The organism is Paraburkholderia sp. J10-1, from assembly GCF_905220165.1.
Classification (GTDB): Bacteria; Pseudomonadota; Gammaproteobacteria; order Burkholderiales; family Burkholderiaceae; genus Paraburkholderia.
This window is the reverse complement of record NZ_CAJMYW010000002.1, coordinates 166231-627603: the sequence shown is the minus strand read 5'-3', so window position 1 is coordinate 627603 and position 461373 is coordinate 166231. Positions and strand designations below refer to the sequence as shown.

Genomic DNA, 461373 nt, shown 5'->3' with positions numbered 1-461373 from the left:
GCGCGCGACACGATTACGTGGGCATTGGCGATAACCGCCAGCTCGTGCTCGACCTGCCCGCGGCCACGCTCGCGGTGCCCGAACGGCTGTTCGACAAGGCGCGCGCCGTGCGCCTCGACCCCGCGCTCACGCAGCTCGTGAGCCAGATCGCGCAGCGCGCCGCGATGGCCGCGCCGCCTCGCGACAGCGCCGACCTGCGCGCGCGGCGCTTTCACTGGGACGCCTCGGCGCGCCTGTGCGCGGCATTCATCGCGCAAACCGGCGTGGCCGCTGGCGAGCAGTTCAGCGCGGCGGCCGGGTTGGACTTTGCCCGTATCGACCGGTGGCTGCGCGCGCATCTCGCCCAGCCGTTGCGCATCGCCGATCTCGCCGCGCACTGCGGCTTCGGCATGCGGCGTTTTCATCAGCTTTTTATCGAAGCGTTCGGCGAAACGCCGCATCGCTACTTGCAGCGGCTGCGGCTCGACACCGCGCTCACCCTGCTCGCCGACCCGCGCGCCTCGCTCACCGACATCGCGCTCGAAGTGGGCTTCGGCGACCAGAGCGCGTTCACGCACGCGTTCACGCGCCGCTTCGGGCTCGCGCCCGGCCAGTGGCGCGCGCTGCCGCCACACTGAGCGCGCACGCGCCGCTCATTCCTCGAAGCGGTATTCCCACTGCGCGCGTGCGCCCACCGCCACGTGCTTGCCCGCGCCCGTCACCACCATCGCGTTCTGGCCGAACGTGAGGCCGCCGTCCACGCGCGGATCGGCGCGAAATACCTGCAGCGTGTCGAGCGGTTCCGTGGGCCATTGCGCGTCGCGCTCGCCCGTCTCCTGATCGATCGTCGTGATCGGGCAGCGCGCGCACGGCTTCACGAAACGCAGCACGATTTCCTCGCCGCCCGATGCGGATTCGATGGCGAGCGTGTCGATGAAATCTTCCTCGAATGCGTCGCCGATATCGCCGACCACGATGTTCGGACGAAAGCGCGCCATCGGCACGGGCGGTGCGCCCTTCGCCGCGAGGCGCGCGTTGAGGTCCGCGAGCGACGCCTCGCTCGTCACGAGAATCGGAAAGCCGTCGGCGAATTGCGTGGGCGCGTCTTCGCCGTTCGTCCACTTCCGGCTCGCAAGACGCGTCACGTCATGCGCGAAGCGCAGCAGGCGCACCGGCGCGCCAATCGCCTGCGTGAACCATTGCGCCGCGTGATCGCCCTCGTCGAGCGCTTCGAAGTCGTCGTCCCAGACCGAGGCCGGCACGCGCGCCTCGCCGCCGCGCGGCGCGAACGGCAGATGGAGCGCTTCGCTCATGCCTTTCATGGTGAGGCGCACGCCGTCTTCGACGAACGTGGGCACGATGCGCGCCATCGCCGCGTACTGGCGCTGCGTGACGAGCCGGCCATTTGCGTCGGCGACCATCCAGTGACGGTCCCACTCGATGCCCTTCAGGCCGAGCTGCGCATTGTCGAGCGCGATCGCGCCGCACGACTTCACGGGGTAGACGAACAACGCACGAACTGTGGGCATGGCGAACTCGCGGGAAAACAAGATGGAAATGGGCCGAACGGCGTTCGGCGCACGATCATACAACCGTTGTTTAAAAGAGCTTACTGCTTACTCCACCACATCAAGCCCGCGCGCCAGATCGTTACGCACGTCCTGGGCGTTTTCAAGGCCAACGGCGAGGCGAATCAGCCCTTCGGTAATGCCTGCCGCCGCGCGCGCTTCAGGCGTAATGCGGCCGTGCGTCGTCGTGGCCGGGTGCGTGATGGTCGTGCGCGTATCGCCGAGATTGCCGGTGATCGAACAGATCTTCGTGCCGTCGATCACGCGCCACGCGTTCGCGCGCTGCTGCTCCGCCGTATCGCCCTTCACTTCGAACGAGACGATCGCGCCGCCCAGCTTCTGCTGCCGCATGGCAAGCGCATGTTGCGGATGTGATTCGAGACCGGGATAGAAGACGCGCTTGATGGCCGGATGTGTCTCCAGCCAGCGCGCGATCTGAAGCGCGTTGTCCGACTGCTTCTCCACGCGCAGCGACAACGTTTCCATGCCCTTGAGCAGCACCCACGCGTTGAACGCGGAAAGCGTCGGACCCGCGGTGCGCACGAACGGAAACACCTTCTCCATGATGAACGCCTTCGAGCCCACCAGCGCGCCGCCCAGCACGCGGCCCTGACCGTCGAGGAACTTGGTGGCCGAATGCATCACCACGTCCGCGCCGAACTTGAGCGGCTGTTGCAGCGCGGGGCTGCAGAAGCAGTTGTCGACCACGAAGAGCGCGCCCGCCGCCTTGGCGATCTTGCTGACCGCCTCGATGTCGGCCACTTCGGTAAGCGGATTCGACGGCGTTTCGAGGAAGAACATCTTCGTTTCCGGGCGCACGGCGTGCTTCCACGCGTCGAGATCGGTCGGGTCGACGAAGGTGGTCGCGATGCCGAACCGGCTGAAGATCTGCGAGAACATGGCGAGCGTCGAGCCGAAAATGCTCTGCGAACTGACGATATGGTCGCCCGCCTGCAGCGCAGCCATGACCACCGACATGATCGCGGCCATGCCCGAAGCCGTGGCCATGCACGCTTCCCCGCCTTCGAGCGTGGCGAGGCGCTCCTGGAACATGGTGACGGTCGGATTCGAAAAACGCGCGTACGTATAGGCGGTTTCGGAGTTTTTGAAGCGCTCGGCGGCCTCTGCGGCGCTGCCGAAACAGAAGCTCGACGTGAGATAAAGCGCTTCCGAATGCTCGTTGAACTCGCTGCGCAGCGTGCCCGAGCGAACGGCCAGTGTGTCGAAGTTGAAGGTGTCGTCCATGTTCGAGTTCTCCTTGTCCTGAACCATCCTGCTTCAATCCTGCACGCACACGCGCAAAAAAGCCCGCTTTTGCATCGGCAGAAAGCGGGCTTTCGGATTCGGCGAGAACGCGAGCCTCACGCTCGCGTTTGCCGGGGATCACTCCACCGAGAGTTGCAGGTGCAGTTGCGAGCGGGAGCCGCCGTCCATCGCGTCGCTTGCGGCGTCGCGGTCCGACTGCGCCTGCGGTGCGAGGCGCGCCGTCTCGATGTTGTCGAGGTAAGTGCTCGTGATGTCGCCGGTGATGTAGTCGCCGTCGAAGCACGAAGCCTCGAACTCCTTCAACTCCGGATTGATATCGCGCACGGCCTGCTTGAGCGAATCCACGTCCTGATACACGAGGTAGTCCGCGCCGATGATGCGCGCCACTTCGTCATCGGTGCGGCCATGCGCCACGAGTTCGCCGCGCGTGGGCATGTCGATGCCGTAGACGTTCGGGTACTTCACGGGCGGCGCCGCCGAAGCGAAGATCACCTTGGTCGCGCCGGCGTCGCGCGCCATCTGCACGATTTCCTGCGAGGTGGTGCCGCGCACGATCGAGTCGTCGATGATCAGCACGTTCTTGCCCTTGAACTCGATGCCCATGGCATTGAGCTTCTGGCGCACCGACTTCTTGCGCATGGCCTGGCCCGGCATGATGAAGGTGCGGCCCACGTAGCGGTTCTTGAAGAAGCCTTCGCGGTATTCCACGCCGAGCTTGTTCGCAACCTGCATGGCAGCCGGGCGCGACGAATCGGGAATCGGCATGACCACGTCGATCTTCACGTCGGGCAACTCGCGCTTGATCTTCTCGGCGAGATAGTCGCCCATGCGCAGGCGCGCGTTGTACACGGGCACGCCGTCGAGCACCGAGTCCGGACGCGCGAGGTACACGAGTTCGAAGATGCAGGGGTTCAGCGTCGGCGCCGTGGCGCATTGCTGCGAGTGGAAGTTGCCGTCGAAGTCGATGAACACCGCTTCGCCCGGGCGAACGTCGCGCACGAATTCGAAGCCGATGCCTTCGAGCGCCACCGATTCCGATGCGAGCATCCACTCAGTGCCTTCCGGCGTTTCCATCTTGCCGATGCACAGCGGGCGAATGCCGAACGGGTCGCGGAACGCGAGCAGGCCGTAGCCGGCGATCAGCGAGACGATCGCGTAGGAGCCGCGCAGGCGGCGGTGCACGCCCGAAACCGCCTTGAACAGCGCCGCCGGATCGAGTTCGAGGCCGGTGGTGGCGAGCTGCACTTCGTGCGCGAGCACGTTGAGCAGCACTTCGGTGTCGGAATGTGTGTTGATGTGGCGGCGGTCCACACGGAACATCTCTTCCTTCAACTGTTGCCAGTTCGTGAGATTGCCGTTGTGGGCGAGGACGATGCCGAACGGCGCGTTCACGTAGAACGGCTGGGCTTCTTCTTCGCTCGACGCCGAGCCGGCCGTCGGGTAGCGCACCTGGCCGATGCCGCTGGTGCCGGGGAGGCTACGCATGTTGCGCGTGCGGAACACGTCGCGCACCATGCCGTTGGCCTTGTGCATATGGAACGTGCTGCCGTTCGCGGTGGCAATGCCGGCCGCGTCCTGACCGCGGTGCTGCAGGAGCAGCAGCGCGTCATAGAGGAGCTGGTTGACGGGAGAGCGGGAAACTACGCCTACGATGCCGCACATGGCAGGTCCTTCAAAAAAGCGAAATCGGTAGCGGGCCGCCCCGGCTTGCATCACCGGTCGGGCGCCGCAAATGGGCAGTGTTGCCGGGAAGCTTCGCCTCGCATCGCGTCCGATCAGTTTCTGATCAGACGTGAACGTAGGCCGCGAGCGCCTCGGGCAACAACGGTTTCAGTTCGAGCACGCCCTGCACGGCATAAGGCCGCAGCAGCGCGTGGCGCCAGAAGTCCTGCTGGGGCAGCTCGGTCAGCCCGCCAAGGACGACGAGGATCAGCACCAGCACGACGCCTCGCACGAGGCCGAACATCATCCCGAGCGAACGGTCCACGCCGGACAATCCGCTCACCTGCACCAGACGGCCGATCAGTGCGTTGCCCACGCCGGCCACGAGCACCACGGCAATGACGATCAGCGCAAAGGCGATCAGCCATTGAGTGAGCGCCCCGCCCGGCCAGTTCGCCGGAATCCAGGGCACCACGTGGTCCACGTAGCGGCAGGCCACGAGCAACGCCGCGATCCAGCCAATCAATCCAAAAATCTCGCCGATCAAGCCGCGCCACGCACCGCGCAGCGCCGACAGGCCGATCACCGCCATTACAGCGTAGTCGAATGCGGTGAACATCGACGGCTTATTCCGCGTTGGCGTTCGAGCCCGCCATCAGGCCGGCGCCGCGCACCTTGGCGATCGCCGCCGTAGCCGAGGCGCGGTCCGGGAACGGACCCGCGCGCAGCAGCGTGCGCGTCGTGCCGTCCGCTTCCTTACGTTGCTCGGTATATGCGGGTACGCCCGCCGCTTTCAACTTCGTGACCCAATTGTTCGCCGTCGTGCTGTTCGAGAATGCCCCGAGCTGCACGGCGAAACGCGCGCCCGGGGGCGCCGCCGGCGTGCTGGTTCCGGCTTTCGCGCCGTTGCCTTCGCTGGTGTCGTCGCTGTCGTTGGCGGCGGTCGTCGTCGGTTTGCTGGTCGCGGCGACGGCCGTGCTGGCCGAAGCCGCCGGCTTGGCAGCGGGCTTTTGCGCCTGCGCAGTTTGTGTCGATTGAGCCGGAGCGGTTGCCGCCTGGGCGGGCTTTATCGCTGGCGTTGCCGGCGTTTGATCCGTGTTCTGGGCGTTTTGCGTGGCCGCGGCGCCCGAAGCGGCCGCGAGACCCGATGCGCCAGGCGTCGCTTCGGCGGCTGCGGGATTGTCGGGGGCGACGCCGGCTTGCGTGTCTTCGGCGTCGTGTTGGCGCGCGGCGGCCTTGTCGGCCGGGCGGCTCGGAATGTCGATGGCGATGTCGTCGGTGACGGGCTTCGGGTGCGAATCGAGCACCATCGGCAGGATCACGATGGCCGCGAGCACCAGCGCGATCGCGCCGACGAGACGGCGGCGCGCGCGTTGCTTTTCAGGGAGCGTGGGGTCGAGCAGCATTGCCTCGGCGTCGCCAGACCGGTCCGGCCGGCGGCTGCGCCGCTCCACGCGCGCGCTCTGATTGCTGCGCCGGCTGGAGCCGGACTCGGTGCCGCGCCGGCGGGGCGCGTCAGCGTCATCTTTCTTGCCGAACGAGAAAATTCCCATGTATGGCTTGCTGTTGGCCTACCTGGCCTGTCTTACGTGGGCGGCGTGCGGGTGCCGGGCGGTCAGTGTTGCTGTGACTTTCGCCAGGCCATCACCCCGGCAACCGTCAGGAAACTTCCGAAAACAAGAATTCTATCATTTTCGGTAGCGCGTTTTAGCGCATCTTGAAACGCGGCAGCGGGGCTTTCATAGCGCGTCACGCTGCTGTCGGGGCCGTCCGTCACGCCCGCTTCGCGCAGCACTTCTTCGAGCTGTTCGGCTGTAGCCGCGCGCGGCAGCGGCAGATCGGTCACGCACCAATGGTCGATCTCGCCCTTCAGGTGCTCGATCACGCCCGCAATGTCCTTGTCGCGCATCGCGCCGAACACGGCGTAGGTGTACGGGAAATAGCCCATGCTGCCGAGGTTCTGCCCCAGCACCGCCGCCGCGTGCGGGTTGTGGCCGACGTCGAGAATGATCGAAGGCTTGCCCGGCAGCACCTGGAAGCGGCCCGGCAGTTCGACGTTGGCGAGGCCGAGGCGAATGTCCTGCGCGGAAACCGGCAGCCGGTCGCGCAGCGCCTCGAGGCCTGCGAGCGCAGCCGACGTGTTGATCAACTGATTCGCGCCACGCAGCGCAGGATAGGCGAGCGCCGAGCGTCGCATCGTCGGGCCCACGTAGCTCCATTGCTGGCGCTCGCTGCCCGGCTGCCCTTCGTAGCGGAAATCGCGGCCGAAGAGCCACAGTTCGGCGCCGATCGCCTCAGCATGGTCGATGAGCGACTGCGGGGCCATCGGGTCCGCGCAGATTGCGGGCTTGCCCGCACGGAAGATGCCGGCCTTCTCGAACGCGATCTTTTCGCGCGTGTCGCCGAGATATTCCGTATGGTCGAGGTCGATGCTCGTGATGATCGCGCAGTCGGTGTCGAGCACGTTGACGGCGTCCAGACGCCCGCCCAGACCCACCTCGAAGATCACGGCGTCGAGGCCGCGCGAGGCGAACAGATGCATGATCGCGAGCGTCGTGAATTCGAAGTACGTGAGCGTCACGGGCTTGGCGAGCGAATTGCGCGCCGCTTCGACGGCTTCGAAGTGCGGCAGCAGATCGGCGTCGCTGGCCTGCTGGCCGTCCACGCGCGCGCGCTCGTTGAACTCGAGCAGATGCGGCGAGGTGTGGCAACCCACGTGGTAGCCCGCCTTCAGCAGGATCGTTTCGAGAATCGCGCAGGTCGAACCCTTCCCGTTCGTGCCGCCCACCGTGAAGATCGGGCATGCGAACTTGAGGTCCAGCGCGTCCTTCACCTGACGGATGCGGTCGAGCCCCATGTCGATGCCGACCGGATGCGCGGTTTCAAGGTGCGTGAGCCACGCGTCGAGGGTGGGAAAGGTACTCATCGGGCTAGAAATTACCTGGTGCTGCGCGTGAGACGCCGCCTAAGGCGGCGGGTTCACACGAATGATCCGCTTCGAAAGAACGGCATTATCGCGGAAATGACAACGCGCCGCTTGCTTTCGCTCGCGGCGCGTTGGGTAAAGCGTTGCGGCTGCGGCTCTTGCGGCACCGCAGATCGCTCAATGCGAGGCTCAGGCCACCGCGTCGGCGGGCTGACGCTGCAGCAGCGCCAGCATTTGCGCGATTTCGTCGCGCAGCTTGCGGCGGTCCAGGATCATGTCGATCGCGCCCTTCTGCAGCAGGAATTCGGCGCGCTGGAAGCCTTCCGGCAGCTTTTCGCGCACGGTCTGCTCGATCACGCGCGGGCCGGCAAAGCCGATGAGCGCCTTCGGCTCGGCGATCACCACGTCGCCCAGGAACGCGAAGCTCGCCGAAACGCCGCCCATCGTCGGGTCGGTCAGCACGGAAATGAACGGCAGCTTGGCTTCGGCCAGTTTGGTCAGCATGGCCGTGGTCTTGGCCATCTGCATGAGCGAAAGCAGGCTTTCCTGCATGCGCGCGCCGCCCGAAGCCGTGAAGCAGATGAACGGCACTTGCTGCTCGAGCGCGTTTTGCGCGCCGCGCGCGAAGCGCTCGCCGACCACCGAGCCCATCGAGCCGCCCATGAACGAGAACTCGAAGCAGGCCACCACCACGGGCAGCGTGCGGATCGCGCCGCCCATCACCACCATGGCGTCGGTTTCGCCGGTATCGTCCATCGCCTCTTTCAGGCGGTCCGGGTACTTGCGGCTGTCCTTGAACTTGAGCGCGTCGACCGGAACGATTTCCTGGCCGATTTCATAGCGGCCTTCCGGATCGAGCAGGCCGTCCAGACGCTCGCGCGCGCCAATGCGCATATGGTGATCGCACTTCGGGCAAACGTGGAGATTCGCCTCGACGTCGTTGCGGTACAGGACCGCTTCGCACGACGGGCACTTGATCCACAACCCTTCCGGAATGCTCTTGCGGCTTTTCGGATCGGTTTGCTTGATCTTGGGCGGCAGCAGTTTGTCGAGCCAGCTCATTGATGTTCCTTCCTTGACCTTCGTGATGCGCGGGCGCGGCGGATCGGTCCCGTCAACCGATCGGTAAAACCGACCGGGTTCCGACCCCGACCGCGCATGGCGAAAAGTGGATTTTACAGCAGTCTCGGAACTAGCCGACAGAGACTTCGTCCAACGCCGTTCGAATGCCCGTGATGAATTGCGTGAGCGCGTCGGCGGCCGTTTCCGGCGCGGCCTGTTCGAGCAACTGGACAATGCGGCTGCCGATCACCACGGCGTCCGAAACCTGCGCGACGGCAGCGGCCGTTTGCGCATCGCGAATGCCGAAGCCCACACCCACGGGCAGCGAGACATGCTTCTTGATCGCCGGAATTTTACCCGCGATGCTCGAAACGTCGAGATTGGCTGCCCCCGTCACGCCCTTGAGCGAGACGTAGTAAACATAGCCGCTCGCCGCGGCGCCCACTTCGGCGATGCGCTCATCGGTCGAAGTCGGCGCGAGCAGGAAGATCGGATCGATGTCGGCGGCCTTCATCTTCGCCGCGAACTCGACCGACTCCTCGGGCGGATAGTCCACCACGAGCACGCCGTCCACGCCCGCTTCCTTTGCGGCCTGCGCGAACGCGTCGGCGCCCATGCGCTCGATGGGGTTCGCGTAGCCCATCAACACGACGGGCGTCTTGTTGTCGGTTTCGCGAAAGCGCTTCACGTCGGCGAGCACGCTCTTGAGCGTCACGCCCTTCTCGAGCGCGCGCTCGGACGACTGCTGGATCACGGGGCCGTCGGCCATCGGGTCCGAGAACGGCACGCCGAGTTCGATGACATCGGCGCCGCCGGCGGCCAGCGCGTGCATGAACTCGACTGTGCGCGCGGGATCGGGGTCGCCCGCCGTCATGAACGGGATCAGGCCTTTGCGGCCCTGGGCGGCGAGCGCCTCGAACGTGGTCTTGATACGGGACATTTCAGGGTCCTCAGCTTTTAGGCGTTACTGCGCGTGAGTCCGGCGGAGGCGCATCAGGCGCCGGCCGCGACGGCACTTGCGGCGGCCGCGCTGACGCGTTCGCGCGCGATCGCGCAGTAACTTTCGTTAATTTCATAGCCGACGAATTCGCGCTGTTGACGCGCGCAAGCCACTGCCGTGGTGCCGCTGCCCATGAACGGGTCCAGCACGCGGCCGCCCGGCGGGCAGCTCGCGAGCACCATGCGCTCGACGATCTCCAAAGGCTTCTGGGTGGGATGATCCACGCGCTCCGCGTGCTGGCGATGCAGACGCGAGACGGACCAGACGTCCTTGGGGTTGTAGCCGAGCTCCAGCCACTTGCTGCCTTCGAACAACTTGCGCGAACGCGCCTTCTTCGTGACGGCATCGTACGGGATGCGGACGGGATCGAGATCGAAGTAATAATCCTTCGAAACCGCGAAGAAACCGATGTTGTCGTGCACCGAGGTGAAACGGCGCGTCGTGCCGCCCATGCTGGGTACGCGACGATCCCAGACGATCTCGTTGATCATCGTGAGTTTCGACTTGAGATAGACGAAGATCTCGGGCGCGTACTGCCACGTGCAGAACACGTAGAGCGAGCCCGTGGGCTTGAGCTTCGGAATCGCCAGGTCGAGCCACTCATACGTCCAGGCGAGAAAGTTCTCGCCCGAACGCATGTCGGAGTCGTTGCCGTAGTCCTTGCCGAGCCCGTAGGGCGGGTCGGCGACGATCAGATCGATCGAGGCGTCGGGCAGGTTGGCTGCATCGGTCAGAAAATCGCGGTTCAGGAGCCGGATGGTTTCCGGCACGACCGGCACCGTGGGCAGCACGGCTGCGTTGGCGACCGCTTCGGCGGCTTCCAGAGCAGCCGCTTCTGCGTTCACCTCGGCATTCACCTCGCCCACGGGCGCCGGCACTTCCGGCTCGTCGAACTCGTCACGCATCGCTTACGTCGCTCCGGGCGCTCAGAACTGGATGCCCGATCGCTCGGCGACCGTGTGCATGTCCTTGTCGCCGCGGCCCGACAGGTTCACCAGCAGGATTTTGTCCTTCGGCAATGTCGGGGCGAGCTTCGCCGCGTAAGCGAGCGCATGGCTCGATTCGAGCGCGGGAATGATGCCTTCGATGCGGCAGCAGTCGTGGAAGCCCTTGAGCGCTTCTTCGTCGTCGATCGTGACGTATTGCGCGCGGCCGCTGTCCTTGAGCCACGCGTGCTCGGGACCCACGCCCGGGTAGTCGAGGCCCGCCGAAACCGAATGCGTCTCGATGATCTGGCCGTTCTCGTCCTGCAGCAGATAGGTGCGATTGCCGTGCAGCACGCCCACGGTGCCTGCCGCGAGCGAGGCGGCGTGACGGCCCGTTTCCATGCCGTCGCCGGCAGGCTCCACGCCGATCAACTGCACCGAAGTGTCCTCGATATACGGGTAAAAGATACCCATCGCGTTCGAACCGCCGCCCACGCAGGCGATCACGGAGTCGGGCTGGCGCCCCGTCATTTCGGGCATCTGCACGCGGCATTCGTCGCCGATCACGCGCTGGAAGTCGCGCACCATCATCGGGTACGGGTGCGGGCCCGCCACCGTGCCGATAATGTAGAACGTGTTTTCGACGTTGGTGACCCAGTCGCGCATGGCTTCGTTGAGCGCGTCCTTGAGCGTGCGCGAGCCCGACTCGACCGGAACCACGGTCGCGCCCAGCAGCTTCATGCGGTAGACATTGGCGGCCTGGCGGCGCACATCTTCGGCGCCCATGTAGACCACGCATTCCATGCCGAAGCGCGCCGCGATGGTCGCGGTGGCCACGCCGTGCTGACCCGCGCCGGTTTCGGCGATCACGCGCGGCTTGCCCATGCGCTTGGCGAGCAGCGCCTGGCCGATCACGTTGTTCACCTTGTGCGCGCCGGTGTGATTCAGGTCTTCGCGCTTGAGATAGATCTGCGCGCCGCCCAGCAGCTCGCTCCAACGCTGCGCGTGATAAATCGGCGACGGACGGCCGACAAAATGCTTCAACTCGCGCTCATATTCCGCGCGGAAGTCGGGATCGTCCTTGAATTTCGCGTAGGCGTCGCGCAGCTCGTCGATCGCCTGCATGAGGGTTTCGGCAGCGAATACGCCGCCATAGGGGCCGAAATGGCCGCGTTCATCTGGCAAATTGTACATAAGTCACTCGCTCGGCCGGACTTGGGAAGGCCCACGTTGCGTGGACCGTGCCGGCCAAAGGGGCATCCGCCCCGGATTCATCCCGCGTCCGCTTCGCGCACTGCGCGCACGAACGCCGCCATGCGGGCGTGATCCTTCACGCCCTTTGCGCCCGGAACCTCGATGCCACTGGAGACATCGACAGCGAACGGACGCACCTGGCGAATCGCATCACCGACGTTTTGCGCGTTCAAGCCACCACTCAAAACGGCCCGACGCGCGAGCCCTGCGGGAATAAGTGACCAATCGAAGACCTTTCCGCCGCCGCCGTAACCTTCGACATGGGTGTCGAACAAGAGGCCGCTGGCTGATGAATAACGATTAGCCGATTCTATCAAATCGGCCTGCTGAGTATCGGCCGCCACTCGCAGCGCGCGCAACCAGGGCAAACCGGCAACGGAAGCCAGCGACTCGCACTGCTCGGGCGTTTCGTCGCCATGGAACTGGAGCATGGTGAGCGAGACATTGCTCGCCACTTCGCTCATCCACTGCGGCGTGGCGTTCACGAAGAGACCCACGACCGAGACGAATGGCGGCAGGTCGTGCGTGAGCTCGACCGCCTGCGCCACGCTCACCGAGCGCGGGCTGGGCGGATAGAACACGAGGCCGACGGCGTCCGCGCCGAGATCGATGGCGTGCGCAAGCGCCTCGGGCGTCGAAAGTCCGCACAACTTGATGCGGGTGCGGTGCGCGGGGGCGGATGGCTCGGCTGACGTCATGATCGTAAGTGCGGTGTCGGTCTCGATGATTCAAGCAGGCGGCGCTTCAGGCGCGGCCTTCGGGCGCGTCGCTCCAGATCGCGCTCCACGGCACGCTGGCCGTATGCGGCCCAGGGACCGCGAACTCATCAGGATAGCCTACCTGGGCGAGATAGAGGCCGTCGGGCATGAAGGTCGGCGCGGCCACGGTGCGGTCGCGCCCCGCCAGCACTTCAGCCATCCACGCGGCCGGATAGCGCCCTCGCCCCACGGCCACGAGGCAACCCATCAGGTTGCGGACCATGTGGTGCAGGAACGCGTTGGCGCGAAAGCGGAAGTGGATGAAGTCGCCCTGCGGCCGGATATCGATCTGGTACAGATGCTTCACCGGCGTCTTCGCCTGGCACTCGGACGAGCGAAACGACGAAAAATCGTGCTCGCCGATGAGATGCGCCGCCGCCTCGCGCATGGCATCGACGTCGAGCGGCGTGTGGATCCAGCCCGCCCGGGCCGCCAGCATCGGCGAGCGCACGGGGTTCACGTAGAGCACGTAGTAGTACGTGCGCTCGAACGCCGCAAAGCGCGCGTGGAACGCGTCGGGCATCGGCTTGGCCCACTGCACGGCCACCGTGGAGGGCAGGAACGCGTTGGTGCCGCGCACCCACGAGAACGGCGTGCGGTCGAGATCGGTGTCGAAATGCACCACCTGGCCGAGCCCGTGCACGCCCGTGTCGGTGCGCCCCGCGACGATGGTGGACAGCGGCACGGTGGCGAACTCGCGCAGCGCGCGCTCGAGCGCGTCCTGCACCGTCTTGCCGTGCGGCTGCGACTGCCAGCCGCAGAACGCGGCGCCGTCGTACTGGATTCCTAGCGCGATACGCATACGGCTTGCGGCAGCGTCACGAAAGCGGAGCGAGCGTCGACAGCAGCGCCTGCGCGTCGCTGCGCGTGGCGGGGTCGTTCGACTCGATCACTTCGTTGATGAGCGAGCGGGCGCCGGACACGTCGCCAAGCGCGATGTATTCGTGCGCGAGATCGAGCTTGTTGCGCGCGATGCGCGCGAGCTGCTCGGGCGTGAAGACCGGCAGCGGCTCCGCCGAATCGGGCGGCAGGTTCAGGTCGAAGTCGAGCGTGAGCGCGCCAAAACGCGGCGCGCCGAGGCCTGCGAGCGCGCCCGCGCCCGCCGTCCCCGCCTCGATGGCCTCGCCCGCCATCCGCGTCGGCGGCTCGAAGAACGGCGACGAGAGCCGCGCCGAGGCCTCGGGCGTGGCGGCCGGCTCGGTCGAGAGCGGCGCCGTGGGGATGACCGGCTCTCCGATACGCGGCGGCAGGGGCAGGTCGAGGCCCCCCAGCGCTTCGATTGCATCGTGCGGGAAAGCGATCGGAACTTCGGCGTAGCTCATGTCTTCTGCGGTGACTGCGGGTACTGACGGAATTTCAGGTGCGGCATGCGGCGCCGGCGGGCGCTCGAAGCCTTCGGCAACAGGCGGCGTTTGCACGACGGGCGGCTCGGCCTCTGGCGCGTGCAACGTTTGCGCGGCTTGCGGAGCGCCATCGCCGAAATCCAGCGCGATATCGGGTGTTGCGGGCTTCTGGGCGCGCGCCGGCTCTTCCAGCGTGCGCGCCAGCGCCTCGGCGTCTTCGGCTGTGCGCGGCGCACCGATGCTTTCGGGCGGCAGCGCATCCGCGCCCAGGTCCGCCGCGACGGCGAGGCTTGCGGCTTCGGTCGCGTCGGCCAGCGTCTGCGATTCGCCCGCTTCGGCGCCGTGCGGCTGCTCATGTGCTGCGTGAGCTTCCTGCTCGATAGTCGGCTCGTGCGGCGTAGCAGGATGCAGCTTCTCGGTCAGCGTAGGCGGCAGCGTTTCGTCGTGCTCCAGCGGCACGGCCGAGACGGCGGGCGTAGGCACCGGCGTGATCGCAACTTCGTCCGCCTTGGGCGCAGGCGCATTCGCGCCCGCATCCGGTTCCTCCGCTGCGTGCGCAATCGGCTCGCGCAACACTGGCGGCGCTTCGACCACAGGCGCGGCGGCTACAGCGGCTGCGGAGGACGTCGACGGCGTCGGCTCGTGCGCTTCGGGCGAGACGTCGGGCGCCTGATCGACGGGTTTCTTGCGCTTGCGCATGAGCAGCCGCACAAACAACGCCAGCAGCGCGACGACGACCGCCGCCACGCCACCCATGGCGATCGGCGAGACTTCCGGTTGAGCGCCAGCCGCGCCGGCATTCGCTGCGCCGTTCGGCACCGGTGCGCCGCCTTGCGCGGCAGGCACACCCGCGGACGCGCCGCCCGCGGTTTGCGCCGGCTTGCCGATGCCGTGCTGCTGCAACGCCATCAGCACACGGTTCTTCAATGCGAGGAGTTGCTGGAGGCTGGAGACCTTCGCGCCTTGCGCCGGCGCGCCTGCCGCGCTGCTGGCCGGGGCCGGCTGGACCGAGCCGCTCCACACGTGCGCGTCGCTGGCCTCTGACACCGGCGCAGCGGCACTCGCGCTCGTCGCCGCTCCGGAGGCGCCTTGCGCGGCCGCTTCGGGGCCGCTCGTCGCAACTGCCGCCGAAGCAGGTGCCGCCGTTGCCGCGGCTGCGCTCGCCGCACTTGCGCCAGCCGTAGCGCCAGCCGTAGCGGCAGCCGCCGCCGACGATGCAGCCGCTACCGCCTCGGCGGCGGCATTTGAAGCCGCGGAGGGCGTGCTGGCGGACGCTGCAGGCGCAGCAGGCGCGCTCGCCGCCGCAGCAGGCGCGCTGGCGGCAGCCGAAGCCGCAGCCGCCCCACCCGGGGCCGCCGTCATGCCCGCAGCCGCGCTGGAAACGTCCGGTGTAGCCGGCACGTTCAGCGTCGCGCCCACGCGCATGCGGCTGGGATCCTGCTTGATGAACGCATTGGGGTTCGCATCGAACAGCGCCTGGCTCATGCGCGCGAGCGTGGCCTTGTCGTGCGACTGCGTGAGGTCGACAGCCACGTCATGCAGCGACTGGCCGGGACGAACGGTGTATTGCCCCGCGACGCTCACCGCAGCGGCGGCAGCGGCGGCGCTCGCAGCGCCCGGTGCCGCACTTGCGCCGCCCTGCGCGGCGGCCAGGCCGCAGAACAGGAAACTCGCCGCCGCCACAGTGGCGCGGATCGCACGCCGCCCTTGGGCGCGCTTCGCGCGAGGCGCGGCGGAAACAGAATCAAATCGAACGATCATCAGTTGCCCTGGCATACCGCTCTTGCGGCTGTCGATCAAATAGGAGTGTGCTTCGGGGCGATTGCATCGATGCATGCGGTAAAAAGCATGCAATAAAAAAAGCGCCGCGACTGGCGCGGCGCTTTTCACCCTGTCTACGCGTCATTAGCCGCGTAGTTTAATTCATTCACTTGTCGAGCAGAATGCGCAACATGCGACGCAGCGGTTCCGCCGCACCCCACAGCAGCTGATCGCCCACCGTGAAGGCCGACAGATACTCGCCGCCCATGGCCAGCTTGCGCAAGCGGCCCACCGGCACCGACAGCGTGCCCGTGACCTTCGCCGGCGACAGATCGCGCATCGAAGCCTCGCGCTGGTTCGGCACGACCTTGACCCAGTCGTTGGCCGAGGCGAGGATGCCGTCGATCTCGTCGAGCGGCACGTCCTTCTTCAGCTTGATCGTGAGCGCCTGCGAGTGGCAGCGCATCGCGCCGATACGCACGCACAGGCCGTCCACCGGAATCGAGCCCGGCTGGCCCATGGCCGGCTTGCCGAGAATCTTGTTGGTTTCCGCGCCGCCCTTCCACTCTTCCTTCGACATGCCGTTGCCGAGGTCCTTGTCGATCCAGGGGATCAGCGAGCCCGCGAGCGGCACGCCGAAGTGCTCGGTCGGCATGGCGTCGCTGTTCATCGTGGCGAGCACCTTGCGGTCGATGTCGAGAATGGCCGACGACGGGTTCGCCAGGTCGCTCGCAACCGCTGCGTTGAGCGCGCCCATCTGCGAGAGCAGCTCGCGCATGTTCTGCGCGCCCGCGCCTGAAGCGGCCTGGTACGTCATGGCCGTGATCCAGTCGACAAGGTTTTCGCGGAACAGGCCGCCCAGCGCCATCAGCATGAGGCTGACCGTGCAGTTGCCGCCGATGAAGTCCTTCTGACCCTTGACCAGCGCGTCCTTGATGACGTCGAGGTTGACCGGGTCGAGGATGATGACCGCATCGTCCTTCATGCGCAGCGCCGAGGCCGCGTCGATCCAGTAACCGGTCCAGCCCGCGGCGCGCAGCTTCGGATACACCTCGTTGGTGTAGTCGCCGCCCTGGCAGGTGATGATGATGTCGCACTTCTTGAGCTCGTCGACGCTGTTCGCGTCCTTGAGCTTCGTCTCGTTTTTGGCGAACGACGGTGCCGCGCCGCCTGCATTGCTGGTGCTGAAAAACACCGGTTCGATCAGGTCGAAATCACGTTCTTCCTGCATGCGCTGCATCAGCACGCTGCCGACCATGCCGCGCCAACCTACGAGACCTACGTTCATGACTAACCCTTGAGATGGACACTTCCCCGCTTCGCTCGCCCGGCGTGGCCGCGCGGGGAAGATGAGCGGGCACGACGAGCGATCAACGAATGGTGATCGTTTTCGTAATCGTTTTCGTGGTAATGGCGAGCGAAATCGCGCGGGCCGTGCCGCGGATGTTCGTAACAGTCGTGATCGGGGAGATCTTCGCCATCGAAGCAATATACACGAAACAGTTAATTTGCGCGGAAAAAACCATACTTTCCGCTATTTGCAGCACCGTTCTTCAGGCGCGCGAAACAAAAAAGGGCACGCCTGAAACGGCGTGCCCTTCATACGACGTTACAGCGCTGCGACCACTGCGTCGCCCATCGCCGCCGTGCCGACCTGCTTGCAGTCCGGCGTGACGATGTCGGCGGTGCGATAGCCTTGCTCGAGCACCTTCTTCACCGCGCTCTCGATACGGTCCGCCTGCTCCGGGCGGCCGAGCGAGTAGCGCAGCATCATGGCCGCCGAAAGGATCGTGGCGAGCGGGTTGGCAATGCCCTTGCCCGCGATATCCGGCGCCGAGCCGTGCGACGGCTCGTACAGACCCTTGTTGTTCTTGTCGAGCGAGGCCGAGGGCAGCATGCCGATCGAGCCCGTGAGCATTGCGGCTTCGTCCGAAAGAATGTCGCCGAACATGTTGCCGGTCACGACCACGTCGAAGGCCTTGGGCGCCTTCACGAGCTGCATGGCCGCGTTGTCCACATACATGTGCGACAGCTCGACGTCCGGATACTCCTTCGAGACATCGATCATGATGTCCTTCCAGAACTGCGACGTTTCGAGCACGTTGGCCTTGTCGACCGAGGTCAGCTTCTTCTGGCGCTTCTGCGCAGCCTGGAACGCCACGTGAGCGATGCGACGCACTTCGGGTTCCGCATAGCGCATCGTGTCGAAGCCTTCGCGTGCACCCTTGAAGTTGCCGTCCGGCGCTTCGCGCGTACCGCGCGGCTGGCCGAAGTAGATGTCGCCGTTCAGTTCACGGACGATCAGGATGTCGAGGCCCGAAACGATTTCCGGCTTCAGCGACGACGCCCCCGTGAGCTGCGGATAGCAGATCGCCGGGCGGAAGTTCGCGAACAGTTCCAGATGCTTGCGCAGGCCGAGAATGGCCTGCTCCGGACGCAGCGCGCGCTCGAGCTTGTCGTACTTCCAGTCGCCCACGGCGCCGAACAGGATCGCATCGGCGGACTTCGCCAGCGCGAGCGTTGCGTCGGGCAGCGGGTGGCCGCTAGCCTCGTAGCCCGCGCCGCCAACGGGCGCCTCTTCCAGCTCGAACTTTTCGCCGAGTGCGTTGAGCACCTTCACGGCTTCCTTGACGATCTCGGGACCGATGCCGTCGCCCGGCAGCACTGCAATCTTCATCCTGTGATTCCTCGCTCAGTTGTTCGGTGTGCGCTTATCTGCGTTTGTTCGCCGCGTATCAAAGCACGCGGTTGTTCAGCCACGGCTGGCGCGCGAGGCGCTCGGCTTCGTACTGGCGGATCTTGTCGGCGTGACGCAGCGTGAGGCCGATGTCGTCGAAGCCGTTCAAGAGGCAGTAGCGGCGGAACGCGGCCACTTCGAACGGATATTCCTTCGAGCCGTCGGTCGTGCGCACGACCTGCTTGTCCAGATCGACCGTGAGCTGGAAGCCGTTGAACGCATACGTTTCGTTGAACAGGTGATCGACGTCCGATTCGGACAGCACGATCGGCAGCAGGCCGTTCTTGAAGCAGTTGTTATAGAAGATGTCCGCGAAGCTCGGCGCGATGATCGCGCGGAAACCGTACTGGTCGAGCGCCCACGGCGCGTGCTCGCGTGAGCTGCCGCAGCCGAAGTTCTTGCGCGTGAGCAGCACCGAAGCGCCTTGATAACGCGGCTGGTTCAGCACGAAGTCCGGGTTCAGCGGGCGCTTCGAGTTGTCCTGGCCCGGCTCGCCGTGATCGAGATAACGCCACTCGTCGAAGGCATTCGGGCCGAAGCCGGTGCGCTTGATCGACTTGAGGAACTGCTTCGGAATGATCGCGTCGGTATCGACGTTCTCGCGATCGAGCGGCGCCACGACGCCGGTGTGTACGATGAATTTTTCCATGATCGTGTTGCCTTACCCGAGCTTGCGAATGTCGACGAAATGGCCTTCGATTGCCGCGGCGGCTGCCATGGCCGGGCTCACGAGGTGCGTGCGACCGCCCGCGCCCTGGCGGCCTTCGAAGTTGCGGTTCGAAGTCGATGCGCAACGCTCGCCCGGCTCCAGCCGGTCGGCGTTCATCGCGAGGCACATCGAGCAACCCGGCTCACGCCATTCGAAGCCCGCTTCCGTGAACACCTTGTCGAGGCCTTCGCGCTCGGCTTGCGCCTTCACGAGACCCGAGCCCGGCACGACCATCGCGAGGCGGATGTTCGGCGCCACGCGGCGGCCGAGTTTCTTCACGACATAAGCGGCCGAGCGCAGGTCTTCGATACGCGCGTTCGTGCACGAACCGATGAAGATCTTGTCCGGCTTGATCGACTCGATCGGCGTATTCGGTTCGAGCGCCATGTATTGCAGTGCGCGTTCCATCGCGTCGCGCTTGACCGGGTCCTTCTCGCGCTCGGGGTCCGGCACGCGGCTGTCGACCGACGTCACCATTTCCGGCGACGTGCCCCACGTGACCTGCGGGACGATGTCGGCTGCAGTCAGTTCGACCACGCGGTCGAAGTGCGCGCCTTCGTCGGTGCGGAAGTTCTTCCAGTATTCGACGGCCTGATCCCACTCCGCGCCTTGCGGCGAGAACGGACGGCCCTTCAGGTATTCGATCGTGGTGTCGTCCACGGCGACCATGCCTGCGCGCGCACCGCCTTCGATCGCCATGTTGCACACGGTCATGCGGCCTTCCATCGTGAGGCCGCGGATCATCGAGCCGCCGAACTCCATGGCGTAGCCCGTGCCGCCCGCCGTGCCGATCTTGCCGATGATGGCGAGCACGATGTCCTTCGCGGTGCAGCCGCGCGGCAGTTGGCCCTCGACCTTCACGAGCATGTTCTTGCTCTTCTTTTGCAGCAGCGTTTGCGTGGCCAGCACGTGCTCGACTTCCGAGGTGCCGATGCCGTGCGCAAGCGCGCCGAACGCGCCGTGCGTGGACGTGTGCGAGTCGCCGCAGACGATCGTCATGCCGGGCAGCGTCGCGCCCTGCTCCGGACCCACGATGTGCACGATGCCCTGGCGCTGGTCGGCCATCTTGAACTGCGTGATGCCGAAGGCGTCGCAGTTCGAATCGAGCGTGTCCACCTGCAGCTTCGAGACCGGATCGGCAATGCCGTGGCTGCGGTCGGTGGTGGGCACGTTATGGTCGGACACCGCCAGGTTCGCGCTGATGCGCCACACGGGGCGCTCGTGCAGCTTCAGGCCTTCGAAAGCCTGCGGGCTGGTGACTTCGTGCAACAGATGACGGTCGATGTAGAGAATCGTCGTGCCATCGTCTTCCGTGTGGACCACATGGGTGTCCCACAATTTGTCGTAGAGCGTCTTTGCCATGATGTGCGGGGGAATTGTTTGACTGCGGGGCAATACGGTTGTGTGAATCGATTATGCCACGCGAAACCCGCCCACTACAGGGCCTTTCCTGAAAAAAAGCGATAAAAAACAGTGAGTTGGGTGGTAGTCGCGATACCTGTATCAGCGTTACCCGGCGAGCGCGGGTGTCGTGGCGCAACCGTGTCGCGCCAAAGCGTGCGCACGTCGGGGGCTCGCTGCAGGGATTCGGGATGCAAAAAGAGATGCGCCGGCCCGACCACGACCGGCGCAAGTTGGTTACCGCTGTGAGAACGGTGAAACATGGGCTTCGGAATTCGCGACACAGGGGGAGCCGCGTCACCGACGTCCATACCTGTCTAACGGCAATTTGGCGCCAGGGTTTAATCGGGGCCAATGCCGCGCTCCAAAACGGTGCGCAAGTGTCATGGCAATTTAATTAGTCATCCTGATTTTCATGATGCTTCACCCACATCTGGCGGCCGTTTCCACCGGAGAGCGTACGAGTCGCCGGAACGGACACTGCCCGATCAGGCACGAGGTTTGCGAGACGAACCCGGCCGCATGGAATTCCACCTTGTGATTTCATCGTACTCAATAAACAACGCCGCGGCCGGCCAGCCAAACTCGGAGGCTTCATGCCACTCGCAATCTGCATTGCGCAGCACAGAACAAGCAGAATAAAACCAACGGCGCCGCGCCGCTCGCGGGCCACGCAGCGTATGTCACTTGCCGCCATGGCATGCGCCCTCGTCGCGCTGGCCCCGCGCGCCGAGGCGCAAACCCCCTCGCCGCTTGGCGAATGGCAGTATTCCGCCGGCATTCCGCTCGAAAAGATGTTTGAGCCAAACCGTCCCGACTTCGAAGCGCGGCTTGGCGTGGGCGTGACTTTCGAACCGCGCTACGACGGCTCGGACCGCTATCACACCCTGGTCGGCCCGAGCATCGACCTGCGCTACAAGGACATCCTGTTCGGCTCGACGGGGGAGGGCTTCGGCGCCAACGTGCTGCAGGGCCCAAACTGGCGCGTGAGCGTCGCCGCGGCCTACGACCTCGGACGGCGCGGCCAGGACGACCCGACGCGGCTGTACGGGATGGGCAACATCAACCCGGCGCCGGAATTGAAGATCGCTGGCGAGTATGTAATCTCGAAGGACTTCCCGCTCGTGCTGCGCACCGCCTTCACGCGCAGCTTCGGCGGCTCGAATGGCTGGACTGCAGACCTCGGCGCCTATATGCCGCTGCCGGGCAGCAACGAGAACTTCTACTGGTTCGCCGGCCCTTCGGTCACGTTCGCCGACTCCAACTACATGCAGAGCTGGTTTGGCGTGACGCCGCAGCAGGCGGCGGCATCCGGTTACCGCCAGTACGACGCGAGCGCGGGCCTCAAGTCGGCCGGCTTCGGCATCACGATGGTCTACTTCGTCAACAAACATTGGTTCGTGAGCGCCGACGGCGCGATCAAGCGCCTGCTCGGCAGCGCCGCGCATAGTCCGATCATCCAGACGAAGACGGGGGGCGTTTGCGACGTTTCGATCAATTACCAGTTCTAGCGCTGCCGCGCGCTACCGGCAGCCAAGATCGTCGAACTCCTTCTCCGCGTCGCGGCGCTGGTTGTAGCGCTGCAGCGTGTTTTCCTGTTCCCCGTAGTGCCCGTAATTCGGCACGACGGCGTTCGCCTGATCGGTCCCTGCCGGTCTGAATGCGTGGTCATACTCCGCCGCAACCTCCTTGCAACGCCTCGTCAGATCGTTCGCCCGATCGCTCCTGGAAGGCGCGGTTGCCACGCCGAAGTTCTTCTGTAGAGGGCTCAGATATTGCCGCGACGTCGAGTCCGGTGCGGCGGGTTGCTCGACCGTCTGTGCTGAAGCGCGGCTCGCCAGCGTGAAAAGACAAAGTAGTACGAAGAGAATGCGGGCGGTCATGTTCGTCGGTCCGGAAAAAAGGCGGAATCGTATCCGCGTCGCACCAACTCACACGTGACCTGTGTCAAGCCACGGCGCTCATTCCCTGCTCATTCTTCGCCACTATGCTGACCCAATGGGCCAAAGGCCCATGAGGCCGGCTGTGCCCGCAAAAACCGCGCACGAAGGTCACATTCCTCTCTACGTTCAAAGGAACAACCATGCTTGCGCCGATCGTCACGGCCTCCTTCCTCGGTCAGCCCGCGTGGCTCTGGGTCGCCTTCCTGGCAGTGGTGATCGTGCTGCTCGCGCTCGATCTCGGCGTGCTGCACCGTGACGACCACGAAATCGGCATCCGCGAAAGCCTGTGGCTCTCGCTCGGCTATATCGTCGTGGGCGTGCTGTTCGGCGGCTTCGTCTGGTGGCAGCTCGGCGCGCAACCGGCCACCGAATACATCACCGGCTATCTCATCGAAAAATCGCTCTCGCTCGACAACGTGTTCGTCATCGCGTCGATCTTCGGTGCGCTCGCGGTGCCGCGGCAGCTTCAGCATCGCGTGCTGTTCTGGGGCATTGTCGGCGTGCTGGTGCTACGCGCATTGATGGTCGGACTCGGCGCGGCGCTCGTCACGCAGTTCGAGTGGATGCTGTACGTGTTCGGCGTGTTTCTTGCCGTGACGGGCGTGAAGATGCTGCTGGGCCCGAAGGAAGAGGCCAGCGTGGACGACAGCGCCCTGCTGCGCTGGCTGCGCCGCAAGCTGCCCGTCACGCCGCAGCTCGAGGGGCGCGCGTTTCTCGTGCGGCAAGCGCATCCGCGCACCGGCAAGCTCACGCTGCTCGCCACGCCGCTACTGCTCGCACTCGTGATGATCGAGTTCGCCGACCTGATCTTTGCTGTCGATTCGATCCCCGCGATATTTTCGATCACGACCGACCCCTTCATCGTCTATACGAGCAACATCTTCGCCGTGCTGGGTCTGCGCGCGCTCTACTTCGCGCTCGCGGCGATGGCGCACCGCTTCTATTACCTCAAGCATGCGCTCGCGCTCGTGCTCGTGTTCATCGGCGCGAAGATCTTTCTGGTGGGCATCATCGGCAAGATTCCCGCCCTGTTCAGCCTCGGCGTGACGGCTGCGCTGCTCGCGGGCGGCGTGGTGGTGTCGCTCGTCAAGACACACAAGCCGGAAGGCACGCTCGGCGCTTCATGAAGGCAAGCTGCGCGTTCCTCATTCTTCGCTCATTTTGCTCTGCGAGGATGGTTTCCATCGAGGCCGCGCTGCCCTTCAAGCAAGACGGCACGGGCCTCGATGACCTGTCACTCATCACGGAGCGCATCATGAAATGCCCCAACTGCCCTGACGTCACCCTCTCGCTCACAGAGCGTCAGGGCGTCGAACTCGACTACTGCCCGCAGTGTCGCGGCGTCTGGCTCGATCGCGGCGAACTCGACAGGCTGATCGAACGCAGCGGCACCCGGCAGTATCGCAACGAAGACGATGCACACGCATCGCGCCAGCATGGTTCGAAGCACGGCTCGCAACATGGCGCGCAACATGGCGACTACGCCCCGCGCCGCGCGCACGACAGCTACGGCGGCAACGGTCATCGCCGCAAGTCGTGGCTGCAGGACATCTTCGACTGAGCCACGGCTGCGCCAACCGTTCCATCGCCATCACGTTTTAAGAGGATTCCTGAACATGCGTACCTATACCTGCAACAGTCCGCAAGCCGCTGGCCGCATCGTCGCCGTCGCGATGCTCGCCGACGGCCACCTGAGCAGCGAGGAGCTGGCAGCCGTCCATCGCGCGCGCCTTGCCGACCGGCTCGGCCTCGCGCCGGGCGAATTCGGCGAAATCCTCAAGGGCCTGTGCGAGGACTTGCAGACCACCTCGCACCTGAACTGGAGCGACGCATGCAAACTCGACTCCGACGTGATGCAGCAAATCATGCGCGAACTCGACGACCCCGCGCTGCGCGCCGAAGTGCTGAATCTGTGCCATGTCGCGGTGTATTCGGACCGGCACGTTGCCGAAAACGAAGTCGCGCTGCTCGCTTCGCTTAGCCGCGCCTGGCAGAAGGAACCCTGGCAGCGCCTGCTGGCATAAGTTCGCGCGCAATGCGTGCCTTCCCCCATGCATTGCGCTATGCGGCGAGCCCCGCGCTCGCCGCGGTTTTTTACAGCGCGCAGTTCCTTGCGCGCTTTTTTTATTCGAACGTTCCGCCGCTCACGTGCAAACGGCCCAACCCAGCCCGCGCACGTTGCGGATCACCGCCTGTCCGAACTTGCGGCGCACGCTGTAAATCACGGCATCCACCGCGTTGCTTTCCACTTCCTCGCCCCAGCCATAAAGCCGCTCCTCGAGTTGCTGACGCGACAGGATCGCGCCCGGCCGCTCGAGCAGCGCGAGCATGAGCGCGTACTCGCGTGCGGAAAGGTCGTCGGACTGGCCGTCGAACGTGAGACGGCGCGCATTCATGTCGAGCGTCACGCGGCCGCTGCCCATGGTCGGCGAGGCGAAGCCCGATTTGCGCCGCACCACGGCGCGGATGCGCGCGAGCAGTTCCTTGCTCTCGAACGGCTTCACGAGATAGTCGTCGGCGCCGAGATCGAGGCCTTCCACGCGCGTGTCCACGTCGTCGCGAGCGGTGATGATGAGCACGGGCGTGGCGTCTTGCGACTCGCGCAGGCCGCGCAACACGTCGAGCCCGCTCATATCGGAAAGACCGAGGTCGAGCAGGATCGCCGTGTACGAGCCGTCGCGAATCGCGGTGCGGCCGCTCTCGCCCGTGCGCACCCAGTCGACGCTGTATGACGCGTCCTTCAACGCGCGCAGCAGCGCGGGCCCGATCAGCAGATCGTCTTCGATCAGCAGAATGCGCATCGTGTCCGTCCTTTGTTTCGCATGCTTCCCGGAATTTTGCCTTACCGGCTTGCACCGGATTGGCGCGGCAACTCGATTCGCGCGACGATGCCGCGTTGCCCATCGCGCCGGTTCGCGAGCGTCACGCAACCTCGGTAGCTCTGCGCCACCGCCTGCGCGATGGCGAGGCCAAGGCCGCTGCCGTGCGCATCATGACCGCCTGCGCGGAAAAACCGGTCGAATACACGCGGCAAGTCGGCCTCGGCAATGCCGGGCCCGTTGTCGGTCACCTCGATGACAACGCCTGTGCCTTCGCGGCGCACCGCTACGTCCACATTCGCGCCTTCCTGACTGTAGCGGATCGCGTTGTCCACGAGATTGCGCACGAGCACGCGCATGTCGGTTTCGGTGGCGCGCACCGTCACGTCGTCGAGACACGTCACGCCCAGATCGACACCGCGCGAGTCGGCGAGCGGGAGCAGGTCAGCCAGCACGTCGGTGACGACCTGCGGCAGCGGCACCTCCGCCAGCACGCGTTGCGCACTGCCGATTTCGGCACGCGCAAGACCGAGCAGCTGCGAGACGAGCGCGCCCGTGCGCACGATGCCGCGCCGCAACTCCTCGAAACGCTCGGGGTACTGTTCGGGCGGCGCATTGCGCAGGTTGTCGATCTGCAACTGCATGGCGGAGATCGGCGAACGCAGTTCGTGCGCGGCATCGGCGATGAACATGCGCTCGGCGTTCACGAGCACCGAAAGGCGCTCGATCATGCGATTGATCGATTCGACGAAAGGCCGCAATTCGACGGGCGCCTGCCCGGCTTCGAGCGGTTTGAGGTCGTGCAGATCGACGTTCGCGGCGCGGTGCCCGATGCGCTCGAGCGGCCGCAGCGAAACGCGCACGGTCACGGCGATCGTGAGCGCGAGCAGCGGCAGCAGCGCGAGCATGGGCAGCAGGCTCCAGAACGCCACGCGCAAGGCGTTGCGGTTGCGCATGCTACGCGATTCGGCCACCTGAATGTATTCGTCGCCGGCGGCGAGTGCGAACACGTCCCAGGCCTCGCCGTCATAGTCGATCGACGAGAAGCCGCTTTGCGCGCGCGGCAGCGCGACGTTCGCGTTGCTCGTGCGGCTCGGTGCTTCGCCGTCGCCCTCGGACCAGATCTGCACGACGAAATCGTCGGCGGGCGAGCGTTCGCCGCGCTCCGTTGCGCGATGGGGCACGCCCGTCTGCACGTGCGCGGCCGCGTCGCGCAAAGTCGTGTTGAACTCGGCGGCGAGACTGCGCACCACGAGGAAGGTGCCGAGCGCGCCCAGCACGCCGACGAGAATCGCGAGCGTGCCGATCGCAATGCTCAGGCGGCGATGCAGGGAATGCGCGGCGAAGAACATGGAGCGTCTCGGGTTGGGAGGCGCGCTCCATCATAAAGGATTCGCGGCGTGCGTTCGGCTGCCTGGTGGGGTTCAACGATGCCCGCCGCCCATGCCGCCTCCGCCCCCATGCCCCATGCCGCTCCAGACGCCGCCGTGTCCGCCATGCCCGCCATGAAAGCCGCCATGCATGCCTGACACCGGATGCATATGCGGGCCGCCCGGGAAGACATGATCCATGTGATGAAAGTGATGGAAATGGTCAACGAACACGAACGAGCCGCCCACGAACACCGGCGGCCACCAGCCATACCACGGACCGGCGTAGTAAGCCGTCGCGTCGGGCCAGGCGACCGGATAGACGAGCGTGTCGTCGCTCTGCATGATCTGCCATGTGCCGTCGGGTTGCAGGCATGCGACGCCGCTGATCTGCTGCGGCGCGCCGTCGATCTCGGCGGTGCCGGTAACGGGGCGGCATGGCGCCTCTGACGGGTAAGACCCATACGCGGCCTGCTGCGACGCGACCGGCGTCGTACAGGCGCTCAGCAGGCAGGCCAGCACATTGAAGGCGAGAAGTTTGCGCATGATGTCGCCCCTCGCGATGGTCCGGCCTCGTGGCGCGCGGGTTGCGCGCCGGCGCCGTGAAGACTCCATCGGTACGCCTCGCACGCGGCGCGCGAATGTGTCGGCGCGCCAGCGTGTCATCTGCAAAACGAGGGGCGTGGCAGCACTATTCCTTTTCTGGTGCGCGCTCGGGGCGAGAATGGCCCTTGCCCTGATTACCGCTTGTTTCGGCGCCGCCGAACTGCGTCAGGCCTGCCACCGCGTAACGAACTCGCGAATGTCCGCGTTCACGCGCGCCGCATGGTTGAAGTACATGCCATGTGTGCCGCCCTCATAAACCTTCAGCGTCGCGCGTTCAAGCGCGGCCGCCGTCGGACGCCCTGTGATCTCAAGTGGCGCCGAAGCATCGCAGTCGCCGTGCAGCACGAGCGCGGGTACGTCGATCGCGGCCAGTTCGCGGCGGAAGTCGGTGACCATCTGCACGCGGCTCAACTGCGCGGCTGCGCACAAAGACGTGCCCAGCATCATGTCCGCCGTCCACTGAATGACCGTGCGCGACGTGCCGGGGCTGAAGTAGGCGTCGGCGCGCCGGTCGATCCAGTCGGGAAACGACGTGAGCATTTCCGCGATCGACGCTTCGAAGAGGCTCGCGTCGAGCCCGCCGGGATTGTCGGCAGTCTTGAGCAAACAAGGCGTAGAAGCCGGCGAAACCAGCACGATGCCGGCTACGCGGCGCGAGCCGTGACGGCTCAAATAACGCACGATCTCACCGCTCGCGAACGAATGACCGACCAGCGTCACGCGCGCCAAACCTCGTGCGTCGAGTACCGCTTCGAGATCGTCGGCGAGCGTGTCGTAGTCGTAGCCACGGCCCGGGTCGCTCGAACGTCCGTGCCCGCGGCGGTCATACGCCACGCAGCGAAATCCCGCGGCTGCGAGCGGCGCGCATTGGTAGTTCCACATGTCGGCATTGAGCGTCCAGCCGGAGAGAAACACGAGCGGCACCCCATCGCCCCAGTCGCGATAGTGCAGTGCGGTCTCGTCGTCGATGCGGATCAAGCCGGGTTGGCGGGCATTGAGGGTGTCGCGTGCCATGGTCGTCGCTCCTTGCGGTTGGGGTGGGCCGATGAGGACCATGGTCGCCGATGCCGTGCGCGCCGACGATTACGTCGGAGGTAATGGCCGTGCGCCCGTGGCAAGGACGCTTGCGCGCGCTACGCGCAATCGCATCACGCCGGTGCTAGATTCGTCGCACGTACTGCCCAGGAGACGCTCATGAGCAACACTTCGCCGCGACCGGCCTTCGGCTCCGCCATCTACTATCGCAACCCATTCGCCGCGCTCGACTGGCTGGAAAAGGCGTTCGGTTTCAAGCGTCAGTTCGTCGTCACGTCGCCGGACGGAAAGCTCGGTCACTCGGAAATGCGCTTCGGGGACGGCTACGTGATGATTTGTGGCGGCTGGCCGGGCATGCCCTACACGAGCCCCGCCGAACTGGAAGGCAAGAACACGCAGTCGGTGCATGTGCAGTTGAAAAGCGGTCTCGACGCGCATTGCGAACGCGCCCGCGCCGCGGGTGCGAAGATCATTCGCGAACCGGCCGACCAGTTTTACGGCGATCGCGTCTACGCGGCTTGCGACCCCGAAGGCCATGTCTGGAGCTTCGGCGAAACCGTGCGCGAGGTCACGCGCGAAGAAGCGGAGCAGGCCAGCGGGCTGAAGATCGACGGCTGGGTTTGAGCGCGGGTGTGAGCACGACGGCGTACCTCGCGCGCAAAAGAAAACGCCCCGACGAGTGATAACCCGTCGGGGCGTTTGCATGACGGCTTGCGCGCAGCGCGCGCAAATCGAAATGGCTTAGCGTTGCGCGATCGGCTTGGCTTCGCGCGGCGTTTCGCCGATGAACAGCTGACGCGGACGGCCGATCTTCTGTTCGGGGTCGGCGATCATTTCGTTCCACTGCGCAATCCAGCCCACCGTACGCGCCATCGCGAAGATACACGTGAACATCGAGGTCGGGATGCCGAGTGCGCGCTGCACGATACCCGAGTAGAAGTCGACGTTCGGGTACAGCTTGCGCGACACGAAGTATTCGTCTTCCAGCGCGATCTTTTCGAGCTGCATGGCGAGCTTGAAGAGCGGATCGTCGTGCAGACCGAGTTCGTTCAGCACTTCGTAGCACGTCTCGCGCATGAGCTTCGCACGCGGGTCGTAGTTCTTGTACACGCGGTGACCGAAGCCCATCAGCTTCACGCCCGAGTTCTTGTCCTTCACTTGCTTGATGAACTCAGGAATCTTGTCCGGCGAGCCGATTTCTTCCAGCATGTTCAGTGCGGCTTCGTTCGCACCACCGTGCGCCGGGCCCCACAGACAGGCGATACCGGCCGCGATACACGCGAACGGGTTCGCGCCCGACGAGCCAGCCAGACGCACCGTCGAGGTCGAAGCGTTCTGCTCGTGGTCGGCGTGCAGAATGAGGATACGGTCGAGCGCGCGCACGAGCACGTCGTTGACCTTGTACTCTTCGCACGGGTTCGAGAACATCATGCGCATGAAGTTCGCGCTGTACGACAGATTGTTCTGCGGGTACACGAACGGCTGGCCGATCGAGTACTTGTACGCCATGGCGACGAGCGTCGGCAGCTTCGCGATCATGCGGATCGCCGACACTTCACGATGCTTCGGATTGTTGATGTCGAGCGAGTCGTGATAGAACGCCGACAGCGCGCCGACTGCGGCGACGAGAATCGCCATCGGGTGCGCGTCGCGGCGGAAGCCGCGGAAGAAGAACTGCATTTGCTCGTGAACCATCGTGTGCTGCGTGACGGTCTTCACGAACTCTTCCTTCTGCGCTGCGTTCGGCAGTTCGCCGCGGTACAGCAGGTAGCAGGTTTCGAGGAAGTCGGCGTTTTGCGCGAGGTTGTCGATCGGGTAGCCGCGGTACAGCAGTTCGCCCTTGTCCCCGTCGATGTACGTGATCGCCGAGTTGCACGACGCCGTCGACATGAAGCCCGGGTCATACGTGAACTTGCCGGTCTGACCGTACAGTTTGCGGATGTCGATCACATCCGGGCCCATCGTGCCCTTGTAGATCGGCAGTTCGACGCTCGGCGAATTGTCGCTGAACGATAGCGTGGCTTTTACATCAGACGGGGTCATAGCACATCCTCAATCGAAGATAAACACGGGATTCGATAGTTTTGTACGTCCGGCGCGGCGCCTGCAAGACAACTGCGGACGCCACCGCGCTCAGACGTTCCGAAGCAGCTCCAGCACCCGCTTCACGTCCGGGTCGGCAAGGTCGCCTTCTGGTTCCTTGCGCGCGAGCAGCAAGTCCATCAGGTCGTTATCGCTCAGCTCGAGCAGGCGCGTGAGAGCGCCCACGTCGGCGTCGCTGAGTTCATGCTCATAGCGCTCGAAAAACCGCTCAAAAATCAGATCATTTTCGAGCAGGCCGCGCCGCGCGCGCCAGCGAAGGCGCGCGCGGCGAAGGGGGTCGGACTGATGCGATTCCATTTCAGAACAGCAACATCAAACCGCGCGGCGGAACATCAGTTCCTTGATCTTGCCGATCGCCTTCGTCGGGTTCAGGCCCTTCGGGCAAACGTCGACGCAGTTCATGATCGTGTGGCAACGGAACAGACGGTACGGGTCCTCGAGGTTGTCGAGGCGCTCGCCGGTGGCTTCGTCGCGGCTGTCCGCGATGAAGCGGTAAGCCTGCAGCAGACCTGCCGGGCCGACGAACTTGTCCGGGTTCCACCAGAAGCTCGGGCACGACGTCGAGCAGCTTGCGCACAGAATACACTCGTACAGGCCATCGAGTTCGTCACGCTGCTCAGGCGACTGCAGACGCTCCTTCTCGGGCGGCGGCGTGTCGTTGATCAGGTACGGCTTGATCGAGTGGTACTGGTTGAAGAACTGCGTGAAGTCGCAAATCAGGTCGCGCACGACGGGCAGGCCCGGCAGCGGACGCAGCACGATCTTCTGCGGCAGCTCGTTCAGGTTCGTCAGACAGGCGAGACCGTTCTTGCCGTTGATGTTCATCGCGTCCGAACCGCACACGCCTTCGCGGCACGAGCGGCGGAACGACAGCGTTTCGTCCAGTTCCTTGAGCTTGACCAGCGCGTCGAGCAGCATGCGCTCGTGCGTGATTTCCAGCTCGTACGTTTGCATGCGCGGCGCTGCGTCCTTGTCCGGGTCGTAGCGATAGACTTCAAAAATGCGTTTGGCCATTTCCAATTCCTTTTGACTGGCGTGTGCCTTAGAACGTACGCGCCTTCGGCGGCACGGACTCGACGGTCAGCGGTTGCATGTGGACCGGCTTGTAATCGAGTCGGTCACCTTCGCTGAACCAGAGCGTATGGCGCAGCCAGTTTTCGTCGTCACGGTGTTCGAAGTCGCTCTGTGCGTGTGCACCACGGCTTTCCTTACGAGCTTCAGCCGAAACCATCGTTGCGCGCGCAACTTCGACCAGGTTCGCCACTTCGAGCGCTTCCACGCGCGCCGTGTTGAACACCTTCGACTTGTCCTTCAGGTGGATGTGCTTCGCGCGCTCAGCGATCTGCGCGATGTCCTTCACACCGTCTGCCAGCAGCTTCGACGTGCGGAACACGCCTGCGTGCTTCTGCATCGAACCACGGATGTCGTTCGCGACGCTTTGCGCGTACTCGCCCGAGGTCGACTTGTCGAGGTCGGCGAGGCGCGAGAGCGCGAAGTCGGCGGCGTCGGCCGGCAGCGGCTTGTGCTCCTTGAGCTCCTTGACGTGCTTGACGATGTGGTTGCCAGCCGCACGGCCGAACACCACGAGGTCGAGCAGCGAGTTCGTGCCGAGGCGGTTCGCGCCGTGCACCGAGACGCACGAGCATTCGCCCACGGCGTAGAAGCCGTTGACGACTTCTTCGTGACCCTTCGGCGTGCCAACGACCTGGCCGTTGATGTTCGTCGGGATGCCGCCCATCTGGTAGTGGATGGTCGGCACGACCGGGATCGGCTCCTTGATACAGTCCACGTTCGCGAACTTGAGCGCGATTTCGCGGATCGACGGCAGACGCTTCATGATCGTCTCGGCGCCGATGTGCGAGAGGTCGAGCAGCACGTGGTCCTTGTGCGGACCCACGCCACGGCCTTCCTTGATTTCCTGGTCCATCGAACGCGAAACGAAGTCGCGCGGCGCCAGGTCCTTCAGGGTCGGCGCGTAACGCTCCATGAAGCGCTCGCCGTTCGAGTTACGCAGAATGCCGCCTTCGCCGCGCACGCCTTCCGTGATCAGCACGCCCGCGCCGGCCACGCCGGTCGGGTGGAACTGCCAGAACTCCATGTCCTGCAGCGCGATGCCCGAACGGGCCGCCATGCCAAGGCCGTCACCGGTGTTGATGAACGCGTTGGTCGATGCCGCGAAGATCCGGCCTGCGCCGCCCGTGGCGAACAGCGTGGTCTTGCCTTCGAGGATGTAGACGTCGCCCGTTTCCATTTCGAGCGCGGTCACGCCGAGCACGTCGCCTTCGGCGTCGCGAATCAGGTCGAGCGCCATCCATTCGACGAAGAACGTGGTCTTCGCCGCGACGTTTTGCTGATACAGCGTGTGCAGCAGCGCGTGGCCGGTACGGTCAGCAGCAGCACAGGCGCGCTGAACCGGCTTCTCGCCGTAGTTGGCCGTGTGGCCGCCGAACGGGCGCTGGTAAATCGTGCCGTCGGCGTTGCGGTCGAACGGCATGCCCATGTGTTCGAGCTCGTACACGGCGTTCGGTGCTTCACGGCACATGAACTCGATCGCGTCCTGGTCGCCGAGCCAGTCGGAGCCCTTGATCGTGTCGTAGAAGTGATAGTGCCAATTGTCTTCGCTCATGTTGCCGAGCGAAGCGCCGATACCGCCTTGAGCGGCGACCGTGTGCGAACGCGTCGGGAACACCTTCGAGAGCACGCAAACCGACAGGCCAGCACGCGCGAGTTGCAGCGAAGCGCGCATCCCCGAGCCGCCAGCACCGACGATGACCACGTCGAACTTGCGACGCGGCAGTGAATTCTTGATTGCAGCCATTCTTTTACACTCTCCAGAGAATCTGAGCGGCGTAGCCGAGGCTGCCCAGCAGCCATGCGATCGTGAGGACGTCCAGCGTGATGCGCAGGCCGACCGGCTTGATGTAGTCCATCCAGATGTCACGCACGCCAACCCACGCGTGCAGGAACAACGCGACCAGGGTGACGAACGTGGCGAGCTTCATCCACTCAGCGGAGAAGATCGACGCCCAGCCGTCATACGAGAAGTCGTGCGCGCCAAAGAACAGGACGAGCAGCACGACCGTGTAGATCGCCATGATCACGGCGGTGGCGCGTTGTGCGATCCAGTCGCGAATGCCGTAGTGAGCGCCGACGACGTGGCGCTTCGGACCGATACCGTTTTTAGCCGACATTTTTTAGAACGCTCCGAAGAGTTTTGCCGCAAAGGCGATCGTGAGAACCGTGGAGATGATCACGACGACCAGGGAGGTCGACTTGCCTTTTTCCTTGCTCACGAGGCCATGGTTGAAGTCCATGCACAGGTGACGCACGCCAGCGCAGAAGTGAAACAGGAACGCCCATCCGAGGACCAGCACGATGAGCTTGACGATGATGTTGGAAAGGAAGCCCTTGAATACCTCGAAGCTAAGCTCCGAAGTGAGGCTCTGGTCCAACAGGAACAAGATGAAAGGCAGGAACAGGAACAAGAGCACACCGCTGATGCGGTGGCCGATCGACACACGACCTGCCAACGGCAGGCGGTATGCGAACAAGATCTGCCCAAGCCCGATGTTCCGGTATTCCGGCCTCGGTTTTTTTGCGGCTTCTGCCATGCTAGACCCCTACTATGTGTTAACACTAATTCGCAATTTTAGCGCCTTTTCATATCGCGCTGCAGCGAAATCCACGTCGGGTACGGCGGTGGTGCGCGCAAGCAAAGGCACTCTGGGGAAGGGCTGCGCGTCTTTCGCGCGGCGCTCGTCAACTCAAATCATTCTGATAGTAGTACCCGGTTGTGACATACCATCCGCGGCGTACCTCGACCGGCCGGTCTCCATAGGTATAGGACACCCGCTCGACCGATAGCAAAGGAAAACCCGCCGGCACCTTGAGCAGATCGGCCACGGTAGGCTCGGCGGCCACGGCGCGGATCTTCTCGGTCGCGCGTATCATGCGCGTGCCGAACTCCGCCTCGAACATGGCGTAGAGCGGGCCTTTGTAGTCGGCGAGGCGCTCGCTCGTCAGGCCGCGGAACACACCGCCTGGCAACCAGATCTCGTCGAGCACGGTGCTTTCGCCATCGAACTGCAGCAGACGCCGGATCAGCACCACCGGGTCCGAGGGCTTGAGGTCGAGCTGGCGCGCAATCTCGGCCGAAGCGCGCAGGCGCCGGCACTCGAGCAGCTTGCTCACGTGCGGGTGCTCCGCGCCGTCATCGGCGAGCAACCTGAGGAAGCGAAACTGGGCGCGCTCTTCGTTGTGCGTTGCAACAAAAGTACCCTTACCCTGACGGCGCACCAGCAGATTGTCGGCAGCCAGTTCGTCGATCGCCTTGCGCACGGTCCCCTGACTCACCTTGTAACGGGCGGCCAGTTCGACTTCGCTGGGGATGATTTCACCGGGCTTCCACTCGCCGGACTCGAGGCTCTGTGTAATGAGCCCCTTGATCTGCTGGTACAGCGGACTGAAGGTCGGGGACGGGGGCACCGCGGGCGCAGACGCTGGAACCCCGCTCTCGGGAGCGGTGGAATTCGCGTTGCTGGCCGGGTTTGCACTCATGGCGCGCATTTCAACATAAAGCCCCCCACGCATCAAGCGTTTTGCCTGCAATAGTTATGTCTTATATAAGACATAAGATACTGTTGACTTTGACCCTGACGACTCCTACACTCCCGATCGAGCAAGGGTTTGCGGGCAGGCTGCATGCTAATTTCAGGACATGAAACCGGCATGACGAAGAGGAGCCGCCGGCGGCATCCACCTCGTGGCGAATGCGCTGCGAGCCGCCTTGCACGATGCTGTTCCCTCACGCAGTAAACGCAGTAGAGGTTTCATCCGCCCAGCCGGCACGCGCGAGTCATCGCGCGCCGCGCATCTGTGGGAGAGCCCGAGCGAGCTGTTGCAGGAGTCGGCACACGCGAAGCGGCCAGCGTCCGGCGTCCCTCGAAGGGCGCTCCGTTCACCTCTTGCCATGTTGCACAGGTTACCGGCACGGCGGTCCGCGCCGGCGGCGCACGCGTCACGGCTTGTCAGTCATTGTTGTTCCAGTGAAGCGCGCACGCCAGCGAGAAAGACCGCCGGTTTCACCTACGCTTCGTGTATCGCGCATATAGAATGGCGTTTTACCCTGGCGTCTAACGCATCATCCTGGAGATTTTCAATGGCTAAGCCCGCAAAGCGCGTTGCCGTCACCGGCGCCGCAGGTCAGATCGCTTACTCCCTGCTGTTCCGCATTGCGAATGGCGACCTGCTCGGCAAGGATCAGCCCGTCATCCTGCAACTGCTTGACCTTCCGCAAGCGCAAGCCGCCGTCAAGGGCGTCGTGATGGAACTGGACGACTGCGCATTCCCGCTGCTCGCGGGCGTGGTCATCACCGACGACCCGAAGGTCGCGTTCAAGGACGCCGACGTCGCCCTGCTGGTTGGCGCACGCCCCCGCTCGAAGGGTATGGAGCGTAAGGACCTGCTCTCGGCCAACGCTGAAATCTTCACGGTTCAGGGCAAAGCGCTGAACGACGTCGCCAGCCGCGACGTGAAGGTGCTGGTCGTCGGCAACCCGGCCAACACGAACGCCTACATCGCCATGAAGTCGGCTCCGGACCTGCCGAAGAAGAACTTCACCGCCATGCTGCGTCTGGACCACAACCGCGCGCTCTCGCAACTGGCCGCCAAGTCGGGCAAGCCGGTCGCTTCGATCGAGAAGCTCGCCGTGTGGGGCAACCACTCGCCGACGATGTACCCCGACTTCCGTTTCGCCACGGTCGACGGCCAGTCGCTCAACGCGCTGATCAACGACGACGTGTGGAACCGCGACACGTTCATCCCGACGGTCGGCAAGCGCGGCGCTGCGATCATCGAAGCGCGCGGCCTGTCGTCGGCAGCGTCGGCCGCCAACGCAGCCATCGACCACGTGCGTGACTGGGTTCTCGGCACGAACGGCAAGTGGGTCACGATGGGCATCCCGTCGGATGGCTCGTACGGCATTCCCGAAGACATCATCTACGGCGTGCCGGTGACCTGCGAAAACGGCGAATACAAGCGCGTGGAAGGCCTGGAAATCGACGCGTTCTCGCGTGAAAAGATGGACGGCACGCTGAACGAGCTGCTCGAAGAGCGCGAAGGCGTGGCTCACCTGCTCGGCAAGTAAGCCTGCTGTATGAACGGAACGCGCGATTAACGCCCGTTCCGTTCTGCTTTATGGGCGCGCGGGGCTAGCTCCGCGGGCCTGAGTGGGCCGACCTGCGCGGGCCGCCCGATCCGCATGCGTCTTGCTCGCAGGACGCATCCGAATCCGGTATCTCCTACAAAACTCGACTCCCGACGCCGAAGATGCGCGCCATGCTCCCAGCCGAAGTGCTGTTTGACGGCGAAGCGCCGCCTGCCATCCTGCCCGCATGCGACCACTACGCGGGCAGTGAGAAGCTGATGCTCAAATCGCTCGCGCTGCAGCAGCAGTTGGGCCCGGTATTCGACATCACGCTCGACTGCGAAGACGGCGCGCAGGTAGGCCGCGAGGCCGAACACGCCGAGCTCGTGGCGTCGTTCATCGGCGGCGAGCACGACCGCTTTGGCCGCGTTGGCGTGCGCATCCACGATTTTCATCACCCGCACTGGCGCGACGACGTGCGCATGATCCTGCGCGCCGCCAAACGTGCGCCGGCCTTCATCACGCTGCCGAAGATCCGCGCCGTGGGCGACGCCGCCGAAATGACGGCCTTCATCGAAGCCACGCGCGTCGAGATGGGCATCGACACGCCCATTCCCGTTCAATTGCTAGTCGAAACGCACGGCGCGCTCGCGCGCGTATTCGACCTCGCTGCGCTGCGCGGCGTCGAGTCGCTGAGCTTCGGCCTGATGGACTTCGTCTCCGCGCACGACGGCGCCATTCCCGACACGGCCATGCGCTCGCCCGGCCAGTTCGATCACCCGCTCGTGCGCCGCGCGAAGCTCGAAATCGCGGCCGCGTGCCACGCTTTTGGCCGCGTCCCCTCGCACAACGTGAGCACGGAAGTGCGCGACATGGAAGTGGTGGCGAACGACGCGCGCCGCGCGCGTAACGAGTTCGGCTACACGCGCATGTGGAGCATTCACCCGGCGCAGATTCCCGCGATCGTGGCCGCTTTCGCGCCGCGCGACGAGGAAATCGCCCTGGCCGCCGAAATCCTGCTGGCCGCGCAGCACGCACAATGGGGTCCGACACGCCACGGCGACACGCTGCACGACCGCGCGAGCTACCGCTATTACTGGTCCGTGCTGCGCCGCGCGCGCGCCACCGGCCGTGCCGTGCCGGCCGAAGCGGCACCGCTGTTCGCGTCGGGCGTCGCTACATCCGGCGAGAAGGCGCAGAAGGCGTGACGTGCGCCACGAACGGGCGCGGAAAACGTTTTCAACGTATTGCGCCAGAGCAGCAACGCGGGGCGCGCACCGCATAGCGCAGCACCGGCAGTCACGCACAGTTACAGGCAGTTACTAGCGAACCAAGGCGCAAACAACACCGGGCCTGAGAAATTGAAGTTCATGGCGATAAATAGGTGAAAATAGCGTCCGCTGCGCGCTTTCGGGGCGCGCGCAGTGCAAACGGCGGTTGCCTGTTCAACCGCGCACTGATCAACCGCATTTAGATAGATAAAGGTTTGACACTCATGAAGAAACTGCTGATCGCCGCTGTCATCGGCACGCTGTCCTCGACGCTGATGCTGGCCGCTACCGACGCCGCCGCACAAGGCACGACCACGACCGAAAAGAAGCCTGCTCCGAAGCATCGCATCATCAAGCGCAAGGCCAATCCGGCCAAGGAAGCGAAGGTCGATCCCGTCCCGGCAGGCTCGGAGCACTGGAGCTGCGCTGAAGGCGTGCAATTCGACCTGAAGGGCGACATGGCGCGTGACCAGATCGTCACCGTTCACTGGGCGAACAAGAACTACAACCTGCCGCGCCAGACCACGACCACGGGCGCCGACCGCTTCCACGACGCCGCCACCGGCCTCGACCTCGTCGTGATCCCGACGAAGGCCATGCTGTTCTCGGACAAGGACAGCTCGCGCCTCGCCGACGAGTGCAAGACCGTTGCCATGCAGCAAGGCGCCATGGCGCCGACGCAGGCCAACGCGCTGAACCCGGCCAACCGCGCCGCACCGGCTAGCGGCGCAGCAGGCCAGTAAGCCTCGGCCAGGGACCGCCTCGATGTCCGCCCTGATCTCCAACGTCAGGCCGCATCCGGACCAGGTACTGGTCGATATCGTCGACTATGTGCTGAATTTCCGGGTAGACAGCGCGCTCGCGCTGACAACGGCCCGGCATTGCCTGATCGACACCCTCGGCTGCGGACTCGAGGCGCTCTCCTACCCTGCCTGCACCAAGCTGCTGGGACCGATCGTGCCGGGCACGATCGTCCCTCACGGCGCGAAGGTGCCAGGCACGTCATTCCAGCTCGACCCGGTTCAGGCCGCGTTCAACATTGGCGCGATGATCCGCTGGCTCGACTTCAACGACACGTGGCTCGCCGCCGAATGGGGCCATCCGTCGGACAACCTGGGCGGCATTCTCGCGACCGCCGACTGGCTCTCGCGCACCGCCATCGCTCAGGGCAAATCGCCGCTCACCATGCGGCACGTGCTCGAAGGCATGGTGAAGGCGCACGAGATCCAGGGCTGCATTGCGCTGGAGAACTCGTTCAACAAGGTCGGTCTCGACCATGTGCTGCTCGTGAAGCTCGCCTCGACCGCCGTGGTCGGCCACCTGCTCGGGCTCACGCGCGACGAGCTGATCAACGCCGTCACGCTCGCGATGGTCGACGGCCAGTCGCTGCGCACCTACCGCCATGCGCCCAATACGGGCTCGCGCAAGTCGTGGGCCGCCGGCGACGCCACCTCGCGCGCCGTGCGCCTCGCGCTCATGGCGAAAACGGGCGAGATGGGCTATCCCTCGGCGCTCACGGCGAAAACGTGGGGCTTCTACGACGTCTCGTTCAAGGGACAGCCGTTCAGCTTCCAGCGCCCCTACGGCACGTACGTGATGGAAAACGTGCTGTTCAAGATTTCGTTCCCCGCTGAATTCCACGCGCAGACCGCAGCCGAAGCTGCGATGACGCTGCACGGCGTGCTCGCGCAACGCGGCAAGACGGTTGCGGACATCGAGCGCATCACCATCCGCACGCATGAAGCGGCAATCCGCATCATCGACAAGCGCGGCCCGCTTGCCAACCCGGCCGACCGCGACCACTGTATCCAGTACATGGTCGCCGTGCCGCTGATCTTCGGGCGTCTCACCGCCGCCGACTATGAAGACGAAGTCGCGAGCGACCCGCGTATCGACGCGCTGCGCGCGAGAACGGTATGCGTGGAAGACCCGCAGTTCACGAAGGATTATCACGATCCGGACAAGCGTTCGATCGCAAATGCGCTCACCATAGCGCTAAGCGACGGCACGACGCTCGACGAGGTCGTCGTGGAGTACCCGATCGGCCACAAGCGGCGCCGCGAAGCAGGCATCCCGCTATTGATCGAGAAGTTTCGAATCAACCTCGCGCGCCGCTTCCCCGCGAAGCAGCAGCAGGCGATTCTCGATGTCTCGCTCGACGAAGCACGGCTGTGCGCCCTGCCCGTCAACGAGTACGTCGACATGTATGTGATCTGAGCAATCAGGCAGGTATCCGTGACAGCAGCAAATGAGCAGTAAGCGTTATTTCCGCGATTAAACGAAGGAAAACACTATGGCCCACAATCTCCACAAAACGCTAAAAGATTTCGACAGCGGTTCCGGTAAAGGCAAGTTCTACTCGCTGCCGCAGCTCGGCAAGCAGCTTGGCGTGAAGATCAATCGCCTGCCGGTCTCGATCCGTCTGGTGCTCGAGTCTGTGCTGCGTAACTACGACGGCAAGAAGATCGCGGAAGAGCACATCGAGCAACTCGCGAACTGGAAGCCGAACGCCACGCGCGTCGACGAAATCCCGTTTGTCGTGGCCCGCGTCGTGCTGCAGGACTTCACCGGCGTGCCGCTGCTCGCCGACATCGCCGCCATGCGCGGCGTGGCCAAGCAGGTCGGCAAGGATCCGAAGGTCATCGAGCCGCTCGTGCCGGTGGACCTCGTCGTCGACCACTCGGTGCAGATCGACTACTTCCGCCAGAAGGACGCGCTCGACCTGAACATGAAGCTGGAATTCCAGCGCAACAACGAGCGCTACCAGTTCATGAAGTGGGGCATGCAGGCGTTCGACACGTTCAAGGTCGTGCCGCCGGGCATCGGCATCGTCCACCAGGTCAACCTCGAATACCTCGCGCGCGGCGTGCACAAGAAGGCTGAAGGCGGCGATACCGTCTACTACCCGGACACGCTCGTCGGCACCGACAGCCACACCACGATGATCAACGGCATCGGCGTGGTCGGCTGGGGCGTGGGCGGCATCGAAGCCGAAGCCGGCATGCTCGGCCAGCCGGTGTATTTCCTCACGCCGGACGTCGTGGGCGTCGAGCTGAAGGGCAAGCTGCGCGAAGGCTGCACGGCAACCGACCTCGTGCTGACCATCACCGAAATGCTCCGCAAGGAAAAGGTCGTCGGCAAGTTCGTCGAGTTCTTCGGCGAAGGCACGGCCTCGATCGGCGTGCCCGACCGCGCGACCATCGGCAACATGGCGCCGGAATACGGCGCAACGATGGGCTTCTTCCCGGTCGACGAAAAGACGATCGACTACTTCAAGGGCACGGGCCGAACGGAAGCCGAGATCTCGGCATTCGAGAACTACTTCAAGGCCCAGGACCTCTTCGGTGTGCCGAAGGCCGGCGACATCGACTACACGAAGACGCTCGTGCTCGACCTCGGCACGGTCGCGCCTTCGCTGGCCGGCCCGAAGCGCCCGCAAGACCGCATCGAAATCGGCCACGTGAAGTCGACCTTCACCGACCTGTTCTCGAAGCCGGTCGCCGAAAACGGCTTCAACAAGAAGGCCGCCGACCTCTCCGCCGAATACGCGGCGGGCGAGAAGGTCAAGCTGCACAACGGCGACGTGCTGATCGCCGCGATCACGTCGTGCACGAACACGTCGAACCCGAGCGTGCTGCTGGCCGCCGGTCTGCTCGCGAAGAAGGCCGTGGAAGCGGGCCTGACGGTCGCGCCGCACATCAAGACGTCGCTCGCGCCGGGATCGCGCATCGTCACGGAATACCTGACGAAGACGGGCCTGCTGCCCTACCTCTCGAAGCTCGGCTTCGAACTCGCGGCCTACGGCTGCACGACCTGTATCGGTAACGCCGGCGACCTGACGCCCGAGCTGAACGAGTCGATCGTCAAGAACGACGTCGTCGCGGCTGCGGTGCTCTCGGGCAACCGCAACTTCGAAGCGCGTATCCACCCGAACATCCGCGCGAACTTCCTGGCCTCGCCGCCGCTCGTCGTCGCTTACGCGATCGCGGGCAACATCACGCGCGACCTGATGACGGAGCCGGTTGGCAAGGGCAAGGGCGGCCGCGACATCTACCTCGGCGACATCTGGCCGACGAGCGACGAAGTCAACGCGCTGCTCAAGTTCGCGCTCGACCCGGAAGCGTTCCAGAAGAACTACAGCCAGCTCACGAAGAAGGGCGACCTGTGGAGCAAGATCGAAGGCGAAGAAGGTCAGGTCTACGACTGGCCCAAGTCGACCTACATCGCCGAGCCGCCGTTCTTCGGCAGCGACTTTTCGATGACGCCGTCGTCGGAAGTGCCCGAGATCAAGGGCGCACGCGCACTGGGCATTTTCGGTGACTCGGTCACGACCGACCACATCAGCCCGGCTGGCTCGATCAAGGAAGACTCGCCCGCAGGCAAGTGGCTGAAGGAAAACGGCGTGCAGAAGGCCGACTTCAACAGCTACGGCTCGCGCCGCGGCAACCACGACGTGATGATGCGCGGCACCTTCGCCAACGTGCGTATCAAGAACCTGATGATCCCGGCAAAGGCCGACGGCACGCGCGTGGAAGGCGGCCTGACGATTCACCAGCCGAGCGGCGAACAGCTGTCGATTTACGACGCCGCCATGAAGTACATCGACGCCGGCACGCCGACCATGGTGTTCGCGGGCGAAGAGTACGGCACGGGTTCGTCGCGTGACTGGGCAGCCAAGGGCACGCAGCTGCTCGGCGTGAAGGCCGTGGTTGCACGCAGCTTCGAGCGTATTCACCGCTCGAACCTGGTCGGCATGGGCGTTCTGCCGCTGCAGTTCAAGGGCGCGGACAGCGTGCAATCGCTCGGCCTGACGGGCGAAGAGACGTTCGACATCGAAGGCCTGACGGACGACTTCAAGCCGCAACAGGACCTGACGCTCGTGATCCACCACAAGGACGGCAAGGATCAGCGCGTGCAAGTGCTGCTGCGTATCGACACGCCGATCGAAGTCGACTACTACAAGCACGGTGGTATTCTGCCGTTCGTGCTGCGCTCGCTGCTCGCGGCGTAAGCAAGCCGTTTTTTGCAGGTGCCGCGCCCGGCAACGGGTGCGGTCACACTTGGAGCCCGACGCAAGTCGGGCTTTTTTTTCGACCGTACTTCGGGTTCAGCTATTCGATCAGCTTGTTCAACGTAGCAAACTCGATCAACGCCGCGAGCGACGACACGCCGAGCTTGTCCAGCACCCGGGTCTTATACGTGCTGACGGTCTTATCTGAAAGCCCCAGCCGCCCGGCAATGCCCTTGTTGCTCATGCCGCGCGCAAGGTATTGCAACACTTCGACTTCGCGAGGCGACAGCCCATTGAGCGCCACGTCGCGGCCGCCGCCGCAACTGCCCGCCGGGAAGCAGTCGTAGCCGAGCAGCACTGCCTTGACCACGCCGCACAGCTCCTCGACGCCTCGATTCTTGTTCACATAGCCGTTCGCACCCGCCACGCGCGTGTGATTGGCCATGACCAGCTCGGGCTTCGCAGAGAGCACGAGAATGCGCGCGCCGGGCTGCTTCGCGCGAATGCCTCGGATGACGGAAAGGCCGTCGAGCTTCGGCAATTCGAGGTCGAGGATCACCAGATCGGGATGCAATTCCTGCACGAGGCGCAGGCCCTCTTCGCCGTCGCTGCACTCTCCGACCAGTTCGTACTCCGTATTCAGCACGTTGGCGAGCATCTTCAGCACGATGGGATGGTCGTCGATGACAACGATGCGTTTCATTTTTTGTTCCATGGCGGAGTTATTTATTTAAGCCTTCAGCGGGAATCTCACAGCCTGAACGACGCGCCATTGTTTTTGTATAGGAAAGTTCTGAAACGGCTCATGAGGCACCGCCGCAGGGTTAACCCATTGCGCGCGGAGTTTGAATTTAACTAACGCGTGAATTAAAGTAAGACGATGATCACGCGCTCTCGCACCGCCGCCGCTGTGGCGCCCCGCCCGCGCGGCCGGCGCCGCGCCGCCGCCGACCTCGACATGCGCGAGCGGCTGCTCGCCAGCGCCACGCAACTGTTCGGCGAGCAGGGCATTGCGGCCACCACCATGGCGCAGATCGCCGAGGCCGCGGGCGTGACGTCCGCCATGGTTCACTACTACTTCACGAACCGCGAAAAGCTGCTCGACGCCGTGGTCGACGAGCGCATTGCGCGCTCGATTGCGTTCGTGTGGGAGAGTGTGGAGGGCGACGTTGCGCAAGACCCTCACGCGCTCGTGGAGGAACTGGTCGTGCGGCTCTTCGAAGTCACCTCGCGCATGCCCTGGCTGCCGCCGCTCTGGCTGCGCGAAATCGTCAACGAAGGTGGCTTGCTGCGCGAGCGCATGCTCAAGCGGCTACCCATTGAGCATTTACAGCGCTTTGCCGCGCGCATCGGCGAGGCGCAGCGCGACGGCAGCGTGAATGCCGAACTCGAAGCACCGCTGCTCTTCATCTCTATTCTTGCGCTCGTCATGCTGCCGCTCGCGACTTCGAAGATCTGGCAAAGCACGCGCGGCTTTCCGAAAATCGAGCGCGAGGCACTGCATCGGCATGTGAGCGCGCTGTTGAGCGCGGCCTTGCGCCCGGCGCCGCAGGACAAGCGCGGGCGCCGCGCGGCGGCCCGCAAGGAGAACGCGTCATGAAGCTTGGCATGGCCTGCCTGTGCGCCATGGCGTTCGTGCTCGCCGCTTGCTCCCGGCATGAACCGTCCGGCTGGCAGGGCTACGCAGAGGGCGAGTATGTCTACCTCGCGTCGTCGCAGTCGGGCACGCTCACGCACCTGGAAGTACAACGCGGACAAACCGTGGCCGCCAACGCACCTGCCTTCGCGCTCGACGCCGTCGAGGAAGCCGCCGCGCGCGACGAGGCGCAGCATCGGCTCACGGCCGCGCAGCAGCAACTCGCCGATCTCCAGACCGGCAAGCGCCCACCCGAAGTGCGCGTGACCGAGGCGCAGCTCGCGCAGGCCGAGGCGAACGCGCACAAGGCCGCGCTCCAGCTCACGCGCGACGAGACGCAACTGCGCGCAGGCGGCATTGCACAGGCACAACTCGACGATTCGCGTGCGCAGGCGGCCTCCACAGCTGCCCAGGTGCGCGAGCTGCAAAATCAGGTGCGCGTGGCGAATCTGCCGGGGCGTACCGCGCAAATCGCCGCCCAGGCCGCCGACGTCGAGGCCGCGCGCGCCTCACTCGCGCAGGCGCAGTGGCGGCTCGACCAGAAGCGCGTGAGCGTGCCGAGCGGCGGCCTCGTCTACGACACGCTATTTCGTGTGGGCGAGTGGGTGCAGGCGGGCAACCCAGTCGTGCAGATGTTGCCACCGCAGAACGTGAAGGTGCGCTTTTTCGTACCGGAGACGATCGTCGGCTCGCTCGCGCCAGGCCGCAAAGTCAACGTGCGTTGCGACGGTTGCGCCGCCGACGTCCCCGCCACCATCACCTGGATCTCGAACGCCGCCGAATATACGCCGCCTGTCATCTACAGCAACGAGAACCGCGCGAAGCTCGTTTTCATGATCGAGGCGCGGCCTTCCACACAAGATGCCGTCAAGCTGCATCCGGGCCAACCGGTCGAGGTGACGCTGCAATGAGCACACCTGATCAATCGGCCGGCGACTACGCCATCGACGTGCGCAATCTCAACAAGCGTTTCGGCAGCAAGCATGTTGTGAACGACGTGTCGCTGCGCGTGGCGCGCGGCGAGATCTTCGGCTTTCTCGGCCCTAACGGCAGCGGCAAGACCACGTCGATCCGGCTCATGTGCGGTCTGCTCACGCCCGATTCCGGCTCGGGCACGTGCCTTGGCTACGACATCCTGCGCGAGAGCGCGCAGATCAAGCGTCACGTAGGCTACATGACGCAGCGCTTCTCGTACTGGGAAGACCTGACGATTCGCGAGAACCTCGACTTCGTCGCGCGTATCTACCAGATGCCGAACCGCCGCGAAGCTGTCGATCGCGCGCTCGAGTCGCTCGGGCTCGCAAGCCGCGCGAGCCAGCTCACCGGCGCGCTCTCGGGCGGCTGGAAACAGCGTCTCGCGCTCGCGGCCTGCATGCTGCACGAGCCCGAACTGCTGCTGCTCGACGAACCGACTGCGGGCGTCGATCCTACCGCGCGCCGCGACTTCTGGGAGGAGTTGCACCGGCTTGCCGCGCAGGGCATTTCGGTCCTCGTGAGCACGCATTACATGGACGAAGCCGAGCGCTGCCACAAGCTCGCTTATATCGCCTACGGCAAGCTGCTCACGCAGGGCACCGCCGCCGAGGTGATCGCCGAACAGAACCTCGAAACGTGGGCGATTCATGGCGAGCGCCTGACCGCGCTGGCGGCGCAGTTACGCAACGCACCGGGAATCGACCAGACAGTGGTGTTCGGCTCCGCGCTGCATGCGAGCGGACGCGATCATGCCGCGCTCGCTACAGCGGTCGCGCACGCGGTGGAGGGCCAGCCGTTGCGCGCCGAACGCATCGACACCGGTCTCGAAGATGTCTTCATCTATCTGATGAGCCATGCCCAGGACAACTACGGAGTGACGTCGTGAGCGCGTCGTTTCCGTTTTCCGTGGCGCGCTGGTGGAGCATCGTGCTCAAGGAGTTCTTGCAGCTCAAGCGCGACCGCATCACGTTCGCGATGATCGTCGGCCTGCCGATCATCCAGCTCACGCTGTTTGGCTACGCGATCAACACCGACCCCAAGCATCTGCCCACCGCCATTGTCGTGGGCGAGGACAGCGTGTTCGCGCGCAGCTTCGTCGCGGGCATGCGCAATTCCGCCTATTTCGACGTGGTCGAAACGCTGCCCGACGAAGCCTCGGCGCGCCGCGCGCTCGCGCGCGGCACGGTGCAGTTCGTGCTAAGCATTCCTGTCGATTTCTCGCGGCGCCTGCTACGCGGCGAAAGACCCTCGCTGCTCGTCGAAGCCGATGCGAGCGATCCCACCGCCATTACCACTGCGCTCGCCGCATTGCCGGGCCTTGTTGGACCCGTGGCCGCGAAAGACCTCACCGGCCCACTCGCGCACCTGAACGGCACGCCTGCCGCGTTCGACGTGCAGGTGCACCGGCTCTATAACCCCGAGGGCATTACGCAATACAACGTGGTGCCAGGCCTCATGGGCGTGATCCTCACAATGACGATGGTGATGATGACGGGCCTCGCCATTACGCGCGAACGCGAGCGCGGCACGATGGAGAATCTGCTCGCCACGCCAGTGCTGCCTATCGAGGTGATGACGGGCAAGATCATTCCGTATGTGGCGATTGGACTGATCCAGGCGACCATCATCGTGCTCGCCGCGCGCTACGTGTTTCATGTGCCGTTCGCGGGCGGTCTCGTCACGCTCTATCTTTCGGCGCTGCTCTTCATCGCCGCGAACCTCACGGTGGGCATCACGCTCTCGTCGCTCGCGCAAAACCAGTTGCAGGCCATGCAGCTGACAATGTTCTACTTCCTGCCAAGCCTGCTGCTCTCCGGCTTCATGTTCCCGTTCGGCGGCATGCCGCGCTGGGCGCAGTGGCTCGGCAATCTGCTGCCGCTCACATATTTCAACCGGCTCGTGCGCGGCATCCTGCTCAAGGGCAACGGCTGGACCGACCTGTGGCCGGCGGTCTGGCCGCTCGCCATCTTCACGGTCGCGGTCATGGCGATCGCCGTGCGCTTTTACCGGCGCACGCTCGATTAGCGCGAGGGCCTTCACCATGACACGCGACGCCGCCTTTGCCTGCCTGCTTGTGCTCACGCTTTCGGGCTGCACCGTGGGCCCCGATTTCCATACGCCCGCCGCGCCCGAGGCCACGGGCTGGACGCGTAAGCCCGTGCCCGCGACAACCGCTAGTGCAACAGGACCCGGCGGCGGTGCGCAGACCTTCGCCACGGCGGAACACGCGCCGAACGCGTGGTGGACGCAATTCGGCAGCGCGCAGTTGAACGCACTCGTGGATCAGGCCTTGCGCGCGAGCCCTACGCTCGACTCGGCGCGCGCGAAGCTCGTCGAGGCGCGCGAAAACTACAACGCGCAAGCAGGCGCGGCAAACTTTCCCTCCGTCGATCTGAAGCTTTCCGGCACGCGCCAGAAGGTCGATCTCGCCGCGTTCGGCATTACACAAGTGCCGAATCCACCGCCGTTTACGCTTTACAGCGCATCGGTGAGCGTCTCGTACGTATTCGACGTGTTCGGTGCCAACCGTCGTGCGCTCGAAGCCGCACTCGCCCAGGTCGATTATCAGGCATACGAAATGGAGGCTGCGCGACTCTCGGTGGCCGGCAACGTGGTCGCTACGGCCATACGCCGTGCGTCGCTCCAACGCCAGATCGACCTCACAACGCAACTCGCGCAGACACAGGCACGCCAGCTCGCGATCATGCAAGCGCGCTACACGGCCGGCGGCGCAGCGGAGATCGACGTGCGAAGCCAGCGCACGCTGCTCGCGCAAACACGCGCCTCGCTGCCGCCGCTCGAAACGCAGCGTGACGCCGCGGAGCATCAGCTCGCAACGCTGCTGGGCGTTGCGCCTTCGCAGTTCGCCGCGCCGCTCGACGCACTGGCTCTCGATACCCTGCATCTGCCCGACACGGTCTCGCTCACCGTGCCTTCCACGCTGGCGCGCGAGCGTCCCGACATACGCGCCGCCGAAGCGCTGCTGCACCAGGCTGGCGCGAACGTCGGCGTGGCCACCGCCAATCTCTTTCCACAGATCTCGCTTTCCGCAGGCATAGGATCGGAGCGCACGCACATCGAGGACGTCGTCAACGGACTCAATATCTGGAACCTGGGTCTCGGCCTCACACAGCCGCTGTTCCATGGCGGCGAATTGCGCGCGAAGAAGCGCGCGTCGGAAGCCGCATATGAAGCCGCCTTCGCCGACTATCGTCAGACTGTTCTGCAAGCCTTGCAGCAGGTCGCCGACTCACTGCAGGCGCTCCAGAACGATGCGACCGAACTGCAGGCGCGCGACGACGCCGCCCGCGAGGCGCAGGCCAACGCGGCGATCACACACACTCGCTACAGCGCAGGCGGTGTGAGCGAGTTTTCGCTGATCGATGCACAACGCCAGGCACTCCAGACGATGCTCGATCGCACACGCGTTCATGCGGACCGGCTAACGGACACAGCAGCGCTCTATCAAGCGCTCGGTGGCGCCCCACTTCCTGCTGTAGAGCCAGCTACAGCGGGCAACGACACATCAGCACCCATTGCACCCGTACGATAGCCTGGCCGCCCCACGCGGCAACCATCTGCCCATAACGGCAACCATTCGTTTCCTTTCGCTTGCGCCGTGCCTGCGCGACAATGACTCTCCCCTTGTTCCATCCGCAAACGAGAGACACGTATGAACCAGGCACAGCCGTCCCCCGCACAACTGTCCCCCAACGATCTCGTCGCGGCCGACGCGCTCCAGCTTTCGGAATGGATACGGCTGCGCAAGGTGTCCTGCCGCGAAGTGATGACCGCGTTTCTCGACCATATCGAGCGCGTGAATACGCCGGCCAACGCCATCGTCTCGCTGCGCGAGCGCGCCACGCTGCTCGCCGAGGCCCGCGAACGCGACGCGCAGCTCGCGCGAGGCGAGTACCTTGGCTGGATGCACGGCATGCCGCAAGCGCCGAAGGATCTCACGGCCACGGCCGGCATTCCCTACACGCAGGGCTCGCCGCTGTTCCGCAACGAAGTGCCCGCAGCCGATTCCCTGATGGCCGCGCGCATGCGCGCGCAGGGTGCGATCTTCATCGGCAAGACGAACACGCCGGAATTCGGCCTCGGCTCGAATACCTACAACACGGTCTTCGGCACCACGCTCAATGCTTACGATCCCACGCGCAGCGCGGGCGGCAGCAGCGGCGGCACCGCAGTGGCGCTCGCGCTGCGCATGCTGCCCGTGGCGGACGGCAGCGACATGATGGGGTCGCTGCGCAACCCCGCCGGCTGGAACAACGTGTTCGGGTTCCGTCCGTCGCAAGGGCGCGTGCCTTCCGTGCCCGCCCACGAACTGTTCTTCCACCAGCTCGGCTATGCGGGGCCGATGGCCCGCAACGTGCCCGACCTCGCAATGCTGCTCTCCATCCAGGCGGGCTACGATGCACGCGCACCGCTTTCCATTGCCGAAGATCCCGCGCAGTTCGCGGGCCCGCTCGAACGCGACTTTGGTTGCGCGCGCATCGGTTGGCTAGGCAATTACGACGGCTATCTGCCGATGGAAGACGGCGTGCTCGCACTGTGCGAAACGGCGCTCAAGGACTTCGAATCGATCGGCTGCAAGGTCGAGGCCGCGCGCCCCGACTTCGCCATGGAGCGCCTGTGGCAAACCTGGCTCACGCTGCGCCACTTCTCGTGCGCGGGCACGTTGGGCGCGCTCTATCGCGACCCGGAAAAGCGCGCGCAACTCAAGCCGGAAGCGCAATGGGAAGTGGAAGGCGGCCTGAAGCTCTCGGGCGAAGACGTGTGGAACGCCACGGTCACGCGCAGCCAGTGGTACAACGCGCTGCTCGCCCTCTTCGAGCATTACGACTACCTCGTGCTGCCAAGCGCTCAAGTCTTCCCGTTCGACGCGAGCGAGCATTGGCCGAAGTCGATCGCGGGCCGCACGATGGACACCTACCACCGCTGGATGGAAGTCGTGATTGGCGGCAGCCTTGCCGGACTGCCCGTGATCAGCGTGCCTGCGGGCTTCAATGCGCAAGGCCTGCCGATGGGGCTGCAGGTGATCGGCAAGCCGCAGGCGGATCTTTCGGTGCTGCAACTCGCCCATGCGTACGATCAGGCCACGCATTGGGTCAAGCGACGCGTGCCGGCGCTGCTTCAGGCGTAACGCGCGGAAACTAAAAAGGCAGCGCCGCGGCGCTGCCTTTTTTCCGTCAACCGCTCACACGATCAAGCCTTCACCGCGCGCGCCGCATTCCTGCCGCGCAACCATTCGAGCGCGAGCAGCAGACACGTGGAGAACACGATCAGGATCGTTGCAAGCGCAGCGATCGTCGGGCTGATGTTCTCGCGAATACCCGTGAACATCTGGCGCGGCAAGGTGGTCTGGTCGGCGCCCGCGAGGAACAGCGTCACGACCACCTCATCGAACGACGTCGCAAACGCAAAGAGCGCGCCCGAAATCACACCCGGCGCGATCACGGGCAGCGTGATGCGGAAGAACGTCGTGACCGGATTGGCCCCGAGCGAAAGGCTCGCACGCACGAGATTGTGATTGAAGCCTTGCAGCGTGGCCGCGACAGTCGTCACGACGAACGGCACGCCCAACGACGCATGCGCGAGGATCAGCCCGAGATACGTATTGGCGAGGCCGAGCGGCGCGAAGAACAGGTACATGCCCACACCCACCACCACCACGGGCACGATCATCGGCGAGATGAGCACGGCCATGAGCAGCGCCTTGCCGCGGAAATCGGCCTTCGTGATACCGATGGCCGCGAGCGTGCCGAGCACGGTTGCAACGAACGTTGCCGCCGGGCCCACGATGAAGCTGTTCTTCGCGGCCATGCGCCATTCGTCGGACATCACGAGGTTTTCGTACCAGCGCAGCGACCAGCCCGGAATCGGATAAACCAGGAACGTGCTCGACGAAAACGACAGCGGCACGATGGCGAGCACCGGCAGGATCAAATACAGCAACGTGAGCACGACGAGCGCGCGCAACGCGAAGTACCACACGCGTTCGACGGCGGACGTATGCGGCGCAAAAAGCGGTTTGGCGAATTTCATGATTGCGCCTTCCTCAGCCAAGGCTCAGTTGCGTGCGCGTGAAGCGCGCGTAGACGAAATAGAGCACCGTGGTCGCCGCGAGCAGCAGCGCACCGAGCGCGCAGGCCATGCCCCAGTTGATCGACACGTTGGTGAAGTACGCCACGTAATAGCTGACCATCTGGTCGCCCGGGCCGCCGAGCAGCGCCGGCGTGATGTAGTAGCCAATCGAGAGAATGAACACGAGCAGCACGCCCGCGCCCACGCCAGGGTACGTCTGCGGCACGTACACGCGCCAGAAGGCCGCGAACGGATGGCTGCCGAGCGACACCGCCGCGCGCTGGTACGTGGGCGGAATCGACTTCATCACGCTGTAGAGCGGCAGCACCATGAACGGCAGCAGGATGTGCGTCATCGAGATATAGACGCCCACACGGTTGAACAGCAGCGTCAATGGCTGCGAGATCAGACCCGTGCCCAGCAGCGCCTTGTTGACGAGGCCCTCGCCCTGGAGAATCACGATCCACGCGGCCACGCGCACGAGAATCGATGTCCAGAACGGAATCAGCACGAGGATCATCACGAGATTCGCGCGGCGCTCGGAGAGCGTCGAAATCCAGTAGGCGAGCGGGTAGCCGAGCAGCAGCGCGAACAGCGTCACGAACACGCTGATGACGAAGGTGCGGGCGAATACGTCGAGATAGATCTGCTGATCGGGGTCGGCGGCCACGATATTGCCGAATGCGTCCTGCCGGTGGTCGAGCGAGGCGAGCAGATAGAACGGTGAGTAACGCGAACTATTCTTCGCGATGGCCTGCCAATACGCGACGTCGTTCCAGCGGTCGTCGAGTTCGACGATCTTGGCGCGCGTTTGCGCGGGGGTGAGCGTGAGCGGTTTGCCGTTGTCGTCGGCAAGCGGCATGGCGCGCGCGGTCTTCGCGACCAGCGAGCGGAAGCCCGCGATTTCCACGTTCAGGCGTCGTGCCAGCGCGCCCATCGCGTCGCCGTCCTTCACGACAATGAGGTCTTGCGCAAGCGCGGCGTAGGCCGCGTCGGGCGGCGCGCTCTTGCGGTCCCAGTCGCGCAGCGCCGTGATGGTATGCGGCAGCGCCGTCGCCACTTCGGGATTCTGCACCGCGCGTGTGAGGAGCGCGGCGATCGGCACCACGAAAATCAGCAGCAAAAAGATCGCGAGCGGCGCGATCAGCATGAGCGCCATCGTGCGCTTCTTCGCTTGCGCCACGCGCAGTTCGCGCTTCAGGCGCGCGGTTTCTTCGCGTGCCGCGCCGGTAACGTTGGTCACGGTCGTCATTGTGGTCACTTACTGTCTCCAGCCTCTGGGCCGCACGAAGCGGCCAAACGCTCCGACGCATGGCGCACCGGAGCGTCGCTACTTCACGCTTACTTCGCGGCCCACGAGGCGAAGCGCTGCTCCAGCTCGTCGCCGTGGTCGGTCCAGAACGTCAGGTTCTCCTGAATGGCGTTCTTGCCATTGGCCGGCGAATTCGGCAGGTTGGCGAGCGTCTTCGCGTCGAGCGCCTTGATCGCATTCGCGTTCACCGGGCCGTAGGCGATGTGCTGTGCGTACGCTTGCTGCGGCTTCGGCGAAAGCGTGTAGGCGATGTACTGCTCGGCCAGCGCCTTGTTCGGCGCGCCCTTCGGGATCGCCCAGTAGTCGAGGTCGTAAATGCTGCCGGTCCACACGACCTTGAGATTCTTGCCTTCGCGCTGCGCGGCATCGATACGGCCGTTGTACGCCGTGGACATCACCACGTCGCCCGCGACCAGGAATTGCGGCGGCTGTGCGCCGGCTTCCCACCACTGGATGTTCGGCTTCAGTTCATCGAGCTTCTTGAAAGCGCGGTCCTGACCGGCCTTCGTCGCGAGCACCTTGTAGACGTCCTGGGGCGCCACGCCGTCGGCCATCAGCGCGAATTCCATGTTGTAGCGCGCGCCCTTGCGCATGCCGCGCTTGCCCGGGAATTTCTTCACGTCCCAGAAGTCGGCCCAGTTCGCAGGTGCCGTCTTGAGCTTGTCGGCGTTATAGGCGAGCGCCGTGGACCACACGAAGAAGCCTGCGCCGCAGGGCTGCTGCGCCGCCGGCATGAAATCGCCCTTGTTGCCGAGCTTGGCCCAGTCGAGCTTCTCGTAGAGCCCTTCGTCGCAGCCGCGCGCGATGTCGCCGGTTTCGACTTCAACCACGTCCCAGTCCACGTGTTTCGCGTCGACCATGGCCTTCACCTTGGCCTGCTCGCCGTTGTACTCGACAGCGGTGATCTTGTTGCCCGTCTGCGCCTGGAACGGCTCGTTGAACGCCGCCTTCTGCGCATTGCCATTGGCGCCGCCAAAGTTCACGACGGTCAGTTCCGCGGCATTCGCCACGCCGAACGAGAGTGCGAGCGCGGCCGCGACCGCTGCAACGCGCATGTTGCCGATCTGCTTCATGGTTGAGTCCCTTCTCCTTGGTGGTTTGTCTTGCCGGGCCCTTCGGTGCGAGAGATGTGGCCCGATCGTCGAGACGCCTGCTTCGCGAAGCGACGGCGCGCGAGATTGCGCGCCGCGCCCGCACGCCTCATGCGAACACGCGCAAATGCTCAGGCGCGAATTCGAGTGCGACCGGCTGACCGGGCGCGAAGCCATCGAGCGCCTCGGTGCCGAGCGGCACCTTCACGAAGCACTCGTCCTGCTGGGGCAGGCCACAGCGCATGCGCACGTGGTCGCCGAAATAGATGAGGCCGCGCGCTTCGCCCGCCAGCGCGTTTGCGCCATAGCCCTTCGAACCGTTCGCGAGCTTCATGCGCTCGGGGCGAATGCACGCGATAGCCGCGGCACCGGCCTGCGCCCCCGCGACATTGCGGCCCTTCAGGCGCGTGCCGTCGGCGAGATGCATTTCGCAGTACTCGCCATCCACGGCGGCGATGGTGCCGCGCAGCCGGTTGCTGTCGCCGATGAAGTTCGCCACGAACTCGTTGCAAGGCGACTCGTAAAGCCGGTCCACGGTGTCGAGCTGCTGCACGATGCCCTTGTCGAACACGGCCACGCGGTCCGACATCGTGAGCGCCTCGCCCTGGTCGTGCGTCACGTAGACGAAGGTAACGCCGAGCTTCTCGTGCAGCGACTTCAGTTCGTACTGCATATGTTCGCGCAATTGCTTGTCGAGCGCGCCGAGCGGCTCGTCCATCAGCACGAGCTTGGGCTGGAACACGAGCGCGCGGGCGAGCGCAATGCGCTGCTGCTGGCCGCCCGAAAGCTGCGCCGGATAGCGCTTCGCGAAGCCTTCCATGCGCACCATCCTGAGCGCGTCATCTACGCGCTGCGCGCGTTCCGCAGTGGGCACCTTGCGCACGCCCAGCGGGTAAGCCACGTTCTGCTCGACCGTGAGATGCGGAAAGAGCGCATAGTTCTGAAACACCATGCCGATGTCGCGCTTGTGCGGCGGCACGTTGTTAAGCAACTTGCCTTCGAGGCGGATCTCGCCCCCGGTGGGGAACTCGAAGCCGGCAAGCATCATCAGGCAGGTGGTTTTGCCCGAGCCGGAAGGTCCGAGCAGCGTCAGAAACTCTCCCTGGTAAATATCCAGGTCAAGTTGTTTGACGACCAGTGTCTCGCCGTCGTACGTCTTGCGTACGCCGCGAAAGCTGACGATCACATCCGAGGTCTTCATTCGCCCTGTCTCCATTGCATGCTCTTTCTCCCGGCCCGCCTCTTCTGACGCGATTAAATAAATGCTGTCACAGGCTTTAACCGAAACTGACGTGCGAATTACTATAGATGGTCCCGGCTCTATTCAATGGAGCCATTTCATTATTATCGATGGAACCACTTGGCCATGGTCATCCTGTCCGAATGGCTCGCCGCGCAACTCGACAAGGAAAGCGCCGAGCCCGCCTACCGTCAGCTGCTGCAGCTCATGCAGCAGGCCATCCTGACGGGCCGGCTCGCGCCCGGCACCAAGCTGCCCAGCTCGCGCACGCTGGCCGGCGACCTCGGCGTGGCGCGCAATACCGTGCTGCACGTGTACGACCAGCTGAGCGCCGAAGGCTACGTGATCTCGACGACGGGCAGCGGCACCTATGTCGCCGACACACGCCCGGACTCGGCGGCCGTGAGCACGGCGGCGCCGGCCGCCACCGACGACGACAACGAGGAAGACGATGCGAACGGCGCCGCTCCGCGCGGCGACATGTCGATGCGCGGCCAGCGGCTCATCGACGAGGCGGGCGTGTCCGCCAAGCAGTGGGGCGCGTTCATGCCGGGCGTGCCCGACGTGGCCGAATTTCCCGCGCGCACGTGGAGCCGCCTGCAGGCGCGGCTGTGGAAATCGGCGAATCATGGTTTGCTAACTTACGCACCAGGCGGCGGCTACCGGCCGCTGCGGCGCGCGCTTTCCGACTACCTGCGCGTGGCGCGCTCGGTGCGCTGCACGCCGGACCAGATCATCATCACGACCGGCATTCACCAGTCCATCGACCTGGCCGTGCGCCTGCTCGCCGACGTGGGTGACACCGCGTGGGTGGAAGAACCGTGCTATTGGGGCGCGCGCAGTGTGTTGCAGTCCTCAGGGCTGAAGCTCGCGCCCATTCCCGTCGACGACGAAGGGCTCAATCCGCGCGAACAGGACCTGCGCGACCCGCCGCGCATCGCGCTAGTCACGCCCTCGCACCAATACCCGCTCGGCATGGTCATGAGCCTTGCGCGCCGCCGCACGCTGCTCGAATACGCGCGTCAGCACAAGGTGTGGATCATCGAGGACGACTACGACAGCGAGTTCCGCTACGGCAGCCGCCCGCTTGCGTCGCTGCAGGGTCTCGACGAGTCCGACCGAGTGATCTACGTGGGCAGCCTTGGCAAGCTGCTGTTTCCGGGCCTGCGCATCGGCTACATGGTCGTGCCCGAGCGGCTCGCGGCCACGTTCCGCACGGGCGTGGCGGAGCTGTATCGCGAAGGCCAGCTCATGCAGCAAGCCGTGCTCGCCGAATTCATCATGGACGGCTATCTCACTTCGCACGTGCGCCGCATGCGCACGCTCTATGGCGAGCGCCGCCAGTTGCTGATCGACGCGGTCACGCACCATTTCGGCGACGCGCTGCCGGTCATGGGCGACGAAGCGGGCCTGCACTTCGTGCTCGGCCTGCCCAATCACGCCAACGATCGCGTCGTCGCCACAGCCGCCTTCGATGCGGGCGTCATCGTGCGTCCGCTTGCGGCCTACTACAGCATGCGCCAGGATCGTAAAGGATTGCTAACGGGTTACGCGTGCGTGCCACACGAGGAAATCGCGCCGGCCTTTGCAACGCTCGCGCAAGTGATCGAGAAACACGCGTTTGCGAGGCCGGAAAAACTGCGGCGCGCCGGTTGAACCGAAGCGCGCCGCTGCGTTGAGTCGCGAAAAAATGCCTATTTCAGCCCGAAATCCACACGTGTAGTCGCGCCCTTGTCGTCGATACCCTTCGCATCCAGCTTCGGCGCCACGACGAACACGCGGCTCGGATCCACCTTGCCTTCGAAGTACTGCTGCACCGCTTGCGCGCGCTGCTGAGCGAGATTGCGCAAGGTCGCGTCGTCAACGGGCGCGTGCTCGGCCAGCGCCTGCTTCATGTCGTCCACGGGCAGCGTCTTCGTGAAGCCGATCATGTTGTGCGGCTTCTTGAAGTCCGCATCCTTGTAGACCTTGGTGAGGTACTTCTCGTACTCCTTGTCGTCGACCTTCACCTGCGAGGTATCCACGCTCTCGCCGTTGCCCACCGTGTCCTTCACCTTCTGAAGCCGCACGAGGCGATCCACGTATTGCTCGCGCAGCGCGGGTGTGTCCACAGCCGGATCGACACGGCCGATCAGGTCGATCTTGATCGAGGGCTTGTCGTCGAGCGCCTTGACGATCGTGTCGAGCTTCTTCTGGTCGTCATCGGTCAGCTTTGCCGTGCCCGCTGCGAATTCGACATAGCCCAGATCTTCGCCGCCGCCGCCAAATGCGTTGGCGAGCAGCGTGAACGGCGCGGTCACGGCCTTCGCGATCAGGTTGAGCACCGCCTTCCAGATCAGGCCGCCCAGGCTGAACTCGGGGTTCGAGAGCGAGCCCGACACCGGAATGTTCACGTCGATCTCACCCTTGCGATTCTTCAGCAGCGAGATCGCGAGACGCACCGGCAGCTTGGTCGCTGTGTCGTTGTCGATGTGATCGCCGAACGTGAGCTGGTCGATGAAGATATGGTTGTTCGCCGAGAGCTGGTCGTTTGCGAGCTGGTAATGCAGGTCGACGTTGAGCTTGCCCTTCGTGATCGGGTAGCCCGCGTACTTCGCCGAGTACGGCGTGAGGTTCGTGAGCTCGATGTCATGCGCGCTCGCCGTGAGGTCGAGCGAGGGCTTCTCTATGAGCGGGTTCACCGTACCCTTGATCGAGAGCGGACCGTTCGCCGCGAGCTTCGCGGAAATGTCCACCGGCGCGGGCGTCGTCGACTCCGTGCCGAACGCGCCCACCGTGCCGTGGATCTGCACGAGGTCGGCGGTGTAATTCGGCTTGATGAAGTTGTCGGTGTAGTTCACGCGGCCGTCTTGCAGCACGAGCTCGCCGAAGTGCAGGCGCACGGGGGTTTTCGGCGCCTGCGCGGCCACGACCGTGGCAGGCGCGGAACCCGGCGCGGGCGCGGAAGCGGTCTGCACCGGCGCGCTCGCCGCTTGCGGCGTGAGCGGCACGGGTTCGCGCGCGCCGGGCTTCGCGCTCGTGTCCTGCGTGAGCGACTGTGCCGCGCCGGTTTGATGCGCGACCACGTCCTTGAGATTGAGCTTGCCTTGCGCGTCGAGCAGCACGCGGCCATAGAAGCCGGAGAAGGTCACGCGGCTCGCGTCCACGTCGGTGCCGCGCGCGTCGTCGTAGTTCGCCTTCAGGTTCGTGAGCGCGAGCGAGCGCCAGCCTGCGAACGGGCCTGACGTGGCCTTGTCGAGCATGCGCACGTCCACGAGCGCCGCGTCGCCGCGATAGTTGGCCTTGAGCGCCTTGCCCTGCTCCACGGAAAGCTGCCCGTTCATGTTGAGCAGCGCGCTTGCGACCACCGCATTGAGCTGGTTGCCGAAGTAAGGCTCGAACGCGGCGGCGTCGAGCCGGTTCGCGTCGATCTTGAGTTGCGCCGTAAGCGGCGTGGGGTTGATCTTGCCGCTCAGCGCCAGGGTGCCCTTGCGGTTGACGGTCGCCTTCAGGTCGATCGGCAGCGGGTGCCGCAGGTCGTCGCTGATCTGCTGGATCTTCAGGTCGAGCGGCGTGACGGCGAGCTTCGCCGGGCGCTGCGTCGAGTTGTCCGTGAAGTTGATCGTGCCGTTGTTCAGCGTGAACGTGTCGATCGTGTAGCGCCAGGCCGGCCCTTCCTGCACCGACTTCTGGGCCGCGTGTATCGCCGTGCGCTCGGGCGCCGCCTGATGCGTGGAGGCGAGCTGCGCCAGGTCGATGTTGCCGTCCTTCTGACGCTCGGCATCCACCACGAGGCCGGTCAGGTCCACCGAGGCGATCTGCGCCTTGCGTGCGTTGAGGTCGATACCCGTTACCTGCACGGTGCCCTGCGCGAGCGCGATGGCAGGCGCCTTCGCGCCGCGCGCCGCGAGCTTGAGCGACTCGAGGCCGAGCGTGCTCTGGCCGACCTGCACGACGGCAGGCTGCTGCGCCCAATCGGCCTTGAGCGTGGACGTGAGGTTCAGCTTGCCGTCCACGACCTGCGCGCTGCTCAGGTTGTCGATATACGGCTGCATCTGCGGCAGGCCCAGGCCCGCTAGCGCGATGTTGGCTTCGGCGTTTTTGCCCGCCATGCTCAGCGTGCCCGACGCCTTGACCGTGCCGCCGTCATTCGCAGTGGTCGCAAACGTAAATGGCGCCCCCTCCTTCGCGGTACTCGAGAATTTTTCGAGCGTGATGGAGAGCTGGGTGAGGTCGATGTTCACCGTGCGCGAAGGCACGTCGTCGCGCACGTGCACGGTGCCGTTCGTGAGCGCGAACTGGCGGATCGAGAGATCGAGCGGCGCGGGCTTCGCCTCTTCGGCCGCCGCCTGCGCGTTCGCCGCACCCGAGGCAGCCGTGGCGCCCGATGCCGGCGCGGCGCTCGCAGCCTTGCTCCCAGCCGGCGCATTTTGCGCCGCCGGCGCGCCCAGCAGCTTCTCGACGCTCAGCACCCCTTGCTTGTCGCGCGCGACCCAAGCGGTAGGCGCGTCGAGCCGGATATCGTCGAAGCGATAGACGTTGCTGAACGGCTCGAGCGAGGCCGCCGCCACGTGCAGGCTGCGCGCGCCGAAAAACGGCGCGTTGGCGTTGTCGGTCGAGTCGAAGTCATTCAGGTCGGTCGTGCCCGTCACGCGCAGCGTGGGCTTCTCGCCCGACATCACGAAATCGAGTTTGAGGTTGGTCGAGAGCTTGCCGCTCTTTACCATGACCGGCAGCTTCGTCGGTGCGTAGGTGAGCAGCTTCGGCACGTCCAGATCGGTCAGGCGCAGTTCCACTTCCGACTCGCGCGTCGCGGAGAACGGCTTGGTCTTGCCGTCGATGGCGAGCGTGCTCGCACCGTCAATGCGCGCGCGCAGCATCGGCTCGACGAAGATGTCGGTCTTGGAAGGCAGCGTGGCGATGAACGGGATGCCGAGCGACCAGCGATCGATCACGTGCTTTTCATTGAGCAGGCGATCGTCGAAAGTAATCTGGCCGTTCTCGACGCGAATGTTGGAAACCGAAAACTGCGCGGGCTTGCTGTTCGGTTTCGAGGGCGTCGAGAACTTGTCGATGAGGTCCGAAAAGTTGAAGTGCTGCGCGTCGAGCCGCACGATCGTGGCCTGCGGCGAGTCGAGCCGCAACTCTTCGACGATGGGCGCCGCGCGAAAGATCGACGACCACGACGCCTGAACAACGGCACGCGACACATCGAAGAAGTCGCCATTACCGCCGCGCTCGCCGATATGCACGCGGTCCGCTTCGAGACGAAGCGTATACGGATTGAGCGCGATGCGGCCGATCGTGACGGGACGCTCGAGCTGCTTGCTCAGTTGCTGTTCGGCGACGTGACGAATGATGGGCGGCGCGGCGAAGAAGCCGACCAGGCCGAACACGATGAGAAAGATGACGACGCCCGTGAGGATGCGACGGGTGCGGGGCGCACGCGCGACGGCGCGCAGCGATTGCAAGGAAGAGTTGAGCGACGCTTTGTTGAGGCTTGCCATGCTTGCTTGCGGATGAGGCGGCAACAGGCCCGCCGCGGAATGTGGGTCTGAAGTCGGAAATCCGGGGATGCCGACAGCCGGAAGTATAGGTCCGATAGAAGATCGGACGGCGGGAAAACGCCGCCCGCGGCGCAGGATTTGCGCAACAAGACGTAACAACGGAAGTGAGATTGCCCGGTATCTGTCGCGCGTGTTGCGCGATGCATAAGAATGCGGGCGGGGAGCGCGGGCGTTGCGCGTTTGAGCAGGCTTATGCGGCGCAAAAAAAGCGTTGGCGGGAGAAAGTCCCGCCAACGCCTGTTTCAGCCTGGTTCGGCCAGGTTCAGCGCTTACTGGCGCTCGACGGCGGGCGGCTGCCAGCTGCCATCGGTCGCTTGCGGCTTCGCGGCGTAGAGCCGCATCACCAGGCGGAAGTCGCCATGCGGCGCCGGCACCCAGTTCGCGCCGCCGCGCGGCCGTTCGGCGCTCACGTGCACGTCGAGCGAGCCGTCGCGGTTGCGCCGCGCGCCGCTGCGGTCGCCGAACGCCACGCGCACGGGCGTGTCGGCGTCGAGCGCGCCGTCGGTCGTATAAGCCGTGATCGACCAGAAACCGCGCACCGGCGGCAACTGCTTCGCCGTGAAGTGCATCGTGTAACGGTTCGCGCCGTTGAGCGCATGACCGTCGCTGTCCTGGCTCACGCGGGCGCGCACTTCGTCGCGGGTAGTCGGAAGACCCGGCGACGTGTACGCGGCGTAGGCGCGCAGCGCGTAGTCGGGGCCGTAGTTGCCCGCGTCGTCACCCACCCAGAGCCAGCCGTTGCCCGCCAGCAGGTTGTTTGGCGGCGTCGCGAGGCGCGCGCGGCCGTCCGCGAGACCCGCCTTCACGACCGCGGCGTCCTTCGTGCCCGAGGGCAGTTCGGCCGGGTCGCCCGGATGCACGCCAATGTCGCCGAGAATCTTGATCGCGTGCGCGTCGTCCGCCGTAGGCGGGTTGTCTTCCAGTGCCTGCGCGAGCCGGTTGAAGAAACCGTTCGCGTCGAGCGCCGCGACCTGGGCGGAAGGCGTGCCCGGCGCCACCGGATCGCCGCTCTGCGTGGCGCCGGACGGCTCGTTACCGCGTGCGCCCCCGTTGCCGCGAGCGCCTGCCTTGCCGCGCGCGCCGCGATCGTCCCAGTCGGAAAGCGTCGTAACTTGCAGACCGTGCTGCAGCCGCCGCACGGCCGCGAGGTCGCCGCCGCCGCGCGTCTGGATGCGCGCGAGGAACCACACGTAGCGCGTCGTCACGTCCACGCGCTTCACGCGCGCGGGCAGCGTGCCCTTCCAGCCGGCCGGAACGAATGCAATCGTTTGCGCTTTCAGACCGCTGACGCGTTCGCCGGTTTGCGCGGCGCCCGTCGACCAGACGACATTCGTCCACATGTCGAGCGCACGCGCGTCCATGTAGCGGCCGTGTGTATCGGGCAGCGTGACCAGCACCGGCTCGCTCGAAACGTCGAGCCAGCCGCTGGAAGCCAGCGTGTCGAGATTGGGTTCGGGCGGGTTCGAAGCCCCGACGGGCGGCAACGACTGCGCGTGGCGCAGCGTGTTCGGCGCAGCCTGGCCGGGGCCCGTGCCCGTGGCGGCTGTACGCGACAGGTCCATCAGCACGAGCGGATAGCCGAACACGTACGAGTCGGAAACTTCGTCCTTCATCCAGCCGTTGCTCTTCGGCGCGACGTCGCTCGGCGCCGAGGCGCATCCGGCGATCAGGGCAACGCAGGCAAGCACGGAGCCGCTACGGTACGACGAGAATGCTCGATGTATTGTTGTCATTTGTGTGTTGTATTCGGTGCGGGCGGTCCATGAAGTGACGTCGACCGGCTACCCACTCCGCGCGCGGGCCCCCCCAGGGCCGTGGTGAAAGGCGCGCGGCAAGGCGCCAATGCCGCCGGTTGGTATCGTATCGCTCGCGCATGGGCCTGAAAAGACTACAGCGTGGAATATTGCCTTACAGCCGTGTAGCTTGCTCTCAGGCCCTCTATCTGAAACGAAAGTGACGCAGTGTCGCTGCCCCTTGACCTTCCCACGATGGGAACGTAGATACTGCTTAACATCGATTACAGCCTCGCACCCTCACCATGAACGACCCCCTCGTTGCAGAGCGCGCCGATACCGCCGTGGCCGAACTCGAGGTCCACGGCATGACGTGCGCCTCGTGCGCCATGCGCGTCGAAAAGGCGCTCGCCAAAGTGCCGGGCGTCACGCGCGCCTCGGTCAACCTCGCCACCGAAAAGGCCACCGTCGAGGCGAGCGGCGGTGTCGCGGCCGCCACGCTCGTCGCCGCCGTCGAAAAGGCCGGCTACGAAGCCGTGCCGGTCGCCACGGAAACCGCCACGCTCGCCATCGGCGGGATGACTTGCGCGTCCTGTGCGAACCGCGTCGAGAAGGCGCTCGCGCGCGTGCCCGGCGTAGCCGGCGTGAGCGTGAACCTTGCCACCGAGCAGGCCACCGTCAACACACGCTCGCCACTCACGGGCGAACTGCAGGATCAGCTCGTCGCGGCCGTCAGGAAGGCCGGCTATGAAGCCACGCCGCTCGCCGCCGACGTCGACGCCACCCCGGCGAAAAGCGCCGCCGCCAGCGACGAGGCACGCCGCGAATGGCGCGCCGTGCTGGTCTCGGCCGTGCTCACGGCGCCGCTCGTGGTGCCGATGTTCGGCCACTGGCTCGGCTTCGACTGGATGTTGCCCGCAGCCGTGCAACTCGCGCTCGCGAGCGTCGTGCAGTTCGTGTTCGGCGCGCGCTTCTACCGCGCCGCCTGGAAAGCCGTGCGGGCGGGCGCGGGCAACATGGATCTGCTGGTTGCGCTCGGCACCTCGGCCGCGTACGGCGTGAGCGTCTACGCGATGCTCGCCGATCCTGGCAACGGCGCTGGCAACGGCGCTGGCGACATGGCACATCTGTATTTCGAGGCTTCGGCGGTGGTCATCACGCTCGTGCGCTTCGGCAAGTGGCTCGAAGCGCGCGCGAAGCGGCAGACCACCGACGCGATCCGCGCCCTCAACGCGCTGCGGCCCGATCGCGCGCGCATCCGCGTCGCTGGCACTAATGGCGCTCAAGCAGAGGAGCGCGAAGTGCCGCTCGCCCAGGTGCGCGTGGGCTCGATCGTGGTCGTGCGTCCCGGCGAGCGCCTGCCCGTGGACGGCGTCGTGCTCGAAGGCCGCAGCCATATCGACGAATCGCTCATCACCGGCGAAAGCCTGCCGGTGCCGAAAGCGCCCGACGATCCTGTCACCGCCGGCTCGATCAACGGCGAAGGCGCGATCGCCGTGCGCACCACGGCCATCGGCGCGGAAACCACACTCGCACGCATCATCCGCCTCGTGGAAAGCGCGCAGGCCGAAAAGGCGCCGATCCAGCGTCTCGTCGACCGCGTGAGCGCCGTGTTCGTCCCCGCGATTCTCGTGATCGCGGCCATCACGCTGGGCGGCTGGCTGTTCGCGGGCGCAAGCGCCGAAACGGCAACTCTCAACGCCGTGGCCGTGCTCGTGATCGCCTGCCCGTGCGCGCTCGGCCTCGCCACGCCCGCCGCGATCATGGCGGGCACCGGCGTCGCCGCGCGCCATGGCGTGCTCATCAAGGACGCCGAAGCATTGGAAACCGCCCACAACGTGAGCGTGGTCGCCTTCGACAAGACCGGCACGCTCACGCTCGGCCAGCCCTCGCTCACCGCGTTCGAGGCGACCGAGGGACTTGATCGCAACGAGGCGCTCGCGCTCGCCGCTGCCGTGCAGCGGCAAAGCGACCACCCGCTCGCGAAGGCCGTGGTGCAGGCGTATGAGGCGCAAGCGCAAGGCGCCGCCGCCTGGAGCGCCGCCGCCCACGCGCGCGCGGTGCCGGGGCGCGGCGTGGAAGCCGAAGTGAACGGGCGGCGTCTCGCGATCGGCAGCGGCCGCTGGCTCGACGAGCTGGCGCTGGCCGTGCCGCCCACGCTCGCGGCGCGCGCACGTTCGCTCGAAGAGGCGGGCAATACGGTGTCGTGGTTGTTCGATCCGCACGGCGGCGTCCTCGCGTTGCTCGCGTTCGGCGACACGGTGAAACCCACGGCGCGCGCAGCCATTGCTAACCTCAAGACGATGGGCATCCGCAGCGTGCTCGTGACCGGCGACAACGCGGGCAGCGCGGCGGCCGTGGCCGCGCAGCTCGGCATCGACGAAGTCCACGCGCAGGTGCTGCCCGACGACAAGGCGCGCACGATCCGCGACCTCAAGATCGAAAGCGGCGGCATCGTCGCGATGGCCGGCGACGGCATCAACGACGCCCCCGCGCTCGCCGCCGCCGACATCGGCATCGCCATGGCCACCGGCACCGACGTCGCCATGCACGCGGCAGGCATCACGCTCATGCGCGGCGACCCGGCGCTCGTCGCCGCCGCAATCGATATTTCGCGGCGCACGTGGCGCAAGATTCAGCAGAACCTGTTCTGGGCGTTCATCTACAACCTGATCGGCATTCCGCTCGCCGCCTTCGGCCTGCTCAACCCCATGCTCGCAGGCGCGGCGATGGCGTTTTCGAGCGTGAGCGTCGTGACCAACGCGCTGCTGCTCAGAACGTGGCGGGCAAAGCGCTAACGCAGCCATTCACCACGCGACGTATCGTGCTGAATATAACGAAAGGGCGCTTCATGCGCCCTTTTCTTCATTCCGGCCTTCTCTTTGGAATCCGAATCGTCCCATTTTTTGCGACACAAGATCGCATGACCATTCGCATGCCGTATGAAATTGTAAGGATTTTCGCGTTTACCCCTAAAGGATCGCTCGCGCGCGCCGTAATGCGTCATGCCAGCGCCTCGAAGGCGCAGGTTCCTTCCTCACAAGCTACTCCGGAACCGAACTCATGCTTTCACGCTTATCAAGCCGCGCGAGCGTCGGCGTGCGTCTCGCCTTGCTATCGTGCGTGCTCGTCGCGGCAATATTTGCCGCCTTCACGTGGGCGATCACGCACTCGGCGGCAACGCAGGTCGGCGACCAGGTGCGCGCGCGCATCACCGAAAAGGACCAGTCGGTCGCCTCGTCGATCTCGCTGATCGACGGCGCGCTCGACGCCGAAGTCGACCGCGCCATGCAGCTCTTCGAGAGCTTCCTGCCCGGCGCCTTCACGCTCGATCCCACGCAAACGGTCGACATTGGCGGCAAGGCCACGCCGGTCTTCAAGTCCGGCGACCACGTGCTGAACATGGACTTCACGGTCCCCGACCAGTTTCTCGCGCGCAGCGGCGAAATCGCCACGATTTTCGCGCGTAGCGGCGACGACTTCGTGCGCGTGACCACCTCGCTCAAGAAGCAGGACGGCTCGCGCGCGATCGGCACGCTGCTCGATCGCAACGGGCCCGCGTACGGCCCGGTTCTGGCCAACCGCACGTATACAGGCCTTGCCCAGTTGTTCGGCAAACAGTACATCACGCAGTACAAGCCGATTCTCGACGCGAGCGGCCATGTGATCGGCGCGCTCTTCGTCGGCGTCGACGTGGGCGCGCAGATCGACGCGCTCAAGAGCGAGATCGCCAAGCTCAAGATCGGCGAAAGCGGCTACTACTTCGTGATGGACGCTTCGAACGGCTCGGCGCGCGGCACCTTCCTCGTGCATCCGAGCGCCGCCGGCAAGCACTACGACGACGCGAACGCGCCCTGGTCGCGCATGCTCGAGGCGCGCGAAGGCACGCTCGACTACACCTCCGCCGACTCGACGCGCGACGAGCGCGACGCGCGCGCGAAGTTCGTGTCGTTCGTGAGCGTGCCGCAGTGGCAATGGCTCGTCGGCGGCGTCGCCGTACGCGACGAGATCATGGCCGACGTGAACGCCACGCGCGACCGCTTCGCCGCGATCGGCCTCGTGCTGGTCGCGCTGTTCGCGGCGCTTTCGATCTACGCGGCGCGCCGCCTCGTGAGCCAGCCGCTCGACGCCGCAGCACAAGCCGCCGGCCAGCTCGCAGCCGGCGACCTCACGGTGCGCATCGGCAACGGCGGCAGCAGCCGCGGCGGCATCGGCAGCGGCGATGCAACGAATGCCGACGAGATCGGCCGGCTCACGCGCGCCATCGACGGCATCGGCGTGGGACTCGCACAAATCGTGGCGCAGGTGCGCAGCGCCACGGCGCAGATGAGCGAGGACACCTCGCGCATCGCACAAGGCAGCGGCGAGATCGCTTCGCGCATCGCGAGCCAGGCGAGCAGCCTGGAAGAGACGGCGGCGAGCATGGAAGAGCTGACCTCGACCGTGCAGCAGAACGCCGACCACGCGACGCGTGCGAACAGCGTGGTGACGAGCGCCGCAGAAGCCGCGCTCGACGGCGGCCGCGCCGTGAGCCGCGTCGTGGAAACGATGAACGACATCAGCCGCTCCTCGCAGAAGATCGCCGAGATCACCGGCGTGATCGACGGCATTGCGTTCCAGACCAACATCCTCGCACTCAACGCGGCTGTGGAAGCGGCGCGCGCGGGCGAGCACGGCAAGGGCTTCGCGGTAGTCGCGAGCGAAGTGCGCGCGCTCGCGCAACGCAGCGCGGCGGCGGCGAAGGAAATCTCGGCGCTCATCACCGAATCGTCGTCGACCGTCGAGACGGGTTATCGCATTGCCGGCGAAGCGAGCACGACCATGCGCGGGATCGTCGCGCGCGTGGATGAAGTGCGGTCTATCATCGGCGAGATCAGTGTGGCGTCGCGCGAACAGTCGGGCGGCATCGAGCAGGTGAACATCGCGGTTTCGCAGATCGGCGCGGCGACGCAGCAGAACGCCGCGCTCGTGGGCGACGCCGAGCGCGCCGCCGCCGCGCTCAACGATCACGCGGCGGCGCTCGCCGAGCTCGTTTCCGTGTTCAAGGTGCACAAGTAACGCGCACGGTACCGTCAGGGCATGCTTCGCAGTGCAAGATAAAAGGAAAAGGCGAAACGAAAAAAGGCAGCGCCCAAGGACGCTGCCTTTTTTGTTGGCTGCGCGGCAGATGCCGCGCACCGCCTCATTCCACGATCGTCGCCGAGCGCGCCAGTTCGGCCACGCGTTGCCCGAGAGCGGCCTGCATGGCCTCGTCCTGCAACTGACGGCGAATATCCCCTTTCGCCGAATCGTACGTCGGCACCTGCATCGGTCGCTTGCTTTCGAGGCGCACAACCAGCCAGCCGTCGCCGGCCTTCAGCGGCTGCGGCGCAGTTGCGCCGGGCGCGAGCCCCGTAATGAGCTGCGCGAGCGGCATGGGGATGCCGTGCGTGTTGCCTTCGGTGAGCGGCAGCTTGAAGCTCACCCACGGCATCTCGCCGCCAGTGGCCTTCGTCGCGCCGATGCCGTACTGCCGCGCGAGCTCGGCGAACGGCTGGCCGCCCTTCACCGCCGCGAGCACGGTGTTCGCGGTTGCCTCGTCGGCCACGGCGATCACCGCCGGCTTGTACTCTTCCTTGCCGAACGTCGCGACGACCGATTCGTAGCGCGCTTTGATCTCGCTGTCCGTGATCTTCGGCGCGTGCACGTTGTCCAGAATCCACCCGCGGATCCCGGCGTCGGTCTTTTCGGCGTCGGGGAACTGCGCGACCTCGGGGCGCTGGTCGTAGTGCCCGAGCACGGCCTGCTGGCGCAGCAGTTCGCGTGCGATCAGGTCGTCCTTGAGCGCGGCGCGCAGTTGCGGCGTGTCGGGCGCGCCGGTGCGGCTGACCACGTTGCTCACTGCCGTGTCGAGCGCGGATTGCGGAACCACATGGCCGTTCACGAGCGCAGCGGCGCCCGCAGGCAGCGCGGCGGCCGCGGACGCCAGGGTTGCGGCTTCGGCTGCGTGGACGAGCGTGGGCGCGAGCGTGCTCACCGCCACCGAGGCGAACGAGAGCAGGCACAGCGTGCGGATGGATCGGGACATGCGTGACATTTCGATTGACTCCAGCGTATTCGGAAAGCCGCGGCGCAACGGTGCAGGAAGCGCCAGGGGCAAGCTTTGATCCGCGCGAATCTAGCGGAATCTCGAAGCGCTGTTGTCAGGAAGTGTCAAACGGACGCGGGGCCGGATTGGAAGCTTGCGGCAGGTCAAGCGCGAGACGTCCACCCGCGCCGTCACGCTCAGGCGACGGCGCGGGACGGCGCGCTCATTGTCCCTGTGGCTGCGCCACCGGCGGCGTGTAGCTCGCGCTCGCGCCCGGCGTGCCAGGCTCCGCGTCGTCGGGTGTCGGCGTCGGGGCAAGCGCCGGCTCCTGCGCCGGATACGAGGGCTGCGGCGCAAGTGCCGGCGGCGTACTGGACGGAGCGACGATCGGCGGCACGCCCATGATCGCGCGCGCGGCGGCTTCCGCAGCCGCCGCCGAAGCGGCAGAAGGCGCCGGAACCGCGGAAGGCGCCGATGCCCCCGCTTCCGAAGCCGCAGAAGCCACCGATGCCGGTGCGGGGGCGCTGACACGCGGTGGCGGCGCACGCCGAACCGGCGCGCTCTGCGGCGGCGCTTCGTGCGTGCCGACCAGCTTGTCCATCCACGCACGCAGCTTCTCGCGGAAGGTTTCGAACGCGCCCGGCGTCACTTCGGTGTCGAAGCGCGCGCGCGGATCGACGAGGCGCTGGCGCAGCGCGCGCTGGAAGAAGTCGCCGACGATCGGCAGCGCGCTGCGCGCGCCCTGGCCCCAGTAGTCGTCGAGCGTCACGCGGCCGTCGTCGAAACCAACCCATGCGCCCGCGACGAGTTGCGGATTCATGAGGATGAACCAGCCGTCCGTGTTGCCTTGGGTCGTGCCGGTTTTGCCCGCCACGTCGCCGCGAATGCCAAAGCGCGTGCGGATGGCCGCGCCCGTTCCGCGGTTCACGACGTCGCGCATCGTGTCGAGCAGCGTGCGGTCCGCCTCCGCGGAAAGCGCCCGCTCGGGCGACGCGCTCTCGAACTGCGCGAGCACGTTGCCCTTGTGGTCCTCGATGCTCGTGACCATGCGCGGTTCGAGGTACACGCCATCGTTGGCGATGGTGCTGTAGGCCGAGACCATCTCCTTCAGGGTGACCGGGCTCGTGCCGAGCGCAAGCGAAGGCACCGGATCGAGCTGGCTGTCGCGCACGCCCATCGCGCGAGCGAGGCGCGCGACCTTGTCCGGGCCCACCGTCTGCATCAGCTGCGCGGTGATGCGGTTGCGCGAAAATGCGATCGCGTCGCGCAGCGTCATCGGGCGCATGCTCGGCTGCACGTCGTCGGTCGGCTTCCAGATTTCGCCGCCCGCCAGCGGAATTTCCACCGGCTGGTCGATGAACGTGTCGCTCGGCTTCGCGCCCGCCGCGTAGGCCGCGCCATACACGAACGGCTTGAACGTCGAGCCCGGCTGACGGCGCGCCTGCTGCACGTGGTCGAACGGTTCCTCGGTGAAATCGCGGCTGCCCACCCACGCCTTGATCTGCCCGTTGCGCGGGTCGATGGCGAGGAAGCCCGCCTCCACCGCCGTCTTGCTCTTGCAGAGGTTGCGCATGAAGGTGCGGTCGGCGGCGAGCTGCTTGAGCGCGTCGGCGTCGCTTGCGCCTGCGTCGCGCGCGCTCTTGTAGTCCTGCGTTTCGCGCATGAACGTCGCGAACAGGTCGTTGCCGGACGTGCAGCCGTTGCGTCCGCTCCACGCGCCGTTCGCGATGCCCTGAAGCTGGTTCGCGTGCTGGCGCAGCGCGGCAGTCGCCATCTGCTGGAGACGCGAATCGATCGTGGTGCGCACCACGAGGCCATCGGAATAGATGTTGTAATCGTTGCGGTCGGCCCACGAAATCAGCCACTTGCGCAGTTGCAGCGCGAAATGCGGCGCGGGGCCCGGCGGCTCGGTCTGACGCTCGAAGTCGAGGCGCAGCGGCTTCTTCGAGAGCGTGGCGTACTGCGCCTCGCTGAGCTTGCCGTACTTCACCATCTGGCCGAGCACGGTGTTGCGCCGCGCGAGCGCGCGCTCGGGGTTGATCACCGGGTTGTAATAGGCGTTGCCCTTCAGCATGCCCGTGAGCGTCGCGGCCTGCAGGATGTCGAGCTGATCCGCCGACACGCCGAAGTAGGTGCGCGCCGCCATCTCGATACCGTATGCGTTATAGAGAAACGGCACCGTGTTCAGATACGTCTCGAGAATCTGCTGCTTGCTATACACCGCTTCGATCTTGAACGCCGTGATCGCTTCCTTGATCTTGCGCGTGAGCGTGGGCGCGCGGCCGATTTCATCGGGATAGAGATTGCGCGCGAGCTGCTGCGTGATGGTCGAGCCGCCCTGGCGGTCGCCCGAGAACGTGTGCAGCGCCGCGCCCGCCGTGCGCTTGAAGTCGATGCCGTGGTGTTCGTAGAAGCGGTGATCCTCGGTGGAAACCAGCGCATCGACCATGTGCGGCGAGATCTGCGCGAGCGGCACCCATTCGCGGTTCGAGGGCTTGAACTCGGCGAGCACCTTGCCGTCGGCGGAAAGGATCTGGGCCGGCTCGTCCACCCGCGCCTTACGGATGTCGCCAATGCTCGGCGTGAACGGAATCAGCACGAGCACGTAGAGCACGACGAGCGCCGGCAGCGCGCCGATGGTCATGAGCACGCCGCGTCGCGTGGGATGCCGCAAATGGTGGAGCGCACGCGCGCCGCACAAGCGGGCAAAGCCGCCAAGCCGCGCGGCGGCAGGCTTCAGGCGGGACAACGACATCGCGATTCGATCGCGGATCAACGGCACGTAACGCTTCACGCGGCAGGTAGGGTCGGCTGGCAAAGCGTGAATCGTACCAAACTCGCAAGGCCGCCCCTTCATCGGGCCGGGCGCAAGCCCGACATCGCCATAAGTCTATTTATGACAGGGAGATGAAATCATCCTTCCAGATCGCGGAAGAATCCTCTCCAGTCACAGCCGGTTTTCCGGCGCCTTTCCCTCCCTACACTCCTGTCCCTGTTGCAAACCGGTACGAAACAACAACGCTACAGGAACCTCGAATGAAGAACACCGTCTCGCTCACCACCGCTGCCGCCGTGCTCGGCGCACTCGGCACGCTCGCGGCGCCCGCCGCCCACGCGCAAAGCTCGGTCACGCTGTATGGCCTGATCGACGCCGGCATCATGTACACGAACAATGTCGCGAGCGGCAAGTCCGGCGGCGCGCTCTGGCAGGCGACGAGCGGCAACGTGAACGGCAGCCGCTTCGGCGTGCGCGGCAGCGAGGACCTGGGCGGCGGCCTGCATGCGGTCTTCGTGCTCGAAAACGGCTTCAACGTGCAGAACGGCAAGCTCGGCCAGGACGGCCGCATGTTCGGCCGCCAGGCCTACGTGGGTCTCGCGAGCGACCAGTTCGGCTCGCTCACGCTCGGCCGCCAGTACGACTCGCTCGTCGACTTCGTCGCGCCGCTTTCGGCCACGGCGGGCACCTTCGGCGACACGGGCTTCGCGCACCCGTTCGACAACGACAACCTGAACCACTCGCTGCGCATGAGCAACGCGGTCAAGTTCACGAGCAACACGTATAGCGGCCTGAAGTTCGGCGCGCTCTACGCGTTCTCGAACAACACCGACTTCGCCGTGAACCGCGCCTACAGCTTCGGCGCGAGCTACACCAACGGGCCGCTTGCCATCGCGGCCGGTTATCTGCAACTGAACGGCACCCAGGGCGCCACGGCGAGCAGCCCGGGCGCAGTGGATCTCGCGGAATCGACGGCCAACGGCAAGGGCGGCTTCTCGCTCGGCGCCGACCGCCTGCGTTCGTTCGGCGGCGGCATCAACTACACGTTCGGCCCGGCCACGGCGGGCTTCGTGTTCACGCGCAGCGAATACACGGGTACGAGCTCGTTCGGCTCGCAGGGCGGCGACATGAGCTTCAACAACTACGAAGTGAACGGGAAATATCAGTTGAACCCGGCGTGGAGCCTGGGTCTCGCCTACACCTTCACGGATGGCCACGTGAGCAACACGACCACGTTCGGCGCCGATCCGAAGTGGAACCAGGTGGACGCACAGGTCGTGTACCGCCTCTCGAAGCGCACCGATCTGTACGGCGAGGCGATGTACCAGCACGCCACGGGGCACAACTACGTGGCGTTCATCAACACGGCGGGCGGCGCGTCGTCGACGGCCAATCAGGTGGTGGGCACGGTGGGCTTGCGCGCGCGCTTCTAATCACAGCACCAGCGACAGCGCGATCGACACCCACACGGCCGTCGCGCCGCACAGAAAGGCGCGGCGCGCCATCAGGAAGCGCGACTCGTCGTTGGGCTTCGCGGGCGAGGTGGCGAGCCAGGGCACGCTGCCGAGGCACGCGAAGCCCAGGAGCGCAATGCCGACGACCACACGGTCGCCGATGCGCCAGGCCGAGGGCTCGTGCAGCCCCCAGTAGCCCAGCGCGATCATGCCGATCGAAAACATCGTCGAGGCGGCCGAACTGAGCGCCACCACCGATCCCGTCGGAGATTGCATCGAATGTCTCCCTCGCGCGCCTCGCGCAGTTGGCCCACCAGGTCGGGCCATTATCGGCGGGCGGGCAGGAGGCGGCAACGCCGCGGCCTGCCCACGCCGGAAGCGGCTTACGCGCCTGGCCGCACCATCTGGAACATCTCGCCGATCTGCGCGTAGTCGGCGCGATAGCCCGCGCGCATCACGGGCTGGGCGGCGTGCGTGTCGAAGAGGCCGTCCTTCAGGAACGCCTCGCGAATATGCACGCCCACCACCTGCCCAAGCGCCAGCCAGTTGTCCATGGGCGTGCCGTCGAGCGTTTTGAGCCGCACGATCTGCAGCAGCTTGCATTCGAGCGCGGCCGGCGCTTCGGCCACGTGCGGCACCGCGACGTTGCGGCCCGGTGCGGCGGTGAGGCCCGCGAGCGCGAATTCGTCGACGTCGGCGGCGACCGGCGCGGAGGTGCGGTTCATCTGCGGCGCGAGCGCCTTCGACGTGAGATTCCAGACGAACTCTCCGGTCTCCTCGATGTTGCTGATGCTGTCTTTGCGGCCTTCGCTGCAGAACCCGATGATCGGCGGAAAGGTGGCGAACGCACCAAAGAAACTGTAGGGCGCGAGATTGAGCACGCCGCTCTTCGCGCGGCTGGAGATCCAGCCGATCATGCGCGGCGCGACGATCGCCTTGAACGGGTCGTGCGGCAGGCCGTGGCCCTGGGCGGGGTCGTAGAAGTAGCTATTGGACATGTGGATAAGACGTAGCGATTTCGAAGCGGCATCACTATGACACGGGCGGCGCGCGGCTGTCGTCACGCCAGACGAAGCGGCTTCGGCTCGCAGCAGCCCCAAACCAGCCCCATATCGGCCCCAAACGCAACAAGGCCGGCTCTCTTTCGAGAGCCGGCCTTGTTTGATGACCTTGCGGTCTGACCGGAAAAACGCGTTGGACGGCGAGCGCCGTCCGAAGCGCCTCAGCGTCGATCAGTCACGCGGCATGCCGAACGGCATGTAGTGCGAACGGCGAACGCGCTCTGCTTCGCGGTGACGCGCTTCGTACGAATATTCCGAATCCATCGGCAGGTACGGCGACGCGAAGAGATCGCTCACCTTTTGGATCAGTGCAAAGATGAAGCTCATGGCGACTCCCAGTTAGGCTGCGGTTCAGGGTTTTCCCTAAGACAGAATCGATTATAGGGTTTTCCCTAGGACAACGCTAGTGCAACGCAGCAAAAAAACTGCGACGCACCGCCGCACGGGGTCGCGCGCAATCGATGCGTTGCAGCAAAACAACGCATCGATATTTCGGATACAGGGGCGGGATCGCGCGACGAAGCCGTTCAGCGAGTGGCTTTCTGGGCGGTTTTGGCGTGCGCCGCACGCGTGGAATGCGCCGCGGCACGGCGCGCGGGCGTGGGTGCAGCCTTGGCGGGCTGCGCCTTGACCACCGCTCGTGCGGGGGCCGCCGGGGTATCCGCGGCAACAGCAGCCGCCGCCGTTGCGGCAGTGACCGCGGCAGTTTGCGCGGCAACGCGCTGCGACAGGTCGTCGACCGAGGACTGCTGCTTCAGGATGAACTGCTCGAGGCGCGCTTCGTTTGCGCGAGACTCGTTCGCGAGACTGTCGAGCCGCACCGACTGCGCGACGCCGAAACCCACCGATGCCAGCACCGCCACCGAGGCAGCAGCGAGCACCCACTTGAGTTGCCGCGAAGACGCGGCGGCCATGTGGCGCTGCTCGGCGAGCGCGCCCTGAAGCGCGTCGAGGCGCTGCGCCAGCGCATTCGGCTCGGCGGCCGCTTGAGCGGCTTCGGGCGCGAACCCAGCGGGTTCGACGCGTTCTGCGTTGTCGATGGCAAACGACGGTTCGGCGACGAAGGCCGCAGCAGCCGGGCCCTGCGCTTCACCGAAGCCCGGCGCCACCGGATCGATCCCAGCCCCGGCCACGGCCGGAGTAGCGGCACGCTTCGCCCGCGGCGCGCGGCGCGCGGTCGTTGCCCCCGCAACGGGGCTCGCCACGCTGGCCTCATCGCCGGACGCTGCCACCGCCTGAGCGGGCTCCGGGTTTTCGAAACCGCTCAACGTGCCCTGGCGCACGGGAGCATCCGCTTGCGCGACCGCGGCGAGACCCTCGCCGTCGAGCGCTTGCGGACCATCGGATTCAGAAGCAACAGGGGATTCAGTAACGTTGGACGGCGCCGATGTGGCGCGCGGTTGCCACGGTGCGGTGCGTTCAGGATGCGAAGAGCTCAAGGATGCGGTATCTGCGTAATCAGCCATGGGTCAGCGATGCGGTTCGCGTCGCGCGCCGGCCGTTCACGGCCGTTTGGCGACGTCCTCGTGTTCTGGTTCGAACGCCCATTGTCGCATGCCAGAACGCGTGGCCAGATGCTCTTCCCCCACTTACCCACCAGGCATCGACCGGACAACCCACGCAGGTCAACTCTGCACGCCGTCCTCGCGAAACTCCTTCACGTCGGGCAAGCGCCGCAGCGTCGCGCAAATCGCCTCGTACTCCATCGACGACACGCGGGCGAGCGTGATCATCACTTCGTCCAGCTCGGGCGAGTCGTCGCTCTGCTGCACGACGAACTGCTTCACGCGCGGGCTCGACGTGCCGAGCGCGTCGTGCAGCGAGTGAAACGTGAGGGCGCCGCGGCTCACGAGCAGCGTGAGCTGGCGGCGCTGCCGGAACGTGATGAAGCGCCGCTCGAGCGGCTTGATGCCCGCGAGGATGATGAGAATGATGACGGTCGCCGCAATCGCGCCTGTATAGAGCCCGCCGCCCACCGCGAGCCCCACGGCCGCGACCGACCAGAGGCTCGCCGCCGTCGTGAGGCCGCGCACGATCTCGCCGCGCAACAGGATCGAGCCTGCGCCGAGAAAGCCGATGCCCGAGACGACCTGCGCCGCCATCCGGGAAGGATCGAGCACGACGTGGTCTTCCTTGAGCACATCGGCGAAACCGTAGGCCGAGACGAGCATGATGAGCGCCGAACCCACGCACACGAGCATATGGGTGCGCAGGCCCGCCGCCCACGAAAGCCGCTCGCGCTCGAAGCCGATCACGCTGCCGAGCAGGGCGGCCAGGACCAGCCGCGAAATGAGTTCCCAGTTTCCGATCATTGTTATCACCCTCCTGGTCTTGTTGTCGTGGGCGCGGTCGCCCCGCGGCAGGCGGGAATCTCCCGCGCAATTTGCGAATGCGTACAATCGCCGGCATTGCTCATTTGAAGTGACGCGGTCCCCCGCACCTTTTCGCCATGAACACACCTACGAGCGCAGCCAGCCTGCGCGAGCATTTCGACCGCATCGTCCTGCCGATGTGGCGCGGCCCGGGCTTCAACGCCGACCTGCGCCTGCCCTACGAGGCGATCGATGCGGCCGGCGCGAAGCCCCTGCCCGTCACGCGCTACCGCGCGATGGCGTGCGCCCGCCAGCTGTTCGTCTTCTCGCAGGCCGGCGACGCCGCGCACGCGCAAACGCTCTTCGAAACGCTGCGCCACACTTTTCAGGACCCGAAACACGGCGGATGGTTCTACAGCGTCGACGCCGCCGGCGCGCCGCTCGACACCACCAAGGACCTCTACACGCACGCCTTCGTGGTCTTCGCAACCGCGGCCTACGGCCAGCGCTTCGGCGTGAACGAAGCGCTCGGCGTCGCGCGCGAAACGTCCTCGCTGATCGTCGATCGCTTCGCCGCCCACGACGGGCTGCTGAACGCGGCGCTCGACGCTTCCTTTGCGAGCGTGACCGGCGCTGCGCTGCAGAATCCGCTCATGCACCTCACCGAAGCCTGGCTCGTCGCGAGCGAAGCGACCGGCGACAGCGCCTTCGACACCGCCATCACGAAGCTCGTCGAAGCGCTCGCGCGCGGTTTCCTGCACGAGCCGACGGGCTGCATCGCCGAATTGCCGCTCGGCGCGGCGGACAACCGTCTCGAGCCCGGACATCAGTTCGAGTGGTTCTGGCTGGCAACGCGTGCGGGCGCGCGGCTGGGTGCGTCGGGTCTGGACGAGGCGCTTGCGCGCGCCTTCGCCTTTGCGCAGAAGCACGGCGTGGACCCGGAAACGGGAGCCGTGGCGGCCGCGCTCGACGAGCACGGCCGTGTAATCGATGCCACGCAGCGGATCTGGGCGCAAACGGAATACTTGCGCGCGCTCGCCACACACGGCGACGCCGAGGTGCGCGCCGCGCTCGCGCCGCAAGTCGCGCGCTTCGCACCGCGCTTTCTCACGCCGCAGGGCTGGGTGGAATGCCGCAGCGCAAACGGCGACGTGGCGCGCGCGGACATGCCGTCCACGACGCCGTATCACCTTTTGACCGCTTATCAGGGCATGGGCATCTGAGGCGCCCGATACGTCACAGCGCGAAACACCAAGGCGGGCGGGCGCAGGCCCGCCGCCGAGGCGCTCGAGCGGCTAAAGCGGCTCAGGCTGCTCAGGCCGCCAGCACGGCCGGCGAAATCTCGAACGCCGCCACGGCCTCGGAAAGCTGGCGCGTCTGCTGATGCAGCGAAGCCGCGGCAGCCGCGGCCTCCTCCACGAGCGCCGCGTTCTGCTGGGTCATCTGGTCCATCTGCGAGACGGCCTGATTCACCTGATCGATGCCCGTGCTCTGCTCGAGCGACGAGGCGCTGATACCCGCCATCATCTGCGTGGCCCGCGAGATCGAGTTCGACACCTCGCGCATCGACTCGCCCGCGCGCTCAACCAGCTCCGAGCCGCCGCGAATCTGCGAAACCGACTCGCTGATCAGCGTCTTGATCTCCTTGGCCGACTGCGCGCTGCGCTGCGCGAGCCCGCGCACCTCGCCCGCCACGACCGCGAAGCCGCGGCCCTGCTCGCCCGCGCGCGCCGCTTCCACGGCCGCGTTGAGCGCGAGAATGTTGGTCTGGAACGCGATGCCGTCGATCACGCCAATGATCTCCGCGATCTTGTCCGAGCTTTGCGCAATGCCGCGCATGCGCTCGACCACCTCGCCCACCACGGCGCCACCGCGCGCGGTCGCGTCGAGCGCGGCCTCCGCCAGCGCGTTCGCCTCGCGCGCGTTCTCGGCCGTGTTGCGCACGGTGCCCGTCAATTCCTCCATGCTCGCCGCCGTTTCCTCCAGCGACGCCGCCTGCGATTCGGTGCGCGCCGAAAGATCGGCGTTGCCGGTGGCGATCTCGTCCGCGCCCACGTTGATGGAACCCGCCGTTTCCCGCACGGTGTGGACCGTGCGCGCGAGGCTGGCCTGCATCAGCGCAAGACCCTGGAACAGCCGGCCGATCTCGTTTTCGCCGCGCGCGGCGACGCGCTCGTCGAGGCGCCCGCGCGCGATACGGTCGAAATGGCGGCCCGCTTCCTCGAGCGGCTCCACCACGCCGCGCCGCAACGCGAAGTGCACGCCGCTCGCCAGTGCGACCAGCAGCAGCACGATGAAGATGCCCACGCCCTGGAAGAGCGCGAGGCGCGAGTCGATCGAGTCGAGCGATGCGCGGCTCGCCGCGGAGCTGAACTGCACAAAGGAGTGCAGCTCTGCGAGATAGGCATCCTGGTAAGACTGCGTCGGCTGGTCGAGGAAGGCTTGCAGATTGTTGCCGTTGAGGTCATCGATCAGCTCGCCGAGCGCCTTGCGGTAGACCTGGAAGCGCTCGCCGAGCGCGGCGACGCGCGCGCGGTCGTCGTCGTTGATCGGCGGTACGGCCATGAGCGCTGCGAACGTGGTGTCGGCGGCGGCCAGCTGGTCGCGCGCGTGATTGACCATGTCGGTCGGCACCGTGCCGCCACGGACCATGCGCGTGCCCGCGCGCGAGAGATTGATACGGGCGTCCATCAACTGCTGGGTGATGACGTTGGCGGCGCTTGCCTGCCGCAACGCCACTTTCGAGAGGTCGGCCACGTCGTCGTGCGTGCGCGTGAGCGACCAGTAACCAAGTCCTGCCGTCACGAGCTGCAGTACACAGAACGCGACGAGGACACACAACAGGCCGGATGCGACCTTGATCTTGCTGAACATCGGGGACACCTGGGATGGCAGTGAATGAGTGAGGCGCGAGCATGTGATCGCCCGGGCCCGCACTGCGTTTACGGCCACGCAAAGGCCATTTTTGAGCCCCAAACCGTGAAAAAACGGCCCAAAATGCGCAACGAATCATTTCAGCAATGGTTGCACGATCATTCCCAGCATTTTTCGCAACAATAAAATGCCGCCTCGATTCGATTCACCTTGACTCGACGCCGATGCTTCCTAGAGTGGTTAGGAAACCACACGGGGATAGACCCAGGGAATGCCACGATGACAGATCTTGTGGATCGCGCACGCGGCGCTTTGCATGCCCAACCGTTCAGCGTGCTGCTCGGAACCGAACTGACGCACGTGGGAGCCGACGAGCTGACCCTGCGGTTGCCGGTACGCGACGAGCTCAAGCAGCAACACGGCTTCGTGCATGGCGGGGTGATCAGCTATCTCGCCGACAACGCGCTGACCTTCGCGGGGGCGCTGGCGCTCGGGCCGCGGGTGGTGACGGGGGAATACAAGATCAACTATCTGCGACCGGCACTCAAGGGCACGCTGATGGCGCGCGCGCGCGTGGTGCACGCGGGGCGGTACCAGGCCACCTGCCAGTGCAGCGTCTACGTGATGGAAAACGGCGACGAAAAGCTCGTGGCGCTCGCGCAGGGGACGGTGAACCGGCTGCCGGAAGGCGGTGGGCCGGAAGAGAAAGGTTAGACGAACCAGGGCCTGCTCCGCAAAACGAAACGCGCGAGGGGAAGCGGGTCTGCCCCGCCTCCCCTCGCGCGCTTTTTCGTGCTTCAGCGGCGCTTACTCAGCCGCGCGCGTTTTCTGCTGCTGTTCGCCGAGGCCCTCGATGCCCAGACGCACGGTCTGCCCCGCCTTCAGGAACACGGGGTTCGGCTTCACGCCCATGCCCACGCCCGGCGGCGTGCCGGTGGAGATCACGTCGCCCGGCTGCAGGCTCATGCACTCCGAGAGGTACGAAACGAGCTTCGCGACCGAGAAGATCATGGTGCGCGTGCTGCCGTTCTGGTAGCGATGGCCGTCCACCTCGAGCCACATCGAGAGGTTCTGCGGATCGGCCACTTCGTCGCGCGTGACGAGCCACGGGCCGGTCGGGCCAAAGGTGTCGAAGCCCTTGCCCTTGTCCCACTGGCCGCCGCGCTCGATCTGCCATTCGCGCTCGGACACGTCGTTGATCACGCAGTAGCCCGCGACGTAGTTGAGCGCATCCGCCTCGCTCACGTTCTTCGCGTGCTTGCCGATCACCACGCCCAGCTCCACTTCCCAGTCGGTCTTCTTCGAGCCGCGCGGGATCTCGATGTCGTCGTTCGGGCCGACGATGGCGCTCGTCCACTTGTTGAAGACGACCGGCTCGCTCGGCACCGGCATGCCCGATTCGGCCGCGTGGTCGGCATAGTTCAGGCCGATGCACACCATCTTGCCGATATGGCCCACGCAGGGCCCGATGCGCGGATTGCCTTCGACGAGCGGCAGCGTTTCCGGGTCGATCGTGCGCAATTGCGCGAGGCCGGCGTCGGAGAGCACGTCGCCCGCAATGTCGGCCACGTTGCCCGAGAGCGCGCGAATGCGGCCTTCGGCGTCGAGCAGGCCCGGTTTTTCGTGGCCCTTCGGGCCATAGCGAAGCAGTTTCATCGTCTGTGTTCCTCGTGTGTCTGTGCGTTGCTGTCGGTCAGCATCGCCTGGGAGAATTTTGGAGCTAACTAGTTAGACCATCCGCCATCGATCACATGCGCCTGGCCGGTCGTGAACCCCGATTCGTCGGAGGCGAGGTAGAGTGCGAGCGCGGCGATTTCCTCGGGCTTGCCCACGCGCCCCATCGGCTGGCGCGAGACGAACGCGGCGCGCGCGGCTTCGACGGTCGTGCCCTGCGCCGCCGCTTGCGTGGCGATGCGCTCCTCGAGCGACGGCGACGACACCGTGCCCGGGCAGATCGCGTTGCAGCGGATGCCGCGCGTCACGAAGTCCGCGGCCACGGCCTTCGTCAACCCTATCACGGCAGCCTTCGAGGCGCCGTACACAAAGCGGTTGGGCACGCCCTTCACGCTCGACGCCGCCGACGACATGTTAATAATCGATCCGGCGCCCTTCGCCAGCATGCCCGGCAGGAACGCGCGGATGGTCCGGTACATCGCCTTCGCGTTCAGATCGAACGCGAAGTCCCAATCTTCTTCGCTTGCTTCCAGTATCGAGCCCGCGTGCACGAAACCCGCGCAGTTGAACAGGACGTCGATCGCGCCCAGTTCCTGCGCGAGCGCCGTGATGGCTGCGCCGTCGAGCACGTCGAGCTTGCGAGCCTCGACCGGTAGCGCTGAAAGCGCGTCGATGCGCAGGTCCGTGGCGATCACGCGCGCGCCTTCGCGTGCGAACAATTCGGCGGCCGCGTAGCCGATGCCCTGGCCCGCTGCGGTGATCAAGGCCGTCTTGCCGGCCAGTCTTTGTACCATCTGCCACTCCGGTTGGATGCGCGGCACGGCGATACCCGACATTGCGGGAAGCGCCCCATGCCGCGATCGAGCGATGAAATCGCGGAAAGAAGTCGGGATGACGCAAACGGCCATTATGGCGACGCAGGCGCGCCTCGTGGCGTTCGGCGGACGTTGTCTAACCGGCTGGACCGGCCTCAAGGTTGGTCGTAAGGTCGGTCTTCAGCCGATAGAAAGCCGCGGCGTTGCTGCCAAACACGGCGGCGCGCTCGTCCGCCGAAAACGTTTTAGTGAGCTGTTGCGCGCAGGCGTGCCAGCGTTCGTAGTCGCCATTGAGGTTCAGCACCGGCCAGTCGCTGCCCCACATGAGGCGTTGCGGACCGAACGACGCGAACAGATGCGCGACCCAGGGCGCCAACGTGGCGTTGTCCCAGCCTGGCGCGGCTTCGGTCGCGAGCCCCGAGAGCTTGCAATGCACTTGCGGGAACCGCGCGAAGCGCGTGATGGCCTGCGACCACGCTGCGAAGCCGCTGGCGCCGCCAGCCGCGATGGGCGGTTTCGCGCCGTGATCGATCACCACCCGCAAATCCGGATGCCGCGCGAGGAACGTGGCGAGCGCGGGCGCGTGGCGCGTGAAAACGAGCGCGTCGAAGGCGAGATCGTGCGCGATGAGCGCTTGTATGCCGCGCGCGGTATCGGCGGTTGCGATCCAGTCGTCATCCGCGAGGTCCTGAAGCATCGGCCGCACGCCGCGCAGCTTCGGCTCACGCGCAAGCTCGGCGATCAGCGTGCCTACGTGCGGGTCGTCGAGCGGCACCCAGCCCACCACGCCCGCAATCGAGGGCTCGTTGCGCGCGAGATCGAGCAGCCAGCGCGTTTCCTCGACGGTGGGCGCGGCCTGCACGACCACCGTGCGCGACACGCCGCACGACGCGCGCAGCGGCGCGAGATCGGCGGGGCCGAACGCGCGATAGAGCGCGGTCATCGACGGCGTGAGCCAGCCGTAATCGCCGCGCGCGGGGTCCCAATAGTGCTGATGGGCGTCGATCCGTTCGATCGTGGCCATGGCTCAAGCCTGCGGAAGCGGTGCGCGCGGATCGAGAAGCCCCTTGTCGCGCAGCGCGAGCCACAACTCGCGGGGCAATTTCGTTTCGAACGACGCCACGTTCTCGCGCACTTCCTGGGGGCTGCGCGCGCCGTTGAGCACGGTCGCCACGGCCGGATGCGCATAGGGAAACTGCAGCGCCGCGGCCGCGAGCGGCGCGTCGTAGGTCCGGCAAATCGTTTCGAGCCGCGCCACGCGTTCGACCACGTCCTTCGGCGCATCGGCATAGTTGAACTTGAGTTCGCCAAGCAGACCATGCGCGAGAATGCCCGAATTGAACGCACCGCCCAGCAGAATGCTCACACCCTTCTTCTCGCACTCCGGCAGCAGATCGTCGAGCGGCGCCTGTTCGAGCAGCGTATAGCGGCCCGCCAGCAGCGCGCAGTCGATATCGAATTCCTGCATGGCCTCGAGTATCACTTCGCGTTCGTTCACGCCGAAGCCGATCGCCTTGATCGCGCCCGCCTTGCGCAATTCGTCGAGCGCCTTGAAGCCGCTGTCGCTCAGTTGCCGCCAGTAGTGCTCGTTGCGCTCGCCGTGTGTGTAGCGGCCGATGTCGTGCACGAGCAGGACGTCGATCTCGGGAATGCCGAGCCGCTGCTGGCTGTCTTCGAACGAACGAAGAATGCCGTCGCGCGTGTAGTCGAAGATCGCCTCGAAGGGCAGCGGATCTTGCCAGCCCTCGCTGCCGTCGTACGGATGCGTGCGCGGCACGAAGTGGCGGCCCACCTTCGTGGAAATCACGTACTCGTTGCGCGAATAGCGCCGCAACGCCGCGCCCAGCCGGTGTTCGGCCTTGGTGTGGCCATAGTGCGGCGCGGTGTCGAAAAAGCGGATGCCGGCTTGCCACGCGGCGTCGACAGTGGCCTGCGCTTCTTCCTCGGTCAGGTCGCGATACAGGCCGCCGAGCGGCGCGGTGCCTAGACCCAGCGCGCTCACTTCGAGCGCCGTGCGTCCGATACGGCGCGTGTGCGCCACCTTGGGATGCTGTTCTTGCGCCATGGCTCGTCACCTCCGGGAGATGGTTGTGCCAACAACGAAATGGTTTAAAAGCACGTTTTAGTTCACGGCTTCGACAATCGGCACGCGCGCACTGGCGGGCAGACATGCGGGACCGACTGGCTCGAAGGTCTTGTACGTCAGGATAAACTCCTGGTGCCCGAGCCCTTCCGACTTCGAGCGCTCGCCGCCCGCTACCGCCAGCGTGCGCTCGAACACTTCGCGCCCCACTTCGTCGAGCGTTGCGCGGCCTTCCAGAATGCGGCCTGCATCCACGTCCATGTCGCCGGCGAGATTGCGGTAGGTTTGCGGGTTCGCGCACACCTTGATGACGGGCGCAAGCGCCGAACCCACCACCGACCCGCGCCCCGTCGTGAACAGGATCACATGCGCGCCGCACGCGATCAACTCCGCGATTTCCGCATTGTCGCTGATATTCGGAAAGCCGAAGCGCGGCTCGCCGTCGGGCACCACGTCGAGCAGATAAAGCCCGCCCGTGGGCGGCACGTCGCCAGGCTTCACGATGCCGACGATCGGCGAGGCGCCGCTTTTCGCATACGCCCCGAGCGACTTCTCCTCCTGCGTGGTGAGCCCGCCGTCCGCGTTGCCAACGGCGAACGACCCGTGGCCGAGAATCGAGTAATAGCGCGCCGCCTTGGCCACGCATGCCACGATCTCCGCGCCCAGTTCGGGCCTGGCCGCCCGGCTCTCCATGTGGAATTCGCAGCCCACCAGCTCGCCTGTTTCCTCGAAGATACAGGCCGCCCCCGCCGCAATCAGTTGATCGAAGGCGCGACCCACTGCCGGGTTCGCGGTGATGCCACTCGTGCCGTCCGAGCCGCCGCAAATCGTGCCGACTACGAGTTCGTCCAGACGCATCGGCACCTTCTTCTGCGCGGCGAGTTGCGCGCGCGCGCCGCGCACCCAGTCAAGGCCGTACTGGATCGTGCTGCGCGTGCCGCCCTTTTCCTGAATCGTCAGGACTTCTACCGGACGGCCGCTCGCGCGAACCTGCTCCACGAGATAGTGCTTGTTCATGCTCTCGCAGCCAAGCGACACGAACAGCACCGCACCCACGTTCGGATGCGTAGTGAGCTGCTTCATCATCTTCTCGGCGTAGCTGTTCGGGTAGCAGCCGGGAAAGCCAATGAGATGCACAGGCGGCTCATGTTGCCTGTCTGGAACGTCGAAAGCGTCGAATGGTTCGCGAAACTGCGCGACGATTTCGTGCGCCACATGGTGTGCGCATTCCACGAGATAGGCCACCGCAACCACGTTGCGAATGCCCTTGCGGCCGTCGTTGCGCAGCCAGCCTTCGAGCATGGGTTCGGCGGCTTGTGAAGGTGTGACGTTGCTATGGCTCATAACTTGAATCCTGCTCCGGGCGCATGCCGCATCATGGGGTCACGACTTGTGCGGCACAAACTCGTGCCCTGCGTCGTGCGTATAGGTCGGCAGATAATCGCTTTCCAGGTTATGCGTGTGCAGATGCTCGCCGCGCGCCACCGGCCCGTTCACGTGGCCGATGCGCGCGCCGTAGCGCAGCACCTTCTCCTCTTTCGCGAGCGCGTAGCGCGCCACCTTGTGACCGAGTTCGATCGTCTTCGCGAGCGTCACGCGCTCGCCTTCTATCTCAACGGTCTCGCCCTGCGTCAAGTGCGCCGCCGCAATCAGGCAGTTGTCCTCAGGGGCAAGCAGAATGAGGCGAGCGTCCGTTTGGGGTGCATTGCTGTTCACAGAGAGTCTCCGCCTTTAGTTCTGTGCCTCGCCGCCCGCAAGCCGCGCCACCATCAGCGAGCCGAGGATGATCGCCCCGTAAATCGCCTGAATCCAGAACGACGGGACCTGCGCGAGCGTGAGCAGGTTCTGCACCACGCCAAGCAGCAGCACGCCCGAGAGTGCGCCCAGCATCGTGCCCTTGCCGCCATCGAGCGAAATGCCGCCGATCACCGCCGCCGCGAACACCGTGAAAATCATGCCATTGCCCTGATTCGCATTGATCGCGCCCACGTAGCCGGTAACGATCAAGCCGCCAATCGCGGCAAGCACGCTGCCGAGCACGAACACGCCCCACGTGATGCGCTCCACGCGGATACCGGCGGCGCGCGCTGCATCAGGATTGCCGCCGATTGCATAGAGCGCGCGGCCCACGCGGTGATAGCGCAGCATGAACGCGGCGATCGCGAACGCAGCGGCGGCGAGCCACACAGAAACCGGCAGGCCGAGCACGATGGTCGTGGCGAGCGAGAAGAACGACGAAGGCATGTCGAAGAGCGTGCCGCCTTTCGTTGCGCCCACAAGCATGCCGCGCAGCACGATCAGCATGGCGAGCGTCACGATGAACGCGTTCAGGCGCAGCCGCACCACGAGAAAGCCGTTGATGAAGCCGATCAGCGCGCCCACCAGCACGATGGCGGCGAGCCCGACGAACGCAGGCCACTGCGTGCCGAAGCCCGCCGACGCGGCCGGCATGACGAGCATCGCGCCAACGGCGGGTGCGATGCCCACGGTCGATTCGAGCGAAAGATCGAACTTGCCCGTGAGCACGATAAGCGATTCGGCGAGCACCACGAGCGCGAGCGCGGCGGACGCGCCGAGCACGCTGATGAGATTGGCGCGCGTGAGAAAGCTCGGGCTCACGAAGCCGCCGATCACGAGCAACAACACGAGCGCAGGCAGCAGCGCGAAATCGCGCAGGCGCGCCAGTTCGATGCGCGGACGGGCACGGCGAGCGTTCGCGGCCGCATTGGACTGCGCCGTCGCGAACGCGGGCGTCGAAACACTATTCTTCATTGAGATCGACTCCTTCAATCGATGCGATCAGTTCGTGGTCCTGCCATCCGGCCGCCATCTCGGTGACCACTTCGCCGCGAAACATCACGAGCACGCGGTCGCAGGTGCGCAAGTCGTCGAGTTCGCTCGACACCACCAGCACGGCCTTGCCTTCGTCGCGCACGCGGTCCACGACCGAGAGCAGCGCTTCCTTCGATTTCACGTCCACGCCCGCCGTGGGATCGATCAGCACGAGAACGTCGGGACTGCTTGCCAATGCGCGCGCCATCACCACTTTTTGCTGGTTGCCACCCGAGAGACCTGAAACCACGTGGTCCGGACCTTGCGCAACAATGCCGAGCGACTCGATCATGCGCCTGCCGAATGCCTGCTTCTTCGCCGGCGGCGCGAAACCAAAGCGTCCCAGCAGCCCCGCAATCGTCATGGAAGCGTTCTCGGCCACCGACTGCGTGAGCACGAGTCCTTCGTGATGACGGTCCTTTGGCACGCAACCTATGCCGCTCGCAAGCGCAGCGGGCACGTCGCCGGGCGTGAGCGGCGCGCCTTTTACGCGGATCTCGCCGGAGCGCTGCGCCGTGAGTCCCGCAATCGCCTCGCCCACGCTCGTGCGACCGCTGCTCGTCGCGCCCGTGAGGCCTACCACTTCGCCGCGCCTTAGCGTGAACGACACGTCGTGATAGTCGCGGCCCGTGAGGCCACGCACTTCGAGCGCGAGCGGCGCGTTGGCGGGCAGCGCCGCGCGCGCCGCCGCATCGGCGACGTTCAGGCCGCCGCGCTCGCCCGTCATGGCTTCAATGAGCTTCTCGCGCGGCAATTGCGCCACGCTCGCACTCACGATATGACGCGCGTCGCGCAGCACCGTGACGGCCTGGCAAATCTCGTACACCTCCTGCAAATGGTGCGAGATGAACAGGAACGTCACGCCTTCGCGCTGCAATTCGTCGATCCGCCGGAAGAGGCGCTTGATTTCCTCGCCGTCGAGCTGCGCAGTCGGCTCGTCGAGGATGATGAACCGCGCGCCATACGAAAGCGCCCGCGCAATCTCCACGAGCTGGCGCGCTTCGACCGTGAGGTCGCCCGCACGCGCGTCCTCGCGCACGTCGATGCGCCAGTGATCGAGCAGCGCTCGCGCGTCGCGGCGCATGGTCGGCCAGTCGATCACGCCGCGCCGCCGTGGCTGGCGATTAATGAAGAGATTTTCCGCGACCGTGAGATCGCGAATGATGGTCGAGTGCTGATACACGCAGGCCACGCGCTCGCGCCAGGCGTCGCGGTCAGCGAGCGCGGGCGCGCTCTCGCCGTTGAAACGCACACTGCCTTCGTCGGGCTTGCGCAGACCGGTGAGGATCGAAACGAGCGTGGACTTGCCTGCGCCGTTGCGACCCACCAGTGCATGCGACTCGCCCGCCATCACGCGCAGGCTCACGTCGGCGAGCGCTGCCGTGGAGCCATAACGCTTCGTCACGCCGCTCGCCTCGACCACAGGCGCGAGTGCCCGCGCAGCCGCCTCGCGGCTGCCCACAAATACCGCGCCGCCCCACGGCGGCGCGGTATCCGCTACGGTCCGATCGCTGGTTCGATCGTTCATTTGACGGTGTTGCCCCACAGGTTCTTGTCGTCGACGTTCTGCTTCGTCACGAGCGGCGCCGGCAACTGGTCTTCGAGAATGCCGGACTGCAACTGAATGATGGTGCTGTCGTGATCGGTCTTGCCCGGCTTGAACGTCTTGCCCTCCAGCGCGGCCTTGATGTAGTAGAGACCGTACTTCGCGTAGAGGTCGGCGGGCTGCGAAACCGTTGCATCGATCTCACCCTTGCGGATTGCTTCGAACTCCTGCGGAATGCCATCGTTGGAAACGATCACGATGTGCTTCGGATCGCCCGCGGGAAAGAGCAATTGCTTACGGCGCAACGTTTGCAGCGTGGGCGAGAGATACACGCCGCCCGCCTGCATGTAGATGCCCTTCACGTCTGGGTTCGCGGTGAGCAGGCTGTCCAGCGCGCTCGCCGCCACGTCGCCCTTCCAGCCGGCCGGTATTTCGAGCAGCGACAGATTCGGGTAGTGCTTCAGGCACGCGCGGAACGCTTCCGAACGGTCGCGCCCGTTCACCGAGGCGAGGTCGCCCATGATCTGCACGACCTTGCCCGACTTCACGTGCTCGCCAATGTATTTGCAGGCCTGCTCGCCGTACGCGTGATTGTCGGCGCGCACGACCATGGCAACGTTGCCCTGCGTGGGCGCGACGTCCACGGCCACGACTTTCACGTCCTTCTGGGCGGCATTGCCGAGCGCGCGGCTAATCGCGGCCGAATCGATCGGCCCGACCACGATGCCCTTCGCGCCCAGATTGATCATGTTGTTCATGTCCGTGATCTGCTGGGCGGGATCGTTATTCGAGTTCACGGGCGCGAGAACGTCGATGCCGTCCTGCTTCGCGTAAGCACCGAGGTAGTTGTTGTACGACTGCCAGAACGGCGAAGTCAGGAGCGGCAGACCGAGGCCGACCTTGCCGAGTTCGGCGGCGTTGGCCGCACTCGACGCGCCTAACGCCGCAGCGCAGGCCGCGGCGATGCAAAGCGATGTTGTGGCGGCGCGGGCGAAGGCGCCGCGCGTGTGGTGAATTGCGGTGGAGCGGCGGGCCTTCAAGAGCCCGGATGCGAACGCCATGTGTGTCTCCTTCTGGATCGATCGCGGCAACTAATCGCGGCAACTGAGTGCCCGGCGCGATCGATCTCTCGTTTGTTGAATGACATGTGTTCGCCGCGCCCACGTGGAATGCTCGAAGCGCCGGCGACCCGTTGCAACTGCCTCTTCTCTACCTGACGACGCTGGTGTTTATTCACCAGTGAACGTATTATTCATATACGCACATCACAAGGTCAAGCGATGTGCAGTGCAGCATGGGTCCGTGATTTCCCTGGGGACGATCAGATGGAAAAGAACGCGAAAAAAAGCCAGATGGACAACGTGCCCGAAGAAGCCGAAGAGAAAGACGACGCCGATCGCTATCGCGCGCCCGCGCTGGACAAGGGGCTCGACATCCTCGAACTGCTCGCGGAGCAACGCGCCGGCTTGACGCGCGCCGAGATCACGAAGGCGCTAGGCCGCAACGCGAGCGAGATCTACCGCATGCTCGAGCGGCTGGTGGCGCGTCAGTACGTGATCCGCTCGGAAGGCGGCGACCGCTATGCGCTGAGCCTGAAGCTCTTTGCGCTCGCGCACCGCCACCCGCCCATGGAGCGCCTGATTTCCGAAGCGCTGCCGCTCATGCAGCGCTTCGCCGACGAAGCCGAGCAGTCCTGCCATCTCACCGTGTACGACCGCGGCAACCTGCTGGTGATCGCACAGGTGGACGGGCCTGGCACGTGGGGCATTGCCGTACGGTTGGGTTCGCGCGTGGGCCTCGTCGATACGAGTTCGGGCCGCACGCTGCTCGCGTGGCAAACGCCGGAGCAGCGCGCGCACATGCTCGCGGAGCATACGAAGGTGAAGGGCGAGGTGGCGATCGATCACGCGGCGCTGGAAACCGCATGCGAGCAGGTGCGCGAGGTGGGTTTCTCGCGCAAGGACAGCCAGCAGATTTTCGGCGTGACGGACGTGACGTTTCCTGTGCTCGGACCTTCGGGTCAGGCGATCGCGGCGCTGACCTGCCCGTTCCTCAAGCGCATCGACGACTATGTCGCGCCCTCGCTCGACGAGGCCACGCAAATGCTGAGCGCAACCGTGCAGACCTTGTCGATGTTTCGCGAAGACGGCGCGGCGTAATGTTCAGCGCTGCGTGCTGCCCGCCGGGCGCGGGTTCATGCTGGCGCATGCCTCGTCTACTGCACGACCACGGGCGTACGACCGCCCGTTTCCTCCGTTACGCCTTGCGCCTCCCGCTCCACAATCGCCATGGAGAGTCGCTCGAAGTCGCGCGTGAATCCTGCCGTGTCGAACAACGGCGACGCGCTACGCGCGGCCGCGAGCTTTTCACGCACCCTCGCCCGCCAGGCCGCGTCGGTGGCAAAGCCGAGCGCGATCTGGAAGTACGCGTCGAGATCGCGCGCGACGAGTTCGGAGAGGCCCACCGTGTACAGCAGACTCATGCCCACGCGGCCCGCGAACAACGTGCCCGGCGCCGTCACCATCGGCACGCCCGCCCAGAGCGCGTCGCTGCCCGTGGTATGCGAGCCCACAGGCAGCGTGTCGAGCGCGAGGTCCGCGAGTGACAGGCGCGCGAGGTGCGCTTGCTGCGACACGCGCGGCGCGAAGATCACGCGAGCGGGGTCGACGCCTTGCGTTTCGTAGAAGCTGCGCAGGTTCGCTTTCGCGCGCACCGAGCCCGGGTCGAGCAGCCAGAGCACGCTGCCGGGCGTGGCCTTGAGCAGCCGCGCCCACAACGCCGACATCGGCGCGTTGAGCTTGAAGGTCTGGTTGAAGCTGCAAAACACGAAACCCGTTTCGGGCAAGCCCGCTTGCACGCGCGAGGGCGGCGGCGCGCTCTCGCGGCGGTGATCGACAGGCTGATAGCAATGCGGCATCAGCGCCAGTGTCTCGCTGAAGTGCGAGGTTGAATCGGGCGGCGTGACGATGGCGTCGGAGATGAGATAGTCGGCCAGCCGCGTGTGGCCGAGCGAGCCGGGATAGCCCAGCCAGCTCACGATCACGGGCGCGGGCCGCAGCGCCGTGATGCCAAGCCGCGCGCCCGTTGTATAGCCTTTCAGGTCGACGAGCAGGTGAATGCCGTCGCGCGCGATCTGGGCGGCCCCCTGGGCGTCGGACAGCGCGCCGATGTCGTGCCACGTGCCCGGCACATGCGCGAAGCGCGCACGCGTTGCGGCGTCGGGGTCGGGCCCGTACGAGTACAGATGAACGTCGAAGCGCGTGGCGTCGTGCAGTTCGAGCACGCCCGCCAGCAAGCGCAGCGTGGCGTGGTCGTAAAAGTCGGCCGAGAGATAGCCGATGCGCAACCGCTCGCCCGCTTTGCAGCGTGCAAGCGCGGCGGCAAGCCCCGCGCCGCGCGCCACGAGCGGCGCCGCGGCCAGTTCCCCGCGCCAGCGGCTCTGCGCGAAGCGCAACCCCGCTTCGCGATGCAACTGCGGCGTGAGCGCCGGAATGCCGAGCAGGCACCACGGCGTAAGGTTGTCCGCCGTGCCCGCCGACACCATGGCGAGCGCCGCCGCGTCGATCTCGGCAAGCTGCTGCCAGTGCGCCTCGCGGCGGCGCACGAATTGCGCGGCCTCCCAGCGCCCGCCCCGGCAATACGCTTCATCGGCTTCGTCGATGCGGTTCAGACGCTCCAGCAAACCGCCATAGCACTGCCAGAGATGCGGCGAATTCGGCGCGAGCGTGAGCGCTTGCTTGAGGTTTGCCTCGGCGGCTTCGAGCTGGCCGGCGTCCTGCTGAAGCATCGCGAGATTGCTGTAGGCGAGCGCGTAGCTGGCGTCCGTCGCAATGGCCTCGCGGTAGCAGGTCTCGGCTTGCAACAGCGAGTTGCGCTTCTTGAGCAGATTGCCAAGGTTGCTGAACACGCGCGCCTCGCGCACGCCCGCGCCAATCGCGGCGCGATACGCTTCGATCGCCTCGCCGTCGCGGCCCTGCCATAACAGCGCCCAAGCGAGATCGCGCTGGCACGGCCCGCTTTCGCGCTGGGCAAGCGACGCGCGCAGCCAGTGTTCGGCTGCCTCGAACTGCGATTGCCGCGCGAGCGTCACGCCGAGTTGATGGAGCGCTTCGGCATGATGCGGGTCCTGTGCGAGGATCTCGCGAAACAGCGCTTCGGCGAAGCTGTATTTTTCGTCATTCAGGTGCCCGATGCCGCGTTGAAGCAAAGCCTCTGGACGCGAATCGGCTTGAGATGAGGGGCGCGATGAGTTCATCCGGCGATGATAGGGAGCGCCATCGCATGATGAAATCGGACACGTCCTACATGTGCGCCGCGCGAGCATGCCTGCCCGTTCCGCGCAAATGGAAGGCCGCCACGCAAAACGGTTAGAATGGCGGCCCTCTCAAAAAACCCGTGCGCCTTGCAAGGCGGCCGCGTATTCGAAAACCCATGGCGAAACTCCTGACCGATCAAGAATTCCAGCGCTTTTCCGAGCTTCAGCAGAAACAGGCGAGCTTCACGATCACGCCCGCAGAAGCCGACGAGCTGCGCGACATCGTCGCGCGCGCGCAGAAAAAGCGCGACGACCGCGCCGACGCGATGAAGACCGTCGAAACCGCCATCGCGCAATTCGAGATCGCTCCCGAGGAGCTTTTCACGGCCGAGCAGATCGCCGAAGCCGCGCGCAATTTCGGCCTGATTCCGGCCACGCGCAAGGAACGCGTGCTGCCGCCTTCGCTCACGTTCAACGGCAAGACGCACCAGTGGACCACGCGCGCGCTGCCCGACGACATCCGCACGCCGCTGTTCGAGGCCTTCCAGGGCGGCCAGTCGGTCAAGGCGTTCATCGCCACGCCGAAAGACGCCGCGCGCTGCGCCGCGACCATCGCGCGGCTGGAGAAGGAAACCGGCGCGCAGTACGGCGAAGCCTGGCTCGAAGAACTTGCGCTCACGCGCGGCCAGATCGACGACGCGCTCGCGAAGCTGGCCGCCTGACGCTGCCGCTCAGTTGCCGCTCAGTCGAGCGGCATGCGAAACCCGACCACGCCCGGGTCTTCCGTGGGCGTGACGGTGAAGCCGCAGGCGCGCGCGAGGCCGATCATCGGCGCGTTCTCGCGCAGCGCCTCGCCGAGCAGCCAGTGCGTGCCGCGCGAGCGCACGTACTCGATGATGCGCGCCATCAGCAGGCGGCCAAGGCCGCCGCGCTTGAGATTCGACAGAATCGCGACCGCGAATTCGGCGGTCTCGTTGTCCGGGTCGGCCACCGCGCGCACCACACCCAGCGTGCGCGGCTGGCCGTCTTCACCGTGCACGACTGCGATGAGCGCCATCTCACGGTCGTAGTCGATCTGCGTCATGCGCGCGAGCTGCGAGTGATCGAAGCTGCGCACCGCCGAAAAGAAGCGCAAGCGCAAATCGTCGGGCGTCATCGATTCGACGAACGTGCGATGCATGTCCTCGTCTTCGGGACGGATCGGCCGGATCGTGAGGCGCTCGCCGTGCCAGTCGAGCGTTTCTTCGAGCCGCCGCGGATACGGCATGATCGCGAAACGGCTGCGCTTTTCCGCAAGCTGCAGGCAGGGCGCGACAACCACGACCGCCTCGGGCAGCACGCGCAGCGTCAAACGCAAGCCCACGACCTCCCGCACCTCGCACACGAACTGCGACAGCTCGGTGAGCGCCGCCAGCGTCGGCTCGGGCGCCGTGTAGCGCGCATACGGCGAGTGCGCGACGATGTCACGCGAGAGCACGGGATTGAGCGGCGGCAGGCTATACACACGCAGCGGCGGCGAAAAATCGTCCGGCGAAGGCGCGGCGAAACGGAACACCGGACCGAAGTTGTCGTCGTCGCGAAACTCCACCGTCACGTCCACCACCGGTTTTACGCCCGGTTCGTCCTGCGCCTGCGTGGTGAGCCCGAACAAGGCCAGCAATCTGGCCGCCTCTTCCCCTTTCAGTTCCGTGCGCCCGGCCGCCAGCGCCGCGCGTGCCTCGCCTTGCGCGGCCTCGATCGCGGCCGGCCCCTGGGCGGGCATCGTTTCGGGCGTCTGCATCAATAGCTCGCGACCCAGCCGGTAATCGACGAGACGCGCGAACGCGCGCGCCAGACGCCGCGGCGTGGTGTGCACCGGAATGCCGTGCGCGTGCAACTCGTCGCGCGTTTTCTCGTCCACGCCGCCAAAGAAGCACGCGAGCATGCCGCGATACGCATAGCGCTGCTGCTCGATCAGCGTGCGCGCCACCGCGTCCACGGGCGCGCTGTGGGTGGGCGCGTGCACGACGAACGCCGTGCCGCTCGAGCGGTGCGTGGCGAGCGTTTGCAGCGCGAGGCCGAAGTGCTCGGGCTTCGCGGTGTCGCCGAGCACGAGCGGATTGCCCGCCTGAGCATGCGGCAGCGCGGCCTGGATGGCCGCAAGCGCTTCGTCATCCCAACGCGCGAGCGTGTCGCCGGCCTTCATGAAGGCGTCGCGCGCGAGCGTCGCCACGCCGCGGTCGCTCGTGATGAGCGTGGCCGTGTCGCTCGCGGCCACGCGGCCCACGCCAAGCGTTTCGATTTCGTCGAGCAGGTCGTCGAGCGTATCGACGCGCACGAGGCCCGCGCGCCGGAACGCCGCCGTGTAGAGCGCGTCGCCCTTGTCGTCGCGGCCGCTGCGCAACGCGAGCACGGGCTTGTTGCGCGCCGCCGCGCGCGCTGCCGACATGAACTTGCGCGCCGCGCGGATCGTGTCCACTTCGAGCAGGATGGCGCGCGTGCCCGGGTCGCTCGCGAGATAGTCGAGCACGTCGCCCACATCGACGTCGGCTTCGTCGCCGAGCGCGATCACGTGCGAGAAACCGAGGCCGCGCGGCGCGGCCCAGCGCAACACGGCGTTGGTGAGGGCGTTGGACTGCGAAACCCACGCCACGCCGCCCTTGCGCGCGATCGATGCCGCCGCGCCCAGTTGCGCGTTGAGCGCGGGCGTGAGCGCGCCGAGACTGCCGGGGCCGACGATGCGCAGCAGATGCGGGCGTGCCGCCGCCAGCGCGTGGCGCAGGTCGGCCTGATCGGCCTCGTCGCGCACCTCGCCGACGATGATCGCCGCGCGCGTGCCCATGCCGCCGAGGCGATGCACGAGCGCGGGCCACGTGGCGGGCCGCGTGCAGATGATGGCGACGCCGGGCGCTTCAGGCAGATCGCCTGCGTCGGCAAGCACGGGGCGGCCGTCGAAGGCTTCGAAGTCGCCCGGATGGCGCGGATTGACGGCCCACAGCGGGCTCGTGAAGCCGCCTTCGATCAGCCGCCGCCACACCATGCTGCCGATGCTGCCGGGGCGCTGCGAAGCGCCGATCACGGCCACGGATTTGGGCTGGAATACCGCATCGAGATTGCGTACGGTCACAGGCACTCCTCGTCGGTCGGACACGCGCTGGCCGTACGGGCAAGCGCCGGTTTGTCTTCGTTTATCGCTACGAGAAGAGGATAGGGCAAGCGCGCAGGCGATGCGCGTTTTTCGCCCGGCGCGTATGCGCGCAGATGCGGCGGCATGGCGTCGCACGCCCCCTGGGGCGTGCGCCACGACGATGCGCGAGAAAGGACTTCGCTGGTTTGAAAACGCGGCGCGAGCGCGCCGCGTGTTTTACATCGACTTGCGGAACGGCGCGCCCGAATGCTCGCGCAGTTCGTTGAACACGATCTTCGGCCAGGCCTTTTGCGCGACCTCGATTTCGGAGACGTGCGAGGCGAGGTATGTGGGCGCGTTCGAGGCGTCGTAGGCCATGCGGGCTTCGTACGAATCGGTGAAACGGCGCAGCTCCGCGGGATCGTCACACGTGACCCAGCGCGAGAGGCGATAGCGCGCGGGCATCAGGCGCACGGCAACCTTGTACTCGGCCGCGAGGCGGTGCGACACCACTTCGAACTGCAGCTGGCCAACCGCGCCCAGAATCGTTGCGCCGCCGTGGATCGGGCGGAACACCTGAATCGCACCCTCTTCGCCAAGCTGCTTGAGCGCTTCGCCCAGCTGCTTTGCGCGCATCGGATCGACCACTTCGATGGTCTGGAAGATTTCCGGCGCGAAGAACGGCAGACCCGTGAATTGCAGGTCTTCGCCTTCGGTGAGCGTGTCGCCGAGACTCAGCGTGCCATGGTTAGGAATACCGATGATGTCGCCAGGGTACGCCTCAGCCACGGTTTCACGGCGCTGCGACAGAAAGCTCACCACGTTGTTGGCGCGGAAGGTCTTGTTGTTGCGCGTGACCTTCAACTGCATGCCGCGCTCGAAATGCCCCGAGCACACGCGAATGAACGCCACACGGTCGCGGTGCGCGAGATCCATGTTGGCCTGCACCTTGAATACAACGCCGGTGAACTTCGTTTCTTCAGGCGAGACCGGGCGCTGCACGGCCATACGCGGCGACGGCGGCGGCGCGAGATCGACCAGCGCGTCGAGAATTTCCTTCACGCCGAAGTTGTTGATGGCCGAACCGAACAGCACCGGCGACTGCTCGCCCGCGAGGAAGGCGTCGCGATCGAACGTGGGCGTCGCCCCCGTGATCAGCTCGACTTCTTCCTTGGTGCGCTTCCAGTGATAGCCGAAACGCGCTTCACCTTCTTCTTCGCTAATGTTTTGCAGCGTTTCCACCGCTCCGCCAAGCGACTCCTGGCCTGCGCGGAACACGCGCACCTGGTCGCGCTGGATGTCGTACACGCCCTGGAATTCCTTGCCCATGCCGATGGGCCAGGTGAACGGCACGGCGGCCACGCCCAGGTGCTGCTCGATTTCGTCGAGCAGGTCGAGCGGCTCGCGCACTTCGCGGTCGAGCTTGTTGATGAACGTGAGAATGGGCGTCTTGCGGCTGCGGCAGACTTCGAGCAGCTTGAGCGTCTGCGCTTCCACGCCGTTCGCGCCGTCGATCACCATCACGGCCGCGTCCACGGCCGTCAGCACACGATAGGTATCTTCCGAGAAGTCCTCGTGGCCCGGCGTGTCGAGCAGATTGATGACGGCGTCGCCGTACTCGAACTGCATGACCGAGCTTGCGACCGAAATGCCACGCTGCTTTTCGATCTCCATCCAGTCGGAGGTCGCAAAGCGGCCGCTCTTCTTGCCTTTCACGGTACCGGCGATCTGGATCGCACCCGAAAACAGCAGCAGTTTTTCGGTGAGCGTGGTCTTGCCCGCGTCCGGGTGAGAAATGACCGCGAACGTGCGGCGGCGTCTGAGTTCGGCTACTGACATGGATAGGGCGGGTATCACTGATGAATTCGGGCAACCGGGCCGCGCGGCGGGGGTTGCGGCGAGCGCGGCGGCGCTTGCGGGCGCGTTTTCAAGCAACGCTTGCGGCGCATAGGGCGATCCTGTGCGGACCGCGACGCGCGGCAAATAGCACGAGCGATCGGGAATGTCCCGGGATGTCCGCGCAAAAAAAGCGAAAAGGCGCCGGGACCGAATGATACACGGCATTCGGCCCGCCGACTAAAGGTTTGATGGGGTTCGAACGGGTTAGACGTGCAGGCTGGCGCAGCTTTGCCAAAGGTGAGCTTTTACAGGAGCTCGATGTGAAGGCACCATCAGCGCTGTTATGCAGCCGGCACGCTCGCGAGACGCCCCCCGTTTTCACGAAAATTTCCTTTCGCGTCAGGCATGCGACCGCAGCGTTGACGCTCTGGCCCTGCTCATTGCGGCACGCCGCGGCGCGCGGCACAACGCGTGAGGTGAGCTTTTTCGGGAGGCTTGAAGCGGGGCGGCACTCGCGCCGGGTGCTTCACGCACCCTGGCCTACCCGCCTGTATGGGCCCGTGAGGATCGGCCCGTTATTCCTTGATGAGAAAGCGTTCGCGGTTCTTGCCCGCCAGCCAGCCCGGCGCACGGCCACGGCCGCTCCAGGTTTCGCCGGTTTTCGGGTTCATGTAGCGGGCCGGCAGCGCTTTCTTGCGCGCGGGGCCTGCACGCCGGCTCGCGAAGCCCAGTTCTTCGGCAGTGATGTCGTACTCCGCGATCTTTTCCTTGATCTCGGCGATCGCCTGCTCGATTTCCTTTTCACGCGCCGCAGCCACTTCCTTATGAAGCTTCTCCAGCTGGGCGGTCAGTTGCTTGTAGCTCGGCATGAAACATCATCTCCAGTTCGGTCGCGAGACTGCCATTGTGACCGGTTTGGAGCACGAGCGACGATGAAGGGGCGCTTTTTTACAAAACTGCCGCAAACGTTAGCGTTAGCGCTCGCGCTGCTGCAGCGATTCATGCGACAGACGGCTTTCGAGCGCACGCAACGCTTCGTTGAGCCGCTTTACGCGCAGCATCTGCGAAGGCACGAGGTTCGCGCTGGAAACCGACTCGAGCCGGCCGCGCCAATAAGAGAGCGGAATACGGTCGCGCCCGGAGAGCCGCCCGATGATGTGCTCGAGATGCTCAATGTCCTTTTCGAGTTGGTGATGATTCATCGCTGCCCCCGGTAATGACAAGTTTTATGGAGCGCGCGCAAATAGCGCGCACTCACTTTCATCGCATCGCCGCTTTTCCGCACGCAGCGGATAATCGGTCAGTTTGGTAATCGCGCCTTCCGGCCGCACAAAATGCACGCCGCAGCGGATTTACGGCTTTTGTTCGTACTGTCAGACCAGAATAAGGCCAGCGAGCCCGCCGATCCGTTGGATACCGCACGGAAATTCAATTGCTGCTCGTCCACGCTGACGGTTGTATCCGCATCCATATCGGAAAGCAGATTAACGGGGGGTATTGCATCTGTATATTCCTCAATTGTGGAACGTTATGCGGAGCGCATTTTGCTGCCGATAGTCTTTCACAATGCGAACTATGAGAATGGCGTGACAACAAACGAATCACAATACGATCGCCTGCTGCACCTTATTTACGACACACTCGATAATCCTTGCGCCTGGAAGGATTTCTGCGCGCAATTGCGCGAAACGATTGGCGTGGCGTCGATTCATCTGTTTGCCTTTGAACGGCAGCGCGATCTTTTTTCCTGGAGCGACGGTTTTGCCCTCTCCGGTGCGGAACCGCTGGAGCGCATTCGGCCGCTCTATCGCGACGACGCGCGCCTTGCATGGCTGCGTGCTTTCCCGGCGGGCAAGTGGCTGCATTGCGACGTGGAATTCGACTGCGCAGAAGGCGACTGTGCACCCGGCCTCGAACTCGGTCCGCTCGAGGAAGGCCATCACTGCGCGGCGCTGTGCAAACTGCTCGAACAGCACGGGCTCACGGTCATGCTCGCGTGCAGCGCGGGCGCCGAGGCCGGGCCGCTCCCGGCCGGGCACCGCGAACTGCTCGAGCGGCTCACGCCGCACCTCGTGCGCGCGGTGCGCCTTTACACGCGCCGCCTCACCTTGAACGCAGACACGCTTGCAAACCGCTCACGCCCGCCAGCCATGCTCGTGAGTGCGCTGGGCGAGGTGCTCCATAGCAACGAGCCCGCGCAGCGGCTTCTGAAAGCGACCTCGCTCGTGCGGGTGCGCGGACGGCGGCTCACGCTCGCGGCGCCCCACCACGCGCGCCTGCTCGAGGACATCGCCGTAAGCGAGGCCAGGCTGCGTAGCCGCACAAGCGGCGCGCGGGCGGCAGCGGCGCGCTTTCGCGCGTTACGCATTGTCGGCGCTGTAGATGGCACGGTCGCGACGCTCGCACCCGACGGCGCCGCCTCAACGCACCCGCACGGCCAGACCCATGACGAGCCGGGCCATGAGCAAGCCTTGGCGAAGCCTGCTGCGAGCCAGCAGGAGGTGCTCTACGCGTTCTACAACGTGGTGACGGCCGACGACCCCTCGGCCTCGGAATTGCGCGCCTTCGCGGCGCTGACCTTTTATCACCCGCGATCCGCGCCGCTAGTCGACGAACGAGTGCTCGCCTCGGCCTTCGACCTCTCGCCGGCCGAATGCCGTATCGCGCTGTTGCTCGCGGAGGGTCTCACGCAAAAGGAGATCGCCGCACACGTGGGCGTGCAGCACGACACCGTGCGCAAACAATTGCAATCGATCTTTCAGAAGACGGCGACGCGCCGCCAGCCTGACCTGCTGCGCCTTTTGCTGAATCTGCCGGCGCGTGGCACAAGCGCCGCCGCCGAGGGCTGAGCGGCGCGAGGCTTATTGAGCCTTGCGGCAAGCGAATACGAGTGTGTAGTTGCCGTTGTCGGTCGATGACGTCACGGTGTCGTAACCCGCGCCGGCGCAGCGAGCACGCGCCTGCTGCGCGCAAGAATCGCGATCGCCCGAGGCCGGGCATTGGACCTGGACCGTCGGTCGGCCGTCCGACAGGAACAGCGGCGGCCCGCTGCTGCACGCACCAAGCCCTGCGATCAAGGTCAACGCGCCTGCCACGAACGGCAATCTGCGCAAACGGAACAACGACGAACCAGGAAGAGTCATTTGGAGCACCCGATGGGCTTCTAGTTTTTCGACGTTGCGATTGTGCCATGCCGCGAGCCATGTGCGATGCATCGACGCGAGCGCACACTGTGCGCGCTCAGGGCGCACTCGAGAGCGTCTTGTAAGGCAGCGCGCCGTGCGGGTCCGAACTCACGCGCACGAAGACCTGCTCGACGTCGGCAATCGCGGCGAGCCTGCGTTCCAGCGCCGCGCTGTCGAAGCCCGCACCCACACAGCCCTCCGCATAGACAAAACGGCGCTGCACCGTGATCCAGATGCTCGTGCCCGCAAACAGGGCATCGCCTTGCAGTTGCTGACGAATCGCCGCGGCGATGTCGGCGTCGTAAAGATACGAGTTCGGCTTCGAGCACTTGTGCGCGAGCCAGCACGTCGTGCCGCGCTCCACGCGATAGTGGGCGTCGTCGTCGGCTTCGGCTTTCGTCATCAGCGGGCCAAGCGGTTGCGGACAGGCGCCGATCGCGCTAGACAGCGCGAAGAACGGGTCGTTGTACCAGTTCTTGCGTTGGGTATCCGTCGTGCCCGACGCAGGCGCCGAGGCTCCGGTTTGCGACTGCGCCGCTGCATGCGCCCAGAAGCCCGCGAAAACGCCCACGCAGGCAAGCGCCACCGCAAGCCGCGCTGTCTGCACCGCCCACGCGCGCGCCCCGCTTTCGCCTCGCATACCCATCGCACTCATCGACTGCCCCCTTATCGGCTCATTCCGGCTCGCTCTCTTGCGCAACGATAGGACCGCGCGGCCACGCTCGCAATAACGAGACACATCCATTCGCTACAATCGCTGCGACGCATCATGGCCGTGCCGCATTAAAAACCGCATCGCGCAACACGATCGATCCGCAGGAGACTCCATGTCGTTTGTTATCGTTCTCGCCGCCCTCGCGTTCCTCATGCTCGCCGCGTATCGCGGCTACAGCGTGATCCTCTTCGCGCCCATCGCCGCGCTCGGCGCGGTCCTCCTCACCGAGCCCGCCGCTGTTGCACCCGTTTTTTCCGGCATCTTCATGGAAAAGATGGTGGGCTTCGTGAAGCTCTACTTTCCCGTGTTCCTGCTCGGCGCGGTATTTGGCAAGGTGATCGAACTATCGGGATTCTCCGAAGCGATCGTGCACGCCGCCATCCGCTATATCGGCCGCTCGCGTGCCAACGCCGTGATCGTGGCCGTGTGCGCGCTGCTCACGTACGGCGGCGTTTCGCTCTTCGTGGTGGTGTTCGCCGTGTACCCGTTCGCCGCCGAACTCTATCGCCAGAGCGATATTCCCAAACGCCTGATGCCCGGCGCCATTGCGCTCGGCGCCTTTTCGTTCACGATGGATTCGCTGCCCGGCACGCCGCAGATCCAGAACATCATCCCGACCACGTTCTTCAAGACCACGGCATGGGCCGCGCCCGCGCTGGGCGTGATCGGCTCGCTTTTCATCATCGTGGTCGGCCTCTCGTACCTCGAATGGCGCCGCCGCGCCGCGATGGCGAAGGGCGAAGGCTACGGCACCTCGCTCGTGAACGAACCCGAGCACGTGAAGACCGAGCACCTGCCCAACCCGGTGCTGGCCGTTGCGCCGCTCGTGCTGGTGGGCGTGGCGAACTTCCTGCTCACACACTGGATTCCCGTCTGGTACGGCGACACCGTCACCGTGCCGCCGGAAGTGCTGCCCGGCGTTCACACGCCGGTCACCGCCACGGTCAAGCAGGTCGTGGCGATCTGGGCGGTTCAGGGTGCGCTGCTCGCCGGCATCGTGCTCGTGATCGTCACGGCGTTCGGCCGCGTGAAAAGCCGCTTTGCGGACGGCACGAAGGCGGCAGTGGCCGGGGCGCTGCTGGCCTCGATGAATACCGCATCCGAATACGGCTTCGGCGGTGTGATCGCGGCGCTGCCCGGCTTCATCGTGGTGAGCGATGCGCTCAAGAGCATCCCGAATCCACTCGTCAACGCCGCCGTTTCGGTGAGCGCGCTCGCGGGTATCACGGGGTCGGCATCGGGCGGCATGAGCATCGCGCTCGCGGCCATGTCGGATCTCTTCATCAAGAGCGCGCAGGCCGCGCATATTCCGATGGAAGTGCTGCATCGCGTGGTCGCCATGGCGAGCGGCGGCATGGACACACTGCCGCACAATGGCGCGGTCATCACGTTGCTTGCAGTCACGGGGCTCACGCACCGCCAGTCGTATCGGGACATCTTTGCGGTGACCGTGATCAAGACGTTGGCCGTCTTTTTCGTTATCGCTGTGTACTACGCGACGGGCATTGTTTGAGGTGAAGCGCTCGCAGACAGGCGCTTATCGTCGTAGAAAGGGCCGGCTAACCAGCCAGCCCTTTCAGGCGCTTCGATGAATCCGCGCCAGGTATTTCGCGCGGTGCGTGCAAAATCGACGACGAAAGCGACAACTACTACTCGACGCTTTGCACAGTGAACAGCCGTCCGAACCGAGGCAGCTCGTCCTTCACGCCACCCAGCCTCAACGCGTGCCACGCCATTGCATGATTGCTGGACGTGACCGGCTTGCCGAGTTCCCGCTCAATTGCGGCGACCTCGTCTGCCAACCGGACAGAGGTGCAGGAGACAAACACCGCATCGACGTCTTCGTGCCGGCCGAGTTCGAGAACGGCATTGCGGACTGACTGTGCGTCGATTCGCGCCACCTCGTTGTCGTCGGAGTGCTCGAACGAACCCATTCGTACGATGTTCACGCCGCGAGCGATCAGGTAGTCCTTCATGGACTCGGTAATCTCGCGCACGTACGGAGTCAGGAGCGCGACCCGTCTTGCGCCCAACGAATTGAGCGCGACTCTGGCGGCTGTGATGGGTGTCGTGCATGCAGCATGGGGCCGGGACTCCCTGATTCGCTCCATGACGTGACCTTCGCCGAGCACCATCGATGCCGACGTGCAGCCAAACGCTACGACGTCAAGCCGCTCTCCAGGACGGATGACGGCAACGCCCGGAGCAATCAGGCTATCCATCTCTCTAAGCGTCGCCGGTGTGATTTCTGCCGAATTCAGAATTCGACTCTCGTAGAATCCCACGCCTTCGACGGCGAGCAGCTTGCGCCATTCGTATTCGATCGTGTGGTCGGTCGCGAGAACGACCAGACCGATTGCAGCGCGATGTGAAATCCCCTCATCGAGGGTGAAGTCGAGCTTCACATAGCGCTCTGCAGTTTCAAGGGTTTCCATTCTGCGCCTGCCCCTTCAACGTTGTCCGTTCATGCTGACACCAGGTTAAGTGACGCTCGCGAGCGCTTCATTCATGCGCCACATATCAGACTGCGGCGATGACTCCGATTTCGACGGTGTATTGGGGGAACGCAAGCCTGGATTCAACGCAAGCGCGAGCAGGAGCCTCGCCTTCTGGCACCCACGCGTCCCACACCGCATTCATGTCGTTAAACGTCTTGTAGTCGGCGAGCCAGATGCTTGCAGTCAGAACTCGGGTTTTGTCCGAGCCGACCTGCTGCAGCAGGCGGTCAATCTTCGCGAGAATCTGCTCGGTCTGCCCCTTCACGTCCTGGCTCGGGTCATCGGCAACCTGTCCGGCAAGGAACGCGAAACCACCGTAGACAACGGCCTGACTCATTCGCTTGCCACTCTCGTAACGCTTGATTTGCATCGGTTCCTCCGTCTGGTCATGTGAAGTACAGCACATAGACTAGCCCACATCACACACAATTGTCGACACTTTTATCGACACATTCAGGTAAAGTCCCCGGTAATCGATAGCTCTCATTGCGTTTCTTTTTTGTTAGTAATATACATTTGTGTCGACACTTCGAGCGCGGCGGCTGCTCGACGCGAAGTCATTCAACCTTTGAGACTGAGGGCATCATGAGGGTAATTGTGCTTGGCGGTGGCGTAGTCGGCGTGACCACCGCGTACCAGTTGCAAGCGGACGGGCATGACGTGACGGTCGTTGACAGGCAGCCGGTGGTCGCCGGCGAAACCAGCTGGGGTAACGCCGGCATGGTTGCGCCAGGACACTCATTCGTCTGGTCTTCACCGAAAGCGCCAATGATTTTGCTCAAGTCGCTAGTGCTCAAGGACCAGGCGCTTCGCTTCAAATTCTCTACCGATCCGAGGCTGTACAGCTGGTCATGGCGCTTCCTGATGGAGTGCAACTCAGAAAAGGCACGGCGCAATACGCTGCTCAAACATCGGCTCGCCGCCTATTCGCAGTCCGTGCTTCAGGACGTCATCAAGACTGAATCCGTGAGCTACGACCGCAATGACAGGGGAATTCTCTACTTCCATCGGAGTCAGGAGGCGCTGGACCGCGGCGTAGCGCAGATGAAGCTTCTAGAGTCGGACGGTCAAATTATCAAGGTATTGACCCGCGAGGAAGTGATCTCCCTGGACCCCTCGCTCTCGTCGGCGAAGGACGGCATTGTCGGCGCAATACATTGCCCAACGGACGAAACGGGCGACCCGGCGAAATTCACGCGTGCACTGGCGGATATTGTGGTCGCAAGAGGCGCGACGATTCTGAACAGCACGAACATCGAAGCGCTCGAGGTCTCGGGCGGAGAGATTTCCGGAGTGCGCACGGACAAGGGCATTGTGAAAGGCGATGCGTACGTGCTGGCCTTGGGCAGCTACAGCCCGATACTCGTGCGACGCATTGGTATCAATTTGCCAATCTACCCGGTCAAAGGATACTCACTCACTATCCCGATTGAAGGACATGCGCAGCCGCCCAATGTGGCGGCGGTCGACGAACACAACCTGGTTGCGATCTCGAGATTTGGGGACCGGATTCGCGTCACCGCCACCGCGGAGTTTGCCGGGTATGACACCGCACATAAGCCGTCGGACTTCGCGTTCATGAAGCGAGTCACGCAGGAACTCTATCCCGACGGGGGCAATTACGAACGCGCTGAAATGTGGGCAGGCCTGCGGCCAATGACTCCCAACAACCTGCCATTCTTTGGTCAACGCAAATATCGCAATCTGTACCTGAACACCGGTCACGGTCACATTGGCTGGACGATGTCTCACGGCTCGGCGCGTATCACTGCTGACCTGATTGCGGGGCGTGTGCCGGGAATCCCGATGGAGGGTTTGGTGTCCTGATTACCCGTTGAATCTCGAATGGCTCACGCACAAGTCCAGCGTGTGTCGCCAGCATTGCGGTGTTAAATGGGATGGTGGCAGCGCGCACCATCCCGCGCCTGGAGGAGCCGCCTGGCGGCGGGCGCGCGTATTGTAGAATACAGTATTGCCTACACTTTCAGGCAGCAAGGACGGGAGACGTCCGCGTAGCATCTCACGAGCACCCCGCATGTTGACATCGGCCAATCGAAGGCGCGAGGCGCTCGGACAGAATAGAAATGGCGTAATGCATTAGAAAGGGAACGGAAAATGGCTGGCTACACTTCGCTCATTCGTGATTCCAAGCCGCGCGTGCGGGAGACCAGCGCTCCAAAGCGAGCCGGACTCACAGTGAATGACCTCTACGAGCATTTGAAGGAGATGGCCGTCCTGTACACGATTCGGCCTGGCGAGCGGGTGAACGAACTCGAACTCTCAGAGAAGTTCGACGTGAGCCGCACGCCCCTTCGAGAAGCGCTCAACCGCCTTGTTGCGGAAAACCTGCTGACCTTTGTGCCCAACAGGGGATTCTTCATTCGGGAGCTGAATCGTCAGGACATTTTCGACCTGTTCGAACTTCGGCGCAGCATCGAAGCGTCGGCCGTACAGCTCGCCGTCGAGCGCGCCGACCCCAAAGATGTCCGTGCCTTGCGCAAGTTCTGGAAAGACGTGATGAAGAACAAGGCCGCGCAGGCTCCTGCCGCTCAACTGGTCGCACGCGACGAAGAATTTCATGTGCGGCTAGTGGCGCTATCCGGCAATAACGAAATGGTTCGCGCGCTCTATAACATCAACGCGCGCATTCATTTTGTCCGTTGGGTCGATCTCGAGCAGCGCGGCCACGATGCATTCGCGGAACACCTCGATATCCTCGACGCGATCGAGGCGCGCGACGCGAAGCGTTGCCGCGAGCTCACCGAGAAGCACATCACCTGGCGCATGGAAGAAATTGCCAAGGTCGTGGATGCAGGCGTTGTGAAGCTTTACTCGCAATAAACATCAAGACGCAGGCCAGTTTCCTGGCCTTTTCCCCACGAAGCACACCGCCTGTTTCAAAGCTTCGATGACGGAATCGCATCACATGCCGGATTCCGTCATCGCCAGGCGCTTTGCGGTCTTCACGCGTTTCAAGCGACCTGCTTGAGTTCAATCACGGCGGACTTCGACAGTTGGGCAACGGCGTTCGTCCATTCGACATCGACGGACTTCAGATTGCGCTCCTTGACGTGTCCGTACCCACGAATCTTCTCCACCATGCTCGCTGCGCGCACTGCGGTTTGATAATTACGCGACGTGCCATGACGGAGAATCTCGTCGACCGTTTGCTCGTAGCGAGATATCAAGCTTCGCTCCATCCGGCGCTCGCCCGTGTAGCCAAATACGTCGAACGCCGTTCCTCGCAACACCTTCATCTTTGCGAGCATCCGGAACGCGGGCAGAATCCAGGCGCCGTATTCCTTTTTGCGCGGCTCACCGCTCAATGCGTCCTTGCGCGCGAAAAGGGGTGGAGCCAGATTGAATGCAATACGGAAGTCGCCGTCGAACTGCTGTTTGATGCTCTCGACGAACTCAGGCGAAGCATGGAGCCTTGCGACTTCATACTCGTCCTTATAGGCGAGAACCTTAAAATAACCGCTTGCCACCGCGCGGGTAACGGTCTCCTCACGCGGCATAACCGTGCGCTCCCAGTCGCGAACCTTGCCAACGAGCCTGCGCAAGCGCTCGCCGTATGCGGCATTCTGATAGTCAGTCAGGAATTTGACCTTGCGTTCGATAAACTCGTCGAGCGATGACGACATGCGCCGGGATTCGTGCACCGGCTTTGCCGTGGCGACTACTCGTTCAGCCGAAGTGGGCGACTGAGCCGCACGGCGCCCCCACAGAAAGGCTTCCTTGTTCATCTTGACGCCCGCGCCATTGAGCTCGATGGCGGCGTTGATTGCCTCAGCTCCAATCGGGATGAGACCACGCTGATAAGCATAGCCAAGCATGAACATATTGCCCGCAATCGTGTCGCCGAAAATATCGAGGGCGTACTTCGTCGCATCGACAAACTCGACACGATCACTACCGACGGCATCCGCAATGCCCTTGCGCAGTTCCTGCGCTGGGAACGTGAGGTCGGGGTGACGCGTAAATTCGCCCGTCATCACTTCATGCGTGTTGACAAGCATGCGCGTTGCGCCCTTTCGCGTCGCGGCGAGTGTCTTTCGGCTCGCGGCCACGACCATGTCGCAACCCAGTACTGCATCGGCACCGCCTGCAGCGATACGGATAGCCTTGATAGCGCTCGGGCTCTTGCCGAACCGCAGATGCGACCATACCGAGCCGCCCTTTTGAGCAAGACCGGCCATGTCCAGAATTCCGCAGCCCTTGCCTTCTAGATGCGCCGCCATGCCGAGAACCGCTCCAATGGTCACAACACCGGTGCCGCCCACACCCGTCACGATGATTGAATAGACGCCGTTCTCGACCGAAGGCAGTTCAGGTTCGACCAGTGCCGGGAACAATTCGATGTTCGGCTTAACGGTTCCAGCCTTTCGCAGACTCCCGCCAAGTACCGTGACAAAGCTCGGGCAAAAGCCGTTGTTGCATGAAAAGTCCTTGTTGCAGGCCGACTGGTCGATGGCGCGTTTGCGCCCATGCTCCGTCTCTAGCGGCACCAGCGAAACGCAGTTCGACTTCACGCCGCAGTCGCCACAGCCCTCGCAGACGAGGTCGTTGATGACCAGGCGCTTCGCCGGGTCCGGAAACTGGTTGCGCTTGCGACGGCGACGCTTCTCTGCCGCACAAGTCTGGTCGTAGACCAGCACTGTCACCCCCGCAACATCGCGAAGCTGTTCCTGAACCTTTTGTAACTCGGAGCGGTGATGGATCGTCACGCCTTGTGCCCAGCCGGCATCTGCCGGGTACTTCGACGGGTCGTCCGATACGACGGCAATGCGGCTAACGCCTTCCGAATGCACCTGCGTTGTGATGGTCATCGGACTGAGTTGACCATCGTGCCGCTGGCCACCGGTCATCGCCACCGCATCGTTGTATAGAATCTTGAACGTGATATGCGTTCCGGCAGCGACCGCCGCACGGACGGCAAGCAGTCCAGAATGAAAATACGTGCCGTCGCCCATGTTCTGGAACATGTGAGCGCGCCGGGAGAAAGGCGCCTCGCCAACCCATGCCATTCCCTCCGCACCCATTTGCGTGTAGCCCATCGTGTTGCGGTCCATCGTCTGCGCCATCCAGCTGCAGCCAATTCCGGCGTAGGCTTTGCTTCCTTCTGGAATGACCGTCGATGAGTTGTGCGGACAGCCACTGCAGAAGTAAAAACTGCGCAGCATCGCTTCGGGAGCAAACTCGACCTTGCTCAGTTCCGTCAGGAACTCGACACGTTGCGCGATGCCTTGACCTTGCGCGTACGGCACCAGCCGCTGTCCCAACGCGATAGCGATCTGCAGCGAACTCAGTGACATTTCAACCGGGAAGAGCTTCTTGCCGCTCTCGTCATGCTTCCCGATCACCACTGGCGCGTGCGGCGCGCGATACAGAATGTCCTTGATCTGGGACTCAACGAGGCTGCGCTTCTCTTCAACGACCATGAGAAGGTCAAGTCCTTCAGCGAACTTCTGGATACCCTGAGGCTCGAGAGGCCACGTGCACGCGACCTTGTAAATGGCGACACCCATGGACTCGAGGTCCGCTTCGGTAACGTTCAGGTCATCGATCGCCTGCAAAAGGTCCAGATAGCTCTTGCCATGCGTCACGATGCCGAGTCGCGCACCCGGCTTGCCCAGCGTGACCCGGTCGAGCCCGTTGGCTCGCACGAAGGCGCGAACGGCATCGAGCTTGTAGTTGTGAAGCCGGAATTCCTGCTCCTGCGGCGTGTCGGGATGCCGAAGGTTGAGTCCGCCCGCAGGCATTTCCACAGTGGCGGGAAATTGCGGTGTGACACGGTCGAGGTCGACATCGATGGCTGCCGATGCGTCCGCCGTGTCTTTCACGCACTTGAGGCCCACCCAGCAGCCCGAATACCTCGACATGGCCCAACCGTACAAACCGTAGTCGAGAATTTCCTGCACACCGCTCGGGCTCAGAATGGGAATCGATGCGTCGACCAACGCGAATTCCGACTGATGGCACGTGGTCGACGACTCGCATGTGTGGTCATCGCCCATGAGCAGAAGCACGCCGCCTTGCTTCGAACTTCCGGCAAGATTGGCGTGACGAAAGGCGTCGCCGCTCCGGTCGACGCCTGGGCCCTTGCCGTACCAGATGGAGAAGACGCCGTCGTACTTCCCTTCTCCGCCAACTTCGGCCTGCTGCGTGCCCCAAACCGCGGTGGCCGCCAGGTCCTCATTGACACCAGGTACGAATACGACATTGGCTGCCTTGAGAAACGGGCTTGCCTTTCCCAACTCGGCATCGTAAGTGCCAAGCGGAGATCCTCTGTACCCCGAAACGTAGCCGGCCGTGTTCAGGCCGTTGGCCTTGTCGCGCCGATGCTGCATCAAGGGAAGGCGAACGAGTGCCTGCACGCCGGTCAGGAAAATGCGCCCGCTGTCGAGGGTGTACTTGTCGTCAAGCGTTACGGTTCGTAGTGTCACAGTGTCTCCTTCGAAGCGGCATGTTCGCGGGACGGGACATCCAGGCCCACCTATCGCTCCCGATTTTGAGGAGCGTGCGCGCAACGACCATCTTGTTGTGGACTTCAGAGGCCCCTTCAACCATGCGGGCCTGCCGTGCATAGCGTCGTGCTACGAGCGAGCGGGCGAGCGATCAATGCGGTCGACCGCCCAGGTAGAGACGACGCATCTCTTCGCTTTCGAGCAGGTCGGAGGCCTTTCCTTCCAGTGCGACCTGCCCCATCGAGAGAACGTAAGTGCGATCGGAAATGCGCAACGCCTCCGTCGCATTCTGCTCCACCATCAAGACACCGATACGCTCGGTATTGCGCAGTTCGATAATTGCATCGAACACTTCGCCGAGCATTTTGGGCGACAGCCCCGCCGAAGGCTCGTCGAGCAGAAGGAAGCGAGGCTTTGGCATTAACGCACGAGCGAGAGACAGAATCTGCCGTTCGCCCCCCGACAAACTCGACGCCCGCGCCCGGAGTTTTCTTTTGAGCACCGGGTAAGCGTCGCACAACGCGTCGAGCCTCTCCCTCCTGTCTTTCTCCTGCATAAACTGCCCGCCGAGCATGAGGTTTTCCCAAACGGACAACGCGCCGAACACATTGTCCGTTTGAGGCACGAATCCGATTTCGTGTTTTCTGATCTTCTTGTGTACGGGCACCTGCCCAATATCGATATCGCCTAAGGTGACCGTGCCTTGCCGGGGCAGAAGAAACCCGGCGACCGTCTTCAGCAGCGTCGACTTACCGCAGCCGTTGGGGCCGAGGATGGTGACAATCTCCAGTTGCCGCGCGTTGATAGAGATACCGCGAAGGATGTCGACTTCGCGTGTGTAGCCAGCGACGACGTTGTTGACCGCTATCATGCGACTGCTCCCGCGACCTGGTATTGCCTGCCGGGCTTCTTGCCGAGGTAGGCCTCGACAACGCTCTCATGGGTTTCCAGTTCCGAGGGAAGGCATTCGGCAACCGTTCTGCCCTTGTCGAGAACGATACAACGGCTGCACGTTTCGGAAATGAAGTGCATATCGTGTTCGATGATGACGAGGGTAATACCCTGACTGTTTATTCGCTTGAGCGTAGTGACGAGTTCCGCGCGCAGGTTCGGGTGAACGCCGGCCATAGGCTCGTCGAGCAACAAGAGCGAGGGCTGTTCCATCATTGCGCAAGCAATACCAAGGAGTTTCTTTTGTCCACCGGAGATGGACGCAGCGGGAAGATGGGCGACCTTTGTGAGGAGTAGCTCATCGAGAAGTTGACGCGCGCGTTCACGCGTTTCCTCCTCAAGTCGCCTTATTGCGGCGGACCGCCATAGCGTGCTGAATAGACCGTGGCTTCGCGTTGACGCAGCCATTACGACTTCTGCCACGGTCATTCGGCTTGGCATGGACGGCAACTGAAAAGTGCGGCGCACGCTTTTCGCGGCAATCTGATGAGCGGCCAGGCCACTCACGCGCTCTCCGCGAACCTCCACGACGCCGCGGTCTATGGAACAGTATCCGGTTATGACGTTCAGCACGGTACTCTTTCCGCAACCATTCGGCCCGAGCAGACCAACGATTTCGCCCTGGCGCACGTTGAAGTTAAGACCGGTCAATACCTGGTTGCCGCCAAAAGCCTTATAGACGTCTTGCAAGCGAAGCATCGTGCTCATGATACGCTCCGAATTCTTTCGGGAACCAGGCCACCCGGACGGGCAAGAAGGCACGCGAGCAGAATGACGCCGATTGTGCCGAGCCGAACCGCACCAGCGATATCGCTACTGATGTCGAGATAGTCTTTGACGAACGGCACGGCGCTGTAGATGGCTTCGACGAGCACCGCACCGAGCACCACTCCAAGGTTGTTGCCTAACCCGCCGATCATGACCATCGTCCAGATGACGAAGGTCTCCGACGCCAGCATGTAGTCGGGCCCAACGAAGCTCATATAGTGAGCGAGCAGCGAACCGCCAACAGACGCAATTGCCGCGCTCGTGACTGTCGCCTTCACCTTGAGCGGCACAAGCTGGTATCCAAGGCTCGTCGCCAACGCCGGCTCTTCACGCATCAAACGGATTGCGCGGCCGAACCGGCCACGCGTGAGCCGCATGCAAGCAAGGAACGCAATCGCCACCATCGCAAGAGCAAGCGCGAAGAACGCAAGGTCGTTCTGCGCGCCCGCGGCGGCCCGGAAGAGTTCCGGGACCCCGCTGATTCCCTGCGCACCGCCTGTGAGCCAGTTCTCGTTGAGCGCCACGGTTCTGATGAGTTCAGCGACAGCGAGAGTCGCAATCGCCCAGTAGTCCGATGCGAGATTCCGCCCTAGTCGTGCCATGGCGAATCCCACCACCATTGCGGCCACGACGCCGACCAGAATTCCGACCGCAACGGGATATCCAAGCGACGCTGTGATGGCAGAGGCATAGGCGCCCACTCCGGCGAACGCGACAAAGCCGAAGTTCAGTAGTCCAGCAAATCCTGCCTGAAGGTTCAGCCCGAGCGCGAGAAGCGCGTAAATGCAACTGAGCGTTGCTACGTGCAAGAGAAAGCTATACACGACGCACCTCCCGGTCAAAGATGCCGTACGGCTTGAACAACAGTGCGATAAGGAGTATCAGGAACGACGCCGCGCTGATATAGGTAATCGGAACATAAACGTCCGACGTTCCGAATAACCAGCCGAAGTCGAGGTTCGTGACGAGTGTTTCCGCGACTGATATCAGCAGCGCGCCGGCCGCCGCACCAAGCGGATTACCCAGTCCACCAAGAATCGCTGCGGCGAACACGGGCAGTAGCAGGTTCGTGCCAAGCCCAACGTGGACTGTCTCGGTCAGACCGAGCATGGTTCCGCCGAGTGCAGCCAGCGCTCCGCTCAGGAAGGTAATCCCGTTCACCACCCGCGAACCATCAACTCCGGTTGCGGCGGCAAGCGCCGCATTCGAAGACATCGCGCGCATTGAACGTCCAACGCCTGTCTTGAAGAGCAACACAGCCAACAGCGCTACGCAGCCAAAACCACATCCAATCGACGTGAGCTGATCGATTGAGATGGTTGTCGACCCCAGTGAGATGGGACGAGGGAGCCCCGACGAGTACCGGAACGGGCGAGACCCGGCGACGCCCAGGACGACCGCAATGCAAATCATCGAGATGGCGAGCGAGCCGATCATCGCGATTGAACTGCCTGAGCGGAGCAAGCGCTTGAATACGAGCACGTTGAGCAACACGGCAAGGATGCCCATCCCAACGCAGGAACCCAATAGTGCGAGCGCGAACGGCATGCCCACGCGAGTCAGCCCAAGCGTACCGAACGCGCCCAGCATTGCGTACTGCACATGCGCGATGTTCGGAAATTTGACCAGCGAGTACACGACGCTGAGCCCCACGGCAACCAGCATGATGTCCGAAGTGCGTATCAGGGCGTCGACGATAAATTGCAGCATGGAACTCTCCAGGAGCTACCGCGCTGCGAGGCAGCGCGGCAAAGCTTATCGGGAAACGACCTTGCTATCGAACTTCACCTTGTCGTACGGCTGTTCCTTGCGCTGACCACCCTCATCAAACGCGACCGTTCCAGTCGCGCCGCTGTAAGCGGGCATCGCCTTCATTGCCGCGCGGATTTTGGCGGGGTCGGCGCTACCGGCCTTATTGATTGCGGCCGCAGCAACCATGACGCCGTCGTATGCATAGCTACCAAAAGAGGACTTGGGCGCCTCCTTGTACCTGGCGCGATACGCTTGCTCGTACGACTTGCCGCCATCGCCGACCGAAGCGACTTCGAGGCCTTCCTGCCCCTGTGCAGCTTGCGGCAGGGTATCGCTCGTGCACATCGTCAAGTAGATGCCGTACCACTTCTGCTTGTTCAGGCCGAGTTCGTAGGCCTCGCGGTTGATCGTTGCCGCTTCCTGCCCATAGGCGCTGTACACATAAGCCTGAGGCGACGAACGGGACATCTGCTGCAATTCGCGCCGGTAGGTCGATTGCCCCTCGCTGTAGAGCACCACGGAGGACACCTTGCCGCCCAGCGATTCGAAGCGCTTCTTGAACTCGTTGGCAACGCCCTGTCCATACGAATTGTTCGGCGCAATGAACGCCACGTCCTTCAGGTTTTGCCCAAAGACATCGCCTGCTGCGAAACGTGCCGACAGGTCGTCCAGCCCGATAACGCTAAACGAGCCGTTGCCAATTTTGCGAATCTGCGGACTGGACGAGCCGATGTTGATATGAACGTCGCCCTGCTGGACCACATACTCGCCGACGGGAATCGTGATTCCCGACGAGAACTCGCCGAGCACCACGGGGACCTTGTTGACCGACACCAGCTTGCGTGCAGAACTTAGCGCGGTCGCGGCAACACCACCTGAGTCTTCGACGATCACTTGCAGCTTTTGCCCGAGCACACCGTTGTGCGCATTGACCTGCTCGACAGCAAGCTCAATGCCCCGCCGCTGGTCATCTCCAACCGAAGCGCTCGCTCCCGTCAAGGGCAGCACCGCGCCAAGCGAAACCGTCTGCGCGAGCGCCTCGCCCCCCATGGAAAACAACGCGCTCGCGGCAACGCTGATGCACAGCTCTTTCGCAAACTTCATGGTGCCACCCCTTTAGTCAATGAGGAAATTAGACTACACAAGTGTCGACACTCTATAGCAAAAAAAACGGCGTCAATAGAAACATCGACACCTGGATACAACATCGCGGCAACCCCAGAACCTACGCACGCTCAGCGCCCGGACAACCCGGCGCTTTCGTTCCTGCCTGACCCGGGCGCTGCATGTCGCTGCCGGGACGCTCGAAAGCAACCGCACTTTCTCGGCTCAAAGTGAAATCAGACTAGCGGATTGTCTACACTTTTGTATTCTAGTTTTCCCCAGTTTCCTCCCTTGCTTCGCTCACGCTGGCATCGGCCAGGAGTGAGAGCATCGAGCCTCACGGCAACGACACCCAAATCTGATCGCCGCCTTGCGTTCGCTCGCGAAGACATTCACGCACGAGCTAGTGAGCGCCGCTCACCAGCATGAAAAGCAACGCCCCAGTCAGCACCGCTGCGAACGCAAGCAGAACGACGACGAGACGTGTGCTCAGTTCGGTCTGTGCGGCGCTGCCAGTCGCGTACGCGCCTGGAAATGGGCTGATGAGGCGCTCTCGGGCGACATCGAAGGACAGAGAATTACGTTCAAAACGCATAGTTCCACTCCGATCGTCAAGAACCACCGGCTAACGAGATTCAACGAATCCCACTGCAATCTCAACGGCTGTACACCCCCGGTTGCCGGGCAAACCCGGGATTCCCTATCCGCGGACAAGGCCAATTGGCCACACATCTGTCGACACTTTTACCGGAAAAAAAATGGATGTCAACACTGGCAACGCCTGGAATGTGCACGTGGAGCGTCTGCGGGACGCCCTTAGGCCCGGTCAGTTGATTCAGCGAGTGCGCGCCCTGTCGATTCCGGTCGTACGTGCGCCAACGCACACTCCTGCACCTCGCAATCGGAGGCGCAGAAGCTATATTTGTAGGACAAACGTTCGGCACGCGCATCGCACGTCGTACAGCATTTGCGGCGCTCACGCCGGACACGTTGCTCAGGATTGCGAACAAGCTTGACGTCAAAATTGCGTGCAAGGAGCCAGCGATGTCCAAGACGATCGTCTTTTGCGCAGACGGCACGTGGAACGGACCCGAAGATCCGGCAGGAAAAGGCGATGGCGCCGCTCCTGAAGCGGCAGCGGGATGCCAGCCTGAACTGACCAATGTATGCAAGCTTTTCGCGTGGCTCGATGGGAACATGCTGCCTCCAGAAACCGTGTGGGGCGGCGCCGAGATGGAAAAGGCCCTCTTAGACGCGAATGGCCAACCGATACAAATCGCGAAATACATTCACGGGGTTGGAAATTCCCAGCAACTGATCGATAAAGTCGCGGGCGGCGCGTTCGGTGTCGGCGTCGTCGCGCGCATTGCTCGTGGCTATACCTATATTTCGCGCAACTACGAGCCGGGCGACAGCATTGTGATCGTCGGATTCAGCCGCGGCGCGTACACCGCGCGAGCCCTGGCGGGACTGATTGCCGGGCAGGGGCTGCTTCGGCCGGAACTCGCTGCCCTTGACGATCAGAATCGTTACGACACCGCGGTGGCGGCCTGGTATCGATGGAGACACGGCAACGAAACAACGTTCCAGAAGATAGCGGACGGTGTGCTGGAGTTTTTGACTATCCATAACGCCTTTTCCAACCCCAAGCCTTTGGACGCCAATTCCTTTGTGGACGCGAACATCGCCGCGGTGGCGGTTTGGGATACGGTGGGTTCGCTCGGCATCCCAATCTACTATCAGGGGTCCGCGATCGATCTGTTCCGGTTCTGCGATCTGAATCTCAGCCCGAAAATTGGCATAGGCATCCATGCGGTCTCGCTCGACGAGCAACGCAAGCCGTTCGAGCCGACATTGTGGAATCCCAACCCGAACGTGACGCAAGCGCTCTTTCCCGGCGGCCATTGCGATGTCGGCGGCGGCTACCCCGATCACGGGCTCTCCGACGGCGCCCTGCTCTGGATCGTGGACAGGTTGCAGCACGCAGACGTGGGATTGCACTTCGCCCTGCAGCCTCCCGTTGCCGTCCAATCCAATCCATTGGGCCCGCGACACCGGGAATGGGTAGCGGATCGCGGCTGGCTGGTCGCCGGAGTGGGGCCGCGGGCCTTCCCTGTGGGCATGGTCGTCAACGACACCATCCGGCAGCGTATGAACGGCCAGCCCGAGGATCTTTTTGGCGCTGTCGGCCAGCAGCCCGTTTACTCGCCGAATAACTTGCCTGCACGCTAGGCGGAATTTGCGCCGCAGAGCAACCGGTCGAAGCGCGCCCTACACTTCGAGCCATTCCTGGCGCACGCGCGCATCGGCCTTGAGCTGCTGCGGCGTCCCCTCGAACACGATCTGGCCGTGCCCCATGACGTAGACGCGCTGCGAGATATCGAGCGCAATGGCCTGCTTCTGCTCGACGAGCAGCACCGAAATGCCGCGCGCCTTCAGCGCCTTCAGGTACTCGCCCACCTGCGCGACGACGAGCGGTGCGAGCCCCTCTGTCGGTTCGTCGATGATGATGAGGTCTGGGTCGCCCATGAGCGTGCGGCACAGCGTCAGCATCTGCTGCTCGCCGCCGGAGAGCAGGCCCGCGGACGTGTCCTCGCGCTCCTTCAGGCGCGGGAACATGCGGTACATGTCGTCGAACTGCCAGCGCGGCTTCTGGCGCGACCTGGTGCGCTTTTCGCCGAGCATCAGGTTCTGCCGCACGGTGAGCGTCGGGAAGATATCGCGGTTTTCCGGCACATAGCCGATGCCCCGGTGCGCAACCTCGAACGTGCGCAGCCCGCGCACTTCTTCGCCGCGCAGCAAAATCTGCCCCTCGCACCGCACGAGCCCCATGATGGCCTTGGCCAACGTAGAGCGGCCCACGCCGTTGCGCCCGAGCAGGGCGACGATCTCGCCCTCGCCCACCTGCATCTCGACGCCGTGCAGGATATGGCTCTTGCCATAGTACGCATGCAGGCCGCGCACCTCGAGCATGGAATTAGCGGTCGCCATCAATGTGCACCTGCGGGTTCGTCGAGCGTGGTGCCCAGATAGGCTTCCTTCACGCGGCGGTTGTTACGGATGGCTTGCGGCGTGTCCGTGGCGATCACTTCGCCGTACACGAGCACCGAGATGCGGTCGGCGAGGCCGAAGACGACGCTCATGTCGTGCTCGACCATCACCAGCGTCTTGCCGACGGTGACCCGGCGAATCAGCTCCACCGCGTGATCCGACTCGGAGCGGCTCATGCCCGCCGTGGGTTCGTCGAGCAGGATCACCTCGGCACCGCCCGCAATCGTGATGCCGATTTCGAGCGCGCGCTGCTCGGCATAGGTGAGCAGCCCGGCAAGCGTGTCGTGCCGCCCCTGCAGACCGATCAGCTCGAGCACTTCTTCGGCGCGTTCGCGCGCGTCGCGTAATTGTTCGAGGCGATGCCAGAACGAGTACCGGTAGCCGAGCGACCACAGCACGGCGCAGCGCAAATTCTCGAACACCGACAGGCGATGAAAGATGTTCGTCACCTGAAAGCTGCGCGAGAGCCCCATGCGGTTGATCTTGTACGGCGGCAGCCCCCCGATATCGACGCCGTTCAGTTTCACCGTGCCGGAACTCGGCGCCATGCGGCCCGAGATCAGATTGAACGTCGTCGACTTGCCCGCGCCGTTGGGGCCGATCAGCGCATGGCGTTCGCCCTTCGCAATAGTCAGGTCCACACCGCGAATGATCTCCGTGCGCCCGAAATTCTTGCAGACTTCACGCAACTCCAGTGCGGCCGTCATGCGTTGCTCCCTGCGATTTCCCGTTGCACGCCATCCCACGCTTCGCGCACCCGCGCAGCCGCGAGGCGTCCCGCCTGCGCGCCCAGCGCCCACAGCACCGCCGCGACGGCCCACGGTTTCCATGAAGCGGCATCGAAGGTAAGGCCGAAGAACGCCATGGCCGTGCCGTTGTCACGATCGATCTGCACCTTGTAGACGAGTTCGACCGTCAGCACGAGCGCGCCAAGCAAAATCAGCGCAGCGCCCAGCGTCGCTGCATAGGAAGGCACCATGCGATGCAGCTTGCGCGCCGCGATGAGAGGCACCTGCTTCATCAGCAGGCTCGACACGCCGCCCGGCACATACATCACCACGAGCACGAAGAACAACCCGAGGTAAAGCAGCCATGCCGGCGTGAGATTGGACAACGCCACCGCAAACAGCACGAACAAAACAGAGCCGATGATCGGCCCGAAGAAGAACGCCCCGCCGCCGATGAACGTCGCCAGCAGCACGCCGCCGGACTGCGCAGCGCCGACGTTCTCTGCCGTCACGATCTCGAAGTCGATTACCGAGAGACCGCCCGCAATGCCCGCGAAGAACGCCGAAAGCACCATGACGAAAAAGCGTACGCGCTGCGTGTTGTAGCCGACGAATTCGGCACGCTCGGGGTTGTCGCGCACGGCGTTGGCAATGCGGCCGAGCGGCGTCTGCGTCCACGCGTACATGGCGATCATCGACACGAGGCACCACGCCGCGATCAGGTAGTACACCTGGATCGCCGGTCCATACGTGATGCCGAGCACCGCATGACCCACCGTGCGGTTGGTCGGCACACCGCCTTCGCCGCCGAAGAACCCGGGAAACATGAGCGAACTCGCCGCCACCATTTCGCCGATGCCAAGCGTGATCATCGCGAAGGTGGTGCCCGACTTGCGCGTGGTCACATAGCCGAACAGCACGCCGAACAGCATGCCGCCGAACCCGCCCGCGAGCGGCAGCAGCGAAACAGGCAACGGGAAATGGCTCGCGCCGATCTGGTTGAGCACATGCGCCGCCACGAACGCGCCGAGCCCGGAGTACACCGCGTGCCCGAACGAGAGCATGCCGGTCTGCCCGAGCAACATGTTGTACGAGAGCGCGAAGATGATCATGATGCCCATCTGCGAAAGCAGCGCGATGGCAAAGCCGCTGGAAAACACGAGCGGCAGCACCAGCATCACGAGCACCGTGGCGCCCCAAATGATCCAGCGCAGCGAATGCGCGGTTTGCCGCATTCCGTTGCGTTGCATGCCCGAACCGGCGCTGGCCTGAATGAGCGGTTTCATCGTTCAGCCCTCCCGCTTGCCGAGCAGCCCGCGCGGTCGCAGGATCATCATGAGCACCATCAGCAGGTAAGGCAGAATCGGCGCGACCTGCGATACCGGCATGCGCCACAACGACGAGAGCGCCGTGCTGTCCGTCACCGTCATGCCGACGAGCGAGAACAGATCGGAGAGCGACGCATCGATCGTGACAGCGAATGTCTGCATGATGCCGATCAGCAGCGACGCGATGAACGCGCCAGGCAGCGAGCCCATGCCGCCCACCACGGCGATCACGAACACAATCGTGCCCACCGACTCGGCCATCGAAGGCGACGTGACGAACGCGTTGCCGCCAATCACGCCGGCGAGGCCCGCCAGCGCGGCGCCGCCGCCGAACACCAGCATGAACACGCGCTGCACGTTGTGCCCGAGCGCCTCGACCATTTCCGGGTGCGTGAGCGACGCCTGAATGACGAGGCCGATGCGCGTGCGCGTCAACACCAGATACAGCGCCGCGAGCATTGCAATCGAGATCAGCATCATGAAGGCGCGATACTTCGGAAATTCCGACGTGTACACCTTGAACAGCGCCCCGTTCAGTTCGGGCGGAACGGCGTACGGCACGGCGGCGAGACCCCAGACCAGCTTCACACCCTCCACGATCAGATACGACAGGCCGAAGGTGAACAGCAACTCCGCCACGTGCCCGTATTTGTGCACAGTACGCAAGCCGAACCGCTCGACGAGCGCGCCGACACACGCCACGAGCACGGGCGCCGCCACCAGCGCAGGCCAGAAACCGATCTTGCTGGCAATGGTGTAGGCGAAGTAGGCCCCGAGCATGTAAAAGCTGGCGTGCGCGAAGTTGAGCACGCCCATCATGCTGAAAATCAGCGTGAGGCCCGATGAGAGCATGAACAGCAGCAGCCCGTAGCCGATGCCGTTCAACAGAGAGATGGTCAGGAATTCCACTGCCCGATGATCCTTGTGAAGTGTCGTAGCGAGAGCACGCTCAGCCCGGGCGCTTCATCTGGCAAGTGGTCGGCTGCGTTGCCGCGGTCGGCCCAAGCTGGACGTCGGTGCGCCAGCCATAGCCGGTGTTCTCCTGGTCGTACTTTACCGTTTTGCCGTCCGCCTTGGTCCATGTCGCGATCACGAGCGACTGCTGCGCCTGGTGATCGGCCGCGCGCATCGTCGCGGGGCCGTTCATGCCGTCGACTGTCATGCCCTCCAAGGCTTTGGCCACCTTGACGGGATCGGTCGACTTCGTCGCGTTCATCGCCTTGCTCAGCATTTCGATGGCGGCATAGGCAGTCGCCAGGTAGTAGTCGTCGTTGTACTTTTTCTTGTAACCCTCGATGATCTGGCCGACCACCGGGGGGTTGTTCGTGTTGTTCGGACCGAACACGCCCACGTATTTCACGTGGTCGGCGCCGGACGCGCCCATGGCCGTCGGCACGCCGGTCGTGCCCGCGTAATAGGTATAGAAGTTGGACGTCACGCCCGCGTCCTTGCTGGCCTTCACGAGCAGCGCGAGGTCGCTGCCCCAGTTGCCCGTGATCACCGTGTCTGCGCCGGACGCCTTGATCTTGGTGGCATAAGGCGAGAAGTCCTTCACGCGCGCGAGCGGATGAAAGTCGTCGCCGACGATCACGATATCGGGGCGCTTGCTCTTCAGGTCCTCGCGCGCCACGCGCGAGACGTCGTGACCAAACGAGTAGTCCTGATTGATGAGGTAGACCTTCTTGATGTCCTTGTCGCGCGCGAGAAACGTGGTGAGCGCATCCATCTTCATGTCGGCGTTCGCGTCGAAGCGGAAGTGCCAGTAGTCACAGCGTGCGTTGGTCATGGCCGGGTCCACCGCGGCGTAGTTCAGGTAGACGATTTCCTTGCCCGGATTGCGCGAGTTGTACTTGGCGACCGCGTCTTCCAGCGCGAGGCCCACCGACGAACCATTGCCCTGCACGATATAGCGGATGCCCTGATCGGCGGCCTGGTTCAGCAGCGTCAGGCTTTCCTGCGGCGAAAGCTTGTTGTCGAATCCCACGACCTCGAACTTCGTGCCGTTTGCCCAGTTATGCTCGTTGGCGAAATCGGCCGTGTATTGCCAGCTGTGCAGCTGATTCGTGCCGAGCGATGCCATCAAGCCGGACAGCGGATCGATGAAGGCAATCTTGACCGTCTCCGCTTGCGCGGCCCCGGCTGCCAACGCTGACGATACAACCGCACCAACCACCAACGAGCGCAACATCCTCATGGACTGTCTCCTTTGTTTGGGCATTTCTTATCGTGCGTGCAATTTTCTGTCCGACCGTGCGATTTTTCGCTATATCAACACATTCCCGAGGCGAATGACAGCACTCCAGGGAAATCGCTGAGACGACCGGGCATAGCGAGTCATAACGACTGGCTTACGGTTCGCTTAGGTCACGTCGGGGCCGTTCGTGATGACTGAACCCCGCGTTCGGCCGATTGGGGGATGGCACACGCAATGCGCGGCCCGCGCAAGCCGTTCACGCGCGGCGCACGCGACGCTTTCTGCTCGCCGTTCGCCGCGCAAGCTCGAGCGAAGGCGAACGCTCGTTAAGGGACGGCACCGCATGATCTTCGGCGCGTTTCGCGCTCGTGAATTGCTGCCGGTAAGCCACCGGCGTGAGCGCTTTGGTGGCCTTGAACTGCCGGTTGAAGTTCGCCGCGTTGGGGAAGCCTGAGCGCGCGGCGATCACGGAAACGGGCAACTGCGTATCGGTCAGCATCCGGCAGGCATGGCCGATTCGAACCCGCGCGATGTACTGCCCCACACTTTCGCCCGTGTGCTGCACGAAATGTCTCGTCAGCGTGCGCTCAGAAAGACCCGCGGCCTTGGCGAGCGTCGAAAGCCGCAAGGGTTGCGAGAACTGCGTTTCGATCAGCGCCAGCACGCGGTTCAACTGCTCAGGCTCGTAGCCTGCAGATGCGCCCACGCGACCCTCGAACGCGCTGGGCGTCGCGAGCTGGGTGGCAGGCAACCCGGTCAACCAGACCAGGATATCCAGCACGGCAGCCAGACGCTCGCGCGGGTCCGCCGACAATAGACGCTCAAGATAACCGCGCATATGCGCGCCGGCGCCTTCTTCGAAGACGAGTCCGCAGGCCGCGCGGCGCAACAGGTTGCGCAGGCTCGCGTATTCCGGGCAAACGTCGGCGAGGCGCTGCACCCAGTTGCCTTCGAACCAGATGACGATGGCCACCTGCGAGTCCGCCGGATCGATCGAGCGATTGGACGACCAGGTGTGCGGCATGTCCGGCGGCACGAGCACGAGATCGTCGGCGCCATAAACGGTGACCGAGTCGCCGATATAGCGCTTGCCCTGGCTGTTCATCGTCAGCGTGAGTTCGTATTCCGGGTGGTGATGCCATTCGAACGGAATGCGCGGCAAGCGCCGGTGGTAAACCCGCACCGAACAGCTGCTGCCGAAGTCGACGTGCTCGTACGCTGCTTTCATGGCCGAAACTGCAAAAAGATTGACCCGATAATATCACTGGCCAGGGCCGTGCCGGCGTACGCTCCCATCATTCGAAAACACCACGGTGGAGACAACGAAATGGCATTGCATATCGACGACCTGCCCGCGGCTATTCGCCGGGCGAAGCAGGAACTGCGGGAAAAACTGCCCAACTACAAGGCGGTGTTCGCCGAAGTCGAATCGGCCATGCAGGAAGAGGCGCATCGCATTGCCCAGCTTCGCGACCGGGGTGAGCCCGTGATCCCCGAAATTGCGTTTTCGGACATCGTCGGCAACCAGGTTAGCGCGGAGCAGATTGCGCTCGTGAAGGCGCGCGGCGCCTGTGTGATCCGCAAGGTGTTCGACCGCTCGCGCGTGGCGCAGTGGGACGACGACATTGCGGACTATGTCGAGCGCAACGACCTCGACCGCAAGCTGCTTCATCGCGCCGAAGACAAATACTTCGGCCAGCTGGCCTCGAGCAAGCCTCAGATCTACGGCGTGTACTGGTCGAAGCCGCAAGTGCTCGCGCGCCAGTCGCCGGAACTCACACAGGCGCGCGTGTTCCTGAACCGCCTGTGGCGCGCCGAGAGCGAAGGCCGCGTGCATTTCGACCCGAATCACGTGCCGGTTTATGCGGACCGGCTGCGCCGCCGCCCGCCTGGCTCCGAGTCGCTCGGCCTCTCCGCCCACTGCGACGGCGGCTCGGTCGAGCGCTGGATCGAGGCGAACTTCCGCAAGGTCTATCGCCATGTCTTCTCCGGAAACTGGCGCGACTATGACGCGTTCGACGCCGCGTGGCGCACCGAGGTCGAAGAGATTCCGTCACCCGCTGTCTGCTCGATGTTCCGCACGTTTCAGGGCTGGACGGCGCTCACTCAGCAGGGCCCCGGCGACGGCACGCTGCAACTCGTGCCCATTGCGAACGCGATGGTCTATATCCTGCTGCGCGCGCTGCAGGACGACATTGCGGACGACGACCTGTGCGGCGCGATGCCGGGCCGCGCGCTGTCGATCAAGCCGGAGTACCACGCGCCGCTTTTCCACGCGCTTTCGTCGATTCCGCTAATGCAGCCAGGCGACACCGTCTTCTGGCATAGCGACGTCATTCATGCCGTGGAAGATGCGCATCGCGGCAAGGGCTACAGCAACGTGATGTACATCGCTTCCGCGCCGTCTTGCGCCAAGAACGACGCGTATCTCGCACGGCAGTTGCCGAGCTTCCTCGCGGGCAAGAGCCCGCCCGATTTCCCGACGGATCATTTCGAAGTCGATTTCGTTGGGCGCGCAACCGCCGATGACCTGACACCGCTCGGGCGCGCGCAGATCGGCATGCAAGCCTGACGCAGCGGCAACGTCAATCAATCGGCCTTGTTGAGCGCGTTGCGCACCGCAACGGCAAGCTCATCGAATCGATAAGGCTTGCTAATGAGCGCAACGCCCTCGTCGAGCTTGCCGTCGTGGAAAATAACGTCGCGCGTATAGCCGGAGGCAAACAGGACCTCGGCGTGATAAGGCGGCCCGCTCGCAATGCGAGCCAGTTCGCTGCTTCTCACCGTACCGGGCGTCACGACATCGGTGAACAGCAGGTCGAAACGCTGGCCGCTCTGGATCAGTTTGAGGGCGTGCTCGCCGTCCTGCGCGGAGAGCACCTTGTAGCCGAGCTGCGCCAGCATTTCGATCGCGGCGATGCGAACCTCCGCGTCGTCTTCGACAACGAGAATGGTCTCGCCGCCGCGCTCCTGTCTCGCAACGCCTGGCTTGTACGCGTCGTATTCCGCTTCCAGGCTGCGCGGAAAATAGAGGTTGACGGTAGTGCCCTGGCCTTGCGTGCTTTCAATGAAGACGTGGCCCGAACTCTGCGCCACGAACCCATGCACCATACTCAAGCCGAGTCCCGTGCCCTGGCCCACGGCCTTCGTGGTGAAGAACGGCTCGAACACGCGCGCTTTCACGTGCTCGGGCATGCCGCAGCCCGAGTCCGAAACGCGCAGGCGAACGTATTCGCCTGCGGGCACGCCGTCACTGCGCGCCGCTTCATCGTTCTGTGCGTCGACGTTCGCGAGGCAAACGCCGATGCGTCCTGGTCCGTCTATTGCGTCGCGCGAGTTGATGACCAGATTCAACAGCGCGCTTTCCAGCTGACTGCGGTCCGCACAGATATTCCAGCTCTCGTGCGCCGGCACAATGGCGAGTTCGATCGTCTCCGGCAACGTGCGGTGAAGCATCTCGGCCATGCCTTCGACCAGCCGGAAGGGGTTCAGAACGGCCGGCGCGAGCGGTTGCCTGCGCGCAAAGGCCAGCAGTTGCGCGGCAAGCTTCGCACCGCGCGACACCGCATTGCTAACCGCGGCCACGCGCCGCTCGAGCGCGGCGTTGCCTTTCGTCGAAAGCTCGATGAGCTGCAGGTTGGCGGAAATGACCTGCAAGACGTTGTTGAAGTCGTGCGCCACGCCGCCCGTGAGGCTGCCGATCGCTTCCAGCTTTTGCGCCTGACGCAGCCGCTCCTCCATCGCCACGCGCGCGCCCACTTCCTCGGCTACGCGCTGCTCCAGTGTCTGGGTCAGTTGCAACAGCGCGTCTTCCGCCACCTTGCGCTGCTTTTCCGCCTGCATCTTCGCCGTCGTTTCGAACACGATGGCGAGGACGCCCGCCGGCCGCTCGTCGTCTTCGAAAACCGGGCTATAGCTCAGGTCCAGCCACACGTCTTCGGCGTGACCCTCGCGATACAGCACGAGCTGCTTGTCCTGAAAGACGAGGGTCCCGCCGGCCAGGCACGTATCGACGACATTCCGGTTGAACGCGGCCACCTCTGGCCAGCCGGTTTCGACTGGCTTGCCCAGCAGGAACGGATGCCGGCCGCCCGCGAAAACCGCGTAGGCGTCGTTGTAGACCATCGTCCCTTCGCGGCCCCATAGCATGACGAGCGGAGAAGGCGCGGCGAGCAGCATGTTGATCGCGGCAACGAGGCTCGCCGACCAGGTTGCGCGCGCGCCGAGCGCCGTATCGCTCCAGTCGAACACGGCGATGCGCTCCGCCATTTCACCGGGCCAGCGGGTCGAGGGGCGCTCGATCTGCGGTGGAACTTCCTTGTTCATGACGCGACTCTGCTCCGAGGAGACGCTGCGGAATACCGGAACGACGAGGCTCGTGGAGATTCGAGGCTCGCCACGAGTGAGACGAAGTGCGCAATTATTGTTCCCGGCTTCCGGTGGAAGCCGGTCGAGTTAGCTACAACGCACAACCGGCGTCACAGGCAGGCCAGCAGGTCTTCGAGCCGCACCGGTTTCGTCAGACATTTGACGAAGCCGGCGGCTGCGGCCCTGGCCGCGATATCCGGATCGGTATGCCCCGAGAGCAGAACGTACCGGGTATTCGACAGAGCGGGGTTGAGCTGAAGCTGACTCACCAGCTCTCCGCCGCTCATGTCAGGCAGCTTCCAGTCCACGAAGGCGAGTTCGGGAAGGAACGACCCGGCAACGAGCAGGGCCTCTTGTCCATCTGCCGCACATTGGGCTTGATGGCCTTCGAACTCGACGAGCGCCGCAAGCGCATCTGCGACGTCGCGGTTGTCGTCGACGAACAAGATTCGTTTTGGCATCGGGTGCAAAAAGCTGGCTGGAGCGGGGACGCAATAAACACCGGGTCGACTCGCGGTTCGCCTTCGAGTGTACCCGCTGCATCACGGTAAATCCATCGTGCTACTGAACAATGCGCTGCGCGATGCTCATGGCAACACCGCGGCGCGCGCTTAACTCGTTGTTACGAATCTCGCAGCACCGTTTCACCTGTGTCCGGGGGCGACGCCTAGACTCCGAACCGTGCTCATCAAGAACGCACACAACGTGCGAAGGAGTCGCGATATGAAGAAGACCATTCTCGGCCTGGTACTGGGCGCAACGGCACTGGCGGCTTCGACCGCTGCATTGGCCCATGTGGATGTCGCCGTGGGCGTTGGCGTGCCAGGCGCGGCCTATGCCCCGGCTCCCATCCAGACCGACTGGAGAGGCGACGACGACTGGCGCGCGCGACAGTGGCGCGAACACGAGTGGCGCGAGCACGAACGCCGCGAGCACGCATGGCGTGAACGGCAGTGGCGCGAACGCGAGTGGCACGACCGGGGCCGCTGGGACTATTGATCTGTTTCAGCGCAGGGCGTCCAGCAACACCTGAACCGGGTGGCGCAACTGACGCCCGCGCAAGCGCTTCACCTGGCAGCGGCACGAATAACCCGTGGCGATCAGTTCTTCCGCCCCTTGCGCCGCCGTCGATGCCGCATCGACATGCTGCGCCCACGATTGCTCGAAGATCGCTTCCGAAGTCGCGCGATTGCGCGCCTCGTGGCCATAGGTGCCCGACATGCCACAACACCCGCTAGCCGGCGTCGCGAGCGCGAGGCCCGCTGCGGCGAACACGTCTTTCCACAAGAGCGTGGCGGCGCTCGCGTTGGTGCGCTCGGTGCAATGCGGCAGCAGGCGGAACGACGCCGTCGCGCGATGCGCCGCTTCGCGGCTGCGCAGCGCGCCGCGCATTACGCTGATTAACCATTCCTGCGGCAGCAGCACCTCTGGCGCCGCCTCGATGCCTTCCACCTTGCGGTACTCCTGGCGGTACACGAGCGTCATGGCCGGGTCGATGCCGACGAGCGGCACACCCGAGCTGGCAAGCGAGGCCAGTTGCGCCGCATTGCGCCGCGCGGCGCGGCGAAACCGCGGCAGAAACCCCTGGACGTGCAGCGGCTTGCCGTTCGGGAAATAAGGCGCGACGAATACCTTGAATCCAAGACGTGCGGCTAGTTCGAGAAACGCGGAGGCAACCGGCGTCTCGAAGTAACGCGTGAACGCGTCCTGCACCACGATGACACTGCGCTGGCGTTCGGTTTCGCCAAGCGATGCGAGCCGTTCGGGCGTCGCGATCTCCGCTCCCGCCTTGCGCAACACCCCGCGCCATGACACACGGCTCAACAATGGGCTATCGACAAGGCCAATGCAGCGTGCGAGCAACGATTTGACGAGGCGCGCCTTCATCAACGCGTTGTACGCGCCACTTGCGCCAGGCACCGCCGCCACGCGCGGCACCGTGAATTCGAGTGCGCCGATCAAATAGTCGCGCAGCGGACGCAAATAGCGCGTGTGATAAAGCTCCAGAAAGCGCGCGCGAAACTCCGGCACGCTTACCTTTACCGGACATTGCCCCGTGCATGACTTGCACGACAGACAACCCGCCATGGCGTCATAAACCTCGTGCGAGAAGTCCTGCTCGCCCTGGCGTTTGCGCACGCTGTTGACGATGCGCACCGGCAACGCCGCCGCAACCGGCGGCGCGACAAGATCCGCTCCGGCATCTTGTTGTCTGCGCAACCATTCTCGCATCAGCGAAGCCCGGCCCTTTGGCGAATGCACGCGCTCGCGCGTGGCTTTCCACGACGGACACATGGCGTCGTTCGGGTCGAAGTTGTAGCACGCGCCGTTGCCGTTGCAATGAACGGCGTCGGCGTTGGCCTGCCAGACGCGCTCGTCTATGCGCCGGTCCAGCTCGCCGCGCAGTGTCGTCGCGTCGATCTTCAGCAGCGCCGCACTCGCGCCGGCAGGCGTCGCGATCTTGCCTGGATTGAGCTGATTGTACGGATCGAATGCCGCCTTGAGCCGCTGCAGCGCCGGATACAAAGGCCCGAAATACTCGGGCACGTACTCGGAGCGCACGCCCTTGCCATGCTCGCCCCACAGCAGGCCGCCATACTTCATCGTCAAGGCAGTCACGGCATCCGAAATGGGGCGCACGAGCGCGGCCTCGTCGGGATTGCGCATGTCGAGCGCGGGGCGCACGTGGAGCACGCCCGCATCGACGTGGCCGAACATGCCATAACGCAGACCGAAACCATCGAGCAGCGCGCGAAACTCTGCAATGTAGTCGGCAAGATTTTCGGGCGGCACGGCCGTGTCCTCCACGAAGGGCTGCGGGCGGCTCGCGCCGCGCGCATTGCCCAGCAGGCCCACCGCGCGCTTGCGCATCGCATAGACGCGATTGATTGCCGCCTCGCCATCGGCAATCGTATGGCCGAGACGCTTCACGCTCGCGTCCGCGCCCAGGTGCTCGGCGAACGCCGCCACGCGCGCGCGCAATGCGTCCGCATCGTCGCCGCTGAATTCGACCATGTTGATGCCGTTCGCACCGCCTTGCACTCCTTCGTCGGCGGGGAAATACTCGGCCACGCTTTGCCAGACGATATCCTCGCGCGCCAGCCGCAGCACCGTGGAATCCACGGTTTCGATCGAGAGTGGGCGATGCGCCATCAGCGCGCGCGCGTCGCGCAGGGCATCCATGAAGCTCTCATAGCGGACATTGACGAGCACGGCGTGCCTGGGAACTGGCAGCACGTTCAGCGTTGCCTCGACGATGAAGCCGAGCGTGCCTTCCGAGCCGCACAGCACGCTGTTGATGTCGAAGCGCCCTTCGCCGTCATGCAGATGAGCGAGGTCATAACCCGTCAAGCAACGGTTCAACGCGGGAAAACGCTCGCGTATCAGACCGGCTTCGCGCTCGCTGATATCGCGCGCGGTGCGGAAAACCTCGCCGACCTTGTCCTTGCGCGCGCAAAGCGCGCCGAGTGCGGCACGATCGACCGGCGCGCTCGACAAACGCTCACCGCCAACGAGGACCGTTTCCAGCGCGAGCACGTGGTCGCGCGTTTTCCCGTAGGTGCAACTGCCCTGCCCGCTCGCATCCGTGCTGATCATGCCGCCGATGGTCGCGCGGTTCGACGTCGACAGCTCCGGCGCGAAAAAGAGCCCGTGGCGCTTCAATTCGGCATTGAGCTGATCCTTGACCACGCCGGCCTCCACGCGCGCCGTACGCGCCACCGGATCGATTTCGAGGATTCGATTCATATGTCTCGACATATCGACCACGACGCCTTCGGTCAGCGACTGCCCGTTCGTACCCGTGCCACCGCCACGCGCCGCGACCGCCACGCCGCGAAATGTGTCGCGCCCGAGCAGGCTCGCGAGCCGTGCGACGTCCTGTGCGTGGCGCGGGAACACCACCGCCTGCGCATAGCGCTGGTAGATCGAATTGTCCGTGGCCAGCACCGTGCGCGTGGCGTGACTCGCATCCACTTCGCCCTCGAAGCCCGACGCCTCCAGTTCATGCAAAAATTGACGGATCAGGGGGCTGCCGAATTCGCCGATGGTAAGCTGGGCAATGGTCATGTGGCTCTCGAAGTCTCGTACTGGGCGCTATCGACCCTTTTCTGGCATGAAATTGTCGCCTCCCAACCGGCACCGGGCAAACGTAAAAAGATTGGGTTGATCATGAGGTTTATGAATGAATTACCGCAAGCTCACGCCCTCCATGTCGCTGCTGCTCGCGTTCGAAGCGTCCGCGCGCCATGAGAGCTTTACGCGTGCCGCCGAGGAACTGTCGCTCACGCAGAGCGCTGTAAGCCGCCAGGTTCAAGCGCTCGAGGCGATGCTCGACCTGCCGCTCTTCACGCGCGAGGGCAAACGCATCGTCCCGACCGATATCGGCCGAGCCTATATGGCCGAGATCTCTCATGCGCTTACGCTGATCCGTAGCGCGACGCTGCAAGCCCTCACGGCGAGCGCGCCAAAAACGCAGTTGCGCGTTGCGACCCTGCCGACGTTCGGCGCCAAATGGCTGCTGCCGCGCCTGCACCGCTTCTATCAGGCACACCCCGATTTGCAGATCGATCTCGACTCGCGCATCGAGGCGGCCGATTTTTCGACTCAGGATCTCGACGCCGCCATCGTGGTGGGCGACGGGCGCTGGCCCGGCGTCACGGCGCACAGGCTCTATGCGGAAGAGCTGGTGCTGGTTGGCAGCCCCACTGCGTTGCCGTTCGCGAGAAAACCGAAGCGACGGGCCGCCGCGCCAACCATCGAATCGCTCGACGGCCTCACACTGCTGCGCGTGCGCAGCTTTCCCGACGCATGGCGCGAATGGTGCGCGCATTTCGGCTTGCCTCACGACGCGCTGCGCCCGGGCCCGAGTTTCGAGCTGACCTCGCACTTGATCCAGGCGGTCGTCGCCGGCATCGGCGTGGGCCTCGTGCCGCGTATGCTGGTCGAAGACGAATTGAACGAGAAGCGGCTTCTCAGCCCGTTCGAGGCGGTGCCAAGCTCGCGTTCGTACTACCTGGTCTACCCGGAGCGTGCTCAGCGCCACCCCGTGCTGGTTGCGTTCCGCGACTGGCTGCTGGAGGAGCTTGCCGGGCAGCAGTGATTGCGGAATGAATCTTGCTGCACGCACAACGCATGTTTTAAGCCATATCGATAAATAGAACAGATGGCTTTATTAACGTTTCGCAAAGCCTGAAGACCAGCCTCCCCCTCCATAATTCCGTATGAACAATCACAACGGAGGAGACAGTGAGGCTGTTGCGCAAGCTGTACATCCAGGTGCTGATTGCGATCGCGCTGGCCATTGCGTTCGGCCTGCTCGCGCCGCACGAGGCCGTAAAAATGAAACCGTTGGGCGAGAGCTTCATCGCGCTACTGAAGATGATGCTCGGGCCCATCATCTTCTGCACGGTCGTGCACGGCGTGGGGCACATCAAGGACTTCAAGCGCCTTGGCCGGCTCGGTGTGAAGACGCTGCTCTATTTCGAAGTGGTCAGCACGCTCGCCATGCTGACTGGCTTTGCGGTCGTTAATATCGTGCGCCCCGGCGACGGGCTCCATGCGCGCTCACTCAGCGCAAGCGAAGGCGCCGCGGCAGCAATCAAGGCAGGCACGACCGGCGACATCTCGTTCACGCACTTTCTCACCTCCATCATTCCGCATACGCTCGTCTCGGCGTTCGTGAGCGGCGACATTCTTCCCGTGCTGTTCGTTTCGCTGCTCACGGGCTTCGCGCTCGCCACTTGCGCGAAGCCCGACTGGGTCGTGTTCCGCTTGATCGAGGAAGCGCAAACCGTCGTCTTCAAGATGCTCGGCTTCATCATGCGGCTCTCGCCAATTGGCGCATTCGGCGCAATGGCCGCGGCCGTGGGCAGCTACGGCAGCGTCACGCTGCTGTTCCTGCTGCGCTATGTGCTCACCTATTACGCAAGCACGCTGTGCTTCGTGTTCGTCGTGCTCGGCGTCGTGGCTGGCCTGGCTGGATTCTCGATCTTCAGGATCCTTTCGCTCATCAAGGAAGAAGCCATTCTCGCGATGGGCACGGCCGCGAGCGAAGTCGCGCTGCCGCGCCTCGTCAGCAAGCTCGAACAGGCGGGCTGCGACGAAGCCGTGGTGGGCTTCGTGCTGCCGGCGGGGTATAGCTTCAATATCGATGGCGCGTGCCTCTACATGGCCTGCGGCGTCGGCTTCATCGCACAGGCGACCGACACGCCTTTGAGCCTCACGCAACAACTCGCGCTGCTCGCGGTGATGATGCTCACGTCCAAGGGCGGAGCGGGCGCTGCAGGCGGCGCGCTCGTCAAGCTCGCGGCCACCATCCAGACCTCGCGCGCGCTGCCGCTTGCCGGCGTGGGCTTGCTGTTCGGCATCGACCGCGTGCTTGCCATTGCGACTTCCACGACCAATGTGATTGGCAACTCGGTAGCCGTGCTCGTCTTGTCGAAATGGGAGAGGATGTTCGACAAGAACAAGTTCGAATCCCACATGAACCGGCGGCACACGGCCCACGTGGAGGCGCCGCCGGTTCAGGCCAGCGAGCCTCGCGTGTGAGCCTGCAACGTTTGTCTCTTCATCAACGCCATCGAGAGAGTGTCAAGCATGGAACAGCAAACCCAACAGCCGGTAACGCGCGTTGCGATCATTGGCTTTGGCGAAGTGGGGCCGATTTTTGCGCACGCGCTCGCGCAAGCCGGACTGCACGTTTCGACTTACGACATCAAGCTACAGGACAGCGCCACGCGCGAGACGATCCTCAAACGCGCGAGCGAGAGCGGCGCTCACGTCGCCGACGATCTCGTATCGGCGCTAATGGGCGCACAGCTCGTGTTTTCCGCCGTCACGGCGAGCCAGGCCGAAGCGGTGGCAAGCGCATGCGCCGCGTATTTGCTTGCCGGTCAAACATTTATCGACCTGAACTCCGTCTCGCCCGCCGTCAAGCAGCGCAACAGCCAGGCCGTGGAGCGCGTGGGCGCCGATTACGTGGAGGCCGCAGTCATGGCGCCCGTGCCGCCGCAAGGCATACGCGTGCCGATGCTGCTGGGCGGACGCGTTGCCGGGCACACCGCCGAAGTGCTCAACGCGCTCGGCATGCGCGCGCAATGCGTGGCCGCCGAGGTAGGCCTCGCCTCCGCCATCAAGCTGTGCCGCAGCATCATGATCAAAGGCATGGAAGCGATGTGCGTGCAATCGATGCTCGCCGCGAAGCAGTTCGGCGTGGACGACCGCGTGCTTGCCTCGCTTGCGGCAAGCTTCCCAGGCATGGGCTGGGACACGGGCTATGAGTCGTACTTGATTGGCCGCGTGGTCGAGCATGGCCAGCGGCGCTCCGAGGAAATGCGCGAGGCGGCGGCCATGCTCGACGGCCTCGGCATGTCGAGCGAACTGGCCAACGCCATTGCGAACGTTCAGCAGGCGCTGGCCGAACGTGCTGCGCCGCTCGTCGCGGCGCTAGACGAAAAAGGCAGGCTGCCGGAGTGGCGCACGCTGCTCAAGCCTTCGTGATGGGGTAGCCGTTCACCGGATAGCGTGTGGCGAGCGCGTCGAGCACGCGGTTTAGTACGTCGTCCCAATTGCCTCGCTCTTTCTGCGTGAAGAGACGCAGGCCCGGATACCACGGGCTGTCGTCGCGATCGCGCAGCCAACGCCAGCAGCCGGCAAAGCGATTGAGCAGCCATACCGGCTTGCCCATTGCAGCAGCCAGATGCGCCACCGACGTATCGACCGAGATGACGAGATCGAGGCCGTCGATCAACGCCGCGGTATCGGCGAAGTCGCCGGCTTCGTGCATCCAGTCGGTAATTTGCTCGCGATATACCGATGGCAATTGCTTCGATGCGTCTTCGGCTTTTTGCAGGCTGATCCAGTGCGCGCCTCGCCAGGACAGCAGCTTCGCAAACGCGTCGGGCGCGATGCTGCGTCGGCGATCGGCCGCCGTGCCCGTATGACCGCCCGCCCAAACAAGGCCGATGCGCGGCTTCATGTCGTCGCCACACGCGTGGAGCCGATCGGCCCACATGCGCGCGCGCTGCGGTTCGGCGTGTAGATACGGTATAGGCGCGGGAATGTTGTCGAGGCGCGTGCCGAGCAGCATCGGCAGCGAGAGCAGTGAGCAATAGGCGTCCCACGCGCCAAGGTCTGACGGCACTTCGTCGAGCAGCACGATATTCGGCCAACGCGTGCAAAGCGACTGTTCGAGCAACTGGCGCAACGGCCTGGGGCAGACGTAGCCAACTCGCGTGCCGCGCGCAAGCGCAATGGGCAGATAGCGGCAGAATTGCAGCGCGTCGCCAAAGCCCTGCTCATGCAGCACGAGCAAACGGCGCTCGCCTGGGAGCGGGCCGCTTCGCCAATGCGGAATTGGCAGCGTGGGGGCGCCCTGCACCGCTGGCCGCTCTCCCACCTGAAAGCTCGCCCAGCGCTGCTCGAAGTATGGCCATGCTTCTTCGTAACGGCCCGCTGCAAGCAACGCGTGACCCAGATTGCTGTGGGCTTCGACATTGCGTGGATCGCGTGCGATAGCACGCTCGAAATGGGCGATGGCGGTGGCGAGATCGCCAAGATCCTTCGTGACCGTGCCGAGATTGTTATGCGCCGCCGCGTGATCGGGTTGACGCGCCAGGGTTTGACGGTAGCTCTGCGCCGCCGCGGCGGGCTGATCGTCGAGCTGCTGGGCGACGCCGAGGTTATACGAAAGCAGCGATGTATCGACTGCCGGAAAGCGTTCGCGGGCGCGCCGCAGGCCGAGACGCGCCGTTTCGGCCGCCGCCGCGTAGTCACCCAAACGCGTTTGCGTCACGCAAAGGCTGTTGCAGTACACGGGGTGCGGGCGTAGCTGAACGGCGCGCCTCAGCCAGTGTTGCGCTTCGGCCGGTGAGCCCATTGCGAGCGCGAGCAGCCCGCGCCTGTGGAGCGCGTCGCTGTTGCGCGGATTCGCCTCGATGACCTTGTCGGCAAGCTCCAATGCGCTTTGCCAATCGCCTGCGGCGTAGGCGCGATCGGCGCCTTCCAGATATGACTGCGTGTGTTTGATGGGGGACGACACGGGTATCCTCGATGCATGAGTTTGCCCGGACCATACTGCCGTCTCAAATCAAACTGCCCCGCAACGCAGGGCATCCCACCTCAGCGGCCAGCCTTCACAGCCGGCACACCCGCCACCAACGCGGCCCCACTCACCACCAGCAACGCCGCGAGCAGATAAAGCGCGTTATCCATGCTGCCCGTATGCGTCTTGATGAGCCCGATCGCCCACGGGCTCACAATGCCGCTCGTAATGCCAATGCTGCTGATGAGCGCGATCCCCGCTGCTGCGGCTTTGCCCGAGAGATACGCCGAAGGCACTGCCCAGAAGATCGGCAACGCGGCGAAGATCAGCACCGCTGCGATCGAGAGGATCGCCATCATCGCGGCGAAGCTCGCCAGATGCAGCGTGAGCAGCGCCAATGCGATGCCGCCGCCTATCGTGCACGCCGCGAAATGCCAGCGCCGTTCGCCACGCCGGTCCGAGCGGCGCGCGATCCACATGAGGCCCACCGCGCCCACCGCATTCGGAATGACGGTGTAGAGGCTGATCGCCAGCACGTCGTGCACGCCGAAGTCGCGAATCATGAGCGGCATCCAGAAGTTCAACGTGAGCGAGGCACACGTCAGCGAGAAATAGATGAACGCGAACAGATACACGCGCGGGTTGCGCAGCGCCGCTCCAAACGACCGCGTGGAATGCGCGTGCCCGCCTTCGCCGTCGCGTTGCGCAAGGAGGTGGTCCTTCTCCGCATCGGTCAGCCACCTCGCCTTCTCGGGGCCGTCTACGAGCCAGAACGCCGCCATGAGGCCAAGCAGCACGGCCGGCAGACCTTCGATCAGGAACATCCAGCGCCAGCCCGCAAGACCCGCCACGCCGGCCAGGTCGCGCATGATCCATCCCGAGATGAGGCCGCCCAGTACACCCGCCACCGCCACGCCCGCGAAGAAGATCGAAAACACGGCCGCGCGGCGGCGCGCCGGATACCAGTACGTGAGATAGAGCACGATGCCCGGAAAGAAGCCCGCCTCGAACACGCCCAGCAGGAAGCGCAGCGCGTAAAACTGCGTGGGGCTCGCCACGAACATCATGCTGGTCGAGGCAACGCCCCACAGCAGCATGATGCGCATGAACGTGCGGCGCGCGCCGAAGCGCGCGAGCAACATGTTGCTCGGCACTTCGCACAGCACGTAGCCCACGTAGAACACCGCGGCGCCAAGGCCGTACATCGCGTCGCTGAAGCCCAGGTCGTGCTTCATCTGCAATTGCGCGAAGCCGATGTTGATGCGGTCGAGAAACGATACGACATAGCAAACGAACAGGAACGGGATGACGCGCGCCGACACTTTGCGATACAGCGCGTCGTCTTGCTGCGAAGGATTCAGCGCGGGCGCGGCATACGTGCGCGCGGCTTCGGACCCGCGGTCCGTGGCAATCGATTGGGGCATCTGCCTGTCTCCAAACATGACTGCGGCTCACCCGGTCGGAACCGGGCAAACCGTTGATGCGCGGCGTCTTGCGCGCCTTGCGCGGCTCGCCGGGACGCTTGCGGTGCGCGCGTCTCCAGGCAGTGAGCCGATCATAGGTGGGGCAGGTTTAATTTGTCAATGGCGAATCGTTTCGTTTTACGCTAATGCGGGTTTGTCTTTAGTTGCGGGGCACTCTTTCGTCACACAAAAGCCGTAGCGAATCGCATATAAAAAAACCCGGTTCAAAAGCTGACCGGGTTTTTCTTTTCTCTGCGCAACGTTAGCGAGGCACTGTCTTTGCGTCCGCGTCGGTCAGGGTATTCAGGAACGCCACCACGTCGCGGATATCCGAGTCCGACCAGACCGGTTTGCCGCCCCGGTGATTCGTCAGCGGTTCCGTCTTGATATCCACGTTACTGCGCAGATTCTTCGGCAGGTCGTCAAACTTCACGACATGGCCGTGCGCGTCTTTCGAATACCACTTCTCCGGGTTCGTGTCGCGCTCAACATAGAAGCGCATCGAGTCTTCAAGTGTATGGAACATGCCATTGTGGAAGAACACGCGTCGCGTGGCGACGTTGCGAAGCGTAGGTGTGCGGAACATTCCACAGAACCACTTCTGCTGCTTCGTCTGGTCTTCACGCAGCGGCCCACATAACCCCATGTCGAAGAAGTTCGGATCGCGGTTGGCCGGAATGTCCATGTTGCGCGGCACGCCCAGCGTCTGGAAGTTGTAATCCGTCAGTGCCGGATGCGAGCCGTGAGCGCCTTTGTTGATCAAATGACAGCTTGCACAGTTGCCCTTGTCCGGGTCGCTGAACAGCATCAATCCGTGCGCTTCCTGTGGCGTGAATTGATCCTTGCCGTCGAGCACGCGGTCGAACTTGCTGGAGTACGGCGCGAACGACGGATCATTGAACTGGAACGCCTGCAAGACCTTTCCAAGGTCCGCCAGCGCCTGCGCCGGTCGCGAGAAAATGTCCTCGCCGAATGCTTCCCGGAACGGCTGTGCGTAGGCGCTTTTGCTCAACTTCTGCGCCACGTCCTCCGCGCTGCTATTGGCCATTTCATCCGGATTGAGCAGGGGGAATGCAGCCTGATCCGCGGGGGTGTTGTAGCGCCCGTCCCAGGTGTATCCGCCGATGGGCTGATTATCTCCATCCTCGAGACGCTCTTTCAGGCTATTTGCCTGCGTGTACGTCCAGTAAGGCACCGCACGCAGATAACGCAGCGACGGCACCGCGCGCAGTCCGGCTCGATCGAGGTTTGGGCCGCCCAACTGGACAGGCAGACCGTTCGGCGGCCCATAGGCATTCGCGGGGCTGTGACAGGAGGCACACGACTGCTTGCCGGAGGCCGACAGCGACGGATCGAAGAACGCTGCCTTGCCGATCGCTGCCAGATCAGGGGCAGCAGCCTTGACCGGGGCGGCTTGAGCGTCCGCTGCATGTTTGTCGCAGGCGGACAGAAGGAAAATGCAAAGGGCCGTTGCGAAAACAGCCTTTGAAGGAAATTGGCGCATGACGGATAAAAAAACAGCCCGGTTCGAACAGAGAACCGGGCAAAGACAACAGAGTTCTTGTGAGACCGCCAGGGATTAGCGGTTATCGATGTTGGCCGATGTGAAGATCGGCTTGAGCGACGCATCATCGGCGTAGCCGAGATACGAGCCCATGCCGAAGTTGTCTTCGAGCGATCGCAGCAGCGCGTAGTGGTTGTAGCCCGTGCTGTCCACGTGACCGCCCTTGATGAACGGCGACAGCAAAAGCGTACCAATCTGATCGCCACCGACTCCGAGGTAGTTCAACGCAATCGACACATTCTGCACGGATGCAGGCAGCGTCGCCGGGTTGATACCGAGCAGGCTTGCTTCAGCCACCGGCAGCGTGGACATCGTGACCTGTTCCGGGCGCGTCACGTTCGGACCCGTTTGCTGGTTGCAGCCAGGGCACTGGTTGCCCATCTCCGGCTCCAGCAGGGAGAGCGTCTTGCCATCAGCACTGACTTGCGTTGTCGGTGTCAGTCCGGTCACGACGCCTTCATCCGTGGTGATGATGATCAGGCCGTCCTGCTTGTAGGCGGGCGAAGCCTGGATCATCGGGATCGTCTTCTTCAGGAACGCGTCGATCGAAGCCAAACCGCCAGGCTGACCGTTCGCGCAGCCCTTGCCCGCAGTCCCCGTACCGTCACCATCATGACCGTCGTCACACAGGTTCGGCGTGATGAAGGAGAAGTTCGGCGTGGTGTCGATCGACTGAAGATCCGTTGCCAGGTCGTCTTGCAGGTTGACCACGTGCGCGTCGCAGTTCGCCAGATCATCGATGGTCGAATGGAAATACGGGAACGGATTGTGACGCGTCGCGTACTCATCACCCGGCTTGTCACCCGAGGCCGAAGGAGCCTGCGCGGCCTGCGTGCCATCCACAGCCTTCGTTGGGTCGGCGCCCGCGAGCTGGGCGGTTCGGCGCGGGAACGAACAGGTTCTCGTGCCGTCACGGTTCAGGTCGTTGCCCATGTCCTCGTTGTAGCTGCGCCACGTGAGCTTGGCTTGTTCCATCTGATTGCCAATATGCTGTACGCGAGCCGGGAATACGCAGCCGCCGCTTTGATGGCCGTTTGCGTCCGTGCCTGCCTTGAGCACTTTGGCGTTCGCCGAGTCGCTGCCGGCGTCGACGATATCGGACCACAACTGGAAGCAGTCCGTTTCGGTGTCGTGCGTCGACGGCTGACCTGAGACCATCGAGATGTAATTGTCCAGCGAAACGTGGCCGGTGCCGTAGTAGTTCGAGAGGAACGTGCCCTGCGGCATCAGCGATTTCAGATACGGGTCCTGGTTCGAATCCGAGGCCGTCGTGCCGTACGTCGATTCCGCGCTCTTGTTTTCGAGCACGATAACCCAGACGTGCTTGATCGCCTTGCTCGAAGCGACGGTTGCAATGTACTGGTCGCTCGCTGCCTTCACCACGACGTTGCCGTTGGTGTTGAAGTCGCCCAGCAGGGCGTCCGGCGTCGTGCCGATCTTGCTCGCCAGTTGCGTTTGAGCGTCCGATTGCGACAGGCCGCTGTCAATCAGTTGCGAAAGCTGCGTGGTGATCGCACTCACGGAACTGACACCACGCGGCGAACGGAACGTAGCCGTGCTGTTGAACGTCGTGCCCATGTTCTTGCCCGATGCGTCGTTCTCCGCTGCACCATTCAGGTCAGCAACGACATACTTCCAGGCTCCGTTGCTCGTATCGGTGATCGAGAACTTGCCTTGGGCATCCGAGCGCGCGACAGGCTCGCCCTGGTCGCACTTGCCGTTGTTGTTCACATCGAGGCAGACCGCCGCCCCCTGGATATAGCTGCCGAGCACCTGGCCAGTGACCTTCGGCCCGTTCGAGCCACTGTCGCTGCTTCCGCAGGCAGACAACCCTGCCATTACACCGATACTTGCCAGTATCGTGAGCGTGCCCCTGCGCAACCGTGCATTTTTCACAACTTCTCCTTGTTATATGCCGGGTATACCCGACAGTTTTTAAGTCGCGGAAAGTATATGTAAGTTGTGTTACATGATTGTTAAGATGTTGTGAGCGCAACAGATCGACGTTGGCTTCGATGCCCCTCCGGCAAATTGAGGCTCGACGAGAAAGGAAAAGACCTTCGGCTATGTACGGCATGCTGCCAAAGACACAACCGCGCTGGAATGGCTCCTCACGGGAGGTCAGAGCCCCCCAATAAAAACGGCGCACCATGAGGTGCGCCGCTTCGTTGCTGCAACTGCTTACGCGGGCTTCAGTGCTTCAAAAAGTCGATCACCATGCGGTTGAACGCTTCAGCGTGCTCCCACTGCGCCCAGTGGCCACAACGGTTGAACACATGCAGTTGCGCGTTCTGCATGCCGGCCAGCAGCCGCAGACCGATATCCATCGGCACGAAGCGGTCGTCGCGACCCCAGATCACGAGCGTGGGCGCGGCGATTTCGCCAAGGCGCGCGCCGTAGTCGCTGAACTGCTTCGGGAACGCGGTGAGACTCTTCACGAAGTTTTCCAGGTGGTCGCGGCGCGCGAGCATGTTGTCGAGCCGCGTTTGCATCAGCTCGTCGGTGAGCGCGCTCGCGTCGTACACGAACACGTTCATCATGCGCTTGAGGTTCTCGATGGTCGGATCGCGATAGAGACCTTGCAGCAGCTTGATGCCTTCGGTCGGCATCGGCACGAAGTTGCTCGGGCCGCCGGTGCCGCCGCCCATCAGCACGAGCTTGCCCACGCGTTGCGGGTTCGCCAGCGCGAAGGCAACGGCGCTGTGACCGCCCATCGAATTGCCGAGAATATGCACGCGCTCGATGTCGAGCACGTCGAGCAGCCCCTTGAGCACGCGGCCGTTCAGGTCCGAGCGCGAGCTCGTGCAAACGATCGGGTCGCTCTTGCTCCAGCCCGGGCAGTCCATCAGGATCACGCGGTAGCCGGCCGCGACGAGCGGCTCGACGTTGCGGTTGAAGTTGGCCCAGCCGCTCGCGCCCGGACCCGAGCCGTGCAGCATCACAACGGTTTCGGCGCCAACGCCTGCGTCGTTGTAGTGAATCTGGAACTCGACCTCGCCGTCCTTCACGCGGGCGAACTGGCTCGTCGAGGCTTCGGTGATTGCTTGTGCCGTACCAGTCATGATGACCATCCTTTAAAACGTGATAACCCATGCCGGAGAAAGCGTATGCCTTCTCCCCTTCAAATTCATGCGCCCTGAGCGCCCAATGCGCCGCGCTGCCTGAATGCGCCCACCACGCTCAGCGCGGCAAGCGCCGCGATCACAACGAGCGGAATGCTCGAGCCCACCAGCATCGACGGGCTCTGACCGAGTGCGAACAACTGGCCCGCCACGAGCGGCCCGAGAATCGAACCGAGACGTCCCACGGCCACGGCTGCGCCCACGCCCGTGCCGCGCACTTCCGTGGGATAGGCATGGCCTGCGAGTGCGTAAAGCACCGACTGGCCACCCACGATAAAGAAGCCGCACAGCAGGCCGCCCACGGCCGTCGAGCCTGCACCGCCCGCGCCCGCGAGCACGGTGAGCGCCACCACAACGCCGATGTACATGCCGATCACCGTGCCGCGGCGGCCGAAGCGATCCATGATCGTTGCGATCGCAACAGCGCCAATACCGCCGCCGATGTTGAACAGCATCAGCACGAGGTTCGACTGCACGCGCGTGAGGCCGCGCGCCAGCACCATCGAGGGCAGCCAGTTCATCAGGAAGTACAGCACGATCAGCGTGCCGAGGTAGCTGATCCACAGCGCGATGGTCGTACGTGCGCGGCCCTCGCGCCACAGCGCTTGCGCCACGCTCGGCGCACCTTCCTTCACCATTTTCGAAGCCTGCGTAGCCACGAATTGCTGCGACTCGCGCAGGAATGCGCCGAGCAACGGCACCATCACGATCGGACCGAGGCCGCCAACGTAGAACACGTGGCGCCAACTCGCGTCCCCCGTGCCGAGCATGCCGATCACGGCGGCGATCGCCGCGCCGAACGGCATGCCGCAGTACATCGCGCCCACCGCCGTGCTGCGCTGCTGCTCACCCGCTGCCTCCGAGCACAGGGCGATCAGGTTCGGCATGGCCGCACCGAGACCGAGACCCGTGAGCAGACGCGCGACCAGCAGGCTTTCGAAATTCCACACCATGGTCGTGGCGAGCGAGAACAGCCCGAACAATGTGACCGACCACATGAGCACGCGCTTGCGGCCGAAGCGGTCGGCAAGCCGCCCGCCCAGCGCCGCGCCCGGCAAGAGGCCAATCGCACCCGCGCTGAACGCCCAGCCCATTTGCGCCAGGGCGAGATGAAACTCCTTCGCCATGCGCGGTCCCGCGACACCCGCCGATTGCAGGTCCAGCCCTTCGAGCAGCGCAACCGCCAGACACAGGGCAATGGTTGCCTTGCTGCTCGTTGCACTTCCTCCAGCACTACTGTTTCGCGACGTCATAAAAAGTCTCCGTATGTATAAGCAAGCCACTCTTTCCGGCGGCTATATGTGGCAACGCCGCACATCACCCGAAAGGCGATGCGCGGCGCGCTTGATCAGGACTGCAATGCTTCCTGACGCTTCTTCAGATCGAGCGCCACGTCGACGATCATGTCTTCCTGGCCGCCCACCATCCGGCGCTTGCCCAGTTCGACGAGAATGTCGACCGTCTTCAGGCCGTACTTCTTCGCGGCCACTTCCGAGTGGCGCAGGAAGCTCGAATACACCCCCGCATAGCCGAGCGCGAGCGTTTCGCGGTCTACGCGGACCGGGCGGTCCTGCAGCGGGCGCACGATGTCGTCGGCGGCATCCATCAACGTGTAGAGATCGGTGCCGTGATTCCACCCCATGCGTTCCGCCGCGCCGATAAACACTTCGAGCGGCGCATTGCCCGCGCCCGCACCCATGCCCGCAAGCGATGCATCGATGCGGTCGCAACCTTCTTCCACGGCCACGATCGAGTTCGCCACACCCAGCGAGAGGTTGTGGTGCGCGTGCATGCCCGTTTGCGTTTCGGGTTTCAAAACGGCCTTCACTGCGCGAAAGCGGTCACGCACGTCATTCATCGTGAGTGCGCCGCCCGAATCGACCACGTAAATGCAGGTCGCGCCGTAGCTTTCCATTTTCTTCGCTTCGACAGCGAGGTTTTCCGGCGTGGTCATGTGGCTCATCATCAGGAAGCCCACCGTGTCCATGCCCAGTTCGCGCGCGTATTCGATGTGCTGCTTCGAAATGTCGGCTTCCGTGCAATGCGTCGCAACGCGCACCACGCGCGCGCCCGCGTTGTACGCGGCCGTCAGGTCGTGAATCGTGCCGATGCCGGGCAAGAGCAGCGTCGCGATCCTGGCGTGCGTGACGACGTCGGCCACGGCCTCGATCCACTCGAGGTCGCTGTGCGCGCCGAAGCCGTAGTTGAAGCTCGATCCTTGCAGGCCGTCGCCGTGTGCGACTTCAATGCTGTCCACTTTCGCCTTGTCCAGCGCGCGAGCGATATCCTGCACGTTCTGGATCGAGTACTGGTGGCGGATTGCATGGCTGCCGTCGCGCAGCGTCACGTCGGAGATATAGAGTTTCTTGCTCATCGCTTTACGCTCCTTGTACGCTCAAGAGCGTTTGCGCCATGCGTTCGGCGGTGGCCAGCGCGGCGGAAGTCATGATGTCGAGATTGCCAGCGTAAGCGGGCAGATAATGCGCGGCGCCTTCCACTTCGAGAAACACCGAGGTCTTCAGGCCGCTGAACTTGCCAAGGCCCGGAATGTTGAGCGGCGCGCTCGCGGGAATCTCGTCGAACTGCACCTTTTGCTTCAGGCGATAGCCCGGCACGTAGGCGTGCACCTTCGCGGCCATCTCTTCGATGGATTGCTCGACCTTCTCGCGGTCGGCCATTTCGGAAAGCGTATACACCGTGTCGCGCATCATGACCGGCGGCTCGGCCGGATTCAGCACGATGATGGCCTTGCCCTTCGCGGCGCCGCCCACCACTTCAATCGCTCTCGAAGTCGTTTCGGTGAACTCGTCGATGTTGGCGCGCGTACCGGGGCCAGCCGACTTGCTGCTGATCGAAGCGACGATCTCCGCGTAGTGGACCTTCGCGACGCGCGACACAGCGGCGACCATCGGAATCGTGGCCTGGCCGCCGCACGTGACCATGTTGACGTTGAGCGCTTCGATATGCGCATCGATGTTCACGACCGGCACGCAGTACGGGCCAATCGCGGCAGGCGTGAGGTCGATCACGCGGATCGACGGCTTGAGCGTGCGCAGCAGCGCGTCGTTCTTCACGTGTGCGCCAGCGCTGGTCGCATCGAACACGAAGTCGATGTCGTTGAACACCGGCAGGCGCGTGAGGCCGACCACCCCTTCGTGCGTGGTCGCGACGCCCAGACGCGCCGCGCGTGCGAGGCCATCGGAGTTCGGGTCGATGCCGACCATCGCCGCCATCTCCAGATGCTGGCTGTTGCGCATGATCTTGATCATCAGATCCGTGCCGATGTTGCCGGAGCCGATGATCGCGGCCTTGAGTTTTTCGGAAGCCATATGAATTCCTGTATCAGGCGGAGAAAGTCGCGCGAACGCTGCCGAGGCCTTCGATCTGCGCGGTATAGGTGCCGGGTTCCTTCACGGCGACCATGGGCCCAAGCGCACCCGTGAGCACCACGTCGCCCGCACGCAGCGGCGTGCCGAGTTGAACCATGCGGTCTGCGAGCCACACGGCGGCGTTGAGCGGATTGCCGAGACACGCGGCGCCGTTGCCGCGCGAGAGCACAACGCCCTCGCGCGAAAGCTCCATCGCGCAAGCGGTCAGGTCGATCTGCGAGAGCGGCACCGGGCGGCTGCCCACCACGAAGCGCGCGCTCGAGGCGTTGTCGGCCACCGTGTCGACGAAGCGGATGTCCCAGTTCTGGATGCGGCTGTCCACCACTTCGATAGCCGCCAGCGCATAGGCGCTCGCGCGCAGGATATCGACGAAGGTGTGCTTTTCGAACGTGAGGTCGTGCTCCAGCACGAGCGCGATTTCCGCTTCCACCTTCGGCTGGATCAGTTGCGAGAGGGGAATGGCTTCGGCGTCGCCGTAAGCCATCGACGCGAACAGCGCGCCGAAGTCGGGCTGATCCACGCCCAGTTGCTTTTGCACCGCAAGCGACGTGAGGCCGATCTTGCGGCCCACAATGCGCTCGCCGGCCGCCACGCGCAGGTCGACGTTGGCTTGCTGCACGGCATAAGCGGTGGCGATATCATCGATCGCGATCTCGCCGCGCACCGGCTCGATCACGTTGCGCGACGCTTCCGCCTCGCGCAGGCGCGCAGCGAGTGCCGCGGCGAGTTTCGAATCTGACATGTTGATTCTCCGGAGTCCGTATTGATCGATCAAGCCGCGGCGGGCGTGGCGTGCATGGTGGCAAAGCCCGCGATCCACTCGGGAATTTCGCGGTAGTAGTCCAGCGTCGCGCGATACGGGCCGTAGGCGGCCAGTGACCCGAACGCCGCAACCCACGTGCGGATTTCATGGGCCGACTTGCCGCCGTCACGCGTAATGGCCGCGTTCGTCATGCCGTCCACGGACGTCAACTCGCCCGATTCAAGGCGCGCGAGGAACGCGCGGTCCCATTCGGGGTTCAACGGATGCAAATGGCTGTCGCCCGCGGTGAACGACTTCGCCGCGGCCACGGTGCGCGCCTGGCGCGCGGCACGCGAGTCGGCCGTCGGGTTGCGGCCCGCGATCAAACGTTCTGCCACTTCGGGCGTCGCGCCGCACAGTTCCGGCACCGGCGGCTCATGCGAAATGCCGCCCGAGCCCACCACGAGCACGCGCTTGTCGCCGCGCGAGAAGAAGCGGCCAATCGCGTCGCCGAGCAAACGCGCGCGGCGCAGCGTCGCCATGGGCGGCGCCACGGAATTGATGAACACGGGAATGACCGGGTAGCGATCCAGGCCGCCGGTGAGCACTTCCAGCGCCTGCGCGCAGCCGTGATCGACTTGCATGCGGTACGAAAGCGCTACGTCGATATCGGCTTCGAGCACGTGTTCGGCGAGCTTGTGCGCGAGGTCTTCGGGCACCGGCAGCGTACCGGCCATGCTCTTGAAGTCGCCGATGGCCTCGGCACGCGCGCCGATGCAGAACGGCGGCATCACGTCATAGAAGAAGCCGTTGTAGTGGTCGGGTGCGAACGCAACGATCAGGTCGGGGTTGAACGCTTCCACGCGTTCGCGCGCGGCGCGGCCTACGCGTTCGACCTCCTCCACCACTTCGGGCAGCGGATCGAAATAGCCGTGCAACGGCGTGTGCGAAAGACATTCGAGGTGAATCGGCATGCTCATGCTCCTGCTGTGCGCGCTACGGCTACGCCGCGCACGGGACGGTTTTGCGGGGCAGCGGCGCTCGCCTCATGAAAGGCGGCTTCGGTCATGCCGAGCTTGCCCGCGAGTTCGACGATCGAGTCCGATACCTGTTGCGGTGTGCACACGCCCGCAACGAAGCGGTCCGGACGCAGCAGCACCACAGACTCGGGCAGGCGGCTGAACCACTCCTTCAGGCGGCCCTGCACGTCGCCGAGCGCAAGCACACCCTCGGGCACGTCGTCGGCGTATTCGAGCTGCACGTCGGGCTTCGCGAAGATAAAGCGCGCACCCAGTCGCTCCCACAGCGCGCGAGCCTGCGGCGTAAGGCCGAAAGTCGGGTCCGCGCCCCAGGCGAGCACCGCAAAGCCGTTGCCGATCGCGTCGTCGAGGCGCACCACGCGGCCATCGGCAAGACGCACGCGCGGCTGAATGAACATGCGGCCCACGGGCGAAGCCGCGAGCGGATCGCGACCATACGCGAGACGGCCGATCAGCGAGTCGCGCTTCTGGCTCATCAAGCCGAGCAGGCGGCCCGGCGCCGAGTTGCCCGAGCGCTCCAGCAGGCTTGCGAGCCAGCCACCCGTTTTCTGCGGCGGCGGCAGCAGCACGACGCCCGCTTCATAGCGCGGCATCGGCTTGAAGCGCATTTCCACGAAGTAGCGCTTGACCGAGGGGAATACATTCATCCAGCGCACGAACGTGTCGCGAAAGCGCGCGCCAAAGCGCGTGGTGGGCGCGAAGATATCGCCCGCCACTTCGGAGAGGTGGATCATCGAGCGCGCATGCGCACGGCGCTCCACCGTATAGCTGTCGAGCAGGCGGCCGTCGGCCTGGCCCTTCGCGACCATCGCGAGCTTCCAGCCCAGGTTGTTCGCGTCGCGAATGCCGCTGTTGTATCCCTGCCCCTGCCACACGGGCATGATGTGCGCAGCGTCGCCAGCGAGCAAAACGCGGTCCACGCGGAACGTTTCGGCCAGGCGCGCGTTGTGCGTGTACACGCGCTTGCGGATGTAGTCGACCTTGTCGGGGTCGGCCACCACCTTGCGGATCAGCGCGGCCATGTTCTCGGGCTTCGAGAGTTCTTCTTCCGTCTCGCCCGGCATCACCATGAATTCGAAGCGGCGAATGCCGTGCGGCAGCGCAGCCGACACATACGGGCGCTGATGATCGCAATGCATGTAGATATGCGGCGAGCCGATCGGGTCGTTGCGCACGTCCACCACGATCCATTGATTCGGCTTCGTGCGGCCTTCGAAGGGCACATTGAGCGCGCGGCGCACGAAGCTGTTGCCGCCGTCCGCGCCCACGAGGTACGCCGCGCGGATCGAGCGGCGCTCGCCGTTCGCATCGCTCACGTCGATCGTCACGCCCTGCGTGTCTTGTTCGAATGCGTTGACGGCGTGGCCGAACAACACGTTCACATGCTCGAAGCGCGCGAGCCCTTCATAGAGCACGCGGTCTGCAAGCGGCTGAATGAACGCGTTGCGGCGCGGCCAGCCGAACTCGTCGGTGCGCGGCTCGATCGAGGCGAAGCAATGGCCGTCCTTCGTGACGAAGCGCATCCAGTGGTCGGGCGTGGTGTGCGGCAGCAGCGCGTCGGCCAGGCCGATCGACTGGAACACACGTAATGCTTCGTCATCCAGACCAATTGCGCGCGGGTAGTCGATGATCTGGTCGAGCTTCTCGACGAGCGTGACACGCACGCCTTGCAGGCCGAGAATGTTGGCGATCATGAGGCCGACCGGACCCGCGCCGATGATGGCGACGTCGGTGGCAATCTGGCGAGGGCGGACGGTATCCGCCGCGTGGGCGAGGGGGGTGTTCATGTGTCTCCTTCTCGCGCGGCTTATGGAGCCGCTGCGGATGCTGACAGGGGGTGCCTGAAAACGGATCACCCGGTTGGACGTTTTGTCACAGTCCGGTGAATGGAAGCGAGTCTAGGTTCCGCCCGATGTGCGCTCAACATTTTTAGAGAAATGTGCATAGAATGCACACAGTTGATTTTTAAGGCATTTTCGATGACGAAGTATGCAAACGTGCGGGGTCTGGCGCGCGGCCTGCAGGTGCTCCAGGCGCTCAACGCCATGGAGAACGGGCGCGCCACGAGCCAGCAACTGAGCGAGGCAACCGGTCTGCACCGCACGACAGTGAGGCGCCTGCTGGAAACCCTGGTAGAGGAGAAGTTCGTGCGCCGCAGCGCTTCCGACGACAGCTTTCGTCTGACGATGAACGTACGCGGCCTGAGCGAAGGCTTCACCGACGACGAGCTGATCGCGACCATCGCGCCGCCGATCATGGCGCAAATGCTCCAGCGCACCGTGTGGCCATCGGACCTCACGACGCCCGATGGCGACTCCATGGTGATCCGCGAGACCACGCACCGCTTCAGCCCGCTGTCGTTTCACCGAGCGATGGTGGGCCGCCGCTTGCCGATCCTGCTCACAGCGGCGGGGCGCGTGTACTTCGCCATGTGCCCCGAGGCGGAGCGCGAAGACATTCTCGAACTATTGCGCGCCGGTGCCGGCGGCGAACAGCAGCAAAAACTCGCCAGCGACAAGGCCTTTATCCGCAATCTCGTGCGCCAGACCCGCGCGGACGGCTTTGGCTCGAACCATGGCGACTGGGCGGACCAGCGCAAGATCGGTGCGCTCGCAACGGCTATCGAGGCGCACGGACGCGTACTCGCGAGCCTGAACGTGATCTACCTGGAACAGGCCATCAATCCGGCCGAGGCGGTGCGGCGCTTCGTGCCCGAGCTGCAGCGCGCCGCGCAGGAAATGGTGACGGCGCTGGAGGCGCAGGAGGAAAACGCAAAGCGCTAAGCCTCGTTCTCGCGCACGAGTTCGAACAATGCTTCGAGTTCCGCTGCATGCGGCTCCTTGCGCGACACCATCAGCAAGTCGATGGTGGGCGGCTCGCCTTCGAGCGGGCGCGTGCAGATCGCGCTGCTCGTGAGCGACGAGACATATGCAGGCAGCAGTGCGTATCCCAGCCCCATGCCCACCAGGTTCAGATTGAGCAGAATATTGGTCGCGACCTGAGCCACCTTGCGCTCGATGCCCTGCGCCTCGCAATACGCCTCGACCACGCTGTGCACCTGCCCCGAAAACTGCGGATGCGTGCTGATGAACGGCTCGCCGCTCAATTGCGCCGGCGCGATGCGCTTTTGCTTCGCGAGCGGATGAGCGCTCGGCAGTACCACGACCAGCGGCTCGGTGAGCACGACTTCGCTGCGCAATTCCGGTGAAACAACGGGCCGCCGCATGAACGCCACGTCGATATCGCCGCGCAATAGCGCGTCTTCCTGCTCGGCCGTTGGCAGACTGCGCAACTCGACATTCACCTCGGGAAAGCGCAAGCGCAAACGCGGCAAGATCACCGGGAAAACCCGGATCTCGGCCGCGGGCACGAAACCAATCGTCACCGTCGCGCGCCCCTGCCCCACCTGACGCGCACGCACCACCGCGCGATCGGCCTGCGCCACCACGAGCCGCGCCTCGGCGAGAAACACCTTGCCCGCGTCGGTCAATTCCACCTTGCGGCGCGTGCGCTCGAAGAGCGGCGTGCCCACTTCGTCTTCGAGATTGCGAATCTGCTGGCTCAGCGAGGGCTGCGCCGTGTGCAGACGCTGCGCCGCGCGCGTGAAGCTCAGCTCGTCGGCGACGGCAATGAAATAGCGCAGGTGTCTCAGTTCCATGCTCGAGTTATCGTTTCGAAGTCTTAGTGGCAACAAACAAAATATTTCACAAGGGTAAAGCGAGCAACGATCATCCGTCTGCATTCCCACCAAAAAGGCAATGCTGCCACGGAGGAGACTCGCATGTCCGCAATCATTGACATCGATGCACTCGTCGACGCGCAAAATGGCCGCGTCACGTCGTCCATCTATACCGACCCCGACATTTACGCGCTCGAACTCGAGCGCATCTTCGGCCGCTGCTGGCTGTTCCTCGCCCACGTCAGTCAAATACCGAAAGCCGGCGACTTTTTCAATACCTACATGGGCGAAGACCCCATCGTCGTAGTGCGTCAGAAAGACGGCTCGATCAAGGCCTTCCTCAATCAGTGCCGCCATCGCTCGATGCGCGTGAGCCACGCCGATTGCGGCAACACGCGCGCGTTCACGTGCCCGTATCACGGCTGGTCGTACGGCGTGGACGGCGCGCTCATCGACGTGCCGCTCGAACCGCGCGCTTACCCGCAGGGCCTGTGCAAGGAGAAATGGGGCTTGCAGGAAGTCACGCGCGTGGCTGTTTACAAAGGCCTCGTATTCGGCAACTGGGACGCCGGCGCACCCGACCTCGAGACCTATATGGGCGACATCGCCTGGTATCTGGACGGCGTGCTCGACCGGCGCGAAGGCGGCACCGAGATCGTGGGCGGCGTACACAAGTGGGTGATCGACTGCAACTGGAAGTTCCCGGCGGAGCAGTTCGCGAGCGACCAGTATCACGCACTCTTCACGCACGCTTCCGCCATCGAGGTGCTCGGTGCGAAAGAAGGCGCAGCCGACAAGGCGCTAGGCGCGGGACAAACGGCGCGCCCCGTGTGGGAAACCGCCAAAGACGCGCTGCAGTACGGCCAGGCGGGCCACGGCAGCGGCTTTTTCTTCACCGAGCAGCCCGACGCGAACGTTTGGGTGGACGGTGAAGTCTCGCAGTACTTCCGCGACACCTACGCCGAAGCCGAAGCGCGCCTCGGCAAGGTTCGCGCGATGCGTCTTGCGGGCCACAACAACATGTTCCCCACGCTTTCGTGGCTCAACGGCACGGCCACGCTGCGCGTGTGGCACCCGCGCGGCCCGAACCAGGTGGAAGTGTGGGCGTTCTGCATTGCCGACAAGGCCGCATCCGATGAGGTGAAGGCCGCTTTCGAGCGCAGCGCGACGCGCGCGTTCGGGCCTGCGGGGTTTCTCGAACAGGACGACTCGGAAAACTGGGCCGAAGTGCAGAAAGTGCTGCGCGGCAGCCGCGCGCGCAAAACGAAGCTCTGCCTCGAAATGGGTCTCGGCAACGAGCGCCTGCGCGAAGACGGCATACCTGGCATGACGAACTACATTTTTTCGGAAACGGCCGCGCGCGGCATGTACCGCCGCTGGGCCGACTTGCTGGCTTCCGAAACGTGGGACGAAGTGAACGAGCGCACCGCGCACTACGAGGCGGAGGTGCTTAAATGAGCGAAGTCGCCGAACTTGAACCGGTGTTTGCGCCCGCGCGCGTGGGGCTCGAACTGCATCACGAAATCGAGCAGTTCCTCTTTGACGAAGCCGCGTTGCTCGACGGCTGGCGCTTTCGCGCGTGGCTCGACCTCATGTCGAAAGATGTCCGCTACACCATGCGCACTACGGTCAACGCGCAAACGCGCGACCGTCGGCGTGGCGTGCAACCGCCCACCACGTGGATCTTCAACGACACGCACTTCCAGCTCGAACGCCGCGTGGCGCGCCTCGAGACCGGCATGGCGTGGGCGGAGGAGCCGCCCTCGCGCACGCGCCATCTCGTGACGAATCTGCGCGTGCTCACCACCAATACGCCTGGCGAATACGAGGCACACGTGAACTACGTCCTCTACCGCTCGCAGAAGGAGCGCGACGAGACGTTCTACGTTGGCCGCCGCATCGACCGCGTGCGCCGCGTGGAAGGCGCCCAAGGCTGGCAGGTGTGCAACCGTGAGATCACGCTCGACCAGGCTGTGCTCACTTCCCATAACCTGAGTGTGCTTTTCTGATCATGGCCCGTATTTTTGTTTGCCAGGACGAAGCGTTGTCCGATGGCGAAGCGATCAAGGTGGACGGCCCGTCCACCGCGATCGCCGTATTCAAGGTGAATGGCGAGCTGTTCGCGCTGAACGACCGCTGCTCGCACGGCAACGCTTCGATGTCCGAAGGGTATATCGAAGACGACGACACGGTCGAATGTCCGTTGCATGCCGCGCGCTTTTGCTTGAAGACCGGCGCGGCGCTGTGTCAGCCCGCGACCGAACCGCTCAAAACCTTTCCTGTCACGCGCGTTGATGGCGAAGTTTTCGTCGACGTTCCGGAGGCCGCCTGATGAACTGGCTCGAAAACGAAGTAGCGTTGATCACGGGTGGCGGGTCGGGACTCGGGCTCGCACTCGTCGAACGCTTTCTCGAAGAAGGCGCACGCGTGGCCGTGCTCGAACGCTCGGCGGAGAAGGTCGCGGCGCTGCGCGAACGCTTCGGCGCGCAGCGCGTGGTTGCCGTGCAGGGCGACGTCACCTCATACGCCGACAACGAGCGGGCCGTGAACGCCGCCGTCGAAACCTTCGGCAAGCTCGATACCTTCATCGGCAACGCGGCGATCTGGGATCACGCTTCGAGCCTCGTCGATCTCTCGCCGGCGCAACTCGACAGCGGCTACGAAGAGCTTTTCTCGATCAACGTGAAAGGCTATCTGCTCGGCGCGAAAGCGGCCGCGCGCGCGCTCATTGCGAGTGAAGGCAGCATGATCTTCACGCTCTCGAATTCGTCGTTCTATCCGGGCGGCGGCGGTCCCTTGTACACGGCGAGCAAGCATGCGGCCGTGGGCATCATCCGCCAGCTCGCCTATGAACTTGCGCCCAAGGTGCGCGTGAATGGCGTCGGCCCTTGCGGCATGGCGAGCGATTTGCGCGGTCCCGTTTCGCTCGGCCAGCAGGACCTGCGCATCATGGACTCGCGTTCGCCCGAAGCGATTGCGAGCATCTTGCCGCTACAGTTCTTTCCGCAGCCTGCCGATTTCACGGGTCCCTATGTGATGCTCGCCTCGCGCGCAAACAATCGCGTGCTGAGCGGCGTGATGATCAACGCGGACGCCGGCCTCGGCATTCGCGGCATCCGTCACGCGGCGGGCGGCCTGCATCTCTGACGGAAACGCATCATGAACGCAACGACCATCGTCATCGTCGGCGCGGGCCAGGCGGGCGCGCTCGCCGCAGCCGAACTGCGCCAGCAAGGCTACGCGGGCCGCGTCGTACTGATCGGCGAGGAAGCGCACGCGCCCTATGAGCGGCCGCCGCTTTCGAAAGACGTGCTGCTGCAGCCGCAAACCGCGCGCTGCGCGATTCACGGCGAGGGCTACTACGCGGAGCACAACATCGCGTTGAAGCTCGGCGTGGCGGTAACCGCGCTCGATGCGCAGGCGCGCATCGTGACGCTCGCAAATGGAGAATCGATCGCCTTCGACGAACTGCTGCTCGCCACGGGCGCGCGCGTGCGCCGGTTGCCGATGCTCGATGCGCTTGGCGAGAGCGTCTACACGCTGCGCACGCTAGAGGACGCGCAACGCCTTCTACCCGTGCTGCAAAAGGGTAAGCGCGTGCTGCTGGTGGGCGCAGGCGTGATCGGCCTCGAACTCGCTTCGAGCGCGATCGATCTCGGCGCGCAAGTCACGGTGATCGAGCAGGCGCCGCGCGCGATGGCGCGTTGCGCTCCACCGCTGCTCACCGACCACCTGTGCGATGTGCATCGTGCGCGCGGCGTGACGCTGCATCTGGGCTCGCCACTCTCGTCGGCGGCACGCGAGAACAACGACATCGTGCTCGCGCTCGAAGACGGCACGCGCATAAGCGGCGACGCGGTGATCTACGGCATCGGCGTCGAGCCCGAAACCACGCTTGCACAGGCGGCGGGGCTGCACGTGAGCAACGGCATCGTGATCGACGCGCAGTGCCGCACTTCGCACCCGCATATCTACGCAGCCGGCGACGCCGCCAGCCAGTGGGACGCGGCAAGCGGGCGCCATCAACGCCGCGAAACGTGGGAGAACGCGAACCGCCAGGCGCAAACGGCGGCGCGCGCGATGCTCGGCCTCGCGCCCGAGACACATGAAGCCGCCTGGTTCTGGAGCGATCAATGCGGCCTGAACATCCAGTTCACCGGCGACATGGCCGCGCCTGAATGGCTCGCGCGCGGCACCCTGGAGGCACCGCCTTGCGTGCTGTTCGGTCTCGACGGCGAAGGCGCACTGGTCGGCGCGATTACGGTGAACCAGGGCCGCGACATGCGCAGCGCCAAGGCGTTGATCGGCAAACGCGCGCGTATTGCCCGCGAATTGCTCGCCGATCCCGCGCAGAACCTGCGCAATCTCGCGCGTGAGTTTGCATAGGGGTTCGAGCAGCAGCGCGCCCCAAAACACGCCGTTTCAACCGATTCGAGAAAAGCGCTTGCAAGCGCGCGCGAGTGTCTCTATAATTCGCGCCTCGACAGGCTCGTAGCTCAGTTGGTTAGAGCACCACCTTGACATGGTGGGGGTCGTTGGTTCGAATCCAATCGAGCCTACCAACGAACATGCAGTAAAAAAGCCGTACCTTGCAGCAACATTGTGAATGACGCATTCCCTCGCGGGTCTGCGTCATTTTCTTTTGGTGCGCGCTAATCACACACGCAACTATTGATAGCGCGCCACCACGCACTTAGCTTCGCAGAAATCGTCAGTTCTTCTCGCAGCGCTTCGCTGCTTGAATGGATGTTCCACGTCCAGCCGAGGAGACTTTCGATGTCCGACGTTCAAACGCAGCGCCCCGCCGTTTCCGTTCCGTCCGCGCATCTGCATTCCGCCAGGGATCAACACGCCGATACCACGCTCGACCTCCATCAGGTCGCGGGCCGCATTGGCGCGCGCATCGACGGCGTGCGTCTTCACGCCGATCTCGACAGCGCTACGTTCAACGCCATCAACGCCGCCCTGCTGCGTCACAAGGTGCTGCTCTTCCGCGGCCAGCAGCATCTCGACGACGCCTCGCAAGAAGCCTTCGCGCGGCGCTTCGGCGAGACGGTCGCGCACCCCACGGTGCCCTCGGTGGAAGGCGGCAGCCTGCTGGAACTGGATTCGCTGCACGGCGCGCGCGCGAACTCGTGGCACACCGATGTCACCTTCGTCGACGCCTACCCGAAAGTCTCGATCCTGCGCGCCGTGGTGATCCCGCCATTTGGCGGCGACACGGTGTGGGCCAACACGGCCGCCGCCTATGCACACCTGCCCGAGCCGCTGCGCGCGCTCGCCGACACGCTCTGGGCGCTGCACACCAACGCCTACGATTACGCCTCCACACACGCGAACGCCGACAGCGCGCAACTCAAGCGTTACCGCGAAGTCTTCACGTCGAAGCTCTACGAGACCGAGCACCCGGTGGTGCGCGTGCATCCGGAAACGGGCGAGCGCACGCTCGTGCTCGGCCACTTCGTGCAACGCCTCAAGGGCCTCTCATCGTCCGATTCGGCGCATTTGCTGCAGGTATTCCACGAGCATGTCACGCGACTCGAAAACACGGTGCGCTGGAGCTGGCAGGAAGGCGACGTCGCGATCTGGGACAACCGCGCGACGCAGCACTACGCGATCAACGACTACGGCGACGCGCGACGCATCGTGCGGCGTGCAACCGTGCGCGGCGAAGTGCCGGTGAGTATCGACGGACGCTCGAGCGTGGTCGTGCGCGAGGAAGGGGCGACGCTTCAATAACCCCTCTATGGCGAATCAGCGGCCCGGCGCAAAGGCGTCGCCATCGATCGGCAGCTCGCGCTGCGCCAGCAAATCGGCGAGCAGTTGCGCGCTGCCGAGCGCGAGCGTGAAGCCCAGCGCGCCGTGCCCCGTGTTGAGCCACAGGTTGCGAAAGTGCGTGGCGCCGATCACGGGCTTGCTGTCCGGCGTGGCGGGACGCATGCCGGTCCACGTCTGAATGGCGTCGTAGTCGCCCGCATTGGGGAAGGTTTCGCGCGCCTGGCGCGTGAGCAGCGCGATGCGGGCTGCGTCGGCGTGCGGGTTCATGCCCGTGAGGTCGACCATGCCCGCAATGCGCAGGCGCTCGCCGAGCGGCGCATAGACGACCTTGTGATGCGCGTCCGTGACGGAGACGCGCGGCGCGCCCTGCGCGTTCGCGTTCGGCAGCGTGAGGCTGTAACCCTTGAGCGGATACACGGGCACGTGCACGTCGAGCGAGGCAAGCATCGGCTGGCTCTGGAAACCCAGGCACACCACGAAAGCGTCGGCTTCGATGTCGCCTTGCGAGGTTTGCGCGGCCAGCACGCGCAGCCCTTTCGTTCGCAGTCCAGAGAACTCGGTGGCGAGTTGCAGGTGCACGCCGTCGCGCTGCGCCGCGTGCGCGAGGCCGCGCGTGAACTGATCGCAATCGGCGGCCTCCTCGCCTGGCGTGTGGATGCCGCCGACGATCTCGCCGCCGATATGCGCAAGCGCGGGCTCGAGCGCCACGCACGCCGCACCGTCGAGCGCATGCTGCACGCAGCCTAATTGCGCCTGGTATTGCGCCTGGCGGCGCGCGCCATCAAAGCCTTCCCGATCGCGATACACCACGAGCTTGCCGTTGCGCACGTAGTCGAACGAAAGGGCTTCGCGCTCGACGATTTCGTGCATGAGACGCTGGCTCAGAAAGCCGAGGCCGAGCAGTTCAGCCGTAGTCGCGCGGCTGCGTGCGCGCGTGCAGGCGCGCAGGAATGCGGCGCACCAGCGCCATTGGTGAGGGTCGAGCCGCGGCACGAAGCGCAGCGCGGCCTCGCGCGAGAACAGCCATTGCGGCAGCTTGGGGAGCACCGAAGGGTCGGCGAGCGGCGCGACGTAGCTATAGCTGAGCTGGCCGCCATTGGCGTGGCTCGTTTCGCGCGCCACGTCGGCATGGCGTTCGACGAGCGCGACCTCGTGTCCATCGCGGGCCAGCGCATACGCCGTGCTTACGCCAATCACTCCACCGCCCAAAACGCAAACTCGCATGTTCCGTTGTTCTCTTTCGCAGACGGCCAAACCCGAACGGCCTATGCCGCCAGTCTCGCCGGGAACGCTGGGGAACTCAATTGCGATTTGCGCGCGGGGTATAACCTCAGGTTAAAGCGTAAAGCCCGCGAAAGTTGCCCTTGCAACGGCAAGGACAACCCCTAATGCCAAGCTCAGGCGAGTGCTGGCGCGCCGCCACGCGCTGCGCGCGTGTCCGCCTCGGCAGTCTGCGCCGGTCGCGCGAGCGCCTGCCCCGCACCGCCCAGATTGAACACCGCCACGGCCGCCCGCAGCAAATCGGCCTGCGATTCGAGCGACTGCGCAGCCGCCGCCGCTTCCTCCACGAGCGCCGCGTTGCGCTGCGTGACCTCGTCGATCTGCGCAATTGCGCGGTTCACCTGCTCGATGCCGTCGCTCTGCTCGTGCGTCGCGGTCTCGATCTCGCCCATGATCCCGCTCACGCGCGCCACCGCATCGCGCGCCTCGTCCATGGTGCGGCGCGCGTCTTCCACGAGGCGCGCGCCCGCGCCAACGGTCGCCGCCGAGGCCGCGATCAGTTCCTTGATCTCCTTGGCCGCCGTGCCCGAGCGCTGCGCGAGGCTGCGCACCTCGCTCGCCACGACCGCGAAGCCACGCCCCTGCTCGCCCGCGCGCGCCGCTTCCACCGCCGCGTTGAGCGCGAGAATGTTGGTCTGGAACGCGATGCCTTCGATGATGCCGGTGATCTCCTCCACCTTCTGCGACGAAGCCGTAATGTCGCTCATCGTCGCGTTCACGCGGGCCACCACCTCGGCGCCGCGCGTGACCGTTTTGAGCGCGGTCTGGGCGAGCCCGCTCGCTTCCTTCGCGCCATCCGTGTTCTGGCGCACCGCGGCCGAAAGCTCCTCGATGCTCGCCGCCGTTTCTTCGAGCGCCGCCGCCTGCTGCGCCGTGCGGTCCGAGAGATCGACGTTGCCAGACGCGATCTGCTTCGCGCCCTGCGTGATTTCGTGCGTGCTGGCGCGCACGCGCGAGACCGTGCCCACGAGCCCGTTGCGCATGGTCTGCAGCGCGCTCAGCAACTGGCCCATTTCGTTCTTCGAGCGCACCCGCACATCCACCGTGAGATCGCCCGCGGCGATGCGCTCGAAGTGGCGAATCGCATGGTTCACCGGCTTGACCACGGCGGCGGCGAGCCCCACGCGCGCAATCACGCCAATCGCCACGCCGACCACGCCGATCAGCCCAAACACGATGAGCGACATGCGAAAGCGCTGCGCGGCGGTGTCGGCGTCCCGCTGCTGACGCGCGGTCTGCCAGTCTTCGAGCGCCTCGATGGCCTTCGCGTAGTCGCCGTAATAACGGTCGGCGGTTTCGCCCTGGATCGTGCGGAAGGTGTTGAAGTCGTTGTCGACGAGCGACTTGTACTCGGGCTCGAGCGCCTGCGAAACAAGCGCCTCGCGCGCGCGGCTCACGGCCTGGGCGAGGCGCGCCTCTTCGGGGTCGTCGAACGGGCCGGCGCTGTAGAGCGCGAACTCCTTGTTCGAATTCACGAGCACCTGGTGCGCCTTGTCGAGCAAGCCGTCCGTGGCCTTGCCGACGCTGAAGAGCGTCTCGTAGCCGCCGAGCGCAAGGCGCACCTGGAGCAGGCGCTCGGAACTGGTCTTGAGCGCGTCGAGCGCCTGCGCGCCGCGCTGGGCGTCATGCAGGCTGTCGTTGGTGATCTTGAGCGCGCCATACGACACGCCGATCACCGTCAGCAGAAACGCGACGAAGATACCGATAACGAGCGTGAGCCCGCGGCGAATGGTGATGTTTCCCAGCATGAGGTCTCCGTGGCGTTTTTTTATCTTCCAGCCGATGCGAATCTGCGCGGCCCGACGCGCCTTCGCACCTCGTCTCGCCTAACGGCAGACGATGCACGGCGCTGGATAGGGGAAATCCATGATGCCTGCATGGCTACGCGGGCTTTGGCGGGGCTTCGTCCCAATGGATGGGAAACCCCGTCTGGCAAAGGTTTGCGGCGATGTCTCGCGGCTTCGCGCGGGCCAAGGGAAGGCGGCCTGCGGGCTCTGTCAGACCAGGTTGCGATTCGTGCTATCGTTTTGCTTTCACCGATTGTTTTTCCTGGCCGCTTTTTCTCGCGGCCCTGCTCCCATGTCCGACCTCTCCACGCCGCTCGCGCCCGCGCCGCGCCGACTCGACTCCATCAATCCCAAGCCGCTGGGCATCGCGCTCTTGCTCGTCGCGCTCGGCGCGGTGTATCTCGCGCAGACCGTGAGCGCGCGTCAGGCAGCGCTCTACGTAGTCGGCGCGCTGCTCGGCATGACGCTCTATCACGCGGCGTTCGGCTTCACTTCCGCGTGGCGCGTGTTCATCGCCGACGGCCGCGGCGCCGGTCTGCGTGCGCAGATGGTCATGCTCGCCATTGGCGTGCTGCTGTTTTTCCCGGCGCTCGCGGCAGGAACGCTCTTCGGCCATCCGGTCACGGGCCTCGTCTCGCCCGCGGGCACATCGGTCATCGTCGGCGCGTTCATGTTCGGCGTGGGCATGCAACTGGGCGGCGGCTGCGCCTCGGGCACGCTCTATACCGTGGGCGGCGGCAGCACGCGCATGGTCGTCACGCTCGTCGCCTTTATCGTGGGCTCGGTGGTCGCCACCGCGCACATGCCGTTCTGGACGTCGATGCCGCAATTGAAGCCGTTCTCGTTTGTGAACGCGCTCGGCGCCGCGCCCGCCATCGCGCTCAACCTCGTGGTGTTTGCGCTCATCGCCGCGCTCACCGTGGTCGTCGAGAAGCGCCGCCACGGCCGCCTCGTCAACGAGCCGCGCGCGCCGCACACCTCGCCGTGGCTGCATGGCCCGTGGCCGCTGCTGGCCGGCGCTGTCGCGCTCGCGATCCTCAACTTCGCGACGCTCGCGCTCTCTGGCAGGCCTTGGGGCGTGACCTCGGCGTTCGCGCTGTGGGGCGCTAAAGGTTTCGCTGCGCTCGGCGTCGACGTCGCGAGCTGGAAGTACTGGATGGCCGGCCCGAACGCCGCCGCGCTCGCCGCCCCGGCGAGCCACGATGTGACCACCGTCATGGACATCGGCATCGTGCTCGGCGCAATGGCCGCGGCGTCGCTCGCGGGCCGCTACGCGCCGGTGTGGCGCATCCCGCTGCGCTCCCTCATGGCGGCCGTGATCGGCGGCCTGCTGCTCGGCTATGGCGCGCGCCTCGCGTACGGCTGCAATATCGGCGCGTATTTCAGCGGCATCGTCTCGGGCAGCCTGCACGGCTGGCTGTGGCTCGTGTGCGCGTTCGCGGGCAATGTGCTCGGCACGAAGCTGCGCCCCTTGTTCGGCCTCGAAGTCGAGCGCGTGAAGAACACGGGTTGCTGAAGCGGCGTGCGGCTGGCCGGTTCTAGCCGCCAGGAAACGACAAAGGGCAAGGCTTAACGCCTTGCCCTTTTTACATGATCCGGCGCTTTTTACCGGAACGTGCGGCGTCAGATATTCAGACGCGTGACCTTGGTGCCCGCCAGCGAGACATCGGCCATCAGGCCCGCGTTGGTCAGCACGAAGGCCTCCACCGGATGCGTGGCCGTGTTCGTATCGATCACGCCGTTCGCGCCCACGGTCACGAGCGCGACCGAAGCGTCAGCGCCCGCGGCCCAGCCATCCGTCGCGCGGAATTTGTCGAGCGCGTCCTGCGTCATGAAGGCGAAGATGAGCGCCTTCGACTGCGCGCCGGCCTGCAGACCAAACGAGCCCGACGCGGTGCTGTAGTAGCCGACGGTCGCGCCACCCACACGCAACGCGCCCTCGCCATACTGCGCGCCGACGATGAAGCCGGCCTGCAGCACTTCGGGGAACACCAGCACGCCGCGCGATTTCGCAAGAAGCTCGTGCGAGCCCTTCACGGTCGAAAACAGCCGCGAGAGCGTGCCGTCCACCGATGCGTCGATCGACTGGCGCTTGGACATGTTCTGCGACGCCGTGGAGGTCGTATCCGTGGTCGTGGTACAGCCTGCGAGCGTGAGGCCGCCCGAGGCAAGGGTCACCGCCGCCGTTAGCATGAAGTTGCGTCGTTGCATTTGGTTATCTCCACACGAATGAGAGTGCGGGGAAGTTCGAGCAAGCCGCATGCCCGACCTCTCCGCTTCCGTTGGCCAAAGCCCGCTTCGGGCGACAGCCACGTCGCCGTGGCTGGATTGTGCCCGAATTCCGTGTGAAGCGTCTGTCAGAGAACGACGTCAGCAATCATGCCGCCCGGCGGACGGCGAATCGCCGCTCAGGGTTTGGTGGCCTGCCAGGACGAGTCGGGATCGAACGCCTTGATCGCCTCCGCCGTATGCGCGCCATTCGGCCCGAGGTTCTTCTGATAGAGCTGGCCGTCCTGGTTGATGATGAAGCTCATCACGCCCGTTTTGCCGTACTGCGCCGGCCAGGCCACGAGTGCGAAACCGCCGCTCAGATCGCCATTGTCGAGGTAGCTGCGCGCACCACCGCTGGCGTGCGGCCCCTGCGCGGTGAGAATGCGGAAGTGATAGCCGTGATATCCGTCCTTCGGCGTGATCTTCGCATTGCCCGGCATGGCTGCCGCGAGTGGTCCGAGCGGACTTTCGGCCTCGCCCGGCTCGACCGGCCAGTACAAACCGTCGTGCTTGCCCGGCGTGCTTACGAGCCGCTGCGCGTAGTGCTGCGTGAGCTTGCGATAGTCGTTCTGCGCGTCGACGTAGGCGAGCGAGGTGAGCATGGCTGCACGCTCGTTGCGGCCAAGGCGGCGCGTGAGAATTTCGCTCGCGCCCTCACGCGGGTCGAAATGCCAGCCCTTGCCCGATTGCACGAGCGGGATAGGCAGCGTCCAGCCACTGTCGCCCACCTCGACATGAGCGCTCGCCTTGCCGGCAACCGGCGTGGCGTCGGGCACGACACGATGGCCCTTCGCCCAGGCGCCAAGGTAGTCGTCGATATCGTCCTGACCAATGCTCTGCGTGGGAATGAACGTGGTGAAGTCGTTGCCGAGCACGTGCTTCATGGCGCCCTGGTCGTTGGTCGCGAGTGCGTCGGTGAACGCGTTCGCGGCAGCTTCGGGCGTGGCGAAGACGGCTTGTGCGTAAGCGGCGCCGCCGAAGGGGGCCGGCAGCAACGCGGGCGCGCCAAAAAGCGCGAGTGCCGTGCCGAGCGCGAGCGCGTAGTCCTGCGGCAGGCGGCGTGCGGAAATGCGGATCATTTCTAGACTCCTCATGAGATTCAACGTTATCGACGGCCGAAGTGACGCCCGCCGCCACCCCCGCCACCGCCGAACCCGCCGCCACCACCACCACCGCCATGGAAGCCGCCGCCACCGCCGCCGCCGGCACGGAAGCCACCGCCACCGCCGCCGCCCTGGAACGCGGTGCGGCTTTGCTGACCGCGCTGCTGATCGAGGCGCGCATTAGCGCCGTCGCCCGCGCCGCGTAACGCGTTGTCGCGATTCGTGTTCTGCGCACGGTTGTTGAGGTCGTTCGCACGGTTCGCGTTTTGCGGGCCGTTTTGCCCACGGTTGTTCAGTTCGTTGCCACGGTTCGCGTTTTGCCCACCGTTTTGCCCGCGGTTGTTCAGTTCGTTGCCACGATTGCCGTTCGGCCCGTTAGCGCCGCCGGCATTCGGCCGGCCGCCTTCCTGGATGCCCTGCAACCGCTGTTGGGCATTGCCGCTCACGTTCTCGCCGGTGCGGTTCTGCAAGGTCTGCATGGCCTGCTGGCGCGACTGGTCATAGCCGCGGTACTGGTTGCGCTGACCGCTCAGGTTCGCGTTGTTGTAGTTCTGGCGACGCTCGACATTGGTGTTGCGATTCCAGTTCGCCGTACCGCTGGTCGAGTTGATGCGGTTATTGACGTTGATGTTGTTGTAGCGATTGACGTTGATGTTCACGTCATGATTGTTCCAGTTGAAGCCACCCCACAACGAGTTCGCGACCGCGATACCCGCACCGAACGCGAGCCCGCTCACGAAACCCGAGGCAATGGCATACCCCGGAGGCGGCGGCATATACACGGGCGGATAGGCCGGATACGGCCACGCGCCATAGACCACCGTGGGGTTATAAGTCGGCACATAGACCACCTGCGGATTCGCAGGCTCGATCACGATGGTCTGCGTGGTCGAGGTGCCCGAAGCCGGCTGGACCACGACCTTCTGCTGCTCGTTGGACTTGAGGTTGCCCGCCTTCTGCGCCTGCACGCGCAGGCGCTGCACGGAGTCCATCACATCGTTGGGCTGCGCGAGAAACGCGTTGCCGATCTGCTGGACCCAGTCGGGCTTCGACGCCATGGTTTCGAGCACTTGCGGGAACGCCACGAGCGACTGCACGCTCGGGTCCCAAGGCTCGGAGGCCACGGCCTTCACTGCGTCGTCGCCCTTGAGATTCGGATTGGACTTCGTCCACGCGGCGGCGGCGGACACGTCTTGCGGAAACGTGGCGGCCATCAGCACCTGCGCGAGCAGCGCGTCGGGATAGAGCGCAATCGGCGCGGTAAGTGAGTCGAGCTGCTGGCTGGAAAGATGCGTCGCGTTCTGCGCAAGCGCGGCAGTGGGCCCAAGCGGTCCCACGAAAAGCGGCGCACCTGCGAGTGTGGCACACACGAGCCAGGCAAGGCGCTGGCTTGCACCGGATGTTTTCACGTTATGGTCCTCCCGGTTACGAACAGTGGTTCTGATATGCGTAGCAATGGAATATTCGCAAACGACTCACAACTAGCGGCGAACGGCACAATCTCCAAAACGCTACGGCGTGCTACACAAAAATAAAGGGGCAAGACTCGGGGTGTCAATGGAAGATATGTTTCAACACCATGGTTACGCGACGTGCATCAATGCGAGCGAAAGGAACGTTGACAGCAACGATATCGTGAATGCCGATCAGACCGCGTTCGAGTGCGACTGCGACTCGTTTGCACTCAAATGCATACGCACGAAACCCACGTGTTCGCGCAGCACGTAGAACGCGTCGGCGTACGCGAGCGGCATGCGCAGCGTGTTGAGCGAACGTTCGATCTCATCGAGTTCCTCGACCAGCGCGCGCCGTTCTTCTTCGTTCGTATGGTTGAGCGCGTCGCGCTCGATGGCGATGAGCGCGCCGTAATAGCGATAGATGCGCGATCGCACGCGCCAGCGATACAGCGCCGGTATCGTGCGCAACGCGGGGATCACGAGCACGGCCAACGGCAGCAGCAGCACCAGCAAGCGGTCCGTCACGCTCGCCAGCCAGAACGGCAGCGCGCGATAGAGAAAGCTCTTGCCCGACTTGTAATAGCGCATGGCGTCCTCGCTCACACGGAAGTCGTGCACCGCCGGGCTCGGAAACTGGCCTTCCCTCTGCAGCAGTCCAGGTGCGCCGTTCACTTCGCCCGCTGCTTCGATAAGCAGATCGGAGAGCGCGGGATGCAGCGTGTCGCGCGCGACGAGTTCGACGGTCGGGCCGATCAGATGCACGGTTTCGCGTGGCTGGCGCCTGCGCAAATCGAGCACGCCAGGCGGCAGGTCGACGTCGTCCAGGTACGGAAAAAGCCGCGTATAAGCAGCCGCTTCGCCGAAGCTCATGACCGAAATGCCGGGAATGTCGAGCAGGCGCAACATCAGCGCGCGCGTGGTCGAGTCGCCGCTCAGCATGGCGGCCTCGACGCGGCCCGAGACAAGCGCCGTGGCCGCGTCCATGCCGTCGAGCGGCAGGAAGGTGGAGTCGCCGCCCGGGTCGATGCCATTCGCGGAGAGCAGCTTGAGCGCAAGCTCGCGCGTGCCGCTACCCACGCGGCCAATGGCGATGCGCATGCCGTTGAGGTCGGCGAGGCGCGTGAGACCCGAGCCGCGATAGAACACGATGATAGGCAGATATGCCACGCTGCCAAGCGACATGAGCGAGCGTGTGTCCACACCGTCGGCCACGCCGCCCTGCACGAAGGCGAGGTCCACGCGTTGCTTCGGATCGAGCAGGCGCTGCAGGTTCTGCACCGAGCCGTCCGATTCGAGGATCTTGAGCTTCACGCCGTTGCGCGCGAGGATCGCGCGATAGGCTTGCGCCATCTGCATGAAGGAACTGTCGGCAGGGCCCGCGCTGATCGTGATCGTGCGCGGCGGCGCGGGGTCGACGAGCCAGAGGACAAGACCGACGACCACCGCGCAGAACAGGGCCACGGGCAGCGTCGTCAACGCAATATCGCGCCAGGCTGGGTGCGCGTGGTCACGCAGAAAGTTGGGCGGCGGCGGTCGATATCGTCTCATGAGAACCCGGCGGCAAAGCGTCAGACTCCTGGGATGCTCATGATGCCATTTTCGCGCCAGATCTGATCGCTGGCGTGGCCGCCTTGCCTGAAGGGCTTACGAAACGCGTGCTTGCGTAAGTGGAGTGTCAGCCCGCTGCCGCTTTCGTGAGTGCGAACAGTTCGGAGCGCAACGCTTTCGCGCGGTCGCGCTTCATGTACTGCTCGAACTCGGCCTGCGCTTCGAGCCATAACGCGTGCGCCTTGTCGTAGCGGCGCAAGCCCGCAGCCGATAGACGGTAGACCAGCGTGCGCGTGTCGTGCTCGGCCGCCGCCGTGAGCACGAGGCCGTCGCGCTGCAACGGCTTTAACGCGCGCACGAGCGTCGTGCGGTCCATCACGAGGTCGTCGGAGAGTTCGGCGGCCGTGGCGTCGGGCCGTCCCGCGAGGCGCGAGAGGATGGTGAACTGCGCGGCCGTGACGTCCGCCTGCGAGAGGTGCCGCTCATAAAGCTGCGTGACGAAACGTGCCGCCTGCCGCAGCGCAAAACAGTTGCATTCCTCGCGTGTGATCCGCTTCGTCATCGTGTTCCCCGCCTGTATCCCAGTCCAATTCGCCTCACGTGGCCCGGCCATCATACTTTCTCAAGCGCGAGCGCGATACCCTGGCCGCCACCGATGCAAAGCGTCACGACGCCGCGACGCAGCCCGTCGCGCTGCATCGACCATGCGAGACGCGTGGTGAGAATCGCGCCCGTCGCGCCGATCGGGTGGCCATGCGCGATCGCACCGCCTTCCACGTTCACGATGTCCTCGGGAATGCCAAGTTGCTTCATGACCGCAAGCGGCACCGCCGCGAATGCCTCGTTGATCTCGAAGCGATCGACATCGGCAAGCGACCAGCCTGCGCGTGCCAACGCGAGTTGCACGGCGGGCACGGGGCCAAGGCCGAACATGCCCGGCTCCACCGCCGCCACGCCCCACGCCACGAGCTTCACCATCGGCGAAAGTCCCTCGCTTTCAGCGAAGCCGCGCTCGGCCACGAGCATCGCGCTCGCCGCGCTGTTCAGGCCCGGTGCGTTGCCCGCCGTGATCGTGCCGTCCGGGCGAAACGCGGGGCGCAGCTTTGCAAGCGCTTCGAGCGTCGTGTCGGGGCGCGGCGCTTCGTCGGTATCGATGCGCTCCATGCCCTTCTTGCCCTTCACTTCCACCGCGGCGATTTCTTCCTTGAAGCGCCCCGCCGCTTGTGCGGCAGCAAAGCGCTGTTGCGAACGCACGGCCCAGTTGTCCTGCTCGGCACGCGTGAGCGCGGACTGCGTCACCAGGTCTTCCGTATGCCAGCCCGAATGCTGGCCCGAAAATGCATCGACGAGACCATCGCGCAGCATGCTGTCGTGAATCTCGGCGTTGCCCATGCGATAGCCCCAGCGGCCGCCGTCCAGCAGATACGGCGCGCGGTCCATGTTCTCCATGCCGCCCGCGAGCGCAACATCGGCAAGACCCAGCATCACCTCCTGCGCGGCGCTCGCAATGGCTTGCGCGCCTGAGCCGCACACGCGGTTGACCGTGAGCGCGGGCACCTGAACCGGCACGCCGCCGCCAAGCTCGGCCTGACGGGCAGGATTCATCTTGTTGCCCGCCTGGATCACGTTGCCGAGCACCACGGAGCCGAGCCGCGCGGGATCGAGCTTCGCGCGCGCGAGCGTTTCGCGCACGGCCGCCGCGCCTAGCTCCGTGGCGGGAACGCCCTTGAACGCACCGTTGAAACCGCCAATTGCCGTACGCACCGGCTGGCACAAAACGATCTCGCGCGAATTCAGCTTGCTCATGGACAACTCTCCTTTGATGTACGCCGTTCCACTTACATTCTAAGTATGCATATGCACACTTTCAAACGATTTTGTCGAACATGCGCTCGCGTGCGCTGGCACGATTGATGTCGTGTCCAGCGCACGCGGGGTGGGTAAAACTGTTGCCGTTACATTACGGCGCGGCCGGAAAATCCAGCGTCGTATCGTTGATGCGGTTCACGAGGTTCGTGAACGTAATCGACGTCACGGCGAGCGCAATTTCCACGATCTGGCGCTCGGTATAACCGGCTTCGCGAATGGCGCTCACTTCCGCTTCGGGCACTGTGCCGTGCGTGGTCACCAGCAGGCGAACGAAGTGCACGAGCGCGTCGCGCTTTGCATCGCCGGTCGCGTCTCCTGCGCGCACCGCCTTCATCGTATCCGGCGCGAGGCCTGCGAATTTGCCCGCCAGCGTGTGCGCCGCAAGACAGTAATCACAGCCCGCCACTTCGCTCACCGCGAGCTTGATCGCTTCGACGTCGGGCTTGGACAGTGTGCCAGCGGCGATCACGGCTTCGACGTTGAGCAGCGCGCCCAGCGCTTCGGGGCTATGTGTGCCGATCGTGGCGTACGCGTTGGGCACCTTGCCCACGGCCTTGCGGATCTTCGCAAAGATTTCGGCGGCGGCGCCGGTAGCGGCTTCAGGCTTGACGGCGGAAAGACGGGACATGTTTTGCTCCTTTAACGTTGCATGGTCGCGAACGGGTGTCTGTGTCGCGTTGCCATCGTCGATGGCATGGATGCAGTGTATGCGCGCACCATCGCGCTTTTAATGCCAGAATGGCGCGACTTCATGCTCATTCGTCTCACTCGCCCACCATGGATCTGCTGAGCCGCCTTCTCGCGCTGATGCCCGTTGCCGGCCGCCTCGACGTGCGCTGCCATTTCGGCGCGCCCTGGCGCATCGATGAGCCAGGGGCGAAGGAGCGCGAGATCCGCTATCACGTGCTGATTGCCGGACGCGCCATCGTGGAGGATGCGCACGGCGCGCCCGTCGCGCTGCATGCCGGCGACATCGTGCTGTTTCCGTCGGGCAGCGCGCACGTGCTGCACGATGGCAGCGGCGCGGCGCCCGCCGCCGTCGCCACGCGCACGGAAAACGGCGTGACCGTCGAAACGAATGCAGGCGAAGGCGCCGCCGCCGACGTGCTGTGCGGCCGCTTCCTGCTGCCGGCCGTGCCGCAGCGCCTGCTGCGCGAGAATCTGCCTGCGCGCCTCGTCGTGCATAGCGCGCGCGATGGCGCGCAGCCGCCCGAACGTCTCGTGCGCCTGATCGCGCTGTTGCGCGACGAAGCCTATGAGGCGGCGCCTGGCAGCGAGTCGCTCGTGAACCATCTGTCGGGCGCGCTCTTCGGGCTCACGCTGCGCTATGCCAGCGCCGGCGACGCCCCGCCGCGCGGCCTGCTCGCGCTCGCGCAGCGCCCGCGTCTGCAACCGGCCATCGACGCCATGTTCGAAACGCCCGGCAAGCCCTGGACGCTGCCCGAGCTGGCCGAGCTTTGCCACATGTCGCGCGCGACGTTTGCGCGGCACTTCGACGAGGCCATCGGCCGCTCGGCCGCCGACGTGCTCACCGATATCCGCATGACGCTCGCGGGCCGCATGCTCGCGCAAGGCAACGAGAGCGTGGCGGAGATCGGCGAATTCGTGGGCTACCAGTCGGACGCCGCGTTCCAGCGCGGCTTCAAGCGCCACGTGGGCATGACGCCCGCGCAGTGGCGCTCGCTTGCGCGCGAGGCGGCTTCCGGCGCTTGAGGTCGCGGTCACGACGTTGTCCGTGACCTTCAGCCGCCGTGCGCGGGCGTTTCCTGCGCGAGCACGACGTCGCCGCTCTGGCTCCATCCGCCGCCGAGCGACCGGTACAGCGCCACCGCCGCTTGCGCGCGCTCGCGCTGCGCGTCGTTGAGCAGGTCCTGATCGGCGAGCAAGGTTTGCTGCGCGTTCAGCACGTCGAGAAAGTCAGTCGCACCGCCCTTGTAAAGCTGGTTGGCAAGCTTGAGCGACTGCGCCGACGAAGCCAGCGCGTCGTTCAACTGCTGCGTCTGGCTGGCCGTGCTCACAAGATCGCTGCGGCTGTCTTCCACTTCGCGCAAAGCCTCCAGCATGGTCTGTTGCAGATTCAGCTGCGACTCGCGCATGCGGCTCTCGCTCTGATCGATGTCGGCCGTAATGCGCCCCGCGTTGAAGATCGGGCTCGTCGCGCCGATCGCCGCGCTAAAGAGGTTGTCGGTGAGCGTGGGCATGCCGAGGTAGGACGCCGCGAGAATGCCGTCCGTGAGATTGAGTGTGAACTTCGGATAGCGCTCGGCGCGTGCCACGCCCACTTCCGCCGCGCGCTGCTGCACGGTAGCGTAAGCGGCCTGCACGTCGGGGCGGCGCAGCAGGGCTTCGGAAGGCAGCATCTGCGGCACGCTCGTGGGCACGCCAGGAATGGGCGCGGTTTGCGCGAGCGCGAGTTGCGCCACCGACTCCGGCGTGCGCCCCGTGTACACCGCGATCAGGTTCAACTGATGGTCGATGCTGGCCTGCGCGCGCGGGATACGTGCCTGCAGTTCGCTTAGCTGCGTTTGCGCACGCGCGACGTCGAGTTGCGTGGAGAGGCCGTATTTCAACCGGTCCTGCGTGAGCAGCAAGGTGCGCTTGCGAATCTCCAGGTTGTCCTGAAGGATCTTCAACTCGGCCTGTGCGTAGCGCAGATCGACATACGCCGAAGCCGTATTCGCCGCCAGCGCGAGACGCACGGCATCGAGCGCGTGCTTCTGGCCCACGAGGTTCGCTTGCGCCGCGAGCAGATCGAGCCGCTCGCCGCCGAATACGTCGGGCGACCAGCTCAGCGCGAGCCCCGCGCCCGCCTGCTTCACGTAGCCAAGCGGCGGCGGCGTGTTCTGCCGCTCATAGGCGCCGTGCGCGGTGAAGTCGAGTTGCGGGAGCAGCGCCGCATGCTTTTGCGTGGTGACCGCTTGCGCCTGCTTCACGCGCTCGGCGGCGGCCTGCAAATCGAGGTTGCCTTCGAGCACCGTGGCGAGCAGCGTGTCGAGCGTCGGATCGCCGAACTGCGCCCACCAGGCGCGTGCCTCGATGGCGTCGTGCGGCGCGTCGATACGCCATGCCGTGGGCGCCGTTTCGTGCACCGTGGCGCTCAGGTCGGGATGCTGCGCGGGCTGCACCGCGCACGCGGCGAGCACGGCGGCAGAAAGCAGGGAGAGCACGAGGCGCATGGGCTTCGATGAGCGTTCAGGAGTGGTCGGGGTTGGCATGAAGCACCTCAATGGGCGTCGGGCGGCGGCGCGCCCAGCGAAATCGGCTTGGAGAACGCCACGCTCGCAATGGCGACCAGGAAGCAAAGCGAGAGCACGAAGAACGTATCGGAGAACGTCATCACGAGCGCCTCGCGCAGAATCAGCGCGTGCAGCTGTGCGAGCCCGGCTTCTGCGGCATCGATCGCATTGCCCGCCACGGACTGCCAGTACACGGCGCGGCCCGCCAGCAGCAACTGCACCTGCGGCACGCCGCCACTCACGCTCTCGTTCAGGCGTAGATAGTGGAAGTTGAGCCGGTCGTTGAGCATCGTCGCGCTAACGGCAATGCCGATTGCGCCGCCCAGATTGCGCATGAGATTGAAGAGACCGCTCGCCGACTTGAGCCGCGAAGGCGGCAGTGAGCCGAGCGACATCGTGACGATGGGCGGAATGGCGAACTGCTGGCCAATGCCGCGCAGCGCCTGCGGCAGGAGGAACTGCTGCCAGCCCCAGTCGTGCGTGAGCGGCACATACAGGTAGCAGCCAAGCCCGAAGCAGATCAGCCCGAACAGCATCAGCGCGCGCATGCTGAAAAAACGCGTAGCGAAGGCATAAACGCCAAGTGCGAGCAACTGGAACACCCCCACCGAAAGCAGCGACAAGCCGATTTGCAGCGAGCTGTAGCCGCGCACTTCCGCAAGAAAGAGCGGCGTGAGATAGACCGCCACGAAAATGCCGATGCCCGTGACAAACGAAAGCAGGCTGCCAATGCCGAAGTTGCGCACGAGCAGCGCGCGCAGATCGACGATCGGGTCCTTCGCCGTGAGCGCATGCACGATGAAGAGAAAGCCGCAGATCGCCGAGATCCACGTACAGGCCACGATCACGTCGTCGCCGAACCAGTTCTTGCGCGGGCCCTCTTCCAGCACGTATTCGAGGCAGCCAAGAAAGCCGCACATGAGCGCGATGCCGAGATAATCGCCTCGCTTGAGAAGCGAAAGATCGGGCTTGTCGATGTTCACGTACTTGGGCACCAGCGCCGCCACCGCAATGCCCGGCACGAGGTTCAGATAGAAGAGCCAATGCCACGACCATTGATCGGTGATCCAGCCGCCAATCACGGGGCCGAGCGTGGGCGCGAGCGAAGCGAGCGCGCCAATGGTTGTGGAGGCAACGAGACGCTGCTTGCCAGGAAAGAGTACGAAGGCCGTGGTGAACACCGTGGGGATCATCGCCGCGCCGAGTGCGCCTTGCAGGCCGCGAAACACGATCATCGAGTTGATGTCCCAGGCGAGGCCGCACAGCATGCTCGTGATCGTGAAGCCCACTGCGGAGGCCACGAAGAGCCAGCGCGTGGAGAACACCTTCGAGAGCCAGCCCGACATGGGGATCACCATGATCTCGGCAATCAGATAAGCCGTTTGCACCCACGAAAGCTCGTCCTGACTCGCGGAAAGACCACCGCCGATGTCGCGCAGCGACGAAGCGACGATCTGGATGTCGAGCGTGGCCATGAAGAAGCCGATGCACATCAGCGCGAAGGCAAAGGCGCGTTGCGCCATCGGCTGGAGATGGGGAGCGAGCGTCGGGTCGGCGCTGGTAGTGGCGTTCATCGCAGTGACCTCTTCAGTGCGCTTCGGACAGATGCACCTTCACGGTCGCCGAAAGACCGGGCCGCAGCGCGCCTTCCAGGCCCGCGGACGTATTGGCGTCGATGCGGATGCGCACCGGCACGCGCTGCACGATCTTCGTGAAGTTGCCCGTGGCGTTCTCGGGCGGCAGCACGCTGAAGGTCGCGCCAGTGGCAGGAGCGAGGCTTTCCACGGTGCCGTGCAACGTGCCGCTGGCTGCGTCGAGCGTCACGTCGGCACGATCGCCCGCGTGCATCTTCTTCAACTGATCTTCCTTGAAGTTCGCGTCCACCCACAGACCCGTGGCAGGCACCACGGTGAGCAGCGGCGCACCCACGTTGGCAAGCGTGCCCACGCGCGCCGTACGGTTGCCGATGTAGCCGTCCACCGGCGCGGTCAGCGTCGTGTATTCGACGTTCAGTTGTGCGAGGCGCTGGTTGGCCTCGGCGGTCGCGACCCGCGCTTGTGCGTCGTTGATCTGCGCGGCCAGCACGTCGAGCTGGCGTTGCGCCGCCAGCACCGCTGCGCCGCTTTGCGCAACCGATGCCTGGGCCTTCGCGTAGTCGGAATCCGCACGCTCGACCAGCTGGTTCGATACCGCGTCGTCCTTCACCAGTTCGCGGTAACGCGTCTGGTCCTGAGCGCTGCGCGTGAGTTCCGCATTCGATGCGCGCACTTCGGCCTGATGCTGGTTGATCACCGCTTCCTGCAACGTGCGCTTCGCCTGCAGTTCGTCGACTGCGGCGCGCGCGCTACCCAACTCCGCGTTGGCCTGAGCAAGCTTCGCGTCATAGTCGCGCGAGTCGAGGCGCAGCAGGACCTGGCCCGCGTGTACGCGCTGGTTGTCCTGCACGGGAATGTCCGAGACGAAGCCGCTCACGCGCGGCGCCATCACGGTGACGTTGCCGCCCACGTAGGCGTCGTCGGTGGTCTCGACAAAGCGCAGCACGAAGAACCAGTAGCCGGCGGCAGCCGCCAGCACGAGAGCGACCGCGCCTAGCGCGAGACGCATGCGCGAGATGCGCGCACGCTCGCTCGCCTGCGCCGGCTCGACCGCAACGGGAGTGGAAGGACTCGACATGACGTTTACCTGTGCATATACACTACTAAAGATAAAAAAACGCCGCCGTATGAAGCAACGCGACGCAACCCGCAAATCCATTGCAACGTTAGACAGCCCGTGTGATGCGAAACAGCTCGCGCCGCAGCCACGCGGCGCGTTGCGCGCCAAAGCGGCGCTCGAATTCGTCCTGCGCGGCGCGCCAGTGTTCATGCGCCGCGTCGAGCCGCGAACGGCCCGCCTGGGTGAGCGCGAGCCGGCGGCGGCGCTCGCCCAGGTCCGGCGCGTCGGCCACGAGCGCGCCGCGCAAGAGCGGCCGCAAGGCCCGCACGAGCGTGGTGCGCTCCATCACCATCGACCGGCCGAGTTCCGCCATCGTGAGGCTCGACGCACGGCCGAGCGCGCCGAGTATGCTGAACTGCGTGGGCGTGAGCCCCGCCGCGCTCAGGTGACGCTCGTAAAGCTGCGACAGATGCCGCGCGGCCTGGCGTACGGCAAAGCAATCGTCGTGCTCGGGTGACTGATAGATGTGCATATGCACAGAGTAGTCGCCAATCGGGCCCCGAACAAGCCTTACGGGCGGCATCACATTATGGCCGCGGCGACAACAATCGTCGCAAAGCTTTCAGATTGCCTTCGCCTCGGCGGGCGCGTCGTGCGCCATGCCGTCGAAAAAAGCCGTGGCGTGGTCGATGAACGCGCGCACCTTGGCCGGCAGCAGCGTGCGCGTGGTGTAGGCGAGGCGAATCTCGATCTGCATGTCGACGAGCGGGTACGCGTCGAGCACCGTCACGAGTTTGCCCGCCGCAAGCTCCTCCCTCACGAGCGCGACGGGAAGAATGCCGATGCCGAAGCCTTGCAGCACCATCTCGCGGTTGAACTCGGGGTTGTTCGAGGCAATCTCGTGGTGCAGCGGCACGACGACTTCCTCGTCGCCTACGCGAAACACGATCATGGGCTTGCGCATGGAAGGCGGCATCGGCACGAACAGGTGGTCGGCGAGGTCGGCGGGATGTTTCGGCGTGGAATGCGCTTCGAGATACGCGGGCGTCGTGACAAGCGCGAGCGGAATGCGCTCCAGCAAGCGCGTGACGGTCGATTCGTTATTGAGCATGAACGGCAGCACGAGGCCGAGATCGTAGCCGTCCGCGATGAGATCGACGGGGCGCTCGGTGAGGATCACGTCGAGCGTGACCTTGGGATGCGCGCGCTTGAAGCTGGCAATGAGCGGCACGAGGCGATTGACGGTGGCCGTGGTGTGCGCGACCAGTCGCAGCACGCCATTCGCCTCGCGCGTTTGCACGGTGGCGTCGGCCTCCAGTGCGTCGAGGTCGTCGAGCACGCGGCAGCAGCCTTCGTAGAAGCGCTCGGCCGTCTCGGTGAGCGACACCGCGCGCGTGCTGCGATGAAAGAGCCGGCTGCCAAGGCGCTTTTCGAGGCGTGCGATGGCGCGCGAAACGACGGGCGTGGTGAGGCTGTGCATGTCCGCGGCGCGCGTGAAGCTGCGCGCCTCGACGACGGAGCGGAAGATCCGCAGGCTGTCGATGTAGTCCATGGTCTTGAGGGCGATGACGTTGGCGTAGCTTAACACCGGCAAACGCGGCTCACTCGCGCATGGCGATGGCTGGCGCTACGCTTCGGGCTCGCCGAACACCTCCGCACAAAACGCGCGCCCCTCATCGGACAAACTCGCCGTGCCGGTTCCATCTTCGGCCTGCGTCGTCACCACGAGGCCGCTGTCCACGAGCGACGTCAATTGTCTGCGCAATCCGCTCATTGGCACGCCGGCCTGCTTCGAGAGTTTCGCAAGCGACCACGCGCGGCCCGGGCGCTCAGGCTGGCCGTGCTTCTCGCACTCGGCGCGCCACAATTGCTCGAGCACGGCAATCAGCACCGGGTCGACGCCCGCCTCGTCTGCGTCGGCGTCTTCGCGCTCTTCGTCTGCGTTCATCGTCTGTCTCCTCATGCCATCTTCGCAGCCATTTCGCCTAGCGTCTTCAGCGCGGCTTCGGTCTGCGCGTTCCATGGGTAGCTGTAATTCAGCCGGATGTAGTGGTGATACTCGTTGCGCATCGAGAACATGTAGCCGGGCCCAATGGTAATGCCTTGCGCGAGCGCCGCCTGATAGAGCCGCATCGAATCGACGCGCGGCGGCAGTTCCACCCACAGCACGTAGCCGCCTTGCGGCTCCGAGGTGCGCGTGCCCGCCGGAAAGAAGCGCTCCACCATCGCCCGCATGAGCCGCGCCTGTTGCCGGTAGAAGCGCCGCACGCGGCGCAGGTGCCGGTCGTAGCCATCGTGGCGCAAGTAGTCGGCCAGCGCCACCTGGGGAACCGAGGGGGTCGTGAGCGTGTTGAGGAACTTGAGCTTTTCGACCTGCGCGCGGTAACGCCCCGGCAGCGCCCAGCCGATGCGGTACGAGGCCGACAGGCTCTTCGAAAACGAGGCGCAATGCAGCACGAGGCCGCGCGTGTCGAACTGCTTGAGCGTGGAAGGCCGCGTCTGCCCGAAGTACAGCTCCTGGTAGACGTCGTTCTCGATCACCGGCAAATCGTGTGCCTCGGCAAGCGCCACGAGCCGCGCCTTGTTCGCGTCGGGCATGCGAAAACCGAGCGGATTCTGGAAGTTCGGCATCACCATGCAGGCCGCCACCTTCTGGCGCTCGAGCACGCGCTCCAGCGCGTCGAGGTCGATGCCGGTATGAGCGTGCGTGCTCACTTCGATGGCGCGCATGCCCAGACGCTCGATGGCGTGCAGCATCGCGTAGTAGGTGGGCGACTCGACGGCCACCGTGTCGCCCGGCCTCGCCACCGCCTGCAGGCTCAGGTTGATCGCCTCGGTCGCGCCCACGGTGATGACGATTTCCTCGGGATCGACGCTCACGCCGTTTTCGGCGTAGCGCCGCGCGATCTGGCGGATCAGCTCGGGGTTGCCGGGCGGCAGGTCGTCGATGAGGTTCCAGCTCGCGTGGCGGCGCGCGATGGCATTGGCGTACTGGTTGATGCGCCGCCAGGGGAACAGCGCCGGGTCCGGGTACGGCGAGCCGAGCGGCACGGCATCCTGCGCACCGATGCTGCGCAGCGTGGAGAGCACGAGCCGGCTCACGTCCACGTTGGCGGGCACGGGCTGCCTCGGCGCGCTCGCCCGGCGCGGCTTGCCCACTGTCATGGCGTCGTTGTCCTGCGAGCCTGGTGTGCCCACCGCGCCGCGCCCTTGCGGCGCGCCGACGCGCGCACGCACGAAATACCCCGATTGCGGCCGCGACTCGATCACGCTGCGGCTTTCCAGCAGCGCGTAGGCGCGCAGCACCGTCTTGATGCTCACGCCGTGCTGCTGGCTCGCGCGGCGCACGGAGAGAATGCGCTCGCCGGGGCCGAACACGCCGCGGCGCACGGCGGCTTCGATATCGTCGGCGAGTTGCTCGTAGCGGGTCACGTTCGGGTTGGGTCCAGGCAGCCGGAAAGGGGTCGGGCCGCGCGCGCGGTCGATCCCCGCAAGTCTATGACAAAACGCCGCAACTGTATCCCTTGCTTTTCGGTTTTTCTGTGATCTCCGGGGGCACAGGAACACAGTAGTCTTGGCTCATCGGGCAGACCGCCCTGGAACACGAAAAGCCAACCGCATCATGAAGAAGCCGCAAGGTCGCATCGAGCCGTATCACCACCCCGCCGCAGGCTGGGGCGCGCTCAAGCAGGTCGCCATCAACCTCATCAAGGAAAGGGTGACGGGCGGCGACTACCGTATGCTGCTCAAGCAGAACCAGCCCGACGGCTTCGACTGCCCCGGTTGTGCGTGGCCCGACCGCGAGCACGCGTCCACGTTCGAATTCTGCGAAAACGGCGTGAAGGCCGTGGCGGCGGAGGCGACCAGCAAGCGCGTCACGCCCCAGTTCTTCCAGGAGCACACCGTTAGCGAGCTGATGGCGCAATCGGACTACGAACTGGAGCAGCATGGCCGCCTGACCGATCCGCTCGTCTACGACGCGCTGCAGGACCGCTACGTGCCGATCGAGTGGAACGATGCGTTCAGGCTCATCGCGAAACATCTCAACGCGCTCGACGACCCGAATCGCGCTGCGTTCTATACCTCGGGGCGCGCGAGCAACGAGGCCGCGTTCCTCTACCAGCTGTTCGTGCGCATGTACGGCACGAACAACTTCCCCGACTGCTCGAACATGTGCCACGAGGCCACGAGCCGCGGCCTGCCCGGCACGGTCGGCATCGGCAAGGGCACGGTCACGCTCGACGACTTCGAGCACGCCGACACGCTGCTCATCTTCGGCCAGAACCCGGCGACGAACCATCCGCGCATGCTTGGCGAACTGCGCGAATGCGCGAAGCGCGGCGCGACCATCGTCTCGATCAATCCGTTGAAAGAGCGCGGGCTGGAGCGCTTCGCGAGCCCGCAGCACACGCTCGACATGCTCTCGCCCAAGGGCGTGCAGATCAGCTCCGTGTTCATCCGCCCGCGCGTGGGCGGCGACTTCGCGCTCATCAAGGGCGTGGCCAAGCGCGTGATCGAACTCGACGACGCAGCGCTCGCGAACGGCACCGAACGCGTGCTCGACGTCGCTTTCATCGCTGAGCACACGGTTGGCTTCGACGCCTTCGCCGCCGACTTGCGCGCCGAATCGTGGGACACGATCGTGGCCGAAGCGGGTGTGCCGATCGAAGAGGTGCTCAAGCTCGCCGACATCTACGTCAAGGGCCGTGCCGTGATTTCGACGTGGGGCATGGGCCTCACGCAGCACAAGAATTCGGTGGCGACGATCCAGCTGCTTTCGAATCTCATGATGATGCGCGGGAACATTGGCCGCCGTGGCGCGGGCCTGTGCCCGGTGCGCGGCCATTCGAACGTGCAGGGCGACCGCACGGTCGGCATCGAGGAAAAGCCCACGCAGGCGTTTCTCGACCGCCTCGGCAAGGCCTATGACTTCGAGCCGCCGCGCGAGCACGGCTATGACGTCGTGGAGACGATCCACGCGATGCTCGAAGGCCACGTGAAGGTATTCATCGGTCTTGGCGGCAACTTCTCGATCGCCACGCCCGACACGCCGCGCACGTGGGAAGCCATGCGCGCGTGCGCACTCACGGTGCACGTGACCACGAAGCTCAACCGCAGCCATCTGGTGCACGGCCGCGACGCGCTGATCCTGCCCACGCTCGGCCGCACCGAGATCGACCTGCAAAACGGCGTGCCGCAAGGCGTGAGCGTCGAGGACTCGATGAGCATGGTGCACATCTCGTACGGCATGAACCGCCCCGCCTCGACGAACCTGCTTTCGGAAATCGCCATCGTCGCGCGCATGGCGCACGCCACGCTCGGCAGCGACAAGGTGGACTGGCTCGACCTCGCCGCCGACTACGCGAAGATCCGCGACGGCATCGAGAAAGTGTTCGACGGTTTCGAGAACTACAACGAGCGCTTGAAGCAACCGGGCGGCTTCCACCTGGGCGTAGCCTCGCGCGACCGCGTGTGGAAAACGCCTAGCAACAAGGCGCAGTTCGTCGTGCACGCCATCGCACTCGACACGCCGATCCACCGCGCGCGCGCCGAGCATGGCCCGCGGCTCATGACGCTCATGACCACGCGCTCGCACGATCAGTACAACACGACGATCTATGGTCTCGACGACCGTTATCGCGGCGTGTATGGCCTGCGCCGCGTGCTGTTCGCGAACCGCGAGGACATGACGATGCTCGGCTTCGAGCCGGGCCAGCACGTGGACATCACGAGCGTGTGGGACGACGGCGTGGAGCGCCATGTCGAGGACTTCATGCTCGTGGAGTACGACATTCCGCGCGGCTGCCTCGGCGCGTACTATCCCGAGACCAATCCGCTCGTGCCGCTCTCCTCTATCGCCGATGGCGCGGGCACGCCGACTTCGAAGTCGATTCCGGTGCTGCTGAGCCCCACGAAAGCGGACGTGTCGGCCGGCGCCGACGCTGTGCTTGCGGCAGCCTGAGCGCTGGCTATATAGCGTCTAAGCGGCTCCTTCGGCCATCGCAAGGAGCCGCCCGGCGGCCGGCACGAGCGCCCGAACCCGCAGCGCCGCAAGCAATCAGCTAGCCAGCTTGCGGAACGTTTCCAGCACCGCTTCACCCTTGAAAGGCTTCACGATCCAGCCGCGCACGCCCGCTGCCTTGCCGCGCTCCTTCATGGCAGGGCTGCTTTCCGTGGTCAGCATCACCACGTTCACGGCCGTGTTCGCCAGTTCGCTGCGGATTTTCTCGACCATCGTGAGGCCGTCCATGTTCGGCATGTTCACATCGCTCACCACGAGCTTCACGCCCGGGTTCGAGCGCAGCTTCGCGAGGCCGTCCTTGCCGTCCACCGCGGTGTCCACGTCGAGGCCGTTCTTGCGCAGAAAACCGGCCACTTCGTCGCGCACCGTGCTCGAATCGTCCACCACCAGAATCTTTGCCATGCTGTTCATCTCCTTCGCGCCGTGTAGGGCGCGTCTTTGATCAAAATAATTCGAGTTCGCCGCTGGCCTGCTCTTCCACGGCGGCGGCGGCGGCCTGCGCGGCCGTCTCGTCAAACCCTTCGCGCGACCAGCCAAGGCTGAACACGAAGCGCTGGTCTATCACCACTTCGCGGCCCGTATTCGGGCACGTGAGCCGGTACTTGATGCACAACTGCGGATTGTCGGAGCCAAACGACAAATAGCGCCGCCGATGATTGATGAGCAGCGGCACCTGCACCTGCGCGCGGCCCCAACCCGCTTCGTCGGCGGCGCGTGCGTTGCCCAGATAGCGGTTGCGAAACGCACCCCACACGAGATTCGTGAGTTCGGCGAGCACGCCATTCACGTCGCGGAAGTCGCTCGCTTCGTCGCGGCCCGCGCGCGGTGGCAGCAGCTCGATCAGCGGCGTCTCCTCGGTCTGCATCAGGAGCCAGCCGCGGCACCATGCCGTCTCGATCGGAATGAGCGTCAGCACCTCGCCGAAGATGATGCGGTCGCGCACGATGCCCGGCGTGTCCCAGTTCACTTCAAGACTGGGAAAGAGGCCGCGCAGGCGCCCGAGCGTCATGTCGGTGATGCCGTCCACGAGCGGGTCCGGGTAGTCGTGCGAGAACACGTGCGCTTCGAGCGCCGCGACCAGTGTTTCAGGCTCGCTTTCGTACCAGCTTGCGCACGGCAGGCGGCGCAATGGTTCGGGCAGCGCATCGCTGTGCTCGTTGGCTGCGCGCCGCAACACGACCGGCAGTTCGGGGCGCTCGGCTTGCAGCGCGACGGCCACAGCTGCTGCGGCTTCGAACGTGCCACCGAAGTCAACGCCCAGCAGCACGCCGCCCAGATCGTAGTGCGTCTTCAGCGCCGCCGAGAGCGCTTCGCGCCGCACCGGCACGCACACGCAATCGTGTGCGGCTGCCGTTTGCGCAATTGCCTCGGCGCGCGCCGTATCGCTTTCCAGCAGCAACAGCTTGCTGACTGGCTTGTTCGCGTTCATGTTTCCGTTCTCTGCCTTCAAAACAATTCGAGTTCACCCGCGCTGTCGTGCGCTTCAACGGCAGCGGTGCTCGCCACGAAATCGAGCGGCGCCTGCGTGCAGACGCACAGCGTGGCGCCGAGCCGCACGTCGTGGTCGATCGTGAGCGCATACGACTGCACATAATCCGGCTTCAATTCGCGCAGATACGGCAGGCACCCGCTGCTGAGCGCATACGGCGTGGACATGCCGAGGTCGGGAAAATGCTCGACCAGTTGCTGGTTCATCGCCCCGCAGCACAGGTTGCCGAACTCCATGAAGCATTCGGTGAGCGTGCGCGAGGCGTCGGCTACGTAGTAGCGCTGCGTGCGCTCGTCGTCTTCGAAGTGCAGGAGCAGGAGCAGGCGGAACTGCATCGATGAAATCGTCAGGACGACCAGGTGCTCGCCCTGGGGCGCCTCGCCCACGCGAGGCTCGATTTCGCAGCTGTGCTGGGCGTCGGTCACGAGACGCATTCGCGCGGCCGCGAAAAAAATCCGCTCGATGCTGTCCTTCGCGTGCGTGCCGATCATGCGTGCGCCCCGGCGCGCGTGGCTTCGAGCTGGTGATGCAGCTGTTGCGACGAGGCTTCCACGCTCGCGAGCGTTGCCGCGATCATCTTGCCGCCCGCCTGGATGTCCTGGAACGTCGCGGCCGTGATCAGGTCGTTGCGGTTCAGGCTGTCGCGATAGCTCTTCGACAATTCCTGCGAGCGCGTGGCCAGCGAGCGCACCTCGCCCGCCACGATCGAGAAGCCGCGCCCCGCGGCGCCCGCGCGCGCCGCTTCGATCGAAGCGTTGAGCGAGACGATGAGCACATGGCTCACGATCGACGACAGCTCCTGGTTCTTCTTGTGCATGTCGTTGTTCTGCGCCATCAGCGAGATCATCTGCTCGTGCCAGCGCTCGAACGTCGACGACATGAGCTTCAGGCGCGAAGCCTCGCTCGCAATGCGCGCCGCGTGCTGCATCGCGTCGTCGCGCTGCGCGCGCTCGCTTGCGAGCGACGCTTCGAGCGCATCGGCCACGGACCGGCGCTGCGCGAGTTCCGCGCGCAGCGACTCGATCTGCCCGGCCAGGGCTGCGTTTTCACGCGCCGCGTCTTCGCACTGCGCCGCGTGGCGCGCCTGCGCCTGTGCGAGCGCACCGGCGTGCGCCGCTTCCTGCGCACGCGCCGCGTTTCGAGCCTGCGTTTGCGCGCGCTTGTGCCACGCCGCGAGCACGCCGGCGGCCAGCGCGACAAGAGCCGCGCCTTCGATCAAATACGGTAAGACCACTGCCACCCCCGCCATGCGCTAGCCCGCCAGCGCTTCCTCTTGCTTTGCTTGCGTTGCATCCGCCATCTTCACTGCCCACTGCTGCGGCAACCGCACGACGGTCTGGAAATGCCGGTAATCGGCCCCCGCGCACTCGTCGGTGAAACGCAGTTCGATTGCGCCGCCCTCGCGTTCGAGGAAGTCGCGCACCGCGTCCATGCCCACGCCGCGGCCCGAGACTTCGGTCACGTTCGCGGCCGTCGAAAAGCCGGGGCGGAAAATGAATGCCGCGATCGCCTCGTCGCTTACCGCTTCGTACGCCTGAAGCCAGCCGCGCTCCACCGCGATGCCGCGAATGCGCGCGAGTGCGAGGCCTCGGCCGTCGTCGGCGAGCGTCATGTGCAGTGCGCCGTTCTGCACATTTGCGTCAATGTCGATGTGACCCGACTCGTCCTTGCCAATCGCACGGCGTTGCGCCGGCATTTCAATGCCGTGGTCGAGCGAGTTGCGCAGCAAGTGCATGAACACGTTCTTCACCGTGGCAGCAGCCTCGCTGCGCAGGCGATAACCGTGGTCCTCGATCTTCACCACCGGTTCGACCTTGCCGAGTTCCTGTGCCAGCGAGGGCAGCGAGCCGGTCACGCTCGCGAGCACGTCGGCCACGCGCTCGGTGCCGATCGCGCGCAGCGTGGCGCGCAGTTCGGCGCGCATCGCGCGAAGCGCGGGCAGGTCGTTGTCGTCGGTGCGATCGACGAGGCGCAGCGTCTGTTCGATCGCTTCGCGCGAGACCGCAAGGCTCGCCGCGCCGTTCTGCGCGCCAGCCGCACGCGTGCCGCGCCCAAGGCTCACCTCGTTGATGTTCGAATAGTGCTCGAGCGCCGCCTTCACGCGCTCCAGATCGGCGATCAGCGCCTGCTGGTCCCACGCGTGGCTCGTGTCTTCGCGGCGCAGCGCGTCGTAGCGCTGCTCGACCTCGTGCACCACGCCCGTGAGATGCTGCAGGCTGTACGTACGCGCGTTGCCCTTGATCGTGTGCATGTTGCGGAACAGCGCGGCAATCGCGCTCGTATCCGCGCAGTCGTGCTGACGAATGATGTGCTCGTTTTCGTGAATGAAGCTCGTCGAGCTATCGACGAAATGCTGGAACTTCTCCTCGCTCACCGCGAGAATCTCGCCGATCATCTCGAGGCGGCGCTTTTGCTCGCCGGCTTCGGCCGCGAGTTCGCGCAGTTCCGTCACGTCGCGCACGCACAGCATGAGACGCACGACCACGTCGTTTTCGTCGGTGATCGCCGACCAGCTCAGGTCGAGCACCTTCGCGCGGCCATCGGGCGGCGTGCGCGTGATTTCATTCACGAGCAGATGCTGATTGAACGCGAAGTTCACATCGTCTTCGCCCAGGCACGCGTGCACGGCGGCGTCGATCTGCGAGAGCGTGTCGGCGTCAAGATCCGAGTGCGAGAACACGAGGTCCATGAGCGAGCGGCCCGCAATCTCGTTCGTTTCGAAGATTGCCTCTAGATACGCCGAATATTCGTTGTGGATCGTCGCGCCTTCGACGACCGTGAGAATGCCCTGCTGCATGTTCTGCAGCATCGCCTGAATGTCGGCGGTCTTGCGTTTGAGCTGCGCGGAGCTGTGCTGGATCTTCTCGATCATGCCATTGAAGGCGACGATCGAATGACCGATTTCGTCCATGCGGCCCACGGGCACGCGGCGTGTGAAGTCCTGGCTCGACGCAATCTCGCTCATCATGGCCTGCATGTGCGAGAGCGGGCGCGTGATCTGGCGGTACAGCAGCGCGCCGATCAGCGTGAGCAGCAGCACCGCGCCGCCCGTCACGCCGGCAATGGCGCTCGTCGTGGTGTCGAGCGTGCTGTTGAGCGTGCGGATCGCTTCATCTTTCTGGCGGTTCTTTTCCACGCGCATCGTCGTGACGATGCCTTCGAGTTCGTCGCGATACTGTGCGACGTTCGCGAAAAGATAGGCCTGCGCGAGCTCATTCTTGCCGCTCGCCTTCATCTTCGCGGTGTCGTCGATGGCGGAGAAGTAGTTCGCGAGGCTTTCCTGCGCTTGCGAGACGAGGCCTTCCTGCGCGTGGCTCGCGGCCGCCTTGCGCTGCACGTCGAGCGCGGCGCGCAGCGCGGCTTCCTTGTCCTTGAGCTCGTTCTGCGCGAGCGACGCCACCGTGGCGTCGGGCGCGTAGACGAGCGTCATGGTGGCGAGCTGCACGTCTTTCACGAGCGCCACGAGGTCGGACGATGCGAGAGCGCTCGGCACGACGCCCTGGGTAACCTGGCGGACGTCGGTGGCACTGCGGCGGGCCTGGAGGGCCGCGTAGCCGCCGATGGCGGACAACGCGACAAACATCAGGACGATGAGTAGCGTGATGCGGTGACGAATGGTCATGTCGAAATCCCCGGGCCTTCGTCGCGCCGGCCGCGCTATGGTTGCGCGGCTCGGACACGTTGGCCAATTTATTCGCGGTGGATTATCGACGCTTAGGTATGACGAAATGATGACTGCCGCATAATTCGGCCGATTACGCTGTGCGTTACACCACACTTGATAGCTGTTGTCTTTTGTGCGCTGGGCGGCATGGGCGTTACGCTTAGTCCGGGGCCGCCGGGTCGTCGAGAAACAGCACCATGAGTTCGTCGTCGGCATATTCGCCGTCGATGCACAGGCCGCGCGGTTCGACGCCGTAGCGCACGAAGCCGCATGAACGGTAGAGCGCCTGAGCGCGGGGGTTCTGCGCGCTGACGACGAGATGGACCTGCAGCACGCCAATTGAGCGCGCATGTTCGATTGCGCTTGCCATCAACTTCTTTGCGATCCCGCCACCCCGTCGCGCCGGATCGACAAACACGCCCCAGATCAGCGCCTTATGGGCGAGTTTTTGGCGCACCTCGCGCAGTAATCCAACAATACCGACGAGCGCGTCGCCTTCGAACGCCCCAAAAACAATCTGCTCGTCGGTTACACGAATACGCGCCTCATTTTGTGAGCGGCTCAGTTGCCTTATCTCATCGGCCGTCGACGCGATGCCCTGAGGGTCATTCTCCGCCGCCCGCAAACGCATGGATTGAAACGCGTCCGCATCTTGCTCGTTCAGCGGGCGAATCATTGTATTCACTGGCTTCGTTTCGTTCATGTGCAGTGCCTGGCAATAAAAGGGAATGACTCAAACGGTTCGAGCAAGCCTATCACGTCCCCCGCCCTTCTTGCCTTGCGCTAATATCGAAGTTTCGCGTCGCATCATGCGCGCAGCATCGCTCCGGGGTCTCCCATGCCGCAAACCGCAACGTCTGACGCGCAACCGTACTTCTGGCGCGACGCTGACCTGCCGTTCATCGAAGTGCGCGCCATCGCCGACGGACGCAAGGTCCGCTATGGCCGTCACGCGCACAGCACGTTCTCGATCGGCGCGGTCACGGGCGGGCGCAGCACCTACCTGAACGGGAGCACGCTCTCGCACATCAGTGCGGGCGCGGTAGTGGTCATCAACCCGGAAGTTGTGCACGCATGCAATCCGGCCGCGGACGAGCCCTGGGCCTACCGCATGTTCTATCTCGACACGGCGTGGCTCGCGAAGCTGCAACACGATCTGGGTTTCGGCGCGCACGAAGGTTTCCGCCCATTCGAGCAGACCTTGAGCTGGGAGCGCGATGTGTTCGATGGACTCAACGCGCTCTACGACCTGCTCGTCGATCCTCAGGAGTCGGCATTGCGCAAGGAATGTGCGGCCGTAGCGTATTTCTCCAGGCTCCAGCAGTCGCTCAATCCTGCGCCGGTCAGTGCACGCGAGCCGAACGAACGCCTCGCACGCGCCGCAGAATTCATCGACGGCAATTACACGCGCGCGCTCAAGCTCGGAGAGATTTGCGCCGCAGCCGATCTTTCGCCCTCGTACCTCATTCGCGCGTTTCGCGAGCAATACGGCATGACACCGCATGCGTATGTCGTGAATCGTCGTATCGAGTTCAGCCGCGCGCAACTGCGCCGCGGGCACGCCATCGCGGATGTCGCGGCCGAGGCCGGTTTCGCCGATCAGGCGCATTTGCAACGCGCGTTCCGCCAGTTCGTCGCTGCAACGCCAGGCCAGTATCGCGGCTAACTTGCTGGCCAACGTCGTCGTCGCGCATTCAGGCAAGCACCAGCCAAACCGCACTGCCGGCAAGCAACAACGCCATCGCTCGGTTCACGAAGCGCACGCGCGACGGTTCGCGCAACGCCTGACGCAGCGACGCGCCCGCCCACGCCCAGCACGCAATCGACACATAGCACACGACGTAGTAGATCGCAGCGAACTGCCAGACCAGCGCGCTTTCGCCGGAAGCCACGTACAAGCCCATGCCCGCCACCGAGGCGAGCCATGCCTTCGGGTTGAGCCACTGCATCGTGGCGCCCACCAGCAGCGAGGGGCCGCGCGACGCGTTCGGGGAGTCGATGCGGCCATCGTCGGTGACGAGCCGGTACGCAACGTACAGCAGGAAAGCCACGCCCGCCCATTCGAGCCCGCGCGTGAGAAACGGCACGCGCGTCAACAGTTCGTGCATGCCAAGGCCGATCAGCAGCAACAGCAACACGAAGCCCGCGGTCGCGCCGGTAACGTGGCGCAGGCTCGCGCGCAGCCCGTAGCGCGCGCCCGCGCTCAACGCAACAATATTGACGGGTCCAGGGGTGATGGAAGTGGCCAGCGCGAAGGCGGCCATCGACAAGGCAGTGCTCACAGTTTTCCTCGCTACGCCCATGGGCGATCAGTAAGCGCAGAGGGTAGACGTGCGCAACGCTGGCGTATTGAAGAAAATTGCCCCTGCGGGCGGGCGCGGTACAGCGCGGAACTCGCGCTATCATTGCGCCGCACCGACGACTTCATTTCCGGAACTGCAACGTGAAAAAGATCCTTATCATCGGCATTGGCGCGGGCGACCCGAAGTACCTGACCGTCCAGGCAATCGAAGCGCTCAACGCCGCCGACGTGTTCTTCGTGATGGACAAGGGCGCGGCCAAGGACAAACTCGTCGCGCTGCGCAAGGAAATCTGCGCGCGCTTCATCAAGGACCACGACTATCGCATCGTGGAAGCGACGAGCCCCGAGCGGCGCCGCGATGAAGGCCTCGATTACAAGACCGCCGTGGACGAGCTCAATCGCGACAAGCAGCGCGTATTCGAGCGCCTGATCGAAGAAGAATTGACGGACGGCCAATGCGGCGCGTTTCTCGTCTGGGGCGATCCGTCGCTCTACGACAGCACGATCCGCATTCTCGATTCCGTTCTCGCCGATGGCAGGCTGGCGTTCGACTTCGAGGTGATTCCGGGCATCAGCAGCGTGCAGGCGCTCGCGGCGAAGCATCGCGTGCCGCTGAACTTCATCGGCAAGCCGGTAAGCATCACGACAGGTAGACGGCTCGCGGAGGGTGGCTTTCCGCAGGACGTGGAAAGCGCGTTGGTCATGCTCGACGCGCAAAACGCGTATGCGCAGCTCCCGGGCGAGGACCTCGACATCTACTGGGGTGCTTATGTCGGCACGCCAGACGAGATCCTGATGTCGGGCCGCCTGGAAGACGTGAAAGACGAGATCGTCCGCGTGCGCGCACAGGCGCGCGAGGCGAACGGATGGATCATGGACACGTATTTGCTGCGCAAACGCGGCATGAAGGACTGAAAGAGAAACGGGCGCGAACATTGACGTTCGCGCCCGTTTGCTGATTCACGCGTTGCCGCTTACGCGAGGCCCACGCACACCGCCACGATAATCGAACCGAACAGCAGCACAGCGCCCACCGTCTTGCGTTTGTTCAGCTCCGTCCACAGCAGCACGCCCGTGAGCGAAAGCAGAATGAGCGCCCCGGCGAAGCTGTCGATGAACAGCACCCAGCCCACGCTCATGCCCGTACCCTTGTGCAGGTTGGTAATCGTCGAGACGAGCGAGTTGTCGTTGCGCTTGAGCGTGAGCTTGTCGTCGTCCACCCAGTACTCGACCATCACGCTCTCGCCGGGCGACGTGAACATCATCTGCCAATGTTCGGGCTGCACGACTGTGCGATCGCCCCAGGCCACGTTGTGCTCAGGCTCCTTCTGCACGCGACCCATGCGCGCCGGAAGCTTCAAATCAGGTTGCGCACGCAACCATTTCACCATTTCGCGCGGTGTTTCGGGGGCGGGGTCCGGCACGGCGATCTGCACCGTCGAGACTTGGGGGGCGCCAGGAGAGATGCGCAGCGGCTCGGCGCGATGGTTGAGCACGAACCCCGTTGCGCCGAACAGCAGGCCGAGCGCCGCGCCCCACAGACCCACCCAGCCGTGCACCTTGCGCAGCCACTTGATGAAGGTCGCGCGGCGCGAGCGCTTCGTGCGCTCCTCGCGCTGTTCGACGTCGAGACGTGTGCGCGGCGTTGCCGTCGCGTCGATCTCGGCGGTATCGGGAAAGCTCATGTTTCACTCCAAAGTCGCAAAAGATTGTGGTAGCAGCCCACGAGGCTGCGCCGCGCCTGAGCGTCGGCGTCGCTTGCGTTCAGGCGCTGGATAGCGGTGTCCATGTCGAAGAGCAGTGCGCGCTTCGTGTCGTCGCGCACGAGGCTTTGCACCCAGAAGAAGCTCGCCACGCGCGCGCCGCGCGTGACCGGCGTGACCTGGTGCAGGCTCGTGGCCGGATACACGATCATGTCGCCCGCCGGCAGCTTCACTTCCTGCACGCCATAGGTGTCTTCGACCACGAGTTCGCCGCCCTCGTATTCGTCGGGCGACGAGAGAAAAAGCGTGCACGAAACGTCGGTGCGCAGCTTCACGCCGTTGGGCAGCACGCGCACGGCGCCATCCACGTGGCTGCCGAACGTCATGCCGCCTTCATAACGGTTGAAGAGCGGCGGATACACCTGATTCGGCAGCGCCGCGCTAATAAAGAGCGGATTGCGCTCGATGGCCGCGAGCACCATGTCGCCAAGCTCCCGTGCGATGGGCGTGTGCTCGGCGATCTGCACGTTGCGCTTGACGGGCGCGCCGGACCAGCCGGCCGTCGCGCGGCCGTCCACCCAGGCGTCGCCTGCGTTGTCGAGGCGTGCGCGCAGCGCGTGAACCTGCTCAGGCGTCAGTACATTGGGGACGTGAACCAGCATCGTCAATTCCTTCGTTGTGCCGCATAAGCGGCAAAGCAGCCGCGTTCGTGCGCCTGCACGCAGTGACGCAAAAAGCCCGCATTATGCGGGCTTCGCGTGACGGCACGCAAAAAGGTCGGCGCACGCGTAAGGCGCCGCAATCAGAACCGGTAGTCGGCCGTCGCAAGGAACGTGCGGCCAATGCCCGGCACCGAACGTCCGCCGTCCGACTGGATGAGGGCGTCGTAGTAGAACTTGTTGGTCAGGTTCAACAGATTCAGCCGCACGTCCCACTTCTTCTCGTGGTACGCGGCCATTGCGTCCCAGCGCGTATAACCGCCGACTTCCACGTAATTCGTGTTCGCTGCGTAACGCGCCGACATATAGGTCGGGCCGCCGCCAATTTCCCAATGCGGCGTGAATGCATACGTGGTCCACAGCGTGAAGGTATTGCGCGGCGTATTCGCCGGCGTGTTGCCCTGGGTGCCGTCGAGCGCCTTGAGAACCACGCCGTCCATATACGTGTAGCCCGCGAACACCTGCCACTTGTTGGTAATGTGGCCGGTTGCGCCCGCCTGGAAGCCACGCACGCGAATGTCGCCTTCGAGCGTGTACTCGCCCGTCGACGTTTGCGTGCGCGCGTTGTCCATCTCCTGCTGGAAGAATGCTGAGGTAACCGAAAGATTGCCGCCCAGCAGGTCCCACTTCGCGCCCACTTCGTACGACTTGGTATGTTCGGGCGAGAGGTTCTGCGTATTGTTCGTGACCGTGAGCGCTTCGAGCGACGGATCGAACGACGTGCCGTACGAGAAGTAGTACGACTGCCAGTCGGTCGGCTGATAGATCGCCCCGGCACGCACGCTCGTGAACGTATTGGTCTGGTCCGCGTAGAGCGGCGCGCTGATCGTGTTGGCAATATGGGCCTGGAAGCGATCCCAACGCACGCCGCCAATGAGCTTCCAGTGCTCGCCGATCGACATGGTTTCGTTGAAGTACGCGGCGAACGTGTTTGCGCCCGACTCCGCGTGATTGCCTACCGTTGTCGTGACGTTCGAGGGCGTCGAAATATAGACCGGGTTGAGCAGCGAGAGAATCGGCAGGTTGTTGCGCGTGGAAGCCTGATTCGTGTAGCTGTCGTGGCCCAGCTCGATGCCCGCGAGCATCTCGTGCTTCAGGAAGCCTGTCGTGAACTTGTATTGCGCCATCGTATCGTTGTAGATCGAGTGGTTCTCGATCACGCGGTCGTGGCTCGCAAGCTTGATGTACAGGTCTTCGAGCGGCAGGTTCGTGAAGTTGCCGTTCTTGAGGGCCGTGCTCGAAGCGAGCGGGCCCGTTAGCACCGCTCCGGGCGCGGTCTCGCGCGCGTCGGTGAGCGAGTGCGAGAACTGCGTCTGGTTAGTGATCTTGAACTGGTCGTTGAAACGATGGTCCACGCGCGCCTGAACCGTTTGCACATCCTGGATCGTGCGGTCGTCGGTGAGGCCATAGAACGTGCTCTTCGAAGGCGCGAACGGATGGCCGTTGACGGCCTGCACGCCGTAGTCCGGCATGTCGTAGTTGTGCTGGATGAGCGCCGAGATCGTGACCTCGGTCGGCGTGCCAATGCCAAAACGCAGCTCCGGCGCGAAACCGTAGTCCTTGTTCTTCATCACATCGCGCGTGGAGCCCATCGACTGGCCGAACGCATTGAGACGGAAGGCCGCGTGATCGCCGAGCGGACGGTTCACGTCGAGCGTCGCGCGATAGCGGTCGTCGGTGCCGATGGTCGTCGACACTTCAGTGAGCGGCTTGAGGTTCGCCTGCTTCGTGACCTGGTTGATCACGCCGCCCGTGGAGCCGCGGCCGAACAGCATCGACGAGGGGCCGTAGAGCACTTCGATCGACTCGAGGTCGAAGGTGTCGCGGTAGTACTGGTTGCGGTCGCGAAAGCCGTCGAGGTAAATGTCGTTTTGCGCCGTGAAACCGCGCAGGTTGATGTTGTTGCCGATCTGGCCGCCTTCCGCGCCGCCGATCGTGATGCCGGGCGCGTTGCGCAGCGCATCCTGGAACGACGTGGCGCCCTGCGACTGCATCACCGCCTTGTTGATGACCGTGACCGACTGCGGAATATCGCGCAGCGCTGTGGGCGTTTTCGCGCCTACGGTCGAACGTTCCGCCTGGAAATCCTGGGCATCGCTTTGGCCCGACACGGAGATCGTGGGCAGCGTGGCGTTGTTCGTGGCGCTTTCCGCCTGCGCGGTCTGGAACGTCTGATTGCTCTGCGCGGCGGCCGCCCCCGAAGCGGCAGTGGCTGCAGTGGCAGCTGCGGTGGCAGGCGCGCTTTGCGCGAGTGCAGTCGTAGCGAAAGGTACAGCAAAGGTCAGCGCGAGCGCACTCGCGAGCGGCGTCCGGTTCAGCATGAGGTCCCTGTGCAAGGCATACGACCCGGCCGTGCGACGCGCGCAAAACGGGCGCGGACGACGCGGGTGAATTGGCTGGCTGGGCCGCCCCGAAAGGACCGAGGGAAACGACGCTAGGCTGGCTGGTCTTGTTGTTTGGCCGCGGAGAGTTTCGCGGTAATGAGAATCGATATCATTCCATATATTTCAGTCTCTTTCAATTGATTTCGGTATATGAACAACAGTTGGGTGGGGTGATTGGAAAGGCTCGTCATCGTTAAGGTAAATGTAATTTTCGTGATTCGAAGCGAGTCGGTGCGCCCTGAATTCATCCGATGAATCCTGGTCAGCGGTACATTCAAATTAATTCGCACTTCCAATTAAATACGATGCACGTATCACACCGCTTGAGCGCATTCGCGCAATTGCTGCGCGAGGACACCAATTGTTTCGTCGAGCGTCGCGGTGCTGCGCCTAAGAATGCCGATCGGCTCCACGCCCTGCGGGGCCGGCACGTCGATCTGCACGAGCAGCCCAGCGTCGATGTCACTTTGCGCGACGCGCTGCGGCACGACCCACACGGCGTCCGAACCCGCGACGATCAAGCGCGCCACCGAAGCCGATTGCGTTTCGATCGCGCCTTCAGGCACGGCGAAGCCGTGCGTTTCGAAAAACGCCTCGGTGTGATGGCGCGGCGCGGTGCGCTCGCCCGCGATCACGAGCGGAAAGCCGAGCACGGCGCCAAGCGAGGGCGCGCCGCTTTCGTTCGCGAGAGGATGCCCCGCGCGCACGACGACGAGGAGCGATTCCGTGTAGAGATATTCGAACGACACGCCCTGCAACATCGCCGGCTCGGCCATGCGCCCCACCATCAAGTCGAGCTCGCCGGCTTTCACTGCACGCAGCAGCTCGGCATTCGAGTCGGTATGAATTTTCACACCCACTTGCGGACGCAACGCCTTGAAACGCAGGAGCGCTTCCGGCAGCAACGCCGTCGCCACGGTTGGCAGTGCGCCAAGGCGCACCGCTGGCGCTGCGTGCGCGTCCTGCCGCGCGAGTGCGAGAGCGGACGCCTCGACCGCGCGCGTCGCGTCGAGCGCATAGCGCAGGAAGCGCTCGCCCTGCACCGTGAGCGCCGCGCCGTTTCGCCCGCGTTCGACGAGACGCGCGCCCGCCCATTGTTCGAGCTCCACGAGCGTCTTCGAAACGGCTGGCTGACTCAAATGCAAACGCGCCGCCGCGCGTGCGAGCGTGCGCTCCTGAGCAATCGCCACAAAACAGTTCAAATGCCGCAGACGCAGCCTCGACGCGAGTTGCCGCTTTGCCTCTTCCGCCGCTTCGCGGGCGGCGTCTGCATCGATGTCGGCCTTCGCACGCCGCCGGAATTCTTTATTTTCCATAACCTGACGTTATGAAATTTTCGAGAATAAGTCAATTTACATAACCTCCCGTCAACCCTACATTGGCGCCATTGATATCAACCACTCGCAAACAAGGAGCAGGGAGACATGGCCACGATCGTTGGCGGCATCGCCGTTTCGCACACCCCGACCATCGGCTTCGCGCACGACGCGCACAAGGAGCAGGATCCGGCTTGGGCGCCGATCTTCGAGAGCTTCGAGCCGGTCAAGCGCTGGCTGCGCGAACAGCAGCCCGACGCCATCGTCTACGTCTACAACGACCACGTGACGTCGTTCTTCTTCGACCATTACTCGGCGTTCGCGCTCGGCATCGGCAACGAATACCAGGTCGCCGACGAAGGCGGTGGCGTACGCGACCTGCCCGGCATTGGCGGACACGCGGCGCTCGCACGGCATATCGGCACGAGCCTCATGAGCGACGAGTTCGACATGTCGTTCTTCCAGGACAAGCCGCTCGACCACGGCTTCTTCTCGCCGATGTCAGCGCTGCTCGACCGCACGGAAACGGGCTGGCCCACGCGCGTGGTGCCGCTGCAGGTGGGCGTGCTGCAGTTCCCGATTCCTACCGCCCGCCGTTGCTTCAAGCTCGGCCAGGCGTTGCGACGCGCGATCGAGAGTTATCCCGAGGACCTGCGCGTGGTGGTGATGGCGACGGGCGGCCTCTCGCACCAGGTGCACGGCGAACACGCGGGCTTCAACAACGTGGACTGGGACCACCGCTTCCTCGACGCCATCACGAACGACCCGCAAGCGCTCGCGGAGATGACGCATGCGGAGTACGCACAACTGGGCGGGCTCGAAGGCGCGGAGGTCATCATGTGGCTGATCATGCGCGGCGCGCTGAGCGGCAACGTGAAGAAGGTGCACAGCGGCTACTACCTGCCTTCGATGACGGGCATCGGCACGCTCGTGCTCGAAAACACGGCGATGGCGCCAACGGGTGAGGCGCAGGCGCGGCACCGCCAGCACATGGCGCGGCAACTGGCCGGCGCGGAGAAGCTTAAGGGCACGTATCCGTTCGGGCTCGAATCGAGTGTGAAGGCGTACCGGCTTAACAAGTATCTGCACGCGATGGTCGACGAGGGGCATCGGCGCGCATTTCTTGCGGACCCGGAGCGCTCGTTTGCCGAGGCCGGGCTGAGCGAAGAGGAAAAGGATCTCGTGCGCCGCCGCGACTGGCGCGGGCTGATTCACTACGGCGTGATCTTCTTCATGCTGGAAAAGCTGGGCGCAGTCGTTGGGACTTCGAATCTTCACATCTACGCGGCCATGCGCGGAGAGACGCTTGAAGATTTTCTCAAGACGCGCAATACGCGCGTGCTCTACTCAGTGGCGGGCGATGTGGAAGCCAGCGAGGAATGGCAGGAAGGGGAAGCGAAGTAAGCGTTAGTGGCGGCCGCCTGGGTGCGGCCGCCGCTTTCATACGCGAGCCTGCACTCAATCGAGCGCCCGATCATTCGGATGCGCAAACAGCTCCCGATTCTCGTTGGACAACGGATAGTTCAGGTTCATCCCCTTGGGCGGAACGGGCTGCGTAAACCACTTGGTGTACAGCCGCTCCGCGTCACCCGAAGTCTGCAGGCGAGCGATCACGCCATCGGCCAGTTTCTTGAAGGCGGGGTCGTCTTTGCGCACCATGCAGCCATAGACCTCGGAGAGCGGCGGCGTGCCGGTGATCAGGTAGTCCTGCTGGTTCGCCTCCTTGGCACGCGCGCCGTACAACAGCGGCTCGTCCATGACGAAGGCGACCGCACGCCCCGTCTTCACGTTGAGAAACGACTCCGCGTGGTCTTTGGCGGCGATGAGTTGCATGCCCATCTTCTTGTCGTTGTTCATCTCGCGCAGCAGCCGGTCCTCCGACGTGCCCGCCGTGGTCACGACCGTCTTGCCCGCCAGATCGGGAAAGTCCTTGATCCCCGAATCCTTCTTCGCAATCAGGCGCACGCCGTATTGGAAGAAGCTGTTCGTGAACGCCACCTGGTTGTCGCGATCTCTCGTGTGCGTGGTCGAGCCGCACTCGATATCGATCGTGCCGTTTTGGACCAGCGTAATGCGGTTCTGCGAAGTGATCGGAATTTCCTTGACCGTGAGCTTGTCGAGCTTCAGTTCCTTTTTCACCTCGTCGACGATCTTCAGCGCGATATCCTGCGCATAGCCGATCGTGTGCTGCTCGCTGTCGTAGTAGGAAAACGGCACCGACGATTCCCGTACGCCCAGGGAAATCACGCCTGTATCGCGGATTTTTTTAAGGGTAGCGCTCGTGGTGTCTTGCGCCTGAACCGGCGCGAGATACGTGCATCCCATGACGACTGCTGCGAGCGTTGCAACCTTTTTCATCGAGTCTCCTCCGGATGGTCTCTCGGCGTTTCTTGCGCCGTACCCGAGTATTCATGGCTCGCAGCGATGCGGCAAATGAAATCGGTTGCGTCGACATAACTCAAGGTTAAGTCGTTAGTGGAGGAGCGCTGTTTGGAGCGATGTCAGTTCGTCGGTCAGGCAGTTGCGCAGCTGAGCGCTACTGCTGCGCTCGGCGCGAAGCTGTGCGTCGAGGGCGAGAACGATCTTGCCTAGGGTGTCGATACTGTTGAGCAGTGGGTCGGGGTCGTGTTTCGGTTCGTCGGGCTGAACAGATTCGGCTTGCGGGTGCGGGGCCGGTTCCGGTTGAGGATTCGGCTCCTCCACTGGAGGCTCAGGCGGCACATCGAGCGCCGGGGTATCCGCTTCGAAATCGAACAGCGACTTGAATAACATGGGGAGTTTCATGGCAAGGACCGGCGGCCTGGGGGACGAGGGGCGGGTATCTTCGCACCGGCTCGAAATTGTTCATCCTGAAAACTTGTGGGGCTGTGGAAACCTGGTTGGTTGGCAAGACGAATCCACCACGTTTCCCAAGGCGGAGAACGAGAATGCGCGACGTGAATATGAGCGGTCCGTTTTCTTATCCGTCACCAATCCACGCTGACTCAACGAACAGACCAGTGCTCGCAAAGCACTTGCGCACGGCAAACCATAGCGACATCGGGTAGATATATTAGGTTCGAATTTTCATATTTCCTTGCAGATTAGAACGGGGTTGATGGTTACCATTTCACCATATCCGACAAACTACGAAGGAACTTATTCTGGGCAACTCGCGTTTCGTAAACACACTGTTCGTATATTGCTGGAAACATTGATCCATCAGGCGATTTCTCCCATTTCGACCCGGCATCGCGCTGCAAATTGCAGAATTTTGTAGCCGAGCTCTCCGCTATCACATATTGATCAAGCAACGTAGCGTGATCGTTTCGAGCGGGTATAGTGGCACGAACGCTTCTATACAATTTTTCGTTTTCTGCGAGTAAATCAATACTCAGGGCTCGATAACATAGCGCATCGCCATAGCCCCCGCCTAAATGCTTTAAGCAATCGGAACTGGTCTTAGCGGAGGCAGCCCCGGAAAGCATAAAAATCGACACGAGACAGGTAACATGCGTCCTAGTGAGAAGCATCATAAACTCCCGCTGCAAACAACCGCGCTTCGGCGAAGCGTCGATGTCCAACACCCTTATTTGTGCCGACGCGATATTTCAATATATAGTCGAACATTTCTCGATATTCGGCCGCGTTTGTTTTTTTGACAATCTCCTTTGCTCCGTCGTTGTGACCGCAATTAAAGATGATGCTTGCGAGAGCGTCATATTCGAACTGAAATAACGGAACCTTAACATCTGAATTTATTCGATCCTCTACACGATCAATAGCCTTCTTTTTAAACGCGCGGGCGCGCTCAAGACTGATCGTATCACCCACTTTTATCTTGTCGGCAGGATAAATACGATGTCCACACCCCACCGTTGGGATGCCAACGTTGTCAAGGTACGCCGTAAGGATGAATCCCTCTGTTACCTCATGGCCTTTATAGACTCCATTCAAAACTCCCGACTCCCAAACGGCAATGAACGAAATGCCATCGTCACTTATAGTCCACGGCTTGCAAAAGCGCTGTGTGTAGGCCGTGACGATTGAGTTAGGATCGGTGTTCGTCGTTACGACACAAAGTGCGTCAGGCATTACGCCTCCTGTCTGTGACCAAAGTGATTTTTCTTCCCGGCCTTGTTGTATTGGTTAATACGGCCAATCATTTCACCACCCGTAGTGGTGCTGCTGCCGTCTGCAACGAGTCGATCAAACATGCCTACCCCCTGTGACCGAGAAAAATAGCGATACTTCTCGCGCCATCCGTTACATGTCTCGCAGTGCGGCCTGCGCGGTCGGTAGTGCCGTGAATCAAGGCGCCATTTGGTAGACGTAGCGTGTAGTACGTATCCGCGAGCGGGCGCCCGTTGCCGTCCCTGAGCGCAATTTGTTCGTCATATCTGCCGGGATCGCTGCCAGCCATCGACTGACCTGCACCCGTTGCTTCTCCCAACTCGTGCGCATCGAACACATGCCAGGCGCTGTTCTGCGAGGCCAGGAGTACCGGCGGCGGATCGCAGTTGCACAGGCAGATATCGCCTTCCACGGCCTGCTGCTTGCCCATCATGGTTGCCTTCCGGTGCGGCCCCTTCCAGCCAATCACGCCTTCCGAATTGCACGCGGGACACCATATCTTCGCGCCGATGAACGTCATTGGCGTGCCGTGGTGCCTGCAACTGTCGATGCCTTCGAGTACAACACCGTCAGACGTTGTCTTGTCTCCAAGTTTCAGAATGGCTCGTCTCATGCGGCCACCCCAACGTGTCGCTCCTGTCGGTCTGACATTTCCATTACTCCATGTATCGTGCCGGCGCCGCAACGCGATCGGCGATGCCCCTATGCTGGATGGACACGCTAACCGCTCACAACAGGACAATTCCCAAATCGGTACGCAGTCCGATTCATTGCACATGAACACATTGAGACATACCGACACTGCTTGAGCGTCGTCAATCAACCACGCGCTAGCGAGAACTGGGGATACACCTTGGCGGCCTGCTACGCCAGTTCGATGGGACGGGATGTGCGCTTTAAACGCTTGCAGTTGTTCCTGGCATGTTCATCCAATTCAGGGCGCGCTCGATAACAGGAAACGAGGGGCAACGTGCACTGAACAGGGTTGGCAGATCGGGTGTGTCTCCGGCAGACGCGGCACCGCATTGCCGGGCGGGCCACTGCCTTCAGCCAGTGTGCGGTCATGATCGGCGGCGGAGCGCTTGAGCAACACGTGTCCGCTGATGATCATCGATTGGTTGTCCGCACAAAACAGATGGTCTGGTTGGATTGTTGTCTGAGCCGAAGCCAACAGGTGAGCATTTTGAATCTGAGCGGAACAGAAGTTCATGGAACTCGCACAAAGCCGCCCAAAGTTACCCACAAATTTTGTTGGCAGCCCTGTGCGTAACCCTTGGAAGACCGCATCAAGTCCTTGATGCGTTTCAGTTAACCCACAGCGTTCCCAATCGCAGCAACGGCAGCTCGAACGCCCTCGAAACCCACCCACCTTTTCCACAGATTTTGTTGGCAGCCCTGTGCACAACTTCTGGACAGCGAAGCTAAGCCGTTGATCGCAAACACCAATGCACCACGCGACAGAGAAGTTGCACGTTTTGGAGGCAATGGACTTGTCCACAGTTAACGGGGAAAAGTCTGTGCATACACCCCCCAACATCCGCGCCAATCCATTGATAGCACAACGGATTTTCCCGTTGCGCGCAGATCGCCTCACGCGCCCCAACAATACGCATACCCCTAAAGTTTGTAAGGGAAATGCCGTTATGCCTCGCTGTGTTGTTGGGTCTCAAGCGGACCCCATCGAAGGAATCTCATGCGCAACAATCAACCCGTCACGCAACAGGAATTCGACTATCCCGCTTCGCAGATGCTCGTCTCGGCCACCGACCTCAAGGGCCGCATTCAGTACTGCAATCCTGCGTTCGTCGCGGTATCCGGCTTTACGAAAGAAGAACTGATCGGCAAGGCGCATAACATCATCCGGCATCCGGACATGCCGGCAGAAGCATTCGCCGATCTGTGGGAAACCGTCCGTGAAGGTCGCCCCTGGACCGCGATCGTCAAGAACCGCCGCAAGTCCGGCGACCACTACTGGGTGCGCGCGAACGTCACGCCCGTCTCCGAGCAAGGCACGGTGGTCGGCTATCTGAGCGTGCGCGTGAAACCCACGCGCGAGGAAGTCCGCACCGCCGAAGCCTTCTACGCGCAAATGCGCGAGGGCCGTCTGCAAGGCGTGCGGCTGCGCCACGGCTCCGTGGTGCGCACGGGCCTCGTGGGCGCGCTGCAGTCGCTGCTGCGCGTGCCTATCGCCACGCGCATCGCGTTCGGCTATGGCGCCGTGCCCACCGTGTTCGCCGCTGCCGGCGTCGCCGCCTGGCAAGGTCTGCCGCCGCTGCCCTTCTGGGGCGCGTTCGGCGCCGCCTGCGTGTGCGCGCTCGGCGCCTGGCGCCTCACCACGCGCCATCTCGGCGCGCCGCTCGCGCAAATGACCACGGCCTCCTTGCGCATGGCCGCGGGCGACCTCACGGCCACGCTCGCGGTCGCCACGAACGACGATCTCGGCGACGTACTCCAGGCGCTCAACCAGTTGCAGGCCAATCTCACGGCGATCGTGTTCGACGTGCGTTCGCAGATCGACGGCATGCTCGACGCCGCGCACGAAATCTCGAGCGGCAATCTCGATCTCTCGCGCCGCACGGAAATGCAGGCCGCATCGCTCGAAGAAACCGCGGCCACGATGGATCAACTCACGACCACCGTGCAGGCCAATGCCGAAGCGAGCGCCCGCGCGCTCGATCTCGCGCGCGACGCGCAGTCCGCCGCCGCCGAGGGCGGTTCGATCGCGGCGCAGATGGAGCGCACGATGTCGGGCATCACCGACGCTTCGCGCCGCATCAGCGACATCACCGGCGTGATCGACGGTATCGCGTTCCAGACCAATATCCTCGCGCTCAACGCCGCCGTCGAAGCCGCGCGCGCGGGCGAAGCGGGCCGCTCGTTCGCCGTGGTGGCGGGCGAGGTGCGCATGCTCGCGCAGCGCTGCGCGGCGTCGGCCAAGGAGATCAAGCAGGTCGTGGACGCGAGCGTGAACGAGATTGCCGAGGGCACGCGGCTCGTCGGCAACACGACTGCGCAGATGCGCTCGATCGACGAAGCCGTGAGCCGCGTCTCGTCGATCATCACCGAGGTCGCAAACGCGAGCGGCGAGCAGGCCGAGGGCATCCGCCAGGTCAATCAGGCCGTGGCGCATCTGGACAGCGCCACGCAGCAGAACGCCGCGCTCGTCGAACAGGCCGCCGCCACGGCGATGCGGCTCGCCGAACAGGCCGACGTGCTCGACGAAGCCGTACGCCTCTTTACCGTCGCGGGCGCGGAAGCGGCAAAGCGCTCGAAGCACGCTCGCACACCCGCACGCCGCGAGAGCGTCAATCTCGCCGAAACGGCCGGGGAGATCGCAGCATAACGACCTCGGCTGCCGGTCCCAATGGTCTGAGAGATCGGCGTTAGTCCCATCTCGACAGTGCGGCGCCCGGGCGGCACCATGAAAACCGTCAGCAAGCCGTACCACGGTTTGCTGATCCGAGTAACAACGGCGTTTCAACGGCTCACCTGGCCTGCCCGGGTGAGCCGTTTTTTCTGTTGCGCCCGCCTCTCGCCTGGCATCGCTTTGCTTCGCAACCATGACAGCGGTGCAACGCGCAACGCATTTCGCATGGCCCGTTGCAGGGCGCGCAAAAACGGGCGGCGTGGCGGCGAGTCGCGTTACACTGGCTGGCCAGGGTCGCGGCACAGCGATCTCGCTGTGTGTGTCGGCGCTCACTTGCATAAACACGCCGTGCAGCCGACCCCGTACAATGGCTCGACCACCCAACGCACGAGGACAATATCAATGCGCACGACCGGGTCTTCCGGAAACATGACCCTGCTCACCGAGCATGACGACGCGACCGGACGCGAACTGCGTTCACTGCGCCTCGAATCGGCGGCCGACGGCAAAAGCCTCTTGCTGGTCGAAGTCGACGAGCGCAAGCCTGGCATCCATCGCGAAGTGCGTTACGAAATCACGCCGGCCGAGCTGATCGCGGCAATTCGCGCACAAGGTGCCGAGCTGCCCGGGGAATCACACACGCGCTAAGCGCACGGAAAAAGGCGTCACGAGCGCGGCACGCATCGTCTCGTGTGCCGCGTTCTGACGCTTTCCGCTCATCTCGCGCCCAGCGCGACCACCGCTTCTCAATCCGGCGCTTTTTTCACATGCCCGCCGCACACGGCAGGCATTCGCACGCGCTCCTACAGGGGGTCGCTTGCACGCCTACGAAATGCGTCCATAATCTTTACGTTACCCTCCTATCTTTCCCGTTCATCGCTTAAACGCGCAACGGAAGTAAGCCGATGCTACATGACCTCATCGCGCAGTACGGGCCTGCGCTGGTGTTTATCAATGTGCTCGCCGGATCGCTAGGGCTGCCCGTGCCCGCGATGCCCGCGCTCGTGTTGTTCGGCGCGATGGCGGCCATGCATCCCGGATCGATCGGCCAGCAGGTCGCGCCGGTGCTCGGGCTCGCCATCTTCGCCATGCTGATCGGCGACAGCGTGTGGTTCATGGCCGGGCGCCTCTACGGCGGCAACACGCTCAAGACGCTCTGCAAACTCTCGCTTTCGCGCGACACCTGCGTAAAAAAGACCGAACGCTTTTTCGGCCGCTGGGGCGTGCGCGTGCTCGCCATCGCCAAGTTCGTGCCGGGACTGTCGCTTGTTTCCGTGCCGTTGGCCGGCGCGATGGGCGTGCCCTACCGCCAGTTCGTCGGCTTCGACGGCATCGGCGCGGCGCTGTGGTCCGGCACCGGGCTGCTTATCGGCGTGATGTTCGCACCGCAGATCGACATGATGCTCGCCGGTGCAAGCCGCCTTGGGCGCTTTGCCGCTGTCGTGGTGGTCGTGCTGCTGTTGCTCTACGCGACCTACCGTTGGCAGCGCCGCCGGCAACTCATCAAAAAGCTCGCGAGCGCACGCATCACGGTGGAGGATCTCTTTCATGCGATGGGCGGCAAGCCGCCGCCCGTGGTGTTCGACATTCGCTCAGAAGAAAAGCGCAAGCTCGATCCGTACATCATTCCGGGCGCGGTATTCGCCGACGAGCGCAAGCTCGAGGAGATCGTCGGCAAATATCCGAACGACCAGAAGCTCGTGATCTACTGCTCGTGCCCCAATGAAATTTCCGCGGCCTGGATGGCGAAGAAGCTCGTCGAGGCCGGCTTTACCGATGTGGTGCCGCTCCTCGGCGGCCTCGATGCGTGGCGCGATGCAGGCCGCACGCTCGAGTCGCTCCAGCTGATGGCCCACGCCGAAGTCCCGGTCAACATCACGCCTAAAGCTGTCTGATCCGGGCGGCCCGCTCCCGAGCCGCCCGCACGAGGAGAACCGCCAGATGGGCACGATCACCGAAGCCGAGGTTCCGGAATCCGCGGAACTTCCTTCCGCGAGCCGCCACTCCGACACGCAGCCGCAACCCGCCGATGCGCCGTTCTCGACGCTCTCCACGCGGCGCCACCAGATGTTCCCGCAGCTCACCGACGACGAAATCGCGCGCCTTGCCCGCTTCGGCGAGCAGCGCCACTATGCGGCGGGCGATCTGCTCTTTCGCACGGGCGAAACCGGTCCTGGCATGTTCGTGCTGCTCTCCGGTTCGGTCAAAGTGTTCCAGCGCGACGGGCTGGGCCGCGAGCGGCTCATCGTCGAACATGGGCGCGGGCATTTCCTCGCCGAAGTGGGCCAGCTTTCGGGCGGCCCGGCGCTCGTGGACGGCCTCGCGCTCGAACCCGTCGATGCGATCCTGATTCCGCCTGAGCAGTTGCGCGCGGCCATCGTCGCCGAAGCCGAGCTCGGCGAGCGCATCGTGCGCGCGCTGATCCTGCGCCGCGTCTCGCTCATCGAAAAGGGCGCGGGCGGCCCGATTCTCGTGGGCAAGCACGACGATCCCTCACTCGTTTCGCTGCAAGGCTTTCTCTCGCGCAACGGCCATCCGTATTCGGTGGTCGACGAACGCGACGAAGGCATGCTCTGTGTGGTCGAGCGTTTCGCCGCGCGCTGCGAAGACCTGCCGCTCGTGATCTGCCCCGACGGCTCGGTGCTGCGCCATCCCAGCGCGCCCGAACTGGCCACGTGTCTGGGCATCCTGCCCGAGCTCGACGGCCAGCGCGTCTACGACGTCGCCGTGGTGGGCGCGGGCCCGGCCGGTCTCGCCACCGCGGTGTACGCCGCCTCCGAGGGCCTTTCGGTGATCGTGCTCGATTCGCGCGCGCCGGGCGGCCAGGCGGGCGCAAGCTCGCGCATCGAAAACTACCTGGGCTTTCCCACCGGCATCTCGGGCCAGGCGCTCGCGGGCCGCGCGTTCGTGCAGGCGCAGAAGTTCGGCGCGCACGTGGCCATTCCGGTCACGGTGCGCAGGCTGTTCTGCGATGAGGAACCGCGCCGGCTCGAAACCTGCAGCGGCGACGTGCGCGCGCATACCGTGGTGATCGCGAGCGGCGCGGTGTACCGCAAGCCCGCGATCGAGGGCATCGACCGCTATACGGGGCGCGGGATCTATTACTGGGCCTCGCCGGTCGAGGCGAAACTCTGCAAGCACGAGAACGTCGTGCTGGTAGGCGGCGGCAATTCGGCGGGCCAGGCGATCGTCTACCTCTCCACGCATGCGCGCCAGATTGACGTGCTGATCCGCAAGACCGGATTCGAATCGACGATGTCGCGCTATCTGATCGACCGGATTGCGTCGCTCGCGAACGTGCGGGTGCACGGACGCAGCGAGATCGGCGGCCTGGGCGATGACGGCGGCACGCTCACGTCGGTGCGTTTGAAGACGCCGTGCCCGGAAGGCATCGACCATTTCGATTCGCGCCACCTGTTCCTCTTCACGGGCGCCGACCCGAACACGGGCTGGCTGCGCGAGTGCGGCGTGAAGCTCGACCCGCACGGCTTCGTGCTGACGGGCGACAACGAGTCGTGCAGCCTCGCGACTTCGGTGGAGGGCGTCTACGCAATCGGCGACGCGCGCGCGGGCTCGACCAAGCGCGTGGCCGCCGCGGTGGGCGAAGGCGCGGCCGTGGTCGCGCAGATCCATCAACGGCTCGCGGCGCTGCGGCCGGTGACGGTTGTTGCGGGCGTCCATGCGTGAGCGCGGTGCGAACGTTGCTGATATTGCAGAAGCGCCGAAGGTTGCCGACGCCGGTTCGCCACTAGTTCTGCCGCTCGCGGCGGCGCGCACGCTGCACCTCGCGGCGCAAGGGCTGCTCGCGCCGCCTCGCCGCAAGGCAACGCAGGACGACGTGCTCGACGCCATCCGCCGCATGGCGCAATTGCAGATCGACACGATCCATGTGGTCGCGCGCAGTCCTTATTTCGTGCTGTTCAGCCGCATTGGCGCGTTCGAGCCGGCCTGGCTCGACGCGCATCTCGCGCAAGGGCGCCTGTTCGAGTACTGGGCGCACGAGGCGTGTTTCCTGCCGATCGAAGACTACGGGCTAATGCGCCATCGCATGCTCGATCCTTCCGGCATGGGCTGGAAATACGCGGCCGAGTGGCACGACCAATACCGCGAGGAAATCGATGCGCTGCTCGAACGCATTCGCGCCGATGGCGCCGTGCGTTCCGCCGACTTTGCACGCGCCGAGGGCGACAAGGGCAACGGCTGGTGGGACTGGAAGCCGGAGAAGCGGCATCTGGAAGTGCTGTTCGCAACCGGCGCGCTGATGGTGGCCCAGCGGCACAACTTCCAGCGCGTGTACGACGTGGCCGAGCGCGTGTTGCCAAACTGGAACGACGCGCGCGATCTGCCGCCGCGCGCCGAAGCGGAACGCGAACTGCTCTTGCGCTCCTGCCGCGCGCTCGGCGTGATCCGTGCGGACTGGGCCGCCGATTACTTCCGCCTGCCGCGCCGCCCGTATGCCGAAGCGCTGCATGCGCTCGCCGACGCGGGCGAGTTGCTGCCGGTGCGCGTGGAAGGCTGGAAGCACGACGCGTTCGTGCATCGCGAGCACGCCCCGCTCATCGACGACGCGGCGAGCGGCAAGCTCGCCTCCACAGTCACGTCCCTGCTCTCGCCTTTCGACCCGGTCGTGTGGGACCGCAAGCGCGCGCTGGCGCTATTCGACTTCGACTACGCCATGGAATGCTACGTGCCGGCTGCGAAGCGCAGGTACGGTTACTTCGTACTGCCGATCTTGAACCGCGGACGGCTTATCGGGCGTGTCGACGCCAAGGCGCATCGAGGGCAACAGGTGTTCGAGGTGAAGTCGCTGCATCTGGAGCCCGGCGTGCGCGCGAGTGGCCGTCTGGTGGCCGACTTGCGCCGGGCGCTGCAACGTTGCGCGGACTGGCACGGCACGCCGGAACTGCGCATCGGCGCCGCGCCGGACGGCCTTGCGGCCGCCCTGCTGGCTGTGTGAGCGTACGGCTGCCGGATTGGCGAAAGCTGGTTGGCAACAGCGCAGCCGCACGCGTTGGGAAAGACTAGTGCTCCAGCTTGGCGCGCAGTTCGCGCGCCGCCTCCAGCAAACCTTCGTAGCCCGAACGCGCGTGCTGCGGCAGGTCGGGGTCGCCCACCAGCGCACCCAGCGTTTCAACGAGACTGAAGACGAGGCCCTTGGCCGCGCCCGCCGCGATCTTGCCGGATTTCACGCCTTCGTCGACGTGACTGAGGGCGGCGTTCAGACTCTCCAGATCCGGTTGCGATGAACCCTCGCCAGGTTTTTGAGCGTCCTGCCTTTGCGTGTCGTCGCTCGTCATGATGAAGTCGATCTCCCTTGGTGAGCAGTAGTCAAAAGAATCCCGCACTTTTTAATGTTATATACCCATCGGGTGCGGGCGTCCATTCGACGGCCGGCAGCGCGAGAGGCAACGCCAAGTGTGCTCCCGAATCTTCTCACCTTTGCCGCCGGCGCGCAGTGGCCTCGGGCGCGGCGGCTTGTCGCTTCGCGACGCGTGGCGGTGAGAAAACGCCCTGAAATCAGCGCTAATGTGGATTTCGCGCGATGGATTGGCGGGTGCCACGGCTCGCTTCAGACGTTTGCGAGGCGCGCGCTTCGGCCTCTCCCGCAAACGCTCACCTTTGCGCTTCGAAGCGTGGGTTCAAGCGGCTTCGAGTGCGGCGCTCGATCCACTTTCGCTCACCGCATCGCATGCCGGTTTTGTGTTTTTCCCTTGTTTTCAAGGCAGATTTGCTCGCGACGGCCCGAGCCTCACGCTCGCGCAATGCGTCGCAAGGTGCGTGAACCGGTGCAAACCTGCTCACTCCCGAAAAGCCTCACCTATCGGTTGAATGTCGGCGCGAACCTCAGCGTCGGCATCGAAGCGAGGCCTGAACGAAGCGGAGCAATGCGGTATCGTATGTCGATGTCTACAGATGCCAATGCGAGGAATCACACGATGAGCTACGCAACGAACGCGCCCGCCCGCAAAGAAATCGACTCGCTCGGCGGGGGCGCCGTCGTCGAATTCGGCACCGACTGGTGCGGCTATTGCCAGGGCGCGCAACCGCTGATCGGCGCGGCGTTCGAGCGCAATCCACAGGTGCGCCGCCTGAAAGTGGAAGATGGACCGGGCCGCGCGCTAGGCCGCTCGTTTCGCGTGAAGCTCTGGCCCACGCTCATCTTCCTGCGCGACGGCGTGGAGGTCGCGCGCGTGGTGCGTCCGCAAAACGCCGCCGAACTCGACGAGGCATTCGCTTCGCTCGCCTAGTCTCGCGAGGCTGCCAAACACGGTCCGAACGATCCGCGCGGACCGCTCCCGAAAAACCTCACCTTTACGCGCGAGCCCGCTGAAGGCGCTCGCCGTACTCACTCCTCGAGCCCGGCGAGCAGATCGTCGATCGCGCGATACACGCGCTCGACCACCTCCGGCCCCACCTCCGCCTCGAGTGCCTTGTACCGCGCCTCCAGTTCTTTGGAAATCGCTTTCACGAGCTGATGGCTTTTCTTCGTGAGCGAGACGAGCACGCGCCGCTGGTCGTCGGCGAAACGCTCCTTCGTCACGAGACCGAGCGCCTCCATGCGCGCCAGCACGCCAGCCATGCTCGGGCTGGATATCGTGCACAGGTCGGAAATCTGCCGCGGTTCGAGCGGTCCGCTTTCGTTGAGCGCGCGTATCACGCGCCATTGCTGCTCGGTGAGGCCGTGCGACGTGATGAGCGGGCGAAAGCGCTCCATCATCTTTTCGCGCGCGCGCAACAGCAGCATGGGCAGGTTGCGGTGCGCAACGCGAGTGGTCGGACGCGAGGTATCGGACATGGCGGTTTCAACAAAACAAGGAACGGGGCGCCCCAGGGGAAACCCGAAAAAATCTCATCGACGATTGACGACGGATCATAGCAAGCGCACCATCACTCACATATTAGTGTTTCTGTGAAGCGAATCCAAGCCATGTTTTCCGTTGCCGATCACCTGCTGCACGTCGAAGGCGAGGCGCTGCCGCGCGACGTTGGCGCCGAAGCCGTGCGCGCGTTGCTCGCCACGGGCGCGCGCTGCCGGCCGCCTGTGAGCGGCGCTGTCTACGGCACGCTGCTCAACGACCGCCACGCGCTCGAAGCGCTCGGCGACGCCGTGAACGCGCCCCCCTATAAAGCGCCGCCGCGCGCGCCCATTCTCTATCTGAAGCCGCGCAATACCCACGCCGGGCATCGTGCGCGCGTGGCCGTGCCGGGCAGCGAAGGCGTGCAAGTGGGCGCGTCGCTCGGCATCGTGATTGGACGCGCCGCCACACGCGTCGCCGTGCATGAAGCGTTCGATTACATCGCGGGTTATACGCTCGTGGCCGACCTGAGCGTGCCGCATGCGAGCGTCTATCGTCCTTCGGTGCGGTTTCGAGCGCGCGACAACTTCTGCGTGATCGGCCCTGCCGTGGTCGCGCGCCGTCATGTGGCCGATCCCGATCAGCTTGTCATTGCCGTGAACGTAGAAGGCGGCGCCACCTTCAGTGCGACTACGGCTACGAACGTTCGAGGCGTCGCCCAGTTGCTCGCCGACGTCACCGACTTCATGACGCTCGCCCCTGGCGACGTCGTCACGCTCGGCGTGCCACATGGTGCGCCCGTGGTTCAGTCCGGTGCGCGCGCAACCATCGTCATGAGTGACTGGGCGCCGCTCGAAATCGAATTCGTCGCGGCAGGCATGGTGCCGGGAGAACAGCCATGATGCGCGGACGCGTTGCCTACGCAGGCGCGATACACGAAGCCACGCCCGAAGGCGGCCGCGTGCGGCTCGCCGACGGTCGCGTGCGCGAGGAGCATGAAGTTGTGTGGCTCGCGCCGTTCGAGCCCGGCACGATCTTCGCGCTCGGCCTCAATTACGCGGAACACGCGAAGGAGCTGCAGTTCTCGAAGCAGGAGGAGCCGCTCGTGTTTCTCAAGGGGCCGGGCAGCGTGATCGGCCATCGCGGCACCACGCGCCGCCCCGCCGACGTTACGTTCATGCACTACGAGTGCGAGCTTGCCGTCGTGATTGGCCGCACGGCGCAGAACGTAAAACGCGAGGAAGCCATGCAGTACGTGGCCGGCTATACGATCGCGAACGACTACGCGATCCGCGACTATCTGGAGAACTACTACCGCCCGAACCTGCGCGTGAAGAACCGCGACGGCGGCACGGTGCTTGGGCCCTGGTTCGTCGATGCGAGCGACATCGCCGACGTCAACGCGCTCGGCCTGCGCACCTACGTGAACGGCGAACTCAAGCAGAACGGCAACACACGCGATTTCGTCACCGGCATCGCGGAACTCATCGAGTATTTGAGCGGGTTCATGACGCTCGCGCCCGGCGACGTCGTTCTGACCGGCACGCCCGAAGGCGTCGTCAACGTGAATGCAGGCGACAAAGTGGTGTGCGAGATCGACGGCCTGGGCCGTCTGGTCAATACCATTGCAAGCGATGCCGAGTACGGGCGCTGATCCGGCAACGAATCGAATACTGGACTGATTAGACATGCGAATCGAACATCTGATTAACGGCCGCGCGCACGCAGGGCGCGACTATTTCGAAACCGTGAATCCGGCGAACCAGGACGTGCTCGCGGAAGTGGCGCGTGGCGGCGCAGAGGAAGTCGACCTCGCCGTGCGCGCGGCGAAAGACGCCTTTCCCGCGTGGGCCGCGAAGCCCGCCGCCGAGCGCGCGAAGGCCATTCGCAGGCTCGGTGAGCTGATCGCGAAGAACGTGCCGGAGATCGCACAAACCGAAACGAAGGACACGGGCCAGACCATTTCGCAAACGGGCAAGCAGCTGGTGCCGCGCGCAGCCGACAACTTCAGCTACTTCGCCGAAGTCTGCACCGCCGTGGACGGCCACACGTATCCCACGTCCACGCACCTGAACTACACGCTGTTTCATCCCGTGGGCGTATGCGCGCTCATCTCGCCCTGGAACGTGCCGTTCATGACCGCCACGTGGAAGGTCGCGCCTTGCCTCGCATTCGGCAACACGGCCGTGCTGAAGATGAGCGAGCTGTCACCGCTCACGGCCTCGATGCTCGGCCAGCTCGCACTCGACGCGGGCATTCCGGCAGGCGTGCTCAATATCGTGCACGGCTATGGCAAGGAAGCGGGAGAGCCGCTCGTCGCGCATCCCGACGTGCGCGCGGTTTCGTTCACGGGCTCCACAGCTACGGGCAACCGCATCGTGCAGGCTGCGGGCCTCAAGAAGTTTTCGATGGAACTGGGCGGCAAGTCGCCGTTCGTGATCTTCGACGACGCCGATTTCGAACGCGCGCTCGACGCCGCCGTGTTCATGATCTTCTCGAACAACGGCGAGCGCTGCACAGCCGGCTCGCGCATTCTCGTGCAGCGCTCGATCTACGCGACGTTCGCGCAGCGCTTCATCGAGCGCGCGAAGCGCATCACCGTGGGCGATCCGCTCGACGAGAAAACCATCGTCGGCCCGATGATCAGCCAGGGCCATCTCGCGAAGGTACGCAGCTATATCGAACTCGGACCGAAGGAAGGCGCCACGCTCGCGTGCGGCGGCCTCGACGCGCCCGCGTTGCCCGATGCGGTCAAAAACGGAAACTTCGTTCAACCAACCGTGTTCGTCGATGTCGACAACCGCATGCGCATCGCACAGGAGGAAATCTTCGGACCGGTCGCGTGCCTGATTCCCTTCGAAGACGAAGCCGACGCGATCCGTCTTTCCAACGACATCGCCTACGGCCTCTCCAGCTACGTGTGGACCGAGAATACGGGTCGCGCATTGCGCGTGGCGGCCGCCGTCGAAGCGGGCATGTGCTTCGTGAACAGCCAGAACGTGCGCGACCTGCGTCAGCCGTTCGGCGGCACGAAGGCTTCGGGCGTGGGCCGCGAAGGCGGCACGTGGAGCTACGAAGTGTTCCTCGAGCCGAAGAACGTGTGTGTGTCGCTCGGCTCGCATCACATTCCGCACTGGGGCGTGTAATGGGCAAACTCGCGCTCGCCGCGAAGGTCACGCACGTGCCTTCGCTGTACCTTTCCGAACTGGACGGCCCGCACAAGGGTTGCCGCCAGGCCGCCATCGACGGTCACCATGAGATCGGCCGGCGCTGCCGCGAGCTGGGCGTGGACACGATCGTCGTGTTCGATGTGCACTGGCTCGTGAACAGCGAGTATCACATCAACTGTGCGCCGCGCTTTGAAGGCGTCTACACGAGCAACGAGCTGCCGCATTTCATCAAGAACATGCCGTACGCGTACCCCGGCAATCCGCAGCTTGGTCACCTGATCGCCGATGTCGCGAACGAAATGGGTGTGAAAACGCGCGCACATAGCGAAACGACGCTCGACCTCGAATACGGCACGCTCGTGCCCATGCGCTACATGAACGGCGACCAGCATTTCCGCACCGTTTCGGTGGCTGGCTGGTGCATGTGGCATGACCTCGCCATGAGCGCGCGCTTCGGACTCGCCGTACGCCGCGCGATCGAGGAGCGCTACGACGGCACGGTGGCGATACTCGCAAGCGGGTCGCTGAGCCACCACTTCGCCAACAACGGCACCGCCGAGCAATTCATGCACAAGGTCTGGGACCCGTTCCTCGAAACGACCGATCGAAACGTTGTGGCGATGTGGGAGCGCGGCGACTGGAAAACCTTCTGCGACATGCTGCCGATGTACAACGAAAAGTGTTGGGGCGAAGGCGGCATGCACGACACGGCCATGCTGCTCGGGGCGCTTGGCTGGGACCGCTACGAAGGCCGCGCGGAAGTCGTCACGCCATATTTCGGTAGCTCGGGCACCGGGCAGATCAACGCGATCCTGCCCGTCACGCCCTTGCCGGCTTGAACAACGGAGCAAGCGATGCCCCATCTCACGCTCGAATACAGCGCCAATCTCGCCGACGCGAGCAACATCGGTCAGCTCTGCGAAACGCTGGCCCATGTGCTCGACGCTCAACGCGACGAAACCGGCGCACGCGTCTACCCGCGTGGCGGTATTCGCACGCGCGCGCTGCGTTGCGAACAGTACTTCGTTGCCGATGGCAATCCCGGGAATGCCTTCCTGCATGGCTGCCTGAAGATCGGTGCGGGCCGCTCGCAAGCCGTGCGGCGGGCGACCGGCGAGGCGCTCTTCGAAGCGATCAAGCAGCACTTCGCACAAGCCTTCGCTTCGCACGGCCTCGCGCTTTCGCTTGAAATCGTCGAGTTCAGCGAGGAAGGCGCGTGGAAGCACAACAACCTGCACGCCCGGCTCAAAACCTGAGCTCACGCGCACCGGAATTCATGATGCTAGATCAGCAAACCATCCGCGAGCTGGCCGCGCAGCTCGACGAAGCGGAACGCACGCGCACGCAGTTGCGGCATTTTTCGCGCTCGCATCCGGACATGACGATCGACGACGGCTACGCAATCCAGCGCGAGTGGGTCAAACTCAAGCTCGCGGCGGGCCACACGATCAAGGGCCGCAAGATCGGCCTCACGTCGCGCGCCATGCAGCGCTCGTCGCAGATCGACGAGCCCGACTACGCACCGCTGCTCGACAGCATGTTCATCGCCGCAGGCAGCGATATTCGCGCGGACCGTTTCATCGCGCCGCGTGTGGAGGTGGAACTGGCGTTCGTATTGAGCCGGCCGCTGCAAGGACCCGACGTCACGCTCTTCGACGTGCTCGACGCGACGGCCTATGTCACGCCGGCCATCGAGATCATCGACGCGCGCATCGAGCAGTTCGACCGCGACACCAAGGCGCCGCGCAAGGTGTTCGACACGATATCCGACTTTGCGGCCAACGCTGGCGTCGTGCTGGGCGGCCGCCCGGTCAGGCCGCTCGACGTGGACCTGCGCTGGGTCGGCGCGCTGCTCTACAAGAACGGCGCCGTGGAGGAAAGCGGTCTCGCGGCAGCGGTGCTCAACCATCCGGCCACGGGCGTCGCCTGGCTTGCCAACAAGATCGCGCGTCACGATGAGCGTCTCGCAGCCGGCGACGTGATTCTGAGCGGCTCATTCACGGCCCCGATTCCCGCCCGCGCGGGCGATACGTTTCATGCCGATTACGGCCCGCTCGGCGGCATCGGCTTCAGTTTCGTCTGATCAGGATTCCATATCAATGTCCACACCCGCCAACCCTTTCAAGCGTGCGCTCGCGCGGGGCAGCCCGCAAATCGGCCTGTGGGCTGCGCTGGCCGACTCGTACGTGACTGAGCTGCTCGCGAACACGGGTTTCGACTGGCTCTTGATCGACGGCGAGCACGCGCCCAACGATCTGCGCAGCACGCTCGCGCAACTCCAGGCCGTCGCCCCGTACTCGACGCACCCGATCGTGCGGCCGGTACGCAACGACGCCGCCATCATCAAGCAACTGCTCGACATCGGTACGCAAACGCTGCTCGTGCCGATGATCGAGAACGCCGACGAGGCACGCGCCGCCGTGGCTGCGACGCGCTATCCGCCGCACGGCGTGCGCGGCGTAGGCAGCGCGCTTGCGCGCGCTTCGCGCTGGAACGGTTCCGCCGACTATCTGCATCACGCTGCTGAGGAACTGTGCGTACTGGTCCAGGTGGAGACGGCAAGCGCGCTCGCGCAGCTCGAGACAATCGCGAACGTGGAAGGCGTGGACGGCGTGTTCTTCGGCCCGGCTGACCTCAGCGCTTCGATGGGCCTGCTCGGCCAGCCAGGCTCGCCACAGGTGCGCGAGGCGATCGGCAAGGGTATCCGCACCGTGCGCGAGCAAGGCAAGGGCGCGGGCGTGCTCGCGGCCGATCCAGTCATTGCGAACGAGTATCTCGAAGCGGGTGCGACGTTCGTTGCCGTGGGCAGCGACGTGTCGTTGCTTGCGCGCAGCGCGAGTGAACTAGCCGCGAAATTCCGCCAGCCTGCGGCGCGCGGCTAGCGCGCTTCATTCACCGCTTCACTCGCCCTCTTCCCCGCTCGCCACGAGCTTGGCCAGCACGCCCGCCAATACTTCGCGTTCGTGCTCGCTCAGCGTGGCGAGAATCGCGTCGTTCGTCGCCTTCGAGATTGTCGTCGCGCGCCGGTAGGTGCTGCGCCCCTGTGCGGTGAGCGCCACGAGCACGCCGCGTGCGTCCGCCTCGTTCGAAGTCTTGACGAGCAGGCCCTTGCGTTCGAGCACGTCGGTGGCGCGGCTCGCCTGGCTGCGGTCGAGATTCGACACGCGCCCGAGTTCCGACACCGACAACGATCCGAACGCGCCCACGCTGAGCAGCAGCCGCGCCTCCGTGAGCGAGAGCGAAAGCGCTGCCTCGAACGCGTCGCTCATCGTGCGGTCGGTCTGCTTCTTGAGCACATGGAGCCGGTAGGTGAACAGCTCCGCAATGTTGAACTTCCCCGTCATTCGTCTTCTCGCCTGGTTCTCAGCGGCCGCGAAATGCGGCAAACGCCATCAGGATAGCATCGATAAAAGACTGGTTTTTCAGGTATTTCATGAAAAAATTGATGCTTGCACACGCATTTATTTGCGCGTAGGATCGGCGTGATCAGAGCCAGCCATGAGGAGACGTTCATGAATGAAAACATCCAGCGCTCGCGCCCCGAATGGTGCGATCCCACGGAATGGGAAACGCGCGTACAGCTTGCCGCCGTCTATCGCGTGTTTCATCTCATGGGCTGGACCGAACTGATCTTCAACCACATTACGCTGCGCGTGCCCGGGCCGCACAAACATTTCCTCATTAACCCGTTCGGGCTCACGTATGACGAAATCAAGGCCTCGAATCTCGTCAAGATCGATCTCGAAGGTAATGTCCTGAGCCCGAGCGAGTATCCGATCAACCCGGCCGGCTTCGTGATCCACAGCGCCATTCATGCAAACGTGGAAGACGCGCATTGCGTCATGCATACGCACACCACGGCCGGGCTCGCGGTGGCGTGCATGGAAGGCGGTCTCGCATATACGAACTTCTATTCGGCGCAGTTGCACGACATGGTCGCGTATCACGACTTCGAAGGCATCACCGTGCACGCCGAAGAAAAATCGCGCATTCTGAAGTCGATGGGCGACAAGCGGCTGCTCATCCTGCGCAACCACGGGCTGCTCTCGCATGGCGTGACGCTTGCGCACGCGTTCGCGCTGCTATGGACGCTCAATCGCGCGTGCGAAGTGCAAGTCGTGACCGATTCGATGCGCGGGCAGGCGCTGCCGATCGCACCCGCCATTACCGAACGTGCGACGCGCGACGCGCTGCAGTTCTCGCCCGCCCATGGCGCGGGCCAGAACGTGCTCGACGCGCTAATTCGTCGTGCCGCGCGCATCGACCCCTCATATCAGGAGTGAAAGGTTGAACACCCCGAATCAAAAGGTCACTGTCGTCGGTGGCGGTGCAATTGGCGGCCTGATCGCGGCGCGTCTTGCACGTGCGGGCATCGCCGTGAATCTGCTCGCGCGCGGTGCACATCTGGAAGCGATCCGCCGCGACGGTCTCACGGTCATTGAAGGCGACACGCGCTACACGCAAGCCGTGAACGCCACGAGCGACGCCGCCTCGCTCGGCGCGCAAGACCTCATTTTCATTTGCCTGAAGGGCCAGGCGCTCGCGCAGTCGGCGGCTTCGCTCGCGCCGCTCGTGGGTCCGCACACACATATCGTCTCGGCGATGAACGGCGTGCCCTGGTGGTTTCTCCACGGATTCGGCGGCACGCACACGAACGGCCGGCTCGAAGCGGTCGATCCTGGCGGCGTCGTGTCAGCGGCGTTGCCGCCTACGCAGGCTTCGGGCTGCGTCGTGCACCTGTCGTCGTCGATTGCGGGGCCGGGCGTGATTCGCAAAGGCGGCGGCAATCATTTGATCGTCGGTGAAGGCTCGGCGCCCATGGCCGCGCGTGCGCAAGAGGCGCGCGAGTTGCTCGCGCGTGCAGGCTTCGAGGTCACAGAAGCGGCGCCCATTCAAGCCGATATCTGGGCGAAGCTCTGGGGCAACATGACGATGAACCCCATCAGCGCGCTCACGCGATCGACCGCCGACGTCATTCTCGACGACCCGCTCACGGCGCAACTCGTGAGCGCGGTCATGGCCGAAGCGCGCGCGATTGGCGAAGCGCTCGGCATTCGCCTCGCGATGACCATCGAGGAGCGCAATGGGATCACGCGCAAACTAGGCGCGTTCAAGACCTCGATGCTGCAAGACGTGGAGGCGGGCCGCTCGCTCGAAGTCGATGCGCTCGTCGGCGCGCCGTATGAACTGGCGCAGCGCGTGGGCATTGCGGCGCCGTCGCTCGGCCTGCTGTATGGTCTTGCGCGCCAGCTCAATTCGAATCTCGAAGCGGCGCGCCGGGCAAGCTAGCAATCAATCCTCGAGCGGCTTGCCCGTGAGGTCGCGAATGAACGGCAGCGCAAGGCACGAGATCGCCACGCACGCCATCACGTACCACGCGGGCGCGAGCAGATTGCCCGTGCTTTTGACGAGCCAGGTGGCAACGGTCTGCGCAAAGCCGCCGAAAATCGCCACGCCGATGCCATAGACAATCGCCATGCCCGTCGCGCGCACGGCGCGCGGGAACATCTCAGGCAGCATCGTGATGGAAGGTGCGGCCTGCAGCGCGAGCAGCACGCTCAGGCCGCCCACGGTGATCAGGAGCCGCGTGGCGTCCGGCTCACTCGTCAGCCAGAGAAACGCCGGATAGATCAGCAGCAAAACGCCCACGCGCGGCCAGAAGATCAGCGTACGGCGGCTGAAACGATCGCACAGCATCCCCGAGAGCGGTCCCACCACGAAAGTCACGACGCCCGAGACCAGCCCCGCCAGCAACGCCGTGGGCGCGGGCACCTTCAGTTCGTGAATCGCATAGGTCGGCATATAGAAGGTGACGACATAGGCCGTGACCGTGGAGCCGATCGTCAGCAGGATGCCGAGCGCCGCGCGCCGCCAGTGGTCGCGCACCACGGTAAGCACTGGCATGCGCACCACGCTCGCCTGCTCCGGCAACTGCTCGTCGAGGCGCCTGCGAATCCACATGCCGATCGGCGCGATCGCCACACCCATGAGGAAGGGCACGCGCCAGCCCCAGGCGAGCAGCGTGTCGGGCGTGAGGAAGGTCGTCAGGAGTCCTGCCATCAGCGCGCCGAGCGAAACGCCGATCCCCTGGCTCGCAAACTGGAAACTGCCGAGCAGCCCGCGATTGACTGGCGTGCCCGCCTCGATCAACAGCGTGGTGGAGGCGCCCACTTCGCCGCCCGCGGAAAAGCCCTGCAGCAACCGCGCGAACACGATCAACACCGGCGCGGCCACGCCGATCTGCGCGTAGGTGGGAGCCAGGCCGATCAGCATGCATCCCAGCGCCATCATGAATATCGTGAGCGTCATGGCAGGCTTGCGGCCGGCGCGGTCGGCGTAGGCGCCAATCACGATGCCGCCCAGCGGCCGCATGACGAAGCCCACGCCGAAGGTCGCCACCGAGGCCAGCAACTGCCCGTAGCTCGACATGGTGGGAAAGAACAGCTTGCCGATGGTCAGCGCGAAGAAGCTGTAGACGGTGAAATCGAAGAATTCGAGCGCATTGCCGATCGTCGCGGCGACGATCAACTGCGTGCGGCTCAGTTTGCCCTTGCGCACTCCGGTCATGCTGACGCTGTTCATGGCTCTCCTCGTCGGCCTCTGGCGGGCCTGGATGGTGGACCATGCAACGTTAGCATTCGCCCGGGCGCACGCGCCACTGATCAAAACCCGCGGAGGCGGCGGCATCCATCAGCCGATGAAGCGTCCCTTTTATCGGCGTCCGGCGTGCGCGCCTCATCCGCGTTCGTAAGGTAAAAGAGGCATACTCCCGCAATAGTCAGCACTCTCGTTGCGCGCGCCGCGCCGTTTTTTTGCGGTTCCGCAAACGCCATGTGGCCCACCCGCGCATCAAGTGGGCACCAAAATTGCGGCAGCGCGTCGAACGTTCCGGCGAATCGGGCGACGGCAAGCTGTGCGCCACGCCAAAGCGCTTCCTGCCGCGCGTTTCGTCCCCGCTGTCTTTTCAATCTGCCGCCACTGATGGGTCGCCGCAGTCGCGCCCTGTATGCCAATGACAAGGATGTCCCTTTCTTTTGCCTTTCGGTCCGCGCGCATTTCGCGCCCGCGTGCCCTCTTCACCGTACTCGCCGTTTTATCCGGTCTGATGCTCGCGCTCGGCGCGTCTGCCGCATCGGCAGCGACACCAGCCGCCGTTGCCGAAGCGCTCAAACCCGGCACGAGCCCGGCGCATCCCGCCCCGGCTGCCGCGCCCACGCCCGAAGCCAACACAAACAACCCCGCCGCACCCGTTGCGCTCACGCCTGCCCAGGCGCAAGCCGCCCTCAAGGTTCTCGACGATCCCGTGCAGCGCGGCCACATGGAAGACACGCTGCGCGCCATCGCCGCCGCCGGTGCGCTGGCCGTGCCCGCCTCGGCGAGCGCGCCGGCCAGTGCGCCCGCCGCGGCCACCGGTGCATCGGCGGCCGCGCCTGCTTCCGCGCCGCTTGCTGGTGCGCTGCGCACCAACGGTCTCGTCGTGCAGATCGCCGACAACGCCGCGCACGGCGCGCGCATGGCCGGCCAGCATCTGAACCATACGTTCTCGACACTGCTGGGACTCTGGTCCACGCGCAACTGGTGGCAGGACCATCTGAACACGCCGCAAGGCCATGCACTGCTGCTCGCCCTGCTGCGTGTGCTGCTGCTCACGCTCGTGCCCGCGCTCGCGCTCGCCACGCTGCTGCGCCGCGTCATCGCCACGCCGGAGCGCGCCATTGCCGCGCATCAGGCAGCCAAACAGCGCGAGGAGGCCGCCCTCGCGCAAGACGGCACTCCAACGCCGCAGCCGCAAACGCCCGAAGCGACGGGCACGCGTGCTGCGCTTGCCGCGCAAACGAAAGCCGCCGAGGCGCAGGACGAAGCGCTGCGCGAAGCCGCCGGCATGCAACCGGCCGATGGCAAGGACAATCAGGACAGCGATCCGAATGCCGGCCCCAACGCGAACGCGAGCGCCAACGCGGCAGCGCGCGCCACGGTGGTCGCGGCGCAAGCCGGGGACAACGCCAACGCCTCGCCGAAAACCGCCGCCGATCGTGCGAAAGAGGCGTACCACGCGCTGCGTGGCGCGCATCACTGGCGCCTTTTGCAGCGTCTGCCGGGCGCGTTGCTCGTGATGCTGCTCGAAGCCGTACCCGTGGTCGCGTTCGGCCTGTGCGCCGCGGCCGTGCTCTCGTTCTTCGGTCCCAATGACGCCGCGCCTGCCGAAGCGGTCGGCCATATCGTCGATACCTATGTGATCTGCCGCATCGTCGCCATATTCGGCAAGCTGCTGTTCTCGCCCGACGCGGCCGCGCTGCGCCTCGTGCCGCTCCCCGACGACTGGGCCGCCTACGCGCAGCGCTGGCTCGTGCGCCTCGTCGTGATCGGCGGGGTGGGCGGCGCAATTGGCGGCGCGGTGTCGCTCGGCATGACCGAGGACGCGCATGTCGCGCTCGTGAAGCTCGTCACGCTGATCGGCCACCTCGCGCTCGCCGTGATGATCCTGCAACTGCGCCGCCCCGTGGCCGATGCCATTCGCAACGCCGCCGCGCAACACGGTTCGTACGCGTGGTTCCTGCAGTGGTTCGCCGACATCTGGGTCGGCGTGGCGCTCTTCGTCGTCGTCGCGCTGTGGTTCGTCTGGGCGCTCGACTTGCGCGGCGGCTATGCCGCACTGGTGCGCTCGGGCGGACTCTCGCTCATCATCATGCTCGCCGGACGCATGTGTGCGATCGTGGTGCTGGGCGCTTTGAGCCGGCTCTTCGGCGTGCGCGAAGACATCGGCAACATGAGCTTCGGCCAGCGTCGCGCTTACCGCTACTATCCGGCGCTGCGGCGCATCGTCATTGCCGCGATCTGGCTCGTGACGATCGACCTGGTGCTGGACGCCTGGGGCGTGCGCCCCGCACGCATTCTCGCGCTCGCGCCCATCGGGCATCTGCTCGGCTCCGCGCTGCTCACGATCGCCGTCGCCATCGTGGCCGCCGTCGCGATCTGGGAGGTCGCGAACGGCGCGGCCGAACGTCGCCTGAATGCGTGGACCGACGCCGGCGACTTCGTGCGCGCCGCGCGTCTGCGCACGCTCCTGCCGATGTTCCGCACTACGCTGTTCGTTTCGATCCTCATCATCGTCGGGCTGACCGCGCTCTCGCAGCTCGGCGTGAATACCGCGCCGCTCATCGCGGGCGCGAGCATCTTCGGCGTAGCGCTCGGCTTTGGCTCGCAAAAGCTCGTGCAAGACTTCATCACCGGCATCTTCCTGTTGACGGAAAACGCCATGCAGGTGGGCGACTGGGTGACGGTGGCAGGCGTTTCGGGCACCGTTGAGTTTCTCTCGATCCGCACCGTGCGCCTGCGCGGCGGCGACGGCTCGCTCTACACCGTACCGTTCAGCTCGGTCACGACCGTGAACAACACGAATCGCGGCATCGGCAACGCGGCGGTGAAGGTGCAGATCGCGCATGGCGCGGATCTGCAGCGCGCGATCGACACGCTGAAGGAAATCGGCGCCGAGATCCGCCAGGAAGACGCGTTCAAGAACGGCATTCTCAGCGACTTCGCGTACTGGGGCGTCGATCAGGTGGACGGCGCGGCCGTGACGCTCGCCGGGCAGATTCAGTGCAAGGACTCGGCGCGCTGGGGCGTGCAGCGCGAGTTCAACAAGCGCGTGTTGCTGCGCTTCACGGAGCGCGGCATCGAGCTGGCGAATCCGCAGCGCAGCTTCCTCGTTGGCATGTCGCACGATGACGATGTCGAAGGGCGCACGTACGGCGACGAGCACGATGACGCCAGCGATGATGCCAACGTCGATCGCTCGCGGGCACAACAATCGCGCGGCGCTTCGCAAGCTGCTTCACAAGGGGGCAAGCCGCGCACTGGCCGCGCCGGTGCTTCGGGTGACGGTAACGGGTCGTCGAGCGGTAAGCCGAATTGATGCGCGAATTGAAGTGCTGACCTCGTAGCCGGTGCGCGACTCTGACGCGCCGGCCTCACCCTTCGTTTCGCACCGCGAAGCTCCCGAAAAAGCTCACCAATACGATGCAAGCCGCGCCGCGACGCAACGCTGACGGCGTAAAGTTCTCCGTCTAATCAAGGGTCTGCGCGCGGTGACTTGGTGCGCCGCACGCGCGGCGCGGTGAGTCCCGAAGAAGCTCACCTTTTCAGTCGCCGGCCACGAACCGGAGCCCACACGAGGCTCCCGATATAATCAACGCGCCATTCAACGAGGACTTCTCATGAAATCACTGATTGCCCTGGTCGCCGCTGCCACCGTTGCAACGACCGCGTTCGCCGCCAACACCATCGACAAATTGCCGTCGGGCGTCGTCGTCGAACACCTCAAGCAAGGCACCGGTCCGCAACCCGCCGCCACCGACGTCGTGCGCGTGAACTATCGCGGCACGCTCGCGAACGGCACCGAATTCGACAGCTCCGACAAGCATGGCGGCCCGGCGAGCTTCCCGCTCAATCGCGTGATTCCTTGCTGGACGCAAGGCGTGCAAAAGATGAAGGTCGGCGGCAAGGCGAAGCTGACCTGCCCGGCGGCGACCGCTTATGGCGATCGCGCAGTCGGCCCGATTCCGCCGAACAGCGACCTCACGTTCGAAATCGAACTGCTCGGCATTGGGCAGCAATAAGGCCAGCCGATTCTGCAGGCAAAAAAAACGGGCGGTTCATTGAACCGCCCGTTTTTGTTTTTTACGAGGCGCCAGGCCTTATGCCTCGACGTCCTCGAGACTGAAGATCTCAGTCTGGTCGTTATACGAAAACACCTCGCCATAACGGGCCCATTCGACCACGGTATCGAGCGTTTCTTCGGCGGCGACATCGGAAAGCACGTCCTCCAGCTCCTGCTCGAAGCGCACGCGCGGCGCGCGATGGCCAGGCCGCTCGTCGAGCACCTTCTTGATGCGCGCCGCGAGCGGCACGTTGCGCAGCAGGTGATCGGCGAACATGAGCTTGCGCGCCTGCGTGCCCATCTCCGCAAACACGCGGGCGGGCGGCGTAAGCAGCACATCGCCTTCGCGCACGTCGGCAAAGCCGAGCTGCTGCAGCATTTCCACGATCGGGAACAGGTCGTCCACTTCCAGATGCAGCGAGCGCGCGATTTCCGGCATGTCGGCGCGGCCGTGATACGGCGCGGCCGCCAGCGTCTCGATCAGACCGGCCATGATGTTGGTCGACACGTCCGGCAAGCGGCTGCCCACTTCGAGACGGCGATGCGTGGCCTCGGCGGCTTCGCGCGCGGTCATCTTCGCGTAGATGTCGTCAACGAGTTTGCGGAATGCAGGGTCGAGCCGGTTGCGCGGATGCTTGAACGGCACCTTGATTTCAGCCGACACGCGCCCCGGGTTCGACGAGAGCACGAGAATGCGGTCGCACATGAACACCGCTTCCTCGATGTTGTGCGTGACGATCAGCACCGACTTGATCGGCAGGCGCCCTTGCGTCCACAGGTCGAGCAGGTCGGTACGCAGCGTTTCGGCCGTCAGCACGTCGAGCGCGGAGAACGGCTCGTCCATGAGCAGCAGCGTCGGGTCGACCACGAGCGCACGCGCAAAACCCACGCGCTGACGCATGCCGCCCGAAAGCTCACGCGGGTAGGCGTTTTCGAAGCCGTCCAGACCGATCAGGTCGATCGCTGCCAGCGCTCGCTCACGGCGCTCGCGCGCGCCCACGCCTTGCGCCTCCAGACCCGCTTCCACGTTCTGCAGCACGGTGAGCCACGGGAACAGCGCGAAGGTCTGGAACACCATCGACACGCCTTCGGCCGGCCCTTCGAGCGGCTTGCCGAGCCAGTTCACCTCGCCTTCGGTCGGCTCGATGAGCCCGGAGATGATGCGCAGCAGCGTGGACTTGCCCGAGCCGGAACGGCCCAGCAAGCCGACGATCTCGCCCTCGCGCAGCGTGAGGTTCACGTCGTCGAGCACGAGGCGCTCGTCCTCTTTCTTCGCGAAACCGCGCGAAACATGCTTGACGGCGAGCACTTCCTCGCCGGGAGCGGGCCGCATCGGCAGCAGGTCGGATGAGACGATTTTCGGATTCAGCATGATGTCACTCCATCTCAATCGAGGCGCAGCCGGGACTCGGCGTACGTGTACAGCGGACGCCAGAGCACGCGGTTGAACAGCGTAACGAACAGGGACATCATCGCGATGCCCAGAATGATTTTCGGGAAGTCGCCAGCGGCGGTCGTTTGCGCGATGTAGGAGCCAAGGCCGTGCGCGACGACCTTCGTGTCGCCCCACTGCACGAACTCGGAAACGATGCTCGCGTTCCATGCCCCGCCGGAAGCCGTGATCGCGCCCGTGATGTAGTACGGGAAAATGCCCGGCAGCATGGCTTTCTTCCACCATTGCCAGCCGCGAATGCGGAAGTTCGTGGCCGCTTCCTTGTAATCGTTCGGATAGGCGCTCGCGCCCGCGATCACGTTGAAGAGGATGTACCACTGCGTGCCGAGCACGATGAGCGGCGAGAGCCAGATGTCCGGGTTCAGGTGAAAGCGCACGATGACGATCACGAACACCGGGAACAGCAGATTGGCCGGGAACGCCGCGAGGAACTGCGCGAGCGGCTGGACCTTCTCGGCGAGCGCCGGGCGCAGGCCGATCAGCACACCGAGCGGCACCCAGATCACCGAGGCGATGGCGATCAGCAGCATCACGCGAAGGAGCGTGATGAGCCCGAGCACGAACACGTGCCAGACTTCATCGAGCGTCACGCCCGTGCGCACATACGCCACCACGTGCCACACCACGAACACGGTCAGCGCGATCACGATCACGGCCCACACGATGTCGCCAAGACGCGAGCGCTTGCTGATCGTGGTGACGACGGGCAGCGACTTCGGCAGTTGCACGCGCAACGGAATGCGCGCGAGCGTGGCGAGCATGAAGCCCATCGGCACGAGCAGGCGGTGAATGAGGCGCGTGCGGCGAATGAGGTCGAGCAGCCACGACTCCGGCGCGTCGCCCGAGCTCGTGTTCTCCATGCGGAACTTGTCGGCCCAGGCCACCAGCGGGCGGAACAGGAACTGGTCGTACGCGAGAATCACCACGATCATCGCGAGGATCACCCAGCCCACCGCGTGCAGGTTCTTTTCCGCGATCGCCTGGGCCAGATACGCGCCAACGCCCGGCAGCGTGATCGTGTTGTTGCCCACCGTGATCGCTTCGGAAGCCACCACGAAGAACCAGCCGCCCGACATCGACATCATCATGTTCCAGATGAGGCCCGGCATCGAGAACGGCACTTCGAGCTTCCAGAAACGCTGCCAGCCCGTGAGGTGGAAACCTCGCGAGACCTCGTCCAGATCGCGCGGCACCGTGCGCAGCGACTGGTAGAAGCTGAAGGTCATGTTCCAGGCCTGGCTCGTGAAGATCGCAAAGATCGCCGCGAGTTCGGCGCCGAGCACGCGCGAGGGAAAGAGCGCGAGGAAGAACGTGACCGTGAACGAGATGTATCCGAGCACCGGCACCGACTGCAGGATGTCGAGAATCGGCACGAGCAGCAGGCCCGCGCGGCGGCTCTTCGCCGCGAGCGTGCCGTACACGAGCGTGAAGGTCAGCGAGGCGACCATGGCCGCGAGCATGCGCAGCGTGGTGCGCATGGCGTACTCGGGCAGGTTGGCCGGATCGAGCGAGATGACCTGGGTCTTGAGCGTGGCGATGGGCGCCATCGTCTCGTGAAAGCCCACGGCCGCCATCGCGATCAGGCCGATCATCAGCGGGAACGCCACGAAGTCCCAGCGGTTCGGCAGCACGCGCCACGCCGAAGCGTTGGCCGTGCGGTTCAGGTTGAAGCTGAACTCCATTAGCGGCCTCCGTTAGCGAGTACAAGCGTGGGCGCGAGCGCCCCGGCGCAGGCGCGCGCTGCGCGGCGGGTCGTTCGCAATGTGTGGTTGAACTGGTTCATGTCGAAGCACCGGCGTTGGGTTTATTGCGTGAACCCCTCGCGCGGCGCGTATGGCCGGCCGGGCCGGCTCGGCATACGCGCGGGGGTTCGTGTACATCTCGTCTGATTCAGACCCGAAACACGCGCGCTCGCAGGTCTCGCCAGCGCGCGGCGAGTCGCGATTCCCGGCAGGGCGGCGGGGCGCTCGCGCGCTCACGCGCGCCGAGCACATCGGGATGGAGGGAGTGCTGCGTGTGCTGCAGTTGCGACAGGTGCGGCAAAAGAAGGCCGAAGTTCATACTGGTTCTCCTGGCGTCACAGGGGACGCATCGGGGAGGAAAGCCAGCAGACCCGGCAGAGCGCAATCTTTCAGCGCGCGGCGGCTCGCGTCTGCCCGCTTTCCTCAGTGCAATTCAAAAGGAAGCGGCATAACGGATAACTGTCACTGTCAGACATCGGAACTCCTTATCGTCACGGCGGCTGCCCTCGGGCGCTTGCCTCGAGCCGGCGGCCCGAACGCGAAGCGCCTGGCAGGCGCGCATGTGTCGATCCGCGCGTCGCGCAAGAGGGCGCAACGAACGAACCGTGCCGCAAGCGCGCATCGATCAGGGCGGGCTTACGGCGCGATGTCGGCCATCCGCGACGCTCGATACGTTCGAGTCGCTGCGGCGTCGGTCGACGCTAATCAAGAGTGCACGAGGATTTACTGCTAGACGCGCACCATCTGCCTGGCTGGCAAGACGGCGGCTGAAAGAAAGGGAGCGCGGACGTCCTGCCGGTCAGGCAGCGAAACTGTTCGAAGATCGACAACTGCTACTGTCCAAGGCGTCAGCCCCTTTTGTTAAGACGGCCGAATTTTAGGCGCGCCACCTGTCCGAAGTCAACACGATTCGCGTCCGGCGTCAAATCTCGTGCCAATGTCGCCACAGCGCCGGCTGGTGGCGCGAATCGCGGCGTCAATTGCGCCATCCATTGGGCTGCCAATCGCGTCGATCCGCTCGCCTCTCAAAAACAGGGATCGTTCACTTTACCCTACTGCTTACTGCCTCAACCCGGCCGCAATGCGCATACCCGCCGCGCCCACGTCACGCGCTTTTGCGCAATGCCTGCTGGCTGGTTTCACCGGCGCCCATGCGCTCGAGCCGCTCGCTTGCCTCGGTCAACGCCCACAGCGGCGCGCTTTGCAACTGCCGGTCGTATACCGCCACGAGCTGCGCGACCGCCTCGAAACCCGCTTCGTCCAGCTGCCAGCCGCCGCCCGTGTTGCCGCATTCGAAGCAGGCGATCAGCGCGGCATCGGCCGAGCGCACCTTTTCCGGTTCCAGAATGCCGTATCCGGCCTCCGCAATCGATTGCGCGAGCACGTGTGCATGGAGCAAGGCGCGTGCGTCGTCGCCCGTGCCGCCGCGGCGGATCGCAGCGAGCGCGAGATGCACTTGCAGTGCGAGTTCGTTGGCGACCGCGTGCGGGATCGGCAGCAGCATCGACTTGCTGCGTCGGGGGCGACCGGCTTGCGAGCGCTGCGGAAAAGGGATGGTCCTGGCCATGGAAGGGCAAGTAAGAGTCTGTTCCGTGCAATAACGGCACGCCGCGCCGAAGGTTAAGCGTCGAGGCGCAAATCGAATGTAACGATCAGTGACAGACATGCGCCGCGCATCGGCTGGCGGAAGGACGGCACGTTGACCGTGGCCCCGCGGTGACAGCGCTTTAGCGCGGGCTGCCCTCGCCCCCAACCTCGCCGCCGGCCTGCCCGCGCCGCGCGGCCGTGAACGCCTCGATGTGGGCGATGGCCTGCTCGCACTGCTCGAGCGTCAGGAGATGAATCGACGGATTGGGCAGGTCGAAACCCAGTTCCTCCCCCAGCCAGCGGATAGCCTTGCCGCGCGCTTCGAAGGCGTTGACCTTGTCGCGCCGCATCTTCGCGGCCACCAGCGGTTCGAGCGCGTCGTGCAGACGGCTCTTGGCGTCGCGCAGGGCGGCGTTGGCAAGCCGGCCGAGCGGCACGTTGCGCGTGCTGCGCGCGGGCACGCCAATCCAGGCCTCACAGGGCGTGCAGACCCACAGCGGGCCGTGATCGTCGCGGTACGGGTAGGCTTCGTCGGCAAAGCGCGCGAGCACCGCTTTCGCGCCACAGTAATCGCACAGTGGCTGCGGCAGCGCCTTGACGGGACGGCCTACGCGCATGCGGCGCTCCTCGGGGCGATGGTCGATGAATGCATGACTTGACGGGTGGATGAGCGAAACGGTGGCTCGCTGCGAGCGGGCCCCGGAGAAAGGATAACGGCAAACACCGGCGCGCGGCATCGGCGGGACGGCGCGCCGCAGCCCGCGGCGCGCGTATGAACAGGCCCTAGTTCGCGCTCTCGGTGGCGCGTGTTTCTTCGCGTTCGAGCGAGCGCGTGTCGCGCAGGGCCGGAAAAAGCCGCATCCATAGCAGCGCAACGCAGATCGTCGCCACGCCGCCCACGAGGACGGCGCGCTGCGCCCCCCACCAGCCCGCCGTGAGCCCCGATTCGAACTCGCCAAGCTGGTTCGATGTGCCGATGAAGAGCGAATTGACCGCGCTCACGCGGCCGAGCGTTTCGTTGGGCGTGCGCAACTGCACGAGCGACGTGCGCACGACCACGCTCACCACGTCCGAGGCGCCCAGCACCGCCAGCGCCATGAGCGACACGACGATGTTGTGCGAGAGCCCGAAGGCGATCGTCGCGCAGCCGAACACGATCACGCCGCCGAACATCGCAAGGCCCGGCCGGCGCCGCAGCGGAAAGTGCGCGAGCCAGATCGAGCCCGCCAGCGCGCCCGCGGCCGTCGCCGAGCGCAAGAGCCCGAGCGCGATGGGCCCGGCGTGCAGGATGTCGCGCGCAAACACCGGCAAGAGTGCCGTCGCGCCGCCGAACAGCACCGCGAACAGATCGAGCGACAACGCGCCGAGAATAACGGGCTGCGAACGGATGAACGCGATGCCCGAGAACACCGATTCGAGCGTGACAGGCGTGCGCGCGGGCGGTTTTGCGCGCATCGGAATCGTGCCCGAAAGCGTGGCCGCCGCCGCGAACGCGAGCGAGCAGGCCGCGTAGGCCGGCGTCGCGCCGATGCCGTACAGCAGCCCGCCCAGCGCCGGGCCGACGATGTTCGCGGTCTGGTTCGCCGAGGTCGACCAGGCGGTCGCATTAGGAAGTTGAGCGCGCGGCACGACGCCCGGGAGCAAGGACGAAATGGCGGGCGACTCGAACGCGCGCGCGGCGCCCACGCACGCGGCGAGCACGTAAATGAGCGGCGCGCTCAGCCAGCCGCCGATCGTGCCGGCCGCGAAGGTCAGCGCGGCGGCGCATTCGATGAGCTGGCATACGGACGCGATGCGTCTGCGGTCGTAGCGGTCCGCCACATGGCCGACGACGAGTGTGAGGCAGAACATCGGCAGGAACTGCGCGAGGCCGACGAGACCGAGCGCGAACGCGCTATGCGTGAGCGCGTAGATGTGCCAGCCCATGGCGACGGCGAGCATCTGGAACGCGAGCGACGACAGCACGCGCGCGCCGTAGAAGCGCTGGAAACCGCGATTGCGCGAAAGACTGGGCGGGTCGTCGGACGCCGCCTCGGGAGAGGGTGTGGTCATTGAACAGCGGAAAAAAGCGAAAAACGGGTGCGTGCGCAACGAGGCAAAAGCGAGGCGCAAAACGGCAATTCTAGTTCATACGGCTTGGAGCCACAGAAACATGACGCCGTGCGATTCATGCGCTGCGTCTCTAAATCGTTATATCCTATAGAATACAACGAACGAACATCCAGCAGACGGAGGCCGCAAGTGGCGAGTAGTCGGCGCCTCGTAAGCGCAACATCGATATCGCAGGCGCGTGGCGCACCCGCGCCAGCCGGCGCGGACGGCTTCGCAGCCACGATCACCACGCTGCGGCCCGCGTCGGGGCACGAGCGCGCGGAATTGATCCGCGACGTGATCGACGCGTTCCGGCGGCTGCGCAACAGCATCGAGCGCTTCGAGCACATGCTCGCGCGCGGCGACGGCGGTCCGGGCGGCCCTGGCGCCGGCAGCGCTCACGCCGCGCACGTCGGCGCTTCGCTGCAGCCGCTCCTTCTCGCGCTCTCGCGGCGCATCGATCTTGCCCGCTTCGCCCGCCAGCGCGAACTCAAGCGCGCCATTCGCGACGCGCGGCGCCTCGACAAGACGCGCGATGCGCTTTTCAGCGACGCATTCTGTCTCGATACCGAAGCGCTGCGCCGCACCGTGGCCGAACTCGAGCGGCTCGACGCGGCTTTCGTCGGACTCGGCGTCGAACATGTCCTCGCGCAGCACGCGAATGCGGCCAATGCGCGTTCCGAAGCGCATGCATGCGAGGCGGTGGCGGACCGCTCTGCCGCCAAAGCCCAAGCCATCGCTGTCACCGCCGTTGCGACAGCGCTCGTGCGCGAACCTGCCGCCTGAAGCGCACGCCCGGCCGACAGCCGATAGTCGTTATATTCCATGGTATATTGCGCTGAAGGCGTGAGCAGCCGGAGGCGCCTGGCCGCGTCGAGGCACGCTCGCCGCGTACGCCCATGCACAGCCCCGTGTCGCGCACCGGATCAGAGGTCACCATGCACGCACCGCCGTTCCGCCTCGCCCGCACACCGGGCGGCACCCCTGCCGAAGAGACCACGCTGCGCGCCCTGGGAAGCGCAGACTGCTGCGGCCCTTCGCAAGCCGAACTCGCCCGCGCGCGGCAGCGCACGCGCCTGGCCGAACTCGACGCCCATCTGCACTGCTCCATCATCGGCACCTGCCTGAGCACGCACGAGCTGCGCAAGCTCGTCCCGAAATTCGCCCGGCTCGACGCCCAGCACGCGAGCGATCTCGAGATCCACCATGCCGCGGTCGAGCTGGCGATAGAAGGCGGCGCGGGCGCCAAGGCATTGCAAAAAGCGCTCGACACGCGCTATGCAGGCGCGTTGCGCCGTTTCGCCACTGCGCGCGACGCACAGGCCGTGCTCACGCTCTGGAATGAATCGCTCGCGAACGGCGACATCCCGCCTGCGTACTGGGCGCTGATGACACATCCGGCCACGACGATGGAAGTGCGCCAGGCCGCGTTCGGCGAGTTGCACATGCTCTCGCACCTGGTTGGCGCCGCCAATCGCGCCGACTTGCGCCGCCTCGTGGCGCTGGAAGCCGAGAACGCCGAACTACAGGCCAGGATCGAGCGCCAGCAGGCGCGTCTGCATGAGATGAGCCGTGAACGCGATGTGGCACGCCATGCCCTCGATGCACAAACCGCGCAACTGGCGGCGCAGCGCGAGACAACGCCGCAGCAGGCGCAGCTCGAAGCGCTGCAGGAAGCGCTCGCGGCACGCGACGCGCGGGTCGCGCTGCATACGAGCCGCCGCGAAATCGCCGAGCAGCGCGCGAATGCGGACGCCGCCGCGCTCCACACACTGCGCGCGCAACTCGACGAAGCCCATGCGCTGATCGACGCCTTGCGCGCCGAGGTCCACGCCATGGAGCAGACAACGCAAGCGCACGAAGACCCACAGGCCCAACACGCGCTTCCCGAGAATGCGCTCAGGGGCCGCCGCATCGTCTACGTGGGTGGCAGGCCCGGTTCGAATCACGCGCTCAGGCGCTGGGTGGAGTCGGCGGGAGGCGAACTGACGGTGCACGACGGCGGCGTGGAGGATCGCAAGGGGCTGCTCGCAGCGGCGCTTGCGAACGCGGATCTGGCGGTGTTTCCCGTGGACTGCATCGACCACGATTCAATGAGCACGCTCAAGCGCGTGTGCGAACGGCATCAGGTAACGTGGCACCCGCTGCGCACGGCAAGCCTTGCCAGCTTCGTCGAGTTGATGGTGCGGCTGCATGCGAACGCAACGCCCACGCTCACCGCGGTGCCCGTCTCGCGTTTCTGCTTGCGCCACGGCTAAGCGCCTGACGCTGGCGGCAGTGCGCCGCCGCGTTACGCCAACTCAGCTTTTGATGAGTTTGACGAGTGATTCGATCTCGGACTCGCAAACCGTTGCGGCGCGCGCCTCGATGCTGCGATACAGGCGAACGATTTCTTCGCCGACCGGCGTGAGCATGCTGCCACCGCCGCTCTGCCCGCCATGCTCCGAAACCGTGGCTGGCGACTCCAGCGCGCGGTTGAGTTCGTCCATCAACAGCCACGCGCGCCGGTACGACATGTTCATGCTGCGCGCCGCAGCCGAGATCGAGCCATGCTCGCGAACGGCTTCGAGCAGCGACACCTTGCCCGGCCCGAGCGCGATCGTGCCGTCCTGAATGATGCGCATACGAAAACGCACCTCGGGTTCACCCGGTTTCTGCGCCTGTGCGGTCGCGGGGGCGTCGGTACGCGGTTGATCGTTGGGGGACTTGGTCATGCGCGCAAGCATACACGATGCGTGCCGCGCGCCGCTCCCCTGGACGGCTAACGCCCGGCGGGAAAGCAGAAACCGAAGTCCTCGCAGCCGGGGCAGCCAGGCGCAGGACCTGGCGTGGTGCCCGATGCCCGCGCGAGTTCGCGCGCCAGCAGTTTCTTCCAGCGCAAGCCTTCCACGTTGCGCGCCACGACTTCGGGGAAAAAGCGCTCCAGCATGCGCGTCACGTCATCGCGGCCACGCAGGCCAAGATCGCGCCAAAGATGATCGGGCCGCAGACACGCATGGGCAATGATTGCAGCGAGGCAACGCACATCGTCGGGGTTGGCTTGCGGCGCGGCAAGCGCAACGAGAAAGGCATGCATTGCCGTGGCGAATGCAGCATGCGACGCCTCTGTCACAGCGTGCGCGTGCAGCGCATCATTCGTCACCGTACACACGAAATGCCGTGCGCCGAGCGCCTCGATCTGCGCGCGTGATAACCCAAGCAACGGCAATTCGCCGCGCACCTCGCGCGCCGCAACGAGCCGCGCGAAGAGCCAGGCATCCGGCGTACGCGACGCCGCTGGCGCACCCGTCAGGGCGTCACAGCGCGCCGCGGCCAGTGCATCGAAATCGCGCGACGGCGGCGGCGCAGCGGATTCGTCACTCATCGCGCTCACGTGCGATTGCAGCCGCGCATCAACCGTCTACACCGACGATCACACTCGATGCCTTGAAGAGCGCCGCAGCCTGCTTGCCCGCCGCGAGGCCGAGACGATCGACGCTGTCGTTCGTCACGATGGCTGCGATTTGCGCGCCGCCCGGGGCCGCGAGCACGACTTCCGCATTCACCGCGCCCTTCGTGACCGACGAAACCGTACCGGCGACGACATTGCGCGTGGACACCTTGCTCGTATCGCCGTCGACCATCAGGATCACCGACGATGCCTTCACGAGTGCGAAGGCCGGCTTGCCGGCGGCAAGACCCAGCGAAGCGGCGCTGCCATGCGTGATGATCGCGACGATCTCGAGGCCGCCGTCGGCCTGCAGCGTGACTTCGTCGTTGACGGCGCCGGCCTTGACCGCGCTGATCTGGCCGGAGAAATGATTACGGGCGCTGGTACGCATGAGGGCCTCCACAATTGAACAGGACATTGAACCGGGAAAAGAACTGGACCCTCAGTTTAGCCGTGTCAGTGTGACGCGCACAGGCATGGATCGCCAAAATAGCCATTTGGATAAACACATGATCACAGCAGTCCATCGTAATATATTGGCCTTTATAACGAACGGGGTGTCGAACATGTTTATCCGCAAGCTGGTGGCCTCAGTCGTCGTGATGAGCGGTGTGATGGGTGCAATGGGCGCAAGCACCAACGCATTCGCCGACGAATCCGATGTCAATGTGCTCTATGCAGGCTCGCTCGTGAACCTCATGGAAAAGAGCGTGGGCCCCGCGTTCGAAAAGGAAACGGGCCTGCATTTCAAGGGCTATGCAGCGGGCTCGAACAAGATCGCCAATGAAATAAAGGGCAAGCTGCGCCGCGGCGATGTGTTCATCAGCGCGAGCCCGAAGGTCAACGCGAGCCTCATGGGCGAGGCCAACGGCAATCACGTGACGTGGTACGTGAATTTCGCCGAATCGCCGCTCTTGATCGGCTACAACCCGAAGAGCCGTTTCGCCAACGACTTCAAGACGAAGAAGTGGGATCAGGTGCTGCAGGAACCGGGCATTCGCCTTGGCCGCACCGACCCCAAGCTCGACCCGAAGGGCGCCTTCACGGTGGAACTCATGACGAAGGCCGCGCAGGCGTACAACCAGCCTGACCTCGTCGAGAAGACGCTTGGCGCGCCGGATAATCCCGAGCAGGTGCTGCCGGAAGAAACGCTCGTTGGCCGTCTGCAGTCGGGTCAGCTCGACGCGGGCTTCTTCTATTCGACCGAAACCTCCGACCTGAAGATTCCGGCGATCCACCCCGCGCCCGAACTGAAGATCAAGGCGAACTACACGCTCACGATCCTGAACGACGCCCCCAACAGCGCCGGCGCTGCGCGCTTCGTGAACTTCCTGCTTTCGGCAGAAGGCCGCAAGCTGCTCGCCGAGCACGGCGTGGACGTGACGAAGCCTGCCGTCAACGGTCAGGGCCAGGCAATCCCGCCGTCGGTCCAGGCCGTGATCGACGCCGCACAGCAATGACACAAGCCGCGCAGGTTACTGCGAACGTTGCAGTGAAGCGCTCGCAGCCGCTCTGGTGGCTCGGCGCGCTGCTCGCGGTCTACCTGTGCGCGCCGTTCGTCGCAAGCATTCCGCAGATCGGCCAGGCGGACTGGGCCGGCGTCGACTGGCACGCCACCTGGTCCGCGGTCGGTGTATCGGTGGCGAGCGCGAGCGTGGCCACACTCGTCATCTTGCTGGGCGGCGTGCCGCTCGGCTACTGGCTCGCGCGTTCGCGCGCGCGCGGCATCACGCTCGTCGGCTTCGTCGTGCAGTTGCCGCTCGCGCTGCCGCCGCTCACGAGCGGCGTGCTGCTGCTGTTTCTGATCGGGCCGTATAGCAGCATCGGCCAGCTTTTCGGCGGCTCGCTCACCGACTCGTTCACGGGCATCGTGCTTGCTGAGACCTTCGTGGCCGCGCCCTTCCTGATCGTCGCGGCGCGCTCGGCGTTCAACGCCGTCGATCCCGTATACGACGACGTCGCCGCCACGCTCGGCCATCATGCCGCCAGCCGTTTCTTTCGCGTCACGCTGCCCATTGCGTGGCCCGCCATCCGCGCGGGGCTCGCCCTCGCCTGGCTGCGCGCGTTCGGCGAGTTCGGCGCAACCGTGATGGTCGCGTATCACCCGTATTCGCTGCCTGTTTATACCTATGTCGTGTTTGGCGGCCAGGGCCTGCCAGCGATGATGCCGCTCCTCTTGCCCACGCTCGGCATTGCGATCATCTGCGCGGTGCTTTCCGTCTATAGCCGTGGTGCGCGCTCGACGCTGGCGGTGAACCTCGACAACGGCGACGAACTCACCAGTATCACGCCAGGCGCCACCGCGTCTGATAGCGCCGACCTGCGTCTCGCCTTCGCGGCGCGCCGGCACCTCGGCGCGTTCACGCTCGACGTTTCGTGGCAGCCGCAAACCCGCCGGCTCGCGATCATCGGCCCTTCGGGCTCGGGCAAGTCGCTCGCGCTGCGCATCGTCGCCGGGCTCGAACGCAACGACGCGGGCTGGGTCACGCTCGGCAAGACCGACCTCGGCGCGCTGGCGCCCGAGCGCCGCCAGATCGGCTACATGCCGCAGGACTACGGACTCTTTCCGCACATGACGGTGGCGCAGCAGCTCGCGTTTCCCGTCGATGCCGACGCCGCCAGCGCACGCTACTGGCTCGCGCACCTGGGCCTCGACGCGCTCACCGAGCGCCTGCCGCACCAGCTCTCGTTCGGCCAGCGCCAGCGCGTGGCGCTTGCGCGTGCGCTCACGCGGCACACGCAACTGCTGCTGTTCGACGAGCCGTTCGCCGCGCTCGACACGCCGCGCCGCCGCCGCCTGCAGCAATCGTTGCGGGCGCTGCAGCGCGAGGTGGGCGCGGTGACGGTGATCGTCACGCACGACCCCGACGAAGCCGCCCTGCTCGCCGACGAAGTGCTCGTGCTCGAACAAGGGCGCGTGCTGCAGGCGGGCGCCGTGGCCGACGTGTTCCAGCAGCCCGCCACGCTGCGCGTAGCCGAATTGCTCGGCCTGCACAATGTGGGCGAGGGCATCGTGCGAGCGGGCAGCACGATCGAAACGCCGACGGGACTGCGCCTGCCGTGTGCCGATCCGTCGCTCGCGGTGGGCTCGCGCGTGATGTGGCGGGTCTCGCCGCGCGCGCTCGCCGCGACGCAGGAGGGCGCGTGGCAAGGGCGCATGGCGGGCACGTCGCTGCGTCACGGCGACCGCTACGTTGCCGTCGAGATCGCAGGCGTTACCTTCGATATCGCCGCCGAAGATGCGCCGGCATCGCAATCCGGGGACCTGCGCTTCACCATCGACGCGAACGGCGTGCTCGCGTGGCCGGCGCACGGCGCCTAACCCACGACTCCTGAAAACGCTCACCTTTCGCGCCGAAGTGCGAGGCCCGATGTCGAGGTCGAAGACGAAAAAGCCCTTTTTCAAGGGGCTTTTTGCTTAAACGGTTAGCGATTCGAAGCGCAATTTTGCACCGTTGCTCACGGGTCCCGAAAACGCTCACCTCTTCGCCTCTCTCGCTCACTCGCGCAAGGTTTCGATTGCTAACACCTGGTACTCGGCAATATTCGCATCCCTTAACCTGGGACTACCAGGAAAATCTTGCGCGCTGGAACCAGGCTCTCCTGCACTTCGGGATCACGAAACGTCCGCGGCAGACAGGCGGCCACGGTGATGACGACATGCTTTGTCAACGAACCGTCGCAATCCCCCGCACACCGCTCCCGAATCTTCTCACCTATGACCGTACGGCCGCGCTCAGATCATGAAGCGGCTGTCTTCGACGAGCACGCGCGGCAACGGTTGAAGATCGGTGCGCGCGAAGCGCACCAGTGAGAACGCGCGCAAACCCTGCGGGCTCGCCGGCAGGTGCGCGAGAGGAAATATGATCGAGGCGCTGTTGTCCGGGCCGCCATTCGGAAGCAGGACGTTCATCGGACTCAGGCAGATCTCGCGCATTTCGACGTTTGTGTACTGCGCGGGATTCGCGAGTACGTTGCAGATCACCGAAAGCTGGTGTTCGAGCGCTTCGCTCTTCAGGCCGAGCGCGGCGATCTCGCGCTCGTTCTGCGCGATCTGCGCCTCGACCTTCGCCACTTCGGCGACGTTTTGCGTGGCTTGCTCGCCCAGCATACGTTGCGTGCCCGCGCCGTGACGCGTGAGCAGTTGCAGGCGCGTTCTGAGCAGCGCGCGCTCCTGTTCCAGCACGTCGCGGCGGGACTCGTCGGCGCCGATCTGCGCGAGGCCTTCGAGTGCGATCTGCTCGACAACGCGCTCCACGATCTGCTCGCGAAGTTCACTTTCGGTTTCGCCGCACACGCGCACCTGGTGGTCGTCGAAACTTAGCGTAGTCTGCATGACATCGGTGTGCACCTCGTCGCCATACTGCTCGACACCGAAGGCACGGCGCTCGTTCAGCGCCATGCTGAGTACCGCGTAGGTCTCGCGCGCAAGCGAATGGCTCTCGAACCATGCATGCAGTTCAGGCGAGCGGCTCAGCACATGGGCAACCTCGTCGGGCGCAGCGAAAAAAGCGTGGATATAGGGGTCGCTCGACCATGTAGCGGCGCTCGCTTCGTGTGCGTGCGGCATGCGGTCCACCACGTCGCGCACGTATGCGACGGACTGAGCCAGTGCCGGCGCAAGCCGCTCGCGCCACTCGGGCACAAGCCTGAGCGTAGGGCTGAGCACGAGCAGACGCTCGATCAGCGTCTGGATTTGTGGCGATTGCGGCACCTGCTTCGCGCGGGCGCGCGGCCAAAGCCTGTCCAGGATACCCATGGAAAACTCCGTTGCAGACCGCTTACGCGCGGTGGCGGTGAAGCGCAGGGCGCATAACGAACCCTCTTGTCGCAAATGACTATACCGCGAATCACAACCCGCTCGCGGCGACGCTGCCGCAGCGCAGCAACGGCTCGCGTTGCGTTCATGCTCCCGGAAACACTCACCTTTGCGTGAGCTCACACGGGCCGCATCGGCTGAGCCGGTCCGCCGACGTGCGAAACGGTGCGACGAAAAATCGCGCGCCGCACACTGCAGTGAGCCCACTCTCCCGCATATGCTCACCTTCAGTTTTCCTTACGTTGCTCACCTTGCAACGCATGTTTGTGCCGTGCTTCGGCGCCGCTGCTCCCGTAAGCGCAGAACGCTCAGCATTGCAGCGCAAGCCTCCTCGCACCTATTTTTACCACCAAACGGTGTGTGTATATTAATTTGCTATCCGAATTAATTACCCGGCTACTGATTCGCCACCGTCGAGCGCCGAGCACCGCGTCGTGGCGCGAACGTTCGCTACGCCCATCGGCCTTGCGGCATGTTCCGCCATCCTCTAGCAGGGTTTTGCGCCCCGCGAGAGCAAAGGTGAGGCTTTTCGGGAGGAGCGCAGCGAATTCGACTCCTGGAACTCCTCACCTATCGTTGTATCGGTGAACTCACGATGCGGCGAATGACTCACCGCCGCACGCGCTCAACGATATTTTTGCAGCTCGGCATCGGTAATCGGTTGCGCCGGCAGATTCAGCATGCCCGGCAGGTCGTTCAGTTTCGGCAAGCCGCTGACATTGGCCCAGCGGCCGCCCGATCCCTGATAAATCAGCGTAGGCGTACCGTCGAAACCGAGGTCCTGAAAGAGCTTGATGTTGTTGTCGAGCTTGTTCTTGTCGGCCGCGGGAATGTGTGCGAGCGGTGCGATGCCGCCCGATTCGTCCTTCTCCGAGTAGTGCGTTTCGAGTTCCTTGAGCAGCGCGGCGCCATCTTTCGCTTCCAGCAGCGCGGCCGCTTTGCCCGCCGAATCGGCCTTCAGAAAGCCCATAGGAATCCAATGCACCTGCAGGCCCGCCGCTTCATACGGTTGCAGCGCTTTCCACACCAGGTGACAGTAAATACAGTTTGGGTCCATGAAGACATAAAGCGTCGACTTCACGTTCGACCCATTCGCACCTTCGACGATCGCACTTGCATTCTGCAAACTCGCGGCGGCCGTTGCGGGCAACCAGGTGGGTTCAGGTGCGTCGGCCGCCATGGCGCCAGCGCTCAGGGCCAGTGCGCCTGCGGCGATCAGCATGCGAGTGAACTTCTTCATCCTTTTCCTTTGACGTGGGTAGCGCGTCGCGTCTCGCGCCCGGTAAAGCGAAGGCTCGTATCTTAGGGTCAGGCCGTGGCGCGCGCCTGACGCCAATATGACAAAGGCGTCAGGTTATCAGCAAAGGTGAGAGTTTGCGGGAGGACGTCGAGCCCTAGAACTTGAAGCGCAACTGAAACCCGATGGTGAAGGGAAGATCGTCAGAAGGTATCGGCGGAATGACGATGAAGTTCACGCCCACGCGCTTGTACGCGACCATCACGATCGGCGCGACCACGGGCCCGATCGTATGGTCGTGGCCAAGGCCCCAGTTGCCGTAGTTGTAGCCGGAGATGATGCCGCCCATCGCCGCGAGCCTCACAAAGCCCCAATGCAGGAATTCGGGCGCCCACACCGCGCCGCCATAGTACGAGGGCCGGCGCAGCGAATTGCGAAAACCGCCGGCCGTGAGCGCCCACGTGTCGCCTGGCCAGCATTCAATGCCGAGGCCCGGGTTGAACTGTTCGAAGTCCTTGTCGGGATGAATGTGGTACGAGCCGACCATTGCGTCCACCCACAGGCCCGAACTACACCAGTTTGCCGCATGCGCCGACTGCGCGGTGCCGAACAGCAGCAGCGGCAAGAGCAGCAAAGCTGCAGTCGCGCCGCGTTTCGTTTGCTTCGCTTTCGTTGTCGCCTTCGTTGTCGCCTTCGTCGCCGCGCCCGTTATCGTTTTCGTTGCTGCGCCAGCTTGCTTCTGCCAAAACCGCATGGGCTCTCCGTCCTTTATTGCGCCGATCCGCGAGGGCGGTCGTCTGTTTTCTGATTGCTGGTTCGCGGTGAATGACGAACTGTACCGCAACCCGATGCGTGCGCAATGGAGCCCTGGCTCGGATCGGGCGACTCGTTCGCCGCTGGCATGGTGCCACCGGCGCGAGTCGTTCCGATGAAAGCGAAGCGTCAGAGGCCGAGGTCGGAGAGACCCGGATGGTCGTCGGGACGGCGCCCGAGCGGCCAATGATAGAGGCGATCCGCCTCGCGGATCGGCAGGTCGTTGATCGATGCGTGACGGTGCGCCATCAGGCCGTTCGCGTCGAATTCCCAGTTTTCGTTGCCGTACGAGCGGAACCAGCTGCCCGAATCGTCATGCCACTCATAGGCAAAACGCACCGCGATGCGATTCTCCGTATACGCCCATAGCTCCTTGATCAGGCGATAGTCGAGTTCGCGCGCCCATTTGCGCGCGAGAAATTCGACGATCGCCGCGCGGCCCGTCACAAACTCGGCGCGATTGCGCCACACGCTTTGCGGCGTGTACGCAAGCGAAACGCGTTGCGGGTCGCGCGTATTCCAGCCGTCTTCGGCGGCGCGCACTTTCTGCATGGCGCTCTCGCGCGTGAACGGCGGCAGCGGCGGGCGCACTTCGGGCGAATCACTCATGGTCTTGCTCCTTGCGTTGGGCAGCGCGCCGGGATGGTGCGCGTCATGTAGATCGGCTTTCGGAACGGTTGCGGGATTCGGCAGCGCTTTTTGGCGCGAGGGCTTCGAGCAACGATCGGCCTGCCGCGCGCGCATCGAGCGCCGCATCGGCGTCACCGCTCACGAGCGCCACGCCGATCGCGCCATCGATCAGGATCAGCCATTGGCGCGCGAGGCGTGCGGCGACACGGCGATCGACGCCGACGCTCGCGGCCCACGCATCGCTTTGTTCGCGCACGAAGTCGAGCAGGCGCGCCTTGTGTTCTCGCGCCACCACGCGCGCGGGGTCGTCGGGCGACGCGATTTCGCCAGCCGCGTTGAGAAACGCACAACCGTGAAAGCCTTCGGACGTGAACCACTCGCGCAATACGTCGAACATGCCGATCAGGCGTGCCTGCGGCGTGCGTCCGCGCGCGAGCGTGCCGGCGATGAACCAGCGCATCCAGCGTTCGTCGCGCCGCGAGAGCGCGGCCGCAACCAGCGCGTCCTTCGATTCGAAATACGTGTAGAAGCTCTTGCGCGCCGCACCCGCCGCGCGAACGATCGCATCGACGCCCGTTGCGTGAATGCCGCCCGCGTAGATCAGCGCCTCGGCGGCGTCGAGCAGGCGCGCGCGCGCGTCGAGCTGCGGCGCTTCCGTGTTCGCTTCTGTGTTCGGTTCGCGGTTCGCTACAGCGGGCGGGCTCATGGCTAGTCTCGTTTCAGTGGGAGAATGATCGTTCTCCGATCCCGTAATGTAGAACGATCATTCTCCCAAGTCAAGACACCTTGCTGTTGCGCGTGCCGCGCAGCGCGCTGATGCGATTCCAAAGTGCGCGCCCCGAAACCGCGAACACGGCGGCCACGACCAGCGTGAGGCCCAGCACGCGCGTGGGAGTCAGCGGCTCGCCGAGCAGCACCGTGGCAAGCGCCACGCTCGACACGGGCGCCACGGCTGTGAAGACCGCAGCCTCGCCGCCTGGCACTCGCGCAGCGCCTGCGTACCAGAGCCAGAATCCGCCGACTGTCGGCACGAGCGCGTAGTAGGCCACGCCGAGCACGGCATGCAACGGCACGGTGTGGACCGCGCCAAGCCAGCCGGGTAACGCACACAGGCCCGATACGACGAAGCCGATCCCCGTCATCGCGCTAGCCTGCGCGAGTGGCGGCCACGGCCGCGAAAGCCTTTTGTTTAGCAGGACGAACAGGCTTTCGCACACGACCGCACCAAGTATCATCGCGTCGCCCGTGAGCGAGCGCACGCCATCGCGGTGTTCCCCAGGCGCAAGCGTGACCAACGCCACGCCGAAACTCGCGATCGTCACCGAAACGAGCGTGCTCGCGCGCAGCCGCTCGCCCAGCACCAGCGCCGCCGTCAACGCGCACACGGCGGGAAGCGTGCCGAGGATAATGCCGGCGGCGCTCGCGGAAGTCCGCTGCGTGCCCGCAATCAGCAAGACCGTATAGCCGACGCTGCCAACGGCAGCCTGCGCGACGAGCAACAGCGCGTCGCGCAGGCCAGGACGCGGGAACCTCGTGCCGGTCAGACGCATGAGCAGCAGAAAGACCGGCAACGCAATGGCAAAGCGCAGCGCGGTGCCGGACAGCGGATCGAGCCCGGCGCCAATGGCCTTGCTGGCAATGACCGTGCTGCCCACGGTAAGCATGGCCGCCGTCAATTGCCAATGGGCGACGGATCGGGGGGAGAAGGTTAAGCGCCGCGCGCTTTCGCGCGACGGCAATCGTATCGACATGGAGCGCTCCTCGTGGTGATACGCCTGTATAGGCTCACCACGGCGCGCCGTCTTGGATCGTTGTGCGTCAGCGCTCGAGGCGCATGGGACTCATGCTGCGCGCGCGAGCCGGTAGCGCCCCGGCGAAACACCGAACTGCCGCGCGAAGGCGCGGTTCAGGTGGCTCTGGTCGCAGAAACCGGCGGCCAGCGCGGTCTGCGCGGGCGCCGTGCCCGCCTTGAGCAAACGCCGCGCGAGCGCCACGCGGCGATGCAGGATGTAGCCGTGCGGCGCGACGCCGAACGCACGCAGAAAGCCGCGATGGAGTTGGAATCGGCTCAGCCCCGCCGCCTGCGCGAGTTGCGCGAGCGAGAACGGCCGGGCCGGATCGGTGTCGATCATGTCGCGCACGCGCGCAAGCGATGCCGGCGAGCACTGCGCCAGCGCGCGGCGGTGGCCGAGCGCCTCGACGAGACGCGTCATGACTTCGAGCGTGGCGGCGTCGAAAGCCATGTGGGAGAGGTCGCCGTTTTCGTCAGTGACGTGGGCGAAGGCCGCATTGAACAGCGCACGCCAATGCGGCTCCCTGATCACCGGCGCGTGCAGCGCGAAAGCGGCGTCGTCGCCCTGCGTGATGTCGCCTTGCAGCGCGTCGACCCAGCGCGGCTCGAAATACAGCATGCGCCACGTGCGCCCGGCGGCGTCAAGCGGGCGGCCGTCGTGCACCTCGCCCGGATTGACGAGGATGAGGTCGCCCGGCACGGCCTCGACCTCGCCCGCGTCGCTCAACGAGACATGACCGCCTCGATCGATTACGCCAATGCCGTACTGATCGTGCGTGTGACGCCCGAACGAGCGCACGGTCGCGGCCGTCATCGCGTCGACGTCGCGCGCGAGCGTGGCGTGAAAACACACGGCGTGGTTCGTGGCTGGCATGGATCGGCTCTCCGCGCTTCGGGCTCCAATGCGCGTATGAAACCCGAGTTTCGCGCGGCACGCAATATGCGCGTGACCCGGACGGGAAGTTGCGATCCGTCCCCGTCACGGTATGCTTCGCGAGGCGCGTGGAAGAAACGCGCGCCGTCAAACGTACTGACGAGTATCGACGAGTTAAAGGGAGCAGAAATGAAAGACCGGACGCCTGTGCCGCTTGCGCGCCTCGTTTGCGGCACGCGCCGTGCCTTCTTGATGGCACTGTGTGCTGCGAGCCTCGCCGCGTGCACGCCGCTGCGCGTGGTCACGCACAGCGTGAGCCGCACGGAAGCCGACGTGCCGGCGGGGCGCTACGCGATGGACGCGCATCACTGGAGCGTCGTATTCGACGTCGATCATCTCCATTACTCGCGCTTCGTCATGCGCTTCGACCGCGCGCAGGCAACGCTCGACTGGACGGCAGGCGGCCTCGAAACCGCCACGCTCGACGCGGTGATCGACGCCACGAGCCTGAACACCAACGTCAGCGCGCTCGACGCCATGGTGAAAGGCCCACAGATGCTCGACGTGCAACGCTATCCGGAGATTCGTTTCACGAGCACGCACTTCACGCGCACGGGCGAGGCGCGCGGCACGCTCACGGGCAATCTCACGATACGCGGCGTGACCCAGCCGGTCACGCTCGACGTCACCTTGAACGGCTACGCGCCCAATCCGCTCACCAAGCAGCCCACGCTAGGCTTTGCCGCTACCGGTCATTTCAACCGCTCGGCGTTCGGGTTGACGAGCTGGTATCCCGCCGTGGGCGACGAGATCGGCGTACGCATCGAGGCCGAATTCGCGCAGCCGGTGCCGGAACAGGCGCAGTAAAACCGCCGCGCGTTCAGGCCGCGGTCCAGTCGAGAATCACCTTGCCGCTTTCGCCCGAAAGCATGGCCGCGAAACCCTTCTCATAGTCGTCCACGCTGAAGCGGTGCGTGATGATGGGCGAAAGATCGAGCCCGCTTTGCAGCATGGCGACCATCTTGTACCAGGTCTCGAACATCTCGCGGCCGTAAATGCCCTTGATTTCAAGCCCCTTGAAGATCACCTGGTTCCAGTCGATGGCGGTTTGCGCGGGCGGAATGCCGAGCAGCGCGACCTTGCCGCCGTGGTTCATCGACTCGAGCAGCGCCGTGAACGCGCTCGGCACACCCGACATTTCGAGGCCCACGTCGAAGCCTTCTGTCATGTGCAGTTCGTTCATCACATCGCGCAGCGACTCGCGCGCAACGTTCACGGCGCGCGTCGCGCCCATCTTGCGCGCGAGTTCGAGCCGGTAGTCGTTGACATCGGTGATGACGACGTTGCGCGCACCCACGTGCTTCGCGATCGCCACAGCCATGATGCCGATTGGCCCCGCGCCCGTAATCAGCACGTCTTCGCCCACGAGGTTGAACGACAGCGCCGTGTGCGTGGCATTGCCGAACGGATCGAAGATCGCCGCGAGCTCGTCGGAGATCTCGGGCGGAATCTTGAACGCGTTGAAGGCTGGAATCACCAGGTATTCGGCAAACGCGCCTTCGCGGTTCACGCCCACGCCCGTGGTGTTGCGGCACAGGTGGCGCCGCCCCGCGCGGCAATTGCGGCAAAAGCCGCAGGTGATGTGCCCTTCGCCCGACACGCGGTCGCCGATCTGGAAGCCGCGCACCTCCTGGCCCATTTCGACGATCTCGCCCACATATTCGTGGCCTACGTGCATCGGCACCGGAATGGTTTTCTGCGCCCAGTCGTCCCATTTCCAGATATGGATGTCCGTGCCGCAAATCGCCGTCTTGCGGATCTTGATCATCACGTCGTTGTGCCCGACTTCGGGCTTCTTCACGCGCGTGAGCGTGAGGCCAGGCGCGCGTTCGAGTTTGGCAAGTGCTTTCATTTGATTCGCAATCCTTGTTAAATCACACCGAGCTGCCGGCCGACGCGCGAAAATGCCTCGACAGCGCGCCCGATCTGCTCGGGCGTATGCGCGGCGCTCATCTGCGTGCGAATGCGCGCGCGGCCCTTCGGCACGACGGGATACGAAAAGCCAATGACGTAGACGCCCTCGTGCAGGAGCGCGTCAGCCATTTTCGTGGCGACCTGTGCGTCGCCGAGCATCACGGGAATGATCGGGTGCTCGCCGGGCACGAGCGTGAAGCCGAGCGCGCTCATGTCGCGGCGAAACTGCGCGCCATTCTCGCGTACGCGGCGGCGCAGTTGCGCACCTTCGTCGCTCGCAATCAACTCGAGCACGGCAAGCGATGCGGCCGCAATGCTCGGCGTAAGCGTGTTCGAGAAAAGATAGGGACGCGAGCGCTGGCGCAGCAGGTCGATCACTTCCTGCTTCGCCGCGATATAGCCGCCCGATGCGCCGCCCAATGCTTTGCCCAGCGTGCCGGTGATGATGTCCACGCGCTCAAGGACGCCGCAGTGTTCGGGCGTACCGCGCCCATGCTCGCCGATGAAGCCCACCGCGTGCGAGTCATCGACCATCACGAGTGCGTCATAGCGGTCCGCGAGATCGCAAATGCCCTTGAGGTCGGCAATGATGCCGTCCATCGAGAACACGCCATCGGTGGCGATGAGCTTGTAGCGAGCGCCCGCTGCGTCGGCTTCCTTCAACTTTGCTTCGAGGTCCGAAAGATCGTTGTTCTTGTAGCGATAGCGGCGCGCTTTCGAAAGACGCACGCCGTCGATGATGCTCGCGTGATTGAGTTCGTCGCTAATGATGGCGTCGTCTTCGCCGAGCAGCGTTTCGAAGAGGCCGCCGTTCGCGTCGAAACAGCTGGAATAGAGAATGCAGTCCTCGGTTTTCAGGAATGTCGCGAGTGCGCTTTCGAGCTGCTTGTGCACGGTTTGCGTGCCGCAGATGAAACGCACCGACGCCATGCCGAAACCATCGCGCTCGAGGCCGTCTTTGGCGGCGGCGATGAGGCGCGCATCGTTGGCGAGGCCGAGGTAGTTGTTTGCGCAGAAGTTGAGCACATCGCTACCGTCTGCGAGCCGGATGTCGGCCGACTGCGGCGTGGCGATCACGCGCTCGTTCTTGTAAAAGCCATCCGCGCGGATCTGGTCGAGCGTCGCGCGCAAGTGGTCGAGATACGGGGTACGCATGAATCGTGCTCCTCACATAGCTGCGGACTACCGCGGTTTTGCCTGCGGTTTGCTATAGTCGCCGTCAGCTGTTAGCGAAAAATTCCGTTATTTCGAACTCATGTTCGATATGTCGAACGCACTCTAATCGATGAGGCCGTGAATGGCAAGCACCCGTAAATCGCGCGCCGCACCGGCGAACGCTCTTCCTGACGCGAGCGCGTCGGCTGCAACTGGCACCCTGCCTGCGTCGGCCGTATCCGCCGCCGCGCCGCCGCGCGTGGGCGAGCAAATCCAGCGGCTGCGCTCCGAGCGCAAGATGACACTCGACGACCTCTCGCGCGCGGCGGGCGTCTCAAAATCCATGCTATCGGAAATTGAGCGCGACAAGGCGAACCCGACCATTGCGGTGGCCTGGCGGCTCACGAATGCGCTGGGCGTCAAGCTCGATTCGCTGTTCGCCGCCCCGAAGGCGCCCGAGGCGATCGCCGTGGCCGGGCCGCACGACATCCCGACGCTGCACGGCCACGACGCCGGTTACCAGTTGCGTGTGTGGGGACCGATCGAGCTGGCCGGCAACTTCGAGTGGTATGAGCTGACGCTCAAGCCGGGCGGAGCGCTGGTTTCGGCCGCGCACGAACCGGGCACGCGCGAACATCTGACGGTGCTGCAGGGGAGCATCGAGGTCGAAGCGGCTGGCACCAAAGCGCGCCTGAAGGCCGCAGACACGGCGCGCTATATCGCCGATCAGCCGCACGCCATCCGCAACGCGGGCAAGGGCGAAGCGCGCGCGCTGCTGGTGGTGATTCACGGCTGACCGAGCGCCTCACCGCTAGCTTTAGCCGAACGGACGAGGCTGCGCGATCGGCCCGACTACTGTATATTTATACAGTAAAAGCCCGACCGGAGCCGTCGATGTCCCTCCCAACCGAACTGCCGCGCGAGCACGATCTGGCGGCCTTGCGCTTTCAGGCCGCCGCGCGCGACCTCGAACTGATCGTGCGCAACATCTCGCAGCGCTATATCACGCGGCAGGTGCCGCTCACCTGGCGGCTGCTGCATGCCATCGAGGCAGAAGCGCTTGCGGATCTCGGCTTCGCCAGCCGCCACGACGCCCTCATGCTCGGCCTCTTTCAACGGCCCGGCGACCTTGCCTGGCCGGAAACCGACGAAACTGTCGACTTCGGGCAATCCAACGCATTGCCAGCGGTATTCGCATTCGCGGTCTCGGCCTATGAGCGCGCCGCGCAACGCGCGGAAGAATCGCGCCGACACGCGAAGCACAACGACGCTGGGCGGCGTGCCAGGCCTTGGGGTGGTTGATCGCTGGCCGCGGACGCATCGCGCGGAACGAATTCAGTGCGATGGTCATTCGATCGCTATAATGGGCTCGTAACGCAACTAACGGAATGATAGAGATGGCGTCCTCCACTTCCTCACGCGACCTCTTCGACCAGCAACGCCAGGACTGGCAGCGCGACCCCGTCGCCGCATTCGACGCGTGGCTCGCCTCGCAAGACTTGCGCCGCTCCTCCGCCGAGGTCTATCGCGTGCAGTGGGGACGCTTTCTGGAATGGCTCGCGCTCAAGCGCAAGACCGTCATGACCGTGGATACCGGCACGATCGCCGAATTCGTTGCAAGCCTCGATGTGAAAAAGCCGCAGCGTCTTCGCTACCTGCGGCTCATCGAGCGCGTACTCGATCACGTGCGCGAAATCGAACTCGCCTCCACGAACCCGGCGCGCTTCATCGCCCAGGACGGCGAAGCCGCGTGGCGCAACGCACGCGAGAACGAGCCGACGGGTTTTCTTGGTGCCGTCGAGCGCGCCGCGATTATCGGCCAATTGTTCTCGCCGCTCGTCGAGCCTTCTGCGGCAAAACGATGGCGCGAACGCCGCGACCGGGCGCTCGTTGCCATCTTCCTGGGCGGTGGATTGAAAACGGGTGACGCCATTTCACTCACGCTCGACTGCGTGGCGATCGGCTCGGAATGGGTCACGATCGAAGCCGCCAACCCGGCATTTACGCGCGTCACGCGACTGACGCCATTTGCCGTCGATGTGCTCGGCGCCTGGCTCGAAGCACGCAGACTGGCCGGACTGCCAGGACAACTGGTGTTTCCGGGCTCGCCGTCCGGACGTCCCATGCACAAGGCCACCGTGCTTCGCGCCATCGACGCATTGATGGAAGCCGCCGGCGTGGCCGAAACGCGCGCCGAGCGCGCGAGTCCCCAAACCTTGCGCAACACGTTCGCGGCGGACCTGTTCGAGCGCGGCGTGGATACGGATCAGGTAGGGCAGTGGCTCGGTTTCCTGCAGCCGATCTCCGCGGGGCGGTTGCATCGCGCATGGAAAACGTGGGCGGAACGCGAGGCAGCGCAACACGCTTCGGCAGAAAGCGACAAGACGTGAAACGTCGCGTCGGCGCGTGGTTCAGTAGTTGCCGAACGCGTACGCGTCTCCCGTAAAAGCTCACGTCTCCAGGCCGGGCTGGCTTGGCGCATCGTCCAGTCAGCGCTCAGGAAGTCTGTTCGTGCGAATGCTTGCCGGCCATGAAGCCTGCGTACGCCGCAAGCTTCGACGCCCCCGTTCCCGAGGTGTGCTCGCACTCGGGGCAAGTGAATTCGAAACCATCGTCCACTTCGGACAACTCCGGCTCTCCTTCGTGACAGTTCGGGCAACGCGCCGGCAACGCCACGTGACCATCGACCGAGGTGCCGAGGCTCGCCAGATCGGTTTCGCCCAACCGGCCCGAGGCGGCGAGTGAACAGAGCACGGCCGCGATCGACGCGTCGAGTCCTTGCTGGCCGCGCAATACCGTGACTTGCCGGGTGAGCACGTCCACTTCGTCAGACCGTTCGCGCAGCACGGCGTCCAGCCGGTCGGCGCGGGCCTTCGCCGTCGCCAGTTGCTGGATGAAATCGAACTCCTTCTTGCTGGCATCGCGCTGCGCCGCCTGCCAGGTCGACGACATCGAGCGCAACGAATCCAGTTCGACCAGCATGGGCTTGACGCGCCGTTCGGCCTCGGCAAGCGCATCCTTGATCTGCTGCGCGTAGTGCTCGGTGCTCTTGCGCATCTCTTCGTGCAAACCGTCAATGCGATCGCGCAAACCCGCGTTGGTCGTCTGTTCCACCTCGACGCGCTTGCGCAGCGCGTCGTTTTCCGTCTCCAGACGCTGTATCAGGACTTCGCGGTTGCCATGCGCCGCGGCGCCATGCGCGGATGCAGCGGCAAGCTGACTTTCGAGTTCACGCACCCGCTCATAGGCTGCTTCCACGCGAGATTCGCTGCGCTGCAGCATTTCATCGGCGGCCGAGCGACGGGCTTCGGCCTCCCGGGTCGCCTGCTCAGCGTCGAGGCGACCGGCCTCGAATTCCGTGCGTTCTGCCTGCAGGGCATCGCCAGCGAGCGCCAGTGCTTCCTCGAAAAGCGCACCGAGCAGTTCGCCTGCGCGTTCCTCGAGTGCGGGCGGAATCGCTCCGGCGCCCACACGCACTTTTGACGTCGCGCGAATGCGCTGCCAGAAAAGATCGATGTCCTTGGGGATGTCGCTTGCACTGCCTGTCTGGGTCAGTTCCCGAACGGCAGCCATCGACGGCTTGATTTCGAAATCGAAGAACAAGCGTTTGCAGGCATGTAAGGAAAGCTCCTGCCTGCGCGCGCCGTTGTGGCGCAAATTCTCGATTTCTTCGCGGATTGCCTGGCGGTCTTGGTCTCGCATATTCGTCTTCTCGGCAGGGGAGTGGACGAATAATAACAAATTACGTTCTATTTGCTACGTTTTTGAGTGTCGATACTGCTGGAGGTGGCCAAAGGTCATTGCGCAGGCGTTTTCTGACGATGCAAGACGAGATCGACTGGGTCTTTCCGTGAAACAAATCGAAGTTTGTTTCATAAGCCCTTGTAAATGCGCGTTTTTTTGGCCTTATTTTACGGCTATCCAATGTTTCACGCGAGCGGACTTGTGGACGTCGTCAAGGCGGTTGGATTGGGATGTGGATATCTCCAATCGCTCGCGGGGGGATTCTTGCTTGAGAGATATAAAAGTAAACACCCTTGATACCGGTTAAAAACGTTAACGCCACGGCAAATCCTTACCTGGCGGGGCTTTCCGGGCAATGAGGTGAAGCTTTACGGGACCTTGGGTGAGTGCCTGCGGGAAAGTTCGGTGACGGGCTTCGGGAATACCGGTGAGCCACTGCAGGAAAGGACGTGAGCGGGTTCGGGAGCGGGGGGATTCTTGACTTCCCGGCAAGGGTGAGGCAATGCGGGAGGCCATGGGCGGACAGGTCGCGCGTAGCTGGGCTCGACGGCGATGTTACGGGAAATGCAACGGTGAGCGGGTTCGGGAGCACAGATTTGCGCCATTTTTCGGCTAAATCGAGGGGCTGCAACGCTTGGGGTGAGAAGTATCGGGAAAAAATGCGGATCGAAGGTGAAGTTTTTCGGGAGCCGGAGCCCGAAATCGGGCGAAATGGGGGCTTCGAGGGTCCAAAGGTGAGCCTTTACGGGGGCGTGTACGCGAGCCGGGCGGATTTCCCGGCTGCCTGTCACGCGTTGCCGGGGATTTTTCTCGTCGAAAGGTGAGAATTTTCGGGAGATTTCCGCAGTGCCGCGAAACCAGCGGCGGCCGTCCGGTCAAGATCGATAAGGTGAGGCTTTTCGGGGGCCTTTTTTTGCGGATTTCACGGCCAAGGTGAGCAAATTCGGGAGAAAGTTGGTGTTCACTGCGTTGCAGATGCCGAAAATACGCGGGTGCGGGTGGTGCTTCTCTCCATTGGAATCCTGCATGGGTGAGATTATTCAGGAGCACACTTTCGGCAAGCGCGCATCTGTCCGAACGTACTGTGTTCGCCTGAGGTGAGGTAATACGGGAGTCGATATCGCCTTCCCGGGTCCGCCGCGCATGTGGATAAGTCCCGGAATTCATTGATTTTTTCTTTCTGATGCCCTATGAGGTGAGAGTTTCCGGGAGGCGCCGTGACGGTGCAGCGCAACCGTGCCGGAATGCGAAAGGTGAGGACTTTCGGGAGCTGTTGCGGGCTGACTGCAGCAACGACGGCCTTTGGGAGCGGGTCGATGTGTTCAGTCAACACGGCAAAAGGTGAGTGTTTCCGGGAGACATCGGGGCACGCAACGGCGAACCTCGACAATTTTGACCTTCGATTGCCGTGGCGCGTAGTTTTTGGCTTCGCAATCTGGACTTTCTGCCGGCCTTGCACGTGCGACGCGCGTGTTTTGCTGCGGTGCGATCGCTTTGCAGCGGATTTTTTGGCCAGCGACCGCTCCGAAGCCCGAATTTCGCTGCCTGCGACGCACTTTTATCACTGGCTGCACGAAAATATTTAAGGTGAGCGAATACGGGAACAGATGGCGACCCTTGGGAGGCCATCGGAAATACAGGATCGGGCCGGACCACGCATGACGCAAAGCGCCCCGCTGGATGGGCGTCTGGCCAAAGGTGAGGCGATACGGGAAGGCGTCGCGGTGAGCGGCGCGCGCGATATGCGCATCACCGGCAATGGTGAGAGAGGCCCTATAGACGCCTATCACCACAGACGGTATCCTTTCGCGAAATTCTCTCCTCGACCCGACGCATGGCCACGAAGCGCGTGAAAAAGACCGATGTGGTAAGCCCCAGCTCGGCGGAATTGCGCAAGGCCGTCGAGGCGATCGCGATCCAGCCGAAGAGTGGCAAGATCACCCTGCTGACTCGCAAGCTGTTCAACGTCCTGCTGGCCGTCGCCCAGCAGGCCGACGAGTCCGGCGATACCTACCGTGCGCTGCTTTCCGACATCGTCGCCAACTCGGCGTTCGATTCGAACGATACAGCGCTCGTGAAGGAGCACCTGCGCCGTATGGTGTCGGTGCAGGTCGAATGGAGCCAGGGCACGTCGAGCCAGAAGCCCGGTCGCAAGTGGGGGATTTCCACGCTGATTGCGGATGCGGAAATTCTCGAGGACCCGCAAACCCGCCGTGTCTGGGTGGAGTTTTCGTTCGCGCCGAAGATCAAGAAGAAGCTGCTGGATCCGGTCCAGTACGCCCGCCTTAGCCTGCAGTTCCAGAGCCAGTTGCGCAGCAGCGCGGGGCTTGCGCTCTATGAGATCTGCGTGCGCTATTTGACCAACCCCAGCCATCTGACGATGCGCGAGACCTGGGAGTGGTGGCGCCCGATCCTTTCCGGTACCCCGGATACCGAAGCGGGCGACGAAGCCAAACGCGAGTACAAGTATTTCAAACGCGATTATCTGCGGCCTGCCATCGCCGAAGTCAACGCGGTGACGAACATCTTCGTCGAGTTGATCGAGCATCGCGAAGGGCGCCGTGTTGCCGAAATCCAGTTTCGCGTAACCGAGCGCAAGCAGCCGATGCTCGCGCTCGACGAGCATCCGAATGTGTTCGACAGCACGCTTGTCGATCGCATGGTGAAGATCGGGATTCCGCTCAAGGAAGCGCAGTCGCTTTACGCCGACAGCGAGGAAAACCGCATTCGCGCCGCGTTGCAATTGACCGAACAGCGTATGCGCAGCACGAGCCTGCCGCCGGTGCGCAGCGCTGCGGCGCTGTTCAAGGACGCGCTGAAGAAGGGCTATGCGCCGCCGGTCGAGACTGCGGCAGGCGCCACACCGGCCGTTGGCCGCGGCGCGTCGGCAGCTGTTGCCGCCGATGATCCGAAGGCGCGACTGCTCGATGAATATGCCGCCTATCGGCGCAAGGAAGCCCGCTCGCTCTACGAGGAGCAGGGCGACATGGAGCGCGAGCTTGCGCGTCAGTCGTTCGAGACGGATGAACTGCCAGGGCTGGGTTCGCATTTGCGCGATGACTGGCGTCGTCGCGGACTGGAATCGAAACTGGCCGATACGGCGTTTTTCGACTGGCTCGCGCGCAAGACCTGGGGCGAACCGACCGACGGCGACCTGCTCGCGTTCACGCTGAGCCAGACGCGCGCGGCCTGACCGTCATGCAAGGCCGGCCCGCGCAAGGCGGGGCGGTGGGGGTGGGGCTTTGGCCGATTCGAGCGACGTGGAGCGCCCCCCGTCTCATTGTCGACGGTCTGCCCGATGCGTGGCAGTCGTCGACAAATTTTCCAAACTTATTTCGTCTTCAGGATCTGCTCGATCTGCTGAAGAATCGCGTCGCGTCGATCTTTTGCGAGTCCCTTCAGGCGCAACTCGAGGCGGTCGTCCCCGTATGACTTCAGGTCACCGACAGCCACGCCGTCCAGTTTGATCTCCAGCCGTTGCGCGTAGCGTTGCCGCCCAGCCGGCTTCGGGCTTTCCTGCGCGCTCGCCCGGCCTTTCACGATATCCGCCACCTGGCGCGTGCTGAGGTCGTCGGCAACGATGCGGTTGATGAGACGCAGCGTGGCGTCCGTGCCGCGCGCGCCGTGATAACGGCCAACCTGATAGGCCATGTTCGAGCCAAACCGGTCCGGGCGCGCCACCATTTCCTGCATGACCAGCTCCGGCAACTTGCCGATCGACAGCGCAACCGCAACCGTCGATTCGTCGAGGCCGAGGTGATCGGCAAGCTCGCGCTGACTCTGAAAGTGCTTTTCGTCGATGAATCGCTTCCACACCACCGCGTTATCGAACACGGTTTGCGAATCGCGCTGAACGTTCAGGTCGTAACCGAGCTTGTAGCTCTGAATGCCGATCGGCAGATCGATGACGATTGCCTTGACGACTTCCTTGTTTGCTTCTTTCAGCGCACGCACGCGACGGCCGCCATCGCTCACGTAGTAGCTGCCCGGCGCTGCGTAGTCAGGAATCACATGGATTGCCTGCTGCTGCCCTTGCTTCGCGAGATTGACGGCCAGTTCTGCGATCGAAGCCTTCAAATAGAAGTGACGCGGATTGAAGGGGCTCGGCTTGATGTCCTTGAGCGGCAACTCGATGATCTGCCCGGGACGGTAGCTGTGTGCGATACGCCAGGCGTGATACTCGGCCGACTCGTTTTCGAGGCCCGGTGCTTCGTCGAGAACGGGCTCGACCGCAGATTCAAGGCCAGTCACAAGGGCGGGCTGACTCGAGCGCCCAGCCACCTCTCGCGTCATTGGCTTGTCCTGGACGAGTCCGTCGATGGCGTTGAGGCGGTCGAGTGCCGTGCGCTTTTCGCTGCTCGTCGTATCAGGCCGAGCCTGAAAGCCTTTGGCGAATTGGGAGGGTTTCATTCAGGGTCCTTTATGCGCATAAAGTCAGGGGAGCATGGCCGCAATCTCGTCGGCGCATGCGCGCACTTCCACTGCGGCGAGGCGAGCGCCGCGGTCGTTCATTTGCAGAACTGTCTGGCCGAGTGCCATTGCCTGCTTGTATGCCTCACGTGTGGGAATCTGCGTTCTGAGCAGTGGGAAACCGAGTTCTTCAAGGGCGCGCTTCAACTCGCGAGTCAGCATGCGCTTTTCTTCGGTCTTGTTCAGCAGGAATACGGCACGCAGATCTTCGTTCATGACCTGGGCCTGCTGGATGAGCTTCACGAGGCCAACGCTCGACCAGTAATCGGCGGGAGAGGACGAAGTCGGAATGACGGCAACAGTAGCGGCCAGCAGCACCACGCCGGAGACCTTCTCAGTGATCGACGGCGGGCAGTCCACCACGATCACGTCGTAGTCGTTGACGAACTTCTTGATCTCCCGGTGAATCTGGCCACCGGCTTCGGAGAGATTGACGACCGGGAACGGGATACCCGTGTCGCCATCGGCTGACGCACTGGCCCAATGGACCAACGTGTTTTGACCATCGGCATCCACAACCAGCACCCGCTTCCCCTTCTCGTGGAAGGCCGCGCCGAGATGCATCGCGATCGTGCTCTTACCGACCCCGCCCTTTTGTTGCGTGACTGCGATTATCTCTGCTGCCAATTGGTATTCTCCTTTTTGCTATTAGCATGGGATTTTACCTGGAATGTTTTTCAGTTCAATGATTTTTGGTGTAATTCGCAACTGAATTAGCCATTCGGACAAGGTTTATGCGCATAAAGCTCGTGCGAAGGTCAGTGGATGCCGCATCGCGGTCGCTTTGGGTTATGAAGCCCCATCGATCACGCGCTAGATGCATGGCGGACCTGGGAGGAATACTCGTGCACTCAAAGACGACCGCACGCAGGTCACCGCTCTTTATGCGCATAAAGTCAGTCCCTATCCCCCTATCGCATCTCGCCCCTCACAAGCGCGCGACCGGAAGATCTCACCGCGAATCCCAAGTGCAGCCACATGGCTGCAATACGTGTTAAAGGCGTCAGGCCTTCGTCGACTGAGGCTTCATACGTCTACCCGCCCACCCTCGGTAAAATCACAGCGAATCCACGGCGTCACCGAGGCACACCCACTACTCCCCTCTCGTACAGCAGACCCCATGATCACGATCTACCATAACCCCCGCTGCTCCAAATCCCGCGCGGCTTGCGAACTGGTGTCCACCTCGAAGGCGAATGAGTCTGTCGAGGTGATTGAATACCTGAAGCAGCCGCTCACCGTCGACCAACTGAAGGCGCTGCACGCGATGCTGGGCGGCCCGCTGCTCGACATGATCCGCACTGGCGAAACCGAGTACTCAGAGCTTGGTCTGGATGCGCCTGGTGTGACAGATGATCAGTTATACGAAGCAATTGTGCGGCATCCGATTCTGCTTCAACGACCCATCGTCGTACGCGACGGACGCGCCGTGATCGGCCGCCCAACTGAAAACGTCGCAGCGTTGCTCGGTTGAAATCGCCGGTTCGCTCACGCACGACAAGCGGGCGAAAACGCGAGCGTAGGAGCCAGCGTGCAAGGGCGAGACGCAATCAACGCCATGCACGCACCGGAATTGCACATTTGCTAACCTGCAGACGAATCCCACGCGAGGCCCGTATCTACCGGCCCTTCGCGCAAGTTGTCCACAAGCTTATCGACAAAAACTGTGGATAAAATCGCGCCACCCCTGGTTATCCACAGCGGTGCACGGCGCGTGGCCAGGCGCGCGCGCATCGCGAGAACTCGCGCGCGTCTATGATGATGTTTCCTTTCACTGCGCTTCGCGCGCACCTCCGAGGAAACCGAAATGGCTTACAAGATCGCAGTTGTGGTCGGCAGTCTGCGCAAGGAATCATTCAACCGGCAACTCGCGCACGCGGTGACGTCGCTGGCCCCCGCGGATTTCACTTTCGAGTATCTCGACATCGGCGTGCTGCCGCTCTACAGCCAGGAATACGACGCAGACTATCCCGAGGTGGCGCGCCGTTTCAAGCAACAGATCGAAGCCGCCGACGGGCTGCTCTTTGTCACGCCCGAATACAACCGCTCGATTCCGGGTGGGCTGAAAAACGCGCTCGACTGGGGTTCGCGGCCGTGGGGCACGAATTCGTGGCGCGGCAAGCCGGGCGCGGTGCTCGGCACGTCGCTGGGAGCGACCGGCACGGCGCTCGCGCAACAACATCTGCGCAACGTCCTCGCCTATCTCGACGTCGCCGTGCTCGGTCAGCCCGAGATGTTCATCAAGCACGACGCGAGCCGCATCAACGAGAAGGGCGAGATCGTCAGCGAGGACACGCGCAAGTTCCTGCAGGGCTTCGTTGACACGTACGTGGCCTGGGTCAAGCGCCAGCTTGGCCGCTGACGCCTGATCACACCAAACGTACCTCACACGCCGTATTGCGTGGGCGGCCTCAATGTAACGTGCGACGCTGCCCCGGCATGTCCTTGTCGTGCTCGGGCGTGTCTTCCTCGTACTCGAGGAATTCGTCCGGAATCTGCGGCGCGGCGCCAGCGGCGGGTCGCGTCGCTTCGGGCGCGGCTGGAACATCCACATGATGCGCGCCCATCACCGCTCCGGCGCCGGGCGCACTCGCAGAAGTGAGCACGGTCGCCTCGGCCTCGCTCGTCGGCCGCAGCGGTTCGGCGGTGGGGGCGAACGTAGGCTCGTCAGCGGTTTGTCTGCGCGCTGCTTCCGTTTGCGCCGCTCGGCGGCGCAGGGCGTCGGCGAACTCGGAGAGCCCCAGTTCATCGAGCGCCGAGTGCTCGCGCGCGACGGGACTGTCCGTCGCCGGCCACGCCCACGGTGTGCCGCGTAGCGCGACGTCCGTCGCGTGCTCCTCGCGCAGTGTTTCGTACGCGAGATTGGCGTGCGCCTCGTCGCTCACATGCACGCCGATGCGCACCGGCTCGCCCGGCGGCGGCGTCATGCCGGTCTGGGCCTCGGTGGTTCGGCGCACGTCGCCCGTCGTCGAGAAAAAACCTCCCACGAGCCGCTCGATGCCAGCCAGCACGCCCTCAGTGCGCGCCGGCAGGTCGATGTCGCCCGCCGCGAAGCCGCGTTGCAGCAGCGCGTCCTGCGCGTGACGTGCTTCGTCGTAGGTTGGGAAAACGCCGGTCACGGTTTGTTTCATGGCAGCCTCCTTCGCCAGATGGCGACGCCCGCTCACATCATGCGCCGATTGTGCATGGATGGTGCATCGGTCGGCGCATGCTGGGCGTGACGTCTAACCGCCTGATTCTGCGGGTCGCGCTGCCTGCCGCAAGCCTCGTGCCGCGAGGCGGGTCACGCGTGTCCGGTCATGCCCGCGGGCTCTGGAGTGTCGTGTCGTGCTCGCGCTTTGCACGCGCCTGGCGGTCCTCGCGAATCGCCTCGAGCATTTTCTCCAGCAACGCGATGTCGAACGGCTTCGACAGTACACGCACATCGGCATTGCGCGTGCGCTCCAGCTCCTCCGCGTAACCCGTCACGAGGATCACGGGTAGCTCCGGCTCGAGCCCCTGCAGCGCCTCGGCCAGATCGATGCCGTTCATCGTCCCCGGCATGTGGATGTCGGAAAGCACGAGGTCGAAGCGCGGCGCGTGCTCACCCTCGGCAAGCGGCGCTTCGACGCGCTGCAGCGCGCTCGCGGCGTCGCTTGCGCAAGTCACGCGGTGGCCCATCATCTGCAGGAGTGCCTCGGTGCCGGCCGCGACTTCGTCGTTGTCCTCCACGAGCAGCACGTTCAGCCCATGCTGGACCTGGGCGCTCTCCTCGCGCGGCTCGCCCGGACGCTGCGCGGGCGGTTCGGCGAGCGAGCGCGGCAAATACAGATGCACTGTTGTGCCCGCGCCGATTGCGCTGTCGATCGCGGCGAGGCCGCCGGTGCGCTCGCAGAACGCAAACACTTGCGGGAGTCCGAGCCCGGTGCCCGTGCCCTTCGATTTGGTCGTGTAGAGCGGCTCGAACGCGCGCGCGAGCACGTCCGGCGGCATGCCTGTGCCGGTGTCTTCGAGCATGATGTGCACGAAGTCGCCGTCGAGCGGGAAACCTTCGTCCGGCCGGAAGCTGATGTTGCGCGCACGCACGGTGAAGCGGCCGCCATTGGGCATCGCGTCGCGCGCATTCACGGCCAGATTGATCAGTGCAAGCTCGAATTCGGCCACATCGACGAGCACGGGCCACACATCGTCATCGACTTCGACGACGAGCGACACCTTCGCGCCCAGCGACGCGCGCAACAACTCGCGGGCCGCCGGCAGCCAGCGCCCCACATGGATCGTCTCGTTGCGCAGCGGCTGCTTGCGCGCCACGCCGAGCAGCTGGCGCGTAAGCGACTGGCCGCTCTTGAGCGCGCGCTCGACCGCGGAGAGTTCGCGCTCGAAGCCCGCCGCGCCGCGCCGCCGCGCAATCTGCACGTTGGCCGACACGATCATCAGCAGGTTGTTGAAATCGTGCGCGACGCTGCCCACGAGGTTGCCGAGCGCTTCCATCTTGCGCGATTGCCGGTAGGCGGACTCGATCGAGCGGCGCATCGAGGCTTCGGCCTGCCAGCGCTCCCACGCCTCCTCTTCGGCGGCGAGTCGGCGCAGCGAAAGCCAGATCACGCACCACAGCGCGATCGACGGCGTGAACATCGAGATGATGAGCACGCTCAGGTGCCGGTACCAGGCCGCCCAGATCGCCGGCGTGCGATACGCGCAGGTCACGTAGACCGGGTACGCGCCCACGCGCCGGAACGCGAGGATCACGTTGCTGTCGAGCAGCGTGGAATGCATGCGCACGACGCCGGACTCCGTGCCACGCATGAGCGCGGCGCCGAGCGGCGAGCGCGGCGTGATGACCGACGCGTCGGCGCGCGGCGGCGGATCGAAGGCGAGGATCGTGCCGTCGCTGCGCACGAGGCCGAGCGACATCGGCGAATCGGGGCCGAGCAGGTCGCGGTAGAACGAGCTGAAATAGCCGGGGCGCAAGGCGACCGAGACGAGACCCGCGAACTCGCCGGCGTCGTTCAGGCGCGCCACGCCCATGTTGAACACGGTCTCGCCGCTCACCTGGCCCTGCATCACGCGCGAGACGTGGTCGATCACGCGGCCGTCGCGGATGCCGGTGAAGTCGTCGCGCGCGGCAATCGACACCGGCGGTGGCGGCGAGTAGCGGCTGCTCGCGAGCAGATCGCCGTCGCCCCCGAAAATCGACACGGCGGCCACTTGCGGGTATCCGCCGCCGATCGCGTCGAGTTTTTCGTGGATCTGCGCCTCGCTGGCGCGGATGCCCTCGTCGTTCAGGCCGCGCACGAGGTCGACCACGCGCGCGTCGAGCGCCTCGTTCATGTCGAACACCTTGAGTGCATGCTCTTCGGCCACGCGCACGGTGCGCAGCGTGGTGTCGGTGGCGTCGGCTTCGCGCGCGCGCAGGTCGTTGTACGCCATGGCGGCCACGTAGAGGCACGGCAGCACGATCGCCGCGACGAGCAGCGCGAGCAGCGTGCGCCGGCGCACCGTGAAGTCGTGACCCGGCGCGGCCGGAAACGGCGTGTCGTCGGCGGGGGGCGGCAGGGAGGGGCGTTCGTCTGGCCGCTCGGGCCGGTCAGCAATCATCGTACGGAAAAACAGGGAAAAGACGGCTGGGCATGCGACATGATAAACGACCGCGATGACGCCCCGACGGCCAGCGGATCCCCGGCGTGCTGCAAGAATCGGCTGGCAAGCGCGCTGCCCAGGGGGTTTCCTCTCGCTTCATGCCGAATTCGCGAAAATCGGCGAAGCGCAAACGTACCACAAAGGGATAATCGACGTCCTTCATTTAAGGGATTGATCATTTATTTCCATAAATTAGTCGAAATGAGTCGATTTTGTTCGTTGATTGATTAACGGCGAGTTGCATTTGATTCAATTTGATTCGAGAATCGCGGACACGAGATAAATAACGCATTCGCATGTGAGCCATGCCAGCCGACCAGGCGCATGGCCATGCTACGGGGTGGCTGCAGGCATGCAGACGAGGGCCTTCATGACCGGCGCACGGGTTGCCGGTATCCATTGGGCGGCGGCGGAGCGATGGCGCGGCCATGCGCCTTGCGCCGACATGCCAGCGCGCGGATCCGTTCATGCGTTATGCATTATTCGGCGGGTTCGCAATTTTCTTTGAAGTTTTCCCTAAAGTAATTGCCCGTGCCGCCGTTAATCCGTCGAAACGCACTCCGTCCAACGCACACTCATTCAGCATATCCATGTCCTTGCCCATCGTGATCGCCGATGACTCGCTGTTAGCCCGCAAGGTGCTCACGAAGGCGCTGCCCGAGGACTGGGACGTTTCGATTTCGTACGCGGCGAACGGGCACGAAGCGCTTGCGCATTACCGCGCCGGCCGTGCGGCTGTCATGTTCCTCGACCTCACGATGCCCGACATGACGGGCTTCCAGGTCCTCGAAGCGTTGCAGCACGAAGACCTCAACACGTTCGTGATCGTCGTTTCAGCGGACGTCCAGCCTCGTGCCCGTGAGCGCGTGCAGGCGCTCGGCGCGGCGGCGTTCGTCGCAAAGCCGGTAACCCAGGAGGCGCTGCTGCCCATCCTGAAGGAGTACGGGTTGTATGCCTGATCGAGTGTTCACGGAACTCCAGCGCGACGCGCTCCAGGAGATCGCCAATCTCGGCATGGGGCAGGCAGCGACGCGACTGTCGGGGCTGCTCAACGCCTTCATTGAACTTTCGGTGCCGCGCGTGCGCGTGGTCGCCGTATCCGAGGCCGCGGCGGCGCTGCGCGAGATGACCGGCATCGACGGTCCGGTCGCGGCCGTGCGCCAGGGCTTTCGCTCGGAGATCAAGGGCGAGGCGCTGGTGATCTGCCGCAGCGGCGAGATCGCCGAGCTGGGGAGCCTTGTCGGCGGCCCCTACGCCACGATCGGCGACGACGCGCTCACCGAAGAAGAACTGATGTTCGACGTCGCCAACGCGCTCACGGGCGCGTGTGTCTCGTCGATGCTCGACCAGCTCGGGCGCATGCCGGTGTTTTCGCAGCCGGGTCTTCTCGGCGAGGCGATCATGCTCGACGAGGTGTTCCAGCCCGGCCTGCTCGCCTGGGACGTCGCGCTGCTCGTCGAAGTCAATTTCGCGCTGGAAGACCAGCGCTTTCGCGCCCACCTCGTCATGCTGATGGCCGAGGAGTCGATCCATGTCGTGAGCCGGGCCATCGACGCGTTGTTGCATAGCCTATGAACGAGCCATCCGGATTGCCATCGCTATCGGACCTCGTTGTCGAACGGGTGGGTTTCGGCATTTTCGTGGTCGATCGCGACATGAACGTGCTGAGCTGGAACCGCTTCATGCAGGACCACAGCGGTGTCACGGCCGAGGACGTGATCGGCCGCTCCATCTTCGAACGCTTCCCCGATCTGCCGCGCGCGTGGCTCACGCGCAAGGTCGAGAGCGTGTTCCAGCTGGGCAGCTTCGCGTTCAGCTCGTGGGAGCAGCGCCCGTATCTGTTCCAGTTCGACCACGACCGGCCGATCACGGGCGGTGTGGACTACATGCAGCAGGACTGCACCTTCATGCCGCTCATGCGCGGGCGTGACGTGATCGCCGTGTGCGTGACCCTCTCGGATGTCACGCACGTGAGCGTCATGCAGCGCGAGCGCGAGGAGGCCGTGGCCAAGCTGCGCGAATACGCCGATCGCGACGGCCTGACCGGCATTGCGAACCGCCGCTATTTCGAAACACGCCTCGCCGACGAATTCCTGCGCTGGCAGCGCTATGGCGGCGAGCTTTCGATGCTGCTGTTCGACCTCGACCACTTCAAGCGCATCAACGACGAATTCGGCCACGTGGCCGGCGACACGGTGCTGCGCTCGATGGCGCAGCGCGTGTCGGGCGTCGTGCGCAAGCAGGATGTGTTCGGGCGCTTCGGCGGCGAGGAATTCGCGTTGCTGTTGCCGTGCACGCCGCTGGACGACGCGCTCTATGTGGCGGAGAAGATTCGCCGCACGATCGGCGACGAGCCGATCGAGGTGCAAGGCGTGATCGTGCCCGTGACGGCCAGCGTGGGCGCCGCCACCGCGCGCACGGGGGCGCCCGACTACGAAGGCATGATCAACGAGGCGGACGCCGCCCTCTACACCGCGAAACGCCAGGGGCGCAACCGCTCGGTCGCGCTGGCCTGAGACTTGCCCGGGCCGCAGGCGGCTGCGGCCTCGATCCGTCTCATCGCCCCGTGCTTCGGGGTACGCACTCGCATGCTATGCGCCCCGACTCAACTGCGGCGCCCCTCAAAGGTTGATATACTTTTGCCCGTTTCCGGCCTTGCGCGCCCCCTGGCGGGCAATTTTAGGGTCGGGTGCCTCGCGCGTGTCCGCGCGCGCGGGCGACCCGCGGCAATGCGGGCCCGAATAGAGTCGAACGCCCGTTGAGGGCGCCCCCAGCGGAGATCGTCTTGGCTGTTTCCAATCTCGTCGTGGACGATACACAACAAACCGACGCCGCCGCCGCTTCGTCGGGCAGCTCGTTTTATCTGGCGATGCGGATCCTGCCTCCTGCGCAGCGCGACGCCATGTATCAGGTCTACGCCTTTTGCCGCGCTGTCGACGACATCGCGGACAGCGACCTGCCGCGCGCCGAGCGTGCGGCGGGGCTCGATCAATGGCGCGCCGACATCGATGCGTGCTATGCCGGCACGCCGCGCGCCTCGCTCGCGGCGCTCACGCGTCACATCCATACGTTCGGGCTTCAGCGCGAAGACTTCCACGCGATGATCGACGGCATGGCCATGGACGCCGCCGAGGACATCTGCGCGCCCGACGAGGACACGCTCGACCTGTACTGCGACCGCGTGGCGAGCGCCGCGGGCCGCCTGTCGGTGAGAATTTTCGGGATGCAGGAGGAGCCGGGCCGCTTGCTGTCGCACCATCTGGGGCGCGCGCTGCAGCTCACCAACATCCTGCGCGACATCGACGAAGACGCGGACATCAACCGCTGCTACCTGCCGCGCGAGCTGCTCGCGCGCGAAGGCATTGCGGCGGGCAATCCGCACACGATTGCCGCCGACCCGTCGCTGCCGCGCGTGTGCGAGACGCTCGTGCAACGCGCCCGCGCGCACTTCGCGCAAGCCGACGCGATCATGGACGCCGCGCCCCGTGCGCAGGTGAAAGCGCCGCGCATCATGTCGGGCGTCTACCGCGTGCTGCTCGAGCGCACCGTGGATCGCGGCTTTGACTTGCCGCGCACGAAAGTCAGCAAGCCGCGCGCACGGCTGATGTGGATCGTGGCGCGTTACGCGCTGTTCTGATGCCGCGGCTAGTCCACGTCATCGGCGCTGGGCTTGCGGGCCTCGCGACGGCCGTGCGGCTTCAGCGGCGCGGCGTGCAGGTGGCGCTCTACGAGGCCGCCGGCCAGGCAGGTGGACGCTGCCGCTCGTACTACGACCGCACGCTTTCGGCGACGCTCGATACGGGCAACCATCTGGTGCTGGCGGGTCATGCGCGCACACTCGAATACGTGCGCACGATCGGCGCCGGCGACGCGCTTTCCGGCCCCACCGAGCCCGGCTTCGCGTTCATGGATATCGCGGCGCGCTCGCGCTGGACGGTGCGCTTCTCGCGCTCGCGCATGCCGTTCTGGATTGGCGACGCGCGCTCGCGCGTGCCGGGTACGCGCGCCGCTGACTATCTGGGGCTGCTGCCGCTCCTGTTCGCCAAGCCAGGCCGCACGATGGCGCAGACCATGCGCTGCGAAGGCGTGCTGTGGGACCGGCTGCTGCACCCGTTTTTTCTCACGGCGCTCAATGTCGAGCCGCGCGTGGGCAGCGCGGAACTGGCGGGCGCCATGCTGCGCGAGTCGCTCGCAGCGGGCGGCGAGTCGTTCCGGCCGCTGGCGGCGCGCGGCGGACTTTCGAGCGCGTTCGTCGATCCGGCCTTGCGCATGCTTCAGCACGGCGGCGCGGCGATTCGCCTTGACTCTCCGCTCAGGGAGATCGTGTACGACGACGCGGCGGCCCGTGTCGCCGCACTCGATTTTCCAGACGGGCGTATAACGCTCGCTCACGACGAAGCCGTGGTGCTGGCCGTGCCCGGCGCGGCCGCCGCCGCGCTCGTGCCGGCGCTGCAGACGCCGCAGCGCCACAATGCGATCGTCACGGTGCACTACGCCGTGCCGGCGCCGCCGGGCCTCGTCACGCCGATGGCGCTCGTCAACGGCACGGCCCACTGGCTGTGCACGGCCGAAGGGCGACTCTCGGCGACGATCCACGACGCGCACGACGTGCTCGACCTCGATCCCGAGGTCATCGCGCGCCGCGTGTGGGCCGACGTGGCCGAGGCGGCTTCGCTGCCGCTCGAGCCGCTGCCCGCCTGGCGCGTGTGCGCCGATGCGCGCGCGACTTTCGCCGCGGTGCCCGACGAAGAGTGGCGCCGCCCCGCGACGCGCACGCGCTGGAACAATCTGATGCTTGCAGGCGACTGGACGGCTACCGGTCTGCCCGCGACGATCGAAGGAGCGATCCGCTCGGGCCGCAAGGCCGCCGAGCTGCTCCTGACCGAAAATTTGGAACGTAGATGAACGATTTGTCCCAAGCCACGCCGACCGAAGACCTCGTCAGCCCCCTCACGGGCGCTGACGTTGCCGACGCGCCGGCCGTGGCGATGCCCGCTCCCACGTTTGCCGGTGAGACGGCCGCTCCGGTCGCCGCACCGCTGGTCCCGCTCGCATCGCTCGACGCCGCCGTCGCGCGCGCGACCGACGCGATCCTCGCCGACCAGCGTGCCGACGGCCATTGGGTCTACGAACTCGAAGCGGACGCGACGATTCCGGCCGAATACGTGCTGCTCGTGCATTACCTCGGCGAAGAAGCGAACCTCGAGCTCGAACAGAAGATCGCGCGCTACCTGCGCCGCATCCAGTTGCCGGAAGGCGGCTGGCCGCTCTTCACCGACGGCGCCATGGACGTGAGCGCGAGCGTGAAGGCTTACTTCGCACTCAAGATGATCGGCGACGCGGAAGACGCCGAGCACATGGTGCGTGCACGCGAGGCGATTCTCGCGGCGGGCGGCGCGGAGCAGGTCAACGTGTTCACGCGCATCCTGCTCGCGCTCTTTGGCGTGGTGACATGGTACGCAGTCCCGATGATGCCCGTCGAGATCACGTTGCTGCCGCAGTGGTTCCCGTTCCATCTTTCGAAGGTGTCGTACTGGGCGCGCACGGTGATCGTGCCGCTGCTCGTGCTGGGCGCGAAGCGCCCGGTCGCGCGCAACCCGCGCGGCGTGCGCATCGACGAGCTGTTCTGCGGCGCGCCCGTGAGCGTGGGCCTGAACGCCCGCTCCCCGCATCAAAGCAAGGGCTGGTTTGGCTTCTTCCGCGCCGTGGACGGCGTGCTGCGCGTGACCGATCCGCTCTTTCCGAATTACCTGCGCCAACGCGCGATCGACGCCGCGGTGGCGTTCGTGGACGAGCGGCTGAATGGCGAGGACGGTCTGGGCGCGATCTTCCCGGCCATGGCCAACGCCGTGATGATGTACGACGTGCTCGGCTATCCTGCCGATCATCCGCATCGCGCCATCGCGCGCCAGTCGCTCGAAAAGCTCGTGACGGTTCACACCGAGGAAGCGTACGTCCAGCCCTGCCTTTCGCCGGTGTGGGACACGTCGCTTGCGGCGCACGCGTTGCTGGAGACTGGCGAGGCGCGCGCCGAGGAAGCCGCGCGCCGCGGCCTCGAATGGCTGCGTCCGCTGCAGATTCTCGACGTGCGCGGCGACTGGATCTCGCGCCGTGAGGCGGTGCGTCCGGGCGGCTGGGCGTTCCAGTATGCCAACCCGCACTACCCCGACGTCGACGACACGGCCGTGGTCGTGGCCGCGATGGACCGCGTGGACAAGCTCGACAACACGAAGGCCTACGACGCCCCCATCGCCCGTGCGCGCGAATGGGTGGTCGGCATGCAGAGCAGCAACGGCGGCTGGGGCGCATTCGAGCCGGAAAACACCCAGTACTACCTGAACAACATCCCGTTCTCGGACCACGGCGCATTGCTCGATCCGCCGACCGCCGACGTCTCGGGCCGCTGCCTCTCGATGCTCGCGCAGCTCGGCGAACTGCCGGCCGCGAGCGAGCATGCGCTGCGTGCATACAACTACCTGCTCGACGAGCAGGAGGCCGACGGCAGCTGGTACGGCCGCTGGGGCATGAACTACATCTACGGCACGTGGACGGCGCTGTGTGCGCTCAACGCGGCCGGCCTCGCGCACGACGACCCGCGCATGAAGCGCGCGGTGCAGTGGCTCGTGCAGATCCAGAACGACGACGGCGGCTGGGGCGAAGACGGCACGAGCTACAAGCTCGAATACCGCGGCTACGAGCGCGCGACGAGCACCGCTTCGCAAACGGCGTGGGCGCTGCTCGGCCTGATGGCCGCGGGTGCGGTGGATCATCCGGCGGTCGCGCGCGGTATCGACTATCTGCAGAATACGCAGCAGGTCCACGGCCTCTGGGACGAAACGCGCTTCACGGCTACGGGCTTTCCGCGCGTGTTCTATCTGCGCTACCACGGCTATCGCAAGTTCTTTCCGCTGTGGGCGCTCGCGCGCTACCGCAACCTCAAGCGCGCGGGCGTGACGCGCGTCACGGTCGGTCTGTGAGCGCGGCGGCTGGTGTCAAGGCGCGCGCCTTGCCTGTGATCGCGGTGGCGGGCATGGCCTTCGAGGCGGGCATTGCCGCGGGTAAAGGCCAGGACGGCGTGCGCGCCGTCTACGCCGCGCGCGCGGATCTGCTACAGAGCGCACTCGCGGCGGCGCTCAAGGACGGTGCGGCCGGCATCGTCAGCTTCGGCACGGCGGGCGGTCTTGCGCCCGATCTCGAGCCGGGCACCCTGGTGATCGCGCAAGCGATCGACGGCCCGTTCGGGCGCGTCGCGACCGATCCCGCCTGGAGCGCGCGCATGGCCGACGCGTTGATGGCCTCGCCGCTCGCGGCGAAAACCCGGCGCGGCGTGGAGGCAGCCGTTGCCGCGCCGCTTACCGGCGCGGCGGACAAGGCGGCGCTGTTCGGCGCGTGCGGGGCGCTCGCCGTCGACATGGAGTCGCATCTGGCAGCGGCAGCGGCAGCCGCGCATGGCGTGCCGTTCGCGGTGTGCCGCGCGATTGTCGATCCGGCCTGGCGCAGCTTGCCGAAGGCAGCAATGGCAGGCTTGCGCGAGGACGGCACGACCGCAGTGCTCCCTGTCCTGCGCGAGCTGGCGCGCGACCCGTCGCAACTAGGCGGCCTGCTGCGCGTGGCGGCCGATGCGAAAGCGGCACGCCAGTCGCTCAGCGCCGCGCGGCAGGTGCTGACGGCCAGCGGCGCTTTTTTCCCGGAATGACCTTGGCGGGTTATTGAAATACCTAGGGTAAACCCCTATCTCTGGTAACATCTTAGTGTTAACCCTAGATTCGTTTCCACGAATTGGGGGCGAATCACATTTCGGGGAGTTACCAGCCATGAATTTTCATACTCGCAAGTGGGTCAAGCCTGAAGACCTGAATCCGAACGGCACGTTGTTCGGCGGCAGTCTGCTGCGCTGGATCGACGAAGAAGCGGCGATCTACGCGATCTGCCAGCTCGACAACCAGCGCGTGGTGACCAAGTTCATATCTGAGATCAACTTCGTGAGTTCGGCGCGTCAGGGCGACATCATCGAGCTTGGCATAACGGCCACGGAGTTCGGCCGCACGTCGATCACGCTGCGCGCCGAAGTGCGCAACAAGATCACGCGCAAGAGCATTTTGACGATCGAAAAGATGGTGTTCGTGAACCTCGGCGCGGACGGCGTGCCCGCCCCGCACGGCCGCGAACGCATCCGCTACGCCGACGAAGCGTACGAGCGCTATCGCGAGACCGTGCAGACGTCGGCGGACGCCACGGCGTTGGCGGCGGCAAACGAGGCCGAGCGCCTGGCCGAGAGCGAAGACGCTTCGGTGCACTGAGCGGTATGCACGGATGAATGAAAAACCCGGCAATCTGAAAAGGTTGCCGGGTTTTTTTGCGTTTGCATGCTGCCCGCCAGAAGCAGGCCGTCGCTATACCGGGTTCAGGGCGCCGACGCCGGTGTCGCAGGCACCGCCGTCACACCCGAAGCCGGCGCGGCAGCCGAAGCCGCAACCGGCGCCGATGCCGTAGCCGGTGCGGAAGCGGCCGTACCCGCCGCCGCAGCAGCACCCGCACCGGCGACAGCCGCTGTTGCAGCCGTGCTCCCCTCGCCCGGATCGTCGTAATTCGGCAGACCATTATTTGAAGCGCCAGTCGCGCCAGTGGCAGCACCACCCGCACCGCCCGACTCGCCCGGATCCTCATAATTGGGCGCGCCGTTCTCGTTCGGCTTGCCCTCGCCACCTTCGTCGCCCGGCTCGCCGTAATTGGGCAGCGGCGCATTGTTGCCGGCACGTCCGCCGCGAATCAGCGACTCGCGCTGCTGGCGGTACGCGTCGCGCACGAACGAATACGGGTCGAGCGCCGCCTGCTTGAGCAGGTCGGTTGCGCCGAGCAGGTCCGCCCGCGCGCTGATGAACTGCGCGAGATACATCGGATTGCGCACCGCCGGCTCGAAGTAGTTGATGACGTTGAACTTCACGTCCACGGCCATGCCGATACCGTCGCGCACCGAGCTTGGCCCGAACAGCGGCAGCACGAGATACGGGCCGGCCGGCATCCCGTAGTGGCCCATCGTGAGGCCGAAGTCCTGATGATGCTTGGGCAGCCCCGCTGCCGTCGCGAAGTCGATCAGGCCGCCCAGACCGAAGGTCGTGTTCATCGCGATACGCATGAGATCCTCGACGGCGTCGGTGATCTTCAGCTGCAGCACGTTGTTTGCGAAGTTGTCGACGTCTCCGATGTTCGAGAAGAAGTTCGTGATCGCCTGGCGCAGCGGCTGCGGCGTCACCTTCTGGTAGCCCTTGGCGACCGGCTGCGCAATGTAGGTGTCGAGTTTGTCGTTGAACGTGAAAATCGCGCGATTCGCGGGCTCGAACGGATCGCCCGGCTTGCGGTCGGGGCCCGTGGCGCAACCCGACGTCACGAGGAGCGCCAGGCCCGCCGCCGCCATGGTGAGCGCGGCTTGTTTCTTCTTCATTGATCGATCCCCTGAATTTCAGCTCTCGCGCGTTTTGCGCGCGGTTTGCCCATCAGCACCGGCTGGAACACCACGGCGCCGATCAGCGTACAGAACAAGGACAGCGCGAGCAGCTTGCCCATGCTCGAGGTGCCCGGATGATGCGATAGCCACAGGCTCCCGAACGCCGTGGCCGTGGTCGCGGCGGAAAAGAGCACCGCGTGCGTGAGGCTTGAATGCAGGAGGCCGGTTTGCCCCGCGCGCCAGGCCATCACGAAATAGATTTTGAACGCGACGCCAACGCCGAGCATCAGGGGAAGCGCGATGATGTTCGCGAAATTTAGCTGAATTCCAAACACGACGCACAGTTCGAGCGTAACGAGCGCCGATACCAGCAGAGGAATGAGCGTGCGCAGCACGTCGCCGAAATTGCGCAGCGTGATCCAGAGGAGCGCCGTGATCAGCAGGACCGACCACCCCGCTGCCTGGAAGAACGCGAGGATGATCACGTTCGCCGAGTGCAGGATCGAGATCGGGCCACCGATCGCGTTCGGTTCCGCCGCCTTCACAGCGTGTGCAAAGCGCGCGAGCATCGCGTCGTCGTTGGAATCGACACCGGGCGGCACGCGCGGCGCCACGTCCACGATTGCCTGGCCAGTCGGCGCCACCCAGTCGCGCACCATCTCGGGCGGCAGATTTTCACGCGTGATTTCCGAGGGTTGCAAGAGGCGCGCGAGCTGCGCAAACGCAAGCTTGAGCGTGAGGCTGAAAGCGGTTTCCGCGCGGTCTCGCGTGGCCGGGCTCGCGCTCGCGAGCTTGTTGAGCGAGTCGGACAGATGCTTCGCCTCGGCCGCGCCCGGCCCGGGATGGTCGCTCGCGGCGAGCGAGAGCTGGTTGGCCGCGCGCTTGAGCGTCTGCACACGCACCTCGTCGGTCACGGGCGTGGACGGCTGCTGCGTGAGCGCAGGCAGAAGCTGCTGCGCGGCGCTCGAGATCAGCATGAGCTTTTGCTGCTGATCGTCGGGAATGAGCGTGCTGAGCGTCGTCGCACGCGCCACTTCCGGCAGCTTCGAGAGCCGCGCGGCGATCTTGTCGGCTTCTTCGAGCGACGGCGCGAGCACGCTCACGTCGTTGATCGAGATGACGGGCGAGTCCTTCAGCGCGAGCAGCGTCGCCATCGACTCGGTATGCGGATCCTTCAAATGCAGCGGATTGAAGTCGAAGCGCAGATGCAGCAGCAAGGGCGTCGCGCCCACGATGACGACGAGCGTGGTGAGCAGCACCGGCTTGCGATGCTCGGCGAGCCATTTGTCGACCGGTGCGAGGAACGCGAAGCCAGGCGAGGCGCGCTCGCCCTTCGGGTTGAACACGCGAATGAGCGCAGGCAGCACCGTCATGTTGCAGATGTACGCCACGAACATGCCCACGCCCGCGATCTGTCCGAGTTCCGAGAGGCCCTTGTACGCGGTTGGGAGGAAGGAAAAGAAACTTTCGGCCACGGCGATCGCCGCGAGCGTGAGCGGCACGCCGATGGTGCGCGCGGTCTTGAGGAGCGCGGCGTCGAGCCGCTCGTCCTGAAAGCGCTCCTCGCGATACTTCACGCCGAACTGCACGCCGAAATCGACGCCTAGCCCCACGAACAGCACCATGAACGCGACCGAGAGCATGTTGAACGAGCCGATCATCATGAGGCCGAGCGCGGCCGTGATGACGAGGCCGATCACGAGCGTGATGAGCGTGGCGCCGATCAGCTTGCCCGAGCGCAGTGCGAGCCACAGGATGGCGAGCACGACGATGATCGTGATCACGCCGTTGAGCGCGGCGCCGTCCTGCACCGAGGCGAATTCGTCGTCGGCGAGCGGCTGTTCGCCCGTGAGGCGCACGCGCGCGCCGAATTCGGTGTCGAGATGAAGCGAGGCGGCGGTCTCGCGGATCGCCTGCGCTGCGTTCGCGCCCGCCTTGAGTGCGGCGAAATTGAGCACCGGCTGCACGGTGATGAATGCGAACGCGGGCTTCGTGGCCGAGTCCTTGTCGACGAGCGCGCGCCACGAGAACGCAGCGGGCTTGCCGGCCAGGACGTCGTCGACGACATTGGCGGCGCTGCCCAGCAGGCTTGCCATTTGCGGCAACTTGATCTGGCCGATCGTGAGCGGCAACTGCAGCGTGGTCGTGAGCGTGCCGGCCAGACCCGCGAGGCTCGGGTCCTTCGCGAGCTGGTTCACGAGCGGGCGCGCCTGCACGAGCTGGCCCGTGGTCGAGAGCACGGTGGCGGTGGACGGAAAAAGCAGGCCGTTGTGCTGGAAGAACGGGCCGCCCGCGGGCTGCGAGACGGCGCTGAATTCGCGCGAGTCGGCTTTGAGCGCCTGCGCGAGCTTGTCGGCGGCGGCGTCGGCGAGCTCGGGCGCGTCGGCCTCGACAACCACGAGCAGCGAGCTTGCACGCTGCGGGAACGCCTTGTCCTTGGCTTCGCTCAACGCGGCCCATTCGGCCGTGTTCTCGACGAGACCGCTGACGTCGGTGTTGATCTTGAAATGCCTTGCGACGTACACGCCGCTCAGCACGGCGAGCACGATCGCAAGTGCGATCACCCACGCCGCGCGGCGCACCGACCAGGCGACGAGGCTAATGATGAATGGCTTCAGCATACAGGCGAGGGGGCCCTGTCAATGGGGTTCTTTGACGCGAAACGCACAAGTATACCGGCCCCGCCCGTCCTGGCGCGGCTCATGCACGCCGAGCGTGAGGCGGCGCCCCGGCAGCGTGTGCGCCAAAGCCGTTATACTGGCTCAGCCGGCCGCGCGACAGTTGCGTGAATGCGCGCAAAGCGCACGCACCGAACCGCACTGAATCGCACTGTACCGGCGCCTGAATTTCACTGTTCCAGAAGAGCGTATGAAACGTTACCTGACCGCATTTATCGTCGCCGCCTGTTTCACGGGCGTTTCGGGCGCCGCGTTCGCGCAGACCTCGCCGGACGCCACCGTCAAGGCTGCCGTGGAAGGCACCGTGAAGGCGATGCAGGCCGACCCGCAGGCACGCGGCGGCGACATGAACAAGATCACCCAGGTGGTCGAGACCCATTTCGTTCCCGCCACCGATTTCAAACGCACCACGCGTATCGCCGTTGGCAAACCGTGGGCGACGGCCACGCCCGAACAGCAGCAGAAGCTGTATGAGCAATTTCAACTCCTGCTCGTGAAAACGTACGCTTCGTCGCTCTCGCAACTTCGCGATACGCAGGTGAACTTCAAGTTCGCGCCGTCGAACACGGGTGCGGGCGCAAAGGACACCGTGGTGCAGTCGCATGTGATCAGCAACGGCGGCGACGACGCCATCGACTACCGCCTCACGCAAACACCGAGCGGCTGGAAGATTTACGACATCAACATGATGGGCGCGTGGTTGATCCAGGTCTACCAGACGCAGTTTGCCGACCAGATCGCCAAGGGCGGCATCGACGGCCTTATCAAGTTCCTCGTCGACCACAACGCGCGCAGCTGATCGCCAATCTGTGGTTGCACACGCATTGTGCCTCTGAGGGCGCTTCGGTTGATCCGAAGCGCCCTTTTCACTTCCTGCGGTGCTCCACCGCGAACTTGATCAACTCCGCCTGGCCTTCGATCTCCAGCTTGCGCTTGAGATTGAGCCGGTGGGTTTCCACTGTGCGCACCGAGAGCCCCTCGCGCTGCGCGATCTGCTTGCTCGACAGCCCTTGTGCCAGTGCGTCGAGAATGTCCCGCTCGCGCGGCGTGAGCCGCTCCACCGGCGTGCTGCGCGCCGACGCCTGGATCATGCGTGCACTCAACCCCGCGCTGAAATACGTGCGGCCGGCCAGCACCGCCTCGATCGCCCGGATGATCTCGGTGGCCGGCGAATCCTTTAGCACGTAACCGCTCGCGCCCGCGCGCACCGCCTCGGTCACGTATTCGACGTTGTCGTGCATCGAAAGCATGAGCACGCGGATGGCCGGAAAGCGCTCGTGGAAGAGGCCCGCAAGCGCGATGCCGTTCACGCCGGCCATGCCCACGTCCATCAGCACGAGATCGGGTTCGAGCGACGCGGCGAGCGCGATGGCCTCGTCGGCGTTGCCGGCCTCGCCTGCCACCTCGAAACCCGGCACGGCTTCGAGCCGTGCGCGCAGGCCGTCGCGCACGAGCGGATGGTCGTCCACGAGGATGAGGCGCGCGGGCCTCGCGTCGGGGCTCTTTGATTCGTTCACGTTTGCATTCGTCATCGTCATGTCGGCGTTCTGGATACGGCGGCGGCTTTCGGCGCGGCATTAGGCGCAACAGGCACCCACGCGGTGACGAGCGTATGGCCAGGCTGCGAGGTGATGTCGAGGCGGCCGCCCAGCGACTCCAGCCGCTCGCGCATGTTGCGCAGGCCCAGGCCCGCGCGCGGGTCGGCCAGTGCGTGCGCCACGTCGAAGCCGCGGCCATTGTCGGCGATGCCGAGCGTCACGCCGTTCGCCGCGACTTCGAGCGTGAGCGCGGCGCGCGCCGCCTGCGCGTGCCGCACGATGTTGGTGAGCGCTTCCTGCGCAATGCGAAAGAGCACCGTGTTGACGGCGTCGGGCAGCGCGCTCGCTTGCGCCTTTTTGCTCGCAGGCTTCGGCGCGGCTTGCGTGAAGGCGATCTCGATACCCGTTTGCTCGGCCATTTCGCGCGTGAGTTGCTCGAGCGCCGCGGCGAGGCCCAGGTCGTCGAGCATCGAGGGGCGCAGTGCGTGCGAGATGCTGCGCACTTCGCGCAGCGTGTCCGAAAGCCGCGAGAGACCGGTGGCGAGCGACGCTTCGGCGGCGGGCACCCGCGTTTCGCCGCGCTCGAAGCGCGCGAGCGCCGACTCGAGCAGCAGCTTCACCGAAACGAGCATCTGGCTAATGCCGTCGTGCAATTCGCGCGAGAGCCGCGCGCGCTCCTGCTCCTGGGACTCGACCACCTGCTGCGCGAGGCGCTTGAGCTTGGCGTCGGTGCTGCGGTGCTCGCTCACATTGAGCACAAGCGCGCCGAGCGCGATCACGAGCACGCCCGCGAGCGCGATCACGCCGAGCCACTGAATGGTGTGCCTGATATTCGCGGAGGCGCGCTCGTCAATGTGCGCGAGCGTCGAATCGACGTCGTCGAGATAGATGCCGGTGCCGATCATCCAGCCCCAGCGCGGCAGCGGCACCACGTAACCGAGCTTCGGCGCAAGCTTGCCGGTGGACGGCCGGTGCCACATGTAGCGCACGTAGCCGCCGCCGCGCTGGGCCGCGGCAATCAGCTGCTGGATCGTGAGCGCGCCTTGCGGGTCGCGCAGGTTCCAGAGATCCTGGCCGACGAGCGCGGGCTCGCGCGGATGCATGAGCGAGCGGCCGTGCATGTCGTACACGAAGAAGTAGCCGTCGGGGCCGAAGTCCATCTTTTGCAGCACGGCTAGCGCGGCTAGCTGGCGATCGGCTTCGTCGGCGGGCGCGGGCAACGCGGTGCTGGCGTTCTCCTCGGGCGCGTAGAGCGGCGCGATGGCGCTCGTGGCCAGCTCCACGTAGTGGCGCAGCTCGATCTCCTTGCTCGACAGATAGGCGCTTTGCATGGTCGCGTGCTGCGTTTGCGCGAGCTGCGTGGCCTGCTGGCGCACGCCGATCCCGATGCCGGCAATGGCAGCGAGGAACGGCACGACCGCAAGCAGGAAGATTTTCGTCTTCAGGCGGCGGTCGGCGAAGAAAAATGGGGCGGGCATGACGGTGTTCGGGGGCTGAGTCTGCAAGCATAACCGGGCGCGCGCGGCGGGGCCGGCAATCCACGCGGTGTTTAAAAGCGCGGGTCTTCAAATGATGGAGATTGTTGAGCGGCGATGATAGCGATTCTTCCGCCGTTTCCCGGGAACCGGTCATGATCCATCCGATGCCGGTCGATACCCGGTTTGGCTGCGCTGTGCTTTCGTCAATCGTTGAGCGCGCAACGAATTGTTGCTCTGCCTACGTAGTTCTACGTAGCGCGCTTACGTAGTTGTCCGGTTGTGGCTGTCGGTCTGAAAGCGAATACTAGCGCCCACAGCATGGCGCAATGCGTCATGCATGCGCTGGCACTCACCGGCGCGCCTGGGCCCGGTCCTGACGCTGGGCAAAAAGCCAAAACCATAAATGCTTTGCATGAGACCAGAGTCAGCGCTTAGGCGCTAACACTGGTCGACACAGGAGACACCGCATGAGTCGGACATCCAGTTTTGTCGTCTGGACGCTGGTCGCGCTGCTTGGCGCCTTCGCGTTCGGCACCATCGCGCTCGCGCACGGCGAGCGAATCAGCGCACTGTGGATCGTGATCTGCGCCGTGTGCGTCTACCTGATCGCGTATCGCTTCTACAGCCGTTTCATCGCAAGCACCGTCCTGCAACTGGACGGCCTGCGCATGACGCCGGCCGTGCGTCACAACGACGGGCTCGACTTCGTGCCCACCAACAAGTACGTGCTGTTCGGTCATCACTTCGCGGCGATCGCAGGCGCGGGTCCGCTCGTGGGCCCGGTACTCGCCGCGCAGATGGGCTACATGCCCGGCATGCTGTGGATTCTCGCGGGCGTGGTGTTCGCGGGCGCCGTGCAGGACTTCGTGGTGCTGTTCCTCTCCACGCGCCGCGATGGCCGCTCGCTCGGCGACCTCGTGAAGATGGAACTGGGCCCCGTGCCTGGCGTGATCGCCCTCTTCGGCACCTTCCTCATCATGATCATCATTCTCGCGGTGCTCGCGCTGATCGTGGTGAAGGCGCTCACGAACTCGCCGTGGGGCACGTTCACCGTGGCCGCGACGATTCCCATCGCGATCTTCATGGGCCTCTATGTTCGCTACATCCGCCCGGGCAAGATCGGCGAGATCTCGATCATTGGTTTCGTGCTGCTGATGGCGTCCATCGCCTTCGGCCAGCACGTGCACGATTCGCCCACGCTCGCCGCCTGGTTCACGTTCACGGGCACGCAGCTCACGTGGATTCTGATCGGCTATGGCTTTGTCGCTTCGGTGCTGCCAGTGTGGCTGCTGCTCGCGCCGCGCGACTATCTCTCGACGTTCCTGAAAATCGGCACGATCCTCGCGCTCGCGATCGGCATTCTGATCGTCGCGCCGGAACTGAAGATGCCGGCCTTCACGAAGTTCATCGACGGCACGGGTCCGGTCTGGTCGGGCAACCTGTTCCCGTTCCTCTTCATCACGATCGCGTGCGGCTCGGTGTCGGGCTTCCATGCGCTGATCTCGTCGGGCACGACGCCCAAGCTGCTCGATAACGAAACCAACGCGCGCTTCATCGGTTACGGCGCGATGCTGATGGAGTCGTTCGTCGCGATCATGGCGCTCGTGGCTGCTTCGGTGATCGAACCGGGCGTGTACTTCGCGATGAACGCTCCGCTCGCCGTGCTCGGCACGACGCCGGACGCCGTGGCGCACACCGTCGGCCAGTGGGGCTTCATGCTCACGCCGGAGATGCTCACGCACACCGCGCAGGCCGTGGGCGAAACGACCATCGTCGCGCGCGCGGGCGGCGCGCCCACGCTGGCCGTGGGCATGGCGCAGATCCTGCACCAGGTGATCGGCGGCGAAGCGATGATGGCGTTCTGGTATCACTTCGCCATCCTGTTCGAAGCGCTCTTCATCCTGACCGCCGTCGACGCGGGCACGCGCGCGGGCCGCTTCATGCTGCAAGACCTGCTCGGCACGTTCCACCCGTCGCTCAAGCGCACGGAGTCGCTGCCGGCCAACCTGATCGCCACGGGCTTGTGCGTGGCTGCGTGGGGCTACTTCCTGTATCAAGGCGTTGTCGATCCGCTTGGCGGCATCAACACGCTGTGGCCGCTCTTTGGCATCTCGAACCAGATGCTCGCCGGAATCGCGCTGATGCTCGGCACCGTCGTGCTCTTCAAGATGAAGCGCGAGAAGTTCGCATGGGTGACCGCCGTGCCGACGCTCTGGCTGCTCATCTGTACGCTCACGGCCGGCTGGCAGAAGATTTTCGACAGCAACCCGAAGGTGAGCTTCGTTGCGCACGCGCAGAAGCTTTCGGCGGCGATTGCGGAAGGCAAGATCGTCGCGCCCGCGAAGTCGCTCGAGCAGATGCAACGCATGGTGTTCAACGACTACGTGGATGCCGCGCTTTCGGGCCTGTTCATCTTCGTGGTGGTGAGCATTGTCGTGTACGGCCTGCTGGCGATTGCACGCGCACGCCGCATCGACCGCCCGACCGTGCAGGAAACGCCATACCAGGCGATGCCCGCTGGCGGCGCGGCCGTTGCGACGAATCGCGTGCATTGACCGACGTTACGCTACTGAACGGAGCACACCATGTTCTCGGGACTTCGCGACAACGTACAAACGGCCGGGCGCTATCTCGGCCAGGCCATGCGTTTGATGGTCGGATTGCCTGACTATGAGGGCTACGTCGCGCATGTGCGCGCGACGCATCCCGACCGCCCGGTGATGACCTACGAAGAGTTTTTCCGCGAGCGGCAAAACGCGCGGTATGGCTCGGGCGCGGGGAAGTGCTGCTAACGCGCGACTGAGCGGATACGTTCAAAACGAGGCGCGACGGCGAAGGCCGTCGCGCCTTTTTTACGCCTGTAATCTGCCCGGATCGGGGCGCAATCAAAAAGCGCTCAATTCTCGCCGCGCGGCTGCCGTTAACTTTTACGAAGCCCGTGGTGACGACATCGCACCCTCAACACCTGCACCGTAAGGTCTGCGAATCAAAGAATCTTTCATGATCTTTCATCGAATCGGCGCAGCATGGCTCACGGCCGCCCTCACCGCAACGGTTGCGCCCGTATGCGAAGCGCAATACACCACCGACTGGATTGCGAACACCTATGGCACCAACGCAGCGCACGTGGGCAACGTGGCGCGCTCGATGTGGGTCGCGCCCGAAGGCGTGATCTATACGTCGTCGATGTGGGATGAAAACGAAGGCGGCGTGGCGATCTACCAGAACGGCCAGAGCCTCGGTTCGATCGGTGGGCACGGCGACTTCCAGGGCGGCGCGATTACGGGCAATACGACCTCGCTGTTCGTGGCGATGCAGTACAACACCGCGTATGGCAGCGGCAACGTCGGGCGCTACAACCGCGCGAGCGGCGCGCGCGACCTGCTCATTGCCGTGAGCGCCGATACGACCGAAAAGCTCGCCGATGTCATCACCGGACTCGCGACCTCCGGCTCGCTGCTCTATGCAAGCGACTTCCCCGGCAACCGCGTGCGCGTGTACACCACGGATGGCGTCTGGCAACGCGATATCGGCGTGACGGGCCCCGGCGCGCTGACACTCGACGCGAGCGGCAATCTGTGGGTCGCGCAAAAGAGCGCGGGCGCCGTGCTCGAATTCAGTGCCGGCGGCCAGCTCCTGAACACGATCCAGTTGGCATCCACGGCGCGGCCGTCGTCGCTGTATTTCGATTCGCAGACCTCACAGTTGATGATCGGCGACTCGGGTCCCGACATGAACATCAAGAACTTCAGCGTAACGGGCACGCCTTCCCAAACGGGCACGTTCGGCATTCGGGGCGGCTACCTCGACACGACCACGGGCATCAAGGGACAGGCAGGCGACAAGCGCTTTACACGCGTGGTCGGTATCGGCAAGGATTCCGCGGGCACGCTGTACGTGCTGAACAATCCGTGGGGCGGCTCGTGGGACCTCGGCCGCAACGGCGGCACCGATCTGCAGGCTTATGACGGCACCGGCGCGCTGCGCTGGAAGCTCCAGTCGCTCAACTTCGAAGGCAACGCGGCGCCGGATCCGGGCACCGATGGCGCGACGTTTTACGGCGGCATGAATATCTATTCGGGCACGGCTGGCGGCACGTTCGTCGCCAACACGATCGATCCGTTCACGTATCCGTCCGATCCGCGCGTCAATCTCGCAGACGCCGCGCGCGGCGAGCATTTCGCGCAAGTGGCGAGCGTGGGTGGGCAGCGCATTCTCGTGGCCGCCGGTCAGAATCCCGATACGTTCTATTTCTTCCACTTCAACGCGGCAAGCGGCTATATCGCCGTTCCCGATTACACGTTGCCGGGGGCGGCGTTCAATACGGCGGCCCCGGTGCGAAACGGCTTTTGCCTCGACAGCAAGGGCGACCTCTGGGTGGGCCTCGACAAAACCAACGTCATTTCCCACTACCCGCTAACCGGCTTCGACTCGACCGGCAAGCCGCTCTGGGGCGCCGCGCTCACCACACCCGTTCCCGCCACGATCTCGCGGCTCACGCGCATTGTCTACCTGCCCGAAAGCGACACGATGATACTCACGGGAGAAGACGCCGGCATTACCGACTGGACGGCGGTCGGCACGCGAGTGGAGGTGTATCACGGCTGGCTGGCGGGCAACACGAGCGCGCCGAATCCGGTGATTACGCTCACGAGCGCGAATCCCAAGTCGATTGCAGCCGCCGGCAACTATCTGTTCGTGGGTTACGTGCACACCGTGCCCAACATCGATGCCTTCAACCTCACCACCGGCGCGATCGACACGACGCTCATCAATAGCAATCCGAATGCGGTGTACGTGGGCAACGACGTGGATTCGATGTATGGCCTGCGTGCCTATCTGCGCTCGACTGGCGAGTATGTCGTGACGAAGGATAACTACAACGCCGCGAGCGTCGTGGTGTATCGATGGACGCCTGCGGCGTCGAGCGCGACAGCGGCGGCGACAACGGTATCGCCGTTCTAGCCCGAGGTGGCGCGTGAAGGGCGCAACAGACGGCGCGCCCGTTTCATTGCGCGTCGTCTTCGGCCTCGTGCAAATGCGCGTGCTTCAGGTCCTCCAGAAACGCGCGCACGATCGGGCTATGCCGATTGCGCTTCTGCGTGACCACATGAAACGTGACCTCGTAGCTGAGCTGCCTGGGGTTGAGCGCGACGAGCAGGCCGCGCCGCACATGCGGTGCGGCAAACTGCTCGGGCAGGTAGCCGAGATGATGTCCGGAGAGAATCAGCAGGGCAACGGCCTCCATGTTGTCGGCCTGCGCGGTGACCTTGCTTTGTGTCGTCGAGTGCTGGGCCTCGGGTGTGGGATACGTGCGCCATACCCATTCGAATTCCGCGGCCTCTAGCGGATCGAGCTGCCCCGCGCGTTCGAACAGCGCATGCCCGCGTCCGCAATACGCGATCTGCCGCTCGATAAAAAGCGGCGTGTATTCGAGCGTCGGTACGCGGTGCCAGAAATAGCCGACCGCAATTTGCGTCGCGCCGTTGAGCAGTTGTTCCTCCAGCTCACCCGGCGACTTCACCGAAATCGAGAAACGCACCGCTTCGTCGCGTTGCCGGAACGAAGCGATCGCCTCGCTGATGCGCGCGTTCTGACTGGTCGGCGTATGGCCGATCAAGCCGATGCTCAAGGTCCCCACGAGCTTGCGGTCCAGGTGCCGCGCCTTGAGCGTGAACTCTTCGGCGGCGGCGAGCAGCGTGGTCGCCAGTTCGTAAAGGCGCGCCCCTTTTTCCGTCAGCCTGAAACCGCTGCGCCCGCGCTCGCAGAGCCGATAGCCGAGCCGCGTTTCGAGCGTCGAGAGCTGCGCGCTGATGGTGGGCTGGCTCACGTTCAGCGTGGTCTGCGCAATGCTCACGCCGCCGGCATCCGTCACGGCAACGAAGACGCGCAGCAGGCGCAGGTCGAGATCGGTCAGGCTGCCGAGCATGGATTCTCCAGGGGAAAACATCGATACATAGGCTGAAGTCTATGTGAACAACGACGAGATCGTTATTCATCTTTCATGGACGCGCGCTTACAACTGCGGCTATGGCCGTTTCGAATGATACGGCACGGTAAATGAAAGTGGAGCGCCCTAATGTCTGATCAATACTTCCAGCCGCTCAGCGGCAATGCCATGCCCCGCTGCGGCGGGATCGCGACGATGATGCGCTTGCCGCAGGTCGAGAACGCATCGGGCCTCGACGCCTGCTTCGTGGGCGTGCCGTTCGACCTCGGCACCTCGAACCGCACTGGCGCGCGCTTTGGCCCGCGTCAGGTTCGCTCGGAGTCCGTGCTGCTGCGCCCGTACAACATGGCGACGCGCGCGGCGCCGTTCGATTCGCTGCGCGTGGCCGACATCGGCGACGTCGCGACGAATCCCTACAATCTCGCCGACTCGATCACACGCATCGAAGCCGCCTACGACGCGATCCTCGAACACGATTGCCGCCCGATCTCGCTCGGCGGCGATCACACGATCACGCTGCCGATCCTGCGCGCGATTCATCGCAAGCATGGCCGCGTGGGCCTCATCCATGTGGACGCGCACGCCGACGTCAACGACACGATGTTCGGCGAAAAGATCGCGCACGGCACGCCGTTTCGCCGCGCCGTGGAGGAAGGGCTGCTCGACTGCGATCGCGTCGTGCAGATCGGCTTGCGCGGGACCGGCTACGAGGCCGAGGACTTCGACTGGTGCCGCCAGCAAGGCTTCAAGGTCGTGCAGGCCGAGGAATGCTGGAACCGTTCGCTGGCGCCGCTGATGGAAGAAGTGCGCGAGCGCGTGCAGGGCGGTCCGGTCTACCTGAGCTTCGACATCGACGGTATCGATCCCGCCTATGCGCCGGGCACCGGCACGCCGGAGATCGCCGGGCTGACCGTGCCGCAGGCGCTCGAGATCATCCGCGGTTCGTGGGGGCTCGATATCGTCGGCGCGGATCTCGTGGAAGTGGCGCCGCCGTACGACCCGTTCGGCACCACGGCGCTGCTCGGGGCCAATCTCGCCTTCGAAATGCTTTGCGTGCTGCCGGGCGTGAAGCGCCGCGACTGAGCGCTCGCGCCCCTGCGCCGCCTGAACACACTACGAATATCTGGAGACAAGCAGCATGAATGTTCACGAAAACGCCGGCCTCGCGGCCGAGACGGCCGGGCTCGAAATCGAGAGCCGGTCGATCGACTACATTCCCGAGCGCGAGCGTCACGCGAAACTGAGCAGCCAGGGGCCGTTCTGGTTTCTCGGTAACTTCCACTTCTTCACGATCTCGATCGGCTTCGTCGGCCCGAGCATGGGCCTTTCGGCCGGCTGGACCACGCTCGGCGGCGCACTCGGCATCATGTTCGGCACCATCTTCATGGCGTTCCACGGCTCGCAAGGCCCGGAGATGGGCCTGCCGCAAATGATCCAGTCGCGCGCCCAGTTCGGCTATCGCGGCGTGGCGCTCGCGCTGCTGGCCACGCTCTTCGTGTTCGTGGGCTTCAACGTCGTGAACATCTCGCTGATCATGGACGGCCTGAAGAACGTGTTCGGCGTGAACCCTGCCGTGGTGGCGATCGTGGCGTCGCTCGCGGGCGGCGTGCTCGCGATCTACGGCCACGACCTCATGCACAAGGCGTTCAAGTGGGCGCTGATCGCGACGCTGCCGCTCTATGCGTTAGTGACGATCGCGCTTGCGTTCGGCGCGGGCAAGGGCGCCGCTGTCGTTCCCGCCGTGACCGCTGCCGCGCATCCTGGCTTCAGCTGGGTCGCATTCCTCACGCAGTTCGCGATTGGCGCGAGCTACAACATCTCGTACGCGCCGTATGTCTCCGACTATTCGCGCTATCTGCCGAAGCACACGAGCCGTGCGAAGCTGATCTCCGCGATTTTCCTCGGCGCCTCGCTCTCGGGTGCCTGGATGATTGGTCTCGGCGCATGGCTCGCGCAGCAGCTGAAGGCCTCGGATGCGCTCGTCGCGCTGAATCAGGTGGGCTCGTCGCTGTTTCCGGGCTGCGGAAGCCTGCTTGTCATCGTATCCGTGGCGGGCTTTTTGCCGATCATCGCGCTCAATACGTACAGCGCGATGCTCACGCTGCTCACGGGCGTCGACTCGTTCCGCAAGATCAAGCCCACGCGCCGCGCCCGCATTGGCGCGGTGATGACGATCAGCGCGATCCTGCTGGTCTGCACGCTTTCGATCAAGGGTAACGGCGTCGCGCTGCTCAACACGTTCCTCGTGCTGATGCTGTACTTCCTCGTGCCGTGGACCGCCGTGAATCTCGTCGATTACTTCTTCGTTCGTAAAGGGCGTTACGCGATCTCGCACTTCTTCACGCCGCAGGGCATCTACGGCGCGTGGCAGGCGCGTGGGATTGCTGCGTATCTGATCGGCTTTGCGGCAATGGTTCCGTTCTTCGCCATCGTTGATAACGAATCGGGCAAGGAGATCTTCGTGGGTTACTTCGCTCACCTGATGGACGGCATCGACCTTGCATGGCTCGTCGGGCTGATCGTGGCGGGCGCGAGCTACTATGTGCTGAGTCGCTCGCTCGATCTGCGTGCGGAAGAGAAGGTGATTCGCACCATCAAGGAAAGCGACATCGTTGCGATGGCGCGGCAGTCGGCAGGGCATTGAAAGGGCACGCGGCGCGCAGATGTGCGCCGCAAAAAGACAAAGGGCGCAACGGTCATAACCGTTGCGCCCTTTTCGCTTTCGCGCCTTGCGGCGCGAAAAAGCGTATTAGCTCGCCGCGACCGTAACCGGCTTCTTCGTCTTGGCCGCGTTCTTGATCTCGTCGAGCTTGATCTCGACGTGGCGCGAGAACACGTACTCAGCCGGACGCTGACCATCCAGCGAAATATCCTTCGCGAACGCGCCTTGCGTGCGCGGACCCGTAAGGGCGACGCGCGCGGCCTTGAGCGGATGCGCCACCGTGTCCATCACGGCGGTCGCTTCGAAGCCGCAGTGGACCATGCAGTCCGCGCACTTCTCGTACTTGCCCGTGCCGTACTTGTCCCAGTCGGTGGTTTCCATCAGTTCCTTGAAGGTCTTCACATAACCTTCGCCGACCAGATAGCAGGGCTTTTGCCAGCCGAACACCGTGCGCGCCGGGTTGCCCCACGGCGTGCACTGATACGTCTGGTTGCCCGCCAGGAAGTCGAGGAACAGGCTCGACTGGCTGAACGACCACTTCTTGCCGTTGTTGCCGCGCTTGAAGATCTCGCGGAACAGGTTCTTGGTCTTCTCGCGGTTCAGGAAGTGCTGCTGATCCGGCGCGCGCTCATAGGCATAGCCCGGCGAAACCGTGATACCGTCCACGCCGATCTCGCCGACCGTGTCGAAGAACTTCGCCACGCGCTCGGGTACGGCGTCGTTGAACAGCGTGCAGTTGATGTTCACGCGGAAGCCGCGGCGCTTCGCTTCCTTGATGGCCGCGACGGCCTTGTCATAGACGCCTTCCTGCGAGACCGAGTGGTCGTGCGCTTCGCGGTCGCCGTCAAGGTGCACCGACCAGACGAAGTACGGGTTCGGCTGGTAGTCGTCCATCTTCTTTTCCATGAGCAGCGCATTCGTGCAGAGATACACGAACTTCTTGCGCGCCATGATGCCCTTCACGATCTGCGGCATTTCCTTGTGCAGCAGCGGCTCGCCGCCTGCGATGGAAACGACTGGCGCGCCGCACTCATCGACGGCTTCCAGGCATTCCTCCAGCGACAGGCGCTGGTTCAGGATGGGATCCGGATAGTCGATCTTGCCGCAGCCATTGCAGGCGAGATTGCAGCGGAACAGCGGCTCGAGCATGAGCGCGAGCGGATAGCGCTTGTTGCCGCTGAAATGCTGGCGAAAGATGTACGAGCCAACGCGGACTTTTTGTAGCAGCGGAATAGACAAAGCGTGTCCTCCTTAAACTTCGCGCGCGACGAGCGGTTGCAAGAGCTTCGACGGCAGCTTGAATTCGACTTTTTCTTCACGGCCCGCCATCGTCGACACCTCGACAGGCCCCAACGCGCGCAGCGCGTCAATTACGTTCTCAACCATTTCTTCAGGCGCCGATGCGCCGGCCGTGATGCCGACCGTTTGCACATTGGCGAACCACTCGGACTTCACTTCCGAGCCGTCGGCCACGAGATAGCTCGGCACACCCGTTTCGCTGCCGATTTCGCGCAGACGATTCGAGTTCGAGCTGTTCGTTGCGCCCACGACGAGCAGCACGTCCACCTGATCAGACAGTTCGCGCACCGCAGCCTGGCGGTTCTGCGTCGCGTAGCAGATGTCGCGCGTGTCCGGGCCGACAATGTCGGAGAACCGCGCGAGCAACGCGTCGATGATGCCGCGCGTGTCGTCCACCGAAAGGGTGGTTTGCGTCACGTACGCGAGCGGTGCATCGAGCGGCAGATCGAGCTTCGAAACATCGGCTTCGCTCTGCACGAGCAGCACGGTGCCGGGAATCTGGCCGATCGTACCTTCCACTTCAGGGTGACCGGCATGGCCGATCAGGATCAGCGTGCGGCCCGCCGCGACATACTGGCGGCCCTGCACATGAACCTTCGTGACGAGCGGGCAGGTGGCGTCGAGCACGTCGAGGTCGCGTTCCTCGGCGGCACGTTCCACGGTCTTGGCCACGCCGTGAGCACTGAAGATCGCCACGGCGCCTTCCGGCACTTCGTCGAGCTCTTCCACGAAACGCGCGCCCTTGTTGCGCAGGTTTTCGACCACGTGACGGTTGTGGACGATTTCATGGCGCACGTAGACCGGCGCGCCGTGTTTCTGCAGTGCGCGATCGACAATTTCGATGGCGCGGACAACCCCCGCGCAAAAGCCGCGGGGTTGGGCAAGGATCACTCGCATAAGGTGGCGAACTCCGACTGCCGCGTCAGGCGAGCGAATCGGTAAAAATGACCTGATCGCCGGCGGCTGTCTAATTATTAAGGATGCAAAAAGTCCGCCAAAGGGTGACGGAGTAAAAACTAGACGCGCATTTTAACCCCTTCGCCTTTCGTTTGCTGTGCAGCGCACTCGCGGGTGCTGCGTGCGCGCGACGGTGGCGCCCGGGCCGCATCTATTTTTTCCCGAAAAGCCCCCCGCGTGGCGCTCTTGCGGCATGCGTCACGGCCTGCGCAAAGCGTGTCGCGCCTGCCGCACAGAACGGTACGCGAAGCCGGTGCGTCGGCGTTGCGCGGTGCAACATGCTCCGGGAACCCTTAAAATATCGCGTCCTGCGGGTCGCCTGGATGGTGCCCGTAGATACGACCCCATTCTGGACGCCTTGATGGAACCCGACCACTACGACGATTTTCCGGTAGCGCGCGTACTGCTGCCGAAGGTGCTGCGTGCGCCTGTCGGCGTGATCTACCACGTCGCGCGCACGCTCGATGACATCGCGGACGAAGGCGACTGGAGCCCCGAAGAGCGCCACATGCGCCTCGCCGATTTTCGCGAGGGCCTGAACGCGGTGGCCGAAGGCCGCCCGGCGCGCGTCCATCCCATGCTGTTCGCGAAGCTCGCCGAGGTGGTGCGCGAGTGCCGCCTGCCGCTCGCACCGTTTTACGATCTCGTCGCGGCGTTCGACCAGGATATCGACATCACACGTTATGCCGACCGCTTCGAGCTGCTGGACTTTTGCCGGCGCTCGGCGAATCCGGTCGGCCATCTGATGCTGCATCTGATCCACGAAGCGACGCCCGACAATCTCGCCGATTCCGACGCGATCTGCACCGCCTTGCAGCTCGTCACGTTCTTGCAGGACGTGAGCGCCGACTGGGCGCGCGGCCGCATTTACCTGCCGCTCGCCGACCGCGAGCGCTTTGGCGTGACCGAAGCGCAGATCGCCGCCGGCAAGGTGGACGACGCCTGGCGCGCGCTGATGGCGCACGAGGTGGCGTGCGCGCGCTCGCTCATGTTGAGCGGCGCGCCGCTCGCGCTGCGCGTGCCGGGGCGCTTCGGCCTCGAGCTGTGCAGCGTCGTGCATGGCGGACTGCGCGTGCTCGAAATCATCGAGCGCGGCGGCTACGATGTGTTCCGCGCGCGGCCTGCGCTGCGCGCGCCCGACTGGGCCGTGGTGCTCCTGCGCACGGCGGCCATGTGGCTGTCGCGCCGCGTGAGCGTGCGCGCACCTTCGATCGAGAGTAACAACGCATGATTACGACCATTCTGTTTGCCGTTTCCTGTCTCTCGCTGCTGATCTGGCTCGTGCTGCTGTTCGGGCGCGGCGGCTTCTGGCGCGCCCGCCCGGCCGCACCGCTGCCGATCGTCGAGCCCGCGGCCGGTTGGCCTGCCGCGTGCGCGGTCGTGCCGGCGCGCAACGAGGCCGACGCGATTGGCGAGGCCGTCAGCTCGCTGCTCCAGCAGGACTACGGCGGCGAGTTCCACGTCATCGTGATCGACGACCACAGCACCGACGGCACGGCCGAAGCCGCCCGCGCCGCCGCGCTCGCGCTGCAGTGCCCGGAAAAGCTCAGCGTGATTACGGCGAAGCCGCTGCCGGCAGGCTGGTCGGGCAAGGTCTGGGCGCAGTCGCAGGGCATCGAGGCAGTGCGCACGCTCAAGCTGCCCGCGGACTACCTGCTCCTCACCGACGCCGACATCGGCCATCCGCCCGAAGCGCTCGCGCAGCTTGTGGTGCGCGCGCAGGCCGAAGGCCGCGACCTCGTCTCGCTGATGGTGCGGCTGCGCTGCGATTCCTTCTGGGAAAAGGCGCTGATCCCGGCGTTCGTGTTCTTCTTCGCGAAGCTCTACCCGTTCTCGTGGGTCAACAACCCGAAGAACCGCACGGCGGCCGCGGCCGGTGGCTGCATGCTGGTGCGCCGCCAGGCGCTCGAAGAGGCTGGCGGCATCGAGTCGATCCGCGCCGAGCTGATCGACGACTGCAGCCTGGCCGCGCGGATCAAGCATCGCGGCGAAGGGCATCATCCGATCCGGCTCGACGTCGCCGCGAAGAGCGTGTCGCTGCGCCCGTACGATTCGTGGAAGGACATCTGGAACATGATCGCGCGCACGGCGTTCACGCAGCTGCATTACTCGGCGTGGCAGCTCGCGGGCACGCTGCTCGGCATGACGATCATCTATCTCGCGCCGCCCGTGGTCGCGCTCGTGCTCGGGCCGAAGGGCTGGCCCGCGTGGATTGCCTGGGCGCTGATGTGTTGCGCCTACTCTCCCATGCTCGCCTACTACCGGCGCTCGCCGCTGTGGGCGCCGTTCCTGCCGCTCGTCGCGCTGTTCTATGTAGGCGCGACGTTCGCTTCGGCCTGGCGCTTCTGGCGGGGCAAGGGCGGTCAGTGGAAGGCGCGCGTGCAGGCGCCGGTGCAGGGGCGTTAAAGGGCCTGCAAATGAAAAAAGCCGTCGCTTCCGACGGCTTTTTTGTTTTGACGGTGTCCGCCCGCGCGTTAGCGCTGTGTGAGCATCATGTACATCTGCACGGCGATATCGGGCGAGAACGTGAACGGCACCCAGCCGTGGCCCGTGTGGCGCAACACCAGCAGGCGGTCGCCGTTGGATTGTTTCTGCACGGCCATCATCGGATTCTTCGTCGATGCGAAACGCCAGCCTTGCGGAATGCCCGGCGGCGGTTCGGGCTGCATCGAGGCGCGCGCGTTCGACAGCTCCTCGATCATCTGGCCGACCTGCAGCGCGTTGAGCGTCACCGTCTGGCCGCCGATCGTCAGCGTGATCTCGTTCTGCGACGGGCGCGCAACGTGCAGTTCGGGCTGCGCGGGCGCAGCGTTCGTCGCTTCGTTGGCCGCCTCGGCAGCGGGTTCGATGGCTTCGGCGGTTTCGGTCACGGTTGCACTTGCAGCTTCAACGGCTTCAACGGTTTCTGCGGCCGCGGGCGCGGCGGCGTCGGCATGGCGGTCAGCATCAACCGCGGCCGTCTCGACGGCAACGGTTTGCGGCTGCTCAGCGACGGCTTGCTCCGCTTCGCTGCTTGCAACGGGAGATTCCTGCTGGGGAACTGCGGCGGCGCGTTCATCGGCGCGCGGTGCGTGCGCGGCGGCGGCGGCCTGAAGGAGCTGATCGACGCCCGCTTCGAGCACGCCAATCTGGTCTTGAAGATTCATGCGAGCTTCTCAGGTAAGACCCGCGATTCTACCCGTAGCTCACGCGCATTGCCCTTCAGGCGTTGTACGCATGTTGCAAGAAAAGTTGTAACAGTTTCCTCAGCCTGGCTCATTTCGCGTTCATTTCGCGCTTATTTCGCGTTCAGGTATCCCGCTTCGCGGAACCACGCGAGCGCATCCTTCAAGCCTTCGCGATACGGCCGCGCGCGATAACCGAGCTCGCGCTCCGCCTTCGCCGATGTGAAATACATCTTGTTTTTCGACATCTTGAGTGCGTCGACGGTCACGAACGGCTCGCGCTTCGTGAAGCGCGCCACGGCTTCCGCGCCCATCGCAAGCGGATAGAGCGGCCAGCGCGGCAGCGCGATCGTCGGCGGTTTGCGGCCCACCATGCCGGCGATGTCGGCGAGCATCTGCTGCAGCGGCAGATTCTCCCCGCCGAGGATATAGCGCTCGCCAATGCGCCCGCGCTCCAGCGCGAGGAAGTGGCCGTTCGCCACGTCGTCCACGTGCGCGAGATTCAGGCCGGTGTCGACGAAGGCGGGGATCTTGCCCGTCGCCGCTTCGACAATGATGCGGCCCGTGGGCGTGGGTTTCACGTCGCGCGGGCCGATGGGCGTGGACGGATTGACGATCACGGCGGGCAGGCCGTCGCGCTCGATCATGCGCTCCACGGCGCGCTCGGACAGCACCTTGCTGCGCTTGTACACGCCAATGGCCTGCTCGGGGGTGAGCGGCGAGGTTTCGTCGGCGGAGTTGCCCGAGCTCGTGACCTTGAGCGTGGCCACGCTGCTCGTATAGACGATGCGCTCCACGCCCGCGTCGAGCGCCGCGCGCATGGTGGCTTCGGCGCCTTCGAGGTTGGCGCGTTCGATTTCGTGCGGATCGGGCGCCCACAGGCGATAGTCGGCGGCCACATGAAAGAGGTAGCGCACACCGGCCAGGGCCTGGCGCATGGAGGCGGCGTCGCGCATGTCGCCGGTGACGATCTCGGCGTCGAGCGCTTCGAGGTTCTTGCGCGGGCTCGTCGCGCGCACCAGCACGCGCACGGCAAAGCCCTTTTCCTGCGCGATGCGGGCGACGGCCGAGCCGACGAAGCCGGACGCGCCGGTGATCAGGACGAGATCGCGGTTGGCTCGGGAGGTGTCGGTCATTACAGGGTCGTTTCCATGTTCGGTGATGGCGCTGCGGCGTGGCACGGATTGTACGTGGCGCGAGCCCGGCGCGTGTGCGCGTTGGCGTCTACAATGCCGACCGTAAAGCATGCATGGAGAAACGAACAATGAGCGAACCGGATCTGGATACGCGCCTCGAAACGTACTACGTGCGCGTGCGCGGGACGGTGCAGGGCGTGGGTTTTCGTCACGCGACAGTGCGCCAGGCGCACGCGCTGCGCATTCGCGGCTACGTCGCGAACATGGAGGACGGCTCGGTCGAAGCCGTGATCCAGGGCACGGCGAACCAGGTGGACCGCATGCTTTCGTGGCTGCGCCACGGGCCGCCGGCCGCACGCGTGAGTTCGGTGGAAAGCGAGGAGCGTGTGACCGAAAAACGTTACGAACGCTTCGAGCAACACTGAGAATCGCGCAATAAAAAAGCGGTGCGCCAGGTAACTGGCGCACCGCTTTTTCGTTCCCGGCGCCGCTTACTTCACGGCGAGCAGGCTCTCCGCGAATCCCCATTCCTTCTCGACCCACTGGCGCGTGCATGCGAAGCCCGCGTCGGCGGCGATCGCCGGGATTTCATCGGCGTGGTACTTGTGGCTGCTCTCGGTCCAGATCGTCTCGCCTGCACCGATCTCGACGGCGAGATTCGCCGCGTGCACCTCGGCGTGCACGTCGCGCTTCGCGCGCAGATGCATCTCGATGCTGCGCACGTCCGGATTGAAGCGCGCGACGTGCTCGAAGTCGCGCAGGTCGAAGTCGCCGTCCAGTTCGCGGTTGATGCGCGCAAGCAGGTTCAGGTTGAACGCGGCCGTCGCGCCAATGGCGTCGTCGTAGGCGGCGATCAGCGTATCGACGGGCTTCACGAGGTCGGTGCCGAGCAAGAGCGTGTCGCCGGGGCGCAGCATCGCGCGGATGTCGCGCAGGAAGCGCGTGGCCGCAAGGCGCGCGAAGTTGCCAATCGTGCTGCCGAGAAAGAGCACGAGCAGTTGCTCGCCTTCTTTGCGCTGGCGGCTCACCTCGGATAAACCAGCGAGATAGTCGCGCTCGTAACCGACGATCGAAATGCGCTCGATATCGGCGAGTTCGCGCCGGCATAGCTGCAGGGCGGTGCGCGAAATCTCGATCGGGCAGTAGGACGTTGGGCGCCTGCGGCACAGCGCTTCGAGAATGCGGCGCGTCTTGCGGCCGCTGCCGCTGCCGAGTTCGGCGACTTTCACGTCGGAGGGCAGCGCCTCGACGATCTCGGCCGCGTAGCGCGTGAGCAGACGCTCTTCGCTGCGCGTGACGCCGTACTCGGGCAGCACGGTGATGACTTCGAAGAGGGCCGAGCCGACTTCGTCATACAAATATTTCGAAGGCAATTCCTTTTGCGGCGAGCGCGTCAAACCCGCACGCACTTCGGCGGCGAATGTGCTGGCGGCGGGGGAAAGGGCGAATGCGCGGGCGGGGTCGACAACGGCGGGGCGGGGCGCAGAACGTAGCATGCGGGCTCCAGGGGGCGTTGGACGTTAGGGACGGCGTCGTGAAGCGTGAATCGCGGCGACCGGCGAAGGCGTGGCGCTCTGGGACAAGCGAGGCGCGGCTCCAGCGGCCCCGGTGAAATCTCGCTCGTCGAAGCGAATTCCAGCCGCGAATGCCAGCCAGTCAAGGCGCTGGCGGGCTGGCATGGCGAGACTTACGTTCTAGTCCATCGTTGCGCGATCTGCCGGACTAAATTCCTCGGCCAGTGCCTGGCCCGCAAGCGCGCACGGCATGTGCCCGCCTTGTCCGGCACGGGTTTGCGCCGCCTGCCGGCGTCAAAACGCGACTAGAATGCGGTCTCGCCGACGGCAACGCCGGCCCGCGCCTTATTCAATAGCCAATTCAAATGACAACGTTTTTACCCGCGCGCGCGAAATTTACGCGCCGCGCCGCTCGCGATCTCTCCGCTTTTGCTTTCCTTACCCGCGTGTTCCGATGAACCAGTACGAACCCGGGCGCGGTATTGCGCTTTCCGTGGGCGCTTCGGCGCTGTTCGCGCTGATGTCGGCGTACACGCTCCTGCTCGCGCCGCTCGGCGGCCTCGATATTTTCGCGTGGCGCGTGATCTGGACCGCGCCTGGCGCGCTGGCCCTGCTGGTGCTGCGCCAGCGCGCGCCGCAATTGCGTGCGCTCGTCGCGCGCATGGTGCGAGAGCCGCGCACCGCGCTCGCGCTGGTGGCGAGCGCCGCGCTGCTGGGCTCGCAGCTGTGGGTGTTTCTGTGGGCGCCGCTACACGGACGCATGCTGGAGGTGTCGCTCGGCTACTTTCTGCTGCCGCTCATCATGGTGCTGGTGGGGCGCTTTTACTATCACGAGCGCCTCGAACCGCTGCAATGGCTCGCCGTGGCGTGCGCCGCCGTGGGCGTGGCGCACGAGTTGTGGGCCACGCACGCGTTCTCCTGGCCCACGCTGCTCGTCGCGTTCGGCTATCCGCCGTATTTCGTGCTGCGCCGCAAGATTCACGCGGACTCGCTCGTCACCTTTGCCGTGGAGATGCTGCTGCTCGTGCCGGTGGCGGTGCTCGAAGTGCGTGCGGGCGGCTCGCTCGCGCTGCTCGACGCGCACAAGTTTCTCGCCTTCGTGCTGCTGCCCGGACTCGGCGTGCTCAGCACCGTCGCGCTTGCGTCATACCTGAAAGCGAGCCGTCTGCTGCCGATGGCGCTCTTCGGCATCCTCGGCTATGTCGAGCCGGTGCTCCTCGTCATCGTTTCGGTCACGCTGCTGGGCGAGCATCTCGGCATGCGCCAGCTCGGGACTTACGTGCCGATCTGGCTCGCCGTCGCGCTCACGGCGGTGCACGCGGCGCGGCTCATACGGTTCGAGCGCTGAGGCTCGCTCAACGGCCGGTCACTGCCGCGCTTCCTGAGCGCGCGGCGGGTTGATGCGCGTAGGTCCCACCTTCGCCTCGATAGCCGCACGCAGCTGCGGGCGCCAGCCGAAGCTGAACAGCGCTTCGGCGAGCACGAAAAGCGGGCCGATGATGAGGCCGATGAGATCGTCGACGAAGGCCGGCTTGCGATGCTCCCACGCAATGTGCCCGACGAACTGGAAGATCCAGCCAACCACGAACAGGCCCACGCCGCCGGCTAGCCACGTGGCGGTGCCTTGCTGCGCGAGCCATGCGCCGAACGCCACGCACGCGGCGGAGACGACCGCCATCATGAGTCCGAGCGGCACGTCCAGCACGAGGTAGTAGATCGTTGCAGCGCCGAACAGCAGCCACGCAGGCGACACCGGAACCGGGAGGCCAAACGCCGCGAGCGCGATTGCCGGGCGCGAAAGCAGCACCGCAAGCGCGAGCACGATGAGCGGAATGCCGACGAAATGCGTACCGATGTTGCGCGCGTCGCGGTGATACGCCGCGTACTGGGTGAGTTGCTCGGTCAGGTTACGCATGGGTGTCTCTCTGTCTCCAAAATCATTATGATCGTCGGGCTTACGGGCGCAAACCTTCGGCTAGCCGACAATTGCGCCGATTGCGCCGCTTTTTGTGGGCCGCCTGGCCCGCTTGACCTGCCCCGATGCCTTCACGTTCCACCCCGCCAACCACCGCCAGTTCACCGTCCGCTGTCGCCGCGCTCGAGCGCAGCGCGTGGTTCCGCGGCGCGCCCGCACCGTTGCGCGACGCGCTGCGCGCGGCAGGGCGCGTGCGCACGCTGCAGGCAGGCGAGCGTCTCTTCATGCGCGGCGACCCGGACGACGGCATTTACTGCGTGCTGGAAGGCGCGGTGCGCGTGGGGGCGGCAAGCGTGGCGGGCCGCGAGGCGCTGCTCGCCGTGGTTGGGCCCGCACACTGGTTCGGCGAGATCACGCTCTTCGACGGCGGCGCGCGCACGCACGACGCCTACGCCGAGCGCGACGCCACGCTCTTTCACGTGCCGCGCGCGGCGCTCGTGGCGCTGCTCGACGCAACGCCTGCATACTGGCACGCGTTCGGCTTGCTGCTCGCGCAAAAGCTGCGGCTGGCGTTCGACGCCATTGAGGAAAGCGCGCTGCTGGGTGCTTCCGCGCGCGTGGCGCGCCGGTTACTACTGCTCTCGAACGAATACGGGGAGGCGGCTGCCGCGCACGGCGCGGCGCGCTCGCGCCTCGTGATCAACGTGCCGCAGGAGGATCTCGCGCTGATGCTCGCGCTCTCGCGGCAAACCGTGAACCAGATCCTGCGCCAGTTCGAGCGCGAAGGGTGGCTCGCGTTGCGCTACGGCGAAATCGAGATCGTCGATGCCGCGGGCCTCGCGACACAAGCACAGTGATGCCAATATTTCAGCATCAATACGCGTCCATATCGATTCACATTGATGAATTACATCAATATCAACGGAGCACTCGCACTTCGTTTGCAGCCACATCGCGTTTGCGCCGACAATGACGCGCGTTCGGCGCGCCCGGCCGCGTCGCCTTTCTCTTCCACGCACTGCTGATATCGCTTCATGAACGACCGCGTCATCGCCGCATTCGACTTTGATGGCACCATCACCACGACCGACAGCTTTCGCGCCTTCATGCTCGACGCCGCCGGCCCCGCCCGCTTCGCTGCCGCCGCGCTGCGCTGCCTGCCTTCGCTGATCGGCGTTCCGCTCGGCTGGTCGCCGCGCGGGCCGACCAAGGCGCGCTTCCTGTACGCCGCCATGGGGCCCGTGCGGCGCGAGGCGCTCGAAGCCGCTGCGCAGCGCTTCGTCGAGCGCCGTCTGCCCGCGCTGCTGCGCCCCGAAATGCTCGCGCGCGTGGCCGAACACCAGGCGCTCGGGCACGAGGTCGTGCTCGTGAGTGCGTCGCCGTCGATCTATCTGCGCATCTGGGCAAAGACGGTCGGCATCGACACCGTGCTTTCGAGCGAGCTCGAATGGCGCGATAGCGTGTATACGGGCCGTCTGGCGGGCAACAACTGCTGGGGCCCGGAAAAGGTCGCGCGACTGCGCGCGTGGTGGGGCAAGCATGCGCCCGCCACGCTCTACGCTTATGGCGACAGCCGCGGCGACAAGGAAATGGCCGAACTTGCACAGTACGCGTGGATACGCGGCGAGTCGGCGTTGCCGCCGCTCGCGGCGGCGGGCGGCTTCGACACGGCGTGAAGGGTTCGGCGCGCTGCATCGGCGCGAGATCGACGCTAACCTAGCGCAACTAACCAGGACGAACGGAGGAGACACACCAATGAACGGACAATGGACCCAGGTGAAGTCGCATGACGGCGGCGAATTTCGCGCCTACACGGCGCTGCCGCCCGAGGGCAGCGGTCCCGGCCTCGTGCTGCTGCAGGAGATCTTCGGCGTCAACGGCTACATGCGCGCGCTCGCCGACCGCTACGCCGAGGAAGGCTACGTCGTGATGGTGCCGGACCTGTTCTGGCGTCTGGAGCCGAACGTCGATCTCGGCTACGAAGGCGCCGACGCGCAAAAGGCGTTCTCGCTCTACGAGCGCTTCGATGTCGACCTCGCGATGCAAGACGTGGCGCAAACGCTCGCCGCGCTGCGCGCGCATCCGCAGCATCGCGGCAAGGTCGGCACGGTGGGTTTCTGCCTGGGCGGCAAGCTCGCGTACCTGAGCGCGACGCGCACCGATGTCGATTGCGCGATCGGCTACTACGCCGTGGGGCTCGAAAACAATCTGGACGAAGCCGCGCGCATCACGCGCCCGCTCATGCTGCACTTCGGCGCCGACGACGCCTACTGCGACGCCGCCGCGCGCGAACGCATTGCAGCGGCGCTCTCGGACAAGCCGGGCGTCGAGCTGTATACGTACCCGGGCTGCGATCACGCGTTCGCTTCGCCGGCCCGCCCGCAGTACAACAAGCCGGCTACGATGATGGCGTACTCGCGCACGCTCGCCATGCTGCGCCGCGTGCTTGGCCCGATCTACGACTTCAACGCGTTGTGGGAAGAGCACTGCTATCACGAGTTCGTCGCGCGCAACCCGAGCGACGTGATGCCGACGATGGTCGCGCAACCCTACGTCAACCACATTCCCACGATGACGGGCGGGGTGGGTCACGACGAGCTCAAGCGCTTCTACACGCACCACTTCGTGCATTCGAACCCGGAAGACACGCGCCTGATCCCGATCTCGCGCACGATCGGCTCGGACCGCGTGGTGGACGAGTTCATCTTCTGCTGCACGCACGACCGCGAAATCGACTGGCTGCTGCCGGGCCTCGCGCCCACGGGAAAATACTTCGAAGTGCCGATGCTTGCGGTGATCTGCTTTCGCGGCAACAAGCTCTATAACGAGCACATCTACTGGGACCAGGCCTCGGTGCTCGCGCAGATCGGCGCGATCGATCCCACCGGCCTGCCGATCGTGGGCGCGCAAAGCGCGAAGAAGCTGCTCGACGAAACGCTGCCCTCGAACACGCTCATGGCGCGCGCCTGGAGCGAGAGCGAAGGCAAGCCGTTCTAACGCGCGCTGCGCGTAAGTGTTATCAATTGAACGGATTGTCGACGACGCCGGGCTTCTCGTCCGGCTCGTCGGCGACCTTCGCGGGCAGGTGCGGCTCGGCCTGCAGTTTCTTCACGACGTCGTCGAGCGCCGCCTTTAGCGCCAGTGCGGCAGTGAGGCCGCGCTTGTCGCGCGTAAGCTCCAGCGTGCCGGCAAGCGTCACGCGCGTCGTGCCGTTCGTGAGCGTGAGTGCGTCGCCTTGTACGTTGAGCACGTCGCTGTCGTTTGCGTATGGGTCGAACACCGTTTGATCCTCCTTCTGCGTGACGGGGGCGCGCCCCCTGGTAGCGGCGCGATGTCGGGGCCCGCATTATAGGGAGCCTGACGCGCCACCTTCAATTCTCTTCATCGATTCCTGTCTGTCGCTTCGTCTTTTCTGCCTAAGTTTGTGGCGGACTTGTCACGTCAATGTCAAAGCCACACGCATACACGCCGCGCGCGCTGATGCAGGTCAATTCGCTCGCGCTAAACCACGGCATCCACAGGCAAACCAACGATGATGACGCACCCGCGCCCGCAAGCGCGGACGGTCTGTTTCAGTGCGAGCAAGGGAGTCATCGATGGGAATTCTGGATAAGGTATCTGAAAATGCGGGAGCGGACACGGCGGACAACGCCGCTCCGCAGGCCTGACGATGCGCGGCCAGCATCAAGAGGCCACGCAGCGCGCCACGGCCTCGCGCGTCGCAGTCGGGGCGACGCTCGCATTAGCCATCGCGCTTGAATTCACATTGAGCGGCTGCACGATCACGCCGTGGCGTACCGCAGCAAGCGACGAGGCCGGAACGGCCGCGGACACCGGCGTCACGACGACCGCCGTGCCGCCTCCGGCGGTTGCCGCTTCGACGTTGCCTGCGAAGCCCGCTGCGGCCGAGGCGAACCCCTCCGGCTTGTATCGCGTGAAGTCGGGCGACACGCTCTATCACATCGCGAAAGCCTCGGGCCAGCGCCCGGCCGACCTCGTGAGCTGGAACAAGCTGCCCGCCGACGGAAAGGTCCAGGTGGGGCAGCTCTTGCGCGTTGCGCCGCCCGCGGCCACCGCAGCAACCACCGTCGCGCCCGCGATTACGCCCGCGAAGCCTTCCGCCGCGCAAGCGACCAAACCGGCAGCCACGCCCGCAACCGCAACGGCCACCGCAGCGAGCGCGCCGCCCGCCGTCACACCGAAGCCCGCCGCCGCGCGCAGCAACGCCCGTTTCATCTGGCCGATCGAGGGCAGCGTTGCGCAGCCCTTCAAGGGGAAATCGAAGGGTGTGGTGATCGCCGGGCCGCCGGGCCAACAGGTGAAAGCAGCGGCGTCGGGGCGCGTGGTCTATGCCGGGAGTGGCATGCAGGCGTACGGCAAGCTCGTTATCGTGAAGCACGACGCGCGTCTAGTCACGGCCTACGGGCGCAACGCCAGGCTGCTCGTGAAGGAGGGCGACGCGGTGAAGCAGGGCCAGGCGATTGCCGTGAGCGGCACGGACGGCGCTGGCATCTCCACCCTCATGTTCGAGGTGCGCGAGAACGGCAAGCCCGTCGATCCGCTCGCACAGTTGCCCAAGGCACCTCAATAATTACGCAGGATACCGAATCAAGATGAAGAGAAGGGAATTCCTCACCGGCTCGCTGGCCATTGCCGGATGGCTCGCGGCGAGCGCGGGCTGCACGACGACCTCGGGGTCCGCCGATGCCGATCCCGCTACCGAGAATGCCGTTGCGCGCCGTGAGATCGACACGGGCATCGACGAAACACTCGCACGCCTTTATCGCACCGTGCCGGGCGCGCGTGAACTCATTGCCAAGGCGCGTGGCGTGCTCGTGTTCCCAGAAGTCGTAGGCGCGGGTTTCGTGATTGGCGCCGAATACGGACGCGGCGCGCTGCGCGTGGAAGGCCGCACGCTGGGCTACTTCACGACGATGGGCGGCTCGTTCGGCGCCCAGATCGGGGCACAGTCGCGCGCCGTCGTTTATGCGTTCATGACGCGCTCCTCACTCGACCGCTTCAAGCGCAGCAGCGGCTGGAGCGCGGGCGCGGATGCCACCGTCGCGCTCGTGAAAATGGGCGCCAACGGCAAGATCGATACCTCGACGGCGGTGAATCCCATCGAAGCGTTCGTGCTGACGAACGGCGGCTTGATGGCGGGCGTTTCGCTGGAAGGCTCGAAAGTCTCGCGGCTCGATATCTAGCGCTTCAGCAGCGCCGCCACCGCCTTACCCAGTTACCAGCCCCATTTGCTCACGGCAAAGCCGCGGCCGTTGAACGAGACCTTTTCCTTCGCCGCGACATCCGCCGGAATACCCGGGAACGCAATGCCGCTCTGCGCTTCGAGGTCGCGCACCGAGCGCACGTCATAGCGGTCGACAGCCGTATTGTCGGCGACGATGGCGAACGCGAGCTGCTGCGAAGGCACGTACACGACCTTGAAGATCTGCGTGGGGACGAGCACGCGCGTCGCGCCGATGGTCTGCAACTGCGCGCCCGTGAAGAGCGGGCCGGTCACGACATAAGCTTCGCCATACTTCGATGCGAGCTTGCGTACGGCGGTTTCGATATGCGCCCAGAGGCGCTGATTATTGTCGCGATTCTGCGGAACGATATTGGCGAGCGAAAACGATTCCGCCATCGCCTGCGCATTCCAGCGGTTGCCTGCCGGGCTCATGTGGCCGCGGTCGAAACCGCTGCGCTTGTAGTCGGCGAGCGTCGCGCCTTCACCTTCGGGCAGGCGGTCGTCTTCGAAAAAGCGGTTCGTGCGCGTCATGTCCTTCGCGGCTTCGAGGTGATCGCGCGTGAGATGCTCGGCGGACCACAGCGGACCGTGCGTGACGCCCGAATGCAGCACGACGAAATCCGAGTAGCAAAGCATGCGCGTCTTCGGCGCCATGCGTTGATTCGTGAGCGTCGGGAACTGGCCGCCGGGCACGAATTGCGAACAGGCCGGCGCGGCGTAAGCGTGGCTGGCGGCGGCGAGCACCAGCGAGGAAATCAGTGAGGCGAACAGCTTCTTCATCTAGGGGGCTGGCGGGAACGGGGTGGTATCGAGCGGGCGATAAAGCGGGCTGAAAGTATAGCGGGCGCATGGACGCACTTGAAGGCGGGAGGAAAGCGCGGCGCAAAAAAACGCGCGCCCGCCGGGTGGGCGGGCGCAAGCAAGACGTGAAACAGAATCAGATGCAATGAGCGCGGCAGCGTTGCGTTGCTGCGCGAGGAGCGCGGCGGCAAATGATGCCGCCTGCATTCAATCGATTACGTCATCAACCACCATTCAGCCTGCAAAAAGCGAATGCTCGGCGTGGACCATCTGGCGGTCCACCGCCTGGAGGCGCCATTGGCCTTCCATCGGCGAGTGTGAGGATTCGCACGACCAGGTCGCGTCGCCGTGTGCGGAACTGATTTCCTGGCGGCGATTCACGTGCAGACCGCGTAGCGTGCACAGCGGCTCGTTTTCGAGCGGCGCGCATAGCGACGTGACACCATTCACGTCGCGCAATTCACCCCATTCTGGCAGGTCGATCCCTTCATGAGACTCGCGGGACCAGCGTTGCTGGTCGGTGTCGAGCCAAAGCACTGCATAGTCGTGATTGACGGTCGGATCGGAACCGTTGATCAGGATCGTAAGTCGCATGGCATCTCCGCAAAGTTGATCGGGTGCGTCGGCAAATTCAAAGTCTAGGACGACTCCGCTCGCACGCAAAGTGAAGAGTGCAGGACAGATCGTCGCGCGCACGACGCGTGCCTGGACTGGCCCCGTTTATGCAGGTGGGTGCCCGAGTAAACCCGGCTACGCTATCGCGAGGATTGAAATTCACAATTGGGAACGCAAACGCCGCAACCTAGATTAATAGTGCGGCGGAGTCGCCCACCCATGCTGCATTGCACGAAGGCGAATTGCGTCGCGTCCCCACATTTCAGGTCGAACCATGGAGGCACAGATGTCACAGCTAAAGGGCTCGAAGACGGAACAGAACCTCAAGGATGCATTCGCCGGTGAATCACAGGCCAACCGCCGTTATCTGTATTTCGCAGCCAAGGCCGACGTAGAAGGACAAAACGATGTCGCGGCGCTGTTTCGCTCGACCGCCGAAGGCGAAACCGGCCACGCGCACGGCCACCTCGAATATCTGGAAGCGGTAGGCGATCCGGCCACCGGGCTGCCGTTCGGCAGCTCGCGTTTGAATCTGCAGGCGGCGATTGCAGGCGAAACGCATGAATACACCGACATGTACCCCGGCATGGCCAAGGTCGCGCGCGACGAAGGCTTCGACGAAATCGCGAACTGGTTCGAGACACTAGCCAAGGCGGAGCGCAGTCACGCCAACCGCTATACGAAGGCGCTGGAAGTGCTGGCGGATTGAGCATCGACGCGTGCTTCCCGGCACGCATCCATGACGCGCGCGCTTTTTGTTTCGCGTGCCGGGCAAGCACCGGCGCGCGTACGCGCGCGCTCGCCCGGCCGCGTATTTGGCTGATAAATAAAAGAAGGAGACGTCATGCCCCACAAGGAAGGCAGTCTCGAAGCGCCCACGCGCCATCCGCTCGACTGGCGCTCCGACGCTTTTTACGACCAGGGCCAGCTCGATACGGAACTCGCGCGCGTGTTCGATATCTGTGCGGGCTGCCGGCGCTGCGTGTCGTTATGCGGTGCGTTTCCGGCGCTATTCGATCTCGTCGACGAAACCGAGAGCGGCGAAGCGCACGACGTCGACAAGGCGTCGTTCGACAAGGTCGTCGACCAGTGCTATCTGTGCGATCTCTGCTACATGACGAAGTGCCCCTATGTGCCGCCGCATCCGTGGAATGTGGACTTTCCGCATCTCATGCTGCGGGCCAAAGCGGTTCACTACCGCAAGGGCGAAGTGAAGCTGCGCGACCGCGTGCTTTCGAACACCGACGCACTCGGTCAGATCGCCGGCATTCCGGTCGTCACGCAAACAGTCAATGCGATCAACCACACGAAGGCGATGCGTGGCGCGATGGAAGACATGCTGGGCGTCGATCGCAAAGCGTGGCTGCCCGACTTCGCGACGCACAAGTTTCGTAACGTTGCAAAACGCGCGGCATCGAGCGAGGTGCGCGACGGCGAGCGCACGCCGGGCAAGGTCGCCATTTACGCGACCTGCTACGTGAATTTCAACGAGCCCGGCATTGGCCACGATCTGCTCGCGGTGCTCGACCACAACGAGATTCACTACGAACTGGTGAAGAGCGAATGGTGCTGCGGCATGCCGCTGCTGGAGCAGGGCAATCTGGAGGGCGTGGCGCACAAGCAGTCGCAGAACATGCCGATGCTCGCGCGTTACGCGCGCGACGGTTACGCGCTGATCGGCGCGGTGCCGAGCTGTGTGCTCATGTACAAGCACGAACTACCGCTGATGTTCCCCGACGACGCCAATACGAAAGCCGTGAGCGACGCGTTCTGGGACCCGTTCGAGTATCTCGTGGCACGTCATCGCGACGGCCTGCTGAAGACCGATTTCCGCGCGCCGCTTGGCAACGTGTCGTATCACGTGCCGTGTCACGCGCGCGTGCAGAACATTGGCCGCAAGACCTTCGACCTGCTTTCGCTCGTGCCGGAAACGAAAGTGACGGTGGTCGAGCGCTGTTCGGGCCACGCCGGGACGTTCGGCGTGAAGAAGGAATTCCACGCCATGTCGATGAAGATCGGCACGCCCGTATTCAAGCAGATGGGTCAGGCCCAGCCCAACTTCATCTCGTCCGATTGCCAGCTTGCGGGGCATCACATTGCGCAGGGCATGGAAGAGAACCAGCTCGGCGAGCCGCCGCTCGCGCACCCCATTACCCTGCTGCGCCGCGCCTATGGCATCTAGGCCCCGGCGCAAACACGCAACCTACACGAGGCACGACTCATGACGATCGCGAGAAATTCGTTGTTGACGCTGGAAGCCTACGCCCGCGTGCGGGGCGATATGCGCAAACGCATCATCGAACACAAGAAGCAGCGCGCGGTGCCGCTCGGCAATCACCTCACGTTCCTGTTCGAGGACGAAACCACGATCCGCTATCAGATCCAGGAGATGCTGCACATCGAAAAGATCTTCGACGAAGACGGCATTCAGGGCGAACTCGCGGCCTATCTGCCGCTCGTGCCCGACGGCGGCAACCTGAAGGCGACCATGCAGCTCGAATATGAAAGCGAAGTCGAGCGGCGCGCGGCGCTCGCGCGGCTCATCGGCATCGAGGACAAGGTGTTCGTTCAGGTGGAAGGCGAGCCGCCCGTCTACGCGATCGCCGACGAAGACCTCGAACGCGAAAACGCTGAAAAGACCTCGGCGGTGCACTTCGTGCGTTTCGAACTCACGCCGCAGATGAAAACGCGGCTGCGCGAAGGCGCCGCGCTCACGATAGGCTGCGATCATCCGAATTACCGCGTGCCGACGCAGACCATCGACGGTGAAGTGCGCGCCTCGCTGCTCAAGGATCTAGCCTGAGGTGCTTCAAACGTCCTTGCGGTACATGACGAAGCCAGGCTTCACGGCCACGTCGTCGTAAAGCCGCATTGCCGTGTGATTCGTCTCGTGCGTGTGCCAGTACACGCGCGATGAATTCGACGCCTTCGCGTGCGCATACACGGCTTCGATCAGCGCGCGGCCCACGCCCTGGCCGCGCGCATCCTCCACGGTGAAGAGATCCTGCAAATAGCAGATCGGCCCTTCCAGAATCGTGTTGCGGTGATAGATGAAATGCACAAGACCGAGCACGCGCTCGCCGCGCACGGCGATGAACGCGTGCATGGGCTCGTAGCCGTCGAAGAAGCGCGACCACGTTGTGAGCGTGATGTGCTCCGGCAGCGCGGTTGCTTCGAAGCGGCCGTAAAAGCGGTTATAGCCGTCCCATAGCGGCAGCCATGCGTCGAAATCGTCGGGTGCGACGGCGCGGACTTGAAGCGTCGTGTCGGTCATGCGTTGTCTCCTCGTTTGCAGGCTTGCCCAAACCCCCAAGCGTAAGCGACTTGTGGCACCATTGTTAGTCCCACCGAAATCGAAAACTATGGAGCCACGGGATTGGACTACGCGTTGATGATGGCGGCCTATGCGAAGCGCGCCGTGCGCAAGCTCACGCAGCAGGACCTGCTTTACGAGAGCCTGCGCCGCGCGATTCTCGACGGCGACATTGGCCGCGGCACGCGCCTCGCGTCGAGCCGTGCGCTCGCAGAGCAACTCGGCATTGCGCGCAATTCGGTGCTCTATGCGTACGAGCGGCTCGTGGAAGAGGGCTTTGTCAGCGCTACGCGCCACGGCTCGGTCGTCAACGCGGTCAATGCCACTGCGGCGGCAACGCCTGCGCAGTCCGCGCTGCGCGAAGATCCTGCGCCTGCGCTCGCGCGCCGCGTGCGCAACCTGCCGCCGCGCCGCATGGGCCGCGACGGTCCCAAGGCGCTGCGCCCGGGCGTGCCCGCGCTCGACGCGTTTCCGTACGCGCAATGGCGCGCCGCCGTCGAGCGCGCGCTGCGCGAGTTGCGTGCGCATGACCTCGGTTATGGCGACAGTGCGGGCATGCCTGCGCTGCGCCAGGCCATTGCGCAATATGTGCGGGTGTCACGCGGCGTGCGCTGCCAGCCCGGCCAGGTGTTCGTCACGGACGGCACGCAGTCGAGCCTCGACTTGTGCGCGCGTCTCTTCGCGGACGAGGGCGAGCGCGCGTGGATCGAAAATCCCGGCTATCTCGGCGCGCGCGTGGCGTTTGCCGCTGCGGGCCTGCAGCTCGTGCCGATGAGCGTGGATGCGGCGGGCATGGCGGCCCGCGCCGAAGACTGGCGTGAGCGGCCGCCGCGCCTCGTTTATCTCACGCCGTCGCACCAGTATCCGCTTGGCTGCGTGCTGAGCCTCGAGCGGCGGCTCGCGCTGATCGAGCAGGCGCGTGCGTGCGGCGCGTGGATCGTCGAAGACGACTACGACAGCGAGCTGCGCCACGATGGACCGCCGCTGCCGTCGATCCAGGGCCTGGCCGACGACGCACCCGTGATCTATCTCGGCACGTTCAGCAAGACGCTCTTTCCGGCCCTGCGCATCGGCTTCATGATCGTGCCGCAGCGTGTGGCGGCGCAATTCGCGCAGGCGCATCACACGCTCATGCGCCAGGGTCGCGTGGCGGAGCAACTGGCGCTGGCGGAATTCATCGAAAGCGGGCGCTACGCGCGCCACTTGCGGCGCATGCGCAAGCTTTACGAAGAGCGCCGCGACGGCCTCGTCGCGGCAATCGACAAACATCTGGACGGCATGATGACGGTGTCGGCGGACGCGGGCGGCATGCATTTGAGCGTGCGTCTCGACGTGCCGCTCAGCGACGCCGAGGTGAGTGAAGCGGCGCGCGCACAGGGGTTGCATCTCTCGCCATTGAGTGCGTATTGCGTCGATGCCCCGGACGCCACGCGCTACAACGGCTTCCTGCTCGGCTATGCGGAAACGCCGCCGTACGTTGCCGACACGCTCATGCAGACGCTCGCGCGCATTGTGCGCGAACGTCTGGCAGCGGCCTCGCCGCTTACTGATGACCCGCGATCACATGAGGCAGATAAGGCGCTTCAAGCGTCTTGATCTCTTCGCTGGAGAGCTTGAGCGAGAGGGCGGCGATGGCGTCTTCGAGATGCTGCGGCTTCGAGGCGCCGATGATCGGCGAAGTGATGCCGGGCTTGTGGAGCAGCCACGCGAGCGCGACCTGTGCGCGCGAGACGTTGTGCGTACGCGCGATGGTTGCGACCGCAGCGATAATCGCTTTATCCGCGTCGGCGCCGTAGAGCGTCTTGCCGAACTTGTCGGTTGCCTCGCGTTCGCTCGTTTCGTTCCAGTCGCGCGTGAGGCGGCCGCGCGCGAGCGGGCTCCACGGCATCACGGCAATGCCCTGATCGGCGCACAGCGGCAGCATTTCGCGCTCTTCCTCGCGGTAGAGCAGGTTCACGTGGTCCTGCATGCTCACGAACTCGGTCCAGCCGTGCAGGCGCGACGTGTAGAGCGCCTTGCTGAACTGCCACGCGTGCATGGACGAAGCGCCGATGTAGCGCGCCTTGCCTGCCTTCACCACGTCGTGCAGCGCTTCGAGCGTTTCTTCGATCGGCGTGTCGTAGTCCCAGCGATGGATCTGATAGAGATCGACATAATCGGTGCCCAGGCGCTTGAGACTATGATCGATTTCCGTGAGGATGGCCTTGCGCGACAGGCCCTGGCCGTTCGGACCGGGACGCATGCGGTTGTACACCTTCGTGGCAAGCACGATGTCGTCGCGCTTGACGAAGTCGCGCAGCGCACGCCCGACGATCTCCTCAGAGGTGCCGTCCGAGTACGTGTTCGCGGTGTCGAAGAAGTTGATGCCGGCGTCGAGCGCCTGGCGGATGAGCGGACGGCTGGCTTCTTCGCCGAGCGTCCATGGGTGCGTGCCGCGCTCGGGCACGCCGTAAGTCATGCAACCGAGGCAAAGACGCGAAACCTGCAGCCCTGTCGAGCCGAACCTGACGTAATCCATTGCTGTTGCTCCTGGCGAAAAGGCGATTCAAGCAGAAGAAGTGCGTGCGCCGCGCGAGCGCGGCGGACTTTCGCAAGGGTATAACAGGCGGGGAGAACGTGCAGAGCGTGCCGCTTCAGAACATTTCCATTACACGGTGATAAAGCATGCCGACTTCGAGCGCGGGCCGCCGCCACGCGGGGCCGCCGGGGAAGCGCGCGTGCCGCAGTTGCGCGAACAGATCGAACGAGGCGCGCTCGCCCACGATGGCCTGCGCAACGAGACGCCCCGCAATGCCCGTGAGTGCCACACCGTGCCCCGAAAAACCTTGCACGTAGTAATAATTCGGGTCGATCGCGCCGAAGTCGGGCGCGCGGTTGCGCGTGACATCGACAAAGCCGCCCCAGGCGTATTCCACGCGCGCCGCGGCGAGTTGCGGGAACGTGTCGCTCATGCGCGTTTGCATGGCCGCGGTCAGGCGCTCGGGCGCGGCGCCAGTCGAATCGGCGCGGCCGCCGAACAGCATGCGGTCATCCGCCGAAACGCGGAAATAGTCGAGGAAGAAGTTGTTGTCGCACACGGCTGCACGTTGCGCGATCAACGAGTCGGCCAGTTCGCGCCCGAGCGGTTCGGTCGCAATGATGTACGACGCGATCGGCGCAATGCGTGCGGCCACGGCGCCTGGCAAGACGCCGCCCGGCGCGGCGTTGCTGCACGACACCACGAAGCGGCAGCGCACTTCCCCGCGCGCGGTTTTGACCACGGGCCGCTCGCCGCGCACGACTTCGAGCGCGCGCGTATGGGCGAACAGTTGCGCGCCTTCGCGGCGCGCGGCGGCAGCAAGGCCAAGACAGTACTTGAGCGGATGAAGATGCCCCGAAACCGGATCGTAGACGCCCGCGATATACCGCTGCGACGCCACACGGGCGCGCGTGGCGTCGGTGTCGAGCCATTCGAGGCGGTCGTAGCCCCAGCGCGTGCGCGCCGCCTCCATCCACGCGCGCAGATCGGGCACGCGCTTGGCTTTCGTCGCGACGGTCAGATAGCCCGGCGTGAAATCGCAATCGATGCCGTAGCGCGCAATGCGCTCGCGCACGAGGCTCACGCCTTCGATGGAAAGCGCCCACGCCGCGCGTATACCCTGCGCGCCGAGCTGCTTTTCGAGCACTTCGTCTTTCGCGAAGCCCACGAGCGTTTGGCCGCCATTGCGGCCCGAGGCGCCCCAGCCGGGACGATGCGCGTCGAGTACCACCACCGAAAGGCCGCGTGCACGGCACTCCAGCGCGACCGACAGCCCGGCGAAGCCCGCGCCGATTACGCACACGTCGGCGTCGAGCGCGCCTTCCAGCACGGGGTCGTCGTCGGCGGGGCGCGTGGCGGTGGCTTCGTAGTACGAGTGGCGGGCGAGAGCGTCCGCCTGGGCGTCGAGGTCGAGTGTCATCAAAGCAGGTCCTTCATTCGATACCATGCCATCGCGAGCACGAGGGCAGGGGTTCGCAGTGTAGCGCCGCCGGGGAAATCGCGGTGACGGATCTTGCCGAACAGGTCGAAGCGCGCGGCCTGGCCGTGAATGGCTTCGGCGATCAGCGTGCCCGCGAGCCCCGTGGTGTTCACGCCGTGGCCCGAGAAGCCCTGCGCGAAATACACCGTGGGCGAGAGGCGGCCGAAGTGCGGCGCGCGGTTCATCGTGATGTCCACGTAGCCGCCCCACGCGTAATCCACCTTCACATCGGCGAGTTGCGGAAACGTCTTCAGCATGTCGCGGCGCATGGCTTCGCCCAAATTAGGCGGCGCGAACGTGGAATAGCTCACTTTACCGCCCCAAAGCAGACGCGTGTCCGGCGCCGGACGGAAGTAGTCGAGCACGAAGCGGCTGTCGCATACGGCAGCCTGAGCGGGCATCAGCGCATTCATGCGCTCGGCACCCAGCTTTTCGGTCGCGATCACATAGGTGCCAACGGGCATGATCTTGCGCGAGAGCGCCGGTGCGAGATCGCCCAGATACGTATTGCATGCGAGCACAACGAATTTCGCGCGCACGTTGCCACGCGCGGTTTCGACTACATGCCCGCCGTTTTCTTCGCGCAGGCGCGTGACGGGACTGTTCTCGTACACGCGCACGCCGGCTTCGGCGGCCGCGCGCGCGAGGCCGAGCGTGTAGTTGAGCGGATGCAGATGGCCGCTATCGGGATCGTAGAGGCCGCCCGCGTAGCGCGACGACTGCACGTAATTAGCGACGCCGCCGCCATCGACGTAACGGAAGCGGTCGTAACCGAAGCGGCTTGCCGCCTCGTCGCGCCAGCGCTTGAGCGAATCCACGTCGCGCGCCTTGTTGGCGGCGGTGAAATAGCCTTCGGTGAGCGCGCAATCGATATTGTGCTGCTTGACGCGGCGCTTCACGATGTCGAGTGTTTCGAGGCCCATGTCCCAGACCTGACGGACCTCGGCTTCGGGCATGAACTGCGCGAACGTGTCGATATCGCAGGCAAACCCGCCAATCAGCTGCCCGCCGTTACGCCCGCTCGCGGCCCATCCGACCCGCGACGCTTCCACGAGCGCGACGCGATAGCCGCGTTCGGCGAGATTGAGTGCGGCGGAAACGCCCGTAAGGCCCGCGCCGACCACGCAGACATCGGCGTCGATCGCGCCTTCCAGCGCGGGGTGCGCCGTGGTGTCGTTGGCGGTGGCCGCGTACCAGGACGGGGCATGTGGCTGATTGGCGAATTTGAGCATAAAGAGAGCGTAGAAACAAAAAGCGGGCGACGGTCAGGAACCCTGATAGCCGCCGCCCGCCCCAACCTCATCAGAACGAGTAGATGAACTGCGCGCCCAGCAAGTCGTTGCTCTTGCCGTACGAACCGTCGTCGTGCAGGAACACGCGCTGCGTGGCCCAGTCGTGGCGGTATTCCACCTTGACCGTGATCTGCTGCGTCGGGAAGAACAGCAGGTCGAGCGCCACGTCCTGGCGCGTCGCGCCCTTGCACTCGAAGCCGAAGCCGCCGCCCGCCTGCGAATTCGCCAGGCAGTCCGCACCAATGCCGAAGCCGTTGGCCGTGTCCATGCCATTCGAATTCAGCACGATGCCGCCGCCACCGCCGCCGTTCTTGCTGTCGACGAGCAGGTCGTAGCGTGCGGTCACGCCCATGCGGCCCACCACCGGCGCGTTGAACTTGCGGTGCGCGAGCAGCGAGAAGCCGTACCACTGCGCGTTGCCGCCGTTGAACGCAGCACGCTGCTGCTGGCCGTAATCGACTTCGGCGTTGTACTGGATGTCCGCCTGCGTGTAGGTTGCATCCACTTCGCCAAAGAGGAAGTAGCCGCCCGAGCTCGATGCCTGGCCACCCACGCCGTACACGGCCTGGCCCGTCGTCGAGTCGAATGCGCTCGGCAGCGTCTGGCGGCCAATGTTGAACGAGCCGCCAATATCGAGTGCGCTCGACCACGTGTAGTCGGCACGCGCCGTGAACGTCGGGATCTTGTTGCTCGTGGTGATCGGGTCGCCCAGCGCGTTCTGGCCCGTCTGCACGACCGCGCCATTGGTGCGGTACTGCTCGTTGCCAACCATGAACTTGAACGCCCACTGGCTGCCGTCCGGCGTGTAGTTCCAGCCGACGCCCACATAGCTGCCCGGATCGGAGAAATCGTAGAGCAGGTTGTGCGTGAGCGTGAGCATCTGGTTCGACTGCTGCACCTCGTAGCCGCCAAAGCTCGGCATGAGACCGGCGACGAACGTACCCGTGGAGGTCACCGGCACGGTGACGACCGCGGTATTCAGGATGTTGTTGCCGATCTCGCCATGCTCGTTCTGCAGCAGCGTGATGCCGTTGCCGCGGTTGGGCATGAGCGTGATTTCGGCCGAAGGCGCCATCGGGCCCACGCCGAAGGTCTTCTTGATGTCGAGGTAGACATCGCCGAACGTGCTGTTGAAGTAGTTATACGCGCCCGTATGGTTCGCGAACAGGAACGACGACGTGCCCGGCGCGCGGTTGTAGATATACGTCGGGTCGATATAGCCGGTGATCGAAAGCCCGGCGAGCGGACCGGTATTGGCGGCGTCGGTAAGCGAATCGACCTTGAGCTGCTGGCTCGCGATCTGCTGCTTCATCGCATCGACCTGGTCGTTGGTCAGGTTCGCTTGCGCCTTGCCGTAATCGGGCGAACTGATGTCCACGACCGGAGCGGCGGCGGTGGCCGGGACGACCGGCCCTGCGGATGCGGCCTTTGTGGTCGTCTTCGATTGCGCCAGTTCGGTCTTGAGCGACTTCACCTCTTTTTGCAGGGCATTGAGCTGCGCCTGCAGGGCCTTGATCTGATCGCTGGTCGAGTCCGCTAGCGCGAGCCCTGGCAGCGCCCCGGCCACCAGCAGACAGATTAACTTCTTCTTCATTGAAATTCTCCTTGTTGGTCGTTATTGCAGCTACTTCAACGTGCGGGTACGGGACGGCGGGCGGCGTACACCGTCCCGCTAAATGTGTTCGTTATTCGACAGGCGCCATCACGCCGCGCGCCGGCCAATCGGCGCACCCACCGCGCCGGCAGGGGCGGCCGGCGTCAGGGCTTCGGCGGGCTCGGGCTGGACGAAAGCGAGTTGCATGTCGCGCAGGCGCTTTCTCTCGCGGGCCGCCATGATCTGGTTGGCCGCGATCACGCCGATCGTCACCGCGCTGATAAAGAGCGTGGCGAGCGCGTTCATCTCCGGATTCAGACCCAGACGCACGCGCGAGAACACCACGAGCGGCAGCGTGGTCGAGCCCGGGCCCGAGAGGAACGCGGAGAGCACGAGGTCGTCGATCGAGAGCGTGAACGAGAGCAGCCAGCCCGAAATGAGCGCTTGCGAGATCAGCGGCAGCGTGATCACGAAGAACACCTTGAAGGGCGTCGCGCCCAGATCGAGCGCGGCCTCCTCGAGCGACTGGTTCATCTCCTTCACGCGCGACTGCACGATGATCGCCACGTACGACACGCACAGCATCACGTGGCCGATCCACATGGTCAGCACGCCGCGGCCCTTCGGCCAGCCGAGGAACTGCTCCATTGCGACGAACAGCAGCAGAAGCGAAATGCCCTGAATGACTTCGGGAATCACGAGCGGCGCGTTGATCATGCCGGCGAAGAGCGCGAAGCCCCTGAAGCGGCCCATGCGCGCGAGCACGTAGCCGGCCCACGTGCCGATCACGACGGAGGCGAAGGCCGTCATCAGGCCGATCTTCAGCGACAGCCAGGCGGCGCTCAGCAGCTCGTCGTCCTGCAGCAGCGCGGCATACCACTTCAGCGAGAAGCCGGACCACACCGTGACGAGCTTCGACTCGTTGAACGAGTAGACGATGAGGCTGATGATCGGGATGTAGAGGAACAGAAACCCGAGTGTGAGAACGCCGGTGGAGAGCGTACGGTTGGGCTTGATCATTTGCCTTCCTCCAGTTGCTTGACCTGGTTGTGCTGGAAGAGCGCCATCGGCACGAGCAGCAGCAGCACCATCGCGACCGTGACGGCGGAGGCCATCGGCCAGTCCATGTTGTTGAAGAACTCGTCCCACATCACGCGGCCGATCATCAGTGTGTCGGCGCCCCCGAGCAGTTCGGGGATCACGTACTCGCCCACGGCCGGAATGAACACGAGCAGGCTGCCCGCGATGATCCCGTTCTTGGAGAGCGGCAGCGTGATTCGCGTGAACGCGACCCAGGGCTTCGCGCCGAGGTCATAGGCGGCCTCGAGCAGCGTGAGGTCCATCTTCACGAGGTGCGCGTAGAGCGGCATCACCATGAACGGCAGGTACGAATAGACCATGCCGATATAGACGCCCGCGTCGCTGTGATAGAGGCGCAGCGGCGAATGGATGAGGCCGATGGCCATGAGCGTGTGATTGAGCAGGCCGTCGTCCTTGAGGATGCCGATCCACGCGTACACGCGAATCAGGAACGATGTCCAGAACGGCAGCATCACGCCCATCATGAGCAGGTTGCGCGTGGCGGGATTCGAGCGCGCGATGTAGTAGGCGATCGGATAGCCGAGCAGGAGGCAGAAGAGGGTGGAGACGGCCGCCATCTTCAGCGAGCTGATGTAGGTGGCGATGTACAGGTCGTCCTGCAGCAGGAAGGCGTAGTGGCCGAGCTGCAGGGCGAAGTGCACGACGCCGTCCTTCATCTGGACGAGGTTCGTATAGGGCGGCACCGCCATCATCTGGTCGGCGAAGCTGATCTTGAACACGAGCACGAACGGCACGGCGAAGAACAGCGTGAGCCACACGAACGGCACGCCGATCACGGTGGTGCGGCCCGAGGGCACGAAGCGCGAGAAGAAGCGCGCGAGCGTGCCGCGGCGGGCGTCTGCGGCTGCCCGGCCTGACCCAGGCGTGGTGGGAATAGTGGTACTCATGATTCGGGCCTCCTTACTGCGTGAGCACGACGCCGCTGGCCGGCGACCAGGACACGTAAACATCGTCATTCCAGGCGGGCGCGCCCTCATTCATGAGGTGCGAGCTCGAGAGGTTCGAGACGACGACCTTGCCGCCTGGCAGACGCACGTGATAGAGCGAATAGCTGCCCATGTAGGCGACGTCCGTGACCACGCCACGCGCCCAGTTGTGCTGCGTGCCGGGCCTTTCGCGCGTCACGCGCACACGCTCCGGGCGCACCGAAATGCCAACGGGCATGCCGAGCGGCCCGGTCACGCCGTGGCTCACGTACATGCGCGTTTCGAGGTCTTCGCTTTCCACGAAGATGTGATCGGGCTCGTCCTCGACGACCTTGCCTTCGAACAGGTTGGTCGAGCCGATGAATTCGGCCGAGAAACGGCTGTTGGGGAATTCGTAGACTTCGCTCGGCGAGCCGATCTGCACGATGCGGCCTTCGCTCATCACGGCAAGGCGGTTGGCCATGGTCATGGCCTCTTCCTGATCGTGCGTGACCATCACACAGGTGACATCGACTTTCTCGATGATGTTCACGAGTTCGAGCTGGGTCTTCTGGCGGATCTTCTTGTCGAGCGCCGACATCGGTTCGTCGAGCAGCAGGAGCTTGGGGCGCTTCACGAGCGAACGTGCAAGCGCCACGCGCTGCTGCTGGCCGCCGGAAAGCTGATGCGGTTTGCGCTTCGCGTAGCGGCCCATCTGCACGAGGTTGAGGGCGTCGGCCACGCGCTCGCGGATCTCGTTCTTCGGCACGCCTTCCTGCTTGAGGCCGAACGCGACGTTCGACTCCACGCTCATGTGCGGAAAGAGCGCATACGACTGGAACATCATGTTGACGGGGCGGCGGTACGGGGGCAGCGACGCGAGGTCTTCGCCGTCGACGTAGATGCGGCCCGACGTGGCCGTTTCGAGGCCCGCGAGCATGCGCAGCAGGGTGGACTTGCCGCAGCCGGAGCTGCCGAGCAGCGCAAAAAGCTCGTTCTTGGCGATGTTCAGGCTCACGTTGTCCACGGCGGTGCTGTCACCGAACTTCTTGACGACGTTCTCGATACGCACGAACGCGTCGTTCTTTGCCGGGTTCGCGTTGGCGCGCAGAGCTTCTGGGGCGTTGACTTTAGACGTCGAATTCATGATCTGATCTGGGTTCCTATCTGATCGCAGTACTCGGTTTTCAGGCGCGAGGCGACCCGCACGGGGCGCACGGGGCGACTCGCGATTAGTACTGCGAACGGAGCTCGGGAATGGCTCGCGCGCGTCGTCAAAAAAGGGGGGCGGCGCTGCGCGGCCGGACTTCGGAATTGCGCACTTCAGGCGGAGAGGGGTCGAGCGATCCCTCTTCCGCGTTGTCTCCTTCTTGTTTCCTTCAGGGGATGATCGGGGTCTCAGTGGCCCGTTTTCAACTGGGCCCACAGGCGGTTTTCGAGGCGCAGGATGTCAGCCGGCATCGGCTTCATCAGCGTCATCTTCTTGAGCACGTCTTCCGGCGGATACACCGTCGCGTCCTGCGCCACTGCCGGGGTGACGAACTGGCGCGCGGCCTTGTTCGCGGTGGGGTAGAACACTTCGTTGGTGATTTGCGCGTTGACCTTCGGGTCCGAGATGTAGTTGATCCACTTCATCGCGTTCTCGGGGTGCGGGGCGTCCTTCGGGATGACCATCACGTCGAACCACAGCAGGCCGCCTTCCTTCACGTTCGAGAACTTGACGTCATACGAGCGCTTGGCTTCCTCGGCGCGGCGGTGTGCAATGCCGACGTCGCCCGACCATGCCACGGCAACGCAGATATCGTTGTTCACAAGGTCGTTGATATAGCCCGACGAATTGAACTGGGTGATATACGGGCGGACTTTCTTCAGCACTTCGAACGCGGCCTGGTAGTCGGCGGGGTTCGTGCTGTTGGGGTCCTTGTGCATGTATTGCAGCGTCGCGGCGAAGACGTCCACGGCCTGGTCGAGGAACGACACGCCGCAGCCCTTGAGCTTCGAGAGATTTTGCGGATCGAGCACGAGCGCCCAGCTATCCACGGGCGCGTTCGGACCGAGCGCCTTTTCCACCGCTTGCTTGTTGTAACCGATGCCGTCGGTGCCGAACGCCCAGGGCACGCCGTACTGATTGCCCGGATCGGCGTCGGCGATCATGTGCATGAGCACGGGGTCGAGGTTCGCGAGGTTGGGGATCTTCGACTTGTCGAGCTTCTGGTACACGCCGGCCTGAATCTGCTTGGCCATGTAGTTCGATGTGGGCACAACGATGTCATAGCCCGAGCTGCCGGCGAGCAGCTTGGCTTGCAGCGTGTCGTCGCTGTCGTAGTTATCGTACTTGACCTTGACGCCCGCTTCTTTTTCGAAGTTCGGGATCGTGTCCTTCGCAATGTAGTCGGACCAGTTGTAGACGTTCAAATCGCCGTCGGCCGCGTGCGCGGTCTGGCTCGACACGGCCGTGAGGCCTGCACACGCTGCGAGGGCCGCAAGCGCGACCGCATGACGAAGATGACTAACACTCATGTTGCTTTCCCCTGAAGATGAAAATTGGCGGGGGGCCCAGCACCCCGTTGCGCCGCCCGCCTTGGACAAGTCGCGTTAAGAAAGACCCAGTTGTTGCGCAGTTGCGTCGATGGCTTTCTTGGCCTTCGACACGATTTCATCGATCTCTGCCCGCGTGACGACGAGCGGCGGCGAGAGCAGCATGCGATCGCCCGTGGCGCGCATGATGAGGTTGCCGTTGAAGCAGAAGTCGCGGCAGAGCGAGCCCACGTCGCCGCCATTCGCAAAACGCTTGCGCGCCTTCGGATCTTCCGCGAGTTGCAGACCCGCTACGAGGCCCGCACCCGAGATGTCACCGATGATCGGATGATTGCCGAAGGTTTCGCGCAGGCGCTGCTGGAAGTACGGGCCCGTGTCGTTCTTCACGCGCGTCACGATGCCTTCGTCGCGCAGCAGCTTGAGGTTCGCAACGGCCACCGCGGCGGCGACGGGATGCCCTGAGTACGTGAGGCCGTGATTGAAGTCGCCGTTCTCGATGAGCGCTTTGGCCACGCGGTCGTGAATGCCCACCGCACCCATCGGCACATAGCCGCTCGTGAGGCCCTTGGCCATCGTGATGAGATCCGGCTCGAAGCCGAAGTGCTGATGCGCGAACCACTCACCGGTGCGGCCAAAGCCGCCGATCACTTCGTCGGCGCAGAGCAGGACGTCGTACTTGCGGCAAATGCGCTGAATTTCCGGCCAGTAGGTTGAGGGCGGGAAGATCACGCCGCCTGCGCCCTGGAACGGCTCGCCGATAAAGGCGGCCACGTTCTCCGCGCCCACTTCGAGAATCTTCGCTTCGAGCTGTTGTGCACGCGCGAGACCGAACTCCTCGGGCGACATGTTGCCTTGCGCTTCGCCATAGAAGTACGGCTGGTCGATATGCACGATGTTCTCGACCTTCGAAGGCATCTGCTCGTGCATGTAGCCCATGCCGCCCAGCGTGCCGCCCGCGATCGTCGAACCGTGATACGCGTTCTTTCGCGAGATGACGACTTTCTTCGAGGGCTTGCCTTGCGTGAGCCAGTACTGATGCACGATGCGCAGCACCGTGTCGTTGCCTTCGGAGCCGCTGTTGCAATAGAAGAAGTGGTTGAACGGCTCGGGCGAAAGCTGTGCGAGCAGCGCCGACAGTTCGATGACCGGCGGGTGCGTGGTCTTGAAGAACGTGTTGTAGAACGGCAGTTCCTGCATTTGCTCGTAGGCGGCGTCGGCGAGTTCCTTGCGGCCATAGCCCACGTTCACGCACCAGAGCCCGGCCATGCCGTCGATGATCTGGTTGCCTTCCGAGTCCCACAGGTACACGCCTTTCGCCTTCACGATCACACGGCTGCCCGCCTTGTTCAGCGAGCCCATGTCCGAAAACGGGTGAATGTGGTGCGCAGCGTCCAGCGCGCGGTATTCGCTCGTCGAGCGCGTCGTGCGTGCGGCCTGGGCGCGCAGCGTCGTCGGCGCTTCCTGCAGCGCGCTGGCGGGGGCGTCGATTCGATAGTTCATTGCTGTGTCTCCTTTCGTTTACACGTGCAGCAGCAGGTGCTTGCGTTCCCACGAACTGATCACGCGGAAATACGCTTCGTATTCGGTTTCTTTCAGGGCGAGGTAGGCGCGCACGAACTTCTCGCCCAGGATGCCCATGAGCGGTTCGCTCGCGCTCATCAACGTGAGGCCTTCTTCCAGATTGCGCGGCAACTGGTAGGGCAGCGAATAGCCGTCGCTCACGAGCGGTTCCGTGGGCTTGAGGTGCTGCGTCATGCCCAGATAGCCGGCCGCGAGCGTCGCGGCGATCGCGAGGTACGGATTGGTGTCCACGCCCGGAATGCGGTTTTCCACCCGGCGTGCGGCCGGCGACGAGTACGGCACGCGAAAGCCCACGGTGCGGTTGTCGTAGCCCCACGCCACGTTGATCGGCGCGGCCATGAAGCGCGAAAGGCGGCGATACGAGTTGATGTACGGCGCGAAAATCGGCATCAGCGCGGGCGTGTACTTCTGCTGACCGGCGATATACGCGTAGAACATGTCGGTCGGTTTACCGTCCGGGCCGGTGAAGAGGTTCTGGCCGCTTTCCGCCGAGACGAGGCTCTGGTGAATGTGCATGGCCGAGCCCGGCTCGTTCTCCATGGGCTTCGCCATGAAGGTGGCGTACATGTGGTGGCGCAGCGCCGCTTCACGCACCGTGCGCTTGAAGAGAAACACGCGGTCGGCGAGGTTCAACGGATCGCCGTGCAGGAAGTTGATCTCCATCTGCGCCGCGCCCACTTCGTGAATGAGCGTATCGACTTCGAGGCCCTGAATATCGCAGTACTCGTAGATATCTTCGAAGAGCGGATCGAACTCGTTCACTGCTTCGATCGAATACGCCTGGCGGCCCGTTTCCGGACGGCCCGTACGGCCGATCGGCGGCGTGAGCGGAATGTCCGGGTCCTTGTTCATGTCGACGAGATAGAACTCGAGCTCCGGCGCAATGACGGGCTTCCAGCCCTTTGCCTCGTAGAGTTCGAGCACGCGGCGCAGCACGCGGCGCGGCGAGATTTCAACGGGCGAGCCGTCGAAGTGCACGCAATCGTGGATCACCTGCGCGGTGGGATCGATGGCCCACGGAATGATGCGGATCGTCGAGGGATCGGGCACGCACACCATGTCGGGATCGGTGACGCCGGTGAGGCTGCCGTCTTCGGGGTAGTCGCCCGTCACGGTCTGGATCATCACGGCTTGCGGCAAGCGCATCGATTCACCCGATTCGAACTTGCTGCGCGGGATGATCTTGCCGCGCGCAATGCCCGCCATGTCGGGGATGATCGCTTCGATTTCGGTGATGTGGTGCTTTTTCAGGAATTCGTCGATTTCATGCATGATCTTTCTCTCTGTTCTGTATGGGCCGGCATCAGGCGTGGGCGGCGCGTGGCGCGTGCGCCACGTCGTGTCCGGCCCCGCCCGGTATTCGGGCCAGCATGTGGTTGCGGCAGGCCTCGCCGAACGCGTGGAAGATGGCGGTGGAGAGCGCGTCGTCGGCGTGTTTCCACTCGGGGTGCCATTGCACGCCAAGCGCGAAACTGTGCGCGTTCGCCGCGCTCACGGCTTCGATGAGCCCGTCGGGTGCGAATGCCTCGGCCACGAGGCCCGCACCCAGCCGCTCGATGCCCTGGCCGTGCAGTGAATTCACGCGTGCTTCGCGTGCGCCACCCGCGAGCCGTTGCAGCAGACCGCCTTCCACGAGCTTCAACGCGTGCGCCGGACCGTATTGCGTGTCGAGCGGATCGTCCTTGTTCTCGCGATGGTCGTCGTAGCGTGCAACGTTATGCACCTGCTGATGCAGCGTGCCGCCGAACACCACGTTCATCTCCTGGAAGCCGCGGCAGATGGCGAGCACCGGCACGCCCGCCTCGATCGCGGCGCGCATGAGCGGCAGCGTGGTGGCGTCGCGAGCGGGGTCGTGCAACGTGCCGGCCTCGCTCGCCGGGCCGCCATAACGATGCGGCTCGACGTTCGAATAGCTGCCCGTGAAAAGCAGTCCGTCCACGGCTTCGAGAATGTCGGACGCAGCCTGCCGCTCGCCAAGGGCGGGCAGCACGAAGGCGAGCGCGCCTGCGCCATCCACCGCTGCGGCGATGTACTTCTCGCCGGCAACGTGTGATGCGTGCGCTCCCATCATCGTGCGGTCGGCGGTGACGCCAACTAATGGTCTGGTTCGCATGACTAATGATTCGCTTGCTTGCCCGTGCGGGACATATGAATGCGACGGGCGTGACATGACCTTGCAGCCTTGCGGGACGCAAAACTACAAACCCTGTGTGCTCCGCGCGAGCGACGCTAACGGATGGCGCTGCGCGTGGAGATCATGTAAGCGGTTCGCTTCTTGCCGTTGTGAGGCGCGACTGTGTTCAGGCGTGCACAGCTACATCGTGCAGGCGCGACGAAACACCTCGCAACCCAACGACGGCGAAGAAAACGAACAGCGCAGGAACGAGAGGCGCTAGGGCAGGAGCGACGCGACTTCATCCGTGTGGACGGCAATGAAGGCGCGTGCGGAGACCGAGTTGTGACGCCGCACAGAGCGGCGGGAAAGGATCGTGAAGACGGACAGGAACAGGCGAGAGGCAAGCCTGCCGCTACTGCCGTCGGCGATGGCGGTGCAGTCACTGCGAAGACACCTCGCATGACTACGATCCCACCTCACCAGAGGGCCACGGACTCTCACAATAACACTCGACTGGTTGCGTTGAAAAAGACGTTTGGTCCAAGCATTCGAGGTCGTCAATTTGAGCGAAGCTTTAAACATTGAGCGACTTCGATGTATTGCTTTCCAAACTCAGTCGACTCGCTATGTTTCTCGGATAAAACGCGTTTTTTGCGTTGCAACGCGGCAGAAACGATGCAGTGTTCGACCTGTGGTTCAGCATATACGAGCCAAAAAGGGCGTCAATTATTTTTTCAAGTTTTTGATGTCAGCACTTTCCCCGAGGGCCTCGAGAAATAGCTTGCTGTGCGAAATATTGGCCCCTGTCCTTATATTTCGAATAACTTACAGGGGTTTGTACTGACGCAAAATAAAGCAAACTGATTAGAATATTCAACACGTCCACCGCGTCACCTGCACGCCCTGCTAACGGTCCTTCATCGTGTCCGAGTCTGCCTCTGTTTCATCCGAAGTCGCCACGCGTCTGCGCTACGTTCGCAAACGTTATGGTTTGTCGCAGCGCGAACTCGCCAAGCGTGCGGGTGTGACCAATGGCGCGATCTCGCTGATCGAGCAAAGTCGCGTCAGCCCGTCCGTCGGTTCGCTCAAGAAGCTGCTCGAATGCATTCCGATGAGCCTTGCCGAATTCTTCACATTTGATCTGAGCGAGGGGACAGAAGTCGTGTCGCGGCGCGGCGAAATGCCGAACCTCGGCAACGAGTCGATCGAGTTCTATCTGGCCGGCGCGAGCATGAAGGACCGCAACATGGGCATCATGCGCGAGGTCTATCAGCCGCTGGCCGACACTGGCCCCGAAATGCTGGTGCATGCGGGGCACGAAGGCGGCGTGGTGGTCGCCGGGCAACTCGAGCTGACCGTGGAAGGCACGACCTGGCTGCTCGACCCCGGAGACAGCTACTACTTCGAAAGCCGCTTCCCGCACCGGTTTCGCAATCCCAGCGCGAACGAAGTCTGCGAAGTGGTGTCGGCCAATTCGCCGCCCACCTTCTGACTCCCTGATCGCGCGAACCCGTTTCACCTGGCGCCGCGGTGCGGCGCGCAAGGTGGATCGCAAATCATTGAGGCATCCTGATGGAAAAGAAAACTCTCGCTTATTGGCAGGACAAGGCCGCGACGCTATCGATCGAAGGCCGCGCATTCATCGACGGCACGTACCGTGACGCGTATTCGGGCCGCACGTTCGACTGTGTGAGCCCGATCGACGGCCGGGTGCTCGCAAGCGTCGCCGATTGCGGCGCAGCCGATGTCGACGCCGCGGTAGGCGCCGCTCGCCGCGCGTTCGACGAAGGTGTATGGGCAGGCCTGAATCCGCGTGCGCGCAAAGCCGTATTACTGCGCTGGGCTGCGCTCATGCGCGAACATCTCGACGAACTGGCGCTGCTCGAAACGCTCGATGCAGGCAAGCCGATTGGCGACACGACCACCGTAGACGTGCCGGGTGCCGCCTACTGCGTGGAATGGTTCGCTGAAGCCATCGACAAGGTCGGCGGCGAAGTCGTGCCCGCCGATCATCATCTCGTGGGCCTCGTCACGCGCGAACCCATTGGCGTGGTAGCCGCGGTCGTGCCGTGGAATTTCCCGATCCTGATGGCTTCATGGAAGTTCGGCCCTGCGCTCGCCGCGGGCAATAGCGTCGTGCTCAAGCCTTCGGAGAAGTCGCCGCTCACGGCCATTCGCGTGGCGCAGCTTGCGCACGAGGCCGGTATTCCTGCGGGCGTGTTCAACGTGCTGCCGGGCGGCGGGGAGCCTGGGAAGCTGCTTGGCCTGCATCGCGACGTGGACTGCATTGCGTTCACCGGATCGACGAACGTGGGCAAGCAGATCATGCAGTACGCAGGGCAGTCGAACCTCAAGCGCGTGTGGCTCGAACTGGGCGGCAAGTCGCCCAATATCGTGCTGCACGATTGCCCGGATCTCGACCGTGCGGCAAACGCAGCGGCAGGCGCCATCTTCTACAACATGGGCGAGATGTGCACGGCGGGCTCGCGCCTGCTCGTTCATCACGAAATCAAGGACGTGTTCCTCGCGAAACTTGTCGAGGCCGCGAAAGCATACAAGCCTGGCAATCCTCTCGATCCGCAAGTGTCGATGGGCGCGATCATCGACAAGATTCAGCTGGATCGGGTGCTGAGCTATATCGAAGCCGGCCGCAAGGATTCGAAGCTGCTGACAGGCGGTGAACGCGTGAATGCGGAGGGCGGCGGCTTCTACGTGCAGCCCACGGTGTTCGACACGCACCACGACACGAAGATCGCGCGCGAGGAAATTTTCGGACCGGTGCTCTCGGTCATCACGTTCAGCACGATCGACGAGGCGGTGCGTATTGCCAACGACAGCGACTACGGGCTCGCGGCGGCCGTGTGGACCGCGAACCTCACGCACGCGCATGAAATTTCGCGCCGCCTGCGTGCCGGCACCGTGTGGGTGAACTGCTACGACGAAGGCGGCGACATGAACTTCCCGTTCGGCGGCTTCAAGGAGTCGGGCAACGGCCGCGACAAGTCATTGCACGCGCTCGAAAAGTACACGGAACTCAAGTCCACGCTCGTGCGGCTGCGCTAACGCTCGTTACCGCTCCACCAGCGCGCCGAGATTGGCGCGCACTCGCTGCAGCATCGCACTGAACTGCTCAGCTTCTTCAGGCGTGAAGCCCGCCAGGGCTTCCGCCTGCACCTCGTCGCCCACGCGGCGTGCGCCCGTGAGCACGCCTTCCGCCTTGGGCGTGAGGCTCACCAGCAATTCGCGGCGGTCGCCCGGGTTGGGCGTGCGCTCGACCCAGCCGCCTTCTTCCATGCGCTCCAGCAGCCGCCCCGCGGATATGGGCGCCACTTCCAGCAGCTCGGCAAGACGTGCCTGGTTCATGTCGCCGTAGTGCGCCAGGTACGCGATCATGCGGCACTGCGCGCGCGTGAGTTCGAGCGATGACTTCGCAAGCTCGTCGTAACGTTTGCCGTAGAGCCGGCCCACGTCGACGACCAGGAAGCCAAAGCGCCTTTCGAGGTCGGTAGTCATCGCGCGATTATACGGGCGTGTGGCTTGCGCCTTCGCGCGAGCGTCCTCCGGCTGTCGATACCGATTGCGTCCACAGGTGCGAGTCGTATAATAAGCAGGCTTATTAATTCGACGCGCTCCGCCCCCAATCTAAGACAGCCGCAAGACAACCGCACGATGACCGCAGTCATGCAGGACGGTTCCGCCGCGCAGCATCGGGCGGAGCCGCGCAAGGAAGCCCCGCTCAATCGCGGCATGATCACGCTCTCGATCATGCTAGCCACGCTCATGCAGACGCTGGACAGCACGATCGCCAATGTCGCGCTGCCGCATATGCAGGGCACACTGTCCGCCTCGCAGGACGAGATCACCTGGGTGCTCACGTCGTACATCGTCGCGGCGGCCATTGCCACGCCGCTCACGGGGTGGCTCGCCGATCGCTTCGGCGTAAAGCGCCTGTTAGGCGTGGCGATTGCGGGTTTCACCGTGGCCTCGGCGCTATGCGGGCTGTCCGAAACGCTCGGGGAGATCGTTGCTTCGCGGCTCTTGCAGGGCGTGTTCGGCGCGTCGCTCGTGCCGCTCTCGCAGTCCATTCTTCTCGACATCAACCCGCGTGAGCGCCAGGGCCAGGCGATGGCGGTCTGGGGCATGGGCGTGATGGTCGGCCCGGTGCTCGGGCCCACGCTGGGCGGCTGGCTAACCGATAGCTACAACTGGCGCTGGGTGTTCTTCATCAACGTGCCTGTGGGGCTGTTCGCGTTCTTTGGCGTCTCGACCTTCATGCCCGCGCGTGCGCCGGGCCGCACGCAGCGCTTCGACGTGTTCGGCTTCGCCACGCTCGCGCTCGCCATCGGCGCGCTGCAGGCCTTGCTCGACCGCGGCGAGCAGCTCGACTGGTTCGGTTCGCTGGAAATACGCATCGAAGCACTGGTGGCGGCGATTGCCTTCGCGTTCTTCATCGTGCATACGGCAACGTCAGGGCCCGGCACGTTCTTTCGCTACCAGCTGCTCAAGGACCGCAACTTCGCGACGGGCACGCTCTTCATTTTCGTGATTGGCGCGGTGCTCTACGCCACGCGCGCACTGCTGCCGCCCATGCTGCAGAACCTCATGGGCTATCCGGTCGCCACCACGGGGCTCGTTACCGCGCCAAGCGGCGCGGGCACGATGGTTGCCATGCTGATAGCGGGGCGCATGCTGAAGCGCGTGGACGCGCGCGTCATGCTGCTGTTTGGCTTCGTGGTGTCCGCTTATGCGCTATGGCAGATGATGCAGTACACGCTCGTGCTGTCGCCCTCGGATATCGTGTGGCCCGGCGTGGTGCAGGGGTTTGGCCTCGGCTTCGTATTCGTGCCGCTTTCCGCGCTGACTTTCTCGACGCTTACGCCGCAACTGCGCGCGGACGGCACGGCCACGTATAGCCTCATGCGCAATATCGGCAGCAGTATCGGCATTTCGATCGTGCAGACCTTTGTCACGCGTAGCACCCAGATCGCGCATTCGGACCTCGCCGCGAACATCACGCCGTTCAATCCGGCGGTTCAACAGATGCTCGAAAGCGGTTCGCGGTACGATCTCGCCGTGCTCAACCAGTCGATCACGCAGCAGGCCCAGATGATCGCGTACCTCAACGACTTCAAGATGATGTTCGTGGCCACGCTGCTCGTCATTCCACTGCTCTTTCTGATCCGCACCGGCCCGAGCGCCGCCACCGTCGATACGAGTCACGCGGCGATGGACTAGTGCAACCGTTTGTCTTTCGTTTCACCCTGGCGCGCGGCACGTCCGCGCGCTTTGCATTCACGAATCCCGATGCTTTCTGCCGTTTCCATTCTCCTGCCCGTTTTCGGCCTCATATTCGCGGGCTTCGCCTGCCGTCGCACGAATGTACTCGGCCCCGCCGCGGCATCCGAGTTGAACCGCTTCGTCGTGTGGCTCGCGCTGCCCGCGCTGCTCTTCGATATCCTTGCGCACGCAACGTGGCACGAGCTGTATCAGCCCGCATTCGTTGCGGCGTTCGGTCTTGCCGGGCTCGCGGTGTTCGCGGCCGTCGTGGGCGTGCGCGTGTTCCTCGGCCGACCGCTCGCGGATGCGAGCATCGATGGGCTCGCCGCCGCGTATCCGAATACCGGCTACGTGGGCTTCCCGCTGTGCATGATCGCATTCGGGCGGTCGAGCCTCACGCCCACGACCATCGCGACGATCCTCGTGGTCTGCGTGTTGTTCGCCATCGCGATCGTGCTGATCGAAACGGGCCTGCAAAGCGAGCGGCGTCCGCACCGGCTCGCCATCAAGGTCGTGCGCTCGCTGCTGCGCAATCCGCTGCTGGTCGCGCCGGCGCTGGGGGCGGTGGTTTCCGCCGCGCACGTCACGCTGCCTGCGAGCGCGGAAACGTTCCTCAAGCTGCTGGGCGGCGCGGCGAGTCCGTGCGCGCTCGTGAGCCTCGGGCTCTTTCTGGCGGAGCGCCGTGCGAGTGGCGACGCGCCGCGCGAGTCGTCGTGGTGGCTCACGCTCTCCAAGCTGGTCGCGCAGCCGCTTATCACCTGGTGGCTGGCAGAGCGCGTATTCGGGCTGTCCGACCAGCTCGTGGAAATCGCGGTGCTGCTAGCGGCGCTGCCCACGGGTACCGGCCCGTTCATGCTCGCCGAGTACTACCGCCGCGAGGCGCACGTGACTTCGCGCACCATTTTGCATTCCACGCTGGGCTCGCTCGTTACGCTCACGCTGATCCTGCTGCATCTGCACCACGGCTGAAAGCCGCCGCGGCACGATGCTTGCTGGCATGTAAGCCACAACCATCGATCAGGAGAATCGACGATGAACTGGCTACGTCGCTTAAGCGCCGCGCGCGCGTCACTCGTCATTACCGTCGTGTTCACTGCGGCTGGCATGGGAGCCTGTACGCTGGGCGGCGCCGCCGCGGGCGGTTATGTCGGCAACCGGGCCACCAACGGCAGCGCGGTCGGTACCGTAGGCGGCGCCGTGGCCGGCGGCGTGATCGGACATGAACTGAGCAAGTAGGCGAAGTCTCGCGCATCTCGAGATGTTGCGCCCCCACGCGCGTGCGAGGGGGCGCCGCGCGTCTGTCTGCAGCGAGACAGGTGATTCAATTAATCGATCGAAATTCCACGCAATTCAACTTGCGAAAAATGCAAACGGGAGTTTTTCGCCTAGCCGATGAAATAAGAACTTGAGTTCTCTGAATGAAGATGAATTGAAATTTGCAGTCGTTCTGAATTAACCCAATCCTGTTGTGAAATGGCCGTGCTTGGCCAATATCAAGCACAACAAATTGCTGGGCCCCGCCGATCTGGCTGGTGACCGGAGGGCCTGCACCGGGCATGACACGGGCGTGGGACGCGCCTGCGGTGCGCAGCGCCATGAAGCCTTCTGTCGAAGAACGGGTGTGCTTCTTTGACGATCCTTAATCGTCATCAAACCGCATTTTTCTTTGCGAATTTAAAATATTTTGCTGATTAATGTTTTCGCGCGCACTGACAGATTTCTGTTTAATCAGGTGACTATTTGCCAAATAGATTTGGCTAGCCTATGTGCGTCCCGTTTCAACACGTCACTTCGACGCCAGCTCACAAAGGATACTCGTGCAAGACGTAAGATCCAAGGCTTTCGCAATGCCGATCACCAACCCGGCGTATCCGATAGGCCCTTACAAGTTTGTGGACCGGGAGTTCCTGATCATCACCTATCGCACCGACCTCGAAAGTCTGCGCAAGGTCGTGCCCGAGCCGCTCGAGGTCACCAACCCGATCGTTAGCTACGAATTCATCCGCATGCCCGACTCGACCGGTTTTGGCAACTACACGGAAAGTGGCCAGGTTATCCCCGTCACGTATCAGGGCCAGCCGGGCACCTATACGCATGCGATGTACCTCGACGACCATCCGCCCATTGCCGGTGGCCGGGAGCTTTGGGGTTTTCCGAAGAAGCTCGCTTCGCCCACGCTTGCGGTTCACTCCGACACGCTGGTCGGCACGCTCGACTACGGTCCCGTTCGTGTCGCCACTGGCACGATGGGCTACAAGCACCGCGAACTCGACCTGGCCGACCAGGCAAAGCGCCTTGGCGCGCCCAACTATCTGCTCAAGATCGTGCCGCACGTGGACGGCTCGCCGCGCGTATGCGAACTCGTGCGCTACTACTTGAAGGACATCAAGCTCAAAGGCGCATGGACAGGGCCTGCCGCGCTCCATCTCACGCCACACGCGCTTGCGCCCGTCGCGGAATTGCCCGTACTCGAAATCATCGAAGCCCGTCATCTGGTCGCGGACTTGACCCTGGGCCTCGGTGAAGTCGTGTACGACTATCTCGCGAAGTAATTCACAGTCCGATTACTTCACCGCGCCAAGTGCGAGCCCCTTCACCATGTAGCGCTGCAGCCAGGCGAACACGACCGAAACCGGCAGCGTGGCCGCGAGCGTCGCCGCCATGACGAGCTGCCATTCCACGGTGTACTTGCCGGCCACCATGTCGGTGACCTGCACCGTGAGTGTCTTGTTCTCGGGCGAGCGGATCAGCGTGTAGACCACGGCGAATTCGTTCCACGCGCTGATGAATGTGAAGATCGCCGTGACCACCACGGCCGGCACCGCGAGCGGCAGGAACACGCGGAACACGGCGCCGGTACGGCTGCAGCCTTCGAGCCATGCCGATTCCTCCAGATCGCGCGGTACGGTCTGGAAGTACGACGAGAGCATCCACACGGCAAACGCAATGTTGAAGGCGGCGTACGAGACGATCACGCCGATCTTCGAGTCGACGAGATTGCCGTCGCCATACGGAATCATCGCGGCGAGCCGGAACAGGCCGACCACGAGCAGGATGGGCGAGAGCATCTGCGTGACGAGCAGGAACTGGCGATAAAGGCCGCGCCCGCGGAACGGGAAGCGCGCGAGCGCGTAGGCGGCCGGCAGACTCACGGCGAGCGCGAGCGCCGTGGAAAGGCAACTCACCACAATGCTGTTGCGCAGCGCGACACCGAAGTTCGCGGCCTGCCACATGTCGACGTAGTTTTGCCAGCGCCACTGCATGGGCAGCCAGCGCGCCGGATAGACGAACACTTCCGAAGCCGGCTTGAACGAGGTGAAGAACATCACCGCGAACGGGAACAGTACGGCCACGACGAGCGGCGAGAGCGCGAGCCAGCACCAGATCGAACGTTTGAGCTTGCGGTTCATGCGAGGTCTCCTTCGGCGCCGCCGCGTTTGGCCTGCAGGCGCAGGTAGACCACCGAGAACGCGAACAGGATTACGAGCATGATGAGCGAGACGGCAGCGGCTTCGCCTGGTCGTCCTAACCGGAAGCCGAGTTCGTAAAGGTACGTGACGAGAATGTGCGTGCTGTCGTCGGGGCCGCCTTGCGTCATGACCCAGATGATCGGGAACGAGTTGAACACGTAGATCACGTTCAGCAGGATCGCCATGTTGATGAACGGCTTGAGCAGCGGCAGCGTGAGCTGGCGGAACTGCTGCCAGGCACTCGCGCCGTCGATGCGCGCGGCTTCGTAAATATCGCCCGGCACCGAGGAAAGGCCGCCCAGCAGGATCGTGGTCGTGAACGGTATCGACACGAGTATGCCCACGCAGATTTCAACCGGGAACGCATATTCCGGCGTCGCAAGCCAGTGGATCGGCCCGGAAACAAGCCCGAGCCGCTGCAGCGTGACGTTGACCATGCCGTAGTCGTCGTTGAACGCCCAGCGCCAGACCACGGCCGTCATCGTGAGCGAGACGGACCACGGCAGCATGACGATCGTGCGCGCAATGCCGCGGCCGTAGAAGTCCTGGTTGAGCACGAGCGCGACGGGCACGGAAATTCCCACGGTGCCCACCACGACGAAGAATGTCCAGATCAGCGTGTTCCTGAGGGCGCTCATGAACACCGGATCGCCGAACACGTTATAGAAGTTCTGCAGGCCGCTGAAGCCGCGGATCTGTCCGAAGCGCGATACATCGTGCAGCGACTGATACACGATGTTGAAGATCGGATAGCTGATGATGAAGAGCGCGAGCACGAGACTCGGCACGATCAGGAGCCAGGGCGCGCGGGGCGCGGAAACGGCGCGGGGTAGTCGGCTCATGCGATGTCGTGCGCGTGATCGGTCGGGGGCATCGCCGGCCGCTGCGGTGGCGGGCGAGGGCTTCAGGGGACCCGTAGTCATGTCGAATCGTCAGTGCTTCGAAACGTCGGTTCTCAGGCGTTCCGGCGCGCGCCGGGACTTCGGGCGCGCGCCGGTTTTGCCGTTAAGGCTTGCTTGCAGACTGGTTTGCCAGACTTACTTGCCGAGCGACTTGTTCGCTTCGGTGGCCGCCTGGTTCAGCGCGTCGGCAGGCTTGGCCTTGCCGAGGTACACCGACTGCATGGCGTTGGTCACGGCCTTCGCGGTGTCTTCCCAGCCGGTCACGGTCGGCGCGAACTTCGCATGCGGCAGCAGTGCGATAAAGGCCTTCGTGTCGGGATCCTGGAACACCGGGTCGGTCGCTTCAGCCTTGGTGGTCGGCAGGAAGCCTTCCGTGCTCGTGAACTGCACGCGCGGTTCCTTCGTGAACAGGAAGTCCAGGAACTTCCAGGCGCTCTGCTTCACCTTGGAGTTCTTGAACATCATGATCGAGTCGGTCACCGCATAGGTGGCCGGCGTCGTTGCAACCGGGATCGGGTCGATGCCGTACTTGATGTTCGGGGCTTCCTTCTTCAGCTGCTTGGCGAGGAACGGCGCCGAGATCATCATCGCAACGCGGCCCTGCTTGAAGAGGTTCTGCACGTCTTCACGGCTGTAGCCCGTCACGCCCGGCTGCGTAAGACCTTCGTCGATCATGGTCTTGTAGAGCGTCGCGGCCTTCACGCCAGCGGGCGAGTTGAACGCCGCCTTGCCGTCCTTGCCCACCACTTCGCCGCCGTGGGTCCACAGTGCGTAGTAGTAGTACACGTCGGTTTCGATTTCCTTGCCCTGCAGACCGAAGCCCGCAATACCCTTCGCCTTGAGCTTCTTCGAGGCGTCGACCACGTCGTTCCAGGTCTTCGGGCCGTCCGGATAGCCAACCGAAGCCAGCATGTCCTTGTTGTAGTACAGCGCGCGCGCCGAAGCGGCGATCGGCAGGCCGTAGGTCTTGCCGTTGATCTGACCCGGAGCGAGGAACGGACCGATGAAGCGGCCCTTGAAGTTCGCGTCCATGTACGGGTCGAGCGGTTCGGCGATGTCGTCCTTCACGAAGTCGAGCAGCCAGCGCGTGCCGATGATCGCAAGGTCGGCGTTGGCGCCGCCGGAGATGTCCGTTTGCAGCTTCTGTTGCAGCGAGTCCCAGTTCACGTCTTCGATCTTGATCGTGATGCCGGGGTTGGCAGCCTCGAACTGCTTGGCCATTTTCTCGAAGTAGGGGGCGGTGGCGTCGCTGTAGTGGGCGACGGTCACGCGGACCGTGTCGGCGTGCGCCGCGGCGGTGATGCCGGCGAACGCTAGCGCGACGGCGAGCTTGCCGAGCATGGTGGTTGCACGTGCCTGAAACGACATTCTCTCTCTCCTTGTCGATGGGAGTTGGCGCTTTAGCGCTTGGTCCCATCCCATGCGGGGTTGTTGTTGCTGGTGGTTTTTCCTGCTTATGCCGCCGCCTTGACCCGGCTGCTGGGTTGCGTTGTTTGAAAAAATCCTACAGGATGAAAAAAGCGTTGTCACCTGGTAATCTCGATATTGTTTCGGGTGCCGGAATTTGCATAACATGCTGTAAAACAGGGGAAATTCATGCGCCGCAGCAGCGCGGTGTGGTTGGTATAAACCCGCATACGGGCAACCGCACGTCATTCGTATGTAGGAAATTTTCAGGCTTGCTGGCAGGACTGGCGGGCCTCATGGAGAGTCGACATGAGCCGGGTGGTGCTGGTGACGGGGGCGAGCGGCGGCATAGGCCGCGCGCTGTGCAAACGGTTTCTGGAAGCGGGTGACACGGTGCTCGCGCTCGAACGCGACGCTGCGCTCGTGCAACAACTCGCGGCGGAATTCGGCGCACCGGGCGCGGCGCGCCTCGAGCCGCTCGTGGCCGACGTGAGCGATCAGGCCGCCGTGGCCCAGGCCGTGGCGCGCGGCGTGGCGGCGCGCGGCCCGGTGGACGTGGCGGTGGCGAACGCGGGCGGCGCGCTCGGCACGACGCTCGCGCATACCGACGCCGAGAGCTGGCGGCGCGACATCGACCTGAACCTGAACGGGACCTACTACACGGTCGAAGCCGTGCGCGCCTCGATGATCGAACGCCGGCGCGGCGCGCTCGTGCTGATCGGCTCGGTCAACGGGCTTTCGGCGCTCGGCCACCCCGCGTACAGCGCGGCGAAGGCGGGCCTCGTGAGCTACACGAAGGCGCTCGCGATGGAGCTGGGGCCGCACGGCATACGTGCGAACATCGTCTGCCCGGGCACGGTGAAAACGCCTGCATGGCGCGCGCGCGTCGAGCAGCATCCGAAGATCTTCGAAGAACTAAGCAAGTGGTATCCGCTCGGCGACGTGGCCACGCCCGAGGATATCGCCGACGCCGTGCAGTTTCTCGCTTCGCCGCAAGCGCGCGTCATTACGGGCGTGGCGCTGCCCGTGGACGCGGGCCTCATGGCCGGTAACCGGCTCATGGCGAACGAACTGACGCTCGACCCGTTCTGAGGCGCGCACGCGACGCTTCGACCTGGTAAGACCTGAAAAGACTTCACGCAAACGAGGAAAGCATGGCAGCGGTACAACTGAACGGCATCTACAAGCGCTATGGCGACACCCAGGTCGTGCACGGCGTCGATCTCGACATCGAAGACGGTGAATTCGTCGTGCTCGTCGGCCCCTCGGGTTGCGGCAAGACCACGGTGATGCGCATGATCGCCGGTCTCGAAGACATCTCCGGCGGCGACCTGACCATCGGCGGCACGCGCGCGAATGCGCTGCCGCCGCAGCAGCGCAACATCTCGATGGTGTTCCAGAGCTACGCGCTCTACCCGCATCTCTCGGTGTACGACAACATCGCGTTCGGTCCGCGCATTCGCAAGGAGCGCGAGGACGGGTTCAAGCCGCGCATCGAAGCCGCCGCGAAAATGCTCAACCTGTCGAGCTACCTGGAGCGCTTGCCGCGCGCGCTTTCGGGCGGTCAGCGCCAGCGCGTCGCCATGGGCCGCGCCGTGGTGCGCGAGCCTGCGCTCTTTCTCTTCGACGAGCCGCTGTCGAACCTCGACGCCAAGCTGCGCGTGCAGATGCGCACTGAGATCAAGGCGCTGCACCAGCGCCTGCGCAACACGGTGGTGTACGTGACGCACGACCAGATCGAGGCGATGACGATGGCCGACCGGATCGTCGTGATGAACGCGGGGCGTATCGAACAGATTGGCCGGCCGCTCGACCTTTACGACAGGCCGGGCAACCTGTTCGTGGCGAGCTTCCTCGGCTCGCCCTCGATGAACTTCGCGCAAGGCACGGTGATGAGCGACGCGCGCGGCACCGCGCTCGTGCTCGAAGACGGCGTGCGCATCCCGCTGCCGGAAGGCAAGGCGCAAGCGGGCGCGCGCGTGACGCTCGGCGTGCGGCCCGAGCACATCGAGGCGGGCGGCGACGTGCCGTTCACGGTCGACGTGATCGAGCCGACTGGCGCGGAGACCCATATGTACGGGAAAATAGGCGACACCACATGGTGCGTCACGACTCGCGCGCGCCCGGACGTCAATCCGGGCCAGCGCATGACGCTAGGTTTGCCTTTGGCGCACCTGCATCTGTTCGATACTGAAAGCGGCAAGCGGCTCGATTGAAGCGGAAGCACGCATCGAAATACGGATAGCGGGCCAAGGGTCTGCTCACATGAATAACAGGCTTGCGAACGTGCCTGGCCGCCAGAAGGGCCGATCGCTGCGTCATGCTCCTCACGAATACGTTGAGTATTCGCTTCGTCGCAGTCCTTGCGCTCGGCCCTTCTGGCGGCCAGCGCAAGCCTGTTATTCATGTGAGCAGACCCTCGTACCTTTGACGGGAAAAACAGCTTGCCGGTCTCCAACCTGATCCATCACATCCGCAACGTCGCGGAGTCGCTGCGTCCCGCCGAGCGCAAGGTCGCGGAGATGGTGCTTGCCGACATCGACTTCGCCATGCGCGCGAGCATCACCGAGCTCGCGTTGCGCGCGGACGTGTCCGAGCCATCCGTCACGCGCTTTTGCCGCGCGGTGGGTGCGCACGGCCTGCGCGACTTCAAGATGCGGCTCGCGCAGAGCGCGGCGGGCAACGTGCCCTTCGCACTCGCCACGGAGATGACGGGCGGCGAAGCGGGCGGCGCGCAGTGGGCCGGCGAGGTCGGCACCTTGCTCGACAAGGTGACGGAATCGGTCGTCCAGGGCGTGACGCATGCGCGCGCTTCGCTCGATACGGCCGTGTTCGAGGCTGCGGTGGCGGCGCTCGCGAGCGCGCGGCGCGTGTACTTTTTCGGCGTGGGCGCGGGTTCGGGCCTCGTTGCGCAAGACGCGGCGCTGCGCCTGCTGCGGCTCGACATCGCCGCGAGTGCGTTCACGGACGCGCATTTGCAGCGCCTTTACGCGGCGCTGCTCGAACCGGGCGACGTGGCGTTCGCGATCTCGCAATCGGGGCGCAGCGTGGAGGTGAACGAGAGCATCCAGATCGCGAAGGAGCGTGGGGCGACCACTATCGCACTGACGAGCGCGGGCTCGCGCCTCGCGTGGGTGGTGGACATTCCGCTGCTGCTGCGCGTGCCCGCGGCGGCGGATGCGCATGCGCCCGCCGTGGTGCGCATCGCGCATCTCGCGGTGCTCGATGCGCTGGCGCTGGGCGTGTCGCTCGGGCTCGGGCCCAAGACGCTCGAGAAGATGCGCGACGCGCAGGCGCGCAGCGAAGGCGAAAGCCCCGGCACAGAGGACCTTGGATCGCCGCCGGGCGCAGCCTGAGCTTCGCCGCCAACTGTCTGGCTCGTCAGTTGGACTTCATCAGCTTGATCACCAGCGTGCGATTGTCGCGCAGAACGCTCACCTGGCCGGTAGCCGGGTTGGACAGCAGCTCGATCGTGGGGCCAAGGTCCAGCTTCGCAACGGATGTCTGGCCCACCTGAGTGATCAGGTCGCCGACCTTGGCGCCGCTGCGGGCCAGCCTGCCGTCGGGCGCGAGCGAGGCGATTTCATAGCGCTCGCCCGCGCGCAGCAGGACGGAACTTGGCGGCGTAATCGCGCTGTCGCGCGGCGCGGCGGGAAGATCGAAGCAGAACCGGTTGCGGCGGAAATCCAGTTCGAAGCGGTCCATTTTTTCCAGCGTGCCAAGCCCAATGCGCGGATCTTGCGAAGCGTCGCTCACCACGAGCTTCGGCAACGTCTTCTGGCCGATGGTGAGGCCGGCAAGCAGACCCTGCCGGTTATGACTAACGCGATTCGTCACGTCAATGCCGGACACCGTGCCGACATTGGGGAACCGCTTCGCTTGCACGAGGACGTCGAACATGTCGGCCGGTATCGCCACGTCGGCGTCGTAGCCGGTGTCCAGGATGAAAAATCTGGACTCGCCGTCGAGCGAGAGGCTGATGATCGGCGTGCGCTGTTGCGGATCCAGCGCCATGAACGTGCATTGCTGCCACTCGTGGGCAGGGGCTTCATTGCTGTAGGCCGTGAGATGGCCATCGACGTAATCCGCGCGCCACGTCAGGTTGCGCATGGTTTCGCTTCCGATAATGCCCTTGACGGGCGCATCGTCCACCGACGCTACGCGGCCCAGATCTCCCAGGAGGGCCGGCGCGCCCGCGGGCATGGACCAGTTCTGGATGCGCAGCGCGGGGGAAATGCCCAACTTGAATTGCCTGGGATCACTGAGCGTTCCGGCTGACAGGGTTCCGTCGCCGGTCGGGCTGTTCAGCGCCCCTTGCTTGAGGAGCGCGGCTTCGGTTTCCTTGGTGATCGGCGTTGCGGCCAGCGGTCCTTGCTCCGGCAACGCGTTCAGCGTTGCACCGGTATCGAGCAGCAGCGGCAAAGACCGATTGTCCGCGCCTTGCGCCTCCACGACCCACTGTCCGTTACGCTGGAGCGGGATGGAAAGCAGCGGCGTGCTGGCGGCGGTTGCAGCCGGTGCGGTTTGGGCATCCTGCTTGCTGTGACAGCCGAGGAGCAGCGTGCAGAGCACGAGACCGGCGCTCGCGCGTTTCAGGTTGGGGAGATTGGCATACTTGAGCATGGACGCGGTGCCTGACGGTCGTTTGAAAGGCGATCACGATAGTCGGTGGCGCGCGTCTTGAATTCGGTGTCTTAAGTTTTGTTGTGCACTGTCAAATCCGCAGATTCAGACGCCTTGTTCGCCCTTTTCGCGCGGTTTGAGCCGTACCGGCATCGTGTCGGGCACCATCGTGAATGCCTGCACCTCCTGAATCTTCGCGGGATCGATCGCCAGTTCGATCGTGAACGACTTCATCAGCATCGAGAGCGCAAGGCGCATTTCCACGGTCGCGAGATGGCGGCCCGGGCACACGCGCGGCCCCGCGCCGAATTGCAGATACGCGCGCACGTCGTGGGCTTTTCCATCATCGGATTCGCGTTCTGAGCGCTTCATCCAGCGCCATGGATCGTAGCGCTGCGGATCGGCGAAGTTTTTCGCATCGAGCATGGCGGGGCGCGCGACGAAGAACATGCGCGTGCCCTTGGGCAGCGCCACGTTGTCCACCACCACATCCTCCAGCGGCTCGAACGAATGCACGGACGCCACCGGGCGCAAACGCGTCGCCTCGATACAGATCGCCTCGAAAATATCGAGGTCTTTCAACGTCGCGTAGTCGGGGCAGACCGGCGAATGACCGAGCACGCGCGAAGCTTCGTCGCCGAGATGCTGCTGTAGCGCTGCATCGGCGGCGACGTAGGGCAGCGTCCATGCGATGGAATCGGCCGTCGTGTCTTCGCCCGCGATCAGGAGCGTGAGCACGTTGGCGCGGATCTGCGCGTCGCTGATCGACGCGGCGCCGCCCGGCGCCTGCTGCTGCGCGAGCATCGCTTCTAGCAGATTGCGTGGCGTTTCGGAGGGCTCGTCGCGCATGCGCTCGCGAGCGCGCGCCATCATCGCGTTGACGTAGCGGTGCACTTCCTCTAGCGACCGCTCGAGCTTGCGGTCGGATGGCAGCTTGACGTATCGCCAGTATGGAAAGAGCGCGTTGGTGCGCCTCATCACGCCCGGCAGGATGCGCTCCAGATGCTCCTGGATCACGCCGTGGTCGCGCTCCAGCGTGCGCGGGTCCTCGCCGAACGCGAGCGCGCTCGTCACGTCCACTGTGTAGCGTTTGAGGTCGTCGGTCATCTCGACGGTCTCGCCGCGTTCGGCCGCACGTTGCCAGCGGGTGTGAAGCCGCTGCGTGATCTCGGCGAGCGTCGGGTAGAACGCCTTGATGTTGGGGATCGAGAGCGCTTGCATCACGAGCTTGCGCTGCGGTTCCCACGCTACGCCTTCCGCCGAGAAAAGCCCGTTGAAGCCCATCTCCTCGAACACGGCTTCGATCGGCTGGTAGCGCCGGAAGCGGTGCGGCCGCTCGCGCATGATCTGCTGGATCAGCTCGGTGTCGGTCCAGATCGTGATGGGGATGCCGCCCACCTGGAAGCGGTAGGGCGCACCGAGTTCGGCGGCCCATTGTTCGAGGATCAAATGCAGACGCGGCGGCGAAAGCTGCAGCAGATTGCCGAGCAGCGGCAGGCCGCGCGGGCAGGGCAGGTCGGCGATCTGGCGCAACGTTTGTCCGGTCGATGCCGTGCTCATGGGGCGGTTCTCATTAGTTGAGCTTGATGTTTCGGGATTGCGCGTGAAAGGCGCTTACAGCGGCGCGGCCGCCGCGCCTTCCATGTAGCCGAAGCGGCGCGAGAGGCGCTGCGCGGCGGCGATCAGCAGTTGCGCTGCCGTGCCTTCGCGCGCGATGTCGAGGCTGCCCGAAGGGCCCATGACCGCGAGCACGAGGCACACGCTGCCCGTGTGGTCGAACACGGGCGCGGTCACGGTGCTGATGCCGGGAATGGGCTTGTCGAGCGCCGTGTCGACCCCTTCTGCGCGAATGGCGGCCAGGCGCGCGAGGTACGCGGGCGTGGTGCCTTCGCGTGGCTTCGCGCCCGCGAGCCGCAGTTCGTCCTGGGCGAGGAGGGCTGCGCGCACGTCGTCGTCGACCCATGCAGAGAACACGCGTCCGATCGACGTGTTCACGAGCGACATCACCGTGCCGGGGCGCAGGCTCACGTGCAGCGGCAGCGCCGATTCTTCGAGACGCACGACGGTTGGGCCGAGCGGCCCCGGCACCGCGAGCGCGACGCTCATCGCGGTGGCGGCGGCGAGGCCGACCAGTTCGGCGTCGGCCTCGCGCACCGGCGAAAGGCGCGCGAGGCCGATCAGGCCGAGTTCGAGGCTGAGCGGCCCCGCTTCATAGCGGCCCGCCGCGTCGCGTGCCAGCAGCCCGATCTTCTGGAGGCTCACGAGGTGCGGGAAGGCCTTGGCGGGCGCCATGCCGGCGGCAGCGGCCAGGTCGCGCAGCGGCAAAGGTGTGCCGGCCGCAACGAGCGCGGCGAGCAGTTCACCCGTGATATCGAGCGACTGGATGCCGCGCTGCGGTTTGTCGGCTTCGGGCGTGACGTTGGCCGCGACGTCGGTGCTCGTGTCGTCGCGTGGGGGCTTGGAGCTTACTCGGGGCATGTCGGTGTCGATGGAAAGGCGGCGGCTGCGATTTCGGCAGCGGCGTCGCGCAGCGCACGCACGACCGCGCCTTCCGCGCGCACGTCGAGCGTGCCGCTCGCGCCAATTGCCGTGAGCAGGAGGCTCGGTTCGCGCTGCGGCCCGAGTATGGCCACGCACACGCTGCTCACGCCGGGGCTGGGTGCGTCGATGGCGAGTTCGTAGCCACGCGCGCGGATGGCGTCGAGCGAGGCGAGGAAGCCGGCGTCGGGCGTGCCTTCCGGCGGCGCGCTGGCGGCACTCGCCGCGTGGCTGGTGCCGCGCCACACTGGCTGGGCGGTTTGCGCGGCCCATACGGCTTCGAGCGCCTCGGTCCCGAGGTACGCACAGAACGCGCGGCCGGTGGCCGTGGCCCGCAGCGACATTACCGTGCCGACGTGCAGGTTCACGTGCAGCGGGAGGCTCGCGTGCTCGTAGCGCACGATGGTTGGCCCCTGCGGCCCGGCAATACAGAGCGCGACGCTGCAGTTCAGCGCCTGCGCGAGCGCGGCCGCGCGCGGCACCGCCTCGCGCAGTGCGGGCTGCTGCGCGAGATGCAGGAGGCCCAGGCGCAGCGCGAGCGGGCCGGGCTCATAGCGCCCCGAAAGCGCGTCGCGCTTGATAAGCCCGAGGCGCGTCAAGCTCACGAGATAGGCGTGCGCCTGGCTCGACGGAATGTCGCCGATCGCCGCGAGATCGGTGGCGCCAAGCGGCGCGCGCGCGTCGGCGAGGGCGCGCAGCAGGCGTCCGCCCACCTCGACGCTCTGAATGCCGCGCTGCGTGCGTGCCGCCGCTGCGCTGCCTTCCGGCGCGGACGCGGCGCTGTCGTTGCGACGTCTCATTGGCGCTTTTCTCTGGCTGAAAAAGGGTCCATGTTAACTGAACGGCGGCGTGCATTGGCAGCGGACGCGATCTCGTCATGCCATTCAGCCGGGCACGGCAAGAAATTAGCGTATGGCAATATGATTCGCTATTGACAAATAAAAAGCACGAGGCCTATGATGGCCTAACCTCGGCATAACAGTGGTTCAGCTACATTCAAAACGGGGCGAGACAACGAGGCTGGCGCGTGCGCCAGGCCTGCCCGCGCTTCGCCCGCCCTCAATACGGAGACTCAACATGGCAAAGGCGTTCGCATCCCAGGCCGACCTCGAAGAAAAGAAGGTCACGTTCACGCAGCTTTCGGAAAACGCATATGCGTACACCACGGAAGGCGACCCCAACTCGGGCGTCATCATCGGCGACGACGGCGTGCTGATCGTCGACACCACGGCCACGCCCGCCATGGCGCAGGACCTCATCGCGAAAATCCGCACGGTCACGGACAAGCCCATCAAGTACGTCGTGCTCTCGCACTATCACGCCGTGCGCGTGCTGGGCGCTTCGGCGTACTTCAAGGAAGGCGCGCAGCAGATCATCGCGAGCCGCGGCACGTATGAAATGATCGTCGAGCGCGGCGAAGCCGACATGAAGTCGGAAATCGAGCGCTTCCCGCGCCTCTTTGCGGGTGTCGAAACGGTGCCGGGCCTCACGTGGCCCACGCTCGTGTTCGAGAAGGAAATCACGCTGTTCCTCGGCAAGCTCGAAGTCAAGATCGCGCACCTCGGCTCGGGCCACACGAAGGGCGACACCGTGGTGTGGCTGCCGCAGCAGAAGGTGCTGTTCTCGGGCGACCTCGTCGAATACGACGCCGCGTGCTATTGCGGCGATGCCCAGCTCGCCGACTGGCCCGCCACGCTCGAAGCGCTGCGCTCGCTTGGCGCCGAAAAGCTCGTGCCGGGCCGCGGCCCCGCGCTGCTCAACCCGGCCGAAGTCAACAAGGGTCTCGACTACACGAAGGACTTCGTGACCACGCTGCTCGCACAGGGCCGCGCGGCCGTTGAGCAGAAGCTCGACCTGAAGGGTGCGATGGCGCTCACGCGTGAAGCGATGGACCCGAAGTTCGGCCATGTGTTCATCTACGAGCATTGCCTGCCGTTCGACGTGACCCGCGCGTATGACGAAGCGAGCGGCATGACGCATCCGCGCATCTGGACGGCGCAGCGCGACAAGGAGATGTGGGACGCGTTGCAGGATTGAAGCGACAACGCGCATAGAGATACGTGGCACCTTGCCTGGGATCGCAGTAAGCGCTAAAGCGCTAACTGCGACCGACAGCGGCATGGGACCAGAGTAAGTGCTGAAGCACTAACTCTGGTCGACAGGAGACAAAACGATGATCGACTATCAAACGCTGACCTTCGACTACGCGCGATGCAGCGAACAAACCCCGGACGCCGCCGCCTGCGTGCGTCCGGTCGTGGTGGTCGGCGCGGGGCCGGTGGGCCTTGCGACGGCCATCGACCTCGCGCGGCAAGGTGTGCAGGTGGTGCTCGTGGACGACGACTGCACGCTTTCCACGGGCTCGCGCGCCATCTGTTTTTCCAAGCGCTCGCTCGATATCTTCGACCGCCTCGGCTGCGGCGAGCGCATGGTCGAAAAGGGCGTGAGCTGGAACGTGGGCAAAGTGTTCCGTAAGGACGAGCTTGTCTACACGTTCAACCTGCTGCCTGAAAGCGGTCACCATCGGCCGGCTTTCGTCAATCTTCAGCAGTACTACGTGGAGGGCTATCTGCTCGAACGCGCGCAGGAACTGCCCAACCTCGAAATCCGCTGGAAGAACAAGGTAACGGGCGTGGCGCAGCATGGCACGCCGGGTTCGAACGATGCGCACGTCGCGCTCGAAATCGACACGCCCGATGGTCCGTACATGCTGCTCGCGCGCTACGTGGTGGCCGCCGACGGCTCGCGCAGCCCGCTGCGCAAGCTGCTCGGCCTCGACAGCCACGGCCGCACGTTCAAGGACCGCTTCCTCATCGCCGACGTGAAGATGGAAGCCGACTTCCCCACCGAACGCTGGTTCTGGTTCGATCCGCCGTTCCATCCGAACCAGTCGGTGCTGCTGCATCGCCAGCCCGATAACGTGTGGCGCATCGACTTCCAGCTCGGCTGGGACGCCGACCCGGTGCTCGAGAAAACGCCCGAGCGCGTGATCCCGCGTGTGCGCGCACTGCTCGGCCCCGATGTGAAGTTCGAGCTGGAGTGGGTGAGCATCTACACGTTCTCGTGCCTGCGTATGGACAGCTTCCGCCAGGGCAACGTGCTGTTCGCGGGCGACTCGGCGCATCTGGTTTCGCCGTTCGGCGCGCGCGGCGCGAATAGCGGCTTCCAGGACGGCGAGAACCTCGCATGGAAGCTCGCCATGGTGCTGGAGAATCACGCGCCCGACGCGCTGCTCGACACCTATGCAAGCGAGCGCGAATACGCGGCTGACGAAAACATCCGCAACTCCACGCGTTCGACTGACTTCATCACGCCGAAGAGCGCGGTGAGCCGCGTGTTCCGCGACGCCGTGCTCACGCTCGCTCGCGAGCATGCCTTCGCGCGGCAGTTGGTGAACAGCGGCCGGCTTTCCGTGCCGGCGGTGCTGCGCGAATCGACCTTGAACACGCCCGACGAAGACACGTTCGACGGCAAGATGGAGCCGGGCGCTTCGTGTGCGGATGCGCCGGTGCTAAGCGCAGCGGGTGACGAGAGCTGGCTGCTTGCGCATCTGGGCGACCAGTTCGCGGGCCTCGTGTTCAGCCGCGCGGGCTCGGCATTCGATACCGCGACGCTCGACTCGCTGCAGACGCTCTCGCGCTCAGCGGTGCCGCTCAAGTTCGTGGTGATGCTCGAAGGCGACGCGGCCGTGCCCGCGGGTCTGCCTGCATCGACGGTGGTGTTGCGCGACGTGCAAGGGTTGGCGGCGCAGCGCTACGGCGCGCAGGAGGGGGCGTTCTATCTGATTCGTCCGGACCAGCACGTGAGCGCGCGCTGGCGGCGCGCCGACGCGGCGCGCGTGGAAAGCGCGCTCAAGCGCTCGCTTTGCGTGCAAGGCACGGCATAGAGGACGAGGAGACAACCATGCTGAACACTCAACCGAACCTGGCAAGACCGGACGATTTTTACGAAGCGCTCATCGACATGCATCGCGATCTCGACGAGGCGCAGAGTCAATCGGCCAACGCGCAACTCATTCTGCTGCTCGCGAATCACATCGGCGAACACGAAACGCTGATGCAAGCGCTTCACTTCGCGCGCGCAGGCGTGAGTGCGCCGGCGAGCCACGGCGCGACGGGAAAACTCGCGGCGTGAATGCGCCACTGCGTCGACGCGAGCGGCCGGATGCCTGCCGGCCGCTCGCTCGCCGTCACACCTGCATGGACGGCACATCCTTCATGCAGCGCAAGGCGAACATCGACCGGCTGTGACGAATGCTCGAGATGCGATAGAGCTTCTCGCGCAGGAAACGTTCGTAGCCTGCGGTGCCGTCCACTGCCACCTTGATCCAGTAGTCGTACTCGCCGGAGACGAGATACGCCTCGAGCACTTCGGGCAGCGCCGCGAGTTCGGCGCCGAAGCGCGCGAGCGCGTCGTCTTCGTGGCGGTCGAGCGTCACTTCCAGAATCACGATGTCGGCGTAGCCCAGCTTCTGCTGGTTCACGAGCGCGACATAGCCGTCGATGTAACCGTCGGCTTCGAGCTGGCGCGTGCGATTCCAGCACGCGGTGGTGGACATGCCCACTTGCTCGGCCAGTTCGGCATTCGACAGACGGGCGTTCTTTTGCAGGGCGCTGAGGATCTTGCGGTCCTGATTGTCGAGCGCTTTGGGCGCGCGTTCACGAGGGCTCATGGCGAAGAAGAATCTTGTACAGGTAGGATCGATTCTAGCGGAAGAAGATTCCGTATAACGTCGGTTTCTACCTGAAAACCGGAAGCCTAATCCGGCTATTCATCGGTATATTTTCCACATGCCTTCTTGCCTGGCACGACCCACGCGGCCACCTCCCCGCGTTGGGGAGCGCCGCCGCAGCCACAAGCCGCGGTGGTCCGTCAGGGCCGGTTTCCGTTGCACCCTGCGGCGGCTACCGGGCGTTGCGCGCGTACACCACGCAGCCAGCAATGTCCGGTCAGGCAGATGGCATTTGAAAACCGCGCTTCTGCGCGGTTTTTTGTTGCCCGTTTTCGATGTCTTTCACAAACCCGAGCCCCCGAGCGCCGTCCGTCACAACGTCTTCGCCAGCACGCCCAGCAATGTCGATCCAGCTGTATCTATCTTTTCTCGCCGCCGCGCTCGTACTCGTCTACACCCCCGGTCCCGTCAACGTGCTCACCATGAGCCAGGCGCTTCACGCCGGCTGGCGCCGCGCGCTGCCCTGCGTCTGGGGCGGTACGCTCGCGGTACTGCTCCAGCTCGCGTTGACGGCGCTTTGCCTCAATTCGCTGCTGCTCATTAGTGAGCATTCACTTACGTTGCTGCGTTGGCTGGGCGCGGCCTATCTCGTCTGGCTGGGCTGCAAGCAGTGGCGCAGCCGCTCGCTGGCCGGTACGGATGCGCCTGCCGAGGCTGCCGATAGCGCAAGCCGTCGTGATTTGTTCTGGCGCGGATTTACGACTTCGGGGCTCAATCCGAAGACCTTGCTGTTCTTCCCGTCGTTTTTCCCGCAGTTCATGAGCGCCGACGCGCCCTGGAGCGCCAACCGCCAGTATTTGCTGTTGGCGGCGACGTTCGCTCTGCTGTTTGCGGGCGGCGTGGCTTCGATGGCGCTGTTCTCGCACCGGCTGCGCCATGTGCTGCAGCGGCCGAGGCGCATGCGCGCCGTGAATCGCCTGATGGGCAGTCTGCTCGTGGGAATGGGCGCGATGATGGCCGGCTTGCGCTGAGCGCGCAGGCGGCGCATGGCTCGCGCGCGGCTGTGCGCGAGCCGGTTGGCGTGACGCCGGTTCAGCGCGCCGTTTAGGGCGTGATCGCGGTGCCGGTGGCCGACACGGTCGGCGTAGCCGCGGTGCCCTGCGTGGTGGCGGTGCCGGAGCTTGCCGAGGTGGACGCGAGCGTTTGCGCCGGCGCAGCGCTAGCTGACGCCGCAACGGGGGCAGACGCCGCGTTGTGAGTGGTCACACTCGCCGCGAGCCCCGCAGCCTGCGGGCTTTCCGGAGCCGTCACGGGGACGCCCATGATCGCGGCCGCAGCCGCCGTGGCGTGGTCGACCGGCGCGGAGGCGCCCGGCGCCGAAGCTGCGGGCGCGGGCGCAGCCGTTGGGGCAGACGCCGCCGTGGGCGCGGCCGCAGGCGCCGTCACCACCGGCGCGGCCGGCAGCGTGGTGCTGTGCAACACCGCCGCACCCGTTGCCGCAGCCGCTGCCGCAGCAGCCGGCGCTGCCGAGCCCACCGTGGTCGCGGCAGGCGCGGCGCTCGCCGCGACCGGCTCGATGGGCGGCGGCAGCGGCGAAATCTTGATCGCGCCGGTGGCCGGCACGGCCTCGCTGCGCGCCGCAGCGTTCAAATACTGCCCCACCAGCTCGAAGAAGCGCGAGTAAAACGGCCCCGACTGGATCGTCTCGCTCGAAATTTTCACCATCTCGTCGCTGTTCGAGCGAATGGGCAGCGAAACCGACCCCAGAATCGAGAGCCCCACGCTCGCCGAGGTATCGCTCTTCTTGAGCGCATAGCCGTTCTGCACGGCGTTCACGTACACCATGCTCGTATTGCTCGCGTCGCCGGGCGTGCAGACCACGTGCACCTCCACGACGATGTGCTGATCCATCGTCGGCTGGAAGTTCTTGGTGGCGTCGACGGTGTCGTTGCGCGTCATCGTCGTCATGTAGCCCTGGCTCAGCAGCGCGCGGCGCGACGATTCACAGGCGTCCGTGCTCGCGTAGTTGAAGCTGCGCGAGAACTGGCTGGGCGCGGTGCTCAGCAACTGATCTTCCTGGAACTTGGGCTTGGGCGACGAGCACGCGCCGAGTGCAGCGGCCAGCGTCACCGTGGTGACGGCGAGGGCGGCGCTGCGCAGCGGGACGGGCAAACGAGGGAAAACTTTCGAAAAACGGGACATGTTCGGGGCAAACAGGGCAGCAATGCGGCATTGCATCGGACGGCATGATTGTAGTTCGGTTCCGCTGCGCACGACCGAACGCTCGTTTTTTCGAGGCTTTTCGAAAGCCGGACGAAGGCGTTTCGAAGCTTACATTCCGTATGGCGAAAAAAAACGGGCTTCCGCCCAACGCGAAAGCCCGTGTCAACCCGGCGCCCGGGGCAGCGAGCGGAGAAGCGAACTCGCTGGCGTGCGCCGCAGCCGGGTACCGCCGGCTGTTCCAGTGCGCAATGCGCAAAATTGTGGGGGCCACATTTGCCGCCGCGCCCGCAACGCGGCGTTAGTGTGGGCTCACTTCATCGGCCAACCGCGTCGGCTTACTTCGTGCCGACCGTCGTGAGCGGCTGCCACTTGCCGTTCACGACCTTGTAGACCGTCACGCCGCCGTACTTGAGGTCGCCGTACTGGTCGTAGGCCAGTTCGTTCGTGGTCACGCCCTTCATGTTGGTCGCCTTGAGCGAGGCGAGGTAGATGTGCGGATCGGTCGAGTTCGCCTTCTTCATGGCGGCGATCACGGCGCGCGTGCCGTCATACGCGTACGGCGAATACAGTTCGACCGGCTTGTTGAAGCGCTTCGTGTAGCTCTCGACATAAGCCTTGCCGCCCGGCATCTGGTCGAGCGGGCTGCCGCCCGACGAAGCGAGCGCGCCTTCCGCCGCCGGACCGGCGATTTTGATCAGTTCGTCCGAGTGCATCATGTCGGGGCCGATCAGCGTGGCTTTGATCGCAAGCGACTTCATCTGCTTGAGCATCGGCGCGGCCTGGGTGTCGGCGCCGCCGTAGAAGATCGCGTCGGCGTCGGCCGACTTGATGTGCGTGAGGATCGAGCGGAAGTCCACGGCCTTGTCGTTCGTGAACTCCTGCGCGACCACCGTGCCGCCCGCCGCCTTCACGGCCTTGGCGAACTCTTCGGCCACGCCCTGACCGTAAGCCGTGCGGTCGTCGATCACGGCGAAGCGCTTGAACTTCAGGTCCTTCACGACGTACTCGCCGAGCACGCCGCCTTGCTGCGAGTCGGAGGTCACGAGGCGGAATGTGGTGGGCAGACCCTGACGCGTATAGGTGGGCGCGGTGGCCGTCGCGATTTCGGGAATGCCGGCCTTCGCATAGATCGGCGCGGCCGGAATGCTGGTGCCCGAGTTGAAGTGGCCGATCACGGCGGAAACGCCGTCGTCCACGAGCTTTTGCGCGACGGTCGTGCCGGTGCGCGGGTCGGCCTGGTCGTCGTAGGCGTCGAGCACGAAGCGCACCGGCTTGCCGCCGATGGTCGGGTTCGTGGCGTTCTCGTCGTCGATCGCCATCTGCACGCCGCTGCGGAAGTCCGCGCCGTAGTGGGCCTGACCGCCGGTGAGCGGGGCGGCGAAGCCGATCTTGACGTCGGTGGCCTGGGCGAGCGCACCGGCGCTCCACAGGGCCGCCACGGCGGCAAGAACGGCGGGCGCGCGCAGGCGCAGTCGCATTTGCGTGTTTCGGTTGCTTGGGTTCATCCTGGTTCTCTCCTCAGCGGTCTACGTTTTTCATGGGCGCAAGCGGGCCCGCACCGCGTTCGGAGCGCGCGGCGTGCCTTTTTGCGCAGGGGTGAAGCAAAAGAAATCGGCCGCCAGACGGCGGTTTGCCAATCGAATCCGTTGCGCACGCAACGGCCTCGGGCCGACCCGGTGGATACGCTAAAATTGCTTGGTTTTCAGATGCTTACAGAAACCTATACAGTCTCCCGACAAGGACACGGCACAGTGGGAACGGCTGGCGGATCCGTCTTGCCAGCTTAAATATCCAGAAGCGATTGGATTGTATCCAATTCTGGCAGGCAAAAATATTGACGACAACACTTTTTCGTCGGACGGCGTTCGTCCGTCCGGCGCCCACGAGCTCATGACGACAGTGCAGGCCAAGGAAGACCAGCGATCGCTGCCCCAGACGATCCGCGACCAGCTGCGCGACGAGATCCTGCGCGGCGTGCTGCCGCCCGGTGCGCAGCTCCGCCAGGAAAGCCTGGCGGAGCGCTTCGGCGCGAGCCGCATTCCCGTGCGCGAGGCGCTGCGCCAGCTCGAGGCCGAAGGGCTCGTGAGCTACCAGCTCAATCGCGGTGCGGTGGTCATCGCCATGTCGACGCAGGAGATCTGCGAGCTGCTCGACATTCGCGCGGCACTGGAGACCTATGCGGCGAAGCTCGCGGTGCCGAACATGGTGGCCGGCGACATCGACGTGATGAAGCGCATTCTCGCGGCGTACGACGCCGCTTCGTCGCCCGCCGAGTGGGCCGAATGCAACCGCCAGTTCCATCTCGCGCTGTGCGCGCCCGCGAACAACACGCGTTTGCGCAAGATGATCGAGGAGTACTGCCTGAGCACGACGAATCGATATCCGCATCTGCGCATGTCGCTCGATACGGAGAAGAACGAGGTGCAAAGCGATCACTACGCGATCGTCGATGCCTGCAAGCGGCGCGCCGTGGATGAAGTGGTGGCGCTGATCGAGCGGCATATTCTCGATACCAAGCGCGAGGTGATGGCCGCCGCGCGACTGGCGGGGCTGGATAGCTGAGCAGTTCTTTTCGCTGCATTGGATACAAAAACGGCGAGCGCCCCGTAAGGGACGCTCGCCGTTTTGTTTGAAGCGGAACTAGCTGTGAAGCGCTTCGCTCACACCGCCATTTCCGGCGGCGCCTGGCGGAAGCAGCGCGTGATCCAGCCGAGGTACGCGAGGCCGAGCACGAACCAGACGATGCCGAGCACGATCGCCGTCTTCTCGAGACTGCACAGCAGCCAGATATCGGTCACGGCGCCGATCAGCGGGAATACCAGGCCGCCGAGGAACCCAAAGCCACGCGTGCCTGCCGCGCCGCTGAAGTACTGGCGGATCACGCACAGGTTCACCGAAGTGAACGCGAGGAACGCACCGAAGTTGATGAACGAAGTCGACGTGGCTACGTCGAGCTTCAGCGCGATCAAACCTACGACACCGGCAATCGCAATGTTGATCGCAGGCGTGCGGAAACGCGGGTGGATGTAGCCGAAAATCGACTTGGGCAGCACTTCATCGCGGCCCATTGCATAGAGCAGGCGCCCCACGCTGGCCTGCGCCGAGATGCCCGAGGCAAACTGCGCGAGGATCAGGCCTGCGAGGAAAATCGTCACGAAGATATCGCCGCCCACTTTGCGCGCGATTTCGAACGCGGCCGAATCGGGGTCCTTGAACACGGCGCCCGGATGCGCGAGTTGCAGCGTGTACGCCGCGATCACGAAGATCGCGCCGCCCACCAGCGCGATCAGCACGATGGCGCGCGGAATGGTCTTTTCGGGCTCGATGGTTTCCTCGGTGAGCGTGGAAACGGCGTCGAAGCCGAGGTACGAATATGCGGCGATCGCAGCGCCCGCCATCGTGGCCGAAAGCGGCACGTGCGGCTGGAAGAACGGCTGCGCTGCGATGAGTCCGCCCGGGCCCGCGGCCGCGGAGGCGTAGTGCACACACAGGACTACGAACATTGCCGTAATGCCGAGCTGCACGATCATCAGCACGATGTTAAAGCGCGCGGCGAGTTCGATGCCGACGATGTTCAGCGCGCTCGTGAACACGATGAACGCGACAATCCAGATCCACGTGGGCACGTTCGGGAACGCAGCGCCAAGATAGGCTGCGCCGATCAGCCAGATGACCATCGGCAGGAAGAAGTAATCGAGCAGCGTGGCCCAGCCGATCATGAAGCCCAGGTGCGCATTGAAGCTCTTGCGCGTGTACGTGTAGGCCGAACCTGCCACAGGGAAAAGGCGCGCGAGCTTGCCGTAGCTGAGCGCCGTGAACACGATTGCGATGAGGGCAATGAGATACGCGAGGGCGGCCGTGTCCTGGCTCGCGCCTGCGAGCACGCCATAGGTGCCGTAGACGATCAGCGGCGCCATATAGGCGAGGCCGAACAGGAGCACGGACGGCAGGCCGAGCGTGCGCTTCAGGTGAGGTACGTGAGTGCCGCGTTCATGCGATGGCGAGGCAGGATTCATGATGCAGTTGTCTCCAGGGTGCTGCGGTTCTGGCAGGCGTAAGCGGGCCCGGCTAGCCACGAGAAGTGGCTAGCCGGAACGCTTGTTGCCGGGTTTTGCTGCTTGGCGCGCTTAACGCCCTTAATGTCTTTAGCGCGTGCGCGAGCGGATATTGAGCGAGCGGCGGCCTTGCGCGTCGTTCTCGTCCACGAGATTGAGCGCAATGCGTGCGTCGTGCAGATAGCTGTAATGCTCGCGGCTTTGCGCGAGGAGCGCGCGATCAACCTTCACGTGCAGCACTGCGTCTTCGTCCTTCAACTCGCAGAGCACGTCGCCGAACGGGCTCACGAGCGCCGTTTCGCCGGGGAACGTGAGGTTGTCGTCGCCGTCGCCGGTGCGGTTCACGAGCGCCGCGAACATCTGGTTCTCCATGGCGCGCGCGACGATTGCGCGGCGATGCACAGGGCCGAATGGATCCATGTTGCCGTTCGTGACGACGAGCATTTCCGCGCCGAGCGAGGCGACGGCGCGCGCCGTTTCGGGAAACTCGATGTCGTAGCAGATCAGCAGACCAACGGTCGTGCCCTTGAATTCGCACACCTCGTAGCGCTCGCCCGGCGTGAACACGCCCACGTCCGAGGCCCACAGGTGCGTCTTGCGGTAACGCAGTGCGATGTCGCCGCGTTCGTCGATCAGCACGGTGGTGTTGTAGAAGCGATCGCCTTCGCGCTCGGCGAGGCCCACGGCAACGCCGATATTGGCTGCACGTGCGGCGTCGCGCACTTTGGAGAGCGAGGGGCCTTCGAGCGTTTCGGCAATGTCGCGCACGTTTTCGCGCGTGGGAAAGCCGGTGAGCGTGGCTTCGGGAAAGACGATGAGATCGCTGCCTTCGCGGCGCTTGCCAATCGTGTCGAGCACGCGGGCAAGGTTGGGCGCGACTGCGCCGTCCACGACCGGGATCTGCGCGAGTTCGAGTTGCATGCCTGTCTCCTTCCTTATGTATTACGTAAAGCACCGCGTGGGCGTCAGGAGCGGCTATTATCTCCACGTTATTTTTGTCGAGAAATTACCCTGCAGGGGTACCCTGATCGGAGGACTCATGGAGCCCCTAATGGAACTGGACTGGCAGGACCGCGCGTTCCATCACCATATCGCGACGCTGATCGACGCCCTCGACGGCCCCGACTTCTGGACCCGCATGACGCGCGTAATCGAGCGCTTCGTGGCGTTCGACAACTGGGTTGCGCTCGTCTTCCGGCGCGATCGCGCGCCGCTCGTGTGCGCCGAGTCGCCCATGCCCGACGGTACCGTGGATCTCTTGTTCCGCGCGTATCTGGAGGGGATGTACCTGCTCGATCCGTTCTATCTGAACGCGAGCGAAAAGCCGCGCGCAGGCCTCGTCACGCTCGCCGAAGTCGCGCCCGATAATTTCCGCATGACGGACTATTACCAGCGCTACTTCAAGAGCAACATCATCGGCGACGAAGTGCAGTTCAACTTGCCTCTGGACGAAGCCCACACGCTGATTTTCTCGCTGGGCGCAAAGCACCATTACACGGAGCGCGATATTGCGTTGTTCGCGATGTTCGCGCCGTGGGTCGTCGCGCTCATGAAGCAGCGGCTTGCGCATGAGACGTTTGCCGAGGGCGTTGCCGAGGCGGTTGCCTCGGATTCGGTTGAAGCCGAAAGCGCGGCGCAGCAGGGGCAGTTGAGCGAGGCGGGGTTCGCTAGCCGCATCGAAACGGTCACGCAGCAAAGCGGACGCGTGCCGCTCACCGCGCGCGAGATCGAAGTGGTGCGTTTGAGCTTGAGCGGCTTTTCCACGCGCGCGATTGCGGAACGGCTCGAAATCTCGTTCGAGACCGTGCGCGCGCACAAGAAGCATATTTACGCGAAGCTCGGCGTGAGCTCGCAGTCTGAGCTGTTTGCGCTGTTCTACGAGCCGCTCGGACGCGCGGGCGTGTGAGCGCCGCGCGCCGCTAGCGGTGCGCATTAGAACTCGACGAGCGCGAAGTCTTCCTTGCCCACGTCGCAAAGCGGGCAGCGCCAGTCGTCGGGCACGTCGGCCCAGCGGGTGCCGGGGGCGAGGCCGTCGTCGGGGGCGCCTGCCGCTTCGTCGTACACCCAGCCGCAGATCACGCAGACCCATTGCTTGAGGCCGTCGTCGGCGCCCGCAGCAGCCGTTGAGGCGCTTGCAGGGGCTTCGCGCGCGGCGCTTTCGCGCGGCGTGTCGAGCGCGACGACGAGCGGCGCTGCGGTGCTTTCGCGTGCAGCGAGCTTCGTTTGCAGCGTGGCAAGCAGCGCGGCGGCTTCGTCGGCGGTGAGGTCGATCCAGTACGGGTCGCCTGCGCCGTCATTCAGGCGTTCGGGAGAGAACTGGATTTCGAGGGCGACGCCTTTCTTGTACATAAGCGAAAACGGTTGGCTTAGTGCCCCGCGCGCGCTGCGCTCACAGGAAGTAGCGGAACAGCAGCGAGGCCGCGATGCCGCCAGCCGCGATCAGCGCGAGCATTTGCAGGAGCGTGATGGACTTGCTGGACTTGGCGTTCGAAGCGGCGGGACGGGTGGTGGTGTTCATAGGGTGAAATTGCGGCGGCGTGGGTTGCGTTCTCGGGTTGCATTCGCGATTGCGCCCTGTAATGTCGCCATGTTTTGCATGGCGTCGGCAGAGCGCGGCGGGGGAGTTTCGCACGATTTCGTGTCGACGGGGGTATTTGCGCGGCGACTGCGCGCACGCGCCGCAGATTTCGCCCCCGGCAACCTGGCCGCACAGCGGTAGGGATTATCGCCGCTCACGCGGGCCGGATTCCTGAGCACCCGGAGATGGATTATTTCGTATGCGTTGAGAGACGATGCTCAGGCATGCAGCCAGCGTTGTTCGATATACGAAAACAGCCAGCTGACCGGCACCGCGCAGGCCATGCCGATGCCCACCTGCGCCACGCGAAAGAGCGCGACGTCCCATACCGGCCCGTTCATGGGCACGAGGAGCACGATGGTGGTGGTGATCGCGCCCAGCCGCGCGGCGGTGCTCACACTCAGGCACCAGCAGCCGATGATCACCACGCTCACCGCTACGAGATAGGCCGCGAGATTCTCCGGGCCGAACGCCGCCGTTGCGAAGCCCACCACGCCGCCCGCAATCGCGCCAATGAACTGGTCGCGCGACTGGGCGAGCGTATCGGCGTAATCGTGCTGGGTGACGGCGATCGCCGTAATCGCGGCCCAGAACGCCTGTTCGGTGTGGAGCGCGCGGCCGATGCTGTACGCAAGCCCCGCCGCGCATACGGCGCGCAGCGCCATGAGCGTGCCTTGCACGGCGCGGCTCTTGAGCGGCAGGCGCTTGAGCGCGCTCAGCGCCGATTGCTGGAGCGAAGTGAGGTACGCGTAGAGGTTGTCTTGTGGATCGTGCATCGCGCGTAATGAATCGTAAGGAGAACGTGAGGCCTGGCGGGCGCGCTGCCAAGCATATCAAGCTGTGTCTGCCGTGTGCGGATCGTCGGGCAGGCAATGCAGGCGCAGCGGCTTGGCCGCGTGGCGCAGGTCGCGCTCGACGGCGCGCCGCGCGCCTGGTGCGTCGCGGCGTTTGAGCCGCCGCATCAGGCCTTCGTGTGCTGCGTTGAGCGTGCGCGCAAAGCCGGGCTCGTCGAACAGCAGGTTCGAGATCGGCCCCACCTGGAGCCACACCGTTTCGATCAGATCCACGAGCAGCGGCGAGCCGCTCGCGCGATAGAGCATGAGGTGGAAGTCTTCGTTGGTGTCGAGATAGTGCGCGCGCTTGTTCTGCTCCAGCGCCTCGGCCATCTGTGCGCATAGGGCGTCGAGCTGCGTGACTTCGCTGGCGGTGAGGCGTGTGGCGGCGAGAAACGCCGCTTCGCCTTCGAGCATCACGCGGACGTTGAGCACGTCGTCGAACTGCGCGCGCGTGAGCTGCGGCACCACCACGCCGCGGTTAGGCAGGTTCACGAGCGCAGACTCGCCTGCCAGACGCACGAGCGCCGCGCGCACCGGCATCTCGCCCACGCCCAGTTGCTCAGCGAGCGCGTGAATGCGCAAACGCTCGCCCGGCACGAAGCGCCCGAGGCTCAGCCAGCGGCGCAGCGTGGCGTAGGTCTCGTCCTGCAGCGATTGATGCGCGCGTGTTTTCATCGTCCGGTCAGTGCGCTTAGTTCGCTCAAGCAGGCTTCGAATGCGGCGAGCAGGCGGTCGACGTCGGCCTCGGTCGTTTCCGGGCACACGAGCATCATGTTGTGGAACGGCGTGATGAGCACGCCGCGATTGAGTAGATACAGATGCAGCAGGTGCTCGAGTTCGTCGTCCATGGCGGCGCGCGCCTCGCTGCCGTTGCGCGGCGGCACGGCGCAGAACTGGAACTCGGTGCGTGCGCCCACCCGCGTCACGCACCACGGCAGCGCATGGCGCGCGATCGTCGCTGCGAGCCCGTTGGCGAGCCGCTCGGCCAACGCGAACATGTGCGTGTAGGCGGCGTCGGTCATGACTTCGCTGAGCGTTGCGCGCATTGCGCTCATCGAAAGCGCGTTCGCCGTGAGCGTCGTGCCGATGCCTGAATGGCCCGGCGGCGCATCGAATTTCGCCTGCTGTGCACGCGCGGCGAACTCGGCGGAAAAGCCGTAGACCGCGCACGGCACGCCGCCGCCTACCGGCTTGCCGAGCACGAAGAGGTCGGGCTCGATGCCATGCTCGCGCGCGTAGCCGCGCGGCCCGCTGCTGATCGTATGCGTTTCGTCGATCAACAGCAGCGTGCCGTGCCGCTTCATGAGCGCCTGCGCCTCGCGCCAGAAGCCGGGCTCGGGCAGCACCATGCCCACGTTCGTCATGGCGGGCTCTGCGAGCATGCAGGCGACGTCGTTGCCGGCGAGTGCGCGCGCGAGCGCTTCGAGATCGTTGAACTCGACTACGCGCGTAGTTGGCAGCAGGTCGTGAACCTGCCCGAGCAGGCTCGCGCGCTGCGTGGGCTGGCCATCGACGAGATCGACGAACACATCGTCGACGGTGCCGTGATAGCAGCCGTTGAACACGAGTATCGTGTGTCGCCCTGTGGCCGCGCGCGCCCAGCGTACGGCGAAGCGGTTGGCGTCGCTTGCGGTCATGGCGAACTGCCAGAAGGGCAGGCCGAAACGCTGCGCGAGCGCTTCGCCCACGGCCACGGCGTCTTCGCCCGGCAACATCGTCGTGAAGCCGCGCTGTGCCTGAGCCGCGAGCGCGCGCGCCACGGGCTGCGGCGCATGGCCGAACATCGCGCCCGTGTCGCCGAGGCAGAAGTCGGTGTAGCGGTGGCCGTCCACGTCGGTGAAGGCTGCGCCGCGCGCGGCATCCACGTACAGCGAGAAGGGCGTGGACCAATCGTTCATCCAGTGCAGCGGCACCCCGAACAGCAGATGGTGTGCGGCTTGCGCGGACAATGCCTGCGACTTCGGGCGCGCGGCGGCGAAGGCTTCGCGTTCCCGGGCGAGGACGTGCTGCGCACGGTCCCAGTTCACGCCTTGACGGGTTTGCATGCGTGTCTCCTTGTGATTTGATCAAATCTTCGCATGAGCAAACGGGGAAGTAAATTTGATCAAATTGCTGGCGACGCAAAAAAAGCGCGATGCCTTGCAGCATCGCGCCTTTCTACAGCCCGAGAAAACAGTACGTTACTTCCTGTCGATCGAGATCCGCCCCGGACCCGTTACCGCGAGTGCGAGCAAGCCGCCGGCGATGCTGATGTTCTTGTAGAAGTTGATCATGTTCATCATCTGGTCTGCACCGGTCATGGTCCAGAAGTGATGGCCGATGAACGCCGTCGCGACCGTATAGATCGCGAGCAGCACGGCGAGCGGCCGCGTATAGAACCCCACGAGCAGCAGAATGCCAACCGCGAACTCCATGATCACGGCGATGACGGCCGAGAGCATCGGCACGGGCGCGCCCACGTGCGCCATGTAGTCGACGGTGCCCGAAAAGCCGGTGATCTTGGACCAACCGAACAGGATGAACAGGGAAGTCAGCAGAACGCGCGAGACCAGAAGCACGACGTCGTTGCCCGGCCCGAACAGGTTGTATCGCATGGTTTTCTCCGAAGAAGTTTTAAGCAGTTCACTACGTATCAGTTCGCGCTTCGCCGGACGGCGGCCCGCATTCGCTTTCAGTAAGCGGGCCGCCGCGTGCCGGTGTGCGCCAGCATAACCTCAGACGCCGCGCCGAAGTTAAGACCAGAGCTCCGACACTTCGATATTACGCAGATCGAACACCAGGACCTCTGCATCGTGTCCGTCGCTGAAGGCAAGCTCGCGCTCGGAGCGGATGCGCGCGCCGTCGCCTTCGCCAAGTTCCACGCCGTTCAGCTTCACGCTGCCGCGCGCCACATGAACGTAGGCGTAGCGGTCGGCGCCGACTTCGACCTTCGCCGTTTCCGCGCCGTCGAGGCGTCCGGCATACACGCGTGCGTCCTGGCGCAGCAACAGCGAGTCTTCGGCGCCGTCCGGCGAGAGGATCAGGCGAAACTTGCCGCGCTTTTGTTCATCGGCGATGTTCTTCTGCTGGTAGCGCGGCTGCGCGCCCTTCACGTTCGGTGCAATCCAGATCTGCAGGAAGTGCACCCCTTCGTCGGCCGAGTGGTTGAACTCGCTGTGCGCGACGCCCGTACCGGCGCTCATCAGTTGCACGTCGCCGGGGACGATCACCGAGCCCGTGCCCATCGAGTCCTTGTGCTCGAGCGCGCCTTCCAGCACGTACGAGAAGATTTCCATGTCGCGGTGCGGGTGCTTGCCGAAGCCGCGCGCCGGGGCTACGCGGTCGTCGTTGATCACGAGCAGGTCCGAAAAGCCGACTTGCTTCGGATCGTAGTAATTGGCAAACGAAAACGTGTGACGCGAGCTGAGCCAGCCATGTTCACCGCGGCCGCGTTGGTCTGCCTTGCGAACTTCGATCATTTTCGTCTCTCCGTGTGAATCGTTTCGATTCAGTGTTGGTTGCGATGGAAAGAATTTTAGGTCAATTAAATCGACTGGAATCGCCGTAAAATACGACTCACTGTCACATTGAAGTGGACAATCGACATGCAACTCGACGACATGCGGATCTTCGTGAACACCGTGGATGCCGGCAATTTCACGGCGGCGGCGCACCGGCTGCGGCTTTCCAAGCAGTTCGTGAGCCGGCGCGTGGCGGCGCTGGAGGCCGATCTGGGCGCGCGCCTGCTCGTGCGCAACACGCGCAAGCTGGCGGTCACGGACCTCGGCCAGGACTTCTACGAGCGCGCCAAGCGCATCCTTGCGGACGTGTCCGAGGCCGAGCAGGCCATGTCGGACCGCCGCAGCGAACCGCGCGGCCTCCTGAAAGTGAGCGCGCCGATGTCTTTCGGCATGGCGCACCTTTCGCCGCTCGTTGCCGAATTTCTGCGCGAGCACCCGGACGTCCGCTTCGACATGGACTTAAGCGACCGCAATGTCGATGTGATCGGCGAGGGTTTCGATATGGCGTTGCGCATTGGCCGGCTGGCGGATTCCACGCTGGTCGTGCAAAAGCTCATCGACGTGCGCATGATCGCCTGCTGCAGCCCCGGCTACCGACGCCGCCGCCGAGCGCCGCAAACGCCTGCCGATCTCGCGCAGCACGCCTGCCTGCCGTATGGGCAGCAGGGCCGCGCGCCGTGGGAGTTCATCGTCGATGGCGTGCGCACGCCTTTCGACGTGCACGGGCCGCTGCGCGCGAACAACGGCGAAGTGATCCGCGATGCAGCCATTGCCGGGCTCGGCATCTGCTATCTGCCGGACTTCATCGTGGCGGGATCGGTGGATGCGGGGCTGCTGGTCGAGGTGCTCGAGCCGTTCATGCCGCCGCCCAACGCGCTGCACGCGCTGTACCCGCAGCATCGTGAAGCTTCCGTGACGATCCGCGCGTTCACGCAATATTTGCGCGAGCGACTGGCGGCGCGTGCAGCAACCGCGCGCGGCGGGGTGCTCTGACGCAGCATGCACGCAGCAAGCGCGCAGCCCTTGCAGAAAGGCCGTTGCGCCTGCATCTAAGGGGTAGCGCCTCGCGGATGCACCACGAAAGGGCGGGCATGTGAGGCGCATTGTCGCAGTTGTGTTGTATGCTCACCGCCCGGAAGGTTGCCCCGGCCGCGCGATGCGGGCGCGGAACCCCATGCAGACGGGCTTTGACGGCCGCTATGGGGTCCGATAGGCAGGGTTAATACCCGCGATCAAAGCAACCAATTTTTCAAACGGGCGCGGTTCCCGTAACCTTCGTCCATACCTTTTCCCAACCCAGAGCGAGGAAACAACGCATGTCTCTCATCAACACGCAAGTCAAGCCGTTCAACGCAACCGCATACCACAACGGTAAGTTCGTTCCGGTCTCTGAAGAAAACCTGAAGGGCAAGTGGTCGGTTGTCGTGTTCTACCCGGCCGACTTCACTTTCGTGTGCCCGACGGAACTCGGCGACCTGGCTGACCAGTACGCAGAATTCCAGAAGCTGGGCGTTGAAATCTACGGTGTGTCGACCGACACGCACTTCACGCACAAGGCATGGCACGACACGTCGGACACGATCGCCAAGATCAAGTACCCGCTGGTCGGCGACCCGACGGGCGCAATCACGCGCAACTTCGACGTCATGATCGAAGAAGAAGGCCTGGCACTGCGCGGCACGTTCGTGATCAACCCGGAAGGCGAGATCAAGCTGTGCGAAATCCACGACAACGGCATCGGCCGTGACGCCAAGGAACTGCTGCGCAAGGTGCAAGCTGCCCAGTACGTGGCATCGCACCCGGGTGAAGTTTGCCCCGCCAAGTGGACGCCGGGCGCTGAAACGCTCAAGCCGTCGCTCGACCTCGTCGGCAAGATCTAAGCGTCGCTGTTCACATGCGATCGCCCTGATCGCATGACGCCCAAGTCTCATTAGCTGTATCCCCGGGCCGCGCCCACGCGGCTGCGGCCCGGGAACCCTGCTCGCCTCGTCACGCCATAAGCGGAACGGCGAAATTGCCAGGCATTACTTAGAATTCCCCCGCTTCTTCTCTAGCCGGAAAAATACGCCATGCTCGACGCCAACATCAAAGATCAACTCAAAAGTTACCTCGAAAAAGTCACGCAGTCGATCGAGATCGTTGCGTACCTGGACGACGGCGAGAAGTCGCAAGAACTGCAGCAACTGCTGCAGGATGTCGCATCGCTCTCGAATCGCATCTCCTACGAAGAACGCCGTGGCGCCGCTGCTGGCGACGCGCGTACCCCTTCGTTCGACATCAAGCGCGCGAACTCCGACGTGAAAGTCACGTTCGCGGGCATTCCGATGGGCCACGAATTCACGTCGCTCGTGCTTGCACTGCTCCAGGTGGGCGGCCACCCGGTCAAGCTCGAGAACGACACGATCGAACAGGTGAAGGCGCTCGACGGCGTGTTCTCGTTCGAAGTCTATATGTCGCTGTCGTGCCAGAACTGCCCGGAAGTCGTGCAGTCGATCAACGCGATGGCCACGCTCAACCCCAACGTGCAGATCGTCACCATCGACGGCGCGCTGTATCAGGACGAAGTCGAGAAGCGCCAGATCATGGCCGTGCCGACCATCTACCTGAACGGCGAAGTGTTCGGCCAGGGCCGCATGGGCGTGGAAGAGATTCTCGCGAAGCTCGACACCGGCGCATCGTCGCGCGCCGCCGAGAAGCTGAACCAGAAGGATATTTTCGACATGCTGATCGTCGGCGGCGGTCCCGCTGGCGCGGCGGCTGCGATCTACGCGGCGCGCAAGGGCATTCGCACCGGCGTGCTCGCCGAGCGCTTCGGCGGCCAGGTGCTCGACACGATGTCGATCGAGAACTTCGTCTCGGTCACGGAAACGGAAGGGCCGAAGTTCGCCACGGCGCTGGAGCAGCACGTGCGCGCCTACGACGTCGACATCATGAATCTGCAGCGCGCCGAAGCGCTCGTGCCCACCGGCAACGGCTTCGAAGTGCGCACGCAAAGCGGCGCGACGCTGCGCGCGAAGAGCGTGGTGCTCGCAACCGGTGCGCGCTGGCGCAACGTGGATGTGCCGGGCGAGCAGCAGTACAAGAACAAGGGTGTGGCCTACTGCCCGCACTGCGACGGCCCGCTCTTCAAGGGCAAGCGCGTGGCGGTGATTGGCGGCGGCAACTCGGGTGTGGAAGCGGCGATCGACCTGGCCGGTATCGTGAGTCATGTCACGCTGCTCGAATTCGGCACGCAACTGCGCGCGGACGAAGTGTTGCAACGCAAACTGCGCAGCCTGCCGAACGTCACGGTGCACGTGAACGCGCAAACCACCGAGATTTCCGGCGACGGCCAGAAGGTGACGGGTCTTGCGTATCTCGAGCGCACGTCGGGCGAAAAGCGTCATGTCGAACTCGAAGGCGTGTTCGTGCAGATCGGCCTCGTGCCGAACACCGAGTTTCTCAAGGGCACGGTGGCGCTGTCGAAACACGGCGAGATCGAAGTGGACGCGAAGGGCCAAACGTCGGTGCCGGGCGTGTTCGCCGCGGGCGACGTGACGACCGTGCCGTTCAAGCAGATCGTGATTGCCGTGGGCGAAGGCGCGAAGGCGTCGCTCGGCGCGTTCGATTACCTGATCCGCTCGTCGGTCGAGCAGGAAGAAGACGCGAAGGCAGCGCCCGTAGTTGCCTGAGTAGCGGCCTAAGTCGTCGCCTGATCGAAGATTGAAAGCAGTCTCTCTTTACGCCGGCTTACGCCGGCGTTTTTTTATGCCTTCGCGGGATCAGAGAGGGCTCAGTCCTGCACGAGCGGGCTGCCATACGCGAAGCTGGCCGCCGGTTCGGCATGCTTTTGGCGATGCGCGTTGCGCAATGGTTTGAGCACGAATACGGCGAGCAACGCGGAGACCGCCGCCATGCCCGCGGCGAGCATGAACACCGCGTGCCAGCTGCCGGTTGCCGCGGTGATCACGCTCGTGAACGGCACCAGCAGTGCGGCAGTGCCCTTCGCGGTGTAAAGCAGGCCCGCGTTGGTCGCGGCGAACTTCGGTCCGTAGGTGTCGCCGCAGGTGGCGGGAAAAAGGCTATAGATCTCGCCCCACGCGAAGAACACGATGCCGGTAAGCACGACGAACGCCGTCGGCGTGTGGCCGTATTGCGAGAGCAGCACGATGCCGACCGCCTCGATGCCGAACGCGACGAACATCGTGTTCTCGCGGCCAATGCGGTCCGAGACCCAGCCGAAGAAGGGCCGCGTGAGACCGTTGAGCACGCGGTCGATGGTCAGCGCGAACGTGAGCGCAGGCAGCGTGAGGCCAAGCAGCGAAACGGGCGAGTCGTGCAGGCCGAAGTCCTTCGCGATCGGGCCGAGCTGCGCGGTTGCCATCAGGCCGCCGGCGGCCATCATCACGAACATGGCGTACATCACCCAGAAGATGGGCGACGCAATCACCTCGCGCGGACTCGCGTTGTAGACGGCGCTCGCACTTTGCGCAACTTGCTTCGCCGCTTGTCCGATGGCGCGTTTCGCTGCGGCGACGCCGTGCGAGGCGGGCGCGCTAAGCGCGAAACCGAGCACGAGCACGACGATCCCTTGCCCCAGACCGAACCAGAGGAACGTGGACTCATATCCGCTGCTCTTGATCATGTTGGCGATAGGCACGACGGTCGCCGCCGAACCCGCACCGAAACCCGCCGCGGTAATGCCCGCCGCGAGCCCGCGCCGGGTCGGAAACCACTTGAGCGCGTTGCCGACGCAGGTGCCATAAACGGCGCCCGCACCGAGCCCGCCGATCGCCGCCGCGATATAGAGCACCGGCAGCGACGCGGCCACCGAGTTGAGCACCCAGGCAACGGCGCACAACAGCCCGCCGCCCACGACCACGGGACGCGGCCCGTACTTGTCGACGAGCCAGCCTTCCACGGGTACAAGCCAGGTTTCGGTGACGACGAAGATCGTGAACGCGACCTGAATCGCGGCGCGCCCCCAGTGGTACTTTTCGTTGATGGGATTGACGAACAGCGTCCAGCCGTACTGCATGTTGGCGATCATCGCCATGCAGATGACGCCGAGCACGAGTTGCGTCCACGGCGACGCGAATCGCGACGCCCCTCCTTGCCGATGCTCCATGTGTGTCTCCGGTTTCTTCGAATGAACGGCCTTGCGCGAAGAGCGCTTTCTGCCCGAATCGCGGTCAGCGAATCCTGTCGTTTGCCTGACAGTCGTTTACACAATATGTAATATATCAACGAAGTCAAGCGGAAGGCATCTCAGGGCTTCCACTAGCTCTGCGCATTAATGAGTATGGTTTTTGAAAGCTTTCGACCGATGCCGCGCACGCCGGAAAAAAAGCCCGCCGGCTAGGCCAGGCGGGCTGAGGCATGTGCGAGATAGCGGAAATCGCGACATGTGATGTCGTTATAGGCGAAAGCTTTTAGTAATGTAAGGGGGAATTTTTCGAAAGCCTTTCACGTCGATTTGAGTGAAAGGTTGGCCGGGATGCCTGCAGGGGAGTGGGCGGTCCGGCGGGAGGCCAAGTCGTGCAGCGCGTTGGCGTGCGTGCCAAACTGGCCGATGGCGCGTCGACACCGTCGAGCGAGGAGACGAATCATGCAGCGCGAAACATTCATCCGCAGCCTGGCCGATGAAGGCTTTCCCGAACCCGTTGTCGTGACGCGCGAAGCCGGCGTCATGGAGGTCCATTCGCATCCGTTCGAAGCGAAGGCGCTCGTCATCGAAGGCGATCTGCACATTCGCGTGGGCGACGAAGAGCGGCACTACAAGGCCGGCGACGTGTTCCATCTCGCCGCCAACCTGCCGCACGCCGAGCGCTACGGGCCGCAGGGCGTGCAGTATCTCGTCGCGAGAAAGTAAGCGTGGGGCGCGACTTCACCCCCGCGCCGCAATTTCCTTCTTCCATCCCGCGATGATCTTCGCGGCAAGCGCGTTGTAGTCGCCGTCGAAGTGATGGTCGCCGCTCGTCTTGACGACGTCGATGCCGGTATTCACGAGCGCCGGGCACAGCGTGTCTTTCTCGCCCGCGCCATACACGCATTGCACGATCGAAGGCGGCACCTTCGCGAGTTCCGGGCGCACCTGCAGCGCCTTGTCGCTGGCGGGCATGCCGAGCCAGCCCGTCACGCGGATCTGGAAATCGGCGTCCGGCGCGAAGCCGAGCAGCGACATGTACGACACCTTCGCGCGCAGCGCGTCGGGCAGACGGTTGTAGGCGAACGGCATGACGTCCGCGCCAAACGAGTAGCCCACGAGCGCAATGTGCTGCGCATGCCAGCGCGAGCCGTAAGTCTTCAGCACGCGTGCGAGATCGTGGCTCGTTTGTGCCGGCGTCTTTTCGCTCCAGAAGTAACGCAGCGCGTCCCAGCCGATCACCGAAATGCCCTGCTTTTGCAGCGCTTCCGCAATCGTCTTGTCGAGATCGCGCCAGCCGCCGTCACCCGAGATCACCACCGCGAGCATGTCGGTCGCGTGCGCCGCGGGCAGTTCGACGAGCGGCAGATCCGACACGTCCTCTTCGCTTTCCGTCGAGACGCGCAGATGGTTCGAGGTGAGCGCAACGATCTTGTCGGCGTCGGCTACACCGGGGGCAAAGGTGCGCGGCGCGCCAGCATTCGTTGCGTGCGTATCTTTCGTCGTCACGCCCTGCTCGAAGAAGCCGGGCAGGCCGGTGCCGCGCGACAGCGTGGGGTCGGCCGGGCACGGTGAGAAGCGCGCGTCGAGCTGCGCGGCGGGATCGAGCGACACGGCGCCTGCCATCGTGTTCGCGGGCGCCTGCGAGAGCATGCGCTGAGCGATGAGCGCGCCTTCGCCGCTGCCGATGGCGATCGGCGCGTAGTACTCGCTCGCGCCCAGCTGGCGTTCGAGCTGATGGCTCAGCGCTTCGGCGTCGCCGTAGAGCTTGTGGCAGGTTTCGTTCTTTACGGCCGCGAGGTTCTGCGCGTAGCGCTCCGTATCCACACCCACGACGAGCGCGCCATGCTGCGCGAGCGCGTCGGCGCGTTGCTGGTCGGCGGCGCTCCAGTGCTTGTCCGCGGAAAACAGCACGGTGAAGCCGCGGATCGTGCCGGTCGGTTTCGTCACTGCGACATCGCCGTAACGGCCGCCGGAAACGCGCATCGTCGCGGCGGAAGCCGGCGCCGAGGCGGACGGTGAAGCGGACGCTGAAGCGGAAGTCGAAGCGGGCATCGAAGCCGCGTTTGCGTGAGCGGTGAAAAACGCGAGCACAGCGGCGCCCGCTGCCGTGCCTGCAAGGCGCGGCAGCCTGGTGATACGGAATGTCATGAGCGCCAGCCTCCTGCCAGCAGCGATAGATCGGCGAGGGTGATGAACACGCTGATCGAGCCCGAAGCGGCCAGATAGCGCGGTTCCCAGCGCGGCGCGAACTTGTTCTTGAAGCCGCGCAGCCCCCGGAAGTTATAGAAGCGGCCGCCGAAGCGCCAGATGAAGCCCGCGAGCCGGTGCCACGACGAAGCAAGCGGCGTGGGACCCATGCCCGAGAGCGGCGCCATGCCGAGCGAGAGCGACTGGTAGCCGGCGGCCTTCAGATGCAGTGCGAGCTGCGTGAACAGATACTCCATCGCGTAGGGCGAGGCGCCGGGCAAATGGCGCATGACGCCCACCGTCGCGTCGGTATTCAGATCGGTCGTCATGAAGGTGACGAACGCGAGCGGCTCGCCGTTCTGGCGGATCAGCAGCACGGACTGCGCGGCGAGATAGTCGTCGTCGAACGCGGCCACCGAGAAGCTCTTTTCGCGCGCTTCGCGGTCCTGCAGCCAGGCGTCGGAGATCGCGCGCAGCACCGGCAGGCTCGCGCCCATCTGCGTGGGCTCGATGTGTTCGATCGAAAAGCCGTCGCGTTCGCCGCGCTTGAGCGCGTAGCGCAAATGCGCGCGCTGCGGACCCTTCAGGTCGAATTCCTGCAGCATCACGCGCGCTTCCTCGCCGAGCTTCATCAGCGTGAGGCCGGCGTCGAGATAGAGCGGCAGCGCGTCGGCGCGCACCTGGTAGAACGCCGCGCGGCCGTTGTGCGCGTGCGCGAGTGTGACGAATTCGCGGATCAGCGCCGGCCACTCTTCGCGCGGGCCGACCGGGTCGTGCAGCGCCGCCCACGTGCGGCCGCGCTTCGCGTACATCAGGAATGCCTTGCGCGAGGCGGAGAAGAGGAAGCTCTTGTCGCCCATCAGCGCGAGGCCCGCGTCGCTGCGCTCCTGCGCACGCACGATGCGCGCGGCCTCTTCGAGGTCTTCGCTCGGCGGCATCACGAAGCGGCCCGCGGCGGGGCGCAACAGTTGCCACAGCGCGAGCGCGGCGGCGAACACGCCTGCGCCGAGCGTGGCGCGCAGTGCGCGCGGGGCGCGGCTGTGGAAGGCGAATTGCCACCAGAGACTCTGCGAGTACTGCACGTCGCGGAACGCGAACAGCAGCACCCATACGGCAAGCGCGATCACGCAGCCGACCGAGGCGAGCCAGGCCGGCGTGAAGCGCTCGGAGAACATCGACGAATGGCGGTTAAAGCGCTTGCGCGTGGCAAGGAGCAGCACGATCAGCACGCACAGCACGCCCGCTTCGACGAAGGCGAGGCCCTTGGCAAGCGAGAGCGCGAGGTTGGCCACGGCGATCACGAGCGCGAGCCACCAGGCGGCGTCGAGGCGCCGCAGCAGGCCGCGCGCGACGAAGAGGAGCAGCACGCCGAAGAGGCTGCCCATCAATTGCGAGCTTTCGAGCACCCACAGCGGCACGATGGTTTGCAGCAGCGCGATGCGCTTGGAGAACGCGGGCGTGGCGCCCGAGATCACGAGCATGCTGCCGGTCACGAACGTGACGATGGCGAGAAAGAGCGGCGCGAGCTGCGAGACGCCGTCGGCGCCGCGCTTCGCAAAGCGGGCGCTGAGCGGAGTTTTGAGCGCGCGGCCTTCGAATACCGCGAGCACGCCCGCCGCGAGCGCGAGCGGCGCGCCGAAATAGATCGCGCGATAGGCGAGCAGCGCGGCTAGCACCTTGGAAGTCGGCACGCTCGGGCCGAGCGCGTAGACCATGGCGGCTTCGAACACGCCGATGCCGCCGGGCGTGTGGCCGATCAGGCCGAGCAGCATGGCGGCGCAATAGACGGTGAGGAAGTCGGTGAAGCCGAGGAGTGCGTGCGGCATGACCGACCAGAGCGCGAGCCCGGCGCCGACCACGTCGAGCGCGGCCAGCAGCAATTGCGCAACGAGGTCGCGCCGCGCCGGCACGGAAAAGCGCAGCCATGCGCGGCCAAATGGCTCGATCTCTTGTGCGTGGGCCGGGCAGAGGATCACGAGCACCGCGCCGCAGCCGAGCACCACGCCGCCGATCAGGCGCAATTCGTCGGGCGAGAGATGCAGCAGGCCGGAGAGCGTGCCGGCAGCGCCCACCATGCCGAGCGCGGTCATGAGCACGAGTGCGAGGGCGAGCGTGACGCTCGTGAACACCGTCATGCGGCCGATCTGCGCGGGCGTGACGCCGGCGCCACCATACACGCGGCAGCGCACGGCGCCGCCTGTGAGCGCGCCGAAGCCGGTGACGTTGCCAAGCGCCGAGCCGGCGATCGCGCCGGCCCACAGCGCGCCGCGCGAGACGCGCGCGCCGAGGTAGCGCAGGCCCACGGCGTCGCGTCCGACCAGCGCGACGAAGCTCACGGCCGTGGCGGCGAGCGCGCCGGCCCATTGCGCTGGCGTGAGCGTCCAGAGCTGGCGGATCACCGAGTGGTAGTCGACCGTGCGCGAGAGGTGCTGGAACACGACCAGCAGCAGCGCGCAGATGCCGAGCGCGAACACCGGCGCGACAAAGCGCTGCAGGCGCAGGGCTCCGGCACGGCGGCGCAGCGCCTCGAGGGCGCGCGCCGCGCGTGAAGAATGCGATTGAGACATGGATCGGTCTGGTGGCTCTCTGCGGTGTCGCCGTATCGACTGTTACAGCTTCCCCGGCGGTGACATCGCGTTTATTCGCGTTCTGCGTTTACGTTCTTGCGAGGCCGGTTCTCGCGCACCTCGCGCCGCGAACCGGAAATTCGAGTCGAATCGTAATCGTTCGGAAAGGACTAGTTAAGCTCAGCAAACGCATAGGACTACCCGCCGGTTGACGCCCCGGCACAAGAAACCGCTTTTGGGTACGGATCGATCGGGCGCCATGCCGCGTCCTAACTAGCGGATTTAATTGGGGAATTATCTCGTGTCGATTAATGTTTGCAAAGCCTAATTAACAGATAAGTTGAAGCGATAAGGTAATCGTTAAGTTATGAGTAATGCGGGCTTGTATATCACATATTGAAACGCTCGCCGGTTTGGTCGGTTCTCCGAAAGCCTTGCCTGGTGGGCGTTGCAGGAGGGCGATCAGTGCATTGTTTCGCAGCGGGAGATAATGTTTCGGCAGTTATCCAGGCGCTTCCTGAAACCGCTGTCACTAATTCGAGACAGCTTGTTTAATCCTTTTACATTGCTCGACGGGCGAGTTAGTCTGCTTTGGTCAAGAGTTGTTTTACTGCGCCGGGAGAAAGACGTGAACAGACTAGCCTTGACTTCCCTTTCGCTTGCCGCGCTCGGGGTTGCCGGCATGGCTCAGGCACAGACCAGCGTGACGCTGTACGGGACCATCGACACCTCGATCACGTACGTCAACCACGCCGAAGGCAGCAACAACCTCTGGGCGCTCGGCAACAGCAGCAATGGCAATCTCTCCGGCTCGCGATGGGGTTTGAAGGGCGCCGAAGATCTCGGCGGCGGCCTCAAGGCAATCTTTCAGTTGGAAAACGGCTTCAACCCGTCGACAGGCTCGCTCGCGCAAGGCGGCAGGCTGTTCGGGCGGCAGGCGTACGTGGGCTTGACGGCTGAGCAGTACGGTTCGCTAACGCTGGGGCGGCAGTACGACCCGCTCATCGATCTCGTGCAGGGGATCACGGCCGACAACTATTTCGGCTCCGTGTTCGCAACGGCGGGCGACGTCGACAACTACGACAACAGCTTCCGCGTGAACAATGCCGTCAAGTACACGACGCCCGTGTGGAGCGGCCTGCAGGTCGCGGCGATGTACTCGTTTGGCGGCGTGGCGGGCTCGACCGGCGCAGAGCAGTCGTACTCGGCGGCGGTCAACTACACCAACGGCCCGCTCGCGCTCGCCGGCGGTTACTTCTACGCGACGAACAGCCAGGCGGTGAACGGCATTCGCACCGACGGCTGGACGAGCACCTCGGACGGCACCTTCGACGGCCCGATCAACTCCGGCTACGCCACGGCGCACTCGCTCACCATTGCGCGCGCGGCGGCGCAGTACCAGCTCGGCCAGTTCACCTTCGGCCTCGGCTACAGCAATGCGCGCTACTCGCCGGACGGCAGCTCGGTGTTCCTCAACACCCAGAAGTACAACACCGGCCAGGGCTTCCTGAACTATCAGCTGACCCCCGCGCTGCTCCTGGGTCTTGGCTACAGCTATACGCATGCCAATGGCGATACGACGGCGAGCTACAACCAGGTCTCGCTCGGCGCGGACTACAGCCTCTCGAAGCGCACCGACCTGTACATGACGGCGGCGTGGCAGCACGCGAGCGGCGATACGGGCAACGGCTCGGGCGGCTCGATGCCGGCCGAGGCTTCGATCGGTTCGTATGGCTACGCGGGCACGTCGAACCAAACCATCGTGAACCTCGGGCTGCGGCACAAGTTCTGAGTCAGCGCCCGTCTTACGACGCCGGATGCGCCCATTGAGCGGCGTATCCGGCGTTTTGGCGTGTGCGGCCCTGGCTTCGGCTCAAAGCGCATCCGGCGCGCGGGCTTCACGCCTCGGGCGAGCGCCGTAGCGTGAGCAGCGCAAGCCAGGCGGCAAGGCGTTCCCTACAGCGCTGCACGCCCGCAAACGGCGGCTGCCATGCGCTCGTGATGCTCACGCGCGCCGGCAAAACAGCCTCGGTGCTGAGCCAGATGCGCTCGCCGCGTTCGAGGCGCAGCGTCTCGCCCGGCTGCAGCCAGTGGTCGTAGGGCGAGCGGGCGCGCGTGACCCACACCTGGGCTGATTGAACCCGCAGCGTGGCTGACGCATTCACGCGCCACGTGAGCGTGCGCATGGGCGGCACGGCGAAGTGGACCGACTGCGAGGGCAACGGGTCGTCGAAGCGGTCGGTTGCGTCTGCAACGGTCAGCGGAGCGGGTTGCGCGGTGGGCTGTGAAGTGGACTGTAAAGCGGCTTGTGAAGCGGGCTGTGAAGCAGGCTGTGAAGCTGCCTGAAATGCGTCATCCATCGTGTTCTCCATTTTTTGGAGCCGACGAACGGAGCGCTGCCACCCAGAAAAACAAAAAGCCCCGTCGATGCCGGCGGGGCTTGTGATTTGCGTGACGACAGACTGCTAGTACGCACACCATCCCCGTGGACGACCCATATGGGTTTTCCACGGATGATTCATCGTGTTTGCGATGACGAGGCGGGTGACGGAAGTGTGCATGGGTCGAGTGTGCGGGGTGGCTCGCCGCGCTGTCAACCTGAAATGCTTAAATAGCTTTGGCGGCCGTAGTGTGTGTTGCGCGCGAGTCTCGTTCACACGTTTGCCTGACGCGATCGTGCCCTTCGATGCCGTATCCTCTTGCGGGCCGTACCGGTTTCTCACTAGCATGGGTTGTTTTTCATAGATATACGGTCGACTGTACCCATAATGTGGGAGCGCACCCCCTGCTGAGCCCCGGAAGCATCGAAGTGTTGTGCGGAAACGACTGCATCTGATATATCACATACAGAATATTGCTTTCTGCCGCAACGCAGCATATGATTGAGTTATTCGATTACTCAATCATGCGGAGCTTCAAATGGATTTCGTTTCTCTCGCACTTTTCGGTGCTGCGGTTGTGGGTCTGGGTGCGGCTGCTACGGTCATGATCGCCAGGTGGCTGCCGCAGTCTGCTATTGAGCAAGCTGCACAGCATGGCCGGTACGTCGGTTTGGGCGAAGCGCCGCGCGCGAAGGCGGTGCGTCGTGCACAATTCGGTCCGCGAATCCGTCCGCAGGTCGGAAAAGAGGTAATCAATGTCGTCAGAACAAACTGAAGTAGTAGCAAGCCGGGAAGCGGCGCCGCTCAAGCTGGCGCTGCAGCCCATCAACGCAACACTGAGCCTGCGCGATCAGGCTTACGCCATGCTGCGCCAGGCCATTGCCGACGCCGACATCTACCAGACACGCGAAGAAATCCGGCTCGACGAGCGCGTGCTGAGTGAGTCGCTCGGCGTGAGCCGCACGCCCGTGCGCGAGGCCATGACGCTGCTCGAGCAGGAAGGCTTCCTGCGCATGGTGCCCCGCCGCGGCATCTATATTGTGCGCAAGAGCAAGCGCGAGATCGTGGAGATGATCCAGATGTGGGCGGCGCTCGAAAGCATGGCCGCACGCCTCGCCACGGTTCACGCCACCGACGAGGAAATCGCGCGGCTGCGCCACATGTTCGACGACTTCCGCGACAGCACGCCGGCCGAGCATATCGCCGAGTACTCGGACGCCAACATCGCGTTCCACCAGGCGATTGTCGAGCTTTCCAAGTCGCAGATCATTCTCGACACCATCAAGAACATCTTCGTGCACGTGCGCGCCATTCGCCGCATGACGATCTCGCAGAGCGACCGGGCCTCGCGCTCGATCGTCGACCATCTGCGCATTATCGAGGCGCTCGAGAAGCGCGACACCGAACTGGCGGAAAAGCTCGTGCGCCAGCATTCGCTCGATCTCGCGGTTTACGTCGAGAAGAACTGCGATTTCCTTGACTGAAGTGCGCAACTAGCGCCGCGGTTAGTGCAAAACGGGAGACCTTCGGGTCTCCCGTTTTGCATGCAGTAACGTCCCAGCGCGTCCCGGTGGTTCAAAGGCCTCCACCGGCCGACTTTATGCGCATCAACCCCTGGCATCCCTGACCAAATCGCGGGCCCTTACAGCCATCCTTCACACGGAATCTGGCATATCAGGCGCGATAGATTCTCGGGGTTTTCCCTCGTGTGCACCGCGTCAACGACGTCGAACTTGCGCGAAAGCCAGGCTGGGCAAGGCTTTGACGCGATTCTAATGGCATTCCCGATGAGCAATTCCCCTCTTGCCTCGTTCTGATATATCACATACCGTATTGCTCAAGGACGCAGATGTCGCGCCATGGCGCGAAACGCCTCTGCCCACGCAACCCCACCGATTTTCGAAAACTCGCCCGGCCACGATTAGATAAGGAGATATGACATGGGCAAGGCATTGAACGGCGTGCGCATCCTCGATTTCACGCATGTGCAGTCGGGACCCACCTGCACGCAACTGCTCGCCTGGTTCGGCGCGGACGTGATCAAGGTAGAGCGTGCAGGCGCTGGCGACATCACGCGGGAACAGCTGCGCGACCTGCCGGACGCAGACAGCCTCTACTTCACGATGCTCAACGGCAACAAGCGTTCGCTCACGCTCGACACGAAGAACCCGCAAGGCAAGCGGGTGCTCGAGCGGCTCATCCGCGACTGCGACGTGCTGGTCGAGAACTTCGCGCCGGGTGCGCTCGAGCGCATGGGCTTCAGCTGGGAACATATCCAGACGCTGAACCCGCGCATGATTGTCGCCTCGGTGAAGGGCTTCGGTCCTGGGCCCTATGAGGACTGCAAGGTCTACGAGAACGTTGCGCAGTGCGTGGGCGGTGCGGCTTCGACGACCGGCTTCGACGACGGTCCGCCGGTCGTTTCGGGCGCGCAGATCGGCGACAGCGGCACTGGCCTGCATCTCGCGCTCGGCATCGTCACGGCGCTCTATCAGCGCACGCATACGGGGCGCGGCCAAAAGGTGCTCGCAGCCATGCAGGACGGCGTGCTCAACCTGTGCCGCGTGAAGCTGCGCGACCAGCAGCGGCTCGAACGCACCGGCGTCATGAAGGAGTACCCGCAGTACCCCAACGACAGTTTCGGTGAAGCGGTGCCGCGCGCCGGCAATGCGTCGGGTGGCGGGCAGCCGGGCTGGATTCTCAAGTGCAAGGGGTGGGAGACCGACCCGAACGCTTATATCTACTTCATCGCGCAGGCACCGGTGTGGGACCGCATCTGCAAGCTGATCGGACGCGAGGAGTGGATCGACGACCCGGACTACGCCACGCCGAATGCGCGTCTGCCGCGCTTGAAGGCGATCTTCGACGAAATCGAGCACTGGACCATGCACCGCACGAAGTTCGACGCGATGGCCTTGCTCAACCGTTACGACATTCCATGCGGCCCGATTCTTTCGATGAAGGAGATCGCGGGCGACGAATCGCTGCGCGCGAGCGGAACGATCGTCGAGGTGGATCACCCGGTGCGGGGCAAGTACCTCACGGTGGGCAACCCGATCAAGCTCTCGGACAGCCCGACCGAAGTCACGCGTTCTCCGCTGCTCGGCGAACACACCGACGAGGTGCTCGCTGAATTCGGCTACACGAAGGACGAGATTCACTCGCTGCGCGTGTCTGGCGCCGTTTGAAACCAGGGAGCGAAAACATGGAAACGTGGATGCGTTTGATGGCGAGCGACGGGAGCATTGTGTTCGGCCGCGTCGAGAACGGTTACCTGCACGAATACGAAGGGCTCGATCAGCCGGTGCCCACTGGCGCGGTGCTGTCGCTGCGCGCGCTCACGCCGCTTGCGCCTTGTGCGCCCGGCAAGGTGGTCGCGCTCTGGAACAATTTTCACGCGCTCGCCGCGAAGCTGGAAAAGCCGGTGCCTTCGCACCCGCTTTTCCTCATCAAGCCGGCGGCTTCGGTGATCGGCTCTGCGGAATTGATTCGGCGTCCTGCCCACTATGCGGGAAAAATCGTGTTCGAAGGCGAACTCGGCATCGTGATCGGCAAGCGCTGCCGCGACGCGAGCGTCGAGGAAGCCGAGTCGGCGATCTTCGGCTACACGATCGTCAACGACGTCACGGCTGCGGGCCTCATCACCGAGAATCCGCACTTCCCGCAATGGTGCCGAGCCAAAGGTTTCGATACGTTCTGTTGTCTGGGCCCGGCGATCGTTTCCGGGTTCGACTGGCAGCGCGCACGCGTTGTCACGAAACTCGATGGTGTGGAGCGCCAGAATTATCCGCTCGACGACATGGTGTTTTCGCCGGCGCAGCAGGTGAGCCTCATTTCGCAGGATCTGACGCTCGAACCGGGTGACGTGATTGCGTGCGGGACTTCACTCGGCGTAGGCTCGATCGTTGATGGCGCAACTGTCGAGGTCACCATCGAAGGGATTGGCACGTTGAGCAATATGTTGGGCACCGCATGCGCGCAGAGCGAGTCGCTTGCTGCCGTAGAGAGCGGGGCCTGATGACGTAAAACCAAAAACGCGCGGCAGACATGCCGCGCGAGGAGGAGAGATGCCGGAGCAACTGGCTGGCGACCTGGCGTGGCTGGGTGTGGGTGCGCTATTCGCATGGCTCGTCTGTGCATTTGCACAATTAGCGGCGCTCGCGCCGGTCCGTGCATGGTCGTCGTCACGTTCCCGTGCCGCGCTGCGCTGTGCAAAGCGTGCTGCTGCGCCGCACAAGCATCGGCTTGCCTTCGCCATTTCGTTCGCATTGCTGTTGACCGTGCCGCCCGGCTTGATCGCCGCGGGCTGGATGCAGTCGCCCGTTGCGACGGTCGCTGTCGAAGCGGGTGTGCTGGGCGGTCTGTGCCTCGCGGGCCGGCGCGACCTCACGCGACGTGCGCGGACGGCCGCGCTGCTCGGCGGTGTTTCGGGCGCGAGTGTGTTGATCGGCGCTTTCATTGGCTACGTGTTGCAGCCTGAGCGTAGTCCGATCGCGCGCGTGGCGCTGTTCGTCGCGGTGGCGACCGGCGCGTTGCTGGTCGGCGGCGCGCTGAGTCTGTTCAGCCGTGGCGCACGAGCGAGTGGCGCGGCTCGAAGGCGCGTGCCGTTCGGCCGTGGCGACCGCGTCGTTCATGTCATGGCGCTGCTGCTTGCAGCGGCGCTCGGCTATGGGTTCCTGAGCGTGCGTGCTTGCCCCGACGTCGAAATCTCCATACTGGTAGCGGCGAGCGTGCTGTGTGCGGCACTGGGCGCGCGGCTCATGAGCGGCGCGAGGCGGCCGCGGCTCGCGCGTACGGGCGCGGTCGAGGCGTCACTGTCAAGCGAGCCCTTCAGTGCAATATTCAACGCGAGCTTCGCGGGTGTGCCGGACGAACTGCTGGTCGCGGCCTGCGGCGGCGGCGCCTTCGAACCGGCGTGGCTGGCCGCGAACGACGCGCCGCATGGCGGCCCGGGGCGCGCGGGTCATCACGCGTCACAGGACTTGCCACGGCGGCGGCGCAGCCGGGGCGGCGCGTTGCGGCAGCGGCAAGGGCCGCACTGAGGCAGCCCGCCAAAGGCATCACAAGATCATCTACGGGAGCAGGGGAACACGACAGAACGCGCAACACGACGCGAATGATTAGCCATGCGTGATAGTTTTCGGCGTAGGTATAAAACCTTACTTATGCAAACTTGCTTCTGACACTTTTGTAATGTTCTCGATAAGCGCGGCGCCTTCCTCCATGAGGAAGCGCTTGAACGCGAGCGCGACGGGCGGCAGGCGCTTGTTTTTCCGGTGCACGACGTACCAGTTGAGCATGACCGGGAAGCCTTCGACGTCGAGCACCGTGAGGTGGCCGACCTGCAATTCGAGGCTGATGGTGTGCGCCGAGAGAAACGCGATGCCCATGCCCGCGATCACGGCCTGCTTGATCGTTTCGGTGCTTTGAATCTCCATGGCGATCTTGAGGTTCGTGATCTTCCCGGCGAAGCCTTCTTCCATCGAATTCCATGTGTCCGAGCCGCGCTCGCGCACGATGAACGCCTCGTTGGCGAGCGTGCTGAGCTTGATGGCGCGCTTGTGCGCAAGCGGATGCGAGGGCGCCGCGACGATCACGTACGGGTGCGGCGCAAACGGCTCGTTGATGGCGTCGGTTGCGTGGGGCGGCCGCACCATCACGGCGAGATCGGTCTGGTTGGTGGCGAGCTGCTGGAGCAGCTGCTCGCGGTTGTGCACGGAGAGATTGAGCGCGACGCCCTTGTAGCGGCGCGTGAACTCAGCCAGCAGGCGCGGAAAGAAGTAATCGCCCGCGCTAATGACGGCCACGTTGAGCTTGCCGCCCGAGACGCCCTTTAGCTGGCTCATCGCCTCGTCGACTTCGTGGAACTGCTGCATGATCGCGCGGCTGTAGTGGAGCATCTCCGTGCCCGCGGGCGTGAGATAGATCTTCTTGCCGAGCTGCTCGAAGAGCGGCAGGCCTGCGTGATCTTCGAGCTGCCGAACCTGCGTAGAAACGGCCGGCTGGGTGAGATGCAGCTCTTCCGCAGCACGCGAAAAACTGAGGTGGCGCGCCACGGTCTCGAAGACCTTGAGCTGGCGCAGCGTGGCGTTTCGCATCGTCATGGCCGAACCATAAAGGATACTGAATCCACATAATAACAAACTTTAATTGTGAGTAATTCAGCAATCATCCTAGCATAGTTGAAAGGCATCCGAATGCCGTGCGACGTGCTCGAATCTATGTTCGGGTTAACGCTCGGAAATACGATTTCATAAGGGACAACACGTAGAAAAGCCCTTGTTTAACGATGTTTTAAGGGGTTTGCTGTACGGTCAGGGTGAATGAGGATTGACGAATTTTAATTCGAATATCTGATTCATCTGGCCAATAAAAAACAGCATCTGGAAGTGAAAAAGATAAAACCATAAGCCTGAATTTATGCAGACCCGCAATTGCGCGGCTGCAATGAATAGATAGCGGAGACAAGCGATATGAATGCAATCGGTCAGAGGAGCGAGAGCGGTCCGTTCTGGACGAACCGCTGGTTTCAACTGGTGGTGGGCATGCTATGCATGGCGCTCGTTGCCAACCTGCAATACGCATGGACGCTGTTCGTCGCACCGATGAACTCGCGTCACCACTGGGGCCAGGCGGAGATTCAACTGGCGTTCTCGATCTTTATTCTGACCGAGACCTGGCTCGTGCCGGTGGAAGGCTGGCTCGTCGACAAGTTTGGCCCGCGTCCGGTCGTGGCAGGCGGCGCGGTTTGCGCAGGCCTCGCCTGGGTGATCAACTCCTACGTCACGACGCTGCCGATGCTCTACGTTTCTGCCGTGATCGCGGGTATCGGCGCGGGCGGCGTGTATGGCACCTGCGTGGGCAACGCGCTCAAGTGGTTCCCGGACCGCCGCGGTCTCGCCGCCGGTCTCACGGCCGCGGGCTTCGGCGCCGGCGCTGCCGTGACGGTAATTCCGATTGCGAACATGATCACGCGCTCAGGCTACGAGCACACGTTCTTCTTCTTCGGCGTGTTGCAGGGCGTGTCGATCCTCGTGCTCTCGTTCCTGCTCGTAAAGCCGGTGCCGCCGCGCTCCTTCGTCGTGGCTGGCCGCAGTCTCGTCTCGCGCGTCGATTACACGCCGGGGCAGATGGTCAAGCAGCCGGTGTTCTGGGTGATCTACATCTGCTTCGTCGCGGTGGCCGCTGGCGGCCTGATGGCAACGGCGCAGATCGGACCGATCGCCAAGGACTGGGGCCTCGCCCGCATTCCGATGACGGTATTCGGCATGACGCTGCCGCTGCTCACGCTCACGCTCTCGATCGACAACATCTGCAACGGCTTTACGCGTCCGCTGTGCGGTTTCATTTCCGACAAGATCGGCCGTGAGAACGCGATGTTCCTGATCTTCGTGGGCGAAGGGCTCGCGCTGCTCGGCATGATGCAGTTCGGCACGAACCCGTATGCATTCATGGTCTTCGCTGCGCTGATCTTCCTGTTCTGGGGTGAGATCTTCTCGATCTTTCCGGCCATCTGCGCGGACACGTTCGGCAGCAAGTACGCCGCCTCCAATGCCGGCACGCTGTACACCGCGAAGGGCACCGCCGCGCTGCTCGTGCCGGTAGCCTCGGTGCTGTCTGCCACGGGCGGCTGGAGCGCCGTGTTCATCGCGGCTGCGGTCATCACGATCGCGGCGGGCGTGAGCGCCAAGTTCTTCCTCGCACCGATGCGCAAGCGCCTGATCGAACAAAGCAGCGAAGCAAGCAACGAAGCAGGCAGCGAGCCCAATGTCACGCTGGCAACGAATACGGGCGCGGGGTTGCCGCACTGGTCCAACCAAAGCGGCGAATGAAGCGCGCGGGCCCGCCATGTCGATGAACGTATCGCTCCAGCAACTCAAGGTGTTCGTCGCGGTGGCGCGGGCGCGCAGCTTCACACGCGCCGCGCGCGAGTTCGGGCTCACGCAGTCGGCGGTGAGCCGCTGCGTGCGCGAACTGGAAGAAGCGGTCGAACTCAAGCTCTTCGACCGCACCACGCGCCAGGTCGAGCTCACGCTCGCGGGCAGCGGCTTCGAGCGGCGCATCGGCCGCCTGCTCGACGAGATCGAGATGGCGCTCAGCGAGGGCCGCGACGCGCACCAGTCGCATAGCGGCGTGGTGCTCGTGGCGAGCAACCCGGTGCTCTCGTCGACCTGGGTGCCCGCCGCGCTCGCGCGCTGCGCCGCGGCCTTTCCTTCGCTCACGCTGCAATTGCAGGACTTGCCGCAGGCGGCTGTGCTGCAGGCGGTCGAGCAGGGCGAGGCCGATTTCGGCGTGATCGCCGAAAGCGTGCCGTTCGCGAGCGGCAATCTCGACGTGCAGCCGCTTTCCGCCACACCGCTATGCGCGCTCTTGCCCGCGCACCATCCGCTTGCGCTACAGGGGGCGCTGCGATGGGACGATCTCGCGCGCGAGCCGCTCGTCACGCTCAATCGCGACGCGGGCTGCCGCGGTGCGGTGATGCGCGCGCTGGACGGTCTGCGGCCCGAGGGGAGGCCGCTGCAGGAGTTCGCGCACGTGGCGGGCGTGGCGCGCATGGCGCAGCTCGGCATGGGCATCGGCGTGCTGCCGGTGTGCGTGGAGGGCGCGCGCGCAGGGCATGCGCATCGCTCAGGGGAAGTTGCGCACGCAACGTGTCACTGGCCTGCGCCCGCGGGGCCGCTCGTTACGCGCTTGCTGCATCCTGTCGTCAACGTGACGACGATGCTCGTGCGCCGCCGCCATCGTTCGCTGCGGCCTTGCGCTCAGGCGGCGTGGTCGCAGTTTATGGCGGACAGCGCGGCGCCAGACGGTTCGGACGCGGAGGCTTCGTCGCAGGACAACGAAGCGCTGCCGGAAACCTCCATCGACGGCTCGCCGATGCGCGGCTCGAACGGCGCGCCGATGCGCGTCGCGCTGCGCAGCGCCGATGCGCCGCCGCCGCTGCAAGTGACCCGCACACACGCGCGCATCGAATAGCGCGTGTTTCCTTCTGCTGCAAAGCAAAACGGATCGCTCGATGCGATCCGTTTTGCTTTTCCAGGCTCCGCAATCCCGCAAAAAAAGCGGCGCACGCGCCGCCCCTTCGCCGTGACTTAAGCCGCCTGCATGGCCATGCGCTCACGCTGCTTGATCAACGCGAGCACCGTGTCGATGGCCGGCGTCGGCTCGCCAACCAGCTTGCCCATTTCCTGCACGACGGTGATCAGCGGATCGATCTCCATCGGCCGGCCGGTTTCGAGGTCGACGAGCATCGAGGTCTTGTGCGCGCCCACCGCGCCCGCGCCGTCGATGCGCCGCTCCACGTCCACGCGGAAATTCACGCCGAACTGCTCGGCAATACGCTTGCCTTCGAGCATCATCGTGCGCGCCACGGCGCGCGTGGCCGGGTCGCTCGTGATGACGTCGAGTGTGGCGTGCGTGAGCGCGCTGATCGGGTTGAAGCAGAGATTGCCCCACAGCTTGAGCCAGATTTCGTCGCGAATGTTCTCGCGGATCGGCGCATCGAACCCGGCGGCCTGCATGGCTTCATGGAGCTGGACGATGCGCGGGGTGCGCTCGCCCGAAGGCTCGCCAATCGGAAACTTCTTGCCGTACACATGGCGGATCACGCCGGGCGCGTCGATTTCGGCGGCCGGGTAGAGGACGCAGCCAATCGCGCGCTCGGGCGTGAGGCGGTTCCATTGCGAGCCGTCCGGGTCGACGCTTTCGAGCCGCGTGCCCGCGAACTTGCCGCCGTGCTGGTAGAAGTACCAGTAGGGAATGCCGTTGGTGCCGGTGACGATGGCCGTATGCTTGCCGAGGAGCGGCTGCATCGAGTCGATCACGCCCGCCACGGAATGCGCCTTGAGCGTGATGATGACGACGTCCTGCACACCGAGTTCGCGCGGGTCGGACGTGCAGCGCACCTTCGCCACGTACTCCTCACCGTCCATCAGCAGGCGAGCGCCGTTTTCGCGCATGGCGGCCAGATGCGGGCCGCGGGCAACGAAGCTCACGTCGGCGCCTGCGCGTGCGAGTTGCACGCCCATCATGCCTCCAATGGCGCCCGCTCCAAAGATGCAGATCTTCATGTTGAAACCCCAATGACGTTGAAAACCGCTTGTCCGTGGGCGTTTCAGAGAGCGTTGGGGAAAAGCCAGGCGCTCGCCGCGACCCCGGACGATGGTTTGAGCATAGGGGCTGCTGTCGATTAACGACAGTTAAAGTTTCTCGCGAAAATCATCAAGAGAAACTTATGGATAAAGCGTTGCGCAACGAGGCCTTCAGGCGCGCCGCACAAGCAGAAAACTCACGCCGATCAGGCCGAGAAACGCGCCGCAGGTGCGATTGAACCAGCGGCGCACGGTGGTGCGCGTGAGCCAGCGGCCGAGGTACATGCCGGCAAGCGAATAGAGCGCGATGGCCACGCATTCGAGCACGAGAAAGCTCGCGCCGAGCACGCCGAACTGCGGCGCGATGGGCTTCGCGACATCGACGAATTGCGGCAGGAAGGCCGTGAAAACGAGAATCGCCTTGGGGTTGCCCGCCGCAACAAGACACTCGCGCCACGCAAGGCGCGCGAGCGAGGCGTCGCTGTCCGTGCTCTCGCCGATCGGGTTGGCGTCGCTGCGCCAAAGCTGCACGGCGAGCCACACGAGGTAAGCGGCGCCCGCCAGTTTGATGACGAAAAAGACCGCCTCGGAGGCGCGCAGCACGACGGCAAGCCCGGTGGCCGCGAGCGCGATCATGGCGGCGAACGACACGAGCCGCCCCGCGCCGCCAAGGAACGCGCGCAGGAAGCCGTGCCGCGCGGCGACGTTGATGGAGAGAAGATTGTTCGGCCCCGGCGCCATGTTCAGTGCGAAACAGGCGGGCAGAAAGAAGAGCCAGGCAGTGAGGGACATAGTGACGCTCGAACGTTGGCGCCGTGCGCGGCGCGCCGTGAATCGCATCATTCTAGCGCGGTTGGCGTGAGGCGCCCTGCCGCTCAATGGAAAATCGGCAGCAGGAGAAAGAGCTTGATGGTGATCGCGTTGGCAATGTCGATAAAGAACGCGGCCACCATCGGCACCACGAGAAACGCGAGATGGGAATGGCCAAAGCGGGCCGTGACCGCCTGCATGTTCGCGATCGCCGTGGGCGTGGCGCCGAGGCCGAAACCGCAGTGGCCGGCCGCAAGCACGACAGCGTCGTAGTCTGCGCCCATCACGCGGAACGTCACGAAGATCGCGTAGATCACCATGAGCAGCGTTTGCGCGGCGAGGATCGTGAACACCGGCAGCGCGAGCGCGGCGAGGTCCCACAGGCGCAGTGTCATGAGCGCCATGGCGAGAAAGAGCGCGAGGCTCACGTTGCCGATCAGCGCGACGGCGTGCTCGGCCACGGGGCGCCCGAGGAGCGCGAGCCCATTGGCGAGCAGCACGCCTACGAACAGCACGCACACGAAGGTGGGCAATTCGAACGCGGTGCCCGCGATGAGCCCGGAGAGCGCGTCGCCCACAGCTAGGCTGATGGCGATGAGCGTGAGCGTGTTGATGAACGCGCCCGGCGTGGTGGGCTGCTCGGCTTTCGGTTCTTCGAATGCGTACGGGTCGGGCGTTGCCGCGCCGCTTGCGTCGGGCGCCGCGTCGCCAGCCGGCGTGCCGATGCGCTTCATCAGATGCTGCGCCACCGGGCCGCCCAGAATGCCGCCCATGATCAGCCCGAACGTGGCGCAGGCAATGGCCGCTTCGGTGGCGGACTGCAGCCCGTGATGCTCGGTGAACACCGCGCCCCACGCGGCGCCCGTGCCATGCCCGCCCGCGAGCGACACCGAGCCGCCCAGCAGCCCGTACAGCGGATCGACGCCGAACGCCATGGCGAGCGCAATGCCCAGCACGTTTTGCAGCACGAGAAGCGCGACCACCACGGCGAGAAAGCGCACGAGCACAGGGCCGCCGTGTTTCAGGTTGGCGAGGTTCGCATTGAGGCCGATGGTGGCGAAGAACGCTTGCATGAGCGGCGCTTGCAGCGAGGTGTCGAAGACCACGTCCATGTGCGCGAAGCTGTGCAGACCGAACACGATCAGCGCGGCGACGATGCCGCCCGCTACGGGTTCCGGTATCGTCCATTTGCGCAAGATTGGCACGGCGGCGACGAGCCACTGTCCGGCCAGCAGCACGAGCGATGCGACGACGAGCGTTCCGTAAACTGTGACGTTCATGGCGGGTGTCCGGCGGGGCGGTGAGGGCGCAAGGCGTGCGGCGCATCTTTCGCGCACGGTACACCACGCGCTCGCGCGTTGCGCGCATGGTGCGCAGAGGTGTACAACCGGGCGCCGGTTCCGGCCACGTTGCTTGCACGAAACGGGGCCCCACGCTTAAATACGCAAGCGGAACGCCAACGCTTCCGCCGCGGCCACCGCGCGCGAGGCCGCCGCTCATGCAGGACGAATATCCCCCGAGTCTGGCCGTCTGCGAGGACGGCGCGAGACCGTACAAGAACCGGAGAAGGTCATGAATGGGAGCACCGTTGCTGAACGCGAGGCGGCCGGGCGTGCCGTGCGCGAGCGCTCGAAACGTTCGAGCCACAAGGAAACCGGCACCTTCAAGCGCGATCCGCTAGCCCTCCTGCGCGCAAGCAGCGAAGGCCGCGTGTCGAACCTCGTGCAACTGCGCTACGGGCGCATGATCGTCTCGCCGTTCACGTTCTTTCGCGGCAGCGCGATTCTCCAGGCGCACGATCTCGCCGGCGTGCCCAGCACCGGCATGGCAATGGAAATTTGCGGCGACGCGCATCTGCTGAACTTCGGTGGCTTCGCCACGCCCGAGCGCCAACTCGTGTTCGATCTCAACGACTTCGACGAGGTGGCGCCCGGCCCGTGGGAGTGGGACGTGAAGCGCCTCGTGGCGAGCTTCGTCGTGGCGGCGCGGCACATGCGCTACTCGCGCGGCGTGGCCGAGGAACTGGTGATGGCGGCCGTGACCAGCTATCGCGACCGCCTGCGCCAATATGCCGAGTTCGGCGCGCTCGATCTCTGGTACGACAAAATCACCTTCGATCGCATGGTCGAAACCGCGCTCACGCCCGAAGGCCGACGCCTGATCCGGCGCGGCATGGAGAAGGCCGCGAACCGCACGCACGAGAACCTGCTCGAAAAGCTAGCGGAGCGCGACGGTGATCACTGGACGATTCACGACGTGCCGCCCGCGCTCTTTCACGTGCACGGCGTGAACACGCTGTTCGACCCGGAAGACGACTGGTTCACGCTCGGCGACTGGCGCACACTGATCGAGCCGATGTACGAGGAATACACGAAAACGCTCGCGCCCGACCGGCGCGAACTGCTCGATCACTTCGCGATTCAGGATCTGGTGTTCAAGGTCGTGGGCGTGGGCAGCGTGGGCACGCGCTGCCTCGTGATGCTGCTCGTCGATCATCACGAGAAACCGCTCTTTCTGCAGGTGAAAGAGGCACGGCGCTCGGTTGTTTCGCAGTACTTCAAGTCGCCTTCGATCAAGCACGAAGGTGCGCGTGTCGTGCACGGCCAGCGTCTTCTGCAGGCGGCGAGCGACATCTTTCTTGGCTGGACCACGGGGCCCGCGGGGCGCCATTTTTATGTGCGCCAGTTGCGCGACATGAAGCTTTCGATCGATCTCCAGCTGCTCGACAGCACGCTGCTGTGCGGCTATGCGCGGCTGTGCGGCTGGGCGCTCGCTCGCGCGCATGCGAAGTCGGGCAGCTCGGCTATCGAAATCTCTTCGTACATTGGCCGCAGCGACCTGTTCGCGGAGGCGCTCACGACCTACGCGTTCAGCTATGCCGACCAGGTGGAGCGCGATTACGACGTGTTCGTCAAGGCCGCGCGCAGCGGCGAGATTGTCGCGCGCAGCGAAGAGGACATGGCGTCCGATTTCCGCGTTTGAACCACGTTTGAGCCGCATTTGAGCCGCATTTGGCTTCAGGCCCGAACGCGCTATCCTTGCGGTTTTCTTTCGTCACGCCGCGCATGAACGCATGTGCGGCATGCGCCCCATGCGTCTACGTCATATCGAAGTCTTTCACGCGATCATGCGCACCGGCTCACTCTCCAAAGCGGCAGAGCTGCTGTGCGTGTCCCAGCCCGCGGTCAGCAAGGTGCTCGCGCATGCGGAGCGCAGCGCGGGTCTGAAGCTCTTCAGCCGCGCGCACGGCCGCCTGCAGCCCACGCGCGAGGCGGAATTGCTGTTCGCCGAGACGCAGAAGCTGCAATCGAACCTCGACGGCATTCGCGATCTCGCGCGCAATCTCGCGCTGCGTCCGCAAGGGCTGTTGCGTATCGGCTGTTTGCCCAGCCTTGGCATGAGCCTGATTCCGGCTGCCGTGCAGTCGTTTCGCGCAGGTTATCCCGATGTGTCGCTCAAGATCCAGACGCGCCACACGGCCGAACTGCTCAACGCGCTGCTCACGCGCGAACTCGATCTGGGCGTCGCGCTCAATCCGCCCGCGCGGCCGGGCATTGCCGCCGTCGAACTCGCGCGCACGGCCGTGGTCTGCGTCGCGCCGCCCGACGACCCCACGCCGGAACATGCGCCGCTCGCGTTGCGCGATCTGGTCGACGGCGAGTGGATCAGCATCGGCAACGTCGACCCGCTCGGCGAGGCGATTGGCAACCTGCTCGAAGCCGAAGGCGTGGACGACCGGCTCGCGGCAGTCGAGGCGCAAACGTGGCACGTCGCGCGCGCACTTGCGGCACGCGGCGTCGGCCGCGTGCTGCTCGACGAACTCAGCGCGCGCGGAGCGGGCGAGCCCGTGGCGATCCGGCGCGTCGAACCGGCGCTCACGGTCGGCGTGTTCGCCATGTGGCGCGAAGGCGGCATGGACTCGCAGGCGGGCAACGCGTTCGTGGAAGTGCTGCGCGCAAGCCTCGCGCATTCTTGCGCAGTGTGAAGGCGCGAGCCGCCACGGGCCACCGGTACAATTGCGCGCAGGGGGAAGCGGCGCGGTGCGCGCTTCAAGCGAACGAATGAGCGATCCACAGGAGAGACGGTTGAAGCGCGAGTCAAAGCCGCTGGGCATCGCCGGAACACCGAGTGGCTCCATGCGGCGCGGCAGCATGGCGCGCGCGCTCCTGGCCATGCGCTGCGCGGCGCTCGCGTGCGCCTGCGCGTCTGCGGGCGCGGTGCATGCCGATGAACTGGAAAGCCCCACGCTGCGCAAGATTCGCGACACCGGCACGATCGCCATTGGCGTGCGCGATGCGACCGTGCCTTTCTCCTATATGGCCGGCGGCGGGCACGCAACGGGCTACTCGTACGAGATTACCGAGCGCATTGTGGAAAGCGTGCGCGAAACACTGAAGCTTCCGGCGCTGCGCGTGCGCGAAGTGATCGTCACGCCGCAAAACCGCATCATGCTCGTGCAGAACGGCACGATCGATCTCGAGTGCAGCACGACGACCCATACGCGCGAGCGCGAGAACGACGTCGCATTCTCGAACAGCTTTTTCGAGTACGGCGTGCGCATGCTCGTGAAGCGCGGCTCGCCAGTCAAGGACTTCGGCGATCTCGCGGGCCGCACCGTGGTCACGACCACGGGCACTTCGGAAGAGCGCCTGTTGCGCCGCTGGAACCTGGAGCGCGCGATGAACATGCACATCGTCGTAGCGAAGACTCATGGCGATTCGGTCGAAGCCGTGCGCTCCGGACGCGCCGTTGCCTTCGTGATGGACGAGCCGTTGCTGCACGCCGCGCTCGCAACCGGCTACATGGCGAGCGAGACGCCGGGTGCGCCGGTGGCGCAAAGCGCGAATGCCATGAGCGACGCGCACGCTTACGCGATTGTTGGCACCCCGGCCAGGTCGGAGGTCTACGGCTGCATGTTCCGGCGCGGCGACACCGCATTCAAGCGCATTGCCGACGACACCATCGCGAAGATGGAGCGCTCGGGCGAAGCGCTCGCGCTTTACCGGCGCTGGTTCGAGTCGCCCATTCCGCCTGCGGGCGTGAATCTCGACTATCCGATGTCGGAGCCGATGAAAGCGCTCTTTGCGAATCCCAACGACCAGCCGCTCGACTGAAGGCTCAACCGAAAGCAAGAGGCAACGATGAGTGATACGCAACAACGCAAAATCGCACTGGTGACGGGCGCGGGCAGCGGCATAGGCCGCGCGTGCGCGCTCAGGCTGCTGGCCAATGGCTTCGCCGTCGTGCTGGCGGGCAGGCGGGCCGAGCCGCTCGAAGCGCTCGCCGGCGAGGCGCGCGCGCGTGGCGAAGAGGCGCTGGCGGCGCCCTGCGATGTGACCGACGCGGCGGCCGTCGAGGCGCTCTTTGAGACGATCCGCGCGCGCTACGGCCGGCTCGATCTGCTCTTCAACAACGCGGGCCGCAACGCGCCGGCCGTGGACATCGACGAGCTTTCGGTGGACGACTGGCGCGCCGTGGTCGATACAAACCTCACCGGCGTGTTCCTGTGCACGCGCGCGGCGTTCGGGCTCATGAAGCGGCAGACGCCGCGCGGCGGGCGCATCATCAACAACGGCTCGATTTCCGCGCATGCGCCGCGGCCGTTCAGCATCGCCTATACGGCCACCAAGCACGCCATCACCGGCCTGACGAAAACCGTTTCGCTCGACGGCCGGCGCTACGACATCGCGTGCGGGCAAATCGATATCGGCAATGCGGCGACGGAGATGGCCGAGCGCATGGCGCGCGGCGTGCCGCAGGCGAACGGCGAGATTGCCGTCGAGCCGCTGATGGACGTGGAACGCGTGGCCGATGCGCTGCTGCACATGGCGCAACTGCCGCTCGAAGCGAATGTGCAGTTCATGACGGTCATGGCGACGAAGATGCCGTTCGTGGGCCGAGGCTGAGCGCAACAGACGGGCGCAAACGGATGTGAGCGGGCGCAGGCGCGTCCGCACGCGCTCGCGCGCAGTCCCGTATACTGGCCGCTGAACCACCACGCCGCCTGAGCGCCCATGTCTTTGCCCCCGCGTCCGGACGACGATCCGCGTCCCCAGCCGCCCGCATGTCCCGATAACGACGACTGCTGCCATAGCGGCTGCGACCCCTGCATCTTCGATCTATACGACGAGGAATTCGGCCGGTATCGCGCCGCGCTGGCTGCGTGGGAAGCGCGCGAAGCCGAGCGCGCGGCGCAGGCGAAAGCCTCGCGCAAGCCAGCCGCGAAATCCACCGAATCGCGCGGCAAGCCCTCGCACTGAACTGCATTGCTACCCGCCGCCATGACCGACCCCATCCTCGCTCCCAGCGCTCCCGTTCTCGATGCCGCCGCGCTCGACGCACTGCAGGCGTTCGTCGAGCGCCATCCGCGCCTGTTCGTGCTGACCGGCGCGGGCATCAGCACGGATTCGGGCATTCCGGGCTACCGCGACGAGAACGGCGCCTGGAAGCGCTCGCCGCCCATCACGCTGCAGGAATTCCTCGGCTCCGAGAGCATGCGTCGGCGCTACTGGGCGCGCAGCCTGATCGGCTGGCCCACGGTGGGTCTCGCGCAGCCCAACGGCGCACACCGCGCGCTCGCGCGCCTCGGTGCGGCGGGCTACGCGCGCACGCTCGTCACGCAGAACGTGGATGGGCTGCATCAGCGCGCAGGCAGCCGCGACGTGATCGAACTGCACGGCAGCATCGCGCACGTGCATTGCCTCGACTGCGGCGCGCAGTATTCGCGCGCCTCGATCCAGCCGGAACTCGTGGCGCGCAATCCGGACATTGCGGGCGCGATCGCGGAACCCGCCGCCGACGGCGACGCCCATCTCGACTTCGACGGCGCCAACGCCTTCCACGTGCCCGCATGCGCGGCGTGTGGCGGCCTGCTCAAGCCTTCGGTGGTGTTCTTCGGCGAGAACGTGCCGCGCGAGCGCGTGGCCAGCGCCTCGAACGCGCTCGACGAGGCCGACGCCGTGCTCGTGGTCGGCTCCTCGCTCATGGTGTATTCCGGCTATCGTTTCTGTGCCTGGGCGCAGCAGCGCGGCAAGCCCGTGGCCGCGATCAACATGGGCAAGACGCGCGCCGACCCGCTCCTCGCGCTGAAGCTCGAAGCACCCTGCGCCGCCGTGCTCGACGCACTGGGCGCGCGCCTCGTCCCCTGACACGCCACGATTCCACGGAACCGACGCCATGCTGACCACGCTAGCCGCCCTCGAAGCCCACTACGGCACACCGCACGAACGCGCGTTGCGTAAGGAAATCGATCACGTCAACGCGGACTACCGGCGCTTTATCGAAAGCTCGCCGTTCGTCGTGCTCGCCACGGGCGGCCCGGAAGGCCTCGACTGTTCGCCGCGCGGCGACGCCCCCGGTTTCGTGCACATTCTCGATGAGCGCACGCTCGCGTTGCCCGACCGCCCCGGCAACAACCGGGTGGACAGCCTGCGCAACGTGGTCGCGTCGTCGCAGGTGGGACTGCTTTTCATGGTGCCGGGCGTGGGCGAGATGCTGCGCGTGAACGGACGCGGCCGCGTGAGCACCGACCCCGAACTCGTCGCGAGCTTCGCCGTGGATGGCAAGCCGCCGCGCTCGGTGCTCGTGATCGACGTGGAAAGCGTGTACTTCCATTGCTCCAAGGCCATCGTGCGCTCGAAGCTGTGGGACCCGTCGCACCACGTCGAACGCTCGCATCTGCCGAGCGCCGGCGAGATGCTGCGCCGCGTGAACGAGGAGCAATATGGCGAGACGTTCGACGCCGAGACCTACGAAGCCGGTCTCGCCGAACGCATCAAGACCACGCTGTACTGACTGAACGCCGGTTCAACGCCGATTCAACGCTGAAGAGAACGCAACACGATGAACGACCCGCAAGCCGCGCAACGTCTTTCCGCCCCCGCCGCCGCGCGCAACGCCGCGCCAATCCTGGAGGTGCTGCGCGGGGCGCTGCCCGCGCGGGGCACGGTGCTCGAAATCGCGAGCGGCACCGGCCAGCATGCGGTCCATTTCGCGGCTGCGTTTCCCGACGTCGTGTGGCAGCCGAGCGACGCCGACGCGCGCGCCCGCGCCTCGATCGACGCCTGGCGCGAGCACACGGGTCTGGCTAACCTGCGCGCGCCGCTCGATCTCGACGTGCGACGCGAGCCTTGGCCGATCGACGTGGTGGACGCCGTCGTTTGCATCAACATGATTCACATCGCGCCATGGGAGGCCGCGCAAGCGCTGATGAAAGGCGCGGGCGCGCGCCTGGCTTCTGGGGGCGCGCTCGTGCTGTACGGGCCGTACCGGCGCGAAGGCGCGCACACGGCGCCGAGCAATGAGGCCTTCGACGCCGACTTGCGCGCGCGCGACCCGTCCTGGGGCGTGCGCGACATGGAGGCCGTGGAGGCGCTGGCGCTGGCGCAAGGCTTCGACTGCGAAGCGCGCGTGGCGATGCCGGCGAACAATTTCAGCCTGGTGTTCCGAAAACGCTAAGCAGGTAGGGAAACATGAGCCGCATTGCGCGCGTGCGCGCGGCTCCAGGGCGTTTCCCTTATGCTTGCACGGTTGGCGCCCCGTTGCGGCGCCGTCTATGAATGAAGTGGAGAAACAACATGAGCAAACAGCCAATCGGCGTTGTGGGTCTGGCCGTGATGGGTAGCAATCTGGCGCTCAACATCGAAAGCCGCGGCCATGCGGTCTCGGTGTTCAACCGCAGCCGCGCCCGAACCGACGAGCTGATCGCTGAGTATCCGGATCGCAAGCTCGTGCCGGCGTACACGCTCGAAGAGTTCGTGGATTCGCTCGAAAAACCGCGCCGCATTCTGATGATGGTGAAGGCCGGCGCGCCCACCGACGACACCATCGCCGCGCTCAAGCCGCTGCTCGAGAAGGGCGACATCCTGATCGACGGCGGCAATACGCACTTCACCGATACCATCCGCCGCAATCAGGAACTCGCGAAGTCGGGCCTGCACTTCATCGGCACGGGCGTGTCGGGCGGCGAGGAAGGCGCGCTCAAAGGCCCGTCGATCATGCCGGGCGGCCAGCGCGATGCTTACGATCTCGTTGCGCCGATCCTGACTGAAATCTCCGCGAAGGCGCCGGACGGCGAGCCGTGCGTGGCCTACATGGGTCCGGACGGCGCAGGCCATTTCGTGAAGATGGTGCACAACGGCATCGAGTACGGCGACATGCAGCTGATCGCCGAAAGCTACGCGGTGCTCAAGCAGGTGGTCGGCCTCTCGAATGAGGAACTGGCCAAGGTTTACACCGAATGGAACGAGGGCGAACTCGACAGCTACCTGATCGAAATCACCTCGAAGATCTTCACCAAGAAGGACGAGGAAACGGGCAAGGATCTCGTCGACGTGATTCTCGACCGCGCTGCGCAAAAGGGCACCGGCAAGTGGACCAGCCAGAACGCGCTCGATCTCGGCGCGCCGCTGCCGCTCATCACCGAGGCCGTGTTCGCGCGCGTGCTCTCGTCGCTCAAGACGCAGCGCGTGGCGGCGAGCAAGGTGCTCTCGGGCCCGGACACGAAGCCGTTCTCGGGCGACCGCAAGGCGTTCATCGAGTCGGTGCGCCGCGCGCTGTACTTCTCGAAGGTCATTTCGTACGCGCAAGGCTTCGCGCAACTGCGCGCCGCCTCCGACGAGTACAAGTGGGACCTGCAGTACGGCACGATCGCCAAGATTTTCCGCGCCGGCTGCATCATCCGCGCGCGCTTCCTGCAGAAGATCATGGACGCCTACGCGAAGAACCCGCAGCTCGATAACCTGCTGCTCGATCCCTATTTCCGTGACATCGCGGCCAACTATCAGTCGGCGCTGCGCGACGTGGTGATCCAGGCGGTGAGCGCGGGCGTGCCGGTGCCGGCGTTCTCGTCGGCGGTGGCCTACTTCGACGGCTACCGCTCGGAGCGCGTGCCCGCCAACCTCGTGCAGGCGCAGCGCGACTTCTTCGGCGCGCACACGTTCGAGCGCATCGACAAGCCCGGCAGCTTCCACGCCGACTGGTCGTAAGGAAATTGCAAGACAAAAGACCGCAATGTCGTTGCGGTCTTTGTTGGAATCGAAAGGTGAGTCCTTGGGACTCACCTTTTTTTATTGCGAGAATTGCAACGGTGTTTTGACGAATAAGGGTTTTCCCTATATGAGCCGGAGGCCTACACTGTATTCAACGGCTGACGAACACGGTGTTCCGAAGCCGACATAAAACAGATGGAGGTCCGATCATGAACAAGCTTATTTCCGCAGCCGTTGTTGCCGCCGCTCTTGCTGTTCCGGCAATCTCGTTCGCCCAGTCGAGCGAGCAAGGCCTGACCCGCGCTCAAGTGCGCGCAGAACTGGTTCAACTCGAGAAGGCTGGCTACAACCCGTCGGCTGACCATGTGAACTACCCGGAAAACCTGCAGGCCGCTCAAGCCCGCGTGACCGAGGAAAAGCTCGCCGCCGGCGACACCAGCGGCTACGGCGCACCGGCAGTCGGCACGTCGCAGTCGGGCGCAGCGGTGCAACCGGCGCAAGTCGCACCGAACCAACGCATTTACTTCGGCCACTAAGCCCTGACCGAACGGAACCGCTCCCGGCGGTTCCGGCAAGCTACCCCCTGTAGTGAGTTGTCGCTGTACGTAGTTGGTAGTTGCAGCAGAAGTTGTAGTTTGAGTCGTTGCAGTACGCAGTGAGTTGTTGCGGTAGAAGTTGCAGTCGCAGTACGTAGAGAGCGGTTGCAGTAGAAGTGGCAGTTCGCGGTGTGCAGTTGCAATACGCAGTAGGCAGTACGCAGGTCAGTTGTTGCAGTGAAGCAGTTGCAGTACGCAGAGAGAGCAGAAGGTAGTTGAAGTTGGCTGGCGCAGTGAGAGGTGCAGCCGTGCAGTAGCAGTACGCATGATGTGTAGCAGGCAGTACGCAGTACGTTGTTGCAAAAGGCAGTCCAGCGCGGGCCGGTTCTCCACCGGCCCGTACTTTTTTGTGGCGCGTTTTCCGCTGTCTAAGGACGCCGTAGCAAACATTGACGGGTCCGGACGCCACTCCTATGATCGGTCGGCAGTTTCCATAACAGTTGCCCAGCGACAGGAGACGCCCCGCCATGACCCACCCCACCCGCAAGCCCTTGCGCAGCCAGGCCTGGTTCGGCAAAGCCGACAAGGACGGCTTCATCCACCGCTCGTGGATGAAAAATCAGGGCATCCCTCACGACGCATTCGACGGCCGCCCCGTCATCGGCATCTGCAATACGTGGTCGGAACTCACGCCGTGCAACGCGCATTTTCGCGAGCTCGCGCAGTACGTGAAGAAGGGCGTGTACGAAGCCGGTGGCCTGCCGCTCGAATTTCCCGTGATGTCGCTTGGCGAGTCGAACCTGCGGCCCACCGCGATGCTGTTTCGCAACCTCGCTTCAATGGACGTCGAAGAGTCGATTCGCGGCAATCCGATCGACGGCACGATTTTGCTCGTCGGCTGCGACAAGACCACGCCGGCCTTGCTGATGGGCGCAGCGTCGTGCGACTTGCCCGCGCTCGCGGTGTCGGGCGGCCCGATGCTCAACGGACGTTTTCGCGGCCACGAAATCGGCTCGGGCACGGGCGTGTGGCAAATGTCCGAGGAAGTGCGCGCGGGGACGATGTCGCAGGCCGAATTCGTCGAGGCGGAGTCGTGCATGAACCGCTCGCGCGGCCACTGCATGACCATGGGCACCGCGTCCACGATGGCCTCGATGGTCGAATCGCTCGGCATGGGGCTGCCGCACAATGCGGCCATCCCCGCTGTCGATGCGCGCCGCCAGGTGCTCGCGCAACTCGCCGGCCGGCGCATCGTCGAGATGGTGCGCGAAGACCTCACGATGTCGAAGATCCTCACGCGCGCGGCATTCGAAAATGCGATCCGCACCAACGCGGCCATCGGCGGCTCGACCAATGCCGTCGTGCATCTGCTCGCGCTCGCGCGGCGCATTGGCGTGCCGCTTTCGCTCGACGACTGGGAACTCGGCTCGGACATACCGTGCCTCGTAAATCTGCAGCCTTCAGGCCACTTCCTGATGGAGGACTTCTATTACGCGGGCGGCTTGCCCGCGGTGCTGCGCCAACTCGGCGAACAAGGGCTGCTGCATCGGGACGCGTTGACCGTCAACGGTAAAACCATCTGGGAAAACGTGGCCGAGGCGCCGAACTACAACGCCGAAGTCATTACCTCGTTTGCGCAGCCGTTCAAGCCCAAAGCGGGAATCGCCGTGCTCAAGGGCAACCTCGCGCCCGACGGCGCGGTCATCAAGCCTTCTGCCGCCACGCCCGCGCTGCTGCGTCATCGCGGCCGCGCGGTGGTGTTCGAGAACGTCGAGGAACTGCACGCAAAGGTCGACGACGCTTCGCTCGATATCGACGAGCATTGCGTCATGGTCCTCAAGGGCGCCGGGCCCAAGGGCTACCCCGGTTTCGCCGAGGTCGGCAACATGCCGCTGCCGAAGAAGGTGCTGCAAAAGGGCATTACCGACATGGTGCGCATCTCGGATGGCCGCATGAGCGGCACGGCGTATGGCGCGGTCGTGCTGCACGTGTCGCCCGAAGCGGCGGCGGGCGGTCCGCTCGCGCTCGTGCGCACGGGCGACATGATCGAGCTGGACGTCGCGGCGCGGCGCCTGCATCTGGAGGTCTCTGACGAGGAACTCGCGCGCCGCAAGGCGGAATGGAAGGCGCCCGAGCTGCCCGAGCGCGGCTATTACCGGCTTTACGTCGAACACGTGCTGCAGGCCGACAAGGGCGCCGACCTGGACTTTCTCGTTGGCGCGAGCGGTGCGGCCGTGCCGCGCGACTCGCACTGATCGTGCCGGAGGCAGCGATGGCAGCGCCTGCCACATCCGTCGGCGACATTGCCGGCATCTATCCCATCCTCTACGCGTTCTTCGATCGCGAAAACCGCCTCGACCGCGCGGCCATGCGCCGCCAGGTCGAAGCGGCCGTGCGCGGCGGGGCGCCGGGCATGGCGGTGCTCGGGCTCGCGACCGAGGTCAACAAGCTTTCGCGCGCTGAACGCGAGCAGGTGATCGACTGGGCGCAGGAGGACAGCGGCGGCGCGCTGCCGCTTGCCGTCACGGTGAGCGGTCCCACGGTGGCGGCGCAGCGCGAATTCGCGCAATTCGCCATCGAGCGCGGCGCGGCGTGGCTGATCCTCCAGCCGCCGGCGCGCGCGCAGGGCGAAAGCGCACAGCCCGAATCGTTCTATTTCGACTTCTTCGCTGGCGTGATGACGGGGCTGGATGTGACGGTCGGCATTCAGAACGCGCCGGAGTATCTGGGCGTCGGGCTTTCGCCGGGCAGTTTGCGCGCGCTTGCGGCGCAATGTCCGAACTTCCGTGTGCTCAAAGGTGAAGGCCCCGCGGTGACGATTGCCGAAACGATCGCGCAGATCGGCGACCTGATGCCCGTGCTCAACGGGCGCGGCGGCATGGAATTGCTCGATAACCTGCGCGCCGGCTGCGCGGGCATGATCGTCGCGCCCGACTGCTTCGACTGGCAGCAGCAGATTTACACGGCGTTCCGTTCAGGCGATATCGAGCGCGCGCAGACCCTTTACCAGCAGGTGCTGCCTGCCATCGTCTTCGTCATGCAGTCGCTCGATACGCTGATTTGCTACGGCAAGCGCATCGCGGCGTGGCGCATGGGCATCGACGTCGAGTACGAGCGCGACGTCAAGCTGGCGCCGAGCCGCTTCGGCCTGGAAGCCGCCCGGCGATTCGCGCGGCAACTGGGCCCGCTTGCGTGATCACCGCGCATGCAGATGCGGCACGCCCTCGCTCGTCGCGACCTTGAGCTGATGCAGCGCCCGGTGTGCCTTGTTCAACTGCGCCTGCGCGGCGATGCGCTGCGCCTCCAGCTGCGCGACTTCCTTGCGCACCTGACTCTGGCGGCCCGTCACCGTTACCTCCTGTTCCGCGTGGCGCTGCAGGTCCACGCGCAGGCGTTCGGCCTGGGCTTCCGACTCCTCGATTTGCCGCGAGAGTTCCGCGTTTTGCGCAACGAGCTGCACGCGGCGCGTTTCGCCGTCGGCGAGGCGCGTGGCTTGCTCCTGCATCAAGTGAAACGCCGAGCCGGCCGCGTCGAGATCGTTGGCTTTCAGCGCGCGCCACAGTACGCTTTCCTGATGTAGCGCGACGAAGTAGCCGAGCGTGGGCGCATGGAAGAAGAGGCTGACCGTATACGCGAAGCAGCGGTACACGCGGAACGTCATCAACTCGTCGGCGGCGTGGAGCGCTTCGAACGCGGCGCCGTCGGCGATCTGCACCGGGCGGCCGTTCAGGTGCGCGGGCATGACCGGCACCGGATGGAGTGTGGACACCGTTCGCGTTCCGCCGGCGCCCTCGGATACCACGGTCGCCTCCGCGCGCGACTCGATCTCGACGGTGGTCTCGGTTGGCGTCACTGCGGAATCGGCGGGATTGGCCGCGGATTGCGGCGCGCGGCTGGCAGCTTCACTTGCGACGGCGCGTTGCGTGGCGGCATCATGGGCCACGGCAAGGATGCGCGATGGTGCGCCAGAGAGCGCGGTGTTACGGCGGTTCAAAATGGATTTCACGGCGGTTCCCCCAGTTTGGCGCGCCAAAAACGAGGCGCTCCGCGCGCGGCAGCATGGCACACAGGCGCCAGCGCGCAGGCAAATGGGGCGGGCGATGCGGGTAGGGCGCCGTCCGCTCCGGGTTCGTGTACTAGTGAAGCAGGCGCGGCCGGCGTGCAATGTCGTCGAAGAGCGCACGGCCGGGTTCGAGTGCGAAAAGCCACGTTTCGTCATAGCCGCTCAGGGTGTCGAGCGCATCGCGCAGGCGCTCGATGACTACGGCGGGAATTTCCACGCACGCCTGGGTGGCGCCGGAAAGCCGCGCGATGCTGGCGTGCTGCACCAGTTCGTCGGCGGCCTCGGCCACGTCGGCTGCGAAGATGAGATGGTTGTTCAACAATTCGACGAGGCCCGGCGACGACGTGACATCTTCGACGTTGAGCTGCAGCGAAAGAAAGGTGGCTTTGTTCATTCTCGGATCCCTCAGGGCCATTGGGACTGCAGCGAGAGGCCTTTCATCTGATTATCGGGTGACGCGTGAACCAGTATAGGCGTTGACCCGCGCAAACGCAGGCGGGGCGCGCATGCCGGCTAAAAAAGGCGGTTCGGGCATGAACGATATAATGGGGGACGTTCGCCATTTCCGGCCTGGCATCGATGCAATTCGCGCGGAATGTGGCGCGCAAGCGAACGCCTGCGGCCCGCCGCGCATCCCCTACGCGTATTTTTTCTTCATACGCGAGGACCAAGCGAGGAACAGCAAGATGAATCGACAACGGCGAAACCCGGGCGCGTATGCGGCGCTGGCCGCCCTTACGCTCGTCTGCAGCGCCTGTAGCAGCACCTTCACGCCGTGGGCGGAGTCCCCGAGCGCGCCTCCAGTGTCCACGAGCGGCGTGCCGGCGGGCTACTACCGCGTCAATCCGGGCGACACACTCGCGCGCGTCGCCGTGGCCTTCGGCCAGCGTCCGCAGGACATCGCGATCTGGAACCAGCTGCCTTCAGCCAACGTGCAGATCCTGCCCGGCCAGGTGCTGCGCGTCGCCCCCCCACCCAACTACCCGGCGCCCACGCCACCGGGGCAGGCGCAGACGCCCAGCGCCCCCGCCGCAGCCGGCGTAGCCATGCCCGCGCCCGTCGCGCCCGCCATCGCGCTCGCGTGGCCCGCACGCGGCCCGATCCTGCAGCGCTTCGTGCCGGGCAAGTCCACCGGCATCGTGATCGGCGGCACGCCCGGCGAGGAGGTCAAGGCCGCTGCCGCTGGCCGGGTGGTCTACGCGGGCACGGGTATCGAGGCCTACGGACCGCTCGTGATCATCAAGCACAACGACCAGGTCGTCACGGCCTATGGCCGCAACGGCAGGCTGCTCGTGAAGGAAGACGACGCCGTCTCGCAAGGCCAGCCGATCGCGGAAATGGGCTCCGGCGGCGTTCAGTTCGAAGTCCGCAGCGACGGCAAGCCCGTCGATCCGCTGCCGCTGCTCGCGCACTAGCCGCGGCGCGAGCGCCCCGGCATTGCGCTGGGCCGCCGTTTGAAAATACACTCGATGGTTCTCACGCCGCGAGAGCGCGCGCCCGACAAGGCGCGCGCACGTTTGCCGCGCGCGTGCTTCAACCACGAGGATTTCATCGCAATGATCGACCTGCGCAGCGACACCGTCACCCGTCCGAGCGAAGCCATGCTCGCCGCCATGACCCGCGCCGAAACCGGCGACGACGTGTGGGGCGACGACCCGACCGTGCTGCGCCTGCAGGCGCGCATGGCGCAGGAGGCGGGCAAGGAGGCGGGGCTATTTTTCCCGAGCGGCACGCAAAGCAACCTCGCCGCGCTGATGGCGCATTGCGCGCGCGGCGACGAGTACATCGTCGGCCAGGCGGCGCACACCTATAAGTACGAGGGCGGCGGCGCGGCCGTGCTGGGCAGCATCCAGCCGCAGCCGCTCGACAACGCCGAAGACGGTTCGATCCCGCTCGAACGCATCGCCGCCGCGATCAAGCCGCTCGACGACCACTTCGCGCGCACGCGCCTGCTCGCGCTCGAAAACACCATCGGCGGCAAGGTGCTGCCGGCGGATTACGTCGCGAAGGCCACGCAGCTCGCGCATGAGCGCGGGCTTGCCACGCACCTCGACGGCGCGCGCGTGTACAACGCGGCGGTCGCTTCGGGCCAGCCGCTCGAGGCGCTCACGGCGGGCTTCGACTCGGTGTCGATCTGCTTTTCGAAGGGCCTGGGCACGCCGGTGGGGTCGGTGCTGGTGGGCAGCCGCGCGCTCATCGACGCCGCGCATCGCTGGCGCAAGGTGCTGGGCGGCGGGATGCGCCAGTCGGGCGTGCTCGCGGCCGCGTGCCTTTACGCGCTCGATCACAACGTTGCGCGTCTGGCCGACGACCACGCGAACGCCGCGCGTCTTGCCGCCGGTCTCGCGCAGATCGATCAGGTCAAGGTGATGTCGCAGGCCACGAACATGGTGTTCGTGCAGTTCCCGCAGGAACACTGCGCGCCCCTGGAGGCGTATCTCAAGGAGCGCGGCATCCTCACGCAGATGCTGTACGCGTCGCGCTTCGTGACGCACCTCGACGTCACGGCCGCCGATATCGATACGTTCGTGGCGGCGGTGAAGGGTTACTTCGCGCGCTGAGCCGACAGGTCGGCTGGCAAAGGCGCGCTTCTCCAGCGCGTCTTTGCCTCAGGCCTTGGCGGGCCGCATCGCCCGCACTACCTGAATTACCCGCCCTGCACCGCCCGGTGCGAGGGCGCGAAGAGCCTCAGCCCGCTCGCAATGGCCGCCGCGCCCGCAAAGGCGCAACCAAGGCCCAACGCGAGCGTCGGGCCGTGCCGGCCCACGATCCCGAAGCACAGCGCGACCAACGCCGCGCCGGTGGTTTGCCCGAGCAGACGCGAGACGGCGATGGTGCCGCTCGCGCCGCCGCTGCGCTCGGGCGGCGCGCTCGCCATGATCGCCCGCAGGTTGGGCGACTGGAAAAAGCCGAAGCCCGCGCCGCAGATCGCCATGCGCACGACAATATCCGTCACCGAGGGGTGCGCAGGCAGCAAAGCGAGCGACGCCATGCCGGCCGAGAGGATCGCGAGACCGATCGCGCCGAGGAGGCCCGGCGGATAGCGGTCGGAGAGGCGTCCCGCAATGGGCGCCGCGGCGGCCACGACCACGGGCCAGGGTGTCATCAGGAAGCCGGTCTCCACCTGGCTGCGCATCAGGACGGTTTCGAAATAGAACGGCAGCGAAACGAACGCGAGGCCCTGGGCCGCGAACGAGCAGATCGCGGTGACCGACGAAAGCGCGAATATCGGCCGGCGGAACAGATCCACGGGCAGCATCGGCGCGGGATGTCCGGCTTCACGTCGGATCAGCAGCGCGCCGAACACCAGCGCCACGACGGCGGCAATGGCCACTTCGACGCCGGGCGCGCGCTGCGCGGCTTCGCCGAGCGCGAAGATCAGCGCCGCGAAGGTAATGACGTTGAGCACCGCCGCGACGGGATCGAACGCGTGCTTGCCGCGCGCCGTTTGCGGCAGCGCCGGCAGCGCGAACACGAGCGCGACCACGCCGAGCGGCACGTTGATCGCGAAGAGCCACGGCCAGGTGCCCGCGGAGAGGATTAGCGATGCCATGGTCGGGCCCACGGCGAACGAAACGCCCACGACCAGCGCGTTCATGCCGAGCCCGCGCCCCAGCCGGTGCGGCGGGTAAAGAAACCGGATCAGCGCCGTGTTTACGCTCATGATGGCGCTCGCACCGAGCCCCTGCAGCACGCGCGCGCCGGCGAGCGCGGTGAGCGTGGGCGCGAGCGCGCAGGCGAGCGAAGCGACCGTGAAGATCGCGAGGCCGCTGATATAGATGCGCCGGTGGCCGATGATGTCGCCGAGCGCCGCGAGCGGCAGCAACGTGGCGACCATCGCGAGCTGGTACGCGTTGATGATCCACACCGAGGCGGCGGGGGCCGCGTGCAGATCGGTGGCGATGGCGGGCAGCGCCGTGTTGGCGATGGCGGTGTCGAGCGTGGCGAGCGCGACGGCAAGCATCACCGCGCCCATGGCGCGGCGGGTCTTCGCGGACATGGGCGCGTCGGGGGGCTCGGAATGGCCGGTATTGCGGGATTCGCGCGCCGCGGAAAGGGTTTCGGACAAGACAGTCTCGGGCGGGTGGGACGATGAAGGCTGCGGCGCGGGCCGCACGGACGAACTTTGCGATTGTTACAGAGCCCGGCTGGTTTTGCAGGAGACGCTTCAGAGCGTGGGGTGACTGTAAGGCTTTGGGCCGCGCGCAATCGTCGTCGAATGCCATCGAGCGCCGTCATATCGCAACTAACTGCCAGTCCCGTCGCGCGCACGCGTGCCGCCGCGCTGCGCGCGCGGAGCCGTCCGCATGGCAAGGGATCGAGGCGGTCGGCGGGTTCCGCCTGCCGGGCGGCTAGCGTCCGCGCGCGATTTGCGCGCCGCCGCACACGATTTGAAAATGCACTACTCTGCAAATTGATCTGCGCTCGCTGGCGAGCGGTGCCGGCCTTTTGCGCCGCGACGCCGATGCGTCATCGTCCCGTTCCGCCCCGCGCGGCGCAGGCCCGGAACAACCGCGCGTCCTGCACCATTTTGGGACGCTCTGCTTCTTCGACAGGAGTCGTCGATGACAGCCATCGGTCTCGAGTTCGATCAGTTGCAAAGCAGCGTCGAAGCGCTGCGCCGTTCCCTCTCCAATCGCCTGATGTACGGTGTCGGCAAGGACGCCGTCACGGCGCGTCCGCAAGACTGGCTGCACGCCGCGGCGCTCGCCGTGCGCGACCGCCTCGTCGAGCGCTGGATGATCACCACGCGCCGCCAGTACGATCAGGACGTCAAACGCGTCTATTACCTGTCGATGGAGTTTCTCATCGGCCGCACGTTCTCGAACGCGCTGATCGCACTCGGCATTCACGAGCAGATGAAAGAGGCGCTCGCGAGTGTGGGCGTCGACATGGAGACCGTGCTCGATTACGAGCCCGACGCCGCGCTCGGCAACGGTGGCCTCGGCCGGCTGGCGGCGTGCTTTCTCGATTCGATGGCGACGCTCGGCATTCCGGGCTTTGGCTATGGCATTCGCTACGACTACGGCATGTTCCGCCAGCAGATCGTGAACGGCGAGCAGGTCGAAGCGCCCGACTACTGGCTGCGCTATGGCAACCCCTGGGAGTTTCCGCGGCCCGAGGTCCAGTACCCCGTGCATTTTGGCGGCCGCACCTTGCAGCGCAACGGGCATGTGGAGTGGGTCGACACGCAGCATGTGAACGCCATGGCCTACGACACGGTGATTCCCGGCTACGCCACGAGCGCGACCAACACGCTGCGGCTGTGGTCCGCGCGCGCGGATGAAGAACTCGATCTTTCGGCGTTCAACCAGGGCGACTATCAGCGCGCGGTGGAAGCGCGCAACATCTCCGAGAACGTTTCGCGTCTGCTCTATCCCGACGACTCGACGATGGCCGGGCGCGAGTTGCGCCTGCGCCAGGAGTATTTCTTCGTCTCGGCGACGATGCAGGACCTGATTCGCCGCTACCTGCGCACACACAGCACGTTCGGGCGCTTCTCCGAAAAGGTCGCGGTGCACCTGAACGACACGCACCCGGTGCTGGCGATTCCTGAACTGATCCGCCTGCTCGTGGACGTGCATCATCTGCCGTGGGACGATGCGATGGCCCACGTGCGCCGCGTGTTCTCGTACACAAACCATACGTTGATGCCCGAAGCGCTGGAAACCTGGGACGTCGAACTATTGGCGCGTTTGCTGCCGCGCCACCTCGAAATCATCTTCGACATCAACGCGGCGTTCCTGCGCGAAGCGAGCGACCGCGGCGCGCACGATCTCGACCAGATCCGCCGCATCTCGCTCGTGGACGAATACGGCCAGCGCCGCGTGCGCATGGCCTATCTCGCGATCGTGGCGAGCCAAAAGGTGAATGGCGTCTCGAAGTTGCACTCGCAACTGATGACGCGCGATATCTTCGCCGACTTCGCGCGCCTTTTTCCCGACCGCTTCACGAATGTGACCAACGGCATCACGCCGCGCCGCTGGCTCGCGCAGGCGAACCCGCCACTCGCGCACCTCGTGGACGAAGCGATCGGGCCGCGTTGGCGCAGCGATCTCTTCGAATTGGGCGCGCTGCGCAAGCTGCGTGGCGATGCCGCGTTCGAAGCCGCGTTCCGCGCGGCCAAGCGCAGCAACAAGGTGCGCCTCGCACACCGCGCGTTGCAGCGCACGGGCATTGTCTTCAATCCCGACGCGCTGTTCGACATGCAGGTCAAGCGCATTCACGAGTACAAGCGTCAGTTGCTCAACGTGCTGCACGTGATCACACGCTACAACCGCATTCTGGAAGCGCCGGAGCGCGACTGGGTGCCGCGCGTCGTGCTGTTCGCGGGCAAGGCCGCCTCGGCCTACCGCATGGCGAAGATGATCATTCACCTGATCAACGACGTGGCCGCGAAGATCAACAACGATCCCGTGGTGGGCGATCGCCTCAAGGTGGTGTTCGTGCCGAACTACGGTGTGAGCGTGGCCGAAATGCTGATTCCGGCGGCGGACCTTTCCGAGCAGATCTCGACGGCGGGCACCGAAGCGTCGGGCACCGGCAACATGAAGCTCGCGCTCAACGGCGCGCTCACGATGGGCACGCTGGACGGTGCGAACATCGAGATCGGCGAGGCCGTGGGGCAGGACAACATCTTCATCTTCGGACACACGTCCGACCAGGTGGACCAGTTGCGTTGCGCGGGCTACCGGCCGCGCCAGGTCTACGAGGAAAACGCCGAGTTGCGCCGCGCGCTCGACCAGATCCGCACGGGTTTCTTTTCGCCGCACGATACGGCGCGCTATACGGACATCTTCCACACGCTCGTGGACTGGGGCGACCACTACCTCGTGCTGGCCGACTACTCGGCTTTCATCGAGGCGCAGGAAGCCGCCGACCAGCGCTTCATGGACGTGCCGGCGTGGACCGCGAGCGCGATCGAAAACGTGGCGGGAATGGGGAAATTCTCATCGGACCGTGCGATCGCGGAGTACGCCCGCGATATCTGGCACGTGAAATCGATCGAGATGGAGTGAGGGGCAGGTCTGCCGTGCCACCGGCAGAATCAGGGCGCCGTTGGCCGCGTCGTGCCGCCTTCGGCCTGGGCCGCTTGCGCGGCCTTGGCGATGCGTACTGCCTCGACCACGCGTTCGAGGAATGCCGGGTCGAGGCTCGTGACTGCCTCGCGCGATTCTCCGCCCGTCACGACATAGAGCCGATGGATGGCCTCTTGCCAGAGCCACGCGAGCCAGCCCACCACGATCACCATCACGCCGCACGCGAGACCGGCCGCCGAGCCGAGCACGCCGCCCACGACAGCGCCGGCGGCACCGACGAGGCTGATCGCGATGGGCACGGCGCGGCTGCGCCGCCCGATGACGATGCGCACGTCTTCGATGTCGCGCATGGGGAAGACCTGGCCGGCTGCGGAGAGCGCGTTGCGCGTGACCGAGACGGCGGCTTCGTTGAAAGGGAGTTCCATCGGTTCGATAGCTGCGAGGTGAGAGAGCGCAGCGTACCAGAAGCGGGGCCAGGGTGGGGCCGTGGCGGGCATAACGTCGCAGGCCGCACGCATGGCCAGCCGCTATACTTGCGCGCTTTTATTGCCCAAGTCGGCACCAGGGATTCACCATGAGCGCATTGCCACGCTGTCCGAAATGCAATTCCGAGTTCACCTACGAAGATGGCGACGTCTACATCTGCCCGGAGTGTGCGCACGAATGGTCGCGGCAAGCCGCCGCGCCGGCCGAAACGGCGGGCAGGGTGTATCGCGATTCGGCGGGCAATGTCCTTCAGGACGGCGATACCGTCACGGTCATCAAGGACCTGAAACTCAAGGGTTCCGGTGGCGTGATCAAGATGGGCACCAAAGTGAAGAATATCCGCCTGGTGGACAGCGACCACGATATCGATTGCAAGATAGACGGCTTTGGCGCGATGAGCCTCAAGTCGGAGTTCGTCAAGAAGGCGTGACGAAGGGCGTCCGGCGCCCGCCGGTTTTGCCCTTGCGCCGCGGCAGAACTGCGATGAACCAAAAAAAAGCGGGGCATCCCAAGGGATGCCCCGTCCGGTAAGGCGCGGCGTGCAGCGTGCGCTGCGGCGCGCCGAGCAGAGCCGGCGGGATGAGCCGCCGGCTGCCGCTGTTGCTTAGAACTTGTGGCGGATACCGACGCGAACCGCGACTTGATCCTGCGAACCCGTGCCCGACGGCTGGAAAATGTTCGAGCCCGAGTCGCCGATCTGCGCCTGAACCTTCTGGCCGTTCGCGAGCGTGCCCGACGCGTCCTGGTACGACACGAGGCCGTACACGTCGGTGCGCTTGCTGAGCGCGTAGTCAAGCGATGCGTTGACCTGGTTCCAGTGAGCCGTCTGGCTGCCCGAGGTGCGCGAGTACGTGTAGCCAAGGCCTGCCGACAGAGCCGGCGTGAAGGCGTACTTGCCGCCTGCTTCGTACGCGTTGTAGAGCGTCGACGAACCGGCGATCGGCGAGAGCAGCGTGTTGGTCCACAGGGCCCACAGCGTTGCCGGGCCGACGATGTAGCGGCCACCCACGCCGAACGAGCGCAGGTCGCGCAGCGCGCCCTGCGGCACGTTGGCGATCGTCGTCGTCGTCGACGGCGTGGTCTGGCCCGGGTACGTGATGTTCGTGTACGCAGCGCCGAGGCTGAACGGGCCGTAGCCGTAGTTCGCGCCGAAGCTGTATGCGCGCGACGAGCCGGCGACCGGGTTGGCCGTCGTGCCCGTTGCCGGTGCGCCGGCGAACGAGGTCGAGTTCGAGAAGCCATACAGACCGCCGAACGTGAAGCCCGAGAAGTTCACGCTCTGGAACTTGACCGCATTGTTGATGCGGCTCGAGGTCAGCTGGTCGATATCGTTGAAGTGGTAGGCCCAGTTACCCGAAACCGTGTTGCCACCCGTCGAGTACTGCGAGCCGAGAATGTCCGTGTTGAACGAGTATTGACGGCCGAACGTCAGCGAACCGATGTTCGATTGCGTCAGACCGACGAACGCTTGACGGCCGAACATCGCGCCGCCCTGGCCAGCCGTGCCGTTACCGCTGTTGAAGCCGTTTTCGAGCACGAAGATCGCCTTCAGGCCGCCGCCCAGGTCTTCCGTGCCGCGCAGGCCCCAACGGCTGCCTTGAGCTACGCCGTCACCATACGAGAACTGATGCGAGCTGCCGTTCGTCGCATTCTTCACGTTGCTGATGTAGTTCACACCCGCGTCGATCACGCCGTACAGCGTCACGCTGCTTTGTGCGTGGGCAACGCCTGCAATCGAGGCAAGAATAGCGGTGGTCAGAATTTTCTTTTTCAACTGTTTCTCCGGGTAAAGGAAAGATGACTACTCCAGCCTCTTATGGGCCGGTCAATGCGACGGGCTGCAATTTAAGGGTCGACAACGAAAGGAATGTGACAGTAAGGCTTTGTAGGGAAATTGTCGTCGTTCTGTTGTGTGGATGCGACACACGGCTTGCGCGCGGGGAGAACGGCGCATGAGGCCCGCCAATACTGGGTTCGCGGCCGATTTTCCTGTCAATTTGAAAGGCCGGATTGCGGCATTCGGCCATATAAAATTTTTTTCTAAGCTTTCTTCTATTTGCCGGGTTAATCGATCTTTTGAATCTGGCTTCAAGTTGGAATTGATTAATCTCAAGAACGCATTAACGGCCGATCAATGCGCGCTTTACATGGCTGATTGCCATCGATTCATGGAAGTTTGAAATTAGCTATCCGAAATAATTGAAATAACGGGGAAAGCTCATGAAAAAAGGGCTCGCACCGGTGGTGCGAGCCCTTTTACGGTAAGGCGTTGCCGTTACAGCGAGAGGAGCGAGCCGCTGCGAATGGGCTTTTCACCGGCAATGCGTGCGACCTCCATGCCGGCCGTCGCGAAGCGCGCGCTGTGGCGTGCGTACATCACGCCGCTCACGCCCGCATGCAGCGTTGTCACGGTGTCGGCGAGCGGGTCGATGACATCGGCAATTGCCGCACCCCGCTCCACCCACGTGCCGCAATCCACACGGAACACGAGCACGCCGCTGGCCGGCGCGACGATCGGCTCCGTGCCCGCGAGCGGCGTGGCCGCATGGGCGAGCGGCGGCAGCGGCGCCGCCGTGCCTTCGATCACGCCGCGCCCGATCAGATAGTCGACGATGGCCTGGGCGTCGTGTTCGGCGAGCTCGTGCGAAACGTCGCGCTGGCCGCGCAGCTCTACCGTGACCGAAATCGAGCCGTACGGAATGGGATAGCGCTTGCCGAAATGTTCGCGCAGCTCCGACCAGCAGAAGCTGTGAATCTCGTCGAACGGATTGCCGATCGAGTTGAGCGCGAGGAGCGACGCCTTCGCGTCGAGATAGCGCGCGAGCGGTTCGACATCGGGCCACAGCTCGGGGTTCGTGTAGATGTGCATGGCGGCTTCCCAGTCGCAATGCAGGTCCAGCACGATGTCGGCGTCGTACGAAAGGCGTTGGAGCGCGAGCCGCATCGAATCGAGTTCGGTCTTCGGCTGCTGCGTGGCCAGCGCTTCACCCATGGCCGCGCGGATGGCCGTACGGTTCGCGGCTTCGTCGGAGCCGAGACGCGCCTCGATATTGGGCATCACGAGCGCGGTGAGCTCATGGAAATTGCGGTTGAAGTTCTGCGCCGTGTTCGATTCGAAGCGGCCGATCATGTGCCCGAGCCAGTGCTGATTCAGGCCCACGGGGTTGGGCACCGGCACGATCACGATTTCGCCGCGCAGGCGGCCCGCGGCTTCCAGCTCCGCGAGCTTGCGGCGCAGCGCCCACGAGACGAGCATGCCCGGCAGCTCGTCGGCGTGCAGCGAGGACTGGATGTAGACCTTCTGGTTAGCGCCGGCTTTGCCGTAGTGGAAACTGACAAGTTCCCGCGCGGTACCGAGGGCGGGCGCGATCAACGGGTGGTTTCGGGTTTGCATGATGAATGCGCGAGGCGCGTCGGCCCGCAAAAGGTGTTGGAGTGAATGTGGCCCCGCAGGAACACGCAGGGGCCGTAGACCGATCTTAGCCGATTCAGCGCGGCGCCGGAACCAGCCCGCCTGAGCGCATGTCCGGCATCGCCCATAAAATACGGAATCCGAAATAAAAATCCGCAAAAGAAAAAACCCGGACGCTAGTCCGGGCTTCGTGCGCCGTGATGCAGCGCCGGCGCGATGCGGTGCTTAGGGTGCTTAGCCGCCGTACACGTCGAAGTCGAAGTACTTGGCTTCGATCTTCTTGTACGTGCCGTCCTTGATCATGTCGGCGATCGCCTTGTCGATCTTCGTCTTCAGGTCGGCGTCTTCCTTGCGCAGGCCGATAGCGGCGGCGCCCGTCGGGATTTCCTTGCCGGCGAACTGGAAGCCAGCGCCGCGCGGGGTCTTCAGGAAGCCCAGATCCGCTTGCACTTCATCCTGCAGCGCTGCGTCCAGACGGCCCGAGATCAGGTCGGCGTAGACCTGGTCCTGGTTCTGGTAAGGAACGACGTTCACGCCCTTCGGTGCCCAGTTTTCCTTGGCATAGGTTTCCTGGATCGTGCCTTGTTCGACGCCAACCGACTTGCCCTTGAGCGAGTCAGCGCTCGGCGCGAGGCTCGAGCCCTTCTTGGCGACGAGGCGCGTCGGCGTGTTGAACAGCTTCGCCGAGAAGGCGATCTGCTGCTCGCGCTGCGGGGTGATCGTCATCGACGAGAGCACGCCGTCGAACTTCTTGGCCTTCAGGCCCGGGATCATGCCGTCGAAGTCTTGCTCGACCCACACGCACTTGGCGTTCAGGCGCTTGCAGATTTCGTTGCCGAGGTCGATGTCGAAGCCGACCAGCTTGCCATCGGGTGCTTTGGATTCGAACGGTGCGTAGCTGGCGTCGACGCCGAAACGCACGGTGGACCAGTCCTTCGCGTGGGCGACGCCGGCCGAGACGGCGAGCAGGGCAACCGAGAGGGTGGCAAGCAGTTTCTTCACTATGGGTACTCCTCGAGATGGTTCAGGGCGCGCCGCGTGCGGTCGTGCCGCCAAGGCGCATTTTCCGGCGCGGCTCGCGCTGGATTATTGTTGGACCCGCCAGCCTGCAGCCAGCAAAGCGCGGCAAGCTTACCAGGTCAAAATTGCTGCGTCGCTAGTGTAATACCGGATAGCGGGAAAGTGACCCGCTAAGTGTACGCCCGTGCGCTTGTACGATTTAACGCAAAGCCTTGTGGGATAAGGCGTACGAGCCAGTACGGGCGGGCCGTTGCGAGGCGCTTTAGAGGGGTTGCACGATGCTCGGCCGCAACAGTCGGAGGAATGCGAGGCGGCGTGAGCGCGGCGTCGTCAACGATATGAAGGGAGATTGAAATCGAATCGATGGCGCGCCGTCGGCTTTCGGTCTGGATGAAGCCAACCGGCGCGCCGTTTTTGTCGCGGTGCAGCAGATCGAGCGGCTGCACCGCGTCAACTCCGTCAGACCACGCGCACACCTGCGCGCCACGTCGCGCGCGGCACGGGCAGCGTGTCGAGCATGGTCACGCGCACGAAGTCCGCGCGCAGGCCCGGCTCGATCGCGCCGCGGTCGTGCAGGCCCGACTTGCTGGCGGGTTCCCACGAGACCGTGGCGAGCGCGCGCGGCAGCGTCCAGTCTGCCTTGGTCACGAGGTCGAACGCGGCGGTCAGGAGGCTCGACGGCACGTAGTCGGAAGAGAGGATATCGAGCAGGTCGGCCTGCGCCAGTTCCAGCGCCGAGACGTTGCCCGAGTGTGAGCCGCCGCGCACCACGTTCGGCGCGCCCATGATCGTCGCGATGCCGCGTTTTTTCGCTTCCTCGGCGGCGACGCGCGTGGTCGGGAATTCGGCGAGCACGATGCCTTCGGCGGCGGCCTGCTCGACGTGTTCGACGAGCGTGTCGTCGTGGCTCGCAAGCGGGATGCCGCGCACGCGGCAGCGCTGCACGATTTCAAGGCGGTGCGCGTCGGCGTAGCGCTCCTGCTCAGTGGCCATTTCGGCGAGCATGGTGTTCGTCTGCTCGTCGGTCCACTTGCCGTGGCGCTCCTGAAATTTGCGCCACTGCTCGCGGTCGTGCCACTGGCGCTGGCCCGGCGTGTGGTCCATCACCGAGGCGAGGCGCAGCAGCGGGTGGCCGCTCAGTGTGTCGAACAGCTCGATCACGTCTTCGGTGGCGATTTCGCAGCGCAGATGCAGGAAGTGCTCCGCGCGCAGCAGGTTGCGCTCGGAAAAGCGCTTGAGGGCGTTGGCGCTCGCAAGCTGCACGTCGCGGCCGCGCACGCCCACGGCGAGGCGCGTGCCGATGGCGAGCGCGTCGAAGACCGTGGTGATGCCGGCGGCCGCGATCTGCGCGTCGTGAATGACGAATGCGGCGTCGGTGTTCCAGTGCACGCCGGGGCGCGGCGCGAGGTGCTTTTCCAGGTTGTCGGTGTGCAGTTCGACGAGGCCGGGCAGCAGGAAGTCGCCTTCCCAGTCTTCGGCTTCGCTCGCGGCGGTCGAGCCGCGCGAGATGTCGCGGATCTTGCCGTCTTCCACGCTTAGCGTGCCGGTGAAAACTTCGTCTCGCGTCACGATGCGAGCGTTTTTGATCAACATCGTCAGGCTCCGTATCAGATATCGGTTGGTGCCGTTCAGGCGGTATTCAGGCTGCAGCGGTGAGCGGCGCATCGTTTGCGCTCGCGCGCGGCGCGGTGAGTTCGAGCACGCGTGTGGCGACGCGCGCGCGCGTGTCCTCGTCGTGGAACACGCCGACGATCGCCGCGCCGCGCTCGCGCGCCTCGCCAATCAGGCTCGCGACGACTTCGCGATTTTCCGCGTCGAGCGAGGCGGTGGGTTCGTCGAGCAGCAGCACGCGGTGCTGCGCGATCAGGCCCCGCGCGATGTTCACGCGCTGCTGCTCGCCGCCCGAGAACGTGGCGGGCGCGAGCGGCCAGAGGCGCTGCGGCACGTTCAGGCGTGCAAGCAGAGTTTTCGCGCGCTCGCGCGCTTCGTCTTCCTCCACACCGCGCGAAACGAGCGGCGCGGCCACGATGTCGAGCGCGCTCACGCGCGGAATCACGCGCAAAAACTGGCTCACGTAGCCCACCACGTTGCGGCGCAGGCGCAGGATGTCATGAGGCGCTGCGCCCGTGATTTCCAGATGCTCGAGCGGCGCGCCCTCGTCGCGGATTGCGATCGAGCCGCCGCTTGCGAGATAGTTGCCGTACAGGCAGCGCAAAAACGTGCTCTTGCCCGCGCCCGACGGTCCGACCAGCACGATGCATTCGCCGCGCTCCACGTCGAGCGAAACGCCTGCGAGCGCTTCGATGCCGATGCCGCCCTGGCCGTGCAGCGTGAAGGTCTTGCGCACGTCTTCGGCGCGCAGCATGAGCGCGGGGCGTTCGATGAACGCGCGCGTGCCACGGGATTCGCGCACCGCCGACGATTCAGCCGATGATGAAGTGAAAGTCATGTCGATCATCCTAGACCGGCAGCACGGAGGCCACCAGCGTCTGCGTATAGGGATGTTGCGGGTCGTCCAGCACCTGGTCGGTCAGGCCCGATTCGACCACCGTGCCGCCTTGCATCACCATCAAGCGATGCGCGAGCAGGCGCGCCACGCCAATGTCGTGCGTGACGATCAGCACCGAAAGATGCAGCGTGCTCGTGAGCGTGCGCAGCAGGTCGAGCAGGCGCGCCTGCACGGACACGTCGAGACCGGCCGTGGGTTCGTCCATGAAGACGAGGCGCGGCCCCGTGACGAGGTTGCGCGCGATTTGCAGGCGCTGCTGCATGCCGCCCGAAAACGCCGAGGGCAATTCGTCGATGCGCTGGGCGTCCAGCTCCACGCGCTGCATCCATTGCTGCGCCGTGTGGCGGATCTGCCCGTAGTGGCGCGCGCCCACGGCCATCAACGGCTCGCCGATATTGGCGCCCGCGGAAACGCCGGCACGCAGGCCGTCGCGCGGATTCTGCTGCACGAAGCCCCATTCGGTGCGCGCTAGCAGGCGCCGGCGCGGCTCGGAAAGCGTGCGCAGGTCGAGCGTTTCGCCATTCGAGTTCGTGTAGTGCAGCGTGCCCGAGTCGGACTCCGTGCGCAGCGCGAGCGCGTTGAGCAGCGTGGTCTTGCCCGAGCCCGATTCGCCGACGATGCACAGCACCTCGCCGGGATACAGGTCGAAGCTCACGTCGCGGCAGCCGTTTCGGCCGCCGTACTGCTTCGTGAGCGATCTTGCGCTTAGCAGCGGCGTCATGCGTTTTCTCCTGCTTCGTTCGTTGCGTGCGCATCGAGATCTTCGCGGCGGTCGTGGCAGTAGTCGCTGTCCGAGCACACGAACATGCGCTTGCCCGCGTCGTCGACGATCATCTCGTCGAGGAAGCTTTCGCGCGAGCCGCACAGCGCGCATGCATGCTCCCAGCGCTGCACTTCGAATGGATGGTCGTCGAAGTCGAGGCTCTTTACCGGCGTGTACGGCGGAATCGCGTAGATGCGGCGCTCGCGGCCCGCGCCGAACAACTGCAGCGCGGCGTTCATATGGAGCTTGGGGTTGTCGAACTTCGGAATCGGCGAGGGCGACGTGAGATAGCGGCCATTCACCGTGACCGGGTAGTCGTACGTGGTGGCGATACTGCCGTGCTGCACGATGTCCTCGTAAAGCTTCACGCTGATGAGGCCATAGTCGGCGAGCGCATGCAGTTTCTTGCATTCGGCCACGCGCGGCTCCAGGCGGAACAGCGGCTCGGGCATCGGCACCTGGTACACGAGGATTTGCTTGTCGGTGAGCGGCGTTTCGGGAATGCGGTGCCGCGTCTGGACGATCGACGCCTCGCTCGTGCGGCGCGTAGTGGCCACGCCCGTGGTGCGCGCGAAAAAGCGGCGGATGTTCACGGCGTTCGTGGTGTCGTCCGAGCCCTGGTCGATGACCTTGAGCGTGTCCTTCGCGCCGATGATCGCCGCCGTCACCTGAATGCCGCCCGTGCCCCAGCCATACGGCAGCGGCATTTCGCGCGAGGCGAACGGCACCTGGTAGCCCGGCACGGCCACGGCCTTGAGCAGCGCGCGGCGCAGCATGCGCTTGGTCTGCTCGTCGAGGTACGCGAAGTTATAGCCCGAGACGGCCTGTGTTTCGTGCGACGCGAGTTCGGCTGCGGGAGATTGCAAGGTATCGGGCGCGTTCATGCGGCCTCCTTGTTTTGCGCTTCGGCGTCGACATCGGCGCCGCTTTCGTGCTGCGCGCGCAGCTTGCGCACGAGTTCCAGCTCCGCCTGAAAATCTACGTAGTGCGGCAGCTTCAGGTGTTGAACGAAGCCCGAGGCTTCCACGTTGTCGCTGTGCGAGAGCATGAATTCGATGTCCTGAGTCGGCGAGGCGATCGTCTCGCCCAGCTCCTCGGCGCGCAGCGCGCGGTCGACGAGCGCCATCGCCATGGCTTTGCGCTCCGCGTGCCCGAACGCGAGGCCATAGCCTTGCGTGAATTGCGGCGGCACGTCTTTCGCGCCCGCGAACTGGTTGATCATCTGGCACTCGGTCAGATCGATCTCGCCCATTTCGACGGGCTCATCGAGTTCGTCCAGCATCATTTCTACGCAGACCGAACCAAAACGGATCTCGCCCGCGAACGGGTGCGAATGCGCGTAGCCGCGCTGCGTGGCATAGCCCATCGCGAGCAGGAAACCCTCGTCGCCGCGGGCGAGATTCTGCAGGCGCACGGTGCGGTCGGCAGGAAACGCCAGCGGCTCGCGCGAGAGGTCGCCGGGTTCGCGCGCTTGCGGCGAGCGCGTTTCCTGTTCGATCAGGCCTTCCTTGTCGAGCAGCGAGACCACGCGCGGCATGGCCTCTGCGGGCGGCGTTGCGCGCGGCGCCTCGGGCGTGGCGGTCTCCGCGCTGTCGCCTTCGGCCAGCAGCGCGAAGTCGAGCAGGCGCTGCGTGTAGTCGTAGGTCGCGCCGAGCACCTGGCCGCCGGGCACATCCTTGAAGGTCGCGGAAATGCGGCGCTCCACCACCATGTTTTCCGTTTCGACCGGTTGCGTATAGCCAAAGCGCGGCAGCGTGGTGCGATAGGCGCGCAGCAAGAAGATCGCTTCGACGAGATCGCCTGCTGCCTGCTTGATCGCGAGCGCGGCGAGTTCTTCGTCGTAGACCGAACCTTCGGCCATCACGCGCGCCACGGCGAGGCGCATCTGTTCGCGGATCTGCGCAACGCTCAGCTCGGGCACGCGCGTGTCGCCGCGGCGTGCTTCGTCGAGCAGACGCCACGACGCTTCGATCGCGCGTTCCCCTCCTTTGACGGCGACGTACATCAGTGCATCTCCACGAGAGTGGTGCGCGGCAGGCCCATCAGACGGTCGCCACACACGAGATAGAAGTCGATGCCGCACGGGAAGTGCGGCGCGAGGGCGGCGCGTTCGCGCCAGAAGCGCTCGGGCAGGCCGGCGGGCGCGATGCTGCAGGTCGTTTCGATGCCAGGGCCGCGCAGCGTGAGCGGCGCGCCGCCCGTGAGCGAATCGACGCGCACGAACACGGTGGCCGACTGCTCCGGCGATTCGGGCGTGCCGCACGCGAAGGCTTCGAGCGGCGGCAGCGCGGCCGCGTTATGAACGTAGGCGAACGCGGCTTCGCGCGCTTCCTGCGCAAACGGCGCGCCTGCGTGAAAGCGCAGCGCGGCCGCGAGCGCGGCGTCGGGCTGGGCGAGCCAGACCGGCGTCGCGTAGTCCGCGAGTGCGAGCAGCGAGGCGAAGGCGGCGAGGCCGGCGCGCGCGGGCGAGGCATTCGCCGCCGTGGCCGCGGGCAGCGGCGTTTCGATGACGCCGATCGTGCCGGGGCGCGCGAGCGCGTCGAGCAGTGTGCGGAACACGGTCTGCGTGTCGTGAACGGGATCGCCGAAGCCGGGCGCGAGCGCCGCGAGCAAATCGGGCGTCATGGCATTGCGTTCGTTGCTCATGCATCACCTCGAACCATCGTGAAGAACTCGACCCGCGTGCTGGCGGCGTCGGCGCGGCGTGCGTTGCGTCGTGCGGCGAGGCGCGCCGCGAGCGGTTCGATCAGCTGCACGCGCAACTGGTCGTGGCGTGCGGGCAGCTGCAGCAGCGCGTCGGCGAGCGCGGCCAGCTCGGCGCGGCGTTTATCGCGGCCCAGATGGCAGGCCACGCCGACCGGGCCGGGCGCATTGGCATCGGCGCCTTCAATGCCATTGGCGGTTGAGGCGCGCAGACGCAGCGTGGCGCGCGTGACGGTGGCTTCGCCCAGATTGAAGGCGTCGCCGGTGCCGCCAATGCGCCCGCGGACCATGGCGAGTCCGGTTTGTGGCGGACGCAGCCAGTCGAAAGCGGGCTCGGGTGCACCGGCGAGCGCGTCGCTGAGCGCCGCTTCAAGCTCGGCGCGCGGGGTGTGCGCGAGAACGGCCATCCATGCGCGCCGGGTGGCCGTCGCGGAGGATGGGGTGGAGGAAGCGTTCATCGGAGTTCCTGTGTCGTGAACGGGTGAGAACGGACATGGCAACTGCGCCTGGCGAACAGCCCGGGTCTGCACATCGATTGAACCATCTATTCATCTAAACGTCTAGACGTTTAGTGGTACAGTCGTCCAACGCGAGCGCAACGGAGGTTTTCATATTTCCATCACGCCCTGCGCACTACAATGCACAAAACGCTATTGGAACCGAGAGGAATGACAGCACCATGACATCGAACGACGAGGCGCCGTCCAGCCTGCTTGAGCGCGGCGCGGGGGTGGCGGTGTGGCGGCAGATCGAACAGATCCTCGCGGCGGAGATCGCTGCGAAGGGCTTCGGCGAAGACGGCCGGCTGCCTAGCGAGGGCGAGCTTGCGCGCCGCTTCGACGTGAACCGCCACACGGTGCGGCGCGCGATGCTGGGCCTCGCGGCGCTGGGCCTCGTGAGCGTGGAGCAGGGGCGCGGCACCTTCGTGCAGCCCGGCGCAATCGATTACACCATCGGCAAGCGCACGCGCTTTACGGAGAATCTGAAGCGTCATCAGCATGCGGCGGCGGGCAAGCTTCTCGCGTCGTCGCGCGGCAAGGCGGACCCCACGGTCGCCAAGGCGCTCGGGCTGCGCGCGGGCGCGCTCGTGTACCGGCTCGAAACGCTGCACGAGTCGGACGGCGTGCCGCTCACGTATGCGCGCAGCTGGTATCCCGCCGCGCGCTTCGCCGATCTGCCCGTCGTCATGGAACGTGTCGACAGTACGTCGAAGGCGCTCGCCGAATACGGCGTGACGGACTATCTGCGCAAGTGGAGCCGTATTGGCAGCGTGCTGCCCGATGCCGAAGTGGCGCGCCGCCTGAACATCAACCGGCAGCAGCCGGTGCTGTGGGTCGAGAACGTCGACGTCGATCTCGATGGCGTGCCGATCAAGTACGGCGTCACGCACTTCGCCGCCGACCGCGTGCAGCTGATGGTGGAGCACGACCTATGAGCGTGCTGCACGAAGCCTGGAGCGAAGCCGCGCGCTTCGCGCTTTACTATGCGCCGCCGCGCGAGTCGGCGTGGTGGCAGGCGGGCTGCGCGTGGCTTGGCCGCGATCCGGAAACGGGCGACACCCTCGCGCCGCCGCCGTGGCTCACCGGCTTGCCGCAGCCGCTGGAAACGCTCTCGGTCGCGCCACGCCGCTATGGCTGGCACGGCACCCTTGTGCCGCCATTCCGTCTGTCGCGAGGCGTGACGCCCACGGCGCTCCTTGCCGCCGCACGGCAGTGGGCGCAGGAGCAGGCGCGCTTCGAGGCCCACGTCGAAGCGGCGTTGCTCGGCCGCTTCGTGGCGCTGCGCCCCGCCGACGACGCTGGCGAAACCGCGCTGCGCGAACTGGCAGCCAACGCACTGCGCGCGCTCGGCTCGCTGCGCGCTCCACAAACGCCCGCCGAACTTGCGAAGCGCCTGGACGCGCCGCTCACGTCGCGCCAGCGCGCGTACGTCGAAGCGTGGGGCTACCCGTACGTGTTCGAAGAATTCCGCTTTCACATGACGCTATCCGATTCGCTGAACGACGCGCAAACGTGCGCACAACTCGTCGATGCCTGGAACGCGCGGATGCGCGATGCCGGCCCGCTGCCGGTGCAGGGCGCGGCGCTCTTCGTCGAACCCGAGCCGGGCGCGCCGTTCGTGCTGTGGCGCCGCCTGCCGTTCGCGGGGGAGCGCGCATGAAGGGCGGTCTGATCTACGTCATGGGGCCTTCGGGCGCGGGTAAGGACACGCTGCTGCGGTACGCGCGCGAGCGCCTGTCCGGTCAGGACGTCGTGTTTGCGCATCGCTACATCACGCGCGAGGACAGCGGCGGCGAGAACCACGTCGCGCTCACCGAAACCGAGTTCGAGGCGCGCTCGCAGCGCGGCCTCTTCGCGCTGCAATGGCGCAGCCATGCATTGCACTATGGCGTGGGCGTCGAGATCGACCAGTGGATGACGCTTGGCTGCACCGTCGTGGTGAACGGCTCGCGTGCCTACGCCGGCGAGGCGTTCGAGCGCTACCCGCGCATGACGCTCGTGCATATCGAAGCCGCGCAGCACGTGCTGGCCGCGCGCCTCGCTTCCCGCGCGCGCGAAACGCCCGAGCAGGTTGCGGCGCGCCTCGCGCGGCGCGCGCCGTTCGAGGTGCCGGCGGGCGCGGCGTTCGCGCGTATCGACAACTCCGGGCATCTGGAGGAAGCGGGCGAGGCGTTCGTCGAACTCGTGCGGCAGGCGGCGGCGGGGTAGCCAGCGCCGCGCTTAACAGCCGCTTAAGGGCTCGACCGGGCTGGGGGATTTTTGGTTGGGTGCGGTTGCCGTGAGAAGATTCAGGCGACCCGAGAACTCAACGAGAATGCCCTTGGACCGTTTCCAGGAGATGCAGATTTTCACGCGCATCGTCGACCGCCGCAGCTTCACGCAGGCGGCCGAGGATCTGAACCTGCCGCGCGCGACGGTCACCAATTCGATCAAGCGTCTCGAAGCGCGCCTGGGCGTGCGCCTGCTCGAGCGCACCACGCGCCAGGTGAAGCCGACGCTCGACGGCGACGCCTATTACCAGCGCTGCATGCGCCTGCTCGCCGACCTCGAGGAAACCGAGGAGGCGTTTCGCGACACCGATCCGCAGGGGCGTTTGCGCGTGAACATGCAGGGCACGCTCACGCAGTATTTCGTGATGCCGCGCCTGCCCGACTTTCTCGCGCGCTACCCGCGCATCGAGCTTTTTATCGGCTCGGGCGACCACTTTGTCGATCTCGTGCGCGAGGGCGTGGACTGCGTGCTGCGCGCGGGCGAGCTGGCCGACTCGTCGATGATCGCGCGGCGCGTGGCGCTGCTCGAGCAGGTGACCTGTGCGAGCCCCGCGTACCTTGAACGGCACGGCGACCCGGAGTCGATCGAGGCGCTCGCGGGCACACGCACGGAACATCCTGGCCGCGCAGGTCATCGGGCCGTGAACTATGTTTCGCCGGCTACGGGCCGTGCACTTCCGCTCGAATTCACGACACCCGAAGGTGTTGTCAACGTGACGCTGCCGGGTCCGGTCGCCGTGAATGGCGCGGAACTCTACACGTCGGGCGCGCTGGCGGGGCTCGGTATCGTGCAGGTGCCGCGCTATCGCGTGCGCGAACTGCTCGCCAACGGCGAGCTTTGCGTGGTGCTGCCTGACCACCCGCCGCCGCCGTTGCCAGTTTCGGTGCTGTATCCGCAGAACCGCCAGCTGTCGCTGCGCGTGCGCGCTTTCGCGGACTGGCTCGTGCAGGTGTTTGCCGAGGTCGCCTGAACTGGCTTCGAGCGCGCCGGGCGGCGCGCTCAGTTGCGAGAAGTGGCGGGAAGCGGCGAACAGTCGCCTTCAGGTGCGCCGCGCGACCATGCCGGACACGCGCGCCGCGGCTTGCTGGAGCGGATCGAGGAAGGTCTTCACCATCTGCTTGGCGGAAGTGCGCTGCGCGTTGCCGCTGATGTTCATCGCGGCGATCACGCGGCCTTGCCGGTTGCGAATGGGCGCGGAGATCGAGATGAGCCCGCCTTCCAGTTCCTGATCGACGATCGCCCAGCCCTGCTGGCGCACCTGCGCGATGATCTTCTTGAGTTCGCCGACGTCGGTGACCGTGCGCGCCGTATGCGCGTAGAGCGGCGAGGAGCCGAGCGTTTCGTCGAGCGCGGCGTCGTCGAGCGAGGCGAGCAGCACACGCCCCATCGAGGTGCAATACGCAGGCAGGCGGCTGCCGATCGAGAGGTTGATCGTCATGATCTTGTGCGTGGGCACGCGCAGCACGTAGACGATCTCGGTGCGGTCGAGCACGGCCGCCGAGCAGCTCTCGTGCACCTCCTGCGAAAGCGCCTCCATCACCGGCTCGGCGAGATTCCAGAACGGCATCGACGTGAGGTACGCGAAGCCGAGGTCGAGAATGCGCGGAGTGAGGCGAAAGAGCCGCCCCTCCGCTTCGACGTAGCCGAGCGTCTGCAGCGTGAGCAGAATTCGGCGCGCCCCGGCGCGCGTGAGGCCCGTGGCGGCGGCGACGTCGGTCAAGGTCTGCTCGGGATGCTCGGCGTTGAACGCGCGGATGACCGAAAGCCCGCGCGCGAACGACTGCACATAGGAGTCGCCCGGCTTTTCGGGGATCTCCTGCTGGTCGGCGGAGCGGTTTGGCGAGGCACTGGAAGCGGAATTCATGGGCGTGGCGGTCGATCTTGCTGCGGCGCTTGGATAGGCTATCAAGATAGCGCAAGCGATCGGTTTCGCCAACAAGCGGCGGGGTCGAAGGGGGCACAAACCTTCGGGGCGGGGCGCCCGAGCAAACGTCGATCGCGCGGTGTGCCATGACATGCGTCAAATGCGCACATTGGATCAATTGACATTCAATTATTTGATTTCAGTCAATTAGCTGTGGTCGAAAAATATTGACGTATGAGCCGATTATTTAAGTCTGAATATTGGCATGTCATGACATTAAAATCAGGATAAAAGCGACGTCGAAATTCGAATGAATTGGCATATTTTCTGACAATTCATCGATCGCACCGCGCATCGCTTCGATCCCCTTCTTTGCCTGCGCGCGCGCTGGGTGCCGCGCTGAAACCGCCGCACCGTGGTCGTTTGCGAGATGAAAGCTATTAGAAAGATAATTGCGGCTTTCCGTCGCGCTTGCCTGGGCGAGCTTTGTCCCGCTCGCGAATCCTTAGCAAAGATCAAATTTTGAGATTGGTGCTTTCCGTAGAATCGCGCTGAATACGATACGGGTGCATTTTGCGTGGCGATTTTGCGATGCAAATGTGTTGGGTGTTTCGCGTTTTGGTGGACAACGGAAGAACAGGCAAACATGAAAGACAGAAAAGCCTTTAAAAGGTGGTTAATCCCCCTCGGCAGCGGGCTGCTCGTTTCTCTTGCGGGGTGCAGCGGCAATTTCGCCGTGCTGGACCCGAAGGGCAGCGTGGGCGCGGCCGAGAAGTCGCTCATCCTCACGGCCACGTGGGCCATGCTGCTGGTCGTGGTGCCCGTCATCATCCTGACGCTCGTGTTCGCGTGGCGCTACCGCGCTTCGAACCGCAACGCGACCTACGCGCCGAAGTGGGCCCACTCCACGGTGATCGAAGTGGTGGTCTGGGCCATTCCGGCCGCGATCATCCTGTTCCTCGCCATCCTCACGTGGCGCACCTCGCACGAGCTCGATCCGTACAAGCCGCTGGAGTCGAGTGTGAAGCCCATCAACGTCGAAGTCGTCGCGCTCGACTGGAAGTGGCTCTTCATCTACCCGGACCTCGGCATCGCCACGGTGAACCAGCTTGCCGTGCCGGTGGGCACGCCGGTCAACTTCCGCATCACGTCGGACGCGGTGATGAACTCGTTCTTCATCCCGCAGCTGGGCACCCAGGTCTACGCCATGGCGGGCATGCAAACGCGTCTGCACCTGATCGCCGACGAAGCCGGCGATTTCGACGGTCTCTCGTCCAACTACAGCGGCAAGGGTTTCTCGGACATGAAGTTCCGCACACTCGCCACGAGCCAGCAGGACTTCGACGCGTGGGTGCAGAAGGTGAAGGCGTCGTCCACCCAGCTTTCGATGGACGAGTACGCAACGGTTTCGCAGCCGCAGGAGAAAGCGCCGGTGCAGTACTTCTCGACCGTCGACCCGAAGCTCTTCAATAACATCATCGCGAAGTACAACAACGGGCACGTCACGAATTTCGACCCGTCTTGCGTGACCAAGGGGTAAGCAGCATGTTCGGAAAACTCACATTAGAGGCGATCCCGTTCGATCAGCCCATCATTGTGATCGCGGCGGCGTTCATGGCGCTGATCGTGATCAGCGCGCTCGGTCTCGTTACGGTGACTGGCAAGTGGAAGTACATCTGGACCGAGTGGCTCACCAGCGTGGACCACAAACGCATTGGCGTGATGTACATGATCGTGGCGGTGCTCATGCTCGTGCGCGGCTTCACCGACGCGGTCATGATGCGCGTGCAGCAGGCCCTGGCGTTCAATTCGCCCGGCTACCTGCCGCCACACCACTTCGACCAGATCTTCACGGCGCACGGCGTCATCATGATCTTCTTCATGGCGATGGCGCTCATGGTCGGTTTCTTCAACCTTATCGTGCCCCAGCAGATCGGCGCGCGCGACGTGGCGTTCCCGTTCCTGAACTCGCTCTCGTTCTGGATGACGGTGTTCAGCGCGATCCTCATTAACCTCTCGCTCGTGATCGGTGAGTTCGCGAAGGTGGGCTGGCTTGCGTATCCGCCGCTTTCTGAGCTGCAGTTCAGTCCGGACGTGGGGGTGGATTACTACATCTGGGCGGTCCAGCTCTCTGGCGTCGGCACCTTGATCACGGGCGTGAACTTCTTCGTCACGATCATCAAGATGCGCGCGCCGGGCATGACGCTCATGAAGATGCCGGTGTTCACGTGGACGGCGCTGTGCTCGAACGTGCTCATCATGGCCACGTTCCCGATCCTCACGATCGCCGTGGCGCTGCTCGGCCTCGACCGCTACGTCGGCACGCACTTCTTCACGAACGACGGCGGCGGCAACGCCATGCTGTATCTGAACCTGATCTGGGCGTGGGGCCACCCCGAGGTGTACATCCTCGTGCTGCCTGCGTTCGGCATCTATTCGGAAGTGATGGCCACGTTCTGCAAGAAGCCGCTGTTTGGCTACAAGACGATGGTCTACGCCTCGTGCGCGATCATGGTGCTGGCGTTCCTCGTGTGGGCGCACCACTTCTTCACGATGGGCTCCGGTGCTGACGTCAACGCGTTCTTCGGCATCGCGACGATGATTATCGCCATTCCAACCGGCGTGAAGATCTTCAACTGGCTGTTCACGATGTACCGCGGCCGCGTCCACTTCACCGCGCCGGTGCTCTGGACCATCGGCTTCATGGTGACGTTCTCGATCGGCGGCATGACCGGCGTGATGATGGCGATTCCGGGTGCGGACTTCGTGCTGCACAACTCGCTATTCCTCGTCGCGCACTTCCATAACGCCATTATCGGCGGCGTGGTGTTTGGTTACCTCGCGGGCCTGCAGTACTGGTTCCCGAAGGTGTTTGGCCTGAAGCCCAGCGAAAAGCTCGGCAAGGCGTCGTTCTGGTGCTGGTTCATCGGCTTCTACGTGGCTTTCGTGCCTATCTATGTGCTCGGCTTCATGGGCGCCACGCGCCGCACGAATCACTACGACGTGCCGGAATGGCATCCGTACTTCGTCGTTGCCGCCATTGGTGCAGCGATCATCGGGCTCGGTATCGTGTTGCAGGTCCTGCTGTGGGTGATGGCTTTCGTGAACCGCAACAAGGCTGAGTGCCAGGACGTGAATGGCGATCCGTGGGACGGCCGCACGCTCGAATGGGCAACGTCCTCGCCGCCGGCGGTCTACAACTTCGCGGTCATTCCGCAGGTTGAAGAGATCGACGCCTTCGCGCATATGAAGGAAACGGGCCGCGGGTACGGGCTCGCCGCGAAATACACGGACATCCATATGCCGTCCAACACGGCGGCGGGCCTCATCATCGGCATTCTTAGCCTCGTGCTGGGCTTTGCCGCCGTGTGGCACATCACGTGGCTTGCGGTGCTCGCCTTCGTCGGCATTGTGCTGACGATCATCATCAAGAGCTTTGGCAAGAACGACGGTTACTACATTCCGGCCGCGAAGGTCCGCGAGATCGAGGAACGGCGCTTCGGCACCGGCGTCGCCGTGGCCAAGCGTGATCTGGTCGCCGAGGAGGCAATCTGATGTTGCAGAAAACCAATGCGGCAACCCTTGCCGAACTCGATCACCACGATCATCCTGAGTCGCACTCGGTATTCGGCTTCTGGGTCTACCTGATGACCGACTGCGTGCTGTTCGCGGCGCTGTTCGCCACGTTCGGCGTGCTGGGTCACCAGTTCGCGGGCGGCCCGACGGGCAAGGACCTGTTCGATATTCCGGGTGTTGCGCTCGAAACGGCCGTGCTGCTGCTTTCGAGCATCACATACGGCTTTGCGATGCTCGGCGCGCAGCAGCGCAAGAACGGCATGGTACTCGGCTGGCTCGCTGTCACCTTCGTGCTGGGTGCGTCGTTCCTCGTGCTCGAACTGCGCGAGTTCTCGCACCTGATCGCAGAAGGCGCCGGCCCGCAGCGCAGCGCGTTCCTTTCGTCGTTCTTCACGCTTGTCGCCACGCACGGCCTGCACGTGTTCTTTGGCCTCGTGTGGATGCTCGTGATGATGATCCAGGTGGTTCGCGCGCGGCAGCTTGGCGAGCAGGAAATCCGCCGCCTCACGTGCCTGAGCCTCTTCTGGCACTTTCTCGACGTGGTGTGGATCTGCGTGTTTTCTTTTGTCTATCTGGGGAGCGTGCTCTAAATGGCTCAATCTCATGCTCATGCAGAGTCGCACGGCAGCCTCGGCAGCTATGTGGCGGGCTTTATTCTTTCGGTGCTGCTGACTGCCGGTGCATTCGGCGTTGTCCTGCAAGGCTCGCTCGACGCCACCACGGCCATGATCGCCATCGCCGTGCTTGCCTTCGTGCAGGTGGTCGTGCATCTCGTGTTCTTCCTGCATCTGAACACGTCGCCGGGGCAGGGCTGGAACGTGCTGTCGCTTGCGTACACGGTGCTGGCCGCCGCGTTCCTGATCTTCGGCACGATCTGGGTCATGCACAACGTCGGCATGCACATGATGTCGCGTTAAGCGTTTGACGCACCGGCCGGCGCTTCGCGCCCGCCTGAAACCGCGAAGCCGCACGGGCACCCGCCCTGTGCGGCTTTTTCGCTTTTGGCGCCACATGTCCGCGTGCTTGACACTCGTCCCGGGACGCGCCTATTATGGCCGTCAAATTGTTCGATAAACGATCATTAGTTCGACAGTCGAACAAATCGCACGAGGACGTGCGCGATCGATCTCCCATTTTCGCCCGCGCAGTCCGTCAATCTCAATCATCTTTGCATGGGATCGCATCAAGTGCCTGCGATCGAAAGGAGACTCACATGACGGAAGCATTCATCTGCGACGCGATTCGCACGCCTATTGGCCGCTACGCGGGCGCGCTTGCCCAGGTTCGCGCCGACGACCTCGGCGCCGTGCCGCTCAAGGCGCTCATGGAGCGCAACAAGGACGTGGACTGGACGGCGGTCGACGACGTCATCTACGGTTGTGCGAACCAGGCGGGCGAAGACAACCGTAACGTCGCGCGCATGTCGTCGCTGCTGGCTGGCTTGCCGCAAGCCGTGCCGGGCTCGACAGTGAACCGCCTGTGCGGTTCCGGCATGGACGCTGTGGGCATCGCCGCGCGTGCGCTCAAGTCCGGCGAAACGGGGCTGATGATTGCGGGCGGCGTGGAAAGCATGAGCCGCGCGCCGTTCGTCATGGGCAAGGCGGCGAGCGCCTTCGCTCGCGACGCCGCGATCTACGATACGACGATTGGCTGGCGCTTCGTCAATCCGCTGATGAAGCAGCAATACGGCGTGGACTCGATGCCGGAAACGGGCGAGAACGTCGCGGTCGACTACAACGTGAGCCGTGCCGATCAAGACGCGTTTGCGGTTCGCAGCCAGCAAAAGGCGGCGCGCGCGCAGGCCGACGGCACGCTGGCGCAGGAGATCGTCGCGGTGACGATTGCGCAGAAGAAGGGCGATCCGATTGTTTTCTCGCGTGACGAGCATCCGCGTGAGACGAGCCTCGAAGCGCTGGCCAAGCTCAAGGGCGTCGTGCGCCCGGACGGTTCGGTCACGGCAGGCAATGCTTCGGGTGTGAACGACGGCGCTTGTGCGCTGCTGCTCGCCAATGAGCAAAACGCCACGCGCTTCGGGCTCGTGCCGCGTGCGCGCGTGCTGGGCATCGCAACTGCCGGCGTCGCGCCGCGTGTAATGGGCATCGGCCCCGCGCCCGCTACGCAGAAGCTCCTCGCACGTCTGAACATGACCATCGATCAGTTCGATGTCATCGAGTTGAATGAAGCTTTTGCTTCGCAAGGGCTCGCTGTGCTGCGCATGCTCGGCGTTGCCGATGACGATCCTCGTGTCAATCCTAATGGCGGCGCGATTGCGCTTGGGCATCCGCTTGGGATGAGCGGCGCACGGCTCGTGACGACCGCCACGTATCAGCTCCATCGCACGCAAGGGCGCTTCGCGCTTTGCACGATGTGTATCGGCGTGGGACAGGGGATTGCGATTGCTATCGAGCGTGTCTGATTTTCGGTCGCTCTGAAACGCGAAAGCCGCGGATCGATTGGATCCGCGGCTTTTTTGTTGTGCCGTGCGCCCTGGTTTTTCCTTGGGGCGGTGTTGCTCAGGTTGGGTCGGCCAGGTGCGGCAGCGACGGCAACGCCGAACGGTCTGCCGCTCTGGCGACGCCCTTGTCACGGTCCGCCGAGATGTGGCTGTTGGTTTCGCTCAAGCCCCGCTCGCTCATATGGCTTGCCGATCTTCCGTCCGCATGGAGACTGTGGCCGCGCGCGTGATGTCCCGCCCGGTCGCCCGCTCGCGCGAGTCCCTTGTCACGGTCCGCCGAAACGTGGCTGTTCGTGTTGCTGAACCCCGTGTGGCTCATATGGCCAAATGACATCCCATCCGCATGGCCAACACCCGCGCCCAACGCGGCGCCATGGCCGTTTCCACCACCGTTCCCGCCACCGCTGCCACCGCCGCTGCCACCGCCGTTCCCGCCTCCGTGCGCATAAGCCGTAGCCGAAGCGCAAGCCAGCAAGCAGGCCACCGTTGCAATGATCGTTCGTGCTTTTCTCACGTTTGTCTCCCTAACGCTTTCGACGCGTCGATTGTATGAGCAGCACCGGTCGCAAGGTGTGCCCCATGTGTAATCGTCTGTAAGTGCTGTATCGAGTCTGTTGGTGTTGTCTCTCGTTGCGGTTGCACGACAGTGCTGGACGTTTGGTGTGCCAACTTACAAAAGCCCGCGACATGGCTCTCCTGCATCCTGGCTGGGCAATCTCGTGTGCGGCGCAAGGGATTCCACTCATATCGGTCTGCCATCCGCTGGTGCACTGCGTCGGTGCGCATCTCTTTTCGTGAAGATAGTCGTGCAATCAATCAAAATTATCTCGGTCAGCGGCAAGTATTCTGACTAAACGACAGAAATAGTGCTGAAAAACAGGTGTAAAAAATATGGATACCTAAATAATGGAGAGATTTCGGGATCGCTATGAAAACGCTTCCGTCTAGTGTGGAAACGTTTCCGGCTGCTTCCCGCATTGCTATACGTTAAGCACATGTCAATGCACACTGCAAAGCCGTGCGAAAAAAGTATTTCGCGCTACGCAATAAATACGCGCTTCGTTTCAACGCGCAATCTCGGAGGAATTTGATCACCCGCAAACCCCTGGGAAATCATCCGTATTCATTGCCGATCGCTTGATCCGCTTCCGGCCACGTAGCGTCCCCGTTTTAGGCGCCGCGCGTAGAATCGGTCGCACTTCGGCGCCACACGCCGATGCAAATATGGCAGTCAATTCAAACCGGTTTGATGAGGAGAATGCGAATGACGAAGGCAGCGATTCTGGCGGCGGCATGGGTAGTGGGCGTAGGCATTTCGCAGGCGGCGTTCGCGCAAAACGACGCGCCCGCGTCGGCGCCGCAAGGGCAAAGTGCGCTTGCCAGCGCAGCGCAGGAAGTGATCGCCAACGCAGAGCCGGTGCATATTCACGCGAAGATCGTCGGCATCGATCGCGCTGCGCGCGTCGTCACGCTGCGCGGCCCGCAAGGCAATGAAGTCGATATCGCACTCAGTCAGCAGGTGAGCAACTTCGATCAACTGAACGTGGGCGACACGGTCGACGTGCTCTACAAGAACGCACTGCTCGTGACCGCCGAAAAGATCACGGGCAAGGACAAGGGCATTCGCAAGCGCGTGGATACCAATGTCTATTTGCCCGCGTCGTCGGGTTACGACGCCGCGCGTCAGGTCGAAGTTCAGGCCACGGTACAGCATATCAACGCGAAGAAACGTGAAGTGACGCTGCGCGGCGCGTATCAGACCGTCACGCTCCAGGCCACGCCCGATATCGACCTCAAGACCTTGAAGGTCGGCGACACGATCCACGCCGTGTTCGTTTCCGCTTACGCGACGCAGGTGACGCCGGCCGGCGCCGCGCAGTAAGCATAAAAAAGCCGGCGCATAGTGGCGCCGGCTTGTGCGATCCGAACGGGCGCCTCGGAAGGCGCCCGTTTTTTTCGTGGGCTTACATGCCCGCCATGCACATGTACTTGATGACCACGTAGTCATCCACGCCGTAGTGCGAGCCTTCGCGGCCCAAGCCCGACTGCTTCACGCCGCCAAACGGCGCGACTTCGTTCGAGATCAGGCCGGTGTTGATGCCCACCATGCCGTATTCGAGCGCTTCAGCTACGCGCCACACGCGGCCGATGTCACGGCTGTAGAAGTAAGCGGCGAGACCGAACTCGGTATCGTTCGCCATCCTGATCACCTCTTCATCCGACGAGAAGCGGAACAGCGGCGCGAGCGGACCGAAGGTTTCGTCGCGCGCAACCTTCATCGCAGGCGTGACGCCGGTGAGGATGGTCGGCTCGAAAAAGCCGTGGCCGAGCGCATGGCGCTTGCCGCCTGCGATCACCTGGGCGCCTTTCGCGAGCGCGTCCTCGATATGCGATTCCACCTTCAGCACGGCCGCTTCGTTGATGAGCGGACCTTGCGTCACGCCGGCCTCCGTGCCGAGGCCGACCTTGAGCTTTTCAACGGCGTCGCGCAGTTTGGCCGCGAACGCGTCGTACACGGCGTCGTGCACATAGAAGCGGTTCGTGCACACGCAAGTCTGGCCGCTGTTGCGATACTTCGATGCGATGGCGCCGGCTACAGCGGCATCGAGATCGGCGTCTTCGAACACGATGAACGGTGCGTTGCCGCCCAGTTCCAGCGAGACCTTCTTGACGGTCGAGGCGCACTGGCTCATGAGCAGGCGGCCCACCGGCGTCGAGCCCGTGAACGAGAGCTTGCGCACGGTCGGGTTGCTCGTGAGTTCGCCGCCAATCGCCTTCGGGTCGCCCGTCACCACGCTGAAGATACCGCGCGGCACGCCAGCGCGTTCGGCCAGCACGGCCAGTGCGAGCGCCGAGAACGGCGTGGCTTCGGCGGGCTTGAGCACGATCGGGCAGCCTGCCGCGAGCGCGGGGCCGACCTTGCGGGTGATCATCGCGGCGGGGAAGTTCCACGGCGTGATCGCGGCGCACACGCCCACCGGTTCCTTCGTCACGACAATGCGCTTGTCGTTGGCGGGCGTGGGGATCGTGTCGCCGTAAATGCGCTTGCCTTCTTCCGCGAACCACTCGAGGAACGACGCGGCATAGCCGATTTCGCCCTTCGCTTCGGCGAGCGGCTTGCCTTGTTCCGTGGTGAGGATCAGCGCGAGGTCATCGGCGTTTTCCATCATCAGATCGTGCCACTTGCGCAGGATGCTGCTGCGCTCCTTCGCGGTCTTCGCGCGCCATGCGGGCCATGCGGCATTGGCGGCGGCGATCGCGCGGCGCGTTTCGGCCGCGCCCATGCGCGGCACCGTGCCGATCAGCGCGCCAGTGGCGGGATTCTTCACTTCGAACGTTGCGCCGTCTTCGGCGCCTTGCCATTCGCCGTTGATATAGGCGTTGGTTTGCAGCAGCGATGCGTCTTTCAGATTCATGCCCGAGCTCCCGGTAGGCGTAGATTCGATTCGTTTAGAACGACGAACGGCACAGCGGCAAGCGCCGGTGTGCCGTTTCGTGGATGGCCCGCGTCATAGTCCACTGCACGCGGGCCTCAAAGTTGTGAAGGCTTACGCCGGCACGCCCACGGCTTCCTTGATCGACTCTTCGAGGATCGCGAGCGCTTCGTCGAACACGGCGTCCTGGATCGTCAGCGGGAACAGGAAGCGCACGACGTTCGAGTACACGCCGCACACGAGCAGCAGCAGGCCGCGGTTCAGCGCTGCGGTTTGCACGCGCTTGGTGAAGTCGGCGTCGGCTTCGTTCGTGCCGGGCTTGCAGAACTCCACGGCGTTCATCGCGCCCGGGCCGCGCACGTCGACGATTTGCGGCACGTCGGCCTTCATCGCGTTGAGCTTGGCCTTGAGCTTGTCGCCGAGCTTCGTGGCGCGCTCGCAGAGCTTTTCCTCTTCGATGATCTCGATCACGGCGTGCGCCGACGCCACGGCCAGCGGGTTACCCGCGTACGTGCCGCCGAGACCGCCAGGCGCTGCAGCGTCCATCACTTCCGCGCGGCCCACCACGCCCGACAGCGGCATGCCGCCGGCCAGGCTCTTGGCGATCGTCATGAGGTCAGGCGTGACGTCGTAGTGCTCCATCGCGAACAGCTTGCCGGTGCGCGCGAAGCCCGTTTGCACTTCGTCGGCGATCAGCAGGATGCCGTGCGTGTCGCAGATCTTGCGCAGGCCGCGCACGAAGTCTGCCGGCGCCTGGTAGAAGCCGCCTTCGCCTTGAACCGGTTCGAAGATGATCGCGGCCACGCGCTTCGGATCGATATCGGCCTTGAACAGCATTTCGATGTGCTTGAGCGAGTCAGCCGTGCTGATGCCGTGCACCGAGTTCGGGTACGGCGCGTGGTACACGTCGGCCGGGAACGGGCCGAACGCGAGCTTGTACGGAGCGACCTTGCCCGTGAGCGCCATGCCCATGAGCGTGCGGCCGTGGAAGCCGCCTGCGAAGGCGATCACGCCCGGACGGCCCGTGTGGGCACGTGCGATTTTCACGGCGTTTTCAACGGCTTCGGCGCCGGTCGTGAAGAACGCGGCTTTCTTGGCGAAGCTGCCCGGTGCGCGCTGGGCGATCTTCTCGGCCAGCGAGACATACGACTCGTACGGCACGATCTGGTAGGCCGTGTGCGTGAAGTGGTCGAGCTGCGCCTTGATGGCGGCGACGATCTTCGGATGGCGGTGGCCCGTGTTGCACACGGCGATGCCGGCGGCGAAGTCGATGAAGCGGCGGCCTTCCACGTCCCACAGCTCGGCGTTTTCAGCGCGCTCGGCGTAGAAGTCGCACATCACGCCCACGCCGCGCGGGGTAATGGCGTTCTTGCGGCTTTGCAGATCGGCGTTCTTGCTCACGTTCATCTCCTGTGGAATCGGTGTCAGTTCTAGGGTTGGTTGGCGGACCGGCAAACAGTCCATGTCGCGACTATACTCACGTTTGGCTCTAAATTTCAGAGCCATTCAGTGCAATATTTAGGAGCCAATTTCGATGCGTGCGAGTGTTCTCTCCGATTGGCTGGCCCAACGGCTCGACCGCGGCAGCGCCCAGCCGGTGTACCGGCAGCTGCACAAGCTGCTGCAGCAGGCGATCCTTTCGCGCGAGCTGCCAGCCGGGGCACGGGTGCCGTCGTCGCGGCTGCTGGCGGCGGAGCTGGGGATTGCGCGCAATACCGTGACGCAGGTCTACGAACAATTGGTGCTCGAAGGCTATGTCACGTCGGCCACGGGGCGTGGCACCTTCGTGGCCGATACGTCGCCCGACGAGATCGTCGGGGCGACGGAAATTGGCTCTGTTCAGACGCGGAAAAATAGCGATATTTCAGGAGCCGTGCCGCATGGCGGGGTCGTTGCAACTAACAGCCAGATCGCGCACGGCACGGAATCAGTCGCTGCGGTGGCGTCTGGCGTTGCAGCGGCAAGCGGCCCGGAGACCGTCGCCGCCGGGCATTCGCAGCGCCCCGCGGCGCGCTCGCTCTCGGTTCGCGGCGCGCGCCTGATCGGAAGCGCGGGCGTGTCGAAGCGCCAGGGCGGCGCGTTCATGCCGGGCGTGCCCGATGTCTCCCGCTTTCCCTCGCGTGTCTGGACGCGTCTGCACAACAAGTACTGGCGCAGCCTGCGGCCGGACCTGCTGACCTACGCGCCCGGCGGCGGCCTCGCGCTGCTGCGCCACGTGCTCGCCGACTATCTGCGCACCTCGCGCTCGGTGCGTTGCTCGCCGGAGCAGATCATCATCACGACGGGCATTCATCAGTCGGTGGACCTGGCCGTGCGCCTGCTCTCCGACCCCGGCGACACCATCTGGACCGAAGACCCGTGTTACTGGGGCGTGCGCAGCGTGTTGCACGTCTCGGGCCTCAATACGCGGCCGATCGCCGTGGACAGCGAGGGCCTCAACCCGTCGCCTGACGACTTCGCTGCGCCGCCGCCGCGGCTCATGCTCGTCACGCCTTCGCACCAGTATCCGCTCGGCATGGTGATGAGCCTCGCGCGCCGCCGCATGCTGCTCGAGTACGCGCGCCAGCACCAGTGCTGGATCATCGAAGACGACTACGACAGCGAGTTCCGCTACGGCAGCCGCCCGCTCGCCTCTTTGCAGGGGCTCGATACGGCCGGGCAGGTGATCTATGTGGGGAGCTTCGGCAAGACGCTCTTTCCGGGCTTGCGCGTGGGCTATCTCGTTGCGCCGGAAGCGCTCGCGGAAAGCTTCGCGACAGCGAGCGCGGAGTTGTATCGCGAGGGGCAATTGCTGCAGCAGGCCGTGCTTGCGGAGTTCATCGCCGAAGGGCATTTCACCTCGCATATCCGCAAGATGCGCGCGCTCTACGGCCAGCGCCGCCAGGTGCTGCTCGACGCCGTTTCGCGCCGCTACGGCGACGCGCTGCCCGCCATGGGCGGCGACGCTGGCCTGCACGTCGTCATGCAATTGCCAGAGGGCAGCGACGACCGCGCCGTGGCCGAAGCCGCGCTCGCGCGCAATATCGTCGTGCGGCCGCTTTCGGGGTATTACTCGTCGCGCGAGCGCGCGAACCCGGGCTTGTTGATCGGCTATGCGTGCGTGCCCGACGAGGAAATCGCGCCGGCGTTCGAAACGCTGGCCGAGGCGATCGATACGACGCTACCCGCGTTCGTGTGAGCGACTACGGGCCGATCACAGCCGGATCAGCACCGCGCCGCAAGTGACCAGCGCGCACGCGACCATGCGGCGCGCCGTGAGCTTCTCGTTCATGAACAGCCAGCCGATCAGCACGGCGAAGATCGACGAAAGCTCACGCAGCGCGGAAACCATCGCGATAGGCAAGAAGCGGAACGCTTCGATCACGAGGCAATACGCCGTGAGGGCGAGTACGCCCGCGAGCATGCCGCGCGCGACCGCGGACTTCGAGGTGAACATCTGCGCCGCGCCGCCGCGCAGCTTGCAGACCACGAGAAACTGCGGGACGTTCCAGAGCAGATACACCCACATGATGTAGCTCATGCCGTTGCCGGCGAGGCGCGCGCCGATGCCGTCGATGACCGAATACATCGCGATGAAAAGGCCGGTGAGCAGCGCGTAAGGCACGCTCTCGCCCGAAAAACGCATGCCGCGCCGGAAGGCGAGTGACATGATGCCGAGCGAAACGAGTGCAACGCCCGTGGCCGCGAGCGCATGCAGTGCTTCGTGCGCGAACATGAGCGCGCCCCCGAATACGAGCATCGGCGAGAGCCCGCGCGCAATGGGGTAGATCTGCCCGAAATCGCCGCTGCGATAGGCGCGGATCAGCGTGAAGCAGTACACGAACTCGAGCACCACTGAAGCGGCGATGTACGGCCAGCTCGCCTGCGCAGGCAGCGGCAGCACGCACACGGCGATCGCGCTCACGACAATGTACGGAACCGAGAACATGCCGAGCAGCCAGAGGCGGTCGCCCGAAAGATGGAGGAAGGCGTTCCAGCTCGCGTGCATGAGCGCCGAGAGCAGGACCAGCAAGACGACGAAACTGGCCATTGGGCAGCGGATTGGATCGATGGGTTAGGGCGGATGCGGGCCGTTGCGGCCGCAAGGAAGCGATTATTCCACCGATTGCCCGCGATTGCCACAAATTGCCACAAATCGCCAGAAAAGAGGATGCGCGAGCCGTTTTATCAGGATTCTGTTCTGGCTCGCGCGGGGTGAGGTGAGCGTTGGGTCGAACTGCGGTGTCAGATCACGCGCGCACGCAGTCTTGCGGAGATGAGATCGATGGCCGTGACGACGACGATCACCATGATGAGCACGGCACTGGTCTGCTGATAATCGAACGAGCGGATTTCCTCGTACAGCACGACGCCGATGCCGCCCGCGCCCACCATGCCCACCACCATCGCCGAGCGCACGTTCGACTCGAACCGGTAGAGCGCGTAAGAGATCCACAGCGGCATGACCTGGGGCAGCACGCCGTAGATGATCTCGTCGAGCGGCGAGGCGCCCGTGGCGCGCACGCCTTCCACGGGGCGCGGGTCGATGGCTTCCACGGCTTCGGCAAAGAGCTTCGCGAGCACGCCCGTGGTATGCACCCACAAGGCGAGCACGCCTGCGAACGGCCCGAGGCCCACGGCCACGATGAAGAGCATCGCGAACACCATCTCGTTGATGGCGCGGCACGCGTCCATCAAACGCCGCACGGGATGCAGCACCCACGCGGGCGCGAGATTGTGCGCCGACATCAACCCGAACGGCACCGCACAGACAATGGCGAGCGCCGTGCCCCACAGCGCCACCGCGACCGTGACCCACATTTCGTGGGCGTACGTGCGCCATTCCGTGAAGTCCGGCGGGAAGAAGCCGCGCGCGAACGTGCCCATGTTCGCGGAGTCGGAGAAGAGGTCGAGCGGGCGCATGTCGGCGCCGCGCCACGCCACGCCGAGCAGCACGAACACGATGGCCCAGAGCGCGAGCGAGGACCAGCTGCGCTTGCCTGCCTGCTTGCTCGCCGCAAGGGCGGCCGCCGCTTGGGCCGCTTGCGGCGCGGCGGCGGTTGGCGTCGCCGCCGGTCCGGCGACGGGCTCGGTAACGTCGGCCTGCCGCACGGCGCGTGAGCGGTCGAAATCCATTGCGCCCATTACTGCTTCGCGAGTGCGCCAATCTTGGCGTCAATGGCCGCGATCTGGCTCTTGCGGTCGTCGTCGGAGAGATTCGTGTTGGCGGCGATCTTCTCTTTCTGCTGGAACAGCGCGACCTGGCGGATCGGCAGGAGCTGCGCGTCGGTGGCGGGCGCGAAGCCTGCATAGCCGGTGATGTCGGCCATGATCTTCTTCTCGCGCGGATCGGTCTTCGCGTAGTGGTAGAAGAAGTCGCGCAGCTTTTGCTTCGTGGCTTCAGGCAGATCCTTGCGATACACGAGCGGATCGGACGGAATGAGCGGCGAGGTCCACAGCACGCGCACCTGCGCAAAGCGGTCCGGGTGCTTCTGCTGCAGCGTGGAAAGCTCGATGCTGTTGTTGGTGGCGATATCGACCTTGTTGTTCACCACGGCGAGCAGGTTCGCTTCATGGCTCGACGGCAGCACGGTCTTGAAGTTCGTCGCGTTCACCGAAATGCCATGCTGCGCGAAGAGGTAGTAGCCCGGAATCAGCGTGCCCGAAGTCGAATTGGGGTCGCCCCAGCCGAGCGTGAGATCCTTAGTATTCTTGAACACATCGTCGATCGTCTTCACGCGGCTGTTCACGTTGGTGATGAGCACCGACTTGTAGCCCGTGTCGCCGTTCGCGTAGAGCACCTTCGCGAAGATCTCGCCATTCGAGCGGTCCACGGCTTCCATGGCCGAAGCATTGCCGAAGTAGCCGATCTGCACCTTGTTGAAGCGCATGGCTTCGATGATGCCCGAGTAGTCGGTGGCGAAGAACGCCTTCACGTTCAGGCCGGTCTGCTTGTTCAGGTCGTCGATGAACGGTTGCCAGCGTTGCTTGAGCACCGCCGACGAATCGGTCGAGATGATGCCGAAGCTGAGGTCTTCCGCGTGAGCGGCCGCGCTGCCGAGCGAGGCAAACGCGACGGCGCCGGCGGCGCACCAGGAGAGCATGGAGCGGAGCAGTTTCATTGGGGCGGTCCGTGGTGAGGGGAAACGTTGCGGGTTGAAAATGGGTTGAGTGATTACGCCGCGCGAGGCTGCGCGCCGAAGCGCGTTGCAACTGAAGGCGCGGCATCGGGCTCGAGCAGTTCGCGCGCGGCGCTGCCATAAAGTTGTTGCAGCAGGGCAGGCGTGAGCGCCGCAGAAGCGCCGTCGTACACCACGCGCCCGTCGCGCAGCGCGATGGTGCGCGGGCAATACTCCATGGCGATATCCACCTGATGCAGCGAGACGACCACGGTCAAGCCGTGATCGCGGTTGAGCATGCGCATCATGTCCATGACGCGCCGCGACGATGCGGGGTCGAGCGAGGCGATCGGTTCGTCGGCGAGAATGAGGCGCGCGCGCTGCACGAGCGCGCGGGCGAGCGCCGCGCGCTGCTGCTGGCCGCCCGAGAGATTCGCGGCGCGCTCAGGGGCCTTGTGCGCAATGCCCACTTCACCGAGCGCGGCGAGCATCAGCTCGCGCTCGGCGCGCGGAAAGCGGCCCGTGAGGCGTCGCCACAACGGCAAGCGCGACAGCGCGCCGATCAGCACATTCGTTTCGACCGTGAGGCGATTGACGAGATTGAACTGCTGAAACACGAAGCCGATGTCGCGGCGAATGCGGCGCACTTCGCGCACGATGCGCCCGTCCTGTTGAATAGGACGACCAAGGATATCGATGCGCGAAGGCTGCGGGTCGGATGCGGTGAAGCCCGCAATATGACGCAGCAAAGTCGATTTGCCCGAGCCCGATGCGCCGATCAGCGCGACCATCTCGCCAACGCCTACGCGCAGGTTGATTTCGTCGAGTGCCTTGCGGCCGCTGTCGAAGCTTTTCGAGAGGCGTTCGATGCGAATGGCGTCCATAACAATCCGTCGCTGTGTAGTCGAGGGCTCATTCTAGGAAGGGACTGTGACGGTTGAGTGAAGGTGTCGCGACGTCTAGACGACTACATGTCTTGCGGCTCCGCGTGCAGAGAAAACATCGCGAGAGATGTGACAGAGGCATGACGCCAAACATCTGTCACGCTCAATATCGGAGGAAGCGGCTATATTGATGGGCAGCGCACATGCTGTCCCTGGTTTTCCTGACTTATTGCTGACTCATTGTCGACAGGGGCGGCAGGCGCAAGGCAGTTGTAGACAATGCGGCCGCCCAGCGCGGCCCCGGTCTGGGCGGCCTCATCCAAACAAGCGACGAAACCCGGCGCCATATGCAGGCACTGAGCTTCTTACCCGACAGCTTCGCGGAATACGAGGACCTCAAGGCGATCCTCGATGCCGGCGCGCGCTGGTTCGACATTCGCAGCGCGGGCGAGGTCGAAGTGCGGGGCCGCACCTTTGCGCTGCATGTCGCGGCGATCGGCTCGCGCGATCCGGCCGCGCCCGCCATTGGTTTTTTCGGCGGCATACACGGGCTCGAGCGCATCGGCTCGCAACTGGTGCTCGACTACATGCGCGCGTTGGTGGGGCGTCTCGCGTGGGACGAACTGCTCATGCATCAGCTCGAATCCGTGCGTATCGTGCTCGCGCCGATCGTCAATCCGGGCGGCATGTGGCTCGCCACGCGCGCGAACCCCAACGGCGTGGATCTCATGCGCAACGCGCCGCAGGACGCCGACGAACGTGTGCCTTTTCTCGCGGGCGGACAGCGTGTGGGCTCGTGGCTGCCGTGGTATCGCGGCAGGCGTGGCGCGGCCATGGAAACCGAGGCGAGCGCGCTCCTGAAGATCGTCGATGAAGAACTCACGCAGCGCCCGCTTTCTTTCGCGCTCGACTGCCATTCGGGATACGGCTGGAGTGACAGCATCTGGTTCCCGTACGCGCGCACGCGCCGGCTCATGAGACATCTGCCTGAAATGTACGTGCTCAAGACGATGTTCGAGCGCGCGCATCCGCATCACGGCTACACGTTCGAGCCGCAGAGCCACCAATATTTGCTGCACGGCGACCTGTGGGACTGTGCGTACGATCGCGCGCCCGCCGGCAACATCTTCCTGCCGCTCACGCTCGAACTGGGCTCGTGGCTATGGATCAAGAAGAATCCGCGCCAGATTTTCTCGCGCCAGGGCATGTTCAATCCGGTGATGCAGCATCGCACGGCGCGCGTGCTTCGGCGTCACGCAAACCTGTTCGAATTCCTCACGCGCGCCGCGTATTCGTCGCAACGCTGGTTGCCCGAGGGCGTGACGCGCGAACAGGTGCTGCAAAGCGCGATCGCACACTGGTATCACAGGCCGGGCGCATGAGCGGACCGTGGATTCTTTTGCGCGGCCTCACGCGCGAATCGCGCCATTGGGGTGCGTTTGCCACGCTGCTCGCCGCGCGCGATGGCGTGTTGCCCATCGACCTGGCGGGCAACGGCACCGAAGCGCACGCGCGCTCGCCGCTAGCAGTCGGCGCCTATGTGGACGCGCTGCGCGAGCAGGCGCAACGGCGCGGCGCGAGCGCGCCTTACCGCGTGCTGGCGATGTCGCTGGGCGGCATGGTGGCGACGGCGTGGGCGCTGCGTTACCCCGGAGAGATCGAGCGCCTCGTGCTCGTGAACACGAGCATGCGGCCGCATAGCCGCGTGCACGAGCGCTTGCGGCCCTCGGCGTGGCCCGCGCTCGCGCGCGTGGCGCGGTATTGGGAGGGCAACGACAGCAACGGTATTGCCGAGACGCTGATCCACGGCCTTACCTGTGTGCGGCGCGACACGCTGGCCGCCGACCTCGAAGCGTGGCGCGAGATCCGCGCGGGCGCCCACGTGAGCCGCGCGAACGCGCTACGCCAGCTAGCTGCCGCGGCGCGCTTCAAGGCGCGCGGCGCGCCGCGCGGTGCGGTGCTCGTGGTGTCGTCGCGCGGCGACCGGCTCGTGAATCCCGTTTGCTCGGCCAGGCTCGCGCGGGCCTGGGGCGCGCCGCATGTGGAACATCCGTGGGCGGGGCACGATCTGCCACACGACGATCCGCAATGGCTCGTCGATGCGCTTCACGCGGGCGATACGGCCGCGAACGCCGCGGGCCAGGCCGCCGGGCGCGTCTGAGTGGCTGCGCAGCGGCGCCGCCCGCATCGCCCGCTCGCCCGTTTGGCGATTGCCCCATAATAGGAAAACTCATCCGGCACTTTCAAGGCGATTCCAGACATGAACGACAAACCCGCCATCGGCGCTGCAGTGCCGCGCCTCACGAGCCTTTCCCACGGCGGCGGCTGCGGCTGCAAGATCGCGCCGGGCGTGCTTTCCGCGCTGCTCGCGCGCAGCACGCCGCTCACCACCGCGTTTCCGAACCTGCTGGTCGGCACCGAGACCGCCGACGACGCCGCCGTCTACAAGCTCAACGACGAACAGGCGATCGTCGCGACCACGGACTTCTTCATGCCGATCGTGGACGACCCGTACGACTTCGGCCGCATTGCCGCGACCAACGCGCTTTCGGACGTCTACGCCATGGGCGGCAAGCCGATTCTCGCGCTCGCGCTGGTCGGCATGCCCATCAACGTGCTGCCGCACGACGTGATCGCGCAGGTGCTGCGCGGCGGCGAGGACGTGTGCGCGGCGGCGGGCATCCCCGTGGCGGGCGGCCATTCGATCGACTCCGTGGAGCCCATTTACGGGCTCGCGGCGCTCGGCGTGGTGCATCCCGAGCGCGTGAAGCGCAACGCGTCGGCCCAAGCCGGCGACGTGCTCGTACTCGGCAAGCCGCTGGGCGTGGGCGTGCTCTCCGCCGCGCTCAAGAAGGAGACTCTCGACGACGCTGGTTACCAGGCCATGGTGACCGCCGCAACGATGCTCAACAAGCCCGGCGCGACGCTCGCGGAACTGCCGGGCGTGCACGCCATGACGGACGTGACCGGCTTCGGTCTGCTCGGCCACACGCTCGAGATCGCGCGCGGCGCGAATCTCACGGCGCGCGTGCGCTACGCCGACCTGCCGTGGCTACCGGGCGTGCAGAAGTTCGTCGATGACGGCGTATTCACGGGCGCCTCGGGCCGCAACTGGGCTTCATACGGCGATGCTGTCACGCTCGCGCCCGGCCTGCCCGAAAGCGCGCGCACGCTGCTCACCGACCCGCAAACCTCGGGCGGCCTGCTCGTGGCCTGCGCGCCGCAAAGCGTGGACGAAGTGCTGGCGATCTTCCGCGCGGAAGGCTTTAGCGACGCCCGCGTGATCGGCGAACTGAGCGAAGGCCCGGCGCGCGTGGAAGCGCTGTGAGGACCGTATGAGCGGAGACTCGCCGAAAGCCATTTTTTATGCGCTCGCAGCGAACCTGGGCATTGCGATCTGCAAGTACGCTGCCGCGGCGTTCACGGGTTCGGGCTCGATGTTCGCGGAGGCGATTCACTCCACGGCCGACTGCGGCAATCAACTGCTGCTGCTCTTCGGCCTGCGCCAGTCGCGCGAGCCGCCCACGCCGCTGCACCCCATGGGCACGGGCCGCGCGATCAACTTCTATTCGCTGCTCGTGGCGCTGCTGCTGTTTTTCGTGGGCGGCGCGTTCTCGGTATACGAGGGCGTGCATCGTCTGATCCTGCGCGAGCCGCTCCGATTCGTGTACGTGGCGCTCGTCGTGCTCGGCATTTCCGTCGTGCTCGAGGCGTTCTCGCTCTATGGCGCGCTGCGCGAGATCCGCAAAGGCTCTCCTACGAAATCGCTATGGCGCTGGGCGCGCGAAACGCGCGACTCGGACCTGCTCGTCGTGGCCGGCGAGGACATCGCTGCGCTCGCGGGTCTCGCCATTGCGTTTGCCGCGGTGCTGCTCACGGTCATCACGGGCAACCCGGTATGGGACGCGTGCGGCTCGATCGGCGTGGGCGTGCTGCTCATGCTGATTTCGTGGTTCATCGCGCGCGAAGTGAAGTCGATGATCGTGGGCGAATCGGCGAGCCCGGAAATGCGGCGCGATATCGAATTGTTCCTGCGCGCGCGGCCCGAGATTCGCAGCATCATCAGCCTCATTACCCTGCAATGGGGCAAGGAGGTGATGGTGGCCGTGCAGTGCGAAATGCTCGACTACGACCACAGCCGCACGATGGTTGAAGCGATCAACGAGATCGAAGCCGATCTGCAGGCGCGCTTTCCTGCGGTGCGCTGGGTGTTTTTCGAGCCGGATTTCGTGAACCGGTAACGCCAAGGCCCGACGGTTATAAAACCGCCGGGCCTTTTCACATCTTCCCGCGCTTCAAGCGTCAATGCCGAAACGGCGTCCACACGGGCGTGGTGTTGTCCCACTGTTCGAGTTCGGAAGGTACGGTCGAGTTCATATTGGACTCCTACGTGTTTCGTCTTGCAATCGAAATGCCGATGCGTCCTGCGGGTTTATTCGCCAGCCTGCGCAACGCGTTGAGCATTGTTCGCGTGGCTTTCCTGCAGCGCGATGCGTTGCGCTTGCGTGCGGCCGATCAGGCTTTGCTCGGGGTAGCTCGTCTTGTTCAACGAGGGCAGCGTGCCGTCACGATACGCGGCGGCGATTTCGGCTTTGACTTCGGCGCGGGTTTTCGGAGCGCTGTTGTCCTGTGCGAAAGCCGAAGCACTAGCGGCGAGCGAGAGAACGAGCGTGGCGCCAATGGCGGTTGCGAGAGTGCGTTTCATGATCTGCTCCTTTTCTACTGGTGCCACGTGAGTCGCGGCGACAGGAGCAAATGTAGTTGCGCAGCCGTTTGCGATAAACGGCCGCAACGCGAAAGGAATTGTCGAAAATCCGGAACAATCGCTGCGCCGCACCCGCGAAAGCCTTTGCGGGCGCGGCTTTGAGGGCGGGCGCAGTGCTACGGCGTTATGCGGCCCACTCCGAGATAACCGGCGTTTCGAGCGCCGGCGCATTTTCGCGCTCTTCGAGCGTGCGCATTGTGCAGGCCTTGTCGAGCGAGGCGCGGCCGGAGAGGAGCGGGCAGCGGTCGAACACCTCGGCGATCCAGTCCACGAATACGCGCACTTTGGGTGACAGATGGCGGCTGTGCGGGTACACGGCCGAAATCGGCATGGGCAGCGGTTTGAAATCGGGCAGCACTTCGACGAGCGCACCCGACTTCAGATGCGGCAGCACCATGTAGCGCGGCCCCTGGATCAAGCCGAAGCCTTCGATGCCGCACGTGATATAGGCATCCGCGTCGTTCACCGAGACCATGCTCTTGAGCTTGATCTCCACTTCCTTGCCGTCGACGAGAAACGCCCAGTCGATCACGCGCCCCGTGCGCGACGAGAAATAATTCACGGCGCGATGTTCGGCCAGTTCTTCGAGCGTTTGCGGCGTGCCGTGGCGCTCCAGATACGAGGGCGCCGCACACGATACACCTTCGAAAATGCCGATGCGCCGCGCGACCAGCGACGAATCCTGCAGCGCGCCCACGCGCACCACGCAATCCACGCCTTCCTGCAGCAAGTCGACGGGGCGGTCGGAGAGGCCCAGTTGCAGGTCGATGTCCGGGTAGCGGCCGTGGAACTCGCACAGCGACGGAATCACGATGAGCCGCCCGATCGAGCCCGGCATGTCGATGCGCAGCTTGCCGTGCGGCTTGCGGTTGCGATCCTGGAATGTGGTTTCCGTTTCCTCGACGTCCGCGAGAATGCGCACGCAGCGCTCGTAGTACGCGGCGCCGTCGGGTGTGAGCGAAAGGCGGCGCGTGGTGCGGTGCATGAGGCGCACGCCGAGAAATGCTTCGAGATTCTGAATGATCGTCGTGACCGAAGCGCGCGGCATGTCGAGCGTTTCGGCAGCGCGTGTGAAGCTGTTGGTATCGACGACGCGGGTGAACACCTGCATGGCCTGAAGGCGGTCCATTGCCACTCTCCAAAAAGCTTCGGTCGCACGGCGCGCAGCGTTTAAAGGAAACGCCCGCGCAGAAAGGGGAGACAGATTGTTCAGGTGCGCCGAATTGTGTTGCCGGATTATAGGCATTTATTTGGAAGTCTGCCGAACCCACAATTCGCTCCATTCGAATCTACTCTCGCGCATTGCGCCGATTTGACATGGATGTCTTTAAACGCCCAACGTCCTGGATCTCCGCGGATGAAGCGCCGCTGGCCGAAGTTCCGGCGGCTGTCCCTGTTACCGCGTCCCCCAGGCCCAGCAAGGCGCGCGCGCTGCTCACGACCGACGTGGTGATCGAAGGCTACGCGCAGCAGATTCCGCTGCGTCTGTACCGCCCCGAAGCTGCGAACGGCCTGCCGGTGTTGCTGTATTTCCACGGCGGCGGTTTCGTGCGCGGGTCGATCGAAGAGTCGGACGCCGTTGGGCGTTTTCTCGCAGAACGCTTACCGGCGCTGGTCGTGAGCGTGGGGTATTCGCTTGCGCCGAAGCACCCGTTTCCCGCCGCGCCCGAAGACGCGCATCGCGCCGCGCTGTGGGCGCTCACGCGGGCGCGCGCCTTCGGCGGCAACCCGAAACGCGTGATCGCGGCGGGCCACGACGCAGGCGGCCAGATCGCCAACGTGCTCGCATTCATGGGACGCGATCGCGGCGACGTGAAACTCGCGGCGCAGGCGCTGTTCGCGCCGATGCTGGACCCGAGCCTCACGCGCCTTGGCGACGAGGCGCGCCTGAGCTCCGATATCACCGCAAGCGAATGCGCGGCGTGTTATCGCGCGTATCTGCCCGACGCGGCGCAGCGCATGCATCCGTACGCGGCGCCGCTCGAATCGCTGCGCCTTGGCGGACTGCCGCCCACGCTCATCGTGACCGCACAGAACGACGTGCTGCACATCGAAGCGGAGAAGTACGCAAGCCGACTGATCGACGCGGGTGTGCGCACCCAGGTGGTGCGCTACCCGAGCGTGTCGCACGCGAACCTCGCCGCGCATCCGGCCGCGCTCAACGAAGCCGTGCGGTTTTTTCAGTGTTGCTTCGACGCGGGCGCGTCATAAGCAAAGCGCCATAGCGGCGGTGCTGCCGAGCCAGTGAAGAACATCAACCATTATTTCTGGAGTCCGACATGTCACTCTTTTCGCAATCCCGAACCCGTATCGCGCTGGCAGTCTTTGGCGTGATCGTGGTCGCGGGCCTGGGCACTTTCGGCGCAATCCGCCTCGACTCGCATCCCGCCGTTGCCGCGGAAGCGCCGCCCGCGCCCGAGGTCGATGTCGCAGCGGTGCTCAATCGCACCATCACCGACTGGCAGACCTACTCGGGCCGCATGGCCGCCGTCGAAAAAGTGGAGATACGTCCGCAGGTTTCGGGCACGATCGTCTCGGTGAACTTCCGTGATGGCGCGCTCGTGAAGCAGGGCGATACGCTGTTCGTGATCGACCCGCGCCCGTACCAGGCGGCCGTCGACCAGGCCGCCGCGCAGCTTGCCGCCGCGCAGGCGCGCACGGGCTACGCGCAAAGCGACTGGGAGCGCGCGCAGCGCCTGATTGGCGACAACGCCATCGCGAAGCGCGATTACGACGAGAAGCAGAACGCTTCGCGCGAAGCGAACGCGAATCTCAAGGCCGCGCAGGCCGCGCTCGAAGCCGCGCAGATCAACCTCGGCTACACGCGCATCGCCGCGCCGGTTGCGGGGCGTGTCTCGCGCGCGGAGATCACGGTGGGCAACGTCGTTTCGGCGGGAGCCGCCGCCGCGCCGCTCACGACGCTCGTTTCCGTTTCGCCCATCTACGCCGAATTCGACGCCGACGAGCAGACCTATCTCGACTACATCAGCCGCATGAAGGATGGCTCGAAGGTGCCGGTCGAGCTGGGTCTCGCGAACGAATCGGGCTATTCGCGCACCGGCACGATCGAGTCGGTGGATAACCGTCTGGACACGACGTCGGGCACGATCCGCGTACGCGCGCGCTTCGACAACGCCGACGGCGCGCTGGTGCCGGGGCTTTACGCACGCATCAAGGTAGGAGGCAGCGCCCCGCACCCGGCGTTGCTCGTGGACGATGCCGCGATCGGCACCGACCAGGACAAGAAGTTTGTATACGTCGTGGATAACAGCGGCAAGATCGCGTACCGCACCGTGCAAACGGGCGGCCAGCAGGGCAACCTGCGCGTGATTCTGGACGGCCTGAAGGCGGGCGACCACGTGGTGGTGAACGGCACACAGCGCGTGCGCCCTGGCATTGTCGTGCGCTCGCATATGGTGCCAATGAACGGCGACCCCGACGCCGATTCGGCCAGCACGGCAGCGAACCCCGGCGCCAAGGCAGCGAAGACGTCCTGACGAGCGGCGGGCGTGGGCGTTTGCAGCATACGCCTCCCCGTCAGTCAGGATGCCTAAGCGTAAGATGAATTGCGCAAAATTGAGCGTCATGAACAAGAGCAACCCATGAACATATCGAAATTCTTCATCGACCGGCCGATCTTCGCGGGCGTACTGTCCGTGCTGATCCTGCTGGCCGGCGTGATCGCGCTGTTCCAGTTGCCGATCTCCGAGTACCCCGAGGTCGTGCCGCCTTCGGTGGTGGTCCACGCGCAGTATCCGGGCGCGAACCCGAAAGTGATCGCCGAAGCCGTGGCCGCGCCGCTGGAAGAGCAGATCAACGGCGTCGAGAACATGCTGTACATGCAGTCGCAGGCCAATAGCGACGGCAACCTCACGCTCACGGTCACGTTTCGCCTCGGCACCGACCCGGACAAGGCCACGCAGCTCGTGCAAAACCGCGTGAACCAGGCGCTGCCGCGCCTGCCGGAAGACGTGCAGCGTCTCGGCATCACGACCATCAAGAGTTCCCCCACGCTCACGATGGTGGTGCACCTGATTTCGCCGGACAACCGCTACGACATGACGTACCTGCGCAACTACGCGCTGCTCAATGTGAAGGACCGCCTTTCGAACATTCAGGGCGTGGGCGAGGTGCAGTTGTGGGGCTCGGGCGATTACGCCATGCGTATCTGGCTCGACCCGCAGAAGGTAGCGCAGCGCAACCTCACCGCGAACGATGTCGTCAACGCGATTCGCGAGCAGAACGTGCAAGTGGCGGCGGGTGTGATCGGCGCATCGCCTAGCGTGCCCGGCACGCCGTACCAGTTGAACGTCAACGCGCGTGGCCGTCTGCGCACGGAGAGCGAGTTCGGCGACATCATCGTCAAGACGAATCCCGACGGCGGCGTGACGTACCTGCGCGATATCGCGCGTATCGAACTGGCCGCGTCGGAATACGGTTTGCGCTCGCTGCTCGACAACAAGCCGGCCGTCGCGCTCGCGATCAACCAGGCCCCGGGCGCGAACTCGCTCGCGATCTCGGACCAGGTGCGCGCGGCGATGAAGGAACTCAAGCAGGACATGCCCGCGGGCGTGGATTACAAGATTGTCTACGACCCCACACAGTTCGTGCGCTCCAGTATCGAAGCGGTCGTGCACACGCTGCTCGAAGCCATCGCGCTCGTGGTGATCGTGGTGATCGTGTTCCTGCAAACGTGGCGTGCCTCGATCATTCCGCTGATTGCGGTGCCGGTGTCGATCGTCGGGACGTTCTCGCTGCTGCTTGCGTTCGGCTTCTCGATCAACGCGCTCTCGCTGTTCGGCATGGTGCTCGCCATCGGTATCGTGGTGGACGATGCGATCGTGGTGGTGGAAAACGTGGAGCGCAACATCGCGAGCGGGTTATCCGCGCGCGATGCGACCTACAAGGCCATGCAGGAGGTGAGCGGGCCGATCATCGCCATCGCGCTCACGCTCGTGGCCGTGTTCGTGCCGCTCGCGTTCATGAGCGGTCTCACGGGCCAGTTCTACAAGCAGTTCGCGATGACCATCGCCATTTCCACGGTGATCTCGGCGTTCAACTCGCTCACGCTTTCGCCCGCGCTTTCAGCGCTGCTGCTGCGCGGCCACGGCGAGAAGGAAGACTGGCTCACGCGCGGCATGAACCTCGTGCTGGGCGGCTTTTTCCGCCGCTTCAACCAGGTGTTCCATCGCGGCTCGGAAAGCTATGGGCGCGGCGTGAACGGCGTGCTGCGCCACAAGGGCGCGATGCTCGGGGTCTATGTGGTGCTGATCGCCGCAACGGTGCTGATGGCGCGTGTGGTGCCGGGCGGCTTCGTGCCCGCGCAGGACAAGGAGTATCTGATCGCATTCGCGCAACTGCCCAATGGCGCCGCGCTCGACCGCACCGAGAACGTGATTCGCGACATGAGCGCCATTGCGCTCAAGCAGCCCGGCGTGGAAAGCGCCGTGGCGTTCCCGGGCCTTTCGGTGAACGGCTTCACCAATAGCTCGAGCGCGGGCATTGTGTTCGTCACGCTCAAGCCGTTCAAGGAGCGCAAGGGCAAGGCGCTTTCGGCCGGTGCGATCGCGGGTGCGCTGAACCAGCAGTACGCGAGCATCAAGGACTCGTTTATCGCCGTGTTCCCGCCGCCGCCGGTGCTCGGCCTCGGCACGCTCGGCGGCTTCAAGCTGCAGCTGGAGGATCATGGTGCGCTCGGCTATGAGGCGCTCAACCGCGCGACGCAGGACTTCGTCAAGCGCGCGGCGCAAACGCCGGAGCTGGGCCCGACGTTCACGAACTATCAGATCAACGTCCCGCAGCTGAACGTCGATCTCGACCGCACGAAGGCGAAGCAGCTTGGCGTACCGGTCACGGACGTGTTCGACACGATGCAGATCTATCTCGGGTCGCTCTACGTGAACGACTTCAACCGCTTCGGACGCGTGTATCAGGTACGCGTGCAGGCCGATGCGCCGTTCCGCCAGAGGGCCGACGATATCCTGCAACTGAAGACGCGCAACGCCGCGGGCGAAATGGTGCCGCTCTCGTCGCTCGTCACGGTTACGCCCACGTACGGCCCCGAAATGGTGGTGCGTTACAACGGCTACACCGCTGCCGACATCAACGGCGGCCCCGCACCCGGTTACTCGTCGGGTCAGGCGCAGGCGGCGGCGGAGCGCATTGCGGCCGAAGTGCTGCCGCGCGGCGTGAAGTTCGAATGGACCGACCTCACGTACCAGCAGGTGCTGGCGGGCAATGCGGGCATCTGGGTGTTCCCGATCAGCGTGCTGCTCGTGTTCCTCGTGCTGGCCGCGCTCTACGAGAGCCTGACGCTGCCGCTCGCGGTGATCCTGATCGTGCCGATGAGCGTGCTGTGTGCGCTAACGGGCGTTTGGCTCACGCAGGGCGACAACAACATCTTCACGCAGATCGGCTTGATGGTGCTGGTGGGGCTGGCTTCGAAGAACGCCATTCTGATCGTCGAATTTGCGCGTGAGCTGGAGCACGACGGACACACGCCGCTCTCCGCGGCAATCGAAGCGAGCCGCCTGCGTCTGCGGCCGATCCTGATGACGTCCATTGCGTTCATCATGGGCGTGGTGCCGCTCGTGCTCTCGAGCGGGGCGGGGTCGGAGATGCGTCATGCGATGGGCGTGGCCGTGTTCTTCGGCATGCTGGGTGTGACCGCGTTCGGCCTGCTGCTCACGCCGGTGTTCTACGTGGTGCTGCGCACGCTCGCGGGCGGCAAGATTCACGTCGCGCAAAAGGACAATGCGCGCAAGCCGCAGTCGATGGTCGATGCGTAAGGCGACAAGGGAGAATGATTAACATGACTAACGAATCCAGCTTGCGCTATAGCCGAAATGTCTCGCCGGGAGGCGGGCAGTTTGCGCGTATCACACGAATCGCGGCGAGCGTCGCGCTGTTTGCCTGGCTCGCGGCGTGCTCCGTCGAGCCCACCTACAAGGTGCCCGACGCCGCCGTGCCCGCCGCCTACAAGGAAGCGCCGCAGCAAACGCAAAGCGCGAATCCGCATGACGTGGGCACATGGAAGCCCGCGCAGCCCGCCGACGACGCTCACCGCGGCGAATGGTGGACGGTGTTCGGCGACCCGACGCTCGACAAGCTCGAACAGCAGGCGCTCGAAGCGAACCAGGACCTCAAGGCGGCCGCCGCGCGCGTGCAGCAGGCGCGCGCCGTGACGCAGGCCGCGCGCGCCTCGTGGTTCCCGTCGATCGATGCGGGCTTCGGGCCGACCTACGAGCGTGCTTCACCGGCTTCGCTGTATGAGTCGCAGAACACCAATGTGCCCGCGCAAACGCTTTGGCGCGCGCAGGCCACCGCGAGCTACGAGGTCGATCTGTTCGGCCGCGTGAGTTCGAACGTCCACGCCACGCAGGCAGACGCGCAGCAAAGCGAGGCCTTGTTCCTCTCGGTGCAGCTCGCCTTGCAGGCCGACGTCGCGCAGAACTACTTCCAGCTGCGCCAGTTCGACTCGGACGTCGATCTGTACCGCCGCACGGTGGCGCTGCGTGAAGATGCGCTCAAGCTCGTCGAGCGCCGCTTCAAGGAAGGCGACATCAGCGCGCTGGACGTGGCGCAGGCGCGCAACGAGCTGGCGAGCGCGCGTGCCGACGCGGTGGGCGTCGCGCGTCAGCGCGCGGCCTCGGAGCATAGCCTGGCGATCCTGCTCGGCAAGGCGCCCGCGGACTTTACGTTCCCGGAAACGCCGCTCGCGCCGGTGGTCGTACAGGTGCCGCCCGGCCTGCCTTCCGCGCTGCTGGAGCGTCGCCCCGACGTGGCGGCCGCCGAGCGCTCCATGGCGGCCGCGAACGCACGCGTGGGTCTCGCGAAGTCGGCGTTCTTCCCGCAGCTCAATATCACGGGTGCCGCCGGCTTCGAGTCGGCCACGCTCGCCGACCTGTTCATGTGGTCGAGCCGCGCGTTCCTGCTTGGGCCGCTTGCCGGCACGGCGCTCACGCTGCCGCTTTTCGACGGCGGCCGGCGCAAGGCGAATCTCGCACAGTCGCGTGCGAAATACGATGAAGATGTGGCGCAATATCGCCAGCAGGTGCTCGTGGCGTTCCGCGAGGTGGAGGACAATCTCTCCGACCTGCGCCTGCTCGACGACCAGATCCGCGAGCAGAACGACGCGGTGAGCGCTTCGCAGCAATCGGCGCACCTTTCGCGCACGCAGTACGAGGAAGGCGAGGTGAGCTATCTGAACGTGATCGACAGCGAACGGACGGTGCTCGTGTCGCAATTGCAGGCCAGCCATCTGCAAGGCTCGCAGGCCGTGGCGACCGTGAACCTGATCCGCGCGCTGGGCGGCGGCTGGGGCGATGCGAAGCCCGGCGATGGCGCGCCGCCGCCGCTCGCAGCACGCTAAACGTCCCGCAAGACTTCATAGAAACAGCTGGAACGCTCGCCGCCTGCGCATATCGCAGGCGGCGATTTCCTTTGCGTAATCGCTTCGTAGACCCGGCCCCGCCGCGCCCCTATCATCGTCTGGACCCATCTGGAGCCAACGCGATGGGCCCTCATCGCGTCGCTCCTCACTGAACGAAGTCCAACTTCCATTCGAGGAACGCGATGATCCGTGCCGTGCGCGCCGTGGGGCGCCCTTCTTCTTTTCACCGCGTTTTTGCCTGGCTCGGTCTGCTGACGGCAATTGCCGTGCCGCTCGCGGCCACCACACTCAACGCGTACGCGGATACCCCGACGCTCAAGATCGGCATTGCCACCACGCCGCAAACGCCAGCGCTGCAGGAAGCGGCGCGCGAGGCGAAGGCGCAGGGCGTGGACGTGAAGATCATCGAATTCACCGACTGGAACACGCCCAACGCCGCCTTGGCGAACAAGGACATCGACGTCAACTACTTCCAGCACACGCCGTTTCTGGAGAACGCCGAAAAGCAGGGCGGTTACAAGTTCGTCGCCATTGCGCCGGGCACGATCATGAAGATCGGCCTGTATTCGAAGAAGGTAAAACGTTTCGAAGACCTGAAGGATGGCGCGACGGTCGCCATCGCGAACGATCCCGTGAACGGCGGACGCGGCCTGTTGCTGCTGCAGCGCGCGGGCCTCATCAAGCTCAAGCCGGGCGTGGATTACCGTGCCACGACGCTCGATATCGTTTCCAACCCCAAGCATTTGAAGATCGTTCAGCTCGAAGCGTCGCAACTCGCACGCTCGCTCGACGACGTGGATCTCGCGCAGGGTTACCCGAGCTTCATCAAGCTTGCGGGCACGACCGATCCGAATAGCGCGCTGCTCTTCGACGGCGTCGAAAACAAGTCGTTCGCGATCCAGTTCGTCGTGCGGCCCGAGAGCGTGAACGATCCGCGCATTCGCAAGTTCATCGACATCTACCAGCATTCGCCGGCTGTGCGCAAGGAACTCGACAAGGCCTTCGGCAACCTGTACGCGGTCGCCTGGTAAAGCGCGCGTCAAACACGCACGAGGAGCAGCGATGATGAAATGGTTCGGAGCGGCGCGCTTCATTGAAGCGGGCCCGGCGGCGGGCGAGGCGACGCGCGACGCCGACGTGTCGCAGCCCGCGGTCGTGTTCGAAAACGTCGGCAAGACCTACGCGGCTGGCGCGCATGCGGCGCTCGCGGGCGTCGGCTTGCAGGTGGCGCGCGGCGAGGTGTTCGGCATCATCGGGCGCAGCGGCGCGGGCAAGTCCACGCTGCTGCGACTCGTGAACGGCCTCGAAAAGCCCACGAGCGGCGGCGTGCGTGTGAACGGCGTGGACGTGGGCGCGCTCGACGAGCGGGCGCTCGTTGCGCTGCGACGGCGCATCGGCATGGTGTTTCAGCACTTCAACCTGCTTTCCGCGAAAACGGTGCACGACAACATCGCGCTGCCGCTGAAAATCGCGGGCGTGCCGAAAGCGTCCATCGAGGCGCGCGTGAACGCGCTGCTCGAACTGGTGGGGTTGAGCGAGCGCCGCGATGCGTGGCCCGCGCGGCTTTCCGGCGGACAGAAGCAGCGTGTGGGCATTGCACGCGCGCTCGTGCACGAGCCCGATATCCTGCTGTGCGACGAGGCGACTTCGGCGCTCGACCCGGAAACCACGCGCGCCATTCTTGCGCTGCTGCGCGACATCAACCGGCGCCTGGGCGTCACCATCGTGCTCATCACGCATGAGATGGAGGTCATACGCGACGTGTGCGATACGGTCGCGGTGATCGAGCGCGGCAAGGTGGTCGAGCAGGGGCCGGTATGGCGCGTGTTCGGCAATCCGCAGCACGAAGCGACGCGTGCGCTCCTGCACACACCGGGCCACGAGTTGCCCGAGGACCTCGCGGCGCGCATTCACGCTTCGCCGCAAGCGGGTGCGCATGCGCTGTTCGACGTGCGCTTCACGGGCGAGGCGGCGCAGGAGCCCGACCTCGCCACGCTCGCGCAGGCGTTCGGCGCGCAGGGTGTGCGGTTTGTGCACGGCGGTATCGAGCGGATTCAGGGGCGCGCGCAAGGGCGGCTGGTCGTCTCCGCGCCGGTGCAAAGCGCCGAAGAGGCGGCGTCGCTGGCCGGGCGCGCGCGTGGCCATGCAAGCCGTGTGGAGGTGCTGGGCTATGTCTGACGTATGGATCACCGAACTCCTCGAAGGCATACGCGACACGCTGCTGATGGTCGGCGTATCAGCGCTATTCGCACTGCTGATCGGTATTCCCATCGCGCTACTGCTGGTCACGACCGCGCGCGGCGGCATTCTGGAGCGACCCGCGCTCAATTCCGCGCTGGGCGCGCTCGTCAACGCGTTTCGCTCCACGCCCTTCATCATCTTGCTGGTCGCGTTGCTGCCGCTTACGCGCTTCCTCGTGGGCACGACAATCGGCGTATGGGCCGCCGTGGTGCCGCTTTCCATTGCGGCCATTCCGTTCTTCGCGCGCGTGGCCGAAGTGAGCCTGCGCGAAGTCGATCGCGGCTTGATCGAGGCGGCCCAGGCCATGGGCGCGCAGCGCCGCCATATCGTGTGGCATGTGCTGCTGCCCGAGGCGCTGCCCGGCATGGTGGGCGGCTTCACGATCACCGTGGTGGCGATGATCGGCTCGTCGGCGATGGCGGGCGCCGTCGGCGCGGGTGGCCTCGGCGATCTCGCGATACGCTACGGCTATCAACGTTTCGACACGACGGTCATGGTCACCGTCATCGTGCTGCTGATCGCGATCGTTGCGGCCGTGCAGTTCGCGGGCGACGTGCTGGTGCGGCATCTTTTGCGGCGAACCTGAAGGGCGCAGCCTTTTCGACATCACGCGCGCAGCCTCTTTGCTGCGCGCTTCGCTTTTATTGGCATCTCATTCGGGAAATATGGGTATGAACGAAGCACAGCGCCCACGCGGGCAGGAACAGGACGGGCGTTTCGCCGCGCTGCTCGAAGCGCTGCGTGCGAACGCCGCACAACGCGATCTTGCAGGCGGCCACGCGGCGGCCGAAAAGCAGCGCATTGCCGATGCCGGACTGCTCACGCTCGCCGTGCCGCGTGAGTTCGGCGGCCAGTTCGGCAAGGACGGCGTGCGCTGGAGCGATATCTACGCGACGATCCGCGCGCTTGCGCGCGTCGATAGTGCGCTTGCGCATCTGCTCGGCTTCCAGTGCCTGCAGGTGGCGAGCGTCGAATTGTGGGGCAGCGCCGCGCAGCGCGCGAACTGGCTGCAAGGCACCGTCGAGCATCGCTGGTGGTGGGGCAACGCGGTGAATCCACTCGACACGCGGCTCGTCGCGCAGCCGGACAAGGAAGGTGGCTGGCGTTTGCATGGCAAGAAGGGATTTTGTTCGGGCACCTACGGTTCGCAGAGGATGACCGTGAGCGCGCACGATCCCGCCACTGGCAACCCGGTGTTCGCGGTCGTGCCCACCACGCGCGCCGGGATCACGGTGCACGACGACTGGGACCCGATAGGCCAGCGCCAAACCGATAGCGGCACCGTATCGTTCGAGAACGTCGCAGTGCGCGCCGACGAAGTGCTGCAACGCCCCGACACGCCGCGCGCCACGCTGCGCACGCTGGTTTCGCAAGGCGTGCTGACGAATCTTTTCGTGGGCCTTGCCGAAGGTGCGCTTGAAGAAGCGCGCGCCTATGTGCTCACGAACGGCCGCCCGTGGGTCAATTCGGGCGTTCAGCACGTGGCCGACGACCCGTTCCTGCAGCAGCGCTTTGGCGAGATGCGCGTGCAGTCGCTCGCGGCGGCCGTGCTGGCGGATCGCGCGGGCGCGCTGCTCGACGCTGCGTGGGACGAAGGCGAGGCCTTGAACACAGCCACGCGTGCCGAAGTCTCGCTCGCGATTTCAGAGGCGAAGATCGTCGCGCACCGTGCCGCGCTCGAGGGCGGCGAGCAGCTTTTCGAGGCGTGCGGCGCGCGCGCCACGGGCGCGGCGCTCGCGCTCGACCGCTTCTGGCGCAATGCGCGCGTGCACACGCTGCACGATCCGATCGACTACCGCCTGCGCGACGTGGGCCGTTTCACGCTCTTGAGAGAAGTGCCGCAGCCGACGCTGTACACTTGAGGGCCCGATCGCGGCATGTGCCGCGACAGGTCAACCCTTGAGGATCGAACCGTTGGAGTTCCGACTACCGACCACGGCAACGGCGCCTTTTTGCCCTTCAGAAGTGCAGGGCAGTATCGAGGTTTCGCCGCGCGCGCCGTTCTGGAAGAAGTTCTGGCAATTCGCGGGTCCCGGCCTGCTGGTGTCGATCGGGTATATGGACCCGGGCAACTGGGCCACCGACATCGAGGCGGGCTCGCGCTACGGTTACAGCCTCCTGTTCGTCGTCGTGCTATCGAGCCTCGCGGCCATCGCACTGCAGTGCCTGTCCATGCGACTTGGCATCGTGACGCAACGCGATCTCGCGGAGCTGTCGCGCGAGCGCTATTCGAGGCCGGTCGCGCTCGGCCAGTGGCTGCTCGCCGAGCTTTCGATCATCGCGTGCGATCTTGCGGAGGTGCTGGGCGGCGCGCTCGCGTTCCACCTGCTGCTCGGCTGCTCGCTGATGGTGGGCGTGGTGCTCACCGCGTTCGACACGCTGATCGTGCTCGGCCTGAAGGGCAAGAACTTCCGCTCGCTCGAGGCGATCATGGCCGGCCTGATCGCCACGATAGGCCTGGGTTATGTGATCCAGCTCGCGCTCGTGAAGCCGCACTGGCCTTCGGTCTTTGCGGGTGCGGTGCCGTCGTGGCACGCCATTTCCTCGGTGGAGCCGCTGTATCTGGCGATCGGCATTCTCGGCGCGACCGTCATGCCGCACAACCTCTATCTGCATTCGTCGATCGTGCAAACGCGCGCCGTCAAACGCGACCCTGCGAGCCTCAAGCAGGCCATTGGCCTTTCTCGGCTCGACACGATCGCCTCGCTTCTGATCGCGCTCCTGATCAATGCGGCCATCCTGATTCTGGCGGCAGCGGCTTTTCACGCCAACGGGCACACCGACGTCACCGACATCGAGCAGGCTTACAAACTGCTCGCGCCGATTGTCGGCACGGGCGCGGCGGCAGTGCTGTTCGCGATCACGCTGCTCGCCTCCGGGCAGAGCTCGACGTTCACGGGCACCGTGGCGGGCCAGGTCATCATGGAAGGCTTCCTGCAGATGAAGATTCCGTGTTACCAGCGGCGCTTGATCACGCGTGTGCTCGCGCTGATTCCCGCCTTCGCGGGTGTGGCGCTGCTCGGCAACGGTGCAGTGGGCAAGCTGCTGGTGGCAAGCCAGGTGGTGTTGAGCCTGCAACTGCCGTTCGCGCTCTGGCCGCTCATTCGCATGACGAACGATCGTGCGCTCATGGGCGAGTTCGTGAACCGGCTCCCCACGCGGTTGATTGCGTGGTTCCTGTTCGTCGTGATAACGGCTGCGAACCTGTGGCTCGTCTGGCAGACGTTCACCGGAAATTAGAAGCGGGAAAGGTGTAACAGGCGCGCGCCACGGAGGCGGCAAGCAGAGGCGGCAAGCAAAGGCCGCAAGCAAAAGCGGCAATCGGAAAGCGCTTCGCCGTCCGGCGCCCCCGAGCGCCGGACGGTTTCACGTCTTGGTCTCAAGTCCGGTTGACCCGGATCTGCTCTCCTACGCTTACGCAGCCTCGGCAATGCCATCCGACGTTACCACTGCCGGAAGGTCGCTCTCGGTCTGCTCGGCGCCCCGTCGCGCTGCAGCCGCCTTTTTCGTCTTGCCGGCTCGCGATGGAGGCTGGCATGCGCCGCACACGACATTGTGCTGAAGGTCGTGGCGATGCGCGACGAACTTGCCGTTGCAACGGCAGCAAGGCGTCAACTGCAGAATATCGGCATCGAAAAATCGCACCAGGGTCCACGCACGCGTGAGGTCGAGCGCCGGCTCGGCCCCGCTATGGCGGCAGTGTTCCAGATACAACCGGAACCCCTTGGTGAGCGCGTCGAGATGCGAGCAACGCGCTTCGTTCTTCAGGAACAGGTACGTGTTATAGAACAGCGAGGCATGGATGTTGGCCAGCCACGTCATGTACCAGTCCGCCGAGAACGGCAACATACCTTTGGGCGGCGACACGCCACGGATCTCGCGATACAGGCGGATCATGCGGTCGCGCGAGAGCGTGAGTTCGCTTTCGAGCACCTGCATACGCGCGCCCAGCTCGATCAGTGCGATCGCGCGGAATACTTCCTGAGCGTCTTCGGTGAGGCTGCGCCGCGTAGTCATGACGTCACCCTCAGGCGAATTGCCCAGCCGGCTGTCCTGCTAGCAGGATGGCCGCATGGGTTGCCGCCACGTCGGCATGCCTGGAAGTCTGCGTAAGCGCCGACAACATCGCATGATCGTCGAAGCGGAAAAAACAGAGAAGTTGGTCGGAAGAGGCCAACCTGACGATCTGCGCGAGCGACAGAGCGCCAAGCAGATCGGCCAGTTCCGACGACAGTCCCAGTCGGAACATACCGACTGGCTTGTCCTCGCGCAGCATGCGCTGTGCGAGCATCAGATACGACAAATTAATTTCGCGGATAGATTCCAGCGTCTCGCTGCTACGGTCCATTTCTCTAGTTTCCGAAGCCCCGAATTTAACCCCCCGGCTTTTTCGCCGTTGTATCTTTTCTGGTCTTGTCGTCGATCTTCGCTCGTTGGCTTGATCTGACTCTTTGATACAGGTTGTTACATCTCGTAACAACCTTGGACTGAATTGTATGAGGGCTTATCTCAGAAAGCAATCCCTCAGAAAAAAAATAATCGGACTGTTGTAAATAATTTTCGGTAAGTTTTGCCGTGGTTTGAAACCTGGCTTACAGCCAGCCGTCGAGGCCTTGATCTGATTGATGAATTTGGCCGCACAGCCTTGGTTTATCAGGGTTTCCGCCAACTTCTCGATGCATGCGCAACGAATCGCCGCGAGTCAAAAAGCGCCGGCGCCATGGAATAAACGTTTAGAAAGGAGTGGCGTTGACAGGTAAAAAATGCGGGTCTGCGGATTAATACCTATGACGATTAAGATGTAACAGGTGTTTCGACCCTGACGACCTGTAACAGGGCAATGTGTAACTGAGATGTTACGAGTGCAGAAGACAGGTAACACCGTTGTTTCCGGGAATATATGCAGAGCGGATATTGCGCGGAGATCGCGTCTTTGTAACGTTTGCGGGGGAGCGTAGTGCGGCGGCGCAGGCCAGCGTTCCAGTCATATCATGATGTGATACAGCTGCCATAATGAAAGCGGCACTTCGGGTGTACGGCGCGCTCGCCTGTCTTGCGCCGGGAATCGTCGGGGGAGGAATCATGGCCTCGTTCAACAGGATTCTGCTGTGTTACGACGCAACGCGCGAAGGCCGCCGGGCTTTGCGCGAGGGCGCCGACCTTGCGCGCACATGCCACGCGCAAACGCATTTGCTCGCCGTGCTCGATCAGGCGCCGCTGCAATGGGGGACGGACATCGCGTCTGCCGTGCCGTTCGAAGCCGCGGAAGAGGCGGCGCGCGAGATTCTGCGTGAGGGGGTGGCCTGCCTGCAGGAGAAGGGCCTCGCGGCAACGGGCCACTTCGTGGTGGGCCGGCCGATTGACGTGATCGCGAGCTACTGCGCGGAGCTTCTGCCCGATCTCATCGTGCTGGCTCACCACCGGCGCGGTCCGTTCAAGCGTTGGTGGGCCGGTCGCGATGACCGCTTGCTGCTCGACCGCGTGTCGTGCAGCGTGCTGGTTGTCACAGCACCGGACCCGGAGCCGGTGAAAGCGGCGGCCTGAGCCGCAGCGGCGCAGGTTTGACCGGTGCGCGGTTCAGGCGCTGGGTTCGCCAAGAATCGGCGTGCGCTTGACTTCGGAAATGTAGAGCAGGATCAGCGAGACCCATACGACGCCGTAAAGCAGCATGAAGCAGCTCGACCGGATCTTGAGCCAGTCGAGCAGGATGCCGAACAGGATCGGCAGCAAAAAGCCGCCCAGCCCGCCCGCCAGACCGACAATACCGGTCACGATGCCCATGTTGGTGGGGAAGTCGTCGGCCACATACTTGAATGTCGAGGCCATGCCAAACGCGAACACCGCGCCCAGCACGAAGGCGATCGCAACGAAGCCGAACACCGGCATGCTGATGTGCAGCGACGCCTGGCCGTCTATCGTGTGAATCACGAAGTCGGTGGGCGGGTACGAGAGAATGAAGAGGCAAATCCACGCCACCCACAGACCCCACCACGTGACGGTATGCGCGCCGAGCTTGTCGGCGAGCACGCCGCCCACGGCGCGCAGGATAGAGCCTGGCAGCGAAAAGCCCGCGGCGAAGGCCGAAGCCATGACGAGCGACATGCCGTACTCCGCCTTCAGATATTGCGGAATCCACAGCGAAAGCGCGGTGAAGCCGCCGAAGGTGATCGAGTAGTACTGGCATAGCCGCCACACGCGCGGGTCGGCCAGCACCTTGAACGAGTCGAGCAGCGAGCCGCCCGACTTGCCGGCGCCCGGGTCGCGCGCCGAGCCGAGCCAGAAAATCACGGCGGTCACGAGCAGCGCGACGGCATAGACGCGCGGCACGAAGCGCCATCCATAGAGATTCTCCAGTTGCGGCGTGACGAACAGGTTGACGGCGGCGCCCACGGTGCCCGCACCGAAAAAACCCATGGCGAAGCCGCGCTGGCTCGGCGGGAAAAAGCGCGCCACGTACGGCGTGCCCACTGCGAACGAGGCGCCCACGCAGCCGAGGAAGAGACCGATGAGCAGGAATTGCCACAGCTCGCTTGCGTAGCTGACGATATACACCGGCACGGCGCAGACCACGAGCAGCGTGGTCATGACGATGCGTCCGCCGAAGCGGTCGGTCCACGCGCCGAGCGGCAGCCGCATGAGCGCGCCGGTCAGCACGGGGGTGGCGGTTAGCAGGCCGAACTCGGTGCTGTTGAGCTGGAGTTCCTCGCGCAGCTGCACGCCGAGCACGCCGAACATCATCCACACCACGAAACAGACAAGAAACGCGAGCGTGCTGACGAGCAGGACGGACCATGCCTTCGCGCCGACTTTCTCGGGCTGCGCCGCGCTCGTCACGGGGCGCGCCGGTTCGCTACGCAGATTCATGTTGCCTCCATCGAGTCGGAATGCACATCGACATCACTGGACGAGCGGGCTCGTCGCCGCTTCCAGGGCCGCGTTTTCGAGCGTCGCTTCCGATGCCAGAATCGATACGTACTGTTGAATGGCCTTGTGGCGCACGCGTTCGCTGAGAAAGCGCGCGATGTCGCCGGAGACTTCCTCGTAGCGCACCGGATTTCCGGGCACGCGCTGATCCACGCGCACGAGATGAAAACCGAAGCGTGTGCGTACGAGGCGCGGCAGAACGCCCATGTCGGCGCAGTCGAACAGCGCCGCTTCGAACTCGGGCACCGTGTCGCCGCGCGTGAGCTGGCCAAGACTCCCGCCCACGCCCGCTGAAGGGCAGTTCGAGAACTGGCGCGCCAGCGCCTCGAACGTGTCGGGCGCCTGCTGCAACTCGCGCAGCGTTGCTTCGGCTTTCTGGCGCAGCATCGCGAGCGGCACGCGGTCAGTAATGGCGAAGAGAATGTGGCTCGCGTACACGAGTTCGTTGCGCACGAAGCGCTTTGTGTGCTGCGTGTAGTAGCGCTCGCAGTCTTCGGGCGTCGGCTCGGGCACGCGCAGTTCGCGCTCTAGCAGCTTGTCTGTCGTGCTGTCGTCGAGTTCGGCGTCGGGCGCCAGCAGGTTCAGCGCCACGGCGCGCTGGCGCAGCAGTTCGTGCACGACGAGCGTGCGCCGCGCGGCGAGCGCGGGGTCCGGGTCGTCGGCGTGGTTGCCGCGCTCGGCTTCGATTGCGGCGAGGCCGATCTCAACGTCGTTCACGCGGGCGGGCTGGGCTGGCTGTTCTTCGTGGGGGGCCGCATTCATCATCGATCGCGCTCCTGGTTCCGGTTGGCGATTAGCGCTTGCGCACGAGCTGGTACGGCCGGATCAGATAGAACACCGAAGCGATGCCGCTCCAGATATGCACCATGCGCGTGAAGGGCGAAACGAGGAAGATCGTGAAGCCGAGTGCGATATGGGTTTGATACACGAGCGGCACGCCGTCGAGCAGCGCGGCAATATTGGGGCGGAACGTCACCACGCCCTTCACGTAGTCGGTGAGCTGTTCGAACATCAGGCCATCCATGTGGCGCGCCGAGAGCACCACGGTCGCGAGGCCGAGCGCGAGTTGCGCCCACAGCATGAACACGATGAGGATGTCCGACGGCTTGCTGTTCACGCGAATGCGCGTGTCGCCAAGCCGCCGCACGATCAGGATCGTGAGGCCGACAATGGCGAAGCTGCCGGCCACGCCGCCCGCGACCATCGCGAGCAACTGGTGCACGGTGGCCGAGATGAACGGCGCGACGAGCCAGTGCGGCGCGAGAAAGCCGACGAAGTGACCCATCACCACGACGAGAATGCCCCAGTGGAACAGGTTGCTGCCAAGCCGCAGCGCGCCGCGCCGCAGCAGTTGCGACGAGTCGCTCTTCCACGTGTACTGCTCGCGGTCGAAGCGCACGAGCGAGCCGAACAGCAGCACCGCAAGGCAGATGTACGGATAGATGCCGAACAGAAACTGATGAAAGTAATCGCCCATGACGGCTCCTTGCTTGCGGTGTTCGAACGGCGTGCCCGGGTAGCGTGTGTTGCCTTTCTAGCGCGGCGCGCGGCGCGGGTGAAACTCGACCGGTGCGACGGCAGGGCGCTCCGCCCCCATGAATTGCACGGGCTCATCGGCCCAGGCTGCGTCGAGCGCTCGCAGATGCTCTTTGTCGTGCGGCTTGCCCGCGTCGTCGTCGTGTGCCGCTTCGGGCAGATCCGCGCCGCCCGCGCCCGCGAGCGGCAGCAGCGCGCCGATCACATATGCGTAGTGGCTGTTGCGCCGGCTCAGTTCCTGCGTAATCGATTGCAGGATCGCGACGGTCTCGCCCAGCAGTGCGCGCGCCTCGTTCGTCTCCAGAATCGAGAGATATTCGAGGAACACGGGGAGGTAGTCGGGCAACTGGCCGGGCTGCAGCAACATGCCGTGCTTCTCGTAGGTCTGAACGAGGTCGATCATCGCCTGGCCTCGATCGCGCGATTCGCCGTGTACGTGCTCGAACAAATGCAGCGATGTTGCGCGGCCGCGGTCGAACAACGCGACGTAGTTTTCCTGCAGCGCAAGCAGATCGCGCGAGCCGAGATAGTCGAGGAAGCGCTCCAGCTTCTCGCGCGCCTCGGCGCCGAATGCGCGCTCGCTGCGTACGATCGCGCGTAATTCATGCACGGCCTCGATGAGCGACGCATCGGGGTATTCGAGCAGCGACGCAATGAGCCGGTACGTCATGGGCTGGGGACGAGCGGCGAACATGGTCAGATCTCCTGAATGGGAATCTTGCGATGCCCACTCTTCGGTGCGAACAGGCTCGCCTCCGATTTACCGTCCGAGCAGCCGTTGCCGAACGTGAAGCCGCATGACGAGCGCAGGTCGAAGGCGTTTTCCGCGTATTCACGGTGCGTGGTGGGAATCACGAAACGATCCTCGTAGTTCGCAATCGCGAGATAGCGATACATCTCCTCGACCTGTGCGAGCGACAGTCCCACTTGCGAGAGGACCTGCGGGGCATCCATGCGGTCCACATGGCGCGCACGCATGAACGCGCGCATGGCGAGCAGGCGTTCCAGCGCGACCTGCACCGGCTTTTCGTCTCCGGCGGTGAGGAGGTTCGCGAGATAGCGCAACGGAATGCGCAGCGAATGCACGTCGGGCAGCCAGCCATTCATGCCGAGTTCGCCGCTGTTGGCCGCCGCGTTGATCGGCGAAAGCGGCGGCACGTACCAGACCATCGGCAGCGTGCGGTACTCCGGGTGCAGCGGGAAGGCAATGCGCCAGTCGATCGCCATCTTGTAGACGGGCGAGCGCTGCGCACCGTCGATCCACGCCTGCGGCACACCGTCGCGCGCGGCTTGCTCGATCACGGCCGGATCGAACGGGTCGAGGAATACGTCGAGTTGCGCCTGGTAGAGATCCTTCTCGTCCGCTACGCTCGCGGCCTCGCGAATGCGATCGGCGTCGTAGAGCAGCACGCCGAGGTAGCGAATGCGTCCCACGCAGGTTTCCGAGCACACCGTGGGTTGCCCCGCCTCGATGCGCGGATAGCAGAAGATGCACTTCTCGGCCTTGCCGCTTTGCCAGTTGAAGTAGATCTTCTTGTACGGGCAGCCTGAAACGCACATGCGCCAGCCGCGGCACTTGTCCTGATCGATCAGCACGATGCCGTCTTCCTCGCGCTTGTAGATCGAGCCGGAAGGGCACGCGGCCACGCATGCGGGGTTCAGGCAGTGCTCGCACAGGCGCGGCAGATACATCATGAAGGTGTTCTCGAACTGACCGTAGATATCCTTCTGCACGTTTTCGAAGTTATAGTCCTTCGAACGCTTCTCGAACTCGCCGCCCAGAATCTCTTCCCAGTTCGGACCCCACTCGATCTTCTCCATGCGCTCGCCGCTCACGAGCGAGCGCGGCCGCGCAACCGGCGTGGCCTTCGTGTTGCCCGCTTCCTGCAAGTGCGCGTAGTCGAACGTGAAGGGCTCGTAGTAGTCGTCGATTTCCGGCAGATGCGGATTCGCGAAGATCTGCGCGAGCAACCGCCACTTGCCGCCGAGGCGCGGCTCGATCTGGCCATCGGCCTTGCGGACCCAGCCGCCGCGCCAGCGCTCCTGGTTCTCCCACTCCTTCGGGTAGCCAATGCCGGGCTTCGTCTCGACGTTGTTGAACCACGCGTATTCCATGCCCTCGCGGCTCGTCCAGACGTTCTTGCAGGTGACCGAACAGGTGTGACAGCCAATGCACTTGTCGAGGTTCAGCACCATCGCGATCTGTGCGCGCACTTTCATGAGCCTTCTCCTTCGCGAACGGCCGCATTCACAGCGGCAGGCAAGGGACCAACGGGCGTTTCCTCCGTGTCGAGCCAGTCGACGTTCTTCATCTTGCGCACGATGAGGAATTCATCGCGGTTCGAGCCGACTGTGCCGTAGTAGTTGAAGCCGTAAGCGAGCTGCGCATAGCCGCCGATCATGTGCGTAGGCTTGAGCGAAATGCGCGTGACCGAGTTGTGAATGCCGCCGCGCGTGCCCGTTATTTCGGAGCCCGGCGTGTTCACGATTTTTTCCTGTGCGTGGTACATCATCACCATGCCGCGCGGAATACGCTGGCTCACCACGGCGCGCGCGCAGAGCGCACCGTTCGCGTTGAAGCATTCGATCCAGTCGTTGTCGACCACGCCGATCTGCGCGGCGTCCTGCTCCGAAATCCACACGATCGGGCCGCCGCGCGAGAGCGTGAGCATCAGCAAATTGTCGGTGTAGGTGCTGTGAATGCCCCACTTCTGGTGCGGCGTGATGAAGTTGAGCGCCAGCTCCGGATTGCCGTTCGAGCGCGAGCCCGCCATCTTTTCGTAACTGCCCGTGTCGATAGGCGGCTTGTAGACGCACAGCGCCTCGCCGAAATCGCGCATCCACGTATGGTCCTGATAGAGCTGCTGGCGGCCGCTCAGCGTGCGCCAGGGGATCAGCTCGTGCACGTTCGTGTAACCCGCGTTGTACGACACGTGTTCCGACTCGATGCCGCTCCACGTTGGCGACGAGATGATTTTGCGCGGCTGCGCCTGGATATCGCGAAAGCGGATCTTTTCGTCGGCGCGGGCATCGGCGAGATGCGCGTGCTCGATGCCCGTGAACTTCGAGAGCGCTTCCCACGCTTTCTTCGCCACCGCGCCGTTCGTTTCGGGTGCGAGCGAAAGAATCGTCTCCGCGGCGTCGAGCGCGGTTTCGATGCGAGGTCGGCCCTTCGCGTCGCCGGCGTCTTCGGATTGATCGCGATAGTTCAGCGCGCCGAGTTCGTGCACTTCCTCCTCGGTATTCCAGCTAATGCCCTTGCCGCCGTTGCCGAGCTTGTCCATGAGCGGCCCGAGCGACGTGAAGCGGTGATACGTCTCGGGGTAGTTGCGCTCGAGCGTGACCACGCCCGGCATGGTCTTGCCAGGAACCGGCTCGCATTCGCCGCGTTTCCAGTCGGCCACGCCGAAGGGCTGCGCCAGTTCGCCCGCGCCGTCGTGCGCGATGGGCGCGAGCACCACGTCGCGCTCCACGCCGAGATGGCCGACGCTCAGTTCGGAAAAGCGCTTCGCGATGGCCTTGAAAATGTCCCAGTCGCTGCGCGCCTGCCACGCCGGATCGACAGCGGCGGAGAGCGGGTGAATGAACGGGTGCATGTCGGACGTATTCATGTCGTCCTTCTCGTACCACGTGGCGGTGGGCAACACGATGTCCGAGTACATGCAGGTGGTGGACATGCGGAAGTCGAGCGTGCAGAGCAGGTCGAGCTTGCCTTTGGGTGCGTCCTCATGCCAGACGACCTCTTCGGGACGCGGCACGCCGTCCTTGACCACTTCCTCGCCCTGCACACCGTTCGTTGTGCCAAGCAGATGCTTCAGGAAGTACTCGTGCCCCTTGCCAGACGAGCCGAGCAGGTTCGAGCGCCACACGAACAGGTTGCGCGGAAACACGGCCGGATTGTCGGGGTCCTCGCAGGCGAGCTTGAGGCTGCCGTCTTTCAGTCGGTGCGCGACTTCGGCGCCGGCTTTCGAAGGGTCTTCGAGGGAGCGGCCCAGCTCCAGCGGATTGCTCGTGAGTTGCGGCGCGGAAGGCAGCCAGCCCATGCGCTCGGCGCGTACGTTGTAGTCGATCGGCGCGCCGTGGTAGCCGGCCTTGTTCGCGAGCGGCGAAAGCAGGTCCGTGGGATTCATCGGGTCGTAGCGCCACTGGTCGGTATGCGCATAGAAGAACGACGTGGCATTCATCTGGCGCGGCGGCCGGTTCCAGTCGAGTGCGAACGCGAGCGCGGTCCAGCCTGTTTGCGGGCGCAACTTTTCCTGGCCCACGTAATGCGACCAGCCGCCACCGGACTTGCCGACGCAGCCGCACATCACGAGCATGTTGATGATGGCGCGATACGCCATGTCCATGTGGAACCAGTGATTGATGCCCGCGCCGATGATGACCATCGAGCGGCCTTCGGTCTTGTCGGCGTTCTCGGCGAACTGGCGCGCGACGTTGATGACGTCCGCGCGCTTCACGCCGGTAATCGCTTCCTGCCAGGCAGGCGTGTAGGGCATGTCGTCGTCGTAGCTATGCGCGAGGTCCTTGCCGCCCAGGCCCTGGTCGAGCCCGTAGTTCGCCACGAAGAGATCGTAGACCGTAGCCACGAGCCGCTCGCCGGCGGGCGTCGCCACACGCCGCACGCCAATGCGGCGGCTCAGCACCGGTCCGTGCGAGGTGTGCGGGAAATGCGGATGCGCGACGTTGCCGAAGTAGGGGAACAGCACGTCCACCACGTCGTCGTGCTTTTCGACGAGCGAGAGCGCGGGCTTGAGCGGCGCGCCGTCAACACCTTCCTCGCGCAGGTTCCACTTGCCGCGATCGGCGCCTTCCTGCTGGCCCCAGCGAAAGCCCACCGAGCCGAGCGGCACCGCGAACTCGTTCGTCGCGCTGTCGATCACCACGGTCTTCCATTCGGCGTTGTTCTCCTGCGCGAGTGCGCCTTCGAAGTCGGACGCGCGCAGATAGCGGTCGGGCACGTACTGACCGTCGCGCTCGACGAGCGCGACGAGACAGGACATGTCGGTGAAGCGGCTGCAATAGTCGGCGAAATAGGCGCTTTTGCCGGCGAGGTGATACTCCTTGAGGATCACGTGGCCCATGGCGAGCGCGAGTGCCGCGTCGGTGCCTTGCTTGGGATGCAGCCAGATGTCGCCGAACTTCGCGCCTTCGGCGTAGTCGGGGAAGATCGAAACGATCTTCGCGCCGCGATAGCGCGCTTCCACCATGAAGTGCGCGTCGGGCGTGCGCGTTTGCGGCACATTCGACCCCCACATCACGATGAACGACGAGTTGTACCAGTCTGCGGATTCGGGCACGTCGGTCTGCTCGCCCCATGTTTGCGGCGAGGCGGGCGGCAGGTCGCAGTACCAGTCGTAGAACGAGAGGCACACGCCGCCGATGAGCGAGAGATAGCGCGAGCCGGCCGCGTACGACACCATCGACATGGCGGGAATGGGCGAGAAGCCGATCACGCGGTCGGGGCCGTGGCGCTTGATGGTGTGCACGTTCGCGGCGGCCGCGATTTCGAGCGCTTCGCTCCAGTCTGCCCGCACGAAGCCGCCAAGACCGCGCCGCGTTTGATAACTTTTTCGCGCGGCGTCGTCATCGACAATGGCGGCCCACGCGGCAACGGGCTCGAGCGTGCGGCGCTTTTCGCGCCACAGCTTCACGAGTGCGCTGCGTACGAGCGGATACTTGAGGCGATTGGCGCTATAGAGATACCACGAATACGACGCGCCGCGCGAGCAGCCGCGCGGTTCGTGGTTGGGCATGTCGGGGCGCGTGCGCGGATAGTCGGTTTGCTGCGTTTCCCACGCGACAATGCCGCCCTTCACATAGATTTTCCACGAGCATGAGCCCGTGCAATTCACGCCGTGTGTCGAGCGCACGATCTTGTCGTGCTGCCAGCGTGTACGGTAAGCCTCCTCCCATTTTCGGTCTTCGTCTGTGACGGCGCCGTGACCGTCCGCGAATTGTGTTCGTGCCGCAGTGAAGTAACGCAGACGATCCAGAAAATGGCTCATGGCATCTCCAGCGTGTGTGCGCGTCCGGGACACCGGTATTTAAGAGGAGGAATTAGAAGATGTAAAGGAGATGAATGTAATCTATTTCGACGTATTCACGTGAACATATCGATTTTTTGCAATATTTGTCGGAAAAATTGCGAAACGTCGATTGTGCAAAACACGCGTTTGCATAGGGAGATGTTTGAGAACGATACAAGTTTCAAAGCTTTCTTTCGGTGAAGGAAATTGCCTTGATTTCGTGAATGAATCGATCAATTGAGCGTCGCGCAGATTTTTCTCGATTGCATTATCAAGGTGAAAATGATTCGTAAATAAAGGCGCAAAACGGCGCTTTTTTTTGTAGTCGATTGAGATTGACTCTGCCGTGCGTGGAGTTGCTGGATCGTTGCGTGCGCATGAATCCGCAATGATTGTTCGCGCTCGTTTCACGAGCCAGACCGACTTCAACGCGCGTGATCGCGTAATGCCTGCGCCGTTTGCGGATTGGCGGGAAAGAACGCTTCGATTGCCAGTTCGGAAAGCGTGATGTCGACCGGTGTGCCGAACACGGTGGTCGTGCTGTAGAACGCCAGTTCGCCAAGCACCGTGCGCACGCGCAGCGGCACGGCAATGTGGTGGGCGATGGGCTCGGCGCTCGTGTTCGCCACGCCCGGCGGGGTGGGATACGACGCGAGCTCCTCGTGCAGCGCGGCGAGCGCGGGGTCGGCGCTTGCATCGATCTGACGCTGCAGGCGCGTCAGCAGATGCGCACGCCACGCGTGCCAGTTGACGATCCGCGGCGCCATGCCTTCCGGATGCAGCGAAAGCCGCAGCGCATTGATGGGCGCGGCGAGCAGCGCGGGTGAAGCGTCGCCGATGAGCGGTGCGAGCGAGCCGTTCGCGGCGACGATATTCCAGTGGCGGTCCACTGCTACGGCAGGATAGGGCTCGTGCCCACGCAGCACGAGATCGACCGCCTCGCGCGCGGCGGCGAGCTGCGGGTCGTCGAGCGCCCGCTCGCGATAGAGCGGCGCGTAGCCTGCCGCCATTAGCAGCGCGTTGCGCTCGCGCAGCGGCACGTCGAGTTGCTCCGCGAGATGCATGACCATCTCGCGGCTCGGCAGCGCGCGGCCCGACTCGACGAAGCTCAAATGGCGCGTGGAAATCTCGGCTTCGGTGGCGAGCAGCAGCTGGCTCATGCGCCGGCGCACGCGCCAGTCGCGCAGCATCTCGCCGACGCTGCGGCGCACAGTGCCGGACGGCGTTGCAGGGAGAATGGAAGCGAGCGTGGTCATGGCGCCGATTTTAGCGAAACGCGTGGCCGAAGCGATTACGTATGAGGTAAAGAAACTGTCTGGCGCTGCCGACATCGGATATATGAAAACCTTGGGTTTATGTCCCTGCTGCATGCGTGGACGACGTTTACCGTGTGCCGCGCTATCGCCTAGAATGAAAAATCTCACGTACTGTGGCGTCGCGCTGAGGAGACAGCCATGAGGGAAACGGTTGCTGCTTATCTGCTCGGACCAGGCGTCATGTTGCTGGTGTGCGCGGTCATGTGGGCCGTGTCGCGCCGCAGCAGAGGCGCGCTCGAGGCGCGC

General features: G+C 64.7%; 408 protein-coding genes, 1 tRNA gene and 2 pseudogenes (2 of these 411 cut by a window edge). 174 read left to right on the top strand and 237 right to left on the bottom strand.

The window, feature by feature from the left end; genetic code table 11:
• Positions 1-617, top strand: partial view of an AraC family transcriptional regulator gene (locus tag U5A65_RS09675; RefSeq protein WP_321933851.1) — the 3' portion only. Its footprint begins 187 nt before the window's first position; the window shows 617 of its 804 coding nt (coding positions 188-804); its start codon lies off the left edge, out of view; its stop codon occupies positions 615-617.
• 15 nt (positions 618-632) lie between these two features.
• Here the strand turns inward: U5A65_RS09675 and U5A65_RS09670 are convergent, their stop codons facing one another.
• The 17 genes from U5A65_RS09670 to leuC form a co-directional block, all read right to left on the bottom strand.
• A complete protein-coding gene (locus U5A65_RS09670) occupies positions 633-1508 on the bottom strand; it encodes an MOSC domain-containing protein (RefSeq protein WP_321946120.1) in 876 nt (291 codons plus the stop codon).
• A gap of 87 nt (positions 1509-1595) precedes the next feature.
• Positions 1596-2792: an O-succinylhomoserine sulfhydrylase gene (locus U5A65_RS09665; protein WP_321946119.1), complete on the bottom strand. Its 1197-nt coding sequence runs from the start codon at positions 2790-2792 to the stop codon at positions 1596-1598.
• Between the two features lie 138 nt (positions 2793-2930).
• Positions 2931-4475: an amidophosphoribosyltransferase gene (gene purF, locus U5A65_RS09660; protein ID WP_321933855.1), complete on the bottom strand. Its 1545-nt coding sequence runs from the start codon at positions 4473-4475 to the stop codon at positions 2931-2933.
• Between the two features lie 124 nt (positions 4476-4599).
• On the bottom strand, positions 4600-5094 hold the full coding sequence (locus U5A65_RS09655; RefSeq protein WP_201696134.1) for a CvpA family protein: 495 nt from the start codon (positions 5092-5094) through the stop codon (positions 4600-4602).
• A 7-nt stretch (positions 5095-5101) separates the two neighbouring features.
• The gene (locus U5A65_RS09650) at positions 5102-6028 is read right to left on the bottom strand and encodes an SPOR domain-containing protein (protein ID WP_321946117.1); all 927 of its coding nucleotides are present in this window, start codon (positions 6026-6028) and stop codon (positions 5102-5104) included.
• 62 nt (positions 6029-6090) lie between these two features.
• Positions 6091-7401, bottom strand: coding sequence for a bifunctional tetrahydrofolate synthase/dihydrofolate synthase (gene folC, locus U5A65_RS09645; protein WP_321909787.1), 1311 nt, complete (start codon positions 7399-7401; stop codon positions 6091-6093).
• A 189-nt stretch (positions 7402-7590) separates the two neighbouring features.
• A complete protein-coding gene (gene accD, locus U5A65_RS09640) occupies positions 7591-8463 on the bottom strand; it encodes an acetyl-CoA carboxylase, carboxyltransferase subunit beta (RefSeq protein WP_321909788.1) in 873 nt (290 codons plus the stop codon).
• Between the two features lie 130 nt (positions 8464-8593).
• Positions 8594-9403, bottom strand: coding sequence for a tryptophan synthase subunit alpha (gene trpA, locus U5A65_RS09635; RefSeq protein ID WP_321933861.1), 810 nt, complete (start codon positions 9401-9403; stop codon positions 8594-8596).
• 53 nt (positions 9404-9456) lie between these two features.
• Positions 9457-10368 (bottom strand): site-specific DNA-methyltransferase, encoded by a 912-nt coding sequence (locus tag U5A65_RS09630; RefSeq protein WP_321909792.1) that lies wholly within the window; start codon positions 10366-10368, stop codon positions 9457-9459.
• A 21-nt stretch (positions 10369-10389) separates the two neighbouring features.
• The gene (gene trpB / locus U5A65_RS09625; protein WP_321909794.1) at positions 10390-11583 is read right to left on the bottom strand and encodes a tryptophan synthase subunit beta; all 1194 of its coding nucleotides are present in this window, start codon (positions 11581-11583) and stop codon (positions 10390-10392) included.
• Between the two features lie 77 nt (positions 11584-11660).
• Positions 11661-12341 (bottom strand): phosphoribosylanthranilate isomerase, encoded by a 681-nt coding sequence (locus tag U5A65_RS09620; protein WP_321909795.1) that lies wholly within the window; start codon positions 12339-12341, stop codon positions 11661-11663.
• 46 nt (positions 12342-12387) lie between these two features.
• Entirely contained in the window at positions 12388-13203 is an 816-nt protein-coding gene (gene truA / locus U5A65_RS09615) for a tRNA pseudouridine(38-40) synthase TruA (RefSeq protein ID WP_321933863.1), read from the bottom strand.
• A gap of 16 nt (positions 13204-13219) precedes the next feature.
• Complete coding sequence (locus U5A65_RS09610) at positions 13220-15505, bottom strand: FimV/HubP family polar landmark protein (protein ID WP_321946116.1); 2286 nt, start codon at positions 15503-15505, stop codon at positions 13220-13222.
• Between the two features lie 166 nt (positions 15506-15671).
• Positions 15672-16793 carry an aspartate-semialdehyde dehydrogenase gene (gene asd, locus U5A65_RS09605; RefSeq protein ID WP_321909800.1) on the bottom strand — a complete coding sequence of 374 codons (1122 nt, stop codon included), beginning with the start codon at positions 16791-16793 and terminating at the stop codon, positions 15672-15674.
• Between the two features lie 321 nt (positions 16794-17114).
• Entirely contained in the window at positions 17115-18182 is a 1068-nt protein-coding gene (leuB, locus tag U5A65_RS09600; RefSeq protein ID WP_321933867.1) for a 3-isopropylmalate dehydrogenase, read from the bottom strand.
• Between the two features lie 58 nt (positions 18183-18240).
• Positions 18241-18891 carry a 3-isopropylmalate dehydratase small subunit gene (gene leuD, locus U5A65_RS09595; RefSeq protein ID WP_158760568.1) on the bottom strand — a complete coding sequence of 217 codons (651 nt, stop codon included), beginning with the start codon at positions 18889-18891 and terminating at the stop codon, positions 18241-18243.
• Between the two features lie 12 nt (positions 18892-18903).
• A complete protein-coding gene (gene leuC / locus U5A65_RS09590; RefSeq protein ID WP_321946115.1) occupies positions 18904-20313 on the bottom strand; it encodes a 3-isopropylmalate dehydratase large subunit in 1410 nt (469 codons plus the stop codon).
• A 719-nt stretch (positions 20314-21032) separates the two neighbouring features.
• Here leuC and U5A65_RS09585 point away from each other — a divergent pair.
• Positions 21033-21863, top strand: coding sequence for a MipA/OmpV family protein (locus U5A65_RS09585; RefSeq protein ID WP_321946114.1), 831 nt, complete (start codon positions 21033-21035; stop codon positions 21861-21863).
• Positions 21864-21875: 12 nt separating this feature from the next.
• Here the strand turns inward: U5A65_RS09585 and U5A65_RS09580 are convergent, their stop codons facing one another.
• Positions 21876-22235: a hypothetical protein gene (locus U5A65_RS09580; RefSeq protein ID WP_321933870.1), complete on the bottom strand. Its 360-nt coding sequence runs from the start codon at positions 22233-22235 to the stop codon at positions 21876-21878.
• A 200-nt stretch (positions 22236-22435) separates the two neighbouring features.
• On the opposite strand from U5A65_RS09580, the gene U5A65_RS09575 reads away from it, so the two are divergent.
• The 3 genes from U5A65_RS09575 (at position 22436) to U5A65_RS09565 (ending at position 24319) form a co-directional block, all read left to right on the top strand.
• The gene (locus tag U5A65_RS09575) at positions 22436-23422 is read left to right on the top strand and encodes a TerC family protein (protein ID WP_321933873.1); all 987 of its coding nucleotides are present in this window, start codon (positions 22436-22438) and stop codon (positions 23420-23422) included.
• A 128-nt stretch (positions 23423-23550) separates the two neighbouring features.
• The gene (locus U5A65_RS09570; RefSeq protein WP_321933875.1) at positions 23551-23856 is read left to right on the top strand and encodes a zf-TFIIB domain-containing protein; all 306 of its coding nucleotides are present in this window, start codon (positions 23551-23553) and stop codon (positions 23854-23856) included.
• Positions 23857-23911: 55 nt separating this feature from the next.
• Positions 23912-24319: a TerB family tellurite resistance protein gene (locus U5A65_RS09565; RefSeq protein WP_321909813.1), complete on the top strand. Its 408-nt coding sequence runs from the start codon at positions 23912-23914 to the stop codon at positions 24317-24319.
• A 120-nt stretch (positions 24320-24439) separates the two neighbouring features.
• On the opposite strand, the gene U5A65_RS09560 is transcribed toward U5A65_RS09565, so the two are convergent.
• From U5A65_RS09560 to U5A65_RS09545, 4 genes are all read right to left on the bottom strand, one after another.
• A complete protein-coding gene (locus U5A65_RS09560) occupies positions 24440-25096 on the bottom strand; it encodes a response regulator transcription factor (RefSeq protein ID WP_321909815.1) in 657 nt (218 codons plus the stop codon).
• A gap of 41 nt (positions 25097-25137) precedes the next feature.
• Entirely contained in the window at positions 25138-26466 is a 1329-nt protein-coding gene (locus tag U5A65_RS09555) for a HAMP domain-containing sensor histidine kinase (protein ID WP_321933877.1), read from the bottom strand.
• Positions 26467-26538: 72 nt separating this feature from the next.
• Entirely contained in the window at positions 26539-27030 is a 492-nt protein-coding gene (locus U5A65_RS09550) for a hypothetical protein (RefSeq protein ID WP_321909818.1), read from the bottom strand.
• Positions 27031-27255: 225 nt separating this feature from the next.
• Positions 27256-28104, bottom strand: a complete 849-nt coding sequence (locus tag U5A65_RS09545; RefSeq protein ID WP_321946113.1) for an alpha/beta hydrolase — start codon at positions 28102-28104, stop codon at positions 27256-27258.
• Between the two features lie 180 nt (positions 28105-28284).
• On the opposite strand from U5A65_RS09545, the gene U5A65_RS09540 reads away from it, so the two are divergent.
• Positions 28285-28749, top strand: a complete 465-nt coding sequence (locus U5A65_RS09540) for a VOC family protein (RefSeq protein WP_321909822.1) — start codon at positions 28285-28287, stop codon at positions 28747-28749.
• 117 nt (positions 28750-28866) lie between these two features.
• Here U5A65_RS09540 and gltA read toward each other — a convergent pair whose 3' ends face one another.
• From gltA to U5A65_RS09505, 7 genes are all read right to left on the bottom strand, one after another.
• Positions 28867-30168 carry a citrate synthase gene (gene gltA, locus U5A65_RS09535; RefSeq protein WP_158760579.1) on the bottom strand — a complete coding sequence of 434 codons (1302 nt, stop codon included), beginning with the start codon at positions 30166-30168 and terminating at the stop codon, positions 28867-28869.
• Between the two features lie 90 nt (positions 30169-30258).
• Positions 30259-30525: a succinate dehydrogenase assembly factor 2 gene (locus tag U5A65_RS09530; protein ID WP_321933885.1), complete on the bottom strand. Its 267-nt coding sequence runs from the start codon at positions 30523-30525 to the stop codon at positions 30259-30261.
• A gap of 15 nt (positions 30526-30540) precedes the next feature.
• A complete protein-coding gene (locus U5A65_RS09525) occupies positions 30541-31242 on the bottom strand; it encodes a succinate dehydrogenase iron-sulfur subunit (protein WP_321933886.1) in 702 nt (233 codons plus the stop codon).
• A 28-nt stretch (positions 31243-31270) separates the two neighbouring features.
• Positions 31271-33046 (bottom strand): succinate dehydrogenase flavoprotein subunit, encoded by a 1776-nt coding sequence (gene sdhA / locus U5A65_RS09520; protein ID WP_321946112.1) that lies wholly within the window; start codon positions 33044-33046, stop codon positions 31271-31273.
• A 4-nt stretch (positions 33047-33050) separates the two neighbouring features.
• A complete protein-coding gene (gene sdhD, locus U5A65_RS09515) occupies positions 33051-33419 on the bottom strand; it encodes a succinate dehydrogenase, hydrophobic membrane anchor protein (RefSeq protein ID WP_158760582.1) in 369 nt (122 codons plus the stop codon).
• A 3-nt stretch (positions 33420-33422) separates the two neighbouring features.
• On the bottom strand, positions 33423-33839 hold the full coding sequence (sdhC, locus tag U5A65_RS09510; protein WP_133183855.1) for a succinate dehydrogenase, cytochrome b556 subunit: 417 nt from the start codon (positions 33837-33839) through the stop codon (positions 33423-33425).
• A gap of 148 nt (positions 33840-33987) precedes the next feature.
• On the bottom strand, positions 33988-34785 hold the full coding sequence (locus tag U5A65_RS09505; RefSeq protein WP_158760584.1) for a GntR family transcriptional regulator: 798 nt from the start codon (positions 34783-34785) through the stop codon (positions 33988-33990).
• Positions 34786-35386: 601 nt separating this feature from the next.
• Here U5A65_RS09505 and U5A65_RS09500 point away from each other — a divergent pair.
• The 5 genes from U5A65_RS09500 to acnA all read left to right on the top strand — a co-directional run bounded on the left by U5A65_RS09500 (position 35387) and on the right by acnA (position 42655).
• On the top strand, positions 35387-36373 hold the full coding sequence (locus tag U5A65_RS09500) for a malate dehydrogenase (protein ID WP_158760585.1): 987 nt from the start codon (positions 35387-35389) through the stop codon (positions 36371-36373).
• Between the two features lie 182 nt (positions 36374-36555).
• Positions 36556-37581: an HpcH/HpaI aldolase/citrate lyase family protein gene (locus U5A65_RS09495; protein ID WP_321914326.1), complete on the top strand. Its 1026-nt coding sequence runs from the start codon at positions 36556-36558 to the stop codon at positions 37579-37581.
• Between the two features lie 287 nt (positions 37582-37868).
• Positions 37869-38387 (top strand): hypothetical protein, encoded by a 519-nt coding sequence (locus U5A65_RS09490; protein WP_321914327.1) that lies wholly within the window; start codon positions 37869-37871, stop codon positions 38385-38387.
• A 22-nt stretch (positions 38388-38409) separates the two neighbouring features.
• A complete protein-coding gene (locus tag U5A65_RS09485) occupies positions 38410-39861 on the top strand; it encodes a bifunctional 2-methylcitrate dehydratase/aconitate hydratase (protein ID WP_321946110.1) in 1452 nt (483 codons plus the stop codon).
• A 76-nt stretch (positions 39862-39937) separates the two neighbouring features.
• Positions 39938-42655, top strand: coding sequence for an aconitate hydratase AcnA (acnA, locus tag U5A65_RS09480; protein WP_321933891.1), 2718 nt, complete (start codon positions 39938-39940; stop codon positions 42653-42655).
• Between the two features lie 100 nt (positions 42656-42755).
• Here the strand turns inward: acnA and U5A65_RS09475 are convergent, their stop codons facing one another.
• Entirely contained in the window at positions 42756-43358 is a 603-nt protein-coding gene (locus U5A65_RS09475; RefSeq protein ID WP_321914330.1) for a response regulator transcription factor, read from the bottom strand.
• Between the two features lie 177 nt (positions 43359-43535).
• Here U5A65_RS09475 and U5A65_RS09470 point away from each other — a divergent pair, with 177 nt between their 5' ends.
• The 6 genes from U5A65_RS09470 (at position 43536) to U5A65_RS09445 (ending at position 50415) form a co-directional block, all read left to right on the top strand.
• Positions 43536-44255 carry a TetR/AcrR family transcriptional regulator gene (locus U5A65_RS09470; RefSeq protein WP_321946109.1) on the top strand — a complete coding sequence of 240 codons (720 nt, stop codon included), beginning with the start codon at positions 43536-43538 and terminating at the stop codon, positions 44253-44255.
• On the top strand, positions 44252-45202 hold the full coding sequence (locus U5A65_RS09465; protein WP_321933893.1) for an HlyD family secretion protein: 951 nt from the start codon (positions 44252-44254) through the stop codon (positions 45200-45202). The genes U5A65_RS09470 and U5A65_RS09465 overlap by 4 nt, the downstream gene beginning before the upstream one ends.
• Positions 45199-46152: an ABC transporter ATP-binding protein gene (locus U5A65_RS09460; protein WP_321933895.1), complete on the top strand. Its 954-nt coding sequence runs from the start codon at positions 45199-45201 to the stop codon at positions 46150-46152. Before U5A65_RS09465 ends, U5A65_RS09460 begins: the two co-directional genes overlap by 4 nt.
• A complete protein-coding gene (locus U5A65_RS09455; RefSeq protein WP_321914334.1) occupies positions 46149-47291 on the top strand; it encodes an ABC transporter permease in 1143 nt (380 codons plus the stop codon). Before U5A65_RS09460 ends, U5A65_RS09455 begins: the two co-directional genes overlap by 4 nt.
• Before the next feature lie 16 nt (positions 47292-47307).
• Positions 47308-48819, top strand: coding sequence for an efflux transporter outer membrane subunit (locus U5A65_RS09450; protein ID WP_321946108.1), 1512 nt, complete (start codon positions 47308-47310; stop codon positions 48817-48819).
• 120 nt (positions 48820-48939) lie between these two features.
• Complete coding sequence (locus U5A65_RS09445; RefSeq protein ID WP_321946106.1) at positions 48940-50415, top strand: amidase; 1476 nt, start codon at positions 48940-48942, stop codon at positions 50413-50415.
• A 62-nt stretch (positions 50416-50477) separates the two neighbouring features.
• On the opposite strand, the gene U5A65_RS09440 is transcribed toward U5A65_RS09445, so the two are convergent.
• From U5A65_RS09440 to U5A65_RS09425, 4 genes are all read right to left on the bottom strand, one after another.
• A complete protein-coding gene (locus U5A65_RS09440; protein WP_028202887.1) occupies positions 50478-51317 on the bottom strand; it encodes an ABC transporter permease in 840 nt (279 codons plus the stop codon).
• Between the two features lie 13 nt (positions 51318-51330).
• The gene (locus U5A65_RS09435) at positions 51331-52608 is read right to left on the bottom strand and encodes an ABC transporter permease (RefSeq protein WP_321914469.1); all 1278 of its coding nucleotides are present in this window, start codon (positions 52606-52608) and stop codon (positions 51331-51333) included.
• Positions 52609-52697: 89 nt separating this feature from the next.
• Positions 52698-53741: an ABC transporter substrate-binding protein gene (locus tag U5A65_RS09430; protein WP_415764486.1), complete on the bottom strand. Its 1044-nt coding sequence runs from the start codon at positions 53739-53741 to the stop codon at positions 52698-52700.
• Positions 53742-53868: 127 nt separating this feature from the next.
• Entirely contained in the window at positions 53869-54960 is a 1092-nt protein-coding gene (locus U5A65_RS09425; protein WP_321914337.1) for an ABC transporter ATP-binding protein, read from the bottom strand.
• A 159-nt stretch (positions 54961-55119) separates the two neighbouring features.
• Here U5A65_RS09425 and U5A65_RS40945 point away from each other — a divergent pair.
• Together U5A65_RS40945 and U5A65_RS09420 are read left to right on the top strand one after the other, a co-directional pair.
• A pseudogene (locus U5A65_RS40945) lies at positions 55120-55402 on the top strand (GntR family transcriptional regulator); the annotation flags it as partial.
• Between the two features lie 74 nt (positions 55403-55476).
• Positions 55477-56655, top strand: a pseudogene (locus U5A65_RS09420) (PLP-dependent aminotransferase family protein); the annotation flags it as partial.
• A 38-nt stretch (positions 56656-56693) separates the two neighbouring features.
• On the opposite strand, the gene U5A65_RS09415 reads toward U5A65_RS09420, so the two are convergent.
• Positions 56694-60485 carry a DUF748 domain-containing protein gene (locus tag U5A65_RS09415; RefSeq protein ID WP_321946104.1) on the bottom strand — a complete coding sequence of 1264 codons (3792 nt, stop codon included), beginning with the start codon at positions 60483-60485 and terminating at the stop codon, positions 56694-56696.
• A gap of 329 nt (positions 60486-60814) precedes the next feature.
• Positions 60815-62278 (bottom strand): DUF1254 domain-containing protein, encoded by a 1464-nt coding sequence (locus U5A65_RS09410; RefSeq protein ID WP_321914340.1) that lies wholly within the window; start codon positions 62276-62278, stop codon positions 60815-60817.
• Positions 62279-62583: 305 nt separating this feature from the next.
• Here U5A65_RS09410 and U5A65_RS09405 point away from each other — a divergent pair, with 305 nt between their 5' ends.
• On the top strand, positions 62584-65076 hold the full coding sequence (locus tag U5A65_RS09405) for a heavy metal translocating P-type ATPase (RefSeq protein WP_321946102.1): 2493 nt from the start codon (positions 62584-62586) through the stop codon (positions 65074-65076).
• A 265-nt stretch (positions 65077-65341) separates the two neighbouring features.
• Positions 65342-67336, top strand: coding sequence for a Cache 3/Cache 2 fusion domain-containing protein (locus U5A65_RS09400; RefSeq protein WP_321933904.1), 1995 nt, complete (start codon positions 65342-65344; stop codon positions 67334-67336).
• Between the two features lie 124 nt (positions 67337-67460).
• Here U5A65_RS09400 and U5A65_RS09395 read toward each other — a convergent pair whose 3' ends face one another.
• On the bottom strand, positions 67461-68345 hold the full coding sequence (locus U5A65_RS09395) for a peptidylprolyl isomerase (protein ID WP_321946101.1): 885 nt from the start codon (positions 68343-68345) through the stop codon (positions 67461-67463).
• Between the two features lie 223 nt (positions 68346-68568).
• A complete protein-coding gene (locus U5A65_RS09390) occupies positions 68569-71100 on the bottom strand; it encodes a penicillin-binding protein 1A (RefSeq protein ID WP_321946099.1) in 2532 nt (843 codons plus the stop codon).
• A gap of 281 nt (positions 71101-71381) precedes the next feature.
• On the opposite strand from U5A65_RS09390, the gene U5A65_RS09385 reads away from it, so the two are divergent.
• Entirely contained in the window at positions 71382-72554 is a 1173-nt protein-coding gene (locus U5A65_RS09385; RefSeq protein WP_321914345.1) for a porin, read from the top strand.
• Here U5A65_RS09385 and U5A65_RS09380 read toward each other — a convergent pair whose 3' ends face one another.
• The 5 genes from U5A65_RS09380 to U5A65_RS09360 form a co-directional block, all read right to left on the bottom strand.
• The gene (locus U5A65_RS09380) at positions 72555-72851 is read right to left on the bottom strand and encodes a hypothetical protein (protein WP_321914346.1); all 297 of its coding nucleotides are present in this window, start codon (positions 72849-72851) and stop codon (positions 72555-72557) included.
• A 107-nt stretch (positions 72852-72958) separates the two neighbouring features.
• Complete coding sequence (locus tag U5A65_RS09375; RefSeq protein ID WP_321933909.1) at positions 72959-73573, bottom strand: flavin reductase family protein; 615 nt, start codon at positions 73571-73573, stop codon at positions 72959-72961.
• Positions 73574-73807: 234 nt separating this feature from the next.
• Positions 73808-73963 carry a hypothetical protein gene (locus U5A65_RS09370; RefSeq protein ID WP_199272121.1) on the bottom strand — a complete coding sequence of 52 codons (156 nt, stop codon included), beginning with the start codon at positions 73961-73963 and terminating at the stop codon, positions 73808-73810.
• A gap of 200 nt (positions 73964-74163) precedes the next feature.
• Positions 74164-75075, bottom strand: a complete 912-nt coding sequence (locus U5A65_RS09365; RefSeq protein WP_321946098.1) for a hypothetical protein — start codon at positions 75073-75075, stop codon at positions 74164-74166.
• A 186-nt stretch (positions 75076-75261) separates the two neighbouring features.
• Complete coding sequence (locus U5A65_RS09360) at positions 75262-75948, bottom strand: MgtC/SapB family protein (protein WP_321914349.1); 687 nt, start codon at positions 75946-75948, stop codon at positions 75262-75264.
• A 137-nt stretch (positions 75949-76085) separates the two neighbouring features.
• Here U5A65_RS09360 and U5A65_RS09355 point away from each other — a divergent pair, with 137 nt between their 5' ends.
• Positions 76086-77171 carry an AGE family epimerase/isomerase gene (locus U5A65_RS09355; RefSeq protein WP_321946097.1) on the top strand — a complete coding sequence of 362 codons (1086 nt, stop codon included), beginning with the start codon at positions 76086-76088 and terminating at the stop codon, positions 77169-77171.
• Between the two features lie 91 nt (positions 77172-77262).
• Here U5A65_RS09355 and U5A65_RS09350 read toward each other — a convergent pair whose 3' ends face one another.
• Entirely contained in the window at positions 77263-78822 is a 1560-nt protein-coding gene (locus tag U5A65_RS09350) for a methyl-accepting chemotaxis protein (RefSeq protein ID WP_321946096.1), read from the bottom strand.
• 279 nt (positions 78823-79101) lie between these two features.
• On the opposite strand from U5A65_RS09350, the gene U5A65_RS09345 reads away from it, so the two are divergent.
• Positions 79102-79536 carry a PaaI family thioesterase gene (locus U5A65_RS09345; RefSeq protein WP_321914352.1) on the top strand — a complete coding sequence of 145 codons (435 nt, stop codon included), beginning with the start codon at positions 79102-79104 and terminating at the stop codon, positions 79534-79536.
• A 93-nt stretch (positions 79537-79629) separates the two neighbouring features.
• Here the strand turns inward: U5A65_RS09345 and U5A65_RS09340 are convergent, their stop codons facing one another.
• From U5A65_RS09340 to U5A65_RS09300, 9 genes are all read right to left on the bottom strand, one after another.
• A complete protein-coding gene (locus U5A65_RS09340; RefSeq protein WP_321914353.1) occupies positions 79630-80478 on the bottom strand; it encodes an ureidoglycolate lyase in 849 nt (282 codons plus the stop codon).
• Between the two features lie 68 nt (positions 80479-80546).
• On the bottom strand, positions 80547-81290 hold the full coding sequence (locus U5A65_RS09335; protein WP_321933919.1) for an SDR family oxidoreductase: 744 nt from the start codon (positions 81288-81290) through the stop codon (positions 80547-80549).
• Positions 81291-81447: 157 nt separating this feature from the next.
• A complete protein-coding gene (locus tag U5A65_RS09330; protein WP_321946095.1) occupies positions 81448-82335 on the bottom strand; it encodes an amidohydrolase family protein in 888 nt (295 codons plus the stop codon).
• Positions 82336-82338: 3 nt separating this feature from the next.
• The gene (locus U5A65_RS09325; protein WP_321914356.1) at positions 82339-83376 is read right to left on the bottom strand and encodes an aldo/keto reductase; all 1038 of its coding nucleotides are present in this window, start codon (positions 83374-83376) and stop codon (positions 82339-82341) included.
• A gap of 57 nt (positions 83377-83433) precedes the next feature.
• A complete protein-coding gene (locus U5A65_RS09320) occupies positions 83434-84738 on the bottom strand; it encodes a UxaA family hydrolase (protein ID WP_321946094.1) in 1305 nt (434 codons plus the stop codon).
• 39 nt (positions 84739-84777) lie between these two features.
• The gene (locus tag U5A65_RS09315) at positions 84778-85110 is read right to left on the bottom strand and encodes a UxaA family hydrolase (RefSeq protein ID WP_321914358.1); all 333 of its coding nucleotides are present in this window, start codon (positions 85108-85110) and stop codon (positions 84778-84780) included.
• A gap of 15 nt (positions 85111-85125) precedes the next feature.
• Positions 85126-86166 carry an ABC transporter permease gene (locus tag U5A65_RS09310; RefSeq protein ID WP_321914359.1) on the bottom strand — a complete coding sequence of 347 codons (1041 nt, stop codon included), beginning with the start codon at positions 86164-86166 and terminating at the stop codon, positions 85126-85128.
• Entirely contained in the window at positions 86156-87754 is a 1599-nt protein-coding gene (locus U5A65_RS09305; RefSeq protein ID WP_321946092.1) for a sugar ABC transporter ATP-binding protein, read from the bottom strand. Before U5A65_RS09305 ends, U5A65_RS09310 begins: the two co-directional genes overlap by 11 nt.
• Positions 87751-88833, bottom strand: coding sequence for a sugar ABC transporter substrate-binding protein (locus tag U5A65_RS09300; RefSeq protein WP_321914361.1), 1083 nt, complete (start codon positions 88831-88833; stop codon positions 87751-87753). Before U5A65_RS09300 ends, U5A65_RS09305 begins: the two co-directional genes overlap by 4 nt.
• Before the next feature lie 264 nt (positions 88834-89097).
• Between U5A65_RS09300 and U5A65_RS09295 the strand changes: the two genes are divergently transcribed.
• Positions 89098-89931: an IclR family transcriptional regulator gene (locus tag U5A65_RS09295; RefSeq protein ID WP_321914362.1), complete on the top strand. Its 834-nt coding sequence runs from the start codon at positions 89098-89100 to the stop codon at positions 89929-89931.
• 56 nt (positions 89932-89987) lie between these two features.
• Here U5A65_RS09295 and U5A65_RS09290 read toward each other — a convergent pair whose 3' ends face one another.
• A complete protein-coding gene (locus U5A65_RS09290; RefSeq protein ID WP_321946090.1) occupies positions 89988-91979 on the bottom strand; it encodes a tetratricopeptide repeat protein in 1992 nt (663 codons plus the stop codon).
• 224 nt (positions 91980-92203) lie between these two features.
• Here U5A65_RS09290 and U5A65_RS09285 point away from each other — a divergent pair, with 224 nt between their 5' ends.
• Positions 92204-92749: a hypothetical protein gene (locus U5A65_RS09285; RefSeq protein ID WP_321914364.1), complete on the top strand. Its 546-nt coding sequence runs from the start codon at positions 92204-92206 to the stop codon at positions 92747-92749.
• Positions 92750-92769: 20 nt separating this feature from the next.
• Here the strand turns inward: U5A65_RS09285 and U5A65_RS09280 are convergent, their stop codons facing one another.
• The 4 genes from U5A65_RS09280 to U5A65_RS09265 all read right to left on the bottom strand — a co-directional run bounded on the left by U5A65_RS09280 (position 92770) and on the right by U5A65_RS09265 (position 98174).
• On the bottom strand, positions 92770-95133 hold the full coding sequence (locus tag U5A65_RS09280) for a GNAT family N-acetyltransferase (protein ID WP_321946089.1): 2364 nt from the start codon (positions 95131-95133) through the stop codon (positions 92770-92772).
• A 237-nt stretch (positions 95134-95370) separates the two neighbouring features.
• Positions 95371-96972: a peptide chain release factor 3 gene (locus U5A65_RS09275; protein WP_321914366.1), complete on the bottom strand. Its 1602-nt coding sequence runs from the start codon at positions 96970-96972 to the stop codon at positions 95371-95373.
• 575 nt (positions 96973-97547) lie between these two features.
• A complete protein-coding gene (locus tag U5A65_RS09270) occupies positions 97548-97841 on the bottom strand; it encodes an H-NS family nucleoid-associated regulatory protein (protein WP_158760624.1) in 294 nt (97 codons plus the stop codon).
• A 105-nt stretch (positions 97842-97946) separates the two neighbouring features.
• Entirely contained in the window at positions 97947-98174 is a 228-nt protein-coding gene (locus U5A65_RS09265) for a hypothetical protein (RefSeq protein WP_321946088.1), read from the bottom strand.
• A gap of 132 nt (positions 98175-98306) precedes the next feature.
• Here U5A65_RS09265 and U5A65_RS09260 point away from each other — a divergent pair, with 132 nt between their 5' ends.
• Positions 98307-99821, top strand: a complete 1515-nt coding sequence (locus tag U5A65_RS09260; protein ID WP_321946086.1) for a helix-turn-helix transcriptional regulator — start codon at positions 98307-98309, stop codon at positions 99819-99821.
• A 12-nt stretch (positions 99822-99833) separates the two neighbouring features.
• On the opposite strand, the gene U5A65_RS09255 is transcribed toward U5A65_RS09260, so the two are convergent.
• Both U5A65_RS09255 and U5A65_RS09250 read right to left on the bottom strand, forming a co-directional pair.
• On the bottom strand, positions 99834-100115 hold the full coding sequence (locus U5A65_RS09255) for a hypothetical protein (RefSeq protein ID WP_321933937.1): 282 nt from the start codon (positions 100113-100115) through the stop codon (positions 99834-99836).
• A 97-nt stretch (positions 100116-100212) separates the two neighbouring features.
• Positions 100213-100812 carry a BON domain-containing protein gene (locus U5A65_RS09250; RefSeq protein WP_321946085.1) on the bottom strand — a complete coding sequence of 200 codons (600 nt, stop codon included), beginning with the start codon at positions 100810-100812 and terminating at the stop codon, positions 100213-100215.
• Positions 100813-100984: 172 nt separating this feature from the next.
• Between U5A65_RS09250 and U5A65_RS09245 the strand changes: the two genes are divergently transcribed.
• Positions 100985-102385, top strand: coding sequence for a GntP family permease (locus U5A65_RS09245; RefSeq protein ID WP_321946084.1), 1401 nt, complete (start codon positions 100985-100987; stop codon positions 102383-102385).
• Between the two features lie 136 nt (positions 102386-102521).
• Here the strand turns inward: U5A65_RS09245 and U5A65_RS09240 are convergent, their stop codons facing one another.
• Positions 102522-103307: an Asp/Glu racemase gene (locus U5A65_RS09240; RefSeq protein WP_321946083.1), complete on the bottom strand. Its 786-nt coding sequence runs from the start codon at positions 103305-103307 to the stop codon at positions 102522-102524.
• Between the two features lie 85 nt (positions 103308-103392).
• Positions 103393-103740 (bottom strand): RidA family protein, encoded by a 348-nt coding sequence (locus tag U5A65_RS09235; RefSeq protein ID WP_158760630.1) that lies wholly within the window; start codon positions 103738-103740, stop codon positions 103393-103395.
• Positions 103741-103955: 215 nt separating this feature from the next.
• On the opposite strand from U5A65_RS09235, the gene U5A65_RS09230 reads away from it, so the two are divergent.
• Both U5A65_RS09230 and U5A65_RS09225 read left to right on the top strand, forming a co-directional pair.
• Positions 103956-105197 (top strand): D-amino acid dehydrogenase, encoded by a 1242-nt coding sequence (locus tag U5A65_RS09230; RefSeq protein WP_321933941.1) that lies wholly within the window; start codon positions 103956-103958, stop codon positions 105195-105197.
• Positions 105198-105566: 369 nt separating this feature from the next.
• Complete coding sequence (locus tag U5A65_RS09225) at positions 105567-106211, top strand: GntR family transcriptional regulator (RefSeq protein WP_321914374.1); 645 nt, start codon at positions 105567-105569, stop codon at positions 106209-106211.
• Positions 106212-106342: 131 nt separating this feature from the next.
• On the opposite strand, the gene U5A65_RS09220 is transcribed toward U5A65_RS09225, so the two are convergent.
• The 6 genes from U5A65_RS09220 to U5A65_RS09195 form a co-directional block, all read right to left on the bottom strand.
• Complete coding sequence (locus U5A65_RS09220; protein ID WP_321946082.1) at positions 106343-109816, bottom strand: indolepyruvate ferredoxin oxidoreductase family protein; 3474 nt, start codon at positions 109814-109816, stop codon at positions 106343-106345.
• Positions 109817-109988: 172 nt separating this feature from the next.
• A complete protein-coding gene (locus U5A65_RS09215) occupies positions 109989-110708 on the bottom strand; it encodes an ABC transporter ATP-binding protein (RefSeq protein ID WP_321946081.1) in 720 nt (239 codons plus the stop codon).
• Positions 110705-111496, bottom strand: coding sequence for an ABC transporter ATP-binding protein (locus tag U5A65_RS09210; RefSeq protein WP_321914377.1), 792 nt, complete (start codon positions 111494-111496; stop codon positions 110705-110707). The genes U5A65_RS09215 and U5A65_RS09210 overlap by 4 nt, the downstream gene beginning before the upstream one ends.
• Positions 111493-112380: a branched-chain amino acid ABC transporter permease gene (locus U5A65_RS09205; protein ID WP_321914378.1), complete on the bottom strand. Its 888-nt coding sequence runs from the start codon at positions 112378-112380 to the stop codon at positions 111493-111495. The genes U5A65_RS09210 and U5A65_RS09205 overlap by 4 nt, the downstream gene beginning before the upstream one ends.
• Positions 112373-113266, bottom strand: a complete 894-nt coding sequence (locus U5A65_RS09200; RefSeq protein ID WP_321933945.1) for a branched-chain amino acid ABC transporter permease — start codon at positions 113264-113266, stop codon at positions 112373-112375. Before U5A65_RS09200 ends, U5A65_RS09205 begins: the two co-directional genes overlap by 8 nt.
• 45 nt (positions 113267-113311) lie before the next feature.
• A complete protein-coding gene (locus tag U5A65_RS09195) occupies positions 113312-114412 on the bottom strand; it encodes an ABC transporter substrate-binding protein (RefSeq protein ID WP_321946080.1) in 1101 nt (366 codons plus the stop codon).
• Positions 114413-115456: 1044 nt separating this feature from the next.
• Between U5A65_RS09195 and U5A65_RS09190 the strand changes: the two genes are divergently transcribed.
• Positions 115457-116644 carry a DUF2235 domain-containing protein gene (locus tag U5A65_RS09190; protein ID WP_321946079.1) on the top strand — a complete coding sequence of 396 codons (1188 nt, stop codon included), beginning with the start codon at positions 115457-115459 and terminating at the stop codon, positions 116642-116644.
• 39 nt (positions 116645-116683) lie between these two features.
• Here U5A65_RS09190 and U5A65_RS09185 read toward each other — a convergent pair whose 3' ends face one another.
• From U5A65_RS09185 to U5A65_RS09160, 6 genes are all read right to left on the bottom strand, one after another.
• Positions 116684-117403, bottom strand: a complete 720-nt coding sequence (locus U5A65_RS09185; RefSeq protein ID WP_321946078.1) for an ABC transporter ATP-binding protein — start codon at positions 117401-117403, stop codon at positions 116684-116686.
• The gene (locus U5A65_RS09180; protein WP_321946077.1) at positions 117403-118170 is read right to left on the bottom strand and encodes an ABC transporter ATP-binding protein; all 768 of its coding nucleotides are present in this window, start codon (positions 118168-118170) and stop codon (positions 117403-117405) included. Before U5A65_RS09180 ends, U5A65_RS09185 begins: the two co-directional genes overlap by 1 nt.
• A complete protein-coding gene (locus U5A65_RS09175; RefSeq protein WP_321946441.1) occupies positions 118167-119441 on the bottom strand; it encodes a branched-chain amino acid ABC transporter permease in 1275 nt (424 codons plus the stop codon). Before U5A65_RS09175 ends, U5A65_RS09180 begins: the two co-directional genes overlap by 4 nt.
• A gap of 39 nt (positions 119442-119480) precedes the next feature.
• Positions 119481-120428, bottom strand: a complete 948-nt coding sequence (locus tag U5A65_RS09170; RefSeq protein WP_321914385.1) for a branched-chain amino acid ABC transporter permease — start codon at positions 120426-120428, stop codon at positions 119481-119483.
• Between the two features lie 40 nt (positions 120429-120468).
• Complete coding sequence (locus U5A65_RS09165) at positions 120469-121713, bottom strand: branched-chain amino acid ABC transporter substrate-binding protein (protein WP_321914386.1); 1245 nt, start codon at positions 121711-121713, stop codon at positions 120469-120471.
• 256 nt (positions 121714-121969) lie between these two features.
• Complete coding sequence (locus tag U5A65_RS09160; protein ID WP_321946076.1) at positions 121970-122941, bottom strand: helix-turn-helix domain-containing protein; 972 nt, start codon at positions 122939-122941, stop codon at positions 121970-121972.
• Between the two features lie 99 nt (positions 122942-123040).
• Here U5A65_RS09160 and U5A65_RS09155 point away from each other — a divergent pair, with 99 nt between their 5' ends.
• Positions 123041-124285: a DUF1479 domain-containing protein gene (locus U5A65_RS09155; RefSeq protein WP_321946074.1), complete on the top strand. Its 1245-nt coding sequence runs from the start codon at positions 123041-123043 to the stop codon at positions 124283-124285.
• A gap of 17 nt (positions 124286-124302) precedes the next feature.
• Here the strand turns inward: U5A65_RS09155 and U5A65_RS09150 are convergent, their stop codons facing one another.
• Together U5A65_RS09150 and U5A65_RS09145 are read right to left on the bottom strand one after the other, a co-directional pair.
• Positions 124303-126039: an ATP-binding protein gene (locus U5A65_RS09150; RefSeq protein WP_321914389.1), complete on the bottom strand. Its 1737-nt coding sequence runs from the start codon at positions 126037-126039 to the stop codon at positions 124303-124305.
• 152 nt (positions 126040-126191) lie between these two features.
• Entirely contained in the window at positions 126192-126527 is a 336-nt protein-coding gene (locus U5A65_RS09145) for a response regulator (protein WP_321914390.1), read from the bottom strand.
• 277 nt (positions 126528-126804) lie between these two features.
• Here U5A65_RS09145 and U5A65_RS09140 point away from each other — a divergent pair, with 277 nt between their 5' ends.
• A complete protein-coding gene (locus U5A65_RS09140) occupies positions 126805-127080 on the top strand; it encodes a hypothetical protein (RefSeq protein WP_321946073.1) in 276 nt (91 codons plus the stop codon).
• Between the two features lie 6 nt (positions 127081-127086).
• Here the strand turns inward: U5A65_RS09140 and U5A65_RS09135 are convergent, their stop codons facing one another.
• Complete coding sequence (locus U5A65_RS09135; RefSeq protein ID WP_321946072.1) at positions 127087-130149, bottom strand: FAD-binding and (Fe-S)-binding domain-containing protein; 3063 nt, start codon at positions 130147-130149, stop codon at positions 127087-127089.
• Positions 130150-130264: 115 nt separating this feature from the next.
• On the opposite strand from U5A65_RS09135, the gene U5A65_RS09130 reads away from it, so the two are divergent.
• The 3 genes from U5A65_RS09130 (at position 130265) to U5A65_RS09120 (ending at position 133581) form a co-directional block, all read left to right on the top strand.
• Positions 130265-131182 (top strand): LysR substrate-binding domain-containing protein, encoded by a 918-nt coding sequence (locus U5A65_RS09130; protein ID WP_321914393.1) that lies wholly within the window; start codon positions 130265-130267, stop codon positions 131180-131182.
• A gap of 146 nt (positions 131183-131328) precedes the next feature.
• Complete coding sequence (locus tag U5A65_RS09125) at positions 131329-132630, top strand: cation:dicarboxylate symporter family transporter (protein WP_321946070.1); 1302 nt, start codon at positions 131329-131331, stop codon at positions 132628-132630.
• A gap of 48 nt (positions 132631-132678) precedes the next feature.
• A complete protein-coding gene (locus U5A65_RS09120; protein ID WP_321946069.1) occupies positions 132679-133581 on the top strand; it encodes an NAD(P)-dependent oxidoreductase in 903 nt (300 codons plus the stop codon).
• Here the strand turns inward: U5A65_RS09120 and U5A65_RS09115 are convergent.
• The 11 genes from U5A65_RS09115 to U5A65_RS09065 form a co-directional block, all read right to left on the bottom strand.
• A complete protein-coding gene (locus tag U5A65_RS09115) occupies positions 133568-135121 on the bottom strand; it encodes a tetratricopeptide repeat-containing glycosyltransferase family protein (RefSeq protein WP_321946067.1) in 1554 nt (517 codons plus the stop codon). The two genes, U5A65_RS09120 and U5A65_RS09115, sit on opposite strands and share 14 nt — an antisense overlap.
• An 80-nt stretch (positions 135122-135201) precedes the next feature.
• Positions 135202-136548 (bottom strand): MFS transporter, encoded by a 1347-nt coding sequence (locus U5A65_RS09110; protein WP_321914398.1) that lies wholly within the window; start codon positions 136546-136548, stop codon positions 135202-135204.
• A 301-nt stretch (positions 136549-136849) separates the two neighbouring features.
• Positions 136850-138091 carry a cytochrome-c peroxidase gene (locus U5A65_RS09105; RefSeq protein ID WP_321914399.1) on the bottom strand — a complete coding sequence of 414 codons (1242 nt, stop codon included), beginning with the start codon at positions 138089-138091 and terminating at the stop codon, positions 136850-136852.
• A 75-nt stretch (positions 138092-138166) separates the two neighbouring features.
• Positions 138167-140047, bottom strand: coding sequence for an alkaline phosphatase family protein (locus U5A65_RS09100; RefSeq protein WP_321933957.1), 1881 nt, complete (start codon positions 140045-140047; stop codon positions 138167-138169).
• Between the two features lie 296 nt (positions 140048-140343).
• Positions 140344-141213, bottom strand: coding sequence for an alpha/beta fold hydrolase (locus U5A65_RS09095; protein ID WP_321933958.1), 870 nt, complete (start codon positions 141211-141213; stop codon positions 140344-140346).
• Positions 141214-141278: 65 nt separating this feature from the next.
• On the bottom strand, positions 141279-142526 hold the full coding sequence (gene mhpT / locus U5A65_RS09090) for a 3-(3-hydroxy-phenyl)propionate transporter MhpT (protein ID WP_321946066.1): 1248 nt from the start codon (positions 142524-142526) through the stop codon (positions 141279-141281).
• A gap of 95 nt (positions 142527-142621) precedes the next feature.
• Positions 142622-143647, bottom strand: coding sequence for a 4-hydroxy-2-oxovalerate aldolase (dmpG, locus tag U5A65_RS09085; protein ID WP_321914403.1), 1026 nt, complete (start codon positions 143645-143647; stop codon positions 142622-142624).
• A gap of 4 nt (positions 143648-143651) precedes the next feature.
• Positions 143652-144602: an acetaldehyde dehydrogenase (acetylating) gene (locus U5A65_RS09080; protein WP_321914404.1), complete on the bottom strand. Its 951-nt coding sequence runs from the start codon at positions 144600-144602 to the stop codon at positions 143652-143654.
• Positions 144603-144615: 13 nt separating this feature from the next.
• The gene (gene mhpD / locus U5A65_RS09075) at positions 144616-145404 is read right to left on the bottom strand and encodes a 2-keto-4-pentenoate hydratase (RefSeq protein ID WP_321946065.1); all 789 of its coding nucleotides are present in this window, start codon (positions 145402-145404) and stop codon (positions 144616-144618) included.
• Positions 145405-145433: 29 nt separating this feature from the next.
• A complete protein-coding gene (locus U5A65_RS09070; RefSeq protein ID WP_321946064.1) occupies positions 145434-146378 on the bottom strand; it encodes a 3-carboxyethylcatechol 2,3-dioxygenase in 945 nt (314 codons plus the stop codon).
• Between the two features lie 2 nt (positions 146379-146380).
• Complete coding sequence (locus U5A65_RS09065) at positions 146381-148231, bottom strand: bifunctional 3-(3-hydroxy-phenyl)propionate/3-hydroxycinnamic acid hydroxylase (protein ID WP_321914407.1); 1851 nt, start codon at positions 148229-148231, stop codon at positions 146381-146383.
• Between the two features lie 192 nt (positions 148232-148423).
• Between U5A65_RS09065 and U5A65_RS09060 the strand changes: the two genes are divergently transcribed.
• Positions 148424-149227, top strand: coding sequence for a DNA-binding transcriptional regulator (locus U5A65_RS09060; protein WP_321914408.1), 804 nt, complete (start codon positions 148424-148426; stop codon positions 149225-149227).
• On the opposite strand, the gene hcaR is transcribed toward U5A65_RS09060, so the two are convergent.
• The gene (gene hcaR / locus U5A65_RS09055; protein ID WP_321946063.1) at positions 149224-150102 is read right to left on the bottom strand and encodes a DNA-binding transcriptional regulator HcaR; all 879 of its coding nucleotides are present in this window, start codon (positions 150100-150102) and stop codon (positions 149224-149226) included. The genes U5A65_RS09060 and hcaR overlap by 4 nt on opposite strands.
• Before the next feature lie 123 nt (positions 150103-150225).
• Between hcaR and hcaE the strand changes: the two genes are divergently transcribed.
• The 7 genes from hcaE to U5A65_RS09020 all read left to right on the top strand — a co-directional run bounded on the left by hcaE (position 150226) and on the right by U5A65_RS09020 (position 155862).
• On the top strand, positions 150226-151581 hold the full coding sequence (gene hcaE, locus U5A65_RS09050) for a 3-phenylpropionate/cinnamic acid dioxygenase subunit alpha (RefSeq protein ID WP_321933963.1): 1356 nt from the start codon (positions 150226-150228) through the stop codon (positions 151579-151581).
• Positions 151578-152132, top strand: coding sequence for a 3-phenylpropionate/cinnamic acid dioxygenase subunit beta (hcaF, locus tag U5A65_RS09045; RefSeq protein WP_321914411.1), 555 nt, complete (start codon positions 151578-151580; stop codon positions 152130-152132). Before hcaE ends, hcaF begins: the two co-directional genes overlap by 4 nt.
• A gap of 2 nt (positions 152133-152134) precedes the next feature.
• Positions 152135-152455, top strand: coding sequence for a 3-phenylpropionate/cinnamic acid dioxygenase ferredoxin subunit (gene hcaC / locus U5A65_RS09040; RefSeq protein WP_321946061.1), 321 nt, complete (start codon positions 152135-152137; stop codon positions 152453-152455).
• Positions 152455-153270, top strand: a complete 816-nt coding sequence (gene hcaB, locus U5A65_RS09035) for a 3-phenylpropionate-dihydrodiol/cinnamic acid-dihydrodiol dehydrogenase (protein WP_321933965.1) — start codon at positions 152455-152457, stop codon at positions 153268-153270. Before hcaC ends, hcaB begins: the two co-directional genes overlap by 1 nt.
• A 12-nt stretch (positions 153271-153282) precedes the next feature.
• Positions 153283-154509 (top strand): 3-phenylpropionate/cinnamic acid dioxygenase ferredoxin--NAD(+) reductase subunit, encoded by a 1227-nt coding sequence (gene hcaD / locus U5A65_RS09030; protein WP_321946059.1) that lies wholly within the window; start codon positions 153283-153285, stop codon positions 154507-154509.
• A 99-nt stretch (positions 154510-154608) separates the two neighbouring features.
• A tRNA-Val gene (locus U5A65_RS09025) sits at positions 154609-154685 on the top strand.
• 214 nt (positions 154686-154899) lie between these two features.
• On the top strand, positions 154900-155862 hold the full coding sequence (locus U5A65_RS09020) for a TauD/TfdA family dioxygenase (protein WP_321946058.1): 963 nt from the start codon (positions 154900-154902) through the stop codon (positions 155860-155862).
• A 15-nt stretch (positions 155863-155877) separates the two neighbouring features.
• Here the strand turns inward: U5A65_RS09020 and U5A65_RS09015 are convergent, their stop codons facing one another.
• Both U5A65_RS09015 and U5A65_RS09010 read right to left on the bottom strand, forming a co-directional pair.
• Positions 155878-157155, bottom strand: a complete 1278-nt coding sequence (locus tag U5A65_RS09015) for a D-amino acid dehydrogenase (RefSeq protein WP_415764462.1) — start codon at positions 157153-157155, stop codon at positions 155878-155880.
• A gap of 143 nt (positions 157156-157298) precedes the next feature.
• Positions 157299-158930 carry a methyl-accepting chemotaxis protein gene (locus U5A65_RS09010; protein WP_321914417.1) on the bottom strand — a complete coding sequence of 544 codons (1632 nt, stop codon included), beginning with the start codon at positions 158928-158930 and terminating at the stop codon, positions 157299-157301.
• Between the two features lie 331 nt (positions 158931-159261).
• Here U5A65_RS09010 and U5A65_RS09005 point away from each other — a divergent pair, with 331 nt between their 5' ends.
• Positions 159262-160485: a YeeE/YedE family protein gene (locus U5A65_RS09005; protein WP_321933969.1), complete on the top strand. Its 1224-nt coding sequence runs from the start codon at positions 159262-159264 to the stop codon at positions 160483-160485.
• Positions 160486-160592: 107 nt separating this feature from the next.
• Here the strand turns inward: U5A65_RS09005 and U5A65_RS09000 are convergent, their stop codons facing one another.
• The 7 genes from U5A65_RS09000 to U5A65_RS08970 all read right to left on the bottom strand — a co-directional run bounded on the left by U5A65_RS09000 (position 160593) and on the right by U5A65_RS08970 (position 167845).
• Positions 160593-161180: a YSC84-related protein gene (locus U5A65_RS09000; RefSeq protein WP_321914419.1), complete on the bottom strand. Its 588-nt coding sequence runs from the start codon at positions 161178-161180 to the stop codon at positions 160593-160595.
• A 197-nt stretch (positions 161181-161377) separates the two neighbouring features.
• Positions 161378-162319, bottom strand: a complete 942-nt coding sequence (locus U5A65_RS08995; protein ID WP_321933970.1) for a DUF2950 domain-containing protein — start codon at positions 162317-162319, stop codon at positions 161378-161380.
• 26 nt (positions 162320-162345) lie between these two features.
• Positions 162346-163752: a DUF3300 domain-containing protein gene (locus tag U5A65_RS08990; RefSeq protein WP_321946056.1), complete on the bottom strand. Its 1407-nt coding sequence runs from the start codon at positions 163750-163752 to the stop codon at positions 162346-162348.
• Positions 163753-163989: 237 nt separating this feature from the next.
• A complete protein-coding gene (locus U5A65_RS08985) occupies positions 163990-165348 on the bottom strand; it encodes a TAXI family TRAP transporter solute-binding subunit (protein ID WP_321946055.1) in 1359 nt (452 codons plus the stop codon).
• A gap of 127 nt (positions 165349-165475) precedes the next feature.
• Complete coding sequence (locus tag U5A65_RS08980) at positions 165476-165910, bottom strand: MarR family winged helix-turn-helix transcriptional regulator (RefSeq protein ID WP_321914423.1); 435 nt, start codon at positions 165908-165910, stop codon at positions 165476-165478.
• 50 nt (positions 165911-165960) lie between these two features.
• Positions 165961-167154 (bottom strand): thiolase family protein, encoded by a 1194-nt coding sequence (locus tag U5A65_RS08975; RefSeq protein WP_415764458.1) that lies wholly within the window; start codon positions 167152-167154, stop codon positions 165961-165963.
• Positions 167155-167308: 154 nt separating this feature from the next.
• Entirely contained in the window at positions 167309-167845 is a 537-nt protein-coding gene (locus tag U5A65_RS08970) for a carboxymuconolactone decarboxylase family protein (protein WP_321914424.1), read from the bottom strand.
• A 149-nt stretch (positions 167846-167994) separates the two neighbouring features.
• On the opposite strand from U5A65_RS08970, the gene U5A65_RS08965 reads away from it, so the two are divergent.
• The gene (locus U5A65_RS08965; RefSeq protein ID WP_321914425.1) at positions 167995-168930 is read left to right on the top strand and encodes an AraC family transcriptional regulator; all 936 of its coding nucleotides are present in this window, start codon (positions 167995-167997) and stop codon (positions 168928-168930) included.
• Positions 168931-168959: 29 nt separating this feature from the next.
• Here the strand turns inward: U5A65_RS08965 and U5A65_RS08960 are convergent, their stop codons facing one another.
• The 7 genes from U5A65_RS08960 to U5A65_RS08930 form a co-directional block, all read right to left on the bottom strand.
• Positions 168960-170393, bottom strand: a complete 1434-nt coding sequence (locus U5A65_RS08960; protein ID WP_415764706.1) for an efflux transporter outer membrane subunit — start codon at positions 170391-170393, stop codon at positions 168960-168962.
• A gap of 47 nt (positions 170394-170440) precedes the next feature.
• The gene (locus U5A65_RS08955; RefSeq protein ID WP_321914473.1) at positions 170441-171976 is read right to left on the bottom strand and encodes a DHA2 family efflux MFS transporter permease subunit; all 1536 of its coding nucleotides are present in this window, start codon (positions 171974-171976) and stop codon (positions 170441-170443) included.
• Between the two features lie 64 nt (positions 171977-172040).
• The gene (locus tag U5A65_RS08950) at positions 172041-173126 is read right to left on the bottom strand and encodes an HlyD family secretion protein (protein WP_321933975.1); all 1086 of its coding nucleotides are present in this window, start codon (positions 173124-173126) and stop codon (positions 172041-172043) included.
• 88 nt (positions 173127-173214) lie between these two features.
• Complete coding sequence (locus tag U5A65_RS08945; RefSeq protein ID WP_158760715.1) at positions 173215-173640, bottom strand: MarR family winged helix-turn-helix transcriptional regulator; 426 nt, start codon at positions 173638-173640, stop codon at positions 173215-173217.
• 90 nt (positions 173641-173730) lie between these two features.
• Positions 173731-174660, bottom strand: coding sequence for a LysR family transcriptional regulator (locus U5A65_RS08940; RefSeq protein ID WP_321914474.1), 930 nt, complete (start codon positions 174658-174660; stop codon positions 173731-173733).
• Between the two features lie 75 nt (positions 174661-174735).
• Positions 174736-175056 (bottom strand): ArsR family transcriptional regulator, encoded by a 321-nt coding sequence (locus U5A65_RS08935; RefSeq protein ID WP_321914429.1) that lies wholly within the window; start codon positions 175054-175056, stop codon positions 174736-174738.
• A gap of 11 nt (positions 175057-175067) precedes the next feature.
• On the bottom strand, positions 175068-176540 hold the full coding sequence (locus U5A65_RS08930) for a PLP-dependent aminotransferase family protein (protein ID WP_321933976.1): 1473 nt from the start codon (positions 176538-176540) through the stop codon (positions 175068-175070).
• Between the two features lie 190 nt (positions 176541-176730).
• Here U5A65_RS08930 and U5A65_RS08925 point away from each other — a divergent pair, with 190 nt between their 5' ends.
• On the top strand, positions 176731-179070 hold the full coding sequence (locus U5A65_RS08925) for an FdhF/YdeP family oxidoreductase (RefSeq protein ID WP_321946054.1): 2340 nt from the start codon (positions 176731-176733) through the stop codon (positions 179068-179070).
• Positions 179071-179166: 96 nt separating this feature from the next.
• On the opposite strand, the gene U5A65_RS08920 is transcribed toward U5A65_RS08925, so the two are convergent.
• From U5A65_RS08920 to U5A65_RS08895, 6 genes are all read right to left on the bottom strand, one after another.
• Positions 179167-179532: a response regulator gene (locus U5A65_RS08920; protein ID WP_028229743.1), complete on the bottom strand. Its 366-nt coding sequence runs from the start codon at positions 179530-179532 to the stop codon at positions 179167-179169.
• A gap of 40 nt (positions 179533-179572) precedes the next feature.
• The gene (locus U5A65_RS08915) at positions 179573-180559 is read right to left on the bottom strand and encodes a chemotaxis protein CheX (protein WP_321914432.1); all 987 of its coding nucleotides are present in this window, start codon (positions 180557-180559) and stop codon (positions 179573-179575) included.
• A 17-nt stretch (positions 180560-180576) separates the two neighbouring features.
• Positions 180577-181110, bottom strand: a complete 534-nt coding sequence (locus tag U5A65_RS08910) for a hypothetical protein (RefSeq protein WP_321933978.1) — start codon at positions 181108-181110, stop codon at positions 180577-180579.
• Complete coding sequence (locus tag U5A65_RS08905; protein WP_415764454.1) at positions 181107-181868, bottom strand: methyl-accepting chemotaxis protein; 762 nt, start codon at positions 181866-181868, stop codon at positions 181107-181109. Before U5A65_RS08905 ends, U5A65_RS08910 begins: the two co-directional genes overlap by 4 nt.
• A 3-nt stretch (positions 181869-181871) precedes the next feature.
• On the bottom strand, positions 181872-184241 hold the full coding sequence (locus U5A65_RS08900) for a HAMP domain-containing protein (RefSeq protein WP_321933979.1): 2370 nt from the start codon (positions 184239-184241) through the stop codon (positions 181872-181874).
• A 202-nt stretch (positions 184242-184443) separates the two neighbouring features.
• Positions 184444-184986 carry a GNAT family N-acetyltransferase gene (locus U5A65_RS08895; protein ID WP_321946052.1) on the bottom strand — a complete coding sequence of 181 codons (543 nt, stop codon included), beginning with the start codon at positions 184984-184986 and terminating at the stop codon, positions 184444-184446.
• A 135-nt stretch (positions 184987-185121) separates the two neighbouring features.
• Between U5A65_RS08895 and U5A65_RS08890 the strand changes: the two genes are divergently transcribed.
• Positions 185122-185949 carry an AraC family transcriptional regulator gene (locus tag U5A65_RS08890; RefSeq protein ID WP_321946051.1) on the top strand — a complete coding sequence of 276 codons (828 nt, stop codon included), beginning with the start codon at positions 185122-185124 and terminating at the stop codon, positions 185947-185949.
• Between the two features lie 28 nt (positions 185950-185977).
• Here U5A65_RS08890 and U5A65_RS08885 read toward each other — a convergent pair whose 3' ends face one another.
• Positions 185978-186565 carry a LysE family translocator gene (locus U5A65_RS08885; RefSeq protein WP_321946050.1) on the bottom strand — a complete coding sequence of 196 codons (588 nt, stop codon included), beginning with the start codon at positions 186563-186565 and terminating at the stop codon, positions 185978-185980.
• A gap of 161 nt (positions 186566-186726) precedes the next feature.
• On the opposite strand from U5A65_RS08885, the gene cobF reads away from it, so the two are divergent.
• A complete protein-coding gene (cobF, locus tag U5A65_RS08880; protein ID WP_321946049.1) occupies positions 186727-187500 on the top strand; it encodes a precorrin-6A synthase (deacetylating) in 774 nt (257 codons plus the stop codon).
• A 59-nt stretch (positions 187501-187559) separates the two neighbouring features.
• Here cobF and U5A65_RS08875 read toward each other — a convergent pair whose 3' ends face one another.
• The 4 genes from U5A65_RS08875 to U5A65_RS08860 form a co-directional block, all read right to left on the bottom strand.
• Positions 187560-188270 (bottom strand): PepSY-associated TM helix domain-containing protein, encoded by a 711-nt coding sequence (locus tag U5A65_RS08875; protein WP_321933982.1) that lies wholly within the window; start codon positions 188268-188270, stop codon positions 187560-187562.
• Complete coding sequence (locus U5A65_RS08870; protein ID WP_321933983.1) at positions 188267-188950, bottom strand: Fe2+-dependent dioxygenase; 684 nt, start codon at positions 188948-188950, stop codon at positions 188267-188269. Before U5A65_RS08870 ends, U5A65_RS08875 begins: the two co-directional genes overlap by 4 nt.
• A 140-nt stretch (positions 188951-189090) precedes the next feature.
• Entirely contained in the window at positions 189091-191328 is a 2238-nt protein-coding gene (locus U5A65_RS08865; RefSeq protein WP_321946048.1) for a TonB-dependent siderophore receptor, read from the bottom strand.
• Positions 191329-191705: 377 nt separating this feature from the next.
• On the bottom strand, positions 191706-192707 hold the full coding sequence (locus U5A65_RS08860) for a LysR substrate-binding domain-containing protein (protein ID WP_321946047.1): 1002 nt from the start codon (positions 192705-192707) through the stop codon (positions 191706-191708).
• Positions 192708-192815: 108 nt separating this feature from the next.
• Here U5A65_RS08860 and U5A65_RS08855 point away from each other — a divergent pair, with 108 nt between their 5' ends.
• Positions 192816-194111: a gallate dioxygenase gene (locus U5A65_RS08855; protein ID WP_321946045.1), complete on the top strand. Its 1296-nt coding sequence runs from the start codon at positions 192816-192818 to the stop codon at positions 194109-194111.
• Between the two features lie 54 nt (positions 194112-194165).
• Here the strand turns inward: U5A65_RS08855 and U5A65_RS08850 are convergent, their stop codons facing one another.
• The 5 genes from U5A65_RS08850 to U5A65_RS08830 form a co-directional block, all read right to left on the bottom strand.
• A complete protein-coding gene (locus U5A65_RS08850; protein ID WP_415764450.1) occupies positions 194166-195065 on the bottom strand; it encodes a transporter substrate-binding domain-containing protein in 900 nt (299 codons plus the stop codon).
• A gap of 114 nt (positions 195066-195179) precedes the next feature.
• On the bottom strand, positions 195180-195491 hold the full coding sequence (locus U5A65_RS08845; protein WP_321933987.1) for a hypothetical protein: 312 nt from the start codon (positions 195489-195491) through the stop codon (positions 195180-195182).
• Between the two features lie 714 nt (positions 195492-196205).
• Positions 196206-196781: a lysozyme gene (locus U5A65_RS08840; RefSeq protein ID WP_321933988.1), complete on the bottom strand. Its 576-nt coding sequence runs from the start codon at positions 196779-196781 to the stop codon at positions 196206-196208.
• Positions 196781-196903 carry a hypothetical protein gene (locus tag U5A65_RS08835; RefSeq protein WP_321946044.1) on the bottom strand — a complete coding sequence of 41 codons (123 nt, stop codon included), beginning with the start codon at positions 196901-196903 and terminating at the stop codon, positions 196781-196783. The genes U5A65_RS08840 and U5A65_RS08835 overlap by 1 nt, the downstream gene beginning before the upstream one ends.
• Positions 196904-196905: 2 nt before the next feature.
• Positions 196906-197433: a PAAR domain-containing protein gene (locus U5A65_RS08830; protein ID WP_321933990.1), complete on the bottom strand. Its 528-nt coding sequence runs from the start codon at positions 197431-197433 to the stop codon at positions 196906-196908.
• A gap of 1080 nt (positions 197434-198513) precedes the next feature.
• Between U5A65_RS08830 and U5A65_RS08825 the strand changes: the two genes are divergently transcribed.
• From U5A65_RS08825 to U5A65_RS08805, 5 genes are all read left to right on the top strand, one after another.
• On the top strand, positions 198514-200163 hold the full coding sequence (locus tag U5A65_RS08825) for a methyl-accepting chemotaxis protein (RefSeq protein WP_321946043.1): 1650 nt from the start codon (positions 198514-198516) through the stop codon (positions 200161-200163).
• Between the two features lie 426 nt (positions 200164-200589).
• The gene (locus tag U5A65_RS08820) at positions 200590-200835 is read left to right on the top strand and encodes a hypothetical protein (RefSeq protein WP_028207914.1); all 246 of its coding nucleotides are present in this window, start codon (positions 200590-200592) and stop codon (positions 200833-200835) included.
• A 257-nt stretch (positions 200836-201092) separates the two neighbouring features.
• Entirely contained in the window at positions 201093-202082 is a 990-nt protein-coding gene (locus tag U5A65_RS08815; protein WP_321946042.1) for a DedA family protein/thiosulfate sulfurtransferase GlpE, read from the top strand.
• A 46-nt stretch (positions 202083-202128) separates the two neighbouring features.
• Entirely contained in the window at positions 202129-203874 is a 1746-nt protein-coding gene (locus tag U5A65_RS08810; RefSeq protein WP_321946040.1) for an FAD-dependent oxidoreductase, read from the top strand.
• The gene (locus U5A65_RS08805) at positions 203867-205144 is read left to right on the top strand and encodes a winged helix-turn-helix domain-containing protein (RefSeq protein WP_321933994.1); all 1278 of its coding nucleotides are present in this window, start codon (positions 203867-203869) and stop codon (positions 205142-205144) included. Before U5A65_RS08810 ends, U5A65_RS08805 begins: the two co-directional genes overlap by 8 nt.
• 64 nt (positions 205145-205208) lie before the next feature.
• Here U5A65_RS08805 and U5A65_RS08800 read toward each other — a convergent pair whose 3' ends face one another.
• On the bottom strand, positions 205209-205484 hold the full coding sequence (locus U5A65_RS08800; protein ID WP_321946038.1) for a hypothetical protein: 276 nt from the start codon (positions 205482-205484) through the stop codon (positions 205209-205211).
• A gap of 639 nt (positions 205485-206123) precedes the next feature.
• On the opposite strand from U5A65_RS08800, the gene U5A65_RS08795 reads away from it, so the two are divergent.
• Positions 206124-206435: a thioredoxin family protein gene (locus U5A65_RS08795; protein ID WP_321933995.1), complete on the top strand. Its 312-nt coding sequence runs from the start codon at positions 206124-206126 to the stop codon at positions 206433-206435.
• Positions 206436-206533: 98 nt separating this feature from the next.
• Here the strand turns inward: U5A65_RS08795 and hpaR are convergent, their stop codons facing one another.
• Positions 206534-206932 (bottom strand): homoprotocatechuate degradation operon regulator HpaR, encoded by a 399-nt coding sequence (hpaR, locus tag U5A65_RS08790; protein WP_133183917.1) that lies wholly within the window; start codon positions 206930-206932, stop codon positions 206534-206536.
• Between the two features lie 183 nt (positions 206933-207115).
• Here hpaR and U5A65_RS08785 point away from each other — a divergent pair, with 183 nt between their 5' ends.
• Genes U5A65_RS08785 through hpaI form a run of 7 tightly spaced genes read left to right on the top strand, consistent with a single transcriptional unit; the run spans position 207116 to position 213036 of the window.
• Positions 207116-207886 (top strand): fumarylacetoacetate hydrolase family protein, encoded by a 771-nt coding sequence (locus U5A65_RS08785; RefSeq protein WP_321914455.1) that lies wholly within the window; start codon positions 207116-207118, stop codon positions 207884-207886.
• Entirely contained in the window at positions 207883-208638 is a 756-nt protein-coding gene (locus U5A65_RS08780; protein WP_321946036.1) for a fumarylacetoacetate hydrolase family protein, read from the top strand. Before U5A65_RS08785 ends, U5A65_RS08780 begins: the two co-directional genes overlap by 4 nt.
• 34 nt (positions 208639-208672) lie before the next feature.
• Complete coding sequence (gene hpaE, locus U5A65_RS08775) at positions 208673-210130, top strand: 5-carboxymethyl-2-hydroxymuconate semialdehyde dehydrogenase (RefSeq protein ID WP_321946035.1); 1458 nt, start codon at positions 208673-208675, stop codon at positions 210128-210130.
• A complete protein-coding gene (gene hpaD, locus U5A65_RS08770; protein WP_321946034.1) occupies positions 210130-210993 on the top strand; it encodes a 3,4-dihydroxyphenylacetate 2,3-dioxygenase in 864 nt (287 codons plus the stop codon). The genes hpaE and hpaD overlap by 1 nt, the downstream gene beginning before the upstream one ends.
• Before the next feature lie 15 nt (positions 210994-211008).
• Positions 211009-211410, top strand: coding sequence for a 5-carboxymethyl-2-hydroxymuconate Delta-isomerase (locus tag U5A65_RS08765; protein ID WP_321914459.1), 402 nt, complete (start codon positions 211009-211011; stop codon positions 211408-211410).
• Between the two features lie 23 nt (positions 211411-211433).
• Entirely contained in the window at positions 211434-212237 is an 804-nt protein-coding gene (gene hpaH, locus U5A65_RS08760; protein ID WP_321946437.1) for a 2-oxo-hept-4-ene-1,7-dioate hydratase, read from the top strand.
• 16 nt (positions 212238-212253) lie between these two features.
• Positions 212254-213036 (top strand): 4-hydroxy-2-oxoheptanedioate aldolase, encoded by a 783-nt coding sequence (hpaI, locus tag U5A65_RS08755; protein ID WP_321946033.1) that lies wholly within the window; start codon positions 212254-212256, stop codon positions 213034-213036.
• 18 nt (positions 213037-213054) lie between these two features.
• Here hpaI and U5A65_RS08750 read toward each other — a convergent pair whose 3' ends face one another.
• Positions 213055-213498 carry a MarR family winged helix-turn-helix transcriptional regulator gene (locus U5A65_RS08750; RefSeq protein WP_321946032.1) on the bottom strand — a complete coding sequence of 148 codons (444 nt, stop codon included), beginning with the start codon at positions 213496-213498 and terminating at the stop codon, positions 213055-213057.
• 168 nt (positions 213499-213666) lie between these two features.
• On the opposite strand from U5A65_RS08750, the gene U5A65_RS08745 reads away from it, so the two are divergent.
• Both U5A65_RS08745 and U5A65_RS08740 read left to right on the top strand, forming a co-directional pair.
• Complete coding sequence (locus U5A65_RS08745) at positions 213667-214437, top strand: class II aldolase/adducin family protein (RefSeq protein WP_321946031.1); 771 nt, start codon at positions 213667-213669, stop codon at positions 214435-214437.
• Positions 214438-214441: 4 nt separating this feature from the next.
• Entirely contained in the window at positions 214442-215443 is a 1002-nt protein-coding gene (locus U5A65_RS08740) for a 2-dehydropantoate 2-reductase (protein WP_321946030.1), read from the top strand.
• 3 nt (positions 215444-215446) lie between these two features.
• Here U5A65_RS08740 and U5A65_RS08735 read toward each other — a convergent pair whose 3' ends face one another.
• Entirely contained in the window at positions 215447-216736 is a 1290-nt protein-coding gene (locus tag U5A65_RS08735; RefSeq protein WP_321914464.1) for an MFS transporter, read from the bottom strand.
• 439 nt (positions 216737-217175) lie between these two features.
• Between U5A65_RS08735 and U5A65_RS08730 the strand changes: the two genes are divergently transcribed.
• Positions 217176-220067 (top strand): mechanosensitive ion channel family protein, encoded by a 2892-nt coding sequence (locus U5A65_RS08730; RefSeq protein WP_321946028.1) that lies wholly within the window; start codon positions 217176-217178, stop codon positions 220065-220067.
• A gap of 301 nt (positions 220068-220368) precedes the next feature.
• Positions 220369-220770 carry an FKBP-type peptidyl-prolyl cis-trans isomerase gene (locus U5A65_RS08725; protein WP_321914466.1) on the top strand — a complete coding sequence of 134 codons (402 nt, stop codon included), beginning with the start codon at positions 220369-220371 and terminating at the stop codon, positions 220768-220770.
• Positions 220771-220848: 78 nt separating this feature from the next.
• On the opposite strand, the gene U5A65_RS08720 is transcribed toward U5A65_RS08725, so the two are convergent.
• From U5A65_RS08720 to U5A65_RS08695, 6 genes are all read right to left on the bottom strand, one after another.
• Complete coding sequence (locus U5A65_RS08720) at positions 220849-222183, bottom strand: nitrate/sulfonate/bicarbonate ABC transporter ATP-binding protein (RefSeq protein ID WP_321914467.1); 1335 nt, start codon at positions 222181-222183, stop codon at positions 220849-220851.
• Positions 222184-222197: 14 nt separating this feature from the next.
• Complete coding sequence (locus tag U5A65_RS08715; RefSeq protein WP_321946027.1) at positions 222198-223946, bottom strand: ABC transporter permease subunit; 1749 nt, start codon at positions 223944-223946, stop codon at positions 222198-222200.
• Between the two features lie 208 nt (positions 223947-224154).
• On the bottom strand, positions 224155-224325 hold the full coding sequence (locus U5A65_RS08710) for a hypothetical protein (protein ID WP_321911765.1): 171 nt from the start codon (positions 224323-224325) through the stop codon (positions 224155-224157).
• 786 nt (positions 224326-225111) lie between these two features.
• The gene (locus U5A65_RS08705; protein ID WP_321911764.1) at positions 225112-225510 is read right to left on the bottom strand and encodes a hypothetical protein; all 399 of its coding nucleotides are present in this window, start codon (positions 225508-225510) and stop codon (positions 225112-225114) included.
• A 223-nt stretch (positions 225511-225733) separates the two neighbouring features.
• Positions 225734-226210, bottom strand: a complete 477-nt coding sequence (locus U5A65_RS08700) for a zinc-finger-containing protein (RefSeq protein ID WP_321934006.1) — start codon at positions 226208-226210, stop codon at positions 225734-225736.
• Between the two features lie 166 nt (positions 226211-226376).
• Positions 226377-227645 (bottom strand): MFS transporter, encoded by a 1269-nt coding sequence (locus tag U5A65_RS08695; RefSeq protein WP_321911762.1) that lies wholly within the window; start codon positions 227643-227645, stop codon positions 226377-226379.
• A 189-nt stretch (positions 227646-227834) separates the two neighbouring features.
• Here U5A65_RS08695 and U5A65_RS08690 point away from each other — a divergent pair, with 189 nt between their 5' ends.
• On the top strand, positions 227835-228470 hold the full coding sequence (locus U5A65_RS08690) for a hypothetical protein (protein ID WP_321946026.1): 636 nt from the start codon (positions 227835-227837) through the stop codon (positions 228468-228470).
• A 152-nt stretch (positions 228471-228622) separates the two neighbouring features.
• Positions 228623-229942: a DUF2325 domain-containing protein gene (locus U5A65_RS08685; RefSeq protein ID WP_321934173.1), complete on the top strand. Its 1320-nt coding sequence runs from the start codon at positions 228623-228625 to the stop codon at positions 229940-229942.
• 42 nt (positions 229943-229984) lie between these two features.
• On the opposite strand, the gene U5A65_RS08680 is transcribed toward U5A65_RS08685, so the two are convergent.
• From U5A65_RS08680 to U5A65_RS08670, 3 genes are read right to left on the bottom strand one after another with little or no spacing between them, the layout of a single operon-like run.
• Positions 229985-230398 (bottom strand): winged helix-turn-helix domain-containing protein, encoded by a 414-nt coding sequence (locus U5A65_RS08680; RefSeq protein WP_415764439.1) that lies wholly within the window; start codon positions 230396-230398, stop codon positions 229985-229987.
• A 47-nt stretch (positions 230399-230445) separates the two neighbouring features.
• The gene (locus U5A65_RS08675; RefSeq protein WP_321911756.1) at positions 230446-231048 is read right to left on the bottom strand and encodes a nitrogen fixation protein NifQ; all 603 of its coding nucleotides are present in this window, start codon (positions 231046-231048) and stop codon (positions 230446-230448) included.
• 28 nt (positions 231049-231076) lie between these two features.
• The gene (locus U5A65_RS08670) at positions 231077-231505 is read right to left on the bottom strand and encodes a TOBE domain-containing protein (RefSeq protein WP_321911755.1); all 429 of its coding nucleotides are present in this window, start codon (positions 231503-231505) and stop codon (positions 231077-231079) included.
• Between the two features lie 175 nt (positions 231506-231680).
• Between U5A65_RS08670 and U5A65_RS08665 the strand changes: the two genes are divergently transcribed.
• Together U5A65_RS08665 and U5A65_RS08660 are read left to right on the top strand one after the other, a co-directional pair.
• Positions 231681-232574 (top strand): extracellular solute-binding protein, encoded by an 894-nt coding sequence (locus U5A65_RS08665; protein WP_415764436.1) that lies wholly within the window; start codon positions 231681-231683, stop codon positions 232572-232574.
• A complete protein-coding gene (locus U5A65_RS08660; protein WP_321946025.1) occupies positions 232571-234436 on the top strand; it encodes an ATP-binding cassette domain-containing protein in 1866 nt (621 codons plus the stop codon). Before U5A65_RS08665 ends, U5A65_RS08660 begins: the two co-directional genes overlap by 4 nt.
• Positions 234437-234850: 414 nt before the next feature.
• Here U5A65_RS08660 and U5A65_RS08655 read toward each other — a convergent pair whose 3' ends face one another.
• The 7 genes from U5A65_RS08655 to U5A65_RS08625 all read right to left on the bottom strand — a co-directional run bounded on the left by U5A65_RS08655 (position 234851) and on the right by U5A65_RS08625 (position 241279).
• A complete protein-coding gene (locus tag U5A65_RS08655) occupies positions 234851-235873 on the bottom strand; it encodes a hypothetical protein (RefSeq protein ID WP_321946024.1) in 1023 nt (340 codons plus the stop codon).
• Positions 235874-236558: 685 nt separating this feature from the next.
• Positions 236559-237173 (bottom strand): thioredoxin fold domain-containing protein, encoded by a 615-nt coding sequence (locus U5A65_RS08650; protein ID WP_321946022.1) that lies wholly within the window; start codon positions 237171-237173, stop codon positions 236559-236561.
• Between the two features lie 154 nt (positions 237174-237327).
• Entirely contained in the window at positions 237328-237924 is a 597-nt protein-coding gene (locus U5A65_RS08645; RefSeq protein ID WP_321946021.1) for a hypothetical protein, read from the bottom strand.
• Between the two features lie 188 nt (positions 237925-238112).
• A complete protein-coding gene (locus tag U5A65_RS08640; RefSeq protein ID WP_321911747.1) occupies positions 238113-238592 on the bottom strand; it encodes a nuclear transport factor 2 family protein in 480 nt (159 codons plus the stop codon).
• 43 nt (positions 238593-238635) lie between these two features.
• A complete protein-coding gene (locus U5A65_RS08635) occupies positions 238636-239319 on the bottom strand; it encodes a TetR/AcrR family transcriptional regulator (protein WP_321911746.1) in 684 nt (227 codons plus the stop codon).
• Positions 239320-239389: 70 nt separating this feature from the next.
• Entirely contained in the window at positions 239390-240277 is an 888-nt protein-coding gene (locus U5A65_RS08630) for a DMT family transporter (RefSeq protein WP_321946019.1), read from the bottom strand.
• A gap of 177 nt (positions 240278-240454) precedes the next feature.
• A complete protein-coding gene (locus U5A65_RS08625; RefSeq protein ID WP_321946018.1) occupies positions 240455-241279 on the bottom strand; it encodes an AraC family transcriptional regulator in 825 nt (274 codons plus the stop codon).
• Between the two features lie 189 nt (positions 241280-241468).
• Between U5A65_RS08625 and U5A65_RS08620 the strand changes: the two genes are divergently transcribed.
• Complete coding sequence (locus U5A65_RS08620) at positions 241469-242146, top strand: YceI family protein (RefSeq protein WP_415764432.1); 678 nt, start codon at positions 241469-241471, stop codon at positions 242144-242146.
• Between the two features lie 13 nt (positions 242147-242159).
• Here the strand turns inward: U5A65_RS08620 and tdh are convergent, their stop codons facing one another.
• Both tdh and U5A65_RS08610 read right to left on the bottom strand, forming a co-directional pair.
• The gene (gene tdh, locus U5A65_RS08615; protein ID WP_321911740.1) at positions 242160-243191 is read right to left on the bottom strand and encodes an L-threonine 3-dehydrogenase; all 1032 of its coding nucleotides are present in this window, start codon (positions 243189-243191) and stop codon (positions 242160-242162) included.
• Between the two features lie 17 nt (positions 243192-243208).
• The gene (locus U5A65_RS08610) at positions 243209-244408 is read right to left on the bottom strand and encodes a glycine C-acetyltransferase (protein WP_321934014.1); all 1200 of its coding nucleotides are present in this window, start codon (positions 244406-244408) and stop codon (positions 243209-243211) included.
• 142 nt (positions 244409-244550) lie between these two features.
• On the opposite strand from U5A65_RS08610, the gene U5A65_RS08605 reads away from it, so the two are divergent.
• The 3 genes from U5A65_RS08605 (at position 244551) to U5A65_RS08595 (ending at position 246798) form a co-directional block, all read left to right on the top strand.
• On the top strand, positions 244551-245204 hold the full coding sequence (locus tag U5A65_RS08605) for an XRE family transcriptional regulator (RefSeq protein WP_321934015.1): 654 nt from the start codon (positions 244551-244553) through the stop codon (positions 245202-245204).
• A gap of 98 nt (positions 245205-245302) precedes the next feature.
• Positions 245303-245710 carry a DUF2471 family protein gene (locus U5A65_RS08600; protein ID WP_321911736.1) on the top strand — a complete coding sequence of 136 codons (408 nt, stop codon included), beginning with the start codon at positions 245303-245305 and terminating at the stop codon, positions 245708-245710.
• 95 nt (positions 245711-245805) lie between these two features.
• Positions 245806-246798: a tyrosine-type recombinase/integrase gene (locus U5A65_RS08595; RefSeq protein ID WP_321934016.1), complete on the top strand. Its 993-nt coding sequence runs from the start codon at positions 245806-245808 to the stop codon at positions 246796-246798.
• Positions 246799-246904: 106 nt separating this feature from the next.
• Here U5A65_RS08595 and U5A65_RS08590 read toward each other — a convergent pair whose 3' ends face one another.
• Positions 246905-248110, bottom strand: coding sequence for a DNA-binding protein (locus U5A65_RS08590; RefSeq protein ID WP_321946016.1), 1206 nt, complete (start codon positions 248108-248110; stop codon positions 246905-246907).
• Positions 248111-249474: 1364 nt separating this feature from the next.
• The gene (locus U5A65_RS08585; RefSeq protein ID WP_321946015.1) at positions 249475-249945 is read right to left on the bottom strand and encodes a hypothetical protein; all 471 of its coding nucleotides are present in this window, start codon (positions 249943-249945) and stop codon (positions 249475-249477) included.
• 41 nt (positions 249946-249986) lie between these two features.
• Here U5A65_RS08585 and U5A65_RS08580 point away from each other — a divergent pair, with 41 nt between their 5' ends.
• Positions 249987-251345, top strand: a complete 1359-nt coding sequence (locus U5A65_RS08580; protein WP_158760779.1) for a replication initiation protein — start codon at positions 249987-249989, stop codon at positions 251343-251345.
• 137 nt (positions 251346-251482) lie between these two features.
• On the opposite strand, the gene U5A65_RS08575 is transcribed toward U5A65_RS08580, so the two are convergent.
• Both U5A65_RS08575 and parA read right to left on the bottom strand, forming a co-directional pair.
• Entirely contained in the window at positions 251483-252562 is a 1080-nt protein-coding gene (locus U5A65_RS08575) for a ParB/RepB/Spo0J family partition protein (RefSeq protein WP_321946013.1), read from the bottom strand.
• 24 nt (positions 252563-252586) lie between these two features.
• Positions 252587-253249 carry a ParA family partition ATPase gene (parA, locus tag U5A65_RS08570; RefSeq protein WP_042271984.1) on the bottom strand — a complete coding sequence of 221 codons (663 nt, stop codon included), beginning with the start codon at positions 253247-253249 and terminating at the stop codon, positions 252587-252589.
• A gap of 493 nt (positions 253250-253742) precedes the next feature.
• Here parA and arsC point away from each other — a divergent pair, with 493 nt between their 5' ends.
• Both arsC and U5A65_RS08560 read left to right on the top strand, forming a co-directional pair.
• A complete protein-coding gene (gene arsC, locus U5A65_RS08565) occupies positions 253743-254096 on the top strand; it encodes an arsenate reductase (glutaredoxin) (RefSeq protein ID WP_321946012.1) in 354 nt (117 codons plus the stop codon).
• A gap of 333 nt (positions 254097-254429) precedes the next feature.
• Positions 254430-254984, top strand: coding sequence for an NAD(P)H-dependent oxidoreductase (locus tag U5A65_RS08560; RefSeq protein WP_321911721.1), 555 nt, complete (start codon positions 254430-254432; stop codon positions 254982-254984).
• A 49-nt stretch (positions 254985-255033) separates the two neighbouring features.
• Here U5A65_RS08560 and U5A65_RS08555 read toward each other — a convergent pair whose 3' ends face one another.
• Together U5A65_RS08555 and U5A65_RS08550 are read right to left on the bottom strand one after the other, a co-directional pair.
• Positions 255034-255753, bottom strand: coding sequence for a hypothetical protein (locus U5A65_RS08555; protein ID WP_321946011.1), 720 nt, complete (start codon positions 255751-255753; stop codon positions 255034-255036).
• Between the two features lie 166 nt (positions 255754-255919).
• The gene (locus U5A65_RS08550) at positions 255920-258199 is read right to left on the bottom strand and encodes a hybrid sensor histidine kinase/response regulator (RefSeq protein WP_321946010.1); all 2280 of its coding nucleotides are present in this window, start codon (positions 258197-258199) and stop codon (positions 255920-255922) included.
• Positions 258200-258831: 632 nt separating this feature from the next.
• On the opposite strand from U5A65_RS08550, the gene U5A65_RS08545 reads away from it, so the two are divergent.
• The 8 genes from U5A65_RS08545 (at position 258832) to U5A65_RS08510 (ending at position 266541) form a co-directional block, all read left to right on the top strand.
• Positions 258832-259200, top strand: coding sequence for a response regulator (locus U5A65_RS08545; RefSeq protein ID WP_321911715.1), 369 nt, complete (start codon positions 258832-258834; stop codon positions 259198-259200).
• Entirely contained in the window at positions 259193-259816 is a 624-nt protein-coding gene (locus U5A65_RS08540) for a chemotaxis protein CheC (protein ID WP_110383369.1), read from the top strand. The genes U5A65_RS08545 and U5A65_RS08540 overlap by 8 nt, the downstream gene beginning before the upstream one ends.
• The gene (locus tag U5A65_RS08535) at positions 259813-260757 is read left to right on the top strand and encodes a diguanylate cyclase (RefSeq protein WP_321911713.1); all 945 of its coding nucleotides are present in this window, start codon (positions 259813-259815) and stop codon (positions 260755-260757) included. The genes U5A65_RS08540 and U5A65_RS08535 overlap by 4 nt, the downstream gene beginning before the upstream one ends.
• 269 nt (positions 260758-261026) lie before the next feature.
• Entirely contained in the window at positions 261027-261878 is an 852-nt protein-coding gene (hpnD, locus tag U5A65_RS08530; RefSeq protein ID WP_321925901.1) for a presqualene diphosphate synthase HpnD, read from the top strand.
• The gene (gene hpnE / locus U5A65_RS08525; protein ID WP_321946009.1) at positions 261878-263146 is read left to right on the top strand and encodes a hydroxysqualene dehydroxylase HpnE; all 1269 of its coding nucleotides are present in this window, start codon (positions 261878-261880) and stop codon (positions 263144-263146) included. The genes hpnD and hpnE overlap by 1 nt, the downstream gene beginning before the upstream one ends.
• Positions 263143-265218, top strand: a complete 2076-nt coding sequence (gene shc / locus U5A65_RS08520; RefSeq protein WP_321946007.1) for a squalene--hopene cyclase — start codon at positions 263143-263145, stop codon at positions 265216-265218. The genes hpnE and shc overlap by 4 nt, the downstream gene beginning before the upstream one ends.
• Positions 265219-265271: 53 nt before the next feature.
• On the top strand, positions 265272-265937 hold the full coding sequence (locus tag U5A65_RS08515; protein ID WP_321946435.1) for a phosphorylase: 666 nt from the start codon (positions 265272-265274) through the stop codon (positions 265935-265937).
• A gap of 118 nt (positions 265938-266055) precedes the next feature.
• Positions 266056-266541, top strand: a complete 486-nt coding sequence (locus tag U5A65_RS08510; RefSeq protein WP_321946006.1) for an acyl-CoA thioesterase — start codon at positions 266056-266058, stop codon at positions 266539-266541.
• A gap of 104 nt (positions 266542-266645) precedes the next feature.
• On the opposite strand, the gene U5A65_RS08505 is transcribed toward U5A65_RS08510, so the two are convergent.
• Together U5A65_RS08505 and U5A65_RS08500 are read right to left on the bottom strand one after the other, a co-directional pair.
• Positions 266646-267683 (bottom strand): VacJ family lipoprotein, encoded by a 1038-nt coding sequence (locus tag U5A65_RS08505; protein WP_321934023.1) that lies wholly within the window; start codon positions 267681-267683, stop codon positions 266646-266648.
• A complete protein-coding gene (locus U5A65_RS08500) occupies positions 267680-270307 on the bottom strand; it encodes an MMPL family transporter (protein ID WP_321911707.1) in 2628 nt (875 codons plus the stop codon). The genes U5A65_RS08505 and U5A65_RS08500 overlap by 4 nt, the downstream gene beginning before the upstream one ends.
• 247 nt (positions 270308-270554) lie before the next feature.
• Between U5A65_RS08500 and U5A65_RS08495 the strand changes: the two genes are divergently transcribed.
• Positions 270555-271163, top strand: coding sequence for an ABC transporter substrate-binding protein (locus U5A65_RS08495; protein WP_321911706.1), 609 nt, complete (start codon positions 270555-270557; stop codon positions 271161-271163).
• Between the two features lie 67 nt (positions 271164-271230).
• Here U5A65_RS08495 and U5A65_RS08490 read toward each other — a convergent pair whose 3' ends face one another.
• Both U5A65_RS08490 and U5A65_RS08485 read right to left on the bottom strand, forming a co-directional pair.
• Positions 271231-271881, bottom strand: coding sequence for a response regulator (locus tag U5A65_RS08490; protein WP_415764425.1), 651 nt, complete (start codon positions 271879-271881; stop codon positions 271231-271233).
• Positions 271882-271898: 17 nt separating this feature from the next.
• The gene (locus tag U5A65_RS08485) at positions 271899-273380 is read right to left on the bottom strand and encodes a cache domain-containing protein (protein ID WP_321911704.1); all 1482 of its coding nucleotides are present in this window, start codon (positions 273378-273380) and stop codon (positions 271899-271901) included.
• 467 nt (positions 273381-273847) lie between these two features.
• Between U5A65_RS08485 and U5A65_RS08480 the strand changes: the two genes are divergently transcribed.
• The 3 genes from U5A65_RS08480 (at position 273848) to U5A65_RS08470 (ending at position 278345) form a co-directional block, all read left to right on the top strand.
• Positions 273848-275935 carry a carbon starvation CstA family protein gene (locus U5A65_RS08480; RefSeq protein ID WP_321946004.1) on the top strand — a complete coding sequence of 696 codons (2088 nt, stop codon included), beginning with the start codon at positions 273848-273850 and terminating at the stop codon, positions 275933-275935.
• A gap of 30 nt (positions 275936-275965) precedes the next feature.
• Positions 275966-276172 (top strand): YbdD/YjiX family protein, encoded by a 207-nt coding sequence (locus U5A65_RS08475; RefSeq protein WP_321946003.1) that lies wholly within the window; start codon positions 275966-275968, stop codon positions 276170-276172.
• A gap of 208 nt (positions 276173-276380) precedes the next feature.
• Complete coding sequence (locus U5A65_RS08470) at positions 276381-278345, top strand: SMP-30/gluconolactonase/LRE family protein (protein ID WP_321946002.1); 1965 nt, start codon at positions 276381-276383, stop codon at positions 278343-278345.
• Between the two features lie 43 nt (positions 278346-278388).
• Here U5A65_RS08470 and U5A65_RS08465 read toward each other — a convergent pair whose 3' ends face one another.
• Positions 278389-279309 (bottom strand): LysR family transcriptional regulator, encoded by a 921-nt coding sequence (locus U5A65_RS08465; protein WP_321946001.1) that lies wholly within the window; start codon positions 279307-279309, stop codon positions 278389-278391.
• A 150-nt stretch (positions 279310-279459) separates the two neighbouring features.
• Here U5A65_RS08465 and speB point away from each other — a divergent pair, with 150 nt between their 5' ends.
• The gene (gene speB / locus U5A65_RS08460; protein WP_321911697.1) at positions 279460-280413 is read left to right on the top strand and encodes an agmatinase; all 954 of its coding nucleotides are present in this window, start codon (positions 279460-279462) and stop codon (positions 280411-280413) included.
• Positions 280414-280468: 55 nt separating this feature from the next.
• On the top strand, positions 280469-281974 hold the full coding sequence (locus U5A65_RS08455; protein WP_321934027.1) for a purine-cytosine permease family protein: 1506 nt from the start codon (positions 280469-280471) through the stop codon (positions 281972-281974).
• Positions 281975-282079: 105 nt separating this feature from the next.
• Here U5A65_RS08455 and hpnH read toward each other — a convergent pair whose 3' ends face one another.
• Positions 282080-283231, bottom strand: a complete 1152-nt coding sequence (gene hpnH / locus U5A65_RS08450; protein ID WP_321911694.1) for an adenosyl-hopene transferase HpnH — start codon at positions 283229-283231, stop codon at positions 282080-282082.
• A gap of 12 nt (positions 283232-283243) precedes the next feature.
• On the bottom strand, positions 283244-284188 hold the full coding sequence (gene ispH, locus U5A65_RS08445) for a 4-hydroxy-3-methylbut-2-enyl diphosphate reductase (protein WP_158760806.1): 945 nt from the start codon (positions 284186-284188) through the stop codon (positions 283244-283246).
• Between the two features lie 421 nt (positions 284189-284609).
• Between ispH and hpnC the strand changes: the two genes are divergently transcribed.
• On the top strand, positions 284610-285479 hold the full coding sequence (gene hpnC / locus U5A65_RS08440; protein ID WP_321945999.1) for a squalene synthase HpnC: 870 nt from the start codon (positions 284610-284612) through the stop codon (positions 285477-285479).
• Positions 285476-286654, top strand: a complete 1179-nt coding sequence (locus tag U5A65_RS08435) for a glycosyltransferase (protein WP_321934029.1) — start codon at positions 285476-285478, stop codon at positions 286652-286654. Before hpnC ends, U5A65_RS08435 begins: the two co-directional genes overlap by 4 nt.
• A gap of 68 nt (positions 286655-286722) precedes the next feature.
• On the opposite strand, the gene U5A65_RS08430 is transcribed toward U5A65_RS08435, so the two are convergent.
• Entirely contained in the window at positions 286723-287394 is a 672-nt protein-coding gene (locus U5A65_RS08430; RefSeq protein ID WP_321945998.1) for a hypothetical protein, read from the bottom strand.
• 131 nt (positions 287395-287525) lie between these two features.
• Positions 287526-288548: a hopanoid-associated sugar epimerase gene (gene hpnA, locus U5A65_RS08425; protein ID WP_321911684.1), complete on the bottom strand. Its 1023-nt coding sequence runs from the start codon at positions 288546-288548 to the stop codon at positions 287526-287528.
• A 128-nt stretch (positions 288549-288676) separates the two neighbouring features.
• Here hpnA and U5A65_RS08420 point away from each other — a divergent pair, with 128 nt between their 5' ends.
• Positions 288677-288973: an acylphosphatase gene (locus tag U5A65_RS08420; RefSeq protein ID WP_158760811.1), complete on the top strand. Its 297-nt coding sequence runs from the start codon at positions 288677-288679 to the stop codon at positions 288971-288973.
• Positions 288974-289039: 66 nt separating this feature from the next.
• Here U5A65_RS08420 and egtD read toward each other — a convergent pair whose 3' ends face one another.
• Entirely contained in the window at positions 289040-290044 is a 1005-nt protein-coding gene (gene egtD, locus U5A65_RS08415; protein ID WP_321934032.1) for an L-histidine N(alpha)-methyltransferase, read from the bottom strand.
• Between the two features lie 472 nt (positions 290045-290516).
• On the opposite strand from egtD, the gene rarD reads away from it, so the two are divergent.
• A complete protein-coding gene (rarD, locus tag U5A65_RS08410) occupies positions 290517-291410 on the top strand; it encodes an EamA family transporter RarD (protein ID WP_321911678.1) in 894 nt (297 codons plus the stop codon).
• Positions 291411-291428: 18 nt separating this feature from the next.
• Here rarD and U5A65_RS08405 read toward each other — a convergent pair whose 3' ends face one another.
• Positions 291429-291977, bottom strand: coding sequence for a DUF962 domain-containing protein (locus U5A65_RS08405; protein ID WP_321945997.1), 549 nt, complete (start codon positions 291975-291977; stop codon positions 291429-291431).
• A gap of 125 nt (positions 291978-292102) precedes the next feature.
• Here U5A65_RS08405 and U5A65_RS08400 point away from each other — a divergent pair, with 125 nt between their 5' ends.
• From U5A65_RS08400 to U5A65_RS08390, 3 genes are all read left to right on the top strand, one after another.
• Positions 292103-292834, top strand: a complete 732-nt coding sequence (locus U5A65_RS08400; RefSeq protein ID WP_321945996.1) for a Crp/Fnr family transcriptional regulator — start codon at positions 292103-292105, stop codon at positions 292832-292834.
• 177 nt (positions 292835-293011) lie between these two features.
• The gene (locus U5A65_RS08395; protein WP_321945995.1) at positions 293012-293653 is read left to right on the top strand and encodes an HAD family hydrolase; all 642 of its coding nucleotides are present in this window, start codon (positions 293012-293014) and stop codon (positions 293651-293653) included.
• Between the two features lie 79 nt (positions 293654-293732).
• Positions 293733-294974 (top strand): dienelactone hydrolase family protein, encoded by a 1242-nt coding sequence (locus U5A65_RS08390; protein WP_321945994.1) that lies wholly within the window; start codon positions 293733-293735, stop codon positions 294972-294974.
• Positions 294975-294996: 22 nt separating this feature from the next.
• Here the strand turns inward: U5A65_RS08390 and U5A65_RS08385 are convergent, their stop codons facing one another.
• Entirely contained in the window at positions 294997-295257 is a 261-nt protein-coding gene (locus U5A65_RS08385) for a hypothetical protein (RefSeq protein WP_321934035.1), read from the bottom strand.
• A gap of 390 nt (positions 295258-295647) precedes the next feature.
• Here U5A65_RS08385 and U5A65_RS08380 point away from each other — a divergent pair, with 390 nt between their 5' ends.
• Together U5A65_RS08380 and U5A65_RS08375 are read left to right on the top strand one after the other, a co-directional pair.
• Positions 295648-296568 carry a peptidoglycan DD-metalloendopeptidase family protein gene (locus U5A65_RS08380; RefSeq protein WP_321945993.1) on the top strand — a complete coding sequence of 307 codons (921 nt, stop codon included), beginning with the start codon at positions 295648-295650 and terminating at the stop codon, positions 296566-296568.
• A gap of 22 nt (positions 296569-296590) precedes the next feature.
• Entirely contained in the window at positions 296591-297181 is a 591-nt protein-coding gene (locus U5A65_RS08375) for a YSC84-related protein (RefSeq protein ID WP_321911667.1), read from the top strand.
• Between the two features lie 32 nt (positions 297182-297213).
• Here U5A65_RS08375 and U5A65_RS08370 read toward each other — a convergent pair whose 3' ends face one another.
• Together U5A65_RS08370 and U5A65_RS08365 are read right to left on the bottom strand one after the other, a co-directional pair.
• On the bottom strand, positions 297214-298002 hold the full coding sequence (locus U5A65_RS08370; RefSeq protein WP_321934036.1) for a DNA/RNA non-specific endonuclease: 789 nt from the start codon (positions 298000-298002) through the stop codon (positions 297214-297216).
• Between the two features lie 255 nt (positions 298003-298257).
• On the bottom strand, positions 298258-298617 hold the full coding sequence (locus U5A65_RS08365; RefSeq protein WP_321911663.1) for a DUF3564 domain-containing protein: 360 nt from the start codon (positions 298615-298617) through the stop codon (positions 298258-298260).
• Between the two features lie 307 nt (positions 298618-298924).
• On the opposite strand from U5A65_RS08365, the gene U5A65_RS08360 reads away from it, so the two are divergent.
• From U5A65_RS08360 to U5A65_RS08350, 3 genes are all read left to right on the top strand, one after another.
• Positions 298925-299347, top strand: coding sequence for a rubrerythrin family protein (locus U5A65_RS08360; protein ID WP_158760823.1), 423 nt, complete (start codon positions 298925-298927; stop codon positions 299345-299347).
• Between the two features lie 135 nt (positions 299348-299482).
• Positions 299483-300820, top strand: coding sequence for a heterodisulfide reductase-related iron-sulfur binding cluster (locus U5A65_RS08355; protein WP_321945992.1), 1338 nt, complete (start codon positions 299483-299485; stop codon positions 300818-300820).
• Positions 300821-300859: 39 nt separating this feature from the next.
• Positions 300860-301441 (top strand): DUF3501 family protein, encoded by a 582-nt coding sequence (locus U5A65_RS08350; protein ID WP_321911658.1) that lies wholly within the window; start codon positions 300860-300862, stop codon positions 301439-301441.
• 6 nt (positions 301442-301447) lie between these two features.
• Here the strand turns inward: U5A65_RS08350 and U5A65_RS08345 are convergent, their stop codons facing one another.
• Complete coding sequence (locus U5A65_RS08345) at positions 301448-301912, bottom strand: GNAT family N-acetyltransferase (RefSeq protein ID WP_321945991.1); 465 nt, start codon at positions 301910-301912, stop codon at positions 301448-301450.
• A 102-nt stretch (positions 301913-302014) separates the two neighbouring features.
• Between U5A65_RS08345 and U5A65_RS08340 the strand changes: the two genes are divergently transcribed.
• Complete coding sequence (locus U5A65_RS08340; protein WP_321945990.1) at positions 302015-303547, top strand: PLP-dependent aminotransferase family protein; 1533 nt, start codon at positions 302015-302017, stop codon at positions 303545-303547.
• Here U5A65_RS08340 and U5A65_RS08335 read toward each other — a convergent pair.
• From U5A65_RS08335 to U5A65_RS08280, 12 genes are all read right to left on the bottom strand, one after another.
• Entirely contained in the window at positions 303495-304469 is a 975-nt protein-coding gene (locus U5A65_RS08335) for an aldo/keto reductase (RefSeq protein ID WP_321945989.1), read from the bottom strand. The genes U5A65_RS08340 and U5A65_RS08335 overlap by 53 nt on opposite strands.
• Positions 304470-304584: 115 nt before the next feature.
• Positions 304585-305889 (bottom strand): FAD-binding oxidoreductase, encoded by a 1305-nt coding sequence (locus U5A65_RS08330; protein WP_321911653.1) that lies wholly within the window; start codon positions 305887-305889, stop codon positions 304585-304587.
• Complete coding sequence (locus U5A65_RS08325; RefSeq protein ID WP_321934042.1) at positions 305889-307181, bottom strand: FAD-binding oxidoreductase; 1293 nt, start codon at positions 307179-307181, stop codon at positions 305889-305891. Before U5A65_RS08325 ends, U5A65_RS08330 begins: the two co-directional genes overlap by 1 nt.
• 70 nt (positions 307182-307251) lie before the next feature.
• Positions 307252-308835 carry a DUF3138 family protein gene (locus U5A65_RS08320; RefSeq protein WP_321945988.1) on the bottom strand — a complete coding sequence of 528 codons (1584 nt, stop codon included), beginning with the start codon at positions 308833-308835 and terminating at the stop codon, positions 307252-307254.
• A gap of 108 nt (positions 308836-308943) precedes the next feature.
• Complete coding sequence (locus U5A65_RS08315) at positions 308944-309855, bottom strand: ABC transporter permease subunit (RefSeq protein WP_321911647.1); 912 nt, start codon at positions 309853-309855, stop codon at positions 308944-308946.
• Complete coding sequence (locus U5A65_RS08310) at positions 309852-310823, bottom strand: ABC transporter permease subunit (RefSeq protein WP_415764414.1); 972 nt, start codon at positions 310821-310823, stop codon at positions 309852-309854. The genes U5A65_RS08315 and U5A65_RS08310 overlap by 4 nt, the downstream gene beginning before the upstream one ends.
• Before the next feature lie 13 nt (positions 310824-310836).
• Positions 310837-311988, bottom strand: coding sequence for an ABC transporter ATP-binding protein (locus tag U5A65_RS08305; protein WP_321911645.1), 1152 nt, complete (start codon positions 311986-311988; stop codon positions 310837-310839).
• A gap of 251 nt (positions 311989-312239) precedes the next feature.
• Positions 312240-313361 (bottom strand): polyamine ABC transporter substrate-binding protein, encoded by a 1122-nt coding sequence (locus U5A65_RS08300; RefSeq protein WP_321934044.1) that lies wholly within the window; start codon positions 313359-313361, stop codon positions 312240-312242.
• Between the two features lie 75 nt (positions 313362-313436).
• On the bottom strand, positions 313437-314879 hold the full coding sequence (locus U5A65_RS08295; protein WP_321934045.1) for an aspartate aminotransferase family protein: 1443 nt from the start codon (positions 314877-314879) through the stop codon (positions 313437-313439).
• 18 nt (positions 314880-314897) lie between these two features.
• Positions 314898-316232: a glutamine synthetase family protein gene (locus U5A65_RS08290; RefSeq protein ID WP_321911641.1), complete on the bottom strand. Its 1335-nt coding sequence runs from the start codon at positions 316230-316232 to the stop codon at positions 314898-314900.
• Between the two features lie 31 nt (positions 316233-316263).
• Positions 316264-317073 carry a gamma-glutamyl-gamma-aminobutyrate hydrolase family protein gene (locus U5A65_RS08285; RefSeq protein ID WP_321911640.1) on the bottom strand — a complete coding sequence of 270 codons (810 nt, stop codon included), beginning with the start codon at positions 317071-317073 and terminating at the stop codon, positions 316264-316266.
• Positions 317074-317352: 279 nt separating this feature from the next.
• Positions 317353-317577, bottom strand: coding sequence for a hypothetical protein (locus tag U5A65_RS08280; protein WP_236596917.1), 225 nt, complete (start codon positions 317575-317577; stop codon positions 317353-317355).
• Between the two features lie 421 nt (positions 317578-317998).
• Here U5A65_RS08280 and U5A65_RS08275 point away from each other — a divergent pair, with 421 nt between their 5' ends.
• Together U5A65_RS08275 and U5A65_RS08270 are read left to right on the top strand one after the other, a co-directional pair.
• Positions 317999-318568 (top strand): cupin domain-containing protein, encoded by a 570-nt coding sequence (locus tag U5A65_RS08275; protein WP_321911638.1) that lies wholly within the window; start codon positions 317999-318001, stop codon positions 318566-318568.
• A gap of 80 nt (positions 318569-318648) precedes the next feature.
• Positions 318649-320139, top strand: a complete 1491-nt coding sequence (locus tag U5A65_RS08270) for an aldehyde dehydrogenase (RefSeq protein ID WP_321911637.1) — start codon at positions 318649-318651, stop codon at positions 320137-320139.
• Positions 320140-320145: 6 nt separating this feature from the next.
• On the opposite strand, the gene U5A65_RS08265 is transcribed toward U5A65_RS08270, so the two are convergent.
• A complete protein-coding gene (locus U5A65_RS08265; protein WP_321945987.1) occupies positions 320146-320589 on the bottom strand; it encodes a MarR family transcriptional regulator in 444 nt (147 codons plus the stop codon).
• Between the two features lie 234 nt (positions 320590-320823).
• On the opposite strand from U5A65_RS08265, the gene U5A65_RS08260 reads away from it, so the two are divergent.
• The 4 genes from U5A65_RS08260 to U5A65_RS08245 all read left to right on the top strand — a co-directional run bounded on the left by U5A65_RS08260 (position 320824) and on the right by U5A65_RS08245 (position 324905).
• Positions 320824-322311 carry a DHA2 family efflux MFS transporter permease subunit gene (locus U5A65_RS08260; protein WP_321934177.1) on the top strand — a complete coding sequence of 496 codons (1488 nt, stop codon included), beginning with the start codon at positions 320824-320826 and terminating at the stop codon, positions 322309-322311.
• Positions 322312-322380: 69 nt separating this feature from the next.
• Entirely contained in the window at positions 322381-323322 is a 942-nt protein-coding gene (locus U5A65_RS08255) for an AEC family transporter (RefSeq protein ID WP_321911634.1), read from the top strand.
• 63 nt (positions 323323-323385) lie between these two features.
• Positions 323386-323589, top strand: coding sequence for a glycine zipper 2TM domain-containing protein (locus U5A65_RS08250; RefSeq protein WP_321911632.1), 204 nt, complete (start codon positions 323386-323388; stop codon positions 323587-323589).
• A 575-nt stretch (positions 323590-324164) separates the two neighbouring features.
• Positions 324165-324905, top strand: a complete 741-nt coding sequence (locus U5A65_RS08245) for an acetoacetate decarboxylase (RefSeq protein ID WP_321946434.1) — start codon at positions 324165-324167, stop codon at positions 324903-324905.
• A gap of 12 nt (positions 324906-324917) precedes the next feature.
• Here U5A65_RS08245 and U5A65_RS08240 read toward each other — a convergent pair whose 3' ends face one another.
• From U5A65_RS08240 to U5A65_RS08230, 3 genes are all read right to left on the bottom strand, one after another.
• Positions 324918-325763, bottom strand: coding sequence for a carbohydrate ABC transporter permease (locus U5A65_RS08240; protein WP_091995905.1), 846 nt, complete (start codon positions 325761-325763; stop codon positions 324918-324920).
• Positions 325760-326665: a sugar ABC transporter permease gene (locus U5A65_RS08235; protein ID WP_321934046.1), complete on the bottom strand. Its 906-nt coding sequence runs from the start codon at positions 326663-326665 to the stop codon at positions 325760-325762. Before U5A65_RS08235 ends, U5A65_RS08240 begins: the two co-directional genes overlap by 4 nt.
• 195 nt (positions 326666-326860) lie before the next feature.
• Positions 326861-328093, bottom strand: a complete 1233-nt coding sequence (locus U5A65_RS08230; protein ID WP_321911626.1) for a sugar ABC transporter substrate-binding protein — start codon at positions 328091-328093, stop codon at positions 326861-326863.
• Between the two features lie 348 nt (positions 328094-328441).
• Between U5A65_RS08230 and U5A65_RS08225 the strand changes: the two genes are divergently transcribed.
• The 3 genes from U5A65_RS08225 (at position 328442) to U5A65_RS08215 (ending at position 331488) form a co-directional block, all read left to right on the top strand.
• Positions 328442-329224 carry an SDR family oxidoreductase gene (locus tag U5A65_RS08225; RefSeq protein WP_321945986.1) on the top strand — a complete coding sequence of 261 codons (783 nt, stop codon included), beginning with the start codon at positions 328442-328444 and terminating at the stop codon, positions 329222-329224.
• Between the two features lie 62 nt (positions 329225-329286).
• Complete coding sequence (locus U5A65_RS08220) at positions 329287-330348, top strand: sn-glycerol-3-phosphate ABC transporter ATP-binding protein UgpC (protein ID WP_321911621.1); 1062 nt, start codon at positions 329287-329289, stop codon at positions 330346-330348.
• A 228-nt stretch (positions 330349-330576) separates the two neighbouring features.
• Complete coding sequence (locus tag U5A65_RS08215; protein ID WP_321934047.1) at positions 330577-331488, top strand: MurR/RpiR family transcriptional regulator; 912 nt, start codon at positions 330577-330579, stop codon at positions 331486-331488.
• Between the two features lie 25 nt (positions 331489-331513).
• Here U5A65_RS08215 and U5A65_RS08210 read toward each other — a convergent pair whose 3' ends face one another.
• From U5A65_RS08210 to U5A65_RS08195, 4 genes are all read right to left on the bottom strand, one after another.
• On the bottom strand, positions 331514-332704 hold the full coding sequence (locus U5A65_RS08210; protein WP_321911618.1) for a hypothetical protein: 1191 nt from the start codon (positions 332702-332704) through the stop codon (positions 331514-331516).
• A 156-nt stretch (positions 332705-332860) separates the two neighbouring features.
• On the bottom strand, positions 332861-334315 hold the full coding sequence (locus U5A65_RS08205; protein WP_321911616.1) for a cytochrome P450: 1455 nt from the start codon (positions 334313-334315) through the stop codon (positions 332861-332863).
• Between the two features lie 54 nt (positions 334316-334369).
• Positions 334370-335233 carry an IclR family transcriptional regulator gene (locus tag U5A65_RS08200; protein WP_321911614.1) on the bottom strand — a complete coding sequence of 288 codons (864 nt, stop codon included), beginning with the start codon at positions 335231-335233 and terminating at the stop codon, positions 334370-334372.
• The gene (locus U5A65_RS08195; RefSeq protein ID WP_321911612.1) at positions 335221-336093 is read right to left on the bottom strand and encodes an IclR family transcriptional regulator; all 873 of its coding nucleotides are present in this window, start codon (positions 336091-336093) and stop codon (positions 335221-335223) included. Before U5A65_RS08195 ends, U5A65_RS08200 begins: the two co-directional genes overlap by 13 nt.
• Before the next feature lie 277 nt (positions 336094-336370).
• Between U5A65_RS08195 and U5A65_RS08190 the strand changes: the two genes are divergently transcribed.
• From U5A65_RS08190 to U5A65_RS08180, 3 genes are all read left to right on the top strand, one after another.
• Complete coding sequence (locus tag U5A65_RS08190) at positions 336371-337330, top strand: MBL fold metallo-hydrolase (protein WP_321911611.1); 960 nt, start codon at positions 336371-336373, stop codon at positions 337328-337330.
• 136 nt (positions 337331-337466) lie between these two features.
• Positions 337467-339179 carry an FAD-dependent oxidoreductase gene (locus U5A65_RS08185; RefSeq protein ID WP_321945985.1) on the top strand — a complete coding sequence of 571 codons (1713 nt, stop codon included), beginning with the start codon at positions 337467-337469 and terminating at the stop codon, positions 339177-339179.
• Between the two features lie 17 nt (positions 339180-339196).
• Positions 339197-339427 (top strand): DUF2783 domain-containing protein, encoded by a 231-nt coding sequence (locus U5A65_RS08180; protein ID WP_321945984.1) that lies wholly within the window; start codon positions 339197-339199, stop codon positions 339425-339427.
• Between the two features lie 55 nt (positions 339428-339482).
• On the opposite strand, the gene U5A65_RS08175 is transcribed toward U5A65_RS08180, so the two are convergent.
• On the bottom strand, positions 339483-339965 hold the full coding sequence (locus U5A65_RS08175) for an Lrp/AsnC family transcriptional regulator (RefSeq protein ID WP_201697314.1): 483 nt from the start codon (positions 339963-339965) through the stop codon (positions 339483-339485).
• 401 nt (positions 339966-340366) lie between these two features.
• Between U5A65_RS08175 and U5A65_RS08170 the strand changes: the two genes are divergently transcribed.
• A complete protein-coding gene (locus U5A65_RS08170) occupies positions 340367-340996 on the top strand; it encodes a LysE family translocator (RefSeq protein ID WP_321911604.1) in 630 nt (209 codons plus the stop codon).
• A 73-nt stretch (positions 340997-341069) separates the two neighbouring features.
• Here U5A65_RS08170 and U5A65_RS08165 read toward each other — a convergent pair whose 3' ends face one another.
• Positions 341070-342167, bottom strand: coding sequence for a DUF2242 domain-containing protein (locus tag U5A65_RS08165; RefSeq protein WP_321945983.1), 1098 nt, complete (start codon positions 342165-342167; stop codon positions 341070-341072).
• A gap of 356 nt (positions 342168-342523) precedes the next feature.
• Positions 342524-343666 (bottom strand): branched-chain amino acid ABC transporter substrate-binding protein, encoded by a 1143-nt coding sequence (locus U5A65_RS08160; RefSeq protein WP_321911781.1) that lies wholly within the window; start codon positions 343664-343666, stop codon positions 342524-342526.
• 412 nt (positions 343667-344078) lie between these two features.
• On the opposite strand from U5A65_RS08160, the gene U5A65_RS08155 reads away from it, so the two are divergent.
• Positions 344079-344750, top strand: coding sequence for a GntR family transcriptional regulator (locus U5A65_RS08155; protein ID WP_321911601.1), 672 nt, complete (start codon positions 344079-344081; stop codon positions 344748-344750).
• A gap of 98 nt (positions 344751-344848) precedes the next feature.
• On the opposite strand, the gene U5A65_RS08150 is transcribed toward U5A65_RS08155, so the two are convergent.
• Both U5A65_RS08150 and U5A65_RS08145 read right to left on the bottom strand, forming a co-directional pair.
• A complete protein-coding gene (locus U5A65_RS08150; RefSeq protein ID WP_321945982.1) occupies positions 344849-346204 on the bottom strand; it encodes an APC family permease in 1356 nt (451 codons plus the stop codon).
• A gap of 129 nt (positions 346205-346333) precedes the next feature.
• Complete coding sequence (locus tag U5A65_RS08145) at positions 346334-347164, bottom strand: carbon-nitrogen hydrolase family protein (RefSeq protein ID WP_321945981.1); 831 nt, start codon at positions 347162-347164, stop codon at positions 346334-346336.
• Between the two features lie 130 nt (positions 347165-347294).
• Between U5A65_RS08145 and U5A65_RS08140 the strand changes: the two genes are divergently transcribed.
• Positions 347295-348149, top strand: a complete 855-nt coding sequence (locus tag U5A65_RS08140; RefSeq protein ID WP_321911779.1) for a helix-turn-helix transcriptional regulator — start codon at positions 347295-347297, stop codon at positions 348147-348149.
• Between the two features lie 26 nt (positions 348150-348175).
• On the opposite strand, the gene U5A65_RS08135 is transcribed toward U5A65_RS08140, so the two are convergent.
• The 7 genes from U5A65_RS08135 to U5A65_RS08105 form a co-directional block, all read right to left on the bottom strand.
• Entirely contained in the window at positions 348176-348592 is a 417-nt protein-coding gene (locus U5A65_RS08135; RefSeq protein WP_321945980.1) for a rubredoxin, read from the bottom strand.
• Positions 348593-348632: 40 nt separating this feature from the next.
• Positions 348633-348761, bottom strand: a complete 129-nt coding sequence (locus tag U5A65_RS08130) for a hypothetical protein (RefSeq protein WP_266227690.1) — start codon at positions 348759-348761, stop codon at positions 348633-348635.
• Between the two features lie 278 nt (positions 348762-349039).
• On the bottom strand, positions 349040-349597 hold the full coding sequence (locus tag U5A65_RS08125; protein WP_321911592.1) for an FUSC family protein: 558 nt from the start codon (positions 349595-349597) through the stop codon (positions 349040-349042).
• Between the two features lie 57 nt (positions 349598-349654).
• Positions 349655-350332, bottom strand: coding sequence for a GntR family transcriptional regulator (locus U5A65_RS08120; RefSeq protein WP_321945979.1), 678 nt, complete (start codon positions 350330-350332; stop codon positions 349655-349657).
• Entirely contained in the window at positions 350329-351702 is a 1374-nt protein-coding gene (locus U5A65_RS08115; protein ID WP_321945978.1) for an aspartate aminotransferase family protein, read from the bottom strand. Before U5A65_RS08115 ends, U5A65_RS08120 begins: the two co-directional genes overlap by 4 nt.
• 135 nt (positions 351703-351837) lie before the next feature.
• Entirely contained in the window at positions 351838-352251 is a 414-nt protein-coding gene (locus U5A65_RS08110) for a DoxX family protein (RefSeq protein WP_233884136.1), read from the bottom strand.
• Between the two features lie 138 nt (positions 352252-352389).
• Positions 352390-353115, bottom strand: coding sequence for a pirin family protein (locus tag U5A65_RS08105; RefSeq protein ID WP_321911587.1), 726 nt, complete (start codon positions 353113-353115; stop codon positions 352390-352392).
• A gap of 126 nt (positions 353116-353241) precedes the next feature.
• Between U5A65_RS08105 and U5A65_RS08100 the strand changes: the two genes are divergently transcribed.
• From U5A65_RS08100 to ahpF, 3 genes are all read left to right on the top strand, one after another.
• On the top strand, positions 353242-354150 hold the full coding sequence (locus tag U5A65_RS08100; RefSeq protein ID WP_321945977.1) for a LysR family transcriptional regulator: 909 nt from the start codon (positions 353242-353244) through the stop codon (positions 354148-354150).
• Between the two features lie 323 nt (positions 354151-354473).
• The gene (ahpC, locus tag U5A65_RS08095) at positions 354474-355037 is read left to right on the top strand and encodes an alkyl hydroperoxide reductase subunit C (RefSeq protein ID WP_321911584.1); all 564 of its coding nucleotides are present in this window, start codon (positions 354474-354476) and stop codon (positions 355035-355037) included.
• A 189-nt stretch (positions 355038-355226) separates the two neighbouring features.
• The gene (gene ahpF / locus U5A65_RS08090; RefSeq protein WP_321911582.1) at positions 355227-356828 is read left to right on the top strand and encodes an alkyl hydroperoxide reductase subunit F; all 1602 of its coding nucleotides are present in this window, start codon (positions 355227-355229) and stop codon (positions 356826-356828) included.
• A 101-nt stretch (positions 356829-356929) separates the two neighbouring features.
• On the opposite strand, the gene oxlT (U5A65_RS08085) is transcribed toward ahpF, so the two are convergent.
• On the bottom strand, positions 356930-358264 hold the full coding sequence (oxlT, locus tag U5A65_RS08085; protein WP_321911581.1) for an oxalate/formate MFS antiporter: 1335 nt from the start codon (positions 358262-358264) through the stop codon (positions 356930-356932).
• Positions 358265-358744: 480 nt separating this feature from the next.
• Here oxlT (U5A65_RS08085) and U5A65_RS08080 point away from each other — a divergent pair, with 480 nt between their 5' ends.
• Positions 358745-359008 carry a cupin domain-containing protein gene (locus tag U5A65_RS08080; RefSeq protein ID WP_321911579.1) on the top strand — a complete coding sequence of 88 codons (264 nt, stop codon included), beginning with the start codon at positions 358745-358747 and terminating at the stop codon, positions 359006-359008.
• 15 nt (positions 359009-359023) lie between these two features.
• On the opposite strand, the gene U5A65_RS08075 is transcribed toward U5A65_RS08080, so the two are convergent.
• Both U5A65_RS08075 and mprF read right to left on the bottom strand, forming a co-directional pair.
• A complete protein-coding gene (locus tag U5A65_RS08075; protein WP_321946433.1) occupies positions 359024-360337 on the bottom strand; it encodes a virulence factor family protein in 1314 nt (437 codons plus the stop codon).
• Between the two features lie 92 nt (positions 360338-360429).
• Positions 360430-363039 carry a bifunctional lysylphosphatidylglycerol flippase/synthetase MprF gene (gene mprF, locus U5A65_RS08070; RefSeq protein WP_321934054.1) on the bottom strand — a complete coding sequence of 870 codons (2610 nt, stop codon included), beginning with the start codon at positions 363037-363039 and terminating at the stop codon, positions 360430-360432.
• A 628-nt stretch (positions 363040-363667) separates the two neighbouring features.
• Between mprF and U5A65_RS08065 the strand changes: the two genes are divergently transcribed.
• Positions 363668-364831 (top strand): porin, encoded by a 1164-nt coding sequence (locus U5A65_RS08065; protein WP_321911576.1) that lies wholly within the window; start codon positions 363668-363670, stop codon positions 364829-364831.
• A 106-nt stretch (positions 364832-364937) separates the two neighbouring features.
• On the opposite strand, the gene U5A65_RS08060 is transcribed toward U5A65_RS08065, so the two are convergent.
• Complete coding sequence (locus tag U5A65_RS08060) at positions 364938-365399, bottom strand: DUF2917 domain-containing protein (protein WP_321934055.1); 462 nt, start codon at positions 365397-365399, stop codon at positions 364938-364940.
• A 559-nt stretch (positions 365400-365958) separates the two neighbouring features.
• Between U5A65_RS08060 and U5A65_RS08055 the strand changes: the two genes are divergently transcribed.
• The 5 genes from U5A65_RS08055 (at position 365959) to U5A65_RS08035 (ending at position 370462) form a co-directional block, all read left to right on the top strand.
• The gene (locus tag U5A65_RS08055; protein ID WP_321911574.1) at positions 365959-366195 is read left to right on the top strand and encodes a hypothetical protein; all 237 of its coding nucleotides are present in this window, start codon (positions 365959-365961) and stop codon (positions 366193-366195) included.
• Positions 366176-366904, top strand: a complete 729-nt coding sequence (locus U5A65_RS08050; RefSeq protein WP_321911573.1) for a GntR family transcriptional regulator — start codon at positions 366176-366178, stop codon at positions 366902-366904. Before U5A65_RS08055 ends, U5A65_RS08050 begins: the two co-directional genes overlap by 20 nt.
• Positions 366905-367360: 456 nt before the next feature.
• Complete coding sequence (frc, locus tag U5A65_RS08045; RefSeq protein WP_321911572.1) at positions 367361-368608, top strand: formyl-CoA transferase; 1248 nt, start codon at positions 367361-367363, stop codon at positions 368606-368608.
• Positions 368609-368625: 17 nt separating this feature from the next.
• Positions 368626-369438 carry a fumarylacetoacetate hydrolase family protein gene (locus U5A65_RS08040; RefSeq protein WP_321945976.1) on the top strand — a complete coding sequence of 271 codons (813 nt, stop codon included), beginning with the start codon at positions 368626-368628 and terminating at the stop codon, positions 369436-369438.
• Positions 369439-369487: 49 nt separating this feature from the next.
• The gene (locus tag U5A65_RS08035) at positions 369488-370462 is read left to right on the top strand and encodes a hypothetical protein (RefSeq protein WP_321934057.1); all 975 of its coding nucleotides are present in this window, start codon (positions 369488-369490) and stop codon (positions 370460-370462) included.
• Positions 370463-370579: 117 nt separating this feature from the next.
• Here the strand turns inward: U5A65_RS08035 and U5A65_RS08030 are convergent, their stop codons facing one another.
• Positions 370580-371524, bottom strand: coding sequence for a LysR family transcriptional regulator (locus U5A65_RS08030; protein WP_321911566.1), 945 nt, complete (start codon positions 371522-371524; stop codon positions 370580-370582).
• A gap of 369 nt (positions 371525-371893) precedes the next feature.
• Here U5A65_RS08030 and oxlT (U5A65_RS08025) point away from each other — a divergent pair, with 369 nt between their 5' ends.
• The gene (gene oxlT, locus U5A65_RS08025; RefSeq protein WP_321911564.1) at positions 371894-373252 is read left to right on the top strand and encodes an oxalate/formate MFS antiporter; all 1359 of its coding nucleotides are present in this window, start codon (positions 371894-371896) and stop codon (positions 373250-373252) included.
• A gap of 22 nt (positions 373253-373274) precedes the next feature.
• Complete coding sequence (locus U5A65_RS08020) at positions 373275-374396, top strand: LysR family transcriptional regulator (RefSeq protein ID WP_321911563.1); 1122 nt, start codon at positions 373275-373277, stop codon at positions 374394-374396.
• Positions 374397-374512: 116 nt separating this feature from the next.
• Here U5A65_RS08020 and U5A65_RS08015 read toward each other — a convergent pair whose 3' ends face one another.
• From U5A65_RS08015 to gltS, 3 genes are all read right to left on the bottom strand, one after another.
• Positions 374513-375490 carry a 2-dehydropantoate 2-reductase gene (locus U5A65_RS08015; protein WP_321911562.1) on the bottom strand — a complete coding sequence of 326 codons (978 nt, stop codon included), beginning with the start codon at positions 375488-375490 and terminating at the stop codon, positions 374513-374515.
• Positions 375491-375682: 192 nt separating this feature from the next.
• Positions 375683-376303, bottom strand: coding sequence for a LysE family translocator (locus tag U5A65_RS08010; RefSeq protein ID WP_321911561.1), 621 nt, complete (start codon positions 376301-376303; stop codon positions 375683-375685).
• A gap of 83 nt (positions 376304-376386) precedes the next feature.
• Positions 376387-377601 (bottom strand): sodium/glutamate symporter, encoded by a 1215-nt coding sequence (gltS, locus tag U5A65_RS08005; RefSeq protein ID WP_321911560.1) that lies wholly within the window; start codon positions 377599-377601, stop codon positions 376387-376389.
• Positions 377602-377893: 292 nt separating this feature from the next.
• Between gltS and U5A65_RS08000 the strand changes: the two genes are divergently transcribed.
• From U5A65_RS08000 to U5A65_RS07945, 12 genes are all read left to right on the top strand, one after another.
• A complete protein-coding gene (locus tag U5A65_RS08000) occupies positions 377894-379303 on the top strand; it encodes a DUF2252 domain-containing protein (RefSeq protein WP_321945975.1) in 1410 nt (469 codons plus the stop codon).
• Between the two features lie 109 nt (positions 379304-379412).
• The gene (locus U5A65_RS07995; protein ID WP_321934059.1) at positions 379413-380306 is read left to right on the top strand and encodes a LysR family transcriptional regulator; all 894 of its coding nucleotides are present in this window, start codon (positions 379413-379415) and stop codon (positions 380304-380306) included.
• Between the two features lie 187 nt (positions 380307-380493).
• A complete protein-coding gene (locus tag U5A65_RS07990; protein ID WP_321946432.1) occupies positions 380494-381435 on the top strand; it encodes a transporter substrate-binding domain-containing protein in 942 nt (313 codons plus the stop codon).
• A 27-nt stretch (positions 381436-381462) separates the two neighbouring features.
• The gene (locus tag U5A65_RS07985) at positions 381463-382227 is read left to right on the top strand and encodes an SDR family oxidoreductase (protein WP_321945974.1); all 765 of its coding nucleotides are present in this window, start codon (positions 381463-381465) and stop codon (positions 382225-382227) included.
• A 108-nt stretch (positions 382228-382335) separates the two neighbouring features.
• On the top strand, positions 382336-382581 hold the full coding sequence (locus U5A65_RS07980; protein ID WP_321911556.1) for an oxidoreductase-like domain-containing protein: 246 nt from the start codon (positions 382336-382338) through the stop codon (positions 382579-382581).
• A 21-nt stretch (positions 382582-382602) separates the two neighbouring features.
• Entirely contained in the window at positions 382603-383469 is an 867-nt protein-coding gene (locus U5A65_RS07975; protein WP_321911555.1) for an NAD-dependent protein deacetylase, read from the top strand.
• Positions 383470-383497: 28 nt separating this feature from the next.
• Positions 383498-384115, top strand: a complete 618-nt coding sequence (locus tag U5A65_RS07970; protein WP_321934063.1) for a pyridoxamine 5'-phosphate oxidase family protein — start codon at positions 383498-383500, stop codon at positions 384113-384115.
• Positions 384116-384163: 48 nt separating this feature from the next.
• On the top strand, positions 384164-384778 hold the full coding sequence (locus U5A65_RS07965; RefSeq protein WP_321945973.1) for a DUF938 domain-containing protein: 615 nt from the start codon (positions 384164-384166) through the stop codon (positions 384776-384778).
• A 119-nt stretch (positions 384779-384897) separates the two neighbouring features.
• Positions 384898-386307 (top strand): NADP-dependent phosphogluconate dehydrogenase, encoded by a 1410-nt coding sequence (gndA, locus tag U5A65_RS07960; protein WP_321911550.1) that lies wholly within the window; start codon positions 384898-384900, stop codon positions 386305-386307.
• A 212-nt stretch (positions 386308-386519) separates the two neighbouring features.
• Positions 386520-386846, top strand: a complete 327-nt coding sequence (locus U5A65_RS07955; RefSeq protein WP_158760898.1) for a DUF4148 domain-containing protein — start codon at positions 386520-386522, stop codon at positions 386844-386846.
• A gap of 527 nt (positions 386847-387373) precedes the next feature.
• Positions 387374-389101: an IlvD/Edd family dehydratase gene (locus U5A65_RS07950; protein WP_321934065.1), complete on the top strand. Its 1728-nt coding sequence runs from the start codon at positions 387374-387376 to the stop codon at positions 389099-389101.
• A gap of 17 nt (positions 389102-389118) precedes the next feature.
• Positions 389119-390042, top strand: coding sequence for a dihydrodipicolinate synthase family protein (locus U5A65_RS07945; protein ID WP_321934066.1), 924 nt, complete (start codon positions 389119-389121; stop codon positions 390040-390042).
• Here U5A65_RS07945 and U5A65_RS07940 read toward each other — a convergent pair whose 3' ends face one another.
• Together U5A65_RS07940 and U5A65_RS07935 are read right to left on the bottom strand one after the other, a co-directional pair.
• Positions 390043-390852, bottom strand: coding sequence for a DUF2968 domain-containing protein (locus U5A65_RS07940; protein WP_321911544.1), 810 nt, complete (start codon positions 390850-390852; stop codon positions 390043-390045). It lies immediately after the preceding gene.
• 130 nt (positions 390853-390982) lie between these two features.
• Complete coding sequence (locus tag U5A65_RS07935) at positions 390983-391303, bottom strand: hypothetical protein (RefSeq protein WP_254316654.1); 321 nt, start codon at positions 391301-391303, stop codon at positions 390983-390985.
• Positions 391304-391595: 292 nt separating this feature from the next.
• Here U5A65_RS07935 and U5A65_RS07930 point away from each other — a divergent pair, with 292 nt between their 5' ends.
• Together U5A65_RS07930 and ltaE are read left to right on the top strand one after the other, a co-directional pair.
• On the top strand, positions 391596-392324 hold the full coding sequence (locus U5A65_RS07930) for a peptidoglycan DD-metalloendopeptidase family protein (RefSeq protein WP_321945972.1): 729 nt from the start codon (positions 391596-391598) through the stop codon (positions 392322-392324).
• Between the two features lie 141 nt (positions 392325-392465).
• The gene (gene ltaE / locus U5A65_RS07925) at positions 392466-393470 is read left to right on the top strand and encodes a low-specificity L-threonine aldolase (protein WP_321946431.1); all 1005 of its coding nucleotides are present in this window, start codon (positions 392466-392468) and stop codon (positions 393468-393470) included.
• A gap of 86 nt (positions 393471-393556) precedes the next feature.
• Here ltaE and U5A65_RS07920 read toward each other — a convergent pair whose 3' ends face one another.
• Positions 393557-394909 (bottom strand): MFS transporter, encoded by a 1353-nt coding sequence (locus U5A65_RS07920; protein ID WP_415764392.1) that lies wholly within the window; start codon positions 394907-394909, stop codon positions 393557-393559.
• Positions 394910-395474: 565 nt separating this feature from the next.
• On the opposite strand from U5A65_RS07920, the gene U5A65_RS07915 reads away from it, so the two are divergent.
• Positions 395475-397928: a glycogen/starch/alpha-glucan phosphorylase gene (locus tag U5A65_RS07915; protein ID WP_321945970.1), complete on the top strand. Its 2454-nt coding sequence runs from the start codon at positions 395475-395477 to the stop codon at positions 397926-397928.
• Positions 397929-397957: 29 nt separating this feature from the next.
• Here U5A65_RS07915 and U5A65_RS07910 read toward each other — a convergent pair whose 3' ends face one another.
• Positions 397958-398374 carry a DUF6232 family protein gene (locus tag U5A65_RS07910; RefSeq protein ID WP_321934070.1) on the bottom strand — a complete coding sequence of 139 codons (417 nt, stop codon included), beginning with the start codon at positions 398372-398374 and terminating at the stop codon, positions 397958-397960.
• 149 nt (positions 398375-398523) lie between these two features.
• Here U5A65_RS07910 and U5A65_RS07905 point away from each other — a divergent pair, with 149 nt between their 5' ends.
• The gene (locus tag U5A65_RS07905; protein ID WP_321911531.1) at positions 398524-398865 is read left to right on the top strand and encodes a zinc ribbon domain-containing protein YjdM; all 342 of its coding nucleotides are present in this window, start codon (positions 398524-398526) and stop codon (positions 398863-398865) included.
• Positions 398866-399039: 174 nt separating this feature from the next.
• Here the strand turns inward: U5A65_RS07905 and U5A65_RS07900 are convergent, their stop codons facing one another.
• The 10 genes from U5A65_RS07900 to phnG form a co-directional block, all read right to left on the bottom strand.
• Positions 399040-400209 carry a porin gene (locus tag U5A65_RS07900; RefSeq protein ID WP_321945969.1) on the bottom strand — a complete coding sequence of 390 codons (1170 nt, stop codon included), beginning with the start codon at positions 400207-400209 and terminating at the stop codon, positions 399040-399042.
• Positions 400210-400710: 501 nt separating this feature from the next.
• Complete coding sequence (locus U5A65_RS07895) at positions 400711-401829, bottom strand: succinylglutamate desuccinylase/aspartoacylase family protein (protein WP_321911526.1); 1119 nt, start codon at positions 401827-401829, stop codon at positions 400711-400713.
• A gap of 252 nt (positions 401830-402081) precedes the next feature.
• The gene (locus U5A65_RS07890) at positions 402082-402849 is read right to left on the bottom strand and encodes an ABC transporter substrate-binding protein (RefSeq protein WP_321911524.1); all 768 of its coding nucleotides are present in this window, start codon (positions 402847-402849) and stop codon (positions 402082-402084) included.
• A gap of 477 nt (positions 402850-403326) precedes the next feature.
• Positions 403327-404460 carry an alpha-D-ribose 1-methylphosphonate 5-triphosphate diphosphatase gene (locus U5A65_RS07885; RefSeq protein WP_321945968.1) on the bottom strand — a complete coding sequence of 378 codons (1134 nt, stop codon included), beginning with the start codon at positions 404458-404460 and terminating at the stop codon, positions 403327-403329.
• Positions 404461-404506: 46 nt separating this feature from the next.
• A complete protein-coding gene (phnL, locus tag U5A65_RS07880) occupies positions 404507-405316 on the bottom strand; it encodes a phosphonate C-P lyase system protein PhnL (RefSeq protein ID WP_415764388.1) in 810 nt (269 codons plus the stop codon).
• 10 nt (positions 405317-405326) lie between these two features.
• Complete coding sequence (gene phnK / locus U5A65_RS07875) at positions 405327-406097, bottom strand: phosphonate C-P lyase system protein PhnK (protein ID WP_321945967.1); 771 nt, start codon at positions 406095-406097, stop codon at positions 405327-405329.
• A complete protein-coding gene (locus U5A65_RS07870) occupies positions 406094-407023 on the bottom strand; it encodes an alpha-D-ribose 1-methylphosphonate 5-phosphate C-P-lyase PhnJ (protein WP_321911518.1) in 930 nt (309 codons plus the stop codon). Before U5A65_RS07870 ends, phnK begins: the two co-directional genes overlap by 4 nt.
• A complete protein-coding gene (locus tag U5A65_RS07865) occupies positions 407020-408144 on the bottom strand; it encodes a carbon-phosphorus lyase complex subunit PhnI (protein ID WP_321911516.1) in 1125 nt (374 codons plus the stop codon). The genes U5A65_RS07870 and U5A65_RS07865 overlap by 4 nt, the downstream gene beginning before the upstream one ends.
• Complete coding sequence (phnH, locus tag U5A65_RS07860) at positions 408144-408785, bottom strand: phosphonate C-P lyase system protein PhnH (RefSeq protein WP_321911515.1); 642 nt, start codon at positions 408783-408785, stop codon at positions 408144-408146. Before phnH ends, U5A65_RS07865 begins: the two co-directional genes overlap by 1 nt.
• The gene (gene phnG, locus U5A65_RS07855) at positions 408782-409300 is read right to left on the bottom strand and encodes a phosphonate C-P lyase system protein PhnG (protein WP_321945966.1); all 519 of its coding nucleotides are present in this window, start codon (positions 409298-409300) and stop codon (positions 408782-408784) included. Before phnG ends, phnH begins: the two co-directional genes overlap by 4 nt.
• Positions 409301-409521: 221 nt before the next feature.
• Between phnG and phnF the strand changes: the two genes are divergently transcribed.
• The 4 genes from phnF to U5A65_RS07835 all read left to right on the top strand — a co-directional run bounded on the left by phnF (position 409522) and on the right by U5A65_RS07835 (position 412583).
• Positions 409522-410277 carry a phosphonate metabolism transcriptional regulator PhnF gene (gene phnF / locus U5A65_RS07850; RefSeq protein WP_321911513.1) on the top strand — a complete coding sequence of 252 codons (756 nt, stop codon included), beginning with the start codon at positions 409522-409524 and terminating at the stop codon, positions 410275-410277.
• Entirely contained in the window at positions 410274-411002 is a 729-nt protein-coding gene (locus tag U5A65_RS07845) for a DUF1045 domain-containing protein (RefSeq protein WP_321945965.1), read from the top strand. The genes phnF and U5A65_RS07845 overlap by 4 nt, the downstream gene beginning before the upstream one ends.
• Positions 410999-411550, top strand: coding sequence for a phosphonate metabolism protein/1,5-bisphosphokinase (PRPP-forming) PhnN (gene phnN / locus U5A65_RS07840; protein WP_321934077.1), 552 nt, complete (start codon positions 410999-411001; stop codon positions 411548-411550). The genes U5A65_RS07845 and phnN overlap by 4 nt, the downstream gene beginning before the upstream one ends.
• Positions 411551-411662: 112 nt before the next feature.
• Entirely contained in the window at positions 411663-412583 is a 921-nt protein-coding gene (locus U5A65_RS07835) for a LysR family transcriptional regulator (protein ID WP_321911508.1), read from the top strand.
• Between the two features lie 69 nt (positions 412584-412652).
• Here U5A65_RS07835 and U5A65_RS07830 read toward each other — a convergent pair whose 3' ends face one another.
• Positions 412653-413477, bottom strand: a complete 825-nt coding sequence (locus U5A65_RS07830; RefSeq protein ID WP_321911506.1) for an IclR family transcriptional regulator — start codon at positions 413475-413477, stop codon at positions 412653-412655.
• Positions 413478-414123: 646 nt separating this feature from the next.
• Between U5A65_RS07830 and cyoA the strand changes: the two genes are divergently transcribed.
• The 5 genes from cyoA to pcaF all read left to right on the top strand — a co-directional run bounded on the left by cyoA (position 414124) and on the right by pcaF (position 419469).
• Entirely contained in the window at positions 414124-415017 is an 894-nt protein-coding gene (gene cyoA, locus U5A65_RS07825; RefSeq protein WP_321911505.1) for a ubiquinol oxidase subunit II, read from the top strand.
• Positions 415018-415022: 5 nt separating this feature from the next.
• Positions 415023-417032 (top strand): cytochrome o ubiquinol oxidase subunit I, encoded by a 2010-nt coding sequence (cyoB, locus tag U5A65_RS07820; RefSeq protein WP_321911503.1) that lies wholly within the window; start codon positions 415023-415025, stop codon positions 417030-417032.
• Positions 417032-417643 (top strand): cytochrome o ubiquinol oxidase subunit III, encoded by a 612-nt coding sequence (gene cyoC / locus U5A65_RS07815; RefSeq protein ID WP_321911501.1) that lies wholly within the window; start codon positions 417032-417034, stop codon positions 417641-417643. Before cyoB ends, cyoC begins: the two co-directional genes overlap by 1 nt.
• On the top strand, positions 417644-417970 hold the full coding sequence (cyoD, locus tag U5A65_RS07810; protein WP_321945964.1) for a cytochrome o ubiquinol oxidase subunit IV: 327 nt from the start codon (positions 417644-417646) through the stop codon (positions 417968-417970).
• Between the two features lie 296 nt (positions 417971-418266).
• Positions 418267-419469, top strand: a complete 1203-nt coding sequence (gene pcaF / locus U5A65_RS07805) for a 3-oxoadipyl-CoA thiolase (protein WP_321945963.1) — start codon at positions 418267-418269, stop codon at positions 419467-419469.
• A gap of 97 nt (positions 419470-419566) precedes the next feature.
• Here the strand turns inward: pcaF and U5A65_RS07800 are convergent, their stop codons facing one another.
• Complete coding sequence (locus tag U5A65_RS07800; protein ID WP_321945962.1) at positions 419567-420022, bottom strand: hypothetical protein; 456 nt, start codon at positions 420020-420022, stop codon at positions 419567-419569.
• A 750-nt stretch (positions 420023-420772) separates the two neighbouring features.
• Between U5A65_RS07800 and U5A65_RS07795 the strand changes: the two genes are divergently transcribed.
• Positions 420773-421390: a hypothetical protein gene (locus tag U5A65_RS07795; RefSeq protein WP_321934079.1), complete on the top strand. Its 618-nt coding sequence runs from the start codon at positions 420773-420775 to the stop codon at positions 421388-421390.
• Positions 421391-421472: 82 nt separating this feature from the next.
• Here the strand turns inward: U5A65_RS07795 and gabD are convergent, their stop codons facing one another.
• The gene (gabD, locus tag U5A65_RS07790; RefSeq protein WP_321911492.1) at positions 421473-422924 is read right to left on the bottom strand and encodes an NADP-dependent succinate-semialdehyde dehydrogenase; all 1452 of its coding nucleotides are present in this window, start codon (positions 422922-422924) and stop codon (positions 421473-421475) included.
• A 132-nt stretch (positions 422925-423056) separates the two neighbouring features.
• Positions 423057-424349, bottom strand: a complete 1293-nt coding sequence (gabT, locus tag U5A65_RS07785) for a 4-aminobutyrate--2-oxoglutarate transaminase (protein ID WP_321911491.1) — start codon at positions 424347-424349, stop codon at positions 423057-423059.
• Between the two features lie 127 nt (positions 424350-424476).
• Here gabT and U5A65_RS07780 point away from each other — a divergent pair, with 127 nt between their 5' ends.
• Complete coding sequence (locus U5A65_RS07780) at positions 424477-426120, top strand: PLP-dependent aminotransferase family protein (protein ID WP_321934080.1); 1644 nt, start codon at positions 424477-424479, stop codon at positions 426118-426120.
• A gap of 15 nt (positions 426121-426135) precedes the next feature.
• Here the strand turns inward: U5A65_RS07780 and U5A65_RS07775 are convergent, their stop codons facing one another.
• From U5A65_RS07775 to phnC, 4 genes are all read right to left on the bottom strand, one after another.
• Positions 426136-426972, bottom strand: coding sequence for an EamA family transporter (locus U5A65_RS07775; protein ID WP_321945961.1), 837 nt, complete (start codon positions 426970-426972; stop codon positions 426136-426138).
• Between the two features lie 194 nt (positions 426973-427166).
• Positions 427167-428057, bottom strand: a complete 891-nt coding sequence (gene phnE / locus U5A65_RS07770; RefSeq protein WP_321945960.1) for a phosphonate ABC transporter, permease protein PhnE — start codon at positions 428055-428057, stop codon at positions 427167-427169.
• An 8-nt stretch (positions 428058-428065) separates the two neighbouring features.
• Positions 428066-429043 carry a phosphonate ABC transporter substrate-binding protein gene (gene phnD, locus U5A65_RS07765; RefSeq protein ID WP_321911483.1) on the bottom strand — a complete coding sequence of 326 codons (978 nt, stop codon included), beginning with the start codon at positions 429041-429043 and terminating at the stop codon, positions 428066-428068.
• Positions 429044-429096: 53 nt separating this feature from the next.
• Entirely contained in the window at positions 429097-429924 is an 828-nt protein-coding gene (phnC, locus tag U5A65_RS07760; protein WP_321911482.1) for a phosphonate ABC transporter ATP-binding protein, read from the bottom strand.
• 347 nt (positions 429925-430271) lie between these two features.
• Here phnC and U5A65_RS07755 point away from each other — a divergent pair, with 347 nt between their 5' ends.
• From U5A65_RS07755 to U5A65_RS07740, 4 genes are all read left to right on the top strand, one after another.
• On the top strand, positions 430272-431306 hold the full coding sequence (locus U5A65_RS07755) for a M14 family zinc carboxypeptidase (RefSeq protein WP_321911481.1): 1035 nt from the start codon (positions 430272-430274) through the stop codon (positions 431304-431306).
• On the top strand, positions 431303-432085 hold the full coding sequence (locus U5A65_RS07750; protein WP_321911480.1) for an alpha/beta hydrolase: 783 nt from the start codon (positions 431303-431305) through the stop codon (positions 432083-432085). Before U5A65_RS07755 ends, U5A65_RS07750 begins: the two co-directional genes overlap by 4 nt.
• A gap of 99 nt (positions 432086-432184) precedes the next feature.
• A complete protein-coding gene (selD, locus tag U5A65_RS07745) occupies positions 432185-433252 on the top strand; it encodes a selenide, water dikinase SelD (protein ID WP_321945959.1) in 1068 nt (355 codons plus the stop codon).
• Positions 433253-433259: 7 nt separating this feature from the next.
• Entirely contained in the window at positions 433260-434165 is a 906-nt protein-coding gene (locus U5A65_RS07740; protein ID WP_321911477.1) for a cation diffusion facilitator family transporter, read from the top strand.
• Positions 434166-434356: 191 nt separating this feature from the next.
• Here U5A65_RS07740 and U5A65_RS07735 read toward each other — a convergent pair whose 3' ends face one another.
• Together U5A65_RS07735 and U5A65_RS07730 are read right to left on the bottom strand one after the other, a co-directional pair.
• On the bottom strand, positions 434357-434629 hold the full coding sequence (locus U5A65_RS07735) for a DUF4148 domain-containing protein (RefSeq protein WP_321911476.1): 273 nt from the start codon (positions 434627-434629) through the stop codon (positions 434357-434359).
• Between the two features lie 184 nt (positions 434630-434813).
• Complete coding sequence (locus tag U5A65_RS07730) at positions 434814-435818, bottom strand: LysR family transcriptional regulator (RefSeq protein ID WP_321911475.1); 1005 nt, start codon at positions 435816-435818, stop codon at positions 434814-434816.
• 188 nt (positions 435819-436006) lie between these two features.
• On the opposite strand from U5A65_RS07730, the gene U5A65_RS07725 reads away from it, so the two are divergent.
• The 9 genes from U5A65_RS07725 to U5A65_RS07685 all read left to right on the top strand — a co-directional run bounded on the left by U5A65_RS07725 (position 436007) and on the right by U5A65_RS07685 (position 448562).
• Positions 436007-436900, top strand: coding sequence for an alpha/beta hydrolase (locus U5A65_RS07725; RefSeq protein WP_321945958.1), 894 nt, complete (start codon positions 436007-436009; stop codon positions 436898-436900).
• A gap of 68 nt (positions 436901-436968) precedes the next feature.
• The gene (locus tag U5A65_RS07720) at positions 436969-438186 is read left to right on the top strand and encodes an efflux RND transporter periplasmic adaptor subunit (RefSeq protein ID WP_321945957.1); all 1218 of its coding nucleotides are present in this window, start codon (positions 436969-436971) and stop codon (positions 438184-438186) included.
• Positions 438187-438291: 105 nt separating this feature from the next.
• Positions 438292-441477 carry an efflux RND transporter permease subunit gene (locus tag U5A65_RS07715; protein ID WP_321911469.1) on the top strand — a complete coding sequence of 1062 codons (3186 nt, stop codon included), beginning with the start codon at positions 438292-438294 and terminating at the stop codon, positions 441475-441477.
• Between the two features lie 23 nt (positions 441478-441500).
• A complete protein-coding gene (locus U5A65_RS07710; protein WP_321911467.1) occupies positions 441501-443060 on the top strand; it encodes an efflux transporter outer membrane subunit in 1560 nt (519 codons plus the stop codon).
• A 203-nt stretch (positions 443061-443263) separates the two neighbouring features.
• Positions 443264-444112: a MetQ/NlpA family ABC transporter substrate-binding protein gene (locus U5A65_RS07705; protein WP_415764376.1), complete on the top strand. Its 849-nt coding sequence runs from the start codon at positions 443264-443266 to the stop codon at positions 444110-444112.
• A gap of 31 nt (positions 444113-444143) precedes the next feature.
• Complete coding sequence (locus U5A65_RS07700) at positions 444144-445259, top strand: methionine ABC transporter ATP-binding protein (protein ID WP_321945956.1); 1116 nt, start codon at positions 444144-444146, stop codon at positions 445257-445259.
• Positions 445252-445908: a methionine ABC transporter permease gene (locus U5A65_RS07695; protein ID WP_321911463.1), complete on the top strand. Its 657-nt coding sequence runs from the start codon at positions 445252-445254 to the stop codon at positions 445906-445908. The genes U5A65_RS07700 and U5A65_RS07695 overlap by 8 nt, the downstream gene beginning before the upstream one ends.
• A 79-nt stretch (positions 445909-445987) precedes the next feature.
• A complete protein-coding gene (locus tag U5A65_RS07690) occupies positions 445988-447184 on the top strand; it encodes an acyl-CoA dehydrogenase family protein (protein ID WP_415764373.1) in 1197 nt (398 codons plus the stop codon).
• A gap of 52 nt (positions 447185-447236) precedes the next feature.
• Entirely contained in the window at positions 447237-448562 is a 1326-nt protein-coding gene (locus tag U5A65_RS07685; protein WP_321911461.1) for an Nramp family divalent metal transporter, read from the top strand.
• Positions 448563-448736: 174 nt separating this feature from the next.
• On the opposite strand, the gene flhC is transcribed toward U5A65_RS07685, so the two are convergent.
• Together flhC and flhD are read right to left on the bottom strand one after the other, a co-directional pair.
• Positions 448737-449339: a flagellar transcriptional regulator FlhC gene (gene flhC / locus U5A65_RS07680; protein WP_158759205.1), complete on the bottom strand. Its 603-nt coding sequence runs from the start codon at positions 449337-449339 to the stop codon at positions 448737-448739.
• 10 nt (positions 449340-449349) lie between these two features.
• A complete protein-coding gene (flhD, locus tag U5A65_RS07675) occupies positions 449350-449670 on the bottom strand; it encodes a flagellar transcriptional regulator FlhD (protein ID WP_042266670.1) in 321 nt (106 codons plus the stop codon).
• A 734-nt stretch (positions 449671-450404) separates the two neighbouring features.
• Here flhD and U5A65_RS07670 point away from each other — a divergent pair.
• On the top strand, positions 450405-450866 hold the full coding sequence (locus tag U5A65_RS07670) for a universal stress protein (protein WP_321911460.1): 462 nt from the start codon (positions 450405-450407) through the stop codon (positions 450864-450866).
• 33 nt (positions 450867-450899) lie between these two features.
• Here the strand turns inward: U5A65_RS07670 and U5A65_RS07665 are convergent, their stop codons facing one another.
• The 7 genes from U5A65_RS07665 to U5A65_RS07635 all read right to left on the bottom strand — a co-directional run bounded on the left by U5A65_RS07665 (position 450900) and on the right by U5A65_RS07635 (position 461067).
• On the bottom strand, positions 450900-452186 hold the full coding sequence (locus U5A65_RS07665) for a nitrate/nitrite transporter (RefSeq protein WP_321945954.1): 1287 nt from the start codon (positions 452184-452186) through the stop codon (positions 450900-450902).
• A gap of 33 nt (positions 452187-452219) precedes the next feature.
• Positions 452220-453008, bottom strand: coding sequence for a peptidylprolyl isomerase (locus tag U5A65_RS07660; RefSeq protein WP_321946428.1), 789 nt, complete (start codon positions 453006-453008; stop codon positions 452220-452222).
• A 31-nt stretch (positions 453009-453039) separates the two neighbouring features.
• Positions 453040-453723 carry a respiratory nitrate reductase subunit gamma gene (narI, locus tag U5A65_RS07655; protein WP_321934098.1) on the bottom strand — a complete coding sequence of 228 codons (684 nt, stop codon included), beginning with the start codon at positions 453721-453723 and terminating at the stop codon, positions 453040-453042.
• A 57-nt stretch (positions 453724-453780) separates the two neighbouring features.
• Positions 453781-454476 (bottom strand): nitrate reductase molybdenum cofactor assembly chaperone, encoded by a 696-nt coding sequence (narJ, locus tag U5A65_RS07650; RefSeq protein WP_321934099.1) that lies wholly within the window; start codon positions 454474-454476, stop codon positions 453781-453783.
• A gap of 2 nt (positions 454477-454478) precedes the next feature.
• Positions 454479-456002 (bottom strand): nitrate reductase subunit beta, encoded by a 1524-nt coding sequence (gene narH, locus U5A65_RS07645; RefSeq protein ID WP_321934100.1) that lies wholly within the window; start codon positions 456000-456002, stop codon positions 454479-454481.
• Positions 455999-459790 carry a nitrate reductase subunit alpha gene (locus U5A65_RS07640; protein ID WP_321945953.1) on the bottom strand — a complete coding sequence of 1264 codons (3792 nt, stop codon included), beginning with the start codon at positions 459788-459790 and terminating at the stop codon, positions 455999-456001. Before U5A65_RS07640 ends, narH begins: the two co-directional genes overlap by 4 nt.
• 446 nt (positions 459791-460236) lie before the next feature.
• A complete protein-coding gene (locus U5A65_RS07635; RefSeq protein WP_321911451.1) occupies positions 460237-461067 on the bottom strand; it encodes a helix-turn-helix transcriptional regulator in 831 nt (276 codons plus the stop codon).
• A 198-nt stretch (positions 461068-461265) separates the two neighbouring features.
• Between U5A65_RS07635 and U5A65_RS07630 the strand changes: the two genes are divergently transcribed.
• Positions 461266-461373, top strand: the 5' portion of a protein-coding gene (locus tag U5A65_RS07630) for a hypothetical protein (RefSeq protein ID WP_321934102.1). Its footprint extends 54 nt past the window's final position; only the first 108 of its 162 coding nucleotides appear in the window; its start codon is at positions 461266-461268; the stop codon falls past the right edge of the window.

Excerpts from the sequence above, each read along its gene's own strand:
- U5A65_RS09670 (WP_321946120.1), bottom strand. The coding sequence starts at position 1,508 with ATGCCCACAGTTCGTGCGTTGTTCGTCTACCCCGTGAAGTCGTGCGGC.
- U5A65_RS09665 (WP_321946119.1), bottom strand. The coding sequence starts at position 2,792 with ATGGACGACACCTTCAACTTCGACACACTGGCCGTTCGCTCGGGCACG.
- purF (WP_321933855.1), bottom strand. The coding sequence starts at position 4,475 with ATGTGCGGCATCGTAGGCGTAGTTTCCCGCTCTCCCGTCAACCAGCTC.
- U5A65_RS09655 (WP_201696134.1), bottom strand. The coding sequence starts at position 5,094 with ATGTTCACCGCATTCGACTACGCTGTAATGGCGGTGATCGGCCTGTCG.
- U5A65_RS09650 (WP_321946117.1), bottom strand. The coding sequence starts at position 6,028 with ATGGGAATTTTCTCGTTCGGCAAGAAAGATGACGCTGACGCGCCCCGC.
- folC (WP_321909787.1), bottom strand. The coding sequence starts at position 7,401 with ATGAGTACCTTTCCCACCCTCGACGCGTGGCTCACGCACCTTGAAACC.
- accD (WP_321909788.1), bottom strand. The coding sequence starts at position 8,463 with ATGAGCTGGCTCGACAAACTGCTGCCGCCCAAGATCAAGCAAACCGAT.
- trpA (WP_321933861.1), bottom strand. The coding sequence starts at position 9,403 with ATGTCCCGTATCAAGACCACGTTCGAGGCGCTCGCCGCCCAGGGCCGC.
- U5A65_RS09630 (WP_321909792.1), bottom strand. The coding sequence starts at position 10,368 with ATGCGTGACGAGTTCGACGAGCCGGAAGTGCCGGCGCCCGTGGGCGAG.
- trpB (WP_321909794.1), bottom strand. The coding sequence starts at position 11,583 with ATGTACAATTTGCCAGATGAACGCGGCCATTTCGGCCCCTATGGCGGC.
- U5A65_RS09620 (WP_321909795.1), bottom strand. The coding sequence starts at position 12,341 with ATGACGTCAGCCGAGCCATCCGCCCCCGCGCACCGCACCCGCATCAAG.
- truA (WP_321933863.1), bottom strand. The coding sequence starts at position 13,203 with ATGCGTATCGCGCTAGGAATCCAGTACGACGGCGCCGCGTTCTGCGGC.
- U5A65_RS09610 (WP_321946116.1), bottom strand. The coding sequence starts at position 15,505 with ATGATCGTTCGATTTGATTCTGTTTCCGCCGCGCCTCGCGCGAAGCGC.
- asd (WP_321909800.1), bottom strand. The coding sequence starts at position 16,793 with ATGAACGTAGGTCTCGTAGGTTGGCGCGGCATGGTCGGCAGCGTGCTG.
- leuB (WP_321933867.1), bottom strand. The coding sequence starts at position 18,182 with ATGAAGATTGCAGTGCTGCCGGGCGACGGCATCGGTCCCGAGATCGTC.
- leuD (WP_158760568.1), bottom strand. The coding sequence starts at position 18,891 with ATGGAAAAATTCATCGTACACACCGGCGTCGTGGCGCCGCTCGATCGC.
- leuC (WP_321946115.1), bottom strand. The coding sequence starts at position 20,313 with ATGGCAAAGACGCTCTACGACAAATTGTGGGACACCCATGTGGTCCAC.
- U5A65_RS09585 (WP_321946114.1), top strand. The coding sequence starts at position 21,033 with ATGTCACTTGCCGCCATGGCATGCGCCCTCGTCGCGCTGGCCCCGCGC.
- U5A65_RS09580 (WP_321933870.1), bottom strand. The coding sequence starts at position 22,235 with ATGACCGCCCGCATTCTCTTCGTACTACTTTGTCTTTTCACGCTGGCG.
- U5A65_RS09575 (WP_321933873.1), top strand. The coding sequence starts at position 22,436 with ATGCTTGCGCCGATCGTCACGGCCTCCTTCCTCGGTCAGCCCGCGTGG.
- U5A65_RS09570 (WP_321933875.1), top strand. The coding sequence starts at position 23,551 with ATGAAATGCCCCAACTGCCCTGACGTCACCCTCTCGCTCACAGAGCGT.
- U5A65_RS09565 (WP_321909813.1), top strand. The coding sequence starts at position 23,912 with ATGCGTACCTATACCTGCAACAGTCCGCAAGCCGCTGGCCGCATCGTC.
- U5A65_RS09560 (WP_321909815.1), bottom strand. The coding sequence starts at position 25,096 with ATGCGCATTCTGCTGATCGAAGACGATCTGCTGATCGGGCCCGCGCTG.
- U5A65_RS09555 (WP_321933877.1), bottom strand. The coding sequence starts at position 26,466 with ATGTTCTTCGCCGCGCATTCCCTGCATCGCCGCCTGAGCATTGCGATC.
- U5A65_RS09550 (WP_321909818.1), bottom strand. The coding sequence starts at position 27,030 with ATGCGCAAACTTCTCGCCTTCAATGTGCTGGCCTGCCTGCTGAGCGCC.
- U5A65_RS09545 (WP_321946113.1), bottom strand. The coding sequence starts at position 28,104 with ATGGCACGCGACACCCTCAATGCCCGCCAACCCGGCTTGATCCGCATC.
- U5A65_RS09540 (WP_321909822.1), top strand. The coding sequence starts at position 28,285 with ATGAGCAACACTTCGCCGCGACCGGCCTTCGGCTCCGCCATCTACTAT.
- gltA (WP_158760579.1), bottom strand. The coding sequence starts at position 30,168 with ATGACCCCGTCTGATGTAAAAGCCACGCTATCGTTCAGCGACAATTCG.
- U5A65_RS09530 (WP_321933885.1), bottom strand. The coding sequence starts at position 30,525 with ATGGAATCGCATCAGTCCGACCCCCTTCGCCGCGCGCGCCTTCGCTGG.
- U5A65_RS09525 (WP_321933886.1), bottom strand. The coding sequence starts at position 31,242 with ATGGCCAAACGCATTTTTGAAGTCTATCGCTACGACCCGGACAAGGAC.
- sdhA (WP_321946112.1), bottom strand. The coding sequence starts at position 33,046 with ATGGCTGCAATCAAGAATTCACTGCCGCGTCGCAAGTTCGACGTGGTC.
- sdhD (WP_158760582.1), bottom strand. The coding sequence starts at position 33,419 with ATGTCGGCTAAAAACGGTATCGGTCCGAAGCGCCACGTCGTCGGCGCT.
- sdhC (WP_133183855.1), bottom strand. The coding sequence starts at position 33,839 with ATGGCAGAAGCCGCAAAAAAACCGAGGCCGGAATACCGGAACATCGGG.
- U5A65_RS09505 (WP_158760584.1), bottom strand. The coding sequence starts at position 34,785 with ATGAGTGCAAACCCGGCCAGCAACGCGAATTCCACCGCTCCCGAGAGC.
- U5A65_RS09500 (WP_158760585.1), top strand. The coding sequence starts at position 35,387 with ATGGCTAAGCCCGCAAAGCGCGTTGCCGTCACCGGCGCCGCAGGTCAG.
- U5A65_RS09495 (WP_321914326.1), top strand. The coding sequence starts at position 36,556 with ATGCGCGCCATGCTCCCAGCCGAAGTGCTGTTTGACGGCGAAGCGCCG.
- U5A65_RS09490 (WP_321914327.1), top strand. The coding sequence starts at position 37,869 with ATGAAGAAACTGCTGATCGCCGCTGTCATCGGCACGCTGTCCTCGACG.
- U5A65_RS09485 (WP_321946110.1), top strand. The coding sequence starts at position 38,410 with ATGTCCGCCCTGATCTCCAACGTCAGGCCGCATCCGGACCAGGTACTG.
- acnA (WP_321933891.1), top strand. The coding sequence starts at position 39,938 with ATGGCCCACAATCTCCACAAAACGCTAAAAGATTTCGACAGCGGTTCC.
- U5A65_RS09475 (WP_321914330.1), bottom strand. The coding sequence starts at position 43,358 with ATGAAACGCATCGTTGTCATCGACGACCATCCCATCGTGCTGAAGATG.
- U5A65_RS09470 (WP_321946109.1), top strand. The coding sequence starts at position 43,536 with ATGATCACGCGCTCTCGCACCGCCGCCGCTGTGGCGCCCCGCCCGCGC.
- U5A65_RS09465 (WP_321933893.1), top strand. The coding sequence starts at position 44,252 with ATGAAGCTTGGCATGGCCTGCCTGTGCGCCATGGCGTTCGTGCTCGCC.
- U5A65_RS09460 (WP_321933895.1), top strand. The coding sequence starts at position 45,199 with ATGAGCACACCTGATCAATCGGCCGGCGACTACGCCATCGACGTGCGC.
- U5A65_RS09450 (WP_321946108.1), top strand. The coding sequence starts at position 47,308 with ATGACACGCGACGCCGCCTTTGCCTGCCTGCTTGTGCTCACGCTTTCG.
- U5A65_RS09445 (WP_321946106.1), top strand. The coding sequence starts at position 48,940 with ATGAACCAGGCACAGCCGTCCCCCGCACAACTGTCCCCCAACGATCTC.
- U5A65_RS09440 (WP_028202887.1), bottom strand. The coding sequence starts at position 51,317 with ATGAAATTCGCCAAACCGCTTTTTGCGCCGCATACGTCCGCCGTCGAA.
- U5A65_RS09435 (WP_321914469.1), bottom strand. The coding sequence starts at position 52,608 with ATGACGACCGTGACCAACGTTACCGGCGCGGCACGCGAAGAAACCGCG.
- U5A65_RS09430 (WP_415764486.1), bottom strand. The coding sequence starts at position 53,741 with ATGAAGCAGATCGGCAACATGCGCGTTGCAGCGGTCGCGGCCGCGCTC.
- U5A65_RS09425 (WP_321914337.1), bottom strand. The coding sequence starts at position 54,960 with ATGAAGACCTCGGATGTGATCGTCAGCTTTCGCGGCGTACGCAAGACG.
- U5A65_RS09415 (WP_321946104.1), bottom strand. The coding sequence starts at position 60,485 with ATGGCAAGCCTCAACAAAGCGTCGCTCAACTCTTCCTTGCAATCGCTG.
- U5A65_RS09410 (WP_321914340.1), bottom strand. The coding sequence starts at position 62,278 with ATGACAACAATACATCGAGCATTCTCGTCGTACCGTAGCGGCTCCGTG.
- U5A65_RS09405 (WP_321946102.1), top strand. The coding sequence starts at position 62,584 with ATGAACGACCCCCTCGTTGCAGAGCGCGCCGATACCGCCGTGGCCGAA.
- U5A65_RS09400 (WP_321933904.1), top strand. The coding sequence starts at position 65,342 with ATGCTTTCACGCTTATCAAGCCGCGCGAGCGTCGGCGTGCGTCTCGCC.
- U5A65_RS09395 (WP_321946101.1), bottom strand. The coding sequence starts at position 68,345 with ATGTCCCGATCCATCCGCACGCTGTGCCTGCTCTCGTTCGCCTCGGTG.
- U5A65_RS09390 (WP_321946099.1), bottom strand. The coding sequence starts at position 71,100 with ATGTCGTTGTCCCGCCTGAAGCCTGCCGCCGCGCGGCTTGGCGGCTTT.
- U5A65_RS09385 (WP_321914345.1), top strand. The coding sequence starts at position 71,382 with ATGAAGAACACCGTCTCGCTCACCACCGCTGCCGCCGTGCTCGGCGCA.
- U5A65_RS09380 (WP_321914346.1), bottom strand. The coding sequence starts at position 72,851 with ATGCAATCTCCGACGGGATCGGTGGTGGCGCTCAGTTCGGCCGCCTCG.
- U5A65_RS09375 (WP_321933909.1), bottom strand. The coding sequence starts at position 73,573 with ATGTCCAATAGCTACTTCTACGACCCCGCCCAGGGCCACGGCCTGCCG.
- U5A65_RS09370 (WP_199272121.1), bottom strand. The coding sequence starts at position 73,963 with ATGAGCTTCATCTTTGCACTGATCCAAAAGGTGAGCGATCTCTTCGCG.
- U5A65_RS09360 (WP_321914349.1), bottom strand. The coding sequence starts at position 75,948 with ATGATCGGAAACTGGGAACTCATTTCGCGGCTGGTCCTGGCCGCCCTG.
- U5A65_RS09355 (WP_321946097.1), top strand. The coding sequence starts at position 76,086 with ATGAACACACCTACGAGCGCAGCCAGCCTGCGCGAGCATTTCGACCGC.
- U5A65_RS09350 (WP_321946096.1), bottom strand. The coding sequence starts at position 78,822 with ATGTTCAGCAAGATCAAGGTCGCATCCGGCCTGTTGTGTGTCCTCGTC.
- U5A65_RS09345 (WP_321914352.1), top strand. The coding sequence starts at position 79,102 with ATGACAGATCTTGTGGATCGCGCACGCGGCGCTTTGCATGCCCAACCG.
- U5A65_RS09340 (WP_321914353.1), bottom strand. The coding sequence starts at position 80,478 with ATGAAACTGCTTCGCTATGGCCCGAAGGGCCACGAAAAACCGGGCCTG.
- U5A65_RS09335 (WP_321933919.1), bottom strand. The coding sequence starts at position 81,290 with ATGGTACAAAGACTGGCCGGCAAGACGGCCTTGATCACCGCAGCGGGC.
- U5A65_RS09330 (WP_321946095.1), bottom strand. The coding sequence starts at position 82,335 with ATGGCCACGATCGAACGGATCGACGCCCATCAGCACTATTGGGACCCC.
- U5A65_RS09325 (WP_321914356.1), bottom strand. The coding sequence starts at position 83,376 with ATGGCGCAAGAACAGCATCCCAAGGTGGCGCACACGCGCCGTATCGGA.
- U5A65_RS09320 (WP_321946094.1), bottom strand. The coding sequence starts at position 84,738 with ATGAGCCATAGCAACGTCACACCTTCACAAGCCGCCGAACCCATGCTC.
- U5A65_RS09310 (WP_321914359.1), bottom strand. The coding sequence starts at position 86,166 with ATGAAGAATAGTGTTTCGACGCCCGCGTTCGCGACGGCGCAGTCCAAT.
- U5A65_RS09305 (WP_321946092.1), bottom strand. The coding sequence starts at position 87,754 with ATGAACGATCGAACCAGCGATCGGACCGTAGCGGATACCGCGCCGCCG.
- U5A65_RS09300 (WP_321914361.1), bottom strand. The coding sequence starts at position 88,833 with ATGGCGTTCGCATCCGGGCTCTTGAAGGCCCGCCGCTCCACCGCAATT.
- U5A65_RS09295 (WP_321914362.1), top strand. The coding sequence starts at position 89,098 with ATGGAAAAGAACGCGAAAAAAAGCCAGATGGACAACGTGCCCGAAGAA.
- U5A65_RS09285 (WP_321914364.1), top strand. The coding sequence starts at position 92,204 with ATGGCGAAACTCCTGACCGATCAAGAATTCCAGCGCTTTTCCGAGCTT.
- U5A65_RS09275 (WP_321914366.1), bottom strand. The coding sequence starts at position 96,972 with ATGTCAGTAGCCGAACTCAGACGCCGCCGCACGTTCGCGGTCATTTCT.
- U5A65_RS09270 (WP_158760624.1), bottom strand. The coding sequence starts at position 97,841 with ATGCCGAGCTACAAGCAACTGACCGCCCAGCTGGAGAAGCTTCATAAG.
- U5A65_RS09265 (WP_321946088.1), bottom strand. The coding sequence starts at position 98,174 with ATGAATCATCACCAACTCGAAAAGGACATTGAGCATCTCGAGCACATC.
- U5A65_RS09260 (WP_321946086.1), top strand. The coding sequence starts at position 98,307 with ATGCACGCCGCAGCGGATTTACGGCTTTTGTTCGTACTGTCAGACCAG.
- U5A65_RS09255 (WP_321933937.1), bottom strand. The coding sequence starts at position 100,115 with ATGACTCTTCCTGGTTCGTCGTTGTTCCGTTTGCGCAGATTGCCGTTC.
- U5A65_RS09250 (WP_321946085.1), bottom strand. The coding sequence starts at position 100,812 with ATGAGTGCGATGGGTATGCGAGGCGAAAGCGGGGCGCGCGCGTGGGCG.
- U5A65_RS09245 (WP_321946084.1), top strand. The coding sequence starts at position 100,985 with ATGTCGTTTGTTATCGTTCTCGCCGCCCTCGCGTTCCTCATGCTCGCC.
- U5A65_RS09240 (WP_321946083.1), bottom strand. The coding sequence starts at position 103,307 with ATGGAAACCCTTGAAACTGCAGAGCGCTATGTGAAGCTCGACTTCACC.
- U5A65_RS09235 (WP_158760630.1), bottom strand. The coding sequence starts at position 103,740 with ATGCAAATCAAGCGTTACGAGAGTGGCAAGCGAATGAGTCAGGCCGTT.
- U5A65_RS09230 (WP_321933941.1), top strand. The coding sequence starts at position 103,956 with ATGAGGGTAATTGTGCTTGGCGGTGGCGTAGTCGGCGTGACCACCGCG.
- U5A65_RS09215 (WP_321946081.1), bottom strand. The coding sequence starts at position 110,708 with ATGATAGCGGTCAACAACGTCGTCGCTGGCTACACACGCGAAGTCGAC.
- U5A65_RS09210 (WP_321914377.1), bottom strand. The coding sequence starts at position 111,496 with ATGAGCACGATGCTTCGCTTGCAAGACGTCTATAAGGCTTTTGGCGGC.
- U5A65_RS09200 (WP_321933945.1), bottom strand. The coding sequence starts at position 113,266 with ATGCTGCAATTTATCGTCGACGCCCTGATACGCACTTCGGACATCATG.
- U5A65_RS09195 (WP_321946080.1), bottom strand. The coding sequence starts at position 114,412 with ATGAAGTTTGCGAAAGAGCTGTGCATCAGCGTTGCCGCGAGCGCGTTG.
- U5A65_RS09190 (WP_321946079.1), top strand. The coding sequence starts at position 115,457 with ATGTCCAAGACGATCGTCTTTTGCGCAGACGGCACGTGGAACGGACCC.
- U5A65_RS09185 (WP_321946078.1), bottom strand. The coding sequence starts at position 117,403 with ATGGCGACCGCTAATTCCATGCTCGAGGTGCGCGGCCTGCATGCGTAC.
- U5A65_RS09180 (WP_321946077.1), bottom strand. The coding sequence starts at position 118,170 with ATGACGGCCGCACTGGAGTTGCGTGAAGTCTGCAAGAATTTCGGGCGC.
- U5A65_RS09175 (WP_321946441.1), bottom strand. The coding sequence starts at position 119,441 with ATGCAACGCAACGGAATGCGGCAAACCGCGCATTCGCTGCGCTGGATC.
- U5A65_RS09165 (WP_321914386.1), bottom strand. The coding sequence starts at position 121,713 with ATGAGGATGTTGCGCTCGTTGGTGGTTGGTGCGGTTGTATCGTCAGCG.
- U5A65_RS09160 (WP_321946076.1), bottom strand. The coding sequence starts at position 122,941 with ATGAAAGCAGCGTACGAGCACGTCGACTTCGGCAGCAGCTGTTCGGTG.
- U5A65_RS09155 (WP_321946074.1), top strand. The coding sequence starts at position 123,041 with ATGGCATTGCATATCGACGACCTGCCCGCGGCTATTCGCCGGGCGAAG.
- U5A65_RS09150 (WP_321914389.1), bottom strand. The coding sequence starts at position 126,039 with ATGAACAAGGAAGTTCCACCGCAGATCGAGCGCCCCTCGACCCGCTGG.
- U5A65_RS09140 (WP_321946073.1), top strand. The coding sequence starts at position 126,805 with ATGAAGAAGACCATTCTCGGCCTGGTACTGGGCGCAACGGCACTGGCG.
- U5A65_RS09135 (WP_321946072.1), bottom strand. The coding sequence starts at position 130,149 with ATGACCATTGCCCAGCTTACCATCGGCGAATTCGGCAGCCCCCTGATC.
- U5A65_RS09130 (WP_321914393.1), top strand. The coding sequence starts at position 130,265 with ATGAATTACCGCAAGCTCACGCCCTCCATGTCGCTGCTGCTCGCGTTC.
- U5A65_RS09120 (WP_321946069.1), top strand. The coding sequence starts at position 132,679 with ATGGAACAGCAAACCCAACAGCCGGTAACGCGCGTTGCGATCATTGGC.
- U5A65_RS09110 (WP_321914398.1), bottom strand. The coding sequence starts at position 136,548 with ATGCCCCAATCGATTGCCACGGACCGCGGGTCCGAAGCCGCGCGCACG.
- U5A65_RS09105 (WP_321914399.1), bottom strand. The coding sequence starts at position 138,091 with ATGCGCCAATTTCCTTCAAAGGCTGTTTTCGCAACGGCCCTTTGCATT.
- U5A65_RS09095 (WP_321933958.1), bottom strand. The coding sequence starts at position 141,213 with ATGACTGGTACGGCACAAGCAATCACCGAAGCCTCGACGAGCCAGTTC.
- mhpT (WP_321946066.1), bottom strand. The coding sequence starts at position 142,526 with ATGACGTCGCGAAACAGTAGTGCTGGAGGAAGTGCAACGAGCAGCAAG.
- dmpG (WP_321914403.1), bottom strand. The coding sequence starts at position 143,647 with ATGAGCAAGAAACTCTATATCTCCGACGTGACGCTGCGCGACGGCAGC.
- U5A65_RS09080 (WP_321914404.1), bottom strand. The coding sequence starts at position 144,602 with ATGGCTTCCGAAAAACTCAAGGCCGCGATCATCGGCTCCGGCAACATC.
- mhpD (WP_321946065.1), bottom strand. The coding sequence starts at position 145,404 with ATGTCAGATTCGAAACTCGCCGCGGCACTCGCTGCGCGCCTGCGCGAG.
- U5A65_RS09070 (WP_321946064.1), bottom strand. The coding sequence starts at position 146,378 with ATGCCGATTCACCTCGAATGTCTTTCGCACACGCCGTTGCACGGCTAT.
- U5A65_RS09065 (WP_321914407.1), bottom strand. The coding sequence starts at position 148,231 with ATGAACACCCCCCTCGCCCACGCGGCGGATACCGTCCGCCCTCGCCAG.
- U5A65_RS09060 (WP_321914408.1), top strand. The coding sequence starts at position 148,424 with ATGACGAAGTATGCAAACGTGCGGGGTCTGGCGCGCGGCCTGCAGGTG.
- hcaR (WP_321946063.1), bottom strand. The coding sequence starts at position 150,102 with ATGGAACTGAGACACCTGCGCTATTTCATTGCCGTCGCCGACGAGCTG.
- hcaE (WP_321933963.1), top strand. The coding sequence starts at position 150,226 with ATGTCCGCAATCATTGACATCGATGCACTCGTCGACGCGCAAAATGGC.
- hcaF (WP_321914411.1), top strand. The coding sequence starts at position 151,578 with ATGAGCGAAGTCGCCGAACTTGAACCGGTGTTTGCGCCCGCGCGCGTG.
- hcaC (WP_321946061.1), top strand. The coding sequence starts at position 152,135 with ATGGCCCGTATTTTTGTTTGCCAGGACGAAGCGTTGTCCGATGGCGAA.
- hcaB (WP_321933965.1), top strand. The coding sequence starts at position 152,455 with ATGAACTGGCTCGAAAACGAAGTAGCGTTGATCACGGGTGGCGGGTCG.
- hcaD (WP_321946059.1), top strand. The coding sequence starts at position 153,283 with ATGAACGCAACGACCATCGTCATCGTCGGCGCGGGCCAGGCGGGCGCG.
- U5A65_RS09020 (WP_321946058.1), top strand. The coding sequence starts at position 154,900 with ATGTCCGACGTTCAAACGCAGCGCCCCGCCGTTTCCGTTCCGTCCGCG.
- U5A65_RS09010 (WP_321914417.1), bottom strand. The coding sequence starts at position 158,930 with ATGCTGGGAAACATCACCATTCGCCGCGGGCTCACGCTCGTTATCGGT.
- U5A65_RS09005 (WP_321933969.1), top strand. The coding sequence starts at position 159,262 with ATGTCCGACCTCTCCACGCCGCTCGCGCCCGCGCCGCGCCGACTCGAC.
- U5A65_RS09000 (WP_321914419.1), bottom strand. The coding sequence starts at position 161,180 with ATGCAACGACGCAACTTCATGCTAACGGCGGCGGTGACCCTTGCCTCG.
- U5A65_RS08995 (WP_321933970.1), bottom strand. The coding sequence starts at position 162,319 with ATGATCCGCATTTCCGCACGCCGCCTGCCGCAGGACTACGCGCTCGCG.
- U5A65_RS08985 (WP_321946055.1), bottom strand. The coding sequence starts at position 165,348 with ATGAGACGATATCGACCGCCGCCGCCCAACTTTCTGCGTGACCACGCG.
- U5A65_RS08980 (WP_321914423.1), bottom strand. The coding sequence starts at position 165,910 with ATGACGAAGCGGATCACACGCGAGGAATGCAACTGTTTTGCGCTGCGG.
- U5A65_RS08975 (WP_415764458.1), bottom strand. The coding sequence starts at position 167,154 with ATGAGCAAGCTGAATTCGCGCGAGATCGTTTTGTGCCAGCCGGTGCGT.
- U5A65_RS08970 (WP_321914424.1), bottom strand. The coding sequence starts at position 167,845 with ATGTCCCGTCTTTCCGCCGTCAAGCCTGAAGCCGCTACCGGCGCCGCC.
- U5A65_RS08965 (WP_321914425.1), top strand. The coding sequence starts at position 167,995 with ATGGATCTGCTGAGCCGCCTTCTCGCGCTGATGCCCGTTGCCGGCCGC.
- U5A65_RS08960 (WP_415764706.1), bottom strand. The coding sequence starts at position 170,393 with ATGCGCCTCGTGCTCTCCCTGCTTTCTGCCGCCGTGCTCGCCGCGTGC.
- U5A65_RS08955 (WP_321914473.1), bottom strand. The coding sequence starts at position 171,976 with ATGGCGCAACGCGCCTTTGCCTTCGCGCTGATGTGCATCGGCTTCTTC.
- U5A65_RS08950 (WP_321933975.1), bottom strand. The coding sequence starts at position 173,126 with ATGTCGAGTCCTTCCACTCCCGTTGCGGTCGAGCCGGCGCAGGCGAGC.
- U5A65_RS08945 (WP_158760715.1), bottom strand. The coding sequence starts at position 173,640 with ATGCACATCTATCAGTCACCCGAGCACGACGATTGCTTTGCCGTACGC.
- U5A65_RS08940 (WP_321914474.1), bottom strand. The coding sequence starts at position 174,660 with ATGGACTACATCGACAGCCTGCGGATCTTCCGCTCCGTCGTCGAGGCG.
- U5A65_RS08935 (WP_321914429.1), bottom strand. The coding sequence starts at position 175,056 with ATGAACGCAGACGAAGAGCGCGAAGACGCCGACGCAGACGAGGCGGGC.
- U5A65_RS08925 (WP_321946054.1), top strand. The coding sequence starts at position 176,731 with ATGAAGAAGCCGCAAGGTCGCATCGAGCCGTATCACCACCCCGCCGCA.
- U5A65_RS08920 (WP_028229743.1), bottom strand. The coding sequence starts at position 179,532 with ATGGCAAAGATTCTGGTGGTGGACGATTCGAGCACGGTGCGCGACGAA.
- U5A65_RS08915 (WP_321914432.1), bottom strand. The coding sequence starts at position 180,559 with ATGAACGCGAACAAGCCAGTCAGCAAGCTGTTGCTGCTGGAAAGCGAT.
- U5A65_RS08910 (WP_321933978.1), bottom strand. The coding sequence starts at position 181,110 with ATGATCGGCACGCACGCGAAGGACAGCATCGAGCGGATTTTTTTCGCG.
- U5A65_RS08905 (WP_415764454.1), bottom strand. The coding sequence starts at position 181,868 with ATGGCGGGGGTGGCAGTGGTCTTACCGTATTTGATCGAAGGCGCGGCT.
- U5A65_RS08900 (WP_321933979.1), bottom strand. The coding sequence starts at position 184,241 with ATGACCATTCGTCACCGCATCACGCTACTCATCGTCCTGATGTTTGTC.
- U5A65_RS08895 (WP_321946052.1), bottom strand. The coding sequence starts at position 184,986 with ATGAACGAAACGAAGCCAGTGAATACAATGATTCGCCCGCTGAACGAG.
- U5A65_RS08890 (WP_321946051.1), top strand. The coding sequence starts at position 185,122 with ATGCCGCAAACCGCAACGTCTGACGCGCAACCGTACTTCTGGCGCGAC.
- U5A65_RS08875 (WP_321933982.1), bottom strand. The coding sequence starts at position 188,270 with ATGAGCTTTCCCGATACCGCCGAGATCGACGCGACGGCAACGCCGCGC.
- U5A65_RS08870 (WP_321933983.1), bottom strand. The coding sequence starts at position 188,950 with ATGCTGGTTCACGTCCCCAATGTACTGACGCCTGAGCAGGTTCACGCG.
- U5A65_RS08865 (WP_321946048.1), bottom strand. The coding sequence starts at position 191,328 with ATGCTGAACCGGACGCCGCTCGCGAGTGCGCTCGCGCTGACCTTTGCT.
- U5A65_RS08860 (WP_321946047.1), bottom strand. The coding sequence starts at position 192,707 with ATGGAAAATAAAGAATTCCGGCGGCGTGCGAAGGCCGACATCGATGCA.
- U5A65_RS08855 (WP_321946045.1), top strand. The coding sequence starts at position 192,816 with ATGGCCACGATCGTTGGCGGCATCGCCGTTTCGCACACCCCGACCATC.
- U5A65_RS08850 (WP_415764450.1), bottom strand. The coding sequence starts at position 195,065 with ATGAAAAAGGTTGCAACGCTCGCAGCAGTCGTCATGGGATGCACGTAT.
- U5A65_RS08845 (WP_321933987.1), bottom strand. The coding sequence starts at position 195,491 with ATGAAACTCCCCATGTTATTCAAGTCGCTGTTCGATTTCGAAGCGGAT.
- U5A65_RS08840 (WP_321933988.1), bottom strand. The coding sequence starts at position 196,781 with ATGCCTGACGCACTTTGTGTCGTAACGACGAACACCGATCCTAACTCA.
- U5A65_RS08835 (WP_321946044.1), bottom strand. The coding sequence starts at position 196,903 with ATGTTTGATCGACTCGTTGCAGACGGCAGCAGCACCACTACGGGTGGT.
- U5A65_RS08830 (WP_321933990.1), bottom strand. The coding sequence starts at position 197,433 with ATGAGACGAGCCATTCTGAAACTTGGAGACAAGACAACGTCTGACGGT.
- U5A65_RS08825 (WP_321946043.1), top strand. The coding sequence starts at position 198,514 with ATGCGCAACAATCAACCCGTCACGCAACAGGAATTCGACTATCCCGCT.
- U5A65_RS08820 (WP_028207914.1), top strand. The coding sequence starts at position 200,590 with ATGCGCACGACCGGGTCTTCCGGAAACATGACCCTGCTCACCGAGCAT.
- U5A65_RS08815 (WP_321946042.1), top strand. The coding sequence starts at position 201,093 with ATGCTACATGACCTCATCGCGCAGTACGGGCCTGCGCTGGTGTTTATC.
- U5A65_RS08810 (WP_321946040.1), top strand. The coding sequence starts at position 202,129 with ATGGGCACGATCACCGAAGCCGAGGTTCCGGAATCCGCGGAACTTCCT.
- U5A65_RS08805 (WP_321933994.1), top strand. The coding sequence starts at position 203,867 with ATGCGTGAGCGCGGTGCGAACGTTGCTGATATTGCAGAAGCGCCGAAG.
- U5A65_RS08800 (WP_321946038.1), bottom strand. The coding sequence starts at position 205,484 with ATGACGAGCGACGACACGCAAAGGCAGGACGCTCAAAAACCTGGCGAG.
- U5A65_RS08795 (WP_321933995.1), top strand. The coding sequence starts at position 206,124 with ATGAGCTACGCAACGAACGCGCCCGCCCGCAAAGAAATCGACTCGCTC.
- hpaR (WP_133183917.1), bottom strand. The coding sequence starts at position 206,932 with ATGCTGCTGTTGCGCGCGCGCGAAAAGATGATGGAGCGCTTTCGCCCG.
- U5A65_RS08785 (WP_321914455.1), top strand. The coding sequence starts at position 207,116 with ATGTTTTCCGTTGCCGATCACCTGCTGCACGTCGAAGGCGAGGCGCTG.
- U5A65_RS08780 (WP_321946036.1), top strand. The coding sequence starts at position 207,883 with ATGATGCGCGGACGCGTTGCCTACGCAGGCGCGATACACGAAGCCACG.
- hpaE (WP_321946035.1), top strand. The coding sequence starts at position 208,673 with ATGCGAATCGAACATCTGATTAACGGCCGCGCGCACGCAGGGCGCGAC.
- hpaD (WP_321946034.1), top strand. The coding sequence starts at position 210,130 with ATGGGCAAACTCGCGCTCGCCGCGAAGGTCACGCACGTGCCTTCGCTG.
- U5A65_RS08765 (WP_321914459.1), top strand. The coding sequence starts at position 211,009 with ATGCCCCATCTCACGCTCGAATACAGCGCCAATCTCGCCGACGCGAGC.
- hpaH (WP_321946437.1), top strand. The coding sequence starts at position 211,434 with ATGCTAGATCAGCAAACCATCCGCGAGCTGGCCGCGCAGCTCGACGAA.
- hpaI (WP_321946033.1), top strand. The coding sequence starts at position 212,254 with ATGTCCACACCCGCCAACCCTTTCAAGCGTGCGCTCGCGCGGGGCAGC.
- U5A65_RS08750 (WP_321946032.1), bottom strand. The coding sequence starts at position 213,498 with ATGACGGGGAAGTTCAACATTGCGGAGCTGTTCACCTACCGGCTCCAT.
- U5A65_RS08745 (WP_321946031.1), top strand. The coding sequence starts at position 213,667 with ATGAATGAAAACATCCAGCGCTCGCGCCCCGAATGGTGCGATCCCACG.
- U5A65_RS08735 (WP_321914464.1), bottom strand. The coding sequence starts at position 216,736 with ATGAACAGCGTCAGCATGACCGGAGTGCGCAAGGGCAAACTGAGCCGC.
- U5A65_RS08730 (WP_321946028.1), top strand. The coding sequence starts at position 217,176 with ATGTCCCTTTCTTTTGCCTTTCGGTCCGCGCGCATTTCGCGCCCGCGT.
- U5A65_RS08725 (WP_321914466.1), top strand. The coding sequence starts at position 220,369 with ATGAAATCACTGATTGCCCTGGTCGCCGCTGCCACCGTTGCAACGACC.
- U5A65_RS08720 (WP_321914467.1), bottom strand. The coding sequence starts at position 222,183 with ATGCTGAATCCGAAAATCGTCTCATCCGACCTGCTGCCGATGCGGCCC.
- U5A65_RS08715 (WP_321946027.1), bottom strand. The coding sequence starts at position 223,946 with ATGGAGTTCAGCTTCAACCTGAACCGCACGGCCAACGCTTCGGCGTGG.
- U5A65_RS08710 (WP_321911765.1), bottom strand. The coding sequence starts at position 224,325 with ATGAACTTCGGCCTTCTTTTGCCGCACCTGTCGCAACTGCAGCACACG.
- U5A65_RS08705 (WP_321911764.1), bottom strand. The coding sequence starts at position 225,510 with ATGCTGCTGCCGATCCCGCACGCGGTCGCCAACGAACTCGCACTGCAA.
- U5A65_RS08700 (WP_321934006.1), bottom strand. The coding sequence starts at position 226,210 with ATGCGCGTAGGCCGTCCCGTCAAGGCGCTGCCGCAGCCACTGTGCGAT.
- U5A65_RS08695 (WP_321911762.1), bottom strand. The coding sequence starts at position 227,645 with ATGACCACACCCTCTCCCGAGGCGGCGTCCGACGACCCGCCCAGTCTT.
- U5A65_RS08685 (WP_321934173.1), top strand. The coding sequence starts at position 228,623 with ATGCACGCACCGCCGTTCCGCCTCGCCCGCACACCGGGCGGCACCCCT.
- U5A65_RS08680 (WP_415764439.1), bottom strand. The coding sequence starts at position 230,398 with ATGACCAAGTCCCCCAACGATCAACCGCGTACCGACGCCCCCGCGACC.
- U5A65_RS08675 (WP_321911756.1), bottom strand. The coding sequence starts at position 231,048 with ATGAGTGACGAATCCGCTGCGCCGCCGCCGTCGCGCGATTTCGATGCA.
- U5A65_RS08670 (WP_321911755.1), bottom strand. The coding sequence starts at position 231,505 with ATGCGTACCAGCGCCCGTAATCATTTCTCCGGCCAGATCAGCGCGGTC.
- U5A65_RS08665 (WP_415764436.1), top strand. The coding sequence starts at position 231,681 with ATGTTTATCCGCAAGCTGGTGGCCTCAGTCGTCGTGATGAGCGGTGTG.
- U5A65_RS08660 (WP_321946025.1), top strand. The coding sequence starts at position 232,571 with ATGACACAAGCCGCGCAGGTTACTGCGAACGTTGCAGTGAAGCGCTCG.
- U5A65_RS08655 (WP_321946024.1), bottom strand. The coding sequence starts at position 235,873 with ATGGGTATCCTGGACAGGCTTTGGCCGCGCGCCCGCGCGAAGCAGGTG.
- U5A65_RS08650 (WP_321946022.1), bottom strand. The coding sequence starts at position 237,173 with ATGAAGAAGTTCACTCGCATGCTGATCGCCGCAGGCGCACTGGCCCTG.
- U5A65_RS08645 (WP_321946021.1), bottom strand. The coding sequence starts at position 237,924 with ATGCGGTTTTGGCAGAAGCAAGCTGGCGCAGCAACGAAAACGATAACG.
- U5A65_RS08640 (WP_321911747.1), bottom strand. The coding sequence starts at position 238,592 with ATGAGTGATTCGCCCGAAGTGCGCCCGCCGCTGCCGCCGTTCACGCGC.
- U5A65_RS08635 (WP_321911746.1), bottom strand. The coding sequence starts at position 239,319 with ATGAGCCCGCCCGCTGTAGCGAACCGCGAACCGAACACAGAAGCGAAC.
- U5A65_RS08630 (WP_321946019.1), bottom strand. The coding sequence starts at position 240,277 with ATGCTTACCGTGGGCAGCACGGTCATTGCCAGCAAGGCCATTGGCGCC.
- U5A65_RS08625 (WP_321946018.1), bottom strand. The coding sequence starts at position 241,279 with ATGCCAGCCACGAACCACGCCGTGTGTTTTCACGCCACGCTCGCGCGC.
- U5A65_RS08620 (WP_415764432.1), top strand. The coding sequence starts at position 241,469 with ATGAAAGACCGGACGCCTGTGCCGCTTGCGCGCCTCGTTTGCGGCACG.
- tdh (WP_321911740.1), bottom strand. The coding sequence starts at position 243,191 with ATGAAAGCACTTGCCAAACTCGAACGCGCGCCTGGCCTCACGCTCACG.
- U5A65_RS08610 (WP_321934014.1), bottom strand. The coding sequence starts at position 244,408 with ATGCGTACCCCGTATCTCGACCACTTGCGCGCGACGCTCGACCAGATC.
- U5A65_RS08605 (WP_321934015.1), top strand. The coding sequence starts at position 244,551 with ATGGCAAGCACCCGTAAATCGCGCGCCGCACCGGCGAACGCTCTTCCT.
- U5A65_RS08600 (WP_321911736.1), top strand. The coding sequence starts at position 245,303 with ATGTCCCTCCCAACCGAACTGCCGCGCGAGCACGATCTGGCGGCCTTG.
- U5A65_RS08595 (WP_321934016.1), top strand. The coding sequence starts at position 245,806 with ATGGCGTCCTCCACTTCCTCACGCGACCTCTTCGACCAGCAACGCCAG.
- U5A65_RS08590 (WP_321946016.1), bottom strand. The coding sequence starts at position 248,110 with ATGCGAGACCAAGACCGCCAGGCAATCCGCGAAGAAATCGAGAATTTG.
- U5A65_RS08580 (WP_158760779.1), top strand. The coding sequence starts at position 249,987 with ATGGCCACGAAGCGCGTGAAAAAGACCGATGTGGTAAGCCCCAGCTCG.
- U5A65_RS08575 (WP_321946013.1), bottom strand. The coding sequence starts at position 252,562 with ATGAAACCCTCCCAATTCGCCAAAGGCTTTCAGGCTCGGCCTGATACG.
- arsC (WP_321946012.1), top strand. The coding sequence starts at position 253,743 with ATGATCACGATCTACCATAACCCCCGCTGCTCCAAATCCCGCGCGGCT.
- U5A65_RS08560 (WP_321911721.1), top strand. The coding sequence starts at position 254,430 with ATGGCTTACAAGATCGCAGTTGTGGTCGGCAGTCTGCGCAAGGAATCA.
- U5A65_RS08555 (WP_321946011.1), bottom strand. The coding sequence starts at position 255,753 with ATGAAACAAACCGTGACCGGCGTTTTCCCAACCTACGACGAAGCACGT.
- U5A65_RS08550 (WP_321946010.1), bottom strand. The coding sequence starts at position 258,199 with ATGATTGCTGACCGGCCCGAGCGGCCAGACGAACGCCCCTCCCTGCCG.
- U5A65_RS08545 (WP_321911715.1), top strand. The coding sequence starts at position 258,832 with ATGTCCTTGCCCATCGTGATCGCCGATGACTCGCTGTTAGCCCGCAAG.
- U5A65_RS08540 (WP_110383369.1), top strand. The coding sequence starts at position 259,193 with ATGCCTGATCGAGTGTTCACGGAACTCCAGCGCGACGCGCTCCAGGAG.
- U5A65_RS08535 (WP_321911713.1), top strand. The coding sequence starts at position 259,813 with ATGAACGAGCCATCCGGATTGCCATCGCTATCGGACCTCGTTGTCGAA.
- hpnE (WP_321946009.1), top strand. The coding sequence starts at position 261,878 with ATGCCGCGGCTAGTCCACGTCATCGGCGCTGGGCTTGCGGGCCTCGCG.
- shc (WP_321946007.1), top strand. The coding sequence starts at position 263,143 with ATGAACGATTTGTCCCAAGCCACGCCGACCGAAGACCTCGTCAGCCCC.
- U5A65_RS08515 (WP_321946435.1), top strand. The coding sequence starts at position 265,272 with ATGGCCTTCGAGGCGGGCATTGCCGCGGGTAAAGGCCAGGACGGCGTG.
- U5A65_RS08510 (WP_321946006.1), top strand. The coding sequence starts at position 266,056 with ATGAATTTTCATACTCGCAAGTGGGTCAAGCCTGAAGACCTGAATCCG.
- U5A65_RS08505 (WP_321934023.1), bottom strand. The coding sequence starts at position 267,683 with ATGAAGAAGAAACAAGCCGCGCTCACCATGGCGGCGGCGGGCCTGGCG.
- U5A65_RS08500 (WP_321911707.1), bottom strand. The coding sequence starts at position 270,307 with ATGCTGAAGCCATTCATCATTAGCCTCGTCGCCTGGTCGGTGCGCCGC.
- U5A65_RS08495 (WP_321911706.1), top strand. The coding sequence starts at position 270,555 with ATGAAACGTTACCTGACCGCATTTATCGTCGCCGCCTGTTTCACGGGC.
- U5A65_RS08485 (WP_321911704.1), bottom strand. The coding sequence starts at position 273,380 with ATGCCCGCCCCATTTTTCTTCGCCGACCGCCGCCTGAAGACGAAAATC.
- U5A65_RS08480 (WP_321946004.1), top strand. The coding sequence starts at position 273,848 with ATGAGTCGGACATCCAGTTTTGTCGTCTGGACGCTGGTCGCGCTGCTT.
- U5A65_RS08475 (WP_321946003.1), top strand. The coding sequence starts at position 275,966 with ATGTTCTCGGGACTTCGCGACAACGTACAAACGGCCGGGCGCTATCTC.
- U5A65_RS08470 (WP_321946002.1), top strand. The coding sequence starts at position 276,381 with ATGATCTTTCATCGAATCGGCGCAGCATGGCTCACGGCCGCCCTCACC.
- U5A65_RS08465 (WP_321946001.1), bottom strand. The coding sequence starts at position 279,309 with ATGCTCGGCAGCCTGACCGATCTCGACCTGCGCCTGCTGCGCGTCTTC.
- speB (WP_321911697.1), top strand. The coding sequence starts at position 279,460 with ATGTCTGATCAATACTTCCAGCCGCTCAGCGGCAATGCCATGCCCCGC.
- U5A65_RS08455 (WP_321934027.1), top strand. The coding sequence starts at position 280,469 with ATGAATGTTCACGAAAACGCCGGCCTCGCGGCCGAGACGGCCGGGCTC.
- ispH (WP_158760806.1), bottom strand. The coding sequence starts at position 284,188 with ATGCGAGTGATCCTTGCCCAACCCCGCGGCTTTTGCGCGGGGGTTGTC.
- hpnC (WP_321945999.1), top strand. The coding sequence starts at position 284,610 with ATGGAACCCGACCACTACGACGATTTTCCGGTAGCGCGCGTACTGCTG.
- U5A65_RS08435 (WP_321934029.1), top strand. The coding sequence starts at position 285,476 with ATGATTACGACCATTCTGTTTGCCGTTTCCTGTCTCTCGCTGCTGATC.
- U5A65_RS08430 (WP_321945998.1), bottom strand. The coding sequence starts at position 287,394 with ATGAATCTTCAAGACCAGATTGGCGTGCTCGAAGCGGGCGTCGATCAG.
- hpnA (WP_321911684.1), bottom strand. The coding sequence starts at position 288,548 with ATGACCGACACCTCCCGAGCCAACCGCGATCTCGTCCTGATCACCGGC.
- U5A65_RS08420 (WP_158760811.1), top strand. The coding sequence starts at position 288,677 with ATGAGCGAACCGGATCTGGATACGCGCCTCGAAACGTACTACGTGCGC.
- egtD (WP_321934032.1), bottom strand. The coding sequence starts at position 290,044 with ATGCTACGTTCTGCGCCCCGCCCCGCCGTTGTCGACCCCGCCCGCGCA.
- rarD (WP_321911678.1), top strand. The coding sequence starts at position 290,517 with ATGAACCAGTACGAACCCGGGCGCGGTATTGCGCTTTCCGTGGGCGCT.
- U5A65_RS08405 (WP_321945997.1), bottom strand. The coding sequence starts at position 291,977 with ATGCGTAACCTGACCGAGCAACTCACCCAGTACGCGGCGTATCACCGC.
- U5A65_RS08400 (WP_321945996.1), top strand. The coding sequence starts at position 292,103 with ATGCCTTCACGTTCCACCCCGCCAACCACCGCCAGTTCACCGTCCGCT.
- U5A65_RS08395 (WP_321945995.1), top strand. The coding sequence starts at position 293,012 with ATGAACGACCGCGTCATCGCCGCATTCGACTTTGATGGCACCATCACC.
- U5A65_RS08390 (WP_321945994.1), top strand. The coding sequence starts at position 293,733 with ATGAACGGACAATGGACCCAGGTGAAGTCGCATGACGGCGGCGAATTT.
- U5A65_RS08380 (WP_321945993.1), top strand. The coding sequence starts at position 295,648 with ATGCGCGGCCAGCATCAAGAGGCCACGCAGCGCGCCACGGCCTCGCGC.
- U5A65_RS08375 (WP_321911667.1), top strand. The coding sequence starts at position 296,591 with ATGAAGAGAAGGGAATTCCTCACCGGCTCGCTGGCCATTGCCGGATGG.
- U5A65_RS08370 (WP_321934036.1), bottom strand. The coding sequence starts at position 298,002 with ATGAAGAAGCTGTTCGCCTCACTGATTTCCTCGCTGGTGCTCGCCGCC.
- U5A65_RS08365 (WP_321911663.1), bottom strand. The coding sequence starts at position 298,617 with ATGCGACTTACGATCCTGATCAACGGTTCCGATCCGACCGTCAATCAC.
- U5A65_RS08360 (WP_158760823.1), top strand. The coding sequence starts at position 298,925 with ATGTCACAGCTAAAGGGCTCGAAGACGGAACAGAACCTCAAGGATGCA.
- U5A65_RS08355 (WP_321945992.1), top strand. The coding sequence starts at position 299,483 with ATGCCCCACAAGGAAGGCAGTCTCGAAGCGCCCACGCGCCATCCGCTC.
- U5A65_RS08350 (WP_321911658.1), top strand. The coding sequence starts at position 300,860 with ATGACGATCGCGAGAAATTCGTTGTTGACGCTGGAAGCCTACGCCCGC.
- U5A65_RS08345 (WP_321945991.1), bottom strand. The coding sequence starts at position 301,912 with ATGACCGACACGACGCTTCAAGTCCGCGCCGTCGCACCCGACGATTTC.
- U5A65_RS08335 (WP_321945989.1), bottom strand. The coding sequence starts at position 304,469 with ATGGATTACGTCAGGTTCGGCTCGACAGGGCTGCAGGTTTCGCGTCTT.
- U5A65_RS08330 (WP_321911653.1), bottom strand. The coding sequence starts at position 305,889 with ATGACACTCGACCTCGACGCCCAGGCGGACGCTCTCGCCCGCCACTCG.
- U5A65_RS08325 (WP_321934042.1), bottom strand. The coding sequence starts at position 307,181 with ATGCTCAAATTCGCCAATCAGCCACATGCCCCGTCCTGGTACGCGGCC.
- U5A65_RS08320 (WP_321945988.1), bottom strand. The coding sequence starts at position 308,835 with ATGAAGAAGAAGTTAATCTGTCTGCTGGTGGCCGGGGCGCTGCCAGGG.
- U5A65_RS08315 (WP_321911647.1), bottom strand. The coding sequence starts at position 309,855 with ATGATCAAGCCCAACCGTACGCTCTCCACCGGCGTTCTCACACTCGGG.
- U5A65_RS08310 (WP_415764414.1), bottom strand. The coding sequence starts at position 310,823 with ATGAGTACCACTATTCCCACCACGCCTGGGTCAGGCCGGGCAGCCGCA.
- U5A65_RS08305 (WP_321911645.1), bottom strand. The coding sequence starts at position 311,988 with ATGAATTCGACGTCTAAAGTCAACGCCCCAGAAGCTCTGCGCGCCAAC.
- U5A65_RS08300 (WP_321934044.1), bottom strand. The coding sequence starts at position 313,361 with ATGAGTGTTAGTCATCTTCGTCATGCGGTCGCGCTTGCGGCCCTCGCA.
- U5A65_RS08295 (WP_321934045.1), bottom strand. The coding sequence starts at position 314,879 with ATGAACTATCGAATCGACGCCCCCGCCAGCGCGCTGCAGGAAGCGCCG.
- U5A65_RS08290 (WP_321911641.1), bottom strand. The coding sequence starts at position 316,232 with ATGCATGAAATCGACGAATTCCTGAAAAAGCACCACATCACCGAAATC.
- U5A65_RS08285 (WP_321911640.1), bottom strand. The coding sequence starts at position 317,073 with ATGCGAACCAGACCATTAGTTGGCGTCACCGCCGACCGCACGATGATG.
- U5A65_RS08270 (WP_321911637.1), top strand. The coding sequence starts at position 318,649 with ATGGAAAAGAAAACTCTCGCTTATTGGCAGGACAAGGCCGCGACGCTA.
- U5A65_RS08265 (WP_321945987.1), bottom strand. The coding sequence starts at position 320,589 with ATGACTACCGACCTCGAAAGGCGCTTTGGCTTCCTGGTCGTCGACGTG.
- U5A65_RS08260 (WP_321934177.1), top strand. The coding sequence starts at position 320,824 with ATGATCACGCTCTCGATCATGCTAGCCACGCTCATGCAGACGCTGGAC.
- U5A65_RS08255 (WP_321911634.1), top strand. The coding sequence starts at position 322,381 with ATGCTTTCTGCCGTTTCCATTCTCCTGCCCGTTTTCGGCCTCATATTC.
- U5A65_RS08250 (WP_321911632.1), top strand. The coding sequence starts at position 323,386 with ATGAACTGGCTACGTCGCTTAAGCGCCGCGCGCGCGTCACTCGTCATT.
- U5A65_RS08240 (WP_091995905.1), bottom strand. The coding sequence starts at position 325,763 with ATGAACCGCAAGCTCAAACGTTCGATCTGGTGCTGGCTCGCGCTCTCG.
- U5A65_RS08235 (WP_321934046.1), bottom strand. The coding sequence starts at position 326,665 with ATGAGCCGACTACCCCGCGCCGTTTCCGCGCCCCGCGCGCCCTGGCTC.
- U5A65_RS08230 (WP_321911626.1), bottom strand. The coding sequence starts at position 328,093 with ATGTCGTTTCAGGCACGTGCAACCACCATGCTCGGCAAGCTCGCCGTC.
- U5A65_RS08225 (WP_321945986.1), top strand. The coding sequence starts at position 328,442 with ATGAGCCGGGTGGTGCTGGTGACGGGGGCGAGCGGCGGCATAGGCCGC.
- U5A65_RS08220 (WP_321911621.1), top strand. The coding sequence starts at position 329,287 with ATGGCAGCGGTACAACTGAACGGCATCTACAAGCGCTATGGCGACACC.
- U5A65_RS08205 (WP_321911616.1), bottom strand. The coding sequence starts at position 334,315 with ATGAGCACGGCATCGACCGGACAAACGTTGCGCCAGATCGCCGACCTG.
- U5A65_RS08200 (WP_321911614.1), bottom strand. The coding sequence starts at position 335,233 with ATGCCCCGAGTAAGCTCCAAGCCCCCACGCGACGACACGAGCACCGAC.
- U5A65_RS08195 (WP_321911612.1), bottom strand. The coding sequence starts at position 336,093 with ATGAGACGTCGCAACGACAGCGCCGCGTCCGCGCCGGAAGGCAGCGCA.
- U5A65_RS08190 (WP_321911611.1), top strand. The coding sequence starts at position 336,371 with ATGGCAAAGGCGTTCGCATCCCAGGCCGACCTCGAAGAAAAGAAGGTC.
- U5A65_RS08185 (WP_321945985.1), top strand. The coding sequence starts at position 337,467 with ATGATCGACTATCAAACGCTGACCTTCGACTACGCGCGATGCAGCGAA.
- U5A65_RS08180 (WP_321945984.1), top strand. The coding sequence starts at position 339,197 with ATGCTGAACACTCAACCGAACCTGGCAAGACCGGACGATTTTTACGAA.
- U5A65_RS08175 (WP_201697314.1), bottom strand. The coding sequence starts at position 339,965 with ATGAGCCCTCGTGAACGCGCGCCCAAAGCGCTCGACAATCAGGACCGC.
- U5A65_RS08170 (WP_321911604.1), top strand. The coding sequence starts at position 340,367 with ATGTCGATCCAGCTGTATCTATCTTTTCTCGCCGCCGCGCTCGTACTC.
- U5A65_RS08165 (WP_321945983.1), bottom strand. The coding sequence starts at position 342,167 with ATGTCCCGTTTTTCGAAAGTTTTCCCTCGTTTGCCCGTCCCGCTGCGC.
- U5A65_RS08160 (WP_321911781.1), bottom strand. The coding sequence starts at position 343,666 with ATGCGACTGCGCCTGCGCGCGCCCGCCGTTCTTGCCGCCGTGGCGGCC.
- U5A65_RS08155 (WP_321911601.1), top strand. The coding sequence starts at position 344,079 with ATGACGACAGTGCAGGCCAAGGAAGACCAGCGATCGCTGCCCCAGACG.
- U5A65_RS08150 (WP_321945982.1), bottom strand. The coding sequence starts at position 346,204 with ATGAATCCTGCCTCGCCATCGCATGAACGCGGCACTCACGTACCTCAC.
- U5A65_RS08145 (WP_321945981.1), bottom strand. The coding sequence starts at position 347,164 with ATGCAACTCGAACTCGCGCAGATCCCGGTCGTGGACGGCGCAGTCGCG.
- U5A65_RS08140 (WP_321911779.1), top strand. The coding sequence starts at position 347,295 with ATGGAACTGGACTGGCAGGACCGCGCGTTCCATCACCATATCGCGACG.
- U5A65_RS08135 (WP_321945980.1), bottom strand. The coding sequence starts at position 348,592 with ATGTACAAGAAAGGCGTCGCCCTCGAAATCCAGTTCTCTCCCGAACGC.
- U5A65_RS08130 (WP_266227690.1), bottom strand. The coding sequence starts at position 348,761 with ATGAACACCACCACCCGTCCCGCCGCTTCGAACGCCAAGTCCAGCAAG.
- U5A65_RS08125 (WP_321911592.1), bottom strand. The coding sequence starts at position 349,597 with ATGCACGATCCACAAGACAACCTCTACGCGTACCTCACTTCGCTCCAG.
- U5A65_RS08120 (WP_321945979.1), bottom strand. The coding sequence starts at position 350,332 with ATGAAAACACGCGCGCATCAATCGCTGCAGGACGAGACCTACGCCACG.
- U5A65_RS08115 (WP_321945978.1), bottom strand. The coding sequence starts at position 351,702 with ATGCAAACCCGTCAAGGCGTGAACTGGGACCGTGCGCAGCACGTCCTC.
- U5A65_RS08110 (WP_233884136.1), bottom strand. The coding sequence starts at position 352,251 with ATGCGATACAACCTGTTCGGGCCGGGCAACGACGTCGTGCTTCTGGTC.
- U5A65_RS08105 (WP_321911587.1), bottom strand. The coding sequence starts at position 353,115 with ATGATCGAAGTTCGCAAGGCAGACCAACGCGGCCGCGGTGAACATGGC.
- U5A65_RS08100 (WP_321945977.1), top strand. The coding sequence starts at position 353,242 with ATGCAACTCGACGACATGCGGATCTTCGTGAACACCGTGGATGCCGGC.
- ahpC (WP_321911584.1), top strand. The coding sequence starts at position 354,474 with ATGTCTCTCATCAACACGCAAGTCAAGCCGTTCAACGCAACCGCATAC.
- ahpF (WP_321911582.1), top strand. The coding sequence starts at position 355,227 with ATGCTCGACGCCAACATCAAAGATCAACTCAAAAGTTACCTCGAAAAA.
- oxlT (WP_321911581.1), bottom strand. The coding sequence starts at position 358,264 with ATGGAGCATCGGCAAGGAGGGGCGTCGCGATTCGCGTCGCCGTGGACG.
- U5A65_RS08080 (WP_321911579.1), top strand. The coding sequence starts at position 358,745 with ATGCAGCGCGAAACATTCATCCGCAGCCTGGCCGATGAAGGCTTTCCC.
- U5A65_RS08075 (WP_321946433.1), bottom strand. The coding sequence starts at position 360,337 with ATGCCCGCTTCGACTTCCGCTTCAGCGTCCGCTTCACCGTCCGCCTCG.
- mprF (WP_321934054.1), bottom strand. The coding sequence starts at position 363,039 with ATGTCTCAATCGCATTCTTCACGCGCGGCGCGCGCCCTCGAGGCGCTG.
- U5A65_RS08060 (WP_321934055.1), bottom strand. The coding sequence starts at position 365,399 with ATGGATGACGCATTTCAGGCAGCTTCACAGCCTGCTTCACAGCCCGCT.
- U5A65_RS08055 (WP_321911574.1), top strand. The coding sequence starts at position 365,959 with ATGGATTTCGTTTCTCTCGCACTTTTCGGTGCTGCGGTTGTGGGTCTG.
- U5A65_RS08050 (WP_321911573.1), top strand. The coding sequence starts at position 366,176 with ATGTCGTCAGAACAAACTGAAGTAGTAGCAAGCCGGGAAGCGGCGCCG.
- frc (WP_321911572.1), top strand. The coding sequence starts at position 367,361 with ATGGGCAAGGCATTGAACGGCGTGCGCATCCTCGATTTCACGCATGTG.
- U5A65_RS08040 (WP_321945976.1), top strand. The coding sequence starts at position 368,626 with ATGGAAACGTGGATGCGTTTGATGGCGAGCGACGGGAGCATTGTGTTC.
- U5A65_RS08035 (WP_321934057.1), top strand. The coding sequence starts at position 369,488 with ATGCCGGAGCAACTGGCTGGCGACCTGGCGTGGCTGGGTGTGGGTGCG.
- U5A65_RS08030 (WP_321911566.1), bottom strand. The coding sequence starts at position 371,524 with ATGACGATGCGAAACGCCACGCTGCGCCAGCTCAAGGTCTTCGAGACC.
- oxlT (WP_321911564.1), top strand. The coding sequence starts at position 371,894 with ATGAATGCAATCGGTCAGAGGAGCGAGAGCGGTCCGTTCTGGACGAAC.
- U5A65_RS08020 (WP_321911563.1), top strand. The coding sequence starts at position 373,275 with ATGAACGTATCGCTCCAGCAACTCAAGGTGTTCGTCGCGGTGGCGCGG.
- U5A65_RS08015 (WP_321911562.1), bottom strand. The coding sequence starts at position 375,490 with ATGAAGATCTGCATCTTTGGAGCGGGCGCCATTGGAGGCATGATGGGC.
- U5A65_RS08010 (WP_321911561.1), bottom strand. The coding sequence starts at position 376,303 with ATGTCCCTCACTGCCTGGCTCTTCTTTCTGCCCGCCTGTTTCGCACTG.
- gltS (WP_321911560.1), bottom strand. The coding sequence starts at position 377,601 with ATGAACGTCACAGTTTACGGAACGCTCGTCGTCGCATCGCTCGTGCTG.
- U5A65_RS08000 (WP_321945975.1), top strand. The coding sequence starts at position 377,894 with ATGAATGGGAGCACCGTTGCTGAACGCGAGGCGGCCGGGCGTGCCGTG.
- U5A65_RS07995 (WP_321934059.1), top strand. The coding sequence starts at position 379,413 with ATGCGTCTACGTCATATCGAAGTCTTTCACGCGATCATGCGCACCGGC.
- U5A65_RS07990 (WP_321946432.1), top strand. The coding sequence starts at position 380,494 with ATGCGCTGCGCGGCGCTCGCGTGCGCCTGCGCGTCTGCGGGCGCGGTG.
- U5A65_RS07985 (WP_321945974.1), top strand. The coding sequence starts at position 381,463 with ATGAGTGATACGCAACAACGCAAAATCGCACTGGTGACGGGCGCGGGC.
- U5A65_RS07980 (WP_321911556.1), top strand. The coding sequence starts at position 382,336 with ATGTCTTTGCCCCCGCGTCCGGACGACGATCCGCGTCCCCAGCCGCCC.
- U5A65_RS07975 (WP_321911555.1), top strand. The coding sequence starts at position 382,603 with ATGACCGACCCCATCCTCGCTCCCAGCGCTCCCGTTCTCGATGCCGCC.
- U5A65_RS07970 (WP_321934063.1), top strand. The coding sequence starts at position 383,498 with ATGCTGACCACGCTAGCCGCCCTCGAAGCCCACTACGGCACACCGCAC.
- U5A65_RS07965 (WP_321945973.1), top strand. The coding sequence starts at position 384,164 with ATGAACGACCCGCAAGCCGCGCAACGTCTTTCCGCCCCCGCCGCCGCG.
- gndA (WP_321911550.1), top strand. The coding sequence starts at position 384,898 with ATGAGCAAACAGCCAATCGGCGTTGTGGGTCTGGCCGTGATGGGTAGC.
- U5A65_RS07955 (WP_158760898.1), top strand. The coding sequence starts at position 386,520 with ATGAACAAGCTTATTTCCGCAGCCGTTGTTGCCGCCGCTCTTGCTGTT.
- U5A65_RS07950 (WP_321934065.1), top strand. The coding sequence starts at position 387,374 with ATGACCCACCCCACCCGCAAGCCCTTGCGCAGCCAGGCCTGGTTCGGC.
- U5A65_RS07945 (WP_321934066.1), top strand. The coding sequence starts at position 389,119 with ATGGCAGCGCCTGCCACATCCGTCGGCGACATTGCCGGCATCTATCCC.
- U5A65_RS07935 (WP_254316654.1), bottom strand. The coding sequence starts at position 391,303 with ATGAACAAAGCCACCTTTCTTTCGCTGCAGCTCAACGTCGAAGATGTC.
- U5A65_RS07930 (WP_321945972.1), top strand. The coding sequence starts at position 391,596 with ATGAATCGACAACGGCGAAACCCGGGCGCGTATGCGGCGCTGGCCGCC.
- ltaE (WP_321946431.1), top strand. The coding sequence starts at position 392,466 with ATGATCGACCTGCGCAGCGACACCGTCACCCGTCCGAGCGAAGCCATG.
- U5A65_RS07920 (WP_415764392.1), bottom strand. The coding sequence starts at position 394,909 with ATGTCCGCGAAGACCCGCCGCGCCATGGGCGCGGTGATGCTTGCCGTC.
- U5A65_RS07915 (WP_321945970.1), top strand. The coding sequence starts at position 395,475 with ATGACAGCCATCGGTCTCGAGTTCGATCAGTTGCAAAGCAGCGTCGAA.
- U5A65_RS07910 (WP_321934070.1), bottom strand. The coding sequence starts at position 398,374 with ATGGAACTCCCTTTCAACGAAGCCGCCGTCTCGGTCACGCGCAACGCG.
- U5A65_RS07905 (WP_321911531.1), top strand. The coding sequence starts at position 398,524 with ATGAGCGCATTGCCACGCTGTCCGAAATGCAATTCCGAGTTCACCTAC.
- U5A65_RS07895 (WP_321911526.1), bottom strand. The coding sequence starts at position 401,829 with ATGCAAACCCGAAACCACCCGTTGATCGCGCCCGCCCTCGGTACCGCG.
- U5A65_RS07885 (WP_321945968.1), bottom strand. The coding sequence starts at position 404,460 with ATGTTGATCAAAAACGCTCGCATCGTGACGCGAGACGAAGTTTTCACC.
- phnL (WP_415764388.1), bottom strand. The coding sequence starts at position 405,316 with ATGACTTTCACTTCATCATCGGCTGAATCGTCGGCGGTGCGCGAATCC.
- phnK (WP_321945967.1), bottom strand. The coding sequence starts at position 406,097 with ATGACGCCGCTGCTAAGCGCAAGATCGCTCACGAAGCAGTACGGCGGC.
- U5A65_RS07870 (WP_321911518.1), bottom strand. The coding sequence starts at position 407,023 with ATGAACGCGCCCGATACCTTGCAATCTCCCGCAGCCGAACTCGCGTCG.
- U5A65_RS07865 (WP_321911516.1), bottom strand. The coding sequence starts at position 408,144 with ATGTACGTCGCCGTCAAAGGAGGGGAACGCGCGATCGAAGCGTCGTGG.
- phnH (WP_321911515.1), bottom strand. The coding sequence starts at position 408,785 with ATGAGCAACGAACGCAATGCCATGACGCCCGATTTGCTCGCGGCGCTC.
- phnG (WP_321945966.1), bottom strand. The coding sequence starts at position 409,300 with ATGAACGCTTCCTCCACCCCATCCTCCGCGACGGCCACCCGGCGCGCA.
- phnF (WP_321911513.1), top strand. The coding sequence starts at position 409,522 with ATGACATCGAACGACGAGGCGCCGTCCAGCCTGCTTGAGCGCGGCGCG.
- U5A65_RS07845 (WP_321945965.1), top strand. The coding sequence starts at position 410,274 with ATGAGCGTGCTGCACGAAGCCTGGAGCGAAGCCGCGCGCTTCGCGCTT.
- phnN (WP_321934077.1), top strand. The coding sequence starts at position 410,999 with ATGAAGGGCGGTCTGATCTACGTCATGGGGCCTTCGGGCGCGGGTAAG.
- U5A65_RS07830 (WP_321911506.1), bottom strand. The coding sequence starts at position 413,477 with ATGAATTCCGCTTCCAGTGCCTCGCCAAACCGCTCCGCCGACCAGCAG.
- cyoA (WP_321911505.1), top strand. The coding sequence starts at position 414,124 with ATGAAAGACAGAAAAGCCTTTAAAAGGTGGTTAATCCCCCTCGGCAGC.
- cyoB (WP_321911503.1), top strand. The coding sequence starts at position 415,023 with ATGTTCGGAAAACTCACATTAGAGGCGATCCCGTTCGATCAGCCCATC.
- cyoC (WP_321911501.1), top strand. The coding sequence starts at position 417,032 with ATGTTGCAGAAAACCAATGCGGCAACCCTTGCCGAACTCGATCACCAC.
- cyoD (WP_321945964.1), top strand. The coding sequence starts at position 417,644 with ATGGCTCAATCTCATGCTCATGCAGAGTCGCACGGCAGCCTCGGCAGC.
- pcaF (WP_321945963.1), top strand. The coding sequence starts at position 418,267 with ATGACGGAAGCATTCATCTGCGACGCGATTCGCACGCCTATTGGCCGC.
- U5A65_RS07795 (WP_321934079.1), top strand. The coding sequence starts at position 420,773 with ATGACGAAGGCAGCGATTCTGGCGGCGGCATGGGTAGTGGGCGTAGGC.
- gabD (WP_321911492.1), bottom strand. The coding sequence starts at position 422,924 with ATGAATCTGAAAGACGCATCGCTGCTGCAAACCAACGCCTATATCAAC.
- gabT (WP_321911491.1), bottom strand. The coding sequence starts at position 424,349 with ATGAACGTGAGCAAGAACGCCGATCTGCAAAGCCGCAAGAACGCCATT.
- U5A65_RS07780 (WP_321934080.1), top strand. The coding sequence starts at position 424,477 with ATGCGTGCGAGTGTTCTCTCCGATTGGCTGGCCCAACGGCTCGACCGC.
- U5A65_RS07775 (WP_321945961.1), bottom strand. The coding sequence starts at position 426,972 with ATGGCCAGTTTCGTCGTCTTGCTGGTCCTGCTCTCGGCGCTCATGCAC.
- phnE (WP_321945960.1), bottom strand. The coding sequence starts at position 428,057 with ATGGATTTCGACCGCTCACGCGCCGTGCGGCAGGCCGACGTTACCGAG.
- phnD (WP_321911483.1), bottom strand. The coding sequence starts at position 429,043 with ATGAAACTGCTCCGCTCCATGCTCTCCTGGTGCGCCGCCGGCGCCGTC.
- phnC (WP_321911482.1), bottom strand. The coding sequence starts at position 429,924 with ATGGACGCCATTCGCATCGAACGCCTCTCGAAAAGCTTCGACAGCGGC.
- U5A65_RS07755 (WP_321911481.1), top strand. The coding sequence starts at position 430,272 with ATGCAGGCACTGAGCTTCTTACCCGACAGCTTCGCGGAATACGAGGAC.
- U5A65_RS07750 (WP_321911480.1), top strand. The coding sequence starts at position 431,303 with ATGAGCGGACCGTGGATTCTTTTGCGCGGCCTCACGCGCGAATCGCGC.
- selD (WP_321945959.1), top strand. The coding sequence starts at position 432,185 with ATGAACGACAAACCCGCCATCGGCGCTGCAGTGCCGCGCCTCACGAGC.
- U5A65_RS07740 (WP_321911477.1), top strand. The coding sequence starts at position 433,260 with ATGAGCGGAGACTCGCCGAAAGCCATTTTTTATGCGCTCGCAGCGAAC.
- U5A65_RS07735 (WP_321911476.1), bottom strand. The coding sequence starts at position 434,629 with ATGAAACGCACTCTCGCAACCGCCATTGGCGCCACGCTCGTTCTCTCG.
- U5A65_RS07730 (WP_321911475.1), bottom strand. The coding sequence starts at position 435,818 with ATGGACCGCCTTCAGGCCATGCAGGTGTTCACCCGCGTCGTCGATACC.
- U5A65_RS07725 (WP_321945958.1), top strand. The coding sequence starts at position 436,007 with ATGGATGTCTTTAAACGCCCAACGTCCTGGATCTCCGCGGATGAAGCG.
- U5A65_RS07720 (WP_321945957.1), top strand. The coding sequence starts at position 436,969 with ATGTCACTCTTTTCGCAATCCCGAACCCGTATCGCGCTGGCAGTCTTT.
- U5A65_RS07715 (WP_321911469.1), top strand. The coding sequence starts at position 438,292 with ATGAACATATCGAAATTCTTCATCGACCGGCCGATCTTCGCGGGCGTA.
- U5A65_RS07710 (WP_321911467.1), top strand. The coding sequence starts at position 441,501 with ATGACTAACGAATCCAGCTTGCGCTATAGCCGAAATGTCTCGCCGGGA.
- U5A65_RS07705 (WP_415764376.1), top strand. The coding sequence starts at position 443,264 with ATGATCCGTGCCGTGCGCGCCGTGGGGCGCCCTTCTTCTTTTCACCGC.
- U5A65_RS07700 (WP_321945956.1), top strand. The coding sequence starts at position 444,144 with ATGATGAAATGGTTCGGAGCGGCGCGCTTCATTGAAGCGGGCCCGGCG.
- U5A65_RS07695 (WP_321911463.1), top strand. The coding sequence starts at position 445,252 with ATGTCTGACGTATGGATCACCGAACTCCTCGAAGGCATACGCGACACG.
- U5A65_RS07690 (WP_415764373.1), top strand. The coding sequence starts at position 445,988 with ATGGGTATGAACGAAGCACAGCGCCCACGCGGGCAGGAACAGGACGGG.
- flhC (WP_158759205.1), bottom strand. The coding sequence starts at position 449,339 with ATGACTACGCGGCGCAGCCTCACCGAAGACGCTCAGGAAGTATTCCGC.
- flhD (WP_042266670.1), bottom strand. The coding sequence starts at position 449,670 with ATGGACCGTAGCAGCGAGACGCTGGAATCTATCCGCGAAATTAATTTG.
- U5A65_RS07670 (WP_321911460.1), top strand. The coding sequence starts at position 450,405 with ATGGCCTCGTTCAACAGGATTCTGCTGTGTTACGACGCAACGCGCGAA.
- U5A65_RS07665 (WP_321945954.1), bottom strand. The coding sequence starts at position 452,186 with ATGAATCTGCGTAGCGAACCGGCGCGCCCCGTGACGAGCGCGGCGCAG.
- U5A65_RS07660 (WP_321946428.1), bottom strand. The coding sequence starts at position 453,008 with ATGAATGCGGCCCCCCACGAAGAACAGCCAGCCCAGCCCGCCCGCGTG.
- narI (WP_321934098.1), bottom strand. The coding sequence starts at position 453,723 with ATGGGCGATTACTTTCATCAGTTTCTGTTCGGCATCTATCCGTACATC.
- narJ (WP_321934099.1), bottom strand. The coding sequence starts at position 454,476 with ATGTTCGCCGCTCGTCCCCAGCCCATGACGTACCGGCTCATTGCGTCG.
- narH (WP_321934100.1), bottom strand. The coding sequence starts at position 456,002 with ATGAAAGTGCGCGCACAGATCGCGATGGTGCTGAACCTCGACAAGTGC.
- U5A65_RS07640 (WP_321945953.1), bottom strand. The coding sequence starts at position 459,790 with ATGAGCCATTTTCTGGATCGTCTGCGTTACTTCACTGCGGCACGAACA.
- U5A65_RS07635 (WP_321911451.1), bottom strand. The coding sequence starts at position 461,067 with ATGACCACGCTCGCTTCCATTCTCCCTGCAACGCCGTCCGGCACTGTG.